351 protein-coding genes, 3 tRNA genes, 4 pseudogenes and 1 riboswitch are annotated in these 439,554 nt (G+C 56.2%); of the genes and pseudogenes, 186 read left to right on the top strand and 172 right to left on the bottom strand.

Annotation, left to right across the window (positions count from 1 at the left end; translation table 11 throughout):
- Positions 1 to 153: 153 nt before the first annotated feature.
- Positions 154 to 2,337 carry an LruC domain-containing protein gene (locus ACESTR_RS03375; RefSeq protein ID WP_373178822.1) on the bottom strand — a complete coding sequence of 728 codons (2,184 nt, stop codon included), beginning with the start codon at positions 2,335 to 2,337 and terminating at the stop codon, positions 154 to 156.
- 388 nt (positions 2,338 to 2,725) lie between these two features.
- On the opposite strand from ACESTR_RS03375, the gene ACESTR_RS03380 reads away from it, so the two are divergent.
- The 3 genes from ACESTR_RS03380 to ACESTR_RS03390 are packed head-to-tail and all read left to right on the top strand — an operon-like array spanning position 2,726 to position 6,246.
- The gene (locus tag ACESTR_RS03380) at positions 2,726 to 4,009 is read left to right on the top strand and encodes an O-acetylhomoserine aminocarboxypropyltransferase/cysteine synthase family protein (RefSeq protein ID WP_195559735.1); all 1,284 of its coding nucleotides are present in this window, start codon (positions 2,726 to 2,728) and stop codon (positions 4,007 to 4,009) included.
- A complete protein-coding gene (metX, locus tag ACESTR_RS03385) occupies positions 4,009 to 5,025 on the top strand; it encodes a homoserine O-acetyltransferase family protein (protein WP_195559734.1) in 1,017 nt (338 codons plus the stop codon). The genes ACESTR_RS03380 and metX overlap by 1 nt, the downstream gene beginning before the upstream one ends.
- An 18-nt stretch (positions 5,026 to 5,043) precedes the next feature.
- Positions 5,044 to 6,246, top strand: a complete 1,203-nt coding sequence (locus tag ACESTR_RS03390) for a homoserine dehydrogenase (protein ID WP_042494227.1) — start codon at positions 5,044 to 5,046, stop codon at positions 6,244 to 6,246.
- A 103-nt stretch (positions 6,247 to 6,349) separates the two neighbouring features.
- Here ACESTR_RS03390 and ACESTR_RS03395 read toward each other — a convergent pair whose 3' ends face one another.
- The 3 genes from ACESTR_RS03395 to ACESTR_RS03405 all read right to left on the bottom strand — a co-directional run bounded on the left by ACESTR_RS03395 (position 6,350) and on the right by ACESTR_RS03405 (position 10,529).
- Positions 6,350 to 7,690 (bottom strand): fimbrillin family protein, encoded by a 1,341-nt coding sequence (locus ACESTR_RS03395; RefSeq protein WP_130062642.1) that lies wholly within the window; start codon positions 7,688 to 7,690, stop codon positions 6,350 to 6,352.
- A 72-nt stretch (positions 7,691 to 7,762) separates the two neighbouring features.
- Positions 7,763 to 8,965 (bottom strand): MFS transporter, encoded by a 1,203-nt coding sequence (locus ACESTR_RS03400; RefSeq protein ID WP_195559732.1) that lies wholly within the window; start codon positions 8,963 to 8,965, stop codon positions 7,763 to 7,765.
- Between the two features lie 97 nt (positions 8,966 to 9,062).
- Complete coding sequence (locus ACESTR_RS03405; protein ID WP_130062640.1) at positions 9,063 to 10,529, bottom strand: hypothetical protein; 1,467 nt, start codon at positions 10,527 to 10,529, stop codon at positions 9,063 to 9,065.
- A gap of 164 nt (positions 10,530 to 10,693) precedes the next feature.
- On the opposite strand from ACESTR_RS03405, the gene ACESTR_RS03410 reads away from it, so the two are divergent.
- The gene (locus tag ACESTR_RS03410) at positions 10,694 to 11,461 is read left to right on the top strand and encodes a CDGSH iron-sulfur domain-containing protein (protein WP_009598144.1); all 768 of its coding nucleotides are present in this window, start codon (positions 10,694 to 10,696) and stop codon (positions 11,459 to 11,461) included.
- Between the two features lie 240 nt (positions 11,462 to 11,701).
- Here the strand turns inward: ACESTR_RS03410 and ACESTR_RS03415 are convergent, their stop codons facing one another.
- From ACESTR_RS03415 to mtaB, 7 genes are all read right to left on the bottom strand, one after another.
- Complete coding sequence (locus ACESTR_RS03415; protein WP_009598233.1) at positions 11,702 to 12,979, bottom strand: M64 family metallopeptidase; 1,278 nt, start codon at positions 12,977 to 12,979, stop codon at positions 11,702 to 11,704.
- A gap of 70 nt (positions 12,980 to 13,049) precedes the next feature.
- Complete coding sequence (floA, locus tag ACESTR_RS03420) at positions 13,050 to 14,021, bottom strand: flotillin-like protein FloA (protein ID WP_195559730.1); 972 nt, start codon at positions 14,019 to 14,021, stop codon at positions 13,050 to 13,052.
- A 12-nt stretch (positions 14,022 to 14,033) separates the two neighbouring features.
- Positions 14,034 to 14,504, bottom strand: coding sequence for an NfeD family protein (locus ACESTR_RS03425; RefSeq protein ID WP_195559729.1), 471 nt, complete (start codon positions 14,502 to 14,504; stop codon positions 14,034 to 14,036).
- Between the two features lie 45 nt (positions 14,505 to 14,549).
- Complete coding sequence (locus tag ACESTR_RS03430; protein WP_130062639.1) at positions 14,550 to 16,118, bottom strand: SPOR domain-containing protein; 1,569 nt, start codon at positions 16,116 to 16,118, stop codon at positions 14,550 to 14,552.
- Positions 16,106 to 17,551, bottom strand: a complete 1,446-nt coding sequence (locus tag ACESTR_RS03435; protein ID WP_193559085.1) for a TrkH family potassium uptake protein — start codon at positions 17,549 to 17,551, stop codon at positions 16,106 to 16,108. The genes ACESTR_RS03430 and ACESTR_RS03435 overlap by 13 nt, the downstream gene beginning before the upstream one ends.
- A 5-nt stretch (positions 17,552 to 17,556) precedes the next feature.
- Positions 17,557 to 18,336 carry a hypothetical protein gene (locus tag ACESTR_RS03440; RefSeq protein ID WP_009598253.1) on the bottom strand — a complete coding sequence of 260 codons (780 nt, stop codon included), beginning with the start codon at positions 18,334 to 18,336 and terminating at the stop codon, positions 17,557 to 17,559.
- A 35-nt stretch (positions 18,337 to 18,371) separates the two neighbouring features.
- Positions 18,372 to 19,670, bottom strand: a complete 1,299-nt coding sequence (mtaB, locus tag ACESTR_RS03445; RefSeq protein ID WP_227042133.1) for a tRNA (N(6)-L-threonylcarbamoyladenosine(37)-C(2))-methylthiotransferase MtaB — start codon at positions 19,668 to 19,670, stop codon at positions 18,372 to 18,374.
- Between the two features lie 102 nt (positions 19,671 to 19,772).
- On the opposite strand from mtaB, the gene ACESTR_RS03450 reads away from it, so the two are divergent.
- Genes ACESTR_RS03450 through fmt form a run of 4 tightly spaced genes read left to right on the top strand, consistent with a single transcriptional unit; the run spans position 19,773 to position 24,332 of the window.
- Positions 19,773 to 20,606: a metal ABC transporter permease gene (locus tag ACESTR_RS03450; RefSeq protein ID WP_237959005.1), complete on the top strand. Its 834-nt coding sequence runs from the start codon at positions 19,773 to 19,775 to the stop codon at positions 20,604 to 20,606.
- Positions 20,603 to 22,105, top strand: coding sequence for an LptF/LptG family permease (locus ACESTR_RS03455; protein ID WP_195290900.1), 1,503 nt, complete (start codon positions 20,603 to 20,605; stop codon positions 22,103 to 22,105). Before ACESTR_RS03450 ends, ACESTR_RS03455 begins: the two co-directional genes overlap by 4 nt.
- Complete coding sequence (locus ACESTR_RS03460; protein ID WP_014776569.1) at positions 22,080 to 23,303, top strand: bifunctional 3,4-dihydroxy-2-butanone-4-phosphate synthase/GTP cyclohydrolase II; 1,224 nt, start codon at positions 22,080 to 22,082, stop codon at positions 23,301 to 23,303. Before ACESTR_RS03455 ends, ACESTR_RS03460 begins: the two co-directional genes overlap by 26 nt.
- Positions 23,304 to 23,360: 57 nt before the next feature.
- Positions 23,361 to 24,332: a methionyl-tRNA formyltransferase gene (gene fmt, locus ACESTR_RS03465; RefSeq protein WP_302267405.1), complete on the top strand. Its 972-nt coding sequence runs from the start codon at positions 23,361 to 23,363 to the stop codon at positions 24,330 to 24,332.
- A 62-nt stretch (positions 24,333 to 24,394) separates the two neighbouring features.
- On the opposite strand, the gene ACESTR_RS03470 is transcribed toward fmt, so the two are convergent.
- From ACESTR_RS03470 to serC, 8 genes are all read right to left on the bottom strand, one after another.
- Entirely contained in the window at positions 24,395 to 25,099 is a 705-nt protein-coding gene (locus ACESTR_RS03470; RefSeq protein WP_009598154.1) for a peroxiredoxin, read from the bottom strand.
- 249 nt (positions 25,100 to 25,348) lie between these two features.
- Positions 25,349 to 25,894 carry a 2-oxoacid:acceptor oxidoreductase family protein gene (locus ACESTR_RS03475; RefSeq protein ID WP_009598297.1) on the bottom strand — a complete coding sequence of 182 codons (546 nt, stop codon included), beginning with the start codon at positions 25,892 to 25,894 and terminating at the stop codon, positions 25,349 to 25,351.
- Positions 25,895 to 25,904: 10 nt separating this feature from the next.
- A complete protein-coding gene (locus tag ACESTR_RS03480; protein WP_009598236.1) occupies positions 25,905 to 26,666 on the bottom strand; it encodes a thiamine pyrophosphate-dependent enzyme in 762 nt (253 codons plus the stop codon).
- 5 nt (positions 26,667 to 26,671) lie between these two features.
- Positions 26,672 to 27,766 carry a 3-methyl-2-oxobutanoate dehydrogenase subunit VorB gene (locus tag ACESTR_RS03485; protein ID WP_014776575.1) on the bottom strand — a complete coding sequence of 365 codons (1,095 nt, stop codon included), beginning with the start codon at positions 27,764 to 27,766 and terminating at the stop codon, positions 26,672 to 26,674.
- Between the two features lie 3 nt (positions 27,767 to 27,769).
- Positions 27,770 to 27,997, bottom strand: coding sequence for a 4Fe-4S binding protein (locus ACESTR_RS03490; RefSeq protein ID WP_009598251.1), 228 nt, complete (start codon positions 27,995 to 27,997; stop codon positions 27,770 to 27,772).
- 341 nt (positions 27,998 to 28,338) lie between these two features.
- The gene (locus tag ACESTR_RS03495) at positions 28,339 to 29,583 is read right to left on the bottom strand and encodes a DUF1015 domain-containing protein (protein WP_195290905.1); all 1,245 of its coding nucleotides are present in this window, start codon (positions 29,581 to 29,583) and stop codon (positions 28,339 to 28,341) included.
- Between the two features lie 24 nt (positions 29,584 to 29,607).
- Entirely contained in the window at positions 29,608 to 30,531 is a 924-nt protein-coding gene (locus ACESTR_RS03500) for a 3-phosphoglycerate dehydrogenase (RefSeq protein WP_014776577.1), read from the bottom strand.
- A gap of 90 nt (positions 30,532 to 30,621) precedes the next feature.
- Complete coding sequence (gene serC / locus ACESTR_RS03505) at positions 30,622 to 31,695, bottom strand: 3-phosphoserine/phosphohydroxythreonine transaminase (protein ID WP_014776578.1); 1,074 nt, start codon at positions 31,693 to 31,695, stop codon at positions 30,622 to 30,624.
- A 202-nt stretch (positions 31,696 to 31,897) separates the two neighbouring features.
- Between serC and ACESTR_RS03510 the strand changes: the two genes are divergently transcribed.
- Genes ACESTR_RS03510 through ACESTR_RS03535 form a run of 6 tightly spaced genes read left to right on the top strand, consistent with a single transcriptional unit; the run spans position 31,898 to position 36,769 of the window.
- On the top strand, positions 31,898 to 32,758 hold the full coding sequence (locus ACESTR_RS03510; protein ID WP_014776579.1) for a YicC/YloC family endoribonuclease: 861 nt from the start codon (positions 31,898 to 31,900) through the stop codon (positions 32,756 to 32,758).
- Positions 32,758 to 33,327 carry a guanylate kinase gene (gene gmk, locus ACESTR_RS03515; RefSeq protein WP_009598274.1) on the top strand — a complete coding sequence of 190 codons (570 nt, stop codon included), beginning with the start codon at positions 32,758 to 32,760 and terminating at the stop codon, positions 33,325 to 33,327. Before ACESTR_RS03510 ends, gmk begins: the two co-directional genes overlap by 1 nt.
- On the top strand, positions 33,324 to 34,133 hold the full coding sequence (nadD, locus tag ACESTR_RS03520) for a nicotinate (nicotinamide) nucleotide adenylyltransferase (RefSeq protein WP_009598231.1): 810 nt from the start codon (positions 33,324 to 33,326) through the stop codon (positions 34,131 to 34,133). Before gmk ends, nadD begins: the two co-directional genes overlap by 4 nt.
- A gap of 2 nt (positions 34,134 to 34,135) precedes the next feature.
- Complete coding sequence (locus tag ACESTR_RS03525; RefSeq protein ID WP_315976127.1) at positions 34,136 to 35,122, top strand: D-alanine--D-alanine ligase; 987 nt, start codon at positions 34,136 to 34,138, stop codon at positions 35,120 to 35,122.
- Positions 35,119 to 35,691, top strand: a complete 573-nt coding sequence (locus ACESTR_RS03530) for a DUF3109 family protein (RefSeq protein WP_130062631.1) — start codon at positions 35,119 to 35,121, stop codon at positions 35,689 to 35,691. The genes ACESTR_RS03525 and ACESTR_RS03530 overlap by 4 nt, the downstream gene beginning before the upstream one ends.
- A 31-nt stretch (positions 35,692 to 35,722) precedes the next feature.
- Positions 35,723 to 36,769 carry a peptidoglycan DD-metalloendopeptidase family protein gene (locus tag ACESTR_RS03535; protein ID WP_014776582.1) on the top strand — a complete coding sequence of 349 codons (1,047 nt, stop codon included), beginning with the start codon at positions 35,723 to 35,725 and terminating at the stop codon, positions 36,767 to 36,769.
- Between the two features lie 123 nt (positions 36,770 to 36,892).
- On the opposite strand, the gene ACESTR_RS03540 is transcribed toward ACESTR_RS03535, so the two are convergent.
- The 4 genes from ACESTR_RS03540 to ACESTR_RS03555 all read right to left on the bottom strand — a co-directional run bounded on the left by ACESTR_RS03540 (position 36,893) and on the right by ACESTR_RS03555 (position 40,409).
- Positions 36,893 to 37,888, bottom strand: a complete 996-nt coding sequence (locus ACESTR_RS03540) for a nucleoside hydrolase (protein WP_130062630.1) — start codon at positions 37,886 to 37,888, stop codon at positions 36,893 to 36,895.
- A gap of 13 nt (positions 37,889 to 37,901) precedes the next feature.
- Positions 37,902 to 38,912 (bottom strand): GRP family sugar transporter, encoded by a 1,011-nt coding sequence (locus tag ACESTR_RS03545; RefSeq protein ID WP_009598217.1) that lies wholly within the window; start codon positions 38,910 to 38,912, stop codon positions 37,902 to 37,904.
- A gap of 10 nt (positions 38,913 to 38,922) precedes the next feature.
- Positions 38,923 to 39,873 carry a ribokinase gene (gene rbsK / locus ACESTR_RS03550; protein WP_009598145.1) on the bottom strand — a complete coding sequence of 317 codons (951 nt, stop codon included), beginning with the start codon at positions 39,871 to 39,873 and terminating at the stop codon, positions 38,923 to 38,925.
- A 125-nt stretch (positions 39,874 to 39,998) separates the two neighbouring features.
- Positions 39,999 to 40,409 carry a hypothetical protein gene (locus ACESTR_RS03555; protein ID WP_302575628.1) on the bottom strand — a complete coding sequence of 137 codons (411 nt, stop codon included), beginning with the start codon at positions 40,407 to 40,409 and terminating at the stop codon, positions 39,999 to 40,001.
- Here ACESTR_RS03555 and ACESTR_RS03560 point away from each other — a divergent pair.
- Complete coding sequence (locus ACESTR_RS03560; RefSeq protein ID WP_009598183.1) at positions 40,387 to 41,403, top strand: LacI family DNA-binding transcriptional regulator; 1,017 nt, start codon at positions 40,387 to 40,389, stop codon at positions 41,401 to 41,403. The two genes, ACESTR_RS03555 and ACESTR_RS03560, sit on opposite strands and share 23 nt — an antisense overlap.
- 160 nt (positions 41,404 to 41,563) lie before the next feature.
- On the opposite strand, the gene proC is transcribed toward ACESTR_RS03560, so the two are convergent.
- The 3 genes from proC to ACESTR_RS03575 all read right to left on the bottom strand — a co-directional run bounded on the left by proC (position 41,564) and on the right by ACESTR_RS03575 (position 44,482).
- Positions 41,564 to 42,346: a pyrroline-5-carboxylate reductase gene (gene proC / locus ACESTR_RS03565; protein ID WP_130062627.1), complete on the bottom strand. Its 783-nt coding sequence runs from the start codon at positions 42,344 to 42,346 to the stop codon at positions 41,564 to 41,566.
- A gap of 110 nt (positions 42,347 to 42,456) precedes the next feature.
- Positions 42,457 to 43,122 carry a YggS family pyridoxal phosphate-dependent enzyme gene (locus ACESTR_RS03570; protein WP_130062626.1) on the bottom strand — a complete coding sequence of 222 codons (666 nt, stop codon included), beginning with the start codon at positions 43,120 to 43,122 and terminating at the stop codon, positions 42,457 to 42,459.
- A 100-nt stretch (positions 43,123 to 43,222) separates the two neighbouring features.
- Positions 43,223 to 44,482: a WD40-like domain containing protein gene (locus tag ACESTR_RS03575; RefSeq protein ID WP_229100528.1), complete on the bottom strand. Its 1,260-nt coding sequence runs from the start codon at positions 44,480 to 44,482 to the stop codon at positions 43,223 to 43,225.
- Between the two features lie 181 nt (positions 44,483 to 44,663).
- Here ACESTR_RS03575 and ACESTR_RS03580 point away from each other — a divergent pair, with 181 nt between their 5' ends.
- Both ACESTR_RS03580 and lpdA read left to right on the top strand, forming a co-directional pair.
- On the top strand, positions 44,664 to 46,358 hold the full coding sequence (locus tag ACESTR_RS03580) for a C69 family dipeptidase (RefSeq protein ID WP_014776590.1): 1,695 nt from the start codon (positions 44,664 to 44,666) through the stop codon (positions 46,356 to 46,358).
- Positions 46,359 to 46,445: 87 nt separating this feature from the next.
- Positions 46,446 to 47,822 carry a dihydrolipoyl dehydrogenase gene (lpdA, locus tag ACESTR_RS03585; RefSeq protein WP_373178829.1) on the top strand — a complete coding sequence of 459 codons (1,377 nt, stop codon included), beginning with the start codon at positions 46,446 to 46,448 and terminating at the stop codon, positions 47,820 to 47,822.
- A gap of 153 nt (positions 47,823 to 47,975) precedes the next feature.
- Here lpdA and ACESTR_RS03590 read toward each other — a convergent pair whose 3' ends face one another.
- The 3 genes from ACESTR_RS03590 to ACESTR_RS03600 are packed head-to-tail and all read right to left on the bottom strand — an operon-like array spanning position 47,976 to position 50,418.
- Positions 47,976 to 48,164: a PLDc N-terminal domain-containing protein gene (locus ACESTR_RS03590; protein WP_022044749.1), complete on the bottom strand. Its 189-nt coding sequence runs from the start codon at positions 48,162 to 48,164 to the stop codon at positions 47,976 to 47,978.
- A 19-nt stretch (positions 48,165 to 48,183) separates the two neighbouring features.
- Positions 48,184 to 48,948 (bottom strand): tRNA pseudouridine(38-40) synthase TruA, encoded by a 765-nt coding sequence (gene truA, locus ACESTR_RS03595; RefSeq protein ID WP_278506515.1) that lies wholly within the window; start codon positions 48,946 to 48,948, stop codon positions 48,184 to 48,186.
- A gap of 39 nt (positions 48,949 to 48,987) precedes the next feature.
- Positions 48,988 to 50,418, bottom strand: coding sequence for an aspartate ammonia-lyase (locus tag ACESTR_RS03600; protein ID WP_278714027.1), 1,431 nt, complete (start codon positions 50,416 to 50,418; stop codon positions 48,988 to 48,990).
- 229 nt (positions 50,419 to 50,647) lie between these two features.
- On the opposite strand from ACESTR_RS03600, the gene dapB reads away from it, so the two are divergent.
- From dapB to ACESTR_RS03640, 8 genes are all read left to right on the top strand, one after another.
- Positions 50,648 to 51,403, top strand: coding sequence for a 4-hydroxy-tetrahydrodipicolinate reductase (gene dapB, locus ACESTR_RS03605; protein WP_014776595.1), 756 nt, complete (start codon positions 50,648 to 50,650; stop codon positions 51,401 to 51,403).
- A 10-nt stretch (positions 51,404 to 51,413) separates the two neighbouring features.
- Positions 51,414 to 52,766: a signal peptidase I gene (lepB, locus tag ACESTR_RS03610; protein ID WP_009598288.1), complete on the top strand. Its 1,353-nt coding sequence runs from the start codon at positions 51,414 to 51,416 to the stop codon at positions 52,764 to 52,766.
- 1 nt (position 52,767) lies between these two features.
- Positions 52,768 to 53,376: an IMPACT family protein gene (locus ACESTR_RS03615; RefSeq protein WP_009598216.1), complete on the top strand. Its 609-nt coding sequence runs from the start codon at positions 52,768 to 52,770 to the stop codon at positions 53,374 to 53,376.
- A gap of 68 nt (positions 53,377 to 53,444) precedes the next feature.
- Positions 53,445 to 56,234, top strand: a complete 2,790-nt coding sequence (gene uvrA / locus ACESTR_RS03620; RefSeq protein ID WP_278506512.1) for an excinuclease ABC subunit UvrA — start codon at positions 53,445 to 53,447, stop codon at positions 56,232 to 56,234.
- Between the two features lie 2 nt (positions 56,235 to 56,236).
- Entirely contained in the window at positions 56,237 to 57,451 is a 1,215-nt protein-coding gene (locus ACESTR_RS03625; protein ID WP_014776599.1) for a M16 family metallopeptidase, read from the top strand.
- 4 nt (positions 57,452 to 57,455) lie between these two features.
- Complete coding sequence (locus ACESTR_RS03630) at positions 57,456 to 58,052, top strand: type 1 glutamine amidotransferase family protein (RefSeq protein ID WP_130062621.1); 597 nt, start codon at positions 57,456 to 57,458, stop codon at positions 58,050 to 58,052.
- Positions 58,052 to 58,699, top strand: a complete 648-nt coding sequence (locus ACESTR_RS03635) for an O-methyltransferase (RefSeq protein ID WP_009598302.1) — start codon at positions 58,052 to 58,054, stop codon at positions 58,697 to 58,699. Before ACESTR_RS03630 ends, ACESTR_RS03635 begins: the two co-directional genes overlap by 1 nt.
- A 104-nt stretch (positions 58,700 to 58,803) precedes the next feature.
- Positions 58,804 to 59,124, top strand: coding sequence for a nucleotide pyrophosphohydrolase (locus ACESTR_RS03640; RefSeq protein WP_009598235.1), 321 nt, complete (start codon positions 58,804 to 58,806; stop codon positions 59,122 to 59,124).
- 165 nt (positions 59,125 to 59,289) lie between these two features.
- On the opposite strand, the gene ACESTR_RS03645 is transcribed toward ACESTR_RS03640, so the two are convergent.
- Entirely contained in the window at positions 59,290 to 60,201 is a 912-nt protein-coding gene (locus ACESTR_RS03645; protein ID WP_227042145.1) for a hypothetical protein, read from the bottom strand.
- A 131-nt stretch (positions 60,202 to 60,332) separates the two neighbouring features.
- On the bottom strand, positions 60,333 to 62,075 hold the full coding sequence (locus ACESTR_RS03650; RefSeq protein WP_130062617.1) for a phospho-sugar mutase: 1,743 nt from the start codon (positions 62,073 to 62,075) through the stop codon (positions 60,333 to 60,335).
- A 226-nt stretch (positions 62,076 to 62,301) separates the two neighbouring features.
- Between ACESTR_RS03650 and dnaA the strand changes: the two genes are divergently transcribed.
- The 12 genes from dnaA to ACESTR_RS03710 all read left to right on the top strand — a co-directional run bounded on the left by dnaA (position 62,302) and on the right by ACESTR_RS03710 (position 72,812).
- Complete coding sequence (gene dnaA, locus ACESTR_RS03655; RefSeq protein WP_014774285.1) at positions 62,302 to 63,714, top strand: chromosomal replication initiator protein DnaA; 1,413 nt, start codon at positions 62,302 to 62,304, stop codon at positions 63,712 to 63,714.
- Positions 63,715 to 63,787: 73 nt separating this feature from the next.
- Positions 63,788 to 64,303 carry an STM3941 family protein gene (locus tag ACESTR_RS03660; protein ID WP_130062616.1) on the top strand — a complete coding sequence of 172 codons (516 nt, stop codon included), beginning with the start codon at positions 63,788 to 63,790 and terminating at the stop codon, positions 64,301 to 64,303.
- A 6-nt stretch (positions 64,304 to 64,309) separates the two neighbouring features.
- A complete protein-coding gene (locus ACESTR_RS03665) occupies positions 64,310 to 65,206 on the top strand; it encodes a helix-turn-helix transcriptional regulator (RefSeq protein WP_279183316.1) in 897 nt (298 codons plus the stop codon).
- 54 nt (positions 65,207 to 65,260) lie between these two features.
- Positions 65,261 to 65,785 (top strand): cupin domain-containing protein, encoded by a 525-nt coding sequence (locus ACESTR_RS03670; protein WP_278727772.1) that lies wholly within the window; start codon positions 65,261 to 65,263, stop codon positions 65,783 to 65,785.
- 123 nt (positions 65,786 to 65,908) lie between these two features.
- Positions 65,909 to 66,121 (top strand): hypothetical protein, encoded by a 213-nt coding sequence (locus ACESTR_RS03675; RefSeq protein WP_022044625.1) that lies wholly within the window; start codon positions 65,909 to 65,911, stop codon positions 66,119 to 66,121.
- Between the two features lie 83 nt (positions 66,122 to 66,204).
- Positions 66,205 to 66,666, top strand: coding sequence for a thioredoxin-dependent thiol peroxidase (gene bcp, locus ACESTR_RS03680; protein ID WP_227042148.1), 462 nt, complete (start codon positions 66,205 to 66,207; stop codon positions 66,664 to 66,666).
- Positions 66,667 to 66,757: 91 nt separating this feature from the next.
- Positions 66,758 to 67,150 (top strand): hypothetical protein, encoded by a 393-nt coding sequence (locus ACESTR_RS03685; RefSeq protein WP_227042149.1) that lies wholly within the window; start codon positions 66,758 to 66,760, stop codon positions 67,148 to 67,150.
- A gap of 28 nt (positions 67,151 to 67,178) precedes the next feature.
- On the top strand, positions 67,179 to 68,195 hold the full coding sequence (recA, locus tag ACESTR_RS03690) for a recombinase RecA (protein ID WP_009598282.1): 1,017 nt from the start codon (positions 67,179 to 67,181) through the stop codon (positions 68,193 to 68,195).
- A 6-nt stretch (positions 68,196 to 68,201) separates the two neighbouring features.
- Positions 68,202 to 70,442, top strand: a complete 2,241-nt coding sequence (locus tag ACESTR_RS03695; RefSeq protein ID WP_014774291.1) for a RelA/SpoT family protein — start codon at positions 68,202 to 68,204, stop codon at positions 70,440 to 70,442.
- A 1-nt stretch (position 70,443) separates the two neighbouring features.
- On the top strand, positions 70,444 to 70,929 hold the full coding sequence (locus ACESTR_RS03700) for a hypothetical protein (RefSeq protein ID WP_009598175.1): 486 nt from the start codon (positions 70,444 to 70,446) through the stop codon (positions 70,927 to 70,929).
- A gap of 372 nt (positions 70,930 to 71,301) precedes the next feature.
- A complete protein-coding gene (locus tag ACESTR_RS03705) occupies positions 71,302 to 71,688 on the top strand; it encodes an HIT family protein (RefSeq protein WP_195290952.1) in 387 nt (128 codons plus the stop codon).
- Positions 71,689 to 72,347: 659 nt separating this feature from the next.
- Positions 72,348 to 72,812, top strand: a complete 465-nt coding sequence (locus ACESTR_RS03710; protein ID WP_217729792.1) for a helix-turn-helix domain-containing protein — start codon at positions 72,348 to 72,350, stop codon at positions 72,810 to 72,812.
- A 204-nt stretch (positions 72,813 to 73,016) separates the two neighbouring features.
- Here the strand turns inward: ACESTR_RS03710 and ACESTR_RS03715 are convergent, their stop codons facing one another.
- Positions 73,017 to 73,511, bottom strand: coding sequence for a PaaI family thioesterase (locus tag ACESTR_RS03715; protein WP_014774294.1), 495 nt, complete (start codon positions 73,509 to 73,511; stop codon positions 73,017 to 73,019).
- A 304-nt stretch (positions 73,512 to 73,815) separates the two neighbouring features.
- On the opposite strand from ACESTR_RS03715, the gene ACESTR_RS03720 reads away from it, so the two are divergent.
- The 11 genes from ACESTR_RS03720 (at position 73,816) to ACESTR_RS03770 (ending at position 82,362) form a co-directional block, all read left to right on the top strand.
- The gene (locus ACESTR_RS03720) at positions 73,816 to 73,971 is read left to right on the top strand and encodes a hypothetical protein (RefSeq protein ID WP_373178835.1); all 156 of its coding nucleotides are present in this window, start codon (positions 73,816 to 73,818) and stop codon (positions 73,969 to 73,971) included.
- A 3-nt stretch (positions 73,972 to 73,974) separates the two neighbouring features.
- Positions 73,975 to 74,118 carry a hypothetical protein gene (locus ACESTR_RS03725; protein ID WP_373178836.1) on the top strand — a complete coding sequence of 48 codons (144 nt, stop codon included), beginning with the start codon at positions 73,975 to 73,977 and terminating at the stop codon, positions 74,116 to 74,118.
- Complete coding sequence (locus ACESTR_RS03730) at positions 74,087 to 74,287, top strand: hypothetical protein (RefSeq protein WP_373178838.1); 201 nt, start codon at positions 74,087 to 74,089, stop codon at positions 74,285 to 74,287. Before ACESTR_RS03725 ends, ACESTR_RS03730 begins: the two co-directional genes overlap by 32 nt.
- Positions 74,288 to 74,293: 6 nt before the next feature.
- Positions 74,294 to 74,476: a hypothetical protein gene (locus tag ACESTR_RS03735; protein WP_373178840.1), complete on the top strand. Its 183-nt coding sequence runs from the start codon at positions 74,294 to 74,296 to the stop codon at positions 74,474 to 74,476.
- A 288-nt stretch (positions 74,477 to 74,764) separates the two neighbouring features.
- Entirely contained in the window at positions 74,765 to 75,706 is a 942-nt protein-coding gene (locus ACESTR_RS03740; RefSeq protein ID WP_373178842.1) for a hypothetical protein, read from the top strand.
- Positions 75,706 to 77,631 carry a hypothetical protein gene (locus ACESTR_RS03745; protein WP_373178843.1) on the top strand — a complete coding sequence of 642 codons (1,926 nt, stop codon included), beginning with the start codon at positions 75,706 to 75,708 and terminating at the stop codon, positions 77,629 to 77,631. Before ACESTR_RS03740 ends, ACESTR_RS03745 begins: the two co-directional genes overlap by 1 nt.
- Positions 77,632 to 77,647: 16 nt before the next feature.
- Complete coding sequence (locus ACESTR_RS03750) at positions 77,648 to 77,977, top strand: hypothetical protein (protein WP_373178844.1); 330 nt, start codon at positions 77,648 to 77,650, stop codon at positions 77,975 to 77,977.
- 102 nt (positions 77,978 to 78,079) lie between these two features.
- Positions 78,080 to 79,066 (top strand): hypothetical protein, encoded by a 987-nt coding sequence (locus ACESTR_RS03755; protein WP_373178845.1) that lies wholly within the window; start codon positions 78,080 to 78,082, stop codon positions 79,064 to 79,066.
- Positions 79,067 to 79,902: 836 nt separating this feature from the next.
- Positions 79,903 to 80,697, top strand: a complete 795-nt coding sequence (locus tag ACESTR_RS03760; protein ID WP_227042150.1) for a CPBP family intramembrane glutamic endopeptidase — start codon at positions 79,903 to 79,905, stop codon at positions 80,695 to 80,697.
- The gene (locus ACESTR_RS03765; RefSeq protein ID WP_227042151.1) at positions 80,690 to 81,595 is read left to right on the top strand and encodes a metal ABC transporter solute-binding protein, Zn/Mn family; all 906 of its coding nucleotides are present in this window, start codon (positions 80,690 to 80,692) and stop codon (positions 81,593 to 81,595) included. Before ACESTR_RS03760 ends, ACESTR_RS03765 begins: the two co-directional genes overlap by 8 nt.
- The gene (locus ACESTR_RS03770) at positions 81,592 to 82,362 is read left to right on the top strand and encodes a metal ABC transporter ATP-binding protein (RefSeq protein ID WP_022044638.1); all 771 of its coding nucleotides are present in this window, start codon (positions 81,592 to 81,594) and stop codon (positions 82,360 to 82,362) included. Before ACESTR_RS03765 ends, ACESTR_RS03770 begins: the two co-directional genes overlap by 4 nt.
- A gap of 102 nt (positions 82,363 to 82,464) precedes the next feature.
- Here ACESTR_RS03770 and ACESTR_RS03775 read toward each other — a convergent pair whose 3' ends face one another.
- From ACESTR_RS03775 to argS, 5 genes and pseudogenes are all read right to left on the bottom strand, one after another.
- On the bottom strand, positions 82,465 to 82,755 hold the full coding sequence (locus ACESTR_RS03775) for a hypothetical protein (protein WP_009598294.1): 291 nt from the start codon (positions 82,753 to 82,755) through the stop codon (positions 82,465 to 82,467).
- A gap of 157 nt (positions 82,756 to 82,912) precedes the next feature.
- Complete coding sequence (locus tag ACESTR_RS03780; protein WP_227042152.1) at positions 82,913 to 83,830, bottom strand: hypothetical protein; 918 nt, start codon at positions 83,828 to 83,830, stop codon at positions 82,913 to 82,915.
- A 478-nt stretch (positions 83,831 to 84,308) separates the two neighbouring features.
- Positions 84,309 to 85,223: pseudogene (locus ACESTR_RS03785) on the bottom strand (IS3 family transposase); the annotation flags it as partial.
- Positions 85,224 to 85,328: 105 nt separating this feature from the next.
- Positions 85,329 to 85,607: pseudogene (locus ACESTR_RS16485) on the bottom strand (helix-turn-helix domain-containing protein); the annotation flags it as partial.
- A gap of 253 nt (positions 85,608 to 85,860) precedes the next feature.
- The gene (argS, locus tag ACESTR_RS03795; protein ID WP_009598030.1) at positions 85,861 to 87,642 is read right to left on the bottom strand and encodes an arginine--tRNA ligase; all 1,782 of its coding nucleotides are present in this window, start codon (positions 87,640 to 87,642) and stop codon (positions 85,861 to 85,863) included.
- A 141-nt stretch (positions 87,643 to 87,783) separates the two neighbouring features.
- On the opposite strand from argS, the gene ACESTR_RS03800 reads away from it, so the two are divergent.
- The gene (locus ACESTR_RS03800; RefSeq protein WP_039940330.1) at positions 87,784 to 89,070 is read left to right on the top strand and encodes a hemolysin family protein; all 1,287 of its coding nucleotides are present in this window, start codon (positions 87,784 to 87,786) and stop codon (positions 89,068 to 89,070) included.
- Positions 89,067 to 90,089, top strand: coding sequence for a tRNA dihydrouridine synthase DusB (dusB, locus tag ACESTR_RS03805; protein ID WP_014776256.1), 1,023 nt, complete (start codon positions 89,067 to 89,069; stop codon positions 90,087 to 90,089). The genes ACESTR_RS03800 and dusB overlap by 4 nt, the downstream gene beginning before the upstream one ends.
- Positions 90,090 to 90,103: 14 nt before the next feature.
- Here dusB and ACESTR_RS03810 read toward each other — a convergent pair whose 3' ends face one another.
- The 4 genes from ACESTR_RS03810 to ACESTR_RS03825 form a co-directional block, all read right to left on the bottom strand.
- On the bottom strand, positions 90,104 to 90,598 hold the full coding sequence (locus tag ACESTR_RS03810; protein ID WP_014776255.1) for a methylglyoxal synthase: 495 nt from the start codon (positions 90,596 to 90,598) through the stop codon (positions 90,104 to 90,106).
- Positions 90,599 to 90,729: 131 nt separating this feature from the next.
- Positions 90,730 to 91,134, bottom strand: a complete 405-nt coding sequence (locus ACESTR_RS03815) for a DUF5606 domain-containing protein (RefSeq protein WP_009598040.1) — start codon at positions 91,132 to 91,134, stop codon at positions 90,730 to 90,732.
- A 21-nt stretch (positions 91,135 to 91,155) separates the two neighbouring features.
- On the bottom strand, positions 91,156 to 91,608 hold the full coding sequence (locus ACESTR_RS03820; RefSeq protein WP_022044643.1) for a hypothetical protein: 453 nt from the start codon (positions 91,606 to 91,608) through the stop codon (positions 91,156 to 91,158).
- A gap of 11 nt (positions 91,609 to 91,619) precedes the next feature.
- A complete protein-coding gene (locus ACESTR_RS03825) occupies positions 91,620 to 92,543 on the bottom strand; it encodes a mechanosensitive ion channel family protein (RefSeq protein WP_009598016.1) in 924 nt (307 codons plus the stop codon).
- Positions 92,544 to 92,639: 96 nt separating this feature from the next.
- Between ACESTR_RS03825 and serB the strand changes: the two genes are divergently transcribed.
- Genes serB through ACESTR_RS03840 form a run of 3 tightly spaced genes read left to right on the top strand, consistent with a single transcriptional unit; the run spans position 92,640 to position 95,441 of the window.
- Positions 92,640 to 93,860 carry a phosphoserine phosphatase SerB gene (gene serB, locus ACESTR_RS03830; protein WP_130062609.1) on the top strand — a complete coding sequence of 407 codons (1,221 nt, stop codon included), beginning with the start codon at positions 92,640 to 92,642 and terminating at the stop codon, positions 93,858 to 93,860.
- 8 nt (positions 93,861 to 93,868) lie between these two features.
- Positions 93,869 to 94,633 (top strand): DUF5689 domain-containing protein, encoded by a 765-nt coding sequence (locus ACESTR_RS03835; RefSeq protein WP_014776253.1) that lies wholly within the window; start codon positions 93,869 to 93,871, stop codon positions 94,631 to 94,633.
- Positions 94,611 to 95,441 (top strand): DUF5689 domain-containing protein, encoded by an 831-nt coding sequence (locus ACESTR_RS03840; RefSeq protein WP_373178847.1) that lies wholly within the window; start codon positions 94,611 to 94,613, stop codon positions 95,439 to 95,441. Before ACESTR_RS03835 ends, ACESTR_RS03840 begins: the two co-directional genes overlap by 23 nt.
- Here the strand turns inward: ACESTR_RS03840 and obgE are convergent.
- From obgE to ACESTR_RS03865, 5 genes are all read right to left on the bottom strand, one after another.
- A complete protein-coding gene (gene obgE, locus ACESTR_RS03845; RefSeq protein WP_373178848.1) occupies positions 95,371 to 96,384 on the bottom strand; it encodes a GTPase ObgE in 1,014 nt (337 codons plus the stop codon). The two genes, ACESTR_RS03840 and obgE, sit on opposite strands and share 71 nt — an antisense overlap.
- Before the next feature lie 154 nt (positions 96,385 to 96,538).
- On the bottom strand, positions 96,539 to 97,204 hold the full coding sequence (locus tag ACESTR_RS03850; RefSeq protein WP_022044647.1) for an ATP-binding cassette domain-containing protein: 666 nt from the start codon (positions 97,202 to 97,204) through the stop codon (positions 96,539 to 96,541).
- Positions 97,191 to 97,511, bottom strand: coding sequence for a hypothetical protein (locus tag ACESTR_RS03855; protein ID WP_022044648.1), 321 nt, complete (start codon positions 97,509 to 97,511; stop codon positions 97,191 to 97,193). The genes ACESTR_RS03850 and ACESTR_RS03855 overlap by 14 nt, the downstream gene beginning before the upstream one ends.
- A 369-nt stretch (positions 97,512 to 97,880) precedes the next feature.
- Complete coding sequence (gene ald / locus ACESTR_RS03860) at positions 97,881 to 98,987, bottom strand: alanine dehydrogenase (protein ID WP_373178849.1); 1,107 nt, start codon at positions 98,985 to 98,987, stop codon at positions 97,881 to 97,883.
- A gap of 90 nt (positions 98,988 to 99,077) precedes the next feature.
- Positions 99,078 to 101,528 (bottom strand): TonB-dependent receptor, encoded by a 2,451-nt coding sequence (locus tag ACESTR_RS03865; RefSeq protein ID WP_302270101.1) that lies wholly within the window; start codon positions 101,526 to 101,528, stop codon positions 99,078 to 99,080.
- A 253-nt stretch (positions 101,529 to 101,781) separates the two neighbouring features.
- Here ACESTR_RS03865 and ACESTR_RS03870 point away from each other — a divergent pair, with 253 nt between their 5' ends.
- Positions 101,782 to 102,396 carry a hypothetical protein gene (locus ACESTR_RS03870; protein ID WP_227042158.1) on the top strand — a complete coding sequence of 205 codons (615 nt, stop codon included), beginning with the start codon at positions 101,782 to 101,784 and terminating at the stop codon, positions 102,394 to 102,396.
- Between the two features lie 679 nt (positions 102,397 to 103,075).
- Here the strand turns inward: ACESTR_RS03870 and ACESTR_RS03875 are convergent.
- From ACESTR_RS03875 to ACESTR_RS03895, 5 genes are all read right to left on the bottom strand, one after another.
- Positions 103,076 to 104,824 (bottom strand): SusD/RagB family nutrient-binding outer membrane lipoprotein, encoded by a 1,749-nt coding sequence (locus ACESTR_RS03875; RefSeq protein ID WP_014774635.1) that lies wholly within the window; start codon positions 104,822 to 104,824, stop codon positions 103,076 to 103,078.
- Positions 104,825 to 104,843: 19 nt separating this feature from the next.
- Positions 104,844 to 107,876 (bottom strand): SusC/RagA family TonB-linked outer membrane protein, encoded by a 3,033-nt coding sequence (locus ACESTR_RS03880; RefSeq protein ID WP_018697414.1) that lies wholly within the window; start codon positions 107,874 to 107,876, stop codon positions 104,844 to 104,846.
- A 459-nt stretch (positions 107,877 to 108,335) separates the two neighbouring features.
- Positions 108,336 to 109,076: a hypothetical protein gene (locus tag ACESTR_RS03885; RefSeq protein ID WP_009599008.1), complete on the bottom strand. Its 741-nt coding sequence runs from the start codon at positions 109,074 to 109,076 to the stop codon at positions 108,336 to 108,338.
- Between the two features lie 1,625 nt (positions 109,077 to 110,701).
- Complete coding sequence (gene mobV / locus ACESTR_RS03890) at positions 110,702 to 112,141, bottom strand: MobV family relaxase (RefSeq protein WP_195559322.1); 1,440 nt, start codon at positions 112,139 to 112,141, stop codon at positions 110,702 to 110,704.
- Between the two features lie 379 nt (positions 112,142 to 112,520).
- Positions 112,521 to 113,744, bottom strand: coding sequence for a site-specific integrase (locus ACESTR_RS03895; protein WP_302270107.1), 1,224 nt, complete (start codon positions 113,742 to 113,744; stop codon positions 112,521 to 112,523).
- A 282-nt stretch (positions 113,745 to 114,026) separates the two neighbouring features.
- Here ACESTR_RS03895 and ACESTR_RS03900 point away from each other — a divergent pair, with 282 nt between their 5' ends.
- Both ACESTR_RS03900 and ACESTR_RS03905 read left to right on the top strand, forming a co-directional pair.
- Positions 114,027 to 114,560, top strand: coding sequence for a DUF4251 domain-containing protein (locus ACESTR_RS03900; RefSeq protein ID WP_244075823.1), 534 nt, complete (start codon positions 114,027 to 114,029; stop codon positions 114,558 to 114,560).
- Positions 114,561 to 114,590: 30 nt separating this feature from the next.
- Positions 114,591 to 115,112, top strand: coding sequence for a DUF4251 domain-containing protein (locus ACESTR_RS03905; RefSeq protein ID WP_244075824.1), 522 nt, complete (start codon positions 114,591 to 114,593; stop codon positions 115,110 to 115,112).
- A gap of 59 nt (positions 115,113 to 115,171) precedes the next feature.
- Here the strand turns inward: ACESTR_RS03905 and ACESTR_RS03910 are convergent, their stop codons facing one another.
- Positions 115,172 to 116,623, bottom strand: coding sequence for an aminoacyl-histidine dipeptidase (locus tag ACESTR_RS03910; protein ID WP_244075825.1), 1,452 nt, complete (start codon positions 116,621 to 116,623; stop codon positions 115,172 to 115,174).
- 221 nt (positions 116,624 to 116,844) lie between these two features.
- On the opposite strand from ACESTR_RS03910, the gene ispF reads away from it, so the two are divergent.
- Positions 116,845 to 117,327, top strand: coding sequence for a 2-C-methyl-D-erythritol 2,4-cyclodiphosphate synthase (gene ispF / locus ACESTR_RS03915; protein ID WP_009598041.1), 483 nt, complete (start codon positions 116,845 to 116,847; stop codon positions 117,325 to 117,327).
- Between the two features lie 78 nt (positions 117,328 to 117,405).
- Here ispF and ACESTR_RS03920 read toward each other — a convergent pair whose 3' ends face one another.
- The 5 genes from ACESTR_RS03920 to ACESTR_RS03940 form a co-directional block, all read right to left on the bottom strand.
- The gene (locus ACESTR_RS03920) at positions 117,406 to 118,341 is read right to left on the bottom strand and encodes a hypothetical protein (protein WP_270389455.1); all 936 of its coding nucleotides are present in this window, start codon (positions 118,339 to 118,341) and stop codon (positions 117,406 to 117,408) included.
- A gap of 1 nt (position 118,342) precedes the next feature.
- Positions 118,343 to 118,885 carry a DUF4251 domain-containing protein gene (locus ACESTR_RS03925; protein WP_009598015.1) on the bottom strand — a complete coding sequence of 181 codons (543 nt, stop codon included), beginning with the start codon at positions 118,883 to 118,885 and terminating at the stop codon, positions 118,343 to 118,345.
- A 64-nt stretch (positions 118,886 to 118,949) separates the two neighbouring features.
- Complete coding sequence (gene uvrA, locus ACESTR_RS03930) at positions 118,950 to 121,772, bottom strand: excinuclease ABC subunit UvrA (RefSeq protein ID WP_042494156.1); 2,823 nt, start codon at positions 121,770 to 121,772, stop codon at positions 118,950 to 118,952.
- 491 nt (positions 121,773 to 122,263) lie between these two features.
- Positions 122,264 to 123,028, bottom strand: coding sequence for a nitrilase-related carbon-nitrogen hydrolase (locus ACESTR_RS03935; protein ID WP_130062603.1), 765 nt, complete (start codon positions 123,026 to 123,028; stop codon positions 122,264 to 122,266).
- 159 nt (positions 123,029 to 123,187) lie between these two features.
- Entirely contained in the window at positions 123,188 to 125,008 is a 1,821-nt protein-coding gene (locus ACESTR_RS03940) for a CocE/NonD family hydrolase (protein ID WP_130062602.1), read from the bottom strand.
- A gap of 176 nt (positions 125,009 to 125,184) precedes the next feature.
- On the opposite strand from ACESTR_RS03940, the gene ACESTR_RS03945 reads away from it, so the two are divergent.
- The 7 genes from ACESTR_RS03945 (at position 125,185) to ACESTR_RS03975 (ending at position 137,018) form a co-directional block, all read left to right on the top strand.
- Complete coding sequence (locus tag ACESTR_RS03945; protein ID WP_130062601.1) at positions 125,185 to 126,021, top strand: S1 RNA-binding domain-containing protein; 837 nt, start codon at positions 125,185 to 125,187, stop codon at positions 126,019 to 126,021.
- A complete protein-coding gene (locus ACESTR_RS03950; protein ID WP_244075831.1) occupies positions 126,021 to 126,785 on the top strand; it encodes a class I SAM-dependent methyltransferase in 765 nt (254 codons plus the stop codon). The genes ACESTR_RS03945 and ACESTR_RS03950 overlap by 1 nt, the downstream gene beginning before the upstream one ends.
- Before the next feature lie 405 nt (positions 126,786 to 127,190).
- A complete protein-coding gene (locus tag ACESTR_RS03955) occupies positions 127,191 to 127,487 on the top strand; it encodes a hypothetical protein (RefSeq protein WP_130062600.1) in 297 nt (98 codons plus the stop codon).
- Positions 127,488 to 127,503: 16 nt separating this feature from the next.
- Positions 127,504 to 130,713 (top strand): SusC/RagA family TonB-linked outer membrane protein, encoded by a 3,210-nt coding sequence (locus ACESTR_RS03960; protein ID WP_009598004.1) that lies wholly within the window; start codon positions 127,504 to 127,506, stop codon positions 130,711 to 130,713.
- Between the two features lie 7 nt (positions 130,714 to 130,720).
- Positions 130,721 to 132,253: a SusD/RagB family nutrient-binding outer membrane lipoprotein gene (locus ACESTR_RS03965; protein ID WP_009598098.1), complete on the top strand. Its 1,533-nt coding sequence runs from the start codon at positions 130,721 to 130,723 to the stop codon at positions 132,251 to 132,253.
- A 93-nt stretch (positions 132,254 to 132,346) separates the two neighbouring features.
- Positions 132,347 to 134,350, top strand: coding sequence for a DUF5689 domain-containing protein (locus ACESTR_RS03970; protein WP_302268369.1), 2,004 nt, complete (start codon positions 132,347 to 132,349; stop codon positions 134,348 to 134,350).
- An 88-nt stretch (positions 134,351 to 134,438) separates the two neighbouring features.
- Positions 134,439 to 137,018, top strand: a complete 2,580-nt coding sequence (locus tag ACESTR_RS03975) for a calcineurin-like phosphoesterase C-terminal domain-containing protein (RefSeq protein WP_373178854.1) — start codon at positions 134,439 to 134,441, stop codon at positions 137,016 to 137,018.
- A 434-nt stretch (positions 137,019 to 137,452) separates the two neighbouring features.
- On the opposite strand, the gene ACESTR_RS03980 is transcribed toward ACESTR_RS03975, so the two are convergent.
- The 4 genes from ACESTR_RS03980 to ACESTR_RS03995 all read right to left on the bottom strand — a co-directional run bounded on the left by ACESTR_RS03980 (position 137,453) and on the right by ACESTR_RS03995 (position 140,181).
- Positions 137,453 to 137,674 (bottom strand): DUF2795 domain-containing protein, encoded by a 222-nt coding sequence (locus ACESTR_RS03980; protein WP_009597992.1) that lies wholly within the window; start codon positions 137,672 to 137,674, stop codon positions 137,453 to 137,455.
- 163 nt (positions 137,675 to 137,837) lie between these two features.
- On the bottom strand, positions 137,838 to 138,389 hold the full coding sequence (locus ACESTR_RS03985) for a cob(I)yrinic acid a,c-diamide adenosyltransferase (protein WP_009598082.1): 552 nt from the start codon (positions 138,387 to 138,389) through the stop codon (positions 137,838 to 137,840).
- A complete protein-coding gene (locus tag ACESTR_RS03990; RefSeq protein WP_014776235.1) occupies positions 138,386 to 138,898 on the bottom strand; it encodes a hypothetical protein in 513 nt (170 codons plus the stop codon). Before ACESTR_RS03990 ends, ACESTR_RS03985 begins: the two co-directional genes overlap by 4 nt.
- A 5-nt stretch (positions 138,899 to 138,903) precedes the next feature.
- Entirely contained in the window at positions 138,904 to 140,181 is a 1,278-nt protein-coding gene (locus tag ACESTR_RS03995) for an NAD(P)/FAD-dependent oxidoreductase (protein ID WP_014776234.1), read from the bottom strand.
- Between the two features lie 82 nt (positions 140,182 to 140,263).
- Here ACESTR_RS03995 and ACESTR_RS04000 point away from each other — a divergent pair, with 82 nt between their 5' ends.
- The 6 genes from ACESTR_RS04000 to ACESTR_RS04025 all read left to right on the top strand — a co-directional run bounded on the left by ACESTR_RS04000 (position 140,264) and on the right by ACESTR_RS04025 (position 143,154).
- Positions 140,264 to 141,199 carry a transcription antitermination protein NusB gene (locus tag ACESTR_RS04000; protein WP_009598045.1) on the top strand — a complete coding sequence of 312 codons (936 nt, stop codon included), beginning with the start codon at positions 140,264 to 140,266 and terminating at the stop codon, positions 141,197 to 141,199.
- Positions 141,200 to 141,205: 6 nt separating this feature from the next.
- Entirely contained in the window at positions 141,206 to 141,619 is a 414-nt protein-coding gene (locus ACESTR_RS04005; protein ID WP_014776233.1) for a DUF1573 domain-containing protein, read from the top strand.
- A gap of 72 nt (positions 141,620 to 141,691) precedes the next feature.
- Entirely contained in the window at positions 141,692 to 142,012 is a 321-nt protein-coding gene (gene yajC / locus ACESTR_RS04010; RefSeq protein WP_009598011.1) for a preprotein translocase subunit YajC, read from the top strand.
- A gap of 410 nt (positions 142,013 to 142,422) precedes the next feature.
- Entirely contained in the window at positions 142,423 to 142,671 is a 249-nt protein-coding gene (locus ACESTR_RS04015; protein ID WP_014776232.1) for a TIGR03905 family TSCPD domain-containing protein, read from the top strand.
- A 67-nt stretch (positions 142,672 to 142,738) separates the two neighbouring features.
- Positions 142,739 to 142,990: a GlsB/YeaQ/YmgE family stress response membrane protein gene (locus ACESTR_RS04020; protein WP_014776231.1), complete on the top strand. Its 252-nt coding sequence runs from the start codon at positions 142,739 to 142,741 to the stop codon at positions 142,988 to 142,990.
- Positions 142,991 to 143,007: 17 nt separating this feature from the next.
- Positions 143,008 to 143,154 carry a hypothetical protein gene (locus tag ACESTR_RS04025; RefSeq protein ID WP_014776230.1) on the top strand — a complete coding sequence of 49 codons (147 nt, stop codon included), beginning with the start codon at positions 143,008 to 143,010 and terminating at the stop codon, positions 143,152 to 143,154.
- Positions 143,155 to 143,256: 102 nt separating this feature from the next.
- On the opposite strand, the gene ACESTR_RS04030 is transcribed toward ACESTR_RS04025, so the two are convergent.
- Positions 143,257 to 143,327, bottom strand: a tRNA-Gln gene (locus tag ACESTR_RS04030).
- A gap of 117 nt (positions 143,328 to 143,444) precedes the next feature.
- Here ACESTR_RS04030 and ACESTR_RS04035 point away from each other — a divergent pair.
- The 3 genes from ACESTR_RS04035 to nhaD all read left to right on the top strand — a co-directional run bounded on the left by ACESTR_RS04035 (position 143,445) and on the right by nhaD (position 145,754).
- On the top strand, positions 143,445 to 143,825 hold the full coding sequence (locus ACESTR_RS04035) for a hypothetical protein (RefSeq protein ID WP_237958799.1): 381 nt from the start codon (positions 143,445 to 143,447) through the stop codon (positions 143,823 to 143,825).
- 80 nt (positions 143,826 to 143,905) lie between these two features.
- Complete coding sequence (locus tag ACESTR_RS04040) at positions 143,906 to 144,406, top strand: hypothetical protein (protein WP_130062595.1); 501 nt, start codon at positions 143,906 to 143,908, stop codon at positions 144,404 to 144,406.
- A gap of 10 nt (positions 144,407 to 144,416) precedes the next feature.
- Complete coding sequence (gene nhaD, locus ACESTR_RS04045; RefSeq protein ID WP_009597990.1) at positions 144,417 to 145,754, top strand: sodium:proton antiporter NhaD; 1,338 nt, start codon at positions 144,417 to 144,419, stop codon at positions 145,752 to 145,754.
- 67 nt (positions 145,755 to 145,821) lie between these two features.
- On the opposite strand, the gene ACESTR_RS04050 is transcribed toward nhaD, so the two are convergent.
- From ACESTR_RS04050 to ACESTR_RS04060, 3 genes are read right to left on the bottom strand one after another with little or no spacing between them, the layout of a single operon-like run.
- Complete coding sequence (locus ACESTR_RS04050; protein WP_227042164.1) at positions 145,822 to 146,145, bottom strand: hypothetical protein; 324 nt, start codon at positions 146,143 to 146,145, stop codon at positions 145,822 to 145,824.
- A complete protein-coding gene (locus tag ACESTR_RS04055; RefSeq protein WP_227042165.1) occupies positions 146,145 to 146,684 on the bottom strand; it encodes a VanW family protein in 540 nt (179 codons plus the stop codon). Before ACESTR_RS04055 ends, ACESTR_RS04050 begins: the two co-directional genes overlap by 1 nt.
- A gap of 2 nt (positions 146,685 to 146,686) precedes the next feature.
- Positions 146,687 to 147,061: a thioesterase family protein gene (locus tag ACESTR_RS04060; RefSeq protein ID WP_009598069.1), complete on the bottom strand. Its 375-nt coding sequence runs from the start codon at positions 147,059 to 147,061 to the stop codon at positions 146,687 to 146,689.
- 71 nt (positions 147,062 to 147,132) lie between these two features.
- Here ACESTR_RS04060 and ACESTR_RS04065 point away from each other — a divergent pair, with 71 nt between their 5' ends.
- Positions 147,133 to 147,708 (top strand): DUF4294 domain-containing protein, encoded by a 576-nt coding sequence (locus ACESTR_RS04065; RefSeq protein ID WP_009598013.1) that lies wholly within the window; start codon positions 147,133 to 147,135, stop codon positions 147,706 to 147,708.
- 88 nt (positions 147,709 to 147,796) lie between these two features.
- Here the strand turns inward: ACESTR_RS04065 and ACESTR_RS04070 are convergent, their stop codons facing one another.
- The gene (locus ACESTR_RS04070; RefSeq protein WP_014776227.1) at positions 147,797 to 148,519 is read right to left on the bottom strand and encodes a hypothetical protein; all 723 of its coding nucleotides are present in this window, start codon (positions 148,517 to 148,519) and stop codon (positions 147,797 to 147,799) included.
- Between the two features lie 162 nt (positions 148,520 to 148,681).
- Between ACESTR_RS04070 and ffh the strand changes: the two genes are divergently transcribed.
- Positions 148,682 to 150,007, top strand: a complete 1,326-nt coding sequence (gene ffh, locus ACESTR_RS04075; protein ID WP_014776226.1) for a signal recognition particle protein — start codon at positions 148,682 to 148,684, stop codon at positions 150,005 to 150,007.
- A gap of 110 nt (positions 150,008 to 150,117) precedes the next feature.
- Here the strand turns inward: ffh and ACESTR_RS04080 are convergent, their stop codons facing one another.
- The gene (locus tag ACESTR_RS04080) at positions 150,118 to 150,798 is read right to left on the bottom strand and encodes a nitroreductase family protein (RefSeq protein ID WP_229100509.1); all 681 of its coding nucleotides are present in this window, start codon (positions 150,796 to 150,798) and stop codon (positions 150,118 to 150,120) included.
- Between the two features lie 166 nt (positions 150,799 to 150,964).
- Here ACESTR_RS04080 and era point away from each other — a divergent pair, with 166 nt between their 5' ends.
- From era to ACESTR_RS04105, 5 genes are all read left to right on the top strand, one after another.
- Positions 150,965 to 151,846 carry a GTPase Era gene (gene era / locus ACESTR_RS04085; RefSeq protein WP_009598058.1) on the top strand — a complete coding sequence of 294 codons (882 nt, stop codon included), beginning with the start codon at positions 150,965 to 150,967 and terminating at the stop codon, positions 151,844 to 151,846.
- 54 nt (positions 151,847 to 151,900) lie between these two features.
- Complete coding sequence (locus ACESTR_RS04090) at positions 151,901 to 153,889, top strand: tetratricopeptide repeat protein (protein WP_014776224.1); 1,989 nt, start codon at positions 151,901 to 151,903, stop codon at positions 153,887 to 153,889.
- 21 nt (positions 153,890 to 153,910) lie between these two features.
- Positions 153,911 to 155,299, top strand: coding sequence for an MFS transporter (locus ACESTR_RS04095; protein WP_014776223.1), 1,389 nt, complete (start codon positions 153,911 to 153,913; stop codon positions 155,297 to 155,299).
- A 307-nt stretch (positions 155,300 to 155,606) separates the two neighbouring features.
- A complete protein-coding gene (locus ACESTR_RS04100; RefSeq protein WP_130062591.1) occupies positions 155,607 to 156,161 on the top strand; it encodes a helix-turn-helix domain-containing protein in 555 nt (184 codons plus the stop codon).
- A 3-nt stretch (positions 156,162 to 156,164) separates the two neighbouring features.
- Positions 156,165 to 157,823 carry an AMP-binding protein gene (locus ACESTR_RS04105; RefSeq protein ID WP_130062590.1) on the top strand — a complete coding sequence of 553 codons (1,659 nt, stop codon included), beginning with the start codon at positions 156,165 to 156,167 and terminating at the stop codon, positions 157,821 to 157,823.
- A gap of 411 nt (positions 157,824 to 158,234) precedes the next feature.
- Here the strand turns inward: ACESTR_RS04105 and ACESTR_RS04110 are convergent, their stop codons facing one another.
- From ACESTR_RS04110 to ACESTR_RS04120, 3 genes are all read right to left on the bottom strand, one after another.
- Positions 158,235 to 159,371: a glycosyltransferase gene (locus ACESTR_RS04110; protein WP_276807459.1), complete on the bottom strand. Its 1,137-nt coding sequence runs from the start codon at positions 159,369 to 159,371 to the stop codon at positions 158,235 to 158,237.
- A gap of 213 nt (positions 159,372 to 159,584) precedes the next feature.
- Positions 159,585 to 160,121, bottom strand: a complete 537-nt coding sequence (locus ACESTR_RS04115) for a ferritin-like domain-containing protein (protein WP_009597968.1) — start codon at positions 160,119 to 160,121, stop codon at positions 159,585 to 159,587.
- 72 nt (positions 160,122 to 160,193) lie between these two features.
- A complete protein-coding gene (locus tag ACESTR_RS04120; RefSeq protein WP_009598007.1) occupies positions 160,194 to 160,922 on the bottom strand; it encodes an acyl-[acyl-carrier-protein] thioesterase in 729 nt (242 codons plus the stop codon).
- Between the two features lie 99 nt (positions 160,923 to 161,021).
- On the opposite strand from ACESTR_RS04120, the gene ACESTR_RS04125 reads away from it, so the two are divergent.
- From ACESTR_RS04125 to ACESTR_RS04145, 5 genes are all read left to right on the top strand, one after another.
- Entirely contained in the window at positions 161,022 to 161,633 is a 612-nt protein-coding gene (locus ACESTR_RS04125) for a hypothetical protein (RefSeq protein WP_373178859.1), read from the top strand.
- Positions 161,634 to 161,777: 144 nt separating this feature from the next.
- Positions 161,778 to 162,467 (top strand): DUF2975 domain-containing protein, encoded by a 690-nt coding sequence (locus tag ACESTR_RS04130; protein ID WP_227042170.1) that lies wholly within the window; start codon positions 161,778 to 161,780, stop codon positions 162,465 to 162,467.
- A 60-nt stretch (positions 162,468 to 162,527) separates the two neighbouring features.
- Entirely contained in the window at positions 162,528 to 162,749 is a 222-nt protein-coding gene (locus tag ACESTR_RS04135; protein ID WP_009597909.1) for a helix-turn-helix domain-containing protein, read from the top strand.
- 40 nt (positions 162,750 to 162,789) lie between these two features.
- Positions 162,790 to 165,603, top strand: a complete 2,814-nt coding sequence (locus tag ACESTR_RS04140) for a M16 family metallopeptidase (RefSeq protein ID WP_278713975.1) — start codon at positions 162,790 to 162,792, stop codon at positions 165,601 to 165,603.
- A 110-nt stretch (positions 165,604 to 165,713) separates the two neighbouring features.
- Positions 165,714 to 167,771, top strand: coding sequence for an LTA synthase family protein (locus ACESTR_RS04145; protein WP_022044530.1), 2,058 nt, complete (start codon positions 165,714 to 165,716; stop codon positions 167,769 to 167,771).
- A 70-nt stretch (positions 167,772 to 167,841) separates the two neighbouring features.
- On the opposite strand, the gene ACESTR_RS04150 is transcribed toward ACESTR_RS04145, so the two are convergent.
- The 14 genes from ACESTR_RS04150 to ACESTR_RS04215 all read right to left on the bottom strand — a co-directional run bounded on the left by ACESTR_RS04150 (position 167,842) and on the right by ACESTR_RS04215 (position 188,049).
- Positions 167,842 to 168,867 (bottom strand): DUF5689 domain-containing protein, encoded by a 1,026-nt coding sequence (locus tag ACESTR_RS04150; RefSeq protein WP_279183333.1) that lies wholly within the window; start codon positions 168,865 to 168,867, stop codon positions 167,842 to 167,844.
- A gap of 26 nt (positions 168,868 to 168,893) precedes the next feature.
- Entirely contained in the window at positions 168,894 to 171,653 is a 2,760-nt protein-coding gene (locus tag ACESTR_RS04155) for a TonB-dependent receptor (RefSeq protein WP_130063621.1), read from the bottom strand.
- A 16-nt stretch (positions 171,654 to 171,669) separates the two neighbouring features.
- Positions 171,670 to 172,704 carry an endonuclease/exonuclease/phosphatase family protein gene (locus ACESTR_RS04160; RefSeq protein WP_130063619.1) on the bottom strand — a complete coding sequence of 345 codons (1,035 nt, stop codon included), beginning with the start codon at positions 172,702 to 172,704 and terminating at the stop codon, positions 171,670 to 171,672.
- Between the two features lie 20 nt (positions 172,705 to 172,724).
- Positions 172,725 to 173,927, bottom strand: a complete 1,203-nt coding sequence (locus tag ACESTR_RS04165; protein WP_130063617.1) for a DNA/RNA non-specific endonuclease — start codon at positions 173,925 to 173,927, stop codon at positions 172,725 to 172,727.
- A gap of 121 nt (positions 173,928 to 174,048) precedes the next feature.
- Positions 174,049 to 178,161: a DUF5689 domain-containing protein gene (locus ACESTR_RS04170; protein ID WP_014776215.1), complete on the bottom strand. Its 4,113-nt coding sequence runs from the start codon at positions 178,159 to 178,161 to the stop codon at positions 174,049 to 174,051.
- Positions 178,162 to 178,410: 249 nt separating this feature from the next.
- Positions 178,411 to 178,875 (bottom strand): DUF4293 domain-containing protein, encoded by a 465-nt coding sequence (locus tag ACESTR_RS04175; RefSeq protein ID WP_009597980.1) that lies wholly within the window; start codon positions 178,873 to 178,875, stop codon positions 178,411 to 178,413.
- 4 nt (positions 178,876 to 178,879) lie between these two features.
- Positions 178,880 to 179,836 (bottom strand): glycosyltransferase family 2 protein, encoded by a 957-nt coding sequence (locus ACESTR_RS04180; protein WP_014776214.1) that lies wholly within the window; start codon positions 179,834 to 179,836, stop codon positions 178,880 to 178,882.
- A 17-nt stretch (positions 179,837 to 179,853) separates the two neighbouring features.
- Positions 179,854 to 180,432 carry a DUF4199 domain-containing protein gene (locus ACESTR_RS04185; protein WP_009598061.1) on the bottom strand — a complete coding sequence of 193 codons (579 nt, stop codon included), beginning with the start codon at positions 180,430 to 180,432 and terminating at the stop codon, positions 179,854 to 179,856.
- 28 nt (positions 180,433 to 180,460) lie between these two features.
- On the bottom strand, positions 180,461 to 181,063 hold the full coding sequence (locus ACESTR_RS04190; protein ID WP_195559629.1) for an L-threonylcarbamoyladenylate synthase: 603 nt from the start codon (positions 181,061 to 181,063) through the stop codon (positions 180,461 to 180,463).
- Between the two features lie 20 nt (positions 181,064 to 181,083).
- Entirely contained in the window at positions 181,084 to 182,097 is a 1,014-nt protein-coding gene (mltG, locus tag ACESTR_RS04195; protein ID WP_278433199.1) for an endolytic transglycosylase MltG, read from the bottom strand.
- 270 nt (positions 182,098 to 182,367) lie between these two features.
- Positions 182,368 to 182,910 (bottom strand): hypothetical protein, encoded by a 543-nt coding sequence (locus tag ACESTR_RS04200; RefSeq protein ID WP_130063611.1) that lies wholly within the window; start codon positions 182,908 to 182,910, stop codon positions 182,368 to 182,370.
- A complete protein-coding gene (locus ACESTR_RS04205) occupies positions 182,894 to 183,187 on the bottom strand; it encodes a DUF2089 family protein (RefSeq protein WP_009597946.1) in 294 nt (97 codons plus the stop codon). The genes ACESTR_RS04200 and ACESTR_RS04205 overlap by 17 nt, the downstream gene beginning before the upstream one ends.
- A gap of 144 nt (positions 183,188 to 183,331) precedes the next feature.
- Entirely contained in the window at positions 183,332 to 185,062 is a 1,731-nt protein-coding gene (locus ACESTR_RS04210) for a hypothetical protein (protein WP_276807465.1), read from the bottom strand.
- 2 nt (positions 185,063 to 185,064) lie between these two features.
- Positions 185,065 to 188,049: a tetratricopeptide repeat protein gene (locus ACESTR_RS04215; RefSeq protein ID WP_278433194.1), complete on the bottom strand. Its 2,985-nt coding sequence runs from the start codon at positions 188,047 to 188,049 to the stop codon at positions 185,065 to 185,067.
- A gap of 167 nt (positions 188,050 to 188,216) precedes the next feature.
- Between ACESTR_RS04215 and ACESTR_RS04220 the strand changes: the two genes are divergently transcribed.
- From ACESTR_RS04220 to ACESTR_RS04230, 3 genes are read left to right on the top strand one after another with little or no spacing between them, the layout of a single operon-like run.
- Positions 188,217 to 188,411 (top strand): hypothetical protein, encoded by a 195-nt coding sequence (locus ACESTR_RS04220; RefSeq protein ID WP_039940310.1) that lies wholly within the window; start codon positions 188,217 to 188,219, stop codon positions 188,409 to 188,411.
- Positions 188,363 to 189,787 carry an ATP-binding protein gene (locus ACESTR_RS04225; protein ID WP_373178864.1) on the top strand — a complete coding sequence of 475 codons (1,425 nt, stop codon included), beginning with the start codon at positions 188,363 to 188,365 and terminating at the stop codon, positions 189,785 to 189,787. The genes ACESTR_RS04220 and ACESTR_RS04225 overlap by 49 nt, the downstream gene beginning before the upstream one ends.
- A gap of 47 nt (positions 189,788 to 189,834) precedes the next feature.
- Positions 189,835 to 190,242, top strand: a complete 408-nt coding sequence (locus ACESTR_RS04230; protein WP_373178866.1) for an OsmC family protein — start codon at positions 189,835 to 189,837, stop codon at positions 190,240 to 190,242.
- A 61-nt stretch (positions 190,243 to 190,303) separates the two neighbouring features.
- Here the strand turns inward: ACESTR_RS04230 and ACESTR_RS04235 are convergent, their stop codons facing one another.
- From ACESTR_RS04235 to ACESTR_RS04285, 11 genes are all read right to left on the bottom strand, one after another.
- Positions 190,304 to 191,548, bottom strand: a complete 1,245-nt coding sequence (locus tag ACESTR_RS04235) for a TolC family protein (protein ID WP_195559632.1) — start codon at positions 191,546 to 191,548, stop codon at positions 190,304 to 190,306.
- Positions 191,545 to 194,577 (bottom strand): efflux RND transporter permease subunit, encoded by a 3,033-nt coding sequence (locus ACESTR_RS04240; protein ID WP_373178868.1) that lies wholly within the window; start codon positions 194,575 to 194,577, stop codon positions 191,545 to 191,547. The genes ACESTR_RS04235 and ACESTR_RS04240 overlap by 4 nt, the downstream gene beginning before the upstream one ends.
- A gap of 7 nt (positions 194,578 to 194,584) precedes the next feature.
- Positions 194,585 to 195,613: an efflux RND transporter periplasmic adaptor subunit gene (locus ACESTR_RS04245; protein ID WP_042493759.1), complete on the bottom strand. Its 1,029-nt coding sequence runs from the start codon at positions 195,611 to 195,613 to the stop codon at positions 194,585 to 194,587.
- Positions 195,614 to 195,673: 60 nt separating this feature from the next.
- Positions 195,674 to 196,780, bottom strand: a complete 1,107-nt coding sequence (locus ACESTR_RS04250; RefSeq protein WP_373178870.1) for a BT_3928 family protein — start codon at positions 196,778 to 196,780, stop codon at positions 195,674 to 195,676.
- The gene (locus ACESTR_RS04255; protein WP_373178872.1) at positions 196,773 to 197,462 is read right to left on the bottom strand and encodes a dTMP kinase; all 690 of its coding nucleotides are present in this window, start codon (positions 197,460 to 197,462) and stop codon (positions 196,773 to 196,775) included. Before ACESTR_RS04255 ends, ACESTR_RS04250 begins: the two co-directional genes overlap by 8 nt.
- A 50-nt stretch (positions 197,463 to 197,512) precedes the next feature.
- On the bottom strand, positions 197,513 to 198,730 hold the full coding sequence (locus ACESTR_RS04260) for an aminotransferase class V-fold PLP-dependent enzyme (protein ID WP_373178874.1): 1,218 nt from the start codon (positions 198,728 to 198,730) through the stop codon (positions 197,513 to 197,515).
- Between the two features lie 2 nt (positions 198,731 to 198,732).
- Positions 198,733 to 199,554, bottom strand: a complete 822-nt coding sequence (locus ACESTR_RS04265; protein WP_014776201.1) for a SufD family Fe-S cluster assembly protein — start codon at positions 199,552 to 199,554, stop codon at positions 198,733 to 198,735.
- Positions 199,551 to 200,303: a Fe-S cluster assembly ATPase SufC gene (gene sufC, locus ACESTR_RS04270; RefSeq protein WP_009598044.1), complete on the bottom strand. Its 753-nt coding sequence runs from the start codon at positions 200,301 to 200,303 to the stop codon at positions 199,551 to 199,553. The genes ACESTR_RS04265 and sufC overlap by 4 nt, the downstream gene beginning before the upstream one ends.
- A complete protein-coding gene (locus tag ACESTR_RS04275) occupies positions 200,297 to 200,563 on the bottom strand; it encodes a flavodoxin family protein (protein WP_373178876.1) in 267 nt (88 codons plus the stop codon). The genes sufC and ACESTR_RS04275 overlap by 7 nt, the downstream gene beginning before the upstream one ends.
- Positions 200,564 to 200,575: 12 nt before the next feature.
- Positions 200,576 to 202,021, bottom strand: a complete 1,446-nt coding sequence (gene sufB / locus ACESTR_RS04280; protein ID WP_130063597.1) for a Fe-S cluster assembly protein SufB — start codon at positions 202,019 to 202,021, stop codon at positions 200,576 to 200,578.
- A gap of 253 nt (positions 202,022 to 202,274) precedes the next feature.
- A tRNA-Ser gene (locus tag ACESTR_RS04285) sits at positions 202,275 to 202,362 on the bottom strand.
- 459 nt (positions 202,363 to 202,821) lie between these two features.
- Here ACESTR_RS04285 and ACESTR_RS04290 point away from each other — a divergent pair.
- Genes ACESTR_RS04290 through ACESTR_RS04320 form a run of 7 tightly spaced genes read left to right on the top strand, consistent with a single transcriptional unit; the run spans position 202,822 to position 210,119 of the window.
- Positions 202,822 to 203,376, top strand: a complete 555-nt coding sequence (locus ACESTR_RS04290) for a DUF3575 domain-containing protein (protein WP_195291063.1) — start codon at positions 202,822 to 202,824, stop codon at positions 203,374 to 203,376.
- An 11-nt stretch (positions 203,377 to 203,387) separates the two neighbouring features.
- Complete coding sequence (locus ACESTR_RS04295) at positions 203,388 to 204,821, top strand: hypothetical protein (RefSeq protein ID WP_302268279.1); 1,434 nt, start codon at positions 203,388 to 203,390, stop codon at positions 204,819 to 204,821.
- Positions 204,822 to 204,861: 40 nt separating this feature from the next.
- Positions 204,862 to 205,932 (top strand): hypothetical protein, encoded by a 1,071-nt coding sequence (locus tag ACESTR_RS04300; protein ID WP_244075873.1) that lies wholly within the window; start codon positions 204,862 to 204,864, stop codon positions 205,930 to 205,932.
- Between the two features lie 16 nt (positions 205,933 to 205,948).
- Positions 205,949 to 206,902 carry a FimB/Mfa2 family fimbrial subunit gene (locus ACESTR_RS04305; protein WP_195291069.1) on the top strand — a complete coding sequence of 318 codons (954 nt, stop codon included), beginning with the start codon at positions 205,949 to 205,951 and terminating at the stop codon, positions 206,900 to 206,902.
- A gap of 12 nt (positions 206,903 to 206,914) precedes the next feature.
- Positions 206,915 to 208,000: a DUF5031 domain-containing protein gene (locus ACESTR_RS04310; RefSeq protein ID WP_278973380.1), complete on the top strand. Its 1,086-nt coding sequence runs from the start codon at positions 206,915 to 206,917 to the stop codon at positions 207,998 to 208,000.
- 19 nt (positions 208,001 to 208,019) lie between these two features.
- Positions 208,020 to 209,186 carry a hypothetical protein gene (locus ACESTR_RS04315; RefSeq protein WP_373178879.1) on the top strand — a complete coding sequence of 389 codons (1,167 nt, stop codon included), beginning with the start codon at positions 208,020 to 208,022 and terminating at the stop codon, positions 209,184 to 209,186.
- A gap of 12 nt (positions 209,187 to 209,198) precedes the next feature.
- Entirely contained in the window at positions 209,199 to 210,119 is a 921-nt protein-coding gene (locus tag ACESTR_RS04320) for a FimB/Mfa2 family fimbrial subunit (RefSeq protein ID WP_302289139.1), read from the top strand.
- 151 nt (positions 210,120 to 210,270) lie between these two features.
- On the opposite strand, the gene ACESTR_RS04325 is transcribed toward ACESTR_RS04320, so the two are convergent.
- Together ACESTR_RS04325 and tpx are read right to left on the bottom strand one after the other, a co-directional pair.
- A complete protein-coding gene (locus ACESTR_RS04325; protein WP_195291073.1) occupies positions 210,271 to 210,546 on the bottom strand; it encodes a putative quinol monooxygenase in 276 nt (91 codons plus the stop codon).
- 21 nt (positions 210,547 to 210,567) lie between these two features.
- The gene (gene tpx / locus ACESTR_RS04330) at positions 210,568 to 211,074 is read right to left on the bottom strand and encodes a thiol peroxidase (RefSeq protein ID WP_244075878.1); all 507 of its coding nucleotides are present in this window, start codon (positions 211,072 to 211,074) and stop codon (positions 210,568 to 210,570) included.
- Between the two features lie 264 nt (positions 211,075 to 211,338).
- Between tpx and ACESTR_RS04335 the strand changes: the two genes are divergently transcribed.
- Positions 211,339 to 212,598 carry a porin gene (locus ACESTR_RS04335; protein ID WP_281515435.1) on the top strand — a complete coding sequence of 420 codons (1,260 nt, stop codon included), beginning with the start codon at positions 211,339 to 211,341 and terminating at the stop codon, positions 212,596 to 212,598.
- A 79-nt stretch (positions 212,599 to 212,677) separates the two neighbouring features.
- Here the strand turns inward: ACESTR_RS04335 and ACESTR_RS04340 are convergent, their stop codons facing one another.
- Complete coding sequence (locus tag ACESTR_RS04340; protein WP_022044546.1) at positions 212,678 to 213,172, bottom strand: 3'-5' exonuclease; 495 nt, start codon at positions 213,170 to 213,172, stop codon at positions 212,678 to 212,680.
- A 437-nt stretch (positions 213,173 to 213,609) separates the two neighbouring features.
- Between ACESTR_RS04340 and ACESTR_RS04345 the strand changes: the two genes are divergently transcribed.
- Together ACESTR_RS04345 and ACESTR_RS04350 are read left to right on the top strand one after the other, a co-directional pair.
- Positions 213,610 to 214,698, top strand: a complete 1,089-nt coding sequence (locus ACESTR_RS04345) for an SGNH/GDSL hydrolase family protein (protein WP_373178882.1) — start codon at positions 213,610 to 213,612, stop codon at positions 214,696 to 214,698.
- Between the two features lie 182 nt (positions 214,699 to 214,880).
- Entirely contained in the window at positions 214,881 to 216,251 is a 1,371-nt protein-coding gene (locus ACESTR_RS04350) for an MFS transporter (protein ID WP_288299232.1), read from the top strand.
- Positions 216,252 to 216,399: 148 nt separating this feature from the next.
- Here the strand turns inward: ACESTR_RS04350 and guaA are convergent, their stop codons facing one another.
- From guaA to ACESTR_RS04375, 5 genes are all read right to left on the bottom strand, one after another.
- Entirely contained in the window at positions 216,400 to 217,929 is a 1,530-nt protein-coding gene (gene guaA, locus ACESTR_RS04355) for a glutamine-hydrolyzing GMP synthase (protein WP_302574999.1), read from the bottom strand.
- Between the two features lie 157 nt (positions 217,930 to 218,086).
- Positions 218,087 to 218,419 carry a DUF3795 domain-containing protein gene (locus tag ACESTR_RS04360; protein ID WP_014776156.1) on the bottom strand — a complete coding sequence of 111 codons (333 nt, stop codon included), beginning with the start codon at positions 218,417 to 218,419 and terminating at the stop codon, positions 218,087 to 218,089.
- A gap of 2 nt (positions 218,420 to 218,421) precedes the next feature.
- On the bottom strand, positions 218,422 to 219,900 hold the full coding sequence (gene guaB, locus ACESTR_RS04365; RefSeq protein WP_281807677.1) for an IMP dehydrogenase: 1,479 nt from the start codon (positions 219,898 to 219,900) through the stop codon (positions 218,422 to 218,424).
- A 251-nt stretch (positions 219,901 to 220,151) separates the two neighbouring features.
- Positions 220,152 to 220,967: a 3-methyl-2-oxobutanoate hydroxymethyltransferase gene (panB, locus tag ACESTR_RS04370; protein WP_009597956.1), complete on the bottom strand. Its 816-nt coding sequence runs from the start codon at positions 220,965 to 220,967 to the stop codon at positions 220,152 to 220,154.
- 245 nt (positions 220,968 to 221,212) lie between these two features.
- Positions 221,213 to 221,749 carry a TrmH family RNA methyltransferase gene (locus ACESTR_RS04375; protein WP_014776154.1) on the bottom strand — a complete coding sequence of 179 codons (537 nt, stop codon included), beginning with the start codon at positions 221,747 to 221,749 and terminating at the stop codon, positions 221,213 to 221,215.
- 88 nt (positions 221,750 to 221,837) lie between these two features.
- Here ACESTR_RS04375 and ACESTR_RS04380 point away from each other — a divergent pair, with 88 nt between their 5' ends.
- Both ACESTR_RS04380 and ACESTR_RS04385 read left to right on the top strand, forming a co-directional pair.
- On the top strand, positions 221,838 to 222,902 hold the full coding sequence (locus ACESTR_RS04380; protein ID WP_130063121.1) for a hypothetical protein: 1,065 nt from the start codon (positions 221,838 to 221,840) through the stop codon (positions 222,900 to 222,902).
- A 20-nt stretch (positions 222,903 to 222,922) separates the two neighbouring features.
- Complete coding sequence (locus ACESTR_RS04385; protein WP_130063119.1) at positions 222,923 to 224,599, top strand: glutamine--tRNA ligase/YqeY domain fusion protein; 1,677 nt, start codon at positions 222,923 to 222,925, stop codon at positions 224,597 to 224,599.
- A 159-nt stretch (positions 224,600 to 224,758) separates the two neighbouring features.
- Here the strand turns inward: ACESTR_RS04385 and ACESTR_RS04390 are convergent, their stop codons facing one another.
- The 13 genes from ACESTR_RS04390 to ACESTR_RS04450 form a co-directional block, all read right to left on the bottom strand.
- Positions 224,759 to 225,622 carry a GyrI-like domain-containing protein gene (locus tag ACESTR_RS04390; RefSeq protein ID WP_130063117.1) on the bottom strand — a complete coding sequence of 288 codons (864 nt, stop codon included), beginning with the start codon at positions 225,620 to 225,622 and terminating at the stop codon, positions 224,759 to 224,761.
- A 60-nt stretch (positions 225,623 to 225,682) separates the two neighbouring features.
- Positions 225,683 to 226,696 carry a glycosyltransferase family 2 protein gene (locus ACESTR_RS04395; protein WP_227042182.1) on the bottom strand — a complete coding sequence of 338 codons (1,014 nt, stop codon included), beginning with the start codon at positions 226,694 to 226,696 and terminating at the stop codon, positions 225,683 to 225,685.
- On the bottom strand, positions 226,683 to 227,603 hold the full coding sequence (locus ACESTR_RS04400) for a lysophospholipid acyltransferase family protein (protein WP_009597948.1): 921 nt from the start codon (positions 227,601 to 227,603) through the stop codon (positions 226,683 to 226,685). The genes ACESTR_RS04395 and ACESTR_RS04400 overlap by 14 nt, the downstream gene beginning before the upstream one ends.
- Before the next feature lie 11 nt (positions 227,604 to 227,614).
- A complete protein-coding gene (locus tag ACESTR_RS04405) occupies positions 227,615 to 228,994 on the bottom strand; it encodes a DUF389 domain-containing protein (protein WP_227042183.1) in 1,380 nt (459 codons plus the stop codon).
- A 22-nt stretch (positions 228,995 to 229,016) separates the two neighbouring features.
- A complete protein-coding gene (rsmI, locus tag ACESTR_RS04410; protein WP_278432974.1) occupies positions 229,017 to 229,724 on the bottom strand; it encodes a 16S rRNA (cytidine(1402)-2'-O)-methyltransferase in 708 nt (235 codons plus the stop codon).
- 4 nt (positions 229,725 to 229,728) lie between these two features.
- Positions 229,729 to 231,744 carry a hypothetical protein gene (locus ACESTR_RS04415; RefSeq protein ID WP_373178884.1) on the bottom strand — a complete coding sequence of 672 codons (2,016 nt, stop codon included), beginning with the start codon at positions 231,742 to 231,744 and terminating at the stop codon, positions 229,729 to 229,731.
- A gap of 155 nt (positions 231,745 to 231,899) precedes the next feature.
- The gene (locus tag ACESTR_RS04420; protein ID WP_373178886.1) at positions 231,900 to 233,543 is read right to left on the bottom strand and encodes a beta-N-acetylhexosaminidase; all 1,644 of its coding nucleotides are present in this window, start codon (positions 233,541 to 233,543) and stop codon (positions 231,900 to 231,902) included.
- 82 nt (positions 233,544 to 233,625) lie between these two features.
- Positions 233,626 to 234,447, bottom strand: coding sequence for an ROK family protein (locus ACESTR_RS04425; RefSeq protein WP_302576311.1), 822 nt, complete (start codon positions 234,445 to 234,447; stop codon positions 233,626 to 233,628).
- Positions 234,448 to 234,457: 10 nt separating this feature from the next.
- The gene (locus ACESTR_RS04430) at positions 234,458 to 235,462 is read right to left on the bottom strand and encodes a metallophosphoesterase family protein (RefSeq protein ID WP_039940285.1); all 1,005 of its coding nucleotides are present in this window, start codon (positions 235,460 to 235,462) and stop codon (positions 234,458 to 234,460) included.
- 16 nt (positions 235,463 to 235,478) lie between these two features.
- Positions 235,479 to 237,092: an MGH1-like glycoside hydrolase domain-containing protein gene (locus ACESTR_RS04435; RefSeq protein ID WP_373178888.1), complete on the bottom strand. Its 1,614-nt coding sequence runs from the start codon at positions 237,090 to 237,092 to the stop codon at positions 235,479 to 235,481.
- A 10-nt stretch (positions 237,093 to 237,102) separates the two neighbouring features.
- A complete protein-coding gene (locus tag ACESTR_RS04440) occupies positions 237,103 to 239,034 on the bottom strand; it encodes an alkaline phosphatase (RefSeq protein ID WP_014776143.1) in 1,932 nt (643 codons plus the stop codon).
- A gap of 8 nt (positions 239,035 to 239,042) precedes the next feature.
- On the bottom strand, positions 239,043 to 239,882 hold the full coding sequence (locus ACESTR_RS04445) for an endonuclease/exonuclease/phosphatase family protein (protein WP_373178889.1): 840 nt from the start codon (positions 239,880 to 239,882) through the stop codon (positions 239,043 to 239,045).
- 12 nt (positions 239,883 to 239,894) lie between these two features.
- Positions 239,895 to 242,807, bottom strand: a complete 2,913-nt coding sequence (locus ACESTR_RS04450; RefSeq protein WP_278713970.1) for a GH92 family glycosyl hydrolase — start codon at positions 242,805 to 242,807, stop codon at positions 239,895 to 239,897.
- Positions 242,808 to 243,118: 311 nt separating this feature from the next.
- Between ACESTR_RS04450 and ACESTR_RS04455 the strand changes: the two genes are divergently transcribed.
- Positions 243,119 to 244,297: a xylose operon transcription regulator XylR gene (locus ACESTR_RS04455; RefSeq protein ID WP_278713971.1), complete on the top strand. Its 1,179-nt coding sequence runs from the start codon at positions 243,119 to 243,121 to the stop codon at positions 244,295 to 244,297.
- A 184-nt stretch (positions 244,298 to 244,481) separates the two neighbouring features.
- On the opposite strand, the gene ACESTR_RS04460 is transcribed toward ACESTR_RS04455, so the two are convergent.
- A complete protein-coding gene (locus ACESTR_RS04460; protein ID WP_130063107.1) occupies positions 244,482 to 246,956 on the bottom strand; it encodes a beta-glucosidase in 2,475 nt (824 codons plus the stop codon).
- Positions 246,957 to 247,422: 466 nt separating this feature from the next.
- Between ACESTR_RS04460 and ychF the strand changes: the two genes are divergently transcribed.
- From ychF to pnuC, 9 genes are all read left to right on the top strand, one after another.
- Entirely contained in the window at positions 247,423 to 248,523 is a 1,101-nt protein-coding gene (ychF, locus tag ACESTR_RS04465) for a redox-regulated ATPase YchF (RefSeq protein WP_009598048.1), read from the top strand.
- A gap of 47 nt (positions 248,524 to 248,570) precedes the next feature.
- Positions 248,571 to 250,103, top strand: coding sequence for a glutamate--tRNA ligase (gene gltX / locus ACESTR_RS04470; RefSeq protein WP_195559758.1), 1,533 nt, complete (start codon positions 248,571 to 248,573; stop codon positions 250,101 to 250,103).
- Positions 250,103 to 251,161, top strand: a complete 1,059-nt coding sequence (locus ACESTR_RS04475; RefSeq protein ID WP_279063350.1) for an aldose epimerase family protein — start codon at positions 250,103 to 250,105, stop codon at positions 251,159 to 251,161. Before gltX ends, ACESTR_RS04475 begins: the two co-directional genes overlap by 1 nt.
- A 310-nt stretch (positions 251,162 to 251,471) precedes the next feature.
- Positions 251,472 to 252,218 (top strand): NUDIX hydrolase, encoded by a 747-nt coding sequence (locus ACESTR_RS04480; protein ID WP_009597979.1) that lies wholly within the window; start codon positions 251,472 to 251,474, stop codon positions 252,216 to 252,218.
- Between the two features lie 20 nt (positions 252,219 to 252,238).
- Positions 252,239 to 253,723: a xylulokinase gene (locus ACESTR_RS04485; RefSeq protein ID WP_333848254.1), complete on the top strand. Its 1,485-nt coding sequence runs from the start codon at positions 252,239 to 252,241 to the stop codon at positions 253,721 to 253,723.
- A 23-nt stretch (positions 253,724 to 253,746) separates the two neighbouring features.
- Positions 253,747 to 255,060, top strand: coding sequence for a xylose isomerase (gene xylA, locus ACESTR_RS04490; RefSeq protein WP_009598042.1), 1,314 nt, complete (start codon positions 253,747 to 253,749; stop codon positions 255,058 to 255,060).
- Positions 255,061 to 255,064: 4 nt separating this feature from the next.
- Positions 255,065 to 256,489 carry a D-xylose transporter XylE gene (gene xylE / locus ACESTR_RS04495; RefSeq protein WP_279063346.1) on the top strand — a complete coding sequence of 475 codons (1,425 nt, stop codon included), beginning with the start codon at positions 255,065 to 255,067 and terminating at the stop codon, positions 256,487 to 256,489.
- A gap of 228 nt (positions 256,490 to 256,717) precedes the next feature.
- A riboswitch (TPP riboswitch) is annotated at positions 256,718 to 256,812 on the top strand.
- A 40-nt stretch (positions 256,813 to 256,852) separates the two neighbouring features.
- Positions 256,853 to 259,315 carry a TonB-dependent receptor gene (locus tag ACESTR_RS04500; protein WP_302268220.1) on the top strand — a complete coding sequence of 821 codons (2,463 nt, stop codon included), beginning with the start codon at positions 256,853 to 256,855 and terminating at the stop codon, positions 259,313 to 259,315.
- Positions 259,316 to 259,374: 59 nt separating this feature from the next.
- Entirely contained in the window at positions 259,375 to 260,139 is a 765-nt protein-coding gene (gene pnuC, locus ACESTR_RS04505; protein WP_302268218.1) for a nicotinamide riboside transporter PnuC, read from the top strand.
- Between the two features lie 402 nt (positions 260,140 to 260,541).
- Here the strand turns inward: pnuC and ACESTR_RS04510 are convergent, their stop codons facing one another.
- A complete protein-coding gene (locus ACESTR_RS04510; RefSeq protein ID WP_009598023.1) occupies positions 260,542 to 260,925 on the bottom strand; it encodes an MmcQ/YjbR family DNA-binding protein in 384 nt (127 codons plus the stop codon).
- Between the two features lie 150 nt (positions 260,926 to 261,075).
- Between ACESTR_RS04510 and ACESTR_RS04515 the strand changes: the two genes are divergently transcribed.
- Entirely contained in the window at positions 261,076 to 261,651 is a 576-nt protein-coding gene (locus ACESTR_RS04515; RefSeq protein WP_009597926.1) for a hypothetical protein, read from the top strand.
- A 170-nt stretch (positions 261,652 to 261,821) separates the two neighbouring features.
- Here the strand turns inward: ACESTR_RS04515 and ACESTR_RS04520 are convergent, their stop codons facing one another.
- From ACESTR_RS04520 to ACESTR_RS04545, 6 genes are all read right to left on the bottom strand, one after another.
- Positions 261,822 to 262,175 carry a nuclear transport factor 2 family protein gene (locus ACESTR_RS04520; protein ID WP_373178892.1) on the bottom strand — a complete coding sequence of 118 codons (354 nt, stop codon included), beginning with the start codon at positions 262,173 to 262,175 and terminating at the stop codon, positions 261,822 to 261,824.
- A 166-nt stretch (positions 262,176 to 262,341) separates the two neighbouring features.
- A complete protein-coding gene (locus ACESTR_RS04525) occupies positions 262,342 to 263,328 on the bottom strand; it encodes a diacylglycerol/lipid kinase family protein (RefSeq protein WP_014776128.1) in 987 nt (328 codons plus the stop codon).
- 6 nt (positions 263,329 to 263,334) lie between these two features.
- Complete coding sequence (locus ACESTR_RS04530; RefSeq protein WP_009597900.1) at positions 263,335 to 264,804, bottom strand: aminoacyl-histidine dipeptidase; 1,470 nt, start codon at positions 264,802 to 264,804, stop codon at positions 263,335 to 263,337.
- Positions 264,805 to 265,005: 201 nt separating this feature from the next.
- Entirely contained in the window at positions 265,006 to 265,977 is a 972-nt protein-coding gene (locus ACESTR_RS04535; protein ID WP_014776127.1) for a PhoH family protein, read from the bottom strand.
- 3 nt (positions 265,978 to 265,980) lie between these two features.
- Entirely contained in the window at positions 265,981 to 266,577 is a 597-nt protein-coding gene (locus tag ACESTR_RS04540) for a porin family protein (RefSeq protein ID WP_009598037.1), read from the bottom strand.
- Positions 266,578 to 266,589: 12 nt separating this feature from the next.
- Positions 266,590 to 267,741, bottom strand: a complete 1,152-nt coding sequence (locus ACESTR_RS04545) for an MFS transporter (protein ID WP_278433889.1) — start codon at positions 267,739 to 267,741, stop codon at positions 266,590 to 266,592.
- Between the two features lie 326 nt (positions 267,742 to 268,067).
- On the opposite strand from ACESTR_RS04545, the gene ACESTR_RS04550 reads away from it, so the two are divergent.
- On the top strand, positions 268,068 to 270,131 hold the full coding sequence (locus ACESTR_RS04550) for a cation:proton antiporter (protein WP_373178925.1): 2,064 nt from the start codon (positions 268,068 to 268,070) through the stop codon (positions 270,129 to 270,131).
- Positions 270,132 to 270,322: 191 nt separating this feature from the next.
- On the top strand, positions 270,323 to 271,627 hold the full coding sequence (der, locus tag ACESTR_RS04555) for a ribosome biogenesis GTPase Der (RefSeq protein WP_195291128.1): 1,305 nt from the start codon (positions 270,323 to 270,325) through the stop codon (positions 271,625 to 271,627).
- A 220-nt stretch (positions 271,628 to 271,847) separates the two neighbouring features.
- Here the strand turns inward: der and ACESTR_RS04560 are convergent, their stop codons facing one another.
- The 3 genes from ACESTR_RS04560 to ACESTR_RS04570 are packed head-to-tail and all read right to left on the bottom strand — an operon-like array spanning position 271,848 to position 275,740.
- Positions 271,848 to 273,356, bottom strand: coding sequence for a DEAD/DEAH box helicase (locus ACESTR_RS04560; protein WP_237958827.1), 1,509 nt, complete (start codon positions 273,354 to 273,356; stop codon positions 271,848 to 271,850).
- Between the two features lie 16 nt (positions 273,357 to 273,372).
- Positions 273,373 to 274,761, bottom strand: a complete 1,389-nt coding sequence (gene miaB, locus ACESTR_RS04565; RefSeq protein ID WP_237958828.1) for a tRNA (N6-isopentenyl adenosine(37)-C2)-methylthiotransferase MiaB — start codon at positions 274,759 to 274,761, stop codon at positions 273,373 to 273,375.
- A complete protein-coding gene (locus tag ACESTR_RS04570) occupies positions 274,751 to 275,740 on the bottom strand; it encodes a YitT family protein (protein ID WP_014776122.1) in 990 nt (329 codons plus the stop codon). The genes miaB and ACESTR_RS04570 overlap by 11 nt, the downstream gene beginning before the upstream one ends.
- Positions 275,741 to 275,873: 133 nt before the next feature.
- Between ACESTR_RS04570 and plsY the strand changes: the two genes are divergently transcribed.
- Entirely contained in the window at positions 275,874 to 276,572 is a 699-nt protein-coding gene (gene plsY, locus ACESTR_RS04575) for a glycerol-3-phosphate 1-O-acyltransferase PlsY (protein ID WP_009598022.1), read from the top strand.
- Positions 276,573 to 276,701: 129 nt separating this feature from the next.
- Positions 276,702 to 278,402 (top strand): AMP-binding protein, encoded by a 1,701-nt coding sequence (locus ACESTR_RS04580; protein ID WP_014776121.1) that lies wholly within the window; start codon positions 276,702 to 276,704, stop codon positions 278,400 to 278,402.
- Between the two features lie 173 nt (positions 278,403 to 278,575).
- On the opposite strand, the gene ACESTR_RS04585 is transcribed toward ACESTR_RS04580, so the two are convergent.
- A complete protein-coding gene (locus tag ACESTR_RS04585; RefSeq protein WP_014776120.1) occupies positions 278,576 to 279,274 on the bottom strand; it encodes a hypothetical protein in 699 nt (232 codons plus the stop codon).
- Positions 279,275 to 279,401: 127 nt separating this feature from the next.
- On the opposite strand from ACESTR_RS04585, the gene ACESTR_RS04590 reads away from it, so the two are divergent.
- The 3 genes from ACESTR_RS04590 (at position 279,402) to ACESTR_RS04600 (ending at position 282,450) form a co-directional block, all read left to right on the top strand.
- Positions 279,402 to 280,505, top strand: coding sequence for an IS4 family transposase (locus tag ACESTR_RS04590; protein ID WP_256170114.1), 1,104 nt, complete (start codon positions 279,402 to 279,404; stop codon positions 280,503 to 280,505).
- A 132-nt stretch (positions 280,506 to 280,637) separates the two neighbouring features.
- Positions 280,638 to 281,711, top strand: coding sequence for a sensor histidine kinase (locus ACESTR_RS04595; RefSeq protein ID WP_130063096.1), 1,074 nt, complete (start codon positions 280,638 to 280,640; stop codon positions 281,709 to 281,711).
- Complete coding sequence (locus ACESTR_RS04600; RefSeq protein ID WP_014776117.1) at positions 281,704 to 282,450, top strand: LytR/AlgR family response regulator transcription factor; 747 nt, start codon at positions 281,704 to 281,706, stop codon at positions 282,448 to 282,450. The genes ACESTR_RS04595 and ACESTR_RS04600 overlap by 8 nt, the downstream gene beginning before the upstream one ends.
- Here ACESTR_RS04600 and ACESTR_RS04605 read toward each other — a convergent pair.
- Positions 282,445 to 282,897 (bottom strand): type I restriction enzyme HsdR N-terminal domain-containing protein, encoded by a 453-nt coding sequence (locus ACESTR_RS04605; protein WP_009598102.1) that lies wholly within the window; start codon positions 282,895 to 282,897, stop codon positions 282,445 to 282,447. The genes ACESTR_RS04600 and ACESTR_RS04605 overlap by 6 nt on opposite strands.
- Positions 282,898 to 283,022: 125 nt before the next feature.
- On the opposite strand from ACESTR_RS04605, the gene ACESTR_RS04610 reads away from it, so the two are divergent.
- The 6 genes from ACESTR_RS04610 (at position 283,023) to ACESTR_RS04635 (ending at position 288,402) form a co-directional block, all read left to right on the top strand.
- On the top strand, positions 283,023 to 284,327 hold the full coding sequence (locus ACESTR_RS04610; protein ID WP_009598025.1) for a glycoside hydrolase family 2 TIM barrel-domain containing protein: 1,305 nt from the start codon (positions 283,023 to 283,025) through the stop codon (positions 284,325 to 284,327).
- A 138-nt stretch (positions 284,328 to 284,465) separates the two neighbouring features.
- A tRNA-Lys gene (locus ACESTR_RS04615) sits at positions 284,466 to 284,538 on the top strand.
- A 288-nt stretch (positions 284,539 to 284,826) separates the two neighbouring features.
- Positions 284,827 to 286,041, top strand: coding sequence for a site-specific integrase (locus ACESTR_RS04620; RefSeq protein WP_009598544.1), 1,215 nt, complete (start codon positions 284,827 to 284,829; stop codon positions 286,039 to 286,041).
- An 11-nt stretch (positions 286,042 to 286,052) separates the two neighbouring features.
- Positions 286,053 to 286,592, top strand: coding sequence for an ORF6N domain-containing protein (locus ACESTR_RS04625; RefSeq protein ID WP_014776104.1), 540 nt, complete (start codon positions 286,053 to 286,055; stop codon positions 286,590 to 286,592).
- Between the two features lie 101 nt (positions 286,593 to 286,693).
- Positions 286,694 to 287,134: a LexA family protein gene (locus ACESTR_RS04630; protein ID WP_009598571.1), complete on the top strand. Its 441-nt coding sequence runs from the start codon at positions 286,694 to 286,696 to the stop codon at positions 287,132 to 287,134.
- Positions 287,134 to 288,402, top strand: a complete 1,269-nt coding sequence (locus ACESTR_RS04635) for a Y-family DNA polymerase (protein WP_009598553.1) — start codon at positions 287,134 to 287,136, stop codon at positions 288,400 to 288,402. Before ACESTR_RS04630 ends, ACESTR_RS04635 begins: the two co-directional genes overlap by 1 nt.
- Positions 288,403 to 288,411: 9 nt before the next feature.
- Here ACESTR_RS04635 and ACESTR_RS04640 read toward each other — a convergent pair whose 3' ends face one another.
- On the bottom strand, positions 288,412 to 289,278 hold the full coding sequence (locus tag ACESTR_RS04640) for a hypothetical protein (protein ID WP_014776102.1): 867 nt from the start codon (positions 289,276 to 289,278) through the stop codon (positions 288,412 to 288,414).
- 39 nt (positions 289,279 to 289,317) lie between these two features.
- Between ACESTR_RS04640 and ACESTR_RS04645 the strand changes: the two genes are divergently transcribed.
- Complete coding sequence (locus ACESTR_RS04645; protein WP_014776101.1) at positions 289,318 to 290,133, top strand: DUF2971 domain-containing protein; 816 nt, start codon at positions 289,318 to 289,320, stop codon at positions 290,131 to 290,133.
- A gap of 60 nt (positions 290,134 to 290,193) precedes the next feature.
- Positions 290,194 to 290,814, top strand: coding sequence for a hypothetical protein (locus tag ACESTR_RS04650; RefSeq protein WP_009598546.1), 621 nt, complete (start codon positions 290,194 to 290,196; stop codon positions 290,812 to 290,814).
- A gap of 34 nt (positions 290,815 to 290,848) precedes the next feature.
- On the opposite strand, the gene ACESTR_RS04655 is transcribed toward ACESTR_RS04650, so the two are convergent.
- The 10 genes and pseudogenes from ACESTR_RS04655 to mobC form a co-directional block, all read right to left on the bottom strand.
- Complete coding sequence (locus ACESTR_RS04655) at positions 290,849 to 291,013, bottom strand: hypothetical protein (RefSeq protein ID WP_193559116.1); 165 nt, start codon at positions 291,011 to 291,013, stop codon at positions 290,849 to 290,851.
- Between the two features lie 4 nt (positions 291,014 to 291,017).
- On the bottom strand, positions 291,018 to 291,758 hold the full coding sequence (locus ACESTR_RS04660) for a radical SAM protein (protein ID WP_227042932.1): 741 nt from the start codon (positions 291,756 to 291,758) through the stop codon (positions 291,018 to 291,020).
- A 141-nt stretch (positions 291,759 to 291,899) separates the two neighbouring features.
- Complete coding sequence (locus ACESTR_RS04665; protein ID WP_009598568.1) at positions 291,900 to 293,534, bottom strand: hypothetical protein; 1,635 nt, start codon at positions 293,532 to 293,534, stop codon at positions 291,900 to 291,902.
- A gap of 15 nt (positions 293,535 to 293,549) precedes the next feature.
- Complete coding sequence (locus ACESTR_RS04670) at positions 293,550 to 295,379, bottom strand: DUF4906 domain-containing protein (RefSeq protein ID WP_009598562.1); 1,830 nt, start codon at positions 295,377 to 295,379, stop codon at positions 293,550 to 293,552.
- Positions 295,380 to 295,386: 7 nt separating this feature from the next.
- Positions 295,387 to 295,941, bottom strand: a complete 555-nt coding sequence (locus ACESTR_RS04675) for a DUF3575 domain-containing protein (protein ID WP_009598547.1) — start codon at positions 295,939 to 295,941, stop codon at positions 295,387 to 295,389.
- A gap of 20 nt (positions 295,942 to 295,961) precedes the next feature.
- The gene (locus tag ACESTR_RS04680) at positions 295,962 to 298,541 is read right to left on the bottom strand and encodes a DUF4906 domain-containing protein (RefSeq protein WP_009598550.1); all 2,580 of its coding nucleotides are present in this window, start codon (positions 298,539 to 298,541) and stop codon (positions 295,962 to 295,964) included.
- 62 nt (positions 298,542 to 298,603) lie between these two features.
- Positions 298,604 to 299,626, bottom strand: coding sequence for a fimbrial protein (locus ACESTR_RS04685; RefSeq protein ID WP_009598551.1), 1,023 nt, complete (start codon positions 299,624 to 299,626; stop codon positions 298,604 to 298,606).
- 157 nt (positions 299,627 to 299,783) lie between these two features.
- Complete coding sequence (locus ACESTR_RS04690) at positions 299,784 to 300,026, bottom strand: DUF4099 domain-containing protein (protein ID WP_014776097.1); 243 nt, start codon at positions 300,024 to 300,026, stop codon at positions 299,784 to 299,786.
- A gap of 4 nt (positions 300,027 to 300,030) precedes the next feature.
- Positions 300,031 to 301,386 carry a DUF4099 domain-containing protein gene (locus ACESTR_RS04695; protein WP_286078235.1) on the bottom strand — a complete coding sequence of 452 codons (1,356 nt, stop codon included), beginning with the start codon at positions 301,384 to 301,386 and terminating at the stop codon, positions 300,031 to 300,033.
- Positions 301,387 to 301,488: 102 nt separating this feature from the next.
- Positions 301,489 to 303,507, bottom strand: a pseudogene (gene mobC, locus ACESTR_RS04700) (conjugal transfer protein MobC).
- Between the two features lie 991 nt (positions 303,508 to 304,498).
- Between mobC and ACESTR_RS04705 the strand changes: the two are divergent.
- The 6 genes from ACESTR_RS04705 to ACESTR_RS04730 all read left to right on the top strand — a co-directional run bounded on the left by ACESTR_RS04705 (position 304,499) and on the right by ACESTR_RS04730 (position 310,266).
- Positions 304,499 to 306,124 (top strand): tetratricopeptide repeat protein, encoded by a 1,626-nt coding sequence (locus ACESTR_RS04705; RefSeq protein ID WP_237959073.1) that lies wholly within the window; start codon positions 304,499 to 304,501, stop codon positions 306,122 to 306,124.
- Positions 306,125 to 306,385: 261 nt separating this feature from the next.
- The gene (locus tag ACESTR_RS04710) at positions 306,386 to 306,769 is read left to right on the top strand and encodes a hypothetical protein (protein WP_227042945.1); all 384 of its coding nucleotides are present in this window, start codon (positions 306,386 to 306,388) and stop codon (positions 306,767 to 306,769) included.
- Between the two features lie 154 nt (positions 306,770 to 306,923).
- The gene (locus tag ACESTR_RS04715) at positions 306,924 to 307,061 is read left to right on the top strand and encodes a hypothetical protein (RefSeq protein WP_237959071.1); all 138 of its coding nucleotides are present in this window, start codon (positions 306,924 to 306,926) and stop codon (positions 307,059 to 307,061) included.
- A 27-nt stretch (positions 307,062 to 307,088) separates the two neighbouring features.
- Entirely contained in the window at positions 307,089 to 307,544 is a 456-nt protein-coding gene (locus ACESTR_RS04720) for a tail fiber domain-containing protein (RefSeq protein ID WP_237959070.1), read from the top strand.
- A 16-nt stretch (positions 307,545 to 307,560) separates the two neighbouring features.
- Entirely contained in the window at positions 307,561 to 309,411 is a 1,851-nt protein-coding gene (locus ACESTR_RS04725) for a S8 family peptidase (RefSeq protein WP_014776092.1), read from the top strand.
- A 60-nt stretch (positions 309,412 to 309,471) separates the two neighbouring features.
- On the top strand, positions 309,472 to 310,266 hold the full coding sequence (locus ACESTR_RS04730; RefSeq protein ID WP_227042946.1) for a class I SAM-dependent methyltransferase: 795 nt from the start codon (positions 309,472 to 309,474) through the stop codon (positions 310,264 to 310,266).
- Here the strand turns inward: ACESTR_RS04730 and ACESTR_RS04735 are convergent.
- The 3 genes from ACESTR_RS04735 to ACESTR_RS04745 all read right to left on the bottom strand — a co-directional run bounded on the left by ACESTR_RS04735 (position 310,259) and on the right by ACESTR_RS04745 (position 312,737).
- Positions 310,259 to 310,732 (bottom strand): hypothetical protein, encoded by a 474-nt coding sequence (locus ACESTR_RS04735; protein WP_018695192.1) that lies wholly within the window; start codon positions 310,730 to 310,732, stop codon positions 310,259 to 310,261. The genes ACESTR_RS04730 and ACESTR_RS04735 overlap by 8 nt on opposite strands.
- A gap of 374 nt (positions 310,733 to 311,106) precedes the next feature.
- The gene (gene mobB, locus ACESTR_RS04740) at positions 311,107 to 312,333 is read right to left on the bottom strand and encodes a conjugal transfer protein MobB (RefSeq protein ID WP_019150830.1); all 1,227 of its coding nucleotides are present in this window, start codon (positions 312,331 to 312,333) and stop codon (positions 311,107 to 311,109) included.
- A complete protein-coding gene (locus ACESTR_RS04745; protein ID WP_373178898.1) occupies positions 312,318 to 312,737 on the bottom strand; it encodes a mobilization protein in 420 nt (139 codons plus the stop codon). Before ACESTR_RS04745 ends, mobB begins: the two co-directional genes overlap by 16 nt.
- A 457-nt stretch (positions 312,738 to 313,194) precedes the next feature.
- On the opposite strand from ACESTR_RS04745, the gene ACESTR_RS04750 reads away from it, so the two are divergent.
- A complete protein-coding gene (locus ACESTR_RS04750) occupies positions 313,195 to 313,713 on the top strand; it encodes a DUF3408 domain-containing protein (RefSeq protein ID WP_018695195.1) in 519 nt (172 codons plus the stop codon).
- 256 nt (positions 313,714 to 313,969) lie between these two features.
- Here the strand turns inward: ACESTR_RS04750 and ACESTR_RS04755 are convergent, their stop codons facing one another.
- A complete protein-coding gene (locus tag ACESTR_RS04755; RefSeq protein WP_019150828.1) occupies positions 313,970 to 315,199 on the bottom strand; it encodes a site-specific integrase in 1,230 nt (409 codons plus the stop codon).
- 267 nt (positions 315,200 to 315,466) lie between these two features.
- Between ACESTR_RS04755 and ACESTR_RS04760 the strand changes: the two genes are divergently transcribed.
- From ACESTR_RS04760 to ACESTR_RS04780, 5 genes are all read left to right on the top strand, one after another.
- Positions 315,467 to 316,840: a DUF3987 domain-containing protein gene (locus ACESTR_RS04760; protein ID WP_016272810.1), complete on the top strand. Its 1,374-nt coding sequence runs from the start codon at positions 315,467 to 315,469 to the stop codon at positions 316,838 to 316,840.
- Between the two features lie 113 nt (positions 316,841 to 316,953).
- Positions 316,954 to 317,973 carry a DUF6371 domain-containing protein gene (locus tag ACESTR_RS04765; protein ID WP_016272809.1) on the top strand — a complete coding sequence of 340 codons (1,020 nt, stop codon included), beginning with the start codon at positions 316,954 to 316,956 and terminating at the stop codon, positions 317,971 to 317,973.
- A 295-nt stretch (positions 317,974 to 318,268) separates the two neighbouring features.
- The gene (locus ACESTR_RS04770; RefSeq protein ID WP_016272808.1) at positions 318,269 to 318,643 is read left to right on the top strand and encodes a plasmid mobilization protein; all 375 of its coding nucleotides are present in this window, start codon (positions 318,269 to 318,271) and stop codon (positions 318,641 to 318,643) included.
- Positions 318,644 to 318,647: 4 nt separating this feature from the next.
- Entirely contained in the window at positions 318,648 to 319,847 is a 1,200-nt protein-coding gene (locus ACESTR_RS04775; protein ID WP_016272807.1) for a relaxase/mobilization nuclease domain-containing protein, read from the top strand.
- A 26-nt stretch (positions 319,848 to 319,873) separates the two neighbouring features.
- Positions 319,874 to 320,452, top strand: a complete 579-nt coding sequence (locus tag ACESTR_RS04780) for a hypothetical protein (RefSeq protein WP_016272806.1) — start codon at positions 319,874 to 319,876, stop codon at positions 320,450 to 320,452.
- A 40-nt stretch (positions 320,453 to 320,492) separates the two neighbouring features.
- Here ACESTR_RS04780 and ACESTR_RS04785 read toward each other — a convergent pair whose 3' ends face one another.
- Complete coding sequence (locus ACESTR_RS04785; RefSeq protein ID WP_032600157.1) at positions 320,493 to 321,299, bottom strand: tyrosine-type recombinase/integrase; 807 nt, start codon at positions 321,297 to 321,299, stop codon at positions 320,493 to 320,495.
- A gap of 45 nt (positions 321,300 to 321,344) precedes the next feature.
- Between ACESTR_RS04785 and ACESTR_RS04790 the strand changes: the two genes are divergently transcribed.
- The gene (locus ACESTR_RS04790) at positions 321,345 to 322,775 is read left to right on the top strand and encodes a restriction endonuclease subunit S (protein WP_336533281.1); all 1,431 of its coding nucleotides are present in this window, start codon (positions 321,345 to 321,347) and stop codon (positions 322,773 to 322,775) included.
- Positions 322,776 to 322,816: 41 nt separating this feature from the next.
- Positions 322,817 to 323,353 (top strand): restriction endonuclease subunit S, encoded by a 537-nt coding sequence (locus ACESTR_RS04795; RefSeq protein WP_205048896.1) that lies wholly within the window; start codon positions 322,817 to 322,819, stop codon positions 323,351 to 323,353.
- On the opposite strand, the gene ACESTR_RS04800 is transcribed toward ACESTR_RS04795, so the two are convergent.
- The 8 genes from ACESTR_RS04800 to ACESTR_RS04835 form a co-directional block, all read right to left on the bottom strand.
- Positions 323,333 to 324,829 (bottom strand): restriction endonuclease subunit S, encoded by a 1,497-nt coding sequence (locus ACESTR_RS04800; RefSeq protein ID WP_373178902.1) that lies wholly within the window; start codon positions 324,827 to 324,829, stop codon positions 323,333 to 323,335. The two genes, ACESTR_RS04795 and ACESTR_RS04800, sit on opposite strands and share 21 nt — an antisense overlap.
- Positions 324,830 to 324,832: 3 nt before the next feature.
- Entirely contained in the window at positions 324,833 to 326,605 is a 1,773-nt protein-coding gene (locus ACESTR_RS04805; RefSeq protein ID WP_016272801.1) for an AIPR family protein, read from the bottom strand.
- A gap of 12 nt (positions 326,606 to 326,617) precedes the next feature.
- Entirely contained in the window at positions 326,618 to 327,091 is a 474-nt protein-coding gene (locus ACESTR_RS04810) for a Fic family protein (RefSeq protein ID WP_016272800.1), read from the bottom strand.
- Positions 327,084 to 328,100, bottom strand: coding sequence for a hypothetical protein (locus tag ACESTR_RS04815; protein ID WP_016272799.1), 1,017 nt, complete (start codon positions 328,098 to 328,100; stop codon positions 327,084 to 327,086). Before ACESTR_RS04815 ends, ACESTR_RS04810 begins: the two co-directional genes overlap by 8 nt.
- A gap of 15 nt (positions 328,101 to 328,115) precedes the next feature.
- A complete protein-coding gene (locus ACESTR_RS04820; protein WP_016272798.1) occupies positions 328,116 to 329,624 on the bottom strand; it encodes a class I SAM-dependent DNA methyltransferase in 1,509 nt (502 codons plus the stop codon).
- A gap of 2 nt (positions 329,625 to 329,626) precedes the next feature.
- Positions 329,627 to 331,951, bottom strand: a complete 2,325-nt coding sequence (gene hsdR / locus ACESTR_RS04825) for an EcoAI/FtnUII family type I restriction enzme subunit R (RefSeq protein ID WP_016272797.1) — start codon at positions 331,949 to 331,951, stop codon at positions 329,627 to 329,629.
- Between the two features lie 9 nt (positions 331,952 to 331,960).
- A complete protein-coding gene (locus ACESTR_RS04830; RefSeq protein ID WP_016272796.1) occupies positions 331,961 to 332,167 on the bottom strand; it encodes a helix-turn-helix domain-containing protein in 207 nt (68 codons plus the stop codon).
- Between the two features lie 97 nt (positions 332,168 to 332,264).
- On the bottom strand, positions 332,265 to 333,011 hold the full coding sequence (locus tag ACESTR_RS04835; RefSeq protein ID WP_016272795.1) for a hypothetical protein: 747 nt from the start codon (positions 333,009 to 333,011) through the stop codon (positions 332,265 to 332,267).
- Positions 333,012 to 333,480: 469 nt separating this feature from the next.
- Here ACESTR_RS04835 and ACESTR_RS04840 point away from each other — a divergent pair, with 469 nt between their 5' ends.
- From ACESTR_RS04840 to ACESTR_RS04865, 6 genes are all read left to right on the top strand, one after another.
- Complete coding sequence (locus tag ACESTR_RS04840) at positions 333,481 to 335,355, top strand: sodium:solute symporter family transporter (protein WP_279064790.1); 1,875 nt, start codon at positions 333,481 to 333,483, stop codon at positions 335,353 to 335,355.
- 368 nt (positions 335,356 to 335,723) lie between these two features.
- Positions 335,724 to 337,067 carry an IPT/TIG domain-containing protein gene (locus ACESTR_RS04845; RefSeq protein ID WP_279064788.1) on the top strand — a complete coding sequence of 448 codons (1,344 nt, stop codon included), beginning with the start codon at positions 335,724 to 335,726 and terminating at the stop codon, positions 337,065 to 337,067.
- A 6-nt stretch (positions 337,068 to 337,073) separates the two neighbouring features.
- Complete coding sequence (locus tag ACESTR_RS04850; protein WP_373178905.1) at positions 337,074 to 340,196, top strand: SusC/RagA family TonB-linked outer membrane protein; 3,123 nt, start codon at positions 337,074 to 337,076, stop codon at positions 340,194 to 340,196.
- 19 nt (positions 340,197 to 340,215) lie between these two features.
- Positions 340,216 to 342,153: a RagB/SusD family nutrient uptake outer membrane protein gene (locus ACESTR_RS04855; protein WP_195290242.1), complete on the top strand. Its 1,938-nt coding sequence runs from the start codon at positions 340,216 to 340,218 to the stop codon at positions 342,151 to 342,153.
- A gap of 23 nt (positions 342,154 to 342,176) precedes the next feature.
- Positions 342,177 to 343,124, top strand: coding sequence for a BT_3044 domain-containing protein (locus tag ACESTR_RS04860; protein ID WP_244075925.1), 948 nt, complete (start codon positions 342,177 to 342,179; stop codon positions 343,122 to 343,124).
- A gap of 107 nt (positions 343,125 to 343,231) precedes the next feature.
- On the top strand, positions 343,232 to 345,436 hold the full coding sequence (locus tag ACESTR_RS04865) for a glycoside hydrolase family 3 C-terminal domain-containing protein (RefSeq protein WP_279064783.1): 2,205 nt from the start codon (positions 343,232 to 343,234) through the stop codon (positions 345,434 to 345,436).
- A 52-nt stretch (positions 345,437 to 345,488) separates the two neighbouring features.
- On the opposite strand, the gene ACESTR_RS04870 is transcribed toward ACESTR_RS04865, so the two are convergent.
- Positions 345,489 to 346,406, bottom strand: coding sequence for an AraC family transcriptional regulator (locus ACESTR_RS04870; RefSeq protein ID WP_195290239.1), 918 nt, complete (start codon positions 346,404 to 346,406; stop codon positions 345,489 to 345,491).
- A 137-nt stretch (positions 346,407 to 346,543) separates the two neighbouring features.
- Between ACESTR_RS04870 and ACESTR_RS04875 the strand changes: the two genes are divergently transcribed.
- The 13 genes from ACESTR_RS04875 to ACESTR_RS04935 all read left to right on the top strand — a co-directional run bounded on the left by ACESTR_RS04875 (position 346,544) and on the right by ACESTR_RS04935 (position 367,242).
- Positions 346,544 to 347,548, top strand: a complete 1,005-nt coding sequence (locus ACESTR_RS04875) for a uroporphyrinogen decarboxylase family protein (RefSeq protein WP_244075927.1) — start codon at positions 346,544 to 346,546, stop codon at positions 347,546 to 347,548.
- 9 nt (positions 347,549 to 347,557) lie between these two features.
- Positions 347,558 to 348,196, top strand: a complete 639-nt coding sequence (locus ACESTR_RS04880) for a corrinoid protein (RefSeq protein ID WP_195290237.1) — start codon at positions 347,558 to 347,560, stop codon at positions 348,194 to 348,196.
- Between the two features lie 16 nt (positions 348,197 to 348,212).
- Entirely contained in the window at positions 348,213 to 348,887 is a 675-nt protein-coding gene (locus ACESTR_RS04885) for a vitamin B12 dependent-methionine synthase activation domain-containing protein (RefSeq protein ID WP_195290236.1), read from the top strand.
- A gap of 23 nt (positions 348,888 to 348,910) precedes the next feature.
- On the top strand, positions 348,911 to 349,936 hold the full coding sequence (locus ACESTR_RS04890; protein ID WP_270391148.1) for a uroporphyrinogen decarboxylase family protein: 1,026 nt from the start codon (positions 348,911 to 348,913) through the stop codon (positions 349,934 to 349,936).
- Positions 349,933 to 350,997 (top strand): cellulase family glycosylhydrolase, encoded by a 1,065-nt coding sequence (locus tag ACESTR_RS04895; protein ID WP_302574754.1) that lies wholly within the window; start codon positions 349,933 to 349,935, stop codon positions 350,995 to 350,997. The genes ACESTR_RS04890 and ACESTR_RS04895 overlap by 4 nt, the downstream gene beginning before the upstream one ends.
- 19 nt (positions 350,998 to 351,016) lie before the next feature.
- Positions 351,017 to 353,590, top strand: a complete 2,574-nt coding sequence (locus tag ACESTR_RS04900; RefSeq protein WP_279064778.1) for an alpha-L-arabinofuranosidase C-terminal domain-containing protein — start codon at positions 351,017 to 351,019, stop codon at positions 353,588 to 353,590.
- A gap of 75 nt (positions 353,591 to 353,665) precedes the next feature.
- Positions 353,666 to 355,300 carry a GxGYxYP domain-containing protein gene (locus ACESTR_RS04905; protein ID WP_279064776.1) on the top strand — a complete coding sequence of 545 codons (1,635 nt, stop codon included), beginning with the start codon at positions 353,666 to 353,668 and terminating at the stop codon, positions 355,298 to 355,300.
- 7 nt (positions 355,301 to 355,307) lie between these two features.
- On the top strand, positions 355,308 to 357,572 hold the full coding sequence (locus tag ACESTR_RS04910) for a GH92 family glycosyl hydrolase (RefSeq protein WP_279064774.1): 2,265 nt from the start codon (positions 355,308 to 355,310) through the stop codon (positions 357,570 to 357,572).
- Between the two features lie 30 nt (positions 357,573 to 357,602).
- Entirely contained in the window at positions 357,603 to 360,119 is a 2,517-nt protein-coding gene (locus tag ACESTR_RS04915; protein WP_302268841.1) for an alpha-L-arabinofuranosidase C-terminal domain-containing protein, read from the top strand.
- Between the two features lie 74 nt (positions 360,120 to 360,193).
- Complete coding sequence (locus ACESTR_RS04920) at positions 360,194 to 362,437, top strand: GH92 family glycosyl hydrolase (RefSeq protein WP_279064770.1); 2,244 nt, start codon at positions 360,194 to 360,196, stop codon at positions 362,435 to 362,437.
- 7 nt (positions 362,438 to 362,444) lie between these two features.
- Positions 362,445 to 364,979, top strand: a complete 2,535-nt coding sequence (locus ACESTR_RS04925) for an alpha-L-arabinofuranosidase C-terminal domain-containing protein (protein WP_279064767.1) — start codon at positions 362,445 to 362,447, stop codon at positions 364,977 to 364,979.
- 35 nt (positions 364,980 to 365,014) lie between these two features.
- A complete protein-coding gene (locus ACESTR_RS04930) occupies positions 365,015 to 366,061 on the top strand; it encodes a glycoside hydrolase family 43 protein (RefSeq protein ID WP_408629167.1) in 1,047 nt (348 codons plus the stop codon).
- A gap of 23 nt (positions 366,062 to 366,084) precedes the next feature.
- Positions 366,085 to 367,242, top strand: a complete 1,158-nt coding sequence (locus ACESTR_RS04935; RefSeq protein ID WP_270391167.1) for an aldose epimerase family protein — start codon at positions 366,085 to 366,087, stop codon at positions 367,240 to 367,242.
- A 260-nt stretch (positions 367,243 to 367,502) separates the two neighbouring features.
- On the opposite strand, the gene ACESTR_RS04940 is transcribed toward ACESTR_RS04935, so the two are convergent.
- The 7 genes from ACESTR_RS04940 to ACESTR_RS04970 are packed head-to-tail and all read right to left on the bottom strand — an operon-like array spanning position 367,503 to position 379,384.
- Positions 367,503 to 368,927 (bottom strand): sialate O-acetylesterase, encoded by a 1,425-nt coding sequence (locus ACESTR_RS04940; RefSeq protein ID WP_270391170.1) that lies wholly within the window; start codon positions 368,925 to 368,927, stop codon positions 367,503 to 367,505.
- 12 nt (positions 368,928 to 368,939) lie between these two features.
- On the bottom strand, positions 368,940 to 370,901 hold the full coding sequence (locus tag ACESTR_RS04945) for a hypothetical protein (protein WP_279064760.1): 1,962 nt from the start codon (positions 370,899 to 370,901) through the stop codon (positions 368,940 to 368,942).
- 17 nt (positions 370,902 to 370,918) lie between these two features.
- Positions 370,919 to 373,288 (bottom strand): glycoside hydrolase family 20 zincin-like fold domain-containing protein, encoded by a 2,370-nt coding sequence (locus ACESTR_RS04950; protein ID WP_302268835.1) that lies wholly within the window; start codon positions 373,286 to 373,288, stop codon positions 370,919 to 370,921.
- Between the two features lie 11 nt (positions 373,289 to 373,299).
- Entirely contained in the window at positions 373,300 to 373,950 is a 651-nt protein-coding gene (locus ACESTR_RS04955; RefSeq protein ID WP_244075942.1) for a hypothetical protein, read from the bottom strand.
- Positions 373,951 to 373,969: 19 nt separating this feature from the next.
- A complete protein-coding gene (locus ACESTR_RS04960) occupies positions 373,970 to 375,592 on the bottom strand; it encodes a RagB/SusD family nutrient uptake outer membrane protein (RefSeq protein ID WP_279064754.1) in 1,623 nt (540 codons plus the stop codon).
- A gap of 12 nt (positions 375,593 to 375,604) precedes the next feature.
- Positions 375,605 to 378,682, bottom strand: coding sequence for a SusC/RagA family TonB-linked outer membrane protein (locus ACESTR_RS04965; RefSeq protein WP_279064751.1), 3,078 nt, complete (start codon positions 378,680 to 378,682; stop codon positions 375,605 to 375,607).
- A 36-nt stretch (positions 378,683 to 378,718) separates the two neighbouring features.
- Positions 378,719 to 379,384 (bottom strand): nucleoside hydrolase, encoded by a 666-nt coding sequence (locus tag ACESTR_RS04970; protein ID WP_373178927.1) that lies wholly within the window; start codon positions 379,382 to 379,384, stop codon positions 378,719 to 378,721.
- A gap of 272 nt (positions 379,385 to 379,656) precedes the next feature.
- Here ACESTR_RS04970 and ACESTR_RS04975 point away from each other — a divergent pair, with 272 nt between their 5' ends.
- Complete coding sequence (locus ACESTR_RS04975) at positions 379,657 to 380,928, top strand: site-specific integrase (RefSeq protein WP_302785160.1); 1,272 nt, start codon at positions 379,657 to 379,659, stop codon at positions 380,926 to 380,928.
- 56 nt (positions 380,929 to 380,984) lie between these two features.
- A complete protein-coding gene (locus ACESTR_RS04980; RefSeq protein WP_244076200.1) occupies positions 380,985 to 381,137 on the top strand; it encodes a hypothetical protein in 153 nt (50 codons plus the stop codon).
- Between the two features lie 20 nt (positions 381,138 to 381,157).
- On the opposite strand, the pseudogene ACESTR_RS04985 reads toward ACESTR_RS04980, so the two are convergent.
- The 4 genes and pseudogenes from ACESTR_RS04985 to ACESTR_RS05000 all read right to left on the bottom strand — a co-directional run bounded on the left by ACESTR_RS04985 (position 381,158) and on the right by ACESTR_RS05000 (position 388,137).
- Positions 381,158 to 381,676, bottom strand: a pseudogene (locus tag ACESTR_RS04985) (DUF3408 domain-containing protein).
- A gap of 534 nt (positions 381,677 to 382,210) precedes the next feature.
- Entirely contained in the window at positions 382,211 to 383,932 is a 1,722-nt protein-coding gene (locus tag ACESTR_RS04990) for a DUF4091 domain-containing protein (RefSeq protein ID WP_277089257.1), read from the bottom strand.
- A 20-nt stretch (positions 383,933 to 383,952) separates the two neighbouring features.
- Positions 383,953 to 385,890 (bottom strand): beta-L-arabinofuranosidase domain-containing protein, encoded by a 1,938-nt coding sequence (locus ACESTR_RS04995; protein ID WP_009596812.1) that lies wholly within the window; start codon positions 385,888 to 385,890, stop codon positions 383,953 to 383,955.
- A 12-nt stretch (positions 385,891 to 385,902) separates the two neighbouring features.
- Positions 385,903 to 388,137 (bottom strand): glycoside hydrolase family 3 protein, encoded by a 2,235-nt coding sequence (locus ACESTR_RS05000; protein WP_014775051.1) that lies wholly within the window; start codon positions 388,135 to 388,137, stop codon positions 385,903 to 385,905.
- 317 nt (positions 388,138 to 388,454) lie between these two features.
- Between ACESTR_RS05000 and ACESTR_RS05005 the strand changes: the two genes are divergently transcribed.
- From ACESTR_RS05005 to ACESTR_RS05045, 9 genes are all read left to right on the top strand, one after another.
- Positions 388,455 to 392,588, top strand: coding sequence for a two-component regulator propeller domain-containing protein (locus tag ACESTR_RS05005; protein ID WP_373178913.1), 4,134 nt, complete (start codon positions 388,455 to 388,457; stop codon positions 392,586 to 392,588).
- A 130-nt stretch (positions 392,589 to 392,718) separates the two neighbouring features.
- Positions 392,719 to 394,572 (top strand): beta-N-acetylhexosaminidase, encoded by a 1,854-nt coding sequence (locus tag ACESTR_RS05010; protein ID WP_177861253.1) that lies wholly within the window; start codon positions 392,719 to 392,721, stop codon positions 394,570 to 394,572.
- A 10-nt stretch (positions 394,573 to 394,582) separates the two neighbouring features.
- Positions 394,583 to 396,913 (top strand): beta-glucosidase family protein, encoded by a 2,331-nt coding sequence (locus tag ACESTR_RS05015; protein WP_019152215.1) that lies wholly within the window; start codon positions 394,583 to 394,585, stop codon positions 396,911 to 396,913.
- A gap of 34 nt (positions 396,914 to 396,947) precedes the next feature.
- On the top strand, positions 396,948 to 399,236 hold the full coding sequence (locus ACESTR_RS05020) for a glycoside hydrolase family 3 protein (RefSeq protein WP_039940910.1): 2,289 nt from the start codon (positions 396,948 to 396,950) through the stop codon (positions 399,234 to 399,236).
- A gap of 22 nt (positions 399,237 to 399,258) precedes the next feature.
- Positions 399,259 to 400,845 carry a beta-N-acetylhexosaminidase gene (locus ACESTR_RS05025; RefSeq protein WP_014775056.1) on the top strand — a complete coding sequence of 529 codons (1,587 nt, stop codon included), beginning with the start codon at positions 399,259 to 399,261 and terminating at the stop codon, positions 400,843 to 400,845.
- 32 nt (positions 400,846 to 400,877) lie between these two features.
- The gene (locus ACESTR_RS05030; RefSeq protein WP_014775057.1) at positions 400,878 to 401,987 is read left to right on the top strand and encodes an acyltransferase family protein; all 1,110 of its coding nucleotides are present in this window, start codon (positions 400,878 to 400,880) and stop codon (positions 401,985 to 401,987) included.
- A gap of 49 nt (positions 401,988 to 402,036) precedes the next feature.
- The gene (locus ACESTR_RS05035; RefSeq protein ID WP_014775058.1) at positions 402,037 to 404,052 is read left to right on the top strand and encodes a glycoside hydrolase family 97 protein; all 2,016 of its coding nucleotides are present in this window, start codon (positions 402,037 to 402,039) and stop codon (positions 404,050 to 404,052) included.
- Between the two features lie 4 nt (positions 404,053 to 404,056).
- Positions 404,057 to 406,051, top strand: coding sequence for a glycoside hydrolase family 65 protein (locus ACESTR_RS05040; RefSeq protein ID WP_026076816.1), 1,995 nt, complete (start codon positions 404,057 to 404,059; stop codon positions 406,049 to 406,051).
- Positions 406,052 to 406,059: 8 nt separating this feature from the next.
- Positions 406,060 to 406,896, top strand: coding sequence for an endonuclease/exonuclease/phosphatase family protein (locus ACESTR_RS05045; protein ID WP_019152220.1), 837 nt, complete (start codon positions 406,060 to 406,062; stop codon positions 406,894 to 406,896).
- A 59-nt stretch (positions 406,897 to 406,955) separates the two neighbouring features.
- On the opposite strand, the gene ACESTR_RS05050 is transcribed toward ACESTR_RS05045, so the two are convergent.
- Positions 406,956 to 407,813 carry a metallophosphoesterase gene (locus ACESTR_RS05050; protein ID WP_227901012.1) on the bottom strand — a complete coding sequence of 286 codons (858 nt, stop codon included), beginning with the start codon at positions 407,811 to 407,813 and terminating at the stop codon, positions 406,956 to 406,958.
- A 340-nt stretch (positions 407,814 to 408,153) separates the two neighbouring features.
- Here ACESTR_RS05050 and ACESTR_RS05055 point away from each other — a divergent pair, with 340 nt between their 5' ends.
- From ACESTR_RS05055 to ACESTR_RS05095, 9 genes are all read left to right on the top strand, one after another.
- Positions 408,154 to 411,222 carry a SusC/RagA family TonB-linked outer membrane protein gene (locus ACESTR_RS05055; protein ID WP_019152222.1) on the top strand — a complete coding sequence of 1,023 codons (3,069 nt, stop codon included), beginning with the start codon at positions 408,154 to 408,156 and terminating at the stop codon, positions 411,220 to 411,222.
- A 22-nt stretch (positions 411,223 to 411,244) separates the two neighbouring features.
- Positions 411,245 to 413,095: a RagB/SusD family nutrient uptake outer membrane protein gene (locus ACESTR_RS05060; RefSeq protein ID WP_009599100.1), complete on the top strand. Its 1,851-nt coding sequence runs from the start codon at positions 411,245 to 411,247 to the stop codon at positions 413,093 to 413,095.
- Between the two features lie 29 nt (positions 413,096 to 413,124).
- A complete protein-coding gene (locus ACESTR_RS05065; RefSeq protein ID WP_026076817.1) occupies positions 413,125 to 413,997 on the top strand; it encodes a discoidin domain-containing protein in 873 nt (290 codons plus the stop codon).
- Positions 413,998 to 414,026: 29 nt separating this feature from the next.
- Complete coding sequence (locus tag ACESTR_RS05070) at positions 414,027 to 415,760, top strand: glycoside hydrolase family 5 protein (RefSeq protein ID WP_227901014.1); 1,734 nt, start codon at positions 414,027 to 414,029, stop codon at positions 415,758 to 415,760.
- A 2-nt stretch (positions 415,761 to 415,762) separates the two neighbouring features.
- Positions 415,763 to 417,253, top strand: coding sequence for a glycosyl hydrolase family 28 protein (locus ACESTR_RS05075; RefSeq protein WP_177861259.1), 1,491 nt, complete (start codon positions 415,763 to 415,765; stop codon positions 417,251 to 417,253).
- A 9-nt stretch (positions 417,254 to 417,262) separates the two neighbouring features.
- Positions 417,263 to 419,536, top strand: a complete 2,274-nt coding sequence (locus tag ACESTR_RS05080; RefSeq protein WP_177861261.1) for a glycosyl hydrolase family 28 protein — start codon at positions 417,263 to 417,265, stop codon at positions 419,534 to 419,536.
- Positions 419,537 to 419,586: 50 nt separating this feature from the next.
- On the top strand, positions 419,587 to 421,038 hold the full coding sequence (locus ACESTR_RS05085; RefSeq protein WP_373178916.1) for a hypothetical protein: 1,452 nt from the start codon (positions 419,587 to 419,589) through the stop codon (positions 421,036 to 421,038).
- A gap of 144 nt (positions 421,039 to 421,182) precedes the next feature.
- Positions 421,183 to 422,694, top strand: a complete 1,512-nt coding sequence (locus ACESTR_RS05090; RefSeq protein ID WP_373178918.1) for a hypothetical protein — start codon at positions 421,183 to 421,185, stop codon at positions 422,692 to 422,694.
- A gap of 192 nt (positions 422,695 to 422,886) precedes the next feature.
- Positions 422,887 to 424,623 (top strand): beta-N-acetylhexosaminidase, encoded by a 1,737-nt coding sequence (locus ACESTR_RS05095; RefSeq protein ID WP_373178919.1) that lies wholly within the window; start codon positions 422,887 to 422,889, stop codon positions 424,621 to 424,623.
- 789 nt (positions 424,624 to 425,412) lie between these two features.
- Here the strand turns inward: ACESTR_RS05095 and ACESTR_RS05100 are convergent.
- The 6 genes from ACESTR_RS05100 to ACESTR_RS05125 form a co-directional block, all read right to left on the bottom strand.
- Complete coding sequence (locus tag ACESTR_RS05100; RefSeq protein WP_373178921.1) at positions 425,413 to 425,814, bottom strand: hypothetical protein; 402 nt, start codon at positions 425,812 to 425,814, stop codon at positions 425,413 to 425,415.
- 35 nt (positions 425,815 to 425,849) lie between these two features.
- The gene (locus ACESTR_RS05105; RefSeq protein WP_278686678.1) at positions 425,850 to 426,854 is read right to left on the bottom strand and encodes a multidrug DMT transporter permease; all 1,005 of its coding nucleotides are present in this window, start codon (positions 426,852 to 426,854) and stop codon (positions 425,850 to 425,852) included.
- Between the two features lie 36 nt (positions 426,855 to 426,890).
- Positions 426,891 to 427,799 (bottom strand): ribokinase, encoded by a 909-nt coding sequence (gene rbsK, locus ACESTR_RS05110; protein ID WP_195290218.1) that lies wholly within the window; start codon positions 427,797 to 427,799, stop codon positions 426,891 to 426,893.
- 59 nt (positions 427,800 to 427,858) lie between these two features.
- Positions 427,859 to 428,782 carry a dihydrodipicolinate synthase family protein gene (locus ACESTR_RS05115; RefSeq protein WP_195290217.1) on the bottom strand — a complete coding sequence of 308 codons (924 nt, stop codon included), beginning with the start codon at positions 428,780 to 428,782 and terminating at the stop codon, positions 427,859 to 427,861.
- A gap of 100 nt (positions 428,783 to 428,882) precedes the next feature.
- On the bottom strand, positions 428,883 to 429,911 hold the full coding sequence (locus ACESTR_RS05120; protein ID WP_270391189.1) for a LacI family DNA-binding transcriptional regulator: 1,029 nt from the start codon (positions 429,909 to 429,911) through the stop codon (positions 428,883 to 428,885).
- 409 nt (positions 429,912 to 430,320) lie between these two features.
- On the bottom strand, positions 430,321 to 431,241 hold the full coding sequence (locus tag ACESTR_RS05125) for an endonuclease/exonuclease/phosphatase family protein (RefSeq protein ID WP_279064742.1): 921 nt from the start codon (positions 431,239 to 431,241) through the stop codon (positions 430,321 to 430,323).
- 174 nt (positions 431,242 to 431,415) lie between these two features.
- Here ACESTR_RS05125 and ACESTR_RS05130 point away from each other — a divergent pair, with 174 nt between their 5' ends.
- The 7 genes from ACESTR_RS05130 to nagB all read left to right on the top strand — a co-directional run bounded on the left by ACESTR_RS05130 (position 431,416) and on the right by nagB (position 439,461).
- Positions 431,416 to 432,585: an MFS transporter gene (locus ACESTR_RS05130; protein ID WP_195290214.1), complete on the top strand. Its 1,170-nt coding sequence runs from the start codon at positions 431,416 to 431,418 to the stop codon at positions 432,583 to 432,585.
- A gap of 10 nt (positions 432,586 to 432,595) precedes the next feature.
- Entirely contained in the window at positions 432,596 to 433,705 is a 1,110-nt protein-coding gene (locus ACESTR_RS05135) for an ROK family protein (RefSeq protein WP_302989765.1), read from the top strand.
- Positions 433,706 to 433,712: 7 nt separating this feature from the next.
- Positions 433,713 to 434,678 (top strand): type I phosphomannose isomerase catalytic subunit, encoded by a 966-nt coding sequence (locus ACESTR_RS05140; protein ID WP_009596958.1) that lies wholly within the window; start codon positions 433,713 to 433,715, stop codon positions 434,676 to 434,678.
- Between the two features lie 238 nt (positions 434,679 to 434,916).
- Entirely contained in the window at positions 434,917 to 436,020 is a 1,104-nt protein-coding gene (locus ACESTR_RS05145) for a phosphotransferase enzyme family protein (protein WP_014776072.1), read from the top strand.
- A complete protein-coding gene (locus ACESTR_RS05150) occupies positions 436,017 to 436,667 on the top strand; it encodes a carbohydrate-binding family 9-like protein (protein WP_014776071.1) in 651 nt (216 codons plus the stop codon). The genes ACESTR_RS05145 and ACESTR_RS05150 overlap by 4 nt, the downstream gene beginning before the upstream one ends.
- A complete protein-coding gene (locus ACESTR_RS05155) occupies positions 436,664 to 438,613 on the top strand; it encodes a 6-phosphogluconolactonase (protein ID WP_009596991.1) in 1,950 nt (649 codons plus the stop codon). The genes ACESTR_RS05150 and ACESTR_RS05155 overlap by 4 nt, the downstream gene beginning before the upstream one ends.
- A 56-nt stretch (positions 438,614 to 438,669) precedes the next feature.
- Positions 438,670 to 439,461, top strand: a complete 792-nt coding sequence (gene nagB / locus ACESTR_RS05160) for a glucosamine-6-phosphate deaminase (protein WP_009596972.1) — start codon at positions 438,670 to 438,672, stop codon at positions 439,459 to 439,461.
- Positions 439,462 to 439,554: the final 93 nt, after the last annotated feature.

A 439,554-nucleotide genomic window follows, 5' to 3' on the forward strand; every position in this document is an offset into this window, starting at 1 on the left:
GGAGAAGGAGAAGGAGAAGGAGAAGGAGAAGGAGAAGGAGAAGGAGAAGGAGAAGGAGAAGGAGAAGGAGAAGGAGAAGGAGAACTCCCCACACAAAACAAGGCCGCAGGAAAAACCTGCGGCCTTGCGGTTCGGAATAACCGATACGAATCTTTAATAGAGCATATCCTCGTCGGCTTCGTCCTCGTACCAATCCACGTGCTGGGCACCGCCCGATGCGGCCCATGCGTTGAAATAGGTATAGGCGGTGCGGATGTCCTTGCGCTCGGCAGGGTAGCGGAACTCGCCCGAAATCATCAGCGCCCACATCATGTAGTTGTCCTTCATACCCGTTCCCTTCGACACGAAGTATTTGTACGGCTCGGCTTCGGCGAACGTATTGCCCGAAACGACCGCGAATCCGGTCGGCTTGTAGGTCGGCATATGCACCTCGGTATCGCGGCTGAATACGCCCGAACTCTTCGAATTGACGACGATAAAGGCATTGACGGCCGACTCCAGCACCGCAGCCGCATCGACGGGCTGGGTGAAAGTCACGGTCGTCGTATGCTTCACGGTCGGAACGGGCGCCGTACCTTTGGAGGTATTGATGTAGGTGCCTTCGCCGAGAATCTCCTGCGCGGTGTTAAAGAGCGGAATGACAGCATATTCGTTGCCGGATTCGAGACCCGGTCCAGCGAATGCGCCTTTGCCGAAGGCCGTGTTCGTCGTCTCGACACTGGCGACCTGCGAAGCGGCGACCTTGTCCAGCTGCACGGCGAACGCATTGAGGTGCGCGGCGCCGGCGGCTTTCAGCTCCCAGTTGATGCGGATGGAACCCACCTTGCCGCTTTCCTTGTTCACGAGCCGGTCGATGCCGGTCACGACGACCACGTCGTTCATATCGTAATCGCCGATCCACGGCCAGCCGTCCTCGAAACAATAGGTGTAGGGCGCACCGATCACCTCGATGATTTCGGGTTCCGGCTCCGGATCGGGAGTCACAGGCTCCTTGCCTCCGTTGCATTTGCTCTCGGCAATCACGACCGTCTGCTTGTCGCGCATCACGGCGCCGCCAATCAGGCTACCGGCGTCGATGACGTATTTCGCATCGGCCGCATTGTCGTAGACGACCTCCATAAGTCCCTCGAACTTGGTGCCGTAATAACGCGAGCTGACGCCCTTTTCCCGGATCACGACCACGGCCATCGGCTGGTCGGCCTGCGCCTGACTGACGATGCGCACGTTGCCGCCCGATCTGCTCGCATTGTATTCGTTCATGGAGAAGATCGAACCGGCTGCGGCATACAGCTCCGTATTGCTGTTGAAATATACCGTTCCGGCGTCGAGACCCGAACCCGAAGCGATGTAGAATTTCGCACCTTCGGCAATGACGTCGTCCGCTGCGGTATAGCAGTTCACGTAAAGCGTACCGCCGCCGCGGGCTTCGAGTTTATCCATCGTGGCCACACCTTTCTGGTAGGTCACCGAATAGTTGGTCACGTAGAAGGTCCCGTCGATGGCAACCGTGCCGTTCTCGCAGTTGTGAAGCTCGGCGTAGGTATTGAGCCGGAAATCGGCGCTTTCGACCTTGCCGTCGTTGTAGAGCTTCGCCTTGTTGGTGACTTCGACTTCACCCGCCTGCAATGCGGCCGTCGCTCCGTTGTAGAACTCGCAAGAGGTGTTGACGTTGAACAGTCCGTTGACAACGAACGTGCCTTCGTTGACGACGGTCTTGCAGGAAAAGCTCGTCTTGTCGGTCGTAAAAGTACCGCCCTCGAATACATAGATGGCCGGATTGACCGCATTCTGCTGGAGGTTGGCTTTCGCCTCCTTGATATATACTTTACCGCCCGGAAGCACCGCAAGGGTCGCCTGTCCGATAGTAACCGACGCATTGAGCGTCAGTTTGCCCGCCACGTAGAGAACCGGAGCGGAATGGGGCGAGAACTTGCCGTTCAAATTGATATTGCCCGTAATCTCGGCGCCCGCGGGAATGTAATATTCCGCCGCCGCGGCATAGGGTTTGGCGATCCAGCTGGCTCCGAGGTCGATATTGCCCGCCGGCGTCTGGCGGATAACCGCGCCTTCGGCGAAGTCGCTTTCCGTCTTAACCGGCAATGTCGGATAATCGGGCATCGACGAGCTTTCGCTGCGTGTAGCAGCGGAAGTGCGGATTTTGTGCGCTTCGGCGCTTTTCATCACGGCGCCCGCAACATTGAGAGCCGCGGAAACCGGCTGCATGCTGACCGACACGGTACCGTCGGGCAGGGTAGTCTGCACATAAAGGTTCCTGACCCCGGCGGGTAGCGTCATGGCCGTCGAGAAAACAGGCTGCGAAGCCTTTACCTTGTGCATTGCGCACATTCTTCGAGACAAAGATAAACATTATTTTTCAACTCCAAATCATTTCCGCTCATTTATTTAACAAAACAGGCCACAATCGCATCTTTGGCATGCAAAATTCCGACCGCGGGAAAGGTTTTTCCAAAAAAATATCCCGCGGCGAGCGTAAAACTCAAAAAAACCGCTATATTTGCACCATAGGAAACAGATCCGAACGCTGAAATGACTGCAATGAACACATACGACAGCCCGTACTGCAGAACACTCCGCGGTATGATGACCATGGGTATGATGTGCATGCGCAGCCGATTCCGCCGGGTGTAACCTTTCCGTATGCACGAACGACACAATCCGGCTTCCTTCGAGGTCGGATTTTTTTGTAACGAACAAACAGCGAAATATGACTCCGAAAAACTACCGATTCGAAACGCTGCAGGTACACGCAGGCCAGCAGCCCGATCCCGTGACCGGTTCGCGCGCACTGCCGATCTACCAGACCACGTCCTATGTTTTCGACAGCGCCGAACAGGGCGCGGCACGCTTCGCCCTGCGCGAAGAGGGCAACATCTACACCCGTCTGAGCAATCCCACGACCTCGGTTCTCGAAGAGCGCATGGCTGCGCTCGAAGGAGGCACGGCGGCCGTGGCCGCCGCATCGGGCATGGCCGCCCAGTATCTGGCGTTCAGCAATCTGGTCGAAGCGGGCGACAATATCGTCAGCACGTCGTTTCTCTACGGCGGCACGTTCAGCCAGTTCAAGCATACGTTCGCCCGCATCGGCGTCGAAGTGCGCTTCGCTCAGGGCGACGACATCCGAAGCATCGCATCACTCATTGACGACCGTACGAAAGCGGTTTATCTGGAAACGATCGGCAATCCCGAATTCAACGTACCCGACTTCGAACCCATCGTCGCGCTGGCGCACAAACACGGCATCGCGGTGGTGACCGACAATACGTTCGGCGCGGGCGGATTCCTCTGCCGGCCGATCGAATGGGGCGTGAACGTCGTGACGCACTCGGCGACCAAGTGGATCGGCGGGCACGGCACGAGTCTGGGCGGGGTAGTCGTGGACGGCGGCAACTTCGACTGGGGCAACGGCAGATATCCGCTGCTGAGCGAACCCTCGGAGGGGTATCACGGCTTCAACTTCTGGAAAGAGTGCGGCAAAACCGCCTTTGCGACCCGCACCCGCTGCGAAGGGCTGCGCGACATCGGCCCCTGCATCAGCCCGTTCAACGCGTTCCTGCTGACGCAGGGACTCGAAACGCTCTCGCTGCGCGTACAGCGCAGCGTGGACAACGCACTTGCGGTCGCGGAGTGGCTGGAGAAGCATCCCAAGATCGAACACGTCAGCTATCCGGGACTCAAAAGCAGCAAGTACCACACGCTGGCGAAGAAATACCTCCGCAACGGTTTCGGCGGCGTGCTGACGTTCCGTGTGAAAGGCAGTGCGGAGCAGGCGTCGAAGATCGTAGACAACCTCGGTCTGATCAGCCATCTGGCCAACGTCGGCGACGCGAAAACGCTGCTCATACACCCCGCATCGACCACCCACGCCCAGCTCGGCGAACAGGAACTGGCCGCTTCGGGCGTATATCCCAACCTGCTGCGGCTTTCGCTCGGCATCGAGCATATCGACGACATAAAGGAAGACCTGAACGAAGCGCTGAAACATCTGTAATGGAACCCCGCATTTACATATCCCCCGAACCGTTCCGGCTGGAAACGGGACACACGCTGCCGGAGCTGAAGATCGCCTATCACACCTACGGCGAACTGAACGCCGCGCACGACAACGTGGTGTGGGTATGCCATGCGCTGACGGCCAATTCGGACGTCGCGGACTGGTGGCCGCACACGGTCGAAACGGGGAAATTTCTCGATCCGGCGCGTCATTTCGTCGTCTGCGCCAACATCCTCGGCTCGCACTACGGCACGACGGGACCGCTTCATACGAATCCGCAAACCGGCACACCGTACTACCGGGATTTCCCGCCCTTCACGATCCGCGACATCGTGCGGGCGCACATCCTGCTGGCCGACGCCCTCGGCATCGGACGCATCGGCGCGCTGGTCGGAAGTTCGGTGGGCGGATTTCAGGCCGTCGAATGGGCCGTCACGGAGCCGCAACGCATCGGCAAACTGGTGCTGATCGCCACCTCGGCCAAGGCATCGCCGTGGAGCATCGCCATCGACGAGACGCAGCGCATGGCCATCGAAGCCGACCGGACGTTCGGCGAGCCGCGCGACGACGCGGGAATGGCCGGTCTTGCGGCGGCCCGCGCCATCGGCCTGCTGACCTACAGGGGATCGCTGGGCTACAACCTCACGCAGCAGGACCGCGAGGAGCTTCCGGCCGTGCACCGCGCATCGAGCTACCAGCAGTATCAGGGAGAGAAGCTCTGCAGACGCTACAACGCCTACTCCTATTACGCCATTCTCAACGCATTCGACACCCACGACGCAGGACGCGGACGCGGCGGGGTAGCGGCCGCCCTGAGTCGGATCGCGGCCCGCACGATCGTCGTCGGCATTACGACCGACATCATCTTCACTCCGGCCGAGATGCGTGAACTGCAGGGCATGATCGCCGGAAGCGTCTACCACGAAATAGACTCGCCGTTCGGACACGACGGATTTCTGGTCGAGCACGAACAGCTGAACGACATCCTCCGTCCGTTCATGAATAACGAATAATCAACAAACATGCAGCATATGGGTAAAATTAAAATCGGCCTGTTCGGATTCGGCGTCGTCGGACAAGGTATTTACGAAGTGGTCCGCAAATCGAAGAACGCCAATGCCGAAATCGTCAAAATCTGCGTCCGCTCGCTCGACAAACCCCGTTCGATCGACCGTTCGCACTTCACGGACTCTCCGGCGGAGATCCTCGACAATCCCGAAATCGACCTGATCGTCGAGGTGATCGACGACGCCAAAGCGTCGTACGACATCGTGAAAAGCGCCCTGCTGAAAGGGATTCCCGTCGTTTCGGGCAACAAGACGATGCTGGCGCACCACCTGCCCGAAATGATCGAAATCCAGAAAAAGCACAACGTGGCGCTGCTTTACGACGCTTCGTCGTGCGGTTCGATTCCGGTCATCCGCAACCTCGAAGAGTATTACGACAACGACCTGCTGCTCGAAGTGAAGGGTATCCTGAACGGTTCGTCGAACTACATCCTCTCGCGCGTTTTCGACCACAAGGATTCGTACGCCAACGCACTCGCGCAGGCGCAGGCGCTGGGATTCGCCGAAAGCGACCCGTCGTTCGACATCGGAGGCTACGATTCGCTGTTCAAGCTGGTAATCATCACGGTACACGCGCTGGGCACCTATGTCGCGCCGGAGCGCATCTTCACGTACGGCATCTCGACGATTCACGATGCGGACATCCAGTACGCCCGCGAGAAAAACGTCAAAATCAAGCTGGTGGCGCAGGTCGTGAAGGTGAGCGACGAACACTTCACGATGTTCGTCATGCCGGAGTTCGTGACGCCCGCCAAGTATATCTACAGCGTTGACGACGAGTACAACGGCGTGGTGATCCGCGGCGAGTGCTACGACCGGCAGTTCATGTTCGGCAAGGGGGCCGGAAGCCTTCCGACGGCTTCGTCGATCCTGAGCGACATCATGGCCCGCCTGCACGGCTACCGCTACGAATACAAGAAGCTGAGCTATATCCAGAAGCCCGACTATACGACCGACATCACGCTGAAGATATACGTCCGGTACACGGATACCGACATTCACGGCATCCTGAACTTCACGAAGATTCACGAACAGTACACCAGCGAAAAGAGCAACTACGTCATCGGCGACATCCTGCTGAGCGAACTGATCGCCAAACGCGACCGGCTCTGCGGCGACGACGTGTTCGTGGCCAATATTCCGATCTTCTTCCTGAACCGCGACTGACGCCGGGCGAGACCGGGCAAAACACAAAAAACGCAGTGCAACCGCACTACAGAAAAGGTCCCCGAAAACGGGGACCTTTGTTTCGTTGCAGCGCTTCAGCGCACTATTTCGCGTCTTTCACGCAGCGAAGCGAAACTCCGTTACCCGCCGGCAGCGATGAAGGCGACGGATTGCCGCCGGACGCATAGAACAACAGCGCACTGTAGCTGCTTCCTCCGTCGTCAGTCGTGGCACTCATCAGATAACCGCTTTTAGCCGACGAGACATAGTTCTTTGAAACGGAATTCCACATGCCGGCGAGCGTAAATCCGCAATCGGGACCCGCGGCCAGCGTTTGTAGTTCGTCGATATAAGGTACATGCCAGCCCTCCGGGCAGATTCCCCGAACCGGAGCGCCGGAAACGGCCTGTGCGCCGCCCAGCGCCGCAGTAAAGCTGTACAGCATGCCGTGTTCGCGGACGTACTCCGCATCCTCGTTGCCGTCGGGATACCAAATGCCCTTCGTCAGCAACGCTTCGTCGGGCACATAGCGCAGGTTCTCGGCCATCCAGACCGTCTCCCCGACAGTCGTCGTCCGGTAGGTCACGCCCCCGTAGGAGAGCGTCTGCGAATCGTCGTCGCCGCCGTCACCGCCGCCGCTGCCGTCGAGCGATCCGCCGTCTTCCCAATCACCGATATCGCCGCTGAGCGAAATTTGGATCTCCTCGTTGGTAACGAGAACCGACATATCGTACCGTCTGCCGCTTTCGAGCTGTGCCGAAGAGAGGGTTTTGCTGTGGCTCCTGCCGTCGTCCGTGGTGACCGTGACGGTCAGGGCGGCCTGCTGGGGCACCAGAATCGCGCGATAGGTAGCGCCGGGCTTCACCTCGCAGGTTTTGACCTCCGCAGCGGCGACGCCGCTTTTGGCCGCCGCCTTCGGCGCCGAATAGTCGATCTCGGCCGTCGGAACGAGTCCGCCGACGCTGACTCCGGTCACCGCCGCACTCGAACTGTTGGAGACCACGATCGTCAGCTGCGACATCACATGGTAGAAAACCATGCCGACAGGCGCCGAAACGGGCGTAACGTCGGTTTTCACGGCCGCCAGCAGGTCGGACGGCCCGTTGCCCTGCGTCTGGTCCGAGGAGACGGTGAATTCGTCGGGTCTTCCGCCTTCGGCATAGGGATAATAGGCCGTCAATACGGACTTTTCATTCAGGTCGTTGTACCACGACAGCCCGGACGCCGTAAAAGCCGTGCCGTCGTAGGTCATCGGCACGTTCTCGGCGTACGGGGCACTCCCTTTGGAGATCGTCAGACCGATACGGTCGCCGGTATCGAAATGCAGACCCGTGACGCGCGTACGGATAGCCGGAGCGATCTTCACGCAAAGCGTACCTTTCTCGGACTCCGCGCAGCCGGCCGCAATGAGGACCGCCAGAGCCATGAACAAAATCTTTCTCATCTCTTGATAATCGTAAAAAGTGACTTTTCAGTACAAAAATAAACCTTTTTACATTATTACCAAGTGTTTCCGCTAATTTTTGTAATAGGATTCGTCGAGTCCGAGAATGAAATCGTCCCGGCGGCGGAACGTGACGAGCGCGAGCGCCAGCACCAGCGCCGCATTGAAGAAAAACGGGAAACGATCGCTGTGGGTTCCGAACAGATGCCGGAAAAGGTCCACGATAAAGGGACAGACCATCACGGCCAGATAGTTCATCGCCATCACGAACGACAGCGCCAGCGTCGCCGAGCGCGGCGGGGCGATCGTCGCCGCCTTGTCGTAAATGACGGGCTGGATCACGCCGTAGCCGAAGCCCGCGCACAAAACCCCGACGACGAGCATCGTCTTGTCGCGGAAAATACCCACGCAGAGCAGCCCGGCGCAGATCAATGCGAGCGAGACGAGATTGACGCTGCGCGTCAGCCGCCGGATAATCTTGTCGATGAAGAGTCCCGGCACCATGATCGCCAGAAAGAAAAGCGAGATCAGCACGCCGGAGAACGAGCTGTCTATCTTGTAGTCGTCGACAAGAAACGAGGCGTAGAACGTCACGACCAGCACGGCGTAGGTGGCGAAAAAATAGAACAGCATCAGCCCGACGAGCTTGCGGCGGTCAATCATCTTATGGCGCATCTGGATGCTCTGCTCCGGTTCGGGAGTAGAGCGTCCGCGCCTGAGGAAAAACGACAGGGCCAGCGAGACGCCCGGCAGGGTATAGACCAGAAAGGGCAGATGCCAGTTCACATCGGCCAGATAGCCGGCGACGACGGTGGCCAGCACGAGGGTCAGGTTGTTGATCGCCGAACTGTAGCCCAGCTGGCGCACGCGGTAATCGCCCGTGAAATAATCGACCACGAGTCCCGTCGAAAGCGGAATCACCATGCCTGCGCCGATGCCGAGAATACAGCTGATGACGATCAGCCACGCCATGCTCTTGGCAAAAATGCAGGCGACGCCGCTCAGGAAGAAGACCGCAAGTCCGACGGTGAGAATCCGGAGTTTGTCCCTGCCCACGGAGAGGCGTCCCGAAAGCAGCACGAAGGGGATGATAAGCAGCGACGGAAGCGAGGTCAGCATCTGAATTTCGAGGTCGGTGGCTTTGGGAAATATCCGGTTCAGATCCCCCAGAATCGGAGATATGGCAAGTCCCGGCAGCGAGGCGATCGCCGACACGGACCAGATCGCCAGCAATACCGTAAGCGTGATCGTACCTTTTCCTGTTTTGATTTTCATTGCCCGGTAGTTTACCGTCCCACACCGCAACTGTTATACCAAACAACAACAGGCCGGCATGCTGCCGGCCCGTTGTCTTGTCTTGCATATCGGTCGTCTACAGATTCTTCACCTTCACGCAGCGCACCTGCATGCCGTTGGCGCGGGCATACGCTTCGGCAGGCGCGATGCCGCCCGTCCCGGTGAGCTTCTCGTACCAGAAATGAAGCGCGTGCGACTGCGTGCCGTTCACGGCGGTAGTCCAGTAAAGTCCCTCCCAAGGCTGCGCGATATCCGCACGGGTATACAACTTCATCTTCGCTTCATCCTTCGGAATATAAATATTCTGAATCTTGCCGTCGTCGTAGCGGCGGCGTCCGCCGCCCATGAAGAACGATTCGGCTTTTCCGTCGGTCAGCGTCCAGCCGAATTTCTCCTCGTCGCCCGCGGCGGGAGTTCCGACGATCTTAAGCCCGGCAAAAGCGGCCGAAGGAGCGACGCGCCAGCCGTAGGGGCAGGGGTCGTTCACGCTCTTTGCGCCGGCATCGCCGTCCGACGACCAGCCGGCATCGGACTTGCTCCAGAGCCAGTCGTTATTCGACTCGGCGACGCCCGTAACAAAGGTAAGCGGGTGTTTGACGGCATAATCCATCGTTCCGGTCTCGGCACTCGACGCGACCATCGTCACATAGGTGCGGCTGCCGCTGTCGTTGTACATCGCGGCGCCCTGACCGCTGGAGATCTTATAGGTGCTCGGCCCGATGAACGGATCCTTGCGGCCCCACTGGTAATAAAGACCGTAGGAGGCCAGTATCTCGGACGTCGTCGCATTGCCGTTGGCCAGCGCGCCCAGATTGCGGGTCATCATCGTATAGCCGTTCAGCTCGACCGAAGCGTTTTCGCCTTCGGGATCGTAGTCCGTCGCCCAGACGTGCCAGCTCCAGATCAGTTCGTCGTTGGCATCGTAAGCGCCGATCACGGCGTTGCCCTTGAGGATCTTATTGCTGTCTTCGGTGTCGGCTCCGATGTAGAACGACGCCTTGCCGTTCTCCATCTGCAGATACTGCACCAGTCCCGACGCAGATTTCCAGATAACGCCCAGATGATCCGTCGCCAGCGGCGAACCGTCGCCTTTGTGCATGACGTCGAACAGGTAGTTGGTCTCTTTCACGGATGCCATATAACTGTTGGCCACGCCCGCCGCGCTCAGGTCCACGGTCTTTACGACGCCGACGAAAAGCACGCCCGAAACGCTCGTCCCGCCCGGAGTGACCCCGGCCAGCACGACCGTACCCGATTCGACGGCCGTACCCTTTTCGAGTGCCGTGGCCGAAGGAGCTATGACCGTAAGCATGCCCGTGGTTTGGTCGAGCATCGGCTCGTCCCAGCCCGTGGGCTGGCTCGTAACGGAGAGCGTCTTGATGTTCCGCAGGGTGAAGCCCACTGTAGCCATGCCGCTCGGCGCGTCGATGAAGACCGCAGGTTTGTCGAACGATACGGCGCCCGAATCCTTGTCCTTACTGCACGACACGGCAAACGCCGCCGCAGTCACGACCACGGCTATCAGTTTTACGAATCCTTTCATATTGCCCAAATTTACTTTATGTCAGTTTAAAAAATCTCTGCAAAGATACCAAAAAGCGGGATAAATCCTATAAAGGCATCCCAAATATTTCATCCGTCGGGATTTGGGAATAATTATTGCCGCCTACACCCAAACGAAATATAAACTCAAATAGTATGTCCAACATGTCCAATTTGAAAATTGAAACGGGAAGCTCCCCCGCAGAGGAGCGGTTCAGCATCACCGTAACCGAAACAGGCCCCTATCTGGTATACGGGCGGCCGCCGCTGGCCGAACAGTTCATCATGCCCGACGAGTCCAACGACAGCTGGTATTTTCAGGAGGGCAGGCACTTCTCGACCGAATCGGAACCCACGGCGCTATGCCGCTGCGGAGCCTCCCGCCGCAAGCCCTACTGCGACGGCAGCCATGAAAAAGCCAGCTGGGATCCGCGACTCACGGCGCAGCGGGATGCGCTGCTCGACAATGCCGAAGTGATCGACGGCGGCACGCTTCAGATGACGGACAACGAAAAATACTGCGTCTTCGCACGCTTCTGCCACCCGCATGGCGACGCATGGTCGCTCACCGAGCAGTCGGACGATCCCGAAGCGCGCAGGCTGGCCGTCCGCGAAGCTTCGATGTGTCCCAGCGGCCGTCTCATGGCATGGGACAAAGAGACGATGAAACCCTACGAATTCCGGTTCGAACCGAGTCTCGGCCTGATCGAAGACATTACGATCGGCGCCAGCGGCGGTTTGTGGATACGCGGCGGCATTCCCATGCGGCGCGAAAACGGGCAGACGTACGAAATCCGCAACCGCGTCGTCGCATGCCGCTGCGGACAGTCGGCCAACAAGCCTTACTGCGACGGCACGCATGCCGCAATCAAGTGGCGGGACGAACTCAACGGCGAACCGGTCGGCGAAACGCTCCCCGAAGAGGTGTACTGAACCGGCGGCGACGGGACGGAGGCTTCCGCGCCGTAGCGCCCCCGGCATCCGAAACGGGAAATCCGGCGCCCGGCTCCGGCGTTATCCGGCAGGGCCGCCTGCAATCCCGCCACAACATCTTCCACGATACGGAAAGAGAGGACCGTCCGAGACGGTCCTCTCTTCGTATTTCAATCCGGCACAATCCCGGAAACGCAGATTCCCGCAGGCTTTCCGGCCTTGCGGGAATCCGGAGTTCTGTCATTTGCAGAGAAAGTCGATATAATCGACAATAGCCTTGCTGCAGACCGGACAGAACTCGTCCGTTTTGTGCAGGTTGTTCATCAGGCAGTTCCGCCACGGGCGGTAGACACCCTCGGCGGCATACCCGCCGCCTTCGAAAACGCCCACGACACCGTCGTACTCCTCCGTGTCGGGCGTCGGCACGGGAGTTCCCTCCGCCACCATCCGGCTCCAGAATTTATCCCCGAACCCGACGAGCGTCGTCAGGTTGGGTTCCCACGGTTCGATACTTTTCGCGTACATGTCGTCATAGGAGGTCGTGCCGACATATTCGTCGCCCAGCCCCAGCAGCAGATGGCCGAACTCGTGGACATGGATTTTTCCGGTGCGCGTGGGGTGGTGCGCGGCGCTGATGCCGTAAAAGTTGAAAATCCCGCCGCCACCGTATTTCTGTGTGTTCGAAAGCACATAGATATAATCGTAAGGCACATGCGCCGCCATGTCGCGCAGACGCTGGAAATCGGTCACCATCTGGTAGCGTTCCGAATCGAAGGTATAGAAACTCGCGCCGCAGGCCGTATTGCGCCAGACGTTTTCACCGGGGATGGTCACGCCCGAATCGTCGGAGGGAGCCCACACGGCGCGGACGTTGAAGCGCGCGGCGTTCTCCTTATAGGGCGAATAGCTGAAAAATTCGTCGGCGAACGTGCGGCAGGCCGACTCGAATTTGGCCCGCTCGCCGGCCCCGTAGCCCTCAGGCAGCAGGACGATGTCCACACGCTGCGCCGAATTGCCGGAATACATCACCTCGAACGTCTCGCAGCGGGGCGTGAACCGCTCGATAAAATAGGAATCGGGGTCGATATTCTGGCTGAAACGCTTCTCGAAACGCCCTTTGCCGTTGCGGGTAAAAATCTCGATCCGGCACGGACGTTTGGGATAGGGGAACACCACCGATTCAGGATAGGAGCGGCGCACGCTGTCGGCTTCGGGCGTACTCTGCCACTCGTTGAAAAGCGTGCAGAAGCCGCGGGAATAGATCTCCCGGCCCGACGCCCGGTCCACGATACGGAAAAACTGGTTGCCGTATCCGGTCGTATCGACCAGCGAGACCTTAGACCCTGCCCAGTAAGGCTCCTCCTTCAGCGCGTCGAAGAAATACTCCTCCGAGCGGCTGTCTCCGGCGTGATAGTAGTCGAAGCGCATCGTTTTGTCGAAAAAACAGTCGGCGAACGGCGTCTGCGCAGCGGCGGAGACGCCGGCTCCGAGAAACAGCAAAATAAAAATCTTCTTCATGGTTCGCAGCATTTCAGGGCGACAAAAAAGGGGTACGCACAGACGTACCCCCGAATCGGCCCGTTACGGGTTATTTCTTCTCCGGCCGTGCGATCGTCTCGCGCATCGTCGTGTCGGCCATGATGTTTTTCATTTTGTAGTAATCCATGATCCCCAGATTGCCGTTGCGGAACGCTTCGGCCATGGCCAGCGGCACCTCGGCTTCGGCGAGAATCACCTTGGCGCGGGCGTCCTGCGCCTTGGCCTTGTTTTCCTGTTCCAAGGCGACAGCCATGGCGCGGCGCTCCTCGGCCTTGGCCTGCGCGATGTTCTTGTCGGCCTGCGCCTGATCCATCTGCAGCTGGGCGCCGATGTTCTTGCCCACGTCGATATCGGCGATGTCGATCGAAAGGATTTCGAACGCCGTGCCGGCGTCGAGTCCCTTTTCGAGCACCACGCGCGAAATCGAATCGGGATTCTCCAGCACGATCTTATGCGAAGCCGCCGAACCGATCGACGAGACGATGCCCTCGCCCACACGCGCCAGCACGGTCTCCTCGCCGGCGCCGCCGACCAGCTGTTTGATATTGGCGCGCACCGTAACGCGGGCCTTGGCGATCAGCTGGATGCCGTCCTTGGCGACGGCCGCTACGGGCGGGGTGTTGATGACCTTGGGGTTCACCGACATCTGCACGGCCTCGAACACGTCGCGGCCCGCGAGGTCGATGGCCGTGGCCATCTTGAAGTCGAGCATGATGTTGGCTTTCTGGGCCGATACCAGTGCATGCACGACGTTGGTGACGTTGCCGCCCGCGAGGTAATGGGCCTCCAGTTCGTTGGGATCGAGACTCAAGCCGGCTTTCGTGCTCTCGATCATCGAAGAGACGATCGTCGAGGGCGGCACCTTGCGCCAGCGCATCAGGATAAGCTGCAGCAGGCTGATCCTCACGCCCGACACCAACGCCGAGAACCAGAGTCCTACGGGTATAAAATAGAAGATGAGCCAGATCGCAAAAAGGCTCACGAAAATTATAAGAACGATCAATCCACCCTGAAAATCCATAGTTTTTTGTTTTTATTTGGTTGTTTTTACGATGACGCTGAAATTCTCGAACCCGACGACTTCGATCTCCTTCCGGGGGTCCACATAGGCGCCCAAGGATTTGGCCTCATAAGTCCGTCCTTTCACCTCGATCTTGCCCATCGGCGAAAGGCGCGAGAGGGTCGTGCCGCGGTCGCCGACGCTCAGCTCCTGTTCGGGCAGGGTAGGCATGCTCGACGAATTGATTTTCTGTTTGAGCGAGAAGCGCTGCCACGTCTTGGCGCGCAGCGAAACGACGGTGGCGATCAGCGACAACACCAGAATAACCAGCACGACCACCGAACCGGCGACGGGGCCGAGATCGCGGAATGCGAGGTAGATCGAACTGCCGTAGCAGACCAGCGCCAGAATCGCGCCGATCGACACGCCCGGCAGCAGGACCAGCTCCGCCACCAGAAAGAGCAGGCCGAAAAAGATGAGGAGTACAATATAGAACATCGTCATAGGGAAGTTGTTGAATATTGGACTAAAGATAGGAATTAAAATCAATTATTCCGCAATTTCAGCGACTTTTATTTCCAAAGCCGGGTCGGTCTGCGTCACCGCGGCCGCCACGCGGTCGGCCACGGCCTTATCGTCGAACGTCCCGACGACGAAGAGCTGCTGTCCCACGCGCGAAAGCTCGCACCCCTCGGCCGTATCCGTAATCGCCGCCTTCACCGCGTCGGAAAGCGCTTCGGAGCTGACGATCTCGACCCGGTAGGCGATATGCTGCGCTTCGGGGTCCTTCGAAAGATTGCGGTACTCGCCGTCGGTCCACACGACGATTTCGGGGCGGACGAAACCGCGGGCCTTCAGCAGCTTTTGGGCCGCTTCGGCCTCCTCCCTCGTGGCGAAACCTCCGGCGTAGTAACACCATTTCCTGTCATCGTTGACCAGATAGGAGAGCGGGTAAACGCCCCGGAAGGTCGATACGGCGCGCTTGGTATTGAACGTGCCGAGCAGGATGCGGTATATCGTCCCGTGCTCGTAGACCTTGCATTCGGGAATGGGATGCTGATAGCTGTACTTCGGCGTCGAGGAGAAGGAAACGCTGTCGTAATCGAGGAAATAACGCTCTGCGACGTCGATCCGGGGCAGCCGGAAGTCGATGCCCTCCAGCTGCGCCGTCACGCCCCGCAGCGAATCGCGCGCGGAGGTCAGCCCCAGCATATCGGCCACGGAGGTTTCATACCCGACGAGCACCTTCTTGCGCAGGAAATAGTCGGTCACGGCGTCCGAAGCGGTCTCGCCGCGCAGTTCCGAGAGCTGACGGGCGGCCTCCGAGAGCCGCTCCTCCTCGCGGGAAAGAATCGCGTCCCGCCCCAGCTTGTCCATCAGGTAGCCGTAAGCATAGCTCTTGTTGTCGAAGATGTAGTTCCATGCGTCGGAGAGCGAATCGGCCAGCACGCGGTTGAAGCCCTGCAGAGTCTTGTATTTGTCGTAAATCTCCGCCGCATCGGCTTCGGCCTGAGCCGCGGCGTAGGCTTCGGCCAGCTCGGAAATCGTGCCGTAATTGGCAAAATAGCGGTTCACGTAATCCACGGCATCGAATTCCAGCCGCTGCGCTTCGACGAGCGCGGCATAGTCGGCCTCCGGGAGCTGTTCCCGGAAATAGGGATTGCTGACCAGATTGCGCACCTTGAGCGAATCGGGAATCTCCGCCGCCGGATTTTCCGCGGCAGGCCCCGCCGGCTGCGACGCCGCGCCGTTCAGGTTGGCGAGCACCCACTCCTGCTCGATGGTGTTGATACGGTCGATCAGGCGGCCCTTGGCATTGCGGATTTCGAATATCCGGCTTTCGAGCTGCAGAATATCCTGCGAATACTGCTGGCGGCCCGCCGGGTTCTCGCGCAGCTGCCGCCGGGCGCGTTCCACGGCATTGACGATCGAATCTTCGCGCATCTGCAGCTGCGCATCCTCGCGCAGAAGCGACATATACTCCTCGTTGCTTTCGAGCCCCGCGATGCGGGCTTCGACTGAAAACTGCTGCGCGCGCAGGCTTCCGGCGCCCAGAAGCGCCGCGAACAGAAACAATATGCAAGTTTTACGAACCAACATTCCGGTTACCTCCACCATTTAATGAAAAAGAGTTGTATAAGCCCGAAAATCTCCAGACGCCCCAGAAGCATCAGCAGCGAACTGGATATCTTGAAAACGCCCGGCACGGACGAAAAATTATCCATCGACCCGACTTGGCCGAATCCGGGACCGACATTGCCGATCGAAGCCACCGAGCCGGAGAAGCTGGTCATCAGATCGACGCCGAACATCGTCCCCAGCACCGTGCCGGCGAGAATCAGCATCAGGTATGCGACGATAAATATCATGACCGAATGGAGCGCTTCGTTCTCCTGAATGACCCCGTCCAGCTTGATGCGGATGATCGCGTTGGGGTGCTGCTGCTGGCGCAGGCGCGTGCGCATCATCTTCATCGCCAGCACCAGCCGGTTGGTCTTGATGCCGCCCGCGGTGGAACCCGCGCAGGCGCACACGATCGAACCGAAAATCAGCAGGATAACCGCAAACGACGTCCATTGGTTGGAGTCGGCCGTGGCGAATCCCGTCGTCGTGACAAGCGACACGAACTGGAAAAGCGCATGATGGAACGCCGCCGAAAACGTAGGGTATATGTTGGCGGCGAAGAGACTGACGGCGATCAGCAGGCCGCCGCCCAGCAACATGATAAGATACCAGCGCGTCACCTCCGAACGGAATATGTTGTTGCGTTTGCCGGTCACCGTCGCATAGATCAGTCCGAAGTGGATACCCGCCGTAGCCATGGCGAAGATCAGGATCGTGTCGATCATCGGACTGTTGAAATAGGCGACGCTGGCGTTCTTGGTCGAGAAACCGCTCGTGGCGCACGCCGACATGGCGTGGCAGAGCGAATCGAACCAGTTCATGCCCGCCATTTTGAGCAGTACCGTCGTCAGCACCGTAAGGCCCACATAGACCACCAGCAGAATCTGCACGATGATCTGGGTCCGGTAGCGGTAATTATCCTTGGCCAAGGTCGAAAGCTCGACGCTCGACAGCGTCATCTTGTTGCGCCCCAGCGAGGGGAGGATCAGCAGGGCGAACATGACCACGCCCATACCCCCGATCCACGTCGAGGACATGCGCCAGAACTGCAGCCCCCGCGGCAGCACCTCGATATCGTTCAGGATCGTCGATCCGGTCGTCGTAAAGCCCGAAACGCTTTCGAACCAAGCGTTCACCAGACTGAACTCCCCACCCCAGATCAGGTAGGGGAACATGCCGACCAGACAGGCGACCAGCCACGAGCCGACCACGATGCAGAATCCCTCCTTGTTGGTGATCTGCTGCGTACGTTCGACGAAGATCAGCGGAAACGCCCCCAAGAGGGCCGTGAGCAGCGACGCGAGCAGCAGGGGATAGAACGCCGAATCCATGCCGCTGACAAAGGAAATCCCCGCCGACAACAGCATGAACAGCGCGATGAAAAGCATCACGACCCCGACATATCGCAAAACCACGTCTACTCGCATCGCAATCAGGATTTTGGCTGCTTGGAAACGGTTATCAGGGTCTCGATCTTCTCCTTCAGCTCCAAGACTTCGTCCTTGCAGTCGGCCTTGACGGCGAACGGCACGCGGAACGAGAGGTAGTCGCCCAGCCCCTTGTTCATCCGGATAATGGGGTTGACGCAGTAGACCGACATGAAGTAGTAGAGCATCAGCACGATGGCGATCATCACCACGAGCGAGATCAGCACCGGCGTAACGGCCCGGTAGGCGTTTTTCTTCATCTGCTCGGCACGCGGAGCCAGCGAGCTCTGCGTCGAGGTCATATAGTTCTTGATGGCAGCGGTCAGACGGCCGTAAAGGACTTCGTATTCGCTGTCATACCAGCTGCGGCCCACCGAATCGGGCGCGGCCGGATTCGCCGCGGCATGCGCCCCGAAGGCGAGGTAGTTGTCGGTCAGCAGGCGCAGCTCGGTCGTCGCGAAAGCCAGCGAGTCGAGAAACGACTTGTCGAGGGCTTCGCTCTGGGCCACGAGCAGCGTGTTCTCCAGCCGCTCCATACTCGACCGGCAAAGGCTGTCGTAGGAGTTGTCTCCGAACACCGAAAGGCGGATAAGCGCCACGTTCTGCTCATAGGCGGCGTCGAGCATCTCCTTGGCCAGCTCGATATTACGCTTGTTGGCCTTGAGGATTTCGCCCGTATCGCGGCTCAGGTGGCTCAGTTCCACGAACGAGACCATCCCCGAAAAAAACAGCAGGCAGACGATACTCAAAAAACCGATCGTCACTCTTCTGCGCATACCCGTCATACTTCTTTTGATTTTATCAATGCAAATATAGTGAATTAATCGAGAATATCACCCATCAGATCGTGAGATTCGTCCATCGCCCCGAAGCGCACCCGGCAAATGGCGTTGATGCGCGTCCGGTCGTAGGGGGCCTTCACCCGGCGGTAGCTGCCCGTATAGCCGAACATCATGCCGCCGCGCAGGGTGCTTTCGAACAGCACGGTATCCTCGGAGCCGACGGCTTTGGCGCAGAATGCGCCGTGCAGCCGCCCGCAAAGTTCTTCCAGTTCGGCGACGCGGCGCGTCGCCACCGACGGCTGCACCTTGCCGGGCATATCGATGGCAGGCGTTCCGGGACGCTCCGAAAAAGGAAATATGTGGAGAAAAGCGGGCTTGAGTTCCTCCAGAAAATCGTACGTCGTGCGGAAATCCTCCTCGGTTTCGCCGGGAAAACCGACGATGACGTCGATGCCGATGAAGGCGTCGGACATCAGGGCGCGCACGGCGGCGATGCGGTCGGCGAAACGCGCCGTGGTATAGCGGCGGCGCATCAGTCCGAGAATTTTGTCCGAACCGCTCTGGAGCGGAATATGGAAGTGATGCTGGAATTTAGGTGACGCGGCGCAAAACGCTATGATTTCGTCCGTTAGAAGATTAGGTTCGATGGACGAAATCCGGTAGCGTTCGATGCCTTCGACTTCGTTGAGCGCACGCAGCAGGTCGATGAAACGCTCGCCCGTCGTACGGCCGAAATCCCCCGTGTTGATTCCCGTGATGACAATCTCCTTCTGTCCGGCCGCAGCGATCTGGCGGGCTTCGGCGACGAGGTCCGCGATCGGCATGTTGCGGCTGCCGCCGCGGGCATAGTGGATCGTGCAGTAGGCGCACTTGTAGTCGCAGCCGTCCTGCACCTTGAGGAAAGCGCGCGTGCGGTCGCCGCTCGAAAAGGCCGCGAAGAACGAAGTGAGCGATTCGGTATCGCAGCTGTAAATCTGCGCACGGCCCTTGCCGGAGAGTTCGACCACCCGTTTATATAACATTCCTTTATCATTATTGCTCAGCACGATATCAACACCTTCGATCGCCGCTATTTCCTGCGGTTTGAGCTGCGCGTAACAGCCAGTCACGGCGATGATGGCACCGGGATTGCGGCGGTGGAGTTTGCGGATCAGGTTGCGGCATTTCTTGTCGGCGTGTTCCGTGACCGAACAGCTGTTGATGACGCATATGTCGGCCTCGGCGTCGGGTGCGACGCGCACGAAACCGCCGCGCTCGAACTCCCGCGCGAGGGTCGAGCTTTCCGAAAAGTTGAGTTTGCAGCCGAGGGTGTGGAAATTTACTCTGCGTTGTTGCATAAATTGTCGTTATTTACCGGGCGAAATTACGAAAACTGTGCGAAAAGGGAGGGCTTTTCCGAGAAAAAAGCGTAAATTTGCGCGCAATATAAGGAACGAGGCATGGAATTTTTCAGCGACCTGATTCAATACGGCTACTTGTCGAACGCGCTGGCGGCGTGTGTCCTTTCGGGCATAACGTGCGGCGTGATAGGCACCTATGTCGTATGCCGCCGGATGGTTTTCCTCGCCGGAGGCATCACGCATTCCTCGTTCGGCGGACTGGGCATCGCGTTTTACCTCGGCACCGACCCGATCGCCGGGGCGATGATCTTCGCCGTACTCTCGGCGCTGGGCATCGAATGGGCCGGCAGCAGGGGCCGCATCCGCGAAGATTCGGCCATCGGCATCATCTGGTCGGTGGGCATGGCCGTCGGCGCGCTCTTCATGAGCCTGCGGCCGGGCTACACGTCGGGCGATCTCTCCGCATACCTGTTCGGCAGCATCGTCACCGTGACACACGGCGACGTCGCGGCGCTGACCGCTCTGACGCTGTTCATCATCGCCGGAGCGCTGCTATGGCTGCGGCCGGTGATGTACGTGGCCTTCGACCGCGATTTCGCCCGCAGCCGGGGCATTCCGACCCGCGTGATCTCCTACGTGATGGCGGCGCTGATCGCCGTGACGCTCGTCCTCTCGATCCGCATCATGGGAATCGTCCTGCTGATTTCGCTGCTCACGATGCCCGTGGCCATCGTCAATTCGCTCTCGCGCTCATACCGGACCATCGCGCTCTGCGCGCCGCTGGTCGCCGTGGCGGGCAACGTCGCGGGACTCGTCGCAAGCTACAATTTCGAAGTTCCGCCCGGAGCAGCCATAATATTTACACTCACTCTTACGCTTATTGTAGTAAAACTATTACCTTTGCGTAACAAAAAAGCCGGTGCCGCCGCATGAAAACCATCCATAAACTCGTACTGAAAGCCTACTTGGGGCCGATGGTCCTCACGTTCTTCATCGTGATGTTCGTCCTGATGATGAACATCGTGTGGCGTTACATCGACGAGCTGGTGGGCAAAGGACTCAGCGCAGGCATCATCATCGAGCTGATGACCTACTTCATGGCCAACATGATCCCGCTGGGACTGCCGCTGGCCATGCTGCTGGCGGCCATCATGACCATGGGCAATCTGGGAGAGAACTACGAGCTGCTGGCCATGAAGTCGGCCGGCATGTCGCTCATACGCATCACCAAGCCGCTGATTATTCTGGTGAGCCTGATCTCCGTGGGCAGCTTCTTCATCGGCAACAACCTCGTGCCGTACGCCAACAAAAAGGTGTTCAGCATCCTATACGACATCCGCCAGCAGAAACAGAGTCTCGAATTTCAGGACGGACTGTTCTTCAACGGCATCGACAACATGTCGATCCGCGTCAGCAGGCAGGAACCCGAAACGCATCTGCTGCACGACGTGCTGATATACGACAACCGCGCGGCCAACGGCGACATGAACACCATCGTGGCCGATTCGGGATACATCCGTCTTTCGGACGACAAGAAATACCTGCTGGTGACGCTTTTCAACGGCGAGACCTACGAGCAGACCCGCAGCAGCCAGTGGTTCACCCAGAGCAAACTGCGCCACCATATCTTCGAGAAGCAGGATCAGGTGATCCCGATGGAGGGCTTCGCGATGGGCCGCACCGACGCCAACCAGTTTTCGAACAGCCAGACGAAGAATATCAACGAGCTGCAGCACGACATCGACTCGCTCGAAAAAATGGTGAACAGCGCGACGACGCGCTCGTACGAACCGCTGCTCAAGGAGCAGATTTTCTCCCGCGACAACTCGGTGCTCCCGCAGCCCGACAGTCTCCGCATCGACAAGAGCCGGTTCCGCGACATGGCGGCGATGGATTCCATCGCTACGCTGCAGATGCGGGAAAAGGAGCGCGTATGGAATCAGGCGCGCACGCTGGCCAAGAACTCCCGCAACATGTTCTCGTTCGACGAGTCGGCGGCAAAAGAGGCGCTCAACCAGCTCTACCGCAGCAAAGTCGAATGGCACAAGAAGATGTCGCTGCCGGTGTCGATCATGATCTTCTTCCTGATCGGCGCACCGCTCGGCGCCATCATCCGCAAGGGCGGACTGGGACTTCCGGTCGTCGTGTCGATCATCTTCTTCGTGATCTACTACATCATCAGTCTGTCAGGCGAGAAACTGGCCAAGGAGGGAAGCTGGGACGCCGTATACGGCATGTGGCTCTCGACGTTCATCCTCACGCCCATAGCGATCTACCTGACCTACAAGGCCACGAACGACTCGGCGCTGCTCGACACGGACTGGTACGCCGGAAAATTCAAGGCGCTCTACGAACGCATGCGACCCGCGATCAACAAATTGAAAAACGCTATAAAACTCAAACGAAATGGCAAAAAGCACGATTCTGAATAGTGTGGAAGAGGTTATCGAAGATTTCCGCAACGGCAAAATAGTGATCGTCGTCGATGACGAAGACCGCGAAAACGAAGGCGACTTCATCGTAGCGGCGGAGAAAATAACCCCCGAAATCGTGAATTTCATGCTCAAGGAGGGCCGCGGCGTACTCTGCGCACCGCTTTCGGAGGACCGCTGCGCCGAACTCGGCCTCAACATGATGGAGGAGAACAACACCTCGCTGCTGGGGACTCCCTTTACAGTGACCGTCGATCTGCTGGGCCACGACTGCACCACGGGCGTCTCGATCCACGACCGTGCGGCGACGATCCGCGCGCTGGCCGACCCGGCCACGCGGGCCACGGACTTGGGCCGTCCGGGACATATCAACCCCCTGCGCGCACGCCAGAAAGGCGTACTCCGCCGTCCGGGACATACCGAAGCAGCGATCGACCTTGCGCGGCTGGCAGGCTTGCAGCCCGCAGGCGCGCTGATCGAAATCATGAACGAAGACGGCACGATGGCCCGTCTGCCGCAGCTGATCGAGATCGCCAAGAAATTCGACCTCAAAATCATCTCGATCGCGTCGCTGATCTCATACCGGCTGAAGGAGGAATCCATCGTCGAGAAGGGCGAAACCGTGGACCTGCCGACCGCATGGGGCGATTTCCGCATCACGCCGTTCCGCCAGAAGAGCAACGGGCTGGAGCATGTGGCGCTGACCAAAGGCGAATGGACCGAGGACGAACCGGTGCTGACCCGCGTACACTCGTCATGCGCCACGGGCGACATCTTCGGCTCGTGCCGCTGCGACTGCGGCGACCAGCTGCACGAAGCGATGCGCATGATCGAAAAGGAAGGTAAGGGCGCGATCATCTACCTCCAGCAGGAGGGGCGCGGCATCGGACTCTGCAACAAAATCAAGGCATACAAGCTTCAGGACGAGGGACTGGACACCGTGGACGCCAACGTGCAGCTGGGCTTCGGCGTGGACGAGCGCGACTACGGCATCGGCGCGAGCATCATCCGCGAAATGGGCATCAAGCACATGCGGCTGATGACCAACAACCCGCTCAAAAGGGCCGGGCTGGAGGGCTACGGACTGCGGATCGACGAGATCGTGCCGGTGGTCATCGCCCCCAACGAGCACAACCTGCGCTACCTGAAGACCAAGGAGGAGCGCATGCACCACACGCTCGGACTGGACAAGAAATAACCCGGCTCAGAAGGCCCGCATTCCGCACAAGAGACGAAGCATAACATACGAAGAACAATGAATCCGAAAGAGCTGCGCATCGTATTTATGGGTACGCCCGAATTCGCCGTACCGTCGCTCCGGGCGCTGGTCGCCGGGGGCTACAACGTCGTGGCCGTGGTCACGACGCCCGACAAACCCGCCGGACGGGGCCAGAAACTGCATCAGAGCGAGGTTAAGCTGGCCGCGCTCGAACTGGGACTTCCGGTATTGCAGCCCGAAAAGCTGAAAGCACCAGAGTTCGTCGAAGCCATGCAGGCGCTGAAACCCGATCTGGGGATCGTCATCGCGTTCCGCATGCTTCCCGAAGTGATCTGGGCCATGCCGCGGCTGGGGACGTTCAACCTGCACGCCTCGCTGCTTCCGCAGTACCGCGGGGCCGCGCCGATCAACTGGGCCGTCATCAACGGCGAAACCGAGACCGGCGTCACGACGTTCCTGCTCAACCACGAAATAGACAAAGGCGCGATCATCGCGCAGGTGCGCGTGCCGATTCTTCCGAAAGACAACGTGGGCACGATGTACGACAGACTGATGCACACCGGAACGGCGCTCGTGACCGAGACCGTGGACCGCATCGCCGCAGGGGATATTCAGCCCATGGAGCAGACGGGTATCGACGAGAGCCGTCTGCATCCTGCGCCCAAGATCTTCAAGGAGGACTGCCGGATCGACTGGTCGTGGGAGGGACGGCGGATCGTGAACTTCGTGCGCGGGCTTTCGCCCTATCCGGCCGCATGGACCGAAATGCGCAAAGAGGGCGAAACGGCATCCATCACGGCGAAAATTTATGCGGCGGCGTTCGAAGCGGCGGCACACAACGAAGCGGCAGGAACCGTCGAAAGCGACGGACGCACCTTTATCCGCGTGGCATGCGCCGACGGATGGATCACCCTCGGCGAGTTGCAGATAGCCGGTAAAAAGCGGCTTCCGGTGCGCGAGCTGCTGCTCGGACTGCGGGACATCGGACAGTACCGGTTTCAGAAATAACCTCATCCGGCGATCGGCAGGAATATATCAATAAAAAAGGGGCTTGCGCAAGCCCCTTTCGATTATCCTTTGATTTCGTATCCTTTGCCGAGTTTCTTTTCGATCTCTTCCTTCGGCAGCGGGCGCGTACAGAAGAACCAGTCGTAGCACTTCACGCCTTCAGGCTGGTCGTTCATGTCCTCGCCCTTCATCGGAACGATCACCTCGTCGCCCGGACGCCAGTCGGCCGGCATCGCCACGCCGAACGCGTCGATGGCCTGCAAGCCCACCAGCACGCGCTTGATTTCGTCGAAATTGCGGCCCAGCGCCAGCGGATAATAGATCATCGCCCGCAGCACGCCCTTGGGATCGACGAAGAACACGGCGCGCACGGCAGCGGTCTGGCTTTCGCCGGGCTGGATCATGCCGTAGAGATTGGCAACCTTCATCGACACGTCGTCGATAATCGGAAATTCCACCTTTATATCCTTCATGCCCTTGTATTCGATCTTTTCGCGGATCGTGCGCAGCCACGCGATATGGCTGTTGCGGCTGTCCACCGAAAGACCGATCAGCTCGCAGTTCAGCGCCTTGAACTCCGCAGTGCGGGCGCCGAAAGTAAGCACCTCCGAGGTGCAGATAGGCGTGAAATCGGCAGGGTGGCTGAAAAGAATCACCCATTTGCCTTTGTAATCGGCCGGGAAGCTGACCTTCCCCTGCGTCGTCATCGCTTCGAATGCCGGAACGGGTTCGCCCAGACGCGGCAGTTGCTGTTCGTTCTTGTCCATAACTGAATGATTTAATGTATATGTCCGGGCACGCAAAGTTGATGCCCTGCAGACTAAACATCGGGATTACGTCTACCAATTTACTGTTTTTCGGGAGATTATCCTAATTTGCATTGCCCGTTTCGCGCTCCAGCGCGAATGTGTCTATACAAACAACGTTTTTGAATATCCGGGCGAAGGGACTGTGATCCGGACCGAAAAAAGCCGCCCGGATTTCTCCGGGCGGCTTTTCCATAAGCGTCGCTGCGGTCAGCGGATCTTCTTGATGATCTCGCCGCCGTGATGGATGGCTTTCTCGTTTTCGGGAAGCATCTTCCACGCACGTTCGGGAAGCGACTTTTTCAACCCGACCATCACATTCTCCATCTCGACCACGGGGCGCACTTTCAGATACCCGCCCAGGATCATCGTGTTGAACAGCTTGGCCTGGCCCATCTTCGCGCACTCGGCCGTGGCGTCGATCGAGTAAACCTCGATGTCGGTACGCACGGGGTGGCGCGTGATGCCGTTGGTATCGTAGATCAGCACGCCGCCCGGTTTTACCATCGGTTCGAATTTCTCCATCGACTGCTGGTTCAGGATGATCGCCGTATCGAATTCATGGGCGATAGGCGACGAAATCTTCCGGTCCGAAAGGATCACCGTCACGTTGGCCGTGCCGCCGCGCATTTCGGGACCGTAAGAGGGCATCCACGTAACTTCGAAATCCTGCATGACACCCGAATAGGCCAGTATCTTGCCCATCGAGAGGACGCCCTGTCCTCCGAATCCTGCGATAATTAAAGTCTCTTTCATATCGGTCCTCTTATTTTACGTCCTTGATATCGCCCAGCGGATAGAAAGGCAGCATGTTCTGCTCAAGCCACTCGTTCGACGCGACGGGCGAAAGTTTCCAGCCGCTGTTGCAGGTCGAAACGACCTCAACCAGCGAAAAGCCTTTGCCGGCCATCGAATTCTCGAACGCCTTGCGGATCGCCTTCTTGCACTTGCGCACGTTGGCCGGCGTATGCACGCTCTGGCGCGTGATGAAGGTAGCGCCGTCGAGGTGGGCCATCATCTCGGCGATCTTGTAGGGATAGCCGTTCAGACGCGGATCACGGCCGTAGGGGGTCGTCGCGGTCTTCATGCCCAGCAGGGTAGTCGGAGCCATCTGGCCGCCCGTCATGCCGTAGATGGCGTTGTTGATATAGACCGCCACGACATTCTCGCCGCGGGCGGCCGCATGGATCGACTCCGCGGTGCCGATGGCCGACAGGTCGCCGTCGCCCTGATAGGTGAAGACCAGATTGCCGGGATGCAGCCGTTTGACGGCCGTAGCGACGGCCAGCGCGCGTCCGTGCGCCGCTTCGATCCAGTCGATGTCGATGTAGTTGTATGCGAATACGGAGCAGCCCACGGGCGAAACACCCACGGTCTTCTCTTCGAGACCCATCTCTTCGATGACCTCCGCAATCAGTTTGTGTACCGTACCGTGACTACAGCCGGGGCAGTAGTGCATGACGTTGTCGGTAATGAGCTTCGGTTTGGCATAAACCAGATTCTCCTTTTTGATTTCAACCTCTGCCATAGTCTTTACTTTTTAATCAGTTTTTCCTTGAGTGCGGCAAGCACCTCGTCGGGGGCGAACATCATACCGCCCTGACGGCCGAAATGCTCGACGGGAGCCGCGCCGTTCACGGCCAGCCGAACGTCCTCGACCATCTGACCCGCATTCAGCTCGGCGGAGAGGAAGCCCTTCACGCCGCGCGCGGCCAGTTCGGCAAGCGGCTTCTTGGGGAAAGGATAGAGGGTGATCGGACGCAGCAGGCCGACCTTGAGTCCTTCGGCGCGCGCCATCTCGACCGTGGCCGAGCAGATGCGGGCCGACGAGCCGAACGCCACGATGACGTAATCGGCATCGTCGCAGTCGATCGCTTCGTAGCGCACCTCGTTCTCTTCGAGGGCCTTGTATTTCTCCTGAAGGCGTTTGTTGATGATCTCCATCTTCTCGGACTGCAGTTCCAGCGATGTCACGATATTGCGCTGACGGTCGGCGGGTTTGCCGTAGGTCGCCCACGACTTGCACTCGGCGGCGATCTCCTCGTCGGTCTTGCGGGGACGCTGCGGCGCGAGCACCACTTTCTCCATCATCTGTCCGATGGCGCCGTCGGCCAAAATCAGCGCCGGATTGCGGTACTTGAACGCCAGATCGAACGCGACGGCCACGTGGTCGTGCATCTCCTGCACGGAATTGGGCGCCAGCACGATCAGGTGGAAGTCGCCGTGACCGCCGCCCTTGCAGGCTTGGAAATAGTCGCCCTGCGAAGGCTGGATGGTGCCCAGCCCCGGACCGCCGCGCTGGCAGTTGATAATCAGGCAGGGCAGCTCGGCGCCCGCCAGATAGCTAAGCCCCTCGGACATCAGGCTGACGCCGGGGCTAGACGAGGAGGTCATCACCCGTTTGCCGGTCGATGCGCCGCCGTAGACCATGTTGATCGACGAGATCTCCGATTCGGCCTGCAGCACGACCATGCCCGTGGTTTCCCACGGTTTGAGTTCCATCAGCGTCTCCATCACCTCCGACTGGGGCGTGATCGGGTAGCCGAAATATCCGTCGCAACCGTAACGGATCGCCGCATGGGCGATCACTTCGTTGCCTTTCATCAGTTTTACCTCTTTCTCTGCCATAGCTTACTCGATTTTTTGACGATAAACCGTGATGACGCTGTCCGGGCAAATCACCGCGCACGAAGCGCAGCCTATGCAGGCGTCGGGATTTGCCATCCGGGCCACGGGGTAGCCCTTGCTGTTCACCTCAGCCGACATGCCCAGCACATTGCACGGACACGAAGCGACGCACACTCCGCATCCTTTGCAGCGTTCCTTATCGACAACGACTGTTCCTTTTATTTTAGCCATAAGCCGTAGTTTTGTTAAGTTCCTTACAAATATATAAAAAAATCCCGAAGATTCTAAACGAATGCAACAAATCTTATCACGAAAAACGGATAAGTGAAAGCAGTGCGGCCGGAATCCAGCATCCCGAACGCTCTGCACACAAAACATTTCGGAGGTTTTATTCCGCCTTGGGATCGGGTCCGTATTTATTTTCGCCCCTATGGCCGCCGATGCAGAACCAGACGAGGAAAAAGAGGCTCCACACGGAAAAGACCAGCATTACTGCAAGATAGCGATTCCGGCGCATCCGCAAAAAAAAGACAGCCCGAAAAGGCTGTCTTTCAATCGAACGCGGACGGCGGCTACTCCTCGAAGGAGTGGATCACCACGCCGGAGCGGAGTTTCGGCTCGAACCACGTCGTCTTCGGAGGCATGATGTTGCCCGTGTCGGCGATGTTGATGAGCTGCTGCATCGAGACGGGATAGAGGGCGAAAGCCGCCTTCATCTCGCCGCTGTCCACGCGGCGTTTCAGCTCGCCCAGACCGCGAATGCCGCCCACGAAGTCGATCCGCTTCGAAGTGCGCAGGTCTTTGATGTCCAGAATCCGGTCCAGCACCAGATTCGACAGCACCGTGACGTCCAGCACCCCGATCGGGTCGTTGTCGTCGTAAGTGCCGGGCTTGGCCGTCAGGCTGTACCAACGGCCGTCGAGGTACATCGAGAAGTTATGCAGTCCCGAAGGGCGGTACTCTTCGGCGCCCTTGTCCTCGACGGTGAAGTTTTCGGCCAGCTTTTCGAGCAGCTGGGCGGAGGTCAGACCGTTCAGGTCCTTCACCACGCGGTTGTAGTCGATGATGCGTAGCTGGCCCGCGGGGAAGGTCACGGCAAGGAAGTAGCAGTACTCCTCACGCCCCGTATGGTCGGGATTCCTGCGCTGGCACTCCTGTCCCACACGCGCCGCGGCGGCCGTGCGGTGATGGCCGTCGGCGACGTACAGCGCCGGAATATCCTTGAAAATCTCCGTAATGCGGTCGTTGGTCTTCCTGTCACGGATAACCCACAATTTGTGTCCGAAGCCGTCGGCGGCCGTAAAATCGTACTCAGGAGCGTTGTTTTCCACCACGCCGGCCACGATGGCGTCGATCTCGGCGTTGTCGGGGTAGGCGAAGAACACCGGTTCGATATTGGCTTTCTGGTTGCGGACGTGGATCATGCGGTCCTCCTCCTTGTCGGGACGCGTCAGTTCGTGCTTCTTGATCGCGCCCGAAAGGTAATCCTCGTAGTTGCAGCACATCGTCAGGCCGTACTGCGTGCGGCCGTCCATCGTCTGCGCATAGATATAATAGTACTCTTCAGGGTCCTGTTCGAGCCAGCCCTTTTCGCGCCATGCGCGGAAATTCTCGACGGCCTTGTCGTAAACCTCCTGCGAATGTTCGTCCGCAATGGGGTCGAAGTCGATTTCGGGCTTGATGATGTGCAGCAGCGAACGCTCGGTGGCTTCGGCCTTCGCCTCGGCGGAGTTCAGCACGTCATAGGGACGCGACGCGACCTCGGAAGCGTACTGTTTCGGGGGGCGTATTCCCCGGAAAGGTTTGATTCTTACCATATGTTATGATTCATATGTTATACACTATTTGTTCACCTGAAACCGGGTATTGCCGTTCTTGAAGAAGTCCACGATCTGATTCGCAGCGGCAAGGCCGGCGTTGATGTTGGCTTCGGCGGTCTCGGCGCCCATCTTCTTCGCCGTGGCGAACACCCGCCTGCCGAATTTTTCGTTCAGCTCGGACTGGATGCCGGCGGCGATGTCGGTAATGTATTTCAGGTCTTCGCGTTCGGTCAGGGCCTTCATCACTCCCTGCTCGTCGATCACTTCCTTGCGGGCGGTATTGACCAGCGTCGCGCCCTTGGGCATCGACATCAGCAGGTCGTAGCCGATCGAGCCTTTGGTCTGCTCCGTCGCGGGGATATGCAGCGAGAGGTAGTCCGAGTTCTTATACAATTCTTCGACCGAATTCACTTTTTTCACGCCGTCGGCCTCGAAAACGGCCGAATCGGTGATAAAAGGATCATAGGCGATCACGTTCATGCCCATCGCCTTGCCCTTGCGGCCCACCAGCCGGCCCACGTTGCCGTAAGCATGGATACCGAGGGTCTTGCCCTGAATCTCGGAACCCGTGCCGGGCGTGAAGCCGTTGCGGGCCATGAAAATCATCATGGCGAGCGCCAGTTCGGCCACGGCGTTGGAGTTCTGGCCCGGAGTGTTCATCACCACGATGCCGCGTGCGGTAGCCGCCGCGAGGTCCACGTTGTCGTAACCGGCACCGGCACGCACCACGATCTTGAGGTTCCGCGCCGCTTCGATGACTTCGGCCGTCACCTTGTCGCTGCGGATAATCAGCGCATCCACGTCGGCCACGGCCGAGAGCAGTTCCGATTTGTCGGTATATTTTTCGAGCAGGGCCAGTTCGTATCCGGCGCCTTCGACGATCTGACGGATGCCGTCTACGGCCTTCTTGGCAAAGGGCTTTTCCGTCGCAACCAATATTTTCATACCTGTATTTTCGATTAAATGAATAAAATCTATGTCCGACGCCGCACGTTTCCTCGGTGTAAAGGTAAAAAAATGCGCCATGGACGGATGTTATTTCGCGTGTTTGGCGGCGAACTCCTGCATGCACTCCACAAGCACCCTGACGCTCTCGACGGGCAGTGCGTTGTAGCACGAAGCGCGGAAACCGCCCACCAGCCGGTGGCCCTTGATGCCCACGATGCCGCGGCTCTTGGCGGCCTCCATGAATTCGGGAGCCAGCTCCTCGTAACCGTCGGCCATCACGAAACAGATGTTCATCAGCGAACGGTCCTCCTTGTCCACCGTGCCGCGGAAGAGCGGGTTGCGGTCGATCTCGTCGTAGAGCAGCGCGGCCTTGGCCTGATTGCGGCGGTAGATTTCGGGAACGCCGCCGATCGACTTGAGCCACTTGAGGGTCTCCTTGAGCACGTAGATCGGGAACACGGGCGGCGTATTGAACATCGAGCCGTTCTCGACATGGGTGCGGAACGAAACCATCGTCGGCAGGTCGCGCACGATCTTGTCGAGCATATCCTCGCGGATGATGGCGAACGCAACGCCCGCAGGGGCGAGGTTCTTCTGCGCGCCGCCGTAGATCATGGCGTACTTGGTCACATCGACCGGACGCGAAAGGATGTCCGACGACATGTCGGCGATCAGGGGAACGGGCGAAACGAGGTCCTCGTGGTACTCGGTGCCGTAGATCGTATTGTTGGAGGTGATATGCACGTAATCCAGATCGGAGGGGATGGCGAAACCCTTGGGAATATAGGTGAAATTGCGGTCTTCGGACGACGCCAGCAATTCCACTTCGCCGTAACGCTTGGCCTCCTTCATGGCTTTCTTCGCCCAGACGCCGGTATTCACGTAACCTGCTTTCTTACCGAGGAAGTTGGCGGGCACCTCGTAAAAGAAGGTGCTGGCGCCGCCGCCGATATAGAAAATCTTGTAGTTCTCAGGAATGTCGAGCATCTCGCGGAAAAGCGCGTCGGCTTCGGCCATCACGTCGTCGAAATCCTTGGTGCGGTGCGAAATCGAAAGCAGCGAAAGGCCCGACCCGTTGAAATCGATAATCGCTTTGGCCGCATTTTCAAGTACTTCGTCTGCAAGGATCGACGGTCCCGCGTTGAAATTGTGCTTTTTCATAATATTCTGATGTGAATTTAGGGTTTCGGAACTCCATTCTGTTAGTTTGCTAACACAAATATAAATAAAATATTCCTGAGAATACAACACTTGTGCAAAACTTGTTCAAAGAAATTTCACCCGGCGTCCCGAACACCCGGCATTTTTGAATTGTTTTTATTACTTTTGCCGAAACTTAACATCCGCCGCAATGGTAAAATCGATGACGGGCTTCGGCAAAGGCGAAGCCGCTCTGCAAAATAAAAAGATCACGGTAGAAATCCGCTCGCTCAACTCCAAACAGCTCGACCTCGGACTGCGGCTGCCGGCCGTATACCGCCAGTCGGAATACGAAATACGCAACATCATCGCCCGCACGATCCAGCGCGGCAAGGTCGATGTCTTCGTGACCGTCGAGTCGCAGGCCGTGGAGACGCCGGCGCGTATAAATAAAGAGGTGTTCCGCGAATACCTGCGCCAAATGACCGACACGCTGGCCTTCGCGGGCATCGACGCCGACTACGACGCCATCGTGCCCGTCATCATGCGTCTGCCCGAAGTGGTATCGACCGAAACGGAGAGCATATCCGACGAGGAGCATGCGGCGCTGATCGCCGCGACGGAAGCCGCCGCCGCCCGGCTCGACGCATTCCGCATGCAGGAAGGCGCCATCCTGATCGCCGACCTGCTCGGCCGCGTGGACAGGATCGAAAGCTACAAGGAAGAGGTCGTGCCTTTCGAAAAGGCCCGCACGGAGACCATCAAGGCCCGGATTCTGGACAACCTCGAAAAGCTGCAGGCCGACGTGGACCGCAACAGGCTGGAGCAGGAGATGATCTTCTACCTCGAAAAGCTCGACATCACCGAAGAGAAGGTCCGCCTTGCGAACCACTGCAGATACTTCCGCGAAGTGGCCGCGGGCGAAGAGGGCGCAGGCCGCAAACTGGGCTTCATCGCGCAGGAAATGGGCCGTGAGATCAACACCATGGGGTCGAAGGCCAACGAATCGAACATCCAGATTCTGGTAGTCAAGATGAAGGATGAGCTGGAAAAGATCAAGGAACAGGTACTGAACATATTATAATGGGCAAGGTCGTAATATTCTCCGCTCCGAGCGGTTCGGGAAAAACCACCATCGTACGCGAATTGCTGAAGCGTTTTCCGCAGTTCGAATTTTCGGTTTCGGCGACCAGCCGCGCACCCCGCGGATGCGAACGGCACGGCTGCGACTACCACTTCATGACGCACGAAGAGTTCATGCAGGCCGTGGCCGAAAACCGGTTCGTGGAGTGGGAAGAGGTTTACAAAGGCACCTGCTACGGCACGCTGCGCTCGGAAGTTGAGCGCATCTGGGCCAAAGGCAACATCATCGTTTTCGACGTGGACGTGATCGGCGGCATCAATCTCAAGCGTATCTTCGGCGGCGACGCATGCTCGATATTCGTCATGCCGCCTTCGGTCGAGGAGCTGCGCCGCAGGCTCGAAGGCCGCGGCACGGATGCCCCGGAGGTGATCGACCGCCGCGTGGCGAAGGCCGAATTCGAGCTGACGAAAGCCCCCGAATTCGATCACATCGTCGTGAACGACTCGCTCGACGAAGCCATCGCCGAGACCACCCGCATCATCGACGAATTCATAACCGGCCGGTCATGAAACGCGTAATGCTCTATTTCGGGTCGTTCAACCCCGTACACAAAGGCCATATCGCCTTGGCCGAATATGTCGTGGAGCAGGGATTGTGCGACGAAGCGGTGCTCGTCGTCTCGCCCCAAAGCCCCTACAAGCGGGCCGCCGAACTGGCGCCCGAAATGGACCGCTTCGAGATGGCGGAAAGGGCCTGCGCCGCATCGCGCCTGCCGGAGCGGATCAAACCTTCGGTGGTGGAGTTTCTGCTGCCCAAACCCTCGTACACAATCGACACGCTGCGCTATCTGACCGAGAACCACGGCGCGGAGATGGAGTTTTCGATCCTGATGGGCGCCGACCAGCTCGAACGGCTCGACGGCTGGAAGGAGTACGAAAAAATACTCGAATACCCGATATACGTCTATCCCCGCCGCGGCGAGCAGGTCGGGCGTTTCGCCGGACGCATCACCGTGCTGGAGGATGCTCCGCTGCAGGATTTCTCCTCGACGGAGGTGCGCGGACGGATCGAGCGGGGCGAGGACGTCTCGCAGATGCTCGACGCGGGAGTCGCGGAGTACATCCGCCGCAAAGGGCTTTGGAGCCCGGCGGCACGCAAGGCCGCACTGACGGCGCAGATCGCCGCGGAACCCGAAAATACGGAACTGTACACCGAGCGCGGCAAACTCCATTACCGGCTCAACGAGTGGGGCGCGGCGCTCAACGACTTCAACCGCGTGCTGCAGCTGGACGACAGCCACGCCGAAGCGCGGCAGTATGCGCAGATGGTGCAGGAAATACTGGAATTCAGATACAAAGACATATACAACCCCTGACAATGACACGTTTGAAGATTGCCCTCATGGCGGGCGGCGATTCGCCCGAACGGGAAATCGCGCTTCAGAGCGCCGCGCAGATCGAATCGGCGCTGGACCACGAAAAATACGACATTACGGTCATAGACCTCCACCACCGCGACTGGCACTACACGGCCCCCGACGGCCGCCAATGGCAGGTGGACAAGAACGACTTCTCGCTGACGGTGGAGGGCGAACGCAAGGTTTTCGACTATGCGCTGATCATCATCCACGGCACGCCCGGCGAGGACGGCAGGCTGCAGGGTTATCTGGACATGATGGGCGTTCCCTATTCGTCGTGTTCGATGACCTCTTCGGTCATCACGTTCGACAAAGTCACCACCAAGCGCACCGTGGCGGGCCGCGGCATCAACCTCGCCCGTGAAATTTTCCTCTGCAAGGGCGAGACCGCGGACCCGGACGAAGTAATCGCCGAATTCGGGCTTCCGCTTTTCATCAAGCCAAACGCCAGCGGCAGTTCGTTCGGCGTGACGAAGGTCCACACGCGCGACGAGGTGCTGCCCGCCGTCGAAGCGGCTTTCGCCCAGAGCGACGAAGTGCTGATCGAAGAGTGCATCGAAGGCCGCGAAATGGGCTGCGGCATGATGGTGGCGGGGGGCAGGGAGTATCTGTTCCCGATCACGGAGATCGTCTCCAAGAAGGACTTCTTCGACTATCAGGCCAAATACACCGAAGGGTATTCGGACGAGATAACCCCGGCGCAGATCGCACCCGAAATCGCGGAGGAGCTGCACCGCATGACACGCATCGCCTACAAGGCGTGCCGCTGTTCGGGCGTGGTGCGCGTCGATTTCATCGTCACGCCCGAAGGCAAACCCTATATGATAGAGATCAACTCCATTCCCGGCATGAGTGCGGGAAGCATCGTGCCCAAGCAGGCGAAAGCCATGGGCATGACGCTGGGGGAGATGTTCGACCTCGTTATCACCGACACCTGCCGCAAATGATCGAGATAGACGACAAAATCGTAAGCGCCGACCTGCTGCGCGAATGCTTCGCATGCGACATCGCGGCCTGCAAGGGCATCTGCTGCGTCGAAGGCAACGCCGGAGCGCCGCTCGAAGCGGAAGAGGTCGATATTCTCGAACGCGAATACGAAGCCTACAAGCCCTACATGACGCCCGAAGGCATCGAAGCCGTCGAGCGGCAGGGCTTCATGGTCGTGGACGAGGACGGGGACCTGACCACGCCGCTGGTCGACGGCGCCGAGTGCGCCTATACCTACCGGGAGAACGGCATCACGCTCTGCGCCGTGGAAAAGGCGTGGCTGGAGGGGAAGACGGCGTTCCGCAAACCGATCTCATGCCATTTATATCCGATCCGGCTCATGCGGTTTTCGAACGGCACGGTAGGGTTGAACTACCACCGATGGTCGGTGTGCGCCCCGGCGCGCGAGTGCGGACGGAAACTGGGAATCCCGGTCTACAAGGCGCTCAGGGAGCCGATCGTGCGACGCTTCGGCGAGGAATTTTACAAGGCGCTGGAAGCCGCCGAGGAACTTATCAGACAACAATAGACTGCGTATGAAAAAATACTGCCTTACATGTATGGCCGCCGTAGCGGCGCTCACGGCCGCGGCCGCCGAACCGCAGGCCGCGGAGAAAACCGATTCGCTGCACGTCGCGGCCCTGTCGCCCGAAGAGGCCGCAGCGGTGGATTCCATCGCCGCGCTGCGCCTGCGGCTGGCGCCCAAGCAGATCGAGTCGATTTTCGATACCAACGACGTCGTAGTCCTCGACACGCTCGACTCAGGCAACGACGCGGTGCAGGTGGTGCTCTACAGCAACAACACATGGAAATACGTCCGCAACCGCGAAGTGGCCAAGGACAGCACCATCTTCGAGAAATACTGGGATACGAAGACGCTCTTCCCCTACAAGGAGGTAGACATGTCGTCGATGCCCCAGTCGGTGGTCATCGACCTGATCGACTCGCTGACCGGCTATCACTGCCCGTATCAGGGTTCGGTGCATCCGCGCGGCAAGTACGGTCCGCGCCGTCGCCGCCAGCATCAGGGCGTCGATCTGCCGCTCAAGACGGGCGATCCGGTTTACGCCACGTTCTGCGGCCGGGTGCGAATCTCGGAATACAACAAGGGCGGGTACGGCAATCTGGTCATCATCCGCCACGACAACGGGCTGGAGACCTATTACGGCCATCTTTCGGAGCGCATGGTCGAGCCGAACCAGTGGGTCGAAGCGGGACAGATCATCGGTCTGGGCGGCTCGACGGGACGCTCGACGGGTCCGCATCTGCATTTCGAGACGCGCTATTACGGCCAGTCGTTCGACCCCGAACGGCTGATCGACTTCAAGAACGGCATCCTGAGCCGAGAAACGTTCCTGCTGAAGAAATCGTTCTTCAGCATCTATTCGAACGCGGGGCAGGACTTCGACGACGAGATCGCCAACGAGGAGCAGGACAAGAAAGAGGCCGCCGAAAAGGCCGCCATGAAGTATCACCGCATCAAGTCGGGCGATACGCTGGGCGCAATAGCCCGCAGATACGGCACGACGGTAAACAACATCTGCCGCATGAACAATATCAAATCGACCACGGTGCTGCGCATCGGCCGCTCGCTGCGGGTGAGGTAGGGCGGCGCACCGCATACGGGGCTCCCAAGCCCCGGACACGAAATAAGCCGGAGTCTCGGACTCCGGCTTATTTCGTCAAAAGACCGCGCCCCCAAGGAGCCGTCTCCCAGACCGCAGGGGTGTCTACCAGTACTTCGCAGGCTTCGAAGAGAGCTCCCGCACGAAGAATCGCAGCACGGCATCCTGCTGTCCGGGCGTCAGGGTGAGCACCGTATGCTTTCCGCGCGGCGTCGGCGTGAAATAGGTGTATCCCTGATCGTCCACGCAGATGATTCCCGGTTCGGACACCCCGAACATTTCGGGACGCAGGACATACAGCACCGACATCATGTCCCATGTAGGACGGTCGTAAGGCATCTTGCGGTAGGCTTTGTAGCCCTCGACCATCGGGTGCTTTCCGGCCCACGCAAAATCGGTTTCGATGCTGGCTCCGGGATAATTCACCGTCTTGCCCAGTTCGAGCGACACGACCGCGACGGGTACGGGACAGAGCGCGAAAAGCCGCTTGGCGTTGGGGATGTCGTTCACGATATTGTATTCGGCGCGGGGCTTGTCGCCGAAGCTTCCGCCCATCACCGAACAGGACTTCACCTTGCGCTTCACCAGTTCGATGCCGTCCAGCGGCGAATACCGATCGCCCCGGCTCTCCAGCAGGCGGCCGAGATTGGTCGAGAAACCGACGGAGACGACCACGACCGAGCTGTCGGGACTCTCGGCCAGCAGGCGGCGGTAAAGGGTTACGGGATCGCCGTAGTCCCGGTCCCTGCGGCTGCGGGGGAAAAGTCCCGACTCGCAGACGGCACGCGCGTAGTCGTCGCGTTTGAGCACCACGCCGTCACGGACCCTTCCGACCGGAATTTCGGGATAGCCGTACCACGTATTCATCATATCTATATAGCGGGGCGAAAACTCGGTATCCTTGCTGCTGAGAATGCCGAGCAGGGTGATTTCACCCCGGTCCACCGCCTTGTAAAGCATATCGAGCGCCAGCGGATCGTCCACGTCGTTGCCCATGTCGGTATCGAAAATCACCCGCAGGGGTGCGGCGGGCGTCTGCTGCGCCCGGACCGCCGGCGTACAGAGGGCGGCAAGCGCCGCCAGAATCAAAAGTTTCTTCATCGTTTCAGGTTATTCAGTTGCCTCCGGAGAGAATGATACATGCCAGACCGAGAATAAAGAAGAGGAACATGACCGCCAGCAGCCAGCCCACCGAGCGGCCCGCGCCCCGGAACTCCTTCCAGACGAAAACGCCCCAGACGGCGGCGACCATCGGCGCGCCCTGTCCCAGCGCATAGGAAATGGCGGCCCCGGCCTTACCCGCCGCAATGTAGCTGAACGCCGTACCCAGACACCAGACCGCGCCGCCCAGCATCCCGACCAAATGGGTGCGGGCCGAGCCTTTGAAATAGGCGTCGTAACCGACCGGCGTACCGACGAAGGGCCGTTTCATGACGAGCGTGTTGAAGACGAAGTTGCTCAGCAGGACGCCCACCGAGAAGATGAAGATCGCCGAATAGGGCGTCAGCATGCCGGGGGTGGGGGATTCGAAGTTGTCGAGGTCCATTGCCGCGGCCACGAAGCGGTAGAAGAACGACATCAGGACGCCGGCCAGCACCGCCAGCAGAATGCCTTTGCGGTTTTGCGCCGAGGAACCCGGCTCCTTCCGGACCCGTCCCGAAGCGATTCCGTTGCAGACGATGGCGATGACGATCAGCGCCACGCCGAGGAACAGAATGACGGGGTCGCCCTTCGGCGCTCCCATGTAATTGATGACCACGCCCAGCACCAACGCCAGACCCACGCCCAGCGGAAAGGCGACGGCCAGTCCGGCCAGCGACACGGAGGCGGAAAGCAGGATGTTCGAGGCGTTGAAGATGACGCCGCCGAGCAGTACGCTGCCGAGGGCCTTGGGCGCAGCCTGCGCGAGATCTTCGAGGAAGGGACGGCCTTCGCTGCCGATGCTGCCCAGCGTAAAGCAGAGGATCAGCGAAAAAAGGAGCATGCCGACGACATAGTCCCAGTAGAAGAGTTCATAACGCCATGTCCTGCCTGCCAGTTTCTGAGTGTTGCCCCACGAGCCCCAGCACAACATCGTGACAATGCAGAGTATCACGGCGGTCGCATAATCGTTTACTACAAACATATTCGAAGTTTTAAAGGGTTGTCATTCGGTCGGCGGATCGGCCGTTATTCGCAAAACGGGCGTCGTCCACTTCGCGGCGCGTCGGAATCGAGCTTTGCGCCCCGATGCGGGTCACCGAGAGGGCGGCGGCGTGCGTTGCAAAGCGCGCAGCGTCCAAGAGCGGCAAGCCTTCCGCCAGCGCCACGGTCAGCGCCCCGTTGAAAACGTCGCCCGCCGCGGTCGTATCGACTGCCGAAACACGGCATGCGGGCACCACCGTGCAAATATCGGCATTTTTCACGAGCGCGCCGCGCGAACCGCAGGTGACGATCACGTTCTTCACCCCCTTGTTCAACAGCGTCTCCGCTGCGGCTGCCGCATCCGTCCCGTTCAGTACGGGACGTCCCGTAAGCAGGGCGCACTCCGACTCGTTGGGCGTAAGGAGGTAGACGTATTTCAGGTACTTTTCGTCGATCTGCGCCGCAGGCGCCGGATTGAGAATCACCCTCACGCCCAATTCGGCGGCGGTCTGTATCGCGTATTCCACGGTTTCGAGCGGTATTTCGAGCTGGATCAGCAGATAGCCTGCCTTCGCCAGTTCGGGCCGGACGTCGTCGATATCCTTTCTGGAAAGCCGCGCGTTCGCTCCGGGAGCCACGACGATGCAGTTTTCGGCCGAATTATCGACCGTGATGAGCGCCACGCCCGTAGGGGCCTGAGAATCGCGGACGACATGCGAAGTATCCATCTTTTCCGCGGTGTAGCGGGCCATCAGTTCATCTCCGAAAAGGTCGGTCCCGATACGCGCCACGAAAAGGGCGTCGCCGCCCAGCCGCGCGACGGCGACGGCCTGATTGGCACCTTTGCCGCCGGAAACGATCCGGAATTCGCCGCCGAGAACGGTCTCGCCGGGCGACGGAATCCGGTCGGCCCGGACGATCAGGTCGGTATTGGCGCTGCCGACAATCACAATTTTTTCCATAGGTTATAATTTCAGATTATCAATATCAGGTATTGCGCAATCGTTTGTGCAATCACATATGCAAGTATAAAGACAATAAAAGAAAATTACAAGCTTTTTTATGGTATTTTTTCATATGCCTATCATTATTTTCTTGCCGCATCCGAAAAAATGGCTACTTTTGTTCGAAACAAAAACCGGGCAACAATCCGCGCCGGTGTATTCGGACAGGCAGACAGAGCCGGAGAACAGGATGGAAAGCAGGTCGGGAAACAGGCGGGAAGCAGGTCGGAGAGCAGGCCGGAGAACAAGCCGGTAAACAAGCCGGTAAACAGGTTGGTAAACAGGTTGGTAAACAGGTTGGAGAGCTGACCGGAAGAACCGGAAGAACCGGAAGAACCGGAAGAACCGGAAGAACCGGAAGAACCGGAAGAACCGGAAACGGGGCCGGCATCCATACGGGTTCCGGCATCCATACGGGTTCCGGCATCCATACGGGTTCCGGCATCCATAAATAATATAACAGAACGCCGCATGAAAGAGACGCTGGTCACCATATCCAAACGGACCGGATTCGCCATATCGACCGTTTCGCGGGTACTGAACGGACAGGCGGAGAAATACCGCATCAGCCGGAAAACCGTCGAGCTGATCCTCGCCGAAGCCAGACGGTGCGACTACACGCCGAGCCTTCTGGCAAAAGGACTGCGCATGAAACGCACCAATACGCTGGGCTTACTGATTCCGCAGGTGTCGAACCCCTATTTCGCCGACATCGCCAGCGCCATCATCCGGGAAGCCCGCAGCCACGGATATACGGTAATGGTGGTCGATACCATGGAGAACGAAGAAAACGAGCAGGAGGGCATCCGGACGATGCTTTCGCGCCGGGTGGACGGCATCGTGGCCGTTCCGTGCGGCCGGACGCCCGACCACCTCGAAAAGGTGAACCGCTCGGTTCCCGTCATGCTGGTGGACCGCAGTTTCGAGCGAACCTCGCTGCCGTACGTCTGCACCGACAACTACCGCGGAGGCGTGGAGGCGACCCGGATTCTGCTGCAGAGAGGACACCGCAGAATCGCCTGCATACAGGGCGTTCCCCATTCGATGCCGAACCGCCGGCGCGTGCAGGGTTATCTCGACGCGCTCCGACAAGCGGGACTGCAGGAGGAAGCCATCATAACCGGCGACGCATTCTCGCTGGAGAACGGCTACCGGCAGACCAAGCTCGCCGTGGCAGGTCCCGACCGTCCCACGGCGATATTCGCCCTGAGCAATACGATCCTGCTCGGCGCGGTCAAAGCCATCCGCGAATCGGGTTTGCGGATCCCCGAAGATATTTCCGTGGTGTCGTTCGACGACAATCCCTATCTGGATTTTCTGGTTCCGGCCATAACCCGCATCGGCCAGCCCGTCGAAGAGATCGGGAAAACAGCCGTCAGGCTGCTGCTGGAGAGCATCCGGGAGGAGGTACGCTGCCGGACGCAGCTGCAACTGCCGCCTGAAAGGATCGTCCGCGACTCGGTCGCAAACCCGCGTACCGCAAAGTAACGTCCGCTCCGGACATACCCCCGCCGCAGTCACAAGACAAGCGCCGGCATCCAAGTCCGGTCGAACGCGCACGACACGTCCTCCGCGGCGCTCCTGCACACTGACATGACAGACAAAAAAGCCCGGACGTCCGGTCCGGGCTTTTTTACGAAAAATCCGATTACTTTTTATCCTGAATCGCGTCCACGGCGTCGATCACCGCGCCGCGGAAACCTTTGCGTTCGAGTTCGGCGACGCCGACGATCGTCGTGCCGCCGGGCGAACAAACCGCATCCTTCATCGCGCCGGGATGCTGTCCCGTCGCCAGCTGCAATTTGCCCGTGCCGACGACCATCTGGCTGACCATGCGGTAGGCATCGGCGCGTGCGATGCCGTGTTTGACGGCGGCGTCGGCGAGCGCTTCGATGAACATCGCCACGAACGCGGGACCGCAGCCGCAGATCGTCCCGGCAAGTCCCAGCAGGGGAGTATCGACCTGCATCACCAGCCCGACGTGCGAAAACAGCCGCTCCGTCTCTTTCCACTCGGCATCGGAGAGCGAGTGGAGGCGTTCGCAGACAACGATTCCCTCGCCGACGGCGACCGGCGTGTTGGGAACCGTACTGAGATGGTGCGTTCCGGGCGCAAGTATGGTTTCGTACTTTCCGAACGTCATGCCGGCAGCCACCGAAACGACGATTTTCCCGGCCAGCAGCTCCTTCACAGGCGACAAAACCGCTTCGACCTGATGGGGTTTCACGGCTACGATCACCATGTCGGCGAACTCCGCGACACGGGCGGCATCGTCGAAAGCCAGAAAGCCTTTCGGCTCCGTATTGCGCCGCAGTTTGGCCCGGTCGCGGGCGCAGGCGCCGATCTGGCAGGGCTTCAACGCCCCCGTCGCGGCAAACCCTTCGGCAAGAGCCTGCGCCATATTTCCGAATCCGATAAATCCTACCTTCATAATACGATTCATTTTTCAAATTTAGGCTTCATTCCGGCTGTCCGCCGTTTATAATCCCGCTCCTGCGCGCCTCCGGGGATTTACGCAGCCGGAACGGACGGCTTCTCCGTTTACTTCGCGTAGTCCCTCTCCCCGAAAATCAGCGACCCGACGCGCACCATGTTCGACCCGCACTCGACGGCGAAGGGGTAGTCGTGCGACATGCCCATCGACAACACGTTGAACCGCGCCCCGAAATAGGGCTGCAAGAGGTCGAAACAGCGTTTCAGCTCCGTGAAATCCCGGCGGATAACCTCCCCGTCGTCGGTATTGGTCGCAATGCCCATCACGCCGCGGACGCAGACATCGGGCATCCGGGCGAAGGGCGCCGTGCCGACATACCGCATAAGCTCCCCGATCTCCCAGCCCGACTTGGTCTCTTCGTCGGCGACATGTATCTCCAGCAGAATCTCGATCGTGCGGCCGCATTTGGTGGCCTCGCGCTGGATGGCTTCGGCCAGACGCGCGCTGTCCACCGAATGGATCAGCGAGACGAACGGCGCGATATATTTGATCTTGTTGGTCTGCAGGTGGCCGATCATGTGCCACTCGATATCTTGGGGCAGCGCCTCGTATTTTTCGCGCAGCTCCTGCGGACGGCTCTCGCCGAAGACGCGGTGTCCCGCGTCGTAGGCTTCGCGTATCGCCTCCACGGGGTGGGTCTTCGACACGGCGACCAGCGTGACGTCTTCGGGCAGCGTGCTGCGCACGAACGATAATTGACATGCTATAGACATAGTAAGCTTGATTTCGATGCGTAAAAATACGCAAAATTCGTACAAGACGGAACAAGCCCGGAAAAATTCCGGGCCTGCATGCCGTTATTTTCCCGCAGGATCAGCGCACCAGCACGATTTCCGTACAGTAAACGGTCCCGGAAAAGATGTCGAGCGACTTCGCCGCACGGTCGTAGACCTGCACCCGGCTTCCGCCGTCGCCCAAGTCGCAGAGCATGTAAATACGATCCTGAATATCGCTGTCGGGAAAAGTCACGGCCGTTACCGAGCGTACGGCGGCCGGCACCGCCGCCAGCACCTCTCCGAAGGTCATCGCCGCGGGATCGTACAGCCGGAGTTCCGTCGCGCCGTCCTTCACCACGGCATAGCCGCAGCAGACGGAGTGTTTCGGTCCGGCGGCATCGGACGCGGATTCCACGATCCAGAAGGGGATCATCCCGTCGGCATAGACCGGATCGCCGAGCCGCGCTTCGGTGCCTGCCGAACGCATGCCGAACACCATCGGCGTATAGCATCCCTCGGCGTTGTTCACGGAGAGCATCACATAGCCGTCGCTGTTCATCACGAAGGGACTGCCGGTCAGCATTCCGGCGCCGATACCCTCCGGCATCCGCCACGAAGGCGGCACGACGACGCTGGTGCGGGTTTCGGTCATGCCCAGAATGATGCAGTAATTGTCTTCGCACAACAGGTAGGCGGCTTCCGAATTGGGCAGCACGCCGGTCGTCACGACACGGTCGCCGCCGGAATTTCTGAAATAGCGCATCGTCAGGTCGTAGAAGGCGGCCGACCGTTTTCCGCCGTCGAGCGAGAGTCCGAAGATGCAGTTCGAACCGGGGCGGTTCACCGGATGGATGAAGTGGCTGCCGGGGAACCGTTCGGTGCGGACGATTTCGCCCGTTTGCATGTCGAATTCGCTGATTGCGACCTCGCCCGTATCGTCATTGCAAACCCCGTAGAGCGTATACGACGCAGGTGGCGTGCCGTCGGAAACGGAGATCCTGCCGAGCGGCATGGCTTTGCCGCGGCGGAAAAGCTTCACCTCGGCCGTACCCGCAGGATAGCCGCCGGGAGCGAGGAACGTGATGCTCGACTCGGTGCGGGAGGTCACTACGCCCCAGACGCCGTCGGCGTAGCCTTCGCTGATCGCCGCGTTGGTCAGGGGCCACGCGATGCGCAGCATGATGTCGTCGCCGGCTTCGAATCCTTTGGCCGAAACGGTCACCTCGTCGCCGGGGGCGAACGTCCGCGCCTCGGAGGGCATCACCACGTCGGTTACGAAAGGGATTCCTTCGCCGTCGTCCGAACTGCATGCGCAGAGGAAAGTTCCGAGCAGCAGCAAAAGCAGGTATTTCTTCATCGTCGTCAGTCTGTTGTCATCCTCCGGCACCGGGGGAGGGCCGGAATACGACCGGTTCGCATTCGACGCAAAGATAAGGTTTAACGCCCTTATATCCAAATAAAATCGCGCTTTTCACCCGCGCGGCGTTTTGCCGTTTAGGATTTGTTTCGTACATTTGGAATCAAAACCTTAGAAATCTATGAAAAAACTCCGCTATTGCCTTGCTGCAACGGCCGTATTCGCCTACGGCGCGGCAGCGGCCTGCACCAATTTCATCGTCACCAAGGGAGCCTCGACCGACGGTTCGGCCATGGTCTCCTATGCCGCCGACTCGCACGCGCTGTACGGCGCGCTGTACCACACACCCGGCGGAAGCCACAAGGCCGGCACCATGATGCCCGTCTACGAATGGGACACGGGACGCTATCTGACCGACATTCCCCAGCTGCGCGAGACCTACTCGACGGTGGGCAACATGAACGAACATTCGCTCATCATCGGCGAGACGACATACGGCGGCCGGCCGGAACTGGCCGACTCGACCGGACTGATCGACTACGGTTCGCTGATTTACATCACGCTCCAGCGTGCGAAGACGGCCCGCGAGGCCATCGCCACGATCGCCGAGCTGGCCAACACCTACGGCTATGCGTCGAGCGGCGAATCGTTCTCGATCGTCGACCGCGACGAAGTGTGGATCATGGAGCTGATCGGCAAGGGATACAAGGCCGACGGCAAGGGCGGCAACGCCAACAAGGGCATCGTATGGGTCGCACGCCGCATTCCCGACGGATATGTTTCGGCGCACGCCAATCAGGCGCGCATCACGACCTTCCCGAAGAACGACCCCGAAAACTGCCTTTACGCGCCCGACGTCGTTTCGTTCGCCCGCGAAATGGGGTATTACGACGGCCCCGACGCGGATTTCAGTTTCTGCGACGCATATGCGCCGCTCGACTTCGGCGCCCTGCGCGCCTGCGAAGCCCGCGTCTGGGCCTTCTTCCGCACGGTGGCCGACGATATGGACCGATACGCGGATTATGCGATGGGCCACAACGCCGCGAACCGCATGCCCCTGTGGGTCATGCCCCGCGAAAAAGTGTCGCCCAAAACGGTCTTCGACTGCATGCGCGACCATTACGAGGGAACCCCGATGGACATGACCGCCGACATCGGCGCGGGCGGCAGTGCATGCCCTTACCGCTGGCGTCCGATGGAGTTCGAGGTGGACGGCGTGAGCTATGTCAACGAACGCGCGACGGCTACGCAGCAGACCGGATTCTGGTTCGTGGCGCAGGCCCGGCCGTGGAATCCCGCCGACATGGGCATCCTCTGGTTCGGCGTGGACGACGCGGCGACTTCGTGCCTGACGCCGATCTACTGCTCGGCGCAGGAGGTTCCCGCATGCCTGAGCGAGCAGAACGGCTCGATGCTCGAATATTCGCCCACGGCGGCGTTCTGGCTCTTCAACCGGGTCACCAACTTCGCCTACATGCGTTACGACATGATTTCGGCCGACATCCGCAAAGTCGTGGACAAGTGGGAGAACGGCATGCTGAAAACCGTACGCGAGGTGGACGCCGAAGCGCTGTCGCTCTCGCCCAAAGCGCGCGGCAAGTTCCTCACGGCGTTCAGCACGGCGACGGCGCAGCAGTTGTTCGACCGTTGGTCTAAGCTGGACAAATACCTGCTGGTGAAATATATGGACGGCAACGTCAAGAGCGAGAAAGCCGACGTGCTGACCTTCCTCGACGGCGACGGCGGACCGGCGCACTTCGTGGACAACGGCAACGGCAGGAACATTCCCGACAAGATCCAGTTCCCCGGTTACAACGAGAAATGGAAGCGCGCCGTGGCGAAGGACAACGGAGAAATCCTCCGGGTCGTAAAATAACGCGGCAAAGCCCCTTCCGGCAAATCCCGTCCCGACGGGCCGGACCGAGAGGGGAACGGTAACGGACAACAAACATTCAACCGAATTATGAAATACGATATTATCGTCGTGGGAAGCGGACCGGGCGGCTACGTCGCCGCCATACGCGCTTCGCAGCTGGGCCGCAAAGTGGCGCTCGTGGAGCGGGCCGAAGCCGGGGGCGTGTGCCTCAACTGGGGCTGCATCCCGACCAAGGCGCTGCTGAAAAGCGCGCAGGTTTACACCTACTGCAAATCGGCCGCACATTACGGGCTCGACCTCACGGGCGAAGTGAAGCCCGATCTGGAAAAAATCGTGGCCCGCTCGCGCGGCGTGGCCGAGACCATGAGCAAAGGCGTGGCCTTCCTGCTGGGCAAGAACAACATCGACCTCATACCGGGATTCGGACGGCTCACGGCCCCCGGAAAACTCGACGTGGACGGCACGGAGTACGAAGCCGACCACATCGTTCTGGCCACGGGGGCGCGCCCGCGCGAAATGGCGTTCATGCCCATCGACGGCGAGCGCGTCATCTCGTCGCGTCAGGCCCTGACGCTTGCGAAACTGCCCGAAACGATGATCGTCGTGGGTTCGGGCGCCATCGGCAGCGAGTTCGCTTGGTTCTATGCGGCGCTGGGGGTCAAAGTCACCGTCGTGGAGTACATGCCCCGCATGATGCCGCTGGAGGACGAAGAGGTGTCGAAGACCATGGAGCGCGCATTCCGCAAACTGCGCGCTGCGGTGCTGACATCGACGACCGTAAAGTCGGTCCGCGTCAATACGGAAGGCCGCTGCGAGGTGGAGATCGAGGGCAAGAAAGGCGCTGAAACCCTGACGGCCGACATCGTGCTTTCGGCCGTGGGCATCAAATCCAACATCGAAAATATCGGTCTCGAAGAGCTGGGCGTCGCCGTCGAGCGGGACAAGGTAGTCGTAGACCAGTTCTACCGCACCAACGTTCCGGGCGTTTACGCCATCGGCGACATCGTGGGCGGCCCCGCGCTGGCGCACGTCGCCTCGGCGGAGGGAATCTGTTGCGTGGAGGCCATATGCGGCCTCAATCCGGCTCCGGTGGACTATTCGACCATTCCGTCGTGCGTCTTCACCTCGCCCGAAGTGGCGTCGGTCGGCATGACCGAGCAGCAGGCGCAGGAACGGGGCATCGCCTACAAGACGGGGCGTTTCCCCTTCACGGCGTCGGGCAAAGCCACGGCCACAGGCGACCGCGACGGCTTCGTGAAACTCCTCTTCGGCGAGGACGATACGCTGCTGGGCGCCCACATGGTCGGCATGAACGTAACGGAGATGATCGCCGAGCCGACGCTGGCACGGATGCTGGGCGCGACGGGCCACCGGATAGCCCGCACGATCCATGCCCACCCGACGATGAACGAGGGCGTCATGGAAGCGGCCGAAGCGGCTATGGGCGCAGCAATCCATCTGTAAGGCCGAATATCGCGCCGAAAAAGAACCGCCCCTTTCCTGCCGAAAGGGGCGGTTTTCGTATCCGCGGCGGCCGGCCTCGCCTTAAAGCGCAACCACGAGACGCATCCCCGGCCCGGAACAAAAAAGAGTCCCGTTTCCGAGACTCTCCGCAGTTTATTTGAACCACTCTTCCAGATGGTCGCGGCCGTAGAAATAATAAACCGCAAGCCCCAGCCAGCTGGTCAGCAGTACCACGATCGCGGCAATGACTTTGCCGGCGGTAGAAATGTTTTTCTTGAAGATGTCCATGACGCACCAGATTGCGCAGGCGACACCGATCAGCCAAATGATAGTTCCGATCATAATTTTAAAGTATTAGAGTTTAGTAAAACATTTTTCGTTCGAATACACCGGGCGGATAGACCACGTCGCTCAGAAACAACCCCTGCGCCGGAGCGCCGCCGCTCGACCGCGAAAGGTCGCGGCTCCCGACGATCTCGCGGAAGCCGTCGGGCGTATAGCGCCCGCGTCCCACATCGACCAGCGTCCCGACCAGCGACCGGACCATGTTGCGCAGAAAACGGTTGGCGCGGATCGTGAAGCAGAGCACGCCACGTTCGTCGGCCGTCCATGCCGCGTGCATGATGCGGCAGATATTGGTCTTGTTGTTCGAATTGAGCTTGGCGAACGAGGTGAAGTCGTCGTATTCCAACAACGCCGCCGCCGCCTCGTTCATCCGGTCCATGTCCAGCGGCACGTAATACTGCCACGTCGCATCCCGCGTAAAGGGATTCTTGCGCGGTTCGATATAGTAACGGTATTCGCGTTCGCGGGCCGCGAAACGCGCGTGCGCATCCGCTCCGACGGGCGTCATGCTCCCGACGGCGATGTCACCCGGAAGCAGGAAATTCAGTTTGTAGACGACCTGCGCCGGATCGGGCACCGGTTCCTCACAGTCGAAATGCGCCACGTAATAGGAAGCGTTGACGCCCGTATCGGTGCGGCCCGCCCCCGTCACCTCGATTTTTTCGCGCAGCAGGGTAGTGAGCGCCCGCTCCAGCGTCTGCTGCACCGACGGCATGTCGGGCTGGCGCTGCCAGCCGCAGTAGGCGGCTCCGTTGTACCGAAGTTCGAGAAAATAACGCATGGCGATCAATGAGGTTTCCGCAAAAATACAAAAAATTTTCTAACGCCGCGGCCTGATATTCAGTTTTACGGGACGGATCATGTTTTCGGGTTTCAGCACCTCGTCCAGCTCCTCGCGGCTCAGGATGCCGTGTTCGAGTACCAGCTCGTAAACGCCGCGCCCGGTTTCCAGCGCCTCCCTGGCGATTTTCGTCGAATTCTTGTACCCGATGATCGGATTGAGCGCCGTCACCACGCCGATACTGTTGTGCACGTACTGCAGGCACTTCTCCTCGTTGGCCGTGATGCCCTCGACACAGCGGATGCGCAGCGTGTCGAAACCGTTGACAAGCAGTTCGGCGGACTCGAAACAGCACTGGGCCATCACCGGCTCCATGGCGTTCAGCTCCATTTGCGCAGCTTCGTCGGCCATCGTCACGCAGAGTTCGTTGCCGATGACCTTGAAGGCGATCTGGTTCATCACTTCGGGAATCACCGGATTGACCTTGCCGGGCATGATCGACGAACCGGGCTGACGGGCCGGCAGGTTGAATTCGCCCAGCCCGCAGCGGGGTCCCGAAGAGAGCAGACGCAGGTCGTTGCAGATTTTGTTCATCTTCGAGGCGATGCGCTTCATGGCCGAAGAGTAGCCGACCATGCAGACCGTGTCCGAAGTGGCACCCACGAGATCCTCGGCCTGTTTCACGTCCCAGCCCGTAATCTCCCGGATGGCGGCCGTACAGCGCTCGGCATAGCCCGGTTCGGCGCAGATGCCGGTACCGATGGCCGTGGCGCCCATGTTGATAGACAGAAACTCCGAAGCCGCATGGTCGAGGTTCTCGACTTCGCCCTGCAGGACGCTCGCAAAGCCGTGGAAAGTCTGGCCGAGGGTCATCGGTACGGCGTCCTGCAACTGCGTGCGGCCCATCTTGAGCACGTGGGCGAACTCTTCGCCCTTGCGGGCAAAGGAGGCGATCAGCTCCATGAGGTGTTTGCGCAGTTCGAGGTGCGTGGCATAAAGTCCGAGGTGGATCGCCGAAGGGTAGGCGTCGTTGGTAGACTGCGAGCAGTTGACATGGTCGTTGGGCGAGCAGTACTGGTATTCGCCGCGCGCGTGCCCCATGATCTCCAGCGCACGGTTGGCGATCACCTCGTTGGCGTTCATGTTGGTGGTGGTGCCCGCACCGCCCTGAATCATGTCCACGGGGAAGAATTCGTGGAATTTGCCCTCCATGATTTCACGGCAGGCCTGCGAAATGGCGTTGAAAAGCTCGTCCGAAAGCAGCCCCATGTCGTGATTGGCGACGGCGGCGCCCAGTTTCACGATCGCCAGCCCCCGGATAAAGAGGGGATACTCGCACAACCGGAACTTGCTGATCGGGAAATTCTCCAGCCCGCGCATGGTCTGCACGCCGTACAATACGTTTTCCGGCACCTCAACACACCCAAGCAGGTCGCACTCGGTGCGTGTCTTTTTCTGTTCTTTTTCCATACTCATTACAAACTATAAAGATTAAAGCCTTCTTTCATTTCGAATTAAAATCGAACAACCATTTAAAGTTAATAAATATTTCCCGAACAGAAAAATATTTTCCTGCTCTTCGTCCGTTCAGCGTCCATTGGAAAGACAAACGCGCCCGCGGCGGCGGTTGAAAAATTTGGCAGTGCGGCCGGGTTGTATTATCTTTGTACGAATTTGCACGACAATAAAGACGGAAAGCATGAAAGCAGCTATCATAGGTTACGGCAAAATGGGCCGCGAGATCGAAAAAATACTCATCGAACGCGGTCACGACGTGACGCTCGTGATCGACACCGACAACGCCGCGGACCTCAACGCCGCGAATCTCGCCGGAGTGGACGTGGCGCTGGAATTCACCATGCCCTCGACGGCCTACGCCAATATCCGCACCTGCATCGAAAACGCGACTCCCGTGGTGAGCGGCACCACGGGCTGGACCGACCGCTTGGGCGAGTTGCAGCAATTGTGCCGCGAGAAGGGCGGGGCGCTGTTCTATACTTCGAATTATTGTCTGGGCGTAAACCTGATGTTCCGCCTCAACCGTCAGCTGGCGGCGATGATCGACCGCGTCGGCGGCTATGACGCGAAGATCGAAGAGGTACATCACACCCAGAAGAAGGACGCTCCGAGCGGCACGGCCATCACGCTGGCCGAAGGCGTCATCTCGGAGCTGCACGACAAGACCGCGTGGGTGAACTACGCGCCGGGGATCGAACACGCGACGAACCGGATCGAAACTCCGGCGGACGCCGCCGCGGACCAGCTCGAAATCCGCTCCGTGCGCGAAGGCATGGTTCCGGGCATACACACCGTGACCTACGAATCGGCAGACGATATTCTGGAACTGAAACATACGATTAAGAACCGCCGTACGTTAGCAATGGGGGCTGTCATAGCCGCCGAGTTCTTATGCGGCAGGCAGGGCGTCTACTCGATGGACGACCTGCTGAAATAAATTTACGAATATGGGAAAAATCAAGGCATTCTTCCGCAACAAATGGGTCGGCTTCGCGCTCGCCTCGCTGCTTTACACGCTCTGGTTCGTCGTATGGACCGGCAATCTCTGGATGCTGCTGGGGCTGGCGGTGATCTTCGACCTCTACATCACGAAGTTCTTCTACCGCTACGTCTGGTGCCACAACGCACGTATGTGCCAGCAGAGCAAGGTCTACAAGACCGTATACGAATGGGTAAACGCCATCATCTTCGCCACGGTCGTGGCTTCGCTGGTGCATATCTTCGTCTTCCAGATGTACGTCATCCCGACTTCGTCGATGGAAAAGTCGCTGCTGATCGGCGACTATCTCTATGTGAGCAAAGTGACCTACGGACCGCAGATGCCCAACACGCCGCTGTCGTTCCCGTTCGTGCATCACACGATGCCCTTCTCGCAGACCAAAAAATCGTTCTCCGAAGCCGTCAAGTGGCCGTACCACCGGCTCAAGGGGTTGCGCAAAATCAAACGCAACGACGTGGTGGTCTTCAACTTCCCGGCGGGCGACACCGTCCTTCTGGAGAATCAGAACGCCACCTATTACGACGTGCTGCGCAGCTACGAGGATTCGTTCGGCAAAGAGGAGGGACGCAAGCGTCTGGCCGAAAAATACACCATCATCAGCCGCCCCGTGGACAAACGGGAGAATTACATCAAACGCTGCGTGGCCGTTCCGGGCGACTCGCTCGAAATACGCAACGGGCAGGTGTGGGTGAACGGCGCGCCGCAGGAGGGGATTCCGGGCATCCAGTACCAGTACGCCGTACAGGTGTCGTCGCCCCTTTCGCAGTACGCCATCGAGAATCTCGGCATTACGGAGTACCGGGGCAACGGCTCGGTATACGACATGTTCCTGACCGAAGAGGCCGCCGGGAAAATCGAAGCCCTGAACAACGTGATCTCCGTCCGCCGCTACATTTTCTCCCCCAATACGGAGGTCTTCCCGCAGTGGAAGGAGCCGCACTGGAGTCAGGACAACTACGGACCGATCTGGGTGCCCAAGAAAGGCGCGACGGTGGAGCTGACGGCCGAGAACCTGCCGCTGTTCCGCCGCATCATCGAGACGTACGAGGGGCACTCGCTCGAAGAGCGCGACGGCAAAATATTCATCGACGGAGCCGAGGCCGACAGCTACACGTTCGGCATGGATTACTATTGGATGATGGGCGACAACCGCCACAATTCGGCCGACTCGCGGTTCTGGGGCTTCGTTCCCGAAGACCATATCGTCGGCAAGGCTTCGTTCGTCTGGCTGTCGCTCGACGCGAACAAGTCGTTCCCGGCGAACATCCGCTGGAACCGTCTGTTTACAAAGGTGCGGTAGGGTGGAACCGGAGGACAGCTATCTGACCATTGCGGCGCCCGCCGAGGCGTCGTCGAGGGAGCGGAGCAGCAAGTTCCTCGCCTATGCCTACCCCGTGCAGCAGGAGGAGCAGATACGCGAAATCCTCGACGGACTGCGCAAGAAATACTACGACGCGACGCACCATTGCTACGCATGGCGGCTGGGGCCGGGAGGCGCCGCATTCCGGGCCAACGACGACGGAGAACCGTCGGGAACGGCCGGGAAGCCGATTCTGGGACAGCTGCTTTCGAACAACCTGACGGACTGCCTGATCGTCGTGGTCCGCTACTTCGGCGGCACGAAACTGGGGGTTCCGGGGCTGATCGCCGCATACAGGGAATCGGCGGCGGAGGCGATCGCGGCGGCCCGAATCGTCGAACGCACCGTAGACCGCACGATCCGCGTCGATTTCCCCTACATCGCCATGAACGACATCATGCGCGTCATCAAGGAGCAGCAGCCTAAAATCGCATCGCAGGAGTTCGACAACCTCTGCACGATGGTGCTCACCATCCGCGAAAGCCGCGCCGGGGAGCTGACCGAAAAACTGAAAAAAGCCGGAGGAAGCATCGCCGGCGAGGACATTTGAGAATCGAAAGTTAAAAATCGAAAACCGGAAATGCGGTCCGCCGCATTCCGCGGTTTCAGCGATACGAAATGACACACGAAAAATCCATCTATATCAAAGGCGCGCGGGTCCACAACCTCAAGAACATCGAGGTCGAGATTCCGCACGACAAACTGGTCGTCGTAACGGGCCTTTCGGGTTCGGGAAAATCGACGCTGGCCTTCGACACCATCTTCGCCGAGGGACAGCGCCGCTACGTCGAGAGCCTTTCGGCCTATGCCCGGCAGTTTCTGGGCAAAATCAACAAACCCGACGTGGACATCATCACGGGCATCGCGCCGGCCATCGCCATCGAACAGAAGGTCAATACGCGCAACCCCCGTTCGACGGTGGGCACGACGACCGAGATATACGACTACCTGAAACTGCTGTTCGCCCGCATCGGACACACCTTCTCGCCCGTATCGGGACAGGAGGTGCGCTGCTACAGCGTGGACGACGTGGCGACATACATTCAGGAACTGGGCGAGGGGAGCCGCGCCGTCATCGCCGCGCCGCTCGTGCTGGCCGAAGGGCAGGGGATCATCGAAAAACTGACGCTGCTGCTCTCCGACGGCCTGATGAGAGTCTACACCGACGGTCAGACGCGCCTGATCGAGGAGATACTCCCCTCGATCGACGAAACGACCGGAGCCGCGGATATTCAGGTCGTGATCGACCGCATGCGCATCGCGCCGGACGACGACACGCAAACCCGCATCCGCGACTCCGTGGCGCGCGCCTTCTCCTACGGCGACGGCATCTGCACCGTCATCTCGGACAAGGGCGCGGCCGAATTCTCGTCGCGCTTCGAGGCGGACGGCATCGAATTCGAACATCCGTCGGAACACCTTTTCAGCTTCAACAACCCGCTGGGGGCATGTCCCCGCTGCGAGGGATACGGCAAGGTGATCGGCATCGACGAGGATCTGGTGATTCCCGACAAGGGCAAGACCATCTACGAGGACGCCATCGCCTGCTGGCGGGGCGAGACCATGCGCAAATGGAAGGAAAAGCTGGTGGAGAACGCCTATAAGTTCGATTTCCCGATTCATACGCCGTTTCACGAGCTGACGCAGGAGCAGAAACGGCTGTTGTGGCGCGGCAACCAATATTTCCACGGTCTGGACGAGTTTTTCGCCTACATCGACTCGGAGCGGCGGAAAATCCAGTTCCGCGTGATGAAGGCGCGCTATACGGGCAAGACGACCTGTCCCGAATGCGGGGGCAGCCGCCTGCGCAAAGAGGCGCTTTATGTCCGCATCGGCGGCCGGAACATCGCCGACCTCGTGGTGATGCCGGTGGACGAGCTGATCGTATTCTTCAACGGACTGCAGCTCGACGAACACGACACGAAAACCGCGGCCCGCATCCTGATCGAAATCCGCAGCCGCCTGCAATACCTCGCCGACGTGGGACTGGGCTATCTGACGCTCGACCGGCTTTCATCGACCCTGTCGGGCGGCGAGAGCCAGCGCATCAACCTCTCGACCTCGCTGGGCAGCAACCTCACCGGCTCGCTCTACATCCTCGACGAACCCTCGATCGGCCTGCATCCGCGCGACACCAACCGGCTTATCAAGGTGCTCAGACAACTGCGCGATCTGGGCAACACGGTGATCGTCGTCGAGCACGAGGAAGAGGTGATCCGCGCCGCCGACTACATCGTGGACATAGGTCCCAAGGCGGGTTACAACGGCGGTGAAGTGGTTTTCAGCGGTACGCTGCCGCAGCTTCTGAAAAACAAAAAAAGCCTGACAGCGGATTACCTGACGGGCCGCCGCGCGATCGCCCCGCCCGCCGCGGAACGCGGATGGAGCAGTTCGATCGTCATAAAAGGCGCCCGCGAGAACAACCTGCGCAATATCGACGTGCGGATTCCGCTGGGCGTGATGACCTGCATCACGGGAGTCAGCGGCAGCGGCAAATCGTCGCTGGCCAAGGGAATACTCTATCCGGCACTGCGGCGCATGCTCTTCGACACGGGCGTCAAGCCCGGCGACTTCGACGGCATCGTCGGCGACGTGCAGCTGCTCAAATCGGTCGAGATGATCGACCAGAACCCCATCGGCAAGTCGTCGCGTTCGAATCCCGTGACCTACATCAAGGCCTACGACGAAATCCGGCGGCTGTTCGCCGACCAGCCCTATGCCCAGCATACGGGGCTGGGGGCTTCGGCATTCTCGTTCAACATCGCGGGCGGACGCTGCGAAGAGTGTCAGGGCGAAGGGGTCATCAAGGTCTCGATGCAGTTCATGGCCGACGTCGAACTGGTCTGCGAGGCCTGCGGGGGCAAACGCTTCCGCGACGAGATACTCGAAGTCAAATACCGCGGCAAGTCGATCTACGACGTGCTGGAGATGACCGTAGACGACGCGATCGCGTTCTTCGGCGAGGAGAAAAAGGATTCGACCTGCAAACGGATCGTCGAGCGGCTCAAACCGCTGCAGGACGTGGGGTTGGGCTACATCAAGCTGGGCCAGTCCTCTTCGACCCTGTCGGGCGGCGAGAGCCAGCGCGTGAAGCTGGCGTCGTTCCTGACCAAGGACAGCGCGCAGGGCGGCGTGATGTTCATCTTCGACGAACCGACGACGGGACTTCATTTCCACGACATCAACAAGCTGCTGGCGGCATTCAACGCGCTGATCGAACGGGGACACACGATCGTCATCGTGGAACACAACATGGACGTCATCAAATGCGCCGACTGGGTTGTGGATCTCGGTCCCGAAGCGGGTACGGGCGGCGGAAGAGTCGTATTCGAAGGCACTCCGCGCGCATTGGAACAGTGCCCGGATAGCTATACGGGCAAATTTCTCAGCCTGCGCACGAAATTATAATCATGGAATTCTTCACATACAGATTACCCAACGGCATCCGGGGCATCCACCGTCAGGTGAAAAGCAACGTGGCGCACTGTGCGCTGGTCGTCAATGCCGGAAGCCGCGACGAACACCCCGACCAGTACGGGCTGGCGCATTTTACGGAACACGCCTTCTTCAAGGGCACCCGGCGCCGCCGCGCATGGCAGGTGAACTGCCGGCTGGAAAACCTCGGCGGCGAACTGAACGCCTTCACGACCAAGGAGGACACGACCATTCACGCCACGACCCTGCGGGGCGACTTCCCGAAGGCCGTCGAGCTGATCGCCGACATCGCCTTCCGCTCGACGTTCCCCGACCGGGAGCTGGAACGCGAAAAGGAGGTGATCGCCGACGAGATCAACACCTACAAGGACTCGCCCGCCGACCTGATATACGACACGTTCGAAGAGATGCTGTTCGCCGGCTCGGAGCTGGGCCACAACATTCTGGGCCGCAAAGCCGCGCTCATGCGCTACGACGGCGACGCGATCCGCGCCTTCACCGGCCGCACGCACACGACCGACCAGATGGTCTTCTCTTCGATCGGCAACTTCTCGGCCAAGACGGCCGAGACCGTCGCGGCGCGCTATTTCGCGCAGCAGGCGGCCACGACGCGCGGATTCGTCCGGGCCGCGACCGCACCCCGGCCGCCGTTCGAGAAGACCGTGGTGAAGCATACCCACCAGACACACTGCATCATCGGCGGCCGCGCGTACGGCATCGGCGAAGAGAAACGCCTGCCGCTGGCCCTCGTGACCAATATTCTGGGCGGGCCGTGCGCCAATTCGCTGCTGAACGTCGTGGTGCGCGAGAAAAACGGACTGTCGTACAACATCGAAGCCAGCTACACGCCCTACAGCGACACGGGGATCGTGGCCATCTACTTCAGTTCGGAAAACGGCAACACGGCGCAGTGCATCGACCTGATCGAAGGGGAGCTGCGCAAACTGCGCACCGCGCCGCTGACGGGCCGCCAACTGTCGATGGCGAAAAAACAGTTCATCGCCCAGCTCGCCATTTCGAGCGAGAGCAACGAGGGCTACATGCTCGGCGCCGGAAAAAGTTTCCTGACGCACGACGACGTGGACACGATGGAACAGGTCTACGCCAAGGTGCGTTCGCTGACCGCCGTGCAGCTGACCGAAGTCGCCGAAGAGGTATTCTCCGGCATGTCGAGACTGATTTATAAATAAGGTTATGGAAAAAGAGATCGTATTCGTCCTGCTCGACGAATTTGCAGACTGGGAGGCGGCGTTCCTCGCCCCGGCCCTTTGTTCGGGCGTCATGCCGGGCCGTCCGGGTTCGTACGCCGTAAAATACATGTCTCCCGACGGAGAGTCCGTCCGGTCGATCGGCGGATTGCGCGCAACGCCCGATTATGACGCGTCGGCATTGCCGGAAAGTTGCGCCGGGCTGATTCTGGTCGGCGGCATGCAGTGGGAGTCGGCCGCCGCCCGGCGGATCGCGCCGCTCGCAGGCGAAGCGCTGAAGCGCGGGATTCTCGTCGGCGCCATCTGCAACGCAGTTTCGTTCATGGCCGCGAACGGCCTGCTGAACAGCGTACGGCATACGGGCAACACGGTCGAAATGCTGAAACAGTGGGGCGGGGCGAACTACACGGGCGACGCGCTCTACGAGGAGCGGCAGGCCGTGCGCGACGGCAACGTCGTGACGGCAAACGGCACGGGGTATCTCGAATTCACCCGCGAATGCCTGCTCGCGCTCAAGGCCGACACGCCCGACCGGATCGAGGCATCGTACAAGTTCAACAAATACGGATTCTGCAGGCAGTAATGGACGCGCTCGAACAATATATCCGCGACCACACCTCGCCCGAAGAGGAGTTGCTGCACGAACTGGACCGCGAGACCAACCTGCGGGTCATACAGCCCCGCATGCTGTCGGGCCATATTCAGGGCCGCCTGCTGGAAATGCTCGTGCGGATGCTACGCCCGCGGCGGGTGCTCGAAATCGGGACTTTCACGGGTTACTCGGCCCTCTGCATGGCCGCAGGGCTGGAAGGGGAGGCCGAACTGCATACCGTCGAGGTTGAAGACGAACTGGAAGAGCTGGCGCAATCGTTCTTCGACCGCAGCGCGCACGGCTCCCGCATCCGGCTCCACATCGGTTCGGCGCTGGATATAGCTCCCGGACTGGGCGGTGTGTTCGACCTCGTATTCATCGACGGCGACAAGCGCGAATACCCGGACTACTACCGGATGCTGATGGGCGACGACGGCGGCTGTCCGCTGGTGCGCAGCGACTCGGTGCTGATCGCCGACAACATCCTCTGGTCGGGAAAAGTCGTGCAGCCGATCGCCCACAACGACCGCCACACGCAGGCGGTGATGGAGTTCAACCGCATGGTCCGGGAAGATCCGCGCGTCGAAAACGTAATCGTACCGCTGCGGGACGGCCTGAACCTGATTCGGATAAAATAAGCCGGAAACAACCGATTAGGATATTGTAAAATGACTTTTTCCTGCTTTCCCCGACACGGAGAAAGCGGGATTTTTTCGTACCTTTCGGAAAAATCAACGGACAAATGGAACTAAGCGAATTACAGCGACGGGTCGATGCGTGGATCAAAGAGTACGGAGTGCGCTATTTCAGCGAACTGACCAACATGGCCGTGCTCACCGAAGAAGTAGGGGAGCTGGCCCGCATCATGGCCCGCAAATACGGCGACCAGTCGTTCAAGGAGGGGGAGAAATGCAATCTCGCGGACGAGATGGCCGACGTATTATGGGTGCTGACGTGTCTGGCCAACCAGACGGGCGTGGACCTCACGGCGGCCATGGAAGCCAACTTCGCCAAAAAAACCTCGCGCGACAAAGAGCGGCACCGCAGCAATCCGAAACTCTGACGGAGCGCATTCTCACACAAGCGGAGCGGCGACTCGGATTAAACTTCCCGACAGGCCCGCTCCGCTATTGCCGTGGAACGTGCCCGGCACGGTACAGCGCGTTTGGTGCGAGCTTTCGCGCGGGGGCCAGCAACTCTTCGTCGTCGGCAATCCTTCGGGCCGAAATCACTCCACGATGTCGATGCAGATCGCACCGTATTTCCCCCGCACGCCATAGGTCTGCACGGCTTCGACGGGAAGCATGTAGAAATAGTGCATCGGCACGTCCGCCGACACCGAGAAGGCATCGGCCCGGCACATCTTCAGCCACGATTCGATCGAGGAAAAAGCACCGTTGAAAACCACGAGCGGCACCCGGTCGGGATAGATGTCCCCGATAACGACGCCCCGGCCGGCGCCGTAGCGCGCCATCGTCGCAGAGTCGGTGTATATTTCGAGCGTGCGCAGGATCAGCCCGTCGATAAACTGGAAGCTACTGCCCGGAACCCGCTCCCCGTCGAGCAGATAAACGGCGTCGGGCGGCAACGTACGCCAAAGTTCCTTGGGAACCTTGAATAGGGAGAGCTCGCCTCCGGCCCTGCGCACCGAATCGTATTCGTCGCGCAGCGTGTAGGCGGCGATATGCTTTGGGGCGCTGCGCCACTTGTGTCCGGGTTCGTCGTATACGTCGTCGGCCCACGTATATCCCGCAACGTTGCCCAGCAGGTGCGGACGCACGCCTTTTTTCCGGTTGCGCTCGGTAAAGAATTTCAGCAAACGCACTTTCTCGCGCCGGGTAGTGTCCGACAAGCGCATCCGGCGGTTTTTAGCCTTCACCTTACGCACGTTCCACAATGTCACCGCATCGTATGCCGCAGCTTCGGTCGTACGCCGCCGGTTGAGTTTATAGGCGAACGGACGCGCGGCGGCCAAGGAATCGGCCGCAAAAGCGGGGGAGGGCAGATCGGCGATCGCTTCCTGCCGCGCCTCGTCGAAGCGCAGCTGCGCTTCAGGCCTGCGGGGTTCCTGCGCCGCCGCACTCCCCATATATATACATGCCGCAACCAAAGCCGCCGTACGGATAAACATATTTTTCATTTCAAAAGCTACTAAAATTTTAGTAAAAGTAATACTAAATTTTTAGAAGTGCAAATTCCAACCGGGGTAATATGACAAAAAGCGCCCCGGCCTGAGGACCGGGGCGCTTTTGTCGGACTGGGCAGCCGCGGCTACTCCAGTTTGAGGTCTTTCTTGATGGCTTCGATCTTGGCGTCGAGTTCCGCCTGCACCCGCTCGAAATCGGCGACCGATTCGAGCGGAGCCTTTACTCCGAAGTAGAACTTGATCTTGGGCTCCGTTCCCGAAGGACGCACCGAGACGATCGAACCGTCCTCGGTGAACCACTGAAGCACATTGCTCTTATCCTGCTCGATAGGGCTCTTCGCACCGCTCTTCACGTCGGTCGTTTCGAGCGACAGGAAGTCGTTGATCTTCACCACGGGCGATCCCACGATGGTCTTGGGCGGGTTTTCCCGGAATTCGACCATCATCTTCTGAATCAGCTCGGCGCCCTCCTTGCCCTTGCGTACGACCGACACGAGGCCCTCGCGGAAGAAGCCGTACTTCACATAAAGCTCCTGCAGCCACTCGTAGAGCGTCAGGCCCATCGTATCCATGGCCCAAGCCGCCGCCTCGGCCGCCAGCGAGCAGGCCGACACGGCGTCCTTGTCGCGTACGTAATCGCCGGCCAGATAGCCGAAGCTCTCCTCGCCGCCGCCGATGTATTTGGCCTTGCCCTCGTTCTCGCGGATAATCTTGGCGATATACTTGAAGCCCGTCAGGCAGTCGTAACACTTCACTTTGAAGTAGTCGGCCACGGCGTTCGCCATCTGCGAGGTCACGATGGTCTTCACGACATACTGGTTGCCGTCCAGCTTGCCGCGCTCGGCCCAGCGAGTCAGCTGGTAGCTCAGCAGCAGCACGAGGGTCTGATTACCGTTCAGCAGCACGTATTCGCCCTTCTTGTTGCGCAGCGCAACGCCGATGCGGTCCGAATCGGGGTCCGTGGCCAGCACCAGATCGGCGCCCTCCTTGGCCGCAAGGTCGATGGCCATCGACATGGTCTTGCGCTCTTCGGGATTCGGCGACTCGACGGTGGGGAAGTTGCCGTCGATAACGGCCTGCTCCGGCACGAGCTTCACGTTCGTGAAGCCGAACTTCTTGAGCGACTCCGGCACCAGACGCACGCCCGAACCGTGCAGCGGGGTGTAGATAATCTTCATATCGTGGTGCTTTTTGACGCTTTCGGGCGACAGCGACAGCTCATGCACCTTATTTAAATAGATTTCGTCGAACTTCTCGTCGAGGATCGTGATGTTCTGCGGGTTCTTGCCCAGCTGGATCATGTTCACGTCGGTAATCTTGGCGACCTCGGCGATGATGTTCTTGTCGTGCGGCTCGGTCACCTGCGCGCCGTCGGTCCAATAAGCCTTGTAGCCGTTGTACTCCTTGGGGTTGTGCGAAGCGGTAACGACCACGCCCGAATGGCATTTCAGCTCGCGGATGGCGAAGCTCAGTTCGGGCGTCGGACGCAGTGCGTCGAACAGAAAAACGGTGAATCCGTTCGAGGCGAAAATGTCGGCGACGCGCTCGGCGAACATACGCGAATTATTGCGGCTGTCATGGCCCACGGCGACCCGAATCTGCTCGCCCGCGAAGTTCTTGCGCAGGTAGTTGGCAAGCCCTTGTGTGGCAGCGCCTACCGTGTAGACGTTCATGCGGTTGGAACCCACGCCCATGATGCCGCGCAGGCCGCCCGTACCGAATTCGAGGTCTTTGTAAAAGCTCTCGACAAGTTCTTTCATATCGTTGTCCATCAGGTATTTAACCCGCTTCTTGGTAGCTTCGTCATAGTGGCCGTCAAGCCATGCCTGCGCCTTTTTCAGCACCGATTGTTCTAATTCGTTAGCCATAAGATTATTAGTTTTACTTATAATTTAAATGTATATTAATTTAAAAAATTTATATGCAAATATACAAATTATATTTCTATTATTCAATATCAGGGAGTTAAAATTGAGTGTCCGGAAACCGTTGTTTTTCTATATATAAAAAAAGTGAAATTGCAACATAAATTCGGAAATCTTTTTGCAAAATTATTCACAACTTTGTCACATCAAAAACAGTGCAACCCTTATCATGTTAAACAACGCGCAAACATATAGCGATATGTGGCAGAACTGCCTTGACCGAATCAAGGCCCAGACCTCCGAAGAGGAGTTCGTGAAATGGTTCCAGCCGATCGTACCGCTCGAATTCGACGGCACGAACCTTCGCCTGCGCGTTCCCAACGAGAGCTACGTCCACCAGATCGAGAAGAACTACATTCCGTTCCTGCGCCCGATCATCTCGCAGCTCTACGGCCAGCAGACCCGGCTGCACTACGCCGTGCCCCGTTCGGCCGCTCAGGCCGTACCCGTCACCGCCGACGCCGACACCACGGCCATCTCGCGTTTCAACACGCAGACCAATACCGCAAATATAAAGAATCCCTTCGTAATTCCGGGACTCAAGAAGATAATTATCGACCCGCAGCTCAATCCGGGTCTGACGTTCGCGACCTTTATCGAAGGCGAATGTAACCGGCTGGCGCGCTCGGCGGGCATGTCCGTGGCCGTGAATCCGGGCAACAACCCCTTCAACCCCTTATATATATACGGGAACTCAGGATTGGGCAAAACCCACATCGTGCAGGCCATCGGCCACGAGGTGCGGCAGCGCCATCCCGAACTGCAGGTGCTGTACGTCTCGATGAACAAGTTTCAGGCGCAGTTCCAGACGGCCTACAAGAACGGCGAAATCCCCGATTTCATCCACTTCTACCAGATGATCGACGTGCTGATCATCGACGACATTCAGGAGCTGACGGGCAAGACGGGTACGCAGAACGCGTTCTTCAACATCTTCAACCATCTCCAGCTGGCGGGCAAGCAGCTGATCCTCACTTCGGACAAGCCGCCCGTGGAGCTGAAGGACATCGAACAGCGGCTGCTGACGCGTTTCAAATGGGGACTCTCGGCCCAGCTCAATACGCCGGACCACGAAACGAAACTCAAAATCATCCGCGTAAAGGCCCAGAAACTCGGCGCCCAGATTTCGGACGACGTGGTGGCCTATCTGGCCGACAACATCTCGGCCAACGTGCGCGAAATCGAAGGCGCGCTCTCGTCGCTGGTCGCCAACGCCTCGTTCCTCGGCCGCAAGATCACCACGTCGCTGGCAAAGGAGATACTGAAGGTATACGTGCAGCTCTACCAGAAGGAGATCACCATCGACCACATCATCAAGGTCGTATGCGAGTACCTGAACCTCGATTTCGAACGCTTCAACTCGACGGAGCGCACGCGTGAGATCGCGCAGGCGCGGCAGATCGCCATGTACCTCTCCAAGCAGCACACCAAAGCACCGCTCACGACCATCGGTTCGGCCATCGGAGGGCGCAACCACGCTACGGTGCTCCACTCGTGCAAAGCCGTGTCGAACCTCATCGAAACCGACAAGGCATTTCGCCGCCAAGTCGAAGAGATCGAAAAGAAAGTACTCGCACAATAGTGCAGCACATACCGTAACACCCAAACAGAGGGCCGTGACAGGATATGTCACGGCTTTTTTATATCTTTGCGGCATGAGAAAAGTCTATCACTTCAAAATGCTCCGGACGGCGGCCCTGATACTTATAGGCGCCCCTGCATTCGGAGCGGCCGGCTTGCTGCTCATCCGCCTGCATCCCGGCAACCTGCCCGTAAGGATCGTAGGCTATGCCGGCATACTCTTTTTCGGAGGCTGTTTCGCTGCCGGACTGCTCGTCCTCCGACGGTTGGCACGCAACAGCGAAGCGCTGACACTCACACCCGAAAAACTCACGGTCCGCCAACCGAACGGCAGAGAGTACGCGCTGAAATGGAACGAAATCCGATCCTTCCGTGAAGCAGACATCAACGGACAACCCTTTATCGCAGTCATCACCTCCGAACCGCAAAAGCCGGCCGTGCAGAGCCACAACAGGCTTCGCCTATGGCTGAGAAGGCTCGACGAACGGCTCACGGGTTCGGCGATCAACATTTCACCCTCCTCCATCCATTGCAGGCGGGACGAATTATACGCAACGCTTTGCGAATACCTCGAAAAATACGGACGATAACTCATCATGGACCAATCCAAACTCGAACGCCTGCTGCGGCTGATGAAACTGCTGACGGCAAACACCACATACAACATCGACCAACTGGCCGAGCGGCTGCAGATGTCGCGCCGGACGGTTTACCGCTACATCGACACCTTCCGCGAAGCGGGATTCGTCATCAAGAAGAGCGGCAACTGCATCCGTCTCGACAAGGAGTCGCCCCATTTCCGCGACATCTCGCAGCTAGTCCACTTCACCGAGGAGGAGGCGGTGATACTCAAAAGCGCCATCGAGAACATCGACGACACGAACATGCTCAAACAGAACCTCAAGCGCAAACTCTACTCGGTATACGACAATAAAACGCTGGCGGACACGGTCGTACGGGGCAAGAACTCTCCGAATATCCGCACGCTCATCGAGGCGATCGACGAGCATCGGCAGGTGATCCTGCACGGCTACCAGTCGGCGCACGGCGGCGAAGTCCGCGACCGCAGGGTAGAGCCGTTCGCCTTTACGACCAATTACGTGCAGGTGTGGTGCTACGATCCCGAAGCGCATGCCTGCAAGCTCTTCAAAACCTCGCGCATCGGCTCCGCCGAGCTGACCGCAGCCCCGTGGGAACACGAACCGGAGCACTGCGAAGGTTTCATCGACGCCTTCCGCATGCACGGCGGCGCACGCCGCCGCGTACGGTTGGAGCTGGGACTGCTGGCCTACAACCTGCTCTGCGAGGAGTACCCGCTGGCCGAACGCGACGTCCGGCCGCTGGGCAGGGGACGCTGGCTGCTGGACACCGAAGTGGCGGGATTCGCCGGGGTAGGCCGCTTCGTGGTAGGGCTGCTGGACGACATCCGCATCGTCGATTCGCCCGAACTTACCACATATATACACAATTATATCAGAGCGAATATTTCCTGAGCCGCGTTTTTTCGCTACATTTGCTCTTGCACGAATACTAAAATACCAACACCTATGAAAACAGGCAGTATATTGCTGGGAGCATTGTGCATGGCATTCGCCGCAGACTCCTGCAGCCGGCAGACGCCGGCGGCGACGGAACCGCAGGCCGTCACCGAAACGATCGTATTCAAGGACTACGGAGCCGAGCCGACCGTGCTCGACATCGAAAGCTACACGCTTGCCAACGAAAATTTCCGCACCGTACTCTGGACGGGCGGCAACCTGCAGGTCACCGTCATGGCGATTCCCGTCGGCGGCGACGTCGGGCTGGAGCTGCACAACGGCATCGACCAGTTCCTGCGCGTGGAGGAAGGTACGGCGCAGGTGATGATGGGCGACAGCGCGGACAAACTCGACTTCGTGAAAGAGGTCAAGGACGACTATGCGATCTTCGTCCCGGCCGGCAAATGGCACAACATCGTCAACAAGGGCGACAAACCGCTGAAGATCTATTCGATCTACGCTCCCGCGGAGCATCCTCACGGCACGATACACAAAACCCAGCAGGAGTCCATGGAAGCCGAGCACGCGCATTGACCGGCGGAAAACAGAACGAAAAACGTGTGTTTTGACAAAAAACGCACGTTTTTTTTATTTTGTGTCACAACCTGTCACACAAAGGCCGTTCCTTTGCAACGTGAACCTAAAAGAAAAACGATTATGGGAACAGCTTACAAAATCAGGTGCCGCCACTGCGGAGCGCAGTTCGAGCACTACATGCAACCGGGTTACGGCATCCTGCCGATGTGCGTGGGTTGCGGCGAATACGTCGAGACCGAAACGGCCATCCGATGCCCGGCCTGCCTCAAGAAACTCAACACCACGCAGGAGGAGTTCAACGAGCAGATAGAGGTGACTTACATGTGGGATTAGCGCGCAAAAAGTCGGCGCGGAAATATGGAAAATCCGTGAAAAATTTCTATCTTTGAAAAAATAAACCCTTTTTTCGAAAACACATGACACAGCTTCAGGCGGGGGATATGGCCCCCGATTTCAAGTCCACGACCCAAGACGGTGAGACACTGACGCTTGCCGACCTGAAAGGACAGCGCACGATACTTTATTTCTACCCCAAGGACAACACGTCGGGCTGCACGCTCGAAGCGCAGAGCCTGCGCGACGGCAAGGCAGAACTGATAAGGAGGGGATTCCGGATCGTCGGCGTAAGTCCCGACAGCGAGAAGTCGCACCGGAATTTCTGCGCGAAGCACGACCTGAATTTCACGCTGCTCTCCGACACCGACCACAGCGTATGCGAAGCGTACGGCGTGTGGGCCGAAAAATCGATGTACGGCCGCAAGTACATGGGCGTACTGCGCACGACGTTCGTCATCGACGCCGAAGGACGCATCGAGAAGGTTTTCACGAAGGTAGACACCAAGAACCATTATCAGCAGATTCTGGACGCATACAAATAGGGCGATGAAGCGGTTGGGGAGCATATTACTCGTCGCAGGCTGTCTTTCCGGCACCTTGCAGCCGTATGCTCAGGAATATCCGGCCGGCCCCGTGTCCGACACTCCGGACGAGTTGTCGCTCAAAGCCCGCACCGCCGCCCGAACACTGTTGTTCAAAGAGCCGGAACCGCTCAGCCTCCAATGGCTGCGCGAAGAGGTAAACCCGCTCCTGCGCGCCCGGCGGAAGCTGCGGCAGGCAATGCAGGTCCGCGCGGAGAAAGCCGCGGCCACCGCCGTGCCGATGGTTCCCAAACGCGACATGAGCAAGGAGGTCGGCCTGTGGCGGATGAGCGTCGGCAACACCTCGGCCGACAACTGGAGTCCGTATCCCGACCGTGCGCTGGACGCCCGGACCCTGCGGTTCCCGCTGCCGCGCGACTCGCGAGCCGACAAGCGGCCCGACAACCTAAAAGCCCTCGACAGAATGAGGCAGCAGAAAAGATAAAAAAAGAAAAAAATAACAGACAAAGACAATGGCAGAAAAAGTACAGGTAAATGCGGATAAGCTCAAAGTGCTCAACGCAGTGATGGAAAAAATAGAAAAAGACTTCGGCAAAGGGTCGATCATGCGTATGAACTCGCAGGAAGTCAGCGACGTACCGGTAATTCCGACGGGTTCGATCACGCTCGACATAGCCCTCGGAGTGGGCGGATATCCCAAAGGCCGCGTCGTGGAGATCTACGGTCCCGAATCGTCGGGCAAGACGACGCTGGCCATCCACGCCATCGCCGAAGCGCAGAAGGCGGGCGGCATCGCGGCGTTCATCGACGCGGAGCATGCTTTCGACAGTTTCTACGCCCAGAAATTGGGCGTGGACGTGGACAACCTGCTGATCTCGCAGCCCGACAACGGCGAGCAGGCATTGGAGATCGCAGACTCGCTGATCCGTTCGAGCGCCATCGACATCATCGTCATCGACTCGGTGGCGGCGCTGACCCCCAAGGCCGAGATCGAAGGCGAGATGGGCGACTCGAAGATGGGCCTGCAGGCCCGCCTGATGTCGCAGGCGCTGCGCAAGCTGACGTCGAGCATCTCCAAGACCAAGACGGTCTGCATCTTCATCAACCAGCTGCGCGACAAGATCGGCGTGGTCTACGGCAACCCCGAAACCACCACGGGCGGCAACGCCCTGAAGTTCTACGCCAGCGTGCGCATCGACATCCGCCGCATGTCGGTCATCAAGGACGGCGAGGAGCAGCTCGGAACCCGCACGAAGGTCAAAGTCGTGAAAAACAAGGTGGCGCCTCCGTTCAAACGCGCGGAATTCGACATCATGTTCGGCGAGGGCATTTCGAAAATCGGCGAGATCGTCGATCTGGGCGTCGATTACGGCGTTGTCAAGAAGGCCGGATCGTGGTTCTCGTACGGCGACCGCAAGATCGGTCAGGGCCGCGACGCCGTCAAGGAACTGCTCAAAAACGACGAGGAGCTCCGCAACGAGATCGAAGGCAAGGTGCGCGAAGCCATGAAGGCGCCCAAAGAAAAATAGGTATTTATGGATTATACTGCCGAGGATGAAGTAATAATCAAGGAAAAGTGGGACGACCTGCTCCTCTCGTGTACGAAGATCTGCAAGAACGACGAGGACTGGAACTTCATCAAAAGAGCATTTTTCCTTGCCAAGGAGGCACATCAGGGGGTAAGGCGCCGCTCCGGCGAGCCATACCTCCTGCATCCTATTGCAGTAGCCAAGATCGTCATCGAGGAGATCGGGCTGGGCGTGAAATCGGTCGTTGCGGCTCTGCTGCACGACGTGGTGGAGGATACGGAGTACTCCGTGGAGGACATGGAACGCATCTTCGGTCCCAAGATAGCCTCGATGGTGGACGGGCTGACCAAAATGTCGGGAGTCTTCAACGCCGACACCTCGGAGCAGGCCGAATATTTCCGCAAGGTGCTGCTGACCCTCTCGGACGACGTGCGGGTCATCCTCATCAAGATCGCCGACCGCCTGCACAACATGCGCACGCTGGGGGCGATGCCGATGAACAAGCAGATCAAGATTACGGGCGAAACCATCTACCTCTTCGCTCCGCTGGCCTACCGGCTGGGACTCTACTCGATCAAAAGCGAGCTGGAGGACCTCTGCATGAAGTACCGCTTCCCGCAGCAATACGCCGAAATCACGCAGAAACTCAACGAAACGGAGGCGTCGCGCCGGGAGTTCATCGACAAATTCAACGCCCCGATCATCGCCGCGCTCAACCGCGACAACATCAATTACGAGATTTCGGGCCGCGTGAAGAGCATCTACTCGATCTGGAGCAAAATGCAGCGCAAGCAGATTCCGTTCGAGGAGATTTACGACCTGTTCGCCATCCGCATCGTCTTCAAACCGCTGCCGTTCCCTTCGGAGAAAACGCAGTGCTGGCAGGTTTACTCGACGATCACCGACATTTACACCCCCAAACCGGACCGCCTGCGGGACTGGATTTCGATGCCCAAGGCCAACGGTTACGAGGCGTTGCATTCGACCGTGATGGGTCCCGACGGGGTGTGGGTCGAAGTGCAGATACGCACTCAGCGGATGGAGGATATCGCCGAAAGGGGATTCGCCGCCCACTGGAAATACAAACACGCCACGATTTCGCAGGACGAAGACGAGTTCGACAAATGGCTGAAGCAGATCCGCGCGGCGCTGAACAGCCCGACGGAAAACGCAGTTGACTTCTTGGATAACTTCAAGTTATCGCTGTATACCTCGGAAATAGTGGTGTTTACACCAAAAGGCGAGGCCCGAAAAATGCCGTTCGGCGCTACGGCGCTCGACTTCGCATACGACATCCACTCGAAGATCGGCAACAGCGCCATCAGCGCCAAGATCAACCACAAACTCGAACCGATCACCACGCAGATCAACAGCGGCGACCAGATCGAGATCATCACGGCCGACAATGCCCGCCCCAAGCCCGAATGGCTCGAAATAGCGACCACGGCCAAGGCCAAGCAGTCGATCAAAAGCTTCCTGAAGCGCGAACGCCAGAACAACATCGAGCGGGGTATGCAAATGCTCGACGAGAAGATGAAATCGCTGAATATCAAGCTCAGCGGCCGTGTCCTGCGCAAGATCGTCCCGATATACGAAAGCAACAACAAGGAGGAGCTGTACAGCAAGATCGGAGCCGGCATCATCGACCTGAAGGACCTCGACAAAGTCCTGAAAGTAAACTCCAAAAGCAAGATACTCAAGTTCTGGACCCTTTTCATCAACAAAAAGGAGGACGAGGAGGGCGACGACCCGGCGGCTATCAACGACGCGGGCGAAACGGCGCCGAATGCAGCGCACCCGGCCAAAGAACAGCCGGAAACGCCCCAGTTCGAGATAGCGGAATGCTGCAAACCGATTCCGGGAGACAAGGTCGTGGGTTACCGCGATCCGAAAACCGGCAACATCATCGTCCACAAAGCCACGTGCGACGAATTGAACCGTCTTGCGACCCAGTTCGGCCGGAATATCGTCAAGGAGGAGATCAAATGGTCGCAACACAAGGCGATGTCGTATTTGGTCACCATCGAACTGCGCGGCATCGACCGTATGGGAATTCTGCTGGATCTGGCGAAAGTCGTGAGCGCCGATTTCAGCATCAACATCCGCGAAGTCGGCATCCACAGCCACGACGGCATCTTCGAAGGCAGCATCAGTCTCTATGTCAAGGACGCCGAGGGCCTGCAGGACGTGATGACGAAACTGCGTAAGATAAAAGGGATCGAGAGTGTCAAACGAACTTTAAGCTGATATGGAAGACTATTCAACCGTAATATGGGTCGTGGCGATTTTTGCAGCCATGTTGTTCAACGCGACCTCGCAGGCTCGCAAAAAGGCGAAAAAACAGGCTCACGAGACCCAAAAGCACACTCAGCACGAAGCTTGGCCCTCGTGGGACACGCAATCTGCGGATGAAATGCGGCACCCGGACAGTCAGGAGACCGTATCCGGAGCGGAAACCGACCGACTGCGCCCCGCAATGCAGCAGCCCGCACCGACGCCCGGATTCGGTGAAGTCGCCCGCAAAACGGCCGATTTCAAAAGCTCCGGGCGGCACGCCGGACGCAAAAACGCTCCGGACGGACGGCATCTCCACGAAGAAATCCTGCACGAAGAACACGCAGCAGGGGACAAGCATACGACAGCGGAGGCTGTAGCGGAAATTACGGAGGATTTCGACCTGCGCAAGGCAGTTATCTACTCGGAGATACTCAAGCCCAAATTCAACGAAGAATAAGGCTTTGAAGAGCAGCCTGCCGAGAGACGAGAAACGGCGATTTCCGCAAAGCGGCAGCAGGCGGGCGCCGGAGGCCCCGAAAAACAACGGGAATTCCCGGCGGCACTATGCGCGGGGACGCCCAAAAAAGCGACAAAAAACTCTGGCAGCACCATTTGCAAGAACATACCGAAAAAGCAATGGGAAACGCTCCGTCGGCACTTTTTCACGGAACGTACCGAAAAAAAGTCCGACGGCCCATTTTGTGGGGAAATACTATATAAGCAACGAGGAGCGACAAACACGGCAAATCATGCAGGAGGGCATACGACTTGCGGCGCAACCCGCGACAGCGGTCACTGTGTTAACAACGAAACTTTAAAAGATAAATATATGGCATCTATTTTTTCACGCATTATCGCAGGCGAAATACCTTCCTACAAGGTCGCCGAAGACGAAAACTATTACGCCTTTCTGGATATCAATCCGCTGACGAAAGGCCACACGCTGGTCGTACCGAAAAAGGAAATAGACTATATTTTCGACCTCGACGATCAGACACTGGCAGGCATGATGCTGTTTGCCAAAAAAGTCGCAGGTAAAATCAAGCAGGAAATAGCGTGTTCCAGAGTCGCAGTGGTGGTTTTAGGGCTTGAAGTGCCGCATGCACACATCCATTTGATCCCCATTAAGAGCGAAAATGACGTGGATTTTCACCGGGAAAAGCTCAAATTGACTCCGGAAGAGTTCGAAGAAATCGCAGCAAAACTTTCAAAATAGACCGCTGTTTACAATTATATAAACAGCTGAAAAATAGGCGGGTAGTGGGTTATCAACACTATCCGCCTATTATTTATTTAACATAATATATGGAGAATCAACGAAAGCTAATAATTCAGTTGATTAGTCGTCGGAAATTCGTTAAAAAAATCAAAATTTTCCCAAAATAGGGTAGTGCATTTACATTTGTAACAAACAAGAAAGGAGGGTATTTCCAATTGTAATTACAAGTGTAACTATATTCGTGTTGATATAGCTGTTATTATATCCATTTGTAATCAACCCGGCAACCGGCACCATCTGACGTTCCACGCGCAAGAGACAAGCGGTCAAATTGTTAAACATGCAAAATAAACACTTTAATAATCAATCATTTAAAAGAATTATATGTATTTTTAATTGACATCTATGAGTACGCTGCGAGAAAGGATGGCAATTACTGCAAATACAGGAATTATGAACTCTAAAAATCACATAACAACCAGCTATTTATAACATATTATATCAACAAATAGATAATATCAATCGCCGGAGACAGATTTAACAATATTTCGATCGTTACACTTGTAAACTTTTTCAACAGTTATTAACATTTTACAAATGATAAAATTGCTTGTTTTACAAAAAACAAATATTTATATTTGTAAAAAATTCTGCTGATGAGGGAAAAATTGCTCGATTTGATGAAAAATGAAGGATTGAAGCCAAGCCAGCTCGCCGAGCTGCTGGGAATCAATCCCGCCGGAATCTCCCATATTCTCGCCGGACGAAACAAACCGGGCTTCGATCTGCTGCAAAAGATTCTCCGGAGGTTTCCCCGGATCAACCCGGATTGGCTGCTGCTCGACTCGGATAAGATATACCGCGACGAGCCGCCGGCCCAATCGTCAGCTCCGCAGCCGATGAGCCAGCCCGCGTCGCCCGGCGGCGACCTTTTCGGCCTTGCCTCCGGTCGGCATCCGCTTGAAGAAAAACGGCAGCCGGAAACGGCGGAAAACGCAACCGGCGATCCGGCACCGCAACAACGACTCCCGGCAGCATTGTTTACCGCCAACGTCAAACGGATCGTCGTACTGTATGACGATCAGACCTTCGAAAGTTTTACGCCGACGACAATGCGTTAAAAAAATTCGTGCGGTGCGGGACGGAATACTCGATTCTCAGAGCGCAAAAAAGCCGGGTAATATTCCAAGGAAACGGAACCGGACAAAGGGTTACGGCAAAACCACGGACAATCCCAGCAATCTCGATCGCCGGCAACAAATTAGCAAGGCAGGTTTTTTAAACCTGCCTTAGTTACACATTGGCGCAAACATCAACTTGCCGCCTTATTTATTCAACGGATTTTCTTCGGCCGCTTCGACGCCGCAATCGCAAAAATGGAATTCCGAACGCGCCTTGTCCGGGGGAAACAGGAAATAAACGCATACGGCCTCCGTGCACAACACTTCGTGCCGGTCATAGATGCGGACTTCGATCTCAACGATGTTGCGACGCTGCCGACGCACGGATGCCCGCAAAACGATGTGGTCATCAGTCGTGTGAATCGGCTTGTGATAGCGGACCTCCATCTTCGAAGTAACGCCGCTCGTCTGAAACTTCCGAAATACGACCCAGCTGCTGATCTCGTCGGCCAGCGTTGCCTGAATGCCTCCGTGCAGCGTATTCACCCAGCCTTGGTATTCGGGACGAGGATGCCAGACGCTCACGATTTCATCACCGTTTTCGTAAAATTCCATCCGCAGTCCCTGCGGACTGTTCGGATCGCAGCCGTAGCAATGGTAACCGTCCATGCCGCGCCAAGGATTCGTTATCTTCTTCATAATATGCTATTCGATCGTTGCGGTGCGGACCGAATCTGTTCCGTGATCTGAGAATCGGTTCCGAAATCGGCCCGGTATAACAAAGATAGCCATTTTCCCGCGAATCTCATCGTCTTCGGCAATGCAAATCCGGTTCATTTCATCCGGAATATTATTCAATCCCGACAACAAAGTCACAGGGAGGAATCAACCTCCTTGGCGCAATGTTTGGTGTAATATTACCATTATGTTAAATTCTCGGAGAGCATAGCCACTTGATACGTTGTGCGTAAGCACTTTTTGAAATGGAATTTATAATAATATTATGTTAGACGAAAAACTTGTTTTGATGGTTAATCTTTCAAGGCTTGTTGCCGTTAGTGAATATCTTCGTGAACGCGGTGATGAGCATGTTTGTATTATTCTTGATAGTATTGTTAATGGTTTTCAAGATATATTATCTAATTTAAAACAAAAGTAAATTATGGAAACTCCCGATGTTGTAATTGTTCTTTCTAATGGCACTAAAATTCAGTGCACTGCTAAATCCGCTAAGTACCTTATTATTGGTCTTGGTTTGGAATCCGTTTTGAAGGATGGAAAAGTTGAAAAATTTGCTGACAAGTAAGAAGTTTTGGACGCTTGTGAGCGCGATTATTGCCGCTCTTTCGGCGTTTTTTCTTACGTCTTGTTCTACTTCTCACTATGTTGCTCAAAGTGTTTCCAGCTTTGTGAAAGGTGATACTACTACTACTATTATTAAATATGAGCAAGTTGGCTCTATAAAGAAAAAGTAATTTGTTATGGAAATTCAGAAAGAGTATATTATTGTTGTGAATGGTCGTCCCTATTTTTCGGTTGTGGATATTAAGCATCTTTCCGCTGTGATTGATGATGCTAAGGCACGTTTCGGTGTTGATTCGAAAATCGAAGTCGTTATGCAGACTACCGAACCGTATGCACCCGGAGAGAATAACAGTAACTAAGGATATTTTTGATCGTCTTATGGCTTCGAATTCGTGGCGAGGTCTTGAAGCGTTAATATCTTGGTCCGATTCTGTGACTTGGAAAACCAAAGCAGGCAAAATGCCTGTTTTGGTTATTCAGTATGATCATTTTGACGACTTTGTTCGCTGGAAAGATTGGGTATCGCATGTTTCCTTTCCTTATGCTTATACTCGCGCTATTGATGATGTTGTTATTGTGGAGGTTCCCGTAGAGTCTTTTTTTCGGTTTACAACTTTTCCGAAGAAGTGGCATGTGAACAACCTAAGATGATTGTCAATTGTCGTTATAAGGACATGACTTTTAATGAGGTTGTTGATTATGCTAAAATTTATTACGGTTGTTTTTGGCCACCGGATTATTATTTAGAGGTTCCTTGCGGTTATTGCCATTCTTGTCAGAAGTCGTATAATAATCAATATCGCATACGCCTTTTATATGAGCTTCGTAAATATCCGTCCGGCACTTGCCTATTTGTTACTTTGACCTTTGATGACGATAACTTAAAGAAGTTTTCGAAAGACACGAATAAGGCTGTCAGATTGTTTTTAGATCGTCTTCGCAAGGATTATGGTAAACAAATCCGGCATTGGTTTGTTTGTGAGTTTGGCACTCTTCACGGTCGCCCTCATTATCACGGCATTCTTTTCAATGTTCCTCAAGCTTTGATAGATGGATATAGTCCGGATGTGCCCGGCTGTCATCCCTTGTTGGCTTCTCGTTGGAAATATGGCTTTGTTTTTGTTGGGTATGTATGTGAAGAAACATGTTCGTATATTACCAAATACGTTACAAAGTCTATCAACGGTGATAAGGTGCGCCCGCGTGTTGTTTCTTCTTTTGGCATTGGTTCTAATTATCTTGATACCGAGGAATCCTCTTTGCATAAATTAGGTAATCAGCGTTACCAGCCTTTTATGGTTTTGAATGGTTTTCAACAGGCTATGCCACGGTATTACTATAATAAAATATTTTCTGATGTTGATAAACAAAACATGTTTATTGATCGTTTTATTAATCCTCCTGTTGAATTTAGTTGGCAAGGTCAGAAGTTTGGCAGTAAATTGGAACGCGACGAAATGCGTCGTTCTACCTTGAATCAAAATATCGCTTCCGGTCTTACTCCTGCGTTTTCCCTGCCTCATACTAAACGTGTTTCTTCTTTTGATAGATTTAAGGAAAATATGGTCAAAAATAAAGAATTTAAATAATGTCAAAATATCGTATTCCCTCTGATTATCAGAATCAGACTCCACACGCCATACATCGGCGTGCTTCCTCTGCTTATGGTACTATTCATCCTGGTTTGGCTGTTCCGGTCCATCATCGCCATTTAAATGTTGGTGATCGTATTCGCGGTCGAATCGATGAGCTCTTGCAGTCTCAACCTATGTTAGGTCCTCTTATGAATGGCTTTAAACTTGTTACTATTGCTACCTTTACACCGGATTCTGCTATTTATGGTTGGATGTCTAACGGTCGTCGTTTTACTCCCGATGAGTATATAAAATTTGGTAAGGTTTATTTTTCTCTTGCTGGTCCTAATCTTAATAATTATAAAGATCCTGCTTTTAAAAATGCCCGTCCTGTTCGTCGTCTTACTTTTGGTTTGGATTTGAATGCAGATCAAAAGAAAGTCTATGAGTCCTGGATTTCCGATAAATTGAATGTTACCGGTTCTTCTGGTCAGCCTACTCATATTGGCCGTGGTGGCCTTTGGGATTGGCTTGGTATTGCTGCTGGTGCTGTTTGCCCTAATTTAGGCAAAAAGGCTACGTCGACAACTCCAGGTGTTCGTGGTGAAATTTATCCACCTTCCTTTCAGTTTAACGCCGCTCCGTTTATTGCTTATTTTCTTTCGCATTATTATTATATTGCCAACATGCAAGAAGACTACATGTATTTTACCCGCGGTGTTGGTGAAATGCAAAAAGTTCGGCCGGATGGTCAACAGGAATCGTTGTATCGTCCTTTCTTTTCCGATGTTTTTAGCTCTTTGGACCCTAATGCTTTTTTATATGCATTAGATGATGTGCGAAATATTACTCGTACGGGTTCCGGTTTCGAGTTGTTTAAAACTTTTTCGGACGCTCAACCGTCTAGTAACTCGTTTGTAGCTATGGCTTGCGCTGGTATTCAAGGTTATGGTGGTCTTTTGTCTGTCCCCTACTCTCCTGACTTGTTTGGTAATATTATTAAACAAGGTTCTTCACCTACTGCTGAGATTGAAGTTATTAATAATATTGATGTAAATACTGATACAGGTTTTTCTGTTGCCGTTCCGGAACTTCGTTTGAAAACGAAGATTCAGAACTGGATGGACCGTCTTTTTGTTTCCGGCGGTCGTGTTGGTGATGTTTTTCGCACTCTTTGGGGTACCAAGTCTTCGTCGCCCTATATTAATAAGCCGGATTTCCTTGGTGTTTGGCAGGCTTCTATAAATCCGTCGAACGTTCGTGCCATGGCTAACGGTTCGGCTTCCGGTGAGGATGCAAATTTGGGTCAGCTTGCAGCCTGTGTTGATAGGTATTGTGATTTCTCGGGCCATTCCGGTATTGATTATTATGCTAAGGAACCCGGTACTTTTATGCTTATTACTATGCTTGTTCCGGAGCCTGCGTACTCTCAAGGTTTGCATCCGGATTTGGCATCCATTTCTTTTGGCGACGATTTCAATCCCGAATTGAATGGTGTTGGTTTTCAGTTGGTGCCCCGGCATCGTTTTTCGATGATGCCCCGCGGTCTTGATCGTACTGGTCTTGATGGAGATGGTAGTCCCTGGTTAGGTTATTCTGGTACCGGTGTAGTTGTTGACCCTAATACGGTTGCTGTTGGTGAGGAAGTTGCGTGGTCATGGCTTCGTACTGATTACTCCCGTTTGCACGGTGATTTTGCGCAAAATGGTAATTTTCAGTATTGGGTTTTGGCGCGTCGTTTTACCACCTATTTCCCGGATGATGGTACCGGTTTATACGCTGACGCAGAGTATACCGGAACTTATATTAACCCTCTTGATTGGCAGTATGTTTTTGTTGATCAGACTTTGATGGCTGGTAATTTTGCGTATTATGGTACTTTTGATCTTAAGGTTACTTCCTCTCTTTCTGCGAATTATATGCCGTATCTTGGTCGTTAGTTAAAGCTTAATTGTTATGTATAAGAAAAAGAAAATAACTTACCCTCCTTGTTTTTCGGAGGATTCATTTTCATCTTGTGAATACAATCCTTTTGTAGACAAGGTTGTTGTCGCTCGTCCTATGTCTTATTACCTTAATGGTGGTGTTGATTTGGATGGAGTTTCTACTCGTAAATCCCTGCCGGATGCCTTTGATGATGCGGAGTCTATTGCGTCTGGTGATGTTGATATATTCACCGATCCTACTGTCGGTAAACTTGATTTGATGGATATGGCATCTACTATGGCCTCTGAATCTGAGTCCCGTGCTTTGAAGGATGGAGCCAAAGAACCAAATTCCGACTAATTGAACAATTTCCATGGGTAGGGGCCGCAATATACTTGATATATATTGCGGAGTGCGGAAAGCACGTCCCCTACCCTATTTTCAAAGAAAAAATGAACAGTTATGAGTATTTTAGCTGGATTAGGTGCCGCTGCTGCTTCCTTTGCAATGAAAGAAGGTCATAATGCAATTGCCCAGTCTCGTAATGAGAAAAATATGGCTCTGGAGCATGATTATTGGAAACGGCGTGTTAATCAACTTGAGGAGATGAACAAGCCTTCTCGTCAGGTTGCTAAATGGCGTTCCGCTGGTATAGCTCCTCAAGCTGTTTTCGGTAATTCTCCCGGTGGTGCTGGTATTGTTACTGATGCTTCATCTCCAAATTCTCATACTCCTATGGGTTCTAGTGATTTTAATTTTGTTACTACTATCGCCGAACGTCAGCGCATGAAGAATGAAAAGGCAATTGCTGATGCTACTGTTAATAAGCTGAACGCCGAAGCCGAGAAACTTCGTGGCGATACGAAAGACCCGAATGTTACCAAAAATTCGCAGCGCCTTGAATTCGATTGGAATCTTGTCAAGAAACAGCGTGAGCAAGTCCAACTTGCCGTTGATGAAATTAATAAAGAGTTCCAGCGCGCTAACAATGAGGCTGATATTCAAATTAAGCATGGTCTTTATTCTGAAACTATGTCGAAGATTGATAAGTTGATTGCTGATAAGGAAGTTTCGGAGGAAATGAAACAGAATTTGCAGAAACAACGTGATTTGATTGCGGCCCAAATTGATTCTACAAAGGCGCAGACCGGTCTTACTAAAGCTCAGACTGAAACTGAAAACGTTTTGCGTCAAGGTCGCGTTAAGCTTACTGATGCTCAAGCTAAAGAAGTTCTCTCTATAGCTGGTCTTAATGATGTTAAGCGAGATCGCGAAAAGTACGAGACGTTTCTGCGGTTGCTCGATATTGACGATGCATCTAACGGTGCCGAATTTGCCCAACGTATTATTCGTCAGTTATTAGGCCGCTTTAATTCTGATCTTTCGGATTATAAGCAAAAGATGATTTCTGATTATCTTGAAAAAATTTGGTCGAATCAGAAACCGTAAGTATATTTGGGTATGGAAACCTTTTTGTACATACTGTTTTTATTGCTTGCGCTGGTTGGCGCTATTATTGTTCCTATCCTCCTTGCCTTGCTTTATACTCGGACCTTTATTGTCCTGTATCGTCGCTTTTTTGGTGAGGACCTTTTTAAGTAGTGTAAGACCCGACATAGTTCGGGTCTTTTTTCTAGTCGCAAGACTGGAGCGGTGTCGCACCGCTAGGACTTGATATTATGTTTTTACACTTGTAATTTACATGTGTAAAATCTTGATTATTAATGTGTTATTGTTTTGCACGCCCGCGTGACTTTCCGACGGTCCGGCCGCCTTTGCTTTGGGCTCACTCCATAGCCCGAAGCATTGGCGCGCCGGACTACTTCGTTTAATTGACTTCCTTATAACGCAGTATCTTGATGACCCAAGATACGGAGTGTCTCCGATATGTAACGTGCGTACGTGTGCTTCACGCGTGCGCGCGAAATTCATATTCGGATATAATTGTAAAAATTTCATTTTTTTTTTTTGACTTGTAAATATTATTTGTATATTTGCATTGTAGTTTTCTACTACTCGTTCTTTGACGTCTTGCCACCTTTATTAACTCTCTGTTCTGTGGCGAGATGCTCTCCTACCCTACTGCTTAACTTGTTGGTAATGAATATATTACCATTATGTTAAATTATTGCGAATCGAGAGTCCATTTTGTTCATAATCGAATCTTTATACACTATTACATCCCGATTATTCGGCAAATTGAGCATATAAGCGATATCCCGCAATCGGACGATATATAACTTCACCGAATTTTTGCTACTTTTGCAATATCAAATCCGGAACAAATGGCTGAAAATGACAGCTGTATAAAACGCTCGGCAATTATCCTGACGGCTTTCGGGCTGTTCTTCGTGACGTGGTATTTCAACCTCGGCGTTCGGCCATTTGCAAATTTCTTATCTACCTACAAATCAATTCACTACATATTGAATTACCTGATTGCGGGTATAATTCCGGCAGCGGCGCTTCTGTTGCTGCACCGACCCGATACCATATTATATAGGCTCGGACTGACGCACGGATTCGGCCGGGGATTGCTCTTCGGAGTGCTGAGTACGGTCCCCATGTTCGCCGGCTATGCGGTCATCGGCAGTTTCAACCGGGAAACGCCGCCGGATCACATGTTTACGTTCATAGTCGTCGCGGGATTCTTCGAGGAACTGATTTTCAGAGGTTTCGTATTCGGAGAGCTGTTCCGGACAGCCCGTTGGGGATTTCTGCCGGCGGCGACGCTGACGGCCTTGGCATTCGGATCGCTGCATCTGTATCAGGGTGACGACCTGATTTCCGCATCGGCAGCTTTCGGCGTCACGGCTGCCGGAAGCATCTTTTTCAGTTGGATCTATGTGGAATCGGAGAACAATCTGTGGAGCGTAATCTGGCTGCATACGCTGATGAACGCGCCGTGGATGCTGTTCTGCGTGAGCGGGAGCGGCGCAGTCGGCGGATTGCGGGCGAACGGCCTCCGCCTGTGCACGCTGCTGATCGCAATCGCATTAGTCGTCATATACAAGAAACGGAAGGGACTACCCTACCATATTTCAGGAAAAACACTGATAATCAACAGACAATATGTATAAAAAATTCGTTTTCATATTTATTGCAGCGCTGATGGGCGCTTGCACGTCCCGCCAGCAGGCGGACGAAAAGACATTGTATGTCTCGATCCTCCCGCTCCGCAGTCTCGTGGGGGAAATCGTGGGCGACGATTTCAAGATCGAAGTGCTGGTACCTCCCGGCGCAAGTCCCGAAACGTTCGAACCGACGCCCCGGCAGTTCATCAGGCTGAACCGGGCGGAGATGATCTTCAACGTCGGACTCATCGACTTCGAAACCACGCTGTTATCCAAGATCGAGGAGCGCGGCAAGGTCGTGAATCTCAGTCAGGGCATAGAACTGATCGCCGGCAGTTGTTCGCACGCGCACACGCCTGCGAAACAGGCCGCAGCCGGCGGAGACGGCACCTCCTGCGCCGAACCCCACAACCATAGCCACGCTCACGGCGTCGATCCCCACGTATGGACATCGCCCCGCGCATTGCAGAAAATGGCGCAGAACGCTTATGCGGCGATTCGCCGCGCCTATCCCGATTCGGCGAAATACGAAACGAACTACAAGCGGCTGCAGGCCGATTTACGGGCGCTGGACGCCCGCACCGGCGAGAAGATCGCGCAGAGCGGCATCGAATACTTCATCATCTACCACCCCGCCCTCACCTATTACGCAAGGGATTACGGCATCCGGCAGGTGGCGATCGAAGCCGACGGCAAGGAACCTTCGGCCAAACGGCTGACGCAGGTCATCCGGCAGGCCCGTGAGGACGGCGTGCGGCGCATCCTCTATCAGAATCAGTTCCCGGCATCGTCCGTGGAGATCATCGCACGCGACATCGACGCTGAATATGTCGAAGTGGACCCACTGCGCGAAGACGCGATCGCCAATATCGATGCGATAACCGACATAATCACACGGCGATGAATCTGGTAACGCTACGCGACGTCGGCGTCGCATACGACGGCTACGAAGCCCTGCAGCACGTCGATCTGGAGATTGCGGACAACGACTTTCTGGGTGTCATCGGCCCGAACGGCGGCGGCAAGACGACCCTTGTGAAGGCGATTCTGGGCACGGTGCCCCATACCGGAGAGGTGCGGCTCGCACCCGAACTGTTCCGGGACAAGGAGCGGCTGATCGGCTACATGCCCCAGCTATCGGATTTCGACCGCACGTTCCCCATCTCGGTACTCGAAGTGGTATTGTCGGGTTTGCAGGGGCACAAGGGAATTTTCAGCCGCTATACGAAAGCAGACCGCGCGAAGGCGCTCGATCTGCTGGAAACGGCGGGCGTGGCCGATACGGCCCGCAACCCTATCGGCGAAGTTTCGGGCGGTCAGATGCAGCGGGCGCTGCTGTGCAGGGCCGTCATTTCCGATCCCAAGCTGCTGATTCTGGACGAGCCGGCCAACTTCGTGGACAACAAATTCGAAAACGAACTCTACCGCACGCTGCACGAACTGAACCGCCGCATGGCGATCGTCATGGTGTCGCACGACATCGGCACCATCTCAAGCGTCGTAAAGGAGATCGTCTGCGTGAACCGCCGCGTACACCGCCACCGCTCGAACATCATCACCGAAGAGCAGCTGCGCAACTATGACTGCCCCATTCAGCTCGTGTCGCACGGGCACATTCCCCACACGGTGCTGGAACATCATCCGGGCGACTGCTGCTGCGACCACGAATAAAAAGCGCGTTCCCCGTCGGGGGAACGCGCTTAATTTATAGACCGGCCTCCATCCGCGAGCGTTTATGCGCTCTCGGCCCGATACCGGAAATCGGACAACGGCTTATTTCTTCGCCTCGTTGATCTTGCTCAGCTTCTCGAAAAGCTTGTCATAAGCCTCCACCATCTCGACGCGCAGAGCGGCGAAATGCTTGCGGACGAGCGAGCGGTTGTGCGGCTCGGCGGGATTGTTGGCCTTCGTGAAGAGATCGTTGCGGACGGCAACGGCCTCCTGCATCACTTCGAAAACCTCTTTTTCCTTCGAGGGCTGGAAGCAGATCGCCATATCGCAGTCGAAAACCACCTCTTCCAGACGGTAGTCGATCTCCTTTTTCAGGTTCCTTAAATTTGCCATATCATTGTGCGTTTTAAAAATTTGCTCCGACAAAGGTACGAAAAGCTTTCGGATTATCAAACGTTTTATGCCCTACGCCGCTGAAATAATCCCCGCCGGCCCATGCAAAAAAAAAGGATTCCGCATGCGGAATCCTTTTTTACCGTATTATTCGGCCTTACATCTTTTCCAACTCCCTGTAACTCTTTTTGGCGGCTTTTGCCTCCTCACGGGCTATCTTGCGGGCGGCCCGCTCCTGCTCCCGGACGATTTTCCTCGCTTCGCGAAGCTCCTTTTTATAATCGACATCCGATCCGGGCATTTCGACGATGATGCCCGTTATCGACTCGTCGATCACCTCGCATCCGCAGGGTTCGCAAACGGGCTGCGGCGCGGGTTTGGGCCGGGGAATCATCGTGCGCTGCTCGACGACGCTGCCTTCGCCGTAATTGATCGTCAGTTCGACCCGGCGGAGCGGCGGAAGGATATTCTTTTTCATATAGTTCCAAGCCGAAGGCATCTTTTTGAGCGCCAGCTCCTTGGCGTCGGACGACCGGCTGCCGTCGAGGATATCCAGCACGGACTGTTTGTCGGGCACCTCCGACTTGGCGACCAATGCGCGGCACATCTCCCAATCTTCGGCGACGGCATTGACCGTCACGTCGTACTTATTTGAAAAACCATACTTTCGATCGACGTAATTCTTGAAATCCTGCGCACGGTTCCGGGCCAGCGTCTCGTTGAATTTCAGCGGACCGTCGGGCGACGAATATCCCGTGATCTCAACCGATTTGACCCTCATCAGCGTGTCTTTCATCAGGTTGCCGACGAAGTCGTCCAGATCGCCGAGCTCCCGCGAATTGCCGTCGAGCGTCGAGGAGAGTTTCGCCAGATTGATCTGGTAGCGGACCGAGTAGTCGGTGTCGCCGGGACGTTTGACGATGAACCTGCGGACGAGATAATCGCCGTCGGTGGTCTCCGACAGCATCACGGTATCGGCCGCAGGCACCGGCGCCGCGCTCCTGACTTGGGCCGTCGCTCCGGCAGCGGCACACAACGCAAGAGATAGAGCGAATGTTGTAAAGATTGTTTTCACGCAAATAATAGTGTTGGTTAATTCCTACCGCACAACTCGCAAGATTCATACCACGGTTGAGCACTAAATATTTATGGCCGCAGCGGCATCGGAGCGACACTCCCCTCCCGCCGGGACGGGTACGGGCAGCCAAGTACAGCCGCCGGACGCCAACGGGGAAAACATGATAGCGACAAACCGGAAAGTGAGGCATGACGGCGGCAAGCGGAAGGGAGGAGAGCGGCAAGCAGGGAAAGCATGACAACGGTGAACCGGAGGTATAATGACGGGGAAGCAGAAAAATTGAAAGCGGCAGGCCGAAGAGGGATGACGGCGGCAAGCAGAAGGGATGATGGCAACAAGCCGAAGGGAAGAGGGGGCAAGCAGGGAAAGCATAACAACGGCAAACCGAAAAAGTTGAGCGCGGCAAGCGGAAGCCATAATTAAAAAAGAGGAAGAACGATTGATGTGCACCCCAAAGTTTGGACTGATTAATAATTCAGATAGCATGAGTTCGGTATTGTACCGGGCTCATGTTGTTTAAAGCGGTCTTTATTCGCTTGTTATTGTAGTAATTTATGTATTCCTCCAGTTCCTTGCGGAAATGATCGACAGACTCGAACTTCTGCAAATATAATAATTCTGATTTTAACAGTCCGAAAAAGTTTTCCATAACCGCATTATCCAAACAGTTTCCCTTACGAGACATGCTCTGACTAATACCTTTTTCACGCAGCCGATATTGATAGCGTTTCATCTGGTACTGCCAACCCTGATCCGAGTGAAGTATAAGTTCCGGAGTATCGGGCAGATCCTTTATGGCATCTTCAAGCATTTTCATTGTTTGGTAAAAGGTCGGATGTTCTGCTATATTATAACTTATTATTTCCCTGTTATATAAGTCCATAATAGGCGACAGATAAAGCTTCTTGCCGAACAGAGAAAATTCAGTAAGGTCTGTAACCCACTTTTGATTAGGACGTTCCGCCATAAAATTACGTTTCAGCAAGTCGGGCACAACGGCACCAACCTCTCCTTTGTATGAACGATATTTTTTTAGGCGCACCTGGCATTTAACTCCACATTCGTTCATTAACCTCAGTACCGTTTTATGGTTTATAGAATATCCGCGATTGTGCATCTCTACTGTGATACGGCGGTAACCATAACGTCCCTTATGATCGTGGTATATACTTACAATCTCGTTTTTCTCTTGTTTGTATTTATCGGGGAACTTTAACTGCTTCAGATGATAACAATAGCGTGGGAAGGGTATGTTCCGGTCTTAGTTCTTCGATGGCTTTTGCCCGTTCCCGTTCTCGCGGACGATGCGTTCCTCGACTAAGACCCTCAATTTTTTTAAGTAAGCAACCTCGGCGCGAAGACGTTGGTTTTCGACTCGCAAGTCATTTTCTTCCTGTGGTTGTAGTTCCTGTTTATTAGGTTTGGTTCTCATCTTACCCCGATTATCACAGTAAAGACCGGATTCACCTTCTTCATAATAGATACGCTCCCATTTGCTCAGCGTACTCTCATTGTAAATACCGAACTTTGCCGTTGTTTCCGTTAAAGATAAGTGATTCTCGTGCATGTGCCTGATAGCTGACAACTTAAAATCGCCGCTGTAAGTATATTGCCGTATACGAAGACCTGCTTCGCCGAACTCTTTATAACGCGCAATCCAACGCGACAAAGGCGTATAGCTTATTCCAAAATGCTTGGAGGCGGACGATACGGAATGTTGCCCTCTGACAACAGACAAAACTGCCGCTAATTTCTCCTCATAACTGTACTTCATAAAACACCCCAAAAGTTATGTCCAACTTTTGGGGTGCAGTTCACGATCTTCCTCTTTTTTATCATAGCCGAAGAAACAGATGGCCCAGATTTTTGCCTTTCATCCGGGAGACGCCGCGCTCTGGCTCGGCGTCCGAAAGTGGCGGAAACCCGGCCGGATTCTGCCGCGGCAACGCCCCACCCTCTTCGTCCCGGTCTCGGCACAAAAGGCATTCCGCCCGGACGGTGCGGCAAATTGCATCCGCGCCGGAGAATTACATCCGTTCCGGAACGTCGATGCCGAGCAGTTTCATGCCGCTGCGGATGACGCGGGCGACCTGCTGAGCCAGCTGGAGACGCATTCTGCGGGTTTCGTCGTTCTCCTCCTTGAGAATCGAATGGTCGTGGTAGTAACCGTTGAACTGCTTGGCCAGCTCGTACACATAGGCGCCGACGATCGAAGGCGCGAAGTTCTCGCCTGCGGCGGCAACGACCGACGGATATTCGGTCAGCGATTTCACGAGGGCGATCTCTTCGGGCAGGTAATCCGCCTGCGCCGCACCGGAGAAGTCGATGCCGGCTTCGGCGGCCTTGCGCAGCACCGAGCAGATACGCGCATGGGTATATTGGATGAACGGGCCGGTGTTGCCGTTGAAGTCGATCGACTCGCGCGGATCGAAAAGCATCGTCTTTTTCGGGTCCACCTTCAGGATGAAATACTTGAGCGCGCCCAATCCAACCATCGTGGAAACGGCGTCGGCCTCCTCTTCCGTACAGCCGTCGAGCTTGCCCAGCTCGTCCGACATCTCGCGGGCCGTGGATACCATGTCTGCGATCAGGTCGTCGGCATCGACCACCGTGCCTTCGCGCGACTTCATCTTGCCTTCGGGAAGCTCCACCATGCCGTAGGAAAGGTGCGTGATATGGTCGCTCCAGTCGGCATAGCCCAGTTTCTTGAGGATGAGCTTCAACACCTGAAAATGGTAGTTCTGCTCGTTGCCCACGACATAAATCATGTCGTCGAGCCTGTTCTCCTCGAAGCGGCGGTAAGCCGTGCCGAGGTCCTGCGTCATGTAGACCGAGGTGCCGTCGCCGCGCAGGAGCAGTTTCTCGTCCAGTCCGTCGGCCGTGAGGTCGATCCAGACCGAATTGTCGTCGCGGCGGTAGAACACGCCCTTGCGGAGTCCCTCCTCGACGAGACTCTTGCCCAGCAGGTAGGTCTGCGACTCGTAATAGATTTTGTCGAAATCGACGCCCAGCGCCTTGTAAGTCACGTCGAAACCTTCGTACACCCAGCCGTTCATCGTCTCCCAGAGCGAGTAGACTTCGGGGTCCTTGGCCTCCCATTTGCGCAGCATCTCCTGCGCTTCGAGCATCACAGGGGCGTTTTTCTTGGCCTCCTCCTCGGTTTGGCCCTGCGCCGTCAGCTCCTTGATCTGGGCCTTGTAATGCTTGTCGAACTCGACGTAGTATTTGCCGACGAGGTGGTCGCCCTTCATGCCCGACGAAGCGGGTGTCTCGCCGTTGCCGTAAAGCTTCCAAGCCAGCATCGACTTGCAGATATGGATGCCGCGGTCGTTCACCAGATTGGCCTTGATGACGTTATGGCCGTTGGCCCTGAGTATCTGCGCCACGGAGTACCCCAGCAGGTTGTTGCGGATATGGCCCAGATGCAGGGGTTTGTTGGTGTTGGGCGACGAGTATTCGATCATCACCGTACGCCCCGTGTCGGGAGCCTGCCCGAAGTTCGCATCGGCGGCGATCTCCGCAAAACGGGCGGCCCAGAACGCGCAGTCGAGGGTCAGGTTCAGGAAACCCTTGATGACGTTGAACGACTTGACTTCCGGCACGTTGGCCGTCATATATTCGCCTATCTCGGTCGCGGTGGCTTCGGGCGACTTGCGGCTTCGTCGCAGCAACGGAAACGTCACGAGGGTGTAATCGCCCTCGAACTCCCTGCGGGTCTTCTGAATCTGCAGCTGTTCGCCGTCGAGCGGACCGTAAAGCGCCTCCACCGAACGGCGGACCGCATCCGAAATAAAGTTTTCAATATTCATAACACAAAAGATTTGCCTGCAAATTTAGCGTTTTTCGGCTAATAACCAATCCCGCAAAGCCATAATTCTCACAAATTGCGGCCGCGGCGCCCCCGAAATTCCAAACAATGCTTATCTTTGCCGCTACATTACACGCTTTTCATGGAAATCATCATCATTATCCTGCTGATCCTGCTCAACGGGCTTTTCGCAATGTCGGAAATCGCGCTGATCTCGGCGCGCCGCTCGAACCTGACGGCACGCGCCAAGCAGGGCAACAAGGCGGCCGCCAAAGCCCTCCAGCTGGCTCAGGACCCGGACAGATTCCTTTCCACGATTCAGATAGGCATCACCCTGATCGGCATCCTGACGGGTATCTATTCGGGCGAAGCGCTGGCGGGCCGCTTCGGCGCGATGCTCGCATCGCTGGGCATGCCGCTCCGCACGGCCGTTCCGGTCGCCCAGATACTCATCGTCATCGTCGTAACCTACCTCACGATCGTCTTCGGCGAGCTGGTGCCCAAGCGCATCGGCATGAAAAGCGCCGAACGGGTCGCCATACTCGTCGCACGGCCGATGCAGGTGCTCGCCAAGGTGACGTCGCCCTTCGTATGGCTGCTGTCACGCAGCATCGAGCTTATCACCCGCCTGCTCGGAATACGGGATACGGAGAGCAAGGTCACCGAGGAGGAGATCAAATCGATCATTCAGGAGGGGACCGAAGACGGAGAAGTGCAGATCGTCGAACAGCAGATCGTCGGCCGCGTATTCTCGCTCGGCGACCGCAAGGTGGGTTCGATCATGACGCACCGCAGCGAAATCGCATGGATAGACCCCGCCATGACGCCCGCAGAGATCCGCGAGCTGGTCGGCAGGGAACCCCACACGCTCTACCCCGCCGCCCGCAGCAACCTCGACCGGCTGGCCGGCGTGATATACCTCAAGGACCTCTTCACGCACATCGGAGAGGAGGATTTCGACGTCGCATCCATACTGCGTCCGGCAAAATTCTTCCACGAGGAGACCCAAGTGTACACCGCGCTGGAACAACTCCGCAGCGAACAGGTCGGCTACGGCATCGTCTGCGACGAATTCGGCGTGACGCAGGGCATCGTCACCCTGCACGACATCTTCGAAGCGCTGGTAGGCTCGATTCCCGAAGAGCGGGAGGAGCCGGACATCGTTCACCGGGAGGACGGCAGCTGCCTGATCGACGGGCAGTGCCCGTTTTACGATTTTCTGGTCTGCTACGGGCTGGAGGACGTCTACCCGAACAACCTCTACAATACCCTCAGCGGCCTGATACTCGACGAGCTGGGGCATATTCCGCAGACGGGCGAAAAACTGAGGTGGAACACCTTCACGTTCGAGATCGTCGACATGGACGGCGCCCGCATAGACAAGATCCTCGCCTGCGAGACATCGGAAAAAACGAATCAGAACCCATGAAAATAGCTGATATAGAACTCGGCGAAAAGCCCCTGCTGCTGGCGCCGATGGAAGACGTGACCGACCCTTCGTTCCGCTACATGTGCAAGCGGTTCGGGGCCGACGTGGTCTACACGGAATTCATTTCGTCGGACGGGCTGATCCGCGACGCGGCCAAGTCGCTCAAAAAACTCGAAATCGACGCGGCGGAGCGTCCCGTGGGCATCCAGCTTTACGGCCACCTGATCGAACCGATGGTCGAAGCGGCCCGCATGGCCGAAGCGGCCGGTCCCGACATCATAGACATCAACTTCGGCTGCCCGGTGAAGAAAATCGCCGGGCGCGGCGCCGGATCGGGCATGATGCGCGACGTGCCGCTGATGGTCGAGATGACGCGCCGGATCGTGCAGGCGGTGCGCAAGCCCGTGACCGTCAAAACGCGGCTGGGCTGGGACGAGGAGTCGAAGAACATCGAGGAGATCGCATTGCGCTTGCAGGACGTGGGCATCGCCGCGCTCACCGTTCACGGCCGCACACGCGCCCAGATGTACCGCGGCGAAGCGGACTGGACGCTGATCGGCAAAGTGAAGAACAACCCGCAGATACAGATCCCGATCATCGGCAACGGCGATGTGGATTCGGGACCGAAGGCCGCGGAGATGTTCGACCGCTACGGCGTGGACGGCGTGATGATCGGCCGGGCGACCTACGGCCGGCCGTGGATATTCCGCGAGGTGAAGCACTATCTGGCCACGGGCGAAGTGCTCCCGCAGCCGTCGGTGTGCGAACGGGTCGAAATCGCCAAGGAGCATCTGCGCAAGTCGCTCGAAGTAAAGGGCGAATTCGTGGGCATCCTCGAAATGCGCCGCCATCTGTCCAACTATTTCAAGGGACTGCCCGACTTCAAGCCGACGCGCCTGAAGCTCGTCACGTCGCTCGACATCCCCGAACTGTTCGACACACTCGACTCGATCGCCCGGCGCTGGGGCGACTTCGACGTAAGCGGGACGGTTCCCGCCCCGCTGTCGCACGACCTGTAAAACGGCGCGCCACCCTATTTCAGCACGCGCTCGACATAGGCTTTGTAGTCCTTGACGACGGGTACGTACCCATCGTCCTCGAAAAGCGGCGAAGAGATCAGAAAATCGGCCGACGAACGGTTGATGGCCGTCGGCACGTTGTAGAGCGTGGCCAGACGCAGCAGGGCCTTGACGTCCACGTCGTGCGGCTGGGCCGACATCGGGTCCCAGAAGAAAATAAGGGCGTCGATCTTGCCGTCGGCGATCAGCGAACCCAGCTGCTGGTCGCCGCCCAGCGGACCGGATTTGAGCAGCGTGATCCTCAGATCGGGAAGCTCTTCGATCTCCTCCTCACCCTCGTACTCTTCCCGGTGGTCGCGCAGCGTTTTTTCGACCATCTTGCCGGTCGTACCCGTGCAGACCAGATGGTGACGGCTGAGTTTTTTGCTGTTCCAGTCCACCCATTCGGCCAGATCGTGCTTCATGTTGTCGTGGGCAACCAATGCCAGCACTTTCGTCCTTCGTTCCATAATGTCAGTTGCTTGAATGTTTGTTTCGCTATTGCACAAAGATAATATAAACCGCGAATTCGGCGGCATGAAAAAAGCCGGAATCACACCGGATACAACGAAAAAGTCCCGCTCCGAGAGCGGGACTTTTTCTATTCGGCTTCGGACGGGAGTTTGAACTCCGTAAAACCGGCCCTGACCAGAATGTTGTACCACGCGAAGCACTTCTTCATGTCGGATACGTGCACCCGGTCGCGGTCGTATTCGGGAAGGACCTCGGCGAAAGCGGCTTTCAGCTTCTCAGGCGCCTCCTTGGGGCTGATGGCCTCCTTGCCGCCCGTATGCGCATAGATTTTGGTGAAGACGTCCGCCAGCGCAATGTCCTCGCCTTCGGTGAACATCGAAATCTCGGTCAGGGAGCTGACCTTCGACGACGCCGAGGCGTTCATCCGCCTGCCGTCGAGCAGCGATTCGACGATCACGCCGTTGGTGGACTGCGCCACGTATTTATAAAGTCCGGGCTGGCCCGAAATGGCCAGAATTTCTTTTAATTCCATAAACGATATCTCTGATAAAAATTAGTTTTCGTCCGGCAGGTCGGGATTCGGCTTTTCTTCGTCTTCGCCGCCCTCGACCTTGTAGGTATACGTCTGGGTCCACATGAAGACATAATCGGAACGGGTAAGCACCTGAAACGACACTTTCGCTCCGGCCTTCTGTCCCGGAATCCGCTCCTTGAACGTAACGGTGGTGGCGTCGTAATTGAAAGGCTTAGTCGTCACCACATTGGACTCGTCGCCGTCCACGAAGTAGGCAAGCCACACCTGTTTGACCTTGTACGGGCAGGATACCGTCGCATTCACCCAAACGACCTCGTCCACCTTCACCGGTTCGGTGATTTTGTCCGGCTGCGTCGCCGTGGTGAAAGTCACTTCGTCGAAAACGGGCGGCGTCTCGTATTCGGGACCAAGCTCCTTGTTGCAGGCGGCCAACAGCCAGACTGCGGCTGCGGCAAACAGTAATTTTTTCATATACTCCTCACTTAGTTTTGTTTCACATGTACGTCCATCTGCGGGAAAGGGAAGCTGATGCCCTTGAGCGGCAGCAGTTTGTAGATTTTTTCGTTGTTCTCGAAAAACACGTCCCAGTAATCGGCGTTTTTCACCCATGCGCGCACCGAAAGGTTCACCGAGCTGTCGGCGAGCGCCGCAACCCACACCACGGGAGCCGGGTCGGTCAACACACGGCTGTCGGCGGCCAGCAGGTCGAGAAGCGCCCTCCGCGCCGCATCGACGTCGTCGCCGTACGAAATGCCGATCGTCCAGTCCACGCGGCGCGTCTCGGAGGTCGAATAATTGTCGATGATCGCCGTGGCAATGGAATTGTTAGGAATATAAATCGTCTGGTTGTCGCCGGTGGTGATGACCGTCGAGAAGAGTTTGATCTCGCGCACCGTGCCCGACTGGCCCTGCGCCGAAATGAAATCGCCGACTCGGTAAGGTTTCATCAGCAGGATCATCACGCCGCCCGCGAAGTTCTGGGCCGTGCCGCTCAGGGCCATACCGATGGCCAGCGTGGCGGCCGAGAAGAGGGCGATGAGCGAAGTGACGTTGACGCCGAGGGTCTGCACGACGATCATCAGCAGGATGAGCGTGAAGACCACCTTGACGGTATTGCGCAGGAACGAGCGGAGCGAAGTGTCCACCTGACGGCGCTCGAATGCGGCGTCGAGCAGCCGCACGATGCGGCGCACGATCCAGCGGCCGATAAAATAGATGGCCAGCGCGATCAGGATCTTCACCAGTATCCAGACGGATTCGGAAAGCAGAGAGCGCAGCATGTCGCCCACGTCCAGGTGGATGATTTTATTCACCGCTTCGGCGAGATTGGCTTTCTGCACGCTGTCGGGCAGGATCAAAGGCGCTTCTGGCGTTTCCGTAAAAAACGGCACGAGAAAAGACCACATAAAGTCCGATTTTTAAGTTTATCGTGCAAAAATAACCAAAAAAAAGAAAGTTTACTAACTTTGTCTACGAATTTACCAAAAGGAAACAGGAAAACGATGCAGAACAACGTTGAAATCATCCAGATAAACATTTCCGGCGAAGACAAGCCGGGAATGACCTCTTCGCTCACCGAAATACTCGCGCGCTACGACGCCTTCATCCTCGACATCGGTCAGGCCAATATCCACCAGTCGCTGACGCTGGGCATCCTGTTCAAGACCACGGCCGACAAGTCGGGCAACATCATGAAAGAGCTGCTGTTCAAGGCTTCGGAGCTGGGCGTGATGATCCGCTTCACGCCGATTGCGGAGCGGAAATACGAGGACTGGGTAGGCCGTCAGGGCAAAAACCGATACATCATAACCCTGCTGGGACGCACCGTCACGGCGCGGCATATCGCCGAGGTGACCAGCGTCGTGGCCGAACACGGACTCAACATCGACGCCATAAAGCGTCTGACGGGCCGCATCCCGCTCAGCGAGGACGACCGTGCGGCCAAATCCTGCATCGAGCTTTCGGTGCGCGGGTCGCTCACCGACGAGGAGCGCAGCACCATGCAGGAGGGATTCATGAATCTCTCGGAGATCGGTCTCGACGTCTCGTTCCAGAAGGACGACATCTACCGCCGCAGCCGCCGCCTGATCTGCTTCGACATGGATTCGACGCTGATCGAGACCGAGGTGATCGACGAACTGGCCGAACGCGCCGGAGTCGGCGAAGAGGTGCGGGCGATCACGGCCAGCGCCATGCGCGGCGAAATCGACTTCCGCGAGAGTTTCTCGCGCCGCGTGGCCCTGCTCAAGGGTCTCGACGTCTCGGTCATGGAGGAGATCGCCCGCAGCCTGCCCATCACCGAAGGGCTGGAGCGCATGATGACCATCCTCAAGCGCGTGGGTTACAAGACGGCCATTCTGTCGGGCGGCTTCACCTACTTCGGCAACTACCTGCGCCAGAAATACGGATTCGACTACGTATATGCCAACGAGCTGGAAATCGAGGAGGGCAAACTCACGGGCCGCTACGTGGGCGAGGTGGTGGACGGCCGCCGCAAAGCCGAGCTGCTGCGCCTGCTCTGCCAGTTCGAGGAGATCAACATCGCCCAGTCGGTAGCTGTCGGCGACGGCGCCAACGACCTGCCGATGCTCAATCTCGCCGGTCTGGGCATCGCTTTCCACGCCAAACCCAAAGTGAAGGCCACCGCCCGGCAGTCGATCTCGACCATCGGACTGGACGGCATCCTCTACTTCCTCGGCCTGAAGGATTCACGCATCGAATAACGGAGCTTATGCGACGCCTGCCGCTGTTATGCGCCTTTCTGCTGCTGACCGGGTGTTACGACTCCCGGTTCGGGGAACGGAGCGGCGGCGAGGAGCCGGAACCGGCGACGGCGACCATCGCCCAATTGCGCCAACTGTACGCCGGGACGACGTTCGTGATTGCGACCGACGTGGTGGTGTCGGGCCGGGTGAACACCAGCGATGCGGAGGAAAACTTCTACCGCACGTTCTGCGTCGAGGAAGATGGAGCGGGACTTGAGGTAATGGCGGGTATCGACCATCTGCACAACGACTTTCCGCCGGGAAGCCGCGTCACGCTGCGGCTGAAGGGGCTGGCGCTGGGCGAAAGCCGCGGCATATTGCAGGTCGGGCGGAAACCCGCAGCGGGAAGCGGCTTCGCAACGGATTACCTCGGCTCGAAAGCCGCGCTGGACGCCGCCGCAAGTCGCACCGGCGAAGCCCCGCAGCCGGTCGCACCCGCCCTGCTGACGATTGCGGAACTCACGCCGAAGCGGTGCGGGACGCTGGTGCGGATCGACGGCCTGAGTTACACGCCCGAAGACCTTACGCCCGGCACGTGGGCGGGGTACAAACGCTTCACCGACGCCGGAGGAGCCGAAATATACACCTATGTCCGCAATTACGCCGGGTTCGCCGGCGAAGAGGTCCCCGCCGGAAAGAGCTGTTCGCTCACGGGCATTCTGCAATACGACGACGCCGGCAAAGGCCGTTACCTGCTCAAACTCCGCAATGAAAACGACTGCATGTATTAAACTGCTGGCGCTCCTGCTGCTGGCGGCCTGCGACCGGACGTCGAAACTCTCGTTCGAGGGCGGCGCTCCCGGCGGCGTGCACACCATTGCGGACCTCAAGGCGCGCTGCACCGCAAACAGCGTCGCCGTAACGGAGGACATCACGCTCGAAGGCGTCGTCACGGGCAACGATTTCTACGGCGAATTTTACAAGACGCTCGTCGTCGAGGATGCCAGCGGCGGGATTTCGGTCCTGATCGACGGCACCCGACTCGCTTTCGACTACCCGGTCGGAGCGGCCGTCACAATCTTCTGCAACGGGCTTACGCTGGGCGATTACGGCGGCAAGATCCAGCTTGGAACCGCGCCCGACGGCGATTACGGCGTAGGGCGGATTCCGCGTGAAGAGCTCGGACGCTATCTGCGCCGCAATCCGGACAAGGACCGCCGGCCGCGGCCGGCGGTATGTACGTTCGACGCCATCGGCCTCCGGCAGACAGACACCTACGTATGTTTCGAAGGAGTACGGTTTACCGAAGCGGGGCCGTGGTGCGACACCGATCCGGAGACCTCGGAACCGCAAACCTCCGAACGGACGCTGACCGACGCCCAAGGCCGGACATTCCGGGTCCGGACGCTGGGGACATGCGCATACGCAACGGAACCCGTACCGCAGGGCACGGGTTCCGTATATGGAATTATCGACTATTTCAACGGGAAATACACGCTCCGCGTCTCGGAGCGGCGCGTCGAATTCGCTAACGCTGCAGGGCTTCCCAGAGCATATCCTTCAACCGGGAAATATTCAGCCCCGAAACCGACGAAATAAAGACCGAGGGAATGCCTTCGGGCAGGTGGGGTTTCATCTGCTCGATCAGCTCCTCGTCCAGCATATCGCACTTGGTGACGGCCAGCAGGCGCTCCTTGTCGAGCAGTTCGGGATTGTACTGCGTCAGTTCGCCCAGCAGGACTTCGTAATCGCGCCGAACGTCGTCGCTGTCGGCGGGAATCATGAACAGCAGCACCGAATTGCGCTCGATATGGCGCAGAAAGCGGGTGCCGAGTCCGCGGCCCTCGTGCGCCCCCTTGATGATGCCGGGAATGTCGGCCATGACGAACGATTTATGGTCGCGAACCTCCACGATGCCCAGATTGGGTTCGAGCGTGGTGAAGGCATAGTTGGCGATCTTGGGTTTGGCGGCGGAAACAGCCGCGAGCAGCGTACTCTTGCCCGCATTGGGAAAGCCCACCAGTCCCACGTCGGCCAGCACCTTCAGTTCGAGAATGAAAGCCCCTTCGTCGCCCTCTTCGCCCGGCTGGGCGTAGCGCGGCGTCTGGTTGGTGGCGCTTTTGAAATGCCAGTTGCCGAGACCTCCGCGGCCGCCATGCAGCAGCACCAGCCGTTCTCCGTCGGCGGTAACCTCCCCCACCGTCTCGACGGTTTCCGTGCCGTCCTCCTGCGTGACGATCCGTTTCGCAACCGTACCCAGCGGCACGGGAATCACGATGTCCTTGGCGTCCTTGCCCGACGAACGGGCGCCCGAACCGCACTGGCCGTCCTCGGCGAACTGGTGACGCTGGTATTTGAGGTGGATGAGGGTCCAGTACTGACTGTCGCCCTGCAGGACGATACTGCCGCCCTTGCCGCCGTCGCCGCCGTCGGGACCGCCGAAAGCCACGAATTTCTCGCGGCGGAAATGCGCCGAGCCGGCTCCGCCGTGACCCGAACGGGCGAATATCTTTACGTAATCTACAAAATTCGATCCTGCCATAATGTGCCGTATTGGGGTGCGAAGACAGTGCAAGCCGGGCGCAAAGCCAAATTCATTGGGCTATGCCGGGGCGCATCCTGTCTAAGCCGGAGTTTGTTTGCGGCAAAGATAGTGCAAGCCGGGCGCAAAAACAAATCGGCCGGCCGCACAATCGCTATAAATGCGTCAGATAACCGTATCTGACGAGGTCTTCTTCGACCTGCGCGAGGTAGGTCCGGCCGTCGGCCATGACGTAAAGGCGGTCGGCGAGATCGGTGACGTGGCGGTGCATATGGTCGGTCAGAAGGATGCCTTTGGACGCCCGCTCCTGCAGGATCAGTCGCTTGAGCGCGGAGACATGCAGGGGCGCGACCTGCGAAAAAGGCTCGTCGAGCAGTACGAACCGCGTGGGGCTGCGCAGGATCAGGTAACACTCCAGAATCCGCCGTTCGCCGCCCGACATCGCGTACATCTTGGTTCCGAACAGTTTTTCGAAGAGCGGAAACCATTTCAGCAGGTCGCCGCGCGTCATGTCGTAATCCCGCAGCACCCGGTCCAGCGTCAGCCAGCCGGGAATGAAACCCTGCTGCGGCAGGTAACGCACTTCGTCGGCCCGGAAACGGTCGTGCCACACGCCGTCGATGCGCATAGACCGGAAACCGGCCCGCAGGGAGCCGCAGAGAATCTTCATCAGACAGCTCTTGCCGCAGCCGTTGCGGCCCAGAACGGCAGAGACGCCGCCCGTCTCGACCGCCAGATATACGCCCGAAAGGATACGCCGGTCGCCGAACGACAATTCGACCGAGTCGATTTCGAGGGTATGTTTTTCAGAGGGGTTCATACAGGAACAGGGCCGTCAGTTTCAACAATACGTAACACAAGATAAAGTCCGCGGCGCAGCTTACGCCCAGCAGTTCGCGCCGCCGGACGCCCAGATTGCGGTAATAGAAGAATTCATCGCCGTAACGCTGTACGATCCAGACATAGAGATACAGCGGATAGACCGCCGCCTTGCCGAGCATGCACATCGGAATGATCTCCGGACCGTGCACCTTGACCAGCCACGCAAGCGCCACGCTCACCGCCGCGCAGAAGAAAAACATGGCCGAGTAGTAAAAACGGAGTATGAGCAGGAGTTTGCGGATCATCGTTCAAATATACGCATAAAAAACGGAGAAGCAGAGCTTCTCCGTATCCTTGAACGAATAAAACTGCACACGGCCGTCCGAATCGGCCCGCCGCACGAACGACGCCCCGCCGGATCGCCGGGCGGACCGGCGCCTTGCCGACGACATACGGGACGGACGGATGCGGCGCGACCGCTGTAGGGAGTGAGTGCACGGCGAAAATCCAGCGGCAGAAGTCTCGCGACGGAAATCGTACGACGGAAATCCAGCGGCAGAAGTCTCGCGGCGGAAATCACGCGGCGGAAATCACGCGGCGGAAATCACGCGGCGGAAATCACGCGGCGGAAATCACGCGGCGGAAATCACGCTGCAGAAATCGCACGGCGGAAACTACAGCGTCAGCGGCTCGTAGTCGAGTCCCCACGCATCGGCGACGGGCTTGTAGACCACCTTGCCCTGCACGATGTTGAGTCCCAGTTCGAGTTCGCGGTTTTCCCGGCAGGCCCGCCGCCAACCCTTGTCGGCCAGCTGGATGGCGTAGGGAAGCGTCGCATTGGTGAGCGCCAACGTCGAGGTATAGGGCACCGCACCCGGAATATTGGCCACACAGTAGTGCAGGATGCCGTCCACATAATAGACGGGGTCCTCGTGCGTCGTAGGCCGCGACGTCTCGAAGCAGCCGCCTTGGTCGATGGCCACGTCGACCATCACCGTGCCGGGTTCCATCTCCTTCAGCATATCGCGCGTGACGAGCTTCGGAGCCTTGGCGCCCGGAATCAGCACCGAGCCGACGACCAGATCGGCGCGCTTGAGCTCCTCGCGGATGTTGTATTCCGAAGACATCAGGGTTTTGACGTTCTTGGGCATCACGTCGGCAAGGTACGTGAGACGCTGCAGCGAAATATCGCAGATCGTGACGTCGGCTCCCGTTCCGGCGGCCGTACGCGCCGCGGCCGTGCCGACCACGCCTGCGCCGATGACGAAGACCTTGGCGGGTTTCACGCCCGGAACGCCGCCCAGCAGAATGCCCTTGCCGCCGCGAGGTTTCTCAAGGAAGTAGCGGCCCTCCTGCGTGGCCATGCGGCCCGCGACCTCGGACATCGGGATCAGCAGCGGCAGGGAGCGGTCGGCCCGTTCGACGGTCTCGTAGGCGCAGCACACCGCCCCGCTGTCGATCATGGCGCGGGTGAGAGGTTCGCTGCTGGCGAAGTGGAAGAAGGTGAAGACCAGCTGGTCCTTGCGGATCAGCCTGTACTCAGGTGCGATCGGCTCCTTGACCTTGATAATCATCTCGGCGCGGGCGTAGACGTCTTCGATCGTGGGAAGCATCTCCGCCCCTACCGCCGTATAGGCATCATCGGCAAAACCGCTGTTCACACCGGCCGAAGCCTGCACATAAACCTTGTGACCCCGTTTGGTCAGCTCCTGAGCGCCGGAGGGGGTGAGAGCAACGCGGTTCTCGTTGTTCTTGATCTCTTTGGGAATACCGATAATCATGGAATTTTGAAGTTTTAATGGTTTTTCGACCTTTAAGTTACGAATTCCATGTCGAAATCCAAAAAAATCGGCCATTTTTTTACTTACGTCTTAAAATCGGTAAGAGACTGTAAGATAGAACGAACGGGGATAGGCATAGGTAAGGCGCGTCGCATGGGGCGCATAGCAGAGCGTGTCGCCCGAACGGATGCGGCGCACGCGCTGCGACTCGTAAGCGCTGTAAACGGTGTCGCCGTCGCCCAGCAGATTGCGCAGGATCAACGACGCCGTCAGCCGCGAACGGTCGAACCAGAAGGTTTTGAAAAGCGCCGCGTCGAGGGTAAAGGCGTCGCCGAGCCGTTGCTGGCGGGTGAAGGCGTCGAACATCTCCCGCGTCGTGCCGCCCTGACGGGCGATCCGCTCGGTGCGCCGAAGCAGCGACGGTTCGACGTAACGCGCGCCGGCGTACCCCGCCGAAGTTTTGAATCCCCATCCTTTCGGGCCGAAGTAACCCAGTTCGGCGCAGGCCGTCAGCTGCGGCGCGCCGCCGGGCGTGCAACCGTTCAAGTGGCTCACGGCACGGGCGTCCACGACCGAATTATCGACGTCGGAGATCACGGTTATCCGCGGGTTGCGGATGAATTTGTAACGCCCCGCAGATGCGGCGAGCGACAAACTCCAACGGTAAGAGAGCCGGATGTCGGCGGCGGCTTCGACGCCGCAGGCCATGCGTCCGATCCGCGTCGCGGCCATGTCGCAGAACACGCCCGCCATGTCGTCGTAGTAACGGCGGGTCTCGACGCCGTCGAACATCGCCAAGAGATAGGCCGAGAGCCGCAGGGTCAGCGTTTCGCCCGTACGGCTGTAATTGATTTCGGCGGCATAACGGCGTTCGGGACAGGGATCGTCGATGACGCGGTTGTTGTACTGCGGCTGATAGAAAAGGTCCGCGGCGTCGGGCAGCACGGCTTCGGCGGCGGCCAACGCTTCGAGGTAACTGCGGGGCGAGAAGGCCCAGCCGGCGGTCGCCCTGAGGGTATAGGGCGTAAACCGCACCCGGCGCGAACGGCCGTACGACTGCGCGCCGGGGAAAAGCTCCTTCTCGTAATACCCGCGGCGGCAGACTGCGGCGGCGCCCAGCGAAAGGACGAGATCGGCGCGGAAGCGGTCGGAGCGGTATTCGGCATGCAGCCGCGCATCGGCCCGGCGCGTCGTCAGCGCATAATCGTAGCCGAACCTGCCGCCCTTGCGGATCGTACGGCCGGGGCGCCGCAGGTCGTTCTGCAAGAGGTTGCTGTAGGTATCGTCGTCCACCAGATACTGGTCGATGTCGGTGATATACTCCGCACCCAGCAGGTCGCGCATCTGCTTGTAATTGCGCGACCGCGCATGGCGGAGAACCAACCCGTAACGCAGTGTCAGCCGGGCGTCGAGCGCAGTCGTAAACAGGGCGCTGAAGTTCAGGTCGCCGAGCCGCTCGGTGCGGTCTTCGAGGGCATAGACGGCATGGCCCGCCGCCATGCGGTTCTGGGCGATCAGTTCGTCCCAGTCGATCTGCGTATAGCGCGCATCATTCGCCCGCCACGCCTGCTCGGTCTCACGGTCGCCGGTATAACCGGGCAGGTAGCGGTAGTTGTCGGGCATCGGCGTGCGTGCGTCGTACCATCCCAGCGCACTGTATTTGCGCGTGCCGTACTCCGCGCTGAAATCGGCGGCAAGCGACGTCGATTGCGAAACCGGCATCCGGTAGGAGAAGACAGCCAGCGGCACGAATTCCCGCCGCACGCGCGAATTGCGGACCTTGCCGTGCTGGAATCCCCATGCGGGGTTATAGAGCCGGTCACCCGTAAGCCGGAACGCCTCTTCGGCCGAGGAGAGACGCGTACCCCGGACCGAGGGCGGAACGATGAGCGTCAGGCTCAGGTTGTGATCGTCGCCGAACCGTTTGGCGGCGCGCAGGCTCGCAGTCAGCGCATTGGTAAAGACGCCTTCGACGTGCATGTCGCGCCCCGTACGGGCGTCGAGAGCCGCCGTGCCGCTCCAATCGCAGCCGAGCGGTTCGGTGACGGACAGTCGCGCCCCGGCCAGATAATTGCGGTCCGTAAAGCTGACGGCGGCATAGCGCGACGCCTGCGGGTAATCGTCGGCAAAACGGAACAAACGCAGGCCGCCGGCACCGCCCGTCGCACCGTCTGCCGCGGCAAGACCGCCATAGCGGACTTCATCGGCCCCCAACAAGCGCATCGCCCCGAAATAGCGCGACGAAAGCGGCACGCCCCCGACCGAAGCGGATTCGTCTCGGTAATTCAGTCCCCGGCGTTTCACGGAGACGTAAGGCAGGTTGAAGGCGGTATGTTCGGCATAGAGGTCGGAAGTCGTCTGCACGGCACGGTAAAACAGCGTCGAGTCGGTCAGCAGAAGCGGCGTACGCTCCTCCTGCCGGGCGGCGTAGGGATAATATTCGTCATCGGGATGCTGGGCCGCGGCACCGCAGACGGTGAGCAGACCGAGCAGCAGACAACCGTATTTCGGGATCATGCGCAGCGACTTTTCGGAATACAAATATAACTAATTTTGTTACTTTCCCAATAAAAAACCGAAGTGTTTGCAGCAGCGATGTTCAGACTGATGGTATTTGACGCCGAAAAGGACGGTTCGATAAAAAATAATCAATTTATTATTAGTTTGTTTCAATTTATTTTATTATATTGCTCATAAAGTTAATGAATAGCTTGTATAATATTCACCACCCACTTACACTTATTTCCTATGAAAAAAACTTTCAGGATTCCGAAAAAGCTTCTTCGTAGCCTTTATGGTTGCAGGTAGTGGATTGCTTTCGAGCAATTGCAGTAATGACGATCTGACCGTCGATCGGACAGTTCCGGATGACGTGGTCGCAACAAGATCCAGTGCATTCCATTGGACCTGTCCAGATTCCAAATGCGGATTCGATCTAAATGCGGGTTGGCAAAGTCATTGTGGCAGACCCGGATGTAAAGAAGAATACAGCGATAGTCACGGTATTTTGATTCTCACATTTGCCGATTACATTAAGAACACCGTAGGATTCGACACGGGAGGAGGTGGTGGTGCGGGATTTGATTATAACCGAATCGAATTACCTAATGGAAAATTTCCGAAATTCGCACCGGAGCCGTGGTACGAGATCCCCTGTGCCATGAAGTATTACAACGAACTTAGAAATTCCTCGCAATACAGACTGACACCGGGCTATGCAGAAGCAGTCGAATACGCATGGTATCGGACCGTGCGGATTCTCTATCCTAAATACCACAATTCGACAACCGTAGAAAGAGAATACACAAGATTTCTACTCAACGAAGGGCGAAACTTAACGGGATTTAAAGGTTCGGGGATACTTGATGCCAGCGAAGCCGCCGTTAAAGCGTTTGCAACGTGCAGATAAATGTTTTTTAAGCTGCTCAATTATTATTGAGCAGCTTTTATTATTTTAATAAATCAGTTGATAAATATATCAATCTGACAAACAGACTTTTAAGAAGATTTTACAGGGGTTTTAGTAACGATTTGGAGAATGTGCGAAATTCGCTACTTTGCGTAATCATCTTGTCAAATAACCCTTGTCAAAAACAAAGGTAGGAATTTTCTTTGAACTTGCAAAAATATTCGATTTAAGTGCTAAATACAAAACGAAGGCACGAGGTTATGAGCCTCGTACCTTCTTCCCTTTTATTTCTTGTTACCGTGTTAGATGGCTTTGATGACGAATGGGCAATAAGATTAAAATGGTTTTCTGCAAATTACGAAAAATAATTGATATATAGCCTATTTTCCGGTAATAAAAATGTAGCGACGGTGTTTCACAACTCTGTCGCTACCGCTACAACTAAAACAAGTTTTTAACCTTAATTTTTATCTTCATTACAAATGAATACAAAATAGTTGATATTTGCAAATCATCTGTCCGTTTCCGGTACGAGCCATTCGGGGGCATGAAAAAATGGTATGCCGCATGATAGTGGTCGGAAATGCGCCGGAGCCCGATTCGGATGTGTCGGATGGAAAAAAGGACTCCGTCGTATAACGACGGAGTCCCGGTTTATGAGTGAAACGGATCGGCGGGGTTAGAAATTGCCTTTGTCCTTGCGGTCCCACCACAGACGGGTGCCACCGGTGTCGCCGTCGCCTTTCACTTCGGAAGATTCAGCCTTCAGCAGCTGGATGGCATTGTTCACCTCGACGGTGTTGGAGCTCAGTTCCGTTTCGTTGTACAGCAGGCGGCGCGGGCCGAGCTGCGTGTCGATGATCGAGGGGGCCAGATTTTGCTTCGGACGGAAGAGTTTGGGGTAGCCCGTGCGGCGGTAATCGGCCCACGCTTCGGTCGAGAGCGGGAAGTTGGCGATCCATTTCTGGGTGATGATGCGTTCGAGCTTTTCTTCATTCGAAGCGCCTTCGTCCCACTTCACCGTGATACTGGTGGTCGGATCGGAGTTGTATTCCGGCTTCCACGGGTCCGTATAACCCTCAGGTGAGGAGGTATCGTCGTTGATGTAGCTGCTGATAGCCGCATCGTCGATAGCCGCCCAGTCGGGGGCCGTCAGTTTCTTCTCGGTCCATGCTGCCGCGGCGTCGGACTGTCGGTAGCTCTTCTGGTTGCGGATGGAAACCTCGATACCCTTTTCATAGAGTTCCTTTACGCTCTGCTGCCCGGCGTCGGTCCAGCGAAGTTTGGCTTCGGCGCGCAGGAACCAGCCTTCGGCGGCGAACATGATGGGCTGCGGCGTCGCATATCCGCCGGCCAGAAACGAGTAGTAGACGCGCTGGTTGTCGTTGCCGCCGTTCTTATTGCCCAATTCGCAGCCTACGGGAACTCCGATGTATTGCGCTCCCTTGCGGATCAGGATGTCGCTTTCGTTGTATATGTCCTCGTTGTTCTGGTCTTTCTCGCCTGTCGGTTCGGCGGTCTCCTTGACCAGATGGCGGACGTTGGTGGTGAAATAGAGCGGGCGGCGCGGGTCGTTGTAGCCGTTCATGAACGCTACGATCGACGAACCGATGCCCGAATCCAGCCAGTCCATCATGCGGCGCAGTTCGTTCGAGTAGGACTTGTTGATAAGGATGTCCTTGTCTTCGAGGACTCCGGCCTGAATGGCTTCCTTGGCGTATTTTTCAGCATCGACGGGGTTTACCTTGACGATGCGCAGCGCCATGCGCAGCTTGAGCTGGTTGGCGATCTTCTTCCAGAGCGTGCGGTCGCCGTTGCACCAGCAGTCGAACGATGCGAGACCTGCGGTCTCCGTATCCAGTCCTTCGAGCGCTTTGTCCAGCTGTGCGAATATCGCCTTGTAGATATCTTCCTGTTTGTCGTAGGCGTAGCTGCTGGGGCGTTCGGCCAGTTCGTCCGCTGCGAGGACCGACGAATAGGGAACCGGGCCGTAGGTGTCGGTATACTGGAGCAGGTTATACGCTTCGACGATGCGGGCTACGGCTGCGAAGTCATGCTGTCCGGCGGCGTCGCACTGTTTGATCAGCCGGCGGGTGTTGTTGAATATTTTCTGCATGAAGTTCTCGTGCATGCCGCCGCAGAACCCGCGGGCGAGGTCGTAACGCGCCATCGTCCAGTTGCTGTGCGGCACCTCGAAATAACCGCCGTAGTTGTCGATCGACAACGAGGTCCAGTACTGGAACAGGTTCTGGTGGGTGGGGTAACTGAACGAGAGGGGAGTGGAGAACTGCGCTTCGAACGGCAGTTCTTCGGGGTCGATCTCGTAGGGATTGGTGTTCAGTTCTTCGAAATCTCCCGTACAACTTCCCAACAGTGCGAGGGGAAGCGCCATTGCGGTAACGTTTCTAAGAATATTCTTGAGTTTCATAATGTGTAAACGCTTTTGATTAGAAATTCAGTTTCACGTTCAGACCGAAGCTGCGCGTGGTCGGCAGGTTGAAGACATCGAAGCCTTGCAGGCCGTTGCCCGTACCCATCGACACGTCGGGATCCATCGGGGCGTCTTTGTAGAAGAAGAAAAGGTTGCGGGCGATGAACGCAAGGGTCAGGTTCTTCGACTGGCCGAACAGGTTACGGAAAGTGTAGCCCAGCGAAATCTCGCGCATACGGACGTTGGTCGCGTCGTATACGTAATCCTCGACGTTGTAGACCGAGTTGAAGCTTGTCGCGCCCACCACGTCGTAGTAAGCCTTGACGTTCGAGAATTTGATGCCCTCGCGCATCACGTAGCCGCGGTCGCGCGCCCGGCCCGTGCGTTCCGATACGCCGTATCCGTCGAGTGTGGCCTCGGTCATCGAAACGACCTTGCCGCCGATGCGGAAGTCGATGAGCATGCTCAGTGTCAGGTCCTTGTAGCGGAACGTGTTGTTCCAGCCCATGTTCCACTTCGAGTTCATGTTGCCCATGTATTTCAGGTCGGAATTCTGCTCGCCGCCGTTTACGGGGATCTGGTAGTCGGCGCCTTCGGGGGTTTCCGTCACCAGTTTGCCGCTCTCGTCGCGTTTGAGCGTGCGGACGTAGAGGTCGCCATACTGGCCGCCTTCATAGAGGATCACTTTGGCGCCGCCCAAGTTGGAGACCGTTACGCCGTCTTGGATACCGTCGAAAAGCTCGATGATCTTGTTGTCGTTGTACGAGAGATTCAGATCGGTGGACCATGTGAATTCATTGCCGAAGTCTTGGAACCAGCCGGCCGTCAGTTCGAAGCCTTGGTTCTGGACGTTGCCCGCATTGACGAACTGCGATTTGTAACCGCTCTCCCACGGCAGCGTCACCTCGAAGTACTGGTTCTTGGTGTTGGTCTTGTAATAGGTGGCGTTTACGTGCAGACGGTGCTGGAAGAACTCTCCGTCGAAACCGACCTCGAACGAGTGGGTCTTTTCGGGTTTCAGCGTGCGGAACGGCACCGATTTGGGCGGGTTGATGGCGCCTTGGTCGCCGTAGGTATAGCGCGGATTGGTCTTGTAGACGGGGACGTCGTTGCCGACGATGGAGTACGAACCGCGGAATTTGAACAGGTCGATATTCCGGCCCATGTCCACGAAACGGTTGAGCAGAAGGCTGGCGCCCACCGAAGGATAGAAGAACGAGTAGCCGTCGGTGTAAGCGAGGGCCGACGACCAGTCGTTACGGGCCGTCACGTCGAGGAAGAGCGCCTCTTTGAAGCCGAACGTGACAGCTCCGAAGACCGAGTTGAGCCGTTTGCGCTCCAGTCCCATGGTCGTGCCGTTCTTGTAGAAATTCGACGGGTTGAAGATGTTGGGATAGTAGGCGCCGCCGTTGCCCGGAGCGACGAACTTGCTCTGCTCGTAGAGCAGGCTCACGTTGTTCGAACGTGTCTGCATCATGCTGGTGCCGAGGGTGGCGTTGAGCGAGAAATCGTCCCACGTATGGTTGTACTGGGCGAGCAGGTCCGCATAGAGCTGTTCGCTGAAGTAGCGGTTGTCGTCCATTTTGCCGTAGGTGTATTTATTGCCGTAGGACGACGCGTAGTGGTTGCGTACGTAGTGTTCGTCGGCGCGCTCGTAGCGCATGCGGCCCGTGAGCGAAAGTCCGTCGATGATCTGGTATTTGATCGATCCGCCGAATTCGTAGCGGTTGCGTTCGACGACGGGGCGTTCGCGGTTGAGCAGCCAGTAGGGGTTGCTGTTGGTCTCGTCGGTGGTAGTCACCCAGTTCTGGACGTTGGCGTTGAGCTCGCCGTTGTAGGTCTCGAAGTTGCTTTTGTAGCCGTTCCAGTCGCCGCCGCGCGGGAAGGTGTAGGTGCCGACGAGCGGGTTAAAGACGAAACCGCCGGCCGGCTGGTTCGAGATGTGCTGGTTCACGTATTTGGCGTTGAAATCGACCTTGATGTGGTCGTTGAAAAGGTCGAAACCGACTTTGGCGTTGAGCGTGTGTTGCGAGTAGTCGTTTTCAGGGGTGATGCCGCCGGATGTTACGTTGCCGTAGGAGAAGTAGGCTCGCAGGTCTTCGGCGCCGCCGTTGATCGAGATCGAGTTGTTGGTCGTCCAGCCCGTACGGAAGAACTTCTCGGCGTAATCGGGAGCCTTCGACGCGAGTTTGTCGCCCCAACTGTATTGGCCGTTCGCCCCGTATGTGTTCTGGAATTCGGGCAGCGAGAGCGGGGTGTCAATGGTCGTGTTGCTCGATACGTTCACCGCCAGACGCCCTGCCATGGCCGATTTGGTCGTGATCATGATGGCGCCGTTGGCGGCTACCGCACCGTAGAGGGCGGCGGCCGACGCGCCTTTCAGCAGGGAGATCGAGGCGATGTCGTCGGGGTTGATCGTAGACATGGCGTCGCCGCCGTCGCGCTGGGCGCCCCAGTTGCTGTCGACCTGATCGGACGTGATGTTCATCATCAGGGGGACGCCGTCGACGACGACCAGCGGCTGGTTCGAGCCGTTGATCGACTTGTTACCGCGGAAGAGTATTTTCGACGATCCGCCCGCGCCCGTCGAGTTCGGGGTAATTTGCAGACCGGCGGCCTTGCCCTGCAGCGCGTTGATCATATTGACCGACTTGATGTCGGCCACGTCATCGCCGCCGACCGTTTCGGCAGCATAGGAGAGTGTTTTCGACTGACGTTCGATACCCATGGCAGTCACTACGACTGCGTTCAGCTGGTTGGCGGTCGTCGTCATCAGGATGTCCAGTGTCGTCTGACCTGTGTAGGTCACCTCGTAGGGGTCGTATCCTACGTAGGTTACTTGCAGTACGTCGCCGGGCTGCAACCCTTCCAGACGGAATTTGCCGTCCATGTCGGTTGTCGTTCCGCGCGTCGTGTTCTTCACAATCACCGTTGCTCCGAGAAGCGGCCCGGAGTCGTCTTTGATCAGGCCTTCAAGGGTGCTGCCCCCCCCCTCCTGCGCGTAGGAACGCAGAGCGGTAGCCGGCGCAATGAGGCAAAAGGACGTCATCAGAGCAAAGCAGATGAAAAGTGCTCGGTTGGTTAATTTCCTCATAAATAAGTGGGTTTTAGTTGAACAAGAGTAAAGATTCCGGAGTGACGCCGTATCTTTGGTTTGATAGAAAAAGCAGTGTTATAGCGGCATATTTTAATGTTAAAAAGTAGTGTTATGAAATCAAAGATAAATATATTTTAATTAAATATCAAATTATATATTAAAAAATAATACGTGAAGTTCAGTATGTCCATAATGATATTTCGATTGTTTATTTCATTATAAATATATTGAATTTCAGCAAAATACACAAATGTCTTTGTATAAATTTTACGCATGATTTATTCGTGTTATGTTAAAAATATTAACGGACGTTATACGGATAATCATATTTGCAAATTATTCTCGTTGTTATATTGAAAACCATCTCCGCTAATTGGTGAGGAGTACTCTGCGTTTTCCGATGGTTTACGCCTAACTTTTTACGCTTCGTGTCGGCACGAATTTCTTTCGACTGATCCTCGTCCTCGGTTTTTTGGCTATGGGCTGGATTTCGGCAGACACTTCGGCTTTAGGCTTCCGCCCCCGCCTTTTTGGAGGCACTACCTGCAGGCAGTCTATGGCTTTCAGCCGCTCGTATTCCTCGCGCAACTCGTCGATGATCCGTCGGTTGTTGCTTGCAATACAATCGCGCAGGAGTTTTACATCTTCGCGGCTGAATCCGTAATGTTTAATCGTTTCGCGCGTCAGTTCGAAGGGCGCGTTTTCCAGAACCGCCCGACGGCACAGATAAGCCAACAAATGCGGATATTCCGTTACGAAAATTTCTACCGTCAGCTCCTTGCGGCTCGTAGCGCAGAAACGCTCCTCCCCGTTGAAAGGGTTCTCCATCAATTCCCATTCGGGAAACTTCGTGGCCCATTGCTCGCGAAAAAAATAGGCATTGAAATTAACCCGGAAAGAATCGATGCGGCTGTCGAAGTTTTCGTAATTGTCGTTAAACTCCGCAACTGAAAATGTCTTTTCGTCGGGATGGCTTTCTTCATCGTCCAGCGTAATCCAAAATACCGATTTCGGAGCACCGCACAAGATTGCATAGACAAAATGCGCCTTCTTTTTCAGATCATCGAAAAATTGCCGGATGTCGCTTTTGCGGATGTCGCAATCCAAACAGTCTTGAAGCAGATTCCCCAGCGTATAGGATTTTTGTGGCATGGTTCAGTAGTTATGGGTTTATAGAACAATTCTTAAACGTACGCAAAGGTTATAGGCACTTCGAGAATACAAAATAAAGGGACGACCGAATTGTAATTGCAATAAAATAACGATTGTCTGTTAACTAATCGTGGTTGGTCATCCCTTTTTCTATTAAAAAGACAATGCCAAATACGTTAGGCGATGGTTGTGTGACAGTGATGATGTAAGTCCGTATCGAGTTTCGGCATTGCATTTAACAAATATCTTAAATTATTGTGAGAATACAAAATATATCGTAAAAAAACAGGTGCGGAAACAGTAAAGTCAGTAGTGGGAAAATATGAAGCTAAGATTCGAGTATCCCGCACCCGTTATCGTAAAATTGAAGTATCGAAAAAGAGGGGCGGTAACGGACTGGTACGCCTCACACCACGATAAACGAAAAAGAGCATCCTTCGGCTTATCGTTTCCGTCCGCCCCCTCGGCTTCCGAAACGCGAGCCTATGGAGGCAGGAGATTTCGGAAGCATTGTTACAGAAAAAGCAGGAACCGCAACGGACTTACTTGACATGATAGCTACATCACTTCCCTTGTCACTCTCTTTTTTAGCGGTTCCTGCATGATGAAAAACGGGTGCGGGACTGTCGATGAAAAAAATAGTGACGCAACTTCGACATGAAGAATTCCAATGTCCCGCACCCAGTTCGGAGAACGGCCCGCCGTTACCAGATTTAGGTGCCTTTAAAGCGGGATTATTATCGACGGCGAGCGTTCTCGTTACAGCGAATGACGGCGCCCCACCCCGCACCGACCGAGGGTCGGCGGAACGTGATTCTTTCCGATTGGGAGTATATGGCCGTAACATCGTATTATTAAGGGTTCGTTATTAAAATCCTCGTTCCGGCCTAAACACATAAAAAAGCACGGAACGCAGGTACAGCCCCAACGGTCGGCCTTGCGAGCCTTGGATTGGTAACTGCCCTTACGCCCGTGCCCGCCCACGGCACAAAGCCGCAGGCATGACAAGGGTTTCAGACAAATTTTACACCAATCCTAAAACCTATTATATCGCTATAATAGTCGCAAGTTTACCGCTGGTATAAAGGTTGTCCTAACCTTATGAATATGTTACGGCTATGGCGCCGTTTTCATCCGCAAAGGTAACATATCTTTTTCAATTTTAGTTATGCGACCCGACTGATGCCATAAAAGAATGACGAAACGTGAACCCGGCTCTGAAGAACCCCGCTGTCCTTTACAAGAAAGGTATGCGGCTTGCGTTACTTACGCTGCGTAGGTCGTAGGAAACCCGTCTGACTTCGTAACACAAGAGGCCCACGCCCGTCAGGTGTAGTTGCCTTAAATGTACTGCCCCGTCAAGGCGTGGTACGACCCGACAAGGACTCTCTTGTTGCCGCAGACTGTAAATTTCCTACGTTTACGCAAACAGCAACGCGATTCACGCCTTTACAGCGGATCGCTTGTCCCAAAGGTAGCACAAAAAATTCGAATCCGCAATATGTTGCGGGCACTTTTTGTGCCGTAGGGTTTATGCCGCCCGAATAGCCCATGTTCTGGCTTTAACGGAATACGCCGTCCTAAAACAACAACGGGACGGCCTTTTGGTTCCGTCCCGCTCGTGGTTACATCTTCATCCCGCGCCTTTGCTCCGTTTGTTCGATGTCAATTCCTATCCGCTCGTAAAACTCCTTTCGTTGCTGTCTGAACCACTCGTCGCAGTCCTTTCCGTTTATGGTGAACTGGAACCCGCTCGGCCCGTCCTTGTCGGGTTTGAATTGGAGAATGACATCGTTCGCCCGAAACGTATGATTATACCTTATCGAATGCAGCTCGCCCGTATATCTGTAAGGTTGCATCGTAAACAACGCTTTGGTCCGCTCCTTGTCCAACCCGACATCCTTGCAGTAATTTTCCCATTTCAACAGCCCCTTTACATAGGGACATAACTCATCGACACGCATCAAGGCTTTTATGACTTGTTGTGCTTCCTGTTTAAGGTTGGCCACCTCTTTATCGTGTCCGGCCTGCATGGTCTTGATCTCTTGTTGCAGTTGCCCGATGCACTTATCCTTGTCGGCAATTACCCCTTGCAAATCTGCAATCTGTTTTTCATACCTCGCGGGCTTGGGGTCGTGGAACAACGCTCCGATCCTTTCTACGGCTTTCGTCGTGGCATTCACGGCCACGCCTTTGAGTTTGTCGGTCTTGATCTCCCGCCGCGTCTGTGCCAACTCCGTTTCGGCTTTTGCCAGTTCTTCTTTCTTCTTCCGCCGCTGTTCGTCGATAGCGTTGCAGTCTGTCTGTGCGGCTCGTTGCTGTGCTTGGAGTGCGGCAATGTCTACCGTCAGCGTTTCTTTTTGTCCGATCATCGCTTCGATCTGTTCGGCCATTTCATTTTTACGGACGAACACCTCGCGGTAATACTGCTGCGTGGATATATGTTTGGCTTCCGAACCGTCGATGCCGCGTTGCAGTCCGTATTTGGCCATCGCTTCGGCATAGGTGGTCTGATAGGCTTTGAGTTTGTCCCGTGCCATCACATCGTCGGCACATAGGCGCGGGCGGTCTTTCTTAGTGCGGTAGGTTCTCTTTCCGCTTTGGGCGTTCTTCTCCCGCTCCAGCTTAGCCTTTCTGCGTTCGCCCCGTGTGATCGGCACGACGGTCGCGTGGATATGCGGCGTCTTCTCGTCCAGATGCAGGACTGCCGACACGACGTTCTCTTTTCCGAAGGTCTTTTGCAGCCAGCCGCAGGAATCCTTGGCCCATGCGTCCAACTGTCCGGCCTGCCGGATGCGCTTCATATCTTCGGGGCTTCCGGAGAGCATGACACGCAGGGCCCTCACTTGGTTCTTTCCGATCTTGCGTTCCAGTCCGGCGTTATCCAGCCGGTGCTGGATCGCTTCGGTGCGGTTGGTAACATCTTTGGGAAATTCGATTAACTCTTGGTTCAGGTAGGTAAGTGTCGTTATGACGTTGGCGGGTGTTATTCTCCGCTCGACGTGTCCCGACATGGCGGCATCCGTTCCGGCCGCCTTTTCGATATGCAATACGACATAGCCCATAGCGGTATAGTTTCAGGTGGTTTGGATAATCTGTTCTCGGCGGCATCGGAGCGAAGCGGATAAGGATTCGGAGTTGTCCCGGCCGTCCGGCTTGCGGAGTTGCCGCCGCAAGGGGTGTCCAGAGGGGCGCCGCCCCTTTGGCCTAATGGGGCATTTTCAGCGTTGCGGAGCAATGCGGAAAGAAAATGCCCTAATAGGCTATGCCTTTTGTAAAAAGGCGCGGGCGCGAAGCGGCCGATGGGTGGGCGACGGTGCCGCCGTCATGTCCGTCAGCAGGGGAAGCCGATGAAAGCGAACCGACGGCCCGGAAGCCCGTGCCCCTGTGCGCCCGGAGGGATCCTCCGTAAATCCCGAAGGGCGCACAAGGGCGGAAGGGCTGTTACTCCGCCAGACGGTATTTGTCGCCGAGGCGTTCGGTGAGCGCCGACATGTCGCGGCTTATCTTTTCATTGGTGATCTTCGCGTAGATTTGGGTGGTCTTGATGTTCGTATGCTCCAACAGGCAGCTGACGGTTTCGATAGGCATACCCTGCGAGAGCGTGATGGTTGTGGCGAAGGTATGCCGCGCGAGGTGGAAGGTCAGTTTGTTTTTAATGCCGCATTGCTTGCCGATCTCGCGCAGGATGTCGTTGCAATGGCAGTTGCACGGCATATAAAAGACATGGTTGTCGAGCCGCTGATCCGCGTATTTCTCGATGATGCGTTTGGGAATATCCAGCAGGCGGATACGGCTTTCGGTATTGGTTTTCTTACGTCGCGTGATGATCCACAGGTTACCGTCGAACATAGTTTGAAGGTTGTCCGTGGTCAGCCCTTTCACGTCGGCATAAGCCAGCCCCGTGAAGATGGAGAAGACGAACAGATCGCGGATGCGGGCATGCGCCTTGTTGGCCGTTTTATAGTTCATCACGGCCTTGATCTCCTCTTGCGAGAGATAACCCCTGTCCACGCTTTCGGGAGAGTTGATATAGCCCGAAAACGGGTTGAACGGCAGGCGCCCGTCGTTGCGGGCAATGGCGACGATATGTTTCAAGACGATCATGTAGCCCCACACGGTATTTGTGCGGCATTTCTTCTCCGTGCGCAGGAAATACTCGAAATCGTTGATAAAGGTAAGGTTCAGTTCTTTCAGCGGGATGTCCTCCCGGTGGTAGGTATGGGCGAGGAACTCCCGCACGCGCTTACACACGCAGCAGTACTTTTTCCATGTGGCGACCTCACGGTTGAAACCCACCTTTTTCCGGTATTCGACATTGTGCTGTTCGAAGAGTTTCAACAGCGTTTCCTGCTTTACTCCGATACCGAGGTAGGCATCCCGCAGTTTGGCGGCCGTGACATAGCCGTCCGACTGCATCAACTCCTGATAGCGGCGGTTCACCTCGACGCGGATTTTATCGACGGCAAGATTGATTTGCATGGCCTCGACGCTCTTGCCCGTCGCCCGGCCGTTCTTGACATCCCATAAACGCGGAGGAACGTCCATTTTGCAACTGAATTGTTTGACCTCGCCATCTACTGTAAGACGGCACATCAAAGGCAGATCGCCGTTGGGGCGGGCGCTGCCTTTCTTCACGTAAAATAAGACCCGAAACGTGCTTCGCATAATAAACCCGATTTTTGGTTACAAAGTTAATACCTGTCGGGCCGTTTGTCAAGATGTAAAATTGTGCAAAACACAGAAAAAGAATGTGTTACGCTTCAATAGCGAAGTAAATTCCGCGTAATGATCTGGTAACGATTCTTTGTCGGCGATAGGCTGTAAAACCGTATCGAACCAATTTCCGCATAACGCAAATTAACGCGCTATTAATTACAAGCCAACACTTTACACCTCTCGTTGCGCTATCCTGCTAATCCGCTGAAAGTTTATTTTAACATTTCAATTATGAAAACCATATTAAAATCACTGTCAATAATTATCCTTGTTGTGGCGATGGCAGGGTGTGCGGCGCAAAAGGGCGGAAATAAAGCAGACACATTCGGATCGGAAGCGCTTTATATACAAGCATTGAAAGCATTGAAAAACCGAAATTTTATTATCAAAATAAACGAGTTCTATTTCCCGTCGGACAAGGCTCCGGTTAATTCCACAAACAGTTATGTGTCCATGCAAGGAAACCATGCCGTCATCCGGATGTCACAGGATTTTCCATCCGCTTTTTCCTCGAACCGCGATACGGAGAGCGATGCCGTGGAAATATCAGACGGAGAACGTAAAAGAAAGGGCAACATGCAATTTCATATGAAAATCAAAGGCGCTGAAAAATGGCAGGACAAAGAATTAATAATCATACTATATAATAATACGAATCAATGCTTTGTTCGTCTACATGGAGGGTACGCGGGAGTCAATGTCATAAACTTCAAAGGGCATATTTACCCAATGGCAGAGGTTATAGAAAAAAACGAATTGCGGTAAAGACGTCTGATTTACTTAAAATTATCCATCATGAAAACCACACTGAGAATATCCGCTGGAATTATGCTGATCATGGCTTTAGCAGGCTGTGCGGCGCAAAAGGGCGGGAATAACACCGGTAAAAGCACAGCGGAAGAGGTGCTTTACAAGCAGGCGATTCAGGCGCTCGATGAACGAAAATTCATTATTGAAGCGACCGAGTTTTACTTTCCCGGCGGCAAGCCCCCGACTAAATCGGAGACTAACAGCCAGATATTCATGGATGGCAATAAAGCTGTTATCCGGTTCTCGCCGGACCTTTTTCCCCGGTCCCCCATGGACCATTGGAATATAGAGGACAATGCCGCAGAAATAACGAAAGGCGAACATAAAAAAAACGGCGACATACAGTTTTGCATGAAAATAGACGGCGCTCAAAAATGGCAGGACAAAGAACTGATAATCATACTGTATAAAAATACGAATACCTGCTTCGTGCATGTCAACGGAGGATATTCCGGTCATAATATCGTCGATTTCAAAGGATACGTATACCCGCTGGCGACCGAATGACACAAAACCGGGAGACCTCTTTAAAAAGTCTCCCGGTTTCAATAATATAATCGCCGGAATCAGACGGTTTTCAGCACTTCGAGCAGCAGGTCCCAGAATTTGGGAACCGTGGCGATTTCGAGCCGTTCGTCGGGCGAGTGTACGCCGCGCAGGGTCGGGCCGAACGAGACCATTTCCAGTTCGGGATATTTTTCGAGGAACAGGCCGCACTCCAGTCCGGCATGGATCGCACGGACCTTGGGATCGGCGCCGAACAGCCGTTTATAGGCATCGACCGTCTTTGCAAGCAGGGCCGACTGCGGGTCGGGCGTCCAGCCCGGATAGCCGTCGGAGTGGGCGACATCGGCCCCGGCCAGCGCAAATACCGATTCGACCATCTGCATTACATAGGTCTTGGCGCTCTCGACGGACGACCGCTGGGACGAGGTGACGACGATGCGGTCGTCCCCCACGAATTTGACCGAAGCGAGGTTGGTCGAGGTTTCGACCAGCCCCGGCACGGCGAACGACATGGCGATCACGCCGTTGGGCACGCCCACCAGCGAATAGACCAGTCCGAACTGCGTCCGGGCGTCGAGCACCCGATCGACCTGCGGCATTTCGTTGAGCGTGATCTTGAAGTTGGGTTCGCGCAGACGGAACTCGGCTTCGAGATCGGCGGCGAAAAGTTTGTAGCGCTTGATGAACTCATCCTTGAACCGGGCCGGAACGCCGAAGATCGCATAGGCCTCGCGGGGAATCGCATTGCGCAGGTTGCCGCCGTCGAACCAGCTCAGCTTCAGCTCGTAGCTCTGCATACCGTCCCACAACAGACGTGCGACGGTCTTGTTGGAATTGACGCGGCCCTTGTCGATGTCGTCGCCCGAATGTCCGCCCTGCAGGTCCGAGACATCGACCCGGAAGAAGGCGTAGTTTTTCGGAGCCTCCTCCATCGTATAGCGGAACGTGGCGACCGTGTCGATGCCGCCAGCGCAGCCGATGAAGATCTCGCCCTCGTCCTCCGAATCGAGGTTGACGAGGTATTTGCCCGTAAGCATATCTTCGCCCAGCTCGAAGGCTCCGGTCAGGCCCGTCTCCTCGTCGACCGTAAAGAGCGCTTCGACGGGGCCGTGCTCCACGGCGGGGTCGATCAGGACAGCCAGCGCGGCGGCCATGCCGATACCGCAGTCGGCGCCGAGCGTCGTGCCTTCGGCCCTGACCCACCCGCCGTCGATGCGCGTGCGGATCGGGTCCCGGTCGAAATCGAACTCCACGTCGGAGTTCTTCTCGCAGACCATGTCCATATGCGACTGGAGGATAACCGTCGGACGGTTCTCGAAGCCCGGCGTGGCGGGCTTGCGCATCACCACGTTGCCGATGGCGTCCTTCTTGTATTCGAGATTGTGCTTCCGGGCGAAATCGACCAGAAATTCGATGATCCTGCCCTCCTTCTTCGAGGGGCGCGGAACCCGTGTGATGGCGTCGAACTGCTCCCAGACGATGCGGGGTTCCAGATTGGTAATTGCTGACATATCCTATGATAAATTAAAGTCCGTTCTTCATCCCCCGCCGGATTTCCGGAACGTTCTGCGAATCCGGCTCCGCAGAGCGAGGGTATTTTTTACAAAGATATTAAAAACAGCGCAATTTTCGGTATCTCAGGTCCTGTTTTTTGCAGCGGAAACGCGGCGGGCAAATAAATTTGCTTTTACATGCCGGTTCGATTATCTTTACGCAAAAAAACGGAGACCATATGACCGATTTCAGGATAGGACACGGATACGACGTGCATGCGCTGGCGGACGGCCTGCGGCTGATACTGGGCGGAATCGAGATTCCCCACACGAAAGGATGCGTCGCGCATTCGGACGGCGACGTGGCGATACACGCCGTATGCGACGCGCTGCTGGGCGCCGCGGCGCTGGGCGACATCGGGCTGCACTTCCCCGACACGTCGGACGACTTCGCGGGAATAGATTCGAAAATTCTGCTCCGCAGGGTTGCGGCGCTGCTGCGCGAACGGGGATACGAAATCGGGAATGTCGATTGTACGATCCGGATGCAGCGGCCCAAGCTCCGGCCCCATATCGACGCGATGCGCGCCGCAATGGCCGGTGCAATGGGCGTAGGCGATGACCGGGTGTCGGTCAAAGCTACGACCACAGAGCATCTCGGTTTCGAAGGGCGCGAGGAGGGAGTTTCCGTCTCGGCCGTGGCATTGATCTACAAAAGCTGAGCCAAAACGGCTTGGCGAATAAAAAAACGGAGCGGCTTTTCGGGGCCGCTCCGCCTGTTCCGGGATTTTCCGCCGGCGTCAGTCTATCCGCCGGAACTTCGGATCGCCCATCCGCTTGTTCCACAGCCAGCCGACGTAACGCATCGTAACGTCGGGCGTCAGCAGCGTCAGCACCGTCTCGCCGGTAGCCGTCGAAACGGCAAATTCGGCGTGATAGACCCTATTGTCGTCGGCGACATCGAACGAGATGCACCACCCCCACTGCAAGTGCGCGGCCTGATAACTGCGGATCGACATCGAGTCGAAATTGAGCATTTCGACGTATTGCGTAACGCCCCGTTCGGTAGGCAGGTGGATTTCGACGTGATCGACGAACATGCCGAAAAAGAAGTAGTCGGCATAGATGCTGCGGATAAGGCCGCCGGGAATCTCCTGCATGCTGTTCGGAAAGAACATGTAGTCGCGCGACTGCACCAGCGAGTCGATCTTCTGCGCATAGAGTCTGGCCCGGTAGGCCCGGCGTTCGGGGCGAGTCATGCCGCGGGCTGGGTCTTCATAGACCGTCGTGTGCTCGACGAGCTGCACGGGCTGCTGCTGGACGGGAACCACGGTCGTCTGCGGCACGCTGTCCACGGCCGAAGTGCCCAGCGAAAACTGCGGGGAGGACGGAACCTGCGGAGAGGATGAAGCTTGCGGAGATTGGGTGGCCGCTTGCGGAGACGGTGCAGCCGCTTGCGGAGACTGGGCGGCGACCGGCATCAGCCAGAAAAGAGCCGCCGCGCAGAGGAGCGCCCGGCCTGTTTTCAACCGCCGCAGGACAAAAGCCCCCGCCGAAGCGGGGGGTTCTGACTGCGGACTGCATTCCTGCGGTTCCGGCACAGCGTCCGGCGTGCGGTCTTCCGCAGGATGCCGCCGGAAACGTTCCGGACTTGCCGGCACGGCGGCGCGGCGCACTGCCCTGCCCTCCGGCGACGGGGTGCGGAACCCCGTCCGGCTTTGCAACCCGGATTTCATACTAATAGAGCTGAGAAATGCTTCCGGAGTACTCCACGGGGTTGTACCACGGATTGGTGATCGTCAGGTTGGCGCCGCCCGTACGGGTGAAGATCTCGAAGGTGAAGGTATAGGTCGAAGCCGAGAAGAGCGAAGTCGAGAAGGTCACCATCCAGCCTTCGTGGGTCTGCTCGGTCGTATATCCCTGCACGTTGGGAACCGTATAGTTGAGTATCATGACGTAGTAAGGCGGCACGTAGCCTTTGATGTAAGGCAGGCAGATGTCCACCGTACCGTCCCATACTCCGACGTTGAAGGCCGGATTCATGATCTGACGCATGGGGCCGGCCGGCTGGCGCTGCATGGTCTGGGGGTTGAACTGGAAATTGCGCGAAAGGATGACCGAATCCATCGTTTTCTCAAAACTGGCGATACGGTCCGCACGTCTTTTCTCACGCACCTCGCGGCGCTCTTCTTTGGGCGACAGATTCTTTTTCTGTCCGATCACGGTAGCGCCGACTACGCAGAGCAGCAGGCCCACGACGATAATAACTGTTTTTTTCATAGCACATAAAAGATTTGTACGGCTATGAAGTGCAAAATCGGTGCCTAACTGCTTAGCGTAGTGACTAAAGTCCCAGTTTTTTCAGGAATTCGCCCGTGTAGCTGCGTTTGCAGCGGGCTATCTCATGCGGCGTACCGGCGGCGACGATCTCGCCGCCCGCGGCTCCGCCTTCGGGTCCGATGTCGATGATATGGTCGGCGACCTTGATGACGTCGAGGTTGTGCTCGATGACGATGACGGTGTTGCCGCGCTCCACGAGTTTGTTCAGCACCTCCAGCAGCAGGCGGATATCTTCGAAATGGAGTCCCGTCGTAGGCTCGTCGAGGATATAGAGCGTGCGGCCCGTGTCGCGCTTCGAAAGTTCGCTCGCCAACTTGATGCGCTGGCTCTCGCCGCCCGACAGCGTGGTGCAGGGCTGGCCGAGGGTCAGGTAGCCCAGTCCCACTTCCTGAATGGCGCGGAGCTTCTGGTAGATGTTGGGAATGTTTTCGAAAAACTCCACGGCCATATTGACCGTCATGTTCAGCACGTCGTCGATATTCTTGCCCTTGTATTTGACTTCGAGCGTCTCGCGGTTGTAACGGTGTCCGCCGCACGCCTTGCAGCGCACGTAAACGTCGGGCAGGAAGTTCATTTCGATGGTCTGCACGCCCGCACCGCGGCACTCCTCGCAACGGCCGCCCTTGACGTTGAACGAGAAGCGGCCCGCCTTGAAGCCCCGGATCTGGGCGTCGGGCGTCATTTCAAAGAGTTTGCGGATGTCGGAAAAGACATTGGAATAGGTCGCCGGATTGCTGCGCGGCGTACGGCCGATGGGCGACTGATCGACGACGACCAGTTTGTCGACATGTTCGAGGCCCTCGACGCTGTCATACTCCAGCGGCTGGGCGAAAGAGCGGTAAAGCTCCTTCGAGAGGATCGGCCGCAGGGTCTCGTTGACGAGCGTCGATTTGCCCGAACCGCTGACGCCCGTGACGCAGACGAACTTGCCCAGCGGGAATTCGGCGGTCACGTTTTTGAGGTTGTTGCCCTTGGCTCCGCGGATCACGATGCTCTGGCCCGTCCCCTTGCGGAGCGTTTCGGGAATTTCGATGCGGCGGCGGCCCGTCAGGTAATCGGCCGTGATGGAGTCGGATTTGAGAATGTCATCGAACGTTCCGGCCGCAATGATATTGCCGCCCTTGCGGCCCGCGCGGGGACCGACATCGACGATGAAATCGGCGGCGCGCATCATGTCTTCGTCGTGTTCGACGACGATCACCGAGTTGCCCGCGTCGCGCAACTCTTCGAGACTGCGGATCAGTTTGCGGTTGTCGCGCTGATGCAGGCCGATCGACGGTTCGTCGAGAATATAGAGCACATTGACCAGTTTGGAGCCGATCTGCGTAGCCAGCCGGATGCGCTGGCTCTCGCCGCCCGACAGCGAGCGCGACGACCGCGAGAGCGACAGGTAGCCCAGCCCCACGTCCATCAGGAAGCGCAGGCGTTCGCGGATCTCCTTGACGACCTCCTGCGCGATCTTCCACTCCTTGTCGGTCATATGCTCCTCGATACGGGCGGCCCACTCCGAAAATTCGGAAATCGACATGGCCGAAACGTCGGCGATGCTCAGGCCGCCGATACGGAACTGCAGGGCCTCCTTTTTCAGGCGCGTGCCGCCGCAGACCGAGCATTTGCGGTAGACGAGGAACTGCTCGCGCCACTTCTGGCCGTGTTTGGAGTCGTCGTCCTCGGTGCGGCCGATGTATTCGGCGACGCCCTCCCACGAAACGAGGTGGTTGCCGCCCGACGAACTGAACTCCGAGAGGTTGATCGGCAGCGGCTCGGAATCGCCGTAGAGAACAGCGTTCAGACCTGCTTCGGGCAGCGTGCCGACGGGGTCGTCGAGCGTGAAGTCATAACGGCGGCCCAGCATTTCGAGGATGGCGAAAAGCATGTTGTTGCGGAACTTGCCCAGTGGTTCGACGGCCCCTTCGCGCAGCGAAAGCTTCATGTCGGGAATGATCTTCCCGACGTCGAACACCGCCTCCTCGCCCAGACCGTTGCAATGGGGACAGGCGCCCTGCGGCGAGTTGAACGAAAAAGTATGCGGCGCGGGGTCCTCGAAAGCCACGCCCGTCGAGGGGCACATCAGATGGCGCGAATAGAAGCGCTGCTGCTCGGTGCCGTAATCGTAAACGGCCATCGTGCCCTTGCCCTGCCGCATAGACTCCCTGAGCGAAGTCATCACGCGGTCGCGGGCGTCCTCGGCCACGACGAGCCGGTCCACGACCAGATCGATCGTATGGATTTTATAGCGGTCGAGACGCATGCCGGCCGAAATCTCGCGGATCTCGCCGTCGATGCGCGCATAGATATATCCTTTCTTGGCCAGCGACTCGAACAGTTCGCGGTAGTGGCCCTTGCGGCCCTTCACGATGGGAGCCATCAGGGCGATTTTACGTCCGGCAAAGCCCGTCATGATCAGCTCGGCGATCTGCTCGTCGGTGTAATGCACCATCTCCTCGCCCGTGACGGGCGAATAGGCGCGCGACGCGCGCGCATAGAGCAGACGCAGGAAGTCGTTGATCTCGGTAACCGTGCCGACGGTCGAACGGGGATTCTTGTTGGTCGTCTTCTGTTCGATGGCCACCACGGGGCTGAGACCCGTGATCTTGTCCACGTCGGGACGCTCCATCGTCCCCACGAACTGACGCGCATAGATCGAGAGCGTCTCCATGTAGCGACGCTGCCCCTCGGCGTAGATCGTGTCGAACGCGAGCGACGATTTGCCCGAACCCGAAAGGCCCGTTATGACAACCAGTTTGCGGCGCGGAATCTCCAGATCGACATTCTTGAGGTTGTGGACCCGTGCGCCCAGTATTTTGATCGTATCTTCTTTCATCATCGTAATTAAACGCACCGGAAGCTCCGTTTATTGAGCGGAGCGGATTTTTCCGGCGGGAATATCGTACAAAGATACGACATATGCGGCGCAAAACAAAACGAACGGAAGAAAATTCGGCCGGGACAAGATGCGGCGCAACTGCCGGAAAGACAGAGCCGGAATACGAAGAAAAGCAAAGCGGAATTCCGAAGAGACAGCAGCCCGGAACTCCGAGAAAAAGCAGGCCCGGACGCCGAGGAAGAACAGGCCCGGACGCCGAGGGAAAGCAGGCCCGGACGCCGAGGAACTGCGAGAATCCAAGCCGGGACTCCTTAAAGACAGCGACGTGCCTCTGAAGAAAAACCGGATCGGGCCTCTAAAGAAAAAACACAGGACCAAGCCTCCGACGGACAGCGGAGACGGGAAACGGGAAAAGCACAAGCCGGGGTTCCGAAAGACAGCGGAGCCGCGGACAGGCAGGACGGAGCTGGGACCGGAAAGCCGTCAGAGCCTCAGCACTTCAGTTCGAAGTCGTCGGCATCCATCCATGCGGGGAATTTCTCCTTGAAGGCCGCCTGAGCTTCGGAGTCGAATTCGGCGATCAGCGTCCGTTCGCGGTCGCCGGCGTCGGCCAGCGTACGGCCGGCGAAGTCGATCAGCGCCGAATCGCCCGCATAGCTTGCGTCGGGATCCGTACCTACACGGTTCACGCCCGCCAGATAGCACTGGTTCTCGATGGCACGGGCGCGGAGCAGCGTGCGCCACACCTCGCGCCGGTCGTCGGCCCACGAGGCACTGCACAGAATAGCGTCGTAATCGCCCCGGTTGCGGCTCCACACCGGAAAGCGCAGGTCGTAGCAGACCAGCAGCAGGAAGCGGAAGCCCATGTATTCGACGATCACGCGTCGGTCGCCGGGCGTATAGTCGCGCGCTTCGCCGCCGGGGCGGAACAGATGGCGTTTGTCGTACCACGCCGTCTCGCCCGAAGGTTTGACGAAGAACATCCGGTTGCGGAACCGCTCCTGCTCGGCGACGACGACACTGCCCACGACGGCCCTGCCGTACTGCGCTGCCCAGCGGCGCATGGTCGTGACGACCAGCCCGTCGGCCGGTTCGGCGACGCAGGACGGACGCAGTTTGAATCCCGTGGCGAACATTTCGGGCAGCACGACGACATTGGCATCGGCCGCGGCCACGATCGGCTCCAGACGTTTCAGGTTCCGGGCGGTGTTTTCCCACTCCATATCGACCTGACAGATAGCTACGCGTATTTTCATAGGAAACTTCTCTTTTGTAACAAATATATGAAATTTTCTTACAGTTTGCACTTTTTGCAAGAAAAAAGCGGGACATCCTGTAAGACATCCCGCAAATTTCATGCGATCCGCGCATACCGACGCGGCGCGGCGTAAGCCGGAACAGAGCGGCGAACCGGATCAGCTTTCTTCAAGCCGCCACACGGTAACGGACGAAGCGTTGCTCCGCTGGTGCAGCACCGAGACTTTGCAGGGCACGAAATCCGAAGCGCCGCACGTCCAGACATCGACGAACTGCTGGGGGCTGCGCTCCGCGAGCGGGAACCATGTGCTCTGCACCTGAATCATCACCCGGTGTCCGGCGCGGAACGTATGCGCGATGTCGGTCATGCGGAACGGCACGCGGGCCGGAACGCCCGGCGTAAAGGCTTTGGGACGCGAGAACCCGTCGCGGAAACGCCCCCGCATCACGTCGCCGCGCACGAGCATCCGGCAGCCGGACTGCGGATCGTCGTCGGGGAAAACGTCAATCAGCCTGACGACAAAATCGGCGTCGGTGGTCGAAAGGATCACCTCCAGCTCGACATCGACGGGTCCCGCGAGGGTCATATCCCCGTCGAGCGGCTCGGTGACGAAGGTCAGCACGTCGGAACGGTCCGACACGAAGCGCTGGTCGGCGAGCATATACTCTTTGGGGCGGCGTTCGCCGAAGGATTCGATATAGGGCACAGGGTCGGCCGGATCGGACGTATAGGCGGAGGCGGAGCTTTTGGCCGTCGGGCGGCGGGTTTCGAGACGTCCGCCGTCGGAGAGGTAGAAGGTGAGCTTACGCGCTTCGCGCGGCGTCCAGCGGTCGAAAGCATGCCAGCGGTTGTCGCCCGACGAGAAAACCGCGGCGGCGGGAAGCGGGTCCGCGGCGCCCTCGCCCTTGAGGTAATGGTCGAAGAAAGGGAGTTCGAAATGCTCCATATAGTATTCCCACGCCGCTTCGCGCCCGAAATCGAACGCTCCGAGTTTTCCGCTGCCGTTGCGCCATGCTCCGTGCGCCCAAGGTCCCACGACCAGATGGCACGGCGTTGCGGGACTTTGCCGGACCATGGCCCGGTAGAGGTTCCACGCCCCGAAACAATCCTCGGCGTCGAACGTCCCTCCGACGACCAGCACGGCCGGCTGTACGTTGTAGCAGGCCCTGCGCAGGTCGCGCGCCTGCCACCATGCGTCGTAGGAGGGGTGTTCGGCAAGCTCTTCCCAGAAAGGATTGGGACGCTGAAGTTCCGTAAGTTCGGCCAGCGTCGCATGTTCCCGGAAGAACGACCACTCGTCGGGGCGGGTCCGCTTCGACATCGGGGGCATCTTTTCGGTCGGAGTATGGCCCGGAGGGGTGTTCATGCCGCTCAGGAAACGGTAGGAGTCGGTGAGCATCAGCACGCCGTTGTGGCGGACGTCGTCGCCCATGAACCAGTCGGTGACAGGAGCCTGCGGCGAAACGGCCTTCACCGCAGGATGGGTGCAGAGACCGCCCATCATGGCGTAGAAGCCCGGATAGGAACTGCCGGCGAAACCTACCCTGCCGTTGTTGTGCGGCACATGTTTCACGAGCCACTCGACCGTATCGTAGCTGTCCGTCGTCTCGTCCGTTTCGCCGTATCCCGCAGGGCGGACATGGACGAATTCGCCCTCGCTCATAAAGCGGCCCCGCACATCCTGCATGACGACGATATAGCCGCGGTCGATATAACTGCGCATATAGCCGCTCCCGAAGCTGCGGGGAAACTCGCCGGGACCGTAGGGGGCGCAGCCGTAGGGGGTGCGGAAAATAAGGATGGAGGCTTTGGCATCCGTTTTGGGCGTATAGACCGCGGTATAGAGTTTCACGCTGTCGCGCATCGCGATACGGTATTCGGCCTTGTCGTACAGTTCATCGACGGGCTGCCGGGCAAAGGCCGCGGCCGCCGTGAGCAATCCTGCGAGCAGGAGTGCGGAAAATAGGCGCAGCTTCATGGTCGGGAGTTTTCGGTTAGTGTCCGAAAGGTACGCTTTTTTCCGCAATAGCCAAAGCCTCGGCGGAAAATCGGATTCATTCGAAGCGGCGGGTCCGATCTATTCCCGCGCGGAAAGTTGCATAGCCGCGAAATTAAACGTACTTTTGCAGTCGGTCAATTCCGACAAACGACAATATGCTCAGAGCAGGACGCATCCAGAAACTCACCGTAAGCCGCATCTCGGATTACGGATTATACCTTGCGGACGAGGAGCAGAACGAGGTTCTGCTGCCCAACCGCTACATATCCCTGACAGACAAGCCGGGCGACGAAAAGGAGGTCTTCCTCTACCACGACTCCGAAGACCGGCTGGTGGCGACGACCGAAACGCCGCTGCTGCGCGTCGGCGAGGCGGGTTATCTCCGCGTCGTGGACAAGACGGCCCACGGGGCGTTCCTCGACTGGGGGCTGTACGGCAAGGACCTCTTCCTTCCGAACCGCAACCAGCAGGGCGGCATCATCGCCGGACGGAGCTACATCGTCTACCTCTACGAAGACAGCGTCACGGGCCGCTGCGTGGCGACCTGCAAGCTCAAGAGCTTCATCAACAACGACATCATCACGGTGGCGCCCCGTCAGGAAGTCGATCTGCTCGTGGCGTCGGAGAGTCCGATCGGCTACCGCGTGATCATAAACAACCGGCACTGGGGCATGCTCTACCGCAACCAGCTGTTCCGCCCCATAGCGGTCGGAGACCGGACGAAGGGTTACGTCCGCAAGCTCACCGAGGACAACCGCATCGACGTCAGCCTCCAGCAGGAGGGTTTCGCACAGGTGAAGGACTCGGCGGAGGTTTTGCTGCAGCTGGTCCGCGACAACGGCGGCTTCCTGCCGCTGAACGACGACAGCGCCCCGGAAGAGGTGAACCGGCTGACGCAGACGAGCAAGAAGGTTTTCAAACGTTCGCTGGGCATGCTGCTCAAACGTGGCGCCGTCACGGTGGACGAACAAGGAATAAAGATCAACGAGTAATGGCCAAGATAACGACCGCGGAACGGGTTTCGCGGGAAGCTTCCGACAATTTCGTGTTCCAGCGTTCGCTGCTGGCCTACCATGCCGCGGCGCAGCGCATCAGCGGCGACGTGCTGGAGATAGGCACGGGGGCCGGTTACGGCATCGAGGTCGTGGCGCCCCGCGCCCGGAGTTTCGTCACCATCGACAAACTGGCCCCCGCACCCGAACCGACGCAGCTCCCGAACGTCGAATTCCGGCAGGCGACAGTTCCGCCGCTGCCCTTCGCAAACGACAGTTTCGACTTCGTGATCTCGTTTCAGGTGATCGAACACATAAAACAAGACCTCGAACTGGTGCGCGAAGTGAAGCGCGTACTGCGTCCGGGCGGAAAGTTCATCGTGACGACCCCGAACGCTCCGATGTCGCTCACGCGCAACCCGTGGCATATCCGGGAATACACCGCTGCGGAGCTGCGCAGCCTGCTCGGCAGCGAATTTTCGTCGGTCGAGGCGCTCGGCGTTTCGGGCAACGCGCGGGTCATGGAATATTACGAACAGAACCGCCGCAGCGTGAAGCGCATCACGCGCTTCGACATCCTCGACCTGCAGCACCGGCTCCCCCGCTGTCTGCTGCAATTCCCCTACGACGTTCTCAACCGCATAAACCGCCGCAGACTCCTGAAGTCCAACACCGATCTCACGACCTCGATCCGCATGGACGACTACCGGATCGGCCCCGTGACGGACGAGAGTTTCGATCTGTTCTTCGTGGCGGAAAAATAGGCGCAACCATCTGATAAAAACCAAGGGCTGCCCCACTGCGGGGCGGCCCTTGCCGTATCCTGTCATCCCGAACATACATTCGACATTGCAGACCGCGCCGCCGAAATCAGCGGCCGCAGCGGTCAACTGCGGGGCGACATTTGACAAATATTTGAAATCCAGCGAGGTGAATAATAAAAAAGCAGCCGTTTTTCCGCCCGGAACAACGCCCTTATTACACGAAACCTCCGTAACAGGATATTTTTCGTTTTGTAAACTAAAAAAAATACGAAATATTTTGCACAGTAAAAACTAATTCGTATTTTTGTTTTGAAACGAAAGGTATTATTTTCATATTGAAATTAACAAGTCGCTTCGGGAGCGGAAAATGAACGCTGATATGGACCGCCGCCTAAACAACTGACCATGAAATCGAAACTGCCGCCAAACCGGATTCCGGAACCTGCCGGAATAAGAACAACAGCAATGGCCGCCGCCGATGCGACGGCACCTGTACCCGCAGCAAAATGCCGGTTCCACGCCCCTGCGACAACCGCAGGCAACGCGGTTTCGGACCGCACCGGCAGCATTCCCTGCCGGAAAAAACCGAATCGAATCTCGAATCCGCTGATCGCTTCCGGCGCTTCCCGCACCATACAGAGCCATTGGCGACCATACCTATATTTATTTAACCGACAACATTCAAACAACTTAAACATTTAACCAAAAACAAATGCTTATGAATTTTAAATTCTACGTTAAGAGGTTTTTGTTATCCCTGTTTCTGGTGCTGGCATCGACGATGCTCTACGCCCAGAAGAAAGCGGATATCACAGGAACCGTCTACGATTCGGACGGCACTACCCCGGCGGTAGGCTGCGCCGTAACGATCGAGGGAACACCGACAGGTGTTATCACGGACATCAACGGCAAGTACAAAATAAGGGGGGGGGAAACTCAGACCCTCGTTTTTTCTTCGCTGGGTTATAAGACCCAGAAGATACTAATAGGCCCTAAAACGCGGATAGACGTCACGCTGGAGGCCGACAGTCAGGAAATCGAAGGCGTCGTCGTAACCGCACTCGGTATCAAGCGAGACGAAAAAGCGCTCGGTTATGCCGTTACGAAGGTGGACAACGATGTGCTCACCAGCACGGTATCGAGCAACTGGATGAATGCTCTGTCAGGCAAGGTCGCCGGTCTGAACTTCGATCAGGCGTCGACGGGTCCCGGAGGATCGATGCGCGTGACTCTCCGCGGCGAAACCTCCATCAACATGAACGGCGGCACGGCCCTGTTCGTGGTCGACGGAGTGCCCATCACCAGCAGCACCACTTCCAGCACGTCGGAAAGCGCATACAACTCGACCGACGGCGCCGTAGACTTCGGTAACGCCGCGGGCGACATCAACCCCGAAGACATCGAGAACGTATCCGTACTGAAAGGTCCCGCCGCAACGGCATTGTACGGATCGCGCGCCGCAAACGGCGCCATCATCATCACGACCAAGTCGGGTCGCACCACCAAAGGCATAGGCGTTACGTTCAGCTCGTCGGTTTCGTTCGAGAAAGCCGGATTCTGGCCCGATTTCCAGTACGAATACGGCGCAGGACGCTTCGGCGGCAACCCCTATTCGTTCTACAGCGTAGACGGCGTGTCGCGCAACTGGTCGTCCTATGCCTTCGGCGACAAGTTCGACGGCCATCTGACCTACGAGTGGCCTTCGCTGAACGACGACGGCACCTATACGATGATGGAGTGGCGTCCGCGCAACTTCTTCGCGGGATTCTTCGACACCGGCGTAACGTGGAACAACAACATCTCGGTCAGCGGCAACAACGGCAAAGGCACCTCGGTCCGGGTTTCGGTAACCGACGTGCGCAACGACTGGATCGTTCCCAACACCGGTTACAAACAGCAGACCTTCTCGATATCGCTCTCGCAGCAGATCAACAAGTACATCAAGCTGGACGCCAAGGTGAACTACTACCGCAAGGACAGCGACAACCTGCCGATGACCGGTTACGGCGGCTCGTCGATCATGTATCCGCTGCTGTGGAATACGCCCAACGTGGACGCCCAGTGGTTCAAGGCGGACTACAAGAAATGGGTGCGCGAAGGCGGTGACCTGAGCAAAAGCACCCAGCACGTATCGGCCAACGGCAACAACCCCTACTACACGGCTTACGAACAGCTCAACAAACTCGACCGCGACCGCGTGTTCGGCAATCTGGCAGCGACGATCAACTTCACCGAAGAGCTTTCGCTGATCCTGCGATGCGGCATGGACCTCAACAACGATTTCCGCACCCAGCAGAAACCCAAGGGCGCCAAGACCTACATCAACGGTATGTACAAGGAGCAGACCGTGTTCGACTACGAGATGAACAACGACTTCCTGCTGCGCTATACCAAGAAACTGAACGACTTCGACCTGAGCGCATCGTTCGGCGGCAACAACATGATGCAGTCCTACCGTTCGAACACCTCGCTGGCCGAAAGTCTGGTCGTGGACCGCGACTACCGCCTGAGCAACTCGGTGGACCGTCCCAAAGTGACTTCCATACGCCGTCAGAAGTCGATCAACAGCTTCTACGGACTCATATCGGCCAGCTGGCGCAACATGATATTCCTCGACGTCACCGGCCGCAACGACTGGTCGAGTACGCTGGCTCCGGGCAACAACTCCTATTTCTATCCTTCGGTCAGCGGCAGCGTCATTCTCAGCGACCTGCTGCACATCGACACCCCGATGGTCAATTTCCTCAAGGTGCGGGCTTCGTGGGCCAACGTGGGTAACGACACGTCGCCCTATCAGCTGCTCAACTACTACAACAACTCCTCCTTCACCGGCGGCTTCAACATGCCGACCAACAAGGCGAACTACAACCTCAAACCCGAAAACGTCGAGAGCTGGGAGTTCGGCGTCGAGGGCCGCTTCTTCGACAGCCGTCTGACGTTCGACGTGGCGTTCTACAACGCGACCACCACGAACCAGATCATTTCGGTGCCCGTAGACATCACCACCGGCGTCTACAATACGATCGTGAACGCGGGCGAAATCAACAACCGCGGCTGGGAGGTATCGGCCCGCATACAGCCCGTGAGGAACAAGAACATCCGCTGGGACATGAACTTCACGTGGTCGCGCAACCGCAACAAGGTCGTGGAGCTGGCCCCGAATCTGGATTCTTGGACCATCGCAACCGGTCCCCGCGGCGAAATCCGCGCCGTTCCGGGCGGATCGCTGGGCGACCTGTACGGTTCGGGCTACGAGAAGGCCCCCAAGGGTTCCTACGTCACGGCCGACGACGGATCGACGATCGACGTATCGGGCTGGGACATCGTCGATTCGGACGGTTATCCCGTACTGGCTTCGGAATTCGAGAACCTCGGCAACACGCAGGCCGACTGGAAAGCGGGCTGGATGAACTCGATCTCCTACAAGAATTTCCGCCTGAGCTTCTCGTTCTCGGCGCAATGGGGCGGGCAGGCCTACTCCTTCACCAACGCCATGCTGGGCTATCAGGGTAAGATAAAAGCGACGCTTCCCGGCCGTTATGACGGTCTGATCCACAAGGGCGTGAACCAGAACGCCGACGGCACCTACTCGATCAACAAGACCGTGACGGCCAGCATCGAGAGCTACTACAACCTGCGCGTGTTCAACCGCGACAACGTGGTGAACAACACCTTCAGCACGTCGTTCCTGAAGATGAAGGACATACGTCTCGAATATTCGCTTCCCAAGAAGATCGCGGCCAAGACCAAGGTGCTGCAGGGCGCTTCGATCGCCTTCTTCGCCACGAACCTCTTCTGCTGGACCAACTGGCCGCAGTTCGACCCGGAGATCGCGACGATGAACGGTTCGGAAATCACCAAGGGTTTCGAAACCGCGGCATTCCCGATGACACGCACGTATGGCGTTAATCTTAAACTTCAATTCTAATAAGACGATGAAACGAATCAATTCATATATATTGACCGGGGGAGTGATAATCTTGGGATTGTGCGGCTGTACGAGCAATTTCGACGATTACAACAAGGACCCCAACCGGGCGGAGGTCGGCAAGGCCAACTCCTCCCAGATGCTCGAAGACCTGATTTTCGAGGGCGCCGGAAGCATGAAATACCGCACGTGGCGCCACAACAACGAGTTCATGCAGTATACGGTGGAGACCAGCACGCTGAATCAGCTGCACCGCTTCGTGCTCACCGACAGCGAATTCAAGGGCGCATGGAATTTCTGCGGACGCTGGGCCGTCAATGCCATAGAGATGTATAAGCTCGCGGAGAAGGAGGAGAATACCAACGCGCAGGCCATAGCCCTGACCATGAAGGCGCTCTACCTTTCGAACATGACCGACCTGTTCGGCGACATGCCCTTCAAGGAGGCGTTCAAAGGCATCGACGAAAACATCATGCAGCCGAAATTCGACGATCAGAAAGTCATCTACGACTCGCTGCTGATGGACCTCGAACGGGCCAACACGCTTTACACGAAGACCTCGACCATAGACGCCAAGCGCGACCTGCTCTACAACGGCGACGTGACCAAATGGCGGAAGTTCACCAACTCGCTCTATCTGCGCCTGCTGATGCGCGTGAGCAACCGCAGGGACATGAATTCGGCGGAACGCATCAAGACCGTATTCGAGAACCCCTCGCAGTACCCCATATTCGAGAGCAACGACGACAACGCCACGCTGAAATACAGCGGCACGCGCCCGTTCGTCAATGATTTCGGCGACAACGCCACCGACGACAGCGCGATGGGCGAACGTTTCATCAACATCATGGTGGACTCAAGCGACCCCCGCATCTCGGTTTACTGCAACCGCGTAAGCTCCGGAGCCAACGCGGGCGGTTACGTGGGAATCACGAGCGGCGCCCCGGCTTCGGTCATCTCCAAACAGTCGGCCGACGGCGCATCCAACAGCAACAATACGACTTTCAGGCAGTACACCTCCCCGTACACGTTCATGACCTATTCGGAGGTGCTGTTCATCAAGGCCGAGGCCATTCAGCGCGGAATGATGGACGGCGAAGCGTCGGAGACCTACTATGCTGCGGTTACGGCGTCGCTCAAGCAGTGGATTCCCGACATCTCAGAATCGGCCGTCGAAACCTTCCTGCAGAACGGAGCCGTGGCTTACGACGCTACGACCGAAATCATCATCACCCAGAAATACGTTTCGCTGTTCACGGTGGGCTACGAGTCTTGGCACGAGTACCGCCGGACGGGTTATCCCCTGCTGGTGATGGGCGAAGCCATCCGCAACGACGGCGTGCATCCGACCCGTTTCCCCTACCCGCTGGTGCTGCGTTCGTCCAACAAGAACTATGCGACCCAGCTGGCCAAAATGGGCGAAGACAACATGAAAACGCCGGTGTGGTGGAGCCGCAAGGCCGTCAAGCTGGAGAATCCGGAGGAGGACAACAACCTCGGTTACACCGGCCACAAATGGGATGCGGACATCAAATGGTAAGAGTGTCCGTAAAACGAATCGCAACCGGAAAGGCAACGCAGCATCCCGGTCGAGTTTTGAATTTAACCCGTAAATAACGAAAAAACAATTCATATGAAAATAAAACAATTCATCTCCGGAAGATGGCCCGGCCTGAAGGCGCTCGCTCTCTGCGCGATGGCGGCAACGGCATTCGTCGCCTGCAAGGACGACGAGACCGACGTTGTCCGGGATCCCCATATCACGCTGTCGGAAGACGCTTTCCTGTACAACGCAGCGGGAGAGACGCACAGTTTCACCGTGTATTCCAATATCGACTGGAAGGTCGAAATGGCGGACACCTCCCAGACGTGGGTCAATATCTGGCCCAAGGAGGGTTCCGACGACGGCGTTTTCGCCGTAAAGGTATCCAAACAGCCGGCCAAGGACCCCGTACTGCGGGAGGCCCGCTTCCGCGTCGTTGGCAAGCACGAGCACGACAACATCATTCAGGAAATCACGATTTCGCAGCGGGACGTCGATCCGGCGCTCAAACTCGGAGTGACCACGACGCCTCCCAAGGTGGTCATCAACAGCAACGGCGAGGAGAAATATTCGGTAGGCGTCACCTGCAACGTGGAGTGGACGGCCAAGGTCGGCGACTCCGGCGAGGGCTGGATCACGATCGACGAGATCAGCGACAACGAAATCAAGTTCTCCGTTCCCAAATATGCGGGAACGGTGCCCCGCACGGGACGTATCGAATTCAACGCCACCACCGAGCGTATGACGACGGTAGAGCTGATCGTCTACCAGAGCATTCCGCTGGATATCGGCGAAAACGCCGAACTCAAGACCATTGCCGAGGTGTACGAGAAGCTGGGCGGCCTGCAGGGAACCGTTCGTGAGAACGTCAAGATACAGGGCACCGTGATCAGCGACCGCGTATCCGGCAACTGCCCGAATCCCGCCGCGTTCTTCGTTCAGGACGCCAGCGGACGCGCCATTCAGTTCCGCGTTCAGGAAGGCTCGCACTCGCTCCAGCTCAATTCGCTGGTGACCATACCGCTCATGAATACGCAGTCGGTGATCGACGACGACGGACAGCCCTACATCACCATTTCGACCGAACGCATCCGCGACGTCATCACCACGGGCGGCGCTCCGATCGAACCGAAGGTGATGGAAAGCACGCAGGGCCTGACGGACGAAATGCTCGGTACGCTGGTAACGATCAGAAATCTCCAGTTCGTATTCCCGCACGGAACCTACTACAACGCCAACGAAGGCTCCATTTACGGCGGCGGACGTCCTACCGACCTCGCCCAGTTGCTTCTGGACCGCGACGGCAACACGATCAGCCACTACGTCTACGGCGGCACCAGCGTCGAGACGGGCGCCATGTTCAAACATTACGAACTGCTGACTGACGATCCGATGCTGGATATAACGGGTATTCTGATCAAGGTCGAAAACGAATGGGCGATCAGGATGCGCAACATCAACGACCGCGACAAGCTGACCGAAGCCCGGCGTTACGTGCCCGTCACCGAATTCTACTGGCCCGAAACGCTTCCCGACAAGGAGATACTCGTTCCCAAAGTCGGCACGGGACAGCTGTTCGTGAACTTCGCCCCCAAGGCCGTCATCGCGCAGAGCACCACCTTCCGCCTTTACAGCGGCGCCGCCTATGTCCGCGTCGATGCGTCGGTCAACGGCACCGAGAAGGGATACTATTCCGCCAACTGCGGCGGCTGGGGCGCCCAGTCGAACGACACCTATACGCCGACCCAGAAGGCATGGTACTTCGAGACTTCGACGGCAGGCATTTCGGACGACCTTTACGTATGCTTCTGCACCACCAGCTCGCAGTCGGGCCCCGGTCCCTTCTCGATCGAGTGGGCTGCGGCCGAGGCCGGTCCGTGGACCTTCGTAACCGACTACAAGGCCGGAAACTGGGAGGTAATACCCGGTCCCAAGAACTTCGCCTTCAAACTGCCCGACGGTTGCAAGAACCAGTCTTCGCTCTGGCTGCGGTTCCGCGTCAATTCCGACGAGCGCGTGGACGGCAAGGCCGCCAACAGCGCGACGGGTACGAACCGCATGATCTATACGAGCCTGAAGAAAAAAGTCAATTAATCCGGTGTAACGCAGGATAATCTTGCCGGGCCGCTCCCCTCCCGGAGCGATTCGGCAGGATTAGACAAAAATCTAAACAATGAGAAAAATGAAACGATTGATAAAATTCAGATTACCGTATCTGTTCGCAGCCGCATTTCTGCTGTTGTGCATCGGAATCAGCTGTTCGGAAGATCCGACATGGACCAAACCGACGCCCGAACAGGAGGAAATTATCCCCGCCGTCTTCATCGAAGATCTCGTGATGCCCGATGCGGAGGAGATCTTCATCCCGGAGGACCCCATCAAGATCATGGGAACCGGATTCGACAAATACGACGTATTCCTGTTCCGTTCCACGTCGGAAGACCCTGAAGAGGAGACCAAATATTTTCAGGCCGAGATCAGCGAGGTGGCCGAGGATTACGTCATAATAACCGTTCCCAAGACGATCGACCTGCGCTCGTACGAGCTTATCCTGAAGCGTTACAACAAGCAGCAGGTGCTGGGGCCGATGACGATCTACAAGGCGCACTTCCCCGCGATTCCCGATCAGGCGGGCATGACCGTCAAGGGCCGCGTCTACTGCGGGAAAAAGGCGGTCGCAGACGTGGTGGTGTCCGACGGAGTCATCGTCACCAAGACCGACAAGGACGGCGTCTATTACCTGCCCTCGGAGAAGAAAATGGGGTACGTATTCGTTTCCATCCCCTCCAGATACAACATCGAGAGCGAAGCGGGTTATCCGGCCTTCCCGGCCATGAGCCAGCAGCTGCTCAACGAAGACAACGAGCAGCACGATTTCGCGCTTACGGAGATCCCCGGCGGAAACACGAACCATGTGATGATGGTATTCACCGACCTTCATCTGGCGAGCAAGACCCCGAACACGGCAGGCAAATATGCCGACATCGACCAGTACAAGAACAAGTTCATGCCCGACATCACGGCCGAAATGGCGCAGTATGCGAACGTGTATGCGCTCTGTCTGGGCGACATCACGTGGGATGCGTTCTGGTACAAAACCATGAATCAGGGTCCTGAGAACATGGTGGAGGTACGCTACCAGCTGCCGAACTACAAGGACTTGATGAAGAACTTCCCCTGCCCGGTTTTCAACGTGATCGGCAACCACGACAACGATCCGAAGGTAGTCGGAGACTATTTCACGGAACTGCCTTTCAAGCAGCACATAGCCCCCACCTACTATTCGTTCAACATCGGCGACGTACACTACATCGTTCTGGACAACGACCAGTACGACAATTACAACGGCGGCAGCCGCATCGAGCGGATCGGTCTGCTCGGCGACTCCGACCCGCAGAAATGGCAGATGGCATGGGTGGCCGAAGACCTGAAATACGTGGACAAGTCCAAGAAGATCGTGGTCGCCATGCATGCCCCGATGACCTCGGCCGGTCTGAACCCGATCGTGACGCTTTCGGGCGGAAACGACCTGCTCGGTCTGCTGCAGGGTTATCAGGTGGAATTCCTCACCGGACATACGCACACCAATCACCACGCGAAGATCGCCGAAGGCGTACGCGAACATAACGTCGCAGCCGTATGCGGCACGTGGTGGTTCAACGTGAAAAGCGCCAACGGAGGCGCCGACTACGACTTGTGCAAGGACGGCTCCCCGACGGGATACGGCGTATTCAAATTCAACGGAACGGCCGTGCAGTGGTACTATAAGGGGATCGAGGTGGCCCGCAACGAGCAGTTCGCCGTATACGACATGAATTTCGTGAAGAGCGACTACAAGAGCGCCGTGGGCGCCAAGGCCAACGAAGTGCTGGTCAATGTATGGAACTGGGACGAGGACTGGACGGTATCCGTGACCGAAAACGGACAGCCGCTCACAGCGACCCGCGTATACCGCAAGGACCCGACGCACTACACATGGCAGAAAGACGTACTGGAACCGGCCCACGCCCCCGGATCGCCCAACAGCACCTACCTCACGGGCTACAATGCCCATATGTTCTCCGCCATAGCGCAGGTTCCCGGCTCGACGATCAAGGTCGTCGTAACGGATCCGTTCGGCGGCGTCTACGAGAAGACGATCGTACGGGAAATTCCTTCGAATCTGCCGGCGCAATGGGTATTTACAAAGGGCGTCAACGTCGATGAGTTCGTCGTGGACAACAAAATGCCGTCGGCAACCGGAAAGGGCTATATCAGCTATATCAGCAACTGCGATCCGGCACTCGACGTAAACAACAAGATAGCCCGTGCCAATACGGCCGGCGAGCCTTATATCACGGGCGGATGGCCGGGCGACTGGTGGCTGTTCACCATTCCGGAAATGACCATAAAGGCCGGAACGGTCATCAACGCCAAGTTCCACGCACGCGCATCCGGAACCGGTATGAAATACTGGATGCTGGAGTACTACGACGGCGGCGAATGGAAGCCCGGAGCGCCCTTGCAGACGACGACCGTCGGAGAGGGCGATCAGGCGCAGACATTCTCTTACAATTACGAAATGATGAATACGGACCATTGTCTGATCGACCGCAACATGACGTTCGAGCATGCCATCAATAACGGGGATATTCTGATCCGGCTCCGTTGCATGGCCAACTGGCAGGCCAGCGGAAAGGGAGCCTTAGCCGCTCCCAACGGCGGTACGCACCGCATATCCGTACAAAACAATATCAACCCCACGATCTCGATCGTTCAGTAAACGGGATCGGACAGCAAACAGAACGGCCGCTTCTTTCGGAGCGGCCGTTTTATTCGTCTACAGCCGAGCAAATGCGCGTCATAGCAGACGATCCCCGACCGGGCGGACATTTGGCCGTCGTTCTTATGTCTCAGAAATAAGTATTACTCCATAGCAACAAGAGTATGCTTAAAAATTAGGATGAAACGGGATGCAACTTCCCCTTTTGCGTTCGGCTTGGTGCGCACAATAAAGTTGCCAGAGGGACATTCTGATTTAAGTCTACCCATAATTTCCGATTTTTTACCATCACAAAGATGAATCCAAAAATTGTCAATTTTTTGTCAATTTTATTTAACCGGAAATGTCCCTTAAATACTAACGGCACGATTATGAATCGTGCCGTCGAGTAATTTAACTATGTCATTTTGAGCCATTTCAGCCCAAAATTCTTTTCAGTACTCCTCTTCATTAAAGAAGAAATCGTCTTTCGAGGGGTAATCGGGCCAGATGTCTTCGATAGATTCGTATATCTCGCCTTCGTCTTCTATTTCTTGCAGATTTTCAAGCACTTCGAGAGGTGCACCCGAACGTACTGCATAGTCGATCAGTTCGTCTTTCGTGGCAGGCCAAGGGGCATCTTCGAGTTTCGATGCCAATTCAAGTGTCCAGTACATAATTTCAATATTTTTAAGTTCCCAAATATCAGCGGATTAGCCAAACCGAAAACGGGACTGTTCCGCCATCACTGATTTGCAAAAGTATAAAAAAAACGAGAAAAACAAAGAAAAAACAACAAAACATCGCCGGTGCAGGATAAACACGCTTGCACTCAACAGATTACGGAATCCACAAGGTTTCATCGACCTCGTAATGCGCCGTAAGCATGCGTCCGAGCGCATAGAAGTAATCCGACAGCCGGTTCAGGAACATCAGCGCCTCGGCGTCCGTGCCGTATTTCTCGTCGGCGCGCAGTGCGGCGCGTTCGGCGCGGCGGCAAACCGTGCGGCAGACATGGCACATCGAAACGACGGCGTTGCCGCCGGGAATCGTAAACTTGTCGATCGGCGGTACGGCAGCCTGCAAGGCGTCGATCCGCCCTTCGAGCCACGTGACTGCTTCGGGCGCCAGCGGAGCGACCTTCTCGCAGCCCGATTTCCCGCGGGCCAGCAGGGCTTCGACGGTCATCAGCCGCGAAAGGATGCGGTTCAAGTCGTCCACATACGGCGTCAGTGCGGCATCGGAGCGCATATTGTCGCACAACAACGCCGTAAAAGCCGCCAATTCATCTACCGAGCCGTACGCTTCGACCCGTTCGTCGGTCTTGAAAACCCGCTCGCCGCCGACCAGAGACGTGGTCCCCTTGTCGCCCGTTTTGGTGTATATTTTCATATCCGGAAATGTTGTTTCGGCAAATTATTGTTGAAAATCAGCAGGTATCCCCTATTGTCCACCGTCGTCGAACGATGCGCCGCCACGATCTGACGGCACAACATCTGGCGATCCTGTCCCTCGCAGGGCGACATCAGGGCGACGGTATGCCCTGCTTCGCCCGCGGCGGCGACCAACGCCAGCGTCTCCGCACGGGGCAGGTCCCGCGTCAGGATACAGAATTCGGCATCCGCACGATTCAGGCCAAACGTACCGTAACCGCAATGAATCGCCACGTTTTGCAACTGTATCGCCCGGCGTTCGGGAACTCCGGCACCGCGCAGCGCCCGGTACAGCCGCCGGTCGCCCGGCAGCAGCTCGCCGCGCATGAAGACCTCCCGTACAATATTATATACGAACGGCGAATGGACTCCGTGCCCCCGAAAATAACGGGCGCGGACCAGCCGGTTGTGCAGTTCTGCGATCCGTCCGTAAAAACCCAGTCCGATAGTGCGGCCGCCGATCCTCATCTCCCCTATTTTTTCAGCATGCCCGCCAGACGGCCTGTCGAAAAGGCGATCTGCAGGTTGTATCCGCCCGTATTGGCGTCGAGGTCCAGCACCTCGCCCGCAAAGTAAAGTCCCCGGACCTTCAGCGACTCCATCGTATAGGGGTTCACCTCGTCGCAGCAGACGCCGCCGGCCGTCACGACGGCATATTCGAACGGCGCATAATCCGTAAGCGGGAAGGTGAATCCCTTGAGCGTCTTTATCAGGCGGCCGATCTGCTCTTCGGTGATTTTGCTGACGTAATTCTTGCCGTTGACGTCCATTTCATGCACAAGAGTCAAGACGAGCGGCTTCGGAACCAGCTTACGCAGCAGTTCGGTGAAAAACTCGGTCGGCTCCATATCGGCGATCTCGCGCGCGATCCGCTCGCGCAACACCTCTTCGGTAAGCGCGGGTTTGAGGTCCACGACCAGTTTCACGCGCCGCTGGTCGATCAGCGCATCCACCGCGTCGCGGCTCATCCGCAGCGCCACGGCGCCCTCGATGCCGCGCTGCGAGAATCCCAGTTCGCCGAACTCCTCGCGCACGGGCTGGTCGTCGATCCAAAGCGTCGCCCGGACGTTGCGCAGCAGAAGGCCGTCGAGGTATTTGATCTGCGGATGCGACGAGACGAGCGGCGTCAGCGAAGGGCGCACCGGCTCTACGGAGTGCCCCAAGTCGGATGCGAAGGCGTATCCGTCGCCCGTGGAACCCGTCGCGGGATAGGAAAGCCCTCCCGTAGCGACGATGACGTTCGGGCACTCCTCCTTGCGTTCGAAACCGCGCTTGTTGATATAGCGGACGCCGAAGACCTTGCTGCCCAAGGTCATAATCCCGGTGACGCGCGTATTGTATATGATTTTGACGCCGTTCTCGAAGCAATATTCCAACAGGGCCGTAGCGATGTCCCACGCCTTGCCGCTTTTGGGAAAGACCCGTTCGCCGCGCTCGATTTCGAGCTTCACGCCCGCCCTCTCGAAGAAGCGGATGGCGGCGCGGTTGTTGAACTCGGCGAAGGCCGGCGCGAAAAACTCCGCATTGATCCGCACCTGCGAGGCGAACTCCTCGGCAGGGCGGGCGTTGGTGACGTTGCAGCGGCCCTTGCCCGTGATGCGGACCTTACGGCCCGATTTCTCCATCTTCTCGATGAGCAGCACACGTTTTCCGTTGCGCGCGGCGGTTCCTGCGGCCATCATGCCCGCAGCCCCCGCACCGACGACGATGACGTCGTACGGTATGATCTCTTTTTCTTCCAATTGCTCCATACGACCGCAAAGATAGGCAATAATTCTTTCTTTACGGAAAAATTTTTCTATCTTTGCGGCCGTTAAAACCGTTCTAAAAGATATGTTGAGCAGAAGATTACTTCGTATTAAGGTCGTCAAAGCGCTGTTCGCGCACCTCAAATCGGGTGCAGACAACATGATTGCGTCCGAGAAAACGCTGATGACGTCCGTCGACAAGGCCTACGACCTCTACTTCCAGATACTGATCCTGCCCGTGGAAATCGCCCGTTACGCCGAACAGCGTCAGGAGCTGGCCAAGCAGAAAAAACTGCCGACACACGAAGACCTCAACCCCAACACCAAATTCGTCGACAACCAGATCATCCGCGTAATCGCCAACAGCGACGCGGTGAACGACTATGCGGCGGCCCGCAAGCTGAACTGGACGCGGTATCCGGAGTTGATACGCACGCTCTACACCCAGCTGACCGAAAGCGACTACTTCAAGGATTACATGGCGCGTCCGGAGCGTTCGTTCGCCGACGACCGCAAACTGCTCGAAGACTTCTTCAAGGAGCTTCAGAGCTGCGAACCGCTGGACAACGTGCTGGAGGAGATGTCGATCCTCTGGAGCGACGACCTGCCCTATATCGTGATGATGATCCTGCGTTCGCTCTCGAACCTGCGCCCGACGCACACGGAGCTGAAGGTTCCCGCGAAATTCAAGAGCGACGAGGACCCGCAGTTCGTCCGGACGCTGTTCGAAAAATCGCTCGTCAATTACGACTCCTATCAGGATTATATCGAGAAATTCACCTCCAACTGGGACGTGGAGCGCATCGTCTTCATGGACAACCTCATCATCGGCACGGCGATGGCCGAACTGACCTCGTTCCCGTCGATTCCGGTCAAGGTGACGCTCGACGAGTACATCGAGATTTCGAAATACTACTCGACACCCGGCAGCAGCACTTTCATCAACGGCGTGCTGGACAAGATCGTCGATTCGCTCACCGCCGAAGGCCGCATCAAGAAAGCGGGCCGCGGCCTGATCTGAGGTCCGATGCTGCGTGTCTGTCTGTTGCTGCTTCTGGCCGCGTCGCTCGCGGCATGCGGCGCCCGGCAGGTGAAGACCGAACGCAAAGGCCGGATTATCACCCTCACGGACAAGATTCTCGACACGGGAGGTACGGACACCGTGCGTTTCGGACGCCTGCATTCGGGCGAAATCGCCCAGCTGCGTCTGTGGCTGGCCAACGAGACAAGCGGACCGGTCGTCATCGCCAAATACGGCCGCAGCTGCGGATGCACGACGCTCGAATATGACAATCAGCCGATTAACGCCGGCGATGCGCAGCAGGTGACGCTCACTTTCGACGCAAGGGGCGAATGGGGCTGGCAGCTCAAGACGCTCGACGTCTCGTTCGCCGGGGCACGCAGTCCCCTCCGGCTGTTTATCGAAGCCGAAGTGGAATAAATAGTTGCGTATTCGACAATATTTCGTATATTTGTCCCGTTACAGAAATTAAACACTAAAACATAACGACGTATGATCAATTTTCTTCAGGTGCCGCCCGTAGAACCCCAGCCGGGTTTCATGCAGCAGTACAGTTTCATCATTATGATCGGCCTCATGGTGCTGGTTTTATGGCTCTTCATGTGGCGTCCCGAAGCCAAGCGCCGCAAGCAGATGCAGGCTTTCCGCGACGGGCTGAAAAAGGGCGACAAGGTCATCACCGCCGGCGGTATCTACGGCACGGTAAAGGAGATCAAGGAGACCACCCTGCTGATCGAAGTGGACGGCAACGTAACGCTGCGCATCGACAAGAACATGGTGGTAGCCGACAACAGCGACCTCCAGCGTCAGTAAACAGAATACGCGAAAACAGAAAAAGCTGCAAATTTTGCAGCTTTTTTGTTTGTCGGTTAGGAATTTATCCCTATATTTGCACCAGCAACCGGAGCAATCCGGGCACGATCCCAATAACATTGTCGAGGGGGGGGGAATCTTTTAAGCGCCTCTTACAGATTACCCCCTTTTCGGCAATGTTTTTTTAGGCCCTTCACACAAAGAGACACGCCGATCTTCGGCCCTTCGGCCGCCGATCCACCGGTCAAGCGCCAGCCAGCCAGCCAGCCAGCCAGACGATCCGCAGGTCGACAGGTCGGCGCATTCCCGCAACAGCCGCGGCCGCGAAAGCACCTCCCCTACATTCAGAAAAGATTTCCCGTTTCGCCGTTTATTGCTATATTTGCGGTCGAATTTTCATATCAGACACCATGACCCAGCACATATCCTATCCCACCGTCGGGACCTGTTCCCGGCAAATCGACATCGAACTGGAAGAGGGCGTTATCCGCAGCGTAACCTTCACGGGCGGCTGTTCCGGAAACACGCAGGGCATCGCCGCGCTCGTACGCGGCATGAAAGCCGCAGATGCCGTCGCGCGGCTCGAAGGCATCGACTGCCGCGGCAAGGGCACGTCGTGCCCCGACCAGTTGGCAAAAGCGCTGAAACAGGCGCTTTAGCGCCCCGGCGCAACATCGGGAACGAATTTTGCACGCGGCAGGTACATAAGATCAAAACTGGAAATCTATGTATTTTGTCTGGTACCTCCTGCTAGGTCTGGCGTCCGGATGGATCGCCAACCTCATCGTCAAGGGCGACGGCTCAGGGCTCATCATCAACCTTATCGTAGGACTCGTCGGCGGCGTGCTGGGAGGCTGGCTCTTCTCGCCCGTAGGACCTGCGCCGATAGGTTCGCTCGGCAGTCTGGCGACTTCGGTCATCGGCGCCGTCGCGCTGTTGTGGATCGCCGCCGTCATAACGCGCAAGAAAATCCGATAAACCTAAATCATTCGATCATGGACACACTGAAAACCGACAAGACCGACACCGCAGAGGCGGAAAATATCGAAACGATGGAACTGTTGACCGGCATGCTCGACAATGCGACGCAGTGCGGCGGAACGGACGACGAAAATCCGGAGCCGGAGAAATCCGGGAAATGACGCCGGAACCCTCCGGCAAAAGCCGTGCCGGACTGGTGTAGACAGCTGATGGACAGCGCGATAACACAAAAGGGAGACCTCGAAAGTCTCCCTTTGTGTGAGTTGAGCTGCCAGGACTCGAACCTGGAACGACAGAACCAAAATCTGCTGTGTTACCATTACACCACAGCTCAATCCGTTGCTCGAAAGCGGCACAAAGATAAGCAAATTTTCCCAAAATACAATTCCGGAAGCGAAAAATGCTGCAAATCAAGGTGCATAGTCGGTATAATTTTATTACTTTTGCAAGGATGAAACAGTGGTTGATGATATTGGCTTTGTGCTGGGCGGCGGCGACGGTAAACGCCGCCGGGGAGAGTCAGTCCCGTACGCTCCGGGCCGAAATCACCGCCGCCGTTCTCTCGCAGGCCGACAGCGAACGTTTCGAGACCGACAACGCACCCCTGCTGGCTACCGCCTGCACGGGCTGCACCCAGCTTTCGGGAGCGGAACAGGGCGCAGGACGAAGCGTCCGCCACGCGGAGAATTTCATCGTGGCGGGGACCCGCGGGTACGCCTGCGCAGGCAATCCGCACCCGGCCGCACCGGCTGTCGGAAAATGCGGCGTACGCCCGCCCAGCATACGCAGGGCCGATCGGTATATTTATTATTTGAGGAGGATTATCATTTAGCGGAGGATTCACGTTCGAACCGCACGCTCCGGCATGCGGACAATACTTTCACGAATCTTTCACCAAACGAAAACTCATCAATGAAAAATATGATCGATGATGCGATTTATTCCGCATCGCCCGAAATTACATGCCGCCGTTACAACCCGTCATTAGGCATCGTGCTGACGGCAGGCAGCATCGCCCTGCTGTGGGCCAACTCCCATGTCAGTCTCTTTACCGAGAACGACATGCTGTCACAGTGGAACCTTTTGATCAGCTCCTGCATCCTCTGCACGGGCATCGTGATGATCTGCTACCGGCTGTTCGGCGATTCGTCGGCCCCGGTCGAGAAGCGGAGCCGCGAGCGGCTCTACCGCTCGGAATACTCCTTCGAGGCGCACGATCTGCCCAAAGTGCAGTCGGCGATCGAATGCGGCAACTTTGCGGTACTGCAGAACCTGCCCCGCAGCTACCAGCCCGCGGCTCAGGTCATCTGCTACCGGACGGACAGCGGCTCGCTTATTGCGGCGCAGGTGCTGATGAACCGGCAGCCGACCGGGGAGATCAAGGTCTTCCGCGCCGGAGAATATGATTTTTAACACATAAAGCATGATTCTGACAATGATTCTGCTCTTCGTGGTGGGTTACACGTTCATCGCGCTGGAGCATAAGGTAAAAGTGGACAAATCGGCCATCGCACTGCTTATGTGCGGCGCGATATGGACGGTTTTCAGCCTGTGGGGACACGACAGCAACATCAGCCACGAGATGGTAGACCATCTGGGCGACACGTGCGAAATCTTGGTTTTCCTGATCGGAGCCATGACCATCGTCGATCTGATCGACACGCACGGCGGCTTCAACGTCATCACCGACCACATTACCACTCGCAACAAGCACAAGCTGATGTGGCTGCTGGCCATCATCACGTTTTTCATGTCGGCGGCGCTGGACAACATGACCACGACGATCATCATGGTAATGCTGCTGCGGCGAATCATTGCGGATCAGAAGGAGCGCTGGATTTTCGCCAGCCTGATCGTCATCGCGGCCAACAGCGGCGGCGCATGGTCGCCCATCGGCGACGTGACGACGATCATGCTCTGGATGCGCGGCAACGTCACTGCGGCGGCCCTGATGGGAACGCTTTTCGTGCCGTGCATCGTATCGGTAATCATCCCGACGGCGATCGCGATGCGCTACGTGGGCAACGAAGACGCGGCCCCCGTGGACGAAAGCGCGTTCGAAGCGGAGCTGCCCAAGGGCGTGGGTCCGCGGCTGAGCAAGTTCATCCTCGTCACGGGCGTCCTCAGCCTGCTGTTCGTACCCGTATTCAAGAGCATCACCCACCTGCCGCCCTACATGGGCATGATGGTTTCGCTGGGCGTGATGTGGGTGCTGACGGAGATCATCTACGACCGCAAACGCGGCATCGAGGAGTCGATCAAATGCCGCGTTTCGAAAGTGCTCAAGCATATCGACATGCCGACGATTCTCTTCTTCCTCGGCATCCTGATGTCGGTGGCCGCACTGCAGAGCGCGGGCGTGCTGACCGACGTGGCCAACTGGCTCGACAAGCAGGTGCACGAGGTCTTCACGATCGCGGGCGTCATCGGCGTGCTTTCGTCGGTCATCGACAACGTACCGCTGGTGGCCGCATGTATGGGCATGTATCCGGTCATGGACGCGGCGGCGGTTGCGGCCAGCGCCGATCCGGCCTACATGCAGTCGTTCGTGCAGGACGGACTGTTCTGGCACCTGCTGACCTACTGCGCAGGCGTGGGCGGCAGTCTGCTGATTATCGGTTCGGCGGCGGGCGTCGTGGCGATGGGGCTGGAAAAGATCAACTTCGCGTGGTACTTCAAGAAAATCACGCTGCTGGCGTTCGTCGGCTATCTGTCGGGCATTCTGGTCATCCTGCTCGAACACCTGCTGATCGGGCTATGACCGGAGAGGAGCGATGTGAAAAAGGGCGCGGAGGATTTTCCCCTGCGCCCTTTTCATTTACAGGCGGTTATTCATAGCCGGGCCGCTGATTGTCGGCCGGCCGTTTTCCGGGCTGAGCGTTCTCCGCAAGGAACGGCGAATACATCATCAGCGCGTCGTTGCGGGTGACGTACTGCACATCGACGCAGCGGCCTTCGGCGTCGTACACCTCGCGGTAGAGCTTGTTGTGGCGGCTGTATCCGCCCCAGTATTCGCTCTGCATGCAGTGATCCCGTTCGACCACGCGGTAGGAGTATTCCGGCCGCCGGTCGGCGCGCCACTCCCCTTCGAGGAACTCGCCGCCTACGGTGACATGCAGGCGGAAAGTCGTCTGCGTATCGTTGCGGATCATCAGGTCGCGGTAGGGATAAACGCAGGTCGCGCCGCTTCCGAAAGGCTGGTGCGGCCGCAGTCGGGAAATACGTCGTACGAATGGCGGTAACGCTCGACAACGGTCAGCGGCGTATGGAGCGTCATCCAGAAGATCAGGTTGGACATCTGGCAGAGTCCGCCGCCGACTCCGGGGCGGAACGTGCCGCAGAAAAGAACGATGCCGTCGAGATAGCCCTTGCGGCGGGAGGGACGTCCGATCAGCCGCCAATAGCTGAACGTCTCGCCCGGACGCAGCACCACGCCGTCGAGACGCGCCGCGGCCAGCCGGAGATTGGTGATCTTGTTGTATTGGTACTGCATGTCGACGTCCTTCAGCCTGCGCAGCAAGGGCGTCCGGTGCCGGAAGTGCGAATAGTCGCAGCTCGGAGAGCCGGATTTACGGGCGAAACGCAGGCCGCCGAAGTACCACAACCCGTAACGCAGGCAGGTGTACCAGAGACGTCCGCACCACAGACGGAAGCGGCTGCGGCGCCGAGGTTCGGCACTTGGTCGGTCCACGGTCAGCCCAGTTTGGCCATGAACTTCTCGCAGTCCACGACATAGCGGATATGCACGCCCTCGCCGATCATCCCCCCGGCGTCGCGCGCGCCGACGTTGAAAGTCAGCTTGCGTCCCTCGACTTCGGTCAGCACGGCCGTCGCGGTGATTTCGGCGCCCAGCCCCGAAGGTTTGATATGGGTGACGTTCATCTCCGCGCCCACGGTCGTCGAGCCGGCAGGCAATGCGGCCGCCGCGGCTGTCATGGCGGCGTTTTCCATCAGCGCCACCATCGAAGGCGTGGCGAATACGGGCAGGTCGCCCGATCCCATCGCGGCGGCCGTATTTTCGTTCGTTACCGTAGTGCGGCTCTGGGCCGACAATCCTTTTTCGAGCATAATATCGTTCTGGCGTATGACGTTTAACCGATAAATAATTACCTTCGCAAAGGTAACAATTTTTTACGGACATGAAAAAGTGGCTTCTGCTTCTGATAACGCTGGCCGCCGCACTCCCCGGAGCGCAGGCGCAGGGAGGCCGCGGCTTCTGGCATCAGGAGTGGTGCGTGGAAAAGGGCGACTCCGTGCCGCTGGTGCACATTCTTCCGGTTTACGTATTTAGCCGCCCGGTGGACCTGCGCCGCTACCGCAAGCTGGTCGATGCCGTGAAGAAGGTCTACCCCATCGCCCGGATCGCCAAAGCCAAGATGGCGGCCATGGAGGAGGAGTTGTGCCGCCTGCCGACGAAGAAGGCGCAGAAAGCCTATATCAGGCAGGTTTACAACCAAATCAAGGAGGAGTATACGCCGGTGCTGAAGCACATGACCCGCACGCAGGGCAAAGTGTTGCTGAAACTGATCGACCGCGAAACGGAATACACCGCCTACGAGGTGCTGAAGGAGTTCCGGGGCGGCTTTGTGGCGGGATTCTGGCAGGGCGTGTCGCGCATCTTCGGACAGAACCTCAAGTCGGAATACGACAAGCAGAACGAAGACCGGATGATCGAACAGATCGTAATTTATTACGAAGCCGGACTGCTGCGGTAAGCGACCGGCTGGGGCAACCGGGCTGCGACGGCTGGGCAACCGGATTGCGACGGCTGGGCAACCGGATTGCGGCGACCCGGCAATCCGGTCAGAAGTTGAACGACAGGCCGACGCCGACGCCCATATAGGAGCGGGTCGGACGGAAGTCTCCGTATCGGAATCCGAAATTATCCGTAATATAACAATGGTAGGTGAAATCTCCGTAGAGATTGAACCGCCAGATGGGAATAATCAGCCGCGCGCCGACATCGAAAGTACAGCTGAAGCGGTGTCTGACGAGAAATCCCCCGTCATAGGGCGGAAGGCTCAGCGGCCCGAACATCATGCCCGGTGTGAAACCCGTATGCACTTCGAACGCCGAGGGGAGAATCGAGAACAGCGTGGTGAGGAACGCACTGCCCCAGTCGGGTTTGCTCTCCCCGTAATACCCGTAATAATCGTTGCCATAAGGGTCGTTGTTCGGATAGCCTTCGTCCCTGCTTCTGCGCCATGCCGACACCATACGTCCCGTCCGCCATGTAAACTGCATCGGGATGGAATAGTAGTCGAAGACGTCGGAGTCCAGAAAGACGTTCAGACCCGTGCGGAAGCCGATGTTGTAGTAGTTGTAGCGGGCATAGTCGATGCTGAACGCCTGCAGGTCGGGCGAAAGCCGGCCGCCGTTGCCGAGCTGGATCTGGGCGCCGTAGCGGATGCCGATTTCGTTGCCGTAGGGCAGGCCCTTCGGGGGCTGCCATTCGTCGGGAGTCTGGGCCGCCCCGCTGACGCAACACAGAAGCGCGAGGAGTACCGCAAAAGCTGTTTTTTTCATAATGCATAGTTTGCTTCGGTCACAAAGGTAGCACAATAGGCCGGACTGCCAAACATTTACGCCGAAAAGTGCGGTCGGCGGCGGCAGCGGCGCCGAAAATTGCCGCGGCCCTTGCTCTTTGTGAATTATTCGTTATCTTTGTGGGCAAAATTTCGCAGACCTATGTTTGAAAATTTAACGGATAAACTCGAACGGTCGTTCAAAATCCTCAAAGGCGAGGGCCGCATCACGGAGATCAACATCGCCGAAACCCTCAAGGAGATTCGCCGTGCGCTGATCGACGCCGACGTCAACTACAAGGTAGCCAAGTCGTTCACCGACGAAGTGAAGCAGAAGGCGCTGGGGCAGGACGTATTGAAGGCGGTGAAGCCCGGCCAGATGATGACCAAGATCGTACGCGACGAGCTGGCCCTGTTGATGGGCGGCACGGCGACGGACATCCGGCTGGAGGGCAATCCCGCCGTGATTCTGATCGCGGGTCTTCAGGGTTCGGGTAAAACCACTTTCTCAGGCAAGCTGGCTTCGTTCATCAAGAGCAAGAAAGGCCGGCAGGTACTGCTGGTCGCCGGCGACGTTTACCGTCCGGCAGCCATCGACCAGCTGAAGGTGCTCGGAGGGCAGATCGGCGTCGAGGTATATACCGAAGAGGGCAGCAAAGACCCGGTGCAGATCGCCGAAAACGCCATAAAATACGCACGCCAGCACGCGTTCAACGTCGTGATCGTCGATACCGCCGGACGTCTGGCCGTAGACGAGGCGATGATGCAGGAGATCACGGCCATCAAAACCGCCGTGAAACCCTCGGAAACGCTCTTCGTCGTGGACGCCATGACGGGTCAGGACGCCGTGAACACGGCACGGGAGTTCAACGACCGGCTCGACTTCGACGGCGTGGTGCTCACCAAACTCGACGGCGACACCCGCGGCGGCGCCGCGATCTCGATCCGTTCGGTCGTCAACAAACCGCTGAAATTCATTTCGAGCGGCGAGAAGATGGACGCCCTGCAGGTCTTCCACCCCGAACGTATGGCCGACCGTATTCTGGGCATGGGCGACGTGGTGTCGCTCGTGGAGCGCGCGCAGGAGCAGTTCGACGAGGAGGAGGCCCGCAAGCTGAAAAAGAAGCTGGTCAAGAACCAGTTCAATTTCAACGACTTCATCGGCCAGATCCAGCAGATCAAGAAGATGGGCAACCTGAAAGACCTTGCGTCGATGCTTCCCGGCATGGGCAAGATGCTCAAGAACGTGGACATTCCGGACGACGTCTTCAAGCAGACCGAGGCGATCATCTCGTCGATGACCCCCGCCGAGCGCGAACGCCCCGAAATCATCAATGCCCGCCGCCGCGAACGCATCGCTAAAGGCAGCGGCACGACGATGGCCGACGTGAACCGTCTGATGAAGCAGTTCGAGGACACCCGCAAGATGATGAAGGCCGTGGCCGGAGGCGGTATGAAGATGCCGAAGATGCCCGGCATGCGGCGGTAATTCAGACGACAAGCCGTCCCGCCGTCCCGGAAAATCCGAAGTTTCCGAAACAAAATCAGAAAATCCCTGCACGACCGATTCGGTGCAGGGATTTTTAAATTCGGACCGGGCTACTCCGTCCAGCCGTTATAACGGATGTTGTCCGGATTCCATTTCTGTTTAGGCTCCGGGGTCTCGGCCGGATACCCGATCGGAATCACGTTCAGCGGTACGACGGACCCCGGCAGTCCCAGAATACTGCGAACGGCCTTCACCCGCTCGCTGCGGGGATATACGCCCGTCCACACCGCCCCCAGCCCCACGGCATGCGCTGCGAGAAGCAGGTTCTCGGAAGCGGCCGAAGCGTCCATCACCCACCAGTCGCCGGAAGCGCCCGGATTGCGGGTGAGGTCCGCGCAGACGACGACCGCCAGCGGCGCCGATGCCGCCATCTTGGCGTATTGCAGGGAGTCGGCAAATTTTTGGAGCAGCGCCTTGTCGTCCACGACCACGAAGACCCACGGCTGGCGGTTCATGGCCGAAGGCGCGGCCATCGCCGCACGCAGCAGCAGTTCGACCGTATCGGCCCCTACCGGACAGTCCCGGTAGGCGCGAACGCTCGTGCGCGTCGCAATCACGTCGAGGGCGCTCCGCTCCCCCGCGGCCGGCAGTCCGGCGGCAGAGATTCCCGCAGCTGGCATTCCAACGGCGGAGGTGCCGGCGGCGGCCTGTTTGTCGCCGGCCAGCCACCACGTCAGCAGGGCCGCCAGCAGGGCGCCGAGCAGGAAAAAGAGAGTTTTCGAGGTTTTCATAGGCGGTTGCATCGGGATTTCACTTACGGCAAATATAAACGAAAAAATCGGGAAATGCGGCAGGACGGGTCCAATCGGGAAAAATGCCGGGTAAATTAATCGTTCCCGTGTTTGGAGGGGGTGCATTTTATCGTTACCTTTGTCCGGATCATATCCCAGAAAGAAAATGCACAAATCGGGCTTTGTAAATATCATCGGAAATCCCAATGTCGGAAAATCGACACTGATGAACGCTCTGGTCGGCGAAAAACTGTCGATCATCACCTCCAAGGCGCAGACCACGCGCCACCGCATCATGGGCATCGTCTCCGGCGAAGATTTCCAGATCGTCTACTCCGACACGCCGGGCATCCTCAAACCCAGTTACAAACTGCAGGAGTCGATGATGAAATTCGTGACCGGCGCCGTGACCGACGCCGACGTCATCCTCTACGTCACCGACACCGTGGAGCAGGGCGACCGTTCGGCCGAAATCATCGGCCGCATCCGGGAAAGCGGCATTCCGACCGTCGTGGTGATCAACAAGATCGACCTCTCGACGCCCGAAGCGCTCGACGCGCTGGTGGACAAGTGGCGACAGGAGCTGCCCGAAGCGCAGATCGTACCCGCATCGGCCAAGGAAAACTTCAATATCGAGGGGTTGTTCAAAACCATCCTCGCCCTGCTGCCCGAAGGTCCGGCGTTCTACCCGAAAGAGACGCTGACGGACAAGACGCTGCGTTTCTTCGCATCGGAAATCATCCGCGAAAAGATCCTCAAATTCTACGACAAGGAGATCCCCTACTGCTGCGAAATCGAGATCGACAGCTACAGGGAGGAACCGACGATCGACCGCATCGCCGCGACGATCTACGTCGCCCGCGACTCGCAGAAAGGCATACTGATCGGCCACAAGGGCGAAAAGCTCAAGCGTGTGGGACAGACCGCACGCGAGGACATGGAGGAGTTCCTCGGCAAGAAGGTCTTCCTGCAGCTTTTCGTCAAGGTAAGCGACGACTGGCGCAACAACGAGCGCCAGCTGCGCCGTTTCGGATATGAATTGGAATAAACCGGAATAATAAACAGCCCGAAAAGAACGTTAGAGGGACAAGTGAGTCGGAAAATGCGTAAATATATCTTGGGAATCGCCCTTGCCGCCGCGCTGATGTGCGGGACGAAATCGTATGCACAATACAACCGGGAATATTTTTTCTGGGTCGGACGTTCGTGCATGATGAACAACGATTACCAAGAGGCCATCCGCACGCTCAACACCCTGCTGCGTTTCGACGAAAACGCCTTCGAAGGCTATTTCCTGCGCGGCATCGCCAAATACAACCTCGACGACCTGCTGGGCGCCGAAGCCGATTTCTCGACCGCGATCCGCATGAATCCGGTCTACACGCAGGCCTACACCTACCGCGCCATCACCCGCTCGCGGCTGGGCAACTACGACGACGCGCTGCAGGACTTCCGCGAAGCCATCGAGCTGCGTCCCGACCTGCCGGGACCCTATTACAGCCGCGGCGTCACGCGTCTTTTGAACCAGCAGTTCACCGAGGCCATCGACGATTTCGACAAGTTCATCCGTCAGGAGAACAAGGTCGCCGACGCCTTTATCTGCCGCGGCCTGAGTTACCTGCATCTCAAGGACACGGTCCGCGCCTACGACAATTTCAACACCGCCATCCGCACCAACCGCGAGAACCCCAACGGTTACAACCGCCGGGGCGGTCTCTACATGGAGCAGAAGCGTTATCCCGAAGCCGAAGCCGACTTCAACAAGGCGATCGAGTGCGACTCGACCTACCTGCTGTCATACTTCAACCGGGCACTGGTCTACTCGAACACCAACCGCCCGATGCTGGCCTTGTCGGACTTCGACAAGGTGATCCAGCTCGATTCGACCAACTCGCTGACCTACTTCAACCGCGCCATGCTGCGCACGCAGATCGGCGACTACAACCGCGCACTGGAGGATTACGACAAAGTGGCGCTCTATTCGCCCAACAACGTGCTGGTATACTACAACCGCGCGGGCGTATACGCCCAGCTGGGCGAGATCGAAAAAGCCGCCGAGGACTATACCTCGGCCATCAAGCTCTATCCCGACTTCGCCAACGCCTATATCTACCGCGGCCGCCTGCGCGAGCTGCTGCGCGACCCGCAGGGCGCCAAGAAGGACCGCGACACGGCGCAGAAGAAAATCGCGGAATACCGCTCGCGCCTGAGCGACAGCACCTATTCGATATTCGCCGATACGACGCAGCGCTTCGACCGCCTGCTGTCATTCGACAGCAAATTCTCAGGCGGCAGTTTCGACCGCGTGACGGGCCACAACGGCGGACGCGAAGAGATGCGCCTGCTGCCGCTGTTCAAATTCACGCTGATGCGCCCCGACACCGTGCCGGCCGTGGAGCGTTACCACGTGCAGCGCGTCGAAGACTTCAAGAAACGCGTGGACAACGAATTCCTGACGCTTTCGTGGCGCGAAACCAACATTGCGCCCGACACGCTCGTGATGCTCGACAAGCAGTATGTCGAGGAGCTGAAAGCGGCGGAAACCTCGTGGACGGTGCTCTTCGAGCGCGGCGTCTCGCAGGCGCTCATCAAGCAGTACACCAATGCCGTCAATACCTTCTCGTCGGCCATCGAGCTGAATCCGAGCAACCCGTTCCTCTACCTGAACCGCTCGACCACGCGCGCCGAGATGATCGACTTCATCTCGTCGATCGACAACTCCTACCAGCGCATCACCATCGACTCGGACCCGGCGAACCGGCTGAACAACAACAGCAAACGCACGTACAGCTACGACGAGGCGGTAGCCGACCTGAACAAGGCCATCAAGCTCTTCCCCGATCTGGCCTACAGCTACTACAACCGCGCGAACCTGCGGGCCTTGTCGGGAAGCCTGCCCGAAGCGTTCGAAGACTACACGAAGGCCATCGAACTCAACCCCAATTTCGCCGAGGCGTATTACAACCGCGGCATCATACAGATATTCATGAAGGACACGCGCAAAGGGTGTCTCGACATTTCGAAGGCCGGCGAACTGGGTATCGTCGAGGCTTACGAGGTGCTGAAACGTTACGCGCCGACGGAGAAGTAAGCTAACTCAAATCAAATAACTATGACGGAAATTATCCAACGAAAACTCAACGATTCGGCATTCGTCCGCTGGACGGCGCTGATTCTGATCGCGCTGACGATGTTCTTCGGCTACATGTTCGTAGACATGATGTCGCCGCTGCAGAGCATGATCGAGGCCCAGCGCGGCTGGACGCCCGACGTCTTCGGCATGTACGGAAGCTCGGAGTTCATTTTCAACGTCTTCGGATTCCTGATTCTGGCGGGCATCATCCTCGACAAGATGGGCATACGCTTCACGGGAGTGCTCTCGGCGTCCCTGATGTTCATCGGCGCCAGCATCAAGTATTACGGAGTGAGCGACGCCTTCATCGGTTCGGGCATCGAAACGTGGCTCAACAGCTGGTGGGTATCGTTTCCGGGCAGCGCCAAACTCGCATCGCTGGGATTCATGATCTTCGGCTGCGGCATGGAGATGGCCGGCATCACCGTATCGAAGACCATCGCCAAATGGTTCGAAGGCAAGGAGATGGCACTGGCCATGGGACTCGAAATGGCCATCGCCCGCGTGGGCGTATTCGCCGTGTTCACCATCTCGCCGTGGCTGGCCAACATGGCGCCGGCAACGGTCGTACGTCCGGTGGCGTTCTGCACCCTGCTGCTGCTGATCGGCCTGCTGACCTACGTGGTCTTTACGTTCATGGACCGCAAGCTGGACAAACAGCTGGGACTCGACGCCAAAGGCAACAACAGCTCGGAAGAGGAGTTCCGCGTCAGCGACCTCGGCAAAATATTCGGCAGCAAGGTCTTCTGGATCGTCGCCATGCTCTGCGTGCTCTACTACTCGGCGATCTTCCCCTTCCAGCGTTTCGCCACGAACATGCTGGAGAGCAACCTCGGCGTCTCGGCCCAGACGGCCGCCGACATCTTCCGCTGGTTCCCGATGGGCGCCGCGGCCATCACGCCACTGCTCGGCAGCTACCTCGACCATAAGGGCAAGGGCGCTACGATGCTGATCTTCGGTGCAATTCTGATGACGGTCTGCCACCTGATCTTCGCCTTCGTACTTCCGGCCTATCCGAGCACGCTGATCGCCTACGGCGCGATCATCATTCTCGGCATCTCGTTCTCGCTGGTTCCCGCGGCCCTCTGGCCCTCGGTTCCCAAGATCATGGAGACCCGCTATCTGGGTTCGGCATACTCGCTGATCTTCTGGATTCAGAACATCGGGCTGTGCCTCTTCCCGGCCGTGATCGGCTATGCGCTCAAATTCAGCAACCCCGGCCATATCGACGGTACAGCCTACAACTATACGCTTCCGATGGTGATCTTCGCAAGCTGCGGCGTCGTCGCCATGCTGCTCGGCATATGGCTCAAAGCCGAGGACCGCAGGAAACATTACGGGCTTGAACTGCCCAATATCAAGAAGTAGCCAAACTACGATAAGTAAATGAAGAGGAAGGGCTGTCGTGCGATGCACGGCGGCCCTTTATAATTTACTGCTACATAGCCCGTTAATCGTACAGTGCCGAAGCGGCGGCACCGCATCGAGGGAGAGAAAAACAGCCGAAGGTTGCTATTAGTAATATTTTTTACTATATTTACAACCAAGTTGTTAGGTTAAAACAGACAGGATAAAACGTAAAAATCAGCGTAACGAACTTACAGTTTGTTACTTCAGACTTCGCACCCGGCGGAAGCGGGGCGGATACGGTTTGTTCGATTAAAACGAAAAAACAATGTGTGATCCCATCAAATCAATCGCCAACCGCCTGCGCGAATTGCGCGAAGTGCTCGAACTCTCGGCGCAGGAGGTGGCGGAGAGCTGTCATCTCCGGGTCGAAGAGTATATGGCGCTGGAGAGCGGCGAAAGCGACATCTCGGTAAACGTCCTGCAGACCATAGCCCGCCGTTACGGAATCAGTCTGGACGTGCTCATGTTCGGCGAAGAGCCCAAGATGAACGCCTATTTCATCACCCGTGCGGGTGCGGGCGTGTCGGTCGAACGGCGCAAAGCCTACAAGTACGAAGCGCTGGCGTCGGGATTCCGCGACCGGAAAGCCGATCCCTTCATCGTGACGGTAGAACCCGCTCCGGCCGACGCCCCGATGCACCTGAACAGTCACGAAGGGCAGGAGATGAACTACGTGCTCGAAGGGCGTCTGCTGCTGAGTCTGAACGGGAAAGAATTGGTGTTGAACGTCGGTGACAGTCTCTATTTCGATTCCAGCCTGCCGCACGGAATGAAGGCGCTCGACGGGCGGCCGGTCCGCTTTCTGGCGATAATCATGTAAGCTATGGTAGAGAGATTCTTACAGCAAACGGCCTTCCGCTCGCAGGAGGATTACAGAAAGAACCTGCATATCCGCGTCCCGGAGAATTTCAACTTCGCGTATGACGTGGTGGACGCCTACGCGGAGGAACAGCCCGACCGGAAAGCGCTGCTCTGGACGAACGATCAGGGTGCGGAGATTCAGTTCACGTTCGCCGACATGAAGCGGGAGACCGACCGCACGGCCTCCTATTTCCAGAGTCTCGGCATCGGAAAGGGCGACGTGGTGATGCTGATTCTCAAACGGAGATACGAATTCTGGTTTTCGATCCTCGCCCTGCACAAGCTGGGGGCGGTCGTGATTCCGGCGACTCACCTGCTGACCAAGAAAGACGTCGTGTACCGGTGCAACACGGCCGGAATCAAGGCGATCGTCGCGGCGGGCGAACGGGTGATCGCCGACCACGTGGCGGCGGCCATGCCGGAAAGCCCGACGACCGAGCTGCTGATAAGCGTCGGGCCGGAAATTCCCGAAGGATTCCTCGATTTCCACGCGGGAATCGCAAACGCCGCCCCTTTCGTGCGTCCGCAGCGGGTGAACGCCAACGACGATATCATGATGATGTACTTCACATCGGGGACCACGGGCGAACCTAAAATGGTGGCGCACGACTTCACCTATCCGCTGGGGCATATCAGCACGGGGTGTTTTTGGCACAACCTGCACGACGGGAGCCTGCACCTGACGATCGCCGACACGGGATGGGCGAAGGCCGCTTGGGGCAAGCTGTACGGGCAATGGCTGGCCGGAGCCAATATTTTCGTCTACGACCACGAGAAATTTACGCCGGCGGACATCCTGCACAAGATCGAACAGTACCGCATCACCTCGCTGTGCGCCCCACCCACTATCTACCGCTTTCTGATCCGCGAAGACCTCTCGAAATACGACCTCTCGTCGCTCGAATACTGCACCACGGCCGGAGAAGCATTGAACGGGGCCGTCTACGACACCTTCAAGCAGCTGACGGGCGTCCGGCTGATGGAGGGTTTCGGGCAGACCGAAACGACGCTCACGCTCGCCACTTTCCCGTGGATGGAGCCGAAGCCCGGCAGCATGGGCGTGCCCAACCCCCAGTACGAAATCGACCTGCTGACGCCCGACGGACGTTCGGCCGAGGACGGCGAACAGGGGCAGATCGTGATCCGCACCGACAAGGGAAAACCGCTGGGGCTGTTCAAGGAGTACTACCTGAACGACGAACTCACGCGCGAGGTCTGGCACGACGGAGTTTATTACACGGGCGACGTGGCATGGCGCGACGAGGACGGCTATTTCTGGTTCGTGGGGCGTGCCGACGACGTGATCAAGAGTTCGGGCTACCGCATCGGCCCCTTCGAGGTGGAGAGCGCGCTGATGACCCACCCCGCCGTGGTGGAGTGCGCCATTACGGGCGTGCCCGACGAAATCCGCGGACAGGTGGTCAAGGCGACGATCATCCTCGGCGAAAAGTACAGGGCGCAGGCCGGGGAAGCGCTGATCAAAGAGCTGCAGAACCACGTGAAGCGGATCACGGCGCCTTACAAGTATCCGCGCATCATCGAATTCGTGGAGGAGCTGCCCAAGACGATCAGCGGCAAAATCCGCCGCAAGGAGATTCGCAACGGGGATGAAAAACGGTAATCCCCGCCGGGGCGGACCTATCCGCCGGCAGATTTCCGGAGCCAGCCGGATACCAGAACCTTGCTGAATTGCCCGGAATCTGCAGGGTTGCCCGGAATCTGCAGGGTTGCCCGGAGTTTTCGGGTTACCCGGAGTTTTCGGGCTGCAGTTCGGGAACTTGGCCGGGCGCTGTTCCTGCGACCGAGGTCCGGCTCCGCCGCGAGATACACCCCTCTTTCTATTCCGATCGCCTGAAACAAATGTTTCGGGCGATCGTGTTTTTTTGGGTTCGGAGGGCAGCTACGATTAAGGCACGCCCGCGCCAGCATCTCGATACGCTCCGCAACGACTCGATGCGGCCCGCATCCCAATGCCCCGCGGGATCAGCGTACTCGCAGGATCAGCGGACCTGCCGATCAGCGGACCTGCCGATCAGCGGACCCGTTCGTACAGCTCCGTAATGCGGCTGCACATCTCTTCCCACGAAAAACGCTTGCGCTCCTCGATGCAGTTCAGTCGGAAACGCTCGATCGCGTCACCCTCGTACATCTTCGCAACGGCTTCGGCGACGCCCTGCGCCGTCGGTTCGCACACATACCCTACCCGTCCGTCGGGCACGATTTCGGCCAGCCCCCCGACATCGGTGACGACCATCGGAACGCAAAACTGATAGGCGATCTGCGTCACGCCGCTCTGCGTGGCCGTTTTATAGGGCTGCACGACGAAATCGGCGGCCGAAAAATAGTATTTCACCTGCTCGTCGGGAATAAAGCGGTCGTGAAGAATCACGTCGTCCTGCAAGCCGTTGTCGGCGATCTGACGCAGGTAACGCTCCTTCGGGGTGTAGAATTCGCCGGCGACGATGAGTTTGCGCCCTTCGGCGCGCCCCGCGCGTTTCAATTCGGCCCACGCATCGAGCAGCAGATCGAGTCCCTTATAATCGCGGATCAGGCCGAAAAACAGCGCGTAACCCACCGCAGGATCGAGCCCCAGCCGGACGCACGCTTCGGAGCGCGCCACCCGCTCGCCGAAATTTTCGAACAGCGGATGCGGCGAGAAGAGTGCCGGAGCCTTGCTGTAGGCTTCCAGTTCGCGGTGCACCTGCTCGGACATATAGACGAAGCCGTCCACGGCCCGCAGGTAGTAACGGTTGAAGGGCTTATCGGTCAGGAGGCGTTCATGCGGCTCGACATTGTCGATCTGGCAGAGGACCTTCGTATGGCCGTTGCCGCGCGCGATGCGCGCGATGGTGCCGAAGCAGGGCGCCATGAAGGGCGTCCAGTACTTCATCAGCACGAAGTCGGGCCGCTCCCGGCGGATGCGGCGGCCCACGCGGAGCCAGTTGAAGGGATTGACCGTATTGACGCACCGGCAGATGTCGAGGTCGGCGGGAGGCGGCGTATCGACGGTCTGGCTCTTGCCGGGGAAGAGCAGCGACGGATATTGCAGCGTAAAGGTTTTGATATCGACCTCATTGCCCCGCAGCCGGAACGTGCGGGCCATGATCTCCATGATCGAAGCCAATCCCCCGCGGTAGGGGTGCGCAGGTCCTAAAATTGTAATTTTCATAGTACAAATATAGGAAAATATGCGACATGGCAACCGTTTTCCCGCTCTTTATCGCCGACGCAGAGGGCGCATCGGCGGATCGGCCGCCCGCAGGCACGGAAAATCCCCGCCGAAGCGGGGACTTCCCGTGCCGCAGAGGGCAGAAACGCATATACGATTAAAAAACGGGATCCGGCCCGGAAGGCATCCGCGGTGCCGGTCCGGCAGGACGGACTATTCTCCGTCGCCGGGGTGTCCGAAGCTCTTGGCGGCGTGCTTGCTTCCCGCGGCGGATTGCAGCGCGAGGTACTCCTCGCCGTAGTCGAGTACGTTTTGCAGTTCGGTGCGGAAGGTGTCGAGGTGCTGCTCCTCCTCGGCGATGATGTCCTGAAACATCTTGTGCGTAACGGCATCCTTGTGCTCGGAAGCGATGCGCGAAGCCTCGTTGTAGGAATCTATGGTGCTCTGCTCCAGCTGCAGCGCCAAACGGAGCATGTCCTTGACGTCGGTCACCTGCCGGGTGCGGAACGAAGCGTTCATATCGACGTCGCCCTGCAGGAAGAGGATGCGGTCGGAGAACTCTTCGATATGGCGCATCTCGGCGATCGAGATTTCGCGCATGATCTTCGAAAGGTACTGATAGCGGTCATCCTCGAAATGGGTGTGGAAATACATGTACTGGAGTGAAGTGGCGATTTCCTTGCCCACGGCATCGTTCAGCAGGTCGATGCTCACCTGATACTTGTTTTGTGTTTTAACTGCGTTTTCCATAATGAAAAAGGTTTTGCAGCCGTAACTGCAAAACCCGTTCCACGAAGCAGATGCGGGACACGCCCCGCAGGCTTATTTCCACTCGATAGAGGCGCGCACGGCCGGAGTGCCCTCGTCGCTGCGTATCTCGAAAAGCGCCGTGCGGCCACGCTGCTCGTAACCGACGCTAAGCGTCTGGCCGTAACGGCATTCGCGCAGGAAATGGATGTCGAAGCGCACCGGCGTCTCCTGCATGAGCAGTTCGACGGGCAGCATGTCGATCATCATTTCGATATAGCGCATCGTATTGACGTGGCGGTTGAAGTCGATGTCGCTGTAGACCACCTTGTGTTCGACCGTCTGCGCAGGATTCACCTCGCGGATCTTGCGGGGCTTGTCGGTCGGCGACGGAGCGTCGACGATGGCGTCGGCGTGGGCGTCGCCCACCCACGACAGGTCGAGCGCCGAACGGCTCCGAAGGTCGATCATCGCCCACTGCGTCACGGCACGGCCGAATTCGGTCCCCGCGGCATCGGTCAGCGTGAAGTTACGCGTGGAGAGCACCCGGCCGTATTCGTTGATCCACGTGGCGATGGTGTAATCGGTATACTGCGTGGGCTGGCTGTCAAATTCGACAGCCATGCGCGAGAGGACCCACGAGTGGTTGTCGGCATTCAGCGCGTCCACGCCGAAGCCCTTGCCGTGGGCGTCGACGCCCGCCGTATTGAGGATGGCCGAACCGAGCGAGGGAATCGTAGCCCTCAGCGTGAAATCCACGTCCTGCGGTTCGACACGGTAATTATAATGCGATTTTTCTGCCATATTGCTGATTTTTAACGTTGCGTCCCGACAAAGATACGTTTTTTGCAGATATTTTCGTATATTTGTTTGACTATTAACCCTTATTAAAAATCGTTAGTTATGGAAATGAAAAAACTCGACTTCGCGGAAACGCTGAAGGATTCGATCGCCATCGGCGTGAAAAACGCCCCGTCGGTGGTCGTAGCAGTGGCCTTGTGGCTCGTGACGATCTGGATACCCTATATCAATATAGGGACGACCATCGCCATCAGCCTGCTGCCTGTCGAACTGGCCAAAGGCAGCGTAATCAACCCGCTCGGAATTTTCGACAGCAAATACCGCCGCTACATGGGCGAGTACCTCATCACGGCCGGCCTGATGGTGATTCCGATCTACATCGCCTTCGTATTCATGATCGTGCCGGGCATCGTGCTGTCCCTGTCATGGGCGCTTTCGTTCTATTTCCTGCTCGGCAAGGGCAAAAATCCGATGCAGGCCATCAAGGCGTCGAACGACGCGACGTACGGCAGCAAGTGGACGATGTTCCCCGTGACGCTGGTATTCGGCATCATGGTGGGCATCGTATTCGGCATCTTGTTCGCCATTTGTCTGGCCATCAACGTCGGCTTCATCACCTTCCTCGTCATGTTCGTCCTGATCGTGCTCGCGGCTTCGGTCCGGATGGCGATCGACGCATCGTTCTGGAAACAGCTGAAAGACAACGTGGAATAAGTTTACGGCACTATTTCCCAAAGACGGCCTGCGGGTCGTCTTTTTTTGTCTAGGACCAAATATTTTATCGAAAAACGATAAATATTATTTGTTTTTCGAAAGTAAATGCTAAATTTGCACTATCGAAACTTAAAAACCGAAGGTATGCAGAACAAAAAGAGACTGCACAAACATTTGCTGATGATCTACATCATCTACTTCGCGGCGCTGATCGTCGGCTTCGCCGCGAGTTTCGTGCCCGACTTTTCGCGGGGATGGCGCAACGCGCAGAATACGCTGGAGATGGAAATTCCGCAGGGAGGCATACGCTCCTACTACGTTTCGGCTCCGGTCATCCGCTCCGCCGGCGAACCTATAGGCATCGACAACCTGCCGGAGAACATCACCCCGACGATCAGCCGTCTCGACCTGAAGGTGACCGTGGACGAAGCCTACACGCTGGGCAACGCATTCAAGGTGATGGGCAACAACAGCTTCTGCTACCTGCTGATGGTCATCACGGGCCTTTCGTACCTGACGATCCTCGTACTGATCGCACTGATCATCAACTCGCTCCGCATGTCGATCCGCGACGAGCAGCCGCTACGCCACAGCAACATCCTGCGCACGCGCGCCATCGGCATCCTAATTCTCGTGGGCGAGTTGAGCGAAGCCTTCATGAAGTACCTCAACAACAACGAGGCCGTCCGCCTGCTCGAAGGAACCTCCTTCGAAGTCGTGCAGACATTTCCGCTGAGTTACTGGAACGTGATCGTCGGCATTCTGTTCCTCTTCATGGCCGAAGTGCTCTCACTCGGCACGCAGCTCAGCGAAGAGCAGAAACTGACTATCTAAAAACAACGTAATTACCATGATAACGACAGGAACGACAAATAACGGGGGGGGGACGACATTATGGCTATAATCATCAACATAGACGTCATGATGGCAAAGCGCAAGATGTCGCTCGGCGAACTCGCCGAACGCGTGGACATCACGCCCGCCAACCTCTCGATCCTCAAAAACGGGAAAGCGAAAGCCATCCGGTTCTCGACGCTCGAAGCGATCTGCCGCGAGCTGGACTGCCAGCCGGGAGACATCATCGAATACCGCCCGGACCAGCCGTCGGAAGAGTAACAAAAACCCCTTTATACGATCAATTATGAGAAAAATCACCATGCTCGTCATCGCGGCATTCGCAGTGACAAGCGCAGCGGCCCAGTTCAATCCGCAGCAGCCGATTCCGGCGGACAAGGACGTCCGCACGGGCAAGCTCGAAAACGGAATGACCTACTACATCCGCCACAACGAAAAGCCGAAAGGACAGGCCGACTTCTACATTCTGCACGACGTCGGCGCCATTCAGGAGAACGATTCCCAGCAGGGTCTCGCCCACTTCCTCGAACACATGGCCTTCAACGGCACCAAGAACCTCCCCGGCAAGATGCTGACGGAGTATCTCGAAAAAGTAGGCGTGAAATTCGGCGCCAACCTCAATGCCGGCACCGGCTGGGACCAGACGACCTACATGATGAAGGACGTCCCCACTTCGCGCGAAGGCATCATTGACAGCGCACTGCTGATCCTGCACGACTGGTCGCACTTCATCGCGCTCGAACCTGAGGAGATCGACTCCGAGCGCGGCGTCATCATGGAGGAGCTGCGCACCCGCGACGGTGCGTCGTGGCGTTCGACCATGAAGATGCTTCAGGCGCTCGGTAAGGACACAAAATACGAGCACCGCAACCTGATCGGCTACCTCGACGGACTGAAGGGCTTCCACCACAAGGAGCTGGAGGACTTCTACAACCAGTGGTACCGCCCCGATTATCAGGCGGTCGTCGTGGTCGGTGACATCGACGTGGATGCCGTAGAAAACAAGATCAAGACGCTCATGAGCGACATTCCGGTTCCCGCGGCCGACGCCGCCCGGAAGGAGACGATCACCGTTCCCGACAATGAGGACCCGATCATCAGCATCTACACCGATCCCGAAATGCAGGGTTCCAAAATCCAGCTCTTCGTGAAGCGTCCGGCGCTTCCCGAACAGATGAACAACCTGATATACGGCGAAATGTTCGACGTCATACAGGCCTACATGACCACCATGGAAAACGCACGTCTGCAGGAGATTTCGATGAAACCCGACGCACCGTTCCTCGGCGCAGGCATGGGTTCGGGCGAAATCGGCGTGATTCCGACGCTCAACGCGACGACGTTCGTGGCCATGACGCAGGACGGCAAACTGGCCGAAGGTTTCGAAGCCATCTACACCGAAATGGAGAAAGTCCGCCGCTACGGCTTTACGCAGGGCGAATTCGAACGCGCCCAGAACGACCTGATGCGCCGCGCCGAACGCGCCTACGCCAACCGCAACGACCGCCGCAACGGCGAGTTCGTACAGACCTATCTGAACAACTACTCGAAGAACACCCCGATGCCCGACGCCGAGACCGAGTGGCAGCTGGACAGCATGCTGATCAAGATGATCAACGTCGAGGCGGTCAACGGATTCGCCCAGCAGGTCATATATCCCCGCAATCAGGTGATCGTCGTCACGGCGCCCGAAAAGGAAGGCATCGTGAATCCGACGGCCGAGGAGCTGCTCGCCATCCGCGAGAAAGTCGCCAACGCCGAAATCGAGGCGTATGAGGACAACACCGTCAAGGAGCCGCTGATCCCGGAAGGCACCGTACTGAAAGGTTCGCCCGTAAAGAAAACGGCACAGGACGCCACGCTCGGCACGACCGAGTGGACGCTCGCCAACGGCGTGAAGGTAGTCGTGAAGCCCACGACCTACAAGGCCGACGAGGTGCGCATGAGCGCCGTGGCCAAAGGCGGACTGTCGATCCTCTCGGACGAGGAGTTCTACATGGGCGAGATGATGCCTGCATTCAACTCGATGTCGGGCGTCGGCAAATTCTCGGCGACGGATCTCAAGAAACAGCTTTCGGGCAAGTCGGCTTCGGTTCAGCCCTCGGTGGAGAACTATGCCAGCGCCGTGAACGGCTACTGCTCGCCCAAAGACCTCGAAACGATGATGCAGTTGCTCTACCTGAATTTCACGCAGCCGCGCTTCGACCAGAACGACTACAACACGCTGATGAAGATGCTGCGCTCGCAGCTCGACAACGTGAAGTCGAATCCCGACTACCTGATGGAGGAGAAATTCATCGACGTGGCCTACGGCAACAACCCGCGCCGCCAGATGATTTCGACCGAGATCATCGACAAGTTCAGCTTCGAAGCCCTGCCGGCGATCTACAGGAAGCTCTATCCGGACGCCAACAGCTTTACGTTCACCATCGTGGGCAATGTGGACCTCGACGCGCTGAAACCGCTCGTGGAGAAGTACATCGGTTCGATTCCCGTGTCGAAGAAGGCCATGACGTTCGCTGACGACAAGTGCGCCCCCGTCAAGGGCGACGTGACGGAGGAGTTCACGGCGCCGATGCAGCAGCCGAAAGTCTCGGTACACTACATGTTCTCCGGCAAGATGCCCTACACGCTCAAGGACAAAGCAGCCCTGACGTTCCTCACGCAGGCGCTCAACTCGCGCTACCTGATTTCGATCCGCGAGGAGAAGGGCGGCACGTACGGCGTGCAGGTTTCGGGTTCGACCGAGTATATCCCCGACGAGACCTACAAGCTGGATATCCGCTTCGACACGAACGAAGAGATGGCCGACGAGCTGCGCGAGATCGTGATGAAGGAGATCCGGGAGATCGCCGAGAACGGCCCCAAGACCGAGGACATCGAGAAGAACCGCGAATTCATGCTCAAGAGCTGGAAAAACAGTCTGGAGCAGAACGCCGGCTGGATGAACTACATTCAGGCCAAATACGGTCCGGGACTTGAATACCTGAAAGATTACGAGCAGGTGATCAGGTCGCTCACCAACGCCGACGTACAGGCCATGGCCAAGAAGGTCCTCGGTGACAACAACCTCGTGAAGGTCGTCATGCGCCCCGCGAAGGAAAAGGCCGAATAACAGACCTGAATCCGCTGAAAAAGCCAGCCGCCGCAACGGCTGGCTTTTTATTTGTCAGCCCGGCGAAAAACATTAACTTTGCAGACAATTAAAACAATCAGTTATCACCTATGCGCCAAAGTCTTCGGCTGGTTTCCGGCCTGTATCTCAAACTTAGCCTGCTCACAATCGCTGTAGGCTTCCTGTTACGCATCGTACTGCTCTTCAACGAGCAAACCACCGACCTCGGTTTCTCATTCGGCGAATGGCTGCAGGTTTTCCTGCTGGGCGCCGTGAACGACCTCTGCGCCGCGACGATCGGATTCGCGTTCCTATGGCTCTTCTCGATGAGCGTCTCCGAAACCAAGTACGGCAAACCGTGGGGCTACATCATCCTCGGAATTCTCGTTGCGGCATTCTGCTACGTGACCTTCTGCAACACGATCTTCGACGAATACGGCAGCGTCGCGCCGCAAATCGCCTCCGCCGTTTTGGGCTATTGGGCCGGCACGTTCGCCCTGCGTCTCTTTTTCAAGGGTTTCCGCAGCTACTGGACCACGGTATGGTTCGCGCTCATCATCACGCTCTACGTGGGCGCCATCCTCTTCAACGGACTCAGCGAATATTTCTTCTGGAGCGAATTCGGCGTACGCTACAACTTCATTGCGGTAGACTACCTCGTCTACACCAACGAGGTGGTCGGCAACATCATGGAGTCCTACCCCATCGTGCCGATGACGCTGGGGCTGATCCTCGTGACGCTGGTCGTGACATGGTATCTCTTCCGCCGCGATCTGGCCCTCGCCGACCGGCTGAAAGGCTGGCGCTGGAAAGCGGTCGCAGGACCGGCGTACATCGCCGCCGTGCTCCTCGCCGTCTGGCTGCTGAACTTCAACACCCGGTTTCAGGACAGCCAGAACGTCTATGTAAACGAGCTGCAGGCCAACGGACTCTACAAATTCTACGACGCATTCGTCAAGAACGAACTCAACTACAAGCAATTCTACATCACCGAACCCGAAGAGCAGGCCGAAGCCTTCGTCCATGGGATTTACGGCAGCACGGGCGACAACCTGCACGCCGTACGCTGCGAAGGACCCGAAATCCGCCGCAATATCGTGCTGATTACGATCGAGAGCATGAGTGCTTCGTTCATGGAGCGTTTCGGCAACACGAACCGTCTGACGCCCGTACTCGACTCGCTTTACAAGCAGGGACTCGCCTTCGACCGCGTATACGCGACAGGCAACCGCACGGTGCGCGGACTGGAAGCCGTAACCCTCTCGCTGCCGCCCTGCCCCGGCCAGAGCATCATCAAGCGGCCGAACAATGCCGGCATGCACTCCACGGGTGCGCTGCTGCGCGAAAAGGGCTATAACGTCAAGTATTTCTACGGCGGCAACAGCTACTTCGACAACATGGAGACCTTCTTTTCGGGCAACGGCTACGACATCGTGGACCAGCGGCAGTATGCGCCCGAAGAGATCACTTTCGCCAACATCTGGGGCGTATGCGACGAAGACGCCTACCGCAAGGTCATCCGCACGCTCAACGAAGACGCGCAGAGCGGCAAGCCCTTCTTCGCCCACGTCATGACGGTCAGCAACCACCGCCCCTTCACCTACCCGGCCGGAAAGATCAGCATTCCCCACGACTCGAAGTCCCGCAACGGCGGCGTGATGTATACCGACTACGCCCTCGGTGAGTTCTTCGCGGAAGCTTCGCGGCAGCCGTGGTTCGACAACACGATTTTCCTCGTCACGGCGGACCACTGCGCATCGAGCGCCGGCCGCACCGAGATTCCGCTGAACAAGTACCACATTCCGGCCCTGATCTACGCTCCGGGCTTCGTGGAGCCGCAGTGCGTCGACGGCATCGTCTCGCAGATCGACCTGATGCCTACGCTCCTCTCGCTGCTCAACATGAGCTACGATTCGCATTTCTTCGGCCGCAGCATATACGACAAGCAGTACGTCAACCGCGCATTCATCGCCACCTATCAGGATCTGGGCTACCTCGAAGGCGACGTGTTCACCATCCTCTCGCCCGTGCGGCGGTTCGAGCAATACCGCGTCGTTCCGACGGCGGAGAATCCCCACAACCTCGAACCGATGGAAGAGAAGAACCGGGAGCTGGTAACCCGCGCCGTCGGCTATTACCAGACTTCGGGCGAATGGAACAAACGCTGAGAAACGGACAAAAAGAGAGACCCGTCGTTGCAAATTGCAACGACGGGTCTCTCTTTTACGGTCGGATCCGCTACTTCTCGACGACGGTAACGTCCCTGTCCGTATTCAGCGTCAGCTGATAGGTCCCATAATTACCCGAACCGTTCGTGAACTTGGTGTAGATCGCCGTAAGGTTCACCACCCAGCCGTCTTCGGGAATCTTGTTGTCGCGGAACTGGCTGTAACCGCTCGTACGCACCACGTAGTTGCCCGGAGCCGCATTGGTACCGGAGCCGGTCGCCGCCGCGTCGTAGGTAAACCATGCCGAGCCGTAGAAATAGGTCTCCGCATTAGCGCCTTCCAGCCTGCGTTTCGTAGCCCAAGTCGCCCACTCGTTGATGTCCGACCAGCCGGGAGAGTTCACGTCGTACGACGTCGAATTCGCAAAATAGTTGGGGAAGGTATTCTTGTATCCCCACGGCGCCGTGCCGAACTTGCTTTCCAGCCCTTCGAAACGCACCAGACGGCCCAGATCGGCATCCGAAATCGCCGTCTTGTAGTTATCCTTGGTAACGACCAGCGTATCCGACTTCAGCATCTGCTGCTGTTCGCCGGAGAAAATGTACTCGTCCTGCATGATCTTGCTCTCGATGTTGTCATTCGAATAGCTGGCGTTGGAGGAGGTCGTACCGATGCTGGTCATACCGCGGTAGTTGCCGAGCACCAGCCCCTGCAGCTTGACGAAAACGATCTGTCCCGCGGGGTGGAAAAGGTAGTTGCCCGTATTGAGCTTAAGCTCGATCGCCGATTCGGACTCCGCATCGTAGAGGTAGACCGATTTATAGACATTGCCGTAACGGTCGGTGGAGATGACCTTGCCGGAGGTGAAAATCGGCTCATCCACCGTCCACGAAGCGACCGTCCCGTCGTTCATGCCGGGATTCTCGGCTTTGAACTGCGCCTTCAGGTCCTTGATCGATATATATTTCAGCCCCTCTTTCTCGAAATCGGCGCGGGTATATATCTTGGCCGCCTTCGGGTTCCTGTAATCGTTGTAACAGCCAACGAAGAACAGCCCTGCCGCGGCGATCAGAAACAGTTTAGATACTTTGTTCATAATATTCGTGTTTTATTCGTTAGCCGTCAGAAACGGAAGTAGAGATTGAGGTAATAGGTCGTACCGAACATGTAGAAATACTTCGAGTCGAAGGCCTGATAGGTAGTCACCGTCGTCTCGGTGTTCTTCGTCAGACGGGTCTGTTCGTAACCGCCGGTGCGAATGTCCTGATTGTTCAGGATATTCTTGACTTCGAGGCTGAAGCCCAGCGTATACTGGCGGTGGATATACCAGTTCTTGCCGATGCTGGCGTTGAGCGTATAAGCCGAATCGAACTTCTCCTGACGGCGCAGGTGAGCGATGTCCTCGGCGGTCATGCCGGTGGTAATCACCGCATCGGTACGATAGATCGGACTCATCGACAGATACATGTTGTTGTAATAGTTGAAATCGGCCGACAGGAAGATGTTGTTGTTGCTGCGGTACGAAAGACCGACATTGGCGGCCAGCTGCGGGGTGCTCTCGACGCGGAAGTTCTTCCAGTAAACATAGCCGTCGGAGACGATATCGCCGCTGTTGTCCTGCGTCTGCAGGTAATAGGGATTCGAATCGTAGGTGTACTGGCCCCAGCTCACGGCTCCGTTCAGGGCAAGGCTGCGGTACAGGGGAATCGAAACGGCCGCTTCGAGACCGAAGTGGAGCTTGTCGATGCCGCTCATGGCGAAGTTCGTGAAGGTCGCGGCCACGTCGTCGTAGTACGAAATCACTTTCGACTGATCGTAAATGCGGGTATAGTAACCGGAAACGCGCGCTTTCAGGTCGCCGACACGCAGGTTATACGACGCATCCACACCGAAGACACGTTCGGCGGAAAGCCCCGGAGTCGTGGTGTTGCGCGTACGGGGCGACACGAACGAAGCTTGGAATTCGGGGGCGTCCTGCAGGTAAACGACATTCGCTTCGACGGTATGAGCCGCGGAGAAGCGGTAGCTGAAGTTGCCTTTGGCCTTGTAGGTCAGGTAGTCGAGTTTCTTGGAATCGCCCTTCGAATTGTCGGGGAACAAGCCTTTGCGCCAAAGACCCTCGCGCCATTGCGAAGCATACCCCACTTCGCCGCCGACGGTTACGCCTAGACCGCCGACATTGAAATTATAGGCAGCCCATGCCTTCGTCCGGAGGACGTGCGCATAGTAGTCATAGCCGTATTTGTCGCCGACTTTGGCTGCGTGCGCATGACCGTGGCGATAGTAATAGTCGAGGTTGTTCTGATATGCGATGGCGTTCGAGCCGAAGTCGCGCTCGGCGAATTTGTCGATGTCGGCCCAATAGTCGCCGCCAAGCAGGTCTTTGACCTCCGAATAGTACTCCGTACGGTTCCGTCGCAGCGAAAGGCCCCCGTAGATTTTGGAGTTATTGCGGAAGATATGCGAGAAGTTGGCGACCAGATTCCAGTCCAGCTGATCGGTGTGACGCTCTTCGACCATATAGTTAGAACGACGGCCCGGACCGTACTGCGCCTCATCGACCGGATCGTTCTGGATATAGTTCGTCTGATACATCTTATCCCAGTCGAAATGGCGGATATTCTGGTAGTTGGCCTGCCAGTAAACCTGCTGCCAAGCCGCACCCAGCATATTCTTGTCGAGCGCGAAGTAGCTCGGCAGATAACGGTAATAGTCGGGGCGCGGGTCGGGACCGTTCTGCCACGTCAGCGCCGAGTAACCGTTCATGCCGAAGCGCAGCGAGGTGGCCAGATCGAGTTTCGAACGGTCCGAAATGTCGAACGTATAGTTCAGCATCACGACGGGTTCGTGGTTGTTGCGCACACGGGCGTTACGTTTCTTGCCGTCCTGCCAGCCCCAGTTGGGGTTGTAATAGTTATTGCCGACCAGATCGTAAGCTTCCTGCGTCGCCGCCTGCTGCGCACCGCGTTCGGTAGGAGCGCCCAGCAGGGTCAGCGCCAGACGATGACGCTGACCGAACTGCTTCTCGACAGCGGCAAAATAACCGAAAGCGTTGTAATAGACGCCATTGACATAGGAGTTGCCGCCCTGACGGGTCGAGACCGAAAAGGCATACGACCACCCGTTGTCCTGATGGCCCGAAGCATAGGTGACCATCGCGCGGAAACGGTACATCGAGTTGCCGTTTACGAGGCTCGCACGCAGGCCTTGACGCATCTGCGAAGGACTCGTCACGATATTGGTCGTACCGCCGATGCCGCCCAGACCGGCGTCCGACGCCACGATGCCCGACGTAACTTCCTGATTGCGGGTAGCGTCGTTCAGACCGCTCCACAACGACCACGGCGTATAGCCCGTCATGGCGTCGTTGAGCTGAATGCCGTTCATATACACGTCCTGATACTGCGAATCGTAACCGCGGACGTTGAAACGCATTTCGCTGAACTTGTAGGACGCGATGTTATTGAAGAGGTCTTTCGAAGCCGAGAGCGACGTGGGCAAAGCCTGCGCGTCGTCGGTGGTTTCGGTGTCGAACTCCGCGAAGACCGCGTCGTCGATCATCTGACGCTGCGTATCGGGCACGAGGATCACCGCATTGATGTCGCGCATCTGCGAACCGACACGTACGGCGATATTCGAAGTCTCGAATTCGGGAGTTTCGAACTGCAGCGAATATTCGCCCGCAGGAATATTTTCGAAAACGAAGTTACCCTGCGCATCCGAAACCGTTGTCGTACCGCCCGGCGTCATCGTAATCTTCACGTCGCCGAGTGCAATGCGTCCCGCACGCGAAACGACCCTGCCCTTGATGCCGCCGTCCTGTCCAAAGGCGGTCAGCGTCACAAGCGACAGCACTAAAATTAGTAGACTCTTGATTTTCATAGACTATGTAAGTAATTTATTTGGCAAAATAGATATACACCGGGAAGTGGTCGCTGTAACCGCCCTGAAAGTTATTTCCCACGTACGTACGCAGGGGATATCCCTTATACTGTCCCTCTTTCTGCAGCATGTAGTACCGCTTGAAGATATTGCCGTAGAACTTCGATCCGGGAGCCTTCTGCAAACGAAGTCTGCCTTCGGAACCCGTAGCCAGATTCTCCGTGACCACGATATTGTCGAAGAGATTCCATGCGTCGCCGTAAGCCAGCGTTCCGAGTCCCGCCTTGAGCATATCGGCAAAGGGATTGTAGAAATCGCCCGGCTTGAGATCCGTCATCTTGGCTTTGGCACCCAAACCCTCGGCAATGCTCTCGTCCGTAGGATCGTCGTTGAAGTCGCCCATGGCTACGACCTTGGTCGCCGGGTTGATCTTCAGCACGGAATCCGCAATGCGGCGCATCTGCTCCCCGACGGCAATGCGCTTGAATTCCGAAGCGTCCTTGCCGCCCAGCCGCGAAGGCCAGTGCGCAACCATAAAGAAGAAGGGTTCGTTCTCGATGGTTCCCCACATCGTCAGGATGTCACGGGTCTTGAAGTTGGGAAGCTGCGGCACGACGGTTTTCACCGGGAAACTGCCCTCCAGTTTGAACACATCGGGACGATACATGAAGGCCACATCGACGCCGCGGGCTTCGGGCGAATCGTAATGCACGATACGGTAGTTGCCGGGGGCCAATTTGGGCGTCGCCACAATGTCCTCCAGCACCGAGCGCGTCTCGACTTCCGAGACGCCGATAACAGCCGGATAATTCTTGTCTGCGGCAGCAATGTCGAAAAGCACCCGCTCGATATTGCCGAGCTTCTTGAAATACTTGGCGGAATTCCACTTCTTGGGACCTTCCGGCGTGAACTCGTCGTCATGCACCTCCGGATCGTTGATGGTGTCGAAAAAGTTCTCCAAGTTATAGAACATCACCTTGCAGGGCTTCTGCGCAAAGCACATTACGACGAACGCCGCCAAGAACAAAGTGAATATCAGTCGTTTTTTCATCGTTCTGAAATTTTAAGGTTTTACAATCCCCAAGAGGCGGCATCCTTCTGCGTCTTGACCTCGGCAGGCAGCGTGGGGAAGAATTCGAACTTGGTCAGCTCTTCGATCTCCTTGACGCTCTTCACCCAGCTTTTGGCCTCACCCTGACCTCCTTCGTTGGCCACCCAGAATCCGATGGACTTGAGCTGGCCGGCCGGAAGATTGCCCAGCCGGTCGCCGGGCTGCCGGATATTTCCCTTCACCGTACGCACCACCACTTTAAAATAATGGCTGGGCAGCGGGCACACCTGTCCGGCCTTGTCGGTCGTCGATGCCGTGCTGCCGGGCTTCCAATAGGCGCCCGTCACTACATAAAGCGTATCGGAGCAGACCCAGTCGCGCACCTTGCCTTCCAGACGCATCCATCCCTGCTGATTGAGCGTACCATACTGAGGCGTAGCGTTGGAGTTGTAGAATGTCTGGTACTGCATGGCCATATTGGCATTGCGGTCTGCATTCGGAATCTGGTGACCACGGTCATAAGATCCGGTATAACTGCCCCGACCCAGATCGGCCTGAAATAACGACGAAATCTTGGGATCGAAGGCCCACGGGTCTTTGGAAGGACGCCCCGAACCGATATACACGTCGTGCAGGGGATATGCCACCCACCACGCACCGCGCTTCGTCTTATCGAAACACAACGTGTAATTACGCATATTCCGGTTGTTAAGCTGAGCGAAATGCGACACATAAATATAGTTGCCGTCCTCCTTCTTCGCCGGAATTTCGGGCCAGACCAGATTATGGCCGGTCTCGTATACATCATCGTCCGACGAAGTGCTGAACTGGACGAGTTCAAGCTCGACGGGCATCTCGCCTTCGAACTCGAACCTGATCAGGGCATGCCGCTCGTCCTTGGTGTTGTTCGGCCAATAATAGACATACTGATTCTTGTCGGACAAACTCGTTCCGACCTTTCCCGTCTTGACAGTCTGGCCTCCCGGCGCTGTCCGGTTAAACGAAATCCATTCGGCTCCCGAAATGATTTCAGCCGTCCACGGCGTCCCCGTATCTCCGGTCACGAGCAGCACGGCAGCGCCCTCCTGATCGGGATGCACGGTCTTGGCAGGGTCCCACTCCACCGAGTTGGCGCCCCCGCCTCCCTTATTGTCGGAATCCTTACCGCACCCCGTAAAGGCGACAGCTATCAGCACCATCGCCGCAAGGGAAGCGGCAAACATCCGCGAACTATATTTATATATCAACGTCATTCAATTAAAAACTAAGTGCGAAAATACGCATTTTAAGACAACCTTCCCCCGGCAGGATGTTCCTGCCGGGAGAGGGAGTGTCGATATTCGGTTATTCTGCCGGGTTGATAGCAACAGACTTAATATAAAAAGCCTTACCGCTTCCTGCTACACTAGTTGCATTATCCCATGTTAAAACAATGTCACCTTCAACAGCTACTGCATTTTCAAATGTATATTCGGCAGCCAAAGACGTCAAATCAGCAGTGCTATTTCCATCACAAACAAATGTCGTAGATCCGACCTGCACCTTCAAAGTTACATTAGCACTAGCAGCTCCACTGCTATTAACAACAATCTTTTTCACCCCACCAGTATATGCCGTGGATTTCAATACAAATTGGCTGGCCGGTTGATTCTTAGATCCAACCTGAACACCTTTATTATTGTCGTTTCCAAAGTAGAACGATGATCCCGACCAAGTAGGACTCGTAATCCATTCCAACTCTGGCGTACCTTTAACGATGGTCACACCATCGGCTTTCGAACCTAAATCACCATTTACAAGGCTCCAAACATATGCAACACCGGGAGTTACTTCACCACCCGACGATTTTTTCAACTGCGTCAAAGCAACTGTAGCATCGTTTCCTCCGGTAGCCGTAATAGTCAGAGTCTCTTTAATGTCCGTATCGCCCGTATTGGCGGTTTTAGGCGAAATCTTCACGGTCGTTCCCTCGACCGACGCGTTGAAGGAAGTCAGCGAAGATAACGTAAATCCATTGAAATTCACACCTTCGATCGTCACAGTCTTTTCAGCCGTATCATCCGACGCCCACGATAACGAAGAAGGAGTTACATCGATAATCATAGGGGCCGTAGACTTAAAGTTCTTCACGTCGTCGAGATTACGGGGAAGAATTTGGTTCTGACCGGAATACACCGCACCGATACCCGTAATTTCGGCAGTCGTTGCGATATAAGGCTGATCTTTGAAAGTTGTCCAAGCATTTTTATTGAGGTATACGGCTAAGTTAGCTCCTCCGGCCGTCAGCGTACGGGTCGTATTCGCTCCGCTGTCCATCCACATGCCGGCAGCACTCGTCGTAGCTTCGATCGTGACGGGCATATTGAAATAATTCGAAATATCGGCGACCGAATTCACCTTGATAGGAGTTACTGCATTACCGCTCGACTGCACGATCACTTCACCGGTCCCGATTTCCGAAACCTGAGGAATCGAATTGCGGATCTGACCTTTTGCGACACCTGCCGTTAGCGTGACGAGCACTTTATCGCCCAGTTTATAGTCACCTTCACTCCAAAATACCGAGTTGTAAAGCGAAATACCGTTTCCACCGGTCGTAGCTCCGGGAGTCATCACGTAAAGCGTACCGAAAGAAGCATTGCCAGCTTTGGGATCACCGCAAATTACACCTTCGAAGGTATAAGTCACATTTTCGTCGATCACCTCGGCAGCAGAAGTCGCCGTGATCTTGGCCAAGAGTTCGGGAATCGTAATTGTTGTCGCACCGCCGCTTCCGCCGGTCGTTACGAACGTCTTATGATCGCCGTAAAGAATATCACCGGTGTTGGGAGTCGCGTAGGCGCGGAAAGCGTACTGCGTCTCCTTCGTCAGGCCGGTAACGTCTACGGTCCATGTCGCAGCCTTCGTTGCGGCCGGAACTTTCACGGAGCCTGTCCAATCGGGCGTATTTCCCGTGGCGAAGACCACATACTCCACGCCGACGGCCGAATAGTCGGCCAGATCGGCATTGGCGATCGAGCCGCCCAGCGTCACCGTCGTCTCGGCTACATTCGAAGCGTTGGCCGTCGTAACCGCAGGCGTAGCGGCACCGCCGCCCAAATCGATCTCTGTCCCACCCGTGCCAACGAAAATACGGACATCATCAACACGAGTTCCGGTCGCACCACTCGGATATTCAATTTTCAAAGAAAGACGTGAAACAGTATTTTTCAGCGTAATATCAGCCGATGCCCATTTCCAAGCCGGAGTTGCATCTACATTTTCCAGATTATACGCTATTTCAGTCCAATTTTCGGCATCTGACGAAAGATAGAGTTTAATGACATCCTTTTGGGGATCGAAAGCATCAGTATTACCATACAATCCAAAACGGATTGACAGATTCTTTTCAGTTGTAAGAACAAGATCCTGCACCGTAAAATATGCATTCTTACCTGCCTGCAACCACATCAAGCCTTTACCTGAAAAGCCCGCGCTTGTCGGAGAAGCCGTTGTTGCCGTCCAACGGTTCGAAGCGTAAGCTGTTTTATAGTCTGACGTACCGGAAACATAGCCGAATCCGCTGCGAATCACATACGGACTTTCATTGATATAAGGCCACTTGTCGAGTTTCTGTTCCAAATCACCGAACGATTCATAGAATATGTCGTTCGACACCCCCTTCTGTGATACCGCTATCGTCTTGGTGCCAAAGTCATTGCTGACGACTATCGAACCCAGATTTTTTATTTCCGAAGAAGCATTGGCCTCAGAAGCAGTTACGGTAATCGAAGTGTCGGAAGCCGTACCCGTAGTTTTGTCGATCGAGAAGCCTGAACCGGAAACAGTCGCTTTCCAGTCACCGGTAGACGTAACCGTAATTTTTGCCGTCGCTCCGGCTGCATCACCGAGAGAAATGGCCGTAGGATCGACAACAAGCGATCCGGTAGCTCCCCCATTGAACGAGACATCATCCAATCGATAGGTGTTGTTATGCCCTACATAACGGAAAGCTACATATACTTTATCAGAAGCGGCATAAGCCGAAAGATCGGCAGACTCGTCAAAGTACACGTTGATCTCATTTACCCCCTCTTTATACTCGATTGTCTTAACAACAGTCCATACACTGGGATCGGTAATCGTTTCGTTTGTTACCGTAGTAGAAGCTACGATCTCAATCTTGCTGTCGTCAGCTGCACTTGCCGTTGCATTGAAATACCATGCCAGTTTGAACGTCAACACTTTATTATCCGCAGCTTTCACATTAAACGGAGTCATTATAGCATAAGCCGTAACGGTCTTCTGCGTTGAGCTGTAAGGAGCACACTGAAGATAGAACGTGTCTCCAAATACACTGCCGAACCATCCCAATTTAGGATTGGCCGGATACCCAGCATCACTCGAAGTAAACGCCCAATTGGGAGAATCGTAAACAACACCACTAATAACATCGTTGAAACTGTCGCCAAACTGCGTCACAACAGTAGTCGGAAGCTCTACATCACCGACAGGCGGTGTCACGGAGCCATTATCCAAATCGACCTGCTGTCCACCGGCACTCGTCACCAAAGTAACATCGTCAATACGATAGTTGCCGTCAGGCTTCTTAGTGGATAAGAATTTAATATACAGATGTTCCGAGAATTCCTTCAACGTAAAGTTCAACGTTGCAAGATTCCAGTTTTTCTCAGCCACAAAGTTTTCGAAAGTATAGGGAATGGCATTGGTCCATTTTTCGCCGTCTTTACTAAATTGAACGGTCAGCTGATCGTAGATCTCAATATTGGGAGCATTGAAATAACTTGCGCCGAAAGTCAATGTATATCCGGTTTGGCCCTGAGGAAGCGTAATATCCTGAACCGTAAAATAAGTGTTTCCGGTGCCAAACATCAAATTAGAACCACCGGAACCTTCATAGGCACTTCCGTTGCCGACACTGGAAAGATTACTGCGAATATCAACCCCTTCACCGGCATAAGTTACGGTCGAAGAGCCTTCACCGGTCTTATCCCAGCCATCGTATGAAGCAACCGGAGTTTTATCTCCCGTCGTTCCGAAAGTTTCTTTATAAACAAGTTTTTCGGGAACGACTTCACCCTGATTAATGGTAACCGTCTTGGTGAAATAGGCGCCGTAGGAGTTCTTGAGCTGGAAACTCAGCGTTGCCGTACGGCTCTCGTTGCTTGCGGGGATCGAGAATTCGACCTCGGTCGTACCGGCTTTTCCATCAGTCGCGGAAGGAGTCACCCAGTCTGCGCCCGATTCGAAAGCGAGCGTCCACGGACGATTGCTTTTCACCGTAACGGCAGACGCACCTTCGGCCACGCCCTCGGCGGAAAAGGTCAATGCTTCGGGAGCAACCTCAAGATAAGGCATCCCGTCGTCATCGTTATCATCCACACACGATGTAAACGCCGTCGCGGCGATCAGGAACATCGCACCGAACAATAACCTCAAAAGGTTTAACTTTTTCATAGAAGAGTTGTTTAAAATTGATTAAAAACTTTTATTTTATTTCTAAAAAAACTTACGATTCCTTACATAATGGTAATATTATGCCTCAAATCTAACATTATTTTCCGGACCGACAAAAGCCTAAACGCCTTTTTTATATTACGATTAGGTTAATTAGCGGACATCGGCGTCCAATGCGGACACAATCGGAGACAAAAGCCCCGGAATACGCACGTTTCTGCATATTCCGGGGCTAATAGTCTTTCGGGATCAACGGATGCGGTCGGCCGCGCGCACCATCAGTTCGTCGCGGAAAACCGCACGTGCGGCGAGGTATGCGAAAAGCAGGCAAACCAGCGGCAGCACGACGGCAGGTTTCAGCACCTGCGTATGGAACGTCTGTTCCGCAAACACCCGGTAGCTGAGAAAGTAGTACACGCCTTCCATAACGGCGGAGCCGACGAGCAGCACCATTTCAACCACGCAGAGCCGGAGCTGGAGCAGGCGGCGCTTGAACAGGAAAATCGTAATAAACGGCAGCACGCAGGCCAGCGCCAGCACGACGCCCATATAAACCGTCGGCTGCACGGCTTCGCCGGCAGCGGTTTTCAAAGAAAAGGCATACAGCCCGAACTCTCCGGCCTCGCCGGCGAACCACGCAAGCGGAGCGAAAAGCGTAACGGCCATAAGCGCCGTGACAATCAGCATGTAAAGCGTTTGGATTCGTTGTATCATAGGGTCATAAAGTTTTATCTATCAAATATTTGTTCCTGTCGGAGGAGCCGCGGTTGATAAGCTCGCCCAAAAATCCCGCCAAAAACAGCTGGACTCCGAGGATAATCGCCAGAATCGCCAAATAGAAAAGCGGCTGATCGGTAACCGCCCTCAGCGGCAGTTCGTGGACCTGCTTCCAGATTTTGGCGGCGATGATCCAGACCGTCGTGCCGCCGCCGATAAGGAACATCAGCGTCCCCAGACTGCCGAAGAAATACATCGGCGAGCGGCCGAAGTGCGACATGAAGAGTACGGAAATCAGGTCGAGATAACCTTTCAGCATACGTTCGAGACCGAATTTCGAACGACCGTATTTGCGGGCGCGGTGCTCCACCGGCTTCTCGCCGATGCGGCGGAAACCGGCTTGCTTGGCCAGTATCGGAATGAAACGGTGCATCTCGCCGTAGACTTCGATCGCCTTGACGACCTTGCGGCGGTAGGCTTTCAAGCCGCAGTTGAAGTCGTGAAGCCCGATTCCCGACACGGTGCGGGCCGTCCAGTTGAAAAACTTGCTGGGCCAGCGTTTGCCGATCGGATCGTAGCGCTTCTTCTTCCAGCCCGAAACCAGATCGTATCCCTCTTCGAGGATCATCCTGCGCAATTCGGGAATCTCGTCGGGCGAATCCTGCAGGTCGGCGTCCATCGTGACGACGACCTCCCCTTCCGCAGCCGCAAAACCGCAGTACAAGGCCGCGGATTTGCCGTAGTTACGGGCGAACCCGATGCCCCGCACCGCCGGATACTGCTTTTTGAGGGATTCGACGACGCTCCACGAATCGTCGGACGAACCGTCGTCCACCAAGATAACTTCGTAGGTATAGCCGTGCTCCGCCGCCACGCGGTCGATCCATGCGACCAGTTCGGGCAGCGATTCCGCCTCGTTGTAGAGCGGCACTACAACCGATATGTCGAGTTTATTCATCTTCTGCTTTACAGTTCTTACTCACCGGCCTGCGTATCGAACGGCCGCGGAGCGCGCGAAAGCACACCTGCAATGATAAGGCCGAAAACAGCGCCGAAGAGCAGGCTTACCCAGATACCGCCCCAGACGGTCGCAAGCACCGAGGGGGCAGGCGCGGTCTGAATCTGCTCCAGCGACTGGGCCATCACCGACTCCATCGACGCCGGCACGCCGCCGCCCAACGCCATCATGTCGGTCAGCGCTTCGACCAGCCGGGAGGTGTAATTCGAATAACCCATGATCAGGTGCAGGTAGATATATTGCACGCCTCCGACGATGACGCCAGCAAAGGCCGACACCGCCAGCACGAAGAGATATCCCTGTCCGAAGGAGAATCCCTCCTCGGCCGAATAGAGTTTCGAACGGTTTCGCGTGAAGCGGTGCAGCAGGTAATAGTGCAGGACGACGACTCCGATCCATTCGACCGTCATCAGGGCATAGTACTTCATGCTGCCCGAAAGTGTCATCATCGTCTCCAAGACCATCGAAACGGCCAGTATGGCCCCGATAATCGCCCCGCATTTCGCGGCATCGTTCCAGAAATTTTGCTTTTCCATTATATCATTCAGAATTATCAGTTCCCAATCATTGCAGCTCGCCTTTGCCCTCGCGCAGGATTTCGGGTTCGTCGCCCGTGAGATCCACGACCGTCGTCGGCACATTGTCGCCGACGCCGCCGTCGATCACCAGCGCCACATCGCGGCCGTACCGCTCGTGGATCAGTTCGGGATCCATGGTGTATTCGACCACTTCGTCGTCGTCCTTCACCGAGGTGGTGATAAGCGGACATCCCAGCGCCGCGACGATAGCCCGCGGAACGGCGTTGCCGGGAATACGGATTCCGATCGTACGCCGCTTTTCGAGCGCCTTGTCGGGCATGCCCGACGATGCCGTCAATACGAACGTGAAAGGCCCCGGCAGGTTGCGCTTCAGGATGCGGAACGCCGCATTATCCACCCGGCAGTACTCGGCCGCCTGAGCCAGATTTTCGAAAACCACCGTAAAGGCCTCGGCGTCCTTGCCCTTCATGCGGCGCAGCCGCTCGATGGCCTTGGGCGAACGCAGCGAGCAACCGAAAGCATAGACACTGTCGGTCGGATAGATGATGATTCCGCCGTCCTCCAACGCATCGACCACTTTCCGCAACTCCCTTTCGGAGGGGTTCTGTTCGTATATTTTCGTCAGCATGAATACAAATGTACGAAAAATTATTTAATCTTGCGCCGGTTCAGCTCCCTGCTGTACGCCTGAGCATTGGCGTTGTGCTCGCGCAGGGTCTTCGCAAAATTGTGGTAGCCGTCGAACGTCTCCCGTGCGCAGAAGAAAATATAGTCGTGTTTTTCGTAATTCAGCACCGCGTCAATGGCATTGATGCCCGGCATGCAGATAGGCGACGGCGGCAGGCCCTTGTTCAGATAGGTGTTATACGGAGATTCGTATTTCAGATGCTTGTACAGGATGCGGCGCAGGCCGAAATCCTGCATCGCGTATTTGATCGTCGGGTCGGCCTGCAGGGGCATTCCCTTTTTCAGCCGGTTGACGTATACGCCGGCGACGCGGGGCATCTCGTCGGTCTTGCGCGTCTCTTCATAGACGATCGACGCAAGGGTCATGACTTCGAACCGGCTCAGGCCGCTGCGTTTGCGCAGCGCGTCCCGCTCCGGCGTCCAGAAACGGTCGTATTCGCGTTTCATCCGCTCCACGAACTCTTCGGGCGTCACCGTCCAATAGAATTCATAGGTGTTGGGAATGAACATCGAAAAAAGGGTCAGGCTGTTGAAACCCGCTTTTCGGGCGACTTCGTCCGAAGTCAGCGCCCGCATGATCGCGGCGGAGTCGGCGTCGATCTGACCGGCGAGTTTCTGCGCCAGCTGGGCGGGAATCCGCACGTTGTTGATCGTCACCCGCACGGGGGTCTGCATGCCCAGTTTGAGCATCCGGGCCACCCGGATGACGCTCATGCCCCGTTCGAGGAGATAGTGTCCGGGCTTGAAGGTCTCGGCCAGATTGATGCGCCGGGCATAGACTCCGAACGCCCAATGGTGTTTCAACTCCGGCAGCAGGGAATCGACGAGCGCACGGTAATCGGCCCGGCTGCTGACAAAGAGTTCGCGTTCCGTCTTCACGGCATTGCCGTAGAACTGCTGACGAAGGACGAATCCCGCGATCAGCAGAACAGACAGGCCCGCAAAAAAGATATAGAGCAAAGTTTTTTTACGCATCTGGTCGAAAATTTTTGCAAAGATATAAAAAATTCCTACTTTTGTGCCGGGTGAGTCTTATACGACCAGCTCCTACAGAATCCCCCAGGCGAGGAATCGAGCAAGGGTATGTGGTTGTAGCGGTGCGATATAATCAGCTCACCCAACCATATATGGCGCTGTAAATTCCGGTTTGCAGCTCCATATTTTTTTTATGGCCGTCCATCGTCGGGCCGAAACGAAAAACGGAACCCGGCAGGGGTTCCGCATAGCGTCGGACGGCACTCCGCCCTATTTGGTGTATTCGATCAGCAATTGGTTGACCACACTCACGAAGACATAGCAGATCACAAAAACGACGATGCTTTTCCATCCTTTCATATTGGCCGAAACGAGATAGGCGAAACAGCCCCAGACCATCGACCAGACCATCGAAACCGACAGGACGATCACGATCAGATTGTAGGCTGCCTGCTTCAAGACCTCGCAGGCGCTGCGGGGTTCGCAGACAATGCTCCCCAGCCACATGGAACAAAGACTCAGCACTCCCAGAATAACGATCGTCGGCAGCATCGCGAACAGGTTGGAGGCAAAGATATCCACGGCCCGGATGCGGGAGGGCGAGAGCACCAGCGCCATCACGTACAACAGCAGCGAGAGGGGCAGCCACAACAGCAAATTCGACGACAGAATCGTGATAATCTTGGAAACATCGCCCTCGACGGGCCAACTCACCGCGGTCAGCAGGCAGATGGAGAAGAGCGTTCCCGCGAGGCCCCAACCGAGCGCTTTCCCTGTAGACAGGTATTCGAACGGGTTAAGAATCTTGTTCATCGCTTTCGAATTTATTTAGTTGAGAGATAATATCGTCCAGTCTGTTGCGCACGGTCGGATAACTCAATCCCAACTTATGGGCCATCTCCTTCAGCGAACCGCTGCTCTTCACGAAATCGAGTACGAACTGCTGGTCGGGTGCTGACAGCTGCATCATCACGGGAAGACTGTAATTGCCTTCGATATGTGTTTGGCATCCGTTGCAATGCATCGCGTGCACGCTCAAACGTTTACCGCAGGAGGGACATATTTTGGGGAGGTTCTTCAGTGTAGCCATAAATATTATTAAAGAAATATTGCGTTTAAATTAGTGTATGATTGACAAAATCAATATTATTTCCCCAAAATAGCAAATTTACCTCCATGAATACTCTTCACAGACAATTTATATGCGCCCAACCGGCATGGAGAGGAAATCTTTTTAAAAGTTCGCCTTCACGCCGACCGTAAAGTTAGCCCCGTATTCGGGGTAGAACGGATATTCGTACAGGCGGCGGTTGATCAGGTTGCGGCCCTCGGCGAAGAGCGTCACGCGGCCCGAAACTTTCCAGTCGAAATTGACGCGCAAATCGACGGCGAAGGGCGCTTCGAAAGTATCGTACTGCATCACAGGTTCACCGGGCGCAGTTTCCGTCCCCGTATTTTCGAAAACCGCACTCCACTTCCGGGCACTCTGCAAGTAGACTCCCGCGCCGAACGAAATCTTGCGGCCGTCGTAGTGCGCCGACAGACTGCCGTCGAAGGACGGCGCGCCGTTGTGCAATTTGGTTTCGTCGTCGTTGTAGATATATCCGTGTACGCCCAATTCCGTCCGGAAACTGCTCACCGGACGCCACGTCACTTCGCCGTTGAAGGAAAGTACGGTCTGACGGGCCAGTGCCGGGCGCATGGCTCCGGCGACGGCCGTTTTTTCCCTGTCGATCGCATAATTGTCGGAAACATACCAATAGGGATGGTTGTCCCGGACCGAAAATCCGGCATACACCCTGTAGTCGAACTTTCCGCGCCAGATACTGCCGCCGATACCGAAACGGCCGTTGTAATCGACCGAACTCTTGGTCTGCCAGAACGCTGCGGCGACGTAAGGATTCTGCCGGGTCAGCGAGCGGAAGCCGTTGTCGTCCACACTGCCGTCCATCTCGAAAAAGGGACAAAGTCCGTCCGTTCCGAGGTTCAGGTTCAGCCGGACGAAAGGAATGATGTAATTCTCCGCGTCGACGGTCTTGACCTTGTCGTGGTAATAGTCGGCGCCCGCTTCGAGACGCACTACCCCGCCCTCGATACCGTAACGCAGGGCGGCATGGATCAGCTGCTGATTATAAAGGCCGATCGCTTTCTGTCCGGCCAGCCGCGTATAACCGAACTCCGCCGCAAGCTGGTGGCGGCCGAATCCGCGGGCGATCTTCGCATGGGTCTCCAGCGTGGTCTGACGCGCTTTGTCGTTGTAATCCGGCCACTCGGAGTGGTCGAAAAACAGCCCGCCGCGAATCGCGATTTCGAAATTCACACGGCTCAGGTCCTGAAAATCATCGCCGAAACGCACCGCGATATTCGCATCGCCGTAATCGGCCATTGCGCCGGGGGTCATGTCCGACGTGACGTCCGACGCGACATACATCCCGTAACGGTGATACATACGGTTTTCATACGAGAGATCGCCCTCCAGAATGTGTTTGCCGAAATACTTGCCGGCCGCGGCGCCGATGCGGTTGAGCATCCGCGTCGAGTTGTTTCTGATGCCGAAGTCGTTTTTGATCTTCGCATAGCGGCCCTCGTGGTTCACGTACCCCACAACATAACCCGTACCGGGGTTCTGGCTCGAAGCGTAGAAATCCAGCACCGAATTGAGCGGATAGCCCGCCCCGGCCTTCAGGTAGAACGGCAGCGGACGGTTGAATTCCCAATAGGTCACCGTCGCCGGACGGATAGGCCGCGTGGCGAGTGTCGTCTGCAGCGACAGCGGCGTGATCGTATAGTCGATTTCGGGCCGCATCTTCACCGTATCGGTCATATCGGGCACGACGGCCAGCTTCGCGGCGCTTTCGACGCTCGGAACATAGGCTTTGGTCACTTCGACCCGTTTTTCCACCTGCGCGCTCACGCTACAGGGAAGCGCCGCCAGCAGCGCGGCGGCAAACAATATGCGTTTCATCATCAGTTCAGTTTTGCGATCCGTTCTTTCGCTTCGGCCACAATGCCGTCGTCGGCAGGCGAATAGCCGTCGGCAACGCTCTGGTAGGTCGCCCTAGCTTGGAAATTGTCGCCCTTGCGGACATAGACGTCGCCCAGCAGGATAAAGGCCTTGGCTAACCAGTACGCCTGCGGCTCACGCTCCGAATAGGCGAATATCACCTTCTCGGCCTTGTCCATATCGCCGCCCGCGAAAACATCTTCGAGTACGTAATAAGCGGCCGCAGAGCCCTCCTTTGTACGGACGTCGGACGCCAGTTCCTTATACAGTTTCACGGCATCGGCGCGGCGGTCCTGCCGACGCAGCAGCTCGGCCCATGCGAATTTCGACTCGCGCAGCGCGACGGCCCCGGCGTCGGGATGCGCCGCGACATCGGCGGCCATCGCTTCGATCTTCGCCGCATCGCCCCCGGCCAGCGTCGCACGCACATAGCCCTTCATGGCGTCCTCACGCCCGGCGACCGTCGTCGTAACGTCGTACAACTGGCGGTAAGCGGCGGCAGCTTCGTCGTAACGCTTGTCCTCGAAGGTCATATCCGAGAGTTTTTCGAGCACCGTGACCGTATATTGGTTCGTTCCCTGCCCGGCCAGCGTCGTCAGGGTTTCGATGGCGTCGTCGCGCTGATCGGAGCGGAGGTAGCAGTCGCTCAGGAAATAGAGCGCATCGTTCACGTAATAGCCCTTGGGATAGCTCTTGACGTAACTGCGCAGCGATTTGGCGGCGGCATCGGTCTGGCCCGCAAGGTAAAGTTTCTGCGCGGAGGCGAACGACAGCGAATCGCGCGACACGGCGGTCAGATCGCTCTCCAGCCCCGCCTTCTGCGCATAGTCGAAGTAGTCGTCCACCCGGCCCTCCGAAACGTAAATCTCGCGGATGCCTTCCATCGCGCCCTTGGCTTCGGACGACTGCGGAGCCGTCTCGACGACCATGTCGTAATAGCGGAGCGATTTCTCCTTGTCGCCCAGATTGAGGTATGCAAGGCCCAGATCGGAGAGGGCCTGCGCCCGGCGCGGCGACGAAGGATAGTCGGCCACGAATTTCTCCAGCTGCGCGGCGCCTTCGGCGTACTGTTCCTGCGCTATGTGGGAGCGTCCCAGTTCATAGGAGGCCTCGTCGGCATAATCGCCCTCCCCCGCGGTGATGATCTGCCGCAGCGCCTGCTGCTTCTGCTCCGTGCGGCCCAGAATGCCGAGCGTCACGGCGCGCTTGTACTGCGCATAATACTTTTCGGGACCGCCCAAGGCCGCAGCCCGGTCGTACTCGGCTACCGCCGCTTCGAACTCCCGGTCGGAGTAGCGGATGTCGCCCAGACGGTTGCAGGCGTCGGCGCGGTAACGGTCACGTGCGGGATAGACGGCGAGGAATTTCTCGAACGAGCCGCGCGCCTGCGCCATGTCCATACGCGAGAAGGCGCAGTAGCCGAGGTTGTACAGCGCCATGGCATACTCCTTTTCGCTGCGGGGCGCACGCTTCAGGTAGGCGTTGTATTTGGCCGCCGCAACCGTATAGTCGCCCTGCGCAAAGGCGATTTCACCCTGCCAGAAGGAGTTGAGGGCCGAATATTTGGGGCTGACGTTGATCGCCGCAGACTCGGCAAGATAGCGCTGCGCCGCGCGCATGTCGCCGGCATTATAGGCTTCCAGTCCGCGGAAATAGGTGATTTTCTGCAACGCGGCGCGGATGTCGGCATCCTGCGTCGGAAAGGATTTGATGGCCCGGTAGGCCGCGTCGTAATCGTTCGAATTGTAGTAGGCGGCGATCAGCAGCGTGCGGGCTTCGCCCACGCGCGGCGACGCGGGATACTGCTCCACATAGCGCGTCAGCACGTTGATCGCGCCGTTGAAGGCTCCGCCGCCCAGCTCATACTGCAGTTTGCCGTAATTGAACAGCGCATCCTCGGCGATCGTCGCGTCGAAGCGGTCGTCCGCGGCCATGGCGAAAGCGTGCATGGCGGCCCGCTTGTCGCCCGCCCGAAGGTAACAGTCGGCCAGATGGTACGAGGCATTCTGCGTCAGCGCATCCTCGGCGCCGCACGCTCGGCGCAGGTATTCCGCCGCTTCGGGATAGTGGGCCGTGCGGTAGAGCGAGAAGCCCATCAGGTAACTGCCGTCGCGGTCCAGCTCGCCGCCGGCCGCAGCAAAAGCGTCCAGATGTTCGATCGTCTTGTTGAAATCGCCCAGCCGGAACCACGACTCGGCAATGACGCGCTCCAACTCCTTGCGCCGTTCGGGAACGGCCCGCTGCACCAGTTTGCCGCCGTTCTCGACGACATAGCGGTAGTTGCCCTCGTGAAATTCGATCTGCAGCAGGTAGTACGGCACCACGTCGCGGTAAGCGTCGCTGCGCTGCAAAGCCGTGAAGCCCTGCTTGGCACGGCCGTAACGGCCTTCGGCATAGTCGATATAGGATTTGTAATAAAGCGCGTGGTCGGCATATTCGCTCTGCGGGCCGATGCGGTCGAAATAGCCGAACGCCTTGTCGTAATCGCCGTCGGTGAATTCGACATAGCCCATGCGAACGTCGTACTGCTCCTTGCGCGCCCGGCCGAGAGCTTTGTAATCGGTCTTTTCGAAAGCTTCGCGGGCGCGTTTCATATCGCCCTCGGCGCAATAGTAGGAGCCCAGCGAGAACCGCACGTCGTTGGCATAGACCGATCCGGGGTAACGCGCTTCGAATCGGCGGAGCGCGGCCTCGGCGTCACGGCTGCCCAACTCGACGGCACAGGCCGCCAGATAGAAGTCGACCGTCTGCGCCGCCTCGCGGTCGGCGGGCGAAAGCGTCTCCCGCGCCTGCAGGAACTCATGCCGGGCGTCGGTCCAGCGACCGAAGTCGAACAGGGACCTGCCGCGGTCGATAAAGGCAGCAGATTCGGGGGTTCCGGCCTGCACTCCGGGCGCGCACAACGCACACACGGCAAAGGCCAGCAATAAATTCAGATTTTTCCGCATACGACACTTAGATTCTTACAAAGGGCAAATATACGAAAATTTACCTTTTTTCCATATAGGGAAACGAAATATATGCCGCGGCCGGATTCTCCGCAAACCGCCGCTTTTGCATCTGTCGAAAATTATCCCTACCTTGCGGCGTCACTGATTCGCTAAACCTCCACTCGATGAAATCGCGTCTTTTTCATCACAAGGACCCGCGCGCAGCCTCCCGCACCGGCGCCCAGTCCGAGACAGACACGCTGAGCATGCTGTCCGTCGGCGCCGTCACGCTCACTCCGGAAGGGGAAATTACGGAAATCAACGCACGGGCATGCGACGAACTCCGCATCCGCGGGGGGGGGATTTTGCACATCCGCTGAACATCTCCGACATCCTCTCGGTCTGTCACGACCGGCAGGACCTTCTGCCCGGCATTTTCGCCCGGCTCAGGGAACGGCACCGCTACGGAGACCTGCCGCCATGGAGCTATATCCGGCTTCGGGACTCCAACCTGAAATTCTACATCGAAGGCCGTTTCGTCGGCCGTTACGACCGGCGGCGGCAGCTGCGCCGGATCGTCTTTCTGTTCCGCAACACCGAGGAGGAGATCACCCGCAAATTCATCCTCGGCATGGCCCTGTCGCAGACGAAAATATTCCCGTGGTTTTTCGACCTCGGCCACAACAGGATGGTCATCGACGAGCGCTGGTTCGCCCACTTGGGTCTTCCGGCGGGCGACGGCACGATCGGCACCGAAGATTTCTTCAGGCTCGTGCATCCCGAAGACCGCGGCAGGCTGGCCGACGCCTTCGCAAAACAACTCGCAGGAGAGATGAATCCCGACACGTTCACGTACCGGCTCCGGCGCGGTGACGGTACGTGGGAGTGGTTCGAGGAGCAGTCCGTATACCTCGGACAGACCGGCGACGGATCGCCCTACCGCATCGTGGGGATATGCCAGAGCATCCACGACCACAAGACCTCCGAAGACGGACTGCGCGCAGCCCGCGACAAGGCGAGGGAGAGCGACCGTCTGAAAAGCGCGTTTCTGGCCAACATGAGCCACGAGATACGCACGCCCCTCAACGCCATCATCGGCTTCGCCAACCTGCTCACCAGCGAAGACATCCCGTTCAGCGAGGCGGAGAAGCAGGAGTACAGCCGGCTCATAACGAGCAACGGAGACCAGCTGCTGCGCCTGATTTCGGACATCCTCGACCTTTCGAAGATCGAATCGAACACCATGGAATTCCATTTCGGGGAGCACTCGCTGCACGCCCTGCTGACGGATATTTATCAGGCCCAGCGGCTCTGCATGCCGGAAGGCGTCCGTTTGCGGCTCGACATGCCGCAGGCAGACACACCGATAGTCACCGACGCATCGCGGCTCAAGCAGGTCGTCAACAACCTCATCAACAACGCCGCGAAATTCACGGACGACGGCAGCATCACCTTCGGCTTCCGCTCCCCGCAGGGGTGCGAACAGGTCGAACTGTTCGTCCACGACACCGGAAAGGGCATCGCACAGGAGCATCTGGACCGGATTTTCGAACGGTTCTACAAGGCCGACTCGTTCGTCAAAGGCGTCGGGCTCGGACTGTCGATCTGCCGCACGATCACCGAATATCTGGGCGGCGCCATTTCGGTCGAGTCCGAATCCGGCAAAGGCACCCGGTTCACGATTCAGCACCCGCTGAGCAGGCCCGAAGCGGCTCCGCGGCGGGAGCCTGCGGGGACGGCCGGAATGCGGCAGTAAGGTACGATTCTTGCCCGAAGAGCGTTGTTCAATAAAAATTCAGCCATATGATTGAAAAAGTAACGTTGCAGCTGACCGGGGATTCGAAACTCGTGCCCGAAAACGGTCCCGACTGCGGGGAGATGAATCCCAAGACCCTGCTGCTCTATGCCGCAGCCAAATGTTCGGGAATGACGGCCCTGATGATTATGGAGAAGGAGCGCCTGCGTCCCAAGCGCTTCGAGATAAGCGTATCGGGCGAACTTTCGACCGAAGAGGTCCGGTCCGAAAGCGTATTCAAGTCGTTCCACGTCGTCTACAACATCGAATGCGACACCGAGGGCGATCAGGCCAAGGTGAGCCGGGCGGCGACGCTGACGCACGAAAAATACTGCGGCATCATGCGCATGTTCCGCATGATCGCCCCGGTATCTCACGAAATCGCGGTGGTCAGCACCGAACCGGCGAAAGCCTGACACCGCAAACCGGCGAAAAAATCGGAGGGTCCGACGGACCCTCCGATTTTTTATTTCCGGGCTACTGCTGCGCCGTAATCCGCCGGTAATCAGACACCGCCACGGCATAATTGTAATGCGCCTTGATGGCGTTGGTATAGAGCTGAATCCAGCTCAGCTGGGCCTGCAGCACGTCGAGAATCGTCGCCAGCCCCTCGCCGTAGGAATAGGTGCTGATGTCGAGGTTCTCGCCGGCGATGCGCAGGCTCTGCTCCATGGCTTCGACCTGCGCACGGCTGTTCTCCAGCGCCGTCCAGCCGTTCATCTCTTCGCGCACGATATCGTCATAGAGTTGCGCGGCGTCCCATTCGCTCTGCCGCTGTACGGCACGGGCGACGCCCGTCGCGCGGCGGCGTTCGCCCCAGTGGAATATCGGCAGCGAGAGTTTCACGAACGCCGAGCCGTCCACCGTCGTAGCGCCCGTGCGGTTGGGATAATAGGGCTGCCACGATCCCCCGATGCCGACGCTCAGCTGCGGATTGAAGGCCGCACGGGCCGCGCGGATGCCGGCTTCGGCCCGGTCGCTGCGCAGCTGCGCGGCGGCATAGTCGGGTCTGAATGCCGCCGCTTCGGCGGCGGGCACCCGCACGGGCTGCGGAAGCGAATCGCGGATGCCCTGCGCCAGCGTTACGCCGAGTGCAGGATCGGCGCCCCGCAGGATGTTGAAATTATGCAGCGCCACGGTGTAATTCCGCTCGGCGGAGATCAGTTCGTACTGCGCTTCGCTCAGGCGCGTGTCGATCATCAGCACGTCGCCCTTGGCGATATACCCCTCGGCAAACCGGCGGTCCACCACCTCCTTGAGCGAACGGATGATGCTGACATACTGCCGCATCGAAGCGGCATAGAGCGCCATGGCCGAAAGGTTCCAGTAGGTATACTCGGCCGTATAGCGGACGTCGAGCCGGGTGAACTCCTCGTCGCAGAGGGCGATGTCGTATCCCAGTTCGGCCTGCCGGTAAGCCGCACGCACGGCTCCGCCGCCGTAGACGACCTGCACCAGCTGGGGCAGCACGCTGAAGTTCCAACGTTCGACGCCGTCGTAATGATGGACGGTGGCCGTGAAGTTCCCGTCGAGCGACAGCCGCGGCAGGTAGCCCGTCCGCGCCTGCCCCACGGTTTCGGCGGCGGCATCGCTCCCGGCGACGGCGACTTTTAGCCGGCGGCTGTACTCGGTCACGTCGCGGCGGTAATCGTCGAGCGTGGTCTGAGCGTGCGTCGGCGGCAGGCAAAAAAACAGAATGACTGACAGCAGAAACGGTTTCATGATTCACGGATATTATAGAAAATGGCGTAGACGACCGGCAGGACGCAGACGGTCAGCAGCGTGGCGACCAGCAGTCCGCCCATGATCGTCGCGGCCATCGCCCCGAACATCGAGTCGAACAGCAGGGGCAGCATGCCGAGAATCGTGGTCCCCGAAGCCATCGCAACGGGCACGATACGGCTGCGCGTGGCGGAGACCAGCGCATCGTAAGGCCCTTTGCCCTCGGCCCGCAGGACGCCGATCTGCTCGACCAGCACCACGGCGTTCTTGATATTCATTCCCACAAGCCCCAGCAGTCCCAGCAGCGAAAAGAAGTTGAACACCTTGCCCGTAACGGCCAACCCCAGCACCACGCCGATAAAGATCAGGGGGATCATCAGCAAGATGATGACCGGTTCGCGGTAGTTGCGGAAGAGCAGGAGCAGGACGATGAAGATCAGGATCATCGTCAGAGGCATGTACTCGGCCAGCGCCGAATTGGACTCCTGCTGGCTCTCCTGCTCGCCGAAAACCTTCATCGAATAGCCTTCGGGCAGCGGCACGGCGCGGGTCACCGAATCGCGCAGGGCGGCGAACAGCTCCATCGTATTGACCCCGCGCGCCGGGTCGCACTGCGCCTTCATCACCCGCTGGCGGTTGTAACGCTTCACCACCCCGCCGCGGTATTCGAAGCGGAAACCGTCGGTCGCCTGTTCGATGGAGTAGACCTTGCCCGCAGGCGTGAAGATCGGCAGCGCCTGCAGGTTGGTCAGATTATAGGCGTCGATATTCTCGTCCTTGAGCAGGATCGGCATGAACTGGTCGCCCTCGCGGTACTCGCCGAGCCGGTAGCCCTGCGTGGCGATGGTAATGCCCTGCGCCATCTGACTGCGGGTGACGCCGATGCGCTGGCCCTTCATCTGCGAGTAGAGCGGCAGCCACGTCGGAACGCGGTTGCCCCAGCTGTTGCGGATATTCGCCGTGCCGGGCGTACGCCACATGATGTCCTCGGCCGCCTGCGTCAGCCGGCGGAGCGTGTCGATATCGTCGCCGATGAACCCGAATTCGATCGCGGCGTCGGGCACGGGCGAGAGCTTGAAAAGCGACGAGCGCAGCCACACGTCGGGACAGTTCGCCACGACGTAGGCATTGAAACGGTTTTCGACCTCCTCGGTCTGTTTCCGGTCGTGCAGTTCGATCAGGATATTGCCGAAATTGGGCCGCAGCGAAATGCTGCTGCTGGCCAGATAATAGCGCGGCGGCGTGGAGCCCATCGTCACCGACACGGTCTTCACTTCGGGCTGCTCATGGAGCCACTCCTCCATCAGACGCAGGTTGCGCTCCGTATCGCGGATGTTATACCCTTCGGGCAGCAGCACGTCGGCCCGGAAATAGGGCTTGTCCAGCGACGGGAAGAAATTCTGCGGCATGAGACCCATTACCGCCAGCGAAAGGGCGAAGAGCGCGACGACGCCCGCCACGACACCCCACCGCCAGCGCAGCAGCCCGGCCAGCAGACGGTCAAACTTCCGGTAGAACTTCGTATCGTAGGGATCGTGCGCCGTAGGTTTGACACGGAGCATGAAATCGCCGAAAAGCGGCGTCTGCGTAAGGGCCAGCCCCCAGCTCAGCAGCAGCGAAAGCCCCAGCACGACGAACAGCGGCTTGACGATCTCGGCAACGGACGAAGGGGCCAGATAAAGCGGCAGGAACGAGAAAATGGCGATCAGCGTCGCTCCCAGCAGGCTCCAGCGCGGAGCATTGGCCCCGTCGATGACGGCCTGCCGCCGCGCGACGCCCCGCAGCATGGCCTGCTGCGCATTGTCGGTCACCACGATGGCATTGTCCACCAGCATGCCCATCGCGATGATGAACCCCGCCAGCGAGGTGCGGTTGAGACCTTCGCCCAGAAACTGCATCAGCAGAAGCGTACCGCCTATGGAGAACAGCAGCGAACTGCCGATCAGCACCCCGGCGCGGAATCCCATGACGAGCATGATGATAAGGATGACGATCGCCACCGATTCGGCGAGGTTCAGGATAAAGGTGGAATTCGCCTCGCGGGCAATGCGGTCTTCGGGATAAAGCACCGTGAGGTCCATGCCCACGGGCATCTGGCGCGTAAGGCCGCCGAGCACCCGGCCGATCTTCTCCCCGGCCTTCACCACGTCCACGTCGGCCTCGGTCGAGATGCCGATGCCCACCGCCCTGCGGCCGTTCACGCGCATCAGCGTCTGCGGCGGATCGGCGTATCCCCGCTCCACGCGGGCGATGTCGCCCAGCCGGTACTGCTTGCCCGAAGAGGAGATGAGCAGCTGGTTGGAGATGTCGCCGAGGTCCTTATAGGCCCCGTCCTCCAAAATCTGTATTTCGAGCGCCCCGGCCTGCTTCTCGCCGCTGTTGACGATCGTGTTCTGCTGGCCGATGGTCCTCACGATCGATTCGGGGCGGATCGAGAAGTTGGCGAGCGCCGCAAGGCTGACATAGACGTTCACCACAGGCGTCTGCTCGCCGAAGAGCGTCACCTTCTGCACGCCGTCCACGGTCACCAGCGCCGTCTTGATCCGCTGCGCCCATTCGCGCAGTTCGGACCATGTGAATCCGCCGTCGACCGAAAGGCCGTAATAGATGCCGTACACGTCGCCGAAATCGTCGGCCACGGTAACGGGCGAAGCCCCGGCCGGCAGCCGGGACTGGATGTTGAGCACCTTGCGCCGCAGCTCGTCCCACAACTGCGGAATCTCCGCGGCACCGGTCGCAGGATCGAGTTCGACCATGATCTTCGAAAGTCCGTAATAGGACTCGGAGGTGATTTTATGCACCAGCCGCATCGACTGCACCTCGCGTTCGATCGGCTCGGAAATGAGCTGTTCGACCTCCAGCGGCGTGGCTCCGGGATAGGTGCAGACCAGCGACGCACTTTTGATGACGAACGTCGAATCCTCCTTTTTGCCCAGCGTGACGAAGCCGAGGACGCCGCCAGCAAGCAGGACGAAAAGGAAAAACCAGACGACTTTTTTATTTTTCAGCGAATATTCGGGCAGACTCATGACCGTATCACTTTAGGATTCGCACCCGCTCGCCCTGCCGCAGCTGATAAACGCCCGCCGTGACGACGCGCTCGCCCGGCTCCACGCCGCTGTCCACCACGACGCGGTCGCGGCCGTACAGCTCGCCCAGCGTCACCTCGCGGCGCACGACATGGCCGTCGCCGGTCACGATCCAGACGTAGGTGCCGCCTTCGGCCGGAGCGAAGATCGCCGACACGGGCAGCGACACGGCGTCGGGAACCGGGTCGGCGCTCTGCATGGTAATCGTACACGACATGCCCGGAGAGACGGGATAACGCCCCGGATCGGCATTGGTCAGGCGAAGCGATACGGGAAATCCCGACGCATCGGACGAAGTCTTGGCGTAATCTTTCAGCACGGCCGGAAACTTCACGCCCCGGTAGTTGTCGAATTCCACCTCGAAGCGCGTGGATTGGGAGGCCAGCAGCGGCAGAGCGCTTTCGGGCAGGGTGAACTGCACCTGCGTCGTCACGGGATTCACGACGCGCACGATGGTCTGTCCGGCCTGCACCCGTTCGTAATTATCGACGTATTTGCGTTCGACGACGCTGGCGAAAGGCGCCCGGAGCTTGGTCTCCTTGAGCATATCGAGGGAGTTGTCATAAGCAGAGCGGGCCTGCGCATAGCGGGTTCGGGAAGCTTCGAATTCCTGCTGCGAGACGGCTTCGTGCTCCAACAGCCGCTGCATGCGCTGCAGCTGCGAGCGGGCCTCTTCGTATGCGGAGCGGTCGGCGGAGACCTGCAGCTGGATGTCGCGGGGGTCGAGCTCGGCCAGCAGCGCCCCCTTCTTCACGCTCTCGCCCTGCGACACCGGAACGTCCAGCACCTGTCCGGAAAGCTTGAACGCCAGATTCACGGCGTCGTCGGGCGTAGCCATGCCCGCGAAATCCTTGTCGATGACCCCGGCGCCCGACGCCGTGACGACCTTCACCGGGCGGACCGTCTCAGGCGCCGGCTGACGGCGGCCGCAGCCGCACAGCGCGAGAAGAATGAATAAAGTTTGGAAAGTTCGCATAATAAGAAAGTTGACTCCGTTTCCGGGGTCAACTTTCATACCACTCGCCGCAAAAAGTCCCTATGGACGAATATCGCGACAATTCTTTTTAGCGCGGATCACGCCCTCTTCGAGCAACACCATGCCGTTGTTGGCGCGAAGCATGGTCTTCATGGTCGAAGCGTCTATGTTATAGCACCGTACTTCGCCCGATCCGAAATCGTGGCGGGTGACGCCGTACAGCGGCTGGGGCGTGAGGCAGACGGCACGTGCGCCTTCGGTCTCTGCACGCTGTATGAGTCTGGCAAACCGTTTGGCGCAGGCGCGCGGCAGGCGGTCGAACGAGGTGACGCAAAGCATATACACGCGTCCGGGAGCGGTCAGTATCTCCTCCGTGGCGTCCCCCTCGGCATCGCGCAGGGCGAATTCGCTCATAAGCGGGCGTATGGCGGGCATCTCCTCGGTAGTCCGGGTATCGACCCACTCCCACTTCCCGGCGTCCTGCCATGCGGTGTCTTCGAGCGAAAATTCGTGCAGTTTGCCCGTTTCGAGATTGCGGTAAACGAGCACGGTCTCCGTCTCGCCGGGTTCGACGGCCGGAGCGTGCATGCCCTCCCAGATATTGACCCCGACCTTGTAGGGCAGGAAGTCGATCAGCGGCAGATGGCGGTAACAGTAGTACCCCAGATACATCGAAAGGAAGAAGAAGGTGACCGTCAGCACGATTTCCAGCGCGTTGAAGGCGAAAATCTTGTCGGGACGGTAGCGCCACCAGACCACGAAGGCCATGGGCAGCAGGGCCAGATTCTTGAAGAAAGTCTGCCACGGCGTCAGTTTCAGCGCCTCGCCGAAACAGCCGCAGTCCTCGACGGGAATCAGCGTGGCGCTCAGCAATGTCAGCGCCGTGAAGAACAGCATCGACAGCACGGCGAAGATCGAAATCAGACGGATGCGGACCTTGAACAGCAGCATGCACCCCATCATCAACTCGGCGCCGCACAACCAGATCGAAAAAGCCATGCTCGCAGGCTGCAGCGACTCGACGCCGTAGATCGAGAGGTACTCGTTGACCTTCATCGCCGTGCCCCACGGGTCGATAACCTTCGTGAAACCCGAAAGAATAAAAGTGCAGGCGAGGATCAACCGGCAGATATTGGCTATCAGTTTGAATACCAGTGTTTTACGCATCTGCTCCAAGTATTGGGATTAGTTCCTCACGGATTTTGGCGAAGATGCCTTCGGGCGACTCCATCGCGCCCGAAGCGTCGCTGCAATCGACGACCCGCAGCGACGGGTCCTTGGCCGCCGAAGCGAGGTAGACGCTGCGCACGTCCTGCTGCAGCTGCAACGACGCCTCGTGGATATCCTGTCCGCCCTGCAGATAGTCGCGGTCGTCGCCTTCGCGCGCTTCGGAGAGCTTGCGCTCGGTGAAGGCGAACGGTACGTCGAGGAACAGCGAGAGGTCGGGACGGGGAAGCGCGTTATAGCCGAATTCGAGGTTCACGATCCAGTCGGCCAGCCGGTCGCGCTCCTCGCCGGCGGGAAGTTTGGCGCACTGGAAACCCACGTTCGAGTAGACGTAACGGTCCAGCACCACCGCTTTTCCTTCGGCGAGCCACTGCCGTATCTGCGGCGCGGCGTCGGCGCGGTCGCCCGCGAAAATCAGCGCCACGAGGTAGGGATCGACCTCCTGCACGCCGCCGAATTCGCCGCGCAGGAACCGGGCGATCAGCTGGCCGTATACGGGCGAATCGAAGCGCGGGAAATGCACATACTCGCTCTCGACGCCCCTGTCGGCAAACAGCTGGCGCAGCATGCGTATCTGGGTCGATTTGCCCGCTCCGTCCAATCCTTCGAGTACAATGAACATAGGTTGCCTGTTTTATTTCCGTTTGTGGTAGTTATGGTAGTTTCCTCTTCTCAGCGCAGCATCCGCACGGCCCGTTCGACCCCGTCGGCCAGCGCGTCGGCTTCGGCCTGCGTGTTGTAAAGCGCGAACGAAGCGCGGCACATGCCCGTCGTCGCGTAATGGTCCATCACCGGCTCGGCGCAGTGCTGTCCGGTACGGACGGCGATGCCGAGCTTGTCGAGAATCATCCCCATATCGTAAGGATGCACGCCCTCGACGTTGAACGACACGATGGCGCATTTGCCGGACGCCGTGCCGTAAATCCGCAGGCCGTCGATCGCCGCGAGACGTTCGGTCGCGCGGCGCAGCAGCGCCTGCTCGTGCCGCTCGACCTCTTCGGGATCGAAGCGCTGGACGAATTTCACCGCTTCGCCGAGCGCGATGGCGCCCGAAAAGTTGGCCGTTCCCGCCTCGAACTTGAGCGGAACGGGCGCATAGGTCGTCTTTGCAAACGTCACCGTATCGACCATGTCCCCGCCGCCCAGAAACGGCGGCATCTCCTCCAGCAGCGCGCGTTTGCCGTACAGCACGCCGATACCCGTCGGAGCGAAGAGCTTATGCCCCGAAAATGCGTAGAAATCGCAATCCAACTCCTGCATGTCTGCCCCCCCGTGCACGACGCCCTGACATCCGTCCACGACGGCGATCGCCCCCACGGCATGCGCCGCGTCGATAATCCCGCGCAGTTCGGGCCGCGTGCCGAGCGTATTCGACGCCTGCGTCACGGCGACGGCGCGCGTGCGCCCGTCGAGCAGCGACGGCAGCAGCTCGGCGCGCAGACGCCCTTCGTCGTCGAAGGGCAGCACCCGGATCTCGGCTCCTTTGCGTTCGCACAGCATCTGCCACGGAACGATATTGGAGTGGTGTTCCATTTCGCTGACGACGATGTTGTCGCCCGCACGGACGAATTTCTCGCCCCACGCATAGGCCACCGTATTGAGCGAAGCCGTCGCGCCGGCCGTGAAAATCACCTCTTCCTTCTCCGCCGCCCCGATAAAGGCGCGGATGCGCTCGCGCGACGCTTCGTAGAGCGTCGTGGCCTCCTCCGAAAGGTAATGCACCCCGCGGTGGATATTGGCGTTGAGCTCCCGGTTGAGGTAATCGATCGTCTCGATCACCGCCAGCGGCTTCTGGGCCGTGGCCCCGTTGTCGAGGTAGACCAGCGGCTTGCCGTAAACCTCGCGTCCGAGAATCGGGAACTCCCCGCGTATTTTTTCAACGTCGAACATGGTCACAATTTTTCCATTTTGGCCCTAACGGCCTCCATCATCGTCTCGCACAACGGCTCCACACCGCAGCGGCGTACGACGTCGCCCACGAACCCTTCGATCTGCAGCCGGCGGGCCTGCACCTCGCTCAGGCCGCGCTGGCGCATATACAGCACGGCTTCCGAGTCCATCTGCCCCACCGTCGCGCCGTGCGAGCACTTCACGTCGTCGGCATATATCTCCAGCTGGGGTTGGGTGGCGATATGCGCCGTCTCGCTCAACAGGATGTTGCGGTTCTGCTGCTGCGCGTCGGTATGCTGCGCATCGGGCGCCACATAGACCAGTCCGCAGAACTCGCCGCGAGCCGAACCGCCGGCAACACCTTTGATATAGGAATTGCTGCGGCAGTCGGGCACGTTGTGGTTCGTGCGCAGTTTGACGACGCAGTGTTCTTCACCGCCGGCAAGGAACACCCCGCCCAGCATGTTCTCGGCATCGCGGCCGTCGAGATCGATCGTATAGGAGACGTTGGCGCTCGTAAGCTGCACGGCCGTCAGGCGGCACAGGCTGCGTGCGGACTGCTTCACCGCAACCTCCGCGAAAGCTTCGGCGAGGAACACCTCTGTTATTTCGAGACGGGCGTCCTCCGCCGCGACGACTTCCAGCGACGACATGTCGGGCGCGGTATGCACCACCACGATGCGTCCCGACGCGCCCGCGGCGGCCTCGATGCGCATGCGCCGGGGATCGACCGCCGCATAAGGCCCGTCCTGCGTCCCTTCGATCCGGAACACTTCGCCCTGCGCCGTGCGGAAATCACGGATTATATCGAGTATCGCCGTCATTCCCTGTAATCGTTAATCAGCCAGTCGTAGCCCTCCTTTTCGAGTTTGAGAGCCAGCGTCTTGTCGCCCGTATGGATAATGCGTCCCCGGTAGAGCACATGCACCACGTCGGGCACGATGTAATCCAGCAATCGCTGGTAATGCGTAATGACCACCGTCGCGTTTTCGGGCGTATGCAGTTTCGTAACGCCCGTGGCGACGATGCGCAAGGCGTCGATGTCGAGTCCCGAATCGGTCTCGTCCAGAATGGCCAGCTTCGGATCGAGCATCGCCATCTGGAAAATCTCGTTCTTCTTCTTCTCACCGCCCGAAAAGCCTTCGTTCACGGCGCGCGAGGTGAGTTTCGAATCCAGCTCCACGACGGCGCTCTTCTCGCGCATCAGTTTCAGGAATTCGGCGGCCGTCAGCGGCTCCTCGCCGCGGAACTTGCGCTGCTCGTTCACGGCCAGCTTCATGAAGTTGGCCATCGTGACGCCCGGAATCTCGACCGGATACTGAAAACCCAGAAACAGCCCCAGACGCGCCCGGTCCTCGATCGGCATCTCCAGCAGGTCCCGTCCGAGGAACGTGGCCGAGCCTTCGGTCACCGTGAATTTCTCATTGCCCGCGAGCACCGCCGCGAGCGTCGATTTGCCAGAGCCGTTAGGCCCCATGACGGCATGCACCTCGCCGGCTTTCACTTCGAGGTCGATGCCCCGCAGAATCTCTTTGCCGTCGACCGACGCATGCAGATTTTTTACGCTTAACATATCTTTCTTGCCAGTTTTTTACATTTTTCAATCTCCGCCGTGCGGATCTCCTCCGCGACGCGGTGCGCATCGTCTTCGGGCAGCGCGCAACGGAGTTTCGAGCGGCAGCTCATACACCCCGTGCAGGGTCTTACGGTCAGGTCGTGCACGAAAATACGCTCGACGTCGCACGTCTCCGGCAAACTGCCGGCAATATGTTCCAGCATCTGCGAGACCAGACCGTTGCCCCGCGGACTGCCGTTGAGCACCAGCACTTTCATCTTTCCCGCCCGTTATCCGACCGAGCCTTCGAGGCTGATCGAAAGCAGTTTCTGCGCCTCGACGGCGAATTCCATCGGCAGTTTGGCCAGCACCTCGCGGGCATAGCCGTTCACGATCAGCCCCACGGCGTCCTCGGTCGAAAGGCCCCGCTGGTTGCAGTAGAAGAGCTGGTCGTCCGAAATCTTCGAGGTCGTGGCTTCGTGTTCGACCACAGCCGTGCGGTTGCGGCTGTCGATCACGGGGAAGGTATGCGCCCCGCATTTGTCGCCGATCAGCAGCGAATCGCACTGCGAATAGTTGCGGGCGTTCTCAGCCCCCTTCGCCATGCGGACCAGACCGCGGTAGGAGTTTTCGCTCCGCCCGGCCGAAATGCCTTTCGACACGATGCGGCTGCGGGTGTTGCGCCCTATGTGGATCATCTTCGTACCGGTATCGGCCTGCTGGAAATTGTTGGTCATGGCCACCGAGTAGAACTCGCCCACCGAATTGTCGCCGGCGAGAATGCAGCTCGGATATTTCCACGTGATCGCCGACCCGGTCTCGACCTGCGTCCATGACAGACGGGCGTTCTCGCGGCAGATACCGCGCTTGGTGACGAAATTATAGATGCCGCCCCGGCCCTCCCTGTCGCCCGGATACCAGTTCTGCACCGTCGAATATTTGACCTCGGCGTCTTTCTCGACGATGATCTCCACCACGGCGGCATGCAGCTGGTTTTCGTCGCGGCGAGGGGCTGTACACCCCTCCAGATAGCTCACGTAAGCACCTTCGTCGGCTACGATCAGCGTACGTTCGAACTGCCCCGTTCCCGCGGCGTTGATGCGGAAATAGGTCGAAAGCTCCATCGGACAGCGGACGCCTTTCGGAATGTAGCAGAACGAACCGTCGGAAAAGACCGCGGCGTTGAGCGCGGCGTAGAAATTGTCGGTATAGGGCACGACGCTGCCGAGATACTTCTTCACGAGATCCGGGTAGTCGCGCAGCGCTTCGGAAATCGAACAGAAGATGATGCCTTTCTCGGCCAGCACCTCCTTGAAGGTAGTCTTGACCGACACCGAGTCCATCACGGCATCGACCGCCACGCCCGCCAGCGCCATCTGCTCTTCGAGGGGAATGCCCAGTTTGTCGAACGTCCGCTTGAGTTCGGGGTCGACTTCGTCCATCGAATCGAGTTTTTTCTGCTGCTTGGGGGCGGCATAATAGATGATGTCCTGAAAATCTATTTCGGGAATCGTCAGGTGGGCCCACGTCGGCGGTTCCATCGTCAGCCAGTGGCGGTAGGCCGCCACGCGCCGCTCGGTCATCCATGCGGGTTCGCCCTTCTTGGCGGAGATCAGCCGCACGACATCCTCGCTCAGTCCTTTGCCGATGGTTTCGGTCTCGATATCCGAGGTGAAGCCGTACTTGTATTCCTGCTCTCCGATATTCTCCAGTATGTCTTTATCTTTCTCTGCCATTATGCGCGAAATATCGTACAAAGGTACAAAATCAAATCACATTTTCATAACGCAGCAGAGCAAATCTGGGTCCAGAGCGGGCAAAACGGCAAAAAAGCGGGATGAACGGGGAGCGGGAAATGACAACGGGCGTTTCCGCGCCAATGGATTTTCGATATCTTCGACTTGTCATCCCCATTTTCAGGACTAAAAAAATAAAGACGGCCGTGAGGTCGTCTTTATTTCAGGCTGTCGGCACGACACCCTTTCTCGGCGGAGAGTGGGGGATTCGAACCCCCGGTACAGTAATCCCGTACGTCAGTTTAGCAAACTGGTGGTTTCAGCCACTCACCCAACTCTCCGGTCGCCGTTCCGGGCCTTTATCCTGAAACGGGTGTGCAAATATAGAATCTTTTTGACGAAATACAAAGAAATGCAGTCAAAATTTCATTTTTCCATCGCACCGGATTCGCCTTCGCGTTGATAATCTGCGCCCTGCCCCATTGCCGCACCAAGACGGCGTGCAACCGTGAGCCGACCGGTCCCAAGGTCTGCATGCGCCGGACACGCAGGGCCGGCACCCGTTCGTTCTATTGCGCCGGGACATGCACCGCGCCCCTGTTACGGACCGCAGCGGCCGTATTTTTATTTCGCTATAAGATAAAACATTGAACCTGACCGGAAAAAGTTCATCCATTTCTGGCAGATCATTTGCACGCATATGCTACGACGGCGCCTTTTCAGGGTGCCATTCTTTTCAAGGTGAAACCGGGTCGCAACACCTTTACCCGGTCGCTTTCGGGACAATAAAAGATGAGAAAATGAATAAGGTTTATTTCATGCTGGCACTCCTGCTGGCGTCGGTAAATACATCCCATGCTCAGAAATGGGCTGTAAAGAGCAACCTGCTCTACGATGCCACGGCTACGATCAACTTGGGCGTCGAAGCGGCGCTCGGCCGCCGCGTGACGCTGGACGTATCGGGCAATTACAACCCGTGGAAATTCGGCGACGCCCGGTGGAAACACTGGCTCGTACAACCCGAAGTGCGCTACTGGCTCTGCGAGAGTTTCAACGGCCATTTCTTCGGACTTCACGCCCACTACGCCGAATACAATGCCGGAGGAATCGATTTCAGCACCGCCTTCCGCCACAACCGTTATCAGGGGCACCTCTACGGCGCGGGATTGTCCTACGGGTATCAGTGGCTGATCGGGAAACGCTGGAATCTCGAAGCCACGGTCGGCGTCGGGTATGCCCGTCTATGGGACCGGAAATATCCGATCGCCGAATGCGGCGAGGTGATCCGCACCCGGTCGCGCAACTATTTCGGACCGACAAAAATCGGCCTGACACTCATCTTCATCATCAAATAAAGCAGCAAGATATGAAACGCCATACGCTACACCGCATAACCGGCCTGCTGGCCGCATGTCTGATCACTGCCGCAGCGGCTTACGGCCGCGAAGGCAATCCCGCCGCTTACAGAGACGGCGACCGGCTCTGCATAAAGCTGCCGATCGCCGCCGGCATGGACCTCCCGGCCAACGGACAATTGACCGTCACGCCGGTCGTCACCGACGGCGAACACCGCATGCAACTGGCTCCCGTCGTTTTCACGGGACGCATCCGGGAGAAAGTCAACGAACGCCGGGAGCGGCTTTACGGCACGCCGGCCGCCTCCGAGAATGTTTTCAGCAACACGGTCATCCGGTACGGCCGGAAAAACACGTCGGGGAATGCGGTTCTCTTCGAAGGCGAGATACCCTACCAGCCGTGGATGGCGGGCGGGCGCGTCGTCCTTTACCGCGATCTGGAGGGGTGCGCCGGGCGCAGGACCGCCCTGCCGCCGCTGATCGCCGCAGAAATCGCGGCTCCCGTACAACCTCGGCTGTCGTTCCTCGTCCCCGCGGACGCGCCCAAACGGCGCAGCGAACGGATCACCGCCGTCGTGCATTTCCCGCAGGGCCGTTCGGTACTGCTGCGCGGATTCGCCGACAACGGCCGCCAGCTGGCGCGCATTGACAGCCTTACGGCCTGCCTGACGGGGAACGACACGCTCCGGGTCGAGAACATCTACCTGAAAGGATATGCCTCACCCGAAGATACATACGCATTCAACACCCGTCTTTCAGCAAACCGGGTACGGTCGATCCGCAATTACCTGCAGGAGAACTTCGGACTGGAAGAGGCCGAGTTCACCACCGCGACCGAACCGGAGGACTGGGACAGCCTGCGGCGCTGGGTCGTCCTCTCCGACCTGCCCGCAAGAGACGAGGTGCTGGCCGTAATCGACACGGTCGCGGATCCCGACGCCCGCGACGCCGGCATCTGGAAAACGGACGGCGGCAAAACTTATCTCATGCTGCTGCACGAAGTTTATCCGCAGCTGCGGCGCGTGGATTACCGCATCGGATATACGCTGCCCCCGTTCACCGTGGAGCAGTGCCGCGAACTGATCGGCTCGCACCCCGAATGGCTGAGCCTCGGCGAAATGTGCCGGCTGGCCGAAAGCTACGGCGTCGATTCGCCCGAAAGGGCCTATGTCTGCGCGGTCGCACTGGAGTTTTACCCCGACGATCCCTGCGCCTGCAGCAACATGGCGGCGCTGGCCCTGCGACGCGGCGATGTCCAGACGGCCCGCCAATGTCTGGCCCGCTGCGACGGAGCTTCCTGCGCATGGAACAACCTCGGCATTCTGTGCCTGATCGACGGCGATACGCAGAAGGCGCAGCATTGCTTCTCGCTCGCCGCGGAGCAAGGTTCGGACGATGCGGCATACAATCTGGCCCATTTCGCAGAACTGAGCTGCGATTGGTAACACCCGGTTTCGGATTCCAAATCACCTAAAAAAATAAGACATGAAAAAAATTTACAATCTGTTCGTATTTGCGGCTTTCGCCGTTGCCGCCGCATGCTCCGACGAGGGAGAAAAAACGGGAGTTACCGATCCGGCGGCCGGCAACCTGCAATTCGTCACCCGAACGCCGCAGGCGGCGTCGGGGCGCGGCCCGGTTTACGACACCGGCGGATTCCGCATTCTGGCGTTCAGAAACACCGGCTCGGACTATGTCTACATGCAGGACGTCCCGCTCGGCGCGATGAGCTTCGACGGTTCGGCGCTCTCCGGCACGGTACAGTTTCCCGCCGGCGACTACAAGTTCCTGCCCTCCTACGGACTGGCGGCGCCGGGCAACTACACGTGGCCGGCCCTCACGGACGCCGTGCTTTCCGACGCGCTCTGCGTAACACATACCCAAGAGAGTTTTCCTGCGGCCTTCATGCTCAACGCACCGCTCGATGCGGTTCCGTCCTGCACCGTATCGCTCGACGGCCCGAAACAAACCGTGAGCGCCACGCTCCGCCGCGCCGTTTCGCGCGTGGACGTACTCTTCATCCGGGCGGAGAAGGACGCGGCGACAGGCGTCTATACCGAAAAACCGGGCGACGACATCTTCGGCCCCGAAAAACTGGCCGGGGTGAAGCTCTCGTACACCGGGGCCAACAGCCGGCTGGGCCTTTCGGGCGAGAAGGCCGAGGGGCTTTTCGACGTGTCGCACACCATTGCCGTTCCTGCGGACGCGGTAACGACGGGTACGGGCGTCTCGACGGTCGTCGGAGCAGACAAATACGATTTCGAGAACGTACAGCCCGCCGACATCATCTCCGGTTCGGCGCACCTGAAAGGCACATACCTGATCCCCAACCCCGACAATACGCCCGCCACCGGATTCTCGATGCTGCTCACCTCAGGCAAGGGATCGACGCGCACCATAGCCCTGACGGACAAAATTCCGGTCGAGCGCAACAAAGCGACATTGATCCGGATCTACGTACTGGGCGACAATGTCTTTACCACGGGTGTCGATTTCGACGTCGAGGTCGATACGGTCTGGGACGGATCGAACTTCGTGGACGGAGAGATAGACTGACGAAAACAGACTCACCATGAAACACTGCAAACTAACGGCGCTCATTCTGGCGGCAGCCGTCTGCGCTGCCTGTTCGGAGCCGGAGAGGGCGGACGGAGGTCCGAATCCGCAAACGACGCGCGTCACGCTGCGGCGAGAAGGAGCCGCGGACGTTGCGGTCTATGCCTTCCGCCGGCAGGGCGACCGGTTCCTCTTCGACACGCTCTTCCGCGAAGGATGGACCTCCGACGGCAGGATGTCGGTGCGCATGCCGAACGGGCAGTACAAATTCCTCTTCGCAAGCGGAGCGGCCGACCGGCTCGTCCTCGCACCCGAACCGCTCACACGGCAGACGGCATGGGAGGAGGTGCACTTCGCCCTGCGCGAGAATGCGGAGGCACCCGGCACCTGCTGTCCGGCCGACGAGCTGTTCCTGCAATACCCGGCTTCGGACGCCGACGCGATCCATACGGTCGGCGGTGCGGACCTGACCGTCGCGGCAACGCTCCGGCGCGCCGTCTGCCGGATCGAAGTCTCGGTCAAGCGCGGATACCATGACGGCACGCAGTACGTGGAGGTTCCCTATGCGGAACCGCAATCGGTACTCGGCGAGATCGACCGCATCGAACTTTCGGCCGGAGCCGCGGGACTGCGGGTAACCCCGGCCGGAAGCAGCGGGACGGCCACCGTGGCGGCGACACTCGCGGCGGCGGATTATGCGGAGCTGACCGACGGCGGATTCATCCGGCTCGAAGGGCCTTTCATCATTCCGCCCGCCGACGGCGGAGAGGTAGGTCTCGACATTTCGGTCGTTCCCGCCGCGGGGGCCGCCCTGCAACCGGCGCGACTGCATCTGACGGGCCGGGCGGAACGCAACAAACGGCTCGACGTCACGCTCTGGATCACCTCCGGATATCCCGCCGTCGGGGTCGAAATAAAAACCGCCCCGATCGAACGGGAACAGGACGGAGATACGGGCATTTGGGAATAAAAAACAATCGTGATGAAAAGAAATATCCTATACAGAATCTGCGGAACGCTGTTTTCGCTCTCGGCGCTGGCGGCCTGCGGGCTGGAACCACAGGAGGAGTGTCTCCCCTGCAACGGCAAACTCCGCTACACCGAAGTGCATATGGAAGGCGCGCCTTCGGCAGCGGGATTCGCAACCCCGCTCTACGTTTTCCGCCGGGCGGCGGGAACGCAGGACGGATACCTCTTCGACCGCAGTTACACTTCGGTCGCCGACGGGGAAACGCTCAGGCTACCGCTCACCGAGCTGAGAAGTTCCGACTACCGTTTTCTGATGATCGCCCAGCCCGACGGCGGGGAGTGGCTCACGCTGAACACGGCGGCCGGCACCACGCTCGTCACCGGAGCGGCTTGGGAAGACCTGCGGCTGGAATGCGCTGCCGGTGCAGCGGCGCCGGACGGGTACGGCGGCTTTACCGACCTGAGCGGCGAAGCCATTCTGCGCGACGGAAGCATCCGTCTCACGCTGACGCGTATCGCCGGACAGGTGCTTTTCGACATCTTCCGTACGGGCGGCTCGCTGTCACAGCCCGAAAGCATCGTTTCGCCCGACACGGAGTCGGTGATCGACCGGGTATCCCGGATCGAAATCACCTATGAGAATCCGACGACGGCGCTGCGTTTCGACGAAAACGGGACGCTGGTTCCTGCGGCATATGCCGCGGAACCGCTGACACGAAGCATCGAGCCTCAAGCAACCGACTTCAGGGTCGCGCTTCCCCAAGCGGACAGAGGACTCGGCGTATACGATGCCGGTCTGCGCGGCAGTCTGCGCATGGAAGGGGCATTCCTGCTGCCGTCCGACTCGCACCTCCGCATCAAACTGCTCTTCACCTACTACGACACGACGCCCGTCTGCGGCAACGGCCACGCGGACGCCCACACCCCGGCATGTTTCCAGCAGCGTCAGGTAACGCTCGCCCTTCCGGCGGCCGAGGCCGGCACGGGACTTCCGGTGGCTGCGGACTGCTACACGGTCAACCGGGTGGGACTGCGCTGCGACCGGATCATCGACGTTCCGGTCGGAGGAGGTGTCGAAACGAATTTCGACTGGCTGTAAAACGGAAAATCGTACGGTTATGAAAAAATTTCCATTCTTGATGATATGTGCGGCGCTGCTGACGGGCGGGTGTTCGGACACCGCCCCCACAGGAGGACCGTCGGCGGACGAAGAGTCACGTGTCGAAGTCGGCTTCCGGCTGGAAGCCCCCGACACGGACACATCGCTCGAACCCATGACGCGGGCCTCCTCCTACAAGGAGTGGTTCGGCAACGCCTGCCGCCTGCTGATCCTGAAAAAGACCGGAGCACGCTGGATCGTGGATGCGACGCAAACCGTTCTGCTGGATGCCGATTCGGGTCCGTGGGCCGAACTGAAACTCGCGGACGCCCTGCCGCCGTGCTCGTTCGGCTGCGAACTGCGGCCCGGCGATTACCGGATCGTTGCCGCGATCAACTGGCAGTCGTGCGACTGGAATACGGAGCTTGTCCCCGGAAAAGTGGTCGCCGACGACGCCGACGATGCGCTGCTCACGCCGCCGCTGATTACCTATCCGATTTCGACACACTGGATGAACAGCGGCTACCGGCAGCTGACCCGCGAGGTTTTCATTGCCGTCGCCGACTTCACGGTGCCCAAAAGCGGCGATCTCCACTCGGCCGGCATGCCGGCAGTGACGCTGCGGGCCGAGCGGCGCGTGGCGAAATTCCGCGTCCTGCTCAAGGACAAGCCTTCGCCCGTCAACGCATTCACGTTCGAAACGACGGCCCATACCGTTCAGGCGCTCTTCACGTCGCAAACGAAGCCCTTTGCCGAAGGAATCGATGCGCTCGGAAATATGTACTACGGCGCTTCCGGAATATACGAGCTGCCGTGGTGCATGTCGACGATGGGAGATTTCCACACATCGGGAGCGGGCAGATATCAAATGTGTCAGACCAATTCGACGGTCTTTTCGCCCTTCCTTTTCGCCGGACCGGAAGCCGGAGAGATCCCGGTGAAGATAACGGACATCCGGATTTCGGGCAAAAGCGGCGGATTCAGCTACAAAACGGATGAAGTCTACACCCGCAGTCTGGCCTGCAGCACGATCGCCGGCATCGTTTTCGAAGCCACCGACATCTACGACGACACCTCGTCGCAGCTCCTGATAGACGTGGTCGAGGCTGCGGACGACGCAGGCACCCCCGAAAACGCGGTAACGCTCTTCGATCCGTTCTACGAGTGGAACGCCATGTCCTATTAAAAACACGAAGCCATGAAAAATTTATCCTGCATACCGTTCGTATTTTCGTGCCTGCTGCTGTCGGCATCGTGCATCGAGGAGAAGCTCGACGCCTGCCCGCCCCAAGGCGGAAACGTTGCGGTGACACTCCGGGTCGAAAGATTCCAGACCCGGCCGCCCTATCGTCCGTCGGACTTGGAGCCGGAATTCGCCGAACGCATCCATTCGCTCGACTACCTGCTCTATGCCGAAGGGAGGCTGATCGGACAGGGCCGGGCGGACGACATACGGGCCGCCGACGGAAACAGCTACCTCTTCCGTCTCGACACGCTTCCGTTCGGGAACTACCGGCTGGCGTTCGCCGCCAACGCCGCACCGCGCATGATGGCCGGAACCACCGATGCACCGGAGCTGCGTTACATCGTCTATCAGGGGGAAAAGGGCGCCGACGACCATTTCCGGGCGGATCTCCCCTTCGAGGTGACATGCCCCTGCCGCAACGAGTTCGAAGCCGTGCTTCGGCGCGTATACGGCGTGACACGTTTCCGCTTCGAAAACCTGCCTGCAGAGATCGCATCCGTGGAGGTTTCGCTCGACAACGTAGGCGAGCGCATGCCGCTCTGCGGCGATCCCGACCGCCCGTGCGAGGTAGCCAGACGCATTCCCGTGACCGACATGGGCACACGCGCCGACGGCACATATACGCTCGGAACGTTCTGCACCCTGCCGGGCATGAAGACCGCGTGGCGGCTGAAGCTCTACAGCGACAACGGCCCATCGCCCGTTTACGACCGGATGGTAACGGATACGCTGAACATCGAATGCAACCAGCTGACCGAACTTACGGCGCGTTTCAAGGAGGGCGGTCTTCGGGAAGAGATCGAATTTTCAGTCGATGTCGACACGACGTGGGACGGCTCGAACGAAGGCGGCGGGGAAGTTGTGCTGAAATAACCTTCCGACACAATACCGCTACATTGTTTCATTATATATTAAAAGACCGTAATACTCCAAGCCGTCGCCGCCGAAATTGATTGCCGGCTGCTTAGTGCAAAACGAACCCTCCGCATCAAGATGCGGAGGGTTCGTTTTGCGTTGCAGGAGTTTAGAAAATAAACTTCTCCAGTTTCATTTCACCCAACTGATGCAAACGCGGCACCAGCGTCGTGAAATGCGACGCCTGTTCGTGTGCAGCCAGCGCCTTGGCGTCGCTCCACGTCTCGCAGATCATCAGCACGTCCGGACGCGTCGCACTCTCGAAAATATCGTACGCAATGCAACCTTCGTCCTTGAGTGAAGCGGTCACCAGTTCTTTTGCCACGGAAAGTATTTCCGCACGGTTGGATTCGGTCGTGCGGATAAAAACATTCAGTCTTATCATGATCGTATCTATTTAGGTCGGTTAGTTAGCTTTCACGGCTTCGACGGCCTTGTCGTAGTCAGGCTCCTCGGTAATCTCCGGCACCAGCTCGGTGTACACCACCCTGCCCGCCTTGTCGATCACCACGACGGCACGCGCCAGCAGGCCGGCCAGCGGTCCGTCGGCCATCAGCACGCCGTAAGCCCCGTCGAATCCCGACGCACGGAAATCCGATGCGGGCACGACATTCTCGATGCCCTCGGTCGTGCAGAAACGGGCATGCGCGAAAGGCAGGTCCTTCGACACGGCCACAACGACGGTATCGGGCAGCGAAGCGGCCAGCTTGTTGAATTTGCGCACCGAAGTCGCGCATACGCTCGTATCGAGACTTGGGAAGATGTTCAGCACGACGCGCTTGCCTTTCAGGTCGCTCAAGCGCAGGGGCGAAAGGTCGCTCTTAACCAGTTCGAAAGCGGGAGCTTCGGCGCCCGCCGTTATGAATTCGCCGGCGACAAGCACGGGCGAACCTTTGAATTTTGTCTTCGACATGACTGTTTACTTTAACGGTTCCATTATTAAACGTCCCCGGCCGGGGTTTATTGTTTTTCGGCCGGACGGCCGGGAGTCCTCCGAATCAGTCCGATCCCCCGTCCGCTCCAGCAAATTTAATTCCTTTCCGGCAGGATTCCAAAGTCTGTTTCATATTCTTTTCAGGTTTACATGCCAACTTTGCAGCAAATTAACCGGGAAGGCGCATATTTTTTGTAGTTTTGCGGGGAACCGGACGAACGAAAACAAACAGACAAGACAGAAATGAAAAAAACACTCCTCCTGCTCCTGCTGACCGGCTGCTGCTCGCTCGCCGCAGCACAAGAGCGCTCGCCGCTCAGGCGCACCGAAGTCATTACCGCCGATTCGCTCGACAACGACGCCGAACTGCTGGAACGTCTGCGCAACATGCCCAACCTCGAAGTGGGCAAGGGCATCACGTTCCGTCCCAAAAGCAACTGGTTTTCGCTGACCATGCGCTTCCGCATGCAGAACATGGTGGGACTGTCGTTCGACAAGGATTTTACGCTCACCAAAACCGATGCGCAGGTAAAACGCCTGCGACTGCGTTTCGACGGACACATCTACTCCCCGAAACTGGTTTACTCCATACAGCTGGGCTTCACCTCCTACGATACCGAACCGCTGCCCAACGGCAACATGAACATCGTCCGCGACGCCATCGTCTACTATGTGCCCAGTCCCAAATGGAACATCGGGTTCGGCCAGACCAAGATCAAGGCCAACCGGGCGCGCACCAACTCGTCGAGCGCCCTGCAGTTCGTCGACCGGAGCATCGTCAACAGCGAATTCAACCTCGACCGCGACTTCGGATTCTTCGGCGAATACAACATGCGTCAGGGCGACGGATTCAACCTCTCGGCCAAAGGCTCCGTAACGCTGGGCGAAGGCCGCAACTGGGGCAGTTCGTCGAACGGAGGACTGGCCTACACGGGGCGTCTGGAACTCTATCCGCTGGGGCGGTTCAAATCGAAGGGCGACGTGCTCGAAGGTGACTTCGAAGGCGAAGAACGGGTCAGGATCCTGCTGGCGGGAGCCTACTCCTACAATCACAAGGCTTCGCGCCTGAAGGGCCAGCGCGGCGCCGTCATGCCCGACGACGCGACCCGCAATCTGGGCGCCTACTTCGCCGACTTCATCCTCAAATACCGGGGATTCGCATTCTATACCGACTTCATGGGCCGCAGCTGCGACGAACCGCTGTTCGATCCCCGGAGCAACGCCTTCGTATACAGCGGGCAGGGTCTCAACGTGCAGACCAGCTACCTGTTCGACAAGAAATGGGAGATCGCCCTGCGCAACTCGACGCTCTTCCCCCAGAGCGAAGTGCAGCCTTTCGCCGGATACAAACGCTGGAACCAGACCACCGTCGGCGTCACCCGCTACATCATCGGACACAGCCTGAAAGTGCAGGCCGACATGTCCTACAACCACCGCAGCGAGTCGATCGACCCCAATTACAACCGCTGGGAGATCCGGTTCCAGCTGGAACTGGGACTCTGATACGAAATACTTCCTTTCAAATGAAATGCACCCCAAAACGAGATAACTTTGGGGTGCATTTCAATAGAACCGTATGCTTTTACAGGATTTTGAGCGCGATCCGGGCGCAGGCTTCGGCATCGGCCAGAGCGTGGTGATGGTTCGCCAAGTCGAAACCGCAGGCGGCCGAAACGGTATGCAGCTGATGATTGGGCAGCCGCGTGCCGAACGTCCGCCGCGAAGCCCGGCAGGTACAGTAGAACCGATAACCGGGATAAGGCATGCCGTAAAGTTCGAAGACGGCGCGCAGGCACCCTTCGTCGAAGGGCGAATTGTGGGCCACGAGCGGCAGACCCTCGATGCGCGGGGCGATCTGTTTCCACACCGTTTCGAAATCGGGCGCTTCGGCCGTATCGTCATAGGTCAGGCCGTGGATGGCCGTGGTGAAGCGGCTGTAAAAATTGGGCCGAGGGCGGATCAGGCTGTAAAACGAATCGGTCACCTCGCCGCCGCGTACGACCACCACGCCCACCGAGCAGACGCTCGTGCGCTTGCCGTTGGCCGTTTCGAAATCTATCGCTGCAAAATCTTTCATATCGCTTTCCGGGACTTGTCGCCGCCGCAAATATAGGCATTTTCCGCGGCGGCCGCACCCTGCAAACGCAAAAAAATCCCGTTCATTGCGAACGGGAGGGGTGAAGTTTTCAGGATCGGTCAATAGATTCGCCGTCGGCGGGAATCCGGAGAGCGGTTTTCTTTCGACACCGCAAAACTACGCTCCCCCTGTTTCGCCGTTGCGACGCCCCGATGACAATACGAAGAGAGGAACGTTTCAAATATGTTACAACGCTCCGGCGGCCAGCGCCGGGAACCGCCGGCATATCGCCCGCCTGACAATCAGAACGCCCGCAACCATACCGTCGCGGCGGGCTTGGTCTGGAAAAATTTTAGCTGGCCGAATATCGTCCGATTATATCCGATTATAATTATACTATCTTTGTATTCCTGAATACCAAAACAACACTACCTATTATGAAACACCTACCCCTGCTTCTGCTGCTCGGTGGCCTGCTTTCCGCATCGGCAGCCCGCTCCGCAGACCCCGTCCGCTACGTGGACGCCGCGACGCTGACCGTCATCGGCAAGGCGCTTCCCACCGAACAGCCCTACAACCGCATCGACACCACCCGCTTCCGGGTGCCCGCAAAGACCCCCGGCTACTGCTACCACCCGACGGGACTGGCCGTCGTGTTCCGCACCGACAGCCGCACGATCCGCGCCCGCTGGGAGACGTCGGGCAAAAATCCGAGCGACAACATGGCCGCCGTCGCACAAAAAGGGCTGGACCTCTACATCCGCAACAACGGAGAGTGGGTCTTCGCCGGAGTCGGCAGACCGAAGATCAACGGCAAGAACGACCGCCACGACGCCGCAATAATCAGCAATATGGCGGAGGGCGAAAAGGAGTGCCTGCTCTATCTGCCGCTTTACGACCAGCTGAAGAAGCTCGAAATCGGCGTCGATGAAAAGAGCGTCATCGCCCCGATGGAAAATCCCTTCCGCCACAAGATCGTCGTCCACGGTTCGAGCATTACGCACGGAATCGCGGCCGGACGCGCAGGCATGGCCTATTCGTCGCGGCTCGGACGCGACACGGGACTTTACTGCATCAATCTGGGATTCAGCGGACAGTGCACCATGCAGCCCGAATTCGCATCGTATCTGTCCCGCGTCGAAGCCGACGCCTTCGTCTTCGACTGTTTCTCGAATCCCAGCGCCGAGGTCATCAACGAACGTTTCGACGCTTTCGTCGATACCATTCGCCGCACGCATCCCACCACGCCGCTGATTTTCCTGCAAACCATCCGGCGCGAAACCCGCAACTTCAGCACCCGGATCGAGAAATTCGAACGCGAAAAGCAGGCCGCCGCCGAAGCGCAGGTCCGCGACCGCATGAAGACCGACAAAAACATCTATTTCGTCGATCCGGGCGATCTGCTGGGCAGCGACCATATCGCCACGGCGGACGGAACGCATCCGACCGATCTCGGATTTACCTACATGCTCGACCGTATCGAGCCGCAGATCCGCAAGATACTCGGCAAATACGGCATACGCTAACCGCCCCGCCGCAGGGCGAAAGCAGCGCCGCCGGAGTGAGGACTCCGGCGGCGCTGCCGTTTTATAACGAAAAATCCGCTCCCCCGTTACGTATCGGGCACGTCTGAAGTGTTCTATCAATAGTGCGGCGCTGCCGCATGCACCCGCTTAAACAGATAAACCAAAACTACCGACTTCAGCCAATGAATTTCCTTACCCGTTTTTACCGCATCTCTTCACCGGTTCCCCGCCGACAACTCGATCCCGCACAAGAGCAGAAACTATACAAACGGCTCCGGCTGCAGGCATTCATCGCCGCAACGCTCGGATACAGTCTCTATTACGTGTGCAGGACGTCGCTCAACGTCATGAAGAAACCCATCCTCGACAGCGGCACGCTCGACGCCACGCAGATCGGGGTGATCAGCTCGGCCCTCCTGTTCGCATACGCCGTCGGGAAGTTCGTGAACGGATTCATCGCCGACTACTGCAACATCAAGCGCTTCATGGCCACCGGACTGATCGTATCGGCCGTGGCGAACATGCTCATGGGAGCGCTCGGCGTCGCGCACTCGGTGATTCCGACAGCCGTCATCTTCATTTCATTCGCCGTGATGTGGGGTCTGAACGGGTGGGCGCAGTCCATGGGTGCGCCGCCCGCAATCATCTCCCTCTCGCGCTGGTATCCGCTCAAGGAGCGGGGAACCTATTACGGTTTTTTCTCGGCAAGCCACAACCTCGGCGAGTTCTTCTCCTTCATCTTCGTGGGCAGCATCGTTTCGATAGCCGGCTGGCAGGCCGGATTCTTCGGGTCTGCGATTGCAGGCGCCATCGGAGTCGTCATCGTGCTGCTGATGCTCCACGACACGCCCGAATCGAAGGGACTGCCGCCCGTGGAGACGCTGGCGCACGAAGAGCCGGCAACCGGACAGGAGTTATCCGTAAAAGAGATTCAGAAGCAGGTATTGCGGACGCCTGCGGTGTGGATTCTCGCGGCCGCGAGCGCATTCATGTACATATCCCGCTATGCCATCAACGGGTGGGGCGTGTTGTTCCTGCAGGAGGCGAAAGGCTTCTCCGATGCGCAGGCCATATCCATCGTATCGATAAACGCCCTGCTGGGAATCATCGGGACCGTATTGTCCGGATGGTTTTCCGACAAGCTGTTCAAGGGGGACCGGCATATGCCCGCCCTGATATTCGGCGTACTGAATTCCGTGGCGCTGATTCTGTTCATATACGGCGGCGACGCATTATGGGTGAACGTCCTCAGCATGGTGCTGTTCGGCATTGCGATCGGCGTGCTGATCTGTTTCCTCGGCGGGCTGATGGCCGTAGACATCGTGCCGCGGAAGGCGACGGGTGCCGCGCTGGGAGTGGTAGGCGTGGCCAGCTACATCGCTGCGGGACTGCAGGACGTGGCGAGCGGATGGCTCATCGACGCGAATATTACGGTGGCGGAGAACGGCGAGAAGATATACGACTTTTCGCAGGCGGCGATCTTCTGGATCGCGGCATCCGTGATTTCGTTCCTCCTCCCGCTCCTCAACAGAAAGAAAAAGCAGGCCGCATAGCAATTCCGAATAACCGGAACCTATAGACAGACCGAAAAACGGCCCAAACACGGCCCAACAGACAAGCCGCCCGGTTCATTCGAGAACCGGGCGGCTTTATCGTCAGGGCATTTCACCTCCGATCAGGGTATTCACCCTTCACAGGCCCCTACTCCCACTCGATCGTTGCGGGCGGTTTCGAGGAGATGTCGTAGACTACGCGGTTCACCCCCTTGACCTTGTTGATGATGTCGTTCGACACATTGGCGAGAAACTCGTAGGGCAGGTGCACCCAGTCGGCGGTCATACCGTCCGTCGAAGTCACGGCGCGCAGCGCGACGCAGCTTTCGTAGGTGCGCTCGTCGCCCATGACGCCCACGCTCTTCACGGGCAGCAGAATCGCGCCCGCCTGCCACACCTTGTCGTAAAGACCCGCATCGCGCATGGCTTCGATATAAATCCTGTCCACGTTCTGCAGGATTTCGACCTTTTCGGGCGTAATATCGCCCAGAATCCGGATCGCAAGACCGGGTCCGGGGAAGGGATGACGGCCGATCAGCTGCTCGGAAATACCGAGCGAACGTCCCACGCGGCGCACTTCGTCCTTGAAGAGCAGGCGCAGCGGCTCGACGATCCGCAGGTTCATCTTCTCAGGCAGGCCGCCGACGTTGTGGTGCGACTTGATCGTAGCCGAGGGACCGTTCACCGACACCGATTCGATCACGTCGGGATAGATCGTCCCCTGCGCCAGCCAGCGCACGTCCTTGATCTGGACAGCCTCTTCGTTGAACACTTCGACGAAATCGCGGCCGATGATCTTGCGTTTGGTTTCGGGATCGCTGACGCCCGCCAGATCGCCGAGGAACTTCGCGCCGGCTTTGACACCCTTGACGTTCAGGCCCATGTTCTTGTAGGATTCGAGCACGTCCTCGAACTCGTTCTTGCGCAGCAGGCCCGAATCCACGAAAATACAATAGAGGTTCTTGCCGATGGCCTTGTGCAGCAGCACGGCCGCCACCGAGGAATCGACGCCGCCCGAAAGTCCGAGCACGACCTTGTCGTCGCCCAGCTTTTCGCGCAGTTCGCGCACGGTGGCTTCCACGAAACTCTCCGATGTCCACTCCTGCTTGCAGCCGCAGATACCTGCGACGAAGTTTTTCAGCAGCTGCGTGCCGTCGGTCGAATGGTACACTTCGGGGTGGAACTGGATGCCCCACGTCTGCTCGCCCTCGACATGGAACGCCGCGACGCACACGTCTTCCGTGCTGGCGACGATCTTATAGTTCGCCGGAACCGACGTGATCGTATCGCCGTGCGACATCCATACCTGCGTGGTTTTGGGCAGGCCGCGCATCAGCGCGTCGTCAGCATCGCCCACCGTGAGCATGGCGCGGCCATATTCGCGGCTGGGGGCGGGCTGCACCTCGCCGCCGAAGGCCGATGCGAGGAACTGCGCGCCGTAGCAGACGCCCAGCAGGGGCAGTTTGCCCTTAATGGCCGAAAGATCGGATGTCGGAGCGTTCTCGTCCCGTACGGAGAAGGGGCTGCCCGACAGAATCACACCCCGCACCGAAGCGTCGAGCGCCGGAATCTTGTTGAAGGGGTGGATTTCGCAATAGACGCTCAACTCGCGCACACGCCGCGCGATGAGCTGCGTGTACTGCGAACCGAAGTCGAGAATCAGGATTTTTTCCATAATATAACGTAAGTCCGACGAATCTGGGTTCATCAATTTCGGAAGGTTTACAAGCCATGAAACTCGTCGGACTCACGTTACGGCGTCTCAGACGCCGGTTTCATGCTTAAAATCCCTCTTGATCTCCCTTTGTCAAGGAAGACTTCGAATCCTTTAATTACTATTTCTTTACCGGACGGTTGTAGCTTCCCGAAAGGCGCATTTCCGCAGCGAAAGCCTCCTGCCCCACTTCGCGGATACGTTCGACGCATCCCCGGCGGTCGGAACGGAAAACGACCTGAAAGACCTTGGCGATAAAGTTGTCGAACTTTTTGCAGGTCTGAGGCGGCATCAGCGTACATTCGGCGCAGCTCTGCCAGCCGTGTTCGATGCAGCATGCCCGCACCTTACACCACGACGCCTTTTCGTTCGGGCGGCACCCCGGACAGCTTCCTTTGCCGAATTTGCGGCAGTTTCCGCAAAAAAGCCCGCAGGCCGCGATTTCGGGATTCATAACTAACGTTCGCTGCTGTAGTTGGGCGCTTCGCTGGTAATGGCCACATCGTGCGGATGGCTCTCGTGCATACCCGAAGAGGTGATGCGGACGAAGCGCGCGCGCTGCAGGGTCTCGATGTCCTTCGCGCCGCAGTAGAACATGCCGGCGCGAACGCCGCCGACCAACTGATAGACCGTCTCACTCAGCGTTCCCTTGAACGGCACACGGGCCGCAATGCCTTCGGGAACGAGTTTGCTGAAGTTGTTTTCGCACCCTTTCTGGAAATAACGGTCGGCCGATCCGGCCTTCATGGCGTCGATCGACCCCATGCCGCGGTAGGATTTGAATTTACGGCCATTGTAGATGATCGTTTCGCCCGGAGCCTCCTCCGTGCCGGCGAACATAGAGCCGATCATCACGCAGTCGCCGCCCGCAGCCAGTGCCTTCACCAGATCGCCCGAATAGCGCAGACCGCCGTCGGCGATGACGGGCACGCCGGTTCCGGCCGCCGCCGAAGCCGCGTCGAAGATCGCGGAAAGCTGGGGAACGCCCACGCCCGCGATGATGCGCGTCGTGCAGATCGAGCCCGGCCCGATGCCGACCTTCACACCGTCGGCCCCGTTTTCGATCAGGAACCGGGCGGCTTCGGCCGTAGCCACGTTGCCTGCGATCACCTCCAGCGAAGGATAAACCTCCTTGATCTCCCACAGCTTGCGCACCATGGCGATCGAATGCCCGTGCGCGGAGTCGAGCACCACGGCATCGACGTCTTCGGCGACCAGCGCCTTGACACGCTCCAGCGCATCGGGCGTAATGCCCACGCCGGCGGCCACGCGCAGGCGGCCCTTGGCGTCCTTGCAGGCATTGGGATGGTCTTGCACCTTGGTAATGTCCTTATAAGTAATAAGCCCCACCAGATGGCCCTTGTCGTCCACCACGGGGAGCTTTTCGATCTTGCTGTTGAGCAGCACCTCCGACGCATGCGACAATTCGGTGCTATGGGTCGTAATCAGCCGGTCGCCCGGAGTCATCACCTCTTCGATGCGGCGCATCATGTCGCGCTGGAACCGCAGGTCGCGGTTGGTGACGATGCCGATCAGGATGTTGTCGTCGTCCACGACCGGAATGCCGCCGATCTTGTTCTCACGCATCAGGTTCAGGGCGTCGCCGACAGTATTCTCCTTGGAGATGGTCACCGGATCGTAGATCATGCCGTTCTCGGCGCGTTTCACCCGGCGGACCTGCGCGGCCTGCTCGGCGATCGACATATTCTTGTGAATCACGCCGATTCCGCCTTCACGGGCCAGCGCGATAGCCAGCGGCGCTTCCGTAACGGTGTCCATGGCAGCGGACACAATGGGGATGTTGAGTTTGATATTTCGCGAGAAACGGGTCTGAATATTGACCTCTCGCGGCAACACTTCCGAATAGGCGGGTACGAGCAGCACATCGTCGAAGGTAAGTCCTTCGGGCTGAACCCTTTCATTGATAAAAGACATAATGAACGTGGATTTTTGTTGCATGCAAAAGTAATCATTTTTTTTTGAAACGGCCTAAATTCCGGGCCTTCCCTTCGATTTTTTTATCAACAATTTATGATAAACGCAACAGCCTGCCGTATCTCAACGCGATACGGACCGCAGGCATCGCCACCGCCTTTGCGGTCGGACTGCGGGCAACAGCCCGGCGATCCGCCGCTGCAAAAAACGGGGCGCCGTTCCGCGCCCCGCAATTCACTTTAAAATATCTCCTAATACTGCTCCTTCTCGCTGGGGAAGTCGCACTCCTTCACATCCTTGATATATTGCTGTACAGCCCCCGTCATCAACTCGTGCAGGTCGGCGTAGCGGCGCAGGAAACGGGGCGAAAATCCCTTGTTGATGCCCAGCATGTCGTGAATTACCAGCACCTGACCGTCGCAGGCACCGCCGGCGCCGATGCCGATCGTCGGGGTGGGAATTTCACCCGTCACGCGGGCGGCCAGCGCGGCGGGAATCTTTTCGAGCACGATGCCGAAACAGCCCGCTTCGCTCAGCAGATGGGCGTCGCGCACCAGCTTCTCGGCCTCGGCCTCCTCCTTCGCACGCACATTGTAGGTGCCGAACTTGTGGATCGACTGCGGCGTAAGTCCGAGGTGCCCCATCACCGGAATACCGGCCGAGAGGATGCGGTTGACCGATTCGAGAATCTCCTCGCCGCCCTCGATCTTCACGGCGTCGGCTTCGGTCTCCTTCATGATGCGGACGGCCGAATCGAGCGCCACCTTCGAATTGCCCTGATAAGTGCCGAACGGCAGATCGACGACCACCAGCGCGCGATTGACGGCGCGCACGACCGAGCAGGCGTGATAGATCATCATATCGAGGGTGATGGGAAGCGTCGTTTCATAACCGGCCATCACATTGGCCGCCGAATCGCCGACAAGAATCACGTCGATACCCGCGGCATCGACGATCTTCGCCATCGAATAGTCGTACGAGGTCAGCATGGCGATCTTTTCGCCGCGCTGTTTCATCTCCGTCAGCCGGTAGGTCGTAACGGCCCTGACAGTACTTTCTACAGACATAGTTCACTGCGAACCCGATGGAGCATTTAACATTTCACTCGTTCGCAAGGTTCCGACATGGAATCCATCGGATTCGTATTACGGCGCAAAAACGCCTATTCCATATCGACAATACCTCCCGGACCTCCCTTTGCAAAGGAAGACTTACTGTTATCTCCTGTAAATCGGGGCAAATATAGCGCAAGCCGGGCGCAATGCCAAATTTATTTGAACCCGGCCGTCCGCCGGCCATTCTCCCGGCCCGGTCAGCGTCCCGGCCCGATCCGGCGGAAAAAACTCCACAAAACGACGCCGCCCGAAACTGCGACGTTGATCGAATGCTTGGTCCCGGCCTGCGGGATTTCGATCGCGCCGTCGCACCGGTCCACGGCCGACTGCCCCACGCCCATCACTTCGTTGCCGAAGACCAGCGCATACTTCACGCCGGGCGCGGCGCGGAAGACATCGAGCATCACGGCGCCCTCGACCTGCTCGACGGCCAGCACCTCGTAGCCGTCGGCGTGCAGGCGGTCGATACACGCTTCGGTGGTCTCGTAATAGCTCCACGGCACGGTCAGCTCCGCGCCCAGCGCCGTTTTATGAATGTCGCGGTTGGGCGGCACGGCCGTAATCCCGCACAGGGCGATATGCTCCACGGCGAAAGCGTCCCCCGTACGGAAGAACGCCCCCACGTTCTGCAGCGAACGGACGTTGTCGAGCACGACCGTAACGGGCATTTTCTCCATCGCGGCGAACTCTCCGGCCGTGGGACGCCCCAGCTCCTCGTTGGTGATTTTTCGCATAACGTGTTCAAATAAGTGATTTCGGGGTCAAAAGTAGTCAAATAAAAAATATTTTACCTATTTTTGGGGTCCTAATCAACACAACACTATGTCTCTGAAAAAAGTCTTGACATTCGCGCTCGCTCTCTTCATTACGGGGGGAGGTCTCCAAGCGCAGAAGCTGATCGTCGGCGCCGACTTTACGACCCGTTTCGACAACCGGGAGTACGCCAACAACGATTTCAACGAATCGCAGACGCTCTTCAGCGCCCGGCTCACACCCCGGATCGGCGTGGAATGGATGGACAAAAACCGGCTGATCGTCGGCGTGGACCTCTTGCAGAACTTCGGCGACGACACCAAATTCCTGAGCAAGGCGCGCCCCTCGGCCTACTATCAGTTCAACAGCAGGAACGTGCAGGCCAACGCCGGCATCTTCGACCGCAAAGAGCTGCTGGGCGACTACTCGCTGGCGTTCTTCGGGGATTCGACGGCGTTCTACCACAACCGCCTTTCGGGTTTTCTGGGACACTACAAATCCACGGGACGCAGGAACACCTATGTGGAAATGGCCATCGACTGGGAGGGCATGTACTCCGAGGAGTCGCGCGAAATGTTCCGCATCATCTCGGCGGGCCGCTACACGCTCGACAAGGGGTTCTACTTCGGCTACGCCTTCTCGATGTTCCATTTCGCCGGAAAGATCGGCAACGAGAACGTGACGGACAACCTGCTGGTCAATCCCTATGCGGGCTGGGAGTTCAACGCCTACTTCGACTTCGACATCAAGGCGGGCTTTCTGTTCGCACCCCAGCGGGCGCGCAGCATCGAGTCGGGATGGAAAAAGCAGAAGGGCGCCCAGATCGACTTCGTCATGACCAAATGGGGCGTGAAACTCGAAAACAACCTCTATCTGGGTGAAAACCTCCAGCCGTTCCGGTACGCCTATGTCGGCGAACCGCTCTATGCCGGCGAACAGTTCTACTCGACCACCGACCATATCTACAACCGCACGTGGATCGGTTACGACCGCCGGTTCTTCAAGGGAACGATGGGCGTCGAGGCGGGCATGGTCTTCCATTACGACGGCTCAGGCATGGGCACGCAGCAGATGGTCAAGCTCTCGGTAGACATCCAGAAGCTGTTCAACATCGGCCCCAAGGCTAAAAAATAAAAATACAACAAGCGAAACATATGGCAAGCGAAACAAACGAAACACGGGAGAAGTCGCTGAACTTCCTCGAAGAGATCATCGAAGAGTCGATCGCCAAGGGCGAAACGCGCGTACAGACCCGTTTCCCACCCGAACCGAACGGCTACCTGCATATCGGACACGCCAAGAGCATCTGCATCAACTTCGGACTGGCGAAGAAATACGGCGGCAAGTGTAACCTGCGCTTCGACGACACGAACCCCGTCAAGGAGGACGTCGAATACGTCGATTCGATCAAGCGCGACATCCACTGGCTCGGCTTCGACTGGGCCGTAGAGCGCTATGCGTCGGACTATTTCGACCAGCTCTACGATTGGGCCGTGGTCCTCATCAAGAAGGGGCTGGCCTACGTGGACGACCAGACGCAGGAGCAGATCCGCGAAAACCGCGGCACGGTATCCGTTCCGGGTACGCCGTCACCGTGGCGCGACCGCTCCGTCGAGGAGAACCTCGACCTGTTCGAGCGCATGAAGAAAGGCGAATTCGCCGACGGCGAAAAGGTCCTGCGCGCCAAGATCGACATGGCCCACCCCAACATGCTGTTCCGCGACCCGATCATGTACCGCATCATCCACGCCGAGCATCACCGCACGGGCGACAAGTGGTGCATCTACCCGATGTACGACTACGCCCACGGCCAGAGCGACTCGATCGAGCAGATCACCCACTCGATCTGCACGCTCGAATTCGACGTACACCGTCCGCTCTACGACTGGTTCATCCAAGCGCTGGAGATCTTCCCCTCGCATCAGTACGAATTCGCACGTCTGAACCTCACCTATACGATGATGTCGAAGCGCAAACTGCTCAAATTAGTGCAGGAAGGCGCCGTGATGGGCTGGGACGACCCCCGCATGCCGACCATCTGCGCCCTGCGCCGCAAGGGTTACACCCCGGCTTCGGTGCGCAACTTCGCTGAAATGGTAGGCGTTGCCAAACGCGACAACGTCATCGACCTCGGCAAGCTGGAATACTGCGTCCGCGAAGACCTGAACAAGGTCGCCCAGCGTCGCATGGCCGTACTCAACCCGCTGAAAGTGGTCATCACCAACTACGACGAGAACAAGACGGAACTCTTCACGGCGATCAACAATCCTGAGGACGAAACGGCCGGAACGCGTCAGGTTCCCTTCTCGAAGGTGATCTACATCGAACGCGACGATTTCATGGAGGAGCCTCCCAAGAAGTTCTTCCGTCTCTCGCCGGGCGGCGAAGTGCGTCTGCGCTACTCGTACCTCATCAAATGCGAGGAGGTGGTTAAGGATGCCGAAGGCAACGTCACCGAACTGCGCTGCACCTACGACCCGATGTCGGGCCAAGGCTCGTCGAGCGACGGCCGCCGCGTAAAAGGCGTCATCCACTGGGTGTCGGCCAAAGACGCTGTCGAAGCCGAAATCCGCCTGTTCAACCCGCTCTTCACCAAGGAGAACCCCGACGACGTCGAGGAGGGGCAGACTTGGGAGGACAATCTCAACCCCGAATCGATGGTCCGAATCAAAGGCTATCTCGAACCGTCGCTGCGCGACGTTCCGGTCGGTCAGGCCGTTCAGTTCGAGCGCGTGGGCTACTTCTGCCCCGACACCGACTCGACGCCCGAACACCTCGTGTTCAACCGCACGGTGACGCTCAAGGATTCATGGGCGAAGATCAATAAGTAAAGGCGATCGGCTGAAAATCGAGTTGCGATACCGAACGGGGACACGCTCCCCGCGAAAAGCGGCCCGCTGAGCGGGCCGCTTTTTCGTACGACGGACCAACCACGCCTGCCGGGCGGTTGGTTCATTGCATCCGGACCGGTTTTCAGTCCGGACCGGCTTCTATTTCAGCGGAATATAAATCTCCGTTTTCAGCTTTTCCGCCGGCACCCGGTCGGGATTATTGCGGTAGCGTTCGAAACCGGGGCTGTCACGCAGTTCGCAGCCGCTTCGGGGCAGCCACTCCCGAAAGATTTTGTGATAGGCGCCGCCCAATCCGGCATAAGGACCCGTATGGACGAACATCGCATAGCGGCCTCCGGCGATCGTCTTGACGCCCACGGGGCCGACGGCCACCGGGCCTTTGGGAATCGTCAGGCATACGTCGCACCGCAGGTCGCCGGATTTCGAAATGTCGGGATCGTTGTGGTAAACGACGATGGACTCGATCCCCGCCGAGAAGAGTTTCTGCTCTTTGACGTATTGCCAGAGCCGGGCGAAACAGTCGCCGTAATCGACTTCGCCGTAATCCCCCTGAGCGCGGAGATAGGCCACGGTCTTTTCGGGAATTTCCAGCATTTTGGGTTTCGACAACCGGATTCCGGCGTCGGAGTGCATGCGTGTTGTCATGGACGGAAGGTTTTTAACGGTTCGGTACTCTTTTGGCGAGATGCCGAAAAACCGTCCGAAAGCCTTGGTCAGCGACGACGGAGCGTCGTACCCCACGCGGTAGGCGATCTCTGCGACCGTAAGATCGGAGTAAAGTAGCAGGCGTGCCGCCGTCTCGATGCGGGTGCGGGCGATGAACTCCCCCGGCGGCTCGCCCAGAAAGGCCGAAACGATGCGGTGGAAATGGCAGGGCGAAAACGACGACACCTCAGCCAGCGTACGCAGGTCGAGCGTTTCGTCCAGATGGGTCCGGATGTATTCGACGACGGTGTTGATCCGCCGCTGATAATCGGCTGTCGTGACTGGTTTGTTCTTCATCTCGGCGACAAAGGTATTCTCCGCCGGGGAAACGGACTTTTCCGATTTTGCGAATTTGCCTTACATCATCCGCCCGAAAGTCCTCCGGCCTAAAAGGTAACGCAGCACCACCGAGCCCCGGTAAATCTTCTCTTCCGCGGACCCTTTGCGGTTCTGCCGGATGGTCTTCCGCTTGCGGGACAGATCGCGGTGCCACCGCAGGAAGTCGCGGTAGGCGCGGAACACCGCCCGGAAATTGTCGCTCCGCCCCTGCACCAGATAGGACAAGGCCGCCAGCAAGTCGAGCGCAGGACGCACGACGGCAACCGTGACCCGCTGCACGGACGAAGAGCACTTGTAGAGCATCGCCAGATTATTGCGGTGGTTGTAGAAGACTTTGGTCGGCGAATCGGTCGTGAGCGTACCGCCGCCGAGGTGGTAGACCCTGCTTTGCGGCACGACCCGCACCCGGTAACCGGCCAGCTGCATGCGCCAGCAGAGGTCGATCTCCTCCATGTGGGCGAAAAAGTCGGCGTCGAAGCCGCCCAGCGCATGGAACACATCGGCCCGGCAGCAGAATGCGGCGCCGCTGACCCAGAAAACGTCGCGGGCGTCGTCGTACTGGCCCTCGTCGGTCTCGACCTGTCTGAGGATGCGCCCCCGGCAGAACGGATAGCCGAGAAAGTCGATAAATCCGCCCGAAGCACCTGCATATTCGAATTTCGTGCGGTCGGTCCATGAGATCAGTTTCGGAGAGACGACGGCTACGTCGGGTTCGCGTTCCAGCACGTCGAGGATCGGAGCGAGCCACCCTTCGGGCGTCTCTATGTCGGAATTGAGCAGCAGGTAATAGTCCGCCTCGACCTGCTTCAAAGCCCGGTTATACCCTCCGGCAAACCCGTAATTGGCTTCGAGACGCAACACCCCGACGGAAGGAAATTCCGTCGCCAGCACCCTCAGCGAATCGTCCGTCGAGCCGTTGTCGGCGACCATGACCTCCACGCCGGCTGGGGCCGCAGCGACGACACTGGGCAGAAAACGGCGCAGGTGTTCCGCGCCGTTCCAGTTGAGTATGACTATCTTAGCGACCGGCATTTGTACGTTTGTGTTTCCAGCGGCGGTGCGACCACATCCAGAGTTCCGGGTGTTCGCGGATCATCGCTTCCAGCTTCCTAACGTAACGCTCCGTAATTTCGTATTCGGCGACCTGCTCTTCACCGTCGTAAATCGGCTCGAACGACATCTGGTAGCGGCCCCGCCGCAGACGGTCCATCCTGACGAAATAGACCGGCAGTTTGCAGCGCAGCGCCAGCTTCTCCCCGCCGTCGAAAAAAATCGTATCCTGATTGAGGAAGCGGAACCAGTGGCTGTCGGGACGGCGCGGCGGATTCTGGTCGGCGATAAGCCCCATGACGAGGTTTTTGCCGTCCACGCCGCATTCCCGGTTGCGCAGGTAGAAGCGCAGCGAATCCTTCATGGCCACGGTCATCGAATTTTCATAGTTGCGCAAACGCTGGTAAAGCCGCTCCATGACCTTGCTGCGCAGGGGATGATACACCGCCACCAACATCTGCGAGCGTTCGTAAAGCCCCCAGTAGGAACAATACTCCCAACAGCCGAAATGGGCCGTCATAGCGATCCAGTCGCGGCCGTGCACGGCCTTGTAATGTTCGTCGAATCCCTTCACCGTCAGTACCGTGCGGGCCTTTTCTTCGCCCATATGGGCCATATTGACCGTATCGACGAATATCTCGGCCAGCGTCCGGTAGAAATTGCGGCGGATGACGGCCAGCTCCCCGACGCTCTTTTCCGGGAACGAATTGCGCAGGTTTTCGTTCACGACCTTCATGCGGTAACGCAGGCAGTAGTAGAGTATGAAAAAGAGCAGGTTCTCGACGACGTAATATTTGAACCAGTACGGCAGCACGGCAAAGAAACGGGCGCCGAGCCACAAAGACTCCAGCCATACCTTCTGCGCAAAATTCAGCTCAGCTCGTTTCATCCGGCAAGGCGTTAGGGTTCGACAAAAAGTTTCACGTTATCCACCTTGGTGCGTATCCTCAGCCAGCTGGCCAGCGTCGTCCGGTCGATCGAATCGGCGGGCGCCTTGGGCGTAACGACACATACGAGGGTCGTATCGAGCGGCGTACCCGCGACATCGAACGTAATGCCCTTCATCAGCGATATGGCCTTGATATTCTCCATCATGACGCCCACTTCGCGCGAAATGTCGTCCACTTCGACGTTCGTAACCCGGTAGCGTTTCAGCTGAGCCGTCATTTCGCCGATGCGCCGGTTCTTCTCCTCCAGCAGTTCGAGGTAGCTCTGCTGCAGCGACGTCACGTTTATCTCGTCGGTCTTGTTGGCCTGACGCACCACCAGTTCGGCCTTCTCCAGTCCGAAGTTGCGCATCTGCGCACGGGCATTCTCGATAATTTCGTCGCCGATGGGTTCTCCCACCAGCAGCAACTCGATCTGCGACGGGTCTTTGCCGTGCGCATAATGCTTGTTGCACTCGATCACGCGCGTATGCGGAAACCTGAAGACCTGCGCGACGTATTTGTCGGCCACGGCTTCGAACAGCGAGACGCGGACCATATGGAAACCGATGACGACGCTCGGAATGAAAGTCACGAGCGTAATAACCATCATCAGCCGCTTGACGTTGCGTTCGCGCACCTTGTCGATGAAGGCGTTCTTCTCGTACTTCAGGAAACGGACCATGAGGTAAGTCGCCAGCGCGATGAAGACCGAGTTGATGAAAAAGAGGTAGAACGCCCCGACGAAGAATTTTATCTGCCCCGTCGCCAGACCGAAGCCCGCCGTGCAGAGGGGCGGTATCAGCGCCGTGGCGATCGCCACACCGGGGATAACGGTCGAGGTGCGGTCCTGCCGCGTCTGCGCCACGATACCGGCCAGACCGCCGAACAGGGCGATCAGCACGTCGTAGGTCGTCGGCACCGTGCGGGCCAGCAGCTCGCTGCTGTTCGACGAGAGGGGCGACACGAGGAAATAGACCGTCGAGGTGATAATCGCCACGATGAACATCAGCGCATAGTTGCGCAGCGCCTTTTTGAGCAGCTCGAAATCGTTGATGCCCAGCGAAAGGCCGATGCCCATAATAGGGCCCATGATCGGCGAAATGAGCATGGCGCCGATAATTACGGCCGCCGAATTGACGTTCAGGCCGAGCGACGCGATCATCGTCGCAAAAATCAGCACCCAAAGGTTCACCCCGCGGAACACCACGCCCTTGCTGATGGCCGCCACGACCTCGTCGCGCTGCGCCTTGTCTTCGTCGAGGCTGAAGTGCCCCCGCAGGAATTCACGCATCTCCCCCACCCAGAGCGAGAAAGAGCGTTTTACATTATGCGTATCGTTCGTATTTTCCATTTCAACATGCACTATCTTTCATTTATTCCTCTTCGTCCGCCGCCGTCTCCCGCTTCGGTTTGGGTTTTCCGGCCAGCACGATCACGAACTCCCCCTTGGGGTCCGTAGTGCGGAAGTGTTCCAGCACCTCGGCGACCGTACCGCGAACGGTCTGTTCGAATTTCTTGGTCAGCTCGCGCGACACCGAAACCCTGCGTTCCAGCCCGAACACCTCGGCGAACTGTTCGAGACACTTCACCACGCGGTAGGGAGACTCGTAGAATATCATCGTGCGCTCCTCCGCGGCAAGCGACTGCAACTGTTTGGCCCGACCCTTCTTCTGGGGCAGGAAACCCTCGAAACAGAACCGGTCGCACGGAAATCCGCTCTGCACCAGCGCCGGAATCAGCGCCGTGGCTCCGGGCAGGGTCTCGACCTCGATCTCCGCTTCGACGCAGGTCCGCACCAGCAGAAAACCGGGATCGGAGATGCCGGGCGTACCCGCATCCGACACCAGCGCCGCATTGCGTCCGGCCGCGATCGACTCGGCGACCATCTTCACCGTGGCGTGTTCGTTGAATTTATGATGGGAATAGAGTTTCTTCTCGATGCCGAGATGTTTCAGCAGAAACGAGGTCGTCCGCGTATCCTCGGCGAGTATGAAATCCACGTCGCGCAGGACATTGACCGCACGCAGCGTAATGTCGTCGAGATTGCCGATCGGGGTGGGAACGATATAAAGCTTTGCCATGCAGCTATGCGAATTTACGTTCCAGCAGTTCCATCAGGAATTTGGCCCCGTCGGAATTGGCGTTCCAAGCATAATTTTCGGCGATATAAATCATGCACTCGTCGAAATCGTCGAAACCGTTGAGCGTTCCGATCGCCGCCTCGTAAGCCGCCGCATCGCCGCCGAACAAGTCGCGGATCATCAGGAACTTGTCGTTGATGCCGATGGCGCGGCGCAGGTCGGTAACGTGTTCACTGCGACGCAGCTCGGACGCCACGTCGCGCGGAGGCGCGATCGTGTCGGCCAGTGTCTGCACATTGTGGTTGATCACCTCGCCCAATACGGCGCCGGAGGTATTTTTCGCTTCGAGCGTGATCTCTTCGAAATCAGGCTCGTCGTCATCCCCGGCATTGTCGGGCGCAGTGGTTTCGGCCGCTTTCGGCTGCGGAGCGGCAACCGGAGTCCGCGATGCAAAAGCGTCCGGTCCGGGTGCAGAGGTTGTCGCGGAGCCGAGAGAGGTTGTCACAGAGCCGACAGGAGTTGTCGCGGATGCTGCGGGTTCCGTCACGGGCGCCGTAAATGGAGTTGCAGAAAGGGCGGACCCGGCAGTTGCATCGGCGGAAACGGAGACTCCGGCGGCGGCAGTTCCGGCCGATACAGAATCGGACGCTGCGGAACCGGATGACGCGGAACCGGGCACCGCCGGTTGTGCGAACGGCGCTTCGGCCGCAGGGTTCCCTCCCGCAACAGGTTTTGCGGTAGGCTCAGGGGCCGGAACGGATGCAGGCTTCGGGGCAGGCGCAGGCTTCGGGGCAGGCGCCGCAGGCTCCGTATTATATAGCGACATGATGACGCGCTGTTTATGGCGGTGACGGACAGTCTCCTCTTCCAGTTCGAACAGTGTCGGAGCTATGGGTTGAGTTCCCGGCGCGGAATGCGCTTCGGCTTTGGCAGGAGCTTCCTGCGCCGGAGTCTGTTCCGCATCGACGGACGGCGCAGGTGCGGCGGCTGATTCGGCGGCAGGCTCTGCAACCGACTCGGAATGCGACCCGAAGACGGACTCGGCAGCGGATTCTGAGACGGGGTCGGCTGGAAACTCGACGACGGACTCCGCAACGGACTCGACAACCGACTCGGCAGCGGGTTCTGAGACGGACTCCGCAACGGATTCGGAAAGCGACTCTGCGAAAGATTCGGTCGCGGATTCGACGACGGGTTCAGCAATGAATTCGGGCTTTTCGGACGCTCCCTCCGATTCTCGGACAGTTTCCGCCAGCGGCACTGACTGCTCGGCGGCAGGTTCCGCGGCATTTCCGGCAACGGGTTCTGCCGGAGCCGTCTCCTCAATGGAAAACTCGGATTCAGGCTCAGAAGCGACCGGTCCGGATTCGGTCACGGGTTCAGCGGCAGAGATTTCCGGTTCTGAAATCGGGTTCGTCCCGCCGTCGGAATCGGACTGCGCAACAAATGCTTCGGCAGAATCGGCAACAACTTCAGGTTCGGCAGCCAGTTCTTCGGCAGGTTCGGAATGCCCTGCGAAATTTACGCCCGGTTCGACGGCCTGTTCGGACCCGAACTCAGGCTTCGATTCCGGCACCGTCTCCGGTTCCGGCTCGGAAACGGATTCCGACTCGGAGACCGCACCAGCTTCGGCGACTGACTCCGACTCAAAGGACGCCCCCACCTCGGCAAAAGATTCGGACTCAAAAGCCGCACCCGCTTCGCCAACAGCGTCCCGTTTGGCGGCAGCATCCGGTTCGGCCTGCGCCTCAACCGCGAACGGGTCGAGCGGAAGTATTTCGCCGAGGTCGATGCTGACCGGAATTTCGGTCGGAGCCGTCTCAGATGCGGCCTCTTCCGCCGCATTTCCACTGCCCGCCGCAAGATCCGCATCCGCGCCGAAACGCACGGCATCGTATAACTTCCGCAGTTTTTCGAGCACCAGATCCCGTTCGAGGGTCGCAGTCTCCTGCGGGGTGTTCCAATTGTCTATGATTTCAGAGAGCTTCTGCAATTCGCTCCGCACGTATTTCAAATCCATGATCCGTACACTTTTTGCCCTCAAAGATAGGAAAAATTTACGAACTGCCCAGCGGAATCGCCCATATAATATCGCAGCCCCTCCCCGTTGCCGCCGGGAAACGGAAAAGGGGACGGCATACGCATCGTCCCCCTATTCCGTCTGCGGAAAACATGTCACTTCCCGAAGATATGTTTCGCATAATTATATCCGCAGGCGTCGTAAATCTTCGCCAGCCGGCGTACGCGGCGCAGGTAGTCGCCGTAATCCTTCCGGTCGAGACTCCACCCCACTTCGGCCAGCGCGCTCAGGCGCGGCAGCAGCATGTATTCGGCATGGGGCCACGTGGCGATGTACTCGGTCCAGAGGTTGGCCTGCACGCCCAGTATACAGCGCTGTTCGTCAGCCGTCAGCATCTCGAAAGGATCGAGCGAATAGACCTTCTCCACAGGCAGATAACCGCCGATGGCGAGCGGTTCCCCAGCCGTATCGCGCGTCTGGTAATAGTCCAGATAGCAGTGCGTCGTCGGAGCCATGATGGCGTGGTTGCCCATCTTCGCAGCCTTGATGCCGCCTTCGGCGCCCCGCCACGACATGATCGTGGCCGTCGGCGTCACTTCGCCCTCCAGTATCTCGTCCCAACCGATCAGCCTGCGTCCGTGGGCGTTGAGGAATTTCTCGACGCGGGCCGTGGCATAGTTCTGCAACCGGCGCGGCCGCTTCAGCCGCTCGGCCTTCATGCGCGCTTTGCAATGCGGGCATTTCTTCCACATCACCGTCGGGCACTCGTCGCCGCCGATATGGATATACTCCGAAGGAAACAGCTCCAACACCTCTTCGAGCACCCCCTCGATGAATTCGAACGTCGTCTCCTTGCCGATGCAGAAAACCCGGTCGTCGATGTCCCACGTCTGGCGCACTTCGTACTGCTCGCCCGTACAGCCCAGCCACGGATAGGAGGCCAGCGCCCCGACGGCATGCCCCGGAAATTCGATTTCGGGAATCACCGTGATGAAACGCTCCGCAGCGTAATTCACCACGTCGCGGATCTCATCCTGCGTATAGTAACCGCCGTAAGGCGTTTCGTCGAATTTGCAGTTCTCGTCGTACGTGCCGCCCGGATCGCGGCCGATCAGCGTACGGCTGCGTACGGAACCTATTTCGGTGAGTTTCGGATATTTCCTGATTTCGATGCGCCACCCCTGATCGTCGGTCAGATGCCAGTGGAAGACGTTGAGTTTGTGCAGGGCCATGATGTCGAGCGCCTCCTTCACCTCATCGACCGTGAAGAAGTGACGGCCGACATCGAGCATCATGCCCCGGTAACCCAGACACGGTTTGTCCTCGATCGTGACGACGGGCAGTTCGACGGCCCGCACGTCGTCGGCTTCGTACGCTGCCGCCGGAAGCAGCTGGCGCAGCGTCTGCACGGCATAGAACGCCCCCTGCGCTCCTCCGGCGACGATATCGATCCGGCAGGGAGTTACGAAAAGGCGGTAGGCCTCCGCAGGCATCGTCTCGTCGCGGGTGACGTTCACCGCATGGTCCGCGGCCTTGTCGGCATGCCTTACCCGCGGGCCGCGGCCGAACAGCGGCATCAGCACCTCGTTCAGCGCGGCAGTCACGCCGGCCAGACGCTCGTCGTCGAACAGCAGGACCACCTCGGCGTCGGAGGTCAGGCGGAAGGTGCCCTGCCCCTCCACGATATGCTCCGGGAGCGGCACGACGGCCACTTCGCCGTCGGTCGGAATCACCCTGCCGCAACTGCAACAGCCGCACAATACGGCGAACAATGCCAAAACAGGTAAAAGTCTCTTCATATCGGATCGTTTTCGTGGGTTTCGGTGCAACTTACCCGGTAAATATAACGAAAAAACGGATTTCGCCAAAGCACCGCGTCATTTATTCGCAGGCCGAAGCTCCCAGCAGTCCTACGTGGTCGATATTCGAACAGCAGATATGCAGTCCCTCGACGGTCTTGGCATAGGGGAACCGTTTCAGCTGTTCGTACATCGCTTCACGGAAAAAGCCGAACGCATGGGCGATGCTGCCGCCGAAGACGATCGCTTCGGGGTCGTACGTATAAAGCACCAGCATCACCAGCTGGCCGACATGCCCCCCGAACTCGCGCCAGAGCGCCAACGCTTCGGGATCGCCCGCCGCGGCGCGCTCGTAAGCCTCCTTGCCCGTCGTGCCGCGGTCCACGAAGAAGCGGCTGCTGCAATAGTATTCGTAATCCCGGTCCAGATACGGGATGCTTCCGATCTCCCCCGCCCCGGTATCCCGGCCGCAGTAGAGTTTCCCGCCGATCACGACTCCCGCGCCGACGCCCGTGCCTAGCGCCACACACACCACGTCGCTGAATGCGCTCGCCTCGCCGAAGCGGCAGACGCCCAGCGCAAAACAGTTGCAGTCGTTGTTGACATGCACCGGCACGCTGAAACGCTTTTCGAGCAGGTCTTTGAGGTAAACCTCGCGCCACGAAGGGATGCCCACCACATTATATACGATTCCCCGCGCGGCGTCCACCACCGACGGCACGCCGATACCGATCCGCGACACCTCAGGTCGCATAAGCTCCCCGATAAGCGATGCGATATGATCCACCACCTCCCCTTCGGGACGGTCGGCTTTGCAGGGTTCGGAAAGCAGCCGCACGATATGTCCGTCTTTCACAAGGCCGGCGCGCACGTTCGTGCCGCCCAAATCCACGCCTATTCTCATCTCTTGTCTGTTAATTGCTGTTCTTGACTTTGCTGATCCTGCCGTCGCGGAACTCCACGTGATCGACGATCCGTCCGTCGCGCTCGTGAATCCACGTCTCGAAGCCCCGTTCGCCTTCGGTCAGCACCAGCAGACGCACGCCGGGGCGCAAGTTGTTGTAGGTCGTATCGTCGCCCGAAAAACGTCCGTATCCGAGCGCTATACCCTTCTCGGCAACGACGTAGTCGATGTCGTGGTCATGCCCCACGAACACCCCCGTCACGTCGCCGCTCTCGACCATTGCCGCGAACATGCCGGGATTCAGCTCGCCCGGACACTCGTCCTCGGCGGCGCGGCCGATATGCGTATTGTCGGGATTGCGCCACGCCGCGACGTATTCGGGCAGGGCGATATGGAAAAAGGCCAGCGCCGGCAACGGTTTCCCGCCGTTGGCCCCGGTATAGGCGGCGCTCCGGTCGCGGTACCAGCGTATCTGATCCTGCGTGAACCAGCCGTAACCGTCGATACCCTCGACAGTCGAATAGTCGTGCGAATCGAGGCAGTAAAGCAACGCCGCAGGCGATTTCTTCCCGGCGATCTCCAGCACCACGTCGGCCAGTTCGCCGTCGGCGTTCAGCGTGTTGAGCGTCCCGGCATACGAAGTGACGATGCGGCCGATTCCGGCGCGCGGAATATCCTGTTCGGCGTCGTGGTTGCCCAGCACCACGCAGAACGGCAGGTTACGCTCCGCAACGGGCGCCAGCACGCGCTTCCACCCTTCGGCGGCAGGTTTTCCCGTCACCACGTCGCCCGTGAAGACGACCAGATCGGGCCGCTCCGCATCGAGGATATAACGCATCTGAGCGATCGTCTTCTCCGCCTGCGCCTGCCGGTAGGGATTCCCCAGATCGAGGTGCACGTCGGTGAACTGCGCGATCTTGAATTTCCCCTCCCCGTTGAATTCCAGAGCGGGCCTCTGCGCCTGCGCCGAGCACCACAAGGCAACGGCGCACATAAGTGTCGTTATCTTTTTCATAAGCAGGTTGGGTTGCTCAGTTCAGTTTCACGCTGCCGCTCTTCTCCACGCGGACCGTACGGCTCCGGCCGTCGCCCCACGTCACCGTCAGGTCGAAGGGCACGTTGGTCTCAACGCTCACGGAGGGCGTCTCGCCGGCCGAAGCGCGCCGTTTGACCTTCAGCCCCACGACGCCGTCCGGCCCGTAGGGATAGCGTTCGATGCCGTGGGCCTCGGTATGGTCGATGTCCCACACGATGCGGCCTTCGGAGTAATCCGACTTCACGCCGAGGATATACTCGATGAAGACGGCGATGGGCGGAAGTCCGGTCCAGCCCACGAAGTCCTTGCGTGCCATGAATCCGGGTTCGATCTTCTCCGGGGCGTAGTACTCCCAGAAGGTGCCGGTATTCTTCCACACCTCGAAGACTGCGGCGTAATGGTTCGCGGCGATCTCCCGCGCAAGGTCGTGATAGCCCTTACGGTAAAGGCCGTCGATGGTCATGTAATTCGTACCGGGCCATACACCGCCCTGCCAGTAGCGGCCCAGCGGATTGTATTTCGGATGGTCGGCCGAGAGCGACGGCACGCGGTGCGGACGGTCGAACTCGGTCGTATCGCTCAGATGCGCCACCATGCGGTCGAGCCGCTCCTTGTCCAGCGCATCGGCCTGCAAAGCCCAGAATGCGCCGATTCCCTTGGTCGTGCAGAGCGTTCCGTCGCCGTAGCGGTCGTACAGGAAAGCCGTCCGCTCGTCCCAGAGATGTTCGTTCACATAGGCGCGCAGCCGCTTCATCTCGTCCTCCATATCCTCGATCTCCTGCCAGCGTTCGATATAGAAACCGATGTTCAGCAGCGACTCGTCTACCAGCATCTGCTGCAGGTTGGTGTCGAGCCAGACCATATGTCCGTGCGAAAAGATCGGGTTGTATTCGGGCTTCACGCGGGGCATGTTGTCCATGCCCGTTCCCCAGCCGCTCGACCAATAGGTGCCGTCGGGCCACGTGCGGTTGAGCCGCCACCATTTGGCGTAGGCGCACAGCGCGGGGAAGACCTTGTGCAGGCGGTCGATATCGCCGAACTGGCGGTAGTACGTCAGCTCGACCCACGGCAGCAGGTTCGGGCCGGTCGAAGTCGGATCGTAACGCTCGAAACAGTCGGAGCCGTCGGCCCGGATTTCGCGGCAGATGAAGCCGTCGGGGTGCTGCTTCGCATAGAAGTTGTCCAGCGAACGCTGGAACGGGAAGAAGCGGTAGCCGTAGCGGGCGAACATCATCATGAACGAGGCGTCCCACATGAAAATATTGCCGTTGTAGGCGATATCCAGATACGGCGAGACGAATTCCGATCCCTCCTGCGGCTGGCGGATGTTGCCCACGGCGATCCGCCAAGCATGCCAGTACATCTCGATCTCTTTGTCGTGCCCCTCCCACACGGGTGCGGGCAGGATCTTGCGGGCCTCGGCGAACGAACGGGGCTTGATGGTTTCGGGCTTGGCGGTCCGGAATTCGTTTTCGGCCACGAAGACCTCCTTTACATAGGTATTCTTGTAAGGCAGCTCGTAAGGACCCGATTTAAGGCCCTGCGCTCCGGCCGCTCCCGCTGCGAAGACCAGCGGCAGAAGCGCCGCGATTTGTTTGCGTAGCGTCATAATATGCGGTTTATTTTATCAGCGATTTGATCCTGCGGGCGATCTCCGTATTCATATACGTACCGCAGAACTTGTCGGCTCCGGGACCGTATGCGAATACGGGAAGCATCGCGGGGGTATGGTCGTCGGAGACATAGACGCCCATCACGCGGCCCGTCCGCTCGTCGCCGTCCACCAGCACCAGTCCGCCCGTCTCGTGGTCGGCCGTGACCACGACGAGCGTCTCGCCGTTTCGGTCGGCGAATTTCAGCGCTTCGGCCACGGCGAGGTCGAAGCTCAGCATTTCGATAATTGAGCCGGGCAGGCAGCGCGAATGGCCGGCATAGTCGATCTTGGCGCCCTCGACCATCAGGAAGAAGCCTTTGCCGCCCTGCTCCTGCAGTTTGGCGATCGAAGCCCTCGTGGCGTCGGCCAGCAAGGTGAGGTTGGCCTGCTCGGCGGCATCGTCCATCGTCTCGTCAATGCAGATCACCTTGCCTTTCCGGGCCTTGATCTCGTCGACCGAACGCACGAAGTCATACTGTTTTTTCAGCTCGGAGATCAGCTCCACGCCGTCGCTGCGGCGGGTGAATTCGCGGATGCCGCTGCCGCAGAGCAGGTCCACGCGGCCGTCCATCAGGCAGCGGGTCAGCTCGTCGGCGTTGTCGCGTTCGACCGAATGTCCGTAGAAGGCCGTCGGCGTGGCATCGGCGACATTGCCGAGCGTCAGCACGCCCACCGGCATCCCCTTGTCATGGAAAAAGTCGCTCAGCGAAGGATACGGCTCGCCTTCGGAACTCATCGAAATATGGCGGTTATCGTGACGTTCGCCCGTCGCCAGCGCACTGCCGCCCGCGGCCGAGTCGGTCGTGAAGGCATCCAGCGCATTATTCTGCTGCAGGCCCATATACTTCATCTGCAGCGTCGAAAGCCCCTTGTTGGCATAAAACGCGGCCACGATCTGCGAAAGGCCCATGCCGTCGCCGATCAGGTAGATCACGTTTTTGACTTTCCCCCTGCCGCCGTCGTTTCGATAGGTCGGCGTGTAAACGTCGATACCCTCGGTGAGCTGCAGTTTATCGTTCTGAAATCCCCTGAAATCGCGCGTGGTCTTGTCCAGACGCTTCGTGCCGGTCACGCCACCGACGGACGTACGGCGCTGGCCGATCTGGAAATTCTTGTTGCCGAAATCGTCGAAGAATCCGGCGCAGACCTCCGGACGGTCGGTGTTGATGTAGTCGATCCCCATGTCGTAGAACGTATAATAGACCGTCGTTCCTTCGGGAGCGCCCCAGAAACGCACGGGCTTGCCCCAGCCGTGGGCGCGGTCGATGATCTTTTCCAGCTTCACGCGCTCGACGGGAATGATCGAGCCTTTGCCGTTCCACTGCGAATAATCCTTGAAATCGGCGCTTACAAGGGCGATACGTTCCAGCTGGGCCGGAGTGTAATCGACCTCCCAGTTGCCGTCGAAACGGACATAGGCGGGATATTTGCCGAAATCCGCAGGCGCAGGAACCCGTCCCGTAACGGCGATACGCACGGCTTCGGGATTCACGGTCGGGTCGAAGACTTCGGGATAACGGCCCAGCAGCGCCGTAACGGCCTGCAGCGTCGGTTCGGTCGCCGATTTGAGTTCGACCATCAGTTGCAGCTGCTCGTCCGAATCTTTCCATGCACGGCCGCCGTTACGCTTAAAAAGCGTCACGATCGGCTCGACATAGAGCGACTCGAAAGTCATATCGGGCGAAAGGTCCTCGACATCGTGTCCGACCAGCAGTTTACCGTCGTGCAGAAACACGTCGGCTTCGATCGAATAGACTCCCTGAGCGTACGCCTGCCAGAAAGGAGCGCGGCGGCAATAATCGTTGTGCGAATGGATCAGCACGGGCCGTTCGGCCGCAGCCGTTACGCAGAAGCACAATGCCGCAGCCAGCAGCCAGCTTTTCAGTATCCTTTTCATCGTCGGAGTCATTTAGCGATTTTGACAACGGCCATCACCGGAGCGTGGTCGGAAACATAGCCGCCGTCGAAGGTGTCGGGCAGCACTTCATAGCGGACGGCTTCGATGTCGCCGCTCACGAAGATATAATCCAGCAGGGGACGCTCGGCTTCGGGAATCTGTCCGAAATCGGAGAAACTCCAGTCGGTTCCCGACCGCTGCGCCGCGATCGCCTTCGCGTCGTGCAGCACGCCGTCCTTCTGCACATGGGCCACCACCGACGATCCGGGTTCCGAATTGAAGTCGCCCGTCAGGATCACAGGACGTCCTCCGCTCAGGGTTTCGATGCGCTTCATCAGCAGGCTCACGCCCTCGTCGCGCGCCACCTGCCCGACATGGTCGAGATGGGTGTCGATGAAGAAGAGTTCCCGGCCGTCCCTGTCGCGCAACACGACCCATGTGGCGATTCGCTCGCAGGCGCCGTCCCATCCCAGCGACCCCACCACTTCGGGGGTCTCGCTCAGCCAGAACGTTCCCGAATCGAGCAGCGTGAAGCGGTCCTTCCTGAAGAACACGGCGCAGTATTCGCCCGACTCGGCGCCGTCCAGCCGTCCGACGCCCACTCCTTGATACCCGGTCAGCAGACCGCTCAGATCATTGAACTGGTTGGAAAGCAGCTCCTGCGTGCCCAGCACGTCGACCTCCTGCGCCTTAATCACCCCGGCGATCCGTTCGCGGCGGAAACGCCAGTTGTTCTGCCCGTCTTCGGGATTGTCGTAACGCATGTTGAAGGTCATCACGCTGAGCGAAGTCGCCGAGCCGCAGGCGGTGAACGCAACCGCCGCAAGAAGATAGATCAATCGTTTCATAGCTCCATATTTTTAATCAAAACTAATTCCCCTGAAATCCGTCATGCGCAGGTTCGCTTCGGGTATCGCTTCGAAGCCCTCCGCTCCGGGCGCTTTCCAGCCCCACGCGAGGTCCTGTCCTTCGTAATCCTCGAAATAGAGCAGCGTGTAAGGGTGCAGTCCCGCTTCGAGCGCCACGCGTCCGGTCGCCATGACCGAAGCGTGGGACCCGTCGTTGTCCACCACCCTACGGTCGCCGATCATCAGCACGCTGCCGTCGTCGCTCTTGGTCATGAACTCCCAAACGCCCCGCTCCGGAATGAGGATCAATCCCGTAAAGACATAGGCGAAGTGGTCCTCCTGCGGAGCTTGGGCGATCGAGGGCGCAGGCATCGTGCCGGACGACACGTATTTTCCCTTCCGAATATCGTTCACACACGAGAAAACGCCTTCGTAATAGCTGTAGGCGACGCCGGGACGCGTGGCGGTCTCTGCGGGCATACCCCGGCGGAACACCGCTTCCTCGGCTTCGAGCGTCAGCGTACGACTAGGCGCAGCGCCGGGTTTGAATCCTTTGGCCTTGAGCGTCAGCGAACGGTCCACCGGCACGGGAGCGGCGTAGAGCGCCGACGTTTCGGTGGGTTCCGAGCCGTCGAGCGTATAGCGGATTTCCGCTCCGGAGGTCGTCGTCGCCAGAGCGACGGCGAGCGGCTCGGTGAACAGGCTCACGTTCTGCGTGGTATAGGGAATCGAAACCACCTCGCCGCGGGTCAGCGAATGGGGCGCGGCCGCATCGTCCGTCCCGCGTTCGTAATCGGGGCGCGGCCGGAGCGCAAAGTGCAGCTCGCCGCCCTGCATCAGCTCGTCGTAGGTGATGTAGTTCCGGTCGATCGGCTTCCCGTCGAGCGTCACCGAAGCGATATAGACGCTGCGGCGCGGATTGTCGGCCGTAACGGTCAGCGTACGGCCGTTGGCCAGCCGCACGACGGCTTTCGGGAACTGGGGCGCGGTCAGCGCGAATTCGTTCGAGCCGGGACATACGGGATAGAAACCCAGACTGGAGAAGACGTACCACGCTGACATCTGGCCGCAGTCCTCGTTGCCGATGATGCCTTCGGGCGTCGGGGCGTACATCTCGTGCAGCAAGCGGCGCGTCAGCTCCTGCGTCTTCCACGGCTGTCCCACATAATTATAGAGGTAGGCCATATGGTGGCTCGGCTCGTTGCCGTGGGCGTACTGCCCCATCAGGCCCGTCACGTCGCTCACGTCGAGCTGCATTTCATCCGATTCGAGCGTGAAGAGCCGGTCCATTTCGCGGATGAACGCTTCGCGGCTGCCGAAGAGCTGGATCAGGCCGTTCACGTCGTGCGGCACGAAGAAGCGGTAGTGCCACGGCGTGGCCTCGGTATAGTCGCGGCCCGTAGCGAACTCTTCGAAGGGCGCGGACCAGTTGCCGTCGGACTGACGACCGCGGAAAAAGCAGGTCGAGCCGTCGAAAACATTCACATAGTTGAGCGCCCGCCGCGCATATTCCCCGAATACGTCGTCGCGGCCCATGGCCTGCGCCATGCGAGCGATCGCCCAGTCGTCGTAGGCGTATTCCAGCGTACAGGAGACCGATTCGCGCTTGATATTGGAGGGAATATACCCCTGCGCCGTATAATAATCCGAACCTTTCTTATTGATGTTCGACGAACGGATCATCGCCTCCAGCGCCTTGTCGGCGTCATAGCCGCGAATTCCCTTCAGATAGGCGTCAGCAATGACCGACACGGCGTGGTAGCCGATCATCGTGCCCGTCTCGCCCGAAGCCAGCGGCCAGATCGGGAGTTCGCCCGTTGAATCGTACATGTCGAGCATGCTGCGGATCATGTCGTTTACCAGCGCGGTATCGACCATCGTCTGGAGCGGGTTCCACGCCCGGAAAGTATCCCACAGCGAGAACGTCGAGTAGTAAGACTCCCCTTCGGGCATCCGCGCGACGGTCTGGTCGTGGCGGCGGTACTCGCCGTTCACGTCGCTCATCAGGTTGGGCGTCAGCTTAGTATGGTACTGCGCCGTATAGAAGTTGATCATCTCGTCGCGCGAGCCGCCTTCGACGACGATGTCGCCCAGCGCTTTGCGCCACTGCCCGACGGCGCGGGCATGCACGGCGTCGAAATCCAGTTCGGGAACCTCCGCAAGCGAATTCATACGGGCGTTTTCGACGCTGACGGACGACAGTCCCACGGCGATCGTGAGCGTCCGCACGTCGGGCACGAAGGTCAGCACGGCCTGCTTGTCTCCCAACAGCTGCACGTCGGCGAACGGCTCCGAGAAGCGGGCCGCGAAGAATACATACTGATCGGGCACCCACCCCTGCGTGCGGCGCATGCCGGCCAGCTCGCCGGGAGCCGTCCGGCGGAGTTCGCACAGGTCGATCTTCTCCTCGGTGATCGTATGCAGCAGATCGACAATCACCTGCCGGGGACCTTTGCCCGTAAAGGTATAGCGGTGTACGCCCGTACGGGGCGCGGCGGTCAGTTCGACCCCGATATTCTCGTCGGGCAGCGTCACGGCGTAGTAGCCGCACGAAGCCCGCTCGTCGTCATGCGAAAAGAAATAGGGCTGCAAGACGCACTCGCCGTCGTGGATCACGATTTCGCGCGTGGTCGGATGGAACAGGATATCCGCAAGGTCGGCGCATCCCGTACCGCTCAGGTGCGTATGCGAAAAGCCGTCGATCGTCGTGTCGCTGTAATGGTAGCCGGCGCAGGCGTCCCAGTTGCCGGCGCGGGTGTCGGGACTCAGCTGCACCATGCCGAAAGGCGTGGTGGCGCCCGGATAGGTATGACCGTGGAATCCGGTGCCGATGAACGGGTTCACATAATCGACGGGATCGGCGGACCGCGGCGAACAGCCAAGGGCCGCGAGGGCCAGCAGCAGAAGGGTAAGTTTTTTGGTCATAACAGTAGTCGGTAGTGCGAACCGTCCGGAAAATACAAATCAAAGGTACGGATTCCGGAGCGATATTGCAACTCCGCGCCCTTCTCTCTTCGTCTGTCCGAAGCCGGTCGCAGTTTAGGTCATACAAATATAGAGAAGCGATTGCACCCTGCCGTGGCTATTTGCGCTTTTACTTCCTCAAATCGCGCAGAACCGTCATTTCCCGCCCGGCGCCCCCGAAACGCCCCGATCCGCCGCCGAAAAATCGCAGAAACCGCCCGGATTTCCGAAAAAAAAGCTACCTTTACCGTCGAACGGACACTACCCGAACGATGGCACGCGTAATTTTCCTGACCGACTTTTCCGAAGCGTACGCACGAGAACTGCTCCTCGGCATGGCGCGCTATGCGCACGACACGGCGCAGGCATGGAGCCTGTGCCGCCTGCCGCTGTCGATACGCGACAAATTCGGCATCGAAGCCGTCGTGGAGTGGGCCGTGCGCATGAAGGCCGACGCCGTGATCGGCCAGTTCTACAACACCGACAACGTCGAACTGTTCCGCAAAAACGGGATCATAGCCATCGCACAGGACTTCAAGAAACGCTTCACCACCATCCCCAACATCACCGGACCGCACTATTCGGCGGGCAGGATGGCCGCCGAGTATTTTCTGCAAAAGGGCTTCCGCAACTTCGCCTTCTACGGCACGCGGGGCATCGACTTCTCGGACGAACGCTGTCAGGGCTTCCGCGAGACGATCGAGGCGGCGAATCCCGAATTCACCTTTTCGTCGCTGCGCAGCAGCGCCCAGAACGATTTGTGGTACTACGACTCGACGCAGCTCATCACGTGGCTGCAGTCGCTGCCCAAGCCGGTGGCGATCATGGCGTGCGACGACAACCAAGCATATCATATCACCGAGGCGTGCCTGCAGATCGAGGGGGGGGGAAATTCCCGCATCCCGAACGACATCGCCATTCTGGGCGTGGACAACGACGAGACGATCTGCAAGCTCTCCACCCCCAACCTTTCGTCGCTCAATCAGGGCGTCGAGCAGGGCGGCTACGACGTGGCGCGCCTGATCGACCGGCTGATCCGCAACCCCGAAGCGGAGTGGGAGGACGTCATGGTGATGCCGACCCACATCGTCACGCGGCAATCGACCGACATTTACGCCAACAACGATCCGCACATCGCCGAAGTGCTGCGGTACATCCATGAGAACATCAGCCAGAAAATCACGGTCAACGAACTCGTGAAACTGGTCCCCCTGTCGCGCCGCCTGCTCGAAACCCATTTCAAGAAGAGCATGGGCACCTCCATCTACGACTATATCATACAGGTCCGCATCGAAAAGATGATGCAGCTGCTCTGCGAAGGCCAGAGCGTCTCCGAAGCGGCCGCCGAGCTGGGGTTCTCCGACATCAAGAACGTCTCGCGCACCTTCCGCCAGCTCAAGGGCATCACCCCCTCGGAATACCGCGAACAGTTCGCGCCCAAAAGACGGTAATCCGCCCGGCGGGCCGTTCCCAATATCCGGACGCCCGAATTCCCAATGCCTCCCCTCCTGTCTTTTCCGCCGGTTTCATTAATTATACGGCCAACTGTCATACCCGCCCCGCAAATCCATGCGCAAAAAAAAAGAGCAGCGGCTCCGCAAAGCCGCTGCTTAGTTCTGTTCGACCGTCCTGCGGTCAGAGCGTCACACCGCCCCGCAGGCGGATATCCTCGCACGACGATCCCACGAAGATGTTGAAGTCGCCCGGCTCGGTCACGAACCCGTGCGAGAAGATATCGTAGAAGCGGAAAGCTTCGTCGGTCAGCGTCACTTCGACGCGCTTTTGTTCGCCTTTCTTCAGGAAGATTTTCTCATAACCTTTCAACTCCTTGGCAGGACGCGGCACGCTGGCTTCGACGTCGCCCACATAGACCTGTGCCACCTCGGCGGCGTCCATACCGCCCGTGTTCCTCACGGCGAACGACACGACCACCCCGCCGTCGCGCTTCTCGGCCTTCAGGTCCGAATACTCGAACGTCGAATAGCTCAGTCCGTAACCGAAGGGATAGAGCGGCTTCACCCCGCTGCGCTCGTAACCGCGGTAGCCGACAAACACGCCTTCATTATAAGTAACGCGCTTCTGCAGGGTGTTCTTGCGGTGGGTGCGCGCCACATTCTCGTAATAGCTGCCCAGCGTCGGATTGTCCTCGGCGCGGCGCTCGACGGAGATCGGCAGGCGGCCGCTGGGCGAGATCCGCCCCGTTACGATCTCGGCGATCGCCTGACCGCCCTGCTGTCCGGGATACCACGCCATCAGAATCGCTTTAGCCTTATCGTCGAACGTCGAGAAATCGACACCGCCGCCGCTGTTGACGACCACGATCAGATTTTCGTTGAGCGCGGAGAGCCGGGCGATCTCTTCGGACTGTCCTTCGGGCAGCGCAAAGGTCCGATCGGAATTCTCCTTTTCGTTGGTGTTGTCGAATCCGGCGCAGTAGATCACGGCGTCGGCCCGGATGATCCGGGCATCCTCGGCGCGGGGATCGGCGGTCATATAGCCGAACGACACCTCGGCGGACGAAGCGTTGTCGAAATATTCCAACCGCAGCGCGTATTTCCGGCCGGCCTTCATTTCGACGCTCCCCTTGCGGGTCGTCGCGCTGTGGTTGCCCCAGTCGGCGAGCACCTCTTCGCCGTCCACGAAGAGCCGGTAACCGTCGTCGCCGCGCATGACCAGCGAAGCCGTGCAGTCGGATTCGGGAACGAACACGCCGGTCCAGCGGATCGAGAAGCCGTCGGCGGGAAGCCCTTCGGCCGGCGCCTTATCCTTCCAGTTGAAGCCGATTTTGGTATCGACGCGCGTCAGCGCGGGAGTTCCCTCGAAATGCTTGTTGGCGAAGTACTCGCCCCTGAGTCCCGGCGTTTTGCAGTCGGCCGAGGTGTAGACCATGCCCTGAGCGGCCATATCGCTCGCCGAAGGGAGATTGCCCAAAACCGTCACCTTGTATTTCTTGCCCATCATCTGCATGCCCTCGCCGACCGAAACCGTCGAGAAGGGATGCACGAAACCGCTGCCGCCGCCCGTCGGGATATTGCCCGAATTGGGTCCCAGCACCACGATATCGCGCTGTTTGGTCAGCGGCAGGAAAGCCCCGTCGTTCTTGAGCAGCACCACGCCCCCGCGCGCCACGTCGAGCGCCGCAGCGTCCGAGAAGGGATTGCATTCGGGAATAGCGGGGTCGAGCTGTTGGCGGTCCAAAAATCCGAACGCGATGAGCGTCTGGAGGATATGCTGACATTTCAGGTCGATCGTACGTTCCGACACCACGCCCGATTCGATGAGCGGACGCAGGTTGCGGGCGTTCATAAACCGGGCGCTCGGCATCTCCAGATCGAGTCCCCGGTTGGCGGCGCCCTCGGCCGAATAGGTGGCGTTCCAGTCGGACATGAAGATTCCTTCGAAGCCCCACATCCCGCGCAGAATATCGACCGCAAGCTGCTCGTTCTCGGTCGCATGCTGGCCGTTGACAAGGTTGTAACTCGACATCACGGCGCCCACGCCGGCCTGCTCGACCGCCTTGCGGAAGGCCGGGAGATAAATTTCGTGGAGCGTGCGCTCGTCGATATCGGAACTCACCTGATGACGGTCCCACTCCTGATTGTTGCCCGCAAAGTGTTTGATCGTCGCCATAACCCCTTCGGACTGCATACCCTCGATATACTGCACGGCGGTCTCCGACGCCAGATAGGGGTCCTCGCCGAAGTACTCGAAGTTACGGCCGCACAAGGGCGAACGGTAGATATTGACGCCGGGTCCCAGCATGATATGCACGCCGCGGGCGCGGGCGTCCTGCCCCAGACCGCGTCCCATATCGCGCACCAGCGCCCGGTCCCAAGTCGCCGCGGCAGCCACGCCGCAGGGGAACATCGTACTGCGGGTATTGTTGCGTACGCCCTGCGGACCGTCGGCCATCCGGATTTCGGGAATGCCCAGACGCGGAACGGCCCTGATATAGAATTCGTTGTAACCGCCGATATAATCGATTTTTTCATCGAGGGTCATCTGTCCGACCAGTTCGGCGGCGCGCTCTTTGGCCTGCGGCGGGATCGGCTGTGCAGCGGCGGACGACACGAATGCGAACGCCAGCACGGCAACAAGAGTTTTTTTCATCGGGTTGAAGTTTTAATGGTTTATGCAAAGAAAATAAAAATATTCCGAAAAGCATCGGATCGGAAACAAAAACTTCCGAACCGAAACCTCCGTCCGGCCGCACCGCTCACCATAATTACACGCCCGCACCACCGGAAACCCCGAACCGGAGCAATATTTTTCATCATCGGAGAGCGAGCCAATACATATATGAAAAGAAATTAGTATCTTTGCGCTTCGGCCCGCAGGAGAGTTCCCGCCGGATGCTGCCGGGCAGCATCGCCGACGTCCGCGCAGGACGCGCAGCGGATGCTGAACGCACGCAAACCTCCGTCCGCACACGCTTAATGCGCAGGACACGCAGCAACCGTCGCCCGCACCGTCTGCGGTGCAGGATGCGCGGAAGATGCCGGACACGCGACAACCGCCGTCCGTACGGAACGCTCCGGGCCGCAGACAACCGATTCGAAACAAACAAGATAATTCAATGGCTTTACAGTGTGGCATCGTGGGTCTTCCGAACGTCGGCAAATCGACCCTTTTCAACTGCCTGTCCAACGCGAAGGCGCAGGCGGCGAACTTTCCCTTTTGCACCATCGAACCCAACGTGGGCGTAATCACCGTCCCCGACCGGCGGCTCGTCCGGCTGGCCGAGATCGACAAACCCAAGCGGGTGATTCCGACCACCATCGAAATCGTCGATATCGCCGGACTGGTCAAAGGCGCGTCGAAAGGCGAAGGACTGGGCAACAAGTTCCTCGCCAACATCCGCAACACGCACGCCATCATCCACGTACTGCGCTGCTTCGACAACGGCAACATCACCCATGTGGACGGCTCGATCGACCCCGTGCGCGACAAGGGCATCATCGACACCGAGCTGCAGCTCAAGGACCTCGAAACGATCGAAAACCGGCTGGGCAAGACCCAGAAGCAGGCGGCCGTGGGCGGCGACAAGAACGCCAAACGTCAGGTCGAACTGCTGCTGCAATACAAATCGGTGCTGGAACAGGGCCGCAGCGCCCGCACGGTCGAACTGGAGAAGGAGGACCGCAAACTGGTCGCCGACCTCAACCTGCTGACCGACAAACCGGTGCTGTACGTCTGCAACGTCGATGAAAAGAGCGCCGCTACGGGCAACGCCTACACCGAGGCGGTCCGTGCGGCCATCGCCGACGAAAAAGCCGAAATGCTCATCGTCGCCGCCGCCACCGAAGCCGACATCGCCGAGCTGGAGAGCTACGAGGAGCGGCAGATGTTCCTCGAAGACCTCGGCCTCGAAGAGTCGGGCGTCGAGCGCCTGATCAAATCGGCCTACAAACTGCTCAACCTCGAAACGTTCTTCACCACCGGCGCCGACGAGTCGCGCGCATGGACCTACGTCCGCGGCATGAAGGCCCCGCAGACAGCCGGCGTCATCCACACCGATTTCGAGAAGGGATTCATCCGCGCCGAAGTGATCAAATACGACGACTACGTGACGCTGGGGTCGGAAAAAGCCTGCCGCGACGCGGGCAAGATCGGCGTCGAAGGCAAGGAGTACGTCGTGCAGGACGGCGACATCATGCACTTCCTGTTCAACGTCTGACCCGAAGAGAGACCAAACACGGAACAATATATAAACAGCATATCATTATGTCCAGACCCGTAAGAGTGCGCTTTGCACCCAGCCCCACGGGGCCGCTCCACATCGGCGGCGTCCGCACGGCCCTCTACAACTACCTTTTCGCCCGTCAGCACGGCGGTGTGATGATCCTCCGCATCGAGGACACCGACTCGCAGCGTTTCGTGCCGGGCGCCGAAGAGTATATCCTCGAATCGCTCAAATGGTGCGGCATCGAGATCGACGAAGGCGTCGGCGCGGGAGGTCCCCACGCCCCCTACCGCCAGAGCGAACGCCGCGAAATCTACCTCAAATACGCCCTCCAGCTCGTCGATGCAGGCTGGGCCTACTACGCTTTCGACACCGCCGAAGAGCTGGACGCCCTGCGCCGCGAAGCCGAGGAGCGCGGCGAAGCGTTCGCCTACAATTATGCCGTGCGCGAAAAGCTGGCCACGTCGCTGGCGCTGCCGGCCGACGAAGTGAAGGCCCGCATCGAACGCGGCGACCAGTGGGTGATCCGCTTCCGGATGCCCGAAAACCAGACCGTCGAAATGGACGACCTGATCCGCGGCCATGTGGAGGTGAACACCTCGACGCTCGACGACAAGGTGCTCTACAAATCGGCCGACGCACTGCCCACCTACCACCTCGCCAACATCGTGGACGACTATCTGATGGAAGTCTCGCACGTCATCCGCGGCGAGGAGTGGCTGCCTTCGCTGCCGCTGCACTACCTGCTCTACCGGGCCTTCGGCTGGCAGGAGCGTCAGCCCCGCTTCGCCCACCTGCCCCTGCTCCTCAAACCCACGGGCGGCGGCAAACTCTCGAAGCGCGACGGCGACAAGATGGGCTTCCCCGTATTCCCGCTCTTCTGGACCTCCCCGACGGGCGAAACGGCCCGCGGCTACCGCGAGGACGGCTATTTCCCCGAAGCGTTCATCAACATGCTGGCGCTGCTCGGCTGGAACCCCGGCACCGAGCAGGAGATCTTCTCGATGCAGGAGCTGATCGACAGCTTCTCGCTGGAGCGCGTCTCGAAATCGGGCGCACGCTTCCAGCCCGACAAAGCCAAATGGTTCAACGCCCAATACATGCACCACAAGAGCGACGCCGAGCTGGCTGCGCTGTTCCAGCCCATCCTGCGCGACCACGGCATCGAAGTCGCAGACGAGGTCGCAGGCCGGGCCGCAGGCATCATGAAGGAGCGCGCCACGTTCATCACCGACCTCTGGGACCTCACGTCGTTCTTCTTCACGGCGCCGGCCGAATACGAGGAGAAGCAGGCCCGGAAGTACTGGAAGGGCCAAAACCCCGAAATCCTGCGCGAGCTGCGCGGCGTACTGGCCTCGATCGACGACTTCTCGAAAGAGAACACCGAACAAATCGTCCACGGCTGGATCGAAGAGAAGGGATACGGCATGGGACAGGTGATGAACACGCTGCGGCTGGCGCTCGTAGGCGCGGGCAAAGGTCCCGGCATGTACGACGTCACGGCGTTCATCGGCCGCGAAGAGACCCTGCGCCGCATCGACCATATCCTCGCAACCTTAAAACCCGCAGAATAATGGTACAGATCGAACAACACGTATGGGGCATGACGCCGGAGGGCGAAGCCATCATCCTCTACACGATGCGCAACGATAAGGGCGCCGAAGTGAAAATCTCGAATTTCGGGGCCGCCATCGTCTCCGTCACGATGCCCGACCGTGAGGGCCGCATGGCCGACGTGGTGCTGGGCTACAAGCATCCCGAAGGCTACTTCTTCGACGGAGCCGCGTCGGGCAAGAGCGTGGGCCGCTGCGCCAACCGCATCGCTTTCGGCCGCATGACCGTCGAGGGAAAGGAGTACGCGCTCGAAGTGAACAACGGCCCCAACCACCTGCACGGCGGCACGAAGAACTTCGCCAACCGCATCTGGGAGAGCCGTGTGGAGACCAACCGCGTGGTCATGTCGCTCCTTTCGGAGGACGGCGACCAGAATTACCCCGGCGAACTGAACGTCGAGGCCGCGTTCGATTTCGATGACGAAAACTCGCTCGAAATAACCTATCTGGCCCGGACGGACAAAACGACGGTGGTGAACCTCACCAACCACGTCTATTTCAACCTTGCGGGCGAAGGCAGCGGGTCGGTCCTCGACCACCAGCTGCGCCTGAACAGCTCGCAGGTGCTCGAAATGAACGACAAGCAGATTCCCACAGGCCGGCTGCTCGACGCAGCGGGCACGCCGCAGGACTTCCGCGAATTCCGTCCGTTCCGCCCCGGCATCGACTCGGAGTTCAACCACATCCGCGATTTCAAGGGATACGACCACCCGTTCGTCATCGACGGCTGGAAGCCCAACATTCTGGGCGAGGTCGGCTGTCTGCGCGAACAGACTTCGGGCCGCTGCGTGACGGTGCTTTCGTCGCAGCCCAGCGTGATGATCTACACCGGCAACTGGCTCGCGGGCGGATGCCCCGAAACCAAGTCGGGCGGCCGTTACAACGACTACGACGGCGTGGCAATCGAGTGTCAGAACTACCCCGACGCCGTCAACCACCCCGAATTCCCGTCGCCGCTGCTCAGACCCGGCGAAACCTACTGCCAGAAGATCGTATTCCGGTTCGGGACTTTCGCATAGGCGGCGGAGAACCGCGCGCAACCAAAACAAACTCCCGGCACCGGCCGGATACGGGCAGATACGCTGCTCAGCAATAACGCATTAACGCGGGCATACGCCCGCGTTAATGCGTTATCCGCGTTATTTATGATCCGCCGTGCAGCCGGAAATGACTTAGCGTAAAAAAGCGACTATTGTCCGACGCCCGTAATCGGACGCTCACCGGGCCGAGGGGCGCATACGCGCCGAACAGTTAGCGTAAAAATGGCCGTAAGTTTGTTTTTCATCCGCCGAATGGATAATTTTACGTCTGCAACCTAAAACCAGCCCCATGTCCATCCAGATGAACCAATCGCTGTCGGTAGACTGCGCCGTGTTCGGTTTCAACGGCAAGTCGCTCAAAGTGCTGCTGATCGAGCGGCGCTACTATGCCCCCGACACCCGTCTCGACAAGCTCAAACTGCCGGGCGCCATGATTCTCGACAACGAGACGCTGCCGCAGGCCGCCTACCGTGTGCTCGAAGAGGCCACCGGACTGCGGGACGTATACCTCAAACAGATGGATATATTCTCCGATCCCAACCGGGTGAGCGGTGAGGAGCTGGAGTGGATCAACCGCTATCACGGCATACGGACCGAACGCGTGGTGACGGTGGGATATTACGCGCTGGTGAAGCTCGACACCCGTACCGTCGCCTACACCACGGCCAAGGGCGCACAATGGGTCGATGTCGATTCGATCCAGCGGCTGGCGATGGACCACAAGCAGATACTTTCGGCGGCGCTGGCGGTTCTCTGCCGCGAGATGCTGCAATCGCCCGTGGCTTTCGAACTGCTGCCACGCAAATTCACCATCCGCGCGCTCCAGAACCTCTACAGCGCAGTGCTGGGCATCGAAATCGACAACCGCAACTTCCGCAAGAAGATACTCGCGTCGGGGTTTCTGACCCCGACCGCAGAACGGGAACAGGGCGTAGCCCACAAGCCGGCGCAATATTATACCTTTAATAAAAACGCCTACAAAAAGGCGCTCAAGGCGAAGCTGAAGCTGGGATTCATCAACAACTGGAGGTATTGATCCATAACAACAGATAACATATGAAAAGTTTAGGCATAGACATAGGCTCCTCGTCGGTCAAGGTATCGCTGCTGGACATCGCGTCGGGCGAGTGCGCGGCCTCGTCCGCCAACCCCGCGACCGAAATGCCCATCGGATCGCCGCAGAGCGGCTGGGCCGAGCAGGACCCCGAAATGTGGTGGCATTACGTCTGCGAAGGCATTCGAACCATTGCGGCGCAGGGCTTCGCGATGAGCGACGTGGTGTCGGTGGGCATCACCTACCAGATGCACGGACTGGTCTGTCTCGACAAGCAGGGCCGTCCGCTGCGCCCCTCGATCATCTGGTGCGACTCGCGCGCCGTGGAGATCGGAGCCGAAGCGCTGGAAGGCATCGGGCGGGAGTTCTGTCTCGCGCATACGCTCAACTCACCGGGCAACTTCACTGCGTCGAAACTGGCGTGGGTCAGGCGCAACGAACCCGGCGTATTCGCGCAGATATACAAATTCATGCTCCCCGGCGACTACATCGCCTACCGCCTTTCGGGACGCATGTCCACCTCCGTCAGCGGCCTTTCGGAGCAGATACTCTGGGACTTCGAAGAGGAGCGGCGGGCCGACTTCGTGGCCGGATGGTACGGCATTCCGCAGGAGATGATCCCCGAAGCCCGCGTCTCGATCGGCACGGAGGCCCGCACGGACGAAGCGGCCGAACGGCTGCTGGGCATCCCCGCAGGTACCCCGATCTCCTACCGCGCCGGGGACCAGCCCAACAACGCCTTTTCACTCAACGTCATGGAGGCGGGCGAAGTCGCCGCAACAGGCGGCACGAGCGGCGTGGTATACGGCGTCACGGACAAACGCCAAGCCGACCCGCAGTCGCGCGTGAACACCTTCGTCCACGTCAATCACACGGCCAGCAATCCCCGTTACGGCATTCTGCTCTGCATCAACGGCACGGGCATCATGAACTCGTGGATACGCCGCAACGTCACGCAGGAGACGCTCGACTATGCGGAGATGAACCGGCAGGCCGCAAGCGTCCCGGCAGGTTCCGAAGGGCTGTCGGTCGTACCCTTCGGCAACGGAGCCGAACGGATGCTCTGCAACCGCTGCCCCAGAGCCGGAATCATCGGACTCGATCTCAACCGCCACACCACGGCCCACATCCTGCGTGCGACGCAGGAGGGCATCGCCTACTCCTTCCGCTACGGCATCGACATCATGCGCGGGCTGGGAGTGCGCCCCGACGTCATCCGCGCAGGCGCAGCAAACTTGTTCCTCTCGCCGCTTTTCCGGCAGACGCTCTCGACGCTCACGGGCGCCCGCATCGAACTGTTCAATACCGACGGCGCGCTGGGCGCAGCCCGCGGCGCGGCGCTGGGCGCCGGCTACTACAAGACGCGCGGCGAAGCGTTCGCCGCGTTGCGCAGGCTGGAGGTCGTGGAACCCGCCGAAGCTGACAGAGAGACGCTGGAAGAAGGTTACCGGGCATGGGTCCGGGAAGTAGAGAAAAGAATGGAATAACAACCTGAAAATCATTCAATATCATGGCATCAAAACAGTATTTCCCCACCGTGGGACAGATCGAATTCGAAGGCCTGGAGTCGAAGAACCCGATGGCTTTCCGTTACTACGACCCCGAAAAAATCGTGAAAGGCCGCAAGATGAAGGATTGGTTCCGTTTCTCGATGGCGTGGTGGCACACCCTCTGCGCCGAAGGCGGCGACCAGTTCGGCGGCGGCACCAAAACCTTCCCGTGGAACGAGTCCGCATGCCCGATCGAGCGCGCGAAAGCCAAGATGGACGCGGGTTTCGAATTCATGCGGAAGATCGGCATCGAGTACTATTGTTTCCACGACGTAGACCTCGTGGACGAAGCCGCGACGCCCGAAGAGTACGAAAAGAACCTCCGCCAGATCGTAGCCTACGCCAAGCAGAAGCAGGACGAAACCGGCATCAAACTGCTATGGGGCACGGCCAACGTCTTCGGCCACGCCCGCTACATGAACGGCGCCGCGACCAACCCCGACTTCGACGCCGCGGCCCGCGCCATGCTGCAGATCAAGAACGCCATCGACGCCACGATCTTTCTGGGCGGCGAGAACTACGTCTTCTGGGGCGGACGCGAAGGCTACATGTCGCTGCTCAATACCGACATGAAGCGCGAAAAGGAGCACATGGCCACCATGCTGCGCATGGCCCGCGACTACGCCCGTTCGAAGGGGTTCAAGGGCAACTTCCTGATCGAGCCCAAACCGATGGAGCCGATGAAGCACCAGTACGACGCCGACACGGAGACCGTCATCGGGTTCCTGCGGGCGCACGGGCTGGACAAGGATTTCAAGGTCAATATCGAGGTCAATCACGCCACGCTTGCCGGACACACCTTCGAGCACGAGTTGCAGTGCGCCGTCGATGCCGGGATGCTCGGCTCGATCGACGCCAACCGCGGCGACTACCAGAACGGCTGGGACACCGACCAGTTCCCGATCGACCTCTACGAAATGGTGCAAGCGATGATGGTCATCGTCCGCGGCGGCGGCCTGCAGGGCGGCGGCACGAACTTCGACGCCAAGACGCGCCGCAATTCGACCGACCCCGAAGACATCTTCATCGCCCACATCGCCGCGATGGACGTCATGGCCCGCGCGTTGCTCATCGCCGCCGACATTCTCGACAACTCGCCCTACGAAAAGATGCTCGCCGAACGTTACGCCTCCTACGACTCAGGCGAAGGCCGGCTCTTCGAAGAGGGCAAGCTCACGCTGGAGCAGGTCGCCGACTACGCCCGCCGGCACGAACCCGTCCAGCGCAGCGGCAAACAGGAGCTGTTCGAAGCGATCGTGAACATGTATATCTGACCTTATGACTAAAACCCAAGAAACCGGGAGCCGCGCCTATCTGCTTTCGATCGTGCTGGTGGCCATCATCGGCGGCCTGCTGTTCGGTTACGACACGGCCGTGGTGTCGGGAGCCGAGCAGGCCCTAGACCAGTTCTTCCGCAGTGCGGCGGACTTCACCTACACGCCGTGGATGCACGGCTTCACCGCATCGAGCGCGCTGGTGGGCTGCATCGTCGGCGGTGCGCTGTCGGGCCTGCTGGCCTCGCGTCTGGGACGCAAACGCACGCTCGTCGCGGCGGCCGTGCTGTTCTTCGTCTCGGCCGTCGGCTCGTGGCGGCCCGAAAGCGGCATCCTGCCCTACGGCGAGGCGTCGCTGCCGCTGCTGGCGTCGTTCAACATCTACCGCATTCTGGGCGGTATCGGCGTGGGACTTGCCTCGGCCGTGTGTCCGATGTACATTGCCGAAATCTCGCCCGCGAAGATCCGCGGCACGCTCGTCTCGTGCAACCAGTTCGCCATCATCTTCGGCATGCTGGTCGTCTACTTCGTGAACTATCTGATCCGCAACCAGCTGGGCGACACGGGCGAAGCCATTCAGGCCGCCAGGGTCTCCGTCGGCTGGCGCAGGATGTTCCTCAGCGAAGCGTTCCCCGCGGCGACCTTCCTGCTGCTGATCCTCTTCGTGCCCGAAACCCCGCGTTACCTGACCCTCACCGGACGCGATCAGAAGGCATTGCAGGTGCTCACGCGCATCAACGGCGCGGCCGAGGCCCGCACGATTCACACCGAAATCCGCCGGACGGTACACGCCAAGACCGAGCGGCTCTTCGCCTACGGCGCAGCGGTGATCCTGATCGGCATCCTGCTCTCGTTTTTCCAGCAGGCCATCGGCATCAACGTCGTGCTCTACTACGCCCCGCGCATCTTCGCCGGAATGGGCGCGTCGGGCGACGCTTCGATGCTCCAGACCGTGGTGATGGGCGTGGTCAATATCCTCTTTACGGTCGTGGCGATCTTCACCGTGGACCGCGTGGGCCGCAAACCGCTGCTCATCGTCGGTTCGGCGGGTATGATGATCGGCATGGCCGCTCTTGCGGCGCTTTCGTTCACCGGGTCGATCGGCATTGCGGCACTGGTCTTCATCATCATCTACACCGCATCGTTCATGATGTCGTGGGGCCCGATCTGCTGGGTGCTGATCTCCGAAATCTTCCCCAACACGATCCGCTCGCAGGCCGTGGCCGTAGCCGTGGCGGCGCAGTGGATCTCGAATTTCCTCGTCTCGGCGACCTTCCCCTCGCTGAGCGCATGGAGCGTCGGCGGCACCTACTGCATCTATGCTCTGATGTCGCTCGCCTCGGCTCTCTTCGTCTGGAAATGGGTACCCGAAACCAAGGGCAAAACCCTCGAAGAGATGTCGAAACTCTGGCGGAAAAACGGCGACTGAGCCGCGGCAAAAACAGACATTGCCGGCGAACCGGAAGACCGGGCCGGGCGGATTCGTAAATAAAAATTGTCAGCAGTAACGCAGCAACACGGGTATATGTCCCGCGTTACTGCGTTACCCGCTTTACGGAACCGCCGAACCGCCGCCGGGTCGGGTCGGATCGCTATTTTTACAAATTCTTCGCATACCGCTCCCGATTTCCCGAATCTTTTTATTACCTTTGCCGTCGATATTTCGAAGGGGTGCCTTACTATCAGGCTGAGATTATACCCATTGAACCGGATACGGGTAATGCCGAAACCGGGATGCATAATCTTTCAACGCATACCCCTTTTCAGTTCATTAACTTTTAAAAGTTCAGACATGAAAAGGTTTCTACTTCCCATCGCGGCCGTCGCGCTCTGCGTCGCCGCAAACACGGCGAGCGCCGAAACTCCGGCTACCGTCTCCCTCACCGCAGGCGTAACGAACGCCGCGACCGCCGCAGACGCGACACGATCCGCGGCGTTTGTCACGGCAGCTGCCGTTCCCCCTGCAAAGACAAGCGAAGCGATCACGGCAGCCGCCGGGCCGGGCCGGCCCGAAGACTCCGTGCGCATGTACCGCCTGCAGGAGATCGAGGTGACCGCCACGCGCGCATCGGGCAGCACGCCGGTCGCCTATACCGACCTTTCGCACGAAGTGATCGCCCGCAACAGCTACGGATTCGACATTCCGTCGGTGCTGGCGCTGACTCCCTCGATGATCGCCACCAACGAAACCGGCATCGGCATCGGCGGCACGTCGATGCGCCTGCGCGGAACCGACGCCACACGGCTCAACGTCACCATCAACGGCGTCTCGATGAACAACCCCGACTCGCACTCGATGTACTGGTACGACACGCCCGACCTCATCTCGTCGGTCGGCACGATGCAGATCCAGCGCGGCGCGGGCATCTCGACCAACGGCACGGGCGCCTTCGGCGGCGCGGTCAATATGTCCACGGCCCCGCTCGAAACCGAGTTCGGCGGCGACGTCTCGCTCTCGTACGGATCGTACAACACCAACAAACAGGCCGTGCACGTCTCGTCGGGGCTGATGGGCGGCCATTGGACGGTGGACGCACGCCTGACGCGCCTCTCCTCGGACGGCTACATCCGCCGCGGAGGGACCTCCCTCACCTCCTACATGTTCCAAGGCGGCTATTACAACGGCAACACGATGCTCAAGCTGGTTTCGTTCGGCGGCAAGGCCAAGACCAACCTCAGCTACAACGGCGCCACGCGCGACGAGATGCGTCTCAACGGCCGCCGTTACAACAGCAGCGGCATGTACTCCACCTCGGACGCCTACTCCCACCGCATCTGGAACAGCGAGGACGGCGAGTGGCAGCAGGTGAACTTCTACGACGACGAGACCGACAACTACCTGCAGATCAACAACCAGCTGATCCTCAGCCAGCGCTTGGGCGACCGATGGACGCTGAGCGCCACGGCCTTCTACACCTACGGTTACGGCTACTACAAGCAGTATAAGGACAACGCCAAACTCTTCGAATACCTCTTCCCCGACCATTTGGCCTACCAGACCGACGACCAAGGCAATTTCGTGACGGACGGCGACGGCGAACGAATCGCCGTACGCAGGGACCTGATCCGCGAAAAACTCATGCGCAACCATCTGGGCGGCGTGAACGCCGCGGCGGCCTACGCTGCGGAGAACCTCGATCTCGCCTTCGGCGGCTCGTGGAGCTACTACAGCTGTCCCCATTGGGGCGAGCTGGACTGGATGCAGGAGACCGATCCCGCCGACTACCGCAGCAAACGCTGGTACGACAACGACGTGGACAAGCAGGACGCCAACCTCTTCGCACGCGCCAACTGGACCGTAGCCCGCGGACTTAACCTCTTCGCCGACATGCAGTACCGCTACGTTCACTACAAGGCATGGGGCGTGAACGACAACTACGACGAAGCGAGCGGGGGCATGCAGCCCATCGACGTGGACGAGACATACCACTTCTTCAATCCCCGCGCCGGCGTCAGCTACTCGCCCGGCAAACGCCACAACTTCTATTTCTCGTTCGCCGTGGCGCAGAAGGAGCCGACGCGCAGCGACTTCACGGACCGCTACATGTTCTCCGGCGACGACTCGTACCCCTCCTCCGAGAAGCTCTACGACTACGAACTGGGCTACACCTACACCTCACCCCGTTTCAGTGCGGGCGTGAACCTCTACTACATGAAGTACAAGGACCAGCTGGTGCATACGGGCATGGTCAACGACAGTTCCGACGCGCTGAACGTCAACGTGCCCGACAGCTACCGCCGCGGCATCGAGCTGACGGCTTCGTGGCGCGTGACCGGGTGGTTCACCGCCGGCGCCAACGCCACCTTCAGCCAGAACAGGATCGAGAACTATGTGGACGCACTCTCGAACAGCCCCACCTACGGGCAGAATCTGGGCGAGCGGACCATCTCCTACTCGCCGTCGGCCATGGGGTCGCTGTTTCTGGACTTCCATTACCGGGGCTTCGAAGCCGTGCTGTACACGCAGGCCGTAGGCAAACAGTATTTTACCAACGACGAGAACGAGACGCTCTCGCTCGGCCGTTACTGCGTCACCAACCTCAATCTGGGCTACACGTTCCGCACCCGCGCCGCCCGAAGCGTGCGGCTGGGCCTGCAGATCAACAACCTCTTCAACGCCGAGTACGAAAGCAACGGCTACGGCTATTCGTACATGGACACGTGGAGCGACCCGACGCCCCGGCGCATCGACATGGCCTACTACTTCGCGCAGGCGCCCCTGAACGTGCTGGCCAACGTCACGGTAAAGTTCTGACGGGCAAATTCCGCCCCCCCCCGGAACCCGATCCGGAGGGACGCAACGCAGATAAAACGATGGATTGGAAACTTATCCTGCAGATCGCCGGCGTGGTGCTGGGGCTGCTCTATCTCTGGCTCGAATACCGCGCCGACATCCGGCTGTGGATCGTGGGACTCGTCATGCCGCTGGTCCACGGCGCGCTCTACTACAAGGCGGGGTTGTACGCCGACTGTTCGATGCAGGTCTACTACGTACTGGCAGGACTCTACGGCTGGCTCGTATGGCGCAACGCCCCGCGCAAAAAGCCCAAGACGGCCCGGAACGCGGCAGCGGCAGGACCGACCGATCAAACGGCCGGAAGCGAAGCACTCGCGGGGGGACACAACAGCCAACCGGACCGGAACACAACGGCGGGACATAGCGACCAAACGGCCTGCAATGCAGGACCCGAAGCGGCCCAAACAGCCCGGAGCGCAGAACCCGCCGCCGTCCGGATCGGGCATACGCCCCTGCGCTATGCAGCAGGACTGATCGCAGTCTACGCCGCGGCGCACGCCGGAATCTATTTCCTGCTCTCCCGGTTCACCAACAGCACCGTGCCCTTCTGGGACGCGATGACCACGGCGGCGAGCATCGTGGCGATGTGGATGCTCTCGCGCAAATACATCGAACAGTGGCTCGTCTGGCTGGCCGTCGATCTGACAACGATCGGGTTGTATCTCTACAAGGGAATCCCCCTCACCGCGGGACTCTACGCCCTCTACTCGGCGCTGGCCGTGGCCGGATACCTGCGCTGGCGCAAGCTCGCGGCACAAGAAACGACCGGCGCCGCAAAGTAACGCAGGCGAAGAATCACTACGGCGCAAGGCGCCGCCGACGCTGAGCAACACGACGCGAGTGAGACACAGCAGAGCAGCACAACGCGGAACGGCGCCGGCACTGGGCCGCCGAAACTCGGCGACCATTACGAATAACGCAGTAACGCAGGGTACGCCCCACGTTGCTGCGTTTTCGTATCCGGTTCTGTTCCGCAGAAAAGGACAACGCCCCAAAGTCTCGGAGTCCCTTCCCGGTAAAAAGCGAGGTCCGCAACGGAAAGCCCCCGCATAAGCAGTCCAATCCCAGCCCTCCGCCATAAATCGCCCCACTCCGGCCTCTCTCCCGCATCAACGGTTTCAAGCATAACAGCGGCTCACACCCGCAAACAGCGAGGTCCGCAACGGAAAGCCGTCTCCGCGTCCCTATTCCGGCAGGCCGTGCTCCCCGACATAGGCGAGGATCTCCTCGCGCAGTGCCTTGGGCGTCACGCTGCACCGCAGCACCAGCAGGTAGGAGTTGCGAATCTGCTCGCGGATAAAGCCGTCGGGCAGGTCGCCCGTGGTGCGGACGGCGTTCCAGTGGCGTTTGTTGAAGTGCCACGCCGCACTCACCTCGTCGTACTGCTCGCGCAGCAGCACGGCTTCGGCCGGATCGCATTTCACGGCGACCCATTCGAATTCGGCCATGTCGGCGCAGGCGAACATCTTGCCCCCGACCTTGTAGACAAGGGTCGTTTCGTCGAAGGGCGTAGTCTCTTCGGCCATCGGCAGCGACAGACAGTAGTCGCGGAAAGTCAGTACATCCATAATCGATCGTTTTTTCGTTCCGGTCCGGCACAATTCCGTCGCAGCGGTGCATTCCCACGGCCGGCCGGAATTACTCGCAGCCCAAAGATATATAATTTTTGGCACACGTATTGCGTCCTGCTCCCAAGTAAAATCAAAATCAAGGAAACGATGAAAAAAATTCTCCTCTGTATCTGCCTGCTGTCGACATTCGCAGCGGGTCTGGTCGGCTGCTCGCAGCAGCGGCAATGGAATCACGAACAGCGCAAGGCGATGCGCGAAGCCCTGCGCAGCTACCGTCAGATGGTCTATCTCGACGACCTTTCGGACGATGAATTCGTGCTCTTTACCGACGAGGTGGCCGGTGATCTGGAAGGGGCCTACCCCGTCTATACGACCTTCGTCGAAATGCCGGGCGTGACCGACACGGTCGACATGGTCGTCGTCACGACCATCGTGGACGAGCTGAACGCCGACGCGCACAACATGCGCCATATCTATCCGTACAACTATCTGGTGGCGCAGGGCGTGCTTCCCGCCGGGCTGGACCACCAGCAGCAGAAGGCTTTCTACAACTGCTTCGCAGGCAAGGTGAACGCTGCCTACAGCACCATGTCGCAGTTCTTCAACGCCATACTGGCCGACACGACCGACATGTCGCAGATTCGTCAGATGGAAGCCGGATGCGCCAACGACCTCTTCGACTGGGTGATTACCGAAGTGGAGGTGACCGAGACCGCCGACTGACAGAACCGGGACCCACGTAACCGGGACAACCGGAATCGCACGGCAAACGACGCGCAGCCGCACGGTCCGCGCACAAAAAAGGCAGGCTTTTGCAAAAGCCTGCCTTTTTTGTTTCAGATTCTCATCGGTTCACATACCCGTCAAAAAACAGCAGCGACGAATTCACAGCATTATTCAATAGGAAGATTGTGCTGTTTCAAAAACGAGAGTTTATCCCAATACCCTCTCTGAAAGACGATTTTATCGTTTTTCACATGAAAAAATCCACATCCGCGAAGTCCGAGCTGATCTTTCCATTCCATTATCGCCCATTCTCCTTCTTCAAAAATATTCTCTACGATACAAACCATTTCAGCCGTTGCAAATTCATTTGCAAACATTTCATGGATCGCCGTTTTACCTACCACCGGTTTATTCGCAACCTGATGGTTTACCGCATCTTCGGCATACAGCTCCGTAAGACGAACCGCATCGGCGGCATTAAAGCGGTCTATCCACTTTTCCAAAACTTCTTTAGGCGTCATAATCATGCTTGATTTATAGTTCGGATTTACCTTCCAAGCGGCTTCCGAGTGTTATACATCGTTTTTAAAGAGACTAACGTATTATTTTCCGCTTCTTCCCGGAAACGCCGCCCGACACGACCGCTTGCCGCACGCCGTTTTCCGGCGCAGATTCCGGCCGCGGCCGCTACTTTCCCTCGCACGGACACTCGCCGCGCTCCTGCCGGTCGTAGAACTCCCGGCCCACGACGATACGGACCGCCTTGTGGAGAATCGAGAATTCGAGCGGCGTCTCGCCCAGCAGCTCACCGTCCACCTCGACCGAAATTTCGGGCGACGACTCGATGCGGATACAGCTCCCCCTCTCCTGCAGGATATGCCGGATGCGGTAGATGCCGCCGTTGAACAGGTAGTGGAAGCGGAACAGCAGGTGCCAGAAATGCACGGGACGCACCAGCGACACGTCGAGCATACCGTCGTCGGCCACGGCGTCGGGCAGCTGCTGCATGCCGCCGACGTTGTACTTACAGATGCCGATGGCGATGCTGAACAGCAGGTTGTTGTAAACCAGCCGGTCGTCGACCCACACCTTCACGCCCGTCGACTTGTAGCGGAAGAAGTTCTTGACCAGACACCACGTGGAGCGCCAGCGGCTTTTGCGGCCCTTTTTCTTGAGGTGCGAAAGCTTGCGCACCATCCGCGCGTCGAAACCCGCGCCCGCTACGTTGGCCATATAGCGGCTCTGGCGGTAGTGCGACTCCTCGTACGACACCACGCCCACGTCCTGCAGGAACGAGTAGCCCTCGCCGATGGCCTTCACGGCATCCTGATAGCGGTTCGAAATACCGAACGTGCGGACCCAGTCGTTGCCCGTTCCCACGGCGATCACCGCCAGCAGCACCTCGTCGGGACAGACCTCCTGCTGGATGAAAAGTCCGTTCACCACCTCGTGCAGCGTGCCGTCGCCGCCCACGACGATGATATTGCGGTAACCCTCCTTGACGGCCGACACGGTAAGTTCCGTGGCGTGGAACTTATGCTCCGTGAAGACCGGTTCGCAGACGATATGGGCGTCGCGCAGGAGCTTCGATATCTGCGGAAAATGGTCAAGCCCGCGGCCGCCTCCGGCCACGGGATTGACAATGACGAACCATTTGACCTTGTCGGCTTCCAAAGCGCACTACTTTTTGGGAATATTGCGCAGCGTATCGACCATGAAGTCGTAGAACTTGCCCACCGACGCGATCTCCACCTTCTCGTCGGGCGAGTGGGGATAGCAGATCGTAGGTCCGAACGAAATCATGTCCATCTTGGGATATTTGCTGCCGATGATGCCGCATTCGAGTCCGGCGTGAATCGCCGTCACGGCGGGTTCCTTGCCGTAGAGGGCCTTGTAGGAAGCAGTCATGGCCTTGAGGATCGGCGACTCCATGTTCGGATTCCAGCCGTCGTAGCTGCCCGTGAGCTGTACCTTGGCCCCGGCCAGAGAGAATACCGCGGCGATCGCTTCGCCCAGCGCGGCCTTCTCCGAGTTCACCGAGCTGCGCAGCAGGCACTGCAGTTTGACGCTCTTGCCGTCGGAGACCACGCGCGCGAGGTTGCTCGAAGTCTGCACCAGTCCGGGCATCGACACCGACATGCGCTGCACGCCGTCGGGACATCCCACAACGGCTTTGGTCAGCTGGGCGGCCACGTCGGCGGCGATCCGCTCCTTCGGGGCTTCGCACTCCTTCAGTTTGATCGACACGGCGTCCTCGATGCCGGCATATTCGGCCTTAATGACCTTTTCATAGGCTTTCAGCTCCTTGGCGAAAGCTTCGTACTCCTTGGTTTTGACCATCACGACCGCCTCGGCTTCGCGGGGAATGGCGTTGCGCAGGCCGCCGCCGTCCACCGAACAGAGCACCAGATCGCGCGACGCCGACGCGGCGTTCAGGAAACGGAACAGCACCTTGTTGGCGTTGGCGCGCTGGCAGACGATCTGAATGCCCGAATGGCCGCCCTTGAGTCCCTTGACTGTGATCCGGGCCGCGGTGTAGTTGCGCGCGGGCGTCGGCTCGGCGGCATATTTGAAGACGATGTTCGCGTCCAACCCTCCGGCGCAGCCCACGTACAGCTCGCCCTCGGTCTCCGAGTCGAGATTCAGCAGGATGTCACCGTGCAGCAGCCCCTTTTTCAGCCCGAACGCGCCGTCCATCCCCGTCTCCTCGGTGGCCGTGAAGAGCGCTTCCAGCGGACCGTGTACCAGCGAATCGTCCTCCAGCACGGCCAGAATGGCCGCCGCGCCGATGCCGTTGTCCGCACCGAGCGTCGTGCCGTCGGCCGTCACCCACTCGCCGTCGACATAGGCGTCGATCGCATCTTTCGTGAAGTCGAACTTCTTGTCGTTGTTCTTCTGGGGCACCATGTCGAGGTGGGCCTGCAGGACCACGCCCTTGCGGTCCTCCATGCCTTTCGAGGCGGGTTTGCGGACATAGACGTTATGTGCGGCGTCCTCCTTGCATTCGAGTCCTTTCTCCCGTGCGAAATCCATGACGTATTTGCGGATCTTCTCCTCGTGCGACGAGGGGCGCGGAATGCGTACGATCTGAGCGAAATGCTTCCAGACCAGCGCCGGCTTCAGGGCCGCGAGATTGCGTGTGTCGTTCATAAAAGTAGGTTTTAATGATATGTTATCGTTTTGCGTATTCTTTCATTCTCGTTCAGCCCTGCCGTCGTTGCCGCCGCCTTTGGCGTCGTTTACAGGTCTGCTTCTCCCCTAGCCTGCCGCTTCGGCGACGCGCCGTAATCCTCTCCCCGGCGGGAACCTCCCGCATGCGGCCGGAAGGCCCGTCCCGGAGCGGTTCCGTCCTTACTTTTCAACTTTGGACAGGTCCGTCCCGCACTTGTCGAACGCCTCGACGATATGCTTCACCAATGGGTGGCGCACGATGTCGCGCACGTCGAATTCGACGATGCCGATGCCCTCCACCTCGCGCAGAATCTCCATCGTGCGCACCAGCCCGCTGTCGCTTTTGCGCGGCAGGTCGATCTGCGTCACGTCGCCCGTGACGATGAACTTGGCGTTGCGGCCCATGCGCGTCAGGAACATCTTGATCTGCGAGAGCGTCGTGTTCTGCGCCTCGTCCAGAATGACGAAGGCGTTGTCGAGCGTGCGGCCGCGCATGTAGGCCAGCGGCGCGATCTGCACCGTGCCCTCCTCCAGATACTTCGCCAACTTGGCAGGCGGAATCATGTCGTTCAGCGCATCGTACAGCGGCTGCAGGTAGGGGTCCAGCTTCTCCTTCATGTCACCGGGCAGGAAACCCAGCTTCTCGCCCGCTTCAACTGCCGGGCGCGTGAGGATGATGCGCCGCACCTGCTTCTCCTTCAGGGCGCGCACAGCCAGCGCAATGGCCGTATAGGTCTTGCCCGATCCGGCGGGTCCCACGGCGAAGAGCAGGTCGTTCCTGTCATAAAGTTTCACCAGCCTGAGCTGGTTGACCGTGCGGGCGCGGACGATGTTGCCGTTGTTGCCGTAGACGATCACGTCCTTGTCGACCGGGGCCTCCTGCGCAGCGATGCCGCCCGCAAAGCACTGGTCGATGACCTGCGACGAGATGTGTCCGTATTTGAGATAATAGGCCACCAGCCCCTCCATGCGTTCCTCGAAACGCCGCGTCTCGGCTTCGGAACCGAGGACTTTGAGCGAAGAGCCCCGCGCGACGATCCTGAGCTGGGGGTGAAGCGATTTCATCTGATCGAGGTAGACATTCCGGGGCCCGTACAGCTCGCGGGGGTCTGCGCCCTCGATGAGTATCTCTTTTCCGACTGCGTCTGTCATAGGCTAAAAAAGGTATCCGAAGTTAAGCGCCACGTTATACGTGCGGAGTTTGTCGAGCTTGCCGCCGTCGGGAAGCACCACGTCCTTCTTGCTTTTGAACTGGCCGTTGTAGCGCAGGTCCACCAGCAGATGGCCCAGCAGCTTGACTCCCGCGCCCACCGTGTAGGACATCGTGGGACGCACGCGGCCGAAATCGAGCAGGTCGCCGCCCGACTTCTGCTTGCAGTCGTTCATCACCGTAAAGACGGGACCGGCATAGATCCGCACGGGACGCAGCAGGCGGAACGACAACAGCACCGGCACGTCGATGGAATTGGACTTGAGGTTGATCTCCTTCTGCCCCTCAGGACGGATGCGAAGCCCCTGACGCACATAGAGTATCTGCGGTTCGACGGCGAAAGCACCCAAATTGACCGCCGTGGTGATACCGGCCTGCCAGCCCAGTTTGTTCTTGACGTCGGTGCCCGACATGTTGGTCGTGTAGTCGGGGATGTTGATGCCGCCCAGTACGCCCCATTCGATCCGGGCGCGGGGCCGCTGCGCCGCGGCAGAGAGCGCGCAAACGACCAGCAAAGAGGTTACTACGATCTTACGAATCATCGTTTTCAGTTTTTATTGCTTTATTTTCAGTTTGAAGCTCGCCCAGAGCATGTAGCCCACGCACAGGGCGACGAACAGCATGCCCCAGTGCGCATCGCCGCTCCAGCGGACAATGGCCCCGCAGACGGGTCCCGAAACGGCTCCCGCCGAGATGGCCAGAATCATCAGCCCCGCCACTTCGTTGGCCTTTTCGGGCACGGCCTTGGTCGCCACGGCGTAGAACGTCGCGAAAACGCAGGCCATGGCGAATCCTGTCAGCCCCACGGCGGCGTAAACCGCCGTTTCGCCGCGCACCAGTAGCAGCACGGCGCAGAGCGCCAAAGCCCCCGCCATGTTCCAGCGCAGGTATTTCACGTCCGACACCCGCACCAGCACCCACGCCCCGACGAGCGTGCCGACGATGCGGCAGGCGTAGAAGCCCGTGGTGGTGAGTATCGAATCGGGGTTGTCGATCAGCCGCACCGAGAGGAATCCGATCCCCACGTCGCCCGCGATGAAACACGCCACGCCCAGCGTGCAGAGCAGCACCGTCGGGTTTCCCAGCAGCCGGAAGCAGTCAGCCATGCCCGCGGCGCGGTCGCTGCGCGGCGGTTCGACCACCGAAGTCGCCTGCAGCCAGATGCCGCCCAGCACCGTAAGGCCCGCATAGATCGGCAGCAGCAGACGCCACGATCCGGTGAGCGCCACGAGCGCGGTGACGATCGGCGCCAGCAGCAGGAGCGAGGTGTTGCGGAAGATCTGGCCCACCGTGAGGTAGCTGGTCATCCGCTCGCCCGGCACGATGGTGGCCAGCAGGGGATTGATCGCCACCTGAATCGCCGTATTGCCCACGCCCAACAGTCCGAAGCCGGCGAAATACCACCCCAGCGCACACCCTTCGCCCGCAACGTAGGGGACCATCAGACCGACGACCGTAAAGGCGTAGCCGATCAGCGCGGTCGCCTTGCGGCCTATGCGGTTCATCAGCGCGGCCAGCGGCGTGGAGAGCACCAGAAACCAGAGGAAAACCATCGTGGGCAGGAAGCTCACGGCCGCCTGCCGCGACGCGGGAAACTCCAGTGCGATGCGTCCCGTAATCGGAGCCACCATATCGCAGAAACCCATTATGAAGAAGCCCATCAACACGGGGCCGAGCACTCGTTTATCTACTTTACCGACACGCATGAGCGGCGAAATTTCAGGTATACAATTTTTCAAAGTTACATTTTTTTCCATAAAAACCGATTTCCGGACCGCGATTATTTCACAATTTTTTCTCTTTGCGGCGCCGACGCCGAATCCCGACCGACAAAAAACGTGCGAGAAACGCCGTTCCACTCTCCACGCCTTATGTCCCGCCTTTCCCCGCAAACTCTGCCCCTCGCCATTCACTCACGCAAAAAACAGCCCGCAGGATCGGCCGTTCGGACTCCGCCGCAGCAAAATGCGGCAGGGGCTTGTTTTTAACCGCAGATTTTTATATATTTGTAGGAAAGCCAAATGATCGCATGATGTTTCAATTCGCCCATATAGCACCGATAACACTGCCGCTCGAAGACCCGATCCTGAAGTTTCTGCTGATTCTGATCATCATTCTGGCGGCGCCGCTGCTCCTGAACAAGCTGAAGATCCCCTATCTTTTGGGGCTGATAATCGCCGGCGCGGTTATCGGCCCTCACGGACTCAACCTCGTGCTGCGCGACAGCAGCATCATCCTTTCGGGGACCGCCGGCCTGCTCTACATCATGTTTCTTTCGGGACTGGACATGGATACGTCCGACTTCAAAAAAAGCGGCTGGCGCAGTCTCGTCTTCGGACTCTACACCTTCTGCGTACCGCTCGCGCTCGGCATTCTGGCAGGTTATTACATTATGGGATTCCCGATCTACTCCTCGATCCTGCTTGCCGGACTCTTCGCCTCCCAGACCCTTATAGCCTATCCCATCGTCAGCAAGCTCGGCATCTCGCGCGACAAGGCCGTCACGATCGCCGTCGGCGGCACGGTCATCACCGACACGCTGGCCCTGCTGCTGCTCACGGTGATCGTCGGCATGGCCACAGGCAACGTGGATGAAAGCTTCTGGTGGAGGCTCAGCGCCTCGGTGCTGTTGTGCATCGGCATCATCCTGTTCCTCTTTCCGCTGCTGGCGCACTGGTTCTTCAAACAGTGCAGCGACAACGTATCCCAGTATATCTTCGTGCTGGCGATGGTCTTCCTCGGCGCCTACCTCGCACAGCTCGCGGGGCTGGAACCGATCATCGGCGCCTTCCTCTCCGGTCTGGCCCTCAACCGGCTCATACCCCGCACCTCGCCGCTGATGAACCGCATCGAGTTCGTGGGCAACGCCATCTTCATCCCCTTCTTCCTCATAGGCGTGGGCATGCTCATCGACTACCGGGCCTTCTTCCGCGACTGGGAGAGCATCGAAGTGGCGCTGATCATGATCGTCCTGATCACCGCCGCCAAATACATCGCCGCCTATCTCACGCAGAAGACATTCCGTCTCTCACCGGACCAGCGCACCGTGATCTTCGGACTGAGCAGCGCCCATGTCGCGGCAACGCTCGCGGCGGTGATGGTCGGCTACAACGTCATACTGGGCCACACGCCCGACGGCGAGCCGATCCGCCTGTTGAGCGAAAGCGTGCTCAACGGCACGATCCTGATGATTCTGGCCACCTGCACGGTCTCGACCTTCGCCACGCAGCGGGGCGCGCACAACATCGCCATGCGCAATGCGCAGGACGACGACGAACAGCCCCAGCAGGAGGACCACATCCTCATTCCGGTCGCCAACGAGCAGACCGTGAGCGAGCTGGTAAGCCTGAGCACGACCCTCAAGAAGGCCAAATCCCGCAACGGACTCTACGCCCTGAACGCCATCGACAACAAGATCGAGGACCCCACGGTCGAAAAGCGGGGCCGCAAAATCCTCGACACGGCCGCCAAAGCCGCCGCCGCGTCGGACAACTACCTGCAGGCGCTGCTCCGCTACGACGTAAACATCGCCAACGCCATCGTCAGCGTGGTCAAGGAGCGCAGCATCACCGACATCGTGATGGGCATGCACCACGACCGCACGCCGGGCGGTTCTGGCATCGGCCGCATGGCCGCCGACGTGCTGGGACAGAGCAATGTCACCACCTATCTCTACCACCCCGCGCAACCCCTGCCGACCATCAAGCGGCATCTGGTGGTCGTACCGGAGAAGGCCGAAAAGGAGGCCGGGTTCCAGATGTGGATTCAGAAACTGCGCAACATCGCCGACAATTCGGGCGCCCGGATCGTGTTCTACGCCCCGGAAAGCACCATGCAGTACCTGCGCCCCACCCGCGGCAAACGCTCGGCCAAGGCCGAATACGTGGTCTCCAACCCGTGGGACGACCTCACGGCGCTCACTTACGAGACCAAACGCGACGACTGCCTGTGGGTCGTGATGAGCCGCCGCGAGCGGGTCTCCTACCACCCCGCCATGAGCAAGGTCCCCGCCTACATGGAGCAATTCTTCGCCGACAACAGCTTCGTGCTGGTCTACCCCGTACAGGCCGGCGACACGGAGAGCTGGTATATATAATAAGTATCCGGACGAGTATTCTCTGTCCTGCAGTTTTTACAGAGTGTGTTCCGCAAGAGTCCCGCGCATTTGGTTTTGCGCCCGACCTGCACTATCCGTGCAGCATACAGGCGGCGTACGGACAATGCTCAAATAAATTTGGCATTGCGCCCGACTTGCACTATCTTTGCCCTAAGAAAAAAGAAAAGAATATGAGCCTTGTAGCAATCGTGGGCCGTCCTAACGTCGGCAAAAGCACCCTCTTCAACCGTCTGGTGGGCCAGCGGAAGGCCATCGTCGATGCGACGGCCGGCACCACCCGCGACCGCCACTACGGCAAAACGGACTGGAACGGAAAGGAATTTTCGGTGATCGACACCGGCGGCTACACCGTCAATTCGGAGGATATTTTCGAAGACGAAATCCGCCGTCAGGTATTGCTGGCCATCGACGAGGCCGACGTGATCCTCTTTCTGGTGGAGGTTGCGACCGGCATCACCGACCTCGACCAGCTGATGGCCGATATCCTGCGCCGCACCTCGAAAAAGGTGATCCTCGTCTGCAACAAAGTGGACAACAACGACCAGATCTACTCCTCGCACGAGTTCTACGCCCTCGGTTTGGGCGATCCGTTCTGCATCAGTTCGATGAGCGGCAGCGGTACGGGCGACCTGATGGACGCCATCCTCGCGGCGCTGCCCGCGGAGACCGTCGCCGAAGAGGACGAGGACCTGCCCCATATCACCATCGTCGGCCGTCCCAACGTCGGCAAGTCGTCGATGACCAACGCGCTGCTGGGCGAGGAACGCAACATCGTGACCTCGATCGCCGGCACCACCCGCGACTCGATCCACACCCGCTACAACAAGTTCGGCATGGATTTCTACCTCGTGGACACGGCAGGCATGCGCAAGAAGGGCAAGGCGATGGAGGACCTCGAATTCTACTCGGTGATGCGCTCGATCCGCGCCATCGAGAATTCCGACGTCTGCATCCTGATGCTCGACGCCCAGCAGGGACTCGAATCGCAGGACCTCAACATCCACAACCTGATCGTCCGCAACCGCAAGGGCTGCGTGATCGTGGTCAACAAGTGGGACCTCATAGAGAAAGACAACAACACGATGAAGGAGTGGACGGAGTTCCTGAAAAAGAAACTCGCACCGTTCAACGACATTCCGATCATCTTCACCTCGGTACTCAGCAAACAGCGCATATTCGACGTGCTCCAGACCGCGATCCGGGTCTACCAGTCGCGCAAACGCCGCATCTCGACCTCAGAGCTGAACGATTTCCTGCTGCCGCTGATCGAGAACTATCCGCCCCCCGCGACCAAGGGCAAATACATCAAGATCAAGTACGTGACCCAGCTCCCGACGCCCACGCCGCAGTTCGCGTTTTTCGTAAACCTGCCGCAGTACATCAAGGAGCCTTACCGCCGGTTCCTCGAAAACAACATCCGCGACCACTGGGATTTCGCCGGGGTACCGATGCAGATTTATTTCCGGCAGAAGTAAGACGGCCGCAATACAAGGCTACCGGACCTCTTTCGCACGACGAAATCCGGAAGCGATATTCCCGCCAAGTCCCCCTTTGACAAAGGGGGACTTTTTATACTCCGGAGTACCTGTGCAGGTCCATTCCCGGCGGAAGTAACCCGGCTTCAAACGGGAAGGAAAACAGAAAGACCGGACTCCGACTGAGTCCGGTCTCTATTATCTTGAAGTGTCCGCCGGTCTAATTCGCCAGCGGCGTAGCCCCGCCCTCCTGCGGATTTCCGCCGCGGTTGCGATTGCGGTTGCGGCCGCCGCGATGGCGTTTGCGGTCGCGCGTTCCGCGGTTGCCTTCGCCGCGGCCCGATGCGTGGTCATTATCCGCCGGCGCAGCCTGCGGAGTCCCGGCGCCGTTTTCGGCCGGCGCCGCAGCCGCACGCTCTCTGTCGCCGCGACGATCGCGATTACGATCGCCATCGCCCCTGCTTGAGCGTCCTCCGTCGCCTTTATCGCCGCGTCCACGGCCGCGGCCGGAACCTCCGCGTCCCGATCCCCCGTGGCCGCCCCTGCCGCCGCGGCCGAAACGTCCGCGGTTTTCGTCGGGTGCGTATTTCGGGCCTTCGCCCACGCTTGCGGGCAGTTCGGCTTTGCGGATATCCCGCTCGATAAACTTCTCGATGGCGTGGAATTTTCCCTGTTCCTCCTCGCTGACGAAGGTCACGGCAGCACCGGTCGCCGCGGCACGCGCCGTACGGCCGATGCGGTGGATATAATCTTCGGGGTCGTGCGGCACGTCGTAATTGATGACCAGTCCGATGTCCTCGATGTCAATGCCGCGCGCCACGATGTCGGTGGCCACGAGGATCGAGACCTTGTTGTTCTTGAAGTCGAGCATCACCTCCTCGCGCTGGGCCTGCTCCAGATCGGAGTGCATGGCCGCCACGTTGAGTTTCATGCGTTTGAGCGTATGGGCCAGCTCCTTGACCTTCATCTTCGACGACGAGAAGATGATCGTCTTCGACTCGGTCGGCTCGGCGAACATCTCGCGGATGATGCCCAGCTTCTGGTTCTCATAGCAGACATAGGCCGACTGGTCGATAGCCTCGTTGGGTTTCGAAATGGCGATATTCACCTCGGCGGGATTGCGCAGAATGGTCTTGGCCAGTTCGCGGATCTTCGGGGGCAGCGTCGCCGAGAACATGATCGTCTGCCGCTCCTTGGGCATGTACGAGACGATCTTCATGATGTCCTCGCTGAAACCCATGTCGAGCATGCGGTCGGCTTCGTCGAGAATCAGGCATTCGACATGCGAGAGGTCGATGCCGCTGTTCTGGATATGCGAAATCATGCGGCCGGGAGTGGCGATGACCACGTCCGACCCCATCAGCATACCCCGCTTCTGCACGTCCCAGCCCTTGCCGTCGCCGCCGCCGTAAACGACCGTCGTCGAGATGGGCAGGTAATAGGAAAAGCCCTGAAACTGCTGGTCTATCTGCTGCGCCAGTTCGCGCGTGGGCACGATGATCACCGATTTTATCACATTGTCTTCGTTACCTTCGAGCAGCAGCCGGTTCAACAGCGGCAGCGTGTAGGCCGCCGTCTTGCCCGTTCCCGTCTGCGCGCATCCGATGATGTCGCGGCCTTCGAGAATCACCGGGATCGTGTGTTCCTGCACCGGAGTCATCTCCTGAAAATTCATATCGTAGAGTCCGTCGAGGATCTCATCCTCCAACTCAAGTTCGTCAAATCGCATTTTACGTATCTTAATTTTATCCTTCTGAAATTTCTTCTCCGAAAAGCGTCGCGGGAGTGCAGCCCGTGATGCGGACCCGCACATAGTCGCCGACGCCGTGGCCGCCGCGGTCGAAGACCACGACCTTGTTCTGCGAGGTACGGCCCGAAAGCTGGTTCTCGTCGCGCTTGGACGTTCCCTCGACCAGCACTTCGAATTCGCGCCCCACGTCGCGCAGGTTGCTCGCGCGGCTCAGTTCGTTCTGCAGGGCGATGATTTCGGCCAGCCGCGCCGACTTCACCTCTTCGGGCACGTCGTCGGACAGATGCTTGTGCGCGTAAGTGCCGGGGCGCTCCGAATATTTGAACATATAGGCGAACTCGTAGCCGACCTCGCGCATCAGCGAGAGCGTCGCGGCGTGCTCCTCCTCCGTCTCGCCCGAAAATCCGGCAATCAGGTCGGTCGTAACGGCGCAGTCGGGCAGGTAGCGGCGGATGGCCGCGACCCGGTCGAGGTACCATTCGCGGGTATATTTGCGGTTCATGCGCGCGAGCATCGACGAGGCACCCGACTGGGCGGGCAGATGGATCGCACGGCAGATATTGGGCATTTCGGCCATGACCTCCAGCAGGCTGTCGCTGATGTCCTTGGGATGCGACGTGGCGAAACGCACGCGCAGCAGGGGCGAGACGGAGGCCACGCGGCGCATCAGGCCGGGAAAGTCCACCTCGCCGAAGCGGTAGGAGTTGACGTTCTGGCCCAGCAGCGTCACCTCGCGGTAACCGTTCCCGAACAGCGTCCGGACCTCCGCGAGAATGGTTTCGGGATCGCGGCTGCGTTCGCGGCCGCGGGTATAGGGCACCACGCAGTAGGAGCAGAAGTTGTTGCATCCGCGCATGATGGCGACGAAGGCGCTCACGCCGTTGCGGTCGAGCCGCACGGGAGCGATCTCGGCATAGGTCTCCTCGGTCGAGAGCAGGACATTGACGCCCTTGCCGCCCGCTTCGGCTTCGCGCACAAGCCGGGGCAGGTCGCGGTAGACGTCAGGCCCGGCCACGACATCGACGCCGTGCGGTCCTTCGACCAGCTTCTCCTTCAGACGCTCGGCCATACAGCCGATGACGCCCACGACCAGTCCGGGGTTGGCCCGGCGGTAGCGTTTCATCTCGGCCAGACGGCCCCAGATGCGCTGTTCGGCATTGTCGCGGATCGAACAGGTGTTGATCAGGATAACGTCCGCCTCGTCGATCCGCTCGGTATATACGTACCCTTCGCGCTGCATCACGGAGACCACGATCTCGGTGTCGCCGACATTCATCTGGCAGCCGTAGGTTTCGACAAAAAGTTTGCGTCCGGCGCCCGACAGGGGGCGCAATGTATTCGTATCGAGTCTTAATTCCACGTTTTCGTTTCTGTTATTCGGCATGAATCTCGTTCTTGTCGGGGAACTGCTTGAAGCCCTCGCCGAAAGTCTCGTAGGCGTCGGTCACCACCACGAACGCCGAAGGGTCGATCTCCTTGATCTTGTGCTGCACGAGCCGCACCTCCTTGCGGCTGACCACCAAAAAGATCATGTCGCGCAGCGCGTCGGTGTACATGCCTTTCGACTTGATATAAGTGGCGCTGCGGTCGAGGTCTTCGATGATGAAGCGCTTGAGCTGCTCGTGGTGGTCGCTGATGATGAACAGCAGTTTGTCGTACGACGCGCCGTTCAGCAGATAGGCGATCACGCGCGAGGTGATGTAGATCGTGATGAGCGAATAGAGCGTCAGCATCCAGCCGTTGGAAGCAGCGTCGCCCGTACCCAGTCCGAAACCGATAACGGCCAGACCCGACAGCACGACGAAACCGTCGGCGAGCAGGATGCCGGTCGAGAACTTGATGCCGGCAAACTTCTGCAGCAGCATCGCCACGATGTCCGTGCCGCCCGTAGTCGCCTGCTGGCGCACGACGACGCCCTGCCCGATACCGATGACCACGGCGCCGATGATACACGTCAGCAGCAGGTCGTTCGACAGGTCGAGCCGTCCCCCCAGCAGCAACGCCGGATCGAGACTCTCGACGGCCGCGGCGTCGGGATAGACCAGCCGCGTCAGCACGTTCATGAAACCGGGCGTATAGAGCGCAGCCAGCACCGTGCGCGTACCGAACTGCCCGCCGAAAACCAGCATCGCGGTGAGCATCAGCGGCACGTCGAACATATAGCCGAACGTACCGACCTGAATCGACGGGAAGATGTTGTGGAGTACGATACCCATACCGTAGACACCTCCCGGCACGAAATTGTAGGGATTGACGAACAGCACGAAACCCGCGCCCATGATCGAACAGCCGAGAAAAATCAGGAACCACGAGCGCCACCACGCCCACGACCCCATCGGCTCCAGCAAAGCCTTTGTATTCATAAAGGTATATTTTTAGGCAAAGATAACGCAATTCTCCGAAAACCCGACGTCCCTGCGCCGGATTTTTCATCCGGAAGCTGCAAATACGATTTTTTTATTATATTTGCATTATACAAACCCCGGAAAAGTCACTATGATTCTGACATATTACACCGCCACGACCCTGATTATCATCGCCTATCTGCTGGGTTCGATTCCGAGTGCCGTGTGGATCGGCAAAAAATATTACGGCATCGACATCCGCGAACACGGCAGCAAAAACGCCGGCACGACCAACATGCTGCGCGTGCTGGGCAAGCGCGCGGCCCTGCCCGTTTTCGGACTGGACGTGCTGAAGGGATTCGTCGCCGTGACGATCATCGACCTGATGAAATACGACAGCGTTTTCGCCGACGGCGCAAACGAAACGTGGTTCTACATCCTGCGCTTCATCGCCGTATTCGCCGCCGTTCTGGGGCATATCTTCCCGATCTTCGCCGGATTCCGCGGCGGCAAGGGCGTGGCGACGCTCGTCGGCGCCATCATGGGCGTAAACGCCCCGCTGGTGCTGCTCTGCTTCGGCGTCTGGTTCCTCGTGTTGATGATTACGCACTACGTATCGCTGGCCTCGATGGTCGCAGGGTGCAGCTTCCCCATTTTCACGCTCATTTCGCCGAAAGTGAACCATCTGGTTCCGTTCGTCGTGTTCTCGTTCATCATCGCCGTGCTGCTGATCTACACGCACCGCAAAAATATCGAAAGGCTCAAGGCCGGCACGGAATCGAAAATCTACATCTGGAAACCCCGCCACGTGAAACAGCAGCCCCCCAAGCCGGAAAAGAAAGAGGAATAAAAACGGCTCAAAAAGCTCTGCGGCAGGGCTTACGGTTCAAAACATAGGCAATATAGGATAAAAAATACCGCGATTTGGCGGTAAAATCGTTTTTTTCGCCTATCTTTGCTCAGCAATTAGGACGCGACCATGTTACAGGAGAATCTGATCAAAATATACGAAACCAGTTTCCGCGACAATCGTGAAATGCCCGCCCTGACCGATTATTTCAAGGGCGAAACTTTTTCGTATTACGAGATGGCCAAGGAGGTCGCCAAGCTGCACCTCCTCTTCAAAAAGGCCGGCATCAGGCAGGGCGACAAAATCGCCCTCATAGGCCGCAACAATCCCCGCTGGTGCATCACCTACATAGCCACGATCACATACGGAGCGGTCATCGTCCCGATCCTGCAGGATTTCACCCCCGCCGACATCATCCACATCATCAACCACTCGGAGAGCCGCATGCTCTTCTTGGGCGACAACTTCTGGGACAATATCGAAGAGGAGCAGATCCGGCAGATCGAAGCCGTCTTTTCGCTGACCGACTTCCATACCATTTACGAACGCGACGGCAAGGCGCTCACCAAGTTCCAGCGCGACATCCTGAAGAATTACCGCTCGAAATATCCGCGCGGATTCAGCATAAACGACATCAAATACCCCGAAATTCCCAACGATCAGGTGATCCTGCTCAATTACACGTCGGGAACCACGGGATACTCGAAGGGCGTCATGCTCACGGTGAACAACCTGACGGGCAACGTGATTTTCGCCCAGCGGATGATCAACACCCAGACCGGCACCTTCTATTTCCGCAAAGGCGGGCGCACGCTGTCGTTCCTGCCGCTGGCGCACGCCTACGGCTGCGCGTTCGACTTCCTTTCGCCGCTGGCCGTGGGCGGACACATCACCCTGCTGGGCAAGATTCCGTCGCCCAAGATTCTGCTCGAAGCCATGGGCGTCGTAAGACCGACGGTCATCTGCTGCGTGCCGATGATTCTCGAAAAGGTCTACCGCAAGCAGGTGATGCCGATGCTCGAAAAAGGCCCCATGTCGATCGCCGTGAAGATTCCGCTGCTCAACACGGCCATCTACTCGGTGATCCGCAAAAAACTGCTGGAGGCCTTCGGCAACAACGTAGACATATTCATCGTCGGCGGCGCACCGATGAATCAGGAGACCGAAGCGTTCCTGATGAAGATCAAGTTCCCGATCACCATCGGCTACGGCATGACCGAGTGCGCGCCGCTCATCAGCTTCACGCCCGACAACGAGTTCAAGGCCGGATCGTGCGGGCGCTACCTGCACGAACAGCTCGAAGTGAAGATCGACTCGCCCGACCCGCAGCACGAAGCGGGCGAAATCATCGTCCGCGGCGAACATGTGATGAAGGGATATTACAAGAACGAAAAGGACACCGAAAAGGTCCTCGAACCCGACGGGTGGCTGCATACGGGCGACATGGCCACGATGGACCCCGACGGCACGCTCTACATCCGGGGCCGTTCGAAGACGATGATCCTCTCCGGCAGCGGACAGAACATCTACCCGGAGGAGATCGAGGACAAGCTCAACAACATGTATCTCGTGCTGGAGTCGCTCATACTGGAAACCGAAAACGGAAAGCTCAAGGCGCTGGTCGTCCCCGATTACGAGCAGGCCGAGCTGGAAGGCGTGGACAAGAACGACCTGCCGCAGATCATGCAGAACAACCTCACGGAGCTGAATACGCTGCTGGCGGCGTACGAACGCGTCTCGGAGCTGGCAATTTATCCGACCGAGTTCGAAAAAACACCAAAACGCAGTATCAAACGTTATCTATACAGTCCGTCGCTATTGACCAAATAAAACAAGTCTCAGCAGGTAACCGCATACTTTGGATTCTCTATCCCAAATTCTTCATAGTCACTGAATCCAATTCCAACAATGAGGCGTCACTAATAGTTCGGTTACCTGCTTTTTAAAATAAAACCTTCGGGGTAAATCCCGAAGGTTTTATTTTTTGCAGACATCTATCTTTGTTAACTATTTTTCAACACCTTTCGCTTCTCGACTTGGAATTCCTCTTCTGTTATTACTTTTAATTCTTTCAATTGCACTAATTTTAATATTTGATCTACAGTCGATGATCTGAACTCTGGACTTAACTCCTTTTGTTGGTAAATTTGGTGTCGAGCAACTATAATCTTCAAACGGTCCAATATGCAATTTGCATCATCAAGTACTTGATTAAATGTAATGGCAGTAATTCCGCTACTAGAAATTGTATACCCAGAATAACACACCACTAATAGACGAGGCATAGTAATATTATTCACAAGTATATTAACTCCTAGAGCATCTATTTTTGCCTTATCTTTGATTGCACCTATTCCATATTCCACTCCAAAACTTCCTATTGCACTCCCAATACCAACAGACGACAATTTAGATACAACCTTCCCTTCAACTAATAACTCGGCATCAATTATATCTTCATATCTTAAAAAAACAGGTTCTGTATTTACCCTATGATATAATAACATCTTAGCATGCTCATCAATTGCAAAAATATACTCACTATCTAACCCATATTTTATATAAGTTGGATTAAAATTTTCATATGACTTTATCGACTCACTAAAATATTGCTTATTCGCATCTTCCTTACTCTTCGTATTATTAATATTAATGATAAAAATTACGATTACAGCAAAAACGATAAATACTACATAAATCATATACCACTTTTTTTTAGTAGATGACAAAAGTTAAAATTCTATTGTTAAACATCTAATTATTAATAGATTATATTTGCAAAAGTCCCTGAAAATTAGTAGTTTTAAAGAAAAGTTCGCTGCTTTTTCCATGAAGGCTACTGATTCCAAGGACTTGGTCAAAATTAACCAAATCCTCCCGATTATGCAAGAGTATTTTGGAAAATCGATGAATCTGGCCCGCATAAAGCTTATGGCTTACATGCTCCATGCACTTTGTGTGGTGCAGACTGTGAGCCTTCACAAACTGGCTTCGGCAATGCCTACGTCGGTTGAGCGTGATTCCAATCTGCGCCGCATTCAGCGATTCATTGCCAACTATGCCTTGAACCTCGACCTGGTAGCAAGGATGATCTTCTCGTTGCTTCCTGTTAAGGACGGTTTGGTTCTGAGTATGGACCGCACCAACTGGAAGTTCGGAGAGTTCAACATCAATATACTCACCCTCGGCATCACCTACAAGGGTATTGCCTTTCCATTGCTGTTCTGCCTTTTGGACAAGCGCGGCAATTCCAATTGGGAAGAACGCAAGGATATCATCGAGCGGTTCTTCCGACTTTTTGGACATGACTGTACCGACTGCCTTGTGGCCGACCGCGAGTTTATCGGCAAGGAGTGGATAGGCTGGCTTAACGACAACAGAATTCGATACTATATCCGTATCCGGCAGGACGTTTGGGTTGTCAAGCCTTCCACAGGAGAAAGAATTAGAGCATGGTGGCTCTTCAATTCCCTCAAAGTCGGACAGGAGAAATTCTACAACAAGCTCTTTTTGCACAAAGGGCAGTATGTCTATCTCGCCGGAAGTCGAATCAAGAACTCTGACGGGATACCCGAACTTCAGATTCTGCTCTGTTTCAACCGACCTGAAGATGGAGTTGCGACCTATAAAAAACGCTGGGAGATTGAAACGGCATTCCGTGCCATGAAATCTTCGGGCTTCAATATCGAGGACACCCACCTGCGCGACAGAGAGCGCATCGCGCGTCTGTTTGCGATAGTCTGCATTGCTTTTGTGTGGGCGTATCTAGTTGGTGAACATAAAGATATATACGTTAAACCGATAAAAATTCTGAAGCATGGACGAAGGGCTAAGTCTTTGGTCAAGTATGGTCTTGAGGAAATCTCAAACGTGCTTTTCCGACCGACATACACACCTAAATTCGATGTATTCAAAATTTTGTCATGTACTTAACACTTTTTTACAAAAATATGAAAATAATTTCTTCATCAATATTTTCATCTAAAAAATATTCTTGAAATATACCCACATATTTCTTTTTAGATTGAATTTTCATATTATCATTCAAAACTCTATCTTTACGGCATGAAAATCACCAAGAAACAGACGATCGGCGAAAACCTGCTCTATGTGATGGTCTGGTCGGCCATCATTCTGGTGCCGGTGCTCAACTCGCTGATGATGTCAGAGCTTCACGTCAGCTGGGAAAACGTATTGATCGCATGGCGCAAGATCGCGCCCTACCTCATCATATTCATCGTCCACAACAGCGTCATCGCGCCGCGGTTCATGCTCAAGCACAAGTATTGGAAGTATCTGATAACCAATCTGACGCTGATCATCGGCACGTTCTGGTTCGTGGACTTCTACGAACAGCACATCACCGACAGCCTGCTCTTCTCGGACCTCTCCGAAGACCAGTTCATCGAGCACCGCAAGGCGTCGTTCACCGATCTGGAAATGTACTGGAACGTGATTCTGGGATTTTTCATGTCGGGGGCCAATACGGGCATCAAGCTCATGTACCAGTCGATACGCGACGAACAGCAGATGGAGGAGCTCAAACAGCAGAACATGCAGGCCGAAATGGATTATCTGAAGTACCAGATCAATCCCCACTTCTTCATGAACACGCTCAACAACATCCATGCGCTGATCGACATCGACACGGAATATGCAAAAAACGCCGTGATCGAGCTTTCGAAGATGATGCGCTACGTGCTCTACGATTCGGGACGCGAAATCATCTCGCTCAACAAGGACATTCAGTTCATCCAGAATTACATCGGGCTGATGCGCATCCGCTACACCAACGACGTGGACATCCGGGTGGAGTATCCGCACGACCTGCCGACGCAGGTCTCCATTCCGCCGCTGCTGCTGATCGTCTTCGTGGAGAACGCATTCAAGCACGGCGTGAGCTACAACAACCCGTCGTTCATCCACATGCACGTCGATTACGCCGACGGCAAGGTCACCGGCACGATCAGCAACAGCCGCCACACGCAGAAAGGCGAAAGACACAGCGCCGGAATCGGACTGGACAATGTCCGCAAGCGTCTGGAACTGATCTACGGCCCCCGGAACTACACGCTCGACATAGAAGAAAACCCTACGACATACACCGTAAAACTCGTAATACCGACCCTCAATGCTTAAGTGTATCGCCATTGACGACGAGCCGCTGGCTCTGCGTCAGATCGAAAGTTACATACGGAAGATTCCTTATCTGGAGCTTACCGCTTCGTGCAACAACGCACTCGAAGCCCAGCAGTTTCTCGCCGGACAGCATGCCGACCTGATCTTCGTAGATATCAACATGCCCGACCTGAGCGGCGTGGAGTTCGTCCGTTCGCTGGTCGAAAGGCCGATGGTGATCTTCACCACCGCCTACTCGGAATACGCCGTCGAAGGGTTCAAGCTCGACGCGGTGGATTACCTGCTCAAGCCGTTCAGCTTCGCCGACTTCAGTCGTTCGGCGGGCAAGGCAAACTCGCTCTACGAACTGCGCCACAACCAGCGACCGGCCGACGCATCGGAACCCGTTCCGGAGGCGCTGCCCAAAGACAAGGAGTATATCTCGGTGAAGGCGGACTACAAGGTATCGCTGGTGAAAATCAGCGACATCGTCTATCTCGAAAGCGAAGGCGAATACGTGCGCATGCATCTGGCCGACGGCTCGACGATCACCACCCTGTTCCGTCTCAAGAACATGGAGACGGCGCTCCCGTCGGAGATGTTCATGCGCGTACACCGCTCCTACATCGTGAATCTGCGCTGCATCAAAGGCTACGTCCGCAGCCGCGTGTTTTTGAGCGACACGGAGTACGTGCCCATCGGGGAGAATTACAAGGAGAGCTTTCAGCGTTATATCGACGCCAATTTCAAGAATCTATAAAGCCGCGAAGTCCGGGAATCCCGCCAGTTGGACATACCGGCCGTCGCGGTACTCGCAGCAATAGTGTCTCCGGCCGTTGGTCAGAATGACGAACTGCGCCCCCAGCACCGAATTGTAACGCACGGCCTGCGAAAGGGTCCGTTCGTCGATCCGTATCTCCGGGGCCTTGCATTCGGCCAGCACCAGCGGTTCGGCGCCGTCGCCGACCACAACGACGTCGGCGCGCTGCGGCTGTCCGTTGACCGGCACGGCATACTCCTGCACGATGCGTTTAGGCAGCACCCCGCAGTGCGACACGAGGTAGGCGATCAGATGACGCCGCACCCACTCTTCAGGCGTCAGCACGAGGTAAATTCCCCGCAGGTCGTCCCACACTTCAACCTGCTCACCGCGGCGGCGGGCACGCAGCCGGATGGCAGGAAAGTTGAGTTTGGGAAGTTCTGACATCTTTAGTTCCGGAAAATTTACTATCTTTGACCTGCACAAATATACGAACATTTTCGTTAAGCGGGAGCCGAGCAGAGAAACTCGTTTCGCCGGGCGGCGAAAATGAAGGTTAAAAAAGCGAATATATGAGGAGTATTCTTTCGATCATAGCACTCTTCTCGTGCTGCACGCTGGCGGCGCAGGAGTATATTCCGACCTACGGCCGCGAGTTGCCGCGCGGCGAAGTGATCGCCTACCCCACGGCGCAGGAAGCGGCCGCAGCCTTTGCGGGCGACACCCGTTACTTCACCCGTCTGGCGGACTGGACGCAAAAAGGCAACGTTTTCTCGACCGAGTTCACCGTGCCGTTCGCATGGGCCAACCGGCAGGTATTCTTCCATTTGGGATGGGCTTCGGCCGATTACGAAGTGCGCGTGAACGGCAAAGCCGTGGCCTATGACAGCGACTGCAGCGCTCCGGCGGAATTCAACCTCACGCGCCATGCGCAGGAGGGCCGCAACACGCTGGAAATCGTCGTCAGCGCTCCGTCGCAGGTGGCGCGTCTCGAAAGCTGGAAAAGCGATCCGGCCCCGGCAATAGGTCCTGCATGGGTCATGAGCCAGCCCACGCTGCGCGTACGCGACGTACTGACCAAATCGTGGCGCAGCAGCGAGGAGAACGACAAGGTCATGGCTGAAATCGCCCTCGTCGTTAAAACCGAGTCCCTCAATCCGCGCACTTCACGCATCCACTATGAACTGCTCACTCCGGCAGGCTCCAATGCCGCCATCGGATACAAGGACGTCACACTCGACATGCGCCGCGAGGACACCGTGCGCTTTCTGGCCCGCATTCCAGACAGCATGTTGTGGAACCCCGGACGGCCGACGCAATACACGCTGCGCGTAAAAACCCAGCACGAAGGCCGCTACATGGAGTACATCGAACTGCCGCTCGGATTCCGCACCGTCGAACTGCGCAACGGGCAGCTGGCGGTAAACGGCAATCCCGTCGCACTCCGCACGCGCGAGGTTCCGCCCCAGTTCCCGGCGGAGGAGATAGCCAAGCTCCGTGAGCAGGGATTCAACACCCTCAGGCTCCTGCCGGGGCCCGTGTCGCCGGCGCTGTATGCTGTTTGCGACACGATGGGCATGTATGTGATCCCGCAGGCTCCGATCGACACCCGCAGCAGCGGCGAATCGCGTCGCATCGGGGGCAACCCGTCGAACGATCCCGCTTGGCAGAACGCCTACGTCGAACGGACCGAAGACAGCTATCACACTTCGAAGCGCCACCCGTCGGTAATCGCCTTCTCGCTGGCAACGAAATCGGCCAACGGCATCAATCTCTATGAGAGTTATCTGAATATGAAGAAGTTCAGCGAGACCCGGCCCTTCATTTATCCCGACGCTGCAGGCGAGTGGAACAGCGACGGTTTGAAACTGGAATAATCCGAAACGACCCGAAAACGCATCTGCATCAGGTCCGTCGGCGGATATGCGAAAAAAAATCCTGAAAATTTTTCAGGATTTTTTTGCAATAATAAAAATTATCACTAATTTTGCACTCGCAATCGGATAACGATTGATGCCTCTTTAGCTCAGTTGGTAGAGCACGACACTCTTAATGTTGGGGTCCAGGGTTCGAGCCCCTGAGGGGGTACAGAAAATGCTAAAAGCCGGCACAAATAAGTGCCAAACAACGGCCAAAGCAACGTAAAAGCTTTATAGTTGTCTACTATAAGGCTTTTTTCTTTTGCGGTTACGACAGCAGAATGCCAAACTGCGACAAAAAATCGTTACTAATTCGTAACCAAAACCCAAAAATATTTTTGGTTACGAATTTTCCCCGATTTTGGTTACGAATTCTTTGAAAAGTCCGTCAGTTGTCCGCTGATTGTCAGAGTTTTAAGGCACAATTAGACTAATTTTGTAACCAAAAAAAGTAACCATGAAAAACACATTTAGCGTGCTTTTTTATGTAAAAAAGCAACAGAAAAAGAGCGGATTATTGCCCATTATGGGGCGTATTACTGTCAATAAGCAGACGACACAATTCTTCACGCAGTTGGAAATTGACCCGCAAACTACGGAATGGGACAGCAAAACAAAGAAAATCAATGGAAAGGGAGCAAGTTCCCTAAATAGCCAACTGCGCAATATCGAAGCAAGAATCAGAACTACCTATCAGGAAATGTTTCTGCGCGGTCCTGTGCTGTCTGCCGAGCAAGTTAAAAATGCTTTTTTAGGGATTGATGATTCCAGCACTACCCTATTAAGCGTTTTCCAAGAGTACAAGCAACATCAAAAGGATATGATCGGCAAATGCCGTTCTCTTTCGACCTACAAACGTATTACCCTTGTATATAACCGGGTGGCGGATTTCATCAAGGTAAAACATCACCGTTCGGATATGTACGCCGCGGAGATCGACGGTTCTTTCGTCGATGATTTTTCAGACTATCTATTCACTACGTATAAGGTTTCAAACAATCAAGTTCAAAAAATCATGCAGGTATTCAAACATGTTACAAAAATCTGCATCAAGAAAGGTCTTTTGAAAAAGGACCCGTTCAGCGATTACAAAATTAAGTTTGACCCTGTGGACCCGAATTTCCTGACGGTCGATGAACTTAAATTAATCATCCAAAAGAAATTTTCATTGCGAAGTTTGGAAACGACAAAAGACCTATTCGTATTCAGCTGTTTTACGGGCTTAGCTTTTGTCGATGCCATGAACCTAAAACGTGAAAACATTACGCTTGCTGAAAACGGGGATATGTGGATTAAAATTACCCGTCAGAAAACAAATATTCCGTCGATCATCCCGGTTATGGATATTGCGAAATCCATAATTAAGAAATACGAGAATCAGAATGACAGCTACGTACTACCTCGTTCCCCGCATCAGCACGTAAACGCCTACTTGAAGCAAATTGCAAGTAGTTGCGGCATCAAAAAGAATATGACTTTCCACATGGCCCGGCATACCTATGCCACTACCGCCATGTCTTTCGGCGTTCCTATTGCCACCATCGCCAAGACAATGGGACATGCGAATATGAAAATGACGCAGCACTACGCCCGCGTTCTTCCCGAAAAGATCATCAAAGACATTAACGTTTTGAACACGGCAACGCAAACATTACAAACTCTTTACCAATAAACTACTATATTATGGATGCAGTTCAGACAGCAATCAAAGACAAAATCATCGTTGTTCAGGGTCGTCAGGTGATTCTCGACAGCGACGTAGCAGCCCTTTACGGCGTCGAAACGAAGCGCGTAAACGAAGCGATCAAGAACAACCCCGACAAATTCCCGGACGGGTACATTCTCCAGCTTACCCCGTCAGAATGGGAAGATTTGCGGTCGAAAATTTCGACCACAAAATCCGCAAAGGTCCGCTATGCCCCCAAAGCCTTTACCGAAAAGGGACTTTATATGCTGGCGACAATCCTGAAATCGCCTGTTGCCACACAGACGACAATCGGAATTATCGAAACCTTTGCAAAGGTGAAAGAACTGTCTCGCACGATGTCGGCGTTGCAAGAACCTAACGACCCGCATCTGCAAGAGCGGCTTGCCGAGAAAGGCAGCCGTATCATCAGCGATTTGCTGGACGATGCTTTTGAAACCACGCAGTCCGAAACGACAATCGAGTGCAACCTTGTCGTGCTGAAAGTAAAGCATACAATCACCCGCAAACCGAAATAGCAAACACTCAAACGAATAGCCGTCCTGCAATTTCAGGGCGGCTTTTTTCGTTATATTCTGGCTTGTTTAGAATATAAAATCTATATACATTTGCTTCGACTATGAATGAAAACATAAGATTGGAATGGTTTAAACCGGACCTTACTGCACCGTTGGAGGTTCCTCTGATGGATAGCGGCGTACACGCAGGGTTCCCCTCCCCTGCGGACGACAGCATCGAACAACCGCTTGATCTGAATAAATTGGTAGCCCCGAATCCGAACGCTACATTTTTCGCACGTGTTGTCGGGGACAGCATGAAAGACGCGCATATCGAGGAGGGCGATTTGCTGGCGGTCGATAAGTCCGCCGATCCGCTCGATGGGGATGTCGTGGTGTCCTTTATCGACGGGGAATTTACGCTGAAAACGATCCGGTTTAAAGGGGCGCAGGTTTGGCTTGTCCCTGCCAATGAAAAGTACAAGCCTATCGAGGTCACTACGGACTGCGACTTCCGTGTGTGGGGCGTTGTCCGGTATGTAATAAAGAAAGTCAAAAAATAATGTACGGCCTTGCGGACTGCAATAATTTCTACGCATCCTGCGAACGAATGTTCGCCCCCGATCTAAACGGGCGGCCTGTTGTCGTATTGTCGAATAATGACGGGTGCATCATTGCCCGCAGCGATGAAGCAAAAGCGCTCGGTTTGAAGATGGGCGATGCCTATTTTCAGCAGGCTGCATTTCTCCGGCAAAATAATGTCGCTGTCTTTTCTTCCAATCTGGAACTCTACGGGGATATGAGTACGCGGGTTATGAATACCCTTAAATCGTACTCCCCCGCTACCGAGGTCTATTCCATTGACGAAAGTTTCATGGATTTCACGGGCATCGACCCGGCCACGCTGCGGGACTTCGGGCTGGAGATCGTGCAACGAGTGAAAAAGAATACGGGCATCCCGATCAGCTTGGGTATCGCTCCGACCAAAACGCTGGCGAAGATCGCCAGTAAGTTGTGCAAGCAATATCCGAAGCTGGCGGGCTGCTGCTACATGCACCGCCCGGAAGATATAGAGAAAGTACTGCGGCGGTTCCCTATCGGCGACGTATGGGGCATCGGGAGACGCTTCGAAAAGAAGCTGCTGGCCGCGAACGTCGCCACGGCATACGACTTCACGCAGTTATCCCCGGAGTGGGTGCGCCTGAACATGGGCGGCATTACGGCTCTGCGCATGTGGAAAGAGCTGCGGGGCGAAGCTTGTATAGGGTTTGATGATATGCCGCAGCCCAAGCAGCAGATACGCACCTCCCGAACATTTCACAACGACGTTTCCGATTACGGCGAACTGCACCGTAATATCGCGCTTTTCACCGCCACCAGCGCCGAAAAGCTGCGCAAGCAGCAATCCGTCTGCGGGGAAATCCGGGTGTTCATCCTGACGAACCGCCACCGCCCCGACAAGCCGCAAAGCTATGAAAATGCGCTGCTGAAACTGCCCAACCCGACAGACAGCACCATCGAATTGGTAAAATATGCGGGCAAGATACTGCGGGACTTGTACTCCAAAGGCTACGGCTACAAACGTGCGGGCGTGGTTCTTTCGGATATTCGGTCGAACGAAGGAGTACAAATCAATATGTTCGACCCGATTGACCGGGACAAACATACGCGGATCATGGCGGTCATGGACGCCTTGAACAAGACCTACGGCCGAAACAAGATAAGCCTCGCCACGCAGGGCGCGACACCGCCCTACCGCATGAACCGCGAACACCTTTCCCAACGATATACGACCAGTTGGGACGACATTATTCAGGTAAAGGCCATGTAATTTATACAATTAAAGGTTCCGAAATATAGGTGCAGAAATCGTAACTTTCTCCCCATCATTTTTTATCAGAACATCATAGACCCCAAGAAAATGCAATTTCGTATCTACTGATTGCGGTTTAAGCGCAACACTAATACAATCCTTCAGTCGATCGTCTACACGTCCTTGTGAACTCTCGTAAAATATTCCGTCAATAATGGGTTGCACTAACACATCAAACGTAAATTTTGCGGGAATCCAGTACTCTCTGTCTGCATTAACGTTATCTGTAAATTTATGGTGCATATATCGTTGAAAATTTATTATTTCGTCATCAGAATAGAAATCCGCTCCAGCCCTACGCAATTCTTCAATTTCTGCCAAGAAATTCGAAAGTCCATTCGCTACCTGACGATTAATCCCGGACCTGTTTTCACGTAAATCTGGATTTATAATCGTCAATCCGTCAAGTGGTTTATATGATTCCCAACATCCGACAACAGCACGATATTCTTCATCTATCATCGGTCCTCGAAAAAAGGGACAGGCTTCAAATAGCGACAGTATAATACTATTTGTTAGACGCGGGATTTCTTCTTCGTTATCTCGATTTACAAGAACACCATAGAATAAGGGATTATCCGGCATATTCGCCCGTCCGAATTTTTCACAAAGTTGCTGCGGCAAATAGCTGATTTGTTCTTCACTCTGAACTTCATTAAATGATTTTACCTGACGAGCGCGTAATACCAATATCCCGGCAGGCATGGTTATAATTGGCGCAACAATCGGCTGCCCTATCATATCATTAAACGCATCTTCAATATCTTCGAATTGAGCTGCAGGATCATTTTCAATTCGCCGGAGACGACCGATAAGGTTATTCAAGTCAAACATATCGTTCAAATTTTCCATTAAGGTAGTGAAAATATCTTAATGGTAAATGGCATTTTTTTGTATCTTTATCAACGATTTAAAGCGCAAGAATCTACTATGACCAATAAAGACCAACATCCTGCTATTCTATATAAGTACATTGATACCACTGGTGGTTTATCCATGCTGCAAAAAGAAGAATTATGGTTCAGGCGAACAGGCTTTCTGAATGACCCTTACGATTGTTACCTTTCGCACGAATGTCAGGGAAAATACCCGGAATTTAGTGTGTCCTTTGACTTAAATGAACTCACCAAATATTTCGGAATTTGTAGTTTAAGTGAAACTGCTACCACCTTTTTGATGTGGAGTTATTACAACGAGCACAAAGGCATGTGTATAGGTGTCAATATGAAAGACATTTATACCTCTTTAATTAACCATTTTCACGATAAAATCAATAGTTACCTCTCATTCAGAAAGGTTGTATACAAAAATAAACTTCCAGATTTAAATCTTATCAATATAGTACCATTTGACTATCAGACACCCCGGATTGATAACACCCCATCCAAAAAAGCCCAGAACGAAATCAACGGTTTTCTATCGACAAAAGCGAAGTGGTGGGAACATGAAAAGGAGTATCGTCTGATACTGCGGCAAACTCCTAATCCCTATCTGAATTTAGACGAACCGGTAAAATTACAAATGCGTAACTTGATTAATAGAGTGTATTTAGGATGCAAATTTGACGGTAACATAGATACTATAATCAATATAGCAAAAGAAAAGAAATTTGATGTATATAAATTCAGACAACAATCACATACCTATGGATTATATGCAGAGAAATTATACTCTCACAACAATCAATAAAACTTTTTAGCTTAAAAAATAATTATTCATACATTTGTGAAACACTAACCCATTCCTATTATGTATCTCTTCAACAATACTCCCATTCAAACCCGATTCGATGAAAGCGATAAGAAAATCGCATCCGAACTTAACAAAATAACAGATAATGAGCTATTAAATTGCGACTTGCAAAAGATCGCGGACAGAATAGAACAACAATATAGCATTATCTGCGACACGGAGTTTACAACAGAAGATGTTGAGCCAATTAGTTATCTTATGCCCATTTCGCGAGAAGCGTTACGACCAGAATTACGAATTGGTGCAATCCATGAGTTTTATGATTTTGTCGCAGTCGATTATAAATTCAAAATCCAAGGTGATTATACTTTCTTTTTCAATACTCCTACCGATACACACTATGCTCCTATAAAGGGAAGTGCAAATGCAAATGGATTAACCTTAACCATTATAACAGAATATACACGCATCCCACTAAGCGATGAATGGAAAGAACGAGTAAAAGAGGATATTAAATTTCTTGTTTCAGAAGTCAAAACAAGAATTAACCTCTTAAAAGAGGAATGCAAAAAACGCAATGCCAACATCAAGCCAAATGTGTTATCAATTCTCGAAAAAGAAAGGCAGAATTTGATCGAAAAAAAAGCACACGATGCAAAACTTAATCCGTTCAAATAACAAATGTCCAGCCCTGAAAGGCTGGACATTTGTTTTAGTCATCAGGCTGATTGTCCCAGCCGGGGATTATCACCGTGTCTATTCCCACTCCGGGGCACGGTATTTCGTCGATTGTTTCGACCTCTGCCAGCTTGCAGCGGGTCAGGCCGAGCAGGGTCAGCAGTACGATCAAGATGCTTACGAATGTTTTTCTTTTCATAATCTTATTTTTTGTAGTTTTTGAAATCCACGGTGTGAAATATCGCTTTGTGGTTGCACCAGCGGGCCAGTCGCCGCTGTTCGGGTGTGGGGTGTATCTTGCTCTCAAAGTCGCGGTAAGGCTGTGCAAAGGGCTGGCATCCCAGCGCACGCAGTTCTTCGATGCGGCCCAGCGCGTCATCCACGTCCCGAACGAGGACATAGAAAAACATCTTTGCGGGCTTCACGCCGCATTTTTTCAGCCTTTCTATTGCCCTGTGAACGTTGTCCCGGACGGCGGAGCTGTCATATGCCATGCGAATATACTTCGACCACTTCACGCGGGAGAGCAGTTCTGCGATTTCGGTATTCCGGGCGATTTGCCGGGCATCAAGACCCTGGTTGAAGTCCACCCGCACCCCTAACCGGATGATCTTCTCGATCTGCTCCAGTCCCCACCCGGACGCAAGTACGTTGTTGTCGAGCAGTACGGCGTTGCGGCGTCCGCCTAAAAATTCCTCAATGTCGGCATTTGCCCGGATTGCCCCCTCTTTACGGGGGACTACGCACCACGGGCAGCGGTTCACGCATCCGCGGGTCAGGAAACCTACTGCCGCAGGATAATCATACAACCCGTAATCGGGGCAGGAGTGTTCCACTTCTTCGGGCAGGACCCGCGCATAATCCCGATACCCGGTTCCGCCTTTCACGACTTCGCAGGGGAAAACGTGGGGATAGTCGGGAGTGAACGTAAACACCTTTGCCATATACACCCGGTCATACTGCCCGAACATGGGGTCGGCGAACTCCACGCTGTCGCCGTGGACTTTGTGTCATGCGGACAACTTCATCAGCGCGAGGTTCGGGAAGTGGTGGCCGTCTACGTCTATCAGTCCTATTTTCATGGTTTATTGTTTTAAAAGTTCGGTTATTTCGGGGTCGAGGTTCCCGCGGTACTGCATCCGCTTGTCCATGCCGCAGGCCGTCAGGAAATGTTCGCGGCCCTCTACCTTGCGACCGAGCCGGGAGCACGCCACGGCTTTGAGGTATTCGGTCGTCGCGGACTGCTCCAGCCCGTCGAGGATTTCCAATGCCTGCGCGTCATGGCCGAGCGAAAGGAGCGTTACGACGGTGTTGCGGTCGCGGTATTCAAGTAAGTTGTAAAGGGCTTTCGCATACCTGCGCTTTTGCAGCAGGTCCACACCCCGCATATAAGCCGTATCGACCTCGCGGGTGTGAATGGTGTCCTTTATCATTCCCTGCCTGCGCAGGTCGTAACGCAATGTCACGGCCCGCAGCCACGGATAGACGCTTTCTTTAAGATAGCGATAATCCGCCGGGTATCGTTCGCGGATCAGCCGCTCCCGTCGGTCGGGGTCTTTCTCGGCGGCGATCAACTCCAGCATTTCGGCGCGGTGCGGCAGGCTTTCGTCACCACGGATGCGGGTCGCCAGTTCGGGCCAGTCCTCGGCCACCCACCGCACCCGGACGAGCGTATCGACTTCGGGGCCGATGCGCTCCTGCAGGTAGCGTTTGAGGGCATGGGCGCGGCCTTGTGCCAAAGCACGGTTACGGGTAAAACTGCCCTCCGGGGATGCCGTGGCCGTCAGGACGACGCTATCGACGAAAAATTCCTGCTGGGCGATCAGTCCGGCCATGCGTGCCTGAATCTTACCGAGCTGTGCGGTGTTTCTGCCGAGGGTGTCGAGTACACGGGTGTCGTTCACCAAAAACTGAATGTAGTTGCGGTCCTGCACGGTGGCGTACTTGTTTATGACCTTTATTTTGTAGCGCGTCGTGGTATCGACGAACGAGAGCATCGACGAAACGTGATAGGTCAGCGTATCGGACGGGGGCAGCGTGTAGCTGCTGTCGTCGAGGGCCACGACACGGCCCTGTAAGGTTACAAGCATCGTTTTCGACGTTTCGTCTGTCGGGACCTCCTGCGAATAGTAGTACGAGATATGGCCGGGATGGGCCGCCACGCTGTCGAGCCGCACGCCCTCCGGATAGGGATATTTCACGAAGCGGGCGAAAGCGCGGGCTTCGGCGCTGCTGTCGGGTGCGAAAGCCCGGACATACTTGCCGAACTGCCAGTAGTCGCGCTGCTGCACCCGTGAAAACAGCCCGCCCCGAATGGTGATGTCCTGCAAAGCATGCGCTTCGCCGTACTTGTGCAGATAGGGGGTTACGATGACGCTCCGGCATGCGCCCTGCAACTGCCGGGGCATGTCGATCACGAAGTCGATTATGACCTTTCCCAGCCGTTCGGGAAGCGTTCGGGCTTTGGCGCGTATGGTTACCTGCTGAATCTGCATTGCCATTATACGTTCGCCGTTCTCCTGTACTTCGGTCGGCACGAGGTAGAAACGGTTGCTGTCCCATTCGATCTTCAAGGCGGGCGGCTGGTAGGTCTGCTGCTCGCGTTCGCGCTGTTCGCGGCTGACGTGCAACACGTCGGCGCAGTATTGGCGACGCTCCAGATGCCCGGTTATCGAACAGCCGCAAAGCAACGCGGCCAAGCATACGGCAATAGTTTTCATTATCCTTTTCATTTTCTACTGCAATTTATATTCGACCAATCCGTTATCCGATGTGCGCTTAAATTCCGCGGAATAAGACGTTACTGTGAACGTGGCGTAACTCCCTAACCCGCTCAATGATACAGACCCTTTTCCTGTCGTATGGTCGGCTTCAATCTTCACCGTTACGATATACTGCTTTTTTGTCACGGCCCCACCGAAAGAATATATGTCGGCATTGGCCGTCACTTTCACGGTCAGGTCGTCCACTACGGGCTGCGAAGATTCCACGGTAACATAGAGCAAGCCCCCCGATGTGCTGAATGTCGGTTGGAGGTCGGCGGTGGTCTTAATACCCATTACCGATGTGATGATCTCCGCGCTGTGGCCGTCGGTGTCGGTTACGGTTATTTTCAGCGGGTTCGGCCCAAGCATATTTGGCTTCACCCGTAATGTATTTGTGCCGTTCCCGTATTGGGTGAATGTCGTCAGGGGAACGTCGGAGCCATAACGACCATAGTACACGGACGGAACACCTTCCACTTTTACGGTGTAGTTCCCGGAGTAACCGGGTTGTGACACGGTATAGTCGATATATGCCCGGTCATAAACCGTCAGTTCATTTCCCTGCTGGGCATAGGTTATCGTCAGTTCCGGGTTTTTGAATACCGTTGTCAGCACACGCTCCATGCTGAATCCGTATTTGTCCGTAACCGTCAGACGGAGCCGCACGTCGCCCGGCTCTGCCTGCGTATAGCTGATACCGGCCGTTACTGTTCCGTTGCCCGAAAAGAACGGATAAGGCGTACCGGGGTTCCGATTCACGCCGTCGATGGCGACTATCCCCGTCCCGGCGTCGATATGATAGGACAAGTAATAGACATTTTCGGGGTTGTTCGTGGATGTAAGCCGCAGTTCGGTTGTCGCAGGTTCCCCCGGTGCATGGTTTTCGGCAAATGGCGTGACGGTGAGTTCTGCCGTCGATACCCGCCAGTCCACGGTGTTCAGACCGAGGATGCGGGCGTCGATGTTGTAAACCCGGTTGCGGCCGACATTGAAATCCGTCGTGTTGTTTTCTCCGAGATAGATGCGGTACACAACCTGCGTTCCGTCGGCTTCGCCCGCTATGGCTATGTAGGTGGCATGTTCCGGGGCGCGGGTTTGATCTTTCTGCTGCTGGGAGCCGATGCCTGCAACCTCTCCCTGCCTGTTCTCCAATAAATAGCAGGTCGCGGCATAGGCCGTTGCCGACGCTTCGACGGGCGGCATGTCGGCAACGGCTTCGCTGCTCTCGGCGCGGCTGAAGTCAAAGAGAGCCGCCGAACGGGGTGCGCTGCGAAACTGCACGGACTTCACATGAAAAGACTTTGCGAAATCAGCAGCCACGGTGTAGCTGAAATTGACCTTTGCCACGGCGCGAACCAAAGATACGGCGATCTGCGTGTCGCCGCGCACGGTGACGGCCTGCTGCGCGGACATGGGAAAGGGAGCATCCGCGAGGGCCGCAGGCTCCCGTTCGACGCGCAGCGAGCGAACGAAATCCTGCGTCCGCTCGCCCGCGTCGTGTCCGAGGTTGGCAATGGCGTAAAGCGTATAGTCGCCTTTGGGCAGTTCCAGCACGACGGGGCGCACCGGAGCAATATAGACGTGCCGGGCCTGACCGCCGTTTACGGGGAACAAGTACAGATTGATGTCGTCGATGCGGGTGTCGTTCGTCGCGGCGCGTGTCGGGGACATGGCCCCGCAGCGGAATGTCATTGCAAGCTGCTGTTTGGCCTGCGTCGCCGGATTAAGCTCTATGTCCGCATCCGAGCAGGCGCAGCAAAAAAGCATCATGCAGACGACGGTATAAATAAGTTTTTTCATGCTGCTTTTAGAATAAGTAGTTAAAACTGATCTCTGCCCGCGAGGGGCCTACAACCCACCGCTTGTAGTGGTGTATGAAGATGGATTCGTATTCGGGCGGGATGCGGTCGCGGCGGGTGTCTTTCATGTAAAAGACCCCGATGCCGATTTCGGCCGTGACGTTCCAACGCTTCGAGAGCAGCCAAGCATAACCATAGCTGAATCCCAGCCCGGCCATTCCGCCTTTGTAGTAGCGTCGGGAACCGCCGTACAGGTAATTTCCATAGGTTAGCTGGCTGCCGATGAAATGGCCCACGAACGCTTCGTAAAGCCAGCGTTTCGTGCCGATCTGCGCGGCATACAGCCGACAACTGAACGAATCGGAGTTTACGGGATTCCAGTAGGCGGAAAGGTCTAACGTCCACTTGTCCGCGACGGCGGCATCCACTCCTACGTTCACCGTTGCGGTGAGTGCGGCCAACGCGTTTACTTTGGCGCTGAAAAACTGCGCTGCGACCCGATGGGGCTTGCCCCACAAAGCCAGTAGGCAGAGCATTAAGGTGATGATGTGTCTTTTTTTCATGGTTGTAATTCTTTGGAAGCCTACTCCCGAATACAGCGGATAGGATTTGCGGCATAGCGGTAATAATCTGTTGTGCCGATAAATGATGGTACGGAACCCGTCGAGAAAAAAATCGAGGTGCAGGAAATATCGCCATATCGACAAGCCCACGTTCCCCAGTGCATATTGTAGGGCGCATTGGTATAAAGCCGTCCGAGCTGTCCGTTATTCATAAAGCGTGTTTCAACGAAAGTCCCTCCAGTCGGGATATTCGTGGTGCGATTACCGTTGTAATGAATCGTTACATAATAGGGCGACGACTGACTTACCCGCTCGATTCCGGCAAAATCTTCGGGGCTGGGGACTTTCCAACCAACGGGGCACGGGTCATAAATTGATTTGAGGCTTACCTTGCTAATATTGTTGTTGCTTGTCGTGACGTTCCCCCAAAGATTCGGATGATGATTATAAAGCCAATCGGCTACTGATGTCCACTCTTCCCAATCTTCGTACATGGCATCGCTCATAAAGGTTGTCGGGTGAGCAATCGACCACTCCACGGTCATATTGTCATAAGGGCTTTCAGTCCCGGCGTTTCGGGGATAGCTGACAGCGTATTCGAATCCCTCGGCATATACGGCGTCGGCGCGTTTGTTTATATCCTGACAAGTCGCCGGATGCGGAAAGGGGTCTTTGCGGCCCCACTGGTAGTAAAGCCCGCGCGATGAGGGCTGCGTGCAGTCGGTGGTGAGTGCTCCGATATTGCGGTCCATAAAGACAGCCCCGGACGAATAGGTCTGCGCCATTGTTGCCGGGTCGTAATCGACCGACCAGATATGCCACGACCAGATGCAGTTTCCCGCAGCGTCGAACAACCCGATCACGGCGTTGCCCCGCACGGCTCCCGTCGAAAAGGATATACGGCCGTTTGAGTACGCCGCATCTTTGACAACCGTTTCGCTCAATGTCCCCGATTCCCAAAGCACGCGGGCGGAAACTCCGTGAAGCTGCTGCGGCCAGATATTCGTCGTATTCTTGCCGTTGCCCTGCACCGTCGCATCGAACGAATAGCGGGTGTCGAGGGCCGGGGCTATGTAGCAGTTCGCCGTTCCCTTACTGTCGAGGGGTGTTTCCATGACCCGAAAACGGGCATATATGTCGGCATGCGAATCGCGGGGGACATAATTGTAGCTCTCCGACGATGAAAGGAGCCGGGAATATGCGGCGTCGGCGTACCAGCCCACGAAAGCATAGGACCCCGTCGCTGCGGCGGTCAGTCGGCATCCGTCCTCGTGGCATAACGCTGCGGTGCGCTTGCCGCCGCCCTCGTTCGCAGTTTGGGTATATAGGCATCTGTCTGCCGTGACGCTCCCGCCTGCGGAAGTATGGGCGTAAACTATATTTGCCATCGTATGTTTGAAATCGTAAGACTGTGCGAATCCGTATTCGTCGGTCAGCGTTACGCGGTAGGCCAGCGTTGAATTGTCTTTGGTGAAAACGGACGGGCCGTAATCGAGGTAAAAGTAATTACCTCCTTTGGGGTTATAGATTTCAAAGTCGAAGCTGTTATTGCAGTCGGTACGGTCAAATTCGAAATAGTCGCTGTCGCCTTGTGTCACCTCCAGCCGCCCGCTGATAGCGAGCGAGCTGTTTTCGTTCACCATATCGACATGCAGGCTGTAATCCGGGTCGTACACGCAGTAGCCGCCGATATTGCCGTCGTCGAAATCGTCGTACACGGCAGCCGTATATGCCGCGATTCGGGTGTCTGCGGTGTTGTCGTTCAGCAGGGTTATATTGAGCCTGTAATGGCAGTTGGCCCGGACGTTGAAATCGGACGTATTGTTTTCGCCCAGATAGACCGAGTAGGCCAGCACCTTACTGCCCCGCGTGGCGCGGATAAGCAGCCACGATGCACAAGGGGGCGCATTGTCGGCATTCTTCTGCTTCTGGTCGGTGATCGAGGTCCTCACGCCTTGAAGATTGGGCAGCATGTAATAGCTGCCTGCGGCCTGCCGTCCCGTCAGGAGCATTTCCGGGCCGTGGGTGTAGTCGTCGGGATTACCGGATGCCGGGCCGTTCCCTGCAAAGAGCGCCGCGGTGCTGGGAACGGTGAGCAGTTGCACGGATTTGAGTTCCATGTCGGCAGGTTTTGCGGTGAGGTTGTAGGAGATTTTCGACACGAAGCGTTTAACGTTTATCGGCGGTAACTGCACTACGCTGCCGGACGAACATGAGATCGTCGTTTCCTGTTCGTAAAACATCGGTAGTGTGTCATAATCCTGCTGGTATGTTACCATGTATCGGGAAAGGTCGGCACTTTCACCCAGACTGCGGCCGACGTTGGCGGCAATGCGCATCAGGTAGACGCCCGGAGGGCATTCGAAGCGCAGCGTCGTCGTGGTGAGATAGCGGAATACCACTACGCGGCCCGCTTTGTCCATAAGGTAGAAATTCAGGTCGCGGATCGTCGTTTCGTCGGTCGCGCGGGTCGTCGTTGTCATGGGGGCGGACCTGACGGTCAGTTCTACGGCCACTTTCGACCGTGCGGTCGGCTCGCGGTCGGTAATGCAGCCCCAGCAAAGAGCGAGGGCGAGCAAAATGAATATGGTTTGTTTCATCGGGATTTATGATAACCGCCCGCGCCCCGAAAGGTGCGGGCGGCGGTTAATGAATAGGTTGTTTATGCGCCCAGATCGACCGACTGCGTTACGGGTGTTTCCCACTCGGCGACCGACACGCTGACTTGGCAATCCTGCCCCACGAGACCCGTGATGTTGGCGGCCACACGGTAGTAGCCGTTGCGGGCGATTTCACCCCCGGCCTTGCCCGTGAGGGGAACGGTGTAGACGACTTCCATGCGGTCGGCCGTTGTCGAAGCGTTCCCGTCGGCGTCATAGGTCGCGGTGATCTCCAGCGCGACGCGGCTTGCTTCTGCCAAAGCTCCGTTTTCGAAGATGTAGAAAAGGTTGTTATACTTGCCGGATGCCGCTGCCGGGGCCTGCGTATGGGTGTAGGTCATGGCTCCGGGCGTCGGTGTGGCCGGGGCGATGATCGGCGTCTGGCTGGCGGCACGCACCACCTTCGTTCCCGTTACGGTCAGCGTTCCGGAATACTTGCTATTGAACGACGCATCGACGGAGGTCTGCACGGCGACTTTGGCGACGGTGCGTTTGAGTGTCAGGGCTACGGATGTCGTGCCGCCCTCGGCGATGGCCTTGCTCACTCCGGCCGTCATTACGAAGCCGCCGCTGCGCTTGGCTTTGGTCGAAACCTCTGCGAATGTGCCGTTATAGTCTGCGGCGGATGTTTCCAGCTTTGCCAGCAGCGCGGATTTCGTGGTGACGCCCGTCAGGGACATGTTGGCTACGGCATAGAAGTCGCAGGTCGTTCCGGCTGTGGCGTGCGGCAGGGCGAAGGTCGCGGTGCGGGCCGTGAGTTCCGATGCGGTGAAGTCGCGCAGGGTGATAAGGTCGCCTTTGGCGTTGAACACGTACACGGAGAGCGAGGAAAGGGATTTCTCCCACGCTTCGGCGGCCGCGGCTTCGGCAAAGAACGCACGGGTCGGGGTTTCGTCGGTGAACCTCATGGCGACGATTGCGCCGTTGAGGGTGTTGTCGATGTCGGGAATGACAGTCGTTGCATCGTCTTTGTTGCAGGCGATCATCGAAAGTGCGGCAAAGGCCGCGAAAAGAATCTTTTTCATGTTAAATCGTTGTGTTTTGAGTGTAATTTGCTGTGAATTAAAGTTTTGATGTTGTGTTTGTTGTCTGCGGCAGGGCCGCGCCGTCCTGTCCCGGTCCGCACCCTCGGTGCTCTCCGGGCGAAAATCATCACTTTCGCATATTTTAGGATTTAGGAGGTTATTCTTCCCAGCCGTAACCGAGGACTTCGAAACGCACGTTTTTGTCGCAGTCCTCGGTCAGTCGAAGCGTGCCGTCCAGTTTTATAGTCACGTCCGCGAGGGTTAGCGTCAGGGGAATTACGGGTGTCGTGCCGCCCTCCAGCAGCAATTCCAGAAAACCGTATTCTTTGAGCATCCGGCGACTTATGCCGCGCTTGGCGGCGGCTACCCAGTCGATAGCCGATTCATCGAATCTTTCCATAGCGCTAAACGTGTTGACCTGTTTTCCGCTGTGCTTTGGGAGCGGGCGTCGCTACCTCCGGACGCGGTGATTTCTGCCCGGCTCCCGGCTGTTTCTGACCTTGCGGGGATGTCTGGCCCTGCACCGGGGTTTTGCCTTGCGTGGTTTTGCCTGCTCCGAAAAGGTCAGGTGCGGGAGTTTGTCCCTGTCCGGCCGTTTCGGCGGCCTGCCCCTGCTGGTTCTGCTCCGGCACGGCTGCGGGTGCTTGTCCCTGTCCGGCGGTCTCGGCGGTCTGTTCTGCCGACTGCTTGGGGGCCTGCGGGTATTGGGTCCGCCCGTCGGCGGTTTCGGGCATCGAGGAAATGATACGCTCCATGTCGCGTTGCTCGCGCAGTTTGGTTGCCAGCGCATTCCGCTGCTCAATGGTCAATACCTCCATAGGTTTGCGGAAAACCGCGTTGTACTGGTAGGGCACGATGTTCACGCTGCCGTCCCTGTTTACTATCGCTATTTCGCGCACTTCACCGTGGCGGAAGCTGTTGATGTCCTCCTGTGTGAGTTCCGTTCCGCGGATGTATCGGGGAACAAAAGCATTTTCAGCGTTCGTGTAATCCAACTGCCGCGTATCGAAGTCCCGCGACACGAGCAGAGGACCCTCGGACGTTTCCAGCACGCGGCCGAGGTTGCCGTACATTTCGAGATTCTTCATATCCGTTTCGGTGAATTTCTGATTGAAAAGTCCCTCGTCGAGAATCCGGGCATAGCTTTTCACATCGACTTTGTAGCCGTTCCCGCTCTTTTTGAGCCGGATTTTACCCTCGCCGATATAGTTGATTATATCGTCATGGTATTTGAGCTTGTGCATCCCCGTTTGTTCGTAATTCTGCAACTTTTGGAGATAGTTCATCTTTTCCAGCCCGCCGTAGCTGTACCCCATGCGGTTGAGCGTGTCCCACGGCATTTCGGCAACGGGGATGCCGCGGGTTTTCATCTTGCACTCGAATTTTCCGTCCGGGTGTATCTTGTAGTTGTAATAGAGTTTCACGTCGTCGCGGGTGGTATTTTTCCAATACCGTTTCAGCGCATCTTTCATGCGTCCGAGCGCACGCCGCGGGAGAACGTAAATGTTGATGGTGGGGTTGTTGTGATACTTCTGCAAATTCTTGTAGAAGTTCAGCGGAATGTTCTTGTCCATGACAAAAAACAGGCTTTCATTTTCCGGGGTCGGGTCCACCGTGCCGATACTCCCGTCGGGGTTCTGGGAAAAGACCTTTGCCTGGTCTTTCTCCTTGTCGTACATCATGCCGATACTCGGCTCGTTGAGTGAATTGTCGTTGGGCTGCTGCGCAGCACCGGGCGACTGTTGTTGTTCTTCTGCCATAATTTGAATTTTAAGTTATTATGTGAAACTGTTTGCTCTGCGAATGTATATCCGCCATCATCAAAAAGATACTCTTTACGCCCTCGTTCGCCCTCGTTCGCCCTAATTGGCTACGGTTTCGTTGCCTTTAAACAGGTGTTTCAGCTTCGGGTCGTCGGCTATGCGTCGCAGTTCGTCCTCTACGATCTGGGCCGCTTCCTGCTTTATGCGGTAGTAGTTGGCTTCGATAACCTCGGCCATTCGGTCCTTGCCGTTTTCGTCGGTGAAGTCGGAGAGCACGGGAATCGGACGATACTGTTTTTCTTCGGCTTTGACCTTTTCGACATCGACGACAATCTGGGCGTGAAACATTTTCTGCGGAATATTGTCCCCGAAGTTGTCGGCCACGGCTCCGACGAACACGCCCTGCGAAAGATTGCTGATTTTCGACGCGGGGATCACGCTGTCAAGCTGGGTGTTTATCCCCGTGGATTTATCTTCACGGCTGATATTGAGCGACTGCCGCTGCTGCACGATTTTTCCGAAGCGTTCGGAGAGGATGCGGGCCGTGTCGCCTACGACCTGCCCGGCAATAACGTTTCCTACGATATTCTGTATGACTTTGCTTTCGTGTTCGCCGTAATCGCGTGTAAGTTGGGAAAAGTCCTGCATCCCCAGACATACGGCTACGCGGTTGCTTCGGGCCGTGGCTATGAGGTTGTCCAGACCTTTGAAGAAAATGGTCGGCAGCTCGTCGATCACGACGCCGCATTTGAGTTTTCCCTTGCGGTTTATGGTTTTCACGATGCGCGAGTTGTAAAGGCTCAATGCCGCCGAATAGATATTCTGGCGGTCGGGGTTGCTGCCCACGCAAAGGATTTTCGGGGCTTTGGGGTTATTCAGGTCGAGTGTGAAATCGTCGCCCGACATGACCCAATAAAGCGCGGGCGAGATAATCCGCGACAGCGGGATCTTCGCGGACGCGATTTGCCCCTGCAACTGCTCCTGTGCGCCGCCCTGCCAGGCATCGACGAACGCACTCAAATAGTTCTCCAGTTCGGGCCGGGCCATAAGGATCGTGAACACTTCTTCGTATTTCTTGTTCAGCAGTTCGATTGCGTGGGGAAAGGTGCAATATTTCCCGTCCTGATAGATGCGCAGAAACCAGATAATCGCCGTGAGCAGCACGATTGGCGATTCGGTAAAAAAATCGCCCTGCCGAGTGGCCCACGAGCGGTTCAGGCCGATCATTATGACATAGGCCGCTTCATAGGCATCCGCAATGTCGGTCAAAAAGTCGGCATGAATAGGATTGCAGCGGTGCGAATGGCGGGGATCGTCGAAATTGATTACGCAGAACTGCGGCTTTACTTCGTATTTGTGTGTGAAGCGCAGCAGGTGATTGTAAGCCAGCGTACTCAAGTCCGGATATTTGAAATCATAGAAATAAGCACTATATCCCTTTTCGATAAGTTGCTTTATGTAATTGTTAATCACCGTGAAAGACTTGCCGCTGCCGGGCGATCCGACCACTATGCAACTGCGGAATACGGCAATATTTACCCAGCCGTGAAAATTCTGTCCCCGATAACGGAACAGCGTCGGCAGGTTCACCGAATATTCGTCCGAAAGCAGGCGTGTTTCCTGCATAAAGGATTCGTTTTCGTCGTTGAAAACGTCGTCCAAAAGGTCGTGCCGCAGAAGCCGCCATATCCATATTCCGGCCGTAAGCATGAGCAGGTAACCCGCGAACAAGGTTGCGGCGTACCACGCTACGCGCACGCCGGGCATTGCATGTATACGCAAAAGCCAATCGTTGAAAAAGTAGAGGAAGAAGCCAGCGAAGCCTGCCGTGCAGATATGCGGCCAGCCGATTTTCTGCGACTTAACGCCCCGTGAACCCAGACAGGCAATCAGGAGCAGCAGAAAGGCGAACAGTTTTGAGTAGAGGGGTGAAGAATAGAATCCCGTTGTCTGCTGGAATCCCCGCAGAATACGGTCTATAATCCCGAATGTTCAGCCGTTGTCGGCCAGTCATTCGTAACAGAACCAATAAATGTTGGTAACATTGCAGATAATGCCGACGGCCTGAATAAAGGCGACAATCTTTGCCAGCGCCCTCAAATCATCTTCTTGTTGCATAAATATAGTTTTTGGTTTCGGCGGCAAAAGTAAGTCAGACGCGACAATTCCCGACGTTGTAGGCTGCCGTTCGCCCTCGTTCGCCCTAATTGGCTACGGTATAATGTCTGGAATCGGAAAAAATCTATACCTTTGTAGGCGAATATTCAATAAGGGTGTACGCCCGAATATTCATCATAGCCTGTTCCCGGCAGTCAAACGTGGAAATTTGAATGGGAAGCAGGCGGGACGGCTGAACTTCGTGCATCGTTTGTGCGGGGTTCGGTCTGACTGTTTCCGGGTATTCCACGACCTGACTGCCGCAGATTGTTCCCCGCACATTTTTAAGATATTTTGCTACCTTTGTCATTGCAACAAGGGTACGCCCACATACTCGCGGCCTGTTCAATAAGGAATCGAAACGGCAAAAATTTGATTGAGAAACAGGCGGGACAGGTCGAACTTCGTGCTATCACGGCGCGGGGTTCGGCTGTCTGTTTCGTGGCTCTTTGCCGTGCCTGATTCCTTTTAGCCGTTCCCCGCGTTTTTCTTTTTTCTCCCTAATACGAAGAATGACCGTTAAATTATTATGAATTATATCGTTATCGGTGCAAATAAAATGTTATTCGCATGGGTGATCCGTGTGTTGCTTCCGATAAATAATAATTATGGCTAATTGTTTGATTTATAGAACTGAAAAGCTATATTTGCAATGATTCAAGTTATATAAAGGTTTGTTCAATTCGTTAGAAGAATAACGCAAGTGCAAAAGCAAAGATGTAGGCATCATATCTTTGTGAGGTGATTGTTTTTGGAGTTTTTTCTTTGAAGATTTTAAGTGTAAGAGAGAGTGAAAAGGGCCTGCGCGCAATGCGCAGACCCTTTTGAATTGTATGATCCTCCCGAATTAGTCCTCATAGCAAATGTAACGAATTATGTCATGTCAGCTTTACCAAATGCAGGTTGAATCGCTATTTTTTCGTATATTGGGTAATATTATTGTGGGCTGATTATGAAAATATTTATTTATGTTTGTGTCTTTCTATGCTTGTATTCGTGTTCCGAAAGCAAACACATATCCGAAGAACTGAATCGAACGGAGGAAATAATTAACGATTATCCGGACAGCGTGTTACGCTCCTTGCAAGCTATTGCTCCCGGCAGTATTTGCAAAAAATCGACAAAAGCGCATTACGGGCTTCTTTATTCGCTGGCGTTGGATAAAACAGGGCAAACCATAGATTCCGATTCGATGCTTCGTCCTGCCGTAAACTATTTTCTGCGGAAAGGCACGAATCGGCAAAAGTTCCTTTCTTGGTATTGTCTGGGACGCATGGAATACAGCGCAAATAATTATCAGAAAGCAACCGAATCGTATCTTAAAGCGCTGGAGTATCAGGACCTAATAGATGATCCTTACCTGATCGGAGTGTGTAACTTCGTGTTAGGAGAACTGAATTTGAAGCAGAATAATTATCAAAGGGCTTTGTTTTATTACCAAGAAGCCTACGAAAACTATCAGGCCGCAAATAAGACCAAACACCAAGTCAGCGCTAAAACTGCCATTGCCGCTGTTTACTACATGGAGAACGATAACGATAACGCGCTCCGGGATTATCGGGAAGCATTGAATCTATCCGAACAATTCGGGTATGAGGATTTTCAGGTGTACTGCCTGCGTTGCCTAATCGGGATTCTTTCGAACAAAGGCGTAACCAACGAAACCTACAATTATGTAGGTCGTTTTCTCCAGTTGTCGGATGATTTATCGCCGAATGATTACTGTGTTTTGGGAGAATATTATTTGCGTATCAATAAACCGGACAGCGCCGAATATTATTTGAACGCAGCGATTTCAGCCAATATTGGTGGGCCGCGCGAAAACGATGCGGCAGCTAAAATTCTCCTTGCCGAAACCTATACGATGAATGCAGATTACCGAGCGGCCTACTCGATGCAAAAGGAGTGTCTTGCTTTATGTGATTCGATACATTTAAGCTATATGAATAATTCTGCGGCAGAAACCGAACTGCGATATAAAAACGAGCGTTTGGAATTTGAACGCTACCGCTCCAGCGTAAGACAAAATGTAATTTATATTATCGCTTTGGTATCAGTCATAGCGATCTGCGGCATTATTTATATCTTCCGCCGCAGAAATAAGATGCAGAAACAAAGAATTGAGGAATATCTGACGCTGATTGAAGAACTGAATAAGACCAAATTGCAAATACCCGATGCCGCAAAAATTAGTGAACTGCTTAATACGCGCTTTCAAGTCCTGAAAGAACTTGCAAAGACCTATTATGAGTTTGAAAATTCCCCGGCTCTTACCAAGAAAGTCAAAGGCATTTTATCCGAAAAGATTTTGGATAAAACGATAATGTCGGATTTAAAGAATACCCTGAATCAACAATACGATAATGTGATTTCTAATTTCAAGTCCGAATATCCGAAAATCAAGCCATGTTTCGTGGAATTGCTTTGCCTGCTCTATGCCGGATTTTCACCGCAACAAATAAGCGTCATTACCAATGAAACGCTAAAAACAATATACATGCGGAAGTTCCATTTGAAAAAGAAAATAATGGCTTCGAGTATCACAACAAAAAATGCGATTCTCAATATTATTTCGTAAATACCAGAGAACTAATACTTTAGCAATCAGACTTGTTTAAATCAAAGATTTACCGCTAATGTGCTGATTTAAAATGCGTTAAAGCAAAGCCCGAAAACTGAAAAATTTTCGGGCTTTTTTGTGTGCGTAACTGTTTGTTTTTCAGTCGAAATCACTTTGCGGTTGAAAAATTTTAGAGGCTCTGATTTCTTGGTTTTCGGAAACAATCGCTCTACTTTTGAAATGTACGAATATCTCATACTCACTTTCAAATTTAAGCCTATGAAAAAGTTCTCTCCCGCAATGTCTGTAATTGTCGGTTTGTTTATGCTATTCGCAGGTATTTATTCGGTCTATGGCGGCGGCAAGACGGCAGTTATTGTCAAACAGGTAAAAGTCGGCGGCGGCCCCGTCTGCCTATCGGAAAATATCCCGCTCGTATTCTATGATAGTTCTATGAGTATAGTAGAGGTCATTGCATCGGGCGCAGAGAGCAAGACGGGGCAGTTGATAATTTCCGGCAACTTTGGCACGGTTGCATGTGAACGTTTCGACCTTTTCAATGGAAAAAGTATCATTCCAATCCCCGAACTGGAACCGGGATTTTACACGATTGAACTGTCAATAGACAAAAATGTTTTCGCAGGCGATTTTTTTATCGAATGACATAGAATGTAGGACAAAGAAAGGGGAAACGAATAGATGACAGAAGCAGCAACTAACTTTTTGTCTGACAGCTAATCCACTAAACCAAAACTCTCTGTGAGTAACGTCTTTGTTTGCTCACACAAAAATCACTACCAACTTAAATTTCAAGGCCATGAAAAAAGTATTAGCATTAATCGTATTGTGTTTCATCGCATTTAATAGCCATGCGCAATTAAAGTATCAGAACGGCTATTTGGTTTATAACGCTATGGAGCGTTACAACGGATATATGACCAACTGGGAGGGCTAGGCGCATTGCTGGAAATTCGGGAATCGAATGATTAAATTCGACCTCGGCCCCGCAGATTCGCGCGTTTCCAGCAACTCCGACAAACTCGTACTCTACGATACGGAGAACGGCGGTTTCATCGACCTGTACGCCCGCAACGTCTATACGAACTCCGACGCTGCGTCGAAAACAAATATCCAGTCGTTAGGCAGCGCAACGGCAACCCTCACGCAACTGCGTCCCGTGTCGTTCGAATGGGCCGATAAGGCGCATTATTTCAAGACCAGCCGACGTTCGACGGGCGTTTCCAATCCCAAAGAAATGGGATTCATTGCCCAGGAGATCGAGCAGGTACTTCCCGACATCGTGGCCGTGGATTGCGAGGGCCACCGTGTCGTAAATTACAGCGCATTGATTCCGCTGCTTACGAAGTCTATTCAGGAGCTTAACGGCCAGATCGAAACCCTGAAAGCAGAAATCGAAGCGCTCAAATCTGGAAAATAATTAAACGATTATTATTATGAAAAGAATACTGAATATAATCGGTATTTTCTTTCTGTCGATAATAGTTTTCACTGGATGCCAGAATTTTACGGAGGACGAAATGGAAATGTCCCCGCAAACAAGGGCACAATTAAGTTCCGGTACGCACTATTATTGGTATAAGGGGAACAAAATCCCGATTACAATTAATACGACAAAATCGTACATTCTTTTTGAATCCTCCGATGAAGCGAATTTGCAGTTACCTCTCCTGAACTCCAAATCGGGATTGAGTGCGGCAAAAGTAACTTTATCTTCCCGGCTCCAGTTGCAAGATGCAACACGATCAGCGGCCAACGATAACCTGTATTGGGCCGAAGTTGCAACTGCGGACGTAAACGCACAAGATAAGGCATTGGTTTACAGCGCACCTTATTTCAAGACTTCCGACGGCGCTGATTTGGGTTTGAGCCATTTGTTTTATGTCAAAGTGAAGTCCATACGCGACGTAAGAATCCTGACAACACTTGCAACGGAGAATAAGGTAACTTTACTCGGAAACAATGAATACCTGCCGCTTTGGTACACGCTTTCCTGTACGAACGAATCGCTGGGAAACGCGCTGGAAATGGCGAATAAGTTTTATGAAGATGGCCCGTTTGCCGCCTGCCAGCCTTGTTTCATCAGCGAGGACGAAACTACGGCAGCCCCGAATGACCCGTTGTTTTCCGCTCAATGGGCGTTGAAGAATACGGGGCAGAATCAAGGAACTGCAGGAATCGACATCAACTATCTCCCGGCCAGAGAGGTAACGCAGGGAAGCAGCGATATTATCGTCGCGGTATTGGACCACGGCACACAGTTGGATCACCCCGATTTGAATGTTTCGTCGAAAAGCTATGACACCGAAACAGGGAGGTCGCCAAGTCAGATTTGGGGCAACCACGGTACAGCATGTTCCGGAATCATATCTGCCAAAACCAACAATAATCTGGGGGTTGCGGGCATCGCCCCGAACTGTCCCGTTATGTCGATCAGCAATCAATTAATGGGAACATCGGATGCTCCCCAGAAAAGGGCTGACGGATTTAATTGGGCTTGGAGAAACGGTGCGTCTGTTATTTCAAATTCTTGGAGATCATCGACGTTCTCGGAGTTGTTAGAAGATGCGATACAGTCGGCCATGACAAATGGACGTAACGGTCTGGGGTGTGTCGTAACTTTTTCTGCAGGTAATTATGATTCGAATACCGTGGGCTATCCTGCGAGATCGTTGCCCGATATTATCGTCGTCGGAGCGTTAAGTCTTTCGGGTAAACGTAAATCCTCAACGACTATTGATAACGAAGGCTGGTGGGGAAGTGATTACGGAACGCAGTTAGATATAATGGCTCCCGGCGTTCTTATTTATACTACGGACCGAACCGGAAGTGTCGGGTATGTTTCGGGCGATTATATGCCAAATTTTAACGGCACATCATCGGCTTGCCCGCATGTTGCCGGAGTAGCGGCTTTGATACTGTCGGTAAATCCGAACCTGACTCAAAAGGAGGTAGCCACGATCATCGAGAAAACAGCCCGCAAGGTCGGCGGATATAGCTATTCGACGGTTAGCGGCAGACCGAACGGCACATGGCATACAGAAGTTGGTTACGGCCTGATCGACGCCTATGCTGCCGTAATGGAAGCTCAAAATGCAAGTACGACGGTCTATTTCAATGACAAGACAGTTACCACGAATACGGTAGTTTCGGGCAGCGAAATATCTGCGACGAACGTAACCGTTAAGAACAATGCCAAGCTGACGTTTACCAACGCCAAGAGTATTATTATCACTCAACCTTTTACCGTCGAACTCACTTCGTCATTAGAACTTTCTTTACAGTAATTTTTACCGATAAGGCGGAGAATCGGATTCTCCGCCTTTGGTTTTTATAGGATTTTCACCATGCAGACACGCCATCAAGACCGCTCCGCCTATTTTGAAGAAACAGCCACCTCCTGCCGCAATTATTATCTGCCTTATATTGAACAGCATACGTCTTTGAAATTCGGTCGTAAGTGCCGGGTAATGGAGGTCGGTTGCGGCATTGGCGGCATCCTTTCTATTTTTGCGGCAAAGGGGGCCACGGTAACAGGAATAGATATTCATAAACCGTCAATCGAAACCGCAAAGACACTTTTCGCCGAAAGGGGGTTGAAAGGGACGTTTATCTGTTCGGACATTTTCGATTACAGCGACACACAACCTTACGACCTGATTATCCTGCACGATGCGTTGGAGCATATTCCCGAAAAAGAGCGGTTGATGTTGCATTTAAAATCCTTTTTGAAAGCTGACGGCCTTTTGTATCTGGGATTCCCCGCATGGCAAATGCCGTTCGGGGGACATCAGCAAATGGCGAAGAACCGGATTATCGCCAATTGTCCTTACATCCACCTGTTGCCCCGATCTCTTTTCCGTTTGGTGTTCAGGGCATGCGGCGAAAAGGAAAGTACTGTGAAATGTTTTTTTGAAATTCGGGATACGCGCATCACTATCGAGGGTTTCCATAAATTAGTAACGGCAACGGGATTACGTATAGTGAATCAGCGGCTATATTTCATAAACCCGAATTATCAAGTGAAATTCGGATTGAAACCGCGCATACTATCTCCAGTTATCGGGAAAATACCTTATGTGAGAAATTTTTTCACGACGACCTGCTACTATCTGCTGGCAAAGCAGGAGGAGGCTAATTAATCTCCAGATCGAGCGATATTTTCGCTTCGCTCGGAACAAACGGAACCAACTGCGCTACACGCCATTTCGGGGCTTCGGTGGTGTCGTTCAGCAGAAAAGTTACGGAATATATATATTGAGCATCCGCCTTTACAAAGTTTTTTTTGACGCTTTCGATTCCGTTTGTGGCCTGTCCTGCAACCAAAAGGAGCGTGTTCTTTTCGAAGTCTATATCTTCGGGCAATTTGTCGTTGGGAAATATAAAATCCGCCAGTTCCGCTTGGCTGCGAATCACGATCAGTTGATTGGCGGGCGTTTCAGCCCAGTTCCAAAGAGGATTCAGCGTATAATCGGCGCAGGACAAAGTAGTAGCGTTTCCCTGCGTATTATCATCTGGGGTATCAGTCTTTGTTTGATTCATCTCCACGGACGTACAACCCGTCACGGTAAACAGAGCCATTGCGATAAGACAAATGATCTTTTTCATAGCTTTGGTTTTTCAGTTTGACGATCAAATAGCGTTCCCGATTTTTATTTCGGCACAGCATCCTTGCGCATATCGTCTGAAATATAAGGTATTCATTTACAAAGATAAGAATTTTGGATAAGAAACAAACTATTTAAATAAAAAGCCGGACTTTATGGCTCCTGTTTGACATTATTATAGCGACTTCCACATAACGAAAACAACTGCGTCAATCAATCCTCTTCCTTTCGAAGGATTCGACATTGACATTGAAAATACGCCCTTCATATCTGATGCTCGACATCATATATCCCGTAATGTGAGGCATGCCGTGATTAAAATGAATGATGCAACCCTGTGAACATATCATATAATTTTTAATACATCTATATCCCTTACTTATGTGATCTCCGTTTTTTTCGCCGTTGTATCAGCCGTTGCTGTTCTTCATAAGCCCGCGTGTCGGCCAAATCCAATACCGTATCGACAATGCCAGAAATAGGATTGGCGGCATGGTTTTGCTCTTCGTGTTTCTGTTCCGCTTGTCGTTCTGCAACCTGCCGCACCTCTTTCGGAGCCGGATACAATTCGTTGAAGACATTCGCCGAAAACTCTTTGCCCAATACCGACCCGTTGGCAACGATACCTTTGTTATGGTCAATGAAAGTCACGCCATAGATTCTGCCGACCGGGTTGATGCGAAAGATCGCGTCGATGTTCTCCGCTTTGAGCAACTGCCGAAACTCGTCCCGTGTATTGTTCGGACTCATAGCATCTTTGACCGTTTGCCGCAGCTGGTCGAGTGTGCCTTCTTTTTTCAGTTTTATTTTCGAGTTTTCATAATACCTTTGAAGGGCTTTATAACCTACATCTTTCCCTATTTTGCTCGATTTGAACGGCGTGCCGATTCCATATCCGTCGTCGGTCAGGGCACCGTAGATAATCCCCGCATAATTTCTGCCGTCGATAGTTCCCGTACGTTCTTCGACCGAAATATTGAAGCGTTCCAGCAGCGTGCGAAACTCTCCGTAGGACGAGCATTTGTAATTTCGCAGGCACGACCGGACGACGGACGAGATCCGTTGCTTGACATTCCCCTCGGGATAATTCACTTTCCGCAGGCCCTCCCTGTCCGTCAGTTCCTGCCCCTTGACACTCGGCTGCAGGCCGTATTTACACTCCAGATCACGCAATATCTCCATCGAACGTCGGGCCTCGAAATCATGCGGGAGTTTGCGGCCCTGCTCATCGACGCGCAGCGACACGATATGGAGATGCTCTCTGGAAATGTCCTTGTGCTTGAAAACGATATAAGGCTGTTCGCCGTAACCCATGCGTTCCATGTACTCACAGGCGATTTTCCGGAGCTGTTCGTCTGTCAGCCTGTCCTCCGGTGAAGGGTTCAGCGAGGCATGGAAAACCGTGTTCGTAGTCCTGCGGTTGGCTTCGAGGTACGGCATGAAGCTCTCCATGCAGACGTCAATATCAAGGCGTCCGCATTTATCGTATGGTTCGAGCATCTTCTGCCAAAGCAGCACCTCGGCTTCATCCTTATCCACTTTCTCCTTATTGTAGTATAACGCTCCACCGGGCGAGGAGCCCGATCTTATATTCGCAACCATTCCTTAGCCTGTTTTGTGAGGTTCAGAATCTCGATGCTCAGGGCCTTCAACTCGCGGGTTCGCTGCTCCAGCATAGCGATCTGATGCGGGATAGCAACGTTAGAAAAGTGCGCGTTGATGGCTTTTACAATCTGGTTATAGTTGTTCCCGAGCTTTTGAAATTGGAAATAAAAGTCATTCAGACGGGCAATAAACTGCACTTTCGAAGGGTCGCGTTTAACGACAACGAACTCCTCGCCGAAGATGCGTTTTACGATAAATCGGCTGCGGTTATGCTCCAATCCCGCCTTACAAAGCATCTGCTTAAAGCGGATATTCTCTTCCGTGGTGAGTTTGAAATTATACCTGTGGACTCTGGGATCTGTCGTTGTCGGGCGTCCGATCCTCTTTTTCGTGGTTGTCATCAGTCTGGTAGTTTAAGTGGCGTGACTCGGGAACGCCACCCGGCCTCGCAGAGCGAGCACCTTTCGTATGCCGAAAAACTTTTCGGCATACAAAGGTACAGCTCGCTGTTTCTTTGCAGAAACAAAAATCCGCGCCGGAGAATTTCTATCGAAAGTTTGAAAACTCCTCCGTTACGGCTTCCGGGGACGGGTCGGTTCCCGGTGCAATATTACAACCGTCCGGGCGCAAAAAAAAGCCATCGGTGCGGACTGGAGCGGTCGTGAGCGGACATCGGAACCGAGGTATTTCTGTCGGTTGTATCTTGCAGCATGAAAGGTCGGTTTTCTTATTCCGGTCATTATCCCGATATAAACCGCATGAAACGGAAAACGGTATTTTGAATGGTTTAAAACATAAAACCGGACATACACGCTTTACGACAGTATAGCTAACAATCAATCTCAAAAACGTTGCACCATGGATTCATTGAAAGAAACAGACAAACCTGCACCCAATCCTTCTAAACATCCCCGTATCGAAGTCGACGAGGAGCTGATGCGTCAGATGATCGCCGGACAGGCCCCTTTGGATTCGAAAGTCGTCCGCAGGATTCCCGAACCGGAAGAGGAAGATACGGACACTCCTGAGGGAAACACATCGGAAACGGTATCCGGAGTATCGGCACCGACTGCTGAAAAAACAGACGTCGGCACCCAAACGACTCCCGTAAAGGAGTCTTCCGGATTCCGGCGTAAAAAGATCGCGCTGCCGGATTTCGAACGCACGTTCTTCGCGTCGGTGGATTGCCGTAACCGCTCGGCGATCTATGTCAGTACCCGAACCAAGCACAAAGTGTCGGAAATACTCCACCTGTTGGGTGATGACACGACAAGGCTTACGGCTTTGGCCGACAATATGCTGCGCTTCGTAATCGCAATTTACAGCGACGAGCTGAATTATCTCCACGAAAAAAAGAACAACAGACGACCGTTTTGAACAGGCAATGCAATGACCGGTTACTTCGGGCTTCTGATATGCGTGCTGCGGAGCAGCCGCCCGTTGGGTAGCGTCCGGGGCGCAGAAAGTCGCCTATTCCGACGGTAGCGGCCAGCAAAATGCCGGAGATGGAAATCCGCAAGGCTCGCCTTTCGGGCGATTCGCATGGCCTTGCGGATTTTCAGCTCCGGTGTTTAATTCCCTGCCGGCGGAAATAGGGAATATTAGATATACGATATTCCGGGATAACGCCGGGTTATTGCGCAATCTTGAAGACGCTGTCGAGTTTTTCGCTCAACGCCGCCATATCCTGCCCGATTTTGTCATTGGTAATTTGGGCGTAGATTTGGGTCGTGGTGATATGTTTATGTCCCAGCATCTTGCTGACCGTTTCCAGAGGTACGCCCTGCGTAAGCGTGACCGTTGTGGCAAAGGTATGCCGCGCCATGTGGATCGTCGGGTTGAACGACAGACCAGCATGTCTGGCAACATGACGTAACGACATGTTCAGTGTTTTATAAGTGCCTTTAAGCGGAAAAACCTTCTTGCTTGTGCGATATGTATCCTTATAACGCTTGTAGAGCATTTCAGCGACGGGAAGGAGCTTGACACGGAACTGCGTACCTGTCTTTTGCCGTTTGTCGATGATCCAATGATCCCCGTTGTCGTCCGTGTGAATATCGGCGTGAGTCAGCTTTGCAACGTCCGAATGGCTCAGGCCCGTAAAGGCGCAGAAAACGAAGACATCCCGGTTGATGCCTGTTCGGTAGTTGGGAAGTTCGACGTCCATGACGGCCTGCAATTCCGAAGCGGACAAATAGCGTCGTTCGGCGTATTGGGGTCTGACATGGAACCCCGCGAAAGGATCGACAGAAATCCAGCCGTTCTTATACGCCGTGTAGGTCATCAGACGCAGTTTCTTGACTCCGGCACAGATCGTCCCGGAAGCAAGCCCCTTTACCGTAGAGAGGTAGACGACGAACTTTTCGATAAAATCCCGCTTCAGCTCTTTGAAAGGAATGTCCTTGACGTGGTATTCGTATTCGAGGAAAGCGGCGAGACGCCTGCGACGCAGACAGTAATCCTCGTAGGTGGAATAGGCGCGGTCTTTGCCCACACGTTTGAGAAAGCCTGCGAGGTATTCGTCAAAAGTCTGCAACAGCAGGCGGCAGTCGTCACCCATACCGAGGAAGGCGTTGCGAACCTTTTCGGCCGTGACATACGAATCACGGTCGCAGAGGCGTTGGTATTGCTTGCCGATATTGGTCTTGATATTTTCCAGCTTCTCGTTGATGCGCTGCGATTCGAGGCTCTTACCTGCCGCCTTGTTCGCTTTGGCATCCCAGAGAGAAGAACGAACGGTGAGTTTGCAGCTGAACTGCGACATCGTGCCGTTGATGGTGATACGGCCCATAATGGGAACCTGACCCGATTTCTCGGCTTGCCTTTTCACATAGAAAAGGACTTTGAAAGTGCTGCGTTGCATAATAACTTGAACTTTTGGATGGGTTAAACGTAAATGTCAAGTTATTTGTTATGCGGAAATTCGATGCAACGAACTGAAAACAAATGCCTTAAATGCAAATCAAAGCATTTCGGGCAGGTAACGGATAAGTAACATAACTTACCGTCAAACCTGCCCGATTCTGCAATTTTATTGCTCGGAACACACGCAGAACAAAGAATTAAATACCTGTAAACAAGATATTTACTATTTTCTGCATATTCGATTACCTACAACACCCCGGCTCTAATGGATGCAACCAATTTATGCAATGCACTCAGAATGGAATTTGAAGGGGTCTTTGAAAGCAAGATTCCTTTGGATGCTTTTCCTGCCAAAATTCAAGATATGATATTGGCTTTAGCACGGCAAGAAAATTATTCCATTGAGTACATGATGGCTTCTCTTTTGGTGGCAGTATCAACCGCTATTGGCAACGCTGTCAATATCCGTATTCGTGGTGGATGGATTAGTAATTCTGCCCTTTATATGATATTGGTAGGTCGTCCCGGAATGGGTAAAACTCCACCTCTGGATTTCGCATTCCGTCCCATCCGAAAGCATGATGCTAAAATCATCAAACAATTCAAATTGGATATGGAGCATTATAATAGCTTGGTTGAAAACGGCAAAGCTAAAAAAGACAACTCCTCTCCACTACCAGACAAACCTATTTTACGAAGAACTATCATATCCGATTTTACTCCGGAGGCTTTAATGCGTGCGCTTGATGATAATCAACGAGGTATCGTGGTATATGTAGATGAAATCATGGGAATGTTTAATGCCGTGAATCAATATAGTAAAGGGCAACTTATTGAGCAACTATTGACCGCCTTCAGCGGAAAACCGCTGGATATTTCAAGGTGTAGTATGCCTATACCGATTCATATAGAACACCCCTTTATAAATATAGTCGGTACAATGCAAACAACTCGTATGCACGAACTAATAGAGAAAGGTTATAAAGACAATGGGTTGATAGATAGGATAATTTTTGTATATCCATCCTCACAAGAAATTTCTGATTGGCAATTGGATGAAGATTCATCCTCCGCATCTTTTGATAAATACTCTGCTATGTGGGAATCTATCATTAACAAAGTAATTAGCTTACCTTTTACAGAGACAGAGGATAATGGATTAACACAAAAAATATTGGACTTTTCTTCGGAAGCCAAAGCCTTTTTTACAAACTGGCGTAACGAGGCGATTCGAGCTGTCAATCAAATCCAAGATGATGGACTCGTGGATAGCAGAGTGATTAAGGCTCCTATGATTACTGCTCGTTTGGCTTTAGTCTTGCAAATTCTTCGTTGGGCTTGTGATGAAGTCCACAAGGATTTTGTAGATATAGACTCAGCCAAATCAGCTATTGCATTGAGTGAATACTTTGAGAACTGTTACGTCAACATCCAGAAATATATGTTGAGAGAGAGCGTTGAACCACAAAAGAGAGAATTGCTTGATTGCCTTTCCGCAAATTTTACTACTGCCGATGCTCTTCAAGCCGGGAAAGAAGTGGGGCTGTCTGAACGGTCAGTAATGTATTCGTTGGTCAATCTTGCTACGAATAAGATTATCAAGAAGGTAAAGCGAGGTGAATATGAGAAACTGCAATAAACGATACCTTTTGCACTTTGCAGTTGTTGCAGTTTGCATATTGTCCCATATAACTTTCTGCAAAACTGCAATAAGTGCAAACTGCACGGACTGCAATAACAAAACGATGAAGTATGACTGAATATAGATTTTCTCTTCAAAAATATAAACGAGGTACAAAGCTATCATGTCCGAAGTGTGGAAAGAAGCAATGCTTTGTCAGGTATATAGATAGTCAAGGAGAAATAACCTTTCCTGATTATGTGGGTAGATGTGACCATGAACAATCTTGTCAATACCATTACACTCCATCAGATTATTTCCATGATAATCCAATGTTGGCGGACAGCAATAAGAATAGTTTTGTTGAAGTTCGCAAATCCCAACCATACTTGCCACCTCCCATTTCTTTTATTGACAAAGAACTAATGGAACGAACTCTTACTAACTACGGTATGAATCCATTGTACATTTACCTGTCAGGGATATTGGGCAAAGACGAGACTTCTCGGATATTCCAACTATATCATATTGGCACATCAAAGAAGTGGGGCGGTTCTACTGTCTATTGGCAAATTGATTGGCAGGGTAATGTACGAACAGGGAAGATAATGTTGTACGATGCAGAAACAGGACATCGGACAAAAGAGCCAAGAAGTTATGTTAGTTGGGTACATACAGAGCTGAATCTCCCAAACTACAATTTGAAGCAATGTTTGTTTGGCGAACATCTGTTGTCTGAGATTCCGACTAAACCAGTAGCTATTGTGGAAAGTGAAAAATCTGCTTTGGTAGCTACCCATTATATGCCGGAGTTTATATGGTTGGCAACAGGTGGAATACACGGATGCTTCAATTCTGACGTGGTAAGTGTGTTGAAAGGTCGGTCAGTTATGCTATGCCCGGATTTGGGTGCAAGAGAGGTTTGGCAAACCAAGATGGCTTTACTCATTTCCGTATGTTCTAAAGTTGTATTGAGTGATAGTTTGGAACAATGCGCCACAGACGAACAGCGCAAGAACGGACTTGATATTGCGGATTTCTTATTGATGACTGAAACACCTGCGATGATACTTCAAAAGATGATAAAGCGAAATCCAAACCTACAAACTTTGATTGACTACTTGCATTTGGAACTGGTAGATTCCGGTTAGTGATGTGTTTTTGGAGAAGCCAAACTAAGGGGAAAGTAAAACTATTGATTATCCAAATAGATATAGGTGACAATAGCCACTCTTAAAGTTGACAGACAAATGGCATAGTTCGGACAAAGACAATGCTTGCATTTAAGATATGTAATGCCCCATTTTTAATGGGTATTCTATGCAAGAAGTACCACCGTCCGACAAAATAGTTTCACTCATTTGTCGTCTTGGAGGCTTCTTGCATTACTCGCAGGCTCGCAATGGATAGAACACTTTTAGAAATAAATTCCAGTTATAAACGCTTATGAATATACAACAAGACAATAGCAAACAGAATGCTCGTACTCGTCATATAGACATTCGTTTGACTCAAAAAGAGTATGAAGCGATAGTAGAAAAAGCAGCCGAATGTGGACTGACACTTAGCAACTACGGACGAAGATTATTGCAAAATCACCATCCAAACAAACGACTTTCAGACAAGGAAGTACAAGGATTGAACTCTTTATCGGATGCACGAGCCGACCTTATCCGCATTCAGAATGTACTCAAAAGTAAACCTGATGAGATTAAAAAACGATACTTCCGAGATGAAGATTATATGCGTGCTTGGATAGAAGCAGTAAATAGGCTTATTGTCCGATGGGGACAAATACGAGATAGTATAAATCAAATTTGAAATTATGATAGCACAAGGAAACGCAATTTCTCATGGAGCACGAGCTATTGAGTATTCCATAGATAAAGACAAAGCCCGGCTCGTTAAGGTGAATGACTTGCCGGAAAATATAGAACCTTTGGCTATGTGGTCACGAATGATGCAACACCAGCATCAATGTATGAAGGACAGATATAATCCGAAACCCATAACGCTGAACGCACTGCGCTTTGAGATTTCTCCAGCCAAAGAAGAATCGGCAGGGTGGACAATGACGGATTGGCAGAATTTGGCGGATGAGTTTATCGCCGTGCTTGATAGCATTGACAGAAGATGTGGCAAACCAGATAGTCATCTTAAACCGACCAATATCAAAAATAGCCAGTATGTTGTTTCACTACACACTGACAGCAAAAGTGGCATCCCTCACTTGCACATTGTGGCTAACCGTATAGACAATATGGGCAAAACAAACGATGCGCACTATATTGGTGAACGTGCCGTTCATGCTGCCAACATCATCAATGAGAGACGTGGCTGGGTGCAATCCGTGCAACGTCGTGATGAGAATATTCAGCAAATCAGTGAAGACTGCATCGCCATTTTGAAAGCTATGCCAGAATTTGATTGGGAAACTTATTGCCAGATGTTAAACGCCAAAGGGTATGATATTAAGTTGACAAAAGACGATGAGGGAGTGGTTAAAGGCTATGCTATACGAAAAGGAAATTCCATTTATAAATCTTCAATATTGGGTAAAAGTCGAAAATTAATGCCATCAAAAATTGAAGCGACTTGGGCTGGATTACATGCTTCTAAGGAACAAATTCCCATTCAACCAACAGAAACAGAAGCACAAACAAAGGCACATAATAATAAAGAAGTGGTTATTCTGTCAAATCCTATAACTCATCACTATTCCATGTCTGTAGATGGAGAGCAATTTGAGGTTGATATACCAGATATGGTTAAGTCTGTCTTTGACGAAGAGTTTGGAAGCCTTGATGAAGAAGTCAAACAGACCAATTTATTCAAAGTTGCCGCCTTACTATTTGCCGGATATTTGGATGCTGCCACTTCTATGGCGGCTTCAAGCGGAGGTGGTGGCAGTCCCGGTGATGGATGGGGCAAAGATAAGGACGATGATGAGCGTAACTGGGCTATTCGTTGTGCAAAAATGGCAAAATGGCTCTGTAAGCCGATTAAGCGTAGCAGGGGTAGATAGTATTTCATTTATAATCACATAGAACCATGCGTAAAAGTAAATATGACCAATCTCCTTTACCAGTGCAGGGTAGTAAGTGCATAGATAAAGATGATAACATTAGCAAAATTGAAAATCGTGTTGATTTTGAAACCGAGCTTGTAAATCTCACGAATCAGATTAAGGACATCAAAGATGTTATCCAAGAATTGAGACAGATAAAAGCATTTGTAGATGCTTCAGTGTTAACTTTTGAAGAATCGGCACAGGTTCTCAATGCTGCTGTAAAAACATTTGACAATATCTCTGATACTATTTGCCATGCAATTATTCAGACGGAGAATACTGTTATAAATGTCAAACTTAGCGATGAGGATAAGGCTGTTCTTGCTGAATATCGCCATAGATTGATTGAGGCAGAAAAATCTTTATTTGAGAAGCAGATAACAGAATTGAAGGCACTTCATACTAATCACTGGAAAGAAGTCTATAAATATGTAAAATCTGACACTTCGTTTTCTCTTAATGGCAGGATAGCCAAATGTGCCATTGTCGGATTCTGGATATTGTATGCGTATTTTTGTTTGACACTGGGAGGATTGATAATTTATATGAAGTTCTTTTAGAGGAATTTGGAAGGATGGGCTGACCAACCTTCCAAATACATCACCATGTTATGACCTTATCAACAATCTCTTGTTGTTCGGCACTGCTACGCCTCAAATAAATGCGAGTGGTCTCAATGCTTTCATGTCCCATCAGGTCAGCAAGCAAAGAAATATCGTTGAACTTCTCCAAAAAATTCTTGGCAAAGCGATGGCGAAACGAATGAGGATAAACCACCTTCTCATTCAAACCATATTTTGTGGCATAGTTTTTTAACTGCTGCGCAATACCTCTGGTGGTGATACGCTCGCCAAAGCGATTGAGGAATAGATAACCGCTTGTACGATTGGTACTATTGAGCCACTCCGTAGCTTCCTTGCGGAGTGATTTAGGAATATAGATACGGCGTATCTTGCCACCTTTGGTATAGATGTCAAAATAACCTATCTGCACGTGTTCCACCTTCATTTGTATAAGTTCACTGACTCTTGCACCTGTGGCTGCGAGAAAACGAACAACGAAATACCATTCTTGGTTTTCTTCTTTTTTTAGTTTGTTTTTCAGAAAAGCGTAGTCGGCATTGCTGATTACATTTTCTAGATAACTACGCTGTTGTACCTTGACAGATTTTAATCTCAAACGAGATTTATTCATATAGTCAAGATACTTGTTCATTGCCTGAATACGTAGATTTACAGTTTTAGGCTTGAACTTCTCAATGAGATAAGTTTTATACACAAGCAAATTACGCTTGTTCAGTTCCTTGTGACGAGAATAATACTCTTTTACGGCATAGTGGTAAGCTGCAATCGTATTCTCCGCCATATTCCCTTGACGAAGATACGTTTCAAAATTTTCAATGTTCATGTCTAATACATTATTGGTTAAACAATTCATTATCGTTAATAATGTATGGTATTTACAAATTCATTGAGTTCCTATTATGAGAAGTTTCTCGCTACTGGGGAGGTGAAGTGCATTGACGAGGAGATTCCGTTTGAGATTCCAAAGGGGTGGGAATGGGAAAGATGGGGTAATATTGCATTGTCAATCCAATATGGATATAATGCCCCAGCCCTTGAACGAGGTGATATAAAAATGGTTAGAATCAGTGATATTCATGATAATGTAGTTCAATGGGAAAATGTTCCATTTTGCAATATAGAAGCTTATGATATTGATACTTACCTACTCAAAGAAAATGATATTCTTTTTGCAAGAACTGGTGGAACTGTGGGTAAATCATTTTTGGTTCAGTCTGTTCCTGAACCAGCCATATATGCTGGCTACCTCATAAGAACAAGATATTCAAAAGAGTTGTGTCCACAATATCTTAAATCATTTATGGAAAGCCGATTGTATTGGGAACAATTGAAGTCCGGAACAATCGCTACCGCACAACCCAATTGTAATGGAAAAACATTAGGAAAGATGCTTTTACCAATTCCTCCGAAAGCAGAACAGTCTCGTCTTGTGCAAAAATTAGCAAACTTTACTCCTATATTTCAGCGGTATGCTAAAGCACAGCAGGATTTGGACAATCTCAATAAAAGTATAGACGACAAACTAAAGAAGTCTATTCTCCAAGAAGCCATACAAGGCAGACTTGTTCCACAAATTACAGAGGAAGGAACTGCGCAAGAATTGCTTGAACAGATAAAGCAGGAGAAACTGCACCTGCTCAAAGAGGGTAAGCTAAAGAAATCTGCTTTGGTTGATTCTGTTATCTACAAAGGTGACGATAACAAGTACTTCGAGAAGAATGGAAATACGGAAATGAATATTACTGACGAGATTCCATTTGAAATACCTGATAGCTGGAGTTGGGTAAGACTTAACGATATATGTTCTTATATCCAAAGAGGGAAGTCACCTAAATACTCTCTGATAAAGAAATACCCTGTTGTAGCGCAAAAGTGTAATCAATGGAGTGGTTTCTCAATAGATAAAGCCCAATTCATAGATCCAGATACTTTATCATCGTATGGTGAAGAACGTATTTTACAGGACGGAGATTTAATGTGGAACTCTACAGGATTGGGAACATTAGGACGAATGGCAATTTATTGTAGTACCTTAAACCCGTATGAATTGGCTGTGGCAGATAGTCATGTTACTGTTATAAGAGCAATGAAAAAGTTTGTTCTGCCACAATACCTTTATTACTATTTCACAAGCAATACGGTACAATCTGTAATAGAAGATAAATCGGATGGTAGCACAAAACAAAAGGAGCTTGCAACTGCTACAGTAAAAACTTATCTAGTTCCGATTCCACCTCTGATGGAGCAAAGCCGAATTATCTCAAAGATTGAGCAATTAGCAAGTATTATGAGCAGGTAGGAAAGAGTGACAAAGAAATTACTGAGGAAATAGCCTTTGATTTGCCTAATGGATGGAGTTGGTGTAGGCTAAAAGATATATGCTCAATCTTTACAGGAGCAACATTCAAAAAAGAAGAAACCGTTACAACAAAAGAGGGTGTCCGCATTCTGCGTGGAGGTAATATATCTCCTTTTGAATTGAGAATCAAAGATGATGATATATTTCTTACAAAAGATAAAGTTAAAGAGGATATTATATTGAAAGAGAATGACATATTAACACCTGCGGTTACAAGTTTGGAAAATATTGGTAAAATGGTAAGAGTAAATAGTGATATGCCAAACACAACTGTCGGTGGGTTCGTATTTATCATTCGCTTGTATCTGAAAAATCAATGGCTCTCAAAGTATATTCTCTATCTTTTAAGTTCTCCTTTTATGATTGATTTTATGAAATCTATAACGAATAAATCAGGGCAGGCATTTTATAACATTGGCAAAGAACGTTTATCAACGGCATTATTGCCAATTCCATCCTTGGCAGAGCAACATCGCATTGTTGCCCAAATAGAAAAACTATTTGAGCAACTGCGATAATTCATTTACCCGTTCTGCTATACGTTGCTGTTCAGCTAAAGGTGGAATACCAATAAGCAGGTTGTAGAATAACTCTTTATTGAGGTGCGGAATTGCTGCACCTCTTTTTGAATTTCTTAATTCCTCTTTATAGAACAAGATGAAAGCCAAGATATATGGTTTCCACATAGCCGAAGAAAGCCATAGCTGTTTGAATGTGCTTCCCACATATCCATCTTGTGGAACAGTAAAAACCTCACCTGAATTTTCTCCATCCACAAGAATGATATTGTCTCCAGCATAGACAAATTTTCCTTTCTCTACAATGGTAGCAGATGATTTTCCACGTAGGTATTTTGCATCCAGACAAATGTCCTTCCCGTTTCTCTTTTCACCGTCTATTAGTTGGCAAATATCTTTCAAACGTAGCACAGACCAATTGTTAGGATATTCAAAAGGAAGCTCTATTTCAATAATTTGCCCATTTATCCTCTCATAATACTTGTTATCGTCACCTTTATAGATAACAGAATCAGACAGTGCAAACTTCTTTAGCTTGCCCTCTTTTACGAGCTTTTGTTTCTCCTGCCGTATCTGCTCAAGTAATTCTTGTGCAGTTCTTTCTTCCGGAATCTGAGGGACGAGTTTGCCTTGGATTGCTTCTTGAAGAATGGATTTTCTAAGCCTATTATGAATGCTATCGTTTAGTTGATTTAATTCTTCTTGAGATTTTTCGTATTTGACAGCGATTGGCATAATTGCTTCTATTTGAGAAATAATACGCTTTTGCTCGTTAATTGAAGGAGTAGGGATAAGAATATTGTGCAATGCCCCAGATGATAATCCTTGGATTCCAATTCCTTTGCCACCGATATAACCTATGCTCTTGTATAAATACATTACATAGTAGAAAAATCGTGTACACAATGGGATGTAAGACCGCAGTTTATGAATATGATTTTGAATCCTAATGTTATAGTCATAATTCCATATTGCACTTCTTCCAATATCTCCACCCTCGCATACCAATAAGTCGCCTTTAGTAGCTGTACATTTTCCCAATTCCTCTTCAGTAAAATACATTTCTTTTAAGGAAGATAATTCAAATCTATCCCAATAGAGATTCGATGTAGTAATATATGTGTATAAATTTCCTTTTCTATTAGTGCCGTTCAAAGCCTTTCCTGTGCAATGTGAGAAAATATATCCTAATCTACACCATTCCCAAGTAGCAGGTATTTCAAACGGAATCTCCTCGTCAATGCACTTCACCTCCCCAGTAGCGAGAAACTTCTCATAATAGGAATTGTCCTCACCACGGTAAATGATTGATTCGTTTTTGTCTTTCTTGATTTTCTTTTCCTTAATTAGTTTTTCTTTTTCTACTCTGATGCGTTCAAGAAGCATAGATGCAGGTTCGTCATTAGGATCTTGCGGTACAAGTTTCCCCTGTATCGCCCACTGAAGTATGCTGTTTTTTAATTGCTTTCCGTTCATTTTTTAATCCTCTGCTTGTACTCTATATGAGAAATACTTTGAGTCTATTTTTACTCCATTTTTAAGTTTGGAATCCATCTCCTTATTCATTGTTGGGAGGAAAGAAAAATAATTCTGAATAGCAGACATAATACCTGCATTGCAACTCTTGTTTTTTACCCAATTTTGAGGAATGAAACTTTTATTATTCTGCTCGCAATTGTTTTTTTCTGCCGAAATAGCACTGTTTAAACAGTTTGCCGCAATATTAATTATGCTGTCAACAAGATTGTTTTCAGAAGCAACTTTTAAGCACTCACTCGGTGATGGTACATTTGTTTGATTGTTACATTTAGCAAAAACCATTGATATGGCAAAAAGAAGATGGTATGGAGCATAAGCCTTCATTGTTAGTAGTTCCTCTTCCAGTCCTAATGGGTTTTCCTGAGTCCATGCATCCATTATTTTTCTCATCCAAAACGATAGAGCATAAGCATCTTCAGGCAAATAGTCGTTCTTGAACAATGTATTGAAATACTTGTCAAAAATCTTAGTTTCACCATAAGATAAATTAGGTCTTTGCATGTACCAAGCTGTAAGATTCTTTCCTAAATATGATAACTCTATGCAGTACTGTTTGTCCTTGTCGGCTGGAATAATTTCACCTCTTTTGGTTGCAAAGAATCCATTAGAATATTTTGCTTCGTATGCCTTTTTGAGTTTTAATATCTGCTTACTGTTACTGCGTAAATCTCTTGCCTTTACAGCACTTTGCGTGTTTGTGTTAATGCTAATAGAATCAGCCCTGTCTCTTTGTGGAATTTCATAAAATCTGAATAGAACATAAGCATCATCACGCTTTCGTACATTCTCACTACAACTTAAAATAGTATTCAATGATTGACATCCATTTACAACATTCAATCCATAAAGTTTAAACTCACCATTGCCACATTCTTCAATTTTGTTACAAATGGCAGTGATTCCATTATGAAAAAAGAAGAAGTCACCACATTTATTCGGATCGTTTATGGTTTTCTTGATCTTTTTATTTACGGTATTGTTAATGCCTAAACTCTGTCGTACATTTTTCTGGAACAAAGACCCATCTTTAATGCCAGGGAGTTTTATACATTCTTTCAGAGGCATGGCTGCAACTATTACGCTTGTCGCCCCTAATTCTGTCGTCATATATTTACCAGCTTCAAGCTTGATAGTATGGTTTAAAGTTGGATTCGTTTGTTCAATAACACAACTATAAGCATCTTCCAAACCTTGTTTATCAACTACGGAGAATTGTGTACTATAATTCAATTCAGCATCATCTTCCTCTGATAATTTGGTTTGGAATGAATGTATATCATCCATAGCCGCATCCGTAAAGATAGATGTTGTTATTAATTCAAAACATACGCAGTAAGAGTCATCTTCTAATGCTGTTGCTATTTCTGATATTTTAGTCTTTAATTTAGAATTAGCATTTTCCTGTAATTGAGCTAAGTTACTAAACTGGCTCCAAGCAGATATAACTTCTCTCACAGGAGTTGCATCAACAGATTCACCAAGGTAGTATTTCCCTTGTACAATATATATTTTTTGCTCGTCTTCATCAATATATACGGCATCAATTTGTTTATCATTGGCTCCGTCTGTGATGGCATCTTTAGCTTGTCTTTGATCCAGAAGATGTATATTCCGCATATACCACGCAATGAAACGTTGACCATCATTTGGAAAATTATTTTTATAATAATCTTGCGTAATTTCGTTTTTTATGATTTCAAGTACATTCGCCATAATTATATTCATTTATTCGTAATCTTCGCTTTGTATTCCTAACTCACCTTTGCTCATGGCATTGGCAATATCTATTTTCAGTTCTTCGTCATAATCTTTACTGGTCAAAAAGCTATTGACGATGCGTAGCAGCAAATCTTGGTCGATGTTCGATGCTGCCACGTGATAAATGATAGATTCCAATGTACGCATACAGATACAAGCGTGCCAATAGTAATTATTTTTGTGTAAGAAGTACGCACCCAAAGTCAGTGCAATACGCTTGTTCCCATCATTGAAGAAGTGCCCGGAACAAAATCTATACATCAAATAGGTCAGTTTGTCGGCAAAGGTAGGATAGTATAAATCGTTTTGCACAAAATCCAATGTAGCACGAATACCGCCTTCATCACGCACTCCTTCAAAGCCACCATCACTGGCATCAATCATTTTGCCATAGATGTTTAGGGCTTCATCGTAATCTATGTAAATAATTTCCTTACTCATCCTCTGCCTGTTTTAAGCGTTTCAGTACATCTTTATTGTCCGCTAAAATACGGTCAAAATCAATAGACTGGTCACCGATGAATCGTTCAAACTCTTCAGGAGTAACAGCTTGCAGATAGTCTGCAATGTTACCATGATACGCATCCCGGAAACTGAAGTCCCTTGAAGCCATTTTTGTTCTGGCATCATTCAGATAAGGTTTCTGCATGGGATGTTCGGCAAGTTCGTTTACAATACGCTCCACTTCGTCAATGGTAAGTTTTCTACCACCGTTTTCCTTGAATCGTTCATTGATAGCTGCACCCACACCGTTTTCAAAAGAAGAAATAACCAATAAAACCTCTGAATACAGCGTGTGTCGAACATTGTCTTTGGAATCCAACTTCAACACTTCCCGGTATTCCTTAGCATTCTCCTTGAATACAGCCTTGTATATGAAATCTGTAATTTGAGAATATTTGTATGTGGGATGTCCGTCCACATATTGATTGATGGCAGAAGTGAGATTTTTACGATAGTTTTCCTCTGTTATTGCGGCAGGAAGGTAATGCACATCCCTGCGGTTGATATATTTTGTTCCTCCACCTGTCTTTTCATTGATGGTAGTAATCACAAAATCCAAGATAAGGCTACGGACTTTCTTGGCTTTTTCACTCTCTGTAAGTAGCATACCCATATTCAAGAAAGAGCGGAAATTAAACAGTCCAAGTTGTGTTGTTTTGCTCGCCTCATTAATAAGGTGAGCAAATTCTAACTTAAACTCTTTCAGCTGTTTACCCTTACATAAAATATATCCGTTATGCTTCAATTCATCAGAATTTGATTGCAGGTAACGATCTATTGTAGATGTGTCAACTTGATAAAAGTCGGCAACCATTTTTTTTGTAAAGCGGTATTCTCCCTCAAAGAGCATTCCTTCTATATCAAGATGTTCTTGTACTTTACTGACCGCAAAACGATTGTTAAGTACATTCTGCCGTTCTATGTTTGAGATGGTCAAATCTTTCATATCACTTCACTATTATCAGTTACACGATTTTATGTCTATGCCGAGAATTTTTTGAATCTCAGAAAGGGTTTTGTCTATTTCATGGTCGAGTGCAGCACGTTTCTCAAAATACTGTTTGAGCAGTTCTGCCGGAGGGAGTATTTCTTCTTCCTCTTTCGGGAACTTGCACTGGTCGAAGTTGCAATCCAAATCAATCAACTGTTGGGCAGTGAACACACGGCTCTTTTCTCCCACTTCATCACTGATAATTTCTTTCCTGTCTTTCCACCATTCCTGAATAGGTAGGGTATGCTCCACCTTCATTGGTTTGGTCTTTGAGAAGTGCTTGTAGTCTTCCGGCATATCCAAGCGATAGAACCATATCTCTTTAGTCTTGAATCCTTCTTCGCAGCCCTCTGCTTCTTCATTATTAAAGAAAAGAATGTTGGTTGCAATAGAGGTATATGGGGAGAATATCGAGCCCGGTAAACGGATGATGGTATGCAGATTGAACTTGCGGAGTAAATTTTCTTTAAGTGCAAGTTTTGCTCCATCCGTACCAAACAAGAAACCATCTGGGATAATCACACCGCATCTACCACCAACTTTGAGGCGGTACATGATAAGGGCTATGAACAAATCCGCTGTTTCACTTGAACGGTACTGCACCGGGAAATTGCTTTTTACACTATCTTCTGTGCTACCACCATACGGAGGATTCATACCGATAACATCCACTTTATCGCTTTCCTTGAAATCAGTGATATTTGTTCCAAGCGAATCACAGTTAGCTATATTGGGAGCTTCAATATCATGGAGTAACAGATTTGTTATACTCAAAAGATAAGGTAGCGGTTTCCATTCTTGTCCCACGACTGCATTTTGCAGTTTTTCTCCATCTTCGGCAGAACTGACGCTCTTACTCATATAATTGAGAGCAGAGGTAAGGAAGCCGCCTGTACCACTGGTGAAGTCACCAAAGGTCTCGCCCAATTTCGGGTCAAGCATCATCACGATAAAGTCTGTCAAAGCACGTGGAGTATAGAACTCACCTGCATTGCCTGCTGATTGCAAGTCTTTCAAGATTCCCTCATAAATATCTCCAAATGTGTGGCGGTCATCAGCATCGTCAAATTCGATTTCATTTACGATGTTGACCACTTGACGCAAAAGCGTTCCATTCTTCATATACTGGTTTAAGTCAGCAAATGTTTCTAGAACAATGCTTTTGGCTCTTGGTGTATTGGCGTCTATCGGAAGATTCTTTAAAGTAGGGAACAGTTTTTCATTGACAAAAGAGAGCAATGCTTCTCCTGTTAATGCTTCACCGTCTTTTTCATCTACTGCCCATTTACGCCAACGCAAATCTTCGGGGATGATAGACTTGTAGTTTTCATCTTTGTATTCCCAAGTTTCTTCCTGAGTGTCATAGACTTTCAAGAAAAACATCCAAGTCATTTGTTCAATTCTCTGTGCGTCACCATTGATACCAGCGTCTTGGCGCATTATATTTTGGATTCGCTTTATGATGTTGTTTACTGCCATTTTTAAGCTGATTTATAAATTTGATATTCTAGTTCTCTGATGGCTTGCTCAAAAGCAACCTTACCGCCAAATAACTTTATGATTTTTGTTGGTTTTCCTATGCTGTTGAACGGCGGTATCTCCAAAATATTTGCCTTTTCAAAGTCGAGAATACCATTCTCTGCATATTTGTCAAGAAGAGCCTCCAATACTTCACGGGCTTTACCTTCGTACTTCCCGAAGTAATTACGCTTCTTTACATTGTTTGCTCTCTCTTTCCTTGTTAATGGCGGTTGGTCAAACGCAACGTGGCATATCACATCAAAGATGTCGGCATCCTTCAATGCCGGATTAGCTTCACGTACAGCATCTATCAGAATAGCATATTCTTTCAATTCATCCATAATGGCTTGTTTGCGTTCTGCCTCCGTCCACGTTTGGATAAAATCATCCAAAGTTTGGTAATGGCGTAATAATTGCTTTTTAGCAAACGACTGAACACTTTCCGTTCTCATCGTCTTGCCATCTTCTCCTAACACTGAAACGATTTCATGGGCAATGCGAATATTCTTACCGCTGATAAGATATTTCTCACGAGGCTCAGATACTATTGGAATTTCTGGAGCATCTATGATTTTGTAAGGCTTGGGCTTTTTCCCTCCTCCTTTTGGTGGTTCCGGGTCGCCATCAAATGCTGGATCTTTGAATTTTGCGGTAGCATTGCGGAAATCAAGGATTTCCAAATGCCATTTGCCCTTGTCTTTTCTAAGTCGTGTACCTCGTCCAATGATTTGCTTAAATTCAGTCATAGAACCAATTTCTTTGTCTATGACGATTAAACCACAAGTTTTGCAGTCCACTCCTGTAGATAAAAGTTCAGATGTGGTAACAATTACAGGATAAGGCTCATCTACACTAATGAAATTGTCCAGTTGTTTCTTACCTTCTTTATCCTCGCCAACAATACGTGTAACATAGTAAGGCGACTTTTTACATAAATCGCTATTCATATTGATAAGCAGCGTCCGCATTTCGGCAGCTTCCTCAATATCAGAACAGAATACGATTGTCTTTGTCATACGACCAATGTCATGTAACATTTGGGTTATCCTATGTGCTACTACTTTACGCCTTAACTTGATGGCAAGATCACGACCTATATTCTGTCTTTGATATAGTTTCTGTTCAATCTCCTTGCCTAATAAATCTATTTCACCTTCTTCTGGAGTCCATCCTTGTAAATCAATATTAATAAAGTCTGCTGTAACTCTGTATGGAGCTAAGAAACCATCTTGAATGCCTTGAAGAAGTGAATAGGTATATACTGGTTCACCGAAATAATCCAAGTTGTTTGCTCCTTCGTCAGCTTTCGGTGTGGCTGTCATACCAATTTGGGTAGCCGCACTAAAATATTCCAATACCTTGCGCCATGCGGAATCGTCTTTTGCACTTCCTCTATGACACTCATCGACAATAATTAAATCAAAGAAATTTGGCTGCACCTCCAAGAATGGGTCTGGTTTACCCTCTTTCCCGACTAATTGGTGGTATAAAGCCATATACACCTCAAACGCAGAATTAATCTTAGCTTCTCCTTCTTTAGGTGAGATTATTTTAGTTATTATACCCTGCTTCTTGAAAGGTTTGAAGTCCTGAACCATTGTTTGGTCTATAAGAACATTGCGGTCTGCAAGATAAAGTATCTTTTTCTTTGCTTTACTCTTATGAAGTTTATGGATAATCTGGAATGCAGTAAAAGTCTTACCAGTACCAGTTGCCATTACTACAAGGACACGTTGTAGTCCTCTTGCGATAGCTTCTACTGTACGGTCAACTGCTATACGTTGATAATATCTTGGTTCATGGCTATGAGCATCATAGTAGAAAGGTGTTTCTATTATATTGAGCTCCTCCGATGTGTAGCTTTTGGATTCAAGATAACGGTTATATAGTTCTTCCTCTGTCGGAAAGTCCTCTAACTTAATTTCTGTTTCTTTCCCCGTGATAAAGTCATGTTCCAAGAACGCATCGCCATTACTGGAGTAGGCAAATTTAAGGTCAAGGATTTGGGCATAATCCATAGCTTGTTGAATGCCCCCCCCAACCGCATGTTTATTATCTTTAGCTTCAACTACCGCAATGGGCTTACCTTTATGATATAATAGGTAATCCGCTTTTTTGCCCTCCGCTACTGAATGTTGATTGCCAATAACAAGTACTCGACCATCTGTAAAATAGTACTCTTCACGCATATTTACACTTACAGCCCAACCTTTTCGTTGGAGCGCAGGAGTAATGAACAGAGTGCGTATCTCTTGTTCTTTGAGTTCTTTCTTGTTTACTTCCATGACAATAAATCAGTTATGATTACTGCTGACAATTAGGTCTTTCACGTCAATATTAAGAACATTGGCTATATCATTAAGCGTTTTAAGGTCTGGCTGAACCGAATTGCTGCACCATTTACTTACAGTACAGTTGGACTTCCCAATTTGCTCTGCAAGCCATTTTCCTGTTTTCTGTTGCTCTGCAAGTACCACTTTTAATCTGTTTAAATTAGCCATGAGGTAAAATGTTTTAATCACAGAGCAAAATTATATAATTTATCCGACATCAGCACTACTTCCTATAATAATTATTATCAGGAAGTGGAAAAGAGGCTCAAACAATGTATTTTGATAAGATATTCTCATCAATTTCAATCTTGTGCCGTCCTGTGGTTGTACGCAGATTCTTCCTAATAGTATCAAATGTTGAATTAGTAAACCACTCTGCGAATGTCACCATTACGAATGATGTAGTCATATCTCCACCTATATTATATTGAAAAGCGATATTCCAAGCAAAGTTCTTCAACGAGATTTGAGTGAGGGAGGTACGCTTCTTGATATGAATTTCGGTTGCAGAAAGCACTTGACGGTTAGCTGCAAAATAGCGGACAGATTCGCATATTTGGTAAATCTCTGTTTCCTCCAAATCAAAACGCTTAAATATATCTCGTGTGTATCTTAGGATAGCATTCAACTTTTCATCTTCTTCTCGTTCTTTTTGCCATTGGTATTGTTGCTGCTCACGTTGGTATTCATAATGAAATAGCTCCATTCGCTTCTTCTGGACTTCTTTACAGTTTGAGGTAGGTGAATATGCTAAAGGCTGTATCTTTTTACTCACACACTTTTTGATAGATATTAGAAGTGATGGAGGAATTGCATCAACAATATACCTTGCTGAGATACAGCAAAGATGGTATAGTAGTTTTTGTATGACATATCCGATGACCATAACTAATGGAATCAAACTCATTCGTATTCCAAGCATATTGCATACTTGAAACGCTACCATCGAAGCTAATAGCACCATAGTAACCTCGATTATCAGAGAGTGAAGTATATATTGTTTTTGCTTCATACCTATTGTTGTTTATTTCGCAATGCAAAGATACAACACATTTTCATAGAAAACGAAAGATAAAAATAGGTACAATTTTGCAAATCAATGGTTTATGAAAAGAAAATCCAAACAAATGCAAATATCCAAGGCGAAATGAAAGCATCTGCAAACAAAAGAAAATACTTAAATAAAGTTAAAGTTATATTATGCGTTTATTGAGCATACAAAACACCCCATAAGATTATGCTTTGGTTATAAAATAGCCATATTTGTACCAAGCATAATGTAATAAACTGATATACAATTGTGATTATATTTGAGGAAGAAAAAATCATCCCGGCCACCATATCAGACTCTTTAACTTATATAAAAAGATATAAAATGCCTTTATTTGCTAATATAGCACAATTTTTAGCAAAAATTCCATAGGATTTACGAAATTTCCAACGGTAATTTTGTATAACAATCTAAATCCAACCTAAAACCAATGAATGCAGGATTCCAAACAGCGGATTATCTGGTCTTCGGCGTTTATGCGCTTATCATCATTGCAATCGGACTGTACGTCTCGCGCTTCAGCAAAGAAAAGAGTTCGTCGGATTATTTTCTCGCCGGCAGGTCGCTTTCGTGGTGGGCCATCGGCGCGTCGCTGATTGCCGCCAACATCTCGGCCGAACAGTTTATCGGCATGTCGGGATCGGGATTCCGGATAGGAATAGGTATCGCCGCCTACGAGTGGATTGCGGCCGCCACACTGATTCTCGTGGCGAAATACCTGCTGCCGATCATGATCGAAAAGCGGATTTACACCATGCCGCAACTGCTTAACGAACGTTACGGGCACGGCGTCAGCATCGCTTTCTCCATCTTCTTCCTGCTGCTCTACCTCTTCGTCAATCTGACCTCCGTGGCATGGCTCGGAGCCTTGGCCATGGAGCAGGTACTCGGTACTCCGATGATGTGGGGCGTCGTTGGACTACTCTTGTTTTCAGGACTCTACTCGATATACGGAGGGCTGAAAGCCGTCGTCTGGACGGACATAATTCAGGTCATTTTCCTAATCGGCGGCGGTCTGGTAGCAGTTTACTTCGCGCTCAAAGCCGCGGACCCCTCGACAACGATTATGGCCGACGGCAGCGCATGGACCGGACTGCAGAACGTCTTCCATACGATCCGCGACGCCGGCGGAGATTACCACCTCAGCATGATAATCCCCGAAGGAACGGTCGTTTCCGATCCGGCCACGGGGCAACAGTTCGACATTTCGAAAGACCTGCCGGGACTCGCGCTGCTGTTGGGGTCGATCTGGGTCACCAATATCGGCTTCTGGGGATTCAACCAATATATCATTCAGAAGGGACTGGCGGCCCGTTCGCTGCACGAAGCAAAAAAGGGTCTGCTCTTTGCCGGTTACCTGAAACTCCTCATCCCGCTGATCGTCGTCATTCCCGGCATCACGGCCTATGTACTGTTCACCAATCCCCACCTGATCCACGGGCTGCAGGATTCGATCACCACGGCCGACAGCGCCTATCCGTGGCTGTTGAAGAACTTCACACCGACGGGTATCAAGGGTCTGGCCTTCGCCGCTCTGGTCGCCGCGATCGTCTCTTCGCTCGCCAGCATGATCAACAGCACGGCCACGATTTTCACCATGGACATCTACAAACGGCTGATCTCCCCCGAAGCCTCGGAAAAACGGCTGGTTAACGTCGGGCGCATGGTCGCATTCTGCGCGTTATTTATCGCCATGGCCGCCGCCAAACCCCTGCTGGGCGGACTGGATCAGGCTTTCCAGTACATTCAGGAGTATTCGGGATATGTGTATCCGGGCGTAACCGTCGTATTCGGTATGGGACTGTTATGGAAAAAAGCTACGAACCGAGCCGCTCTATGGACCTCGATACTCACGATCCCGGTCGGCATCGCGCTCAAATTCGCATATCCGGACATGGGTTTCGTCCTGCGCATGAGCTATGCCTTCATCGTATTGGTCGTCATCGCCGTAACGATCTCGCTGCTGGACCGCAGCGAATCCGTGCAGGACGACACCTCGAAAATCGCGGGACGCCGTTCCATGGTCAGAGCCTCGTGGGTACTCCTGATATTGGCGGCGATCTGCATCATGGCGGGAATTCTCTTCAGTAAACGCTGGACCAGCTACCATTTCGACGCCATCTACATGCTCGGCGTCCTGCTCGGATTCATCGGGGTGATGCTGCGCACCAACAGCCTGAGCCGCACCCGCAGCAGCCGGGCTTACAGCATCGGCGGTAAGGCTTTCGACTTCACTCCCGGTCTCACGGTCGGAGCGCTGGGCATCGTCATCATCCTGACCGCGATATACGCTGTTTTCTGGTAAACTGACTCGCACGCTTCGTTCATAATCCGCCAACTCCACATGGCCCGGCAAAATTAATTTAGCACAAGCAGGACTTCCAGCAGGAAGTCCCCGCTTGTTGCATCATCCTGCCGGATTACAAAGATCGGCATAACTCACACACCATATAATATAGTCCGATAATGGAGTTGCAGTGTAAAAACACTTTGTTCATATGTTCATCCGGAATCTTTCGCTTCGGGTGTTCAACGCAAATATAGCACAAGAATTTGCAAAAATCCGATTAGAAACCCAAAATCCGTCATCGTACTTTTGTATAACATCAGAACCAAACGGGCGGATAGCGGCCCGATAAGATTAACCTAATTAAAAAACCAAAACTTCCACAAATGAAAAGCATGCTGTTACAACGAATCCGCCTGTTATATGTATCGGGCTTTGTCGTCAGCGCCGTTTTTATGGCCAGCTGCTCGGATGACGACACCGACAAAAACGCCGTCTACGATCCGAACAAGCCAGTGGTGCTCGAAAGCTATTCTCCCCAAGAGGGCGGTGTAGGGACGAAACTCATCATCCGCGGTGAGAACTTCGGTTACGACCCGTCGAAAGTCAAAGTTCGAATCGCCAACGACGAAAACCGGGAAGCCCGCGTCGTCAGCGCAAAAGGCAACCGCATCTATGCCATCGTCCCCGCGCGGGCCGACACCGGCAAGGTCACGGTAACCATCGGTGAGGGCGAAGAGGCGCAGGAAGTGGTTTTCGAGGAGGAATTTCAGTACGAATTCAAGAAAAACCTCTCCACCCTCTGCGGCGGCGGTTTCAACGCCGAAGACAAAGACGGCACATTCAAGGAGGCGAAATTCGCCCGCCCGCTGCGTCTGGCTCTGGACAACGAAAATCAGAAGCTGTACGTCCTCGAAGCCGATGCCTACAAATGTATCCGCGAGGTAGACCTGATCAATGAAAAAGTAAGCACTCCATGGCGCGCCCCCGGCCTGCACAACCTGCGCACAATCAGTTTCGGCACGACCTGCGACACGCTCTTCGTCGGCGTCGAAGGCTCCTCTTCGAATGTTTCGACCGTCTTTCTGCTGCGCTCCGACGGATTCGTGCGTCACAAGACTTATGCGCCCCGCTCAGGTTCGAACGCTTCGATCCTGAATCCCGTGGACGGAGAACTGTTCATCAACGACTATTACAAAGGCATGGTGCTGCGATGGGACCGCGACAAACAGGAGATGGTGGAACTCGTGCAATGTTTCAACAACAACACCGATTTCACGTACTGCTGGAGCCACGACGGAAAATACCTCTACGCGCTGGCTCTCGGCGGAGCGTCTCATTCGGCCATCGTCCGCATGGAATACGATTTCGCGACGAAAACGCTCGGCGAACCCAACACATGGGTCGGCATGGACGGGCAGCTGGGCTATCAGGACGGCGTAGGCGAAGATGCGCGCATCAACCAGCCTTACCAGATGTGCACCGGCCCGCAGGGCGACTTTTTCCTTGCCGACACGTGGAATCACTGCATCCGCCGCATTGTAGACAATGCCGGAACAGCCACCGTCACCACCTATGCCGGCATCGGAGGACAGCTCGGCTTCACAGAGGGTGATCCGCTCGAAGCACAATTACAATTCCCGACCGGTGTTGCGGTCAGCGACGACGGCTCGACCGTATATGTGGCCGACAAAGAAAACAACCGAATTTGTAAAATCACCGTAGAATAGTTCGCTATGAAGAAACTTATACTATATATACTGACCGTATGCAGCATCATGCTGGGGGGGGGTAATCCGGTCTCCGCATTTGCTCAAAGCAAAGAGTATACGATCACCGGCACGGTCCTCGACTTGCAGGGGCAGCCTATGGTAGGCGTAAACGTCATCGTGAAAAACCAGCCCGGACTGGGAACTAACACCGACATCGACGGTAAATACAAAATCAAAACCGGAGCCAACGAAACGCTCTCGTTCAGCTACTTGGGATATGCGACGCAGGATATTCCGATCGCAGGCAAAACCCGTATCGACGTCAAACTGGCAGAAGATTCCAATGCAATGGAGGAGGTCGTGGTCGTCGGCGCCGGCTTCCAGAAGAAAGCATCGGTAGTCGGAGCGGTCACATCGATCAAAATGGAGGATCTGAAAGTCCCCACCGCCAACATCACCAACTCGCTGGCGGGAAACGTTCCGGGTATCATCGCCGTACAGCGTTCGGGCGAACCGGGCAAGGACGCTTCGGAATTCTGGATCCGCGGCATCTCGACATTCGGCGCCAACGCATCGGCACTGGTGCTGGTAGACGGCATCGAACGCGATTTCAACGAAATCAACGTCGAGGATATCGAATCGTTTTCCGTTCTGAAAGACGCCTCCGCTACGGCGATCTACGGTCAGCGCGGCGCCAACGGCGTCATTCTGGTCACGACCAAGCGCGGACAAGCGGGGAAAGTGAACATCAATTTCAAAGCCGAATACGGCATCTCCTCGTCCGCCATCGAACGTGAATTCGTCGATGCGGAAACCTATGCTTCGCTGGCCAATGAAGCCCGTGCGTCGCGGTATCAGGACCCCGTATACGACGCGAGCGATCTGGAAATCATCAAATACAATCTCGATCCCGACCTCTACCCCAATGTGGACTGGCACGACGCCCTGCTGAAAAAAAGCACCTCAACATTCAAAACTTCGCTCAATATCAGCGGCGGCGGTTCGACAGCCCGCTACTATATTTCCGGTTCCTACTACAAACAGGGCGGGCTTTTCAAGGATTCGCTGAAAGAGAACTACGATACGGACACCAATTACAAACGCTACAACTTCCGCATCAACACGGACATCAACATCACCAAGACCACGATTCTCGAAGCCGGCCTCGGCGGCTGGGTCGTCGATCAGCACAAACCGGGCATGACCACCAAACCCGACGGCAATACCGACGATTTCTGGAGGTCGATCTCCTACATGACCCCGATCACCGTTCCCCTGCGCTATTCAAACGGCCAGCTGCCTACCTACGGTACGGACGGATACGGCATTTCGCCTTATGTACTGCTCAACCACACCGGTTATTACACGTTCTGGGAAAACAAGGTGGAATCGAACATCGGACTGAAACAGGACTTGAGTTTTATTACGCAAGGGCTGCATTTTACTGGCCGGTTCTCCTATGACGCCTACAACCGGCACAATCTGGGCCGCCTGAAAATGCCGGCTCTGTACAAGGCAGAACGAGTCCGCGACATGGAAGGCAATCTGATTACCTCACGGATCATAGACGAGCAACCGCTCTGGCAAACATCGGACGTCTACGGCTCCCGGCGCGCCTACGGCGAAGTGCAACTGGCATACGACCGAGCTTTCAACAAGCACCGGGTCGGCGGTCTGCTCTACTATTACATGCAGTCGTTTTCGGAAAACGATGTCAATGACAATGTCTTCAAATCGGTTCCCCAGCGCAACATGGGCCTCTCCGGCCGCGTAACTTACGGTTACGACGACCGCTATCTGGTGGAATTCAACTTCGGATATACGGGATCGGAGAATTTCGAGCCGAAGGAACGCTTCGGTTTCTTCCCTGCAATCGCCGCGGGCTGGGTGATCTCGAACGAGAAATTCGTCAAGAAACATATGCCGTGGCTTACCATGCTCAAAATCCGCTATTCATGGGGCCAAGTCGGCAACGACCGCATCGGCGGCGGAACACGCTTCCCTTATATCACCACGGTAACAGGCGGTAACAGCGTCAATTTCGGAAATATGGGGGCAAACAGGGCTGACGGCATACTCGTACAACTCATGGGTTCGCAAAACCTGACATGGGAAGTCACCACCAAGCAGGACCTCGGTCTCGACCTGAAAATCGCCGATCGGTTCGATCTGACGGTGGATATTTTCCGCGACCACCGCGAAGACATCTTCATACGGCGCGGTTTCCTACCCGGCACTACCGGCCTTTTGGTCGGCGGATCGATAGACCAACGTCCTTGGGGCAACGTGGGTTCCATGCGCTCGGAGGGTATCGACGGCAACTTCGGCTACACGCAGCGTATCGGCAAGGACTTCATCTTCACGCTCCGCGGCAACCTGACCTATGCCTACAACAAGGTGCTGAAATACGACGAAGCGGCCAATGCACTCTATTTCCGCATGACGCAGGGCTACAAATGGGAACAGAACCGCGGTCTGATCGCACTTGGTCTTTTCAAGGACGAAGCCGAAATCGCCAGCAGCCCGACCCAGTACGGACAGGAACTGATGCCCGGCGACATCAAGTATAAGGACGTCAACGGCGACGGCGTCATCAACGACGACGACATCGTTCCGATCGGCAACACGAGAACCCCGGAACTCGTATACGGTCTCGGACTGAGCGCCCAATGGAAAGGCATCGATTTCAGCATTCTGTTTCAGGGTACGGGCAAGATGGACTTCATTATGGAAGGTTATTCCACGTTCCCGTTCATCGCAAACGACGCCGGCAACATCCTTTCGGTAGTAGCCGACCCCAAGAACCGCTGGATATCACGCGAAATATCGGGAGACCCCGCCACCGAACGCCAAGACGCCATTTTCCCGCGGCTCTCGTACGGTCCCCGCGAAAACAACACCAAATGGTCCACATGGTGGCTGCGCGACGGGCACTACCTTCGCCTGAAAAACCTCGAAGTGGGCTATACGCTCCCGAAAGCTTTCACCCGCAAATTCCGGGTCGAGAAGGCACGCATCTTCTTCCTCGGCTATAACCTCGCCTGCTGGTCGTCGTTCGATTGGTGGGACCCCGAAATGGGCAGCAAGGACGGCAACTCCTACCCGATCCAAAGAACCTATACATTCGGCGTGAACGTCAGCTTCTAACCTTAAGATCCCGATTATTATGAAAAAAATAGGAAACATTCTGATCGTCATGTTTGCCGCACTGAGCATGATCCGGTGCGGGGACTTTCTCGACGTCCAGCAGTATGTGAAAGACATGCAACAGTACGACTCGATCTTCGTCCGCGAAAACACCACGAAACAGTGGCTCTGGGAGGTCTACAGCTCACTGAGCAGCACTCCGTCGCTCTCGAACGGCGCCCTCTACTTCGCATCGGACGAAGCGATCTACAACGATGCAAACGCCTCGTGCGAACTCTACCAGAACGGGCAGTACTCATCGACGAACCCCGTTTGGGAAGACCGCTACAATGCAATGTATGTCGGAATCCGTACGGCTTCGATTTTCATCCACAACGTTCACCGCTGTCTGGAGGTCTCGTCGGCCGAACGGGAACGCATGGAGGGAGAAGCCCGCTTCCTGCGCGCCTATTTCTACTTTACCCTGATGCGCCAATACGGTCCGGTCCCGATCGTACCCGACGAAGGACAGGACATCTCGCTCGATTACGAAGAGCTGGCACTCCCGCGCGCCACGATCGACGAAATGGTCGATTTCATGCTCTCCGATCTGGAACGCGCAGCCCGCATCCTGCCTTCGGAATACGCTTCGACATGGGTCGGACGCGCCACGCAGGGCGCCGCATTAGCCTTGCGGGCCAAGATACTGCTCTATGCCGCCTCGCCTCTCTTCAACGGCAACACAGACCTGTTCAACGTCAAGGACAACGAAGGCCGCAACCTGATTCCGCAGGAAAAGGACATCCGCAAATGGGCGCGGGCGGCGGCAGCGGCCAAGGAGGTGATCGAAATGGGACTTTACGAACTGATAACGGTAAGGGCTACCGCGACAACGGCACCTCTGGCACCGAATGTCCCCACGGCGGCATTCCCCGAAGGAGCCGGAGGCATCGATCCTTTTGAATCCTATGCGCAGCTCTTCAACGGAGAGACTCCCGTAACGCTCAACAACGAATTCATCTTTATGCGACAGAGCGGCGCCGACGTCAACTCGTTCGTCTATAAGGCATTCCCCTATTCGCATAACGGCACGAACAACATGGCGGCCACGCTCAAACAGGTCAACGCCTATTACATGCGGGACGGCCGCGACAAGGATCAGGCAAGTAGCGAATATCCCTATTACACATCGGGATTCACCACCGGAGACACCAACGATCCGTTCGTCCCGAACGACTGTCACCGGATGTGGCTCAACCGCGAACCGCGGTTCTACGCTTCGATCGCCTACAACGGCTGCATCTGGGAAAACGGCACCGCCGACCAGAGATACCAGAATTTCCGCTGCAACTACTACCGCGCGGGCCAAGACGGGAAACAGTTGTCGCGTCCCTACAACTTCCCGCTCACCGGCATCGGCATCAAAAAATATTACGACCCCGACGACTCGTGGGACGAAGGCGGACGAACGACCTACAAGCCGCATCCCGAAATTCGCTACGCCGACGTATTGTTATGGTATGCCGAAGCATTGAATGAACTTCCCGACGGCGAAGCGTACGAATTCAACCATGTAATTTATGACGAACCGTTTATCGTAAAGCGCGATGTGAACGAGATCAGAAAAGCATTCCGGCAGGTGCGTTTCCGCGCCGGACTGCCCGATCTCACGGATGCGGAATACAGGTCGCCCGACACCTTCCGCGATAAACTCAAGCGCGAACGCCAGATCGAATTCTTCATGGAAGGATCGCGCTACTTCGATCTCCGCCGCTGGAAAGACGCTGCAACGGAAGAAAACGAAGCCGTAATGGGTATGAACGTCGACATGAAGGGGTCCGGCACGCAGAAAGAACGATTCTACGAAACCACGCCGACGCAGATAACCAAGGTTTTCATGGACAAGATGTATCTTTGGCCGTTCACCGACGACGAACTGAAGCGCAACACCAAACTGACCCAAAATCCGGGCTGGTAGTAACCGCAAAACGAACACGACTTATGAAAAAAGCAATTATATTCCTGCTTGCCGCAACGGCATTTTTCACGGCCTGCAACAACAACCAGCTCGACGACGAGCTGTTCATCAAACACGTGCTGATCAACCAGAACGGCTTCCGCGAGTACGATCTCAACTATGTGGATGCGAATGTCAGGGACACGCTCATCACCGTCGCCGTAAACGGATCGTCGAAACTCGACCGCGACGTCAGGGTCGATCTGGCGGTCAACCCCGACACCCTCGAAGGATACAACTGGGAGAAATACCGCAACGACCGCAGTCTCTATTACGAACTGCTGCCCGAAGAGTGCTACTCTTTCAACGGGGAAGGCATCATCATCAAAGCCGGAACGGAATACACCGACGTTCCGATCAGTTTCAATCTCGACAAGATCGACAAGGACAAGAATTTCGTTCTTCCGATCTCGATCGTCTCGACCTCGGAATACAGGATCGGAGAGCCGAAATACAGTACGATCCTGATGAACGTCGTCCTCTCGAACGCCTATACGGGCACCTATTCGCTGTCGGGCACGATCCGGGAAGTCGCTACGGGCGATTTCATCGACGTCCGCATGACCCGCACGCTGCGCGTGGTCGATCCCTCCACCGTATCGCTCTACGCAGGCAATACCTCCGAACGCGTCTCCAACCGGGAAAATTACCGGATGAACATGACCGTAAACGCGGATTCCACGCTGACCTTTACGCCGCTGCATCCCGACATCATCGAGATAAACCGCGACGAACCGAACCTCGACCCGAAGAATCCGCGGAACAAAATCCTCGTGGAACGGACCGTAGACGTACAGAATTCGCACAAATCGTATATAGTCACGACATTCTACATGTACTACAACTATATCGACAAAACCGACCCGGCCGATCCCGTCGAAATGCGATGGGAAGGCACCTGTTCCCGTACGAAAACGGTATTTACCAAATAACGGTCTCTCTCTGCAAAAACCTATGGAGCGGACTTGTTCGCCTCCATAGGTTTTATTAATTTTGCATCAGGCATCTTGCCAGTCACTCAAACGGATAAACAGAAAAAATGACCAAATCACTCCGCAGTCTGCTATTCGGGATCGCCAGCCTCTTCGTACTGACAGTCCACGCTCAGGAATACCCTTTCCGCAACCCCGACCTCCCGATCTCCGATCGGGTGCAGGACCTCATCTCACGGCTGACCCTCGAAGAGAAGGCCGCCCAGATGCAGAATCTCACGCCCGCGATCGAACGGCTCGGAATCCCGGCCTACAACTGGTGGAACGAATGTCTGCACGGCGTCGGCCGCTCGTGGGACAAAGTAACCGTCTTTCCGCAGGCGATAGCGATGGCTGCGACGTTCGATCCCGAAGCGTTACGGCAAATGGGCAGCATCACCTCGACCGAAGCGCGCGCCATCTACAACGAAGCCAACCGCACGGGCAAAGGCGGCATCCAATACAAGGGCCTTACGTTCTGGACCCCGAACATCAATATCTTCCGCGATCCGCGCTGGGGCCGGGGACAGGAGACCTACGGCGAAGACCCCTACCTGACCGGACTGCTGGGCAAAGCCATCGTAGAGGGACTGCAGGGCGACGATCCGGTCCTGCTGAAGACTTCGGCCTGCGCCAAGCACTATGCCGTCCACAGCGGCCCCGAACCTTCGCGCCATGTCTTCGATGCCGACGTAAGCGACTACGATTTATGGGACACCTACCTGCCAGCATTCCGCGACCTGATCGTAGACGGCAACGTGAGCGCCGTGATGGGCGCCTACAACCGGTTCCGCGGGCAACCGTGCTGCGCCAGCGACCTGCTGATGCAGGAGATTCTGCGCGGCGAATGGGAGTTCACGGGCTACGTCACTTCGGACTGCGGAGCGATCGACGATTTCTTCAAAAACCACAAAACCCATCCGGACGGAGCCTCGGCCGCGGCGGATGCAGTGATACATACGACTGATCTGGACTGCGGCGAAATCTTCGCCTACCTGCCCGAAGCCGTCGAGCGGGGGCTTATCTCCGAAGCCGTGATCGACGAATCGCTCGCACGGCTGCTGACGATCCGGTTCCGACTCGGCGCATTCGATCCGCAGGAGCGCGATCCTTACGCCACACTCCCCTATTCGGTGCTGGAAGCCGCTTCGCACAAGGCCCATGCTCTGAAGATGGCACACGAATCCATGGTGCTGCTCAAGAACAACGGACTGCTTCCGCTGCGCCACAACCTGCGCCGCATCGCCGTACTCGGACCAAATGCCGATTCGCCCGAAGTCCAGCTGGGCAACTACAACGGATTTCCGTCGGAGATCGTCACACCGCTGAAAGGCATACGGGCGAAAACGGGTGCCGAGATCGTCTACCTGCGCGCTTCGGATTACACCACGCCGGAAGCCGGGGCCGATGAAATACGCAAAGCCGTCGAAGGCGCCGACCTCGTGATCTACGTCGGCGGCATCTCGCCCCGGCTGGAAGGCGAAGAGGGCGACGCAGGACGCGAAAAACTCGACGGATTCCTCGGCGGCGACCGCACCGGCATCATGCTTCCAAAAGTCCAGACCCAAGTGATGCAGGTTGTAAAACAGATCGGGATTCCGCTCGTCTTCGTTTCGATGTCAGGCAGTGCGGTGGCTTTCCCGTGGGAGGCCGAAAATGCCGATGCGATTCTGCAGGCATGGTACGGCGGACAGGCCGCCGGAACAGCCGTAGCCGATATTCTATGGGGCGACTGCAACCCGTCGGGACGACTTCCGGTCACGTTCTATGCAGACGACGAACAACTGCCCGATTTCAACGACTATTCGATGAAAGGCCGCACTTACCGCTATTTCGAAGGACGACCGCTCTATCCGTTCGGATACGGACTCAGCTACACGACTTTTACATATGACACTCCGGTATGCACCGCCAAAACCACAGTCACCGGAGAGTCCGTGAAGGTTGTAACCCGCGTCCGCAATACAGGTAGCGTAGCCGGAGATGAAGTGGTACAGCTTTACGTCAGCCATCCCGACGCTCCGGAACCCAAGCCGATTAGGGCGCTGAAAGGCGTAAAGCGCATTCATCTGCAACCGGGTGAGGAACAGATCGTCGAATTCACCCTTACGCCCCGTAATCTCGCACTGGTCGATGTAGACGGCACTACGGCCTGCTGTCCGGGACGCATCTCGTTCTATATCGGCGGCTCCCAGCCCGTCTCCGAAGCGGACCGGCGACAACACTCCGCCGAGATACGCGTCAAAGGTCCCCGCAGGGTGCTGGCCCGGTAGACGGTCCGAAACGATAAGGCTGGTTCTCTTTCGGGACCAGCCTTATTTCGAATCATTCGTCACCGGCCGCGGCCGTAAGTTCTTCCTCCGAATATTCGGTCCTCGACTTCCCCTGATGCGCCCGGCGGTACTCCAGCGGCGAGAGGCCTGACATCTCCTTGAATTTGTGATTGAAATGCGAGATGTTGCGGAACCCCGATTCATAAGCCACCTGTATGATGCTGAAATCGGAATTGACGAGCAGTTTGTATGCGAAGTCGATACGGATTTCCAGCAGGCAGTTGAAAATACTGCGTCCGGTCGATTGCTTGAAATTCCGACATAGCGCCGTGGGATTCTGTCCGGCGTATCCGGCCACCTGCCGGAGCGTAACCGGCTCCTTGAAATTATTGGCCAGATACTGATATGCCCGGTAAACCGGCAGGTTATGCAGGTCTTTGACCCGGTTGTAGTCCACCTCGGCGATCGACAGGTAGGAAAAATCGGGAGTCTGGCTCAGCATTCCCAGAATGCGGTAAAGTTCCATCAGCCGTTTCAGGCCGTCCAGCCGTTCGAAATCCGACAGACGGGTACGGATGCGCTCCAGCACCTCGTCGTTGTGGAAAAGCAGGCCGCGGGAACTTTCGTCCAACAGCCGTACGATCGGTCCGAATTCGGGCATGGTGCGGAAATCGGCCGGAAAGATATTCTGGTTGAACTGGATCACTTCGGAACAACAATACAGATCGTTGTTTTCATAGTAAACCCGGTCACTCAGATGAAAATGGGGCACGTTCGAGCCAATAAACGCAATATCGCCCGGCGAGAATTCGCTGACGCCGTTTCCGACGAAACGCTTGCCAACCCCCTCCGTAATGGCGACCAGCTCGTATTCGGGATGATAATGCCAGTCCGGCGGAAAGTGTTTGAATATAAAATTCTTCTTCGTAAACGACGATCCGGATGCCGGAATAATGGTTTCGTAAAGCATGATCTTATATTATTATCGAAGGAACGGCCCTTAGTGCAAATATAGCACAATTATTTGCAAATTACACGGTAGACAGCAGACTTTTTACCCTATATATTTGTATAACCAATTCGCTTCATTTTTTATAAACCAACGATATGACCAAACGAGAAGTAATCAAGTGCGTCCTCGACGGTAAAAAGCCGCCTTACGTTCCTTGGTCTTTCAAATTCACCAAAGAGCCGAAAGAGGCTCTCATGCAGTACTACGACACGGATGACCTCGACCCGGTACTGGGCAACCATATCCTGCAGCTGGGAAGCGACATCGGCTTCTTCGAAGATTTGGGCGGCGACTATGTCCGCGATGTCTTCGGCGTGGTTTGGGACCGCAGCGTAGACAAGGATATCGGCGACGTGAAGGGCTGCATCCTCGAAAACCCCACGCTCGAAGGCTACACGTTTCCCGATCCGCTCGACCCGCGCTTCTTCGCCGACATCGAAAGCGAAATCAGCAAAAAGCCCGACATGTTCCGTGTGTTCCAGATCGGATTCTCGCTCTACGAACGGGCATGGACGCTGCGGGGCATCGAAAACCTGCTGATGGATTTCTACATCAATCCCCAATTCGTGAACCAGCTGCTCGACGCGATCTGCGACTACAACCTGCGCCAGATCGACAAAGCCCTCGAATACGACATCGACGCGGTTTACTTCGGCGACGACTGGGGACAGCAGATCGGACTGATCATGGGATACGACCTCTGGAAAGAGTTTATCTATCCCCGCCTGCAGCGCATGTACGGCCGTGTCCGTCAGGCCGGAAAATACGTGATGATACACAGCTGCGGCGACGTGGACGAGCTGTTCGACGATCTGATTTCGATCGGACTCAACTGTTTCAACCCCTTCCAGCCCGAAGTGATGGACGTGGACGACCTGCTGGGCCGGTACCGGGGACGGCTGGCTTTCCACGGAGGTCTGTCGATGCAGAAAACCCTGCCCTTCGGCACCAAAGAGGAGGTAGCGAGGGAATCGCGCCACTTGCTCGAACTGGGCCGCGACGGCGGTTACATATTCTCGCCCTCGCATTCGGTCGAAAGCGACACGTCGCTCGAAAACATGCTTACATTCATAGATATAGCCAATGCACAACTAAAATAACCTACGACCATGGAAGATATGAACCAAATTTCGCAGGCGATCGTGGACGGCAAACTCGAACTTGCGCAGGAGCTGGTCGGCAAAGCGATCGAATCCGGCATGGACGCCCAGTCGATCATCGATGATTACCTGACCGCCGGCATGGCCGAAATCGGCCAGCGGTTCCAAGACCGCAAAGCATTCGTTCCCAACCTGCTGATGTCCGCGCGCGCGATGAAAGGCGCGCTGGAGGTGCTCAAACCCCACATGAGCGGCCGAGTCGAATCGCACGTCGGAACCGTAGTGATCGGCACAGTCAAAGGCGACCTGCACGACATCGGCAAGAACCTCGTGGCTTCGATGTTCGAGGGCTGCGGTTTCAAAGTCATCAACCTCGGCATCGACGTATCGAGCGAAAAGTTCGTGAAAGCCGTCGAAGAGCACAATGCAGACATACTCTGCCTTTCGGCCCTGCTTACGACCACGATGAACTACATGCGCAACGTCGTCACGGAACTGAGCAAAGCCGGCCTGCGCGACAAGGTGAAGGTCATGGTAGGCGGAGCGCCCGTCAATGCGGCGTTCGCCGCGCAGATCGGCGCCGACCTCTACACCTCGAACGCCAACGCGGCCGTCACGGGTGCGAAACAACTGCTCAACATCGCCTGAATCCAACGACGCCACCATGCGAACCCGGCAAATAGACATCGACTACAAAGACCTCGCGATCGACCGGCAGGAGATCTACCGCACCATGGGCTACGGCGACGGAACGCCCGAACCTGAGATACTCGCCATGCTCGACGAGGTGCTCGCCCAAACGCAGCGAGTCTGCAGACCCCGCATTCTCTACCGAATATGCAACGGGCAAGTGCTGACGCCGCTGCATATAGAGATCGGCGGCGTGAACTTCCGCCCCGGCAAGATCATCACCGACAGTCTGGCGGGCGCGGAGCTGTTCTGCCTGTTCGTGGCTACGGCAGGACGCGAATTCGAAGAGTTCCGCCGCACCTACAGGGAGTCGGGCGACTGCGTCCGGGAATTCATCGCCGACTCCGTGGGCAGCGTACTGGCCGAAGCCTGCGTCGCAAAACTCGAACAGCAGCTGGACTGCGATCTGGAGATACCGCACACGCTCCCCTACAGTCCGGGGTACTGCGGATGGAGGGTTACCGAACAGCATCTGCTGTTCGGCATGCTTCCGGACCGGCCCTGCGGCATCGAACTGACCGAAAGCTCGCTGATGTACCCGATCAAATCGGTCAGCGGCATCATCGGCATCGGCAGTCGGGTCGAACGCAAACCGTACGGCTGTACGATCTGCCGCAACACGGCATGCTACAAACGCAGAATCTCCTGACAATCAACAAAAATACGATGAACATGAAAACACTCGATATGAAAGCTTGGGCCGAATCAGCCCGAAACGGCCGGCGGCGTCTGGCGATTCCGATCATGACCCATCCGGGCATCGAACTGTGCGGTTACACGGTACGCGACGCCGTCACCGACGGCGAAGTGCACGCCCGCGCCATTCTGGCCCTCAATGACCGCTACCCCGCCGACGCATGCTCGGTCATCATGGATCTGACGGTAGAGGCGGAGGCCTTCGGCGCACACATCGTCTTTCCCGAAAACGAAGTTCCGAGCGTTACCGACACTTTGGTACACGACCTTTCGGAGATCGAGGCACTGAAAATCCCGACGCTCGAAGCCGGCCGCATCCCGCAGTACCTCAAGGCCAACCGCATCGTCGCCGAAGCCCTCGGCGACAAGCCCCTGTTCGCGGGCTGCATCGGGCCGTTCTCGCTGGCCGGACGGCTTTTCGGCATGACCGAACTGATGATGGCCACCTTTACCGAGCCTGAGACGATTCAGCTGCTGCTGAAAAAATGCACGCGGTTCATCGGCGATTACTGCATAGCGCTCAAAAAGAGCGGAGCGCAGGGCGTCGTGATTGCGGAACCCGCCGCCGGACTCGTTTCCAACGAGGATTGCAGCCTTTACTCCTCCCTATACGTGCGACGGATCGTAGAGTTGGTTCAGGACGACCATTTTCTGGTCGTGCTGCACAACTGCGGCAATACAGGGCACTGCACCGAAGCCATGGTCGAGACCGGTTCGGCCGGCTACCACTTCGGCAATCAGGCCGGGATGGTCGCAGCGCTGGAAGCATGTCCCGCTGACACGTTGGTTATGGGCAACATCGACCCCGTGGGACTGTTCAAGCAGGCGTCCGCCGACGAAATGTACCGCGCGACGCAAGAACTGCTGAACGCCACGGCGGCATATCCGAACTTCATCCTTTCGTCGGGCTGCGACGTGCCGCCCGAAACGCCCCACGCCAATATCGACGCCTTTTACAAGGCTCTCTCCGAGTACAACAAAACTACAAACCGATACCGATGAAAAAGACTGCATTCCTATTCGCAGCCCTACTGGTAGTCCTGACGATTTGCGCGACCGACGCAAAGGCTTCGGAACGCTGGACCAAAGCGCAGGCGCAGGCATGGGGCGAAGCCAATCCGTGGTTCTGCGGCTTCAACTACATTCCCGCAAATGCTATCAAGTATACGGCCATGTGGGACAAGACGAGTTTCTCGCCCGAAGTGATGGAGCGCGAACTCGCACTGGCTGAAGAGACGGGGCTGAACTGCGCCCGCGTCGTGCTTCAGTACGCCGTCTATGCCGAGAATCCGAAACATTTCATCAAAGCGTTCGACAAATTTTTGGAAATTTGCGACAGACACCGTATCAAGGCAATGCCGATCTTCTTCGACGACTGCGTTTTCGGCGCCAACGCCGATCCCGTGACCGGGCCGCAGCCCGAACCGCTCAAAGGCTGGTACGCATGGGCGTGGTCGCCCTCGCCCGGTCATACGATGGTCATCGACGAGCGCACGCATCCGCTGCTCGAAACCTATGTCAAGGAGATCATGACCCGCTTCGGTCAGGACGACCGCATCTTCGTATGGGACCTCTATAACGAACCCACCAACAGCGGATTGGGCGACCGCAGCCTGCCGCTGCTGAAAAGCGTCGTGAAGTGGGCGCGCGAGGTCGATGTCAAACAGCCGATCACCGTCGGCGTATGGTGCGGCAACGAGGGGCTGAACCGCTTCTGCCTCGACAACTCGGACATAGTCAGCTTCCACTGCTACGCCGATGCGAACCACACGCGCAACACGTGCCGCGAGCTGAAAAAGGAGGGGCGTCCGGTGATCTGCACCGAATGGATGAACCGACCCGCGGCATCGACGATCCCGACCGTGCTGCCCGTCTTCGCCGAAGAGGAGGTAGGCTGCATGATGTGGGGATTGGTGAACGGCAAGACGCAGACCGACCTCCCGTGGGGCCACCGTCCCGAACACGGCGAGTACAAAGGACCGTGGCAGCACGACATTTACCACGGCGACTTCACCCCCTACGATCAGACCGAAATAGACCTGCTGAAAAAATACTGCAAATAACATTCCGACCCGCAAGACAATGAGAACAAAACTATTAGCACTGCTTTCCTTGGGAGCCGCAGGCCTTGTCCCGGCCGCGACGGCGCAGGAAATCCCCCTGACGCGCATCGACATTGACGTTGCGCAGGAAAAAGCCGAAATCGCCCCGACGATGTACGGCGTATTCTTCGAAGACATCAACCGCTCGGCCGACGGCGGCATCTATGCCGAACTGATCTTCAACCGCGGCTTCGAGGAGGCGAATCTTCCGTCGGGCTGTACCTACAATCCCGGTGACAAGCGCGTTTACGCGCCCCATAAATCGGTCTACTCCTCGCCCGAACACCTGCGAAGCTGGAGTATTCCGTGGAATATCGAGGACAAACATCCGGGCTGGACGGTCGAATGTCCGGCCGACGGCGAATACTCGGTCCGCATCGATGACACCGACCATCTGGGCGTCGAAGCATCGAAGGCCATGTACCTGACCATCGACCGCCATGCAGCCCCGTTCAGGCTGGTGAACAGCGGTTTCTACGGACTGGCCGTCGAAGCGGGCAAAAAATACGACCTGCGTTTCTACATCAAGGCCGCACCCGGCTACAAGGGCGGCGTGACGGCTGAAATCCTCACGGCGCAAAACGAGGTCATCGCCTCGAAACGTTTCACGCTCAAGGGCGACGGGGAGTGGAAATATTTCGAAGCCGTCATGAAGCCCTCGCAGACCATGAACGACGGCCGGTTCGCCCTGCGTTTCGACTCGGCGGGTGCACTGGAGATCGACTACGTGTCGCTCTTCCCGCAGGAGACCTTCCACAACCGGTCCAACGGCCTGCGCAGGGACGTCGCCCAATTCGTCGCCGACCTCAAACCGGCCTTCATGCGCTGGCCCGGCGGCTGTATCGTCGAGGGGCTGACGATGGAGAACCGCGTGAACTGGAAAAACACCATCGGCAAGCCCGAACTCCGCAAGGGCGAGTACAACCTCTGGGGCTACCACTCGACCAACGGCTTCGGCTACCACGAATTCCTGCAGTACTGCGAAGACATCGGGGCGCAGGCGATGTTCGTCTGCAACGCCGGCATGTCGTGCGACGGCCGCAACGGCGACTATTACGATGACAAGGAGGTCGAGGTGCTGATACAGGATGCGCTCGACGCCATCGAGTACGCCACGGGCGACGCCGAGACCACCAAATGGGGCGCCGAACGCGCAAAGAACGGACATCCCGCGCCCTTTACGCTCGACTATATCGAAGTAGGCAACGAGAACCACAGCGCCATGTACGCCAAATATTACAACCGCTTCTACAAACGTATCCGCGAAGCGTATCCCGACATTACGATCATTACCTGCCTGCCGATGAGCGACCAGCTCTCGTGGATCGACGGTTACGACATGAACGATCCCCATTTCTACAACTTCCCCAGCTGGTTCTACGCCAACACCGACTACTTCGACAAGTTCCCGCGCGAAAAGGGCCACAAAACCTATGTCGGCGAATACGCCTGCAACATGGGCGTCGGTTCGGGCAACATGGAAGGCGCACTGAGCGAAGGAGCGTTCATGATGGGCATGGAACGCAATTCGGATCTGGTGACGATGACCTCCTACGCCCCGCTGATGGAGAATACCAAATGCCGCATGGGCGTCAACCTGATTCTGGTACGGAACGACGACGTCATCGGCAGGAGTTCCTACTGGGTCGAGCGCATGTTCACCGACAACCGTCCGGACGTGAATCTGGCCACCGACACGCAATTGGGTGTGCTTCCCGACAAGACCACTCCGGTCGGCGGCATCGGTCTGGGAACCTACCAAACGGCGGCGGAGTACTCCAATATCCGCATTTCGGTAGACGGTGAACAGGTTTACGCATCGGATTTGGAGAATAATCCCGGCGAATGGGCTGCCGCTTCGGGCGATTGGAAAATCGAAGGCGGCAAGCTGATCCAGCCCGACGAGAACGGCACCGGCTCGATCATGCTCCGCGACCAATGGCTCGACGCCGTCAAGTCGAAGATCGTATCCGTGGAATTCGACGCCAGAAAGCTGGGCGGCAAAGAGGGGTTCGTCCTCAAGTTCGGCGCCAAAGATCCGGCGAACTGCTACCAGCTGACGCTGGGCAGCTTCGGCAATGCATGGACTATCTTCCAGAGCGTCGCCGACGACAACGCCTTCGTGCTGAACACCGACCGTCCGACGACACGCATCGAAACGGGCCGCACCTACCATGTGAAACTCGTCATCAAGGACAAGGATATCTTGGAGTGCTGGATCGACGGCCGAAAAGACCTGACCTACGACAACAGCTACGTACAGCGCCAATACGCCATCGCGGGACTGGACCGGACAAACGGCGAAGTGATCGTCAAGGTAATCAATGCCGAGGACGTTCCGATGCGCACGAAGCTCAATTTCCGTAACGCCGAATTCGAGCCGCAGGGCAAACGCATCTCGCTCTGGGCGAATTCCAAGCACGAGGAAAACACTTTCGAGGACCGGAACCGGATCGTTCCGGTGGAGGATGTCTTCAACAACGTAAGCTCCTCGATGGACGTCACGTTCCGCCCCCAATCTATGACCGTACTGAGACTCAAACTCAAAAAATAGCCCGCGCCGCCGTCTGCCGCCGTATTGCACCGAACCGGCGGCAGACAGGGCCGCAGGCCGCAAACCCGAACGAACATGAAAATCATCAGACACCGCATATTTCCGCTCCTGACAGCCACCGCAATCTTTATCGGCGGTACGGTTTCCGCCGCCGCACCGCAGTCGGGACAGTTCTACAAAACCAAAATGCACAAAGGCACGATCACCGTCGCCGACATCCGCCGGGACCACGGCCCTGCGCGCATGATCTCCACGGCCTTTCAGGGACTCATAAATCAAGAGACGGCCGAGTGCTACCTCTATTTAGCCGACCACCATGTCCGCCAGCTCGACGACACCAAACGCCCCTTCGAGATCCTGCCCTTCGGCGAAGGCCGCGATCCGGGTCTGCGCTCGCTGTTCAAGGCCTATGCGGACCGTGTGCAGAACATCTACATCTGGAGTCCAGAGGAAGACTGGTCGTGGAACATGGCCGTCATGCTCTCGGCCCAGCACCAAGGACTGCCGCTGACCGAGGAACTCTATGCCCGCCTGACGGCCGAAACCCCGTGGAAAGGTAACGTGGAGCGGCTTTACGGCCGCTGGGCGTCCAAGCGCGACGCATATGAATGGGCCATGGAGACCATTCAGCCCCAATGCCACCCGAACATACTCTTCACGCTGGGACTGCGCAGCGACTGGACGGGCAATCCGTGGACGCTCTACGACTATGCCGTGGCGTCGCGCGGTTTCGCATTCTGGCTCGACGACGCTGATCCCGAAGAGCGTTCGATCATCGAGGAGATCTGCCGAAAAGGCGACTTCAAGCCGGGAGCCATCGTCATGGGCTATGCCAAGAGCGGCGACGACCTGCTATACGTCACCAACCGCTACAACATCGGCTACGTCGTGAGCGACTACTACGCCAACGGCAGTTTCTGGTGCAGTTACCCCAACAAATCGTTCAAACAGCGGCCGGGCAAAGCCGTCAAGGCCGAGAACGGCAAAATCTACGTCAGCGTCGTATTCAGCGACGGCGACAACGTACAGTTCGACCAGAACGCGCTCTACGCCATCTGGACCGAGGACACCGACCGCGGGGCTTTCCCCGTCGGCACGACCCTCTGCGCCGGCATGCAGGAGCTGAACCCGTTCCTGCTGGAGTGGTATTACAAGCACATGAGTCCCAACGACGAGCTGATGGCCGGCCCTTCGGGCTACCAATTCATCTACGGCCGCGACTACAGCGAGGAAGGTTATGAGAAGTGGCTCGAACTGAACCGCCGGTGGCTCGCGTCGGCCGGATTCAAGACGGCCTGCTTTTGGCACACCTCCTACGGCACGGACCGTTTCTACCGCTATGCGGAAACCGCGGGACTCGAAGGCGTCTTCAACGGCGACGACGACGTGGTGCTGGACTACCACGACGGGGTAATCATCATGAATCAGGGCGACCATCTGGTCGCCGAAGGCGATCTGTACAACAACCTCGCGCACCGGCAGGGGCTGCTCGATCCTTCGCGGCCGCACTTTCTGAACGTCTACCCCACGGCGGCCACTTACGGCTACCACGGCGTGGCCCGTCTGAAACGCGAAGCCGAACGGCTGGAAAAGGATTTCCCCGGCCGCTTCGTATTCCTGATGCCCAAGGACAACGTCGCCACGGCCCGCAAGTATTACGAGGCGCACCCCGAACATATTCCGTGGAAAAACAAGCCCCAAAACAAATAATCCGGCCATGCTCAAACACACGATTATCCCGCTGCTGGCTCTCGCCGGCGCAACCGCTGTACAAGCCCGGACTCCCGATCCGTCGCTCGCACGACAGGAAGGCGTCCTGCAATGGGTGGACACGCGGATCGGCACGTCGGGCCACGGCCATACCTTCATGGGCGCCGCCGCACCGTTCGGAGCCGTACAGCTCGGTCCCAACAACTTCAACAAAGGCTGGGACTGGTGTTCGGGTTACCACGATTCGGATTCGATCTGCGTGGGATTCGCACACCTGCACCTCAACGGCACGGGATGCAGCGACACGGGCGACCTGCTCTTTATGCCCACCACAGGCGAAATACGTGTAACGCCCGGATCGCAGGAGAATCCCGACAGCGGCTACGCCTCGCGCTACTCGCACCAGCGCGAAGCGACCGCCCCAGCCTACTACCGGCTGCATCTGGACGATTACGGCATCGACGTCGAACTGACCGCCACCGAGCGCGTGGGATTCCACCGCTACACCTTCCCCAGCGAGGGGCAGAAACAGGTGGTGATAAATCTCTTCGACGCCAACGGCGACGACCGCGCGACGGAGACCTTCATCGAACAGCAGGACAACCATACGGTCCGCGGCTACCGCTGTTCGTCGGGCTGGTCCAAACAACAGCGCATCTATTTCACGGCACGCTTCTCGGAACCCGTGACGCTCGAAATCTACAAAGACGACAAACTCGCCGCAGGCAGCAGCGTCGAGCGCGGCATAAACCTCAAAGGAGTCGCTCGGCTCGACGATTCGGCCCGCGAGGTACTGGTCAAAGTCGGCATCTCGCCCGTCAGCATGGCGGGCGCGGCGCGCAATATCGACTGTGAACTTCCCGGCTGGGACTTCGTCGCCACGGTCAGGGCGACCAGCCGCAAATGGGAACGCGAGCTGGGCAAAGTCGCGGTCAAAGGTTCGGACGATGCGGCCCGCCGTATCCTCTACACCGGGCTTTACCACGCTTTCCTCCAGCCCAACCTCTTCAACGACTGCGACGGAGCATACCGCGGCGCCGACGGCAAAAACCACGAGGACCCCGGACACGAGACCTACACCGTATTCTCGTTATGGGACACCTACCGCGCCGCGCATCCGCTCTACACGCTGCTGCAGCCCGAACGCGTGCCCGACATGGTCAATACGATGCTCGACATTTACGACGAGCAAGGTTATCTCCCCGTCTGGCACCTGTACGGCTCCGACACCCGCGAAATGATCGGCATCCAGTCGGTTCCGGTCGTTGCCGACGCCGTTATGAAAGGATTTCCGGGCATTGATTACGACCGCGCCTTCGAAGCCATGAAGCGGTCGATGCTGAGCGACTACAAGGGACTCGCATGGCTCCGCACGCAGGATTACATCCCGTCCGACAAGGAGGGCGAATCGGTCGCCAAAGGGCTGGAATATGCGCTGGCGGACGGCAGCATCGCCCTTGCGGCCGAAAAGCTGGGCTGCGAAGAGGATGCCCGCCTGTTCGGCAGGCGCGCCCGATTCTACACAAGTTACTGGGACCCCGAAACCCGATTTTTCCGCGGCCGCAACCTCGACGGATCGTTCCGCGAACCGTTCGATCCGTTCCACTCGACCCACCGCAACGACGACTACTGCGAGGGTACGGGGTGGCAGTACATCTGGCTGGTGCCGCACGACGTCCGGGGGCTGATTTCACTTTTCGGCAGCGAAGAGGCGTTCACGGAGAAACTCGACCGGCTCTTCACCGTCGAGGGCGACATGGGCGAACATGCGTCGGGCGACATATCGGGCCTGATCGGCCAGTACGCCCACGGCAACGAACCGGGACACCACACCGTCTATCTTTACGCATACGCCGGACAGCAGTGGAAAACCGCCCGCATGGTACGCCGCATACTCAACGAAATGTATACCGACCGGCCCAACGGACTGGCGGGCAACGAGGACTGCGGCCAGATGTCTTCGTGGTACGTACTTTCGGCGATGGGATTCTACCCGGTGAATCCTTCGCTGGGAATCTACGTCCTCGGCAGTCCCAAATTCGCGGAAATGACCATCCGGACGGGGAACGGCAAAAAATTCACGGTAAAGGCCGAAGGCAATTCGGAACGCAACATCTATATCCAGTCGGCGGAACTCAACGGCAAACCCTATCCGTACGCCTACATCCGCCATAGCGACATCGTAAAGGGCGGAACGCTGCGCCTGACAATGGGTCCGCAACCGAACAGGGAGTTCGGCGCCGCTCCGGAACACCGTCCCTTCGAACGTTAAATTACAGATAACCCGACCAACAAACCGACCATGAAAACCCTACACCAGAATCTTTCGCTTCCGGCGCTGGCCCTGCTGCTGGGCGCCTGTTCTCAGCCGGAAGCCCAAATAAACATCGACGCGGCACAGCGCGGCGCAGAGGTTCCCTCATCCCTGTACGGCATCTTCTTCGAAGAGATCAACCACGCGGGCGACGGCGGACTCTACGCCGAGCTGATTCAGAACCGCGGATTCGAAGACAGCTCCGTACCCGAAGGCTACCGGGTCGAAGGCGATAAAATCTATCCACCCGCCGTCTGCAATCACCTTACCGGCTCGAAGCCCCATCCCGATCTGGCATTTCGCTGGACAACGGACGAAATACCCGCATGGTCGCTCGAACAGTTGGCAGGCGAAGGCGCGACCATGCAACTCACGACCGAATATCCGCTCAACAGCGCGACTCCGACGGCGCTGAAGGTCACGCTTCCCGTTCAGGGACGCGTCGCGCTCTCCAATACCGGATTCTGGGGCATCAACATCGAGAAGGACAAAAGCTATTTCCTGCGTTTCAACACCTCGAACGGCAACCTGTTCGACGGCAAAGCCACCATCAAACTCGTCGGCGCCGACGGCACGGAACTCTGCAACCGGCCGCTGGCCCTCGACCCGGATAAATCTTGGTGTCAGTATTCGGGCGAACTCATAGCTGCCGGCACTGACCACAACGCCCGCTTCGTCATCGAACTCGAAGGCAAAGGAACGCTGCTGCTCGATTACGTTTCGCTCTTCCCGGCCGAAACGTTCCGTAACCGCGAAAACGGACTGCGCAAGGATATCGCCGAGACGCTCGAAGCCATGCGTCCGGCATTCGTCCGCTGGCCGGGCGGCTGCGTGGTGGAGGGCATCACCCTTTCGAACCGTATCAAATGGAAGGAAACCATCGGCGATCCGGCTACCCGTCCGGGTGTTTACGACACTTGGGGCTATCGTACCACGATGGGCTTCGGCTACCACGAATTCCTGCAGTTCTGCGAGGACATCGGTGCCGAAGGCATGTTCGTCTGCAACGTGGGACTGGGCTGTCAGGGCCGCGCGGGCGACGCATGTCCGGAAGAGGAGGTGGACTTCTTCATCAACGACGCACTCGACGCCATCGACTACGCATTGGGCGACGGCACGACCGCGTGGAGCCGCAAACGCGTCGAGAACGGTCATCCCGAACCTTTCCCGCTGAAATACGTCGAAATCGGCAACGAAAACTGGGGTCCGGTCTATGAAAAGCGTCACGACAAATTCTACAAGGCCATCAAGGCGAAATATCCGCAGTTAAAACTCATCTCGACGCTCGGACTGGGCGGCCAGCACCGTCACGAGAAGGTCGATATGATAGATCCCCACTGGTACGTGTCGCCCGAATTCTTCTTCGCCAGCGACAAACTCTTCGACCAACAGGAACGCGGGGATTACGAAATCTACATCGGCGAATACGCCGTCAATCAGAACGTCGGCGGCGGCAACCTGCTCGGCGCATTGGCCGAGGCGGCGTTCCTCACGGGTGTCGAGCGCAACTCCGATCTGGTGAAAATGGCCTCCTACGCTCCGCTGTTAGAGAACGTCAATGACCGCGTCTGGCCCACGAACCTCATCTGGTTCGACTCCCACCGCGTCATGGGACGCTCGTCGTATCAGGTACAGAAGATGTACGCCGAAAACCGTCCGTCGTTCAACGTCGCCACCGCATTCGAACAGCCGACACACCCCGTCGAAGTCCGCGGCCGAATCGCATTGGGCGGCTGGAATACCGACAACGAATACAAGGACCTGAAAGTCACGCTGGCCGACGGTCGCACCGTCGAGGCCGACATGACGCAGGGCTGGACGCCCCAAGAGGGTTCGTGGACTGCCGGGGAAGGCACGCTGAAAGGCTCCGGTCCCGGCGTGATGCGCTGGATTCTATGGAGCACGCCGGAAGCGTTCGGCGACTGCTCGATCTCGCTCAAGGCCCGCAAGACCGCCGGAGCGGAGGGGTTCCTCATCTACTTCGGCATGCACGACGGGCTGAACGGCTACGTGCTCAACATCGGCGGCTGGGGTAACCAGACTACGGCTTTCCAGCGCATCGACGGCAACGACATGCCGCAGATTCCCAACAACATCTCGCAGCATGTGGAGGAGGGACGCTGGTACGATATCCGCATCGACGTCAAAGGCGGCAAATTCACCTATTATCTCGACGGCAAACAGATGCTCGAAACGACGATCGAGAACATACAGCGCTATGTAGTTTCGGGTTACGACGAGAATGCGGGCGAACTGATCGTCAAATTCGTGAACGCCACCGAAGAGCCGTTCACCACGTCAATCAACCTGCAGAACGTAACCTCCGTGGAGGGCAGGGGAAAAGTCGTCACCCTCACATCGGCCGACCCCAAGGACGAGAACACGCTCGAAGATCCGAAGAAAGTATTCCCAAGGGAAAGCACCTACAACGGCTTCTCGGAAAGGTTCGACTACACGTTCGAACCGTGGTCGCTGACCGTGCTGCGCATCAAGGCCGAAATCTAAATACCGAACAAAGGGATAACCCGCCGGCATTGCTACGGAAGGCGGGTTATCCTTTTTCCACAATTCCGAACCGCATGAAAAAGCTTCTTTTCACCCTGCTCTCAGCCGCCGTCGCCGTATCGGCCGCGGCCGGCGACAAAAACTACCTCCGCTATGTGGATCCCTACATCGGAGCGGGTGGCCACGGCCATGTTTTCGTCGGGGCCTGCGTTCCCTTCGGTGCGATACAGGTCGGACCGCAAAATATCTTCAAAGGCTGGGACTGGTGTTCCGGCTACCACTATTCGGACAACGTGCTGATCGGATTTTCGCACACGCACCTCAGCGGTACGGGCTGCACCGATCTGGGCGACATCCAGATCATGCCCTTCACGGGCGACGTGCGCACGCGCCGCGGCGAACAGGACGACATCTCGAACAGCTGTTCAGCCCATTACCGGCATGAAAACGAGCGGGTTTCGCCCTATTCCTATTCCCTGACGCTCGACAACGGCATTCATGCCGAACTGACCGCATCGCGGCGGGTCGCGTTCCACAAATACACCTTCCCGGCGGGCGAAGAGACCCGTCTGCTGATCAACCTCCGCGAAGGCAACGGATTTCAATCGTTCGCCTCGTCGCTACGGCTGGTCGATACCCACACCGTCGTCGGCCACCGCATCGTCAAAGGCTGGGCGCCGGAACACCGCGTCTACTTCGCACTGAAAAGCGACCGTCCGATCGCCGAACTGCTGGTCTTCAACGACGACGAGCCGGCCGGACGCGGCGAGCTGGAAGGCGAAGGCGTGAAGGGCGTGGTCTGCTTCGAAGGCAGCGTCGAGAAACTGGCACTGAAAGTCGCCGTTTCGTCCGTAAGCACCGACAATGCGCTGGAAAACCTGCGCAAAGAGATTCCCCACTGGAATTTCGACAAGGTGATGACGGCGGCCCGCGACGCATGGGAAAAGGAATTGGAGCGCGTCGAGATCACGACTGCGGACGAACGCGCCAAGCGCATCTTCTATACGGCCATGTACCACACGATGATCGCCCCCACGACCTACTGCGACGTGAACGGTGAATTCCGCGGCCACGACAATAAAATCCGCAAAACCAGCCGGACAAATTATTCGACCTTCTCGTGCTGGGACACTTACCGGGCGCTGCATCCGTGGTTTACAATCATCCAGAGCGACCGGGTGGGCGACATGGTCGCGTCGATGCTCTCGATCTGCGACCAGCAGGGCAAGCTTCCGATCTGGCCGCTGATCGGCGGCGAGACCAACCAGATGCCCGGCTACGGCAGCGTACCGATCGTCAGCGACGCGGTAGTGAAAGGGATCCGGGGCATCGACGCGGAGCGCGCCCTGCAATGCGCCCTGCAGACGGCCACACTCCGCGAACAGGCCGGAATCGGCTATGTGCTGGACCGGGAGTATATCCCTGCGGACAAGGAGTTCGAGGCGACCTCCAAAGCCATGGAGTATGCGGTGGCCGACTGGGGCATCGCCGCCATGGCGCACAAACTCGGACACAAAGACGTGGAGCGGACTTTCGCCCGGCGCGCCCGCTACTGGAAACATTACTTCGACGGCGACATCAATTTCATCCGCCCGAAATTCGACGACGGAAGCTGGCTCACGCCCTACAATCCGTTCCAGTCGGTACACGGCGGCACAGGCTACTTCGCCGAAGGCACGGGGTGGCAGTACACCTTCTTCGTGCCGCAGGATCCCTACGGGCTGATCGAAGCCATGGGCGGCGACGAACCTTTCCGCGCCAAAATCGACTCGCTGTTCCGCGTTTCCGGCGACATGGGTCCCCACGCCTCGGCCGACATTTCGGGGCTGATCGGCCAGTACGCCCACGGCAACGAGCCTTCGCACCACGTCATCTATCTCTACAACTACGCAGGCCAGCAGTGGAAAACCGCCGAACTGGTGCGCTACGTACAGCACCATTTCTACACCGACCGACCGGACGGCATCATCGGCAACGAGGACTGCGGCCAGATGTCGGCATGGCATATTCTCTCGGCACTAGGTTTCTATCAGGTCAATCCCTCGTGCGGGGTCTACTCGTTCGGCAGCCCGCTTTTCGAGAAAGCGGTGCTGAATATGCCCAACGGACGCAAATTTATGGTGACAACAGAGAACAATTCCGCAAAAAACAGCTATATTCAATCCGTGGAACTGAACGGAAAACCTTATCTGAACTCCTACATCGCATACGACGACATCGTTCGCGGGGGCACGCTGAAATTCGTCATGGGCCCGCAGCCCAACTACGACTTCGGCTCCGCCCCCGAACACCGTCCCTACAACGAAACACGCCAATAAAGACGCTATGAATACGAATACCAAACGATTGCTCTGCACCCTCGCCGGCACGGCGGCCCTGCTGACGGCGGCCGGAAGCGACGACGGGAGTCGCATCGAAATCGACCTCGGCAAACGCGGGGCCGAAATTCCCGCATCGCTCTACGGCGTCTTCTTCGAGGAGATCACCGGTTCGGGCGACGGCGGGCTTTACGCCGAGATGATCCGCAACCGCGGCTTCGAGGAGGGCGTACTCCCGACGGGCTGCACGCTCGACGCCGACGGGTATGCCGCCGCACCCCACGCGCACTGCTATTCGAACGACTCGGTCAACCGCTTCCGCGTGCGGTGGAGTCCCGATCTGGCGATGACGGGCTGGCGGACGCAGTACGCCGACGGCTCACAGGCCGCTTCGTCCGTTACCGCCGAATATCCGCTCAACGCCGCCACGCCCCACGCCCTGCGCCTCGACCTCGCCGCGGCGCGCGGCGAAGTGAGCGCCGTAAACAGCGGCTACTGGGGAATCGCCGTCGAAGCGGGCAAGAGCTACGATCTGGAATTTTACGTCCGCGCGGAGAAAACCCCGTGGTGCCGCGCCGCGATCGTCACGCCCGACGGGCAACCTGTTGCTGCGAGCGACGTGCGTCTGACGACGGACGGCAGCTGGCACCGCTATACGGCGACCTTCACCCCGTCGAAGACAGGGAACAAAAACACCCTGCGCCTTACCTTCCCCGCCGAAGGCCGCGTCTGGATCGATTACGTGTCGCTCTTCCCGCGCGACACCTACAAGGGCCGCACCAACGGACTGCGCAAGGATGTGGCGACGATGATCGAAGAGCTGCGCCCGGCGTTCGTCCGCTGGCCCGGCGGCTGTATCGTCGAGGGGCTGACGCTCGACAACCGCGTGAAATGGAAAGAGACCATCGGCGACCCGGTAAAACGTCCGGGAGAGTACAACCTGTGGGGCTACCGCAGTACGTACGGGTTCGGCTACCATGAATTCCTGCAGTTCTGCGAGGACATCGGCGCCGAGGGCATGTTCGTCTGCAACGCGGGCATGTCGTGTCTGTTCCGCAACGGCGACTATGTGCAGGGCGACGAACTCGAACCGCTGATCGAGGAGGCGCTCGACGCCATCGAATACGCTTTGGGCGATGCAAAGACGACCGAATGGGGCGCCGAACGCGCCAGAAACGGTCATCCCGAACCCTTTCCGCTGAAATACATCGAGGTCGGCAACGAAAACGTCTTCGCCCGCTATGCGGCCAACTACAATCGTTTCCACAAGGCGATCAAGGCGAAATATCCGCAGCTGACGGTTATCTCAGCGCTGATGTTCAGCGACGACATCAAGCGGCTGGACAAAGTGGAGATGATCGACCCGCACTATTACGAGACCGCCGACTGGTTCTACAACAACGCCGACGTCTACGACAAGCTCCCGAAGAAGCTCCCCTATAAGATTTACGTCGGCGAATACGCCGCCGTCGGGCAGTCGAATCTCTACGCGTCGCTGGCCGAAGCGGCTTACCTGACCGGCGTGGAGCGCAACGCCGACAAAGTGCAGCTGGTCTCCTACGCCCCGCTGATCGAAAACGCCCATTACGGCCGCAACCACCTGATGGTACTCGACAACAAACAGGTTTACGGACGCACGAACTACCATGTGATGAAACTCTTTTCGGAGAACCGGCCCGATGTGAACGTTCCGCTCTGCATTCTCGGAGAGCAGGTCGCAAAACCCCACTCTCCCAAAGGATTCATCGGCCTGAGTACGGGCAACACGGCGGCGCAGTTCCGCGACCTGAAGGTCACGAGCAACGGCCGCACCCTCTACACCACCGACTGGAGCGACCTCGACACACGCTGGGAGACGATCCGCGGCGAGTGGAAAGCCGCAGGCGGCGTCCTGACCCAGCCAGTCCCGGCCGGAGATGCGCTCCTGCGTCTGAAAGATCTCGAAGCGGGCGACTGCACGATCACCCTCAAAGCCCGCAAGACGGCCGGACACGAAGGGTTCCGCGTAGTCTTCGGCATGCAGGACGACCGCCGCTATTTCATGGCCGACATGGGAAGCCACTCCAACGAGTCGGTCCTCTTCCGGGAGATCGGCGACAAAGGTTCGGTTTCACTCTTCGACTACCGCAATCAGGAGCCGATCGAAGCGAACCGGTGGTACGACGTGCGCATCGAAATCCGTGGCAACAAATGGAAGTGCTACCTCGACGGTGAACTCAAATACGCCTACGACTATACGATCGTCAACAAGCACTACGCCGTCGCAGGTCTCGACCGCAAGCGTAACGAACTGGTCGTCAAACTGGTCAATGGCCGCACGGAGCCGTGGCGAACCTCGCTGGCGCTGAAAGGCGGGAAAGCCGCGCCCGGCGAAGCCCGGCGCATCGAGCTTGCATCGGCGTCAATCTACGACGAAAATTCGTTCGAAGAACCCGAAAAAATCACCGCCCGCGAATCGGCATTCCGCATCGAAGGGCGCACCGTACCCGTAGAATGCGCCCCCAACTCGCTCACCATCCTGCGTATACCTCTCGACAAATAATAACCAGCAACCTCAATACCCCGATGACAAAGTATCTGAAACTGATTTCCGCCATTGCCGCCCTGCTGCTTGCGGCATCGTGCGGCAGCACAAAAAACACACGTAAAAGCCTTTCGGGAAATCCCGTCTTTCCGGGCTGGTACGCCGACCCCGAAGGCGCCGTCTTCGGCAAGGAATACTGGATTTTCCCCACCCTTTCGGACCTCTATGCCGCACCGGGCGAGGAAATGCCGGCCTACCCCGCCGAGAAAAGCTCGGCAGTCCACCAGCTGTACAACATCCAGACCTACATGGACGCCTTCTCGTCGAAGGACCTCGTGAACTGGACCAAACATCCGAAAGTCCTCACCACCGACGCCGTGAAATGGGTAAAATATGCCATGTGGGCGCCGGCGATACTCGAACACAAGGGCAAATATTACCTCTTCTTCAGCGGCAACGACATCCAAAACGACCACGAATACGGCGGCATCGGCGTCGCCGTGGCTGACCGTCCAGGCGGCCCGTACAAAGACGCGCTGGGCAAACCGCTGATCGACCGCATCGTCAACGGCGCGCAACCCATCGACCAGTTCGTTTTCCGCGACGACGACGGTACGCATTATATGTACTACGGCGGCTGGCACCATTGCAACATGGTCAAACTGTCGGACGACCTGCTGAGCGTCGTGCCGTTCGATGACGGCGAGACGTACAAGTCCGTAACGCCTGAAAACTACGTCGAAGGACCGTTTATGTTCAAGCGCGGCGGCAAGTACTATTTCATGTGGAGCGAAGGCGGCTGGAGCGGTCCCGACTACAGCGTGGCCTATGCCATCGCCGACTCCCCGTTCGGGCCGTTCGAACGTATCGGCAAAATTCTCCAGCAGGACCCCGAAATCGCCACCGGAGCCGGCCACCACTCGGTGATACGGATTCCCGGCAGGGACGAATACTACATCGTCTACCACCGCCGCCCGCTGGGCGCGACCGCCATGGGGCACCGCCAGACCTGCATCGACCGCATGGAGTTCGATGCAGACGGCTTCATCAAACCCGTAAAAATGACTTTCGAAGGGGTCAAACCCGTCCGGATCAAATAACGACCACATAAAAAACAAAGACCATGAAACGCTATCTCTTCTTAATGGCAGCCACGGCCTGCATGCTCTCCTGCGCAGGCAATGGCGACAGCGGAAACGGCGTCGAACTGCTCGATGCCGCCGCCTTCAGAACCAAAATCGACGGGAAACCCGTCGGACTCTACACCCTGCAAAACCCCGACGGCATGACCGTGCAGCTCACCAATTACGGCGCACGCGTCGTCGCGCTCTGGGTTCCGGCCGCCGACGGCCGCTTCCGCGACGTGGTATGGGGATACGACAGCATCGACGCCTATCTCCGCACGGCCGACAAATACTGCGGACCCGTTGTGGGACGCTTCGGCAACCGCATCGGCAAAGGACGCTTCACGCTCGACGGCAAGGAGTACCAACTGACGATCAATAACGGCGAGAACCACCTGCACGGCGGTCCCGGAGGATTCGAATGCCGCGTCTGGGACGCCCGCGAGACCACGACGCCCGAAGGAAATCCCGCCGTCGCCATGTCCTACCGCTCCGCCGACGGCGAAGAGGGCTATCCGGGCAACCTTGACATCACGGTCACCTACTCGCTGACGCCGGACAACGGACTGGTTATCGACTACGAGGCCACGACCGACGCCCCGACAATCGTGAATCCCACGAGCCACGTCTACTACAACCTGCACGGCACAACGGAGCATTCGACCGACTCGCACCTGCTGACCATCCATGCCAGCGGCTTTACGCCCACCGACGCGGGTCTGATCCCCACGGGTGAAATCCTCCCGGTCGAAGGCACGCCGCTCGACTTCCGCACGCCGCATGCGATCGGGGAACGCATCGGACAAACCGACTACGAACCGCTGGCATTCGGAAACGGCTACGACCACAACTGGGCGCTCGACAAGCCTGAAGCGGGCACGGTTTCGCTGGCTGCCGAGGCTTATGAACCCGCGACGGGCATCCGGATGAAGATCTACACCGACCAGCCGGGACTCCAGTTCTATGCAGGACAGGGCATGGACGGCAAGGAGGTCGGCAAACGCGGCGACCGCCACAACTTCCGCTCCGGCATCGCCCTCGAAACGCAGAATTTCCCCGACGCACCCAACCACGACAACTTCCCGTCGTCGGTGTTGCGTCCGGGAGAGACCTACACGCAGCATACGGTCTACGCATTCGAAACAGACGAGCAATAACCAGCCCCCTGACAACGGAAACCCGGCGGCAAACGGACTTCGACCGGACCGAAACCGAACGCTCCAACGTCGTACATCCCGCCGTAACGATACGCCGTGAAGCCGCGACGCTCTGCGCACCGGGCCGCCCCTTGCCGACAAACAAGGACAGAAACAGACGAACAAAGAACCGGGCAAGTCCGACTAAGGCTTGCCCGGTTTTCTATCCGGCAACGGATTCCGCGGAAAGGCGATACACGGAATCCCCGGCAATTCGTTCATCAGTTCTCGTCAGGCCAATCGTCCGTGCGGCACGGGAGGGCGGGGATCCCCATCCAGTTCGTCCAATCGGCGACAATGTAGTTGCGGAACGCATAGCGCACTGCAACGGGAGCAGGCACATGATCCGACGATACGAGGATCGTGCCTTTACGACGATCGACTACGGCTTTAGCCGCATAAAACCGACGGTTCTCCCCGGCGATTTCGAATCCGCGGATCTGGCCGGGCATGGCACCCAACGCCGAAGTCACGGAGACTACGGCCGTACCGTCCGCATAATCGACCTTGGCGATACGAGGCGATTCGGGTTCCAGCCCGCTCAGGCCGTATACCTGTTTGAGCGCCGTCGCCGCAAGCCGGTCGCCGACCTGACGTTTGCGCGCAGGATGTATGCAAACGGCATCGCCTACATCCGTCGTCGGAATCAAAGCCGTATTGGGCAGCTGTTTCAACGCCCGTTCCTGCGCTTCGACCAGCAGCGGACGCGACAAGGCGTTCTCGTTCCCGCGGCCATAGCGGTAAGGAGCTATCTCCACGGCATAAAAAGCCATATTCGAATCGCCCCAGCTCCGGCGCCATGTATTGACCAACTGTTTCTGCAATGCACCGTAAGCATCGGCAAAACCGACGTTGGCTTCGCCCTGATACCAGATGAATCCGCGTGCGGCATATCCGGCAATCGGGGCGATCATTCCGTTGTACAGCTTGGCAGGATGATTTTTGTCGCTGCCGTTCACCGCCAATATCCGGGCGCACTCCTCTTTTGAAATCGTTTTCGCAATTTCCCCGGAAGGAAGCCACCCCAGAATCGACGTTCCGCCCCAAGCCGCCACGACGATACCGACGGGCACTTTCAGCGTCCGATGCAGGCGGCAGGCGAAAAGGTAAGCGACACTGCTGATGTCGGGAACCGTTCCGGCAGAGGCCGCCACCCATTTGCCGCCACAGTCGGCCTGCGGGGTATCGGAGAGCCTGCGGGCAACGGTAAAGGCCCGTACATTATCCTTCCCGGCATCGAGTATCATCTCGAAAGCACCCTCTACCGGCTGACTCAGGAAACCCTTTACAGGCATTTCCATATTGGACTGTCCGGAACATATCCACACTTCGCCGAGCTGAACGTCGCGCAGTACGATCTCCTCGCCGTCGCTGATACGGATTTCATAGGGCCCGCCCGCAGCGGGCGTCTTGACTTTGAGCGCCCAACTGCCGTTGGATGCAGCCTTGCAGGTATAGGTGCGGTTATCCCATCCGGCGGTAAGCGTCACTTTCGCTCCGGCGGCCGCCGTCCCCCAAATGCGCACGGTTGCCTGCTGTTGGAGCACCATGCCGTCGGCGAAAAACGCCGGCAGCCGGATTTCCGCGCGGGCGGTCAAAGCAAAGACCGCCGCGCAGATAATACATACGATTCGTTTCATTTTCATATCCGGTGATTTTTATTCTTTCACGCAACGCACCGACTGGCCGTACGCCGCATTGAATTTGATATTTACATTCACATAGGTTTTGCCCGCAGGCTCGATCTTCATACCGCGGACATTAAGGTTATTATAGGTCATGGCCGACCAAAAGGTAGCGCACTGTCCCATATAGGAGAGGAAACCGCCCGTATGGTCTCGGAAGCCCGCAGCGGGATAATACGACGAACCCTCCGCACCCGAAAACATGACGCCGTAAAGCCCGGCGTTCGACATCACGGGCAGATTGGCAGCGGCAACGCCGGCCCAGACCGTACCCGTAAAGTGCGGCACCTTGTACCCCACCGGACACGGGTCGTAAATGGTTTTCGAACTGGAACTCGTCGCTTCGTTGTATCCCCACAAAGTAAGGTACTGCTTGAAATCCGAATTGAACCAAGTCTGGCCGCTGCCGTTCTGTTCGGCCCCGAAGCATACGAAATTCATCGGGTTGGCAACGGCATAGCCGATCTCCCCGCCCGAAGGCAGCTCCGTGTTCTTCACCAGTTTGAACGTTCCTCCATATGCAGGATTTACGACATAATCGGCCGTAGCCGCAGAGAAGCCGGGCGTCTCTTCACGTTTGACCTTCGTCCCGTGATGACGCGGGCCGATGAAAGGATCCTTGCGTCCCCACTGATAATAAAGGCCATAGGAGAGATAGTCATCCACTTCGGTCGAGACGGCGCCCAGATTACGGTCGAGCAGCTGGTAGCTCTTGCTCATGCCGGCGTGAAGATCGGCCGCAGGGTCTTCCGTTAGCCAGATATGCCAGCTCCACACGATTTCACCCGCATCGTTGAAAGCGGCGATAACCGCATTGCCGCGGGCTTCGCCAGCCCGGAAAACGACCATGCCTTTTTCATAGCCGACCTCGGTAATCAGGTCCGGAGCGCTCATCCAGAGCCAATCTATCCGGGTCATGCCTGCGGGCAGATCGTTGCTGTTGCCGCACGTCGGACGGAACTTGTATTTATCGGCCGCCGAAACGACATAGCAGTTCGAGGTACCGTTCTCGCTCAGATCGACGCGGAATTCGCTCACCTCGGCATCGCCCGAAGCGATCAATGCCGCCAAGTTCAGCGGCAGTTCGCTCACACGCGCCGCCTGCAATGCGGTCTGCGGTTCGCAAACAATGTCCACGACGCTCTTGTCCGTGCAGAGAAGCTGAATTTTCAGCGGTGCTCCGGCGAGTTCGGCCTCGCAGAGGGTGAACCATGCGGCACATTTACCGCTTAAGGACGGAGTGTCGGCCAGCGTAAGATTCACGGTTTTACCATTGCACGGCACTTCGACCTCGTTCCGCTCCAGATTGTAAATCATACTGCCGATCAAGGGCCGTTCCGACTCGATACGCACGCTACTCAGTTTCTTGTCGGCAAGAGGGGTTCCCGCAGCGTCGATTTCGAGTTTCAGCACCGCACACGGAGTTGAAAACTCCATGGCGACTTCGCCGGAAGCGACATCTGCATTTTCAAGCGTCGCAACGAGAAAGCCATAGCGTTTCACATCGCAGACCCCGCCGGACTGAATCTGAGCCGCAGGGAGCTTGACCGAAAGATAGGCAGGGTCGAATCCGCGGTTATCCCGATAAAGATACAGCGCACGCAGCGTCTGAGGACCCGAACCGGGAGCGTCGGACACCGAACCGGAAAAGATACCCTCACCGTCGGCGGAGACTTCCTGAAGCGTAAAACAAACATTGTTGTCTGCAAACCGGCTGCTGCGGCCCCAAAGTCCGAAGGCATCGTCCGCCGACCATTCCATGCGGCATTCCTCAACGGAAGCGGTGCCGTCGGCCGTCAACACCGGAGCCAAGGCAGCGCGTATGCTGAGGTCCAGCGGCTCGGCTGCGGGTGCAGGCTCATCCTCGCCACACGCCCCGGCAAACAGTCCGCCCAGCAGGAGCCATCCGAAAATAATGCGTTTATTGAGATACATAATCATTGTTTTTAAGGTTATTTCTGTTGGTTTTTAAGAAAAAACAGCTCGGCCACATGTACGCCCCGCTCCCCGGTATCGCACCGCCAGCTCAGCGTCACCCGACCGTCGCGGGTCGCTTCGGCCGGAAGATCGAATTCGCGTATCACATCGCCCGAAAGCCGGATCGCATCATGCACCTTGCAGCCGTCCGCATCGAGCCGCACATGACTCCTGAATTTGTTGGCCTCGCCGACATAGACGATCCGCACGCGATAAGTCGCAGCAGGATCGAATCCGTCGAAAGTCAGTTTAAGCGGCTGGTCGTAATAAATTCCGGCCTGCGTCAACCAAGCACGCGGCACGGGCTTGCCGTCGAATCCGAGATGGGTCATCACGAAGCCTTTCTTCATCTTGGCACCCAGACCGCAATGGGGCGTTTCGAGATGAGAGGGGTCTCTCTCCCATGCGGCATCTATACCGGTCACCCGTTCCGAAGAGAAATCGCCCAAATTGTAGTAAAAGCCGCCTTCGCCGGGATCGGTACGGCCGACCAACGCCATAATCTGCTCCACGCGCTCTTCATTGTCGGCCAGCGCGTCTATTTCGTCGATACGCATCAGCAGCCACTCGCTGTCGTTGAGCGGCAAATCGATCTGGTCCATCAGCGGGCAATGCTGGTATTCCATCGTCCAGCGACCCTCGTCGTGATAAACCGCCTCGTAAAGCTCCTCGCAACGCCGTTTCAACTCCTGCGCCACGGGTTTGCGCCGCGCTTCGCCCAAAATCGCGCGGGTTCGGGACAACGCACGCGAAGAACCTCGTTTGGGAGCCTCTTTCAACGCATCGTAGGCACGGGACTCGACATCCAGTTCATGCAACCACCGCCGGTAGATATAGGCATCGTAGTAAGCCCGCAACAGGGGCATCAGAAAACGCGGATTGCGCATTGTCGCATCGTCGGCGCGCTCCTCCATGCTCTGCCACATTTTCAAAGTCGTATCTATCTCTTCATTTTCTGCAAGGGGGCCTATCAGGTTACGCTCCAGCGCAAAAATGCCTGCCGTAAAATCGGCGGCCAGATCGGGCCCGATGAAGTAGCGGGCGTAATCGAATACCGACGCTTCGGCTTCGGTCGAAGCGTCCCAATCCTGACCGAGCCAGAAAAATTTGTTCAGATCGTCGTTGGTACCCTCGGAATAGGTCAGCGACCCGACGCCCAATCCGGCATATAGGTTATGGATATGCTTTTGCGCCGCCGGGCTGGGATTGATGCAGATACGTCCGAGTGTCATCGCCATCGGCAGGTCGATCGACCGCGCCGGATACTGGCTGCTGTAGATGTGGGTGATGTCGGGAAAGTTGCGGATCGGCAGTCCGGGACGGATTTTCGCCCGCAGCTGCTCGAACGACATCCGGCACCAAGGAGCAAATACCACACCGTCGGCCCACTTTACGACATTGGCACGCCGGCAGAACTCCTCGAAATAGCTCATCGGAGCATCGACGAAATGCTGGGGACTCAGCCATACCTTCGCTTCGGGATGATAGCGCTTGAGCAGCGCCACCTCTTTCTCCGAGAAGGAGAAAAAGCGTTCGAGCGTCAGATCGCCCGGATCACCGCTCTTGATACACCAATGGTCGATCGTCGGCAGACGTTTGAAGATATTTTCCCGGAAACGCAGTTCGGTGGCCTCGCCGCGCTCCGATTCGAAATCGGGACCGTTGTCGTAAGTCACGATCCAGACATCGAGACCGTAGGACTTGGCGATACGGATATAGTCAGCAGGCACATGGCGCAGCATCTCGATGCTGTTCATCCCGAAAAGCGCCAGTTCGCGGACATACTGTTCGAAGTTCTCCTTGGCCCATGCTTCGTCGGGAGACTTGGCCCGCGGCGAAGGATGCAGTTCATGCCCCCGGACCGCATACTGGGGAGTCGATGAAACCGTTGTCGCCGCAGGCAGGAGAATGCTTCCTTTACGCAGTTCGCAACTGCGCAGCAGACGCCCCACGCCGTACAGCACGCCCCGCGGATCGTTTCCCGCCACGACGACGCATTTACCGTCTTCCGCGACCAGCAGTTTGTAGCCCTCCGTTCCCGTCGGCGGAAGCGCTCCAAGTTCCCGGCCCAGCGCGGCATTGCCCGCGGCAAGATCGGATTCCCGGCCGATAAGGATCTGCACTCCGTCGGCGGTCCCGGCAGCGGAGAGTGTCACCCCCGTACGCAGGGCGAGTTCATCGACAAGCACTTCGGCGGCTTTGCGCACCAGCGGGTCGTCGCCCGAAGTCACGACCTGAGCCCCGGAGAGTTCGAGCGTCTGCGACGAAACCCCGGCAGGCGAGAGGAGCGCCAATGCCCAAAAGAGAGCGCCCCCCACCATGCGAAATATTTTGAAATAGCTCATATCCGTCCCGTTTACTGAATGTTCAACCTGCGGAAATAACAGCGCGAAAGCGAGTATATCCTGTAATGTCCGGCATCGTGATTGACGGCAGTCTGCTGCAGCGTCTGCTCGCTCGTCGCATCTATCTTATTGACCGCCAACGTCAGCCATGCACAACGCAAGTGATCGAAATCTTCGTTGTTGAGCAGTTCGATATAGAGTTTTTCGACGCCTTTGCGGGCACGGGGAAAAATAACGCTGTAATAGGTCAGCGTATCGGTACGTACGGGCGTCATCACCCGCTTGTCCCTATCGAGAATATGGAAATCCACACCGGGAACCGCCAGCGAGTCGGGAGTCGAGAATTCGTTCTTCGGAGGTTTCATAACTCCCATCTGCGTAAGAAAATAAGGGGAATTACGTACATAAAGACGCACCTCGATGTCGTAATCGCGCTCGATTTCCGACATGAATTTGACGGGCAGCTCGATCAGCTCGGTACTGGAACGGTCGACGGAGATCGTCCGGTTCGTGAGCGTCGGATTGCCCTGATCGTCGGACTCGTAATCGAAAGTCGTATAATACTGACGGTCATAGCCGTCAGGATAGTTTTTATAATCGTCTTCGCAGGCGGCGCCCAGCAATGCCATGGCCGCCAACAGCGAAAATATGCTTTTTTTCATCTGAGTAACTGATTAACGGTTATTTCCAATTGGGATTCTGTTCTACATTCCCGCGGCTCTGAGCAATATCGTTGCTCGGAATGGGATAGAGGTAATCCTTCTTCGGATCGAAGAACCGGCTCGTTCCCTCCTCCACGATCAGCACATTCTGTGCAGTAAGTTTGTCTTCGAGCGAACCGGGCGAGACGCTGCCCCACTCTCCGGCGATGAACCGTGCTCCCAATACATCCTGCGGCAAACGGATTTCGGCCTCTTTCCAGCGAATCAGGTCGTCGTAGCGAAGCCCTTCGAGCGCCAGTTCGACAGAGCGCTCACGACGCAGTTCAGTCCGCATATCGAGGTGATTGGAAGTGACGAATTCGTTGGTCAGGTGCGCCATGCCCACACGGTCGCGCAGCGCATTGACCGTACGGTTCAGGTCCTCGTCCGAAATGATTCCGTCGTGTTCGAAACGGGCTTCGGCGTATGTCAACAGTACTTCGGCATAGCGCAGCAGCGGATAATCCAGCGTACTGGGCTGGTCCGTCATGCCGTCGTTGCGCACGTATTTGCGGATACCGAAACCCGTACGCGACTGCGCATAGGGCACGAACGGACCGAATTGGTAGGTGTTGACGCCGCGGCGCAATGCCGTTTCGGCCAAACGGGGATCACGGCCGTCGAAATAGTCGTTATAGGTGAGCTGCAAAGAGGGATCGTCCTCGAAAGGCAGCCCCGTATCATTAAGATAAAGATTCAGGAAGTTGCGCGAAACGCCGTAATTGACGGCGATCTGGTACGGGTAATTGTGCGTCAGCAATTGCGTTTCCTGATAGCCGTACAGTTTCACCAGAATATGTTCCGAAGCCTCCTCACCCGTATATTCGAAAAGGTCCTTATAGGGCTGCGTCCCCTTGGTGTAGAGCGTGTGCTCGCCGGATTGAATCACCGAGTCGGCAGCTTCATAGGCAATCTTGAGATGGGGCTCGGCCTGCTCTTCGCCATGGAATTTCCGACGCGTGCCTTCATAGAGCGCAGCGCGCGCCTTGAAAGCCTGAGCCGCCGTCCGCGAAATGCGTCCGAACTCTCCGTCGGCCAGTGCCGAAGGCAGCGGCAGCTCGCGGGCCGCAAGATTCAGGTCGGTATAAATGCGAGTCATCACCTCCTCGCGCGAAGCGCGCGGACCATAGAGAATCGGGTCGTCGATATCGCCGACCGTATTCACCAGAATCGGCACGCCGCCGAATTTACATACAAGCTGGTAGTAGGCGTAAGCACGGAAGAAGTAGGCTTCGGCCACGAAACGGTCTATCTGCGAAGCGGTCGTACCGTGCTCCGGCGCGTGTTCGATGATGCGGTTGGCCCAGAAAACCATCTTGTAGGGATTGCTCCAGTCGTCGCTCTTGGCCGGCACCTTGCGGGTTCCGGCACTGATGTCGTCGGGATAGTTGTTGCGGAACAGATCGTCGGCGCGCGTATCGCCCCAGCGATGTCCCAGCAGCACGTAGAGCTGATTGACGGCATATTTGAATTCGTCCTCCGACTGAGGATTCCAGAAATCCTTTTCGGCCATCGCCGTTTCGGGAAAACGGTCCAGATTACACCCCGCAAACCCGGCGGAAAACAACGCGAAAAGCAATGTAATGATATGTATTCGTTTCATAGATTGCTGATTTTAGAAGGAGACATTAAGACCGACCGTAACGGCACGGTAAAAGGCATACCAGCCATTGACCGTGGTGATGGCAGGGGCTTCCGGATCGAAGACATCCCACGTACGGGTTGTTTCCCACAAATTGTCTCCGGAAACATAAACATAACACGAACGGACGAAACTCCGCGGTTTGAAGGGAATCGTATAGCCGATCGTGATGTTTTTCAGACGCAGGTAAGCCGCATCCTGAATCCAGCGGTCCGAAGGTTTGTAGTTGTACGAACCGCCCTTGTAAACCGGACGGGGCATGAATGCGTCGGTATTCTCAGGAGTCCAGTAGTCCCGGTGGATATTGATCGCCTGATAGAGCGATCCCTGCGTGGGATTGAGCGTGGCTTCGTCGAGCAGGAAGTTGCGTTTGCCCACACCCTGCAACTGCACGGAGAAGCGCAGCCCTTTCCATTCGAATCCCAAATCGGCACCGAACGTATAACGCGGATCGGTCGTGCCGAGCATGACCAGATCGCCCGGCGAATCGGGCGTGAAATTGCCACCCGTAATGTAGGGATCGCTGTCCCGGTTGACATAACGCACATCGCCCGCCGCAGTGAGCGCGCCGCCGGGCTGCAGGATAGCCTCCTCCATAGCCGGGGTTTCCTGATAGAGTCCCGCCGTGCGGTAGCCCCATATCGTATTGAGCGGATAGCCTTCGAGCAGAGGAACGACGCCTTCCTGAATGACGTTGCTTCCTTCGTATTTGACCAGTTCGTTCTGGCTGTCCGAAAGATTGGCCCCCACCCAGTAGCTGAAATGCTTGCCGATCTTGTCGCGCCAGCGCACGTCGATCTCCCAACCCCATGTCTTCAGTTCGCCGACATTGGCCGAAGGGAGCCCGATGCCGATAAGCGACGGCACGCCCATTGCCGACGAGAGCATGTTGATATTGCGCTTCCAATAATATTCGCCGGTAAACTGCAGGCGGTTGCGCAGCAGGTTCATGTCTAGACCGATATTGCGCACGTCGATGATCTCCCAGCTCTTCTGGGGCGAAGCCAGCGTCTTGATGTAATTGGTCGTGGCCGAAGTGCCGCCGAAAATGGTTTTGCCGGTCTCGATCATGTTGATATAGTCGTAGTAGCCCAGTGCATTGGCATTTCCCAGACGGCCCCACGAAGCGCGGACCTTCAGGAGGTCTATGAATTTGACCTTGTCACGAAAGAAATTCTCCTTGCTGATGACCCAGCCGCCCGAAACCGAGGGAAACAGCTCCCAACGGTTCGCAGGCGCTAAACGCGAACTGCCGTCATAGCGCAGATTGACCTCGAAGAGATATTTCTCGCGGAAATTGTAATTGAAACGTCCGAAAAAGGACATCACCGCCGAAGTATTGATCAGGTCGGAGTTGAAAGCCGACTGGGAATTGCCGAAATTGAGCGAATAAAATCCGTCGGGCATGTAATCCTTCGTGGCGTAAACACGGTCGAAGCGGTAGTTTTCCCACTCGGTACCGGCCATGATATGAAAATTGTGGCTGCGACCCAGTTTCAGGTCGTAATCGGCCACGGCGCGCAGATTGTCCGTAAAGGAGTTGTCACGGCGCTTCTGCACCCCGTTGGGCGTAGTCTGCGAATAACGATACTCATTGTCGCCGCGGCTGTACCAGATCAGACGACGGGTTTTGCGGTCGTTCAGGTTCGCGCGGTATTTGCGCGAAGCGGTGAGATTGATCTGCAAGCCTTTGACCAGATTGCGTATACGCAGATTGGCCTGTCCCGAAACGTCGTTGTTGATGTTGTCCGACGTACCGGCATTTTTCATCAGGTCGATCGGATTGGTGCCGTCCTGACCGGCATAGAGGTTCGGGTTTACAAGCGGATCCTCATCCTGCGGAAAATAGACCGGCATGCGAGTGCGGCAGCGGTACACTTCGGCGAGCACCTTCGAAGCGTTGAAGGCATTGGCGTTGATTTCCGAACGGTCGGCCGTGAGCTTGATCGAAAGATCGAGATAGCGGTTGATGCGCGAAAAGAGATTCGCACGAAAGTTGAAACGGTTGTTGTCATCGGGACCGTACTTGAAGAAACCCCGGCGTTCGTAATACCCCACCGAGGCCATGTAGTTGAGCTTATTGCTTCCGCCGCGTACCGACAGCGAATGACGTTGCATATGGCTCCAGTCGTTGAGACTCTTGCGGATCCAGTCGGTGTTGTCCAGATAGCTCAGAGCCGTCGAAGACGAAAGCATCGAGTTGAAATTGGGATTTTTGAGCCACTCGATCATTTCGGCATTGACAGCCTTGTTGTTGGCCCGCTGGGTAATCTCATACTCCTCCCACGAATTGATACGGCTGGGTTTGCGGCCCTGTCGCGTGAAGCTGTACGAACCGTTGTAGCTCACCTTCACGCGTTCGGCGGCGCCTTGCTTGGTCGTGACGAGGATAACGCCCGCAGCAGCCTTCGAACCGTAAATCGATGCGGACGCGGCATCCTTCAGCACCGAAATCGACTCGATATCGTTCGGGTTGAGCATATCGAGATCGCCCTCGATACCGTCGATCAGCACCAGCGTCGAAATCGTATTGACCGAAGAATGGCCGCGGATCTGAAGGGCGAAACCCTCCTCGCCGGGCTGGCCGCTCGACTGCGTGACGACCACGCCGGGCAATTCGCCCTGCAGAGAGGCCAGCACGTTGGGCGCAGCCTTGTCCGCAATCGCGTCACCCAAAATCTGCGACACGGCACCCGTAAGATTCACCTTTTTCTGGACGCCGTAGCCGACGACGACGACCTCGCCCATCTGCGTCGCCTCTTCCTGCAACGTGATGTGCATCGGAGCACCGGTCTTGACGGGGACGCTCTGCTTCTCATAGCCCACAAAAGAGATGTCGAGGACGCTCCCTTCGGGAACATTGAGCGTAAACTGGCCCTTGTTATCGGTGGTCACTCCCTGACTGCCGCCCTGCACAAGCACCGTCGCACCGACAAGCGCCGAACCCGAAGCGTCGGTCACGACGCCGGAAACGGTCACCTGCCGAGCCGCTGCGGCGAGACTCACCAAAGCCAGCCCCAGCGACAAGATTAATAGTCTGAAATGTTTCATAGGTTTAAAGGTTAGTAACGTTTCGGTATTCCATCGTTAAGGTTCGGTATAAGGATGCGGCCGCCGTGTAATCAGCTCGACCATACGCTCGCGCGCTCTGGCGCACTCTGTCTCTCCGGCTATCAGGTAACGATGCCTGCCCGCAGGATCGGGTTCGAACCATGTCATCGACTCGTCATCCACACGAATCCGGCCCGGAGCGCTGTAACGGAAATACCCGGCATCGGGTTCCACGGCGCAGAGCACGGCCGACGGGTCCCACATAGGACGGTCGTAAGGCATCGGTTTATAGACTTTATAGGCCTCGGCCAGCGGATGTTTCTCCACATAGCCGAAATCTCCGAGAATCGACTCCACGGGATAGAGAATACGCGAACCGACCTCGAAAGGACTGACCGTAACGGGCGTGGGCCACTTTTCGAAAAGCTCCTGCGCGGCATTGCGGTCGATACGGATATTGTATTCGGCGCTTTTCCCCTCGGCTTGCTCGAATTCGCCGGCCATCATGTAAAGGTGTTTTACTTTACGGCGGATGAGTTCCATACCGTCGAGCGAAGAGACCGCATCCGGACCGGAAGCCATCAGCCGCTGCAGGTTCGTGGAAAATCCCACGGCGATCAGCGTCACTTCACCGTCGCCCTGCGACGCAAGCAGCCGGCGCAGCAGCTCCGCACTTTCGGGCAGCGCATCGTAATCGGAGATCGTACCTCAAGTACTACCCATTCGTTTCCCGAGAGGAGAAAATGGGTGTAAATATTAAATATTCAGCGATTTAATCTTTGCACAGGGTTTCTTCTTCGAGGGATTCCAAGCATAATAAGGTAATTCCAGACGAGGTTACGGTTTCCAGATCGTTACCTCGTCTGTTTTGCTGTATTTTGCATAAAATATTCGTTTGCAATTTCTTGCATCGCGCTTCATCTTGACAGACAACTCTGAGGAAATTAGTTTTAACCCCCAAATTTCATCGGAGTATGCGCAGTACATTCAAGGTTCTGTTCTACCTTAAAAAGGACAAACACAAAGTTCAGCCGGTTGTTCCCGTCATGGGCCGTATTACCGTCAACGGTACGATCGCCCAGTTCAGCGCCAAACTTAGCGTTCCTCCCCATCTGTGGGAGGTGAAGGGCGGTCGCGCCAAAGGCAAAAGCCTCGAAGCCGACCGTATCAACCGCTATCTGGATAATATTCGTATCCAGATCGGAAAGCATTACCAGTCTATCTGCGACCGTGACGGATATGTTTCCGCCGATAAGGTGAAGAACGCCTATCTGGGTTTCAGTAAAAGGTATAAACTGTTACTGGAGTTATGCGATGAATTCTGCAAAGAGTACAAGAACCGTATAGATGTGGACCGTACCATCCACTCCTTATTTCGTTATCAAACGCTACGACGCGATTTGAGTCTTTTCATCTGTCAGGACTATAAAGTCAAGGATATACCCCTTGTGGAACTGGATCAGTCTTTTGCAGAGAAGTTTGCCGCCTATCTGAAACATGTCAAGGGCCTTGCCGACACGACGATCAGCGTTGAGATCAAATCACTGAAGCATATCGTCAAGAAAGCGTTTAACGACGGGCAAATGGAGAAGAATCCGTTTGCCTATTACTACTACTTTGCCGACCAGCCGGAAATTGAATATCTCACCGAAGAAGAAATCAATAAACTAATTATCGGCAAAGTCAAGCAGCAGCGTCAGGATCGGACACGGGATATGTTTCTGTTCTGTTGTTTTACGGGCCTGTCCTATGCCGATCTGGCCAAACTGAGTTATGAGGAGTTGAAACAAACTCCGAACGGAGCATGGTGGATTAGCAGTATCCGTCAGAAAACGAAAGTACCGTTTACGGTAAAACTACTTCCGGTTGCGAAAGCTATTCTTGAAAAGTATCGTATTCCTGCCAACCGATTCAACCGGCTCTTTCCCGAGAATCCGGGAAAGGTCTTCCCGGTCGCTTCCTTGAAATCCTCGGACGCCAGTTTGAAACATATCGCCCGACAATGCGGGATTGCGAAGAATCTGAAATTCCACACGGCAAGGCATACCTTCGCCACGACGGTCTCCTTGATGAACGGTATTCCACTGGAAACAGTCAGTAAGATGTTAGGGCATAAATATACGACCACGACTCAGATTTATGCCAAGGTGACAAACCAAATGATAGGCAATGCGATAAGCCGAATAGAGGATAAAATAGGCGATAGATTCCAGTTCCCGACTCTGAAAGAAGAGAGCGACGGCTAATCCGAAAGACATCGGCGATTACAAGTTTCCCGCCGATAGTCAATTAAACGCCGGAGATGGAAATACGCAAGGCCATGCGAATCGCCCGAGGGCGAGCCTTGCGTATTTCCATCCCCGGCATTTTGCTGGTCGCTATCGTCGGAAAAGGCGACATTCTGCGGTTCGGACGCCAGTCGTTTCGCTACGTCCATATCAGAAACCCAAAGTAATCGCTTATCGCATTGTCTATTTAAAATAGTCGTCTGTTGTTCTTCTTCTCGTGGAGATAATTCAATTCGTCGCTGTAAATTCCGATTACAAAGCGCAGCATATTGTCGACCAAAGCTGTAAGCCTTGTATTCTCATTCCCCAATAAGTGGAGGATTGCCGATACTTTGTGCTTGGTTGCCGCACTGATATAGATCGCCGAACGGTTACGGCAGTCCGCCGGGGCAAAGAACGTGCGTTCGAAATCCGGCAGCGGAATCTTTTTGCGACGGAATCCGGCCAGCTCCTTTACGTCACTCGTTTGGGTATTGACGTCTGTCCTTTCAGCAGTCGGAGCCGATGCTCCGGATACCGTTTCCGATGTCTTTCCCTCGGGAGCGTCCGTATTTTCCGCTTCCGGTTCGGGAATCCGGCGGACGACTTTCGAATCCAAAGGGGCCTATCCGGCGATCATCTGGCGCATCAATTCTTCGTCGACTTCGATACGGGGACGCTTCGATGGTTTTGTTGCGAGGTTGTCGGTTTCTTTTAATGAATCCATGGTACAATGTTTTTAAGATTGAACGTTCGCTTTATGCTTGTAAAGCGTGTGTGTCTGTTTTATGGTTTAAACCATTCAAAATACCATTTTCTGCTTCACGCAGTTTATATCGGAATAATGAACGGAACAAGAAAACCTACCTTTCATGATGCAGGATACCACCGACTGAAATACCTCGGTTTTGATGTCCGGCCACGACCGCTCCAGTCCGCACCGAGAGCTTGTTTTGGTGCCCGGACGGTTGTAATATTGCAACCGGGAAAGACCCGTCCTCGAAAGCCGTAGCGGAGGTTTTTCAAAGTTTTCACAAAAAATTTCCGCCGCGGATTTTTGTTATCGCCAGATAACAGCAAGCTGTACCTTTGTATGCCGAAAAGTTTTTCGGCATACGAAAGGCGCTCGCTCTGCGAGGCCGGGCGTTCTCCCCAGTCGAACGCCTTTTTAACCGATGTCATGAATACCGACCGAAAACTGACAAACGGGATTATTTTATCTGCTGAACTGAATCAGAGATTGACTGCTTGAATATTCCGATTAATGCATGTCTTCCAAAAAATCCAATATTTCCCGGCGAATCTGCCGGAATCTGGACACTGACGTGTCGTACCGGTCGAAATCGAATATGATCGCATTGACGAAAGCCTGTGCACGGATCGAATCCCGGGCCTCAACCATTTTCAGCAGGTCGTAGTCACGGATGCCGTCACGCATGGCTGCCAGCCGAATCGACGGGTAGAGCTTACGGTAACCGGGGTAGACGATATGCGAGTCGCCGCCGGGCCAGTCATTGGCGGGGGCGGAAACGTCTCCGAAAGGATCGCCGTTCGCTCCCCATGCGTTGAAGCCCCAGTGAAGGTATCCCGGAGAGTCGTATTTGTAGTTTATCCAATGCAGCAGGCGTGTCTTGATGAGCGGCAGTGTTACGTAACGGTTTGCGAAATTCCCCCGGGGATACATGCAGGTGTAGAACCAGCAACTATGTCCGGCTGGCATTGTTCGATAGATTTCCCATACGAATTCGTCGAGTTGTGGCACGAGGATGTCGATCAGCGCCGGGTCGTAGGACGAAGAACGGTAAGCTTCGATGATTCGGATGTCGGGGGCAGCCTGTTTTACCTGGCGGGCCAATCCTTCCCAGGAGGTCTTATTTTCGTTGAGCGGTTCGTCGGCAATGTGTTGTGTGTAGATGTCGAGCCAACTGCGGCCGCTTCCGTCATCGATCATTCTGGAACGCAAATGCTCCTGCAGAGCCGGAAAATACGCTGCGATGTATCGTTGCACGCGCGGGTCGTCATGGGGCAGACGTTGATAAACATAGGAGCCCTTGCCGTCGGGGACCGGTACGTTGGCCCAGAAAGGATCGGTCCACCCGTTGCGGGACCGCTTGGCGAAATGGTTGGCCTCGATCAGCCGTACGTCGGCGTGTCGGAGCAGGAATTCGATCGTTTTGTCCATCCGTGAGAAATCGAACGTCAGCCCTTTGCCGTCGGCTGTCGGAACCGGCGTTCCCGTTTCGTAGAGCAACCAGACGTTCTGACCATAGGCCGAGGCGGTTTCGACGAGCTGCCGCATACATTCCCAATAGGCCGGTGAATCGTCCTCCACGGATTCGTTGCCGTTCATGAAAGAGAATTTATCGGGGAAATACCAGTTGGTAACCAATAACGACTGTTCGGGAAGCGTGACCGGATAAACTTGTATGGTGAATTGTCGGTCGGCAACGATCCGCTTTCCGTTCTTTAGCCCGGAAATGCGTACCGATCCTTCGTAAAGCCCCGCTTCGGCATCGGCCGGAATCGGAATGTCCAACCAGAGCAAAGCTGTCCCGCCTGCAGCGATAGATACGGTGGTGTCGGTCAGAATGGGATCGGGATATTCTCCGGACGGTGATTGCAGGGCATCGGGGGCCGCCGGCACGTAGGCGTGGGAAGCCTGTACGTTCCGGACCCAGCCCAGAACGGCTTTGTCGAGCGAAGCTCCCTGCTCTGTTTTAAGACTCCGAAGGACAGGAGTCATTGCCGCGACGGAGTCGTCAGCGGAGATAACGAATTGCAGAACGGCGTTCTCGCCGCGGGCCACGCGGACGGTATCGTCCCCGGCAGGAGGGCAAACGATTCCGGGAAGAACATTGGTCAAAGGATCGATGACGCGGATCGTGAGTCCGCTTTCACTACAGGCTACCGGTAGCAGCAGGAGTGCAGGGCAAAGAGTCCGGATCGTCCGGTTGACGAGAAGTCGGAGCGGGGAAATGTTCATTTCGGGTTCGGTTTGAATTCTTAATTGCATTGCGGGAAAACAGTAAGCCGGAGTTCCGTGCATCCGTAGGGAATCAGTTCGAGGTATTCGATACGGTCGGATACGGCGCGGGCTATCCCTTCGGCCGGAAGGCGCGGCGTGTAGCGTCCTTTTTCCAATTCCCAGTCGATCGGTTTGACGGGAACCGAGATTTTCACGGGCGTATGTTCCGGATCGAACGGATAGCTTCCTGCGGCTGCGGGTTTTGTCCGAATGACCTTCAGGGGTATGACCGGATCGGAGCAAAGGGCATAGTTCCAGGGTCCGGCAGGCTCGATGCTCCAGCATTCGAATTCGGGGTTGCCGGGAACTTTGCCGTTCATATTCGCATAGACCGTCCGGTCGGCTGTTTTCCGCTGGGGAACAGGATAGGAGAAGAGCAGAGGTCCGCGCTGCACGTAGATTCCCTGTCCGGGAACGGTGTTCATGACGGGTTGCATGCTGAGACACAACCGAATCCGGTCGCCGTTCCTGAATTTGCGCCGGAGGGTCACGAACGTGCCGGCGGGACATGCGTCTCGCCACAGTTTGCCGTTGACATATATTTTGGCATCCCTGCACCATGCGGGAATGCGCAGCAGAAACGGGATATCCGTCCTCTCTTTCAGGCCGAAGGAGAACTCGATCTCCCCGTCGAACGGATAGGAGGTCCGCTGTGCGATGTGGCACTGTCGGCCGTTCGGCAGGTCGAACGTTGCAGCCGAAGGTCCGTAGAGCGCAGCGGCAATAGAGCCGTCTTTCCCGCGTAGCCACATATGTGCGACGTAATTGGGCATGAAACGGTGAACGTTTCCGGCGCAGCACTCCGTTTCATGCGTCGGCCGGAAAGCCATCCAGGTCGAACCGTGGAAGAATTCGTTGTGATTTGAACGCCCCGTTGCGATTACCTGATTGACGGACGAGAAATACTGCAACGATCGGAAATCCTTGGTAACGGCTCCTAGTCCGGCATTGAAGACCGCTTTTTCTATTTTGTCAGCCCACCGGACTTCGCCCGTGGTCAGGAGAAATTGCTCCAGCGTCCAGGTGTAGTCGGAAATGTCGCAGGTTTCGTGACTGTTGATGACGTTCCCGTTTCCGACGAGCGCTTCCGCACTGGCCGGAACGCCGTCGGGGAGCATGTGGTCGCGGGTGAGCTTGCGTTCGGCGTTGAGTGCAAGGTCCAGGTAATATCGTTTGCCCGTATAGGCATAGAGCAGCATCGGGAGTTTCAGTTCTTCCATGCAGGTGACGCCATGCATGACGAACCGTTCGTCGCCGGCCGCGACTGCGGGCGTCAGGTCCCCGAATTTTCCGCCATTGTAGGCTCTCTCGCAAATATCCAGCAACTTCGCATTGCCGGTTTTGCCGTAAGTCCACAACATTCCCTCGATGCTGACGATGTTGCGCCATTTCTCGACCTGCTCCTGCGTAAAGTTCATGTAGTGCCTTTCCAAGGCTGCGGGGATCGCCGGATCGCCCGTGCGCTCGTAATAGGCTTGCAGCACCCGGAAGTAGACACACATGGGCCACATCGACTCAATCGCTTTGTTGCCCAAAACACCTGTGGACGATGCGTTGGCCAGCGTGTAGCGAATCCCCTCCTCGGCTTTGGCGATCATCTCCCGATCACCGAGCAGGTAACCCAGGCGGAGCAGACCGTCGGTGTAATAGGCTGTCTGCTCGTAGCGCCACCAGTCGCTTCCGTAGGTTTCGGTGTTACGTCCGATCTCACCCGCCCAAAGGCAGGAGTCGTACGGATAGGACATCGCCTCGGGATGTCCCGTAAGTCCCGTTTGTTGGCGGTGGAGGAATTCCTCGATCCAGCCCTGCGGCTCTATGCAGCCGATCATGCCGCCCTGAAACTGGGCATAAGGGGCCTGGGCGTTCGTCGCGGTACCGACGAGGCAAAGTGCAATAATTGAAAACAGCTTCTTCATGCGATTTCTTGACTATTTGTATTTTTCGACTCTTGCATCCCGGATGACACCTTTCCAGTCGAGCCCGAAAGCGAAATCATATGTATTTCCTTCCGAGTCCGTATAACAAACCATATCTCTCGGAACGTCTTCATGCTGCTGTTCCACGGTTTTCATGTCTGCGGGCAATTGCATCGGCAGAAGTGCCGACGGTTCCCGCCGGCCGGAGATAATATCCAGCACGGCCTGACGCTGTACCCCGAAAGCAAGCAGTATGGCATCGGCCGAAGGTTCGAATTCGGCCGGAACGAACGGTCTGGTCGTGGAAACGACAGCCACGACGGGCTTGTCTCCCATCTGCCGTTTCGTTCCGAGTACCCGTTTCAACTCTTCCCGGTTGGAACTCCGGACGGTTTTCCCGCGGTAACTCCGGTCGATGGACGGTTCTTTCGGGTCCCCGCCGGCAATACTCTCGGGGCGTGCGTGGCGGGCCGTGTAGTCGCCGTATTGCAGGCTGATCGGGACATAACCGTTGCCGCCCTTTTCCCGATCGGCCGCATCGTATCCGCAGCCTCCGTCGGGTTCGTCGATAAAAACGATCGCGAAGTCGGCATTTTCGGGGCTTTCTGCCAATTCGTAATATTGTTTGACCAAAGAGGTGTCTACAGGTAGGCGGGATTGTCCGCATTCGGGCAGATATACGCTCCGGCGGGTCGATGCGGGCAGGGTTCCCGCCCGGTTTTTCAGCAGGACGACCGACCGGAGCTGCGCTTCGTAACCGGCTTGCATAAATTCCGGATTCCCGACCGTCGCTTCCGTCCGGTCCGGGTCTACATAGGGATTTTCGAACAGACCGGTCCGAAAAATATTGAGCAGCAACCTTATGGCGGAACGTTCGAACCGCTCCCGGGCAGATTTTTCGCCGAATTCGGCGGTCCACATTCGGTAGGCTTCCAGCACGGGACCTTTGTCGTTGTTGCCGCCGAACTGGTCTACTCCGGCTTTGAGCGCTTCGTAATGCCGCTGCGGGATGCTCAATGCCTCCACTCCCCAGCATTTGCCGTCAGCCTCCTCGATGCTGGAATAGTCGTGCGTGATGCCCCAATCCGTGCAGACGACGCCGTTGTATCCGTATCTGTTCCGCAGCAGATCGGTGACGATATATTTGCTAAAACCGTTGCCGACCTTTTTTCCCGAGGGGTCCACCCCGTGGGAAACCGTATAATAGGGCATGACGGCTGCGGCCTTTCGTGTCTTGCCGTTGAGGCGGAAAGCTCCTTCCACAAAGGGCCGGATGTGTTGCTCGAAATTTCCGCCGGGGTAAACAGTGTATTTCCCGAAGCTGAAATGGGCATCCCGTCCGCCTTCTTCCGGGCCGCCGCCCGGCCAATGTTTGACCATGGCATTGACGCTTTCATACCCCCAGCCGTCCGCAATCTCGGCAGCTCCAACGGAGGTCTGGAATCCGTCGATATAGGCCCGCGCCATATCGGTGTCCAGATCGGGGTCTTCGCCGAAGGTACCGTAGAACCGGTTCCACCGGGGTTCGGTCGCCAGATCGATCTGCGGCGACAGCGCTGTGGCGATACCCAAGGCGCGGTATTCGGCGGATGCGATCCGTCCGAACTTTTCGACCAGTTCGGGGTCGAACGTAGCGGCCAGCCCGAGCGGACTGGGCCACAACGAAATCTTTCCTCCTGACCCTGCGTTGTATTCGGCCCAGGCTCGGGTTTCATTCCGGGGATCGGAACTGATATTGACCGGAATGCCTTGTCCGAGGCCTTCGACGAAGGCCTGCATGTTGTTGTTCCATTCGGCTGCAATGCGGGGACTTTCAACCCGGACGACGAGCACGGCCCGGAGATTGTCGTCCCGGAGGAACTTCCGCTGTTTGTCCGAAACAGCCGAGTGGGGAAGTCCGCTTTCCCGGAGCGAGGTCCCGTTGTAGGTCGAGGACCAGTAACCTACCGAATCCGTCGGGACGGCCTGATGGGAACTGTATAACATCAATCCGGCAATCTCTTCGACGGAGAGTCGCTTTGCAAGGTCTTCCGCCCGTTCTTCCGGGGTGTACCGCCAATCTTCGTAGCAGTCGAGAATCCCGTTTCGGTTCAGGTCTTTGAAAGCGTATCCGTCGGAATATAAGATACGGACGCCGGATCCGGGGAAATAGCCCAGAGTCTGTCCTCCGTCTTGCCGAATCAGACAGTAGGTGTCATGCGGCTCGACCGTCCATTTTCGGCCGCAGGCACAGAGTATCGGCAACATAAACGCCAAAGATACTATTCGACGTATAAGATCTGTTTTTGTTGTCATATCGTTATCAGGGTCGGTTCGTTCTTTAGGGGACTTGGGAAAGCAGTTACAAAAGAATGAATTTTTATCGGCCGCGGGGTTGAATATTTTCCGGAAAGATTCTTTCCCGTATACGGATACCTTATTGAAATAAAGGCGAAATTGCAGTTGTCCGGACGTTTTGAGCCGTATTGCGCCGTTCTCTTTCGGCCAAATGATCGTACAATTCGGCGGGATGCAGTTGTGTTTCCCGAAAAAAATGTATACTTTAGTTTCCGAAAATACCCGTTATGCATCGTCGCTTTCTTATATCCCGTTTTTTCATAGTCTGCATCGGATTTGTCCTTTCCGAGATACAGATCGTTGCTGCCGAGTCTTTTCCTCAGGTGCGTTTCACCCCGTTACCTTCCGACATTTTGCCGTCGAACGAAGTGCGCAAACTTTATCAGGATTCCGATGGATATATCTGGATTCCAACTTATAACGGATTGGCCCGCTACGATGGATACGGAGCCATCACCTACGGTATGCGTGATGTTTCGAACGGGTTGTTCAACACGTTCGTCAATGTCGTTGTCGAGGACCACGACAAGAACCTGTGGATCGGAACCGAGCACGGCCTTTTTCGGCTCGACAAGGTTTCGGGAAACATCGTGGCCGACGAATATCCAGAGTTGGCGGATTGCAACATCGCAGTCATTCTGTGCGATACGGGCAACGGCATCTGGATCGGCGGTGACAAGGGCCTTTTCCGCAAAAATGCGCTCGACCGTAATTTTCATCCCGTCCCGATCTCCAATTCGGCGGGTCGTCCCGTCAAGGCGGTCACCTCCATCATCAAGGATGACAAACTGAACCTGTGGATCGCCGCTTTCGATCAGGGTTTGTTGCGTTATGATATCCGTGAGGATCGCGCCTATGCTTGCGACGATGCCGTGCTGCGTAAAGCACATGTTTTGGCACGTGATGTCGCGGGTAATATCTGGGTGGGTACGTGGGGCGCCGGAGTGGTGCGGCTGGTTAATCCTCTGGCCCCGGGACCGACCCGTTACGTGCATTATAAACACGTGCCGGGCAGAACGCACTCGCTGCTCGACGATATTATTTACGATATTGAGGAAAATCCCGAGCAGAATACCATCTGGATCGGTGGTCGCAGCGGGTTGAGCATCCTCCACGACATCGACAATCCCGATTCGTTCCAGAATTTCTTTCCCGGCGACAACGTGGGAGACCTGCCCTATAACGAGGTGAATTCGATCCTTCGAACCCGTGACGGACTGATGTGGATCGGTTTGTTGGGTGGCGGCGTCTGCAAGGTCCAGACCAGCGGAACCAAATTCGAGTCCGATCGGCTGGAACCGATCAGAACCCGTTACAACACGAGTTCTGTTCGAAGTATGTATTACGCCGGAAACGGCGACTTCTGGTTCGGGCTGCTTGATTTCGGCCTTATAAAATACAACATTCGAAGCGGTAAAATCGTCGATTACCACGAGCATCCCGATTTGAAGTCGCTTCCTTACACTTCGACCGTCAATACGATCATCCGCCGCTCGACTACCGGGGAACTGTATTTCGGAACGCAAAACGCCGGTATTTGGGTGTATAACGAAACGCAGCACAAGGTTCGGCAGATCAATCATTTCAACCAGCCGAACTTTCTGGACGACTGCGTGATTGCTCTGTGTGAGGATACGCACGGCAATCTGTGGATAGGCTCCCGGTTAGGTATTTACGTCGAATCGACAGACGGGCGTTTCCACACCGCTGCTGAATGGCTCGGATACGCTACGCCATTCGATCAGACTTATGTGTTCGACATCTGTTGCGACAAAGCAGGCGATGTCTGGATCGCTTCCAACGGTCAGGGCATTCTGCATATCCGTACGGCAGACGGAGCCTGGAGGCAGTATACACGCGACAACGGCATGATTTCCGATCATGTCTATTGCCTGCAGGCCGACGATACGGGGTGTATCTGGGCCGGAACTTTTGCGGACGGACTTGCGGTCCGTATTCCTTCGGAAGGGAGCTTTAAGGCCGTGTCGGCTTTCCCGAATCTGGAAAACAAAGGTATCGGCAATATTGCCCGGGATGAAAACGGCCGGATGTGGATTACCACGAATAATTCGGTCTTTTCCTTTTCGCCGGACAGCCTGGGCAATCCCGAGCATATCAATACCTATATTATATCGGCCGACATGCAGTCGTTCTTCTTCAACCGAAACGCTTCGGCGCAGGTCGATTACGGACGCATTGCTTTCGGAGGATCGAATGGGCTGATGATATTCACCGGCAATCGCACGCAGCCCCACCAGACGAGACTGCCGATCGTGCTCACAGACTTCAAGGTGCACAATCGTTCGTTACGGACCATTCCCGCACGGGAACGATCGCGCATCTCTCTCCGGGATATCGATTACACGGATGCCGTGACGCTTACGCACGACCGGAACAACTTCTTCATCGAATTCTCGATGCTCTCCTATGCCAATCCGCGCGATCATATTTTTAGATACCGGCTCGACGGATTTGATAAGGAGTATGTTACGGCCGATTCGCACCACCGTTTCGCCTCATACAGCAATCTTTCACCGGGAACCTACACATTCCGTCTGCAGGCTGCCGGGGAAAACGGCGTGTGGAGCAGCAACGAGCGGACGCTCACAGTGCGGATACTCCCCGCCCCGTGGCTTTCGTGGTGGGCCTGGACGATCTATTCCGTGCTGCTGCTGGTGCTCGCCTATGGGGTCGTGCGGTTCCTGCGCTACCGGCTCCGGCTGCGTCAGGAGGTGCAGATTTCGAAGTTGGAGCGACAAAAAACCGAAGAACTGAATCATGCCAAATTGCAGTTTTTCACCAACGTCACTCACGAACTGATGACTCCGCTGACGATTATTCTTACTTCGCTCCAGAACCTGAACAACGGCACAGGGGACAATCAGACTCTTTACGGTGTCATGTCGGCCAATGCGACGCGGCTGATGCGATTGATTCAGCAGATACTCGAATTCCGGAAAGTCGAGAGCGGGAATCTGAAAATCCGTGTTTCGCATGGCGATGTCGTCGGATTCGTTCGCCGGTGTGTGGAAGCTTTTGCCCCGCTTGTGGCCCGAAAGCAGCTCAAGGTCTATTTCCGTGCTTCGTCGGAACAGGTCGACGGCTGGTTCGATCCCGACAAACTCGATAAGATCGTCTACAACCTGCTGTCCAATGCGGCAAAATACACGCCCGACAAGGGTGAAATTATCATCCGGATCGAAACCGGAGACGACTGTTCGGTCTGCATTTCGGTCGCCAACAGCGGCGAACTGATGACCCAGCAGACTATCGACGGACTTTTTCGCCGGTTTTACGACGGCAATTACCGGAAACACCATACGATTGGAACCGGTATCGGTCTGTCGTTGGTCAAGGATCTCACCGACCTCCACCGAGGTTCAATCCGGGTGTCGAGCGACGAGCAGGACGGCAACTGTTTCCGAATCACGCTACCCATAGGTCGAGATGCTTATACCGAAGAGGAGATCGACGATGATACCGGAGACGATGCCGCGGAAAAAATTTACGAAGGGGCCGGAGAATTCGTTCCGGTGCAGCCCGATGCGGCGATGACCGATACCCCCTCCCGCACACGCACTGACCATACGCTGTTGGTCGTCGATGACAACGAAGAACTGCTCTTGTTGATCTCCAATCTTTTGGCGCCCTATTTCCGAATTGAAACGGCATCCGACGGAGAAGAAGCGCTTCGTATATTGTCCCGACAGCCGGTCGATCTGGTCGTTTCGGATATCATGATGCCCGGCATGGACGGTATCGAATTGTGCCGACGGATCAAGCAGACCTTCGAATACTGTCATATTCCGGTTATCCTGCTTACGGCCAAAAATGCCGACGAAAGCCGGATTGAAGGGTACAATTCGGGGGCGGACGGCTATGTCACCAAGCCCTTCAACCTGCAGTTGCTCTACGCTCAGATTGTCAATCAACTCCGAAAATTGGAGATTCGGGGCCTGCATTTCCGCAACCAGCCGATTTTTGAGGTGGAGAAACTGGAGTATACTTCGATGGACGAAAAGTTCATGCGTCAGGCTATGGCGTGCGTCAATGCGCATATCGACGATTGCGAATTTGCACAGGCCGATTTTACCCGTGAAATGAATATGTCGCGTACGATTCTTACCGAAAAACTCAAATCGCTCACCGGGTTGACTCCGGCTGCATTCATCATTGACGTGCGACTGCGTGCTGCCTATCATTTGCTCGAAGAGCAGAAGAAGATGCGTATTGCCGATCTGGCCTATGCTTCCGGATTCAACGACCCGAAATATTTCAGTACGTGCTTCAGAAAGAAATTCGGATTCTCTCCCAAGGAATTTATCGACAGACTGAACGAAAAAGGCGATAAAATCGCTTGATTGTCCGCAGAAGCGGGCTACAACCGTTTTTCGGTAAAAATTCGACCTGCATGATCCATGTCAGGAGTATTTTCGTACCCGGTAGATTTTGTCCCGGCAGAGTGGATGGAATCGACTCAATCCATAGGATATGATTATGAAACTCATTTTTGCAATCTCCATTGTCGCTCTTTCGTTCTTCGGCACTGCCTGCCGGAGATCTGTCGGCGAAATGATTCTGGTGCCGATGCCGCAGGAGGCAACCTTTACGGGAGGTTACTTTGAAACGGACAGCGCCCGATTCGTGGAGCGTGCAGGCGATGGGTACGTTGCCTGCCGAATCGATCCTTCGGCTCCGGAGATTCGTCCGGAGGGTTACCGGCTGAAAGTGACTCGCCGGGGCATTGACCTTACGGCCCTGGATTCCGCGGGACTGTTCTACGGCCGGCAGACGCTGTGCCTGTTGGCGACCGCACAGGGGATTCCCTGCGTGGAAATCATCGATAATCCCTGTTTCGGTTATCGGGGTATTCATCTCGATGTTTCGCGGCACTTTTTCCCCGTTGAAACGATATTCCGGCTCCTCGATGAAATGGCACGGTACAAGCTTAACAAATTTCATTTCCACCTGGCGGATAACGGCGGCTGGCGCATCAGGATCGACGCTTATCCGCTGCTGACCCGGCTGGGAGCATTCCGTACGGAGTCCGACTGGCTCGAATGGTGGAGTTACGGCGACAGGCATTATGTACCCGAGGACACCCCGGGGGCCTATGGCGGTTACTATACGAAAGAGGAAATTCGCAGAATCGTTGCCTATGCTGCCGAACGCTTCATCGAGGTGATTCCGGAAATTGAGTTCCCGGGGCACTCCGACGAGGTTTTCGCAGCTTATCCGGAGCTCTGCTGCTCGGGCCGGGCCTATACTTCCGGCGAGTTTTGCGTCGGCAATCCGCTGTCGTTGAAATTTATGGACGAGGTCCTGACCGAGGTTCTGGAGTTGTTCCCCTCGAAATACATCCATATCGGCGGCGACGAGGCCGACCGGACAGCTTGGAAGAGCTGTCCCAGATGCCGGCATCTGGCCAGGGAGTTGGGCGGAGTGGACCAGGTGCAATGCTATCTGGTCGAACACGCCGAAAAGTTTCTGGCGGAACACGGACGCACGATGATCGGATGGGATGAAATCCTGAAGAACAACCTGCGATCCACCTCTACGGTAATTTCCTACAGGGGGCAGCGAGGAGGCATCGAGGCGGCCAACCGCGGTTACGATGTGGTCATGTCGCCGGGCGAGATCCTCTATTTCGACTGGTATCAGGCCGATCCTCATACACAGCCGCGCGCAATGGGCGGTTTCTCGCCGATTCGGAAGATGTACGGTTTTCATCCCGTCCCTGATACCCCTGCAAAGGCGGCCGACAATGAATCGATAATTCGCGGTGAATTCGTTTCGCCGGATTCGGTCGAATATATCTATGACGGCGGCAAAGAGCACGTCATCGGGGTACAGGGTTGCACATGGACCGAGTTTATAGAAACGGAAAAACATTTGGAATACATGATTTTCCCGCGTTTGCTGGCAGTTTCCGAACTTGCCTGGACTCCCCGGGAGCGACGTGAGTGGAATGATTTCCGTCGTCGTATCAATGTTCATGTATCGTTGCTGCATGCGCGGGGAATCAATGCTTTTCCATTGAGCAACGACGTTGTGATTACGGCTCAGATGCTTTCCGAAGGCAAAAAGGCCCGGGTGACGCTCGACACGGAGAAATATCCCGCCGAAGTACGCTATACTTTGGACGGTACGGCCCCGGTTCCCGGATCAGACCTTTACGACGGGCCTTTTGTCGTGAAAGCGGGGACAACCGTCCGGGCGGCGCTCTTTGTCGCAGGCAGGATGGAGGGGACCATGACGGAACTCTATGTCGATGCCCGCCGCAATGTCGATAATTACTATACTTATCTGAATACTCCCGAGGTATACGCCTCGACAGACCGTTAATTGATACTTTATGAAAAAACTACTGATCGCACTGTTTTTGTTTCCCGTGACGCTGGTCGTGGCGGTTCCGTCTGCAAAGCCCCGGTTGGGCGAGGCTCCGGTCCGGAAGATCGTTGCGGCTATGAGCCTTGAGGAGAAGGCCGGCCTGCTGGTGGGAACCTCAATGGAGGGTTACGCTGGCGAGGGCGCTGTAACGGGCCGCACGTTGAAAACAGTTCCCGGTTCGGCCGGAACTACCCGCTCTTTGGAATCCTACGGCATTCCGACAACGGTGATGGCCGACGGTCCTGCGGGCCTTCGTATCGATCCGGAACGTGCAGGAGATGCACGGACTTATTTCTGTACGGCTTTTCCGATCGGCACGATGCTCGCCTCGACCTGGGACGAGGCGGCTATTGAACGCTGTGGCGCAGCGATGGGTAACGAGGTGCTCGAATATGGCTGCGACGTGATTCTCGGTCCGGGTATGAACATCCACCGCCATCCGCTCTGCGGCCGCAATTTCGAATATTATTCCGAGGACCCGTTGCTGAGCGGCAAATGCGGCGCGGCGATGGTGCGGGGCATTCAGTCGCAAGGCGTAGGGACTTCGGTCAAGCACTTTGCGGCCAACAACCAAGAGTCGATGCGCTTACAGAATGACGCCCGGGTGTCGCAACGTGCGTTGCGTGAGATTTATCTGCGAGGATTCGAGATCGCCGTCAAGGAGGGGCGTCCGTGGACGGTCATGTCGTCCTACAATCGTATCAACGGACCTTATACGCAGGAGAGCCGCGAGTTGCTGACCACTGTTCTGCGCGACGAATGGGGCTACGAAGGTCTTGTCGTGTCGGACTGGATCGGAAAACGTAACACCGTGGCACAAGTACATGCCGGCAACGACCTGATGATGCCGGGAGAACCGGCTCAGGCGAGAGAGATTGTAGAAGCGGTGCGCAGCGGGAGACTCGCCGAGGCGGATGTTGACCGGTGTGTGACCCGTGTACTCGAATATATTCTGCGGACGCCCCGTTTCCGGAAACAAGCCGTGTCGGAGACTCCCGACTTGGAAGCACATGCTGCCGTATCGCGTCAGGTGGCAGCGGAAGGCATGGTTTTGCTCCGCAACGAAGGCGCTGCTTTACCACTTGCCGCAGGATGTAATCTCTCGGTGTTCGGAGTCAATGCCTATGACTGCATTGCCGGAGGTACGGGCGCCGGACACGTCAACAAAGCCTATACGGTCGATTTGGACGAAGGTTTGCGCAACGCCGGATTCCGGCTTAACACCCGTACGGCAGATCTCTATGCAAAATACATGTCTTTCGGTGAGGCACTGCTCGCGGAGCAGAACGCCCTGCGTTATTTGGGCGAAAAGTGGTTTGTCCCCGAAACGACGCTGACGCCGGAATTCATCGCTTCGCGTGCGGCGGACAGCGATGCGGCCATCGTTGCCTTAGGCCGCAATTCGGGTGAATACAACGATCGTCCTACATCGGATTTCTACCTGACGGAAGCCGAACGGGAACTGCTCGAATCGGTCTGCTCGGCGTTTCATGCCGCGGGTAAGAAGGTGGTCGTGGTGCTCAATATCGGCGGCGTGATCGAAACCATGTCGTGGAAGGAACTTCCCGACGCTATCCTGTTGGCCTGGCAGGGAGGTTTGGAAGCCGGGAATGCCATGGCTGATGTTTTGAGCGGCCACGTATCGCCTTCGGGAAGGCTGCCGATGACTTTTCCGGCGGATTATTCGGATCATCCGTCATCGAAGAATTTTCCGCTCGACTATCGGGGACGCCGCGGCGATTGGGCCGACGACGCCCCGGAACGGCACCTGCGAAACCTGGGATTCACCTGTTACGAGGAGGATATCTGGGTGGGTTACCGCTATTTCTCGACCCATGCTCCGGAGGCGGTGTCCTATCCTTTCGGCTACGGTTTGGGGTATACGACCTTCGAGTGGACGGATGCGGCCGTCAGGCGTTCCGGGACGGATTATGCGGTAACGCTCCGTGTAACCAATACAGGTTCGCGCGCCGGACGGGAGGTCGTTGAACTTTATGTTGCAGCCCCGCAGGGGGCACTGCCGAAGCCCGTGCGCGAATTGAGGGCTTTTGCCAAAAGCCGGGAATTGCAGCCCGGGGAGTCGCAGGCGCTGACCCTTCGTTTCGCGGCTGCCGATCTAGCCTCGTTCGACGAGCATATTTCGGCGTTTGTCGTCGATTCGGGGCGCTATATGGCCGAACTGGGGCGTTCTGCCGACGACATTGTCCAGCGGCTGCCTTTTGTCGCCAAAGCTTCCGAGCGCAAGGTGTATGACGTACTGAAACCGCAGGAGCCCCTGCGACGACTCAAATTCTGATGCAATGAAAATAATAGCTTGTTTGTTGATTTGTATGGGCTGCAATGCGCTGTTTGCAGCAGTGCCGCCCGCTATCCGGCCCGATGCGAAGATCGAAACCCGGATTGAAAAGATACTCGGCCGCCTGACGCTTGAAGAGAAAATCGGCCAAATGTGTCAGTTGACCGTCAGCATGGTGACCGATATGAATGATTCCGGGCATCCGTTCATCAGCGATGAGCTGCTCGATACGGTCATCGGACATTACAAAGTCGGGTCGATTCTCAACGTACCGTTCGATGAGGCGCAGTCCCGGGAGGCATGGACGCAGATTATCGGTAGGATTCAGCGTCGTTCGCTCGACTGCCTGGGGATTCCCTGCATTTACGGTGTCGATCAAATGCACGGTGCTTCCTACACCCGCGGTGCAACCTTTTTTCCGCAGGGGATCAACATGGGTGCCGCGCTGAACTGTGAACTGATGCGCCGTTCGTCGGAGATTTCGGCTTATGAAACCCGTGCCTGTGCCATTCCGTGGAATTTTGCGCCGGTGATGGATTTGGGACGCGATCCCCGATGGTCGAGGATGTGGGAGAGTTACGGAGAGGATGTTTGTGTCAATTCCCGGTTGGCGGCGGCTTCCGTGCGCGGTTTGCAGGGCGATGATCCCAATCGGATCGGGATGTATCGGGTGGCTGCTTGTTTGAAGCATTTCATGGCCTACGGCGTCCCCGTGTCGGGCAAGGACCGAACGCCTTCGTCCGTTACGCGCAACGCCCTGCGCGAAAAATATTTTGCCCCCTTTCTCGAATGTATCCGGGCCGGGGCGCTGTCGTTGATGGTCAACTCGTCCAACAACGACGGTATGCCCTTTCATGCCAACCGCGAGTTGCTCACGGGGTGGTTGAAGGAAGAACTGAACTGGGACGGGGTGATCGTTACGGATTGGAATGATATTTACAATCTATATGAGCGGGATCATATCGCCGAGAGCCGCAAGGATGCGGTTCGGATCGCTATAAATGCCGGGATCGATATGGCCATGGTCCCTTTGGACCGGGATTTCTGCGTCTATCTCCGTGAACTGGTCGAGGAAGGGCTGGTTTCCGAAAGACGCATCGATGATGCCGTTCGTCGGATTTTGCGGTTGAAAATGCGCATCGGGCTGTTCGAAGAGCCGTTCCCGGACACTTCGAAGTTCGATCGTTTCGCGAGTGATGAATTCGCCGCCGTGGCTTTGCAAGCTGCTGAAGAGTCGGAGGTGCTGCTCAAAAACGACGGAGGTCTGCTACCGCTCCCGAAGTCGGCGCGTATCCTGCTCACCGGCCCCAATGCCAATTCCATGCGCTGTCTCAACGGCGGCTGGTCTTACACCTGGCAGGGTGAGCGTTGCGATGAGTTTGCAGATCGTTACAATACGATTTACGAGGCCTTGGCGCGTAAATTCGATCATGTTACCTGGATTCCAGGCGTAGAATACGGCACCCCCTCGGAGAATTGGCAGGTGGAGCGTGTGCGGGGAATCGGCGAAGCAGTCTCGGCAGCGGCCGATGCAGACGTGATTGTCGTCTGCATCGGCGAGAACTCCTATTGTGAAACTCCGGGCAACATGAATGATCTGAACTTGTCGCAAAACCAGAAAAAACTGGTCCGCGAACTGGCGTCTACGGGGAAACCCCTCGTATTGGTGTTGAACGAGGGACGGCCGCGTCTGATCGGCGATATAGAGCCGTTGGCGCAGGCTGTCGTCGATATCCTGCTGCCCGGCAATTACGGGGGTGACGCACTGGCCAATCTGCTTGCCGGGGATGCGAACTTCAGCGCCCGGCTTCCCTTTACCTATCCGCGCTGGCCCGATGCGTTGGCCACCTATGACTACAAACCCTGTCAGAAAAGGGGTACGATGGAGGGCGAATACAACTACGATGCCGTGATGGACGTGCAATGGCCTTTCTGCCACGGATTGAGTTACACTACATTCGAATACGGAAATCTGCGGGCTAACCTTACGGAATTTCGGGCCGGAGATACGCTTTCGTTCACGGTCGATATCTCCAATACAGGCGACTGCGCGGGCAAGGAGGCCGTATTGCTCTGGTCGAGCGATTTGGTGGCAAGCCTGACGCCTGACGTGATCCGGCTGCGCAATTTCGAGAAGATCTCCCTTGAACCGGGCGAAACCCGTACGGTGACGCTTTCGATACCGGCATCCGATCTGGCGTTTGTCGGTTATGACGGTCGCTGGCGGCTCGAAAAGGGCGATTTCCGGATCCGTATGGGTACGGAGACCCTGTTCGTCCGATGCGTGGAAACCCGGGTGTGGGACACCCCTAACATTCCCTGAAACCGTTCTAAAACATACCGATATGAAAAATGTTTTTTTTGCCGTCATGGCGCTTGCTGTTTCATTTACGGAAACCCGAGCGGCGGATTCTCCCGCGATCGTTCCCATGCCTCAGCACATCGCTTACGCAACTGGCGAAGGAGCGGTGCTCTCCGCCGGATCGCGGATCGCTGTACCCGGCGGGGCTAAAGCGTTGCGGAGTGTCGCGGAACTCTTTGTGCGGGATATTTGCCGGGAACATGGACTTCGGCTGAAAGTTTCCGGAATTTCCGAAAGCGGCATCGTACTCGGGATCGATCCGGCGCTCAGGGCGGAGGCCTATTCGCTCGACATCGGCCAAGGGCGTGTCGCCGTGACGGGCGGTTCCCCTTCGGGACTCTTCTACGGATTGCAGAGCTTGCGTCAACTTATCTCGCAGTATGGCATGCGACTTCCGGCAGTGCATGTGGAGGATGAACCTTGTTTCGCTTATCGCGGCGCCATGCTCGACTGCTGCCGTCATTTCTTCACGGTTGACGAGATCAAAACGTTCATCGACATATTGGCGCTCCACAAACTCAACCGTTTTCACTGGCATCTGACCGACGACCAGGGATGGCGTATCGAGATCAGGCATTATCCCGGATTGACGAAAGAGGGGTCACGGCGTGCCGAAACAGTCCTTGGACGCAATACGAATATCTACGACGGCATACCTTCGGGAGGATACTATACGCAGCGACAAATTCGTGACGTCGTAGCCTATGCGGCCGAACGGTTCATTACGGTCATCCCTGAAATCGAAATGCCGGGACATGCCTCGGCGGCACTGGCGGCCTATCCCTGGCTGGGGTGTGCCGGTGAGGGGTATATGGTACGGACGCGATGGGGCGTATTCCCGGAAGTTTATTGCGCGGGCAAGGATTCGACGTTCGAATTCATGGAGAACGTGCTTGCAGAGGTGTGTGAACTGTTTCCCTCGGAATATATCCATATCGGCGGGGATGAGTGTCCCAAACAGAGTTGGACGAGCTGTCCCGCCTGTCAGCAGCGTATCCGTAATGAGCGGTTAGAGCATGAAAACGAATTGCAGAGTTATTTTGTCCATCGGATTGAAAAATGGCTCAACGCCCGGGGGCGCAATCTGATCGGGTGGGACGAAATACTCGAAGGAGGGATTTCAAAGACGGCTACGATTATGTCGTGGCGCGGTGCCGATGGCGGCGTTGCCGCTGCCAAGGCCGGGAATCAGGTGATCATGACCCCCAACACGCATTGTTATCTCGATTATTTTCAGACGCAGGAGCCGGAGCGCCTCGAACCACTCGGTATCGGCGGTTACGTGCCGGTTCGTAAGGTTTATTCGTTCGATCCCTATGACCGTCTTTCTTCAGCGGAACAATCCTGTATTCAGGGAGTACAAGGGAATATATGGACGGAATATATCGCTTCTTTTGCCCATGCACAGCATATGGCCTTGCCGCGGCTGGCCGCATTAGCGGAGGTGGGATGGGCCTGCGACCGCCGCGATTTCGGGGATTTCACCCGGCGCATGACGGTATTCCGGAAACTTTACGACAAATGCGGCTATCGCTACGCCTCCTATTTCTTCGATGGAACGGGCGAATAAATCGGTCTACCGGTGCTAAATATACTGCGATGATGAACCCGAACAGACGACTTTTATCTTTGGACACCCTGCGGGGGGTCGATATGTTCTTTATTATGGGCTTTTCAGGGCTCGTGACCTCGTTGTGCGCACTGTGGCCCGGATCTTTTACCGATATGCTTGCGTCGCAGATGCAGCATGCGGCGTGGAATGGACTAACGATTCAAGACACGATCTTTCCTCTGTTTCTTTTTATCGCAGGCGTGGCGTTCCCCTTCTCGCTGGCCAAACAGCGTGCACGCGGATTCGGCAGAAAACGGATTCTGGACCGGATTTTCCGCCGCGGACTGATTCTTGCCCTGTTGGGAATGGTTTATAACGGGTTGTTCGAGCTCAATTTCTCCTCGTTGCGCATAGCAAGCGTGCTGGGACGGATCGGCTTGGCCTGGATGTTCGCCGCACTGCTCTGCGTGTATTGCAGCGTGAGAACTCGGATAGCTGTTGCCGGGATTATCCTAATAGGCTATTCACTGCTGCTCGGCCTGGTCGTAGCCCCCGATGCTCCGGTCGGTGCCGATCCGCTTTCGGTGGAGGGGTGTCTGGCCGGATGGATTGACCGACAGTACCTTCCCGGACACATCCTTTACGGGGCATTCGATCCGGAAGGGATATTGAGCACCCTGCCGGCAGTCGTATCGGCTCTATTCGGAATGTTCACCGGCGAATTTTTGCTCGATGGCCGGAGAGGGCTCTCTGGCTCTTGGAAAGCGTTCTATATGGCCGTCGCCGCACTGGCGATCACGACGGCGGGCTTGTGCTGGAATCTTATCATGCCGGTCAACAAGAATTTATGGAGCAGTTCGTTCACTTGCGTGGTCTCCGGTTATTCGCTGGGGATGACCGCCTTGTTTTATTACCTGATTGACGTGTGCGGGTACAAACGATGGACGTTCGTTTTCCGGGTTATCGGATTGAATTCCATTACGATTTATATGGCGCAGCGGATTATTCCACTGCGTTATGCGTCCGATTTTTTCGTCGGCGGACTTGCTTCCAAATGCAGTGAAACAGTAGGGGCGGTGATCTACGATATAGGTTATATCGTGCTCTGCTGGCTGTTTCTCTATTTCTTGTATCGAAAAAACACTTTCCTTAAGGTATGACCGGCAAATAGCCCGAAAATTACAATAACCTCATTTAAATAAATTTAGCATGAACCAAACTTTGAAGTTCTCGTTCCGGAACTTGTTTTTGTCCTGTGTGTGCTTGCTTCTGTTTGCATGCGGCGGGAATCCGGAGATAATTTCTCCCGACGGGCGCACACGCCTTTCGTTCGTGACGGGCGCCGACGGCTGCATGGCCTATACCGTCGAACGCGACGGCAAACCTTTGATCCTTCCTTCTGCCTTGGGCCTCGTGGTGCAAGAACGGAACCTCGCCGGCGGCTTTTCGGTACGGGAGATTGTGAAAAGGTCCGTGGACGAAACATGGACGCAGCCGTGGGGCGAAAATAAAATCCTGCGCGATTGCCACAACGAAATGACGGCGGTATTGAAAAACGACGACGGCGTGTTGCTGACGCTTCGTTTCCGGGCTTTTGACGACGGTGTGGCATTCCGCTATGAATGGGAGGTGCCGGACCTCGATTCGCTGACCGTCACCGATGAACTGACCGAATTCCGCTTCGCCGAAGACGGCGTGTCGTGGTCGATTCCTGGAAATTTCAACACCTATGAATTGTTGTATCGCGAACTGCCGGTTTCGGCCGTTGAAAACGCCAATACGCCTTTCACATTCCGTGTGGACGGCACATACGGTTCGATTCACGAAGCGGCGCTGTACGATTTCCCCGAAATGAATCTCTACCGGACCGATTCGCTGGCCTTCAAAGCCGAGTTGGCTCCGCTGCCTGACGGTATAAAGGCTCGTATTCCCTCGAAATTCATGACGGCGTGGCGGACGATCCAAGTGGGAGACAAAGCGGTGGACCTGATCAACTCGTCGCTGATCCTTAACCTGAACGAGCCTTCGAAGATTGCTGACACTTCGTGGATCAAACCGCAGAAATATATCGGCGTATGGTGGGGACTGCATCTCGGCACCCATACATGGACAATGGGACCCCGGCATGGAGCGACGACGGAGAATGCTCTGCGTCATATTGACTTCGCAGCGGCGAACAATATTCAGGGAGTGTTGTTCGAAGGGTGGAACGAAGGCTGGGAGAACTGGGGTAAAACGCAGCACTTCGATTATGTGAAGCCCTATGCAGATTTCGATCTCGACCGCATTGCCGCGTATGCCCGGGAGAAGAACATCGAGTTGTGGATGCACAATGAAACGGGTGGTAATATTCCTGAATATGAAGCGGCTCTGGAAACGGCTATGCAGCGCTATGCCGGATTGGGTGTGCATGCCGTCAAAACGGGATATGCCGGAGGCTTCAGGGACGGCCAGCTCCACCACTCGCAGTATGGCGTGCGGCACTACCAGCGTGTCGTCGAGACGGCGGCCCGTTATGGGATCGTCATCGATGCCCACGAGCCGATCAAGGATACGGGCATTCGCCGCACGTGGCCCAATATGATGACCCGGGAGGGGGCACGCGGCATGGAGTGGAACGCATGGTCGGAAGGGAACTCCGCGGAGTATCTCTGTACGCTGCCTTTCGTACGGCTCCTGAGCGGTCCGATGGATTATACGCCGGGGGTATTCGATCTTGATTACTCGCGCGTCCGGGGCCGGGAAACCGGAATGCAGGAGTGGAACGGCGACAACAATTCGTGTTGTATCAAGACTACGCTGGCACGTCAGATTGCCAACTGGGTGATTATTTATTCTCCGCTTCAGATGGCGTCCGATCTGATCGAAAACTACGAGGGACATCCGGCTTTCCAATTCTTCCGGGATTTCGATGCCGACTGTGACTGGTCCGAAGCATTGCAGGGTGAACCCGGCGAATATATTGTCGTCGTACGCCGTGCGGATGACAGTTTCTTCCTGGGCGCCGGCACGAACGATGAGCCCCGGACATTGACCCAGAAACTCGGCTTCCTGAAGTCCGGTATGACTTATACTGCAACGATCTATGCCGACGCTCCGGATTCTGCGGAGAATCCCGAAAACTATCGCATCGAAAAACGGACCGTGACTTCTGCCGATATGCTCGAAATTGCAATGACTGCCCGTGGCGGGCAGGCCGTGACGTTTGTTCCCGTAAATGAATAGAACCATGATGAGACTTGTTTTTTGGGTCGTGCTGCTGTCGGTCGTTCCGCTGTCGGTCGATGCCCGCAGCGAAGGGTGGGTAATTACCGCACGAGATACCACGGCTGATTATTTTGCCGTCGCCATGGCCAACGGAGAAATTGGCGTAGCCGTGGGTCGGGAGCCTTTTGCCCTCGGTTCTGTGATTCTGGGAGGGAGTTATGAGCCGGGGTTCGGAGATGATGTGAGTCGTATTCTGGAAGGGATCAATCCGCTGGGGTTGACAATGGCTGTCGATGGTCATCGGTTCGATCCGTCGGAGGTCCGTCCACAGCATCAGTCGGTCGATATGCGGCGTGCAGTGCACACGACCCGTTTTTCAACGGACGGTGTGACGGTCGTCTATCGTATACGGGCCTTGCGGAACATGCCTTACGCTCTTATGACAGAAGTGGAAGTGACGGCGGAACGCGATGCAGAGGTTCTTTTTTCAAACGGTCATACCGTTCCCGGAGAGTTCGCCGACACCCTGCGGGAGTCGCGCACGGTCGGATGTGAGGACGGCAGCCGTATTGCCGTACAGCGCACTTCCGGCAGTTACAACCGCGGCCGCGACCATATTGTGGCTTCGTCGACTTTTCTTTGCGGTGAAGGGTGCGAAGCGGTCTCACCGGAAAGCGTGAGGATTGTTCTGCGCAAGGGCGGCCGGGCGTCGTTCTCCCTTGTGGGAACAATCTGTACTACAGCCGCTTTCGCCGACCCGTGGAATGAATCGGAAAGGCAGGCTATTTATGCAGCCCGGGAGGGAGCGGCGCAACTCGTTGCGGCACACGAACGGAAATGGGCGGAGTTGTGGCAGGGCGATATCGAGATCGAAGGCGATCCCACGGCACAGTTGGATGTGCGTTTCGCCTTGTTCAACCTTTACGGCTCTATCCGTGAAGGCAGTCGCCGGAGTATTCCGCCGATGGGCCTTTCGGCCCGGGGCTTTTACAACGGTCATATCTTCTGGGATTCTGAGATCTGGATGTATCCGGCGCTGCTGGTGCTCCGGCCCTGCCTGGCGCGCCAGATGCTCGATTACCGAACCGACGGACTCGATGCGGCCCGTCGTCGGGCCTACGCCCACGGCTATCGGGGCGCGATGTTCCCCTGGGAAGGGGATGACCGGGGCGAGGAGGCTACGCCGACCTTTGCCCTCACCGGTCCGCTCGAACATCATATTACAGCCGATATCGCCATCGCCAGCTGGAACTATTACTGTGTGACGCAGGACCGGGAGTGGCTGCGCCGCGAGGGTTTCCCGCTGATGCGCGAGGCTGCACGTTTCTGGTGCGATCGCGTTACGGCGAATGCCGACGGCAGCTACTCGATCCGCAATGTGATCGGAGCCAACGAATACGCCGTCGGCGTCACGGACAATGCCTTTACCAACGGCGCGGCCTGCCGGGCACTGGAGTACGCTTCGGCTGCGGCGGAGCTTTGCGGCGAGCGTCCCGATCCGCAGTGGAGTGCGGTAGCCGCGGGCCTTCGCATCCCGCACTTCGCCGACGGAACGACGCGCGAGCATGCCGGCTACGACGGCGAGATGATCAAACAGGCCGATGCCAACCTGCTGGGCTATCCGCTGGGCATCGTGACCGGACGCGAAGCTCAGTTGCGCGATCTGGAATACTACGAGCGCCGAATCGATCCGCGTAACGGTCCGGCGATGAGTTACTCGGTTTTTGCGATTCAGTATGCCCGGCTCGGAATGGCCGAAAAAGCCTGCGAAATGTTCCGTCGCTCCTACTTGCCCAACCTGCGGCCGCCGTTCGGGGTGTTTGCCGAAACGGCCACCAGCGGCAATCCCTATTTCATGACGGGTGCGGGCGGCATGTTGCAGGCCGTGCTGTTCGGATTCGGCGGGCTGGAGATTACGGCGGACGGTCTCGTGCAGCGCCCGTCTGTCCTGCCGCCACAATGGAAGAATCTGAGAATCAAAATAAATGGTAAAATCTATCAGGCAACGAACCAATAAATATTCCGATGAAAAAGACAATGCTTTTTTTGCTGCTTGCGTTCTGTTTCTCGAACTCGGTCCAGGCCGGTCAGGATGCAGTATCTATCAAACTGATTTCTTTCAATATGCGTACCAGTTGGGGGCGCGACGGCGACAACAGTTGGCCGAACCGTCGTCACTCCACGGCGCAAATGCTCCGGCAGGAGGCTCCCGATGTGATGGGCGTGCAGGAAGCCATGCAAGACCAGTTGTATTACATCGACACCGAATGTCCCCGGTATGCCCGTGTCGGCGAAGATCGTGACGGCGGGGCCGAAGGCGGCGAAACGATGGCGGTGTTCTACCTCCGCGACCGGTTCGAACTGCTGGACAGCGGCACCTTCTGGATCAGCGAGACTCCCGACAACGTGTCGCGCGGATGGGATGCCGCCTGCAACCGCACGGTAACATGGGTCGAATTGCGCGACAAGAGTTCGGGCAAAGAGTTTTTCTATTTCAACACTCACCTCGACCACCAAGGGAAAATTGCCCGTGAGGAGGGCGTGAAACTGATCGTGACGAAGATTCGACAGATTGCCGGTAAGAAAGCGGCGGTTATCTTGGGCGGAGACCTTAATACATCCATTGACAATCCGCATCTCAAGCCGTTGACCAGACTGATGGCTTCGGCACGCGATACAGCGGCGGAAACCGATCAAAAGGGAACATTCAATGGTTTCGGATCGGCTCCGGACACGATTATTCTCGATCATCTTTTCTACCGCGGCAGGATGAAATGTCGAAAGTTCGTCACCCTCGACGGCGATTACGGGGCGCCTTACATTTCGGATCACTATCCGATAGCAATGGTTTTTACGCTCTGAAAGCGACGAGGCCGATTCGTCGAACCGGCCTCGTCGTACTGTCCGGAATTTGAACTCCGTTATCGGAGAGCCTGGATCAGTCCGGTTCGAGCGTCCGGTATTTCATCGAGCGGATAGTACCGGTGGATGATCGTTCGATCCTTGATGACAATAATCCGCACTCCCGAAGGAGCGTCTCCCAACGGTCGGCCCACGGCACTCGTGGTTATCATTCCGATGTTGTCGTACGATGTCTCCGCGTTGTCGTGCAAATGTCCCGTAAAGACGGTTTGCACACCGGTTTCCCGGAACAGTTCGAAATATCTCCGGCGTTTTTCCGGCGAAATGGTCGAATAGCCGTCCGGTTCGTCGATTTGCCGGAGAAAGAACGGGTGGTGTGCGAAGACAAGAGATGTCCGGCTGGCCCTTTTCTTTTTGAGCGAACGGGCCAGCCACCGGAACTGATTCTCTTCTTTCGAGGGGTCCCGGGTTTCGTCTTTCAGGTAATCCGAGTTGATGCCGGTCAGTAGGATCCCGTTCACACGCACACAGAAGCGGTCGGTTCCGAGGTGTTTCGTGTAGGGTTCCACATCGACGGAACCCTCTTCCAGCCGGACGTCGTGGTTGCCCGGGAGATAAAGGGTCTTGATGCGGGGATTTATTTCTGCGACGATCCGCAGGAATTCCGTCCATTGGCTCTCGTCCGCTGCATTGTGCACGTAATCGCCGGTGAAGACGACGACATCGGGGCGGAGCCTGTTTATTGCTTCGACGGTTTTTGTGAGGGTGCGGGTTTCATAGGCCATGTCGCGGTTGTCGGCATAGAACCCCATCTGGGGGTCCGAAACCTGCATGATGATCGTGACCGGAGATTTTTCCCTTGCGGATGTGAGTGCGGCCGTCAGACAGCAAAGAGTTGTTAAAATGATCTTTTTCATTGGATTATAGATGAATGCATAGCCAAAAATAACGAATGGGTTGCCGAAATCCAAAAAAAAACGAAGGAATCCCACTTTATTTTCCTTACGGTGTTTTTCCGGTAAAATTTCGACCTTTTTTCTAAATAAGAGAAGAATTTTGTATCGGCATTTCAACCGAAACTACTTTATCTGAAAATTGTAAAATGAAACATGCTCATGACACACGTTTACGACATTACTTCTTATCCCGTTCTCTATTTGTAGTCGGGTCCCATCTCTACGAATCGCTAATGTTTGATCCCAGAAAATCATGAAATGTATTAAGATTGATAATATGTTGCGGACTGCGCGGTTGATTATGCTCGCCGTGTTGTCCGGAGGTATTTTCGCGGTTCCTTGCGGAATATATGCACAGTCTGCTCCCCGAACGGTTTCCGGTACTGTCACCGATGCGGCCACCGGAGAGCCGCTGATCGGAGCCACCGTACAGGTAAAAGGTGTGACCATCGGTACTACGACGGACCTGAACGGAATGTTTTCGATCAACCTGCCGGCAAACCGGAAAACACTGCTTTTCTCCTATGTCGGGTATGAAGCCCAGGAGATTGCGGTTGGCCGTGAGAATTATCTCAACGTGGCGTTGAAACAGGACGCCAATGCGTTGGACGAAGTTGTGGTGGTGGGTTACGGCCAGCAAAAGAAAGGCATGCTGGTGAGCTCGGTACAGTCCATCGCTCCCGCGGAACTGCGGATGCCTTCGTCGAGTTTGTCGACCGGGTTTGCCGGACGCCTGGCCGGTGTGATCGCCGTGCAGCGCAATGGACAGCCCGGTGCCGACCAGGCGGATTTCTGGATACGCGGTATCTCCACGTTCGGTTCCGCGACCAAGCCGTTGATCATCCTTGACGGTGTGGCTATCGACGCGAATGAACTGAACGGGCTGGACCCGGAGATTATCGAGAGTTTTTCGGTGCTCAAGGATGCTACGGCGACCGCTCTCTATGGTTCGCGGGGAGCCAACGGCGTGATGATCGTTACGACGAAGAACGGTAAGAATCTGGATAAGCCGGTCATTAATTTTCGCTTTGAGACGGCTCTTTCGACTCCGACGAGCCGCCCGGAAACGGTCGATGCGGTGACCTATATGCAGATGTACAACGAGTCGGTTCTGACGCGCGGTACGGGGCAGATTCCTTATACGCAGGCGAAGATCGACGGTACGCGGGCCGGCAGCAACAAATATATCTATCCGGATGTGAATTGGTACGATGAGATGTTTAAAAATTTGGCAGTCAACGAAAACTTTAACTTCAATATCCGCGGCGGCAGTTCGAGGGTCGATTACTTCATGAGCGCCACCGTCCGTCACGAGGAAGGTATGTTGAAGAACCTGAGCCGGGATTACTTCTCCTATAACAACAATTACTCGGTTTGGCGTTACGCTTTCCAGAACAATGTCAACGTCAATCTTACGAAGTCTACCAAAGTGTCGCTGAAAATCAACACCCAGCTCCGGGATACGCACGGGCCGGTGAAAAGCAGCGAAAACATTTTCGGAATGATCATGAACGGCAATCCCGCCGATATGCCGATAACCTTTCCCGACGATCCGACGGTAAACCATATCCGTTGGGGCGGCAAAGCCATGGTGAAGAATCCCGTGGCTGAAATGGTTACCGGCTACAAAGACGAGTTCCAGAGCGTATTGAACGCCAATCTGAGTCTGGATCAGAATTTCGATTTCATCACCGAAGGGCTTTCCGCTTCGGCGCTGATCTCTTTCAAGAACTATTCCTATACCCAGACATCGCGTTCGGCAGGTTATAATTCCTACGAAATTTCGGGTACGCATACGGGCGATGACGGATTGGAAGACTATGATCTGGAGATCCGCGGCAACGAGCAAAGTACGACACTCGCCACCTCCAGCAGTACTGACGGAGACCGCAAGATATATATCCAGGGAATGATCAACTATAACCGCAGTTTCGGCCGTCATGACGTGAGTGCTATGGTCGTGTATAATCAGGAGGAGACTGCGCTCGGAAATCCCGGTAGTCTGTTCAGTTCTTTGCCCAAGCGTAAACAGGGCCTTGCGGGCCGTCTGACCTACGGGTACGACAACCGTTACCTCATCGAGGCCAATTTCGGATACAACGGCAGTGAGAATTTCGCCGAGGGACGGCGCTTCGGCTTTTTCCCTTCGGTGGCCGTGGGATACGTGGTCAGTCAGGAGAAATTTTGGGCGCCTATCAAGAAGGCCGTCTCTTATTTCAAACTCCGCGGTTCGTACGGTCTTGTGGGCAACGACAGCGAGGAGACGCGTTTCATGTACATGTCGGACCTCTCCCTTTCCGGAGCCGGATATACGACGGGCGCCGACGGGGAGTATACGCTGAGCGGTCCCGTTTACAACCGTTTCGAGAATAAGAAGATCACTTGGGAAACCGGAGAAAAACTCAATGTCGGTGTCGATCTGCAATTTTATAACCGACTGAATGTAATGGTCGATCTGTTTCAGGAGGTCCGGAGCGGTATTTTCCTGGAACGCGGCACAGTTCCGGCTTTTCTCGGAACGGCTACGACAAAAGTGTACGGCAATCTGGGTAAGGTGAGAAATCGCGGTTTGGATCTCTCGATGGATTATACCCATCAGATCGGCAAGGATTTCTTCATTTCTGCCAAAGGAACCTTCACCTTCGCCCGCAACCGGGTGCTCGAACAGGATGAGCCGGATTACCTGCAGTATCCCAATCTTTCGCGGGTCGGCCGTTCGGTCAATTCGTTCCTGCTTTATGAGGCGCAACGCCTGTTTATCGACAATAACGAGGTGAAATACAGTCCTGAACAACTGCTGGGCGGTGAAATCATGGCCGGCGACATCAAATACGTCAACCAGCCCGATGCGAACGGCAACTACGACAACACGATCAATTCGAACGACCGTATTTATGCAGGGTATCCCGAAGTGCCGGAGATCGTCTACGGGTTCGGGTTTTCAGCGCAGTGGAAAGGACTCGATTTCTCGGTCTTCTTCCAGGGTACGGCCAATACGTCGCTCGTGATGAGCGGATTCCATCCGTTCGGTATCAATAACAATGTCAAGCGCAACGTCATGCAGTTCGTCGCCGACGATTACTGGAGCGAAAGCAATCCGAATATCTATGCGGCCTATCCGCGGTTGAGCGTCGTGGAATACGGCAACAACACGGTTGCCTCGACCTACTGGCTCCGCGACGCGTCGTTCCTGAAACTGAAAAACGCGGAGATCGGCTATACCTACAAGAAAATGCGTTTCTACATCAGCGGATCGAACCTGCTGACCTTCTCGAAATTCAAGTTGTGGGACCCCGAACAGGGCGGCGGATCGGGACTGAAATATCCGACCCAGCGGGTTTTCAACATTGGAATCCAGATGACGTTATAAAATAAATTCCAAACGAAATCCTATGAAATATTACACACATATTCTATCCCTGATTTTATCTGCCGCATTCCTGTTTCAGGCGTGCAGTTATCTGGACGTAGTCCCCGATGAGACGCCGGACGAGAAAGACGCCTTCCAGAACCCGACGATGGCCGAACGCTATCTCTATTCCTGTTATTCGTTCCTGCCCAATCCGCGTCACGAAACAGCTTCGCTGGATCTGATGACGGCCGATGAAGTGGTGACCCCGTGGGAACACGAGACCTTCGCCAACTTCCCGAAGGGAAACTACAACGCCAGCGAACCGGTGATCTCCTACTGGAATACGCTTTTCGGAGGTATCAGGCGGTGCTACATCTTGCTGGAAAATATCGACGCAGTGCCCAACATGACGGAGGCGAATCTCCGGATTTACAAAGGAGAGGCGAAATTCCTGATCGCTTATTACCATTTCCTGCTTTTGAAGAACTACGGTCCGATTCCGCTTATCAAGGGCGTCATGTCCATCGATATGGACAAGGCGGACTTCCCCGAGCGGGACAGTTACGACGTATGTGTGCAGTGGATCTCTGACCTGTTCGACGAAGCGGCCGGGATGCTGCCGGCAGAGCAGACCTCCACGGCCTACGGCCGGGCCACGAGCGTTGCTGCCAAAGCGCTGAAATCACGGTTGTGGCTCTATGCCGCTTCCCCGCTCTTCAACGGAAACAGCGAATACTATGCAAATTTCGTCAGCAAAGTGGACGGGCGCCATCTGATCAGCCAGACTTATTCGGAGGCAAAATGGGAAAAGGCGGCTTCCGCAGCCGAGGAGGCCATTGAGGTCGCTAAGGCCGCAGGTTATAAACTCTATACCGAAAGTCCGGTGGTTACGTCGAGGTTCGCCCAACCGACCGATCCCGTGCATCGGGTGCTCCGTCTGAATTTCATGGATTACAACACTTCGAAAGAGGTGCTGTGGGCCGATACCCGGAAAGAGGGTCACTATGGGTTGCAATACAAGTCCACTCCCTATCGCGTGGGTCCGTCATCGGGCAACGGTGTCGGCGTGACATTGACGATGGTCGAGATGTTCTATTCCAAAAACGGACTTCCGATCGATCTCGACCCGGAATACGACTATACCGGGAGGTACCGTTACGGGGAGTATCATAACGATGTCTGCGACGGTGTGACCATGAACCTGAATATCGATCGTGAACCCCGCTTCTATGCGTGGGTGGCTTTCCAGAACGGGTATTACGAAGTGCTCCGTCGCGACGGAGCTGACGACAACGCGAACATCGTGCAGACGAAGTTCCGCAAAAACGATGTTTTCGGCATCAAGGAGCGCACGACGAACTACACCCCTACGGGATACCTCAATAAGAAGGGTTGTTCGCCGCTCTACAACAACATTCAGGAGGACGTTGCCGCTCCGCATTATCCGTGGCCGGTGATTCGCATGGCAGAGCTGTACCTGAATCTTGCGGAGGCTTATGCCAACTTGGGACGGATTGACGAAGCGGCAGCAGCGCTGAAACCGGTCCGCGAACGGGCGGGACTGGACCCGGTGGACGAGGCTTTCGAAAAGGCGGGGCTGACGCTTGGACGCGACGAAATGATCCGCATGGCACGTCAGGAGCGGACTATCGAACTTTATCTGGAGGGGCACCGCTTCTGGGATGTGCGCCGTTGGAAAGAGGGCGACAAGTATTTCAACGTCCGCCCCAAAGGCATGAATTACAACGGGGAGTCCGATGCCGATTTCTTCCGGGTGACCGAGGTGATCGTCCAGCGCAAGTTCATGACTCCGATGCATTACCTGATGCCGATACCCAAGGATGACATCAACAAGAACGAACGAAAGTTCGTCCAGAATCCGGGTTATTGACAGAATCACGAATTTGAAAAACTGCATCTATGAAAAGCATATATAAAATACTGTTGCTCTTTACCTGTTCGTGCGGCGTTTCGTGCGGCGGGGACGATGAGCCTGTCATGACGGCGCTCGCCGTACAGGGAATCCGTGCCGAGGCATTTCCGGGAGCGATCCGACTGACATGGAACCCGATCGAAAGCCGTGACTTCCTCTATGCCGAGGTTTCGTATTACGATTTCGGCACGCAGACGACAATTTCGAAGCAGTGCAGCCGCTATACCGGCACCCTCTACATTGACGGACTGCTAAACCGATATGGGAAGTACCGTTTCACATTTACGGCTTACGATGTAAACGGAACGCCCGGGCAACCCGTCTATATCGAACGGCAGTGTGAAAAGGCCGAGTCCTATTATGTGGTTGTTGCGGAGAATCCGATCCCGCTCGCAGCAGACCAGTTGGCTACCAATGCCCAGGAGCCGAGCGAAGGCCCCTTGGAATTGCTTGTGGATGGAAATCCGGATACTTTTTTCCAGAGTTTCTGGGATGAGTGGACCTATCCCGAATTGAAGCCTACGGGTTATCATCACCTGACTTTCGATCTTCGCAAGGAAGTTTCAGCGTTTAAATTCCAATATTGGAACCGTAAGAAAGCGAACGGTTCGCTGCCCAAGACCGTGAATATTTACGGCAGCCCGGATGGCGAAACGTGGACGTTGCTGGCCCAATTGGATAACCTGCCCGGTGATCTGGGTTCCTCCTACACTTCGGAGCAGTTTCTGCCGGAAGAGCCTATTTCCCATGTAAAATACGAGGTGGTGAAAGGAACCGATGTCTACCAGCCCTATTTTTCACTCGCAGAGATCGAATTTTACGAGGTCGTGCGGGAATTGGTCGATCCCGAAGCCGAATGACAATCATAATTGAAAAAGCAACGATAAAGATGAAAAAACTTTTGAAATACATATTGCTGCTAATTTATGTCGCATTGATGCCTGCTTGTGGGGAAGATTCCGGACTGGACGGCGTATTTGCGAATAAGCCTTTTGCCCTGGTGACCGCTGCCGACGGCGGGCGGACTTCCATTTCGGCGGTCATCGACGACGGCAAGCGGACGATCCGTCTGACTTTCGACAAAAAGCGGGATGTGGATGCCGTGGAGTTGACGTTCCAGTTGAATCCCGGGTATGCGATGGTTTCTCCGAAGGAACCGGAGACGACGATGGACCTGACGCAACCCCGAACCGTGACGGTCAGCTCGGGAGCCGGGGAGGTCTCCTACGAAATCTCAGCCCGGAACGAAACCCCGGTCTTGTCGGCCTCTTTCCTGTTTCGCGGGAAACCGATCGAGGGAGTGATTGACCATGAGACGAGGACGGTTTCGTTCCCGATCACGACGATCTATGCTTCGGAATATCCGGAGGAGCTGTTGGGTGCCGTACCGCTGGATATCACGCTTTCCGACGGCTATCGGCCGACAAGCGAAAAGGTTTCGTACGACCTTTCGACCGGGGAGAGTTTTTCCGTTTACAAAGACCGCAATACGTACACTTATAGACTGGTTGCCGACATTGCTCCGATACCAGTGGCGGATCATCTCTCTGATTTCCGGTTTCGGCGCGGCGTGAACCTCGCTTATTGGATGACGGAAGCCGATCGCGACTGGTTGGGCTATGTCACGCCCGCTCAGTTCCCGTTGTGGAAAGAGTTGGGATTCGACCATTTCCGGGTTCCTGTCGACGAGCTGTGCATCTTCGACCGGGAGGGGCGGTTTAACGAAAAGGCCGTCGGGAAATTACACGAACTTTTTACATGGTGCGAGCAAAACGGCATGTATGCGATTCTCGACCTGCACACGCCGGCTCCCCGTGAAGGCTCGGACAGGTACCGGGAAGAGGAGTTGTACGACCCTGCCTATCCCGAATTTCGCGCCCATTTCGTGCATGTTTGGCGGAAACTTGCGGCGGAATTCAAGGGCCACAATCCGAAGTGCGTGGCCTTCGAACTGCTGAACGAGCCCCATGACGGGACGCCCGACGCAACTGGTTGGAACAAGCTTCAGAATGAGGTTCTGACGGCAGTCCGAGAGCAGGACCCCGAACGGATCGTATTCGTCCCGGCAATGGGCTGGCAGGACTACAACTACATCAAGTATGCACGGGTGGCCGAGGAAGATCCCAATGCGGTTGTGTCGTTCCATTATTATCTCCCGATGCTGCTGTCGCATTATAAGATGCTGGCGTGGGTCGGCTATCAGGGAGCCGTGCAATATCCGGGGGTGGTCATTCCCACTCAGTCGGATGCTGACAAATACCCGCAGTATGCCTCTTTTCACAAAACGACCTACAATGCCGACCGGATTATGGGTGAAATGTCCAATGCGGCGTCCGACGGTCGGAATGCCGGACTTGCGGTACATTGCGGCGAATTCGGATGCAGTAAAAACGTCGCGGAAGCGATGCGTTTGGCGTGGTTCACGGATATGGTGGCTGCCATGGAGGCAAATAATATTCCATGGACGCTTTGGGAGTGCCTCGACGGCGGATTCGGATTTGTCGATATGGAATATGGCATTTACCGGATCAACTGTCCTCTGCTGAAAGTGTTGACCGGCAAGGAATTGACCGATGCAGAGGCGAAAGCTCTGCTGCAAAAGTATGGATTTAAAACCGAATAGGAATGTTGTTGAAGATTGCACAGGGCGTATTCTGGATACTTGCTGTTTGCCTGATGCCCGGAACGGCCTATGGGGAGGGCCGGGACGTCCTGCCCGGAAACGCCGCCTATAAGGTCGAGGTTTTTCGGGGCGGAACCTGGGAGGAGATTTTCGTTTACAATGCCCGGGTTTCCGATTATGCCGGCAATCCCGAGGCGGGATATACCCAGTATACAATGGGGTTCGCCTTGTTTACGGACTCGTTTCGGCAGTCGTTGAAGGTCCGCGTGACCCGCCGTGCGGGGACGTTTTCGAAAGTGGAGATTCGTCCGCTCTCTTACGGCATCGTGCCCGACGTGCAGACCCCGAACAGCGTCGAGTTCGAACTGGATGATCCCGCGCAAAAGGTTTCAGTGGAGTTCGACGGCAACCGGATGGAGAACCTCTTCATCCTGCCCGACCTGCCCGACACGGCGATCCCGACGGGTGCCAATGTAACTTATTTCGGTCCCGGGGTGCACAATGCGGGAGTGATCCGCATTGCCAACGAACGCGGCCGCACCCTCTATCTCGACGAAGGGGCTGTCGTGCTGGGGCGGGTCGAGGCCGAAAACGCCTCCGACCTCACGATTCGCGGACGGGGCGTTTTTTGTTCGTCGCAGGAAAACCACGGCGACGGCCGGCGGCCGCAGATGGAATTCCGCAATTGCGACAATCTGAAGATCGAGGGCATCTTGTTGCGTGACACGCCGAACTGGACGCTCAAGATCGTTGGGAGTACGGGCGTGCATATCGACAACATCAAGGAGATCGGCTGGATCATGAACTCCGACGGCATGGATTTCATCTGCTGCCGTGACGTGTTGGTCGAAAACACGTTCCAGCGCAACTACGACGACAACGTGACCATCAAAGCCTTCAACGCCACGCCCGAATACATCGCTTCCCATACAAACACCGACGGCTCCTATTCCGACGGGGCGATCTGGATGGTCGCCGGGCTTCGCAACTTCGAGGTCTGCAACTACGAGATCCGCAACTGCGTTTTCTGGGCCGACAAGGCTCACAACATGCTCGTAGGTCCCGAAGCGCGGGGGATTGCGTTCCGGAATATCCGGTTCCACGACAACATCGTGCTGGAAAACCGTCAGGACGACGGGATTTATCCCGGGGCGATGGCGGTGATGATCGCCGACGACGGCACGTTCGAGGACATTTCGTTCGAAAACATCATTGTCGAGGACATCGACGGCGGAAAGGTTTTCTGCGCGCACTTCACCAACGCCTGGGCGTTCGGCAACCTCTACGGACAATGGGCGCGTAACATCACCCTGCGCAATATCGCCTATACTGGTATGCGGGCGACTCCGAGCTGGATCAGAGGACGCAACGACGCGCAGTCGATCGACGGAGTGACGATCGGGAACTTCACGGTCAACGGTACGCCGGTAACCGACGGATCGGGCCCCCATCTGGAGATCAATGAATATGTCCGAAACGTAACGTTCGAATAGACTTTTGTCATGAGAAGAATCTTAATAACCTCTCTTGCCCTGTGTACGGCCGCGCTGTCAGCCGCCTGCTCCGACTCCGCGTGCGATTCGGACTTGGTTGCGGGCGGAATGGCTATGGTGCGGGCCGTACCGCAGACTGTGACTGCGGAGGCCGCCTATGCCCACCGTGTCTGCCTGATCCGTGAAGGCGTTGTTGCGCAGTCCGTCTCTGCGGCATCCGCCGCGGCGCTCGCACCGTTTCGGGTAGAGCCGGGAACCTATGGAATGCTGGCGGTTGCTGCTGCGGACGAGGATAATCTGACCTTTCCGGCAGCGGAGGGGATCGCTCTGTCGGAGTACGGCGTCCGGATAACGGACATGACCGCTCCGATTCCCGACCTGCTGATCGGGTGCAACAGCCGTTTCGAAGCCGTCGCCGGATCGGTTTCGGCTCCGGTTGGGATGAAGCGGGCCGTGGCTCACCTTACGGTGACTGTCGTGGGGCTGGAAGCGCTCTCCTGCGAAAGTATCACGGTCTCGATTCCCCGGATGTACGACCGGATCGCCTCCGACGGAACGCCCGGAAACAGCGGGGCTGAATTTTCCGAAAAGGCGATCGTGCTGGCTCGGAACAGCGCGGGACGTTATGTCGGCCAGGCCGTCGTCCTGCCGACTGACACAGCCTCCGCGACGTTGGAGTTCCGCTTCACGATCAACGGAAAGAATTATGTTTCCGTGCAGGAAACGCGTATCGAGGCTAATCGGAAATACGCGCTTTCGGTCGCGGCGAAATTTAAGGACGATACCGACCTGAAACTTACGCCCGTGATCAGCTATCTCCCCTGGGACGCTCCGACGACGATTCCCGACGACGGGCTGCCCGCCATGGACGACCGTCCGGCCAATGACGATTTCACGGTAGAGATTTTCCGCAACGGATGCTGGGAAGAGATTTTCGTGCACAATGCCGAAGTTTCGGACTATGCCGCCAATCCGGCTGCGGGGTACGTCCAGCATGACATGGGCTTTGCAATGTTCACCGATGCGTTCGCCGCTCCGTTGAAGGTCCGTGTGACCCGCCGTGCGGGGACGTTTTCGAAAGTGGAGATTCGTCCGCTTTCTTACGGCATCGTGCCCAACGTGCAGACCCCGAACAGCGTCGAGTTCGAACTGGACGATCCCGCGCAAAAGGTTTCGGTGGAGTTCGACGATAACCGGATGGAGAACCTCTTCATCCTGCCCGACCTGCCCGACACGGCGATCCCGACGGGTGCCAACGTAACTTATTTCGGTCCCGGCATTCATAATATGGGGCGCAAGGAGATTCTCTATAAGGATAATCAGACGATCTATCTTGACGAGGGGGCGCTGGTCTACGGCAGCATCTATGCCAAGAGATGCCGCAACTTGACGATCCGGGGGCGGGGCATCCTCTGTTCGTCAAAGGAGAATCACGGTGACGGCCGCCAGCCGCAGATCGAAACCTTCGACTGCGACGGTTTCAAGGTCGAGGGCATCCTGCTGCGCGACACGCCGAACTGGACGCTCAAGATCGTCGGAAGCACGGGCGTGCATATCGACAACATCAAGGAGATCGGCTGGATCATGAACTCCGACGGCATGGATTTCATCTGCTGCCGCAATGTACTGGTCGAGAATACGTTCCAGCGCAACTACGACGATAACGTGACTATCAAGGCCTTCAACGGAAAGACCGATTACGTCACCGCGCACACCGCCTCCGACGGATCGTTCACCGACGCTTCCATCTGGACGGTCTATTATCTGGCGCAGAACAAGTTTGATGTCTACGATTACGAGATCCGCAATTGTGTTTTCTGGGCCGACAAGGCGCACAACATGCTCGTCGGTCCCGAGGCGCGGGGCATTGCATTCCGGAATATCCGGTTCCACGACAACATCGTGCTGGAAAACCGTCAGAACGACGGGATCTATCCCGGAGCGATGGCGGTGATGATCGCCGATAACGGCACGTTCGAGGATATTGCGTTCGAAAACATCATTGTCGAGGACATCGACGGCGGAAAGGTTTTCTGCGCGCACTTCACCAACGCCTGGGCGTTCGACGGACTTTATGGACAATGGGCCCGGAACATCACCCTGCGCAACATCGCCTATACCGGTACGCGGGCGACTCCGAGCTGGATCAGAGGACGCAGCGACGCGCAGTCGATCGACGGAGTGACGATCGGGAACTTCACGGTCAACGGCGCGCCGGTAACCGACGGATCGGGGCCTCATCTGGAGATAAACGGATACGTCCGGAACGTGACGTTCGAATAACCGCCTGAAATCAATAAAAAAATTTTATTAACCACCTTAAACGCATAATTATGAAAAAGTATTCCATGTACACATTTGCCGTCGCCATGCTGGCCGGTATGATTCTGACGGGCTGCTCCTCTTCGGAGGAGATTCCGGGAGGTACTCCCGACAACGAACCGAAACTGAAGATCGAGACCCGCTCGGCGGATGCCGCCGAGGCTGCTTATGCACACCGGGCGATTCTGGTGTCGGAGGGTAACATTGCGGATGCAAAGAGCGCCGCCGATGCTGCGGCTTTAGGTTCTTTCTCGGTCGAGCCGGGCAGCTACACCGTTTACGCTGTCGCTTCCAGCGACGAGACGAATCTCACTTTTACGGGTGTCGCCGCTTCGAATGCCGTTGCCGATGCACGTGTCAAAATAACCGACATTTCGGCTCAGATTCCCGAACTGTTGGTCGGTAATTCCGACGTCGTTACGGTCGGTGCCGAAGGCGCGGCGGCCGCACTCCAGCTCAAGCGCGTCGTGGCATCGGTCACGGTGACGGTCAGCGGACTGGAGAACGTCGATGCCGAGAGCATCACCCTGACGATCGGCAACATGTACGATCAGGTGAGTCTCGACGGAGCGTTTTCCAAGAGCGGAGCCGCGTTCGCATCGAAAAGTCTTGTACTCACCAAGAATGCCGAAGGCAAGTTCGTCGGCAATGCTATCGTGATGCCTACCGATACGGAGGCTTCCAACCTCTCGCTGACTTACAGCGTCAACGGCACGGATTACACCAGCACCCCTGCGGGCCGGATCGCGGCCAACGGGCAGTATGAACTGGCGACGACGGTCGAAGCCGGCAGTTCCTCCTCGAAGGTCAACCTCAACTCGGCGATTACCTACGCGGCCTGGGACAGCACGGTGGTGAATCTTTCCGACAGCTTTACCATCGACGAGACTACCCCTGACAAGCAGTGGATGGGTCCGACAGCCCTTCCAATCAGCGGTTCAGCCGCTCCTGGATACGACAATTTCTGGGCGTCGTCCGATGGAGGCGATTCCGGCTGGGGCGAGACATTCTGGCAGTACAACCTCTATGACGGGAACAAAACGGACGGAAGCAACTATTGGTGTCCTGCCGAATGGGACCGCACGGCTCCCATCTGGTATATCGACCTCGGCGCTGCCAAGCAGGGCGTGACCATCGACTACTGGAACAAGGCTGGCGGTAAGGGCGGTCAGAAAATCAAGACGATGGACATTTACGCAAGCAATACGCGAGCCGATTACGGCGGTGGCAATGCGGATTGGGTGAAGATCATGACTTTCACCTCCGACAAGACCACTCCGACCACGGACGCCGGGGCGCAGGTGACGACGGGCAAGATCGCATTCTCGGAGGATGGAAGCGTCTCCTATCAGTATGTAAAATGCGTGATGACATCTAAGGTTAATCCCGACGGTGCGACCATTACGGATGTGCTCGACGTGAATGTCGGCGAACTGGAGGTTTCGACTTGGGAGTACAAATAGTTGTCGGAAAGGAGTTTCCCTCCTGCGATACGCTGAATGGGGATTTGCGGGAGCGGACTTTAGCAGTCCGTTCCCGGTATCACCCCGAACGGCAGTCGTGTGGGCCTGCGGGGCCTGAAGAATCAAGTATATAATATGAAAGCCATGATGATGAAAAAACAGAATGTCGGGAATGCCTGCGGATGGGCGGATCGCCTTGCACGCCTTCTGTTACTGCCTGCGCTCACGCTCGTTCTGCTTTGCTCGTGCGACGAGGACAAGGCGAAATCCGAAAGACCGGAAGAGGGGGATCAGCTTTGGAAGATCGTTCCCGTTCTTGCATCCGAAAGCGATGGCTTCGAGGGGCTCGGTGAGTATGGGGTGTCGCTCTACCTTTTCAACGACATGTCATCCGACTGCTATAAATACCAGCATGCCGACTCGTTCGGCGATCTCGAACCGTTCGTGGTGGAAAAGGCGGCTTATTCGCTTGTCGCGCTGATGATGGATCGTGATGTTCCTCATGTTTTCTATGAGGCTTCGGACGAGGCCAAAAAGAACACAACCGTGACCGTAACGGACATGAACGAGACTATTCCGGATATGGTGCTCGGTACGGCGTCCGTTTCCCGGAATGTCGGCGCGACGGTTCCCGTCTCCGACCTGCAACGGCTGGTCGGGGCCTTGGATGTCCGCCTGACCGATGTCCCGAATGATGTCACGGCCGTGGAACTTACCGTAGGCGATCTCTACGACCGGGTCGACCTTACGGGGCAGTACGACTTTTCGACGGGGGAGCCTGCTTCGAAGCGGATCGAGCTGACGAAAGAGGGAACCGTTTTTTCAGCCCGGAGTGTGCTGATGCCTTCGGACGAGACGAGGGCCAATGTGAAGATGGATTTTCGGGTTTTCCGGGGCGACGCGTATGAGGATTTCGTCGTACGTCTTTCCGGAAGTATTCCGGCAGACAAACTCACGCGGCTTGAAGGCCGTACGGAAGAGATCTTGAAGAATGCTGAACTGACGTTGGGTTTGACCTATGCTCCGTGGGATGCGAGCATAACGATCGAAGATCACTTCCAAACCGACGACGACCTGAATAAGGTTTGGTCCTCGGCGCCGCTTCCCATCAGCGGCGCAGCCGATCCCGGATATGACAATTTCTGGGCTTCGTCCGTATTCACCGACTGGGACGGTTCCGTAAAATACGATTCGTATCTTTATGACGGTATCATGGACGGGAGCGACGAGCACAAGGACCTCTATTGGGGCCCCGACGCAGTTGGGGAGGCAGAAAAAGGCACCGTTCCGTCGTGGTATGTGGATTTGGGAACCGGATGTCAGGGCATTACGCTCACCTACTGGAACAAATTCGGAGGCAAAGGCGGCCAGAAGCTCCGCACGATGAATATCTATGGAAGCAATGCTCCGGAGGACTATCGGGGCGGCAACGAAAGCTGGACGCTGATCACGACTTTCACTTCCGACCGGACGAAACCTACGGAAGACGCCGGAGCCGAGGTCACGACCGGGCGGATCGAATTCGACAAGGGAAATGCGACCTACCGGTATGTGAAATGCGAGATCACCTCCCGGGTGAACGCCGACGGCAATGTGGTCGAGGATTCCGATGTGAATGTTGCCGAAGTGCAGATAACCGTGTGGTCCTGTAAATAGGAATGTTTCGGCCCGGCTTGACGGCCGGGCCGTATTTTATGTAAAAATCAATTGGACATGAATGAACGATTGTTGCCGGGACGTATCCGTTCGGGCTGGGGAGTCTCTATTCTTTTTCTTTGTTTAATGGCCCTTTCCGGGTGCTGTTCACACGAAGCGATTCGGGTGAATCTCATTCCGCGCCCGGCGGAAATGGAGGTGCTGTCCGGGTATTTTCAGCCGGGAAACACGACGGTGGACGACTTCACGACCGTAGTTGTGGACAATTCCCGGATGGATGTGCTGGGACGGGAGGGATACGAACTTACGGTCGATCGCTCGTCGGTGAGACTCACGGCCGCCACCCAGACCGGCATTTTCTATGGGAAACGGACGCTGGAACAGTTGATGACCGACAAGGGTATTCCTTGCGTAAGGGTCAGCGACCGGCCCCGGTTTGCCTACCGGGGCATGCACATGGATGTATCGCGGCATTTCTTTCCGAAAAGTCAGGTGCTGAAGATGCTGGACGAAATGGCCCGCTACAAACTCAACGTATTCCATTTCCATCTGACCGATAACGGTGGTTGGCGCATCCGGATCGACAAATATCCGCGGCTCACCGCCGAAGGGGCATTCCGCACGCAGCGGGATTGGTATGCATGGTGGGACCGGAACGACCGTCGCTATCTTCCCGAGGGAACTCCGGGCGCTTACGGCGGATATTTCACCAAAGAGGACATCCGTGAGATCGTGACCTACGCCGCCGAGCGGCACATTACGGTCATTCCCGAGATCGAATTCCCGGCGCATTCCGACGCCGTGTTCATCGGCTATCCGGAGTTGTGCTGTACGGGCAAACCTTATACGACGGGAGAATTTTGTGTCGGCAACGAACAGGTATATACTTTTATGGAGGATGTGCTTACCGAAGTTATGGAGCTTTTCCCTTCGAAATACATCCATATCGGAGGCGACGAGGCCCGGAAAGTCGCCTGGGCGACCTGTCCGAAATGCCAGGCCCTGATCGAGCGGGAGAGACTTAACGGGATACAGGGACTCCAACCCTATATGATCGCCCGTATCCAGGATTTTCTCGCTTCGAAAGGGCGGGTTATGGTCGGCTGGGATGAAATACTGCACAACGAACTGCATTCCGAAACCTTGGTTATGTCGTATCGTGGACAGAAAGGGGCTATCGAAGCCGCTAATCGGGGCAATTATGCCGTAATGACACCCGGTGAAGTGCTCTATTTCGACTGGTATCAGGCCGATCCTTCCACTCAGCCGCGTGCCATGTACGGATATTCTCCCATTAAAAAGATGTACGCTTTCGAGCCGGTGCCGGCTGATCCGGAATCGGCGGCCCGCAACGAGTCGATCATCCGGGCCGAATTCGTGGACCCTGCGGCCGTGGAGCCGATCCGGGCGGATCGCGCCGACCGCATCGTCGGTGTGCAGGGATGTACGTGGGCTGAATATATCGAAGATGAAGAGCAACAGGAATACATGATCTTTCCGCGTCTGCTGGCTGTGGCAGAATTGGCATGGACACCGCAGGAGAAGCGCGAATGGAGCGATTTCAAAGTCCGGATGAACTCCCATATCCCACTGTTGCAGCAACGGGGGCTAAATATTTTTACGCTGAGCGACGAAGTTGAGATCACGACTCGCATTCGTTCCGGAAATAGAGCGGTTGAGGTGACTCTCGACTGTGAGAAATATCCCGCAGAGATTCGCTACACGTTAGACGGAACCCCGCCGACGCCCGACGCTTCGCTTTACGAAGCTCCTTTTACCGTGACCGATTCGACGGTGGTCCGGGCCGCCGTATGTCGGGATGGAGTGATTCGAAGTCCTGAACGGAAACAATTGGTTACTCTCGCCGCGGAGATCGACAACTATTATCCGTTCGATGTGCCGGAAATCTGGAAAGAATATTTCGATTAATCGTTCCATCGACTATTGTGCGTTATCGCCTTTTCTTTCTGGGCGGCAGACTGTGCGCAGCCTTGAAACGGAGTCGGACGTGGCTGACTTTGGGTTGATTCGGGAAAAGGTCCGGGTGGAGGGAATAACAGACAGCCCTTTTATTTTCGGCCTTCGGATTTTTCCCGTATGCCCTGGCGCGGACGAATATGCCGTTGGGTCGCTCCTGTTCCGAAAGATCGTCTTCATTTCGCAAACAGAAACGACATCGTAATTGACGTTCCGGAGGGGGCAATGCCCGATAAACACACCGGTCGATAACCGATTCGTCATAGATCGCCCCGGAGATTTGCTAGTTTTCAAAATCAAAGATCCCCGGGGCTTATCGTACGATTCAGAAGCGATCGATATTTATGTGAACGGTTCAACATCGCATATAATCGGCTTATCTACCAGGTTCAATCTATTTAGAGACGGGAGAACCAAATATTTAAAGTCATACGCTCTATATTAGTGTATAAGCGTTTGTCAATGTGTTTATGTTCCTCAATATTCCGGAACGATAACCCATATCCTCCGAGATAGTTTTGTTGTTCACGATCATTTGATGGAATATAACCATTGGAGGACTGTCTATTTATCATGGTGAAGTCATTCTAAATAAATTATCCAATTTGAAAAATCGGGACATTTTATTAAATTTGTATTCAATAACAGGAGTTGTTTGACAAGATGGAACGCAGATGCGAACAAATGCATACGACTGTTTCCTAACCATTACCTGCTATATGCAAATAGAGTCATAACTTTTTAAGTTACAACTCTATCTAAAAATGAATGGATAATACGTTTGTAGTCTCCGTCGCGCGAGGTCTGAGCCACGAAACTGTTTTCTCGGTCGCAGTTCGCGCCCTCCCGTATCCGGCCTACAGGGATATCCGGATAGCCGTAGAAAGTATTCAGGATGTCGATATACTCGACGCTGGCCGGATGCTCCTCCTTATTGGAAGTAATCCCCAACAAGGTGATGCGCCCCTCGTCGGCATACTTGTAGAGCATGTCGAGCGCCAGCGCATCGTCGATATCGTTACCCATGTCGGTATCGAAAATCACCTTCACGGGCGTCTCTTCCGACACCGCCCCGGAGCAGCCCGTACCAAAAGCCGCGCACAAGGCTACGACTCCGGCAAAATATTTCAGATTTCTCAGCATATGAAAAAGTTTTAAGGTTCGACAATCGTCAGGAATCAATTCGCTCCCGAAATGATAATCAGCGCCAGACCGCCGATGAACAGCAGGAACATGCAGGCCAGCAATCCCTTCACGGAACGTCCCGCGCCCCGGAATTCACGCCAGATGAAGACGCCCCATATCGCGGCGATCATCGGAGCGCCCTGCCCCAGCGCATAAGAGACCGCGGCGCCGGCTTTACCGGCGGCAATGTAGCTGAAAGCCGTACCTAACGCCCATACTGCACCGCCGAGCACTCCGACCAGATGGGTGGAAAGCGATCCGCTGAAATAGGCTTTATAACTGACGGGCGCACCGTCGAAGGGATGGCGCATCACCCATGTATTGAAAACGAAATTGCTGAGCAGCACGCCCACCGAGAATACAAACAGTGCCGAATAGGGAGTCATCATGCCGGGTGTAGGATCGGAGAAATTATCGAGATCCATGGCGGCCGCGACAAAACGGTAAAAGAAAGCCATGATGACGCCGGCGACGGCGGCCAGCGCAACGCCCTTGCGGCTGTTGCTCTTCACGCCGCCCGACTGGCGGGCCGAGGCCATTCCGTTGAGCACAATGGCAACGACGATGAGCGCAACGCCGAGAAAAAGAATCACGGGATCACCTTTCGGAGCCCCCACATAATTGACAATCACCCCCAGCACCAAAGCCAGCCCCACGCCCAGCGGAAAAGCTACGGCCAAACCGGCCAGCGATACCGAAGCGGACAGCAGAATATTCGAAGCATTGAAAACCACGCCGCCCAGCAGCACACTGCCGATGCCGCCCCAGTCTGCCTGAGCGAGATCGGCGACGAAACTACGGCCTTCGCTGCCGAAGCTTCCGAGCGTGAATCCGGACAGGATGCTGAACAACAGCATGCCGATCACATAGTCCCAATAGAAAAGTTCGTAACGCCAGCTTTTCGAAGCCAGTTTCTGCGTGTTTCCCCATGACCCCCAACAGAGCATCGTCACGAAACAAAACACGACGGCCAGTGTATAATTATTTACAACAAACATTAGGATAAAAGTTTTAGGTTAATATTGAAGTTTTGTCTATTCGGCGGAATCTACTTCGCGCCGCTGCGGAATGGAACGCTGGGCGCCGATGCGGGTACAGGCGATTGAAGACGCGGCGGCGGCGAAACGTGCTGCAGCTCCCAACTCGCGCCCTTCGGAGAGGGCGACGGCCAGCGCGCCGTTGAAGACATCTCCGGCAGCCGTCGTATCGACAGCCTCGACACGATAGGCCGGAACGAACTCCTCGCCGCGCTCATCGGCCACCAATGCCCCCGCACTGCCCATCGTAACGGCGACACGCCGTACACCGCGCCCGCGAAACCATGCGGCGGCCGCAACGGCATCGCCGACATTCTCGACTTTCAGCCCCGTCAGCAGCTCTGTCTCGCTGCGGTTCGGCGTAATCAGGTCCAGACGGGCCAACACTTCGTCCGCAATCGGCGCCGCAGGGGCCGGATTCAAAATGACCCGCACTCCGTGACGCACGGCAAGTTCGGTAGCGCGGGCTACCGTCTCCATCGGAATTTCGAGTTGCACGAGCAGGTAATCGGCAGCGGCGATTTCGCTTTCGACAGCATCGATATCCGCAGGCGAAAGCAGGGCGTTGGCCCCCGGAGCCACGACGATACTATTCTCCGCGGCATCATCTACGGCGATAAGCGCCACGCCCGAAGCAACGCCATTGCGGCGTACGATATAGGACGTATCGATACCTTCGCCGGCATAATGCCGCACGGCTTCCGCTCCGAACCCGTCGTCGCCCACGCAGGCGACAAAGCAGACGTCGCCTCCCATACGGGCCGCAGCGACCGCCTGATTGGCGCCCTTGCCGCCTGCATTGATCATAAAATCAGATCCGATAAGCGTCTCTCCGGGAGAGGGAATACGCGGCGTACGGATAACCAGATCGGTATTGGAACTTCCTATTACAACAATTTTTCCCATAATTACATATTATTAATATTCATATTCAGGGCTTCATTCCTGCCAAGACATAGCCGGCGTCAAATCCGGATCTGCGCCTGCAGTCTTTCGAGCACGGCCCGCACCTTCGTCCGTTCGGCATCGAGGAATCGCTGGTAAGGATATGAAAGGTAATCGCTGCATATCCCCATGAGCGAAAGTGCGCACTTGATTCCCTTGATGGCACTGGAACCATAGCGACCGATGGTATAGAGCGACGCGGCGACGGCCATGACATGATGCTGCAGGGCTTTCACCCGTTCCAAGTCATTGGCCGCGGCTGCCTCGTAAAGCGCGACATAGAGTTCCGGAAAAACATTCGCACCGCCGTTGACCCCGCCGGCTGCTCCCAGCATCACACTCTCGGCAGTGAGCTGTTCGGGTCCCATGAAAAGGGCGAAATCGGGACGATCGCTCAGCTCGTAAAGAAGCGTCTGAAAATAGACCATGTTCGACGAACTGTCCTTCAGTCCGATGATGTTCGGATGCCCGGCCAGCTCCTTCACGGTAGCGGGTTCGAGCGACACCTTCACATGCACCGGCATATTATAGAGGCACAAAGGCAGCGGCAGGGCATCGGCCAACGCCTTGTAATACATGGTCAGTTCCGGCTGCGAAGGAGCGAAATAGTAAGGCGGCGCCGCAACGACAGCCGCAGCACCGCATTCGGCGGCCTTGTGCGCCAGTCTCAGACTCTCCTCCAGCGAGGTATCGGTCACGCCGACCAAAACGGGAACGCGGCCCGCAACTGCCGAACAAACCAGCTCGGTAAGTTCATAACGCAGGTGATAGGCCAGACTTTGCGCCTCGCCGGTCGTTCCGAGGATGAAGATTCCGTGAACACCGCCTGCAATCATATGCTCCACCAGTCTGACCGTGCCGTCGCGGTCCAGCGTATTGTTGTCGATCAGCGGTGTGACCATCGGCGGAATAAGACCTTTCAATCGGGAAAAACGTGTTTTCATACATTCAACTATTACAACTGAGACTTTTTGAAATACATTTATATCTATTTAAAACACAAGCAATAACTAAATCGTTTTAGCCAAAAGAACAAAAAAAGGGTCACTTTTGTCCGGTAGACTCCCCTTTCACCAACTCGGCGTTTAGCATGATCGCGGCGCTGGAAGCGCAGTCCGGTTCTTCGATCCGGCGCACCAGCAGACGAACGGCTTCCGTACCGAACAACTCGATCGGCTGCCGCACACTGGTAACGGACACCCGGTACAGATCGAACACTTCATTGCCATCGTAAGCCACGACAGCCACATCGTCGGGCACAGAAACCTGATAACGGTTCAACGCCTTAAGTCCCTCCACGGCCAGACTGTTGGTTGCGAACAACAGGGCGTCCACCTTGCGGTTGGCCCGTTGAAAAAGCTGCCGCACAAGATCATCGACCCGGCGGGCCGTTTCATGAAAATCAATACGATATATCTGCATGCGGTCTTTGAGCCCCAGACGTTCCATCGTGGATTCGTACCCCTTCTCCCGATCGCAGATATTCGACAGCCGCATGGCATAGGAGACCATCGCCACACGCTTATAGCCCGATTCCACCAAATGCTCCACGGCCATTGCCGACGCTTTCTGATTGTTCAGCACCACACGGCTTATTTCCGGATTGTCGATCGTACGGTCGATCAGCACCAGCGGAATATTGAGGCCGTAAATCTCTTCGATATAAGCTTCGGAGCCTTCGCACGGAACAAGGATCAATCCGTCCACGCCCTTGCCCAGAAGTACTTCGACCACATTGCGGAACTTGTCCGCATTCTCGTCCGAACTGCCGAAAATAACGGTATAATTAAAACGGGAGGCATCGTCCTCGATTTTCCGGCATATCTCTGCAAAAAAGCTGTTCGAGATATCGGAAACAACCACACCGATCGTCCGCGAACGTCCGCTCCGCAGACTTCGGGCCGCATTATTAGGCTGATAGTCGAGTTTGTCAGCCATTTCCCGAATGCGTTTGGTCATCTCATCGCTTATGCGATAACGTTTCCCCTTATTATTCATGACGAACGACACCAGCGATATCGAAACTCCGGCAGCTTCGGCAATGTCACGAATCGTTGTACGTTTAGTTTTCATATAGCACACATAATAGCTTTCTATCGCAAATATATACTAAAACGTTTTAGTTGCAAAATAAATCGGCAAAATTTTACGTACAAACTGATCCAAATACTGATAATCAACGAATTGGGAACAAGGTCAATCAGCATCACATCCTCCCGGCATACTCCGTAACTGCTAAAAAGACAGCACAGAACGCATTCTTATCGGCCAAGACGCAACCCGGCGAAGATTATAGGCCGGCGAAAATAGGTTCGCCGCGACCGGACACCTTGTCTTCGCCCCACCCTCCAATTATATATAATGAAGTAACCGGGATTCCGCCGAAACCGATACCGCCAGATAGGGCCGGCAACATCCGGTCCGATCTGGCGGACAATATCGTTCATCAGGGCTTTTTCGGTCTTCCGGACGGAACGCGACGCTACCTCCGGAATTCGAGACGCACGACGACCGGAAAATGGTCCGACGGCGTGCGCGCATCGTAACTGTGCAGTGAAACCTCCTTGGGGAAGGCGCCCGACTTGATCTCCTCGCCGCTGGCGGCGGTCTCCGTACGGTAGGTGTCGGTCAGCACCCCGTAATCGTGCACGCGAACCGACGGCGTCACGAAGATATGGTCGATACGGCTGTCGGTCTTCAGCGAAGGGTTGAAGCTGTTGAACGTACCGTTCGGGGCGTAGCGTCTTCCGGCGGTCTCGTACGAGTCGGCCAAAATGCCCGACGAGACAAAGGTCGTATAGATATGATTGTTCTGGTCGACGTTGAAGTCCCCGGTCAGGATCACGAACTCTTTGGGTTTGCACATTTCGCGAATCTTCGCCACCACCAGCTTGGCGCTCTCCTCGCGGGCCTGCACCCCGATATGGTCCATATGCAGGTTGAAGAACCAGAAGCGGCGCTTGGTCTGCAGGTCGAGGAAATGGCCCCACGTGCAGATGCGCGGCAGCGCGGCGTCCCAGCCCTTGTTCGGACGGTCGGTGATCTCCGAAAGCCAGAAATGGCCATCGTCCAGCAGGCGAAAACGCTCCTTTTTATAAAATATGGGCGCATACTCGCCTTGCGTCTTTCCGTCGTCGCGCCCGACGCCGATATAGTCGTAGTCGGGAAGCTGCGCCAGCATGTCGTGCAGCTGGCCGTCGAGCACCTCCTGACTTCCGAAAATGTCGAAGCCGTGGAATTCGATCAGGCGGCACACCCACGGACCGCGGCGCTCCCAACCGTTGCCGCGCTCGGCGTCGCCCCGATTGGCGTTGCGGATATTATAGGTGGCTACGGTCAGCTCCTGCGCCGCGGCGCAAAAGGTCACGGCGGTAAACAGGGCGAGAATCAGCAATTTCTTCATTTCAAAGGATCGTTTAACGGGTTTCAAGTCGAACAAAGATACAAAAAACGGACGAAATACCCTCCAAACAGGCTTCCGCAAGTAAATTTTTCTGCCGGATTAGTACACTTTCGGACTTGAGGATACGGGGTTCGCCATATTTTTACTATCTTTGGGGTGCAAAAAACCAAACTAATGGAATCAGCCCGTAAAACCTCCGTAACCAAAGTAATGCCCATCCTTTTCAGCTTCTTCGTGATGGGATTCTGCGACGTGGTCGGCATCTCGACCACCTATGTCAAAAACGATTTCAACCTCAGCGAAGCCCTCGCCGGATTCATTCCTTCGATGGTATTCCTGTGGTTCCTGCTGCTCTCGGTCCCCGTAGCACTGGCAATGAACCGCGTCGGACGCAAACGCACCGTCCAGATCAGCAACGTCATCACGATCGTCGGCATGCTGATTCCGTTCGTATCGTATAATTTCGCGACCTGCATGGTGGCCTTCGCGCTGCTGGGAATCGGCAACACGATCCTGCAGGTGTCGCTCAATCCGCTGCTGACGAATGTCGTGTCGGGCGAATCGCTTACCAGCTCGCTCACGGCTGGACAGGTCGTCAAAGCCGTCTCGTCGTTCATGGGTCCGATTATCGCCGTCTTCGCGGTGAACGTCTTCGGCAACTGGCAGTACCTCTTCCCGATCTTCGCCGCGATCACGCTTCTCTCGTCGCTTTGGCTGATGATGACCTCGATTCCCAAAGAGGAGGTTTCCCTACAGTCGGGCAGTTCGGTCGGCGCAACGTTCTCGCTGCTGAAGGACAGCCATATCCTGCTCTTCTTCATCGGCATCCTCTGCACCGTAGGTCTCGACGTAGGCATGAACACGCTGACGCCCAAACTGCTGATCGAACGCTGCGGACTCGAAATCACCGACGCAGGACTCGGATCGAGCGTCTATTTCTTCTGCCGTACGGCCGGCGCATTCATCGGCGCATTCCTGCTGGCGCGTCTCTCGGACGTCCGCTACCTGCGCGTAAACCTCGTCGTGATGCTCGCGGCGCTGGGCGTGCTCTATTTCGCCAACAGCTACATCGAGATACTGATTTGCGTGGGCGTCTTCGCCTTCGCCCTCTCGTGCGTCTTCTCGATCGTCTACTCGCTGGCGCTGCGCCGCCGCCCGGACAAGGCCAATGAAATTTCGGGCCTGATGATTACGGGCGTCTGCGGAGGCGCGATCATTCCCCCGCTGATGGGCCTGCTGACCGAAACCGTCGGATCGCAGGTCGGATCGCTCATCGTCCTGACCGTATGCGCCGTATACCTGATCTTCTGCGCCTACAGCATCAAAACCCAAGCCAACAAATAACCAAAATACCATGTACAGATACGACAACCGTGTGGTCATCACACTCGACGCAGGCGGCACGAACTTGGTGTTCGGCGCCATGCAGGCCAACAAATTCATCGTCGATCCCATCACGCTGCCGTCGAACGCCGACAACTTGGACAAATGTCTGGCGACGATGGTCGAAGGTTTTCAGGCCGTCATCGACAAGCTGGAGGAGAAACCCGTCGCCATCAGCTTCGCGTTCCCCGGCCCGGCCGACTACCCGAACGGAATCATCGGCGGATACCTGCCCAACTTCCCCTCATTCCGCGAAGGCGTGGCGCTGGGGCCGTTCCTCGAATACAAATTCGGCATTCCGGTCTTCATCAACAACGACGGCGACCTCTTTGCCTACGGCGAAGCGCTGGGCGGCGCACTGCCCGAAGTGAACGCCCGGCTCGAAGCGCTGGGCAGCCCCAAACGCTACAAGAATCTGGTAGGCTACACGTTCGGCACGGGTCTGGGCATCGGTATCGTGGTGAACAACGAACTCAACCGCGGCGACAACTCGTGCGTCGAGACTTTTTGCCTCAAGCACAAGAAGATGCCCGACATTATCGTCGAAGACGGCGCCGCGATCCGCGCCGTGAAGCGCGTTTACGGAGAGTTGTCGGGCAACCCGGACCACGGGCTGGAACCGAAGGACCTCTGCGATATCGCCGACGGAAAACGCGAAGGCGACACGGAAGCCGCCCGCAAGGCTTTCGCCGAGATGGGCGAGATCGCCGGCGACGCCATGGCGACGGCCGTGACGCTGATCGACGGTCTGATCGTCATCGGCGGCGGCATCACGGGCGCCCGCAAATGGATCATGCCCAGCCTGCTCAAAGAGCTGCGCAGCAAGATGCACACCATCGCGGGCGACGAGCTGAACCGCGTGCAGATGAAGGTTTACGATCTGGACAGCGAAGAGGAGTTCAAGGAGTTCGCCAAAGGCGATCAGCGCACGCTGAAGGTCTACGGAACCGACCGTTACGTGGCTTACGACCCCCAGAAGCGCATCGGCGTCGCTATTTCGAAACTCGGCGCGAGCAACGCCATTTCGGTGGGCGCATACGCGTTCGCCCTGAGCCAGCTCGACGCGCAAAAAGCACAATAAAACTATTATGTATAAGTTCCAACCCATTCTCAAATCGACGATCTGGGGCGGCGAAAAAATCGTCCCCTACAAACAAATCGCATCCGGCCAGACGCAGGTCGGCGAAAGCTGGGAGCTTTCGGGCGTCAAAGGCAACGAATCGGTCGTGGCCGGAGGTCCCGAAGCGGGCACTACCCTGCCGGGCCTGATCGCCCGCCACGGCGCCGCACTGCTCGGCAAAGCCAACTTCGAACGTTTCGGCGAGGAGTTCCCGCTGCTGATCAAGTTCATCGACGCGCGGCAGGATCTCTCGATTCAGGTACACCCCGACGACCGGCTGGCGTGGGAGCGTCACAAGTCGAAAGGCAAAACCGAAATGTGGTATGTCGTGGACGCCGACAAGGGCGCACGGCTCCGGTCGGGATTCGCCAAGCAGGTGACGCCCGCCCAGTACGAAGCCAGCGTCGAGGACAACACCATCACCGACATCCTCGCCGAGTACGAGATACATCCGGGCGACCTCTTCTTCCTGCCGGCAGGCCGCGTCCACAGTATCGGCGCGGGCGCGTTCATCGCCGAGATTCAGCAGACTTCGGACATCACCTACCGCATCTACGACTTCAACCGCAAGGACGCCGACGGCAATACCCGCGAACTGCACACCGAGCTGGCGAAGGGAGCCATCGACTACACCGTGCTGCCCGACTACCGCACCAAGTACGAGCAGGTGCAGGACCGCGAAACGGAACTGGTGTCGTGTCCCTACTTCACCACGTCGCTCTGCGACCTGACCGCTCCGCTGACGCTCGATTACGCGGCGCTCGACTCGTTCGTCGTTGTGATCTGCGTCGAAGGCAAAGGCATGATCGCTGACGACAGCGGCAACGAAATGCCGATCCATCAGGGCGAGACGGTACTGCTTCCGGCTACCGTGAAGTCGCTCCGCGTCGTCCCCGAAGGGAAGCTCAAAATGCTGACCAGCTGCATCAAGTAAATGGAATGCACTCTGACAGATAAATCCGGCGGTTCCGACTGCCGGATTTTTTCATTTTCCGCGGCAACCCCGATAATAAATTTTATCTTCATCGGCTCATTGCATCGTAAAAATAATCGCCCGCCTCGGCAAATCGAGGAAAAAATTTTCTTTTAACAAAATTCCGTTGCAGGACTCCGTTCTTTTTAGTACCTTTGGAGGTGCAACCGGAACACTAAAAAACAGAGAATCTTACGACATGGAGAAGAAACTGCAAGAGATCGCATCGCACTTCGCTTTGGAGGGAGGCATCGCGGCCATAGACTCGCTGGGCGAGGGTTTTATCAACGATACGTTCATCATCCGCACCGAAGGGGAGGCCCCCGATTACATTCTTCAGCGCAAGAACAAAAACATATTTCCCGACGTTCCGGCCATGATGGACAACATCCGCCGGGTTACCGACCACATCCGCCGCGGAGTCATCGCGGCAGGCGGCGATCCCCGGCGCGAAGTGATGACCGTGGTCCCGACCAGAGAGGACGCGCTGTACCACATCGACGGCGACGGCGAATATTGGGCCGTCTCGGTTTTCATCGACGACACCGTCGCCTACAACAAGGCCGATTCGCCCGAACTGGCCCGCAAGGGCGGCGAAGGAATCGGCAAATTCCAAGCCCAGCTGGCCGACTTCACCGAGCCGCTGGCCGAAACGATCAAGGGATTCCACAACATCCGCCACCGCTTCGTGCAGTGGGACGAGGCGCTGAAGCGCGACGCCGCAGGCCGCAAAAAGGAGCTTTCGGAGGAGATCGGCTGGATCGAATCGCGGCGCGGAGAGATGCTCGGCTTCTGGTCCAAGGTCGAGGACGGCACGATTCCGACGCGCGTGACGCACAACGACACCAAGATCAACAATATTCTCTTCGACAGGCAGGGCGAGGTGCTCTGCGCCATCGACCTCGACACGGTGATGGCCTCCACGTCGCTCAACGACTTCGGCGACGCCATCCGCTCCTACGCCAACACGGGCGACGAGGACGACCGCGACCTTTCGCGCGTCGGGCTGTCACTCGAAATGTTCCGGGCCTACACCGAGGGCTACCTCTCGCAGCGGGCCAAACAGCTCACCGACTCCGAAATCGACCATCTGGCTTTCTCGGCCCGATACATCACCTTCGAACAGGTCCTGCGTTTCCTGATGGACTACATCGACGGCGACACCTATTATAAAATCAAATACCCCGGTCACAACCTTGTGCGCACCCACGCCCAGTACCGCCTGCTGCAAAGCATGGAGGAGCATTACGGCGAAATGTGCCGCATCGTACGGGAAACCGTGGACAAATACCGCAAGGCATGACGGAAATACGCAAAATCACGGGCATCGTCCCCACGAACAAGGCTGCCGTCGAAGCGGCTTTCGCCGGCATCGAACCGCAGGCCCTAGCCTGCTGCAACTGGCCGGACCAATTTCCTTACGCGCCGGAGGTTTCGTTCCGCATGTTCCACACGGGCGACTACCTGATGCTGCGCTTCGACGTCGCGGAACGCTGCACGATGGCCCGCGTCACGGAGGACAACGGCGAAGTTTGGACCGATTCGTGCGTGGAGTTCTTCATCGCCCCCGACGACAGCGGCTATTACTACAACTTCGAGTGCAGTTGCATCGGACGCCTGCTGCTGGGCTTCCGCAAGGAGCGCGAGCACCCGGCGCACGCCGCGCCCAAGGTGATGGCCGCCATCCTGCGGAATCCGAGCCTCGGACTGCGGCCGTTCCCCGAACACGAAGGAGACAACCGCTGGTCGGTCGTGCTGGCCATTCCCCCGCAGGCGCTGTTCATGCACGAGCTGAGCGACTGGAGCGGTCTGAAGGCATCGGTGAACCTCTACAAATGCGGCGACAAACTTTCGCAGCCCCATTTCCTTTCGTGGAAGCCGATCGAGACGCCGAAACCCGACTTCCACCGGCCCGATTTTTTCGAACAAATTAAATTTTCAGAGATATGAACAACAAATATTCACTTCCGAAAGACGGCGGCCTGATCGCAGAATCGACGCCGCGCGACATCATCCATCGTTACGAGAAAATTCACACGACGGTCTATGAAAACGAATATCTGGGCGTTCAGTACGTTGCCGACACCATCGTCAAGGCGATCCGCACCTACAACGAACTCCACTGTTCGAACGAAGTCTACGAAGAGCAGCAGCCCTTCGTGCTGGGCCTTACCACGGGCCGCACGCCGCTGGGACTCTACCGCGAGCTGGTGAAACGCCACAAAGAGGGTCTCGTCAGCTTCCGCAACGTGGCCGTATTCAGCCTCGACGAGTTCTACCCCATCCGCTCGACCGAGCAGCAGAGCCGCAACTTCCGCATCCACGAGGATTTCCTCAACCACATCGACATCCTGCCCGAAAACATCCACATCCCCGACGGCACCATCTCCGAGGACAAGGTTTCGGAGTACTGCGCCTCGTACGACCACTCGGTGCGCAAGATCGACCTGATGATTATCGGCGTGGGCGAAGACGGCCAGATCGGTTTCAACGAACCGGGTTCCTATGCCAAGTCGCGCACCCGGCTGGTGCAGCTGACCCACAACACCCGCAAAATCCAGTCGGGCGCATTCTTCGGACTGGACTACACCCCGAAGCTGGCCATCACGATGGGTATCGACACGATCATGCGGGCCGACAAGATCATCCTGATGGCTTGGGGCGAAGAGAAGGCCCAGATCATCCAGAAGGTCGTCGAAGGCGAGATCACGACCCAAGTGCCGGCATCGAACCTGCAGGCCCACCCCAACATCGAAGTCGTAATCGACGAGAACGCCGCCCAGCTGCTCACCCGCGAGCAGACGCCGTGGCTGGTAGGCCCCTGCAAATGGACGCCCAAATTCACCCGCAAGGCCGTGGTGTGGCTCTGCGGCGTGGTGCAGAAACCGATCCTGAAGCTCACCTACAAGGATTACATCGAAAATTCGCTGGGCGAACTGCTCGAACAGGGCCGCGCCTACGACCAGATCAACATCGACGTATTCAATGACCTCCAGCACACCATCACCGGCTGGCCGGGCGGCAAGCCCAACGCCGACGATTCGACGCGCCCCGTGCCGTCGAATCCGTATCCCAAACGCATCGTGATTTTCTCGCCCCACCCCGACGACGACGTGATTTCGATGGGCGGCACGTTCATCCGTCTGGTGCAGCAGGGACACGACGTGCACGTGGCGTATGAAACTTCGGGCAACGTCGCCGTACACGACGACGTAGTGCTCCAGAACATCGACACGGCCCGCGAACTGGGCTACGGCAACCACTACGCCGAAGTCGAGAAGATCATCGCCGGCAAGAAGAAGGGCGAACCCGAACCCCGTCCGCTGCTCGACCTCAAGGGCGCCATCCGCCGTGCGGAGGCCCGCGCCGCCGTGCGCTCGTTCGGGCTGAACCCCGACACCAACGCCCATTTCCTCAACCTGCCGTTCTACGAGACGGGCGGCATCAAGAAGGGACTGCTCACGGAGAAGGACATCGAAATCATCGTCAAACTGCTCCGCGAGGTGAAGCCCCACCAGATTTACGCCGCCGGCGACCTCGCCGACCCCCACGGCACGCACCGTACGGCCATGGAGGCCGTGCTCGGCGCGCTCGACGTGGTGAAGGACGACGAATGGCTCAAGGAGTGCCACCTCTGGCTCTACCGCGGCGCATGGATGGAATGGGATCTCGGCATGGTCGACATGGCGGTGCCCTTGTCGCCCGACGAGCTGATCATGAAGCGTCACGCCATCTACCGCCACCTCTCGCAGAAGGACATCATGCCCTTCCCCGGCAGCGACCCCCGCGAATTCTGGCAGCGCGCCGAAGAGCGCACGCAGAACACCGCCAAGCTTTACGACAAGCTCGGCATGGCGGAGTATCAGGCAATCGAGGTATTCGTGAAGATGTTCTGACGAGCCCCCGCAAATGAAAAAACAATCAATAACCCAATAATTCAACCATTCAATCTATGCGACTGATTATCGAAGACACGCAGGAAAACGCAGGCCGCTGGGCAGCGCGCTACATCGTAGAGCAAATCAACAAGAAACAGGCGGCCGGAGGCACCTTCGTACTGGGACTGCCTACGGGTTCGACCCCGCTGACGACATACAAAGAGCTGATCGCGCTGAACAAGGCCGGAAAGGTCTCCTTCAAGGATGTCGTTACGTTCAACATGGACGAGTACGTCGGGCTTCCCGAAGAGCACCCCGAAAGCTACCATTCGTTCATGTGGAACACCTTCTTCAACCACGTGGACATCAACCCGGCCAACGTCAATATCCTCAACGGCAACGCCCCCGACCTGCAGAAGGAGTGCGACGAATACGAGGAGAAAATCCGCAAGGCGGGCGGCATCGACCTCTTCATGGGCGGTGTCGGCGAAGACGGACACTTGGCGTTCAACGAGCCGTTCTCGTCGCTCAACTCGCGTACGCGCGTCAAAACGCTGACTTACGACACGCTCGTCGTGAATTCGCGCTTCTTCGACAACGACGTGAACAAGGTTCCCAAACAGGCCATGTCGGTAGGCGTCGCCACGGTGCTCGATTCGAAGCAGGTGCTGATCCTCGCGCTCGGCCACAAGAAAGCCCGCGCCCTGCAGCAGTGCGTCGAAGGTCCCTACTCGCATGTCTGCACGATTTCGGCCATGCAGGTACACCCGCACGGAATCGTCGTATGCGACGAACCCGCGACCGTCGAACTGAAAGTCGGCACGTACCGCTATTTCAAGGACATCGAGAAAGAGAACCTGATCTGATAATGCCGGAGCGGCCCGGGGGGGGGGGGGGGGGGGGGGGGGGGGGGGGGGGGGGGGGGGGGGGGGGGGGGGGGGGGGGGGGGGGGGGGGGGG

Origin of the sequence: Alistipes sp. DJF_B185, assembly GCF_964250025.1 — a bacterium.
GTDB classification, from domain to species: domain Bacteria; phylum Bacteroidota; class Bacteroidia; order Bacteroidales; family Rikenellaceae; genus Alistipes; species Alistipes finegoldii.

Bases quoted from the DNA above. Each gene is read 5' to 3' on its own strand.
- ACESTR_RS03375 (WP_373178822.1), bottom strand. From the start codon at position 2,337: ATGCACAAGGTAAAGGCTTCGCAGCCTGTTTTCTCGACGGCCATGACG.
- ACESTR_RS03380 (WP_195559735.1), top strand. From the start codon at position 2,726: ATGACTCCGAAAAACTACCGATTCGAAACGCTGCAGGTACACGCAGGC.
- metX (WP_195559734.1), top strand. From the start codon at position 4,009: ATGGAACCCCGCATTTACATATCCCCCGAACCGTTCCGGCTGGAAACG.
- ACESTR_RS03390 (WP_042494227.1), top strand. From the start codon at position 5,044: ATGGGTAAAATTAAAATCGGCCTGTTCGGATTCGGCGTCGTCGGACAA.
- ACESTR_RS03395 (WP_130062642.1), bottom strand. From the start codon at position 7,690: ATGAGAAAGATTTTGTTCATGGCTCTGGCGGTCCTCATTGCGGCCGGC.
- ACESTR_RS03400 (WP_195559732.1), bottom strand. From the start codon at position 8,965: ATGAAAATCAAAACAGGAAAAGGTACGATCACGCTTACGGTATTGCTG.
- ACESTR_RS03405 (WP_130062640.1), bottom strand. From the start codon at position 10,529: ATGAAAGGATTCGTAAAACTGATAGCCGTGGTCGTGACTGCGGCGGCG.
- ACESTR_RS03410 (WP_009598144.1), top strand. From the start codon at position 10,694: ATGTCCAATTTGAAAATTGAAACGGGAAGCTCCCCCGCAGAGGAGCGG.
- ACESTR_RS03415 (WP_009598233.1), bottom strand. From the start codon at position 12,979: ATGAAGAAGATTTTTATTTTGCTGTTTCTCGGAGCCGGCGTCTCCGCC.
- floA (WP_195559730.1), bottom strand. From the start codon at position 14,021: ATGGATTTTCAGGGTGGATTGATCGTTCTTATAATTTTCGTGAGCCTT.
- ACESTR_RS03425 (WP_195559729.1), bottom strand. From the start codon at position 14,504: ATGACGATGTTCTATATTGTACTCCTCATCTTTTTCGGCCTGCTCTTT.
- ACESTR_RS03430 (WP_130062639.1), bottom strand. From the start codon at position 16,118: ATGGTGGAGGTAACCGGAATGTTGGTTCGTAAAACTTGCATATTGTTT.
- ACESTR_RS03435 (WP_193559085.1), bottom strand. From the start codon at position 17,551: ATGCGAGTAGACGTGGTTTTGCGATATGTCGGGGTCGTGATGCTTTTC.
- ACESTR_RS03440 (WP_009598253.1), bottom strand. From the start codon at position 18,336: ATGACGGGTATGCGCAGAAGAGTGACGATCGGTTTTTTGAGTATCGTC.
- mtaB (WP_227042133.1), bottom strand. From the start codon at position 19,670: ATGCAACAACGCAGAGTAAATTTCCACACCCTCGGCTGCAAACTCAAC.
- ACESTR_RS03450 (WP_237959005.1), top strand. From the start codon at position 19,773: ATGGAATTTTTCAGCGACCTGATTCAATACGGCTACTTGTCGAACGCG.
- ACESTR_RS03455 (WP_195290900.1), top strand. From the start codon at position 20,603: ATGAAAACCATCCATAAACTCGTACTGAAAGCCTACTTGGGGCCGATG.
- ACESTR_RS03460 (WP_014776569.1), top strand. From the start codon at position 22,080: ATGGCAAAAAGCACGATTCTGAATAGTGTGGAAGAGGTTATCGAAGAT.
- fmt (WP_302267405.1), top strand. From the start codon at position 23,361: ATGAATCCGAAAGAGCTGCGCATCGTATTTATGGGTACGCCCGAATTC.
- ACESTR_RS03470 (WP_009598154.1), bottom strand. From the start codon at position 25,099: ATGGACAAGAACGAACAGCAACTGCCGCGTCTGGGCGAACCCGTTCCG.
- ACESTR_RS03475 (WP_009598297.1), bottom strand. From the start codon at position 25,894: ATGAAAGAGACTTTAATTATCGCAGGATTCGGAGGACAGGGCGTCCTC.
- ACESTR_RS03480 (WP_009598236.1), bottom strand. From the start codon at position 26,666: ATGGCAGAGGTTGAAATCAAAAAGGAGAATCTGGTTTATGCCAAACCG.
- ACESTR_RS03485 (WP_014776575.1), bottom strand. From the start codon at position 27,766: ATGGCAGAGAAAGAGGTAAAACTGATGAAAGGCAACGAAGTGATCGCC.
- ACESTR_RS03490 (WP_009598251.1), bottom strand. From the start codon at position 27,997: ATGGCTAAAATAAAAGGAACAGTCGTTGTCGATAAGGAACGCTGCAAA.
- ACESTR_RS03495 (WP_195290905.1), bottom strand. From the start codon at position 29,583: ATGGTAAGAATCAAACCTTTCCGGGGAATACGCCCCCCGAAACAGTAC.
- ACESTR_RS03500 (WP_014776577.1), bottom strand. From the start codon at position 30,531: ATGAAAATATTGGTTGCGACGGAAAAGCCCTTTGCCAAGAAGGCCGTA.
- serC (WP_014776578.1), bottom strand. From the start codon at position 31,695: ATGAAAAAGCACAATTTCAACGCGGGACCGTCGATCCTTGCAGACGAA.
- ACESTR_RS03510 (WP_014776579.1), top strand. From the start codon at position 31,898: ATGACGGGCTTCGGCAAAGGCGAAGCCGCTCTGCAAAATAAAAAGATC.
- gmk (WP_009598274.1), top strand. From the start codon at position 32,758: ATGGGCAAGGTCGTAATATTCTCCGCTCCGAGCGGTTCGGGAAAAACC.
- nadD (WP_009598231.1), top strand. From the start codon at position 33,324: ATGAAACGCGTAATGCTCTATTTCGGGTCGTTCAACCCCGTACACAAA.
- ACESTR_RS03525 (WP_315976127.1), top strand. From the start codon at position 34,136: ATGACACGTTTGAAGATTGCCCTCATGGCGGGCGGCGATTCGCCCGAA.
- ACESTR_RS03530 (WP_130062631.1), top strand. From the start codon at position 35,119: ATGATCGAGATAGACGACAAAATCGTAAGCGCCGACCTGCTGCGCGAA.
- ACESTR_RS03535 (WP_014776582.1), top strand. From the start codon at position 35,723: ATGGCCGCCGTAGCGGCGCTCACGGCCGCGGCCGCCGAACCGCAGGCC.
- ACESTR_RS03540 (WP_130062630.1), bottom strand. From the start codon at position 37,888: ATGAAGAAACTTTTGATTCTGGCGGCGCTTGCCGCCCTCTGTACGCCG.
- ACESTR_RS03545 (WP_009598217.1), bottom strand. From the start codon at position 38,912: ATGTTTGTAGTAAACGATTATGCGACCGCCGTGATACTCTGCATTGTC.
- rbsK (WP_009598145.1), bottom strand. From the start codon at position 39,873: ATGGAAAAAATTGTGATTGTCGGCAGCGCCAATACCGACCTGATCGTC.
- ACESTR_RS03560 (WP_009598183.1), top strand. From the start codon at position 40,387: ATGAAAGAGACGCTGGTCACCATATCCAAACGGACCGGATTCGCCATA.
- ACESTR_RS03555 (WP_302575628.1), bottom strand. From the start codon at position 40,409: ATGGTGACCAGCGTCTCTTTCATGCGGCGTTCTGTTATATTATTTATG.
- proC (WP_130062627.1), bottom strand. From the start codon at position 42,346: ATGAAGGTAGGATTTATCGGATTCGGAAATATGGCGCAGGCTCTTGCC.
- ACESTR_RS03570 (WP_130062626.1), bottom strand. From the start codon at position 43,122: ATGTCTATAGCATGTCAATTATCGTTCGTGCGCAGCACGCTGCCCGAA.
- ACESTR_RS03575 (WP_229100528.1), bottom strand. From the start codon at position 44,482: ATGAAGAAATACCTGCTTTTGCTGCTGCTCGGAACTTTCCTCTGCGCA.
- ACESTR_RS03580 (WP_014776590.1), top strand. From the start codon at position 44,664: ATGAAAAAACTCCGCTATTGCCTTGCTGCAACGGCCGTATTCGCCTAC.
- lpdA (WP_373178829.1), top strand. From the start codon at position 46,446: ATGAAATACGATATTATCGTCGTGGGAAGCGGACCGGGCGGCTACGTC.
- ACESTR_RS03590 (WP_022044749.1), bottom strand. From the start codon at position 48,164: ATGATCGGAACTATCATTTGGCTGATCGGTGTCGCCTGCGCAATCTGG.
- truA (WP_278506515.1), bottom strand. From the start codon at position 48,948: ATGCGTTATTTTCTCGAACTTCGGTACAACGGAGCCGCCTACTGCGGC.
- ACESTR_RS03600 (WP_278714027.1), bottom strand. From the start codon at position 50,418: ATGGAAAAAGAACAGAAAAAGACACGCACCGAGTGCGACCTGCTTGGG.
- dapB (WP_014776595.1), top strand. From the start codon at position 50,648: ATGAAAGCAGCTATCATAGGTTACGGCAAAATGGGCCGCGAGATCGAA.
- lepB (WP_009598288.1), top strand. From the start codon at position 51,414: ATGGGAAAAATCAAGGCATTCTTCCGCAACAAATGGGTCGGCTTCGCG.
- uvrA (WP_278506512.1), top strand. From the start codon at position 53,445: ATGACACACGAAAAATCCATCTATATCAAAGGCGCGCGGGTCCACAAC.
- ACESTR_RS03625 (WP_014776599.1), top strand. From the start codon at position 56,237: ATGGAATTCTTCACATACAGATTACCCAACGGCATCCGGGGCATCCAC.
- ACESTR_RS03630 (WP_130062621.1), top strand. From the start codon at position 57,456: ATGGAAAAAGAGATCGTATTCGTCCTGCTCGACGAATTTGCAGACTGG.
- ACESTR_RS03635 (WP_009598302.1), top strand. From the start codon at position 58,052: ATGGACGCGCTCGAACAATATATCCGCGACCACACCTCGCCCGAAGAG.
- ACESTR_RS03640 (WP_009598235.1), top strand. From the start codon at position 58,804: ATGGAACTAAGCGAATTACAGCGACGGGTCGATGCGTGGATCAAAGAG.
- ACESTR_RS03645 (WP_227042145.1), bottom strand. From the start codon at position 60,201: ATGAAAAATATGTTTATCCGTACGGCGGCTTTGGTTGCGGCATGTATA.
- ACESTR_RS03650 (WP_130062617.1), bottom strand. From the start codon at position 62,075: ATGGCTAACGAATTAGAACAATCGGTGCTGAAAAAGGCGCAGGCATGG.
- dnaA (WP_014774285.1), top strand. From the start codon at position 62,302: ATGTTAAACAACGCGCAAACATATAGCGATATGTGGCAGAACTGCCTT.
- ACESTR_RS03660 (WP_130062616.1), top strand. From the start codon at position 63,788: ATGAGAAAAGTCTATCACTTCAAAATGCTCCGGACGGCGGCCCTGATA.
- ACESTR_RS03665 (WP_279183316.1), top strand. From the start codon at position 64,310: ATGGACCAATCCAAACTCGAACGCCTGCTGCGGCTGATGAAACTGCTG.
- ACESTR_RS03670 (WP_278727772.1), top strand. From the start codon at position 65,261: ATGAAAACAGGCAGTATATTGCTGGGAGCATTGTGCATGGCATTCGCC.
- ACESTR_RS03675 (WP_022044625.1), top strand. From the start codon at position 65,909: ATGGGAACAGCTTACAAAATCAGGTGCCGCCACTGCGGAGCGCAGTTC.
- bcp (WP_227042148.1), top strand. From the start codon at position 66,205: ATGACACAGCTTCAGGCGGGGGATATGGCCCCCGATTTCAAGTCCACG.
- recA (WP_009598282.1), top strand. From the start codon at position 67,179: ATGGCAGAAAAAGTACAGGTAAATGCGGATAAGCTCAAAGTGCTCAAC.
- ACESTR_RS03695 (WP_014774291.1), top strand. From the start codon at position 68,202: ATGGATTATACTGCCGAGGATGAAGTAATAATCAAGGAAAAGTGGGAC.
- ACESTR_RS03700 (WP_009598175.1), top strand. From the start codon at position 70,444: ATGGAAGACTATTCAACCGTAATATGGGTCGTGGCGATTTTTGCAGCC.
- ACESTR_RS03705 (WP_195290952.1), top strand. From the start codon at position 71,302: ATGGCATCTATTTTTTCACGCATTATCGCAGGCGAAATACCTTCCTAC.
- ACESTR_RS03710 (WP_217729792.1), top strand. From the start codon at position 72,348: ATGAGGGAAAAATTGCTCGATTTGATGAAAAATGAAGGATTGAAGCCA.
- ACESTR_RS03715 (WP_014774294.1), bottom strand. From the start codon at position 73,511: ATGAAGAAGATAACGAATCCTTGGCGCGGCATGGACGGTTACCATTGC.
- ACESTR_RS03720 (WP_373178835.1), top strand. From the start codon at position 73,816: ATGTTAGACGAAAAACTTGTTTTGATGGTTAATCTTTCAAGGCTTGTT.
- ACESTR_RS03725 (WP_373178836.1), top strand. From the start codon at position 73,975: ATGGAAACTCCCGATGTTGTAATTGTTCTTTCTAATGGCACTAAAATT.
- ACESTR_RS03730 (WP_373178838.1), top strand. From the start codon at position 74,087: ATGGAAAAGTTGAAAAATTTGCTGACAAGTAAGAAGTTTTGGACGCTT.
- ACESTR_RS03735 (WP_373178840.1), top strand. From the start codon at position 74,294: ATGGAAATTCAGAAAGAGTATATTATTGTTGTGAATGGTCGTCCCTAT.
- ACESTR_RS03740 (WP_373178842.1), top strand. From the start codon at position 74,765: ATGATTGTCAATTGTCGTTATAAGGACATGACTTTTAATGAGGTTGTT.
- ACESTR_RS03745 (WP_373178843.1), top strand. From the start codon at position 75,706: ATGTCAAAATATCGTATTCCCTCTGATTATCAGAATCAGACTCCACAC.
- ACESTR_RS03750 (WP_373178844.1), top strand. From the start codon at position 77,648: ATGTATAAGAAAAAGAAAATAACTTACCCTCCTTGTTTTTCGGAGGAT.
- ACESTR_RS03755 (WP_373178845.1), top strand. From the start codon at position 78,080: ATGAGTATTTTAGCTGGATTAGGTGCCGCTGCTGCTTCCTTTGCAATG.
- ACESTR_RS03760 (WP_227042150.1), top strand. From the start codon at position 79,903: ATGGCTGAAAATGACAGCTGTATAAAACGCTCGGCAATTATCCTGACG.
- ACESTR_RS03765 (WP_227042151.1), top strand. From the start codon at position 80,690: ATGTATAAAAAATTCGTTTTCATATTTATTGCAGCGCTGATGGGCGCT.
- ACESTR_RS03770 (WP_022044638.1), top strand. From the start codon at position 81,592: ATGAATCTGGTAACGCTACGCGACGTCGGCGTCGCATACGACGGCTAC.
- ACESTR_RS03775 (WP_009598294.1), bottom strand. From the start codon at position 82,755: ATGGCAAATTTAAGGAACCTGAAAAAGGAGATCGACTACCGTCTGGAA.
- argS (WP_009598030.1), bottom strand. From the start codon at position 87,642: ATGAATATTGAAAACTTTATTTCGGATGCGGTCCGCCGTTCGGTGGAG.
- ACESTR_RS03800 (WP_039940330.1), top strand. From the start codon at position 87,784: ATGGAAATCATCATCATTATCCTGCTGATCCTGCTCAACGGGCTTTTC.
- dusB (WP_014776256.1), top strand. From the start codon at position 89,067: ATGAAAATAGCTGATATAGAACTCGGCGAAAAGCCCCTGCTGCTGGCG.
- ACESTR_RS03810 (WP_014776255.1), bottom strand. From the start codon at position 90,598: ATGGAACGAAGGACGAAAGTGCTGGCATTGGTTGCCCACGACAACATG.
- ACESTR_RS03815 (WP_009598040.1), bottom strand. From the start codon at position 91,134: ATGGAATTAAAAGAAATTCTGGCCATTTCGGGCCAGCCCGGACTTTAT.
- ACESTR_RS03820 (WP_022044643.1), bottom strand. From the start codon at position 91,608: ATGAAAAAATTACTGTTTGCCGCAGCCGCAGTCTGGCTGTTGGCCGCC.
- ACESTR_RS03825 (WP_009598016.1), bottom strand. From the start codon at position 92,543: ATGTGGTCTTTTCTCGTGCCGTTTTTTACGGAAACGCCAGAAGCGCCT.
- serB (WP_130062609.1), top strand. From the start codon at position 92,640: ATGCAGAACAACGTTGAAATCATCCAGATAAACATTTCCGGCGAAGAC.
- ACESTR_RS03835 (WP_014776253.1), top strand. From the start codon at position 93,869: ATGCGACGCCTGCCGCTGTTATGCGCCTTTCTGCTGCTGACCGGGTGT.
- ACESTR_RS03840 (WP_373178847.1), top strand. From the start codon at position 94,611: ATGAAAACGACTGCATGTATTAAACTGCTGGCGCTCCTGCTGCTGGCG.
- obgE (WP_373178848.1), bottom strand. From the start codon at position 96,384: ATGGCAGGATCGAATTTTGTAGATTACGTAAAGATATTCGCCCGTTCG.
- ACESTR_RS03850 (WP_022044647.1), bottom strand. From the start codon at position 97,204: ATGAACCCCTCTGAAAAACATACCCTCGAAATCGACTCGGTCGAATTG.
- ACESTR_RS03855 (WP_022044648.1), bottom strand. From the start codon at position 97,511: ATGATCCGCAAACTCCTGCTCATACTCCGTTTTTACTACTCGGCCATG.
- ald (WP_373178849.1), bottom strand. From the start codon at position 98,987: ATGATTATCGGTATTCCCAAAGAGATCAAGAACAACGAGAACCGCGTT.
- ACESTR_RS03870 (WP_227042158.1), top strand. From the start codon at position 101,782: ATGGTTGCAGGTAGTGGATTGCTTTCGAGCAATTGCAGTAATGACGAT.
- ACESTR_RS03875 (WP_014774635.1), bottom strand. From the start codon at position 104,824: ATGAAACTCAAGAATATTCTTAGAAACGTTACCGCAATGGCGCTTCCC.
- ACESTR_RS03880 (WP_018697414.1), bottom strand. From the start codon at position 107,876: ATGACGTCCTTTTGCCTCATTGCGCCGGCTACCGCTCTGCGTTCCTAC.
- ACESTR_RS03885 (WP_009599008.1), bottom strand. From the start codon at position 109,076: ATGCCACAAAAATCCTATACGCTGGGGAATCTGCTTCAAGACTGTTTG.
- mobV (WP_195559322.1), bottom strand. From the start codon at position 112,141: ATGGGCTATGTCGTATTGCATATCGAAAAGGCGGCCGGAACGGATGCC.
- ACESTR_RS03895 (WP_302270107.1), bottom strand. From the start codon at position 113,744: ATGCGAAGCACGTTTCGGGTCTTATTTTACGTGAAGAAAGGCAGCGCC.
- ACESTR_RS03900 (WP_244075823.1), top strand. From the start codon at position 114,027: ATGAAAACCATATTAAAATCACTGTCAATAATTATCCTTGTTGTGGCG.
- ACESTR_RS03905 (WP_244075824.1), top strand. From the start codon at position 114,591: ATGAAAACCACACTGAGAATATCCGCTGGAATTATGCTGATCATGGCT.
- ACESTR_RS03910 (WP_244075825.1), bottom strand. From the start codon at position 116,623: ATGTCAGCAATTACCAATCTGGAACCCCGCATCGTCTGGGAGCAGTTC.
- ispF (WP_009598041.1), top strand. From the start codon at position 116,845: ATGACCGATTTCAGGATAGGACACGGATACGACGTGCATGCGCTGGCG.
- ACESTR_RS03920 (WP_270389455.1), bottom strand. From the start codon at position 118,341: ATGAAATCCGGGTTGCAAAGCCGGACGGGGTTCCGCACCCCGTCGCCG.
- ACESTR_RS03925 (WP_009598015.1), bottom strand. From the start codon at position 118,885: ATGAAAAAAACAGTTATTATCGTCGTGGGCCTGCTGCTCTGCGTAGTC.
- uvrA (WP_042494156.1), bottom strand. From the start codon at position 121,772: ATGATGAAAGAAGATACGATCAAAATACTGGGCGCACGGGTCCACAAC.
- ACESTR_RS03935 (WP_130062603.1), bottom strand. From the start codon at position 123,028: ATGAAAATACGCGTAGCTATCTGTCAGGTCGATATGGAGTGGGAAAAC.
- ACESTR_RS03940 (WP_130062602.1), bottom strand. From the start codon at position 125,008: ATGAAGCTGCGCCTATTTTCCGCACTCCTGCTCGCAGGATTGCTCACG.
- ACESTR_RS03945 (WP_130062601.1), top strand. From the start codon at position 125,185: ATGCTCAGAGCAGGACGCATCCAGAAACTCACCGTAAGCCGCATCTCG.
- ACESTR_RS03950 (WP_244075831.1), top strand. From the start codon at position 126,021: ATGGCCAAGATAACGACCGCGGAACGGGTTTCGCGGGAAGCTTCCGAC.
- ACESTR_RS03955 (WP_130062600.1), top strand. From the start codon at position 127,191: ATGAAATCGAAACTGCCGCCAAACCGGATTCCGGAACCTGCCGGAATA.
- ACESTR_RS03960 (WP_009598004.1), top strand. From the start codon at position 127,504: ATGAATTTTAAATTCTACGTTAAGAGGTTTTTGTTATCCCTGTTTCTG.
- ACESTR_RS03965 (WP_009598098.1), top strand. From the start codon at position 130,721: ATGAAACGAATCAATTCATATATATTGACCGGGGGAGTGATAATCTTG.
- ACESTR_RS03970 (WP_302268369.1), top strand. From the start codon at position 132,347: ATGAAAATAAAACAATTCATCTCCGGAAGATGGCCCGGCCTGAAGGCG.
- ACESTR_RS03975 (WP_373178854.1), top strand. From the start codon at position 134,439: ATGAAACGATTGATAAAATTCAGATTACCGTATCTGTTCGCAGCCGCA.
- ACESTR_RS03980 (WP_009597992.1), bottom strand. From the start codon at position 137,674: ATGTACTGGACACTTGAATTGGCATCGAAACTCGAAGATGCCCCTTGG.
- ACESTR_RS03985 (WP_009598082.1), bottom strand. From the start codon at position 138,389: ATGAAAATATACACCAAAACGGGCGACAAGGGGACCACGTCTCTGGTC.
- ACESTR_RS03990 (WP_014776235.1), bottom strand. From the start codon at position 138,898: ATGAGGATCGGCGGCCGCACTATCGGACTGGGTTTTTACGGACGGATC.
- ACESTR_RS03995 (WP_014776234.1), bottom strand. From the start codon at position 140,181: ATGGAGCAATTGGAAGAAAAAGAGATCATACCGTACGACGTCATCGTC.
- ACESTR_RS04000 (WP_009598045.1), top strand. From the start codon at position 140,264: ATGTTGAGCAGAAGATTACTTCGTATTAAGGTCGTCAAAGCGCTGTTC.
- ACESTR_RS04005 (WP_014776233.1), top strand. From the start codon at position 141,206: ATGCTGCGTGTCTGTCTGTTGCTGCTTCTGGCCGCGTCGCTCGCGGCA.
- yajC (WP_009598011.1), top strand. From the start codon at position 141,692: ATGATCAATTTTCTTCAGGTGCCGCCCGTAGAACCCCAGCCGGGTTTC.
- ACESTR_RS04015 (WP_014776232.1), top strand. From the start codon at position 142,423: ATGACCCAGCACATATCCTATCCCACCGTCGGGACCTGTTCCCGGCAA.
- ACESTR_RS04020 (WP_014776231.1), top strand. From the start codon at position 142,739: ATGTATTTTGTCTGGTACCTCCTGCTAGGTCTGGCGTCCGGATGGATC.
- ACESTR_RS04025 (WP_014776230.1), top strand. From the start codon at position 143,008: ATGGACACACTGAAAACCGACAAGACCGACACCGCAGAGGCGGAAAAT.
- ACESTR_RS04035 (WP_237958799.1), top strand. From the start codon at position 143,445: ATGAAACAGTGGTTGATGATATTGGCTTTGTGCTGGGCGGCGGCGACG.
- ACESTR_RS04040 (WP_130062595.1), top strand. From the start codon at position 143,906: ATGAAAAATATGATCGATGATGCGATTTATTCCGCATCGCCCGAAATT.
- nhaD (WP_009597990.1), top strand. From the start codon at position 144,417: ATGATTCTGACAATGATTCTGCTCTTCGTGGTGGGTTACACGTTCATC.
- ACESTR_RS04050 (WP_227042164.1), bottom strand. From the start codon at position 146,145: ATGATCCGCAACGATACGCAGACGACTTTCCGCCTGCATGTCACCGTA.
- ACESTR_RS04060 (WP_009598069.1), bottom strand. From the start codon at position 147,061: ATGCTCGAAAAAGGATTGTCGGCCCAGAGCCGCACTACGGTAACGAAC.
- ACESTR_RS04065 (WP_009598013.1), top strand. From the start codon at position 147,133: ATGAAAAAGTGGCTTCTGCTTCTGATAACGCTGGCCGCCGCACTCCCC.
- ACESTR_RS04070 (WP_014776227.1), bottom strand. From the start codon at position 148,519: ATGAAAAAAACAGCTTTTGCGGTACTCCTCGCGCTTCTGTGTTGCGTC.
- ffh (WP_014776226.1), top strand. From the start codon at position 148,682: ATGTTTGAAAATTTAACGGATAAACTCGAACGGTCGTTCAAAATCCTC.
- ACESTR_RS04080 (WP_229100509.1), bottom strand. From the start codon at position 150,798: ATGAAAACCTCGAAAACTCTCTTTTTCCTGCTCGGCGCCCTGCTGGCG.
- era (WP_009598058.1), top strand. From the start codon at position 150,965: ATGCACAAATCGGGCTTTGTAAATATCATCGGAAATCCCAATGTCGGA.
- ACESTR_RS04090 (WP_014776224.1), top strand. From the start codon at position 151,901: ATGCGTAAATATATCTTGGGAATCGCCCTTGCCGCCGCGCTGATGTGC.
- ACESTR_RS04095 (WP_014776223.1), top strand. From the start codon at position 153,911: ATGACGGAAATTATCCAACGAAAACTCAACGATTCGGCATTCGTCCGC.
- ACESTR_RS04100 (WP_130062591.1), top strand. From the start codon at position 155,607: ATGTGTGATCCCATCAAATCAATCGCCAACCGCCTGCGCGAATTGCGC.
- ACESTR_RS04105 (WP_130062590.1), top strand. From the start codon at position 156,165: ATGGTAGAGAGATTCTTACAGCAAACGGCCTTCCGCTCGCAGGAGGAT.
- ACESTR_RS04110 (WP_276807459.1), bottom strand. From the start codon at position 159,371: ATGAAAATTACAATTTTAGGACCTGCGCACCCCTACCGCGGGGGATTG.
- ACESTR_RS04115 (WP_009597968.1), bottom strand. From the start codon at position 160,121: ATGGAAAACGCAGTTAAAACACAAAACAAGTATCAGGTGAGCATCGAC.
- ACESTR_RS04120 (WP_009598007.1), bottom strand. From the start codon at position 160,922: ATGGCAGAAAAATCGCATTATAATTACCGTGTCGAACCGCAGGACGTG.
- ACESTR_RS04125 (WP_373178859.1), top strand. From the start codon at position 161,022: ATGGAAATGAAAAAACTCGACTTCGCGGAAACGCTGAAGGATTCGATC.
- ACESTR_RS04130 (WP_227042170.1), top strand. From the start codon at position 161,778: ATGCAGAACAAAAAGAGACTGCACAAACATTTGCTGATGATCTACATC.
- ACESTR_RS04135 (WP_009597909.1), top strand. From the start codon at position 162,528: ATGGCTATAATCATCAACATAGACGTCATGATGGCAAAGCGCAAGATG.
- ACESTR_RS04140 (WP_278713975.1), top strand. From the start codon at position 162,790: ATGCTCGTCATCGCGGCATTCGCAGTGACAAGCGCAGCGGCCCAGTTC.
- ACESTR_RS04145 (WP_022044530.1), top strand. From the start codon at position 165,714: ATGCGCCAAAGTCTTCGGCTGGTTTCCGGCCTGTATCTCAAACTTAGC.
- ACESTR_RS04150 (WP_279183333.1), bottom strand. From the start codon at position 168,867: ATGAACAAAGTATCTAAACTGTTTCTGATCGCCGCGGCAGGGCTGTTC.
- ACESTR_RS04155 (WP_130063621.1), bottom strand. From the start codon at position 171,653: ATGAAAATCAAGAGTCTACTAATTTTAGTGCTGTCGCTTGTGACGCTG.
- ACESTR_RS04160 (WP_130063619.1), bottom strand. From the start codon at position 172,704: ATGAAAAAACGACTGATATTCACTTTGTTCTTGGCGGCGTTCGTCGTA.
- ACESTR_RS04165 (WP_130063617.1), bottom strand. From the start codon at position 173,927: ATGTTTGCCGCTTCCCTTGCGGCGATGGTGCTGATAGCTGTCGCCTTT.
- ACESTR_RS04170 (WP_014776215.1), bottom strand. From the start codon at position 178,161: ATGAAAAAGTTAAACCTTTTGAGGTTATTGTTCGGTGCGATGTTCCTG.
- ACESTR_RS04175 (WP_009597980.1), bottom strand. From the start codon at position 178,875: ATGATACAACGAATCCAAACGCTTTACATGCTGATTGTCACGGCGCTT.
- ACESTR_RS04180 (WP_014776214.1), bottom strand. From the start codon at position 179,836: ATGAATAAACTCGACATATCGGTTGTAGTGCCGCTCTACAACGAGGCG.
- ACESTR_RS04185 (WP_009598061.1), bottom strand. From the start codon at position 180,432: ATGGAAAAGCAAAATTTCTGGAACGATGCCGCGAAATGCGGGGCGATT.
- ACESTR_RS04190 (WP_195559629.1), bottom strand. From the start codon at position 181,063: ATGCTGACGAAAATATACGAACAGAACCCCTCCGAAAGGGAGTTGCGG.
- mltG (WP_278433199.1), bottom strand. From the start codon at position 182,097: ATGCGTAAAAAAACTTTGCTCTATATCTTTTTTGCGGGCCTGTCTGTT.
- ACESTR_RS04200 (WP_130063611.1), bottom strand. From the start codon at position 182,910: ATGAACAAGATTCTTAACCCGTTCGAATACCTGTCTACAGGGAAAGCG.
- ACESTR_RS04205 (WP_009597946.1), bottom strand. From the start codon at position 183,187: ATGGCTACACTGAAGAACCTCCCCAAAATATGTCCCTCCTGCGGTAAA.
- ACESTR_RS04210 (WP_276807465.1), bottom strand. From the start codon at position 185,062: ATGAAACGCATATTGTTTGCCGCCGCGCTGCTGGCGGCGCTTCCCTGT.
- ACESTR_RS04215 (WP_278433194.1), bottom strand. From the start codon at position 188,049: ATGCGGAAAAATCTGAATTTATTGCTGGCCTTTGCCGTGTGTGCGTTG.
- ACESTR_RS04220 (WP_039940310.1), top strand. From the start codon at position 188,217: ATGAAATCGCGTCTTTTTCATCACAAGGACCCGCGCGCAGCCTCCCGC.
- ACESTR_RS04225 (WP_373178864.1), top strand. From the start codon at position 188,363: ATGCGACGAACTCCGCATCCGCGGGGGGGGGATTTTGCACATCCGCTG.
- ACESTR_RS04230 (WP_373178866.1), top strand. From the start codon at position 189,835: ATGATTGAAAAAGTAACGTTGCAGCTGACCGGGGATTCGAAACTCGTG.
- ACESTR_RS04235 (WP_195559632.1), bottom strand. From the start codon at position 191,548: ATGAAACCGTTTCTGCTGTCAGTCATTCTGTTTTTTTGCCTGCCGCCG.
- ACESTR_RS04240 (WP_373178868.1), bottom strand. From the start codon at position 194,577: ATGAGTCTGCCCGAATATTCGCTGAAAAATAAAAAAGTCGTCTGGTTT.
- ACESTR_RS04245 (WP_042493759.1), bottom strand. From the start codon at position 195,613: ATGCGAACTTTCCAAACTTTATTCATTCTTCTCGCGCTGTGCGGCTGC.
- ACESTR_RS04250 (WP_373178870.1), bottom strand. From the start codon at position 196,780: ATGCGTAAAACACTGGTATTCAAACTGATAGCCAATATCTGCCGGTTG.
- ACESTR_RS04255 (WP_373178872.1), bottom strand. From the start codon at position 197,462: ATGTTCATTGTACTCGAAGGATTGGACGGAGCGGGCAAATCGACCCAG.
- ACESTR_RS04260 (WP_373178874.1), bottom strand. From the start codon at position 198,730: ATGTTCGACGTTGAAAAAATACGCGGGGAGTTCCCGATTCTCGGACGC.
- ACESTR_RS04265 (WP_014776201.1), bottom strand. From the start codon at position 199,554: ATGACGGCGATACTCGATATAATCCGTGATTTCCGCACGGCGCAGGGC.
- sufC (WP_009598044.1), bottom strand. From the start codon at position 200,303: ATGTTAAGCGTAAAAAATCTGCATGCGTCGGTCGACGGCAAAGAGATT.
- ACESTR_RS04275 (WP_373178876.1), bottom strand. From the start codon at position 200,563: ATGAAAGTGCTGGTGCTCAACGGCAGTCCGCGGGGCAACGGTCTGGTC.
- sufB (WP_130063597.1), bottom strand. From the start codon at position 202,021: ATGGCAGAGAAAGATAAAGACATACTGGAGAATATCGGAGAGCAGGAA.
- ACESTR_RS04290 (WP_195291063.1), top strand. From the start codon at position 202,822: ATGAATAAGGTTTATTTCATGCTGGCACTCCTGCTGGCGTCGGTAAAT.
- ACESTR_RS04295 (WP_302268279.1), top strand. From the start codon at position 203,388: ATGAAACGCCATACGCTACACCGCATAACCGGCCTGCTGGCCGCATGT.
- ACESTR_RS04300 (WP_244075873.1), top strand. From the start codon at position 204,862: ATGAAAAAAATTTACAATCTGTTCGTATTTGCGGCTTTCGCCGTTGCC.
- ACESTR_RS04305 (WP_195291069.1), top strand. From the start codon at position 205,949: ATGAAACACTGCAAACTAACGGCGCTCATTCTGGCGGCAGCCGTCTGC.
- ACESTR_RS04310 (WP_278973380.1), top strand. From the start codon at position 206,915: ATGAAAAGAAATATCCTATACAGAATCTGCGGAACGCTGTTTTCGCTC.
- ACESTR_RS04315 (WP_373178879.1), top strand. From the start codon at position 208,020: ATGAAAAAATTTCCATTCTTGATGATATGTGCGGCGCTGCTGACGGGC.
- ACESTR_RS04320 (WP_302289139.1), top strand. From the start codon at position 209,199: ATGAAAAATTTATCCTGCATACCGTTCGTATTTTCGTGCCTGCTGCTG.
- ACESTR_RS04325 (WP_195291073.1), bottom strand. From the start codon at position 210,546: ATGATAAGACTGAATGTTTTTATCCGCACGACCGAATCCAACCGTGCG.
- tpx (WP_244075878.1), bottom strand. From the start codon at position 211,074: ATGTCGAAGACAAAATTCAAAGGTTCGCCCGTGCTTGTCGCCGGCGAA.
- ACESTR_RS04335 (WP_281515435.1), top strand. From the start codon at position 211,339: ATGAAAAAAACACTCCTCCTGCTCCTGCTGACCGGCTGCTGCTCGCTC.
- ACESTR_RS04340 (WP_022044546.1), bottom strand. From the start codon at position 213,172: ATGAAAGATTTTGCAGCGATAGATTTCGAAACGGCCAACGGCAAGCGC.
- ACESTR_RS04345 (WP_373178882.1), top strand. From the start codon at position 213,610: ATGAAACACCTACCCCTGCTTCTGCTGCTCGGTGGCCTGCTTTCCGCA.
- ACESTR_RS04350 (WP_288299232.1), top strand. From the start codon at position 214,881: ATGAATTTCCTTACCCGTTTTTACCGCATCTCTTCACCGGTTCCCCGC.
- ACESTR_RS04360 (WP_014776156.1), bottom strand. From the start codon at position 218,419: ATGAATCCCGAAATCGCGGCCTGCGGGCTTTTTTGCGGAAACTGCCGC.
- guaB (WP_281807677.1), bottom strand. From the start codon at position 219,900: ATGTCTTTTATCAATGAAAGGGTTCAGCCCGAAGGACTTACCTTCGAC.
- panB (WP_009597956.1), bottom strand. From the start codon at position 220,967: ATGTCTGTAGAAAGTACTGTCAGGGCCGTTACGACCTACCGGCTGACG.
- ACESTR_RS04375 (WP_014776154.1), bottom strand. From the start codon at position 221,749: ATGCGAAAAATCACCAACGAGGAGCTGGGGCGTCCCACGGCCGGAGAG.
- ACESTR_RS04380 (WP_130063121.1), top strand. From the start codon at position 221,838: ATGTCTCTGAAAAAAGTCTTGACATTCGCGCTCGCTCTCTTCATTACG.
- ACESTR_RS04385 (WP_130063119.1), top strand. From the start codon at position 222,923: ATGGCAAGCGAAACAAACGAAACACGGGAGAAGTCGCTGAACTTCCTC.
- ACESTR_RS04390 (WP_130063117.1), bottom strand. From the start codon at position 225,622: ATGAAGAACAAACCAGTCACGACAGCCGATTATCAGCGGCGGATCAAC.
- ACESTR_RS04395 (WP_227042182.1), bottom strand. From the start codon at position 226,696: ATGCCGGTCGCTAAGATAGTCATACTCAACTGGAACGGCGCGGAACAC.
- ACESTR_RS04400 (WP_009597948.1), bottom strand. From the start codon at position 227,603: ATGAAACGAGCTGAGCTGAATTTTGCGCAGAAGGTATGGCTGGAGTCT.
- ACESTR_RS04405 (WP_227042183.1), bottom strand. From the start codon at position 228,994: ATGGAAAATACGAACGATACGCATAATGTAAAACGCTCTTTCTCGCTC.
- rsmI (WP_278432974.1), bottom strand. From the start codon at position 229,724: ATGGCAAAGCTTTATATCGTTCCCACCCCGATCGGCAATCTCGACGAC.
- ACESTR_RS04415 (WP_373178884.1), bottom strand. From the start codon at position 231,744: ATGGATTTGAAATACGTGCGGAGCGAATTGCAGAAGCTCTCTGAAATC.
- ACESTR_RS04420 (WP_373178886.1), bottom strand. From the start codon at position 233,543: ATGAAGAGACTTTTACCTGTTTTGGCATTGTTCGCCGTATTGTGCGGC.
- ACESTR_RS04425 (WP_302576311.1), bottom strand. From the start codon at position 234,447: ATGAGAATAGGCGTGGATTTGGGCGGCACGAACGTGCGCGCCGGCCTT.
- ACESTR_RS04430 (WP_039940285.1), bottom strand. From the start codon at position 235,462: ATGAAAAAGATAACGACACTTATGTGCGCCGTTGCCTTGTGGTGCTCG.
- ACESTR_RS04435 (WP_373178888.1), bottom strand. From the start codon at position 237,092: ATGACGCTACGCAAACAAATCGCGGCGCTTCTGCCGCTGGTCTTCGCA.
- ACESTR_RS04440 (WP_014776143.1), bottom strand. From the start codon at position 239,034: ATGAAAAGGATACTGAAAAGCTGGCTGCTGGCTGCGGCATTGTGCTTC.
- ACESTR_RS04445 (WP_373178889.1), bottom strand. From the start codon at position 239,882: ATGAAACGATTGATCTATCTTCTTGCGGCGGTTGCGTTCACCGCCTGC.
- ACESTR_RS04450 (WP_278713970.1), bottom strand. From the start codon at position 242,807: ATGACCAAAAAACTTACCCTTCTGCTGCTGGCCCTCGCGGCCCTTGGC.
- ACESTR_RS04455 (WP_278713971.1), top strand. From the start codon at position 243,119: ATGGCACGCGTAATTTTCCTGACCGACTTTTCCGAAGCGTACGCACGA.
- ACESTR_RS04460 (WP_130063107.1), bottom strand. From the start codon at position 246,956: ATGAAAAAAACTCTTGTTGCCGTGCTGGCGTTCGCATTCGTGTCGTCC.
- ychF (WP_009598048.1), top strand. From the start codon at position 247,423: ATGGCTTTACAGTGTGGCATCGTGGGTCTTCCGAACGTCGGCAAATCG.
- gltX (WP_195559758.1), top strand. From the start codon at position 248,571: ATGTCCAGACCCGTAAGAGTGCGCTTTGCACCCAGCCCCACGGGGCCG.
- ACESTR_RS04475 (WP_279063350.1), top strand. From the start codon at position 250,103: ATGGTACAGATCGAACAACACGTATGGGGCATGACGCCGGAGGGCGAA.
- ACESTR_RS04480 (WP_009597979.1), top strand. From the start codon at position 251,472: ATGTCCATCCAGATGAACCAATCGCTGTCGGTAGACTGCGCCGTGTTC.
- ACESTR_RS04485 (WP_333848254.1), top strand. From the start codon at position 252,239: ATGAAAAGTTTAGGCATAGACATAGGCTCCTCGTCGGTCAAGGTATCG.
- xylA (WP_009598042.1), top strand. From the start codon at position 253,747: ATGGCATCAAAACAGTATTTCCCCACCGTGGGACAGATCGAATTCGAA.
- xylE (WP_279063346.1), top strand. From the start codon at position 255,065: ATGACTAAAACCCAAGAAACCGGGAGCCGCGCCTATCTGCTTTCGATC.
- ACESTR_RS04500 (WP_302268220.1), top strand. From the start codon at position 256,853: ATGAAAAGGTTTCTACTTCCCATCGCGGCCGTCGCGCTCTGCGTCGCC.
- pnuC (WP_302268218.1), top strand. From the start codon at position 259,375: ATGGATTGGAAACTTATCCTGCAGATCGCCGGCGTGGTGCTGGGGCTG.
- ACESTR_RS04510 (WP_009598023.1), bottom strand. From the start codon at position 260,925: ATGGATGTACTGACTTTCCGCGACTACTGTCTGTCGCTGCCGATGGCC.
- ACESTR_RS04515 (WP_009597926.1), top strand. From the start codon at position 261,076: ATGAAAAAAATTCTCCTCTGTATCTGCCTGCTGTCGACATTCGCAGCG.
- ACESTR_RS04520 (WP_373178892.1), bottom strand. From the start codon at position 262,175: ATGACGCCTAAAGAAGTTTTGGAAAAGTGGATAGACCGCTTTAATGCC.
- ACESTR_RS04530 (WP_009597900.1), bottom strand. From the start codon at position 264,804: ATGAACGACACACGCAATCTCGCGGCCCTGAAGCCGGCGCTGGTCTGG.
- ACESTR_RS04535 (WP_014776127.1), bottom strand. From the start codon at position 265,977: ATGACAGACGCAGTCGGAAAAGAGATACTCATCGAGGGCGCAGACCCC.
- ACESTR_RS04540 (WP_009598037.1), bottom strand. From the start codon at position 266,577: ATGATTCGTAAGATCGTAGTAACCTCTTTGCTGGTCGTTTGCGCGCTC.
- ACESTR_RS04545 (WP_278433889.1), bottom strand. From the start codon at position 267,741: ATGCGTGTCGGTAAAGTAGATAAACGAGTGCTCGGCCCCGTGTTGATG.
- ACESTR_RS04550 (WP_373178925.1), top strand. From the start codon at position 268,068: ATGTTTCAATTCGCCCATATAGCACCGATAACACTGCCGCTCGAAGAC.
- der (WP_195291128.1), top strand. From the start codon at position 270,323: ATGAGCCTTGTAGCAATCGTGGGCCGTCCTAACGTCGGCAAAAGCACC.
- ACESTR_RS04560 (WP_237958827.1), bottom strand. From the start codon at position 273,356: ATGCGATTTGACGAACTTGAGTTGGAGGATGAGATCCTCGACGGACTC.
- miaB (WP_237958828.1), bottom strand. From the start codon at position 274,761: ATGCCGAATAACAGAAACGAAAACGTGGAATTAAGACTCGATACGAAT.
- ACESTR_RS04570 (WP_014776122.1), bottom strand. From the start codon at position 275,740: ATGAATACAAAGGCTTTGCTGGAGCCGATGGGGTCGTGGGCGTGGTGG.
- plsY (WP_009598022.1), top strand. From the start codon at position 275,874: ATGATTCTGACATATTACACCGCCACGACCCTGATTATCATCGCCTAT.
- ACESTR_RS04580 (WP_014776121.1), top strand. From the start codon at position 276,702: ATGTTACAGGAGAATCTGATCAAAATATACGAAACCAGTTTCCGCGAC.
- ACESTR_RS04585 (WP_014776120.1), bottom strand. From the start codon at position 279,274: ATGATTTATGTAGTATTTATCGTTTTTGCTGTAATCGTAATTTTTATC.
- ACESTR_RS04590 (WP_256170114.1), top strand. From the start codon at position 279,402: ATGAAGGCTACTGATTCCAAGGACTTGGTCAAAATTAACCAAATCCTC.
- ACESTR_RS04595 (WP_130063096.1), top strand. From the start codon at position 280,638: ATGAAAATCACCAAGAAACAGACGATCGGCGAAAACCTGCTCTATGTG.
- ACESTR_RS04600 (WP_014776117.1), top strand. From the start codon at position 281,704: ATGCTTAAGTGTATCGCCATTGACGACGAGCCGCTGGCTCTGCGTCAG.
- ACESTR_RS04605 (WP_009598102.1), bottom strand. From the start codon at position 282,897: ATGTCAGAACTTCCCAAACTCAACTTTCCTGCCATCCGGCTGCGTGCC.
- ACESTR_RS04610 (WP_009598025.1), top strand. From the start codon at position 283,023: ATGAGGAGTATTCTTTCGATCATAGCACTCTTCTCGTGCTGCACGCTG.
- ACESTR_RS04620 (WP_009598544.1), top strand. From the start codon at position 284,827: ATGAAAAACACATTTAGCGTGCTTTTTTATGTAAAAAAGCAACAGAAA.
- ACESTR_RS04625 (WP_014776104.1), top strand. From the start codon at position 286,053: ATGGATGCAGTTCAGACAGCAATCAAAGACAAAATCATCGTTGTTCAG.
- ACESTR_RS04630 (WP_009598571.1), top strand. From the start codon at position 286,694: ATGAATGAAAACATAAGATTGGAATGGTTTAAACCGGACCTTACTGCA.
- ACESTR_RS04635 (WP_009598553.1), top strand. From the start codon at position 287,134: ATGTACGGCCTTGCGGACTGCAATAATTTCTACGCATCCTGCGAACGA.
- ACESTR_RS04640 (WP_014776102.1), bottom strand. From the start codon at position 289,278: ATGTTTGACTTGAATAACCTTATCGGTCGTCTCCGGCGAATTGAAAAT.
- ACESTR_RS04645 (WP_014776101.1), top strand. From the start codon at position 289,318: ATGGTAAATGGCATTTTTTTGTATCTTTATCAACGATTTAAAGCGCAA.
- ACESTR_RS04650 (WP_009598546.1), top strand. From the start codon at position 290,194: ATGTATCTCTTCAACAATACTCCCATTCAAACCCGATTCGATGAAAGC.
- ACESTR_RS04655 (WP_193559116.1), bottom strand. From the start codon at position 291,013: ATGAAAAGAAAAACATTCGTAAGCATCTTGATCGTACTGCTGACCCTG.
- ACESTR_RS04660 (WP_227042932.1), bottom strand. From the start codon at position 291,758: ATGGCAAAGGTGTTTACGTTCACTCCCGACTATCCCCACGTTTTCCCC.
- ACESTR_RS04665 (WP_009598568.1), bottom strand. From the start codon at position 293,534: ATGAAAACTATTGCCGTATGCTTGGCCGCGTTGCTTTGCGGCTGTTCG.
- ACESTR_RS04670 (WP_009598562.1), bottom strand. From the start codon at position 295,379: ATGAAAAAACTTATTTATACCGTCGTCTGCATGATGCTTTTTTGCTGC.
- ACESTR_RS04675 (WP_009598547.1), bottom strand. From the start codon at position 295,941: ATGAAAAAAAGACACATCATCACCTTAATGCTCTGCCTACTGGCTTTG.
- ACESTR_RS04680 (WP_009598550.1), bottom strand. From the start codon at position 298,541: ATGAAACAAACCATATTCATTTTGCTCGCCCTCGCTCTTTGCTGGGGC.
- ACESTR_RS04685 (WP_009598551.1), bottom strand. From the start codon at position 299,626: ATGAAAAAGATTCTTTTCGCGGCCTTTGCCGCACTTTCGATGATCGCC.
- ACESTR_RS04690 (WP_014776097.1), bottom strand. From the start codon at position 300,026: ATGGAAAGATTCGATGAATCGGCTATCGACTGGGTAGCCGCCGCCAAG.
- ACESTR_RS04695 (WP_286078235.1), bottom strand. From the start codon at position 301,386: ATGGCAGAAGAACAACAACAGTCGCCCGGTGCTGCGCAGCAGCCCAAC.
- ACESTR_RS04705 (WP_237959073.1), top strand. From the start codon at position 304,499: ATGAAAATATTTATTTATGTTTGTGTCTTTCTATGCTTGTATTCGTGT.
- ACESTR_RS04710 (WP_227042945.1), top strand. From the start codon at position 306,386: ATGAAAAAGTTCTCTCCCGCAATGTCTGTAATTGTCGGTTTGTTTATG.
- ACESTR_RS04715 (WP_237959071.1), top strand. From the start codon at position 306,924: ATGAAAAAAGTATTAGCATTAATCGTATTGTGTTTCATCGCATTTAAT.
- ACESTR_RS04720 (WP_237959070.1), top strand. From the start codon at position 307,089: ATGATTAAATTCGACCTCGGCCCCGCAGATTCGCGCGTTTCCAGCAAC.
- ACESTR_RS04725 (WP_014776092.1), top strand. From the start codon at position 307,561: ATGAAAAGAATACTGAATATAATCGGTATTTTCTTTCTGTCGATAATA.
- ACESTR_RS04730 (WP_227042946.1), top strand. From the start codon at position 309,472: ATGCAGACACGCCATCAAGACCGCTCCGCCTATTTTGAAGAAACAGCC.
- ACESTR_RS04735 (WP_018695192.1), bottom strand. From the start codon at position 310,732: ATGAAAAAGATCATTTGTCTTATCGCAATGGCTCTGTTTACCGTGACG.
- mobB (WP_019150830.1), bottom strand. From the start codon at position 312,333: ATGGTTGCGAATATAAGATCGGGCTCCTCGCCCGGTGGAGCGTTATAC.
- ACESTR_RS04745 (WP_373178898.1), bottom strand. From the start codon at position 312,737: ATGACAACCACGAAAAAGAGGATCGGACGCCCGACAACGACAGATCCC.
- ACESTR_RS04750 (WP_018695195.1), top strand. From the start codon at position 313,195: ATGGATTCATTGAAAGAAACAGACAAACCTGCACCCAATCCTTCTAAA.
- ACESTR_RS04755 (WP_019150828.1), bottom strand. From the start codon at position 315,199: ATGCAACGCAGCACTTTCAAAGTCCTTTTCTATGTGAAAAGGCAAGCC.
- ACESTR_RS04760 (WP_016272810.1), top strand. From the start codon at position 315,467: ATGGATGCAACCAATTTATGCAATGCACTCAGAATGGAATTTGAAGGG.
- ACESTR_RS04765 (WP_016272809.1), top strand. From the start codon at position 316,954: ATGACTGAATATAGATTTTCTCTTCAAAAATATAAACGAGGTACAAAG.
- ACESTR_RS04770 (WP_016272808.1), top strand. From the start codon at position 318,269: ATGAATATACAACAAGACAATAGCAAACAGAATGCTCGTACTCGTCAT.
- ACESTR_RS04775 (WP_016272807.1), top strand. From the start codon at position 318,648: ATGATAGCACAAGGAAACGCAATTTCTCATGGAGCACGAGCTATTGAG.
- ACESTR_RS04780 (WP_016272806.1), top strand. From the start codon at position 319,874: ATGCGTAAAAGTAAATATGACCAATCTCCTTTACCAGTGCAGGGTAGT.
- ACESTR_RS04785 (WP_032600157.1), bottom strand. From the start codon at position 321,299: ATGAACATTGAAAATTTTGAAACGTATCTTCGTCAAGGGAATATGGCG.
- ACESTR_RS04790 (WP_336533281.1), top strand. From the start codon at position 321,345: ATGGTATTTACAAATTCATTGAGTTCCTATTATGAGAAGTTTCTCGCT.
- ACESTR_RS04800 (WP_373178902.1), bottom strand. From the start codon at position 324,829: ATGAACGGAAAGCAATTAAAAAACAGCATACTTCAGTGGGCGATACAG.
- ACESTR_RS04805 (WP_016272801.1), bottom strand. From the start codon at position 326,605: ATGGCGAATGTACTTGAAATCATAAAAAACGAAATTACGCAAGATTAT.
- ACESTR_RS04810 (WP_016272800.1), bottom strand. From the start codon at position 327,091: ATGAGTAAGGAAATTATTTACATAGATTACGATGAAGCCCTAAACATC.
- ACESTR_RS04815 (WP_016272799.1), bottom strand. From the start codon at position 328,100: ATGAAAGATTTGACCATCTCAAACATAGAACGGCAGAATGTACTTAAC.
- ACESTR_RS04820 (WP_016272798.1), bottom strand. From the start codon at position 329,624: ATGGCAGTAAACAACATCATAAAGCGAATCCAAAATATAATGCGCCAA.
- hsdR (WP_016272797.1), bottom strand. From the start codon at position 331,951: ATGGAAGTAAACAAGAAAGAACTCAAAGAACAAGAGATACGCACTCTG.
- ACESTR_RS04830 (WP_016272796.1), bottom strand. From the start codon at position 332,167: ATGGCTAATTTAAACAGATTAAAAGTGGTACTTGCAGAGCAACAGAAA.
- ACESTR_RS04835 (WP_016272795.1), bottom strand. From the start codon at position 333,011: ATGAAGCAAAAACAATATATACTTCACTCTCTGATAATCGAGGTTACT.
- ACESTR_RS04840 (WP_279064790.1), top strand. From the start codon at position 333,481: ATGAATGCAGGATTCCAAACAGCGGATTATCTGGTCTTCGGCGTTTAT.
- ACESTR_RS04845 (WP_279064788.1), top strand. From the start codon at position 335,724: ATGAAAAGCATGCTGTTACAACGAATCCGCCTGTTATATGTATCGGGC.
- ACESTR_RS04850 (WP_373178905.1), top strand. From the start codon at position 337,074: ATGAAGAAACTTATACTATATATACTGACCGTATGCAGCATCATGCTG.
- ACESTR_RS04855 (WP_195290242.1), top strand. From the start codon at position 340,216: ATGAAAAAAATAGGAAACATTCTGATCGTCATGTTTGCCGCACTGAGC.
- ACESTR_RS04860 (WP_244075925.1), top strand. From the start codon at position 342,177: ATGAAAAAAGCAATTATATTCCTGCTTGCCGCAACGGCATTTTTCACG.
- ACESTR_RS04865 (WP_279064783.1), top strand. From the start codon at position 343,232: ATGACCAAATCACTCCGCAGTCTGCTATTCGGGATCGCCAGCCTCTTC.
- ACESTR_RS04870 (WP_195290239.1), bottom strand. From the start codon at position 346,406: ATGCTTTACGAAACCATTATTCCGGCATCCGGATCGTCGTTTACGAAG.
- ACESTR_RS04875 (WP_244075927.1), top strand. From the start codon at position 346,544: ATGACCAAACGAGAAGTAATCAAGTGCGTCCTCGACGGTAAAAAGCCG.
- ACESTR_RS04880 (WP_195290237.1), top strand. From the start codon at position 347,558: ATGGAAGATATGAACCAAATTTCGCAGGCGATCGTGGACGGCAAACTC.
- ACESTR_RS04885 (WP_195290236.1), top strand. From the start codon at position 348,213: ATGCGAACCCGGCAAATAGACATCGACTACAAAGACCTCGCGATCGAC.
- ACESTR_RS04890 (WP_270391148.1), top strand. From the start codon at position 348,911: ATGAAAACACTCGATATGAAAGCTTGGGCCGAATCAGCCCGAAACGGC.
- ACESTR_RS04895 (WP_302574754.1), top strand. From the start codon at position 349,933: ATGAAAAAGACTGCATTCCTATTCGCAGCCCTACTGGTAGTCCTGACG.
- ACESTR_RS04900 (WP_279064778.1), top strand. From the start codon at position 351,017: ATGAGAACAAAACTATTAGCACTGCTTTCCTTGGGAGCCGCAGGCCTT.
- ACESTR_RS04905 (WP_279064776.1), top strand. From the start codon at position 353,666: ATGAAAATCATCAGACACCGCATATTTCCGCTCCTGACAGCCACCGCA.
- ACESTR_RS04910 (WP_279064774.1), top strand. From the start codon at position 355,308: ATGCTCAAACACACGATTATCCCGCTGCTGGCTCTCGCCGGCGCAACC.
- ACESTR_RS04915 (WP_302268841.1), top strand. From the start codon at position 357,603: ATGAAAACCCTACACCAGAATCTTTCGCTTCCGGCGCTGGCCCTGCTG.
- ACESTR_RS04920 (WP_279064770.1), top strand. From the start codon at position 360,194: ATGAAAAAGCTTCTTTTCACCCTGCTCTCAGCCGCCGTCGCCGTATCG.
- ACESTR_RS04925 (WP_279064767.1), top strand. From the start codon at position 362,445: ATGAATACGAATACCAAACGATTGCTCTGCACCCTCGCCGGCACGGCG.
- ACESTR_RS04935 (WP_270391167.1), top strand. From the start codon at position 366,085: ATGAAACGCTATCTCTTCTTAATGGCAGCCACGGCCTGCATGCTCTCC.
- ACESTR_RS04940 (WP_270391170.1), bottom strand. From the start codon at position 368,927: ATGAAAATGAAACGAATCGTATGTATTATCTGCGCGGCGGTCTTTGCT.
- ACESTR_RS04945 (WP_279064760.1), bottom strand. From the start codon at position 370,901: ATGTATCTCAATAAACGCATTATTTTCGGATGGCTCCTGCTGGGCGGA.
- ACESTR_RS04950 (WP_302268835.1), bottom strand. From the start codon at position 373,288: ATGAGCTATTTCAAAATATTTCGCATGGTGGGGGGCGCTCTCTTTTGG.
- ACESTR_RS04955 (WP_244075942.1), bottom strand. From the start codon at position 373,950: ATGAAAAAAAGCATATTTTCGCTGTTGGCGGCCATGGCATTGCTGGGC.
- ACESTR_RS04960 (WP_279064754.1), bottom strand. From the start codon at position 375,592: ATGAAACGAATACATATCATTACATTGCTTTTCGCGTTGTTTTCCGCC.
- ACESTR_RS04965 (WP_279064751.1), bottom strand. From the start codon at position 378,682: ATGAAACATTTCAGACTATTAATCTTGTCGCTGGGGCTGGCTTTGGTG.
- ACESTR_RS04975 (WP_302785160.1), top strand. From the start codon at position 379,657: ATGCGCAGTACATTCAAGGTTCTGTTCTACCTTAAAAAGGACAAACAC.
- ACESTR_RS04980 (WP_244076200.1), top strand. From the start codon at position 380,985: ATGGAAATACGCAAGGCCATGCGAATCGCCCGAGGGCGAGCCTTGCGT.
- ACESTR_RS04990 (WP_277089257.1), bottom strand. From the start codon at position 383,932: ATGAACATTTCCCCGCTCCGACTTCTCGTCAACCGGACGATCCGGACT.
- ACESTR_RS04995 (WP_009596812.1), bottom strand. From the start codon at position 385,890: ATGAAGAAGCTGTTTTCAATTATTGCACTTTGCCTCGTCGGTACCGCG.
- ACESTR_RS05000 (WP_014775051.1), bottom strand. From the start codon at position 388,137: ATGTTGCCGATACTCTGTGCCTGCGGCCGAAAATGGACGGTCGAGCCG.
- ACESTR_RS05005 (WP_373178913.1), top strand. From the start codon at position 388,455: ATGCATCGTCGCTTTCTTATATCCCGTTTTTTCATAGTCTGCATCGGA.
- ACESTR_RS05010 (WP_177861253.1), top strand. From the start codon at position 392,719: ATGATTATGAAACTCATTTTTGCAATCTCCATTGTCGCTCTTTCGTTC.
- ACESTR_RS05015 (WP_019152215.1), top strand. From the start codon at position 394,583: ATGAAAAAACTACTGATCGCACTGTTTTTGTTTCCCGTGACGCTGGTC.
- ACESTR_RS05020 (WP_039940910.1), top strand. From the start codon at position 396,948: ATGGGCTGCAATGCGCTGTTTGCAGCAGTGCCGCCCGCTATCCGGCCC.
- ACESTR_RS05025 (WP_014775056.1), top strand. From the start codon at position 399,259: ATGAAAAATGTTTTTTTTGCCGTCATGGCGCTTGCTGTTTCATTTACG.
- ACESTR_RS05030 (WP_014775057.1), top strand. From the start codon at position 400,878: ATGAACCCGAACAGACGACTTTTATCTTTGGACACCCTGCGGGGGGTC.
- ACESTR_RS05035 (WP_014775058.1), top strand. From the start codon at position 402,037: ATGAACCAAACTTTGAAGTTCTCGTTCCGGAACTTGTTTTTGTCCTGT.
- ACESTR_RS05040 (WP_026076816.1), top strand. From the start codon at position 404,057: ATGATGAGACTTGTTTTTTGGGTCGTGCTGCTGTCGGTCGTTCCGCTG.
- ACESTR_RS05045 (WP_019152220.1), top strand. From the start codon at position 406,060: ATGAAAAAGACAATGCTTTTTTTGCTGCTTGCGTTCTGTTTCTCGAAC.
- ACESTR_RS05050 (WP_227901012.1), bottom strand. From the start codon at position 407,813: ATGAAAAAGATCATTTTAACAACTCTTTGCTGTCTGACGGCCGCACTC.
- ACESTR_RS05055 (WP_019152222.1), top strand. From the start codon at position 408,154: ATGCTCGCCGTGTTGTCCGGAGGTATTTTCGCGGTTCCTTGCGGAATA.
- ACESTR_RS05060 (WP_009599100.1), top strand. From the start codon at position 411,245: ATGAAATATTACACACATATTCTATCCCTGATTTTATCTGCCGCATTC.
- ACESTR_RS05065 (WP_026076817.1), top strand. From the start codon at position 413,125: ATGAAAAGCATATATAAAATACTGTTGCTCTTTACCTGTTCGTGCGGC.
- ACESTR_RS05070 (WP_227901014.1), top strand. From the start codon at position 414,027: ATGAAAAAACTTTTGAAATACATATTGCTGCTAATTTATGTCGCATTG.
- ACESTR_RS05075 (WP_177861259.1), top strand. From the start codon at position 415,763: ATGTTGTTGAAGATTGCACAGGGCGTATTCTGGATACTTGCTGTTTGC.
- ACESTR_RS05080 (WP_177861261.1), top strand. From the start codon at position 417,263: ATGAGAAGAATCTTAATAACCTCTCTTGCCCTGTGTACGGCCGCGCTG.
- ACESTR_RS05085 (WP_373178916.1), top strand. From the start codon at position 419,587: ATGAAAAAGTATTCCATGTACACATTTGCCGTCGCCATGCTGGCCGGT.
- ACESTR_RS05090 (WP_373178918.1), top strand. From the start codon at position 421,183: ATGATGATGAAAAAACAGAATGTCGGGAATGCCTGCGGATGGGCGGAT.
- ACESTR_RS05095 (WP_373178919.1), top strand. From the start codon at position 422,887: ATGGAGGTGCTGTCCGGGTATTTTCAGCCGGGAAACACGACGGTGGAC.
- ACESTR_RS05100 (WP_373178921.1), bottom strand. From the start codon at position 425,814: ATGCTGAGAAATCTGAAATATTTTGCCGGAGTCGTAGCCTTGTGCGCG.
- ACESTR_RS05105 (WP_278686678.1), bottom strand. From the start codon at position 426,854: ATGTTTGTTGTAAATAATTATACACTGGCCGTCGTGTTTTGTTTCGTG.
- rbsK (WP_195290218.1), bottom strand. From the start codon at position 427,799: ATGGGAAAAATTGTTGTAATAGGAAGTTCCAATACCGATCTGGTTATC.
- ACESTR_RS05115 (WP_195290217.1), bottom strand. From the start codon at position 428,782: ATGAAAACACGTTTTTCCCGATTGAAAGGTCTTATTCCGCCGATGGTC.
- ACESTR_RS05120 (WP_270391189.1), bottom strand. From the start codon at position 429,911: ATGAAAACTAAACGTACAACGATTCGTGACATTGCCGAAGCTGCCGGA.
- ACESTR_RS05125 (WP_279064742.1), bottom strand. From the start codon at position 431,241: ATGAAGAAATTGCTGATTCTCGCCCTGTTTACCGCCGTGACCTTTTGC.
- ACESTR_RS05130 (WP_195290214.1), top strand. From the start codon at position 431,416: ATGGAATCAGCCCGTAAAACCTCCGTAACCAAAGTAATGCCCATCCTT.
- ACESTR_RS05135 (WP_302989765.1), top strand. From the start codon at position 432,596: ATGTACAGATACGACAACCGTGTGGTCATCACACTCGACGCAGGCGGC.
- ACESTR_RS05140 (WP_009596958.1), top strand. From the start codon at position 433,713: ATGTATAAGTTCCAACCCATTCTCAAATCGACGATCTGGGGCGGCGAA.
- ACESTR_RS05145 (WP_014776072.1), top strand. From the start codon at position 434,917: ATGGAGAAGAAACTGCAAGAGATCGCATCGCACTTCGCTTTGGAGGGA.
- ACESTR_RS05150 (WP_014776071.1), top strand. From the start codon at position 436,017: ATGACGGAAATACGCAAAATCACGGGCATCGTCCCCACGAACAAGGCT.
- ACESTR_RS05155 (WP_009596991.1), top strand. From the start codon at position 436,664: ATGAACAACAAATATTCACTTCCGAAAGACGGCGGCCTGATCGCAGAA.
- nagB (WP_009596972.1), top strand. From the start codon at position 438,670: ATGCGACTGATTATCGAAGACACGCAGGAAAACGCAGGCCGCTGGGCA.